This window comes from Pseudomonas sp. 1, assembly GCF_056626735.1.
The window spans coordinates 114,190-568,143 of record NZ_JBWXMQ010000001.1 but is presented as its reverse complement, the minus strand read 5'-3'; the positions used below and the strand labels follow the sequence as shown (position 1 = coordinate 568,143).

General features: G+C 60.2%; 396 protein-coding genes, 3 tRNA genes, 8 pseudogenes and 2 riboswitches (2 of these 409 cut by a window edge). Of the genes and pseudogenes, 206 read left to right on the top strand and 201 right to left on the bottom strand.

Features of this window, described 5'->3' with window-relative positions; translation table 11 throughout:
* Positions 1-198: the 5' end (the start) of a universal stress protein gene (locus AC1MDC_RS02525; protein ID WP_085687688.1), read on the bottom strand. 729 nt of this gene lie to the left of the window's left edge; the window shows 198 of its 927 coding nt (coding positions 1-198); it begins with the start codon at positions 196-198; the stop codon falls past the left edge of the window.
* Positions 199-417: 219 nt separating this feature from the next.
* Between AC1MDC_RS02525 and AC1MDC_RS02520 the strand changes: the two genes are divergently transcribed.
* Entirely contained in the window at positions 418-1,491 is a 1,074-nt protein-coding gene (locus tag AC1MDC_RS02520; protein WP_085698221.1) for an NAD(P)-dependent alcohol dehydrogenase, read from the top strand.
* A 31-nt stretch (positions 1,492-1,522) separates the two neighbouring features.
* Here the strand turns inward: AC1MDC_RS02520 and fnr are convergent, their stop codons facing one another.
* Positions 1,523-2,266, bottom strand: coding sequence for a fumarate/nitrate reduction transcriptional regulator Fnr (gene fnr, locus AC1MDC_RS02515; RefSeq protein ID WP_085687692.1), 744 nt, complete (start codon positions 2,264-2,266; stop codon positions 1,523-1,525).
* Between the two features lie 309 nt (positions 2,267-2,575).
* Here fnr and AC1MDC_RS02510 point away from each other — a divergent pair, with 309 nt between their 5' ends.
* From AC1MDC_RS02510 to AC1MDC_RS02490, 5 genes are all read left to right on the top strand, one after another.
* Complete coding sequence (locus AC1MDC_RS02510; RefSeq protein WP_480392487.1) at positions 2,576-3,496, top strand: universal stress protein; 921 nt, start codon at positions 2,576-2,578, stop codon at positions 3,494-3,496.
* Positions 3,497-3,594: 98 nt separating this feature from the next.
* The gene (locus AC1MDC_RS02505) at positions 3,595-4,983 is read left to right on the top strand and encodes an MBL fold metallo-hydrolase RNA specificity domain-containing protein (protein WP_480392486.1); all 1,389 of its coding nucleotides are present in this window, start codon (positions 3,595-3,597) and stop codon (positions 4,981-4,983) included.
* Between the two features lie 237 nt (positions 4,984-5,220).
* On the top strand, positions 5,221-5,433 hold the full coding sequence (locus tag AC1MDC_RS02500) for a hypothetical protein (RefSeq protein ID WP_480392441.1): 213 nt from the start codon (positions 5,221-5,223) through the stop codon (positions 5,431-5,433).
* Positions 5,430-6,680 (top strand): MgtC/SapB family protein, encoded by a 1,251-nt coding sequence (locus AC1MDC_RS02495; protein WP_480392440.1) that lies wholly within the window; start codon positions 5,430-5,432, stop codon positions 6,678-6,680. The genes AC1MDC_RS02500 and AC1MDC_RS02495 overlap by 4 nt, the downstream gene beginning before the upstream one ends.
* A gap of 88 nt (positions 6,681-6,768) precedes the next feature.
* Positions 6,769-7,686, top strand: a complete 918-nt coding sequence (locus AC1MDC_RS02490) for a universal stress protein (RefSeq protein ID WP_085698224.1) — start codon at positions 6,769-6,771, stop codon at positions 7,684-7,686.
* Between the two features lie 49 nt (positions 7,687-7,735).
* Here the strand turns inward: AC1MDC_RS02490 and AC1MDC_RS02485 are convergent, their stop codons facing one another.
* Positions 7,736-8,299, bottom strand: coding sequence for an N-acetyltransferase family protein (locus AC1MDC_RS02485; RefSeq protein ID WP_480392439.1), 564 nt, complete (start codon positions 8,297-8,299; stop codon positions 7,736-7,738).
* 203 nt (positions 8,300-8,502) lie between these two features.
* Here AC1MDC_RS02485 and AC1MDC_RS02480 point away from each other — a divergent pair, with 203 nt between their 5' ends.
* The 4 genes and pseudogenes from AC1MDC_RS02480 (at position 8,503) to AC1MDC_RS02465 (ending at position 11,220) form a co-directional block, all read left to right on the top strand.
* Complete coding sequence (locus AC1MDC_RS02480; protein ID WP_480392438.1) at positions 8,503-9,450, top strand: universal stress protein; 948 nt, start codon at positions 8,503-8,505, stop codon at positions 9,448-9,450.
* The gene (locus tag AC1MDC_RS02475; protein ID WP_480392437.1) at positions 9,447-10,331 is read left to right on the top strand and encodes a universal stress protein; all 885 of its coding nucleotides are present in this window, start codon (positions 9,447-9,449) and stop codon (positions 10,329-10,331) included. Before AC1MDC_RS02480 ends, AC1MDC_RS02475 begins: the two co-directional genes overlap by 4 nt.
* Before the next feature lie 23 nt (positions 10,332-10,354).
* Positions 10,355-10,894: pseudogene (locus tag AC1MDC_RS02470) on the top strand (zinc-binding dehydrogenase); the annotation flags it as partial.
* A complete protein-coding gene (locus AC1MDC_RS02465) occupies positions 10,891-11,220 on the top strand; it encodes an antibiotic biosynthesis monooxygenase family protein (protein ID WP_480392436.1) in 330 nt (109 codons plus the stop codon). The pseudogene AC1MDC_RS02470 and the gene AC1MDC_RS02465, both read left to right, overlap by 4 nt.
* A 70-nt stretch (positions 11,221-11,290) precedes the next feature.
* Here AC1MDC_RS02465 and AC1MDC_RS02460 read toward each other — a convergent pair whose 3' ends face one another.
* From AC1MDC_RS02460 to AC1MDC_RS02445, 4 genes are all read right to left on the bottom strand, one after another.
* Positions 11,291-11,647, bottom strand: coding sequence for a hypothetical protein (locus AC1MDC_RS02460; RefSeq protein ID WP_085698229.1), 357 nt, complete (start codon positions 11,645-11,647; stop codon positions 11,291-11,293).
* A gap of 167 nt (positions 11,648-11,814) precedes the next feature.
* The gene (locus AC1MDC_RS02455; RefSeq protein WP_085698230.1) at positions 11,815-12,195 is read right to left on the bottom strand and encodes a DUF6632 domain-containing protein; all 381 of its coding nucleotides are present in this window, start codon (positions 12,193-12,195) and stop codon (positions 11,815-11,817) included.
* A 228-nt stretch (positions 12,196-12,423) separates the two neighbouring features.
* Positions 12,424-13,530, bottom strand: coding sequence for a DNA alkylation repair protein (locus tag AC1MDC_RS02450; RefSeq protein WP_480392435.1), 1,107 nt, complete (start codon positions 13,528-13,530; stop codon positions 12,424-12,426).
* 2 nt (positions 13,531-13,532) lie between these two features.
* On the bottom strand, positions 13,533-14,138 hold the full coding sequence (locus tag AC1MDC_RS02445) for a glutathione S-transferase (protein WP_480392434.1): 606 nt from the start codon (positions 14,136-14,138) through the stop codon (positions 13,533-13,535).
* 410 nt (positions 14,139-14,548) lie between these two features.
* Between AC1MDC_RS02445 and AC1MDC_RS02440 the strand changes: the two genes are divergently transcribed.
* From AC1MDC_RS02440 to AC1MDC_RS02430, 3 genes are all read left to right on the top strand, one after another.
* Positions 14,549-14,953, top strand: coding sequence for a TraR/DksA family transcriptional regulator (locus AC1MDC_RS02440; protein WP_039767046.1), 405 nt, complete (start codon positions 14,549-14,551; stop codon positions 14,951-14,953).
* Between the two features lie 229 nt (positions 14,954-15,182).
* On the top strand, positions 15,183-16,787 hold the full coding sequence (locus AC1MDC_RS02435; RefSeq protein ID WP_480392433.1) for a methyl-accepting chemotaxis protein: 1,605 nt from the start codon (positions 15,183-15,185) through the stop codon (positions 16,785-16,787).
* Between the two features lie 113 nt (positions 16,788-16,900).
* Entirely contained in the window at positions 16,901-17,104 is a 204-nt protein-coding gene (locus AC1MDC_RS02430) for a hypothetical protein (protein ID WP_085698234.1), read from the top strand.
* 6 nt (positions 17,105-17,110) lie between these two features.
* Here the strand turns inward: AC1MDC_RS02430 and AC1MDC_RS02425 are convergent, their stop codons facing one another.
* On the bottom strand, positions 17,111-17,347 hold the full coding sequence (locus AC1MDC_RS02425) for a DUF2789 family protein (RefSeq protein WP_085687730.1): 237 nt from the start codon (positions 17,345-17,347) through the stop codon (positions 17,111-17,113).
* 39 nt (positions 17,348-17,386) lie between these two features.
* Positions 17,387-17,650, bottom strand: a complete 264-nt coding sequence (locus AC1MDC_RS02420; protein ID WP_227232856.1) for a hypothetical protein — start codon at positions 17,648-17,650, stop codon at positions 17,387-17,389.
* Positions 17,651-18,058: 408 nt separating this feature from the next.
* Between AC1MDC_RS02420 and AC1MDC_RS02415 the strand changes: the two genes are divergently transcribed.
* From AC1MDC_RS02415 to AC1MDC_RS02405, 3 genes are all read left to right on the top strand, one after another.
* Entirely contained in the window at positions 18,059-18,529 is a 471-nt protein-coding gene (locus AC1MDC_RS02415; RefSeq protein ID WP_007950541.1) for a hypothetical protein, read from the top strand.
* Positions 18,526-18,723: a hypothetical protein gene (locus AC1MDC_RS02410; protein WP_085698236.1), complete on the top strand. Its 198-nt coding sequence runs from the start codon at positions 18,526-18,528 to the stop codon at positions 18,721-18,723. The genes AC1MDC_RS02415 and AC1MDC_RS02410 overlap by 4 nt, the downstream gene beginning before the upstream one ends.
* A 128-nt stretch (positions 18,724-18,851) precedes the next feature.
* The gene (locus AC1MDC_RS02405) at positions 18,852-19,865 is read left to right on the top strand and encodes an ABC transporter substrate-binding protein (RefSeq protein ID WP_227232855.1); all 1,014 of its coding nucleotides are present in this window, start codon (positions 18,852-18,854) and stop codon (positions 19,863-19,865) included.
* 37 nt (positions 19,866-19,902) lie between these two features.
* Here the strand turns inward: AC1MDC_RS02405 and AC1MDC_RS02400 are convergent, their stop codons facing one another.
* Together AC1MDC_RS02400 and AC1MDC_RS02395 are read right to left on the bottom strand one after the other, a co-directional pair.
* Entirely contained in the window at positions 19,903-22,035 is a 2,133-nt protein-coding gene (locus AC1MDC_RS02400; RefSeq protein ID WP_480392432.1) for a TonB-dependent receptor, read from the bottom strand.
* A 93-nt stretch (positions 22,036-22,128) separates the two neighbouring features.
* A complete protein-coding gene (locus tag AC1MDC_RS02395; protein WP_227232853.1) occupies positions 22,129-22,515 on the bottom strand; it encodes a DUF2946 domain-containing protein in 387 nt (128 codons plus the stop codon).
* A gap of 94 nt (positions 22,516-22,609) precedes the next feature.
* On the opposite strand from AC1MDC_RS02395, the gene AC1MDC_RS02390 reads away from it, so the two are divergent.
* Positions 22,610-23,050 carry a DUF3995 domain-containing protein gene (locus AC1MDC_RS02390; protein WP_085698239.1) on the top strand — a complete coding sequence of 147 codons (441 nt, stop codon included), beginning with the start codon at positions 22,610-22,612 and terminating at the stop codon, positions 23,048-23,050.
* On the opposite strand, the gene AC1MDC_RS02385 is transcribed toward AC1MDC_RS02390, so the two are convergent.
* From AC1MDC_RS02385 to AC1MDC_RS02355, 7 genes are all read right to left on the bottom strand, one after another.
* Complete coding sequence (locus AC1MDC_RS02385; protein WP_007950534.1) at positions 23,047-23,409, bottom strand: Na+/H+ antiporter subunit G; 363 nt, start codon at positions 23,407-23,409, stop codon at positions 23,047-23,049. The two genes, AC1MDC_RS02390 and AC1MDC_RS02385, sit on opposite strands and share 4 nt — an antisense overlap.
* Positions 23,406-23,684 carry a K+/H+ antiporter subunit F gene (locus AC1MDC_RS02380; RefSeq protein ID WP_007910754.1) on the bottom strand — a complete coding sequence of 93 codons (279 nt, stop codon included), beginning with the start codon at positions 23,682-23,684 and terminating at the stop codon, positions 23,406-23,408. Before AC1MDC_RS02380 ends, AC1MDC_RS02385 begins: the two co-directional genes overlap by 4 nt.
* Entirely contained in the window at positions 23,681-24,169 is a 489-nt protein-coding gene (locus AC1MDC_RS02375) for a Na+/H+ antiporter subunit E (RefSeq protein ID WP_085698240.1), read from the bottom strand. Before AC1MDC_RS02375 ends, AC1MDC_RS02380 begins: the two co-directional genes overlap by 4 nt.
* Positions 24,166-25,845, bottom strand: a complete 1,680-nt coding sequence (locus tag AC1MDC_RS02370; RefSeq protein WP_480392431.1) for a monovalent cation/H+ antiporter subunit D — start codon at positions 25,843-25,845, stop codon at positions 24,166-24,168. The genes AC1MDC_RS02375 and AC1MDC_RS02370 overlap by 4 nt, the downstream gene beginning before the upstream one ends.
* Entirely contained in the window at positions 25,842-26,186 is a 345-nt protein-coding gene (locus tag AC1MDC_RS02365; protein WP_003192163.1) for a Na+/H+ antiporter subunit C, read from the bottom strand. The genes AC1MDC_RS02370 and AC1MDC_RS02365 overlap by 4 nt, the downstream gene beginning before the upstream one ends.
* Positions 26,186-29,086 (bottom strand): monovalent cation/H+ antiporter subunit A, encoded by a 2,901-nt coding sequence (locus AC1MDC_RS02360; RefSeq protein ID WP_480392430.1) that lies wholly within the window; start codon positions 29,084-29,086, stop codon positions 26,186-26,188. The genes AC1MDC_RS02365 and AC1MDC_RS02360 overlap by 1 nt, the downstream gene beginning before the upstream one ends.
* A gap of 106 nt (positions 29,087-29,192) precedes the next feature.
* The gene (locus tag AC1MDC_RS02355) at positions 29,193-30,131 is read right to left on the bottom strand and encodes a DMT family transporter (protein ID WP_480392429.1); all 939 of its coding nucleotides are present in this window, start codon (positions 30,129-30,131) and stop codon (positions 29,193-29,195) included.
* A gap of 85 nt (positions 30,132-30,216) precedes the next feature.
* Between AC1MDC_RS02355 and AC1MDC_RS02350 the strand changes: the two genes are divergently transcribed.
* Both AC1MDC_RS02350 and AC1MDC_RS02345 read left to right on the top strand, forming a co-directional pair.
* The gene (locus AC1MDC_RS02350) at positions 30,217-30,780 is read left to right on the top strand and encodes a helix-turn-helix domain-containing protein (RefSeq protein WP_480392428.1); all 564 of its coding nucleotides are present in this window, start codon (positions 30,217-30,219) and stop codon (positions 30,778-30,780) included.
* A gap of 118 nt (positions 30,781-30,898) precedes the next feature.
* Positions 30,899-32,314: an FAD/NAD(P)-binding protein gene (locus AC1MDC_RS02345; protein ID WP_480392427.1), complete on the top strand. Its 1,416-nt coding sequence runs from the start codon at positions 30,899-30,901 to the stop codon at positions 32,312-32,314.
* A 64-nt stretch (positions 32,315-32,378) separates the two neighbouring features.
* Here AC1MDC_RS02345 and AC1MDC_RS02340 read toward each other — a convergent pair whose 3' ends face one another.
* The 5 genes from AC1MDC_RS02340 to ppnN all read right to left on the bottom strand — a co-directional run bounded on the left by AC1MDC_RS02340 (position 32,379) and on the right by ppnN (position 36,388).
* The gene (locus tag AC1MDC_RS02340) at positions 32,379-32,630 is read right to left on the bottom strand and encodes a hypothetical protein (RefSeq protein ID WP_085698246.1); all 252 of its coding nucleotides are present in this window, start codon (positions 32,628-32,630) and stop codon (positions 32,379-32,381) included.
* 108 nt (positions 32,631-32,738) lie between these two features.
* Positions 32,739-33,473 (bottom strand): substrate-binding periplasmic protein, encoded by a 735-nt coding sequence (locus AC1MDC_RS02335; RefSeq protein WP_480392426.1) that lies wholly within the window; start codon positions 33,471-33,473, stop codon positions 32,739-32,741.
* A 162-nt stretch (positions 33,474-33,635) separates the two neighbouring features.
* Positions 33,636-33,968: a hypothetical protein gene (locus tag AC1MDC_RS02330; RefSeq protein WP_227232845.1), complete on the bottom strand. Its 333-nt coding sequence runs from the start codon at positions 33,966-33,968 to the stop codon at positions 33,636-33,638.
* A 151-nt stretch (positions 33,969-34,119) separates the two neighbouring features.
* Positions 34,120-34,857, bottom strand: a complete 738-nt coding sequence (locus tag AC1MDC_RS02325; RefSeq protein WP_085698249.1) for a response regulator — start codon at positions 34,855-34,857, stop codon at positions 34,120-34,122.
* Between the two features lie 157 nt (positions 34,858-35,014).
* Entirely contained in the window at positions 35,015-36,388 is a 1,374-nt protein-coding gene (gene ppnN, locus AC1MDC_RS02320; RefSeq protein WP_007950520.1) for a nucleotide 5'-monophosphate nucleosidase PpnN, read from the bottom strand.
* Between the two features lie 210 nt (positions 36,389-36,598).
* On the opposite strand from ppnN, the gene AC1MDC_RS02315 reads away from it, so the two are divergent.
* Positions 36,599-37,120, top strand: coding sequence for a DUF3087 domain-containing protein (locus tag AC1MDC_RS02315; RefSeq protein WP_227232844.1), 522 nt, complete (start codon positions 36,599-36,601; stop codon positions 37,118-37,120).
* Here the strand turns inward: AC1MDC_RS02315 and AC1MDC_RS02310 are convergent.
* Positions 37,117-37,503 carry a DUF2784 domain-containing protein gene (locus tag AC1MDC_RS02310; RefSeq protein ID WP_085698251.1) on the bottom strand — a complete coding sequence of 129 codons (387 nt, stop codon included), beginning with the start codon at positions 37,501-37,503 and terminating at the stop codon, positions 37,117-37,119. The two genes, AC1MDC_RS02315 and AC1MDC_RS02310, sit on opposite strands and share 4 nt — an antisense overlap.
* Positions 37,504-37,658: 155 nt before the next feature.
* Between AC1MDC_RS02310 and AC1MDC_RS02305 the strand changes: the two genes are divergently transcribed.
* Genes AC1MDC_RS02305 through AC1MDC_RS02295 form a run of 3 tightly spaced genes read left to right on the top strand, consistent with a single transcriptional unit; the run spans position 37,659 to position 38,864 of the window.
* Positions 37,659-38,357, top strand: coding sequence for an AzlC family ABC transporter permease (locus tag AC1MDC_RS02305; protein WP_045121617.1), 699 nt, complete (start codon positions 37,659-37,661; stop codon positions 38,355-38,357).
* Entirely contained in the window at positions 38,357-38,668 is a 312-nt protein-coding gene (locus AC1MDC_RS02300; RefSeq protein ID WP_176247751.1) for an AzlD domain-containing protein, read from the top strand. The genes AC1MDC_RS02305 and AC1MDC_RS02300 overlap by 1 nt, the downstream gene beginning before the upstream one ends.
* Before the next feature lie 49 nt (positions 38,669-38,717).
* Positions 38,718-38,864 (top strand): hypothetical protein, encoded by a 147-nt coding sequence (locus AC1MDC_RS02295; protein WP_480392425.1) that lies wholly within the window; start codon positions 38,718-38,720, stop codon positions 38,862-38,864.
* Between the two features lie 46 nt (positions 38,865-38,910).
* On the opposite strand, the gene AC1MDC_RS02290 is transcribed toward AC1MDC_RS02295, so the two are convergent.
* Positions 38,911-39,183, bottom strand: a complete 273-nt coding sequence (locus tag AC1MDC_RS02290) for a hypothetical protein (protein WP_480392424.1) — start codon at positions 39,181-39,183, stop codon at positions 38,911-38,913.
* 268 nt (positions 39,184-39,451) lie between these two features.
* Positions 39,452-40,132 carry an SOS response-associated peptidase gene (locus AC1MDC_RS02285; RefSeq protein WP_480392423.1) on the bottom strand — a complete coding sequence of 227 codons (681 nt, stop codon included), beginning with the start codon at positions 40,130-40,132 and terminating at the stop codon, positions 39,452-39,454.
* A gap of 215 nt (positions 40,133-40,347) precedes the next feature.
* Between AC1MDC_RS02285 and AC1MDC_RS02280 the strand changes: the two genes are divergently transcribed.
* Positions 40,348-41,247 (top strand): polysaccharide deacetylase family protein, encoded by a 900-nt coding sequence (locus AC1MDC_RS02280; protein WP_480392422.1) that lies wholly within the window; start codon positions 40,348-40,350, stop codon positions 41,245-41,247.
* 122 nt (positions 41,248-41,369) lie between these two features.
* A complete protein-coding gene (locus tag AC1MDC_RS02275) occupies positions 41,370-41,612 on the top strand; it encodes a DUF1652 domain-containing protein (protein ID WP_085698256.1) in 243 nt (80 codons plus the stop codon).
* Between the two features lie 3 nt (positions 41,613-41,615).
* Here AC1MDC_RS02275 and AC1MDC_RS02270 read toward each other — a convergent pair whose 3' ends face one another.
* Complete coding sequence (locus AC1MDC_RS02270) at positions 41,616-41,978, bottom strand: NUDIX hydrolase (RefSeq protein ID WP_480392421.1); 363 nt, start codon at positions 41,976-41,978, stop codon at positions 41,616-41,618.
* Between the two features lie 196 nt (positions 41,979-42,174).
* Between AC1MDC_RS02270 and AC1MDC_RS02265 the strand changes: the two genes are divergently transcribed.
* Positions 42,175-42,363, top strand: a complete 189-nt coding sequence (locus AC1MDC_RS02265; protein ID WP_007950503.1) for a hypothetical protein — start codon at positions 42,175-42,177, stop codon at positions 42,361-42,363.
* A 59-nt stretch (positions 42,364-42,422) separates the two neighbouring features.
* Here AC1MDC_RS02265 and AC1MDC_RS02260 read toward each other — a convergent pair whose 3' ends face one another.
* The gene (locus AC1MDC_RS02260; protein WP_007950501.1) at positions 42,423-42,662 is read right to left on the bottom strand and encodes a hypothetical protein; all 240 of its coding nucleotides are present in this window, start codon (positions 42,660-42,662) and stop codon (positions 42,423-42,425) included.
* Between the two features lie 176 nt (positions 42,663-42,838).
* On the opposite strand from AC1MDC_RS02260, the gene AC1MDC_RS02255 reads away from it, so the two are divergent.
* Positions 42,839-43,174, top strand: a complete 336-nt coding sequence (locus tag AC1MDC_RS02255) for a hypothetical protein (protein WP_085698258.1) — start codon at positions 42,839-42,841, stop codon at positions 43,172-43,174.
* A 63-nt stretch (positions 43,175-43,237) separates the two neighbouring features.
* Here AC1MDC_RS02255 and AC1MDC_RS02250 read toward each other — a convergent pair whose 3' ends face one another.
* Positions 43,238-43,786 carry an RrF2 family transcriptional regulator gene (locus AC1MDC_RS02250; protein WP_085698259.1) on the bottom strand — a complete coding sequence of 183 codons (549 nt, stop codon included), beginning with the start codon at positions 43,784-43,786 and terminating at the stop codon, positions 43,238-43,240.
* Positions 43,787-44,122: 336 nt separating this feature from the next.
* On the opposite strand from AC1MDC_RS02250, the gene AC1MDC_RS02245 reads away from it, so the two are divergent.
* From AC1MDC_RS02245 to AC1MDC_RS02225, 5 genes are all read left to right on the top strand, one after another.
* Entirely contained in the window at positions 44,123-45,328 is a 1,206-nt protein-coding gene (locus tag AC1MDC_RS02245; RefSeq protein WP_480392420.1) for an NAD(P)/FAD-dependent oxidoreductase, read from the top strand.
* Positions 45,329-45,621: 293 nt separating this feature from the next.
* Complete coding sequence (gene fae, locus AC1MDC_RS02240; RefSeq protein WP_085698261.1) at positions 45,622-46,134, top strand: formaldehyde-activating enzyme; 513 nt, start codon at positions 45,622-45,624, stop codon at positions 46,132-46,134.
* A 10-nt stretch (positions 46,135-46,144) separates the two neighbouring features.
* Positions 46,145-47,179, top strand: coding sequence for an aldo/keto reductase (locus tag AC1MDC_RS02235; protein WP_480392419.1), 1,035 nt, complete (start codon positions 46,145-46,147; stop codon positions 47,177-47,179).
* Positions 47,176-48,609 (top strand): NAD-dependent succinate-semialdehyde dehydrogenase, encoded by a 1,434-nt coding sequence (locus AC1MDC_RS02230; protein WP_480392418.1) that lies wholly within the window; start codon positions 47,176-47,178, stop codon positions 48,607-48,609. The genes AC1MDC_RS02235 and AC1MDC_RS02230 overlap by 4 nt, the downstream gene beginning before the upstream one ends.
* Positions 48,610-48,767: 158 nt before the next feature.
* Entirely contained in the window at positions 48,768-50,132 is a 1,365-nt protein-coding gene (locus AC1MDC_RS02225) for an MFS transporter (RefSeq protein WP_480392417.1), read from the top strand.
* Positions 50,133-50,142: 10 nt separating this feature from the next.
* Here AC1MDC_RS02225 and AC1MDC_RS02220 read toward each other — a convergent pair whose 3' ends face one another.
* Positions 50,143-51,018, bottom strand: a complete 876-nt coding sequence (locus AC1MDC_RS02220) for a LysR substrate-binding domain-containing protein (protein ID WP_085698265.1) — start codon at positions 51,016-51,018, stop codon at positions 50,143-50,145.
* Positions 51,019-51,237: 219 nt separating this feature from the next.
* Positions 51,238-52,416 (bottom strand): hypothetical protein, encoded by a 1,179-nt coding sequence (locus AC1MDC_RS02215; RefSeq protein ID WP_480392416.1) that lies wholly within the window; start codon positions 52,414-52,416, stop codon positions 51,238-51,240.
* Positions 52,417-52,601: 185 nt separating this feature from the next.
* Between AC1MDC_RS02215 and AC1MDC_RS02210 the strand changes: the two genes are divergently transcribed.
* From AC1MDC_RS02210 to AC1MDC_RS02185, 6 genes are all read left to right on the top strand, one after another.
* Positions 52,602-53,534: a LysR substrate-binding domain-containing protein gene (locus tag AC1MDC_RS02210; RefSeq protein ID WP_085698267.1), complete on the top strand. Its 933-nt coding sequence runs from the start codon at positions 52,602-52,604 to the stop codon at positions 53,532-53,534.
* A gap of 107 nt (positions 53,535-53,641) precedes the next feature.
* Positions 53,642-55,066: an aldehyde dehydrogenase gene (gene aldA, locus AC1MDC_RS02205; RefSeq protein WP_480392485.1), complete on the top strand. Its 1,425-nt coding sequence runs from the start codon at positions 53,642-53,644 to the stop codon at positions 55,064-55,066.
* 82 nt (positions 55,067-55,148) lie between these two features.
* On the top strand, positions 55,149-56,468 hold the full coding sequence (locus tag AC1MDC_RS02200; RefSeq protein ID WP_480392415.1) for an MFS transporter: 1,320 nt from the start codon (positions 55,149-55,151) through the stop codon (positions 56,466-56,468).
* A 1-nt stretch (position 56,469) separates the two neighbouring features.
* Positions 56,470-57,687, top strand: a complete 1,218-nt coding sequence (locus AC1MDC_RS02195; RefSeq protein ID WP_085703613.1) for a mandelate racemase/muconate lactonizing enzyme family protein — start codon at positions 56,470-56,472, stop codon at positions 57,685-57,687.
* A gap of 60 nt (positions 57,688-57,747) precedes the next feature.
* Positions 57,748-59,361 carry a GMC family oxidoreductase gene (locus tag AC1MDC_RS02190; RefSeq protein ID WP_480392414.1) on the top strand — a complete coding sequence of 538 codons (1,614 nt, stop codon included), beginning with the start codon at positions 57,748-57,750 and terminating at the stop codon, positions 59,359-59,361.
* Positions 59,362-59,484: 123 nt separating this feature from the next.
* Positions 59,485-60,090, top strand: coding sequence for a DUF6338 family protein (locus AC1MDC_RS02185; protein WP_480392413.1), 606 nt, complete (start codon positions 59,485-59,487; stop codon positions 60,088-60,090).
* Between the two features lie 142 nt (positions 60,091-60,232).
* Here AC1MDC_RS02185 and AC1MDC_RS02180 read toward each other — a convergent pair whose 3' ends face one another.
* Positions 60,233-61,132 (bottom strand): LysR family transcriptional regulator, encoded by a 900-nt coding sequence (locus tag AC1MDC_RS02180; protein WP_085698272.1) that lies wholly within the window; start codon positions 61,130-61,132, stop codon positions 60,233-60,235.
* Positions 61,133-61,258: 126 nt separating this feature from the next.
* Between AC1MDC_RS02180 and AC1MDC_RS02175 the strand changes: the two genes are divergently transcribed.
* Both AC1MDC_RS02175 and AC1MDC_RS02170 read left to right on the top strand, forming a co-directional pair.
* Positions 61,259-62,626, top strand: a complete 1,368-nt coding sequence (locus tag AC1MDC_RS02175; protein ID WP_227232834.1) for an MFS transporter — start codon at positions 61,259-61,261, stop codon at positions 62,624-62,626.
* Between the two features lie 23 nt (positions 62,627-62,649).
* Entirely contained in the window at positions 62,650-63,924 is a 1,275-nt protein-coding gene (locus AC1MDC_RS02170) for a glucarate dehydratase family protein (protein WP_480392412.1), read from the top strand.
* Positions 63,925-63,966: 42 nt separating this feature from the next.
* Here the strand turns inward: AC1MDC_RS02170 and AC1MDC_RS02165 are convergent, their stop codons facing one another.
* Complete coding sequence (locus AC1MDC_RS02165) at positions 63,967-64,851, bottom strand: LysR substrate-binding domain-containing protein (protein WP_085698275.1); 885 nt, start codon at positions 64,849-64,851, stop codon at positions 63,967-63,969.
* A 160-nt stretch (positions 64,852-65,011) separates the two neighbouring features.
* Here AC1MDC_RS02165 and ydiJ point away from each other — a divergent pair, with 160 nt between their 5' ends.
* Complete coding sequence (gene ydiJ / locus AC1MDC_RS02160; RefSeq protein ID WP_480392484.1) at positions 65,012-68,041, top strand: D-2-hydroxyglutarate dehydrogenase YdiJ; 3,030 nt, start codon at positions 65,012-65,014, stop codon at positions 68,039-68,041.
* Positions 68,042-68,156: 115 nt separating this feature from the next.
* Positions 68,157-69,326 carry an acetyltransferase domain-containing protein gene (locus tag AC1MDC_RS02155; protein ID WP_480392411.1) on the top strand — a complete coding sequence of 390 codons (1,170 nt, stop codon included), beginning with the start codon at positions 68,157-68,159 and terminating at the stop codon, positions 69,324-69,326.
* 6 nt (positions 69,327-69,332) lie between these two features.
* Here the strand turns inward: AC1MDC_RS02155 and AC1MDC_RS02150 are convergent, their stop codons facing one another.
* On the bottom strand, positions 69,333-70,238 hold the full coding sequence (locus tag AC1MDC_RS02150) for a LysR family transcriptional regulator (RefSeq protein WP_480392410.1): 906 nt from the start codon (positions 70,236-70,238) through the stop codon (positions 69,333-69,335).
* A gap of 129 nt (positions 70,239-70,367) precedes the next feature.
* Between AC1MDC_RS02150 and AC1MDC_RS02145 the strand changes: the two genes are divergently transcribed.
* Positions 70,368-71,198: an oxidoreductase gene (locus AC1MDC_RS02145; protein ID WP_234205543.1), complete on the top strand. Its 831-nt coding sequence runs from the start codon at positions 70,368-70,370 to the stop codon at positions 71,196-71,198.
* Positions 71,199-71,316: 118 nt separating this feature from the next.
* On the opposite strand, the gene AC1MDC_RS02140 is transcribed toward AC1MDC_RS02145, so the two are convergent.
* Positions 71,317-72,708 (bottom strand): aldehyde dehydrogenase family protein, encoded by a 1,392-nt coding sequence (locus AC1MDC_RS02140; protein ID WP_085698278.1) that lies wholly within the window; start codon positions 72,706-72,708, stop codon positions 71,317-71,319.
* A 103-nt stretch (positions 72,709-72,811) separates the two neighbouring features.
* On the opposite strand from AC1MDC_RS02140, the gene ptrR reads away from it, so the two are divergent.
* A complete protein-coding gene (gene ptrR / locus AC1MDC_RS02135; protein ID WP_007950470.1) occupies positions 72,812-73,693 on the top strand; it encodes a putrescine utilization regulator PtrR in 882 nt (293 codons plus the stop codon).
* Positions 73,694-73,700: 7 nt separating this feature from the next.
* A pseudogene (locus tag AC1MDC_RS02130) lies at positions 73,701-73,979 on the top strand (M24 family metallopeptidase); the annotation flags it as partial.
* A gap of 46 nt (positions 73,980-74,025) precedes the next feature.
* Here the strand turns inward: AC1MDC_RS02130 and AC1MDC_RS02125 are convergent.
* Complete coding sequence (locus AC1MDC_RS02125; RefSeq protein ID WP_480392409.1) at positions 74,026-75,591, bottom strand: aldehyde dehydrogenase (NADP(+)); 1,566 nt, start codon at positions 75,589-75,591, stop codon at positions 74,026-74,028.
* Entirely contained in the window at positions 75,588-76,226 is a 639-nt protein-coding gene (locus tag AC1MDC_RS02120) for a cysteine hydrolase family protein (RefSeq protein ID WP_085703603.1), read from the bottom strand. The genes AC1MDC_RS02125 and AC1MDC_RS02120 overlap by 4 nt, the downstream gene beginning before the upstream one ends.
* Positions 76,227-76,325: 99 nt before the next feature.
* Here AC1MDC_RS02120 and AC1MDC_RS02115 point away from each other — a divergent pair, with 99 nt between their 5' ends.
* Positions 76,326-76,823 (top strand): winged helix-turn-helix transcriptional regulator, encoded by a 498-nt coding sequence (locus AC1MDC_RS02115; protein ID WP_085698281.1) that lies wholly within the window; start codon positions 76,326-76,328, stop codon positions 76,821-76,823.
* A 69-nt stretch (positions 76,824-76,892) separates the two neighbouring features.
* Here AC1MDC_RS02115 and AC1MDC_RS02110 read toward each other — a convergent pair whose 3' ends face one another.
* From AC1MDC_RS02110 to AC1MDC_RS02085, 6 genes are all read right to left on the bottom strand, one after another.
* The gene (locus tag AC1MDC_RS02110; RefSeq protein WP_085698282.1) at positions 76,893-78,308 is read right to left on the bottom strand and encodes a purine-cytosine permease family protein; all 1,416 of its coding nucleotides are present in this window, start codon (positions 78,306-78,308) and stop codon (positions 76,893-76,895) included.
* Between the two features lie 289 nt (positions 78,309-78,597).
* A complete protein-coding gene (argE, locus tag AC1MDC_RS02105; protein WP_085698283.1) occupies positions 78,598-79,746 on the bottom strand; it encodes an acetylornithine deacetylase in 1,149 nt (382 codons plus the stop codon).
* Positions 79,743-80,420: a DUF1028 domain-containing protein gene (locus tag AC1MDC_RS02100; protein WP_039766940.1), complete on the bottom strand. Its 678-nt coding sequence runs from the start codon at positions 80,418-80,420 to the stop codon at positions 79,743-79,745. The genes argE and AC1MDC_RS02100 overlap by 4 nt, the downstream gene beginning before the upstream one ends.
* A 27-nt stretch (positions 80,421-80,447) precedes the next feature.
* Entirely contained in the window at positions 80,448-80,864 is a 417-nt protein-coding gene (locus tag AC1MDC_RS02095; RefSeq protein ID WP_007950460.1) for a RidA family protein, read from the bottom strand.
* Positions 80,865-80,922: 58 nt separating this feature from the next.
* Positions 80,923-82,230, bottom strand: a complete 1,308-nt coding sequence (locus AC1MDC_RS02090; RefSeq protein ID WP_227232827.1) for a flavin-containing monooxygenase — start codon at positions 82,228-82,230, stop codon at positions 80,923-80,925.
* Positions 82,231-82,489: 259 nt separating this feature from the next.
* The gene (locus AC1MDC_RS02085; RefSeq protein WP_227232826.1) at positions 82,490-83,308 is read right to left on the bottom strand and encodes an alpha/beta fold hydrolase; all 819 of its coding nucleotides are present in this window, start codon (positions 83,306-83,308) and stop codon (positions 82,490-82,492) included.
* A 179-nt stretch (positions 83,309-83,487) separates the two neighbouring features.
* Between AC1MDC_RS02085 and AC1MDC_RS02080 the strand changes: the two genes are divergently transcribed.
* The 3 genes from AC1MDC_RS02080 to AC1MDC_RS02070 all read left to right on the top strand — a co-directional run bounded on the left by AC1MDC_RS02080 (position 83,488) and on the right by AC1MDC_RS02070 (position 86,422).
* Positions 83,488-83,937, top strand: a complete 450-nt coding sequence (locus AC1MDC_RS02080) for a winged helix-turn-helix transcriptional regulator (RefSeq protein WP_480392408.1) — start codon at positions 83,488-83,490, stop codon at positions 83,935-83,937.
* A gap of 150 nt (positions 83,938-84,087) precedes the next feature.
* A complete protein-coding gene (locus AC1MDC_RS02075) occupies positions 84,088-85,794 on the top strand; it encodes a ShlB/FhaC/HecB family hemolysin secretion/activation protein (protein WP_480392407.1) in 1,707 nt (568 codons plus the stop codon).
* Positions 85,795-85,945: 151 nt separating this feature from the next.
* The gene (locus tag AC1MDC_RS02070; RefSeq protein WP_480392406.1) at positions 85,946-86,422 is read left to right on the top strand and encodes a hypothetical protein; all 477 of its coding nucleotides are present in this window, start codon (positions 85,946-85,948) and stop codon (positions 86,420-86,422) included.
* A gap of 59 nt (positions 86,423-86,481) precedes the next feature.
* Here AC1MDC_RS02070 and AC1MDC_RS02065 read toward each other — a convergent pair whose 3' ends face one another.
* The gene (locus AC1MDC_RS02065) at positions 86,482-87,525 is read right to left on the bottom strand and encodes an LLM class flavin-dependent oxidoreductase (RefSeq protein WP_480392405.1); all 1,044 of its coding nucleotides are present in this window, start codon (positions 87,523-87,525) and stop codon (positions 86,482-86,484) included.
* A 67-nt stretch (positions 87,526-87,592) separates the two neighbouring features.
* On the bottom strand, positions 87,593-88,078 hold the full coding sequence (locus AC1MDC_RS02060; RefSeq protein WP_085703594.1) for a flavin reductase family protein: 486 nt from the start codon (positions 88,076-88,078) through the stop codon (positions 87,593-87,595).
* Positions 88,079-88,403: 325 nt separating this feature from the next.
* Between AC1MDC_RS02060 and AC1MDC_RS02055 the strand changes: the two genes are divergently transcribed.
* Positions 88,404-89,810: a purine-cytosine permease family protein gene (locus tag AC1MDC_RS02055; RefSeq protein WP_480392404.1), complete on the top strand. Its 1,407-nt coding sequence runs from the start codon at positions 88,404-88,406 to the stop codon at positions 89,808-89,810.
* A 252-nt stretch (positions 89,811-90,062) separates the two neighbouring features.
* Positions 90,063-91,163: a polyamine ABC transporter substrate-binding protein gene (locus tag AC1MDC_RS02050; protein ID WP_085703592.1), complete on the top strand. Its 1,101-nt coding sequence runs from the start codon at positions 90,063-90,065 to the stop codon at positions 91,161-91,163.
* 37 nt (positions 91,164-91,200) lie between these two features.
* Here the strand turns inward: AC1MDC_RS02050 and AC1MDC_RS02045 are convergent, their stop codons facing one another.
* On the bottom strand, positions 91,201-92,178 hold the full coding sequence (locus AC1MDC_RS02045) for a TerC family protein (protein ID WP_085698293.1): 978 nt from the start codon (positions 92,176-92,178) through the stop codon (positions 91,201-91,203).
* Between the two features lie 109 nt (positions 92,179-92,287).
* Between AC1MDC_RS02045 and AC1MDC_RS02040 the strand changes: the two genes are divergently transcribed.
* The gene (locus tag AC1MDC_RS02040) at positions 92,288-93,319 is read left to right on the top strand and encodes a Dyp-type peroxidase (RefSeq protein WP_480392403.1); all 1,032 of its coding nucleotides are present in this window, start codon (positions 92,288-92,290) and stop codon (positions 93,317-93,319) included.
* Positions 93,320-93,355: 36 nt separating this feature from the next.
* Here the strand turns inward: AC1MDC_RS02040 and AC1MDC_RS02035 are convergent, their stop codons facing one another.
* Both AC1MDC_RS02035 and AC1MDC_RS02030 read right to left on the bottom strand, forming a co-directional pair.
* Positions 93,356-95,068, bottom strand: coding sequence for an amidase (locus AC1MDC_RS02035; RefSeq protein ID WP_480392402.1), 1,713 nt, complete (start codon positions 95,066-95,068; stop codon positions 93,356-93,358).
* A gap of 138 nt (positions 95,069-95,206) precedes the next feature.
* Positions 95,207-95,995, bottom strand: coding sequence for an AraC family transcriptional regulator (locus AC1MDC_RS02030; protein ID WP_085698295.1), 789 nt, complete (start codon positions 95,993-95,995; stop codon positions 95,207-95,209).
* 84 nt (positions 95,996-96,079) lie between these two features.
* On the opposite strand from AC1MDC_RS02030, the gene AC1MDC_RS02025 reads away from it, so the two are divergent.
* The 6 genes from AC1MDC_RS02025 (at position 96,080) to AC1MDC_RS02000 (ending at position 100,811) form a co-directional block, all read left to right on the top strand.
* Positions 96,080-97,078, top strand: a complete 999-nt coding sequence (locus AC1MDC_RS02025; RefSeq protein WP_480392401.1) for a bile acid:sodium symporter family protein — start codon at positions 96,080-96,082, stop codon at positions 97,076-97,078.
* 380 nt (positions 97,079-97,458) lie between these two features.
* The gene (locus AC1MDC_RS02020; RefSeq protein WP_480392400.1) at positions 97,459-98,784 is read left to right on the top strand and encodes a saccharopine dehydrogenase C-terminal domain-containing protein; all 1,326 of its coding nucleotides are present in this window, start codon (positions 97,459-97,461) and stop codon (positions 98,782-98,784) included.
* A 28-nt stretch (positions 98,785-98,812) separates the two neighbouring features.
* A complete protein-coding gene (locus AC1MDC_RS02015) occupies positions 98,813-99,535 on the top strand; it encodes a hypothetical protein (protein WP_480392399.1) in 723 nt (240 codons plus the stop codon).
* A gap of 27 nt (positions 99,536-99,562) precedes the next feature.
* On the top strand, positions 99,563-100,276 hold the full coding sequence (locus tag AC1MDC_RS02010) for a hypothetical protein (protein WP_480392398.1): 714 nt from the start codon (positions 99,563-99,565) through the stop codon (positions 100,274-100,276).
* A gap of 14 nt (positions 100,277-100,290) precedes the next feature.
* On the top strand, positions 100,291-100,629 hold the full coding sequence (locus AC1MDC_RS02005; protein WP_085703661.1) for a hypothetical protein: 339 nt from the start codon (positions 100,291-100,293) through the stop codon (positions 100,627-100,629).
* A gap of 17 nt (positions 100,630-100,646) precedes the next feature.
* The gene (locus AC1MDC_RS02000) at positions 100,647-100,811 is read left to right on the top strand and encodes a rubredoxin (RefSeq protein WP_065259824.1); all 165 of its coding nucleotides are present in this window, start codon (positions 100,647-100,649) and stop codon (positions 100,809-100,811) included.
* 6 nt (positions 100,812-100,817) lie between these two features.
* Here AC1MDC_RS02000 and AC1MDC_RS01995 read toward each other — a convergent pair whose 3' ends face one another.
* On the bottom strand, positions 100,818-101,423 hold the full coding sequence (locus AC1MDC_RS01995) for a LuxR C-terminal-related transcriptional regulator (protein ID WP_480392397.1): 606 nt from the start codon (positions 101,421-101,423) through the stop codon (positions 100,818-100,820).
* 114 nt (positions 101,424-101,537) lie between these two features.
* Here AC1MDC_RS01995 and AC1MDC_RS01990 point away from each other — a divergent pair, with 114 nt between their 5' ends.
* Positions 101,538-103,175 carry an ATP-binding response regulator gene (locus tag AC1MDC_RS01990; RefSeq protein ID WP_480392396.1) on the top strand — a complete coding sequence of 546 codons (1,638 nt, stop codon included), beginning with the start codon at positions 101,538-101,540 and terminating at the stop codon, positions 103,173-103,175.
* Here AC1MDC_RS01990 and yecR read toward each other — a convergent pair.
* Together yecR and AC1MDC_RS01980 are read right to left on the bottom strand one after the other, a co-directional pair.
* Positions 103,147-103,455 carry a YecR family lipoprotein gene (gene yecR / locus AC1MDC_RS01985; protein ID WP_234205536.1) on the bottom strand — a complete coding sequence of 103 codons (309 nt, stop codon included), beginning with the start codon at positions 103,453-103,455 and terminating at the stop codon, positions 103,147-103,149. The genes AC1MDC_RS01990 and yecR overlap by 29 nt on opposite strands.
* A 60-nt stretch (positions 103,456-103,515) precedes the next feature.
* Positions 103,516-103,830 carry a hypothetical protein gene (locus AC1MDC_RS01980; protein WP_234205534.1) on the bottom strand — a complete coding sequence of 105 codons (315 nt, stop codon included), beginning with the start codon at positions 103,828-103,830 and terminating at the stop codon, positions 103,516-103,518.
* A gap of 327 nt (positions 103,831-104,157) precedes the next feature.
* On the opposite strand from AC1MDC_RS01980, the gene AC1MDC_RS01975 reads away from it, so the two are divergent.
* Positions 104,158-104,766: a hypothetical protein gene (locus AC1MDC_RS01975; RefSeq protein WP_480392395.1), complete on the top strand. Its 609-nt coding sequence runs from the start codon at positions 104,158-104,160 to the stop codon at positions 104,764-104,766.
* Positions 104,767-105,251: 485 nt separating this feature from the next.
* On the opposite strand, the gene AC1MDC_RS01970 is transcribed toward AC1MDC_RS01975, so the two are convergent.
* Entirely contained in the window at positions 105,252-106,430 is a 1,179-nt protein-coding gene (locus tag AC1MDC_RS01970) for a cystathionine gamma-synthase (protein WP_011334626.1), read from the bottom strand.
* Positions 106,427-107,803: a pyridoxal-phosphate dependent enzyme gene (locus AC1MDC_RS01965; protein ID WP_480392394.1), complete on the bottom strand. Its 1,377-nt coding sequence runs from the start codon at positions 107,801-107,803 to the stop codon at positions 106,427-106,429. The genes AC1MDC_RS01970 and AC1MDC_RS01965 overlap by 4 nt, the downstream gene beginning before the upstream one ends.
* A 338-nt stretch (positions 107,804-108,141) precedes the next feature.
* On the opposite strand from AC1MDC_RS01965, the gene AC1MDC_RS01960 reads away from it, so the two are divergent.
* Positions 108,142-108,402, top strand: a complete 261-nt coding sequence (locus AC1MDC_RS01960; RefSeq protein ID WP_085698303.1) for a ParD-like family protein — start codon at positions 108,142-108,144, stop codon at positions 108,400-108,402.
* Positions 108,399-109,190 carry a type I methionyl aminopeptidase gene (gene map, locus AC1MDC_RS01955; protein ID WP_227232817.1) on the top strand — a complete coding sequence of 264 codons (792 nt, stop codon included), beginning with the start codon at positions 108,399-108,401 and terminating at the stop codon, positions 109,188-109,190. The genes AC1MDC_RS01960 and map overlap by 4 nt, the downstream gene beginning before the upstream one ends.
* 142 nt (positions 109,191-109,332) lie before the next feature.
* Here the strand turns inward: map and AC1MDC_RS01950 are convergent, their stop codons facing one another.
* From AC1MDC_RS01950 to ribBA, 5 genes are all read right to left on the bottom strand, one after another.
* A complete protein-coding gene (locus tag AC1MDC_RS01950; protein WP_480392393.1) occupies positions 109,333-110,487 on the bottom strand; it encodes an ABC transporter ATP-binding protein in 1,155 nt (384 codons plus the stop codon).
* 16 nt (positions 110,488-110,503) lie between these two features.
* Positions 110,504-111,313 (bottom strand): ABC transporter permease, encoded by an 810-nt coding sequence (locus AC1MDC_RS01945; protein ID WP_007957396.1) that lies wholly within the window; start codon positions 111,311-111,313, stop codon positions 110,504-110,506.
* A gap of 6 nt (positions 111,314-111,319) precedes the next feature.
* Positions 111,320-112,267 (bottom strand): ABC transporter permease, encoded by a 948-nt coding sequence (locus tag AC1MDC_RS01940; protein WP_227235608.1) that lies wholly within the window; start codon positions 112,265-112,267, stop codon positions 111,320-111,322.
* Entirely contained in the window at positions 112,264-113,289 is a 1,026-nt protein-coding gene (locus AC1MDC_RS01935) for an ABC transporter substrate-binding protein (protein WP_085703580.1), read from the bottom strand. The genes AC1MDC_RS01940 and AC1MDC_RS01935 overlap by 4 nt, the downstream gene beginning before the upstream one ends.
* A gap of 166 nt (positions 113,290-113,455) precedes the next feature.
* Complete coding sequence (gene ribBA / locus AC1MDC_RS01930; protein WP_064380429.1) at positions 113,456-114,565, bottom strand: bifunctional 3,4-dihydroxy-2-butanone-4-phosphate synthase/GTP cyclohydrolase II; 1,110 nt, start codon at positions 114,563-114,565, stop codon at positions 113,456-113,458.
* A gap of 65 nt (positions 114,566-114,630) precedes the next feature.
* Between ribBA and AC1MDC_RS01925 the strand changes: the two genes are divergently transcribed.
* Positions 114,631-114,927 (top strand): DUF1330 domain-containing protein, encoded by a 297-nt coding sequence (locus tag AC1MDC_RS01925; RefSeq protein WP_085698308.1) that lies wholly within the window; start codon positions 114,631-114,633, stop codon positions 114,925-114,927.
* A 160-nt stretch (positions 114,928-115,087) separates the two neighbouring features.
* Here AC1MDC_RS01925 and AC1MDC_RS01920 read toward each other — a convergent pair whose 3' ends face one another.
* The 7 genes from AC1MDC_RS01920 to AC1MDC_RS01890 all read right to left on the bottom strand — a co-directional run bounded on the left by AC1MDC_RS01920 (position 115,088) and on the right by AC1MDC_RS01890 (position 120,419).
* Positions 115,088-115,651, bottom strand: coding sequence for an NUDIX hydrolase (locus AC1MDC_RS01920; RefSeq protein WP_085698309.1), 564 nt, complete (start codon positions 115,649-115,651; stop codon positions 115,088-115,090).
* Position 115,652: 1 nt separating this feature from the next.
* Positions 115,653-116,405: a GntR family transcriptional regulator gene (locus AC1MDC_RS01915; RefSeq protein WP_085690311.1), complete on the bottom strand. Its 753-nt coding sequence runs from the start codon at positions 116,403-116,405 to the stop codon at positions 115,653-115,655.
* Positions 116,406-116,463: 58 nt separating this feature from the next.
* Complete coding sequence (locus AC1MDC_RS01910; protein WP_085703660.1) at positions 116,464-116,853, bottom strand: carboxymuconolactone decarboxylase family protein; 390 nt, start codon at positions 116,851-116,853, stop codon at positions 116,464-116,466.
* 133 nt (positions 116,854-116,986) lie between these two features.
* On the bottom strand, positions 116,987-117,472 hold the full coding sequence (locus AC1MDC_RS01905; RefSeq protein WP_227232813.1) for a flavin reductase family protein: 486 nt from the start codon (positions 117,470-117,472) through the stop codon (positions 116,987-116,989).
* A gap of 12 nt (positions 117,473-117,484) precedes the next feature.
* On the bottom strand, positions 117,485-118,966 hold the full coding sequence (locus AC1MDC_RS01900) for an aldehyde dehydrogenase (RefSeq protein WP_085703579.1): 1,482 nt from the start codon (positions 118,964-118,966) through the stop codon (positions 117,485-117,487).
* On the bottom strand, positions 118,963-119,796 hold the full coding sequence (locus AC1MDC_RS01895; RefSeq protein WP_085698311.1) for an alpha/beta fold hydrolase: 834 nt from the start codon (positions 119,794-119,796) through the stop codon (positions 118,963-118,965). The genes AC1MDC_RS01900 and AC1MDC_RS01895 overlap by 4 nt, the downstream gene beginning before the upstream one ends.
* 32 nt (positions 119,797-119,828) lie before the next feature.
* Positions 119,829-120,419 (bottom strand): amino acid synthesis family protein, encoded by a 591-nt coding sequence (locus tag AC1MDC_RS01890; RefSeq protein ID WP_007957412.1) that lies wholly within the window; start codon positions 120,417-120,419, stop codon positions 119,829-119,831.
* 325 nt (positions 120,420-120,744) lie between these two features.
* Between AC1MDC_RS01890 and AC1MDC_RS01885 the strand changes: the two genes are divergently transcribed.
* Positions 120,745-121,773, top strand: a complete 1,029-nt coding sequence (locus tag AC1MDC_RS01885; protein ID WP_266200087.1) for a WD40/YVTN/BNR-like repeat-containing protein — start codon at positions 120,745-120,747, stop codon at positions 121,771-121,773.
* A 28-nt stretch (positions 121,774-121,801) separates the two neighbouring features.
* Entirely contained in the window at positions 121,802-124,186 is a 2,385-nt protein-coding gene (locus AC1MDC_RS01880) for an efflux RND transporter permease subunit (protein WP_234205526.1), read from the top strand.
* 117 nt (positions 124,187-124,303) lie between these two features.
* Here the strand turns inward: AC1MDC_RS01880 and AC1MDC_RS01875 are convergent, their stop codons facing one another.
* Together AC1MDC_RS01875 and AC1MDC_RS01870 are read right to left on the bottom strand one after the other, a co-directional pair.
* Complete coding sequence (locus tag AC1MDC_RS01875; RefSeq protein WP_085698314.1) at positions 124,304-125,023, bottom strand: FadR/GntR family transcriptional regulator; 720 nt, start codon at positions 125,021-125,023, stop codon at positions 124,304-124,306.
* Between the two features lie 199 nt (positions 125,024-125,222).
* On the bottom strand, positions 125,223-126,959 hold the full coding sequence (locus AC1MDC_RS01870) for an IlvD/Edd family dehydratase (RefSeq protein ID WP_039766867.1): 1,737 nt from the start codon (positions 126,957-126,959) through the stop codon (positions 125,223-125,225).
* A gap of 193 nt (positions 126,960-127,152) precedes the next feature.
* On the opposite strand from AC1MDC_RS01870, the gene AC1MDC_RS01865 reads away from it, so the two are divergent.
* The 8 genes from AC1MDC_RS01865 (at position 127,153) to AC1MDC_RS01830 (ending at position 133,922) form a co-directional block, all read left to right on the top strand.
* On the top strand, positions 127,153-128,475 hold the full coding sequence (locus tag AC1MDC_RS01865) for an MFS transporter (protein WP_085703575.1): 1,323 nt from the start codon (positions 127,153-127,155) through the stop codon (positions 128,473-128,475).
* A 159-nt stretch (positions 128,476-128,634) separates the two neighbouring features.
* Positions 128,635-129,627 carry an AraD1 family protein gene (gene araD1 / locus AC1MDC_RS01860; protein ID WP_480392392.1) on the top strand — a complete coding sequence of 331 codons (993 nt, stop codon included), beginning with the start codon at positions 128,635-128,637 and terminating at the stop codon, positions 129,625-129,627.
* 9 nt (positions 129,628-129,636) lie between these two features.
* The gene (locus AC1MDC_RS01855; RefSeq protein ID WP_480392391.1) at positions 129,637-131,217 is read left to right on the top strand and encodes an aldehyde dehydrogenase (NADP(+)); all 1,581 of its coding nucleotides are present in this window, start codon (positions 129,637-129,639) and stop codon (positions 131,215-131,217) included.
* A gap of 166 nt (positions 131,218-131,383) precedes the next feature.
* Positions 131,384-131,692, top strand: a complete 309-nt coding sequence (locus tag AC1MDC_RS01850) for a DUF5629 family protein (RefSeq protein WP_085703659.1) — start codon at positions 131,384-131,386, stop codon at positions 131,690-131,692.
* Positions 131,689-132,864: a lactonase family protein gene (locus AC1MDC_RS01845; protein ID WP_227232806.1), complete on the top strand. Its 1,176-nt coding sequence runs from the start codon at positions 131,689-131,691 to the stop codon at positions 132,862-132,864. The genes AC1MDC_RS01850 and AC1MDC_RS01845 overlap by 4 nt, the downstream gene beginning before the upstream one ends.
* Positions 132,865-133,020: 156 nt before the next feature.
* Positions 133,021-133,200: a hypothetical protein gene (locus tag AC1MDC_RS01840; RefSeq protein ID WP_085703571.1), complete on the top strand. Its 180-nt coding sequence runs from the start codon at positions 133,021-133,023 to the stop codon at positions 133,198-133,200.
* Positions 133,201-133,455: 255 nt separating this feature from the next.
* A complete protein-coding gene (locus tag AC1MDC_RS01835) occupies positions 133,456-133,668 on the top strand; it encodes a hypothetical protein (protein WP_227232805.1) in 213 nt (70 codons plus the stop codon).
* Positions 133,665-133,922: a hypothetical protein gene (locus tag AC1MDC_RS01830; RefSeq protein WP_085698320.1), complete on the top strand. Its 258-nt coding sequence runs from the start codon at positions 133,665-133,667 to the stop codon at positions 133,920-133,922. The genes AC1MDC_RS01835 and AC1MDC_RS01830 overlap by 4 nt, the downstream gene beginning before the upstream one ends.
* Before the next feature lie 5 nt (positions 133,923-133,927).
* Here the strand turns inward: AC1MDC_RS01830 and AC1MDC_RS01825 are convergent, their stop codons facing one another.
* From AC1MDC_RS01825 to AC1MDC_RS01815, 3 genes are read right to left on the bottom strand one after another with little or no spacing between them, the layout of a single operon-like run.
* Entirely contained in the window at positions 133,928-134,512 is a 585-nt protein-coding gene (locus tag AC1MDC_RS01825) for a glutathione S-transferase (RefSeq protein WP_480392390.1), read from the bottom strand.
* Complete coding sequence (locus tag AC1MDC_RS01820) at positions 134,509-138,150, bottom strand: AAA family ATPase (RefSeq protein WP_480392389.1); 3,642 nt, start codon at positions 138,148-138,150, stop codon at positions 134,509-134,511. The genes AC1MDC_RS01825 and AC1MDC_RS01820 overlap by 4 nt, the downstream gene beginning before the upstream one ends.
* Positions 138,147-139,391, bottom strand: a complete 1,245-nt coding sequence (locus AC1MDC_RS01815) for an exonuclease SbcCD subunit D C-terminal domain-containing protein (protein ID WP_480392388.1) — start codon at positions 139,389-139,391, stop codon at positions 138,147-138,149. Before AC1MDC_RS01815 ends, AC1MDC_RS01820 begins: the two co-directional genes overlap by 4 nt.
* 420 nt (positions 139,392-139,811) lie before the next feature.
* Here AC1MDC_RS01815 and AC1MDC_RS01810 point away from each other — a divergent pair, with 420 nt between their 5' ends.
* From AC1MDC_RS01810 to AC1MDC_RS01765, 10 genes are all read left to right on the top strand, one after another.
* Positions 139,812-152,210 carry a two-partner secretion domain-containing protein gene (locus AC1MDC_RS01810; RefSeq protein ID WP_480392387.1) on the top strand — a complete coding sequence of 4,133 codons (12,399 nt, stop codon included), beginning with the start codon at positions 139,812-139,814 and terminating at the stop codon, positions 152,208-152,210.
* Complete coding sequence (locus tag AC1MDC_RS01805; RefSeq protein ID WP_480392386.1) at positions 152,210-152,677, top strand: hypothetical protein; 468 nt, start codon at positions 152,210-152,212, stop codon at positions 152,675-152,677. The genes AC1MDC_RS01810 and AC1MDC_RS01805 overlap by 1 nt, the downstream gene beginning before the upstream one ends.
* Before the next feature lie 163 nt (positions 152,678-152,840).
* The gene (locus AC1MDC_RS01800; RefSeq protein WP_480392385.1) at positions 152,841-153,233 is read left to right on the top strand and encodes a hypothetical protein; all 393 of its coding nucleotides are present in this window, start codon (positions 152,841-152,843) and stop codon (positions 153,231-153,233) included.
* Between the two features lie 30 nt (positions 153,234-153,263).
* Positions 153,264-153,722: a hypothetical protein gene (locus tag AC1MDC_RS01795; protein WP_480392384.1), complete on the top strand. Its 459-nt coding sequence runs from the start codon at positions 153,264-153,266 to the stop codon at positions 153,720-153,722.
* Between the two features lie 49 nt (positions 153,723-153,771).
* Positions 153,772-154,167 carry a hypothetical protein gene (locus AC1MDC_RS01790; RefSeq protein ID WP_480392383.1) on the top strand — a complete coding sequence of 132 codons (396 nt, stop codon included), beginning with the start codon at positions 153,772-153,774 and terminating at the stop codon, positions 154,165-154,167.
* Positions 154,168-154,206: 39 nt separating this feature from the next.
* Positions 154,207-154,662, top strand: coding sequence for a hypothetical protein (locus AC1MDC_RS01785; protein WP_480392382.1), 456 nt, complete (start codon positions 154,207-154,209; stop codon positions 154,660-154,662).
* On the top strand, positions 154,652-154,894 hold the full coding sequence (locus AC1MDC_RS01780; protein WP_480392381.1) for a hypothetical protein: 243 nt from the start codon (positions 154,652-154,654) through the stop codon (positions 154,892-154,894). Before AC1MDC_RS01785 ends, AC1MDC_RS01780 begins: the two co-directional genes overlap by 11 nt.
* Before the next feature lie 156 nt (positions 154,895-155,050).
* On the top strand, positions 155,051-155,320 hold the full coding sequence (locus tag AC1MDC_RS01775; RefSeq protein WP_480392380.1) for a hypothetical protein: 270 nt from the start codon (positions 155,051-155,053) through the stop codon (positions 155,318-155,320).
* 164 nt (positions 155,321-155,484) lie between these two features.
* A complete protein-coding gene (locus AC1MDC_RS01770) occupies positions 155,485-155,721 on the top strand; it encodes a NucA/NucB deoxyribonuclease domain-containing protein (protein ID WP_480392379.1) in 237 nt (78 codons plus the stop codon).
* Positions 155,722-155,724: 3 nt separating this feature from the next.
* Positions 155,725-156,357, top strand: a complete 633-nt coding sequence (locus AC1MDC_RS01765) for an SMI1/KNR4 family protein (protein WP_234420573.1) — start codon at positions 155,725-155,727, stop codon at positions 156,355-156,357.
* 115 nt (positions 156,358-156,472) lie between these two features.
* Here the strand turns inward: AC1MDC_RS01765 and AC1MDC_RS01760 are convergent, their stop codons facing one another.
* The 7 genes from AC1MDC_RS01760 to AC1MDC_RS01730 form a co-directional block, all read right to left on the bottom strand.
* Positions 156,473-158,113: a BatD family protein gene (locus tag AC1MDC_RS01760; protein ID WP_234205517.1), complete on the bottom strand. Its 1,641-nt coding sequence runs from the start codon at positions 158,111-158,113 to the stop codon at positions 156,473-156,475.
* A complete protein-coding gene (locus AC1MDC_RS01755) occupies positions 158,110-159,843 on the bottom strand; it encodes a tetratricopeptide repeat protein (protein ID WP_085703564.1) in 1,734 nt (577 codons plus the stop codon). Before AC1MDC_RS01755 ends, AC1MDC_RS01760 begins: the two co-directional genes overlap by 4 nt.
* Entirely contained in the window at positions 159,840-160,919 is a 1,080-nt protein-coding gene (locus AC1MDC_RS01750; RefSeq protein ID WP_480392378.1) for a vWA domain-containing protein, read from the bottom strand. Before AC1MDC_RS01750 ends, AC1MDC_RS01755 begins: the two co-directional genes overlap by 4 nt.
* Entirely contained in the window at positions 160,912-161,409 is a 498-nt protein-coding gene (locus tag AC1MDC_RS01745) for a DUF4381 domain-containing protein (RefSeq protein WP_085698329.1), read from the bottom strand. The genes AC1MDC_RS01750 and AC1MDC_RS01745 overlap by 8 nt, the downstream gene beginning before the upstream one ends.
* Positions 161,406-162,350: a DUF58 domain-containing protein gene (locus AC1MDC_RS01740; RefSeq protein ID WP_085698330.1), complete on the bottom strand. Its 945-nt coding sequence runs from the start codon at positions 162,348-162,350 to the stop codon at positions 161,406-161,408. Before AC1MDC_RS01740 ends, AC1MDC_RS01745 begins: the two co-directional genes overlap by 4 nt.
* A gap of 5 nt (positions 162,351-162,355) precedes the next feature.
* Positions 162,356-163,315, bottom strand: coding sequence for an AAA family ATPase (locus AC1MDC_RS01735; protein WP_007913915.1), 960 nt, complete (start codon positions 163,313-163,315; stop codon positions 162,356-162,358).
* Positions 163,316-163,595: 280 nt separating this feature from the next.
* Complete coding sequence (locus AC1MDC_RS01730; RefSeq protein WP_085698331.1) at positions 163,596-163,949, bottom strand: hypothetical protein; 354 nt, start codon at positions 163,947-163,949, stop codon at positions 163,596-163,598.
* A 517-nt stretch (positions 163,950-164,466) separates the two neighbouring features.
* Here AC1MDC_RS01730 and AC1MDC_RS01725 point away from each other — a divergent pair.
* Entirely contained in the window at positions 164,467-169,353 is a 4,887-nt protein-coding gene (locus tag AC1MDC_RS01725) for an NAD-glutamate dehydrogenase (protein WP_480392377.1), read from the top strand.
* A gap of 71 nt (positions 169,354-169,424) precedes the next feature.
* Here AC1MDC_RS01725 and AC1MDC_RS01720 read toward each other — a convergent pair whose 3' ends face one another.
* The 4 genes from AC1MDC_RS01720 to pdxR form a co-directional block, all read right to left on the bottom strand.
* Positions 169,425-170,138 (bottom strand): ATPase, encoded by a 714-nt coding sequence (locus AC1MDC_RS01720; protein ID WP_480392376.1) that lies wholly within the window; start codon positions 170,136-170,138, stop codon positions 169,425-169,427.
* 241 nt (positions 170,139-170,379) lie between these two features.
* Positions 170,380-170,799 (bottom strand): cupin domain-containing protein, encoded by a 420-nt coding sequence (locus AC1MDC_RS01715; RefSeq protein WP_480392375.1) that lies wholly within the window; start codon positions 170,797-170,799, stop codon positions 170,380-170,382.
* A gap of 238 nt (positions 170,800-171,037) precedes the next feature.
* Positions 171,038-171,331, bottom strand: a complete 294-nt coding sequence (locus tag AC1MDC_RS01710) for a putative quinol monooxygenase (protein ID WP_480392374.1) — start codon at positions 171,329-171,331, stop codon at positions 171,038-171,040.
* A 120-nt stretch (positions 171,332-171,451) separates the two neighbouring features.
* Positions 171,452-172,888, bottom strand: coding sequence for a MocR-like pyridoxine biosynthesis transcription factor PdxR (gene pdxR / locus AC1MDC_RS01705; protein WP_480392373.1), 1,437 nt, complete (start codon positions 172,886-172,888; stop codon positions 171,452-171,454).
* A 310-nt stretch (positions 172,889-173,198) separates the two neighbouring features.
* Here pdxR and AC1MDC_RS01700 point away from each other — a divergent pair, with 310 nt between their 5' ends.
* Positions 173,199-173,639 (top strand): carboxymuconolactone decarboxylase family protein, encoded by a 441-nt coding sequence (locus tag AC1MDC_RS01700; protein WP_480392372.1) that lies wholly within the window; start codon positions 173,199-173,201, stop codon positions 173,637-173,639.
* Between the two features lie 812 nt (positions 173,640-174,451).
* Here the strand turns inward: AC1MDC_RS01700 and AC1MDC_RS01695 are convergent.
* Complete coding sequence (locus AC1MDC_RS01695) at positions 174,452-174,766, bottom strand: hypothetical protein (RefSeq protein WP_234205506.1); 315 nt, start codon at positions 174,764-174,766, stop codon at positions 174,452-174,454.
* Between the two features lie 150 nt (positions 174,767-174,916).
* Between AC1MDC_RS01695 and AC1MDC_RS01690 the strand changes: the two genes are divergently transcribed.
* Genes AC1MDC_RS01690 through AC1MDC_RS01680 form a run of 3 tightly spaced genes read left to right on the top strand, consistent with a single transcriptional unit; the run spans position 174,917 to position 177,156 of the window.
* Positions 174,917-175,636: an STN domain-containing protein gene (locus AC1MDC_RS01690; protein WP_480392371.1), complete on the top strand. Its 720-nt coding sequence runs from the start codon at positions 174,917-174,919 to the stop codon at positions 175,634-175,636.
* On the top strand, positions 175,633-176,184 hold the full coding sequence (locus AC1MDC_RS01685; protein WP_480392370.1) for an RNA polymerase sigma factor: 552 nt from the start codon (positions 175,633-175,635) through the stop codon (positions 176,182-176,184). Before AC1MDC_RS01690 ends, AC1MDC_RS01685 begins: the two co-directional genes overlap by 4 nt.
* Before the next feature lie 33 nt (positions 176,185-176,217).
* Positions 176,218-177,156 carry a FecR family protein gene (locus AC1MDC_RS01680; protein WP_480392483.1) on the top strand — a complete coding sequence of 313 codons (939 nt, stop codon included), beginning with the start codon at positions 176,218-176,220 and terminating at the stop codon, positions 177,154-177,156.
* A 154-nt stretch (positions 177,157-177,310) separates the two neighbouring features.
* On the opposite strand, the gene AC1MDC_RS01675 is transcribed toward AC1MDC_RS01680, so the two are convergent.
* Positions 177,311-177,919 carry a type II secretion system protein GspJ gene (locus tag AC1MDC_RS01675; protein ID WP_480392369.1) on the bottom strand — a complete coding sequence of 203 codons (609 nt, stop codon included), beginning with the start codon at positions 177,917-177,919 and terminating at the stop codon, positions 177,311-177,313.
* Positions 177,916-178,368, bottom strand: coding sequence for a type II secretion system minor pseudopilin GspH (gene gspH / locus AC1MDC_RS01670; RefSeq protein ID WP_011334577.1), 453 nt, complete (start codon positions 178,366-178,368; stop codon positions 177,916-177,918). The genes AC1MDC_RS01675 and gspH overlap by 4 nt, the downstream gene beginning before the upstream one ends.
* Before the next feature lie 132 nt (positions 178,369-178,500).
* Here gspH and AC1MDC_RS01665 point away from each other — a divergent pair, with 132 nt between their 5' ends.
* Positions 178,501-178,932, top strand: a complete 432-nt coding sequence (locus AC1MDC_RS01665) for a type II secretion system protein N (RefSeq protein ID WP_480392368.1) — start codon at positions 178,501-178,503, stop codon at positions 178,930-178,932.
* 52 nt (positions 178,933-178,984) lie between these two features.
* Here AC1MDC_RS01665 and AC1MDC_RS01660 read toward each other — a convergent pair whose 3' ends face one another.
* Complete coding sequence (locus AC1MDC_RS01660) at positions 178,985-179,824, bottom strand: DNA-3-methyladenine glycosylase I (RefSeq protein ID WP_480392367.1); 840 nt, start codon at positions 179,822-179,824, stop codon at positions 178,985-178,987.
* Positions 179,825-180,289: 465 nt separating this feature from the next.
* Here AC1MDC_RS01660 and AC1MDC_RS01655 point away from each other — a divergent pair, with 465 nt between their 5' ends.
* The 3 genes from AC1MDC_RS01655 to AC1MDC_RS01645 all read left to right on the top strand — a co-directional run bounded on the left by AC1MDC_RS01655 (position 180,290) and on the right by AC1MDC_RS01645 (position 182,832).
* A complete protein-coding gene (locus AC1MDC_RS01655; protein ID WP_480392366.1) occupies positions 180,290-181,090 on the top strand; it encodes a DUF7946 domain-containing protein in 801 nt (266 codons plus the stop codon).
* The gene (locus tag AC1MDC_RS01650; protein ID WP_480392365.1) at positions 181,087-181,788 is read left to right on the top strand and encodes a hypothetical protein; all 702 of its coding nucleotides are present in this window, start codon (positions 181,087-181,089) and stop codon (positions 181,786-181,788) included. The genes AC1MDC_RS01655 and AC1MDC_RS01650 overlap by 4 nt, the downstream gene beginning before the upstream one ends.
* Positions 181,789-182,142: 354 nt before the next feature.
* Positions 182,143-182,832, top strand: a complete 690-nt coding sequence (locus tag AC1MDC_RS01645) for a DUF4145 domain-containing protein (RefSeq protein WP_480392364.1) — start codon at positions 182,143-182,145, stop codon at positions 182,830-182,832.
* Positions 182,833-182,864: 32 nt separating this feature from the next.
* On the opposite strand, the gene AC1MDC_RS01640 is transcribed toward AC1MDC_RS01645, so the two are convergent.
* Entirely contained in the window at positions 182,865-182,996 is a 132-nt protein-coding gene (locus AC1MDC_RS01640) for a hypothetical protein (protein ID WP_480392363.1), read from the bottom strand.
* Positions 182,997-183,526: 530 nt separating this feature from the next.
* On the opposite strand from AC1MDC_RS01640, the gene AC1MDC_RS01635 reads away from it, so the two are divergent.
* Positions 183,527-183,913 carry a DUF6124 family protein gene (locus AC1MDC_RS01635; RefSeq protein ID WP_480392362.1) on the top strand — a complete coding sequence of 129 codons (387 nt, stop codon included), beginning with the start codon at positions 183,527-183,529 and terminating at the stop codon, positions 183,911-183,913.
* 678 nt (positions 183,914-184,591) lie between these two features.
* Here the strand turns inward: AC1MDC_RS01635 and AC1MDC_RS01630 are convergent.
* Positions 184,592-184,954, bottom strand: coding sequence for a DUF6124 family protein (locus AC1MDC_RS01630; protein ID WP_085695863.1), 363 nt, complete (start codon positions 184,952-184,954; stop codon positions 184,592-184,594).
* Between the two features lie 559 nt (positions 184,955-185,513).
* Between AC1MDC_RS01630 and AC1MDC_RS01625 the strand changes: the two genes are divergently transcribed.
* From AC1MDC_RS01625 to AC1MDC_RS01610, 4 genes are all read left to right on the top strand, one after another.
* A complete protein-coding gene (locus tag AC1MDC_RS01625; protein WP_480392361.1) occupies positions 185,514-186,839 on the top strand; it encodes a hypothetical protein in 1,326 nt (441 codons plus the stop codon).
* Entirely contained in the window at positions 186,839-187,219 is a 381-nt protein-coding gene (locus tag AC1MDC_RS01620) for a hypothetical protein (RefSeq protein WP_480392360.1), read from the top strand. The genes AC1MDC_RS01625 and AC1MDC_RS01620 overlap by 1 nt, the downstream gene beginning before the upstream one ends.
* Positions 187,220-187,273: 54 nt before the next feature.
* Positions 187,274-187,663 carry a hypothetical protein gene (locus tag AC1MDC_RS01615; protein WP_480392359.1) on the top strand — a complete coding sequence of 130 codons (390 nt, stop codon included), beginning with the start codon at positions 187,274-187,276 and terminating at the stop codon, positions 187,661-187,663.
* 122 nt (positions 187,664-187,785) lie between these two features.
* Positions 187,786-188,169, top strand: coding sequence for a hypothetical protein (locus AC1MDC_RS01610; protein ID WP_480392358.1), 384 nt, complete (start codon positions 187,786-187,788; stop codon positions 188,167-188,169).
* 37 nt (positions 188,170-188,206) lie between these two features.
* Here AC1MDC_RS01610 and gspI read toward each other — a convergent pair whose 3' ends face one another.
* Positions 188,207-188,587: a type II secretion system minor pseudopilin GspI gene (gene gspI, locus AC1MDC_RS01605; protein WP_480392357.1), complete on the bottom strand. Its 381-nt coding sequence runs from the start codon at positions 188,585-188,587 to the stop codon at positions 188,207-188,209.
* 147 nt (positions 188,588-188,734) lie between these two features.
* Between gspI and gspG the strand changes: the two genes are divergently transcribed.
* From gspG to AC1MDC_RS01560, 9 genes are all read left to right on the top strand, one after another.
* On the top strand, positions 188,735-189,193 hold the full coding sequence (gspG, locus tag AC1MDC_RS01600) for a type II secretion system major pseudopilin GspG (protein ID WP_011334561.1): 459 nt from the start codon (positions 188,735-188,737) through the stop codon (positions 189,191-189,193).
* Between the two features lie 8 nt (positions 189,194-189,201).
* Positions 189,202-190,155 carry a type II secretion system minor pseudopilin GspK gene (gene gspK / locus AC1MDC_RS01595; RefSeq protein ID WP_480392356.1) on the top strand — a complete coding sequence of 318 codons (954 nt, stop codon included), beginning with the start codon at positions 189,202-189,204 and terminating at the stop codon, positions 190,153-190,155.
* Positions 190,152-191,303 carry a type II secretion system protein GspL gene (gene gspL / locus AC1MDC_RS01590; RefSeq protein ID WP_227232783.1) on the top strand — a complete coding sequence of 384 codons (1,152 nt, stop codon included), beginning with the start codon at positions 190,152-190,154 and terminating at the stop codon, positions 191,301-191,303. The genes gspK and gspL overlap by 4 nt, the downstream gene beginning before the upstream one ends.
* Positions 191,296-191,841: a type II secretion system protein GspM gene (gspM, locus tag AC1MDC_RS01585; RefSeq protein WP_480392355.1), complete on the top strand. Its 546-nt coding sequence runs from the start codon at positions 191,296-191,298 to the stop codon at positions 191,839-191,841. The genes gspL and gspM overlap by 8 nt, the downstream gene beginning before the upstream one ends.
* Complete coding sequence (gene gspD / locus AC1MDC_RS01580) at positions 191,838-194,183, top strand: type II secretion system secretin GspD (protein ID WP_480392354.1); 2,346 nt, start codon at positions 191,838-191,840, stop codon at positions 194,181-194,183. Before gspM ends, gspD begins: the two co-directional genes overlap by 4 nt.
* Positions 194,180-195,586, top strand: a complete 1,407-nt coding sequence (gene gspE / locus AC1MDC_RS01575) for a type II secretion system ATPase GspE (RefSeq protein WP_480392353.1) — start codon at positions 194,180-194,182, stop codon at positions 195,584-195,586. The genes gspD and gspE overlap by 4 nt, the downstream gene beginning before the upstream one ends.
* Entirely contained in the window at positions 195,586-196,797 is a 1,212-nt protein-coding gene (gene gspF / locus AC1MDC_RS01570; RefSeq protein WP_227232779.1) for a type II secretion system inner membrane protein GspF, read from the top strand. Before gspE ends, gspF begins: the two co-directional genes overlap by 1 nt.
* Before the next feature lie 394 nt (positions 196,798-197,191).
* Positions 197,192-198,301 carry a substrate-binding domain-containing protein gene (locus AC1MDC_RS01565; RefSeq protein WP_085695875.1) on the top strand — a complete coding sequence of 370 codons (1,110 nt, stop codon included), beginning with the start codon at positions 197,192-197,194 and terminating at the stop codon, positions 198,299-198,301.
* Positions 198,302-198,491: 190 nt separating this feature from the next.
* Entirely contained in the window at positions 198,492-210,995 is a 12,504-nt protein-coding gene (locus AC1MDC_RS01560; RefSeq protein WP_480392352.1) for a filamentous haemagglutinin family protein, read from the top strand.
* Between the two features lie 50 nt (positions 210,996-211,045).
* Here the strand turns inward: AC1MDC_RS01560 and AC1MDC_RS01555 are convergent, their stop codons facing one another.
* From AC1MDC_RS01555 to AC1MDC_RS01545, 3 genes are all read right to left on the bottom strand, one after another.
* Entirely contained in the window at positions 211,046-211,282 is a 237-nt protein-coding gene (locus tag AC1MDC_RS01555) for a type II toxin-antitoxin system RelE/ParE family toxin (RefSeq protein WP_480392482.1), read from the bottom strand.
* A gap of 37 nt (positions 211,283-211,319) precedes the next feature.
* Positions 211,320-211,514: a type II toxin-antitoxin system RelB family antitoxin gene (relB, locus tag AC1MDC_RS01550; RefSeq protein ID WP_085701856.1), complete on the bottom strand. Its 195-nt coding sequence runs from the start codon at positions 211,512-211,514 to the stop codon at positions 211,320-211,322.
* A gap of 254 nt (positions 211,515-211,768) precedes the next feature.
* Positions 211,769-212,716, bottom strand: a complete 948-nt coding sequence (locus AC1MDC_RS01545) for a SphA family protein (protein ID WP_480392351.1) — start codon at positions 212,714-212,716, stop codon at positions 211,769-211,771.
* A 211-nt stretch (positions 212,717-212,927) separates the two neighbouring features.
* Between AC1MDC_RS01545 and AC1MDC_RS01540 the strand changes: the two genes are divergently transcribed.
* The 11 genes and pseudogenes from AC1MDC_RS01540 to AC1MDC_RS01490 form a co-directional block, all read left to right on the top strand.
* The gene (locus AC1MDC_RS01540) at positions 212,928-213,962 is read left to right on the top strand and encodes an AraC family transcriptional regulator (protein ID WP_480392350.1); all 1,035 of its coding nucleotides are present in this window, start codon (positions 212,928-212,930) and stop codon (positions 213,960-213,962) included.
* 56 nt (positions 213,963-214,018) lie between these two features.
* The gene (locus tag AC1MDC_RS01535) at positions 214,019-214,906 is read left to right on the top strand and encodes a Dyp-type peroxidase (protein ID WP_480392349.1); all 888 of its coding nucleotides are present in this window, start codon (positions 214,019-214,021) and stop codon (positions 214,904-214,906) included.
* A 9-nt stretch (positions 214,907-214,915) separates the two neighbouring features.
* The gene (locus AC1MDC_RS01530) at positions 214,916-215,884 is read left to right on the top strand and encodes a Gfo/Idh/MocA family protein (RefSeq protein WP_480392348.1); all 969 of its coding nucleotides are present in this window, start codon (positions 214,916-214,918) and stop codon (positions 215,882-215,884) included.
* A gap of 217 nt (positions 215,885-216,101) precedes the next feature.
* Positions 216,102-216,869 (top strand): GntR family transcriptional regulator, encoded by a 768-nt coding sequence (locus AC1MDC_RS01525; protein WP_480392347.1) that lies wholly within the window; start codon positions 216,102-216,104, stop codon positions 216,867-216,869.
* Positions 216,866-218,596, top strand: a complete 1,731-nt coding sequence (locus AC1MDC_RS01520; RefSeq protein ID WP_266200132.1) for a fumarate reductase/succinate dehydrogenase flavoprotein subunit — start codon at positions 216,866-216,868, stop codon at positions 218,594-218,596. Before AC1MDC_RS01525 ends, AC1MDC_RS01520 begins: the two co-directional genes overlap by 4 nt.
* A gap of 25 nt (positions 218,597-218,621) precedes the next feature.
* On the top strand, positions 218,622-218,867 hold the full coding sequence (locus AC1MDC_RS01515; protein ID WP_003225615.1) for a 4Fe-4S dicluster domain-containing protein: 246 nt from the start codon (positions 218,622-218,624) through the stop codon (positions 218,865-218,867).
* A 237-nt stretch (positions 218,868-219,104) separates the two neighbouring features.
* A complete protein-coding gene (locus AC1MDC_RS01510) occupies positions 219,105-220,508 on the top strand; it encodes an ABC transporter substrate-binding protein (RefSeq protein ID WP_480392346.1) in 1,404 nt (467 codons plus the stop codon).
* A 125-nt stretch (positions 220,509-220,633) separates the two neighbouring features.
* Positions 220,634-221,407: an ABC transporter permease gene (locus tag AC1MDC_RS01505; RefSeq protein WP_480392345.1), complete on the top strand. Its 774-nt coding sequence runs from the start codon at positions 220,634-220,636 to the stop codon at positions 221,405-221,407.
* 5 nt (positions 221,408-221,412) lie between these two features.
* Positions 221,413-221,622 (top strand): annotated as a pseudogene (locus AC1MDC_RS01500) (ABC transporter ATP-binding protein); the annotation flags it as partial.
* The gene (locus AC1MDC_RS01495; RefSeq protein WP_480392344.1) at positions 221,619-222,581 is read left to right on the top strand and encodes a HEAT repeat domain-containing protein; all 963 of its coding nucleotides are present in this window, start codon (positions 221,619-221,621) and stop codon (positions 222,579-222,581) included. The pseudogene AC1MDC_RS01500 and the gene AC1MDC_RS01495, both read left to right, overlap by 4 nt.
* A pseudogene (locus AC1MDC_RS01490) lies at positions 222,578-222,847 on the top strand (DUF971 domain-containing protein); the annotation flags it as partial. The gene AC1MDC_RS01495 and the pseudogene AC1MDC_RS01490, both read left to right, overlap by 4 nt.
* A 7-nt stretch (positions 222,848-222,854) precedes the next feature.
* On the opposite strand, the gene AC1MDC_RS01485 reads toward AC1MDC_RS01490, so the two are convergent.
* The 3 genes from AC1MDC_RS01485 to AC1MDC_RS01475 all read right to left on the bottom strand — a co-directional run bounded on the left by AC1MDC_RS01485 (position 222,855) and on the right by AC1MDC_RS01475 (position 227,318).
* The gene (locus AC1MDC_RS01485; protein WP_227232769.1) at positions 222,855-224,513 is read right to left on the bottom strand and encodes a phosphoethanolamine transferase; all 1,659 of its coding nucleotides are present in this window, start codon (positions 224,511-224,513) and stop codon (positions 222,855-222,857) included.
* A 161-nt stretch (positions 224,514-224,674) separates the two neighbouring features.
* Positions 224,675-225,412: a TorF family putative porin gene (locus tag AC1MDC_RS01480; RefSeq protein WP_234205458.1), complete on the bottom strand. Its 738-nt coding sequence runs from the start codon at positions 225,410-225,412 to the stop codon at positions 224,675-224,677.
* Positions 225,413-225,563: 151 nt separating this feature from the next.
* The gene (locus AC1MDC_RS01475; protein WP_480392343.1) at positions 225,564-227,318 is read right to left on the bottom strand and encodes an amidohydrolase; all 1,755 of its coding nucleotides are present in this window, start codon (positions 227,316-227,318) and stop codon (positions 225,564-225,566) included.
* A 103-nt stretch (positions 227,319-227,421) separates the two neighbouring features.
* Between AC1MDC_RS01475 and AC1MDC_RS01470 the strand changes: the two genes are divergently transcribed.
* The 8 genes from AC1MDC_RS01470 to AC1MDC_RS01435 all read left to right on the top strand — a co-directional run bounded on the left by AC1MDC_RS01470 (position 227,422) and on the right by AC1MDC_RS01435 (position 236,268).
* Positions 227,422-228,339: a LysR family transcriptional regulator gene (locus AC1MDC_RS01470; protein WP_234205453.1), complete on the top strand. Its 918-nt coding sequence runs from the start codon at positions 227,422-227,424 to the stop codon at positions 228,337-228,339.
* Positions 228,340-228,504: 165 nt separating this feature from the next.
* A complete protein-coding gene (gene lexA / locus AC1MDC_RS01465) occupies positions 228,505-229,122 on the top strand; it encodes a transcriptional repressor LexA (RefSeq protein ID WP_085695893.1) in 618 nt (205 codons plus the stop codon).
* Entirely contained in the window at positions 229,122-229,739 is a 618-nt protein-coding gene (imuA, locus tag AC1MDC_RS01460) for a translesion DNA synthesis-associated protein ImuA (protein WP_480392342.1), read from the top strand. Before lexA ends, imuA begins: the two co-directional genes overlap by 1 nt.
* 7 nt (positions 229,740-229,746) lie before the next feature.
* Positions 229,747-231,162: a Y-family DNA polymerase gene (locus tag AC1MDC_RS01455; RefSeq protein WP_234205449.1), complete on the top strand. Its 1,416-nt coding sequence runs from the start codon at positions 229,747-229,749 to the stop codon at positions 231,160-231,162.
* Positions 231,138-234,236, top strand: coding sequence for an error-prone DNA polymerase (locus tag AC1MDC_RS01450; RefSeq protein WP_480392341.1), 3,099 nt, complete (start codon positions 231,138-231,140; stop codon positions 234,234-234,236). Before AC1MDC_RS01455 ends, AC1MDC_RS01450 begins: the two co-directional genes overlap by 25 nt.
* 297 nt (positions 234,237-234,533) lie before the next feature.
* Positions 234,534-235,220, top strand: coding sequence for a CsgG/HfaB family protein (locus AC1MDC_RS01445; RefSeq protein WP_176247708.1), 687 nt, complete (start codon positions 234,534-234,536; stop codon positions 235,218-235,220).
* A gap of 29 nt (positions 235,221-235,249) precedes the next feature.
* Complete coding sequence (locus AC1MDC_RS01440) at positions 235,250-235,612, top strand: DUF4810 domain-containing protein (RefSeq protein ID WP_085695897.1); 363 nt, start codon at positions 235,250-235,252, stop codon at positions 235,610-235,612.
* Entirely contained in the window at positions 235,609-236,268 is a 660-nt protein-coding gene (locus AC1MDC_RS01435) for a DUF799 domain-containing protein (protein ID WP_480392340.1), read from the top strand. The genes AC1MDC_RS01440 and AC1MDC_RS01435 overlap by 4 nt, the downstream gene beginning before the upstream one ends.
* A gap of 184 nt (positions 236,269-236,452) precedes the next feature.
* Here AC1MDC_RS01435 and AC1MDC_RS01430 read toward each other — a convergent pair whose 3' ends face one another.
* The 7 genes from AC1MDC_RS01430 to AC1MDC_RS01400 form a co-directional block, all read right to left on the bottom strand.
* Entirely contained in the window at positions 236,453-237,112 is a 660-nt protein-coding gene (locus AC1MDC_RS01430; protein ID WP_085701874.1) for a flavin reductase family protein, read from the bottom strand.
* Positions 237,113-237,123: 11 nt separating this feature from the next.
* Positions 237,124-238,611 (bottom strand): amidohydrolase family protein, encoded by a 1,488-nt coding sequence (locus tag AC1MDC_RS01425; protein ID WP_480392339.1) that lies wholly within the window; start codon positions 238,609-238,611, stop codon positions 237,124-237,126.
* Positions 238,608-239,804, bottom strand: a complete 1,197-nt coding sequence (locus AC1MDC_RS01420) for an amidohydrolase family protein (protein WP_480392338.1) — start codon at positions 239,802-239,804, stop codon at positions 238,608-238,610. Before AC1MDC_RS01420 ends, AC1MDC_RS01425 begins: the two co-directional genes overlap by 4 nt.
* 139 nt (positions 239,805-239,943) lie before the next feature.
* Entirely contained in the window at positions 239,944-240,996 is a 1,053-nt protein-coding gene (locus AC1MDC_RS01415) for an extracellular solute-binding protein (protein ID WP_480392337.1), read from the bottom strand.
* 15 nt (positions 240,997-241,011) lie between these two features.
* Positions 241,012-241,800, bottom strand: coding sequence for an ABC transporter permease (locus AC1MDC_RS01410; RefSeq protein ID WP_227232759.1), 789 nt, complete (start codon positions 241,798-241,800; stop codon positions 241,012-241,014).
* Positions 241,797-242,714, bottom strand: coding sequence for an ABC transporter permease (locus tag AC1MDC_RS01405; RefSeq protein ID WP_480392336.1), 918 nt, complete (start codon positions 242,712-242,714; stop codon positions 241,797-241,799). Before AC1MDC_RS01405 ends, AC1MDC_RS01410 begins: the two co-directional genes overlap by 4 nt.
* Before the next feature lies 1 nt (position 242,715).
* A complete protein-coding gene (locus AC1MDC_RS01400) occupies positions 242,716-243,801 on the bottom strand; it encodes an ABC transporter ATP-binding protein (protein ID WP_480392335.1) in 1,086 nt (361 codons plus the stop codon).
* Between the two features lie 139 nt (positions 243,802-243,940).
* On the opposite strand from AC1MDC_RS01400, the gene AC1MDC_RS01395 reads away from it, so the two are divergent.
* The 3 genes from AC1MDC_RS01395 to AC1MDC_RS01385 all read left to right on the top strand — a co-directional run bounded on the left by AC1MDC_RS01395 (position 243,941) and on the right by AC1MDC_RS01385 (position 249,537).
* Positions 243,941-244,630 (top strand): GntR family transcriptional regulator, encoded by a 690-nt coding sequence (locus tag AC1MDC_RS01395; RefSeq protein ID WP_085695906.1) that lies wholly within the window; start codon positions 243,941-243,943, stop codon positions 244,628-244,630.
* Between the two features lie 132 nt (positions 244,631-244,762).
* The gene (locus AC1MDC_RS01390) at positions 244,763-246,874 is read left to right on the top strand and encodes a PAS domain-containing hybrid sensor histidine kinase/response regulator (RefSeq protein ID WP_085701880.1); all 2,112 of its coding nucleotides are present in this window, start codon (positions 244,763-244,765) and stop codon (positions 246,872-246,874) included.
* Positions 246,875-246,903: 29 nt separating this feature from the next.
* Positions 246,904-249,537, top strand: a complete 2,634-nt coding sequence (locus AC1MDC_RS01385) for an excinuclease ABC subunit UvrA (protein WP_480392334.1) — start codon at positions 246,904-246,906, stop codon at positions 249,535-249,537.
* A gap of 119 nt (positions 249,538-249,656) precedes the next feature.
* On the opposite strand, the gene AC1MDC_RS01380 is transcribed toward AC1MDC_RS01385, so the two are convergent.
* The 7 genes from AC1MDC_RS01380 to AC1MDC_RS01350 form a co-directional block, all read right to left on the bottom strand.
* A complete protein-coding gene (locus AC1MDC_RS01380) occupies positions 249,657-251,600 on the bottom strand; it encodes a response regulator (RefSeq protein ID WP_085695909.1) in 1,944 nt (647 codons plus the stop codon).
* Positions 251,590-252,465: a sensor histidine kinase gene (locus AC1MDC_RS01375; RefSeq protein WP_085695910.1), complete on the bottom strand. Its 876-nt coding sequence runs from the start codon at positions 252,463-252,465 to the stop codon at positions 251,590-251,592. The genes AC1MDC_RS01380 and AC1MDC_RS01375 overlap by 11 nt, the downstream gene beginning before the upstream one ends.
* A complete protein-coding gene (locus AC1MDC_RS01370) occupies positions 252,458-253,468 on the bottom strand; it encodes an ATP-binding protein (RefSeq protein WP_085696435.1) in 1,011 nt (336 codons plus the stop codon). The genes AC1MDC_RS01375 and AC1MDC_RS01370 overlap by 8 nt, the downstream gene beginning before the upstream one ends.
* The gene (locus tag AC1MDC_RS01365) at positions 253,465-253,869 is read right to left on the bottom strand and encodes an anti-sigma regulatory factor (protein WP_085695911.1); all 405 of its coding nucleotides are present in this window, start codon (positions 253,867-253,869) and stop codon (positions 253,465-253,467) included. Before AC1MDC_RS01365 ends, AC1MDC_RS01370 begins: the two co-directional genes overlap by 4 nt.
* Positions 253,866-254,228, bottom strand: coding sequence for an STAS domain-containing protein (locus AC1MDC_RS01360; RefSeq protein ID WP_007959463.1), 363 nt, complete (start codon positions 254,226-254,228; stop codon positions 253,866-253,868). The genes AC1MDC_RS01365 and AC1MDC_RS01360 overlap by 4 nt, the downstream gene beginning before the upstream one ends.
* A gap of 3 nt (positions 254,229-254,231) precedes the next feature.
* Entirely contained in the window at positions 254,232-255,083 is an 852-nt protein-coding gene (locus AC1MDC_RS01355; RefSeq protein WP_227232755.1) for an STAS domain-containing protein, read from the bottom strand.
* A gap of 240 nt (positions 255,084-255,323) precedes the next feature.
* The gene (locus AC1MDC_RS01350) at positions 255,324-255,845 is read right to left on the bottom strand and encodes a DUF4142 domain-containing protein (protein ID WP_085695913.1); all 522 of its coding nucleotides are present in this window, start codon (positions 255,843-255,845) and stop codon (positions 255,324-255,326) included.
* A gap of 205 nt (positions 255,846-256,050) precedes the next feature.
* On the opposite strand from AC1MDC_RS01350, the gene AC1MDC_RS01345 reads away from it, so the two are divergent.
* Together AC1MDC_RS01345 and AC1MDC_RS01340 are read left to right on the top strand one after the other, a co-directional pair.
* On the top strand, positions 256,051-256,293 hold the full coding sequence (locus AC1MDC_RS01345; protein ID WP_085695914.1) for a DUF465 domain-containing protein: 243 nt from the start codon (positions 256,051-256,053) through the stop codon (positions 256,291-256,293).
* A 109-nt stretch (positions 256,294-256,402) separates the two neighbouring features.
* Complete coding sequence (locus AC1MDC_RS01340) at positions 256,403-256,573, top strand: hypothetical protein (protein ID WP_007959467.1); 171 nt, start codon at positions 256,403-256,405, stop codon at positions 256,571-256,573.
* Positions 256,574-256,588: 15 nt separating this feature from the next.
* Here the strand turns inward: AC1MDC_RS01340 and AC1MDC_RS01335 are convergent, their stop codons facing one another.
* The 6 genes from AC1MDC_RS01335 to AC1MDC_RS01310 all read right to left on the bottom strand — a co-directional run bounded on the left by AC1MDC_RS01335 (position 256,589) and on the right by AC1MDC_RS01310 (position 262,961).
* Entirely contained in the window at positions 256,589-257,665 is a 1,077-nt protein-coding gene (locus AC1MDC_RS01335) for an SMP-30/gluconolactonase/LRE family protein (protein ID WP_480392333.1), read from the bottom strand.
* Complete coding sequence (locus AC1MDC_RS01330) at positions 257,662-258,807, bottom strand: SRPBCC family protein (protein WP_480392332.1); 1,146 nt, start codon at positions 258,805-258,807, stop codon at positions 257,662-257,664. Before AC1MDC_RS01330 ends, AC1MDC_RS01335 begins: the two co-directional genes overlap by 4 nt.
* A 109-nt stretch (positions 258,808-258,916) precedes the next feature.
* A complete protein-coding gene (locus AC1MDC_RS01325) occupies positions 258,917-259,780 on the bottom strand; it encodes a LysR family transcriptional regulator (RefSeq protein ID WP_085610473.1) in 864 nt (287 codons plus the stop codon).
* Between the two features lie 123 nt (positions 259,781-259,903).
* Complete coding sequence (locus AC1MDC_RS01320; protein ID WP_480392331.1) at positions 259,904-261,622, bottom strand: hydrogenase maturation protein; 1,719 nt, start codon at positions 261,620-261,622, stop codon at positions 259,904-259,906.
* A 262-nt stretch (positions 261,623-261,884) separates the two neighbouring features.
* Positions 261,885-262,202, bottom strand: a complete 318-nt coding sequence (locus tag AC1MDC_RS01315; protein WP_085695918.1) for an SCP2 sterol-binding domain-containing protein — start codon at positions 262,200-262,202, stop codon at positions 261,885-261,887.
* A gap of 48 nt (positions 262,203-262,250) precedes the next feature.
* Positions 262,251-262,961 carry a histidine phosphatase family protein gene (locus AC1MDC_RS01310; protein WP_085695919.1) on the bottom strand — a complete coding sequence of 237 codons (711 nt, stop codon included), beginning with the start codon at positions 262,959-262,961 and terminating at the stop codon, positions 262,251-262,253.
* Between the two features lie 207 nt (positions 262,962-263,168).
* Here AC1MDC_RS01310 and sohB point away from each other — a divergent pair, with 207 nt between their 5' ends.
* Positions 263,169-264,191 carry a protease SohB gene (gene sohB, locus AC1MDC_RS01305; protein ID WP_085695920.1) on the top strand — a complete coding sequence of 341 codons (1,023 nt, stop codon included), beginning with the start codon at positions 263,169-263,171 and terminating at the stop codon, positions 264,189-264,191.
* A gap of 193 nt (positions 264,192-264,384) precedes the next feature.
* Positions 264,385-269,271, top strand: a complete 4,887-nt coding sequence (locus AC1MDC_RS01300; protein WP_480392330.1) for a dermonecrotic toxin domain-containing protein — start codon at positions 264,385-264,387, stop codon at positions 269,269-269,271.
* A gap of 42 nt (positions 269,272-269,313) precedes the next feature.
* Here the strand turns inward: AC1MDC_RS01300 and AC1MDC_RS01295 are convergent, their stop codons facing one another.
* Both AC1MDC_RS01295 and AC1MDC_RS01290 read right to left on the bottom strand, forming a co-directional pair.
* Entirely contained in the window at positions 269,314-269,808 is a 495-nt protein-coding gene (locus tag AC1MDC_RS01295; protein ID WP_007959510.1) for a DUF934 domain-containing protein, read from the bottom strand.
* Positions 269,792-271,450 (bottom strand): nitrite/sulfite reductase, encoded by a 1,659-nt coding sequence (locus AC1MDC_RS01290; protein WP_085701888.1) that lies wholly within the window; start codon positions 271,448-271,450, stop codon positions 269,792-269,794. The genes AC1MDC_RS01295 and AC1MDC_RS01290 overlap by 17 nt, the downstream gene beginning before the upstream one ends.
* A gap of 525 nt (positions 271,451-271,975) precedes the next feature.
* Here AC1MDC_RS01290 and AC1MDC_RS01285 point away from each other — a divergent pair.
* Positions 271,976-273,049, top strand: coding sequence for an ABC transporter substrate-binding protein (locus AC1MDC_RS01285; protein WP_480392329.1), 1,074 nt, complete (start codon positions 271,976-271,978; stop codon positions 273,047-273,049).
* 6 nt (positions 273,050-273,055) lie between these two features.
* Here AC1MDC_RS01285 and AC1MDC_RS01280 read toward each other — a convergent pair whose 3' ends face one another.
* Positions 273,056-273,274, bottom strand: a complete 219-nt coding sequence (locus AC1MDC_RS01280; RefSeq protein ID WP_007959515.1) for a DUF2970 domain-containing protein — start codon at positions 273,272-273,274, stop codon at positions 273,056-273,058.
* A gap of 158 nt (positions 273,275-273,432) precedes the next feature.
* Here AC1MDC_RS01280 and AC1MDC_RS01275 point away from each other — a divergent pair, with 158 nt between their 5' ends.
* Positions 273,433-278,217, top strand: a complete 4,785-nt coding sequence (locus AC1MDC_RS01275) for a dermonecrotic toxin domain-containing protein (RefSeq protein WP_480392328.1) — start codon at positions 273,433-273,435, stop codon at positions 278,215-278,217.
* 4 nt (positions 278,218-278,221) lie between these two features.
* Here the strand turns inward: AC1MDC_RS01275 and metH are convergent, their stop codons facing one another.
* The gene (gene metH, locus AC1MDC_RS01270; protein WP_266200149.1) at positions 278,222-281,932 is read right to left on the bottom strand and encodes a methionine synthase; all 3,711 of its coding nucleotides are present in this window, start codon (positions 281,930-281,932) and stop codon (positions 278,222-278,224) included.
* 159 nt (positions 281,933-282,091) lie between these two features.
* Here metH and AC1MDC_RS01265 point away from each other — a divergent pair, with 159 nt between their 5' ends.
* From AC1MDC_RS01265 to nfuA, 3 genes are all read left to right on the top strand, one after another.
* On the top strand, positions 282,092-284,386 hold the full coding sequence (locus AC1MDC_RS01265; RefSeq protein ID WP_480392327.1) for a fatty acid cis/trans isomerase: 2,295 nt from the start codon (positions 282,092-282,094) through the stop codon (positions 284,384-284,386).
* Positions 284,387-284,445: 59 nt separating this feature from the next.
* On the top strand, positions 284,446-285,447 hold the full coding sequence (locus AC1MDC_RS01260; protein ID WP_480392326.1) for an acyltransferase family protein: 1,002 nt from the start codon (positions 284,446-284,448) through the stop codon (positions 285,445-285,447).
* Positions 285,448-285,538: 91 nt separating this feature from the next.
* Positions 285,539-286,123, top strand: coding sequence for a Fe-S biogenesis protein NfuA (gene nfuA / locus AC1MDC_RS01255; protein ID WP_007959519.1), 585 nt, complete (start codon positions 285,539-285,541; stop codon positions 286,121-286,123).
* 114 nt (positions 286,124-286,237) lie between these two features.
* Here nfuA and cobM read toward each other — a convergent pair whose 3' ends face one another.
* From cobM to AC1MDC_RS01205, 10 genes are all read right to left on the bottom strand, one after another.
* The gene (gene cobM, locus AC1MDC_RS01250) at positions 286,238-286,984 is read right to left on the bottom strand and encodes a precorrin-4 C(11)-methyltransferase (RefSeq protein WP_085695928.1); all 747 of its coding nucleotides are present in this window, start codon (positions 286,982-286,984) and stop codon (positions 286,238-286,240) included.
* Between the two features lie 90 nt (positions 286,985-287,074).
* Positions 287,075-287,488, bottom strand: a complete 414-nt coding sequence (locus AC1MDC_RS01245; protein ID WP_085695929.1) for a cobalamin biosynthesis protein — start codon at positions 287,486-287,488, stop codon at positions 287,075-287,077.
* Positions 287,485-288,186: a CbtA family protein gene (locus tag AC1MDC_RS01240; RefSeq protein ID WP_085695930.1), complete on the bottom strand. Its 702-nt coding sequence runs from the start codon at positions 288,184-288,186 to the stop codon at positions 287,485-287,487. The genes AC1MDC_RS01245 and AC1MDC_RS01240 overlap by 4 nt, the downstream gene beginning before the upstream one ends.
* Positions 288,187-288,197: 11 nt before the next feature.
* Positions 288,198-288,395 (bottom strand): CbtB domain-containing protein, encoded by a 198-nt coding sequence (locus tag AC1MDC_RS01235; protein ID WP_007959524.1) that lies wholly within the window; start codon positions 288,393-288,395, stop codon positions 288,198-288,200.
* Positions 288,396-288,517: 122 nt separating this feature from the next.
* A riboswitch (cobalamin riboswitch) is annotated at positions 288,518-288,738 on the bottom strand.
* A 36-nt stretch (positions 288,739-288,774) separates the two neighbouring features.
* A complete protein-coding gene (locus AC1MDC_RS01230; protein ID WP_085695931.1) occupies positions 288,775-289,101 on the bottom strand; it encodes a hypothetical protein in 327 nt (108 codons plus the stop codon).
* Complete coding sequence (locus AC1MDC_RS01225; RefSeq protein ID WP_170929675.1) at positions 289,088-289,786, bottom strand: AzlC family ABC transporter permease; 699 nt, start codon at positions 289,784-289,786, stop codon at positions 289,088-289,090. The genes AC1MDC_RS01230 and AC1MDC_RS01225 overlap by 14 nt, the downstream gene beginning before the upstream one ends.
* A complete protein-coding gene (locus AC1MDC_RS01220; protein ID WP_480392325.1) occupies positions 289,776-290,693 on the bottom strand; it encodes a sugar phosphate isomerase/epimerase family protein in 918 nt (305 codons plus the stop codon). Before AC1MDC_RS01220 ends, AC1MDC_RS01225 begins: the two co-directional genes overlap by 11 nt.
* Entirely contained in the window at positions 290,690-293,110 is a 2,421-nt protein-coding gene (locus AC1MDC_RS01215; RefSeq protein WP_480392324.1) for an ATP-grasp domain-containing protein, read from the bottom strand. The genes AC1MDC_RS01220 and AC1MDC_RS01215 overlap by 4 nt, the downstream gene beginning before the upstream one ends.
* Positions 293,107-294,387, bottom strand: coding sequence for a hypothetical protein (locus tag AC1MDC_RS01210; RefSeq protein WP_480392323.1), 1,281 nt, complete (start codon positions 294,385-294,387; stop codon positions 293,107-293,109). The genes AC1MDC_RS01215 and AC1MDC_RS01210 overlap by 4 nt, the downstream gene beginning before the upstream one ends.
* A complete protein-coding gene (locus AC1MDC_RS01205; protein ID WP_480392322.1) occupies positions 294,387-295,139 on the bottom strand; it encodes a 2OG-Fe dioxygenase family protein in 753 nt (250 codons plus the stop codon). The genes AC1MDC_RS01210 and AC1MDC_RS01205 overlap by 1 nt, the downstream gene beginning before the upstream one ends.
* 347 nt (positions 295,140-295,486) lie before the next feature.
* Positions 295,487-295,696: riboswitch (cobalamin riboswitch) on the top strand.
* A 99-nt stretch (positions 295,697-295,795) separates the two neighbouring features.
* Here AC1MDC_RS01205 and cobW point away from each other — a divergent pair.
* From cobW to AC1MDC_RS01180, 5 genes are all read left to right on the top strand, one after another.
* Positions 295,796-296,869: a cobalamin biosynthesis protein CobW gene (cobW, locus tag AC1MDC_RS01200; RefSeq protein WP_085701900.1), complete on the top strand. Its 1,074-nt coding sequence runs from the start codon at positions 295,796-295,798 to the stop codon at positions 296,867-296,869.
* Positions 296,870-296,872: 3 nt separating this feature from the next.
* The gene (gene cobN, locus AC1MDC_RS01195; RefSeq protein ID WP_480392321.1) at positions 296,873-300,709 is read left to right on the top strand and encodes a cobaltochelatase subunit CobN; all 3,837 of its coding nucleotides are present in this window, start codon (positions 296,873-296,875) and stop codon (positions 300,707-300,709) included.
* A gap of 8 nt (positions 300,710-300,717) precedes the next feature.
* The gene (locus AC1MDC_RS01190; RefSeq protein ID WP_480392320.1) at positions 300,718-301,731 is read left to right on the top strand and encodes a magnesium chelatase ATPase subunit I; all 1,014 of its coding nucleotides are present in this window, start codon (positions 300,718-300,720) and stop codon (positions 301,729-301,731) included.
* Between the two features lie 101 nt (positions 301,732-301,832).
* Entirely contained in the window at positions 301,833-302,396 is a 564-nt protein-coding gene (locus tag AC1MDC_RS01185; RefSeq protein ID WP_480392319.1) for a vWA domain-containing protein, read from the top strand.
* Between the two features lie 40 nt (positions 302,397-302,436).
* Positions 302,437-304,083 (top strand): phospholipase D-like domain-containing protein, encoded by a 1,647-nt coding sequence (locus AC1MDC_RS01180; protein WP_480392318.1) that lies wholly within the window; start codon positions 302,437-302,439, stop codon positions 304,081-304,083.
* On the opposite strand, the gene AC1MDC_RS01175 is transcribed toward AC1MDC_RS01180, so the two are convergent.
* On the bottom strand, positions 304,080-305,303 hold the full coding sequence (locus AC1MDC_RS01175; protein ID WP_480392317.1) for an NADH:flavin oxidoreductase/NADH oxidase family protein: 1,224 nt from the start codon (positions 305,301-305,303) through the stop codon (positions 304,080-304,082). The genes AC1MDC_RS01180 and AC1MDC_RS01175 overlap by 4 nt on opposite strands.
* A gap of 79 nt (positions 305,304-305,382) precedes the next feature.
* On the opposite strand from AC1MDC_RS01175, the gene AC1MDC_RS01170 reads away from it, so the two are divergent.
* Both AC1MDC_RS01170 and AC1MDC_RS01165 read left to right on the top strand, forming a co-directional pair.
* Complete coding sequence (locus AC1MDC_RS01170) at positions 305,383-305,787, top strand: MerR family transcriptional regulator (protein WP_085695943.1); 405 nt, start codon at positions 305,383-305,385, stop codon at positions 305,785-305,787.
* Between the two features lie 301 nt (positions 305,788-306,088).
* Positions 306,089-307,645, top strand: coding sequence for a TerC family protein (locus AC1MDC_RS01165; RefSeq protein ID WP_480392316.1), 1,557 nt, complete (start codon positions 306,089-306,091; stop codon positions 307,643-307,645).
* A 5-nt stretch (positions 307,646-307,650) separates the two neighbouring features.
* On the opposite strand, the gene AC1MDC_RS01160 is transcribed toward AC1MDC_RS01165, so the two are convergent.
* The 6 genes from AC1MDC_RS01160 to AC1MDC_RS01135 all read right to left on the bottom strand — a co-directional run bounded on the left by AC1MDC_RS01160 (position 307,651) and on the right by AC1MDC_RS01135 (position 316,676).
* Positions 307,651-308,727: a GGDEF domain-containing protein gene (locus AC1MDC_RS01160; RefSeq protein WP_085701906.1), complete on the bottom strand. Its 1,077-nt coding sequence runs from the start codon at positions 308,725-308,727 to the stop codon at positions 307,651-307,653.
* Positions 308,711-309,589: a DUF4434 family protein gene (locus tag AC1MDC_RS01155; protein WP_480392315.1), complete on the bottom strand. Its 879-nt coding sequence runs from the start codon at positions 309,587-309,589 to the stop codon at positions 308,711-308,713. Before AC1MDC_RS01155 ends, AC1MDC_RS01160 begins: the two co-directional genes overlap by 17 nt.
* On the bottom strand, positions 309,589-312,747 hold the full coding sequence (locus AC1MDC_RS01150) for an NfrA family protein (RefSeq protein WP_480392314.1): 3,159 nt from the start codon (positions 312,745-312,747) through the stop codon (positions 309,589-309,591). The genes AC1MDC_RS01155 and AC1MDC_RS01150 overlap by 1 nt, the downstream gene beginning before the upstream one ends.
* On the bottom strand, positions 312,744-314,918 hold the full coding sequence (gene nfrB / locus AC1MDC_RS01145) for a cyclic di-3',5'-guanylate-activated glycosyltransferase NfrB (protein WP_480392313.1): 2,175 nt from the start codon (positions 314,916-314,918) through the stop codon (positions 312,744-312,746). The genes AC1MDC_RS01150 and nfrB overlap by 4 nt, the downstream gene beginning before the upstream one ends.
* A complete protein-coding gene (gene wecB, locus AC1MDC_RS01140; protein ID WP_480392312.1) occupies positions 314,915-316,069 on the bottom strand; it encodes a non-hydrolyzing UDP-N-acetylglucosamine 2-epimerase in 1,155 nt (384 codons plus the stop codon). Before wecB ends, nfrB begins: the two co-directional genes overlap by 4 nt.
* A 175-nt stretch (positions 316,070-316,244) precedes the next feature.
* Positions 316,245-316,676 (bottom strand): thioredoxin family protein, encoded by a 432-nt coding sequence (locus AC1MDC_RS01135; RefSeq protein ID WP_480392311.1) that lies wholly within the window; start codon positions 316,674-316,676, stop codon positions 316,245-316,247.
* Positions 316,677-317,014: 338 nt separating this feature from the next.
* Here AC1MDC_RS01135 and AC1MDC_RS01130 point away from each other — a divergent pair, with 338 nt between their 5' ends.
* The 8 genes from AC1MDC_RS01130 (at position 317,015) to AC1MDC_RS01095 (ending at position 323,499) form a co-directional block, all read left to right on the top strand.
* Positions 317,015-317,863, top strand: coding sequence for a transporter substrate-binding domain-containing protein (locus tag AC1MDC_RS01130; RefSeq protein WP_085695951.1), 849 nt, complete (start codon positions 317,015-317,017; stop codon positions 317,861-317,863).
* Between the two features lie 51 nt (positions 317,864-317,914).
* A complete protein-coding gene (locus AC1MDC_RS01125; protein WP_059405928.1) occupies positions 317,915-318,577 on the top strand; it encodes an amino acid ABC transporter permease in 663 nt (220 codons plus the stop codon).
* Between the two features lie 9 nt (positions 318,578-318,586).
* Positions 318,587-319,249, top strand: a complete 663-nt coding sequence (locus tag AC1MDC_RS01120; RefSeq protein WP_480392310.1) for an amino acid ABC transporter permease — start codon at positions 318,587-318,589, stop codon at positions 319,247-319,249.
* Positions 319,246-320,043: an amino acid ABC transporter ATP-binding protein gene (locus tag AC1MDC_RS01115; RefSeq protein WP_480392309.1), complete on the top strand. Its 798-nt coding sequence runs from the start codon at positions 319,246-319,248 to the stop codon at positions 320,041-320,043. Before AC1MDC_RS01120 ends, AC1MDC_RS01115 begins: the two co-directional genes overlap by 4 nt.
* 31 nt (positions 320,044-320,074) lie before the next feature.
* Positions 320,075-320,464, top strand: coding sequence for a RidA family protein (locus AC1MDC_RS01110; protein WP_039768794.1), 390 nt, complete (start codon positions 320,075-320,077; stop codon positions 320,462-320,464).
* A 78-nt stretch (positions 320,465-320,542) separates the two neighbouring features.
* Complete coding sequence (locus tag AC1MDC_RS01105) at positions 320,543-321,307, top strand: IclR family transcriptional regulator (RefSeq protein ID WP_085695953.1); 765 nt, start codon at positions 320,543-320,545, stop codon at positions 321,305-321,307.
* A gap of 39 nt (positions 321,308-321,346) precedes the next feature.
* Positions 321,347-322,567: an amino acid deaminase gene (locus AC1MDC_RS01100; protein ID WP_480392308.1), complete on the top strand. Its 1,221-nt coding sequence runs from the start codon at positions 321,347-321,349 to the stop codon at positions 322,565-322,567.
* Positions 322,567-323,499, top strand: coding sequence for a sugar kinase (locus AC1MDC_RS01095; protein WP_227232725.1), 933 nt, complete (start codon positions 322,567-322,569; stop codon positions 323,497-323,499). The genes AC1MDC_RS01100 and AC1MDC_RS01095 overlap by 1 nt, the downstream gene beginning before the upstream one ends.
* A 113-nt stretch (positions 323,500-323,612) precedes the next feature.
* Here the strand turns inward: AC1MDC_RS01095 and AC1MDC_RS01090 are convergent, their stop codons facing one another.
* Both AC1MDC_RS01090 and AC1MDC_RS01085 read right to left on the bottom strand, forming a co-directional pair.
* Complete coding sequence (locus AC1MDC_RS01090) at positions 323,613-323,888, bottom strand: peptidylprolyl isomerase (RefSeq protein WP_085695956.1); 276 nt, start codon at positions 323,886-323,888, stop codon at positions 323,613-323,615.
* 50 nt (positions 323,889-323,938) lie between these two features.
* Positions 323,939-326,476 carry a PAS domain-containing hybrid sensor histidine kinase/response regulator gene (locus AC1MDC_RS01085; RefSeq protein ID WP_266200161.1) on the bottom strand — a complete coding sequence of 846 codons (2,538 nt, stop codon included), beginning with the start codon at positions 326,474-326,476 and terminating at the stop codon, positions 323,939-323,941.
* A 127-nt stretch (positions 326,477-326,603) separates the two neighbouring features.
* Between AC1MDC_RS01085 and AC1MDC_RS01080 the strand changes: the two genes are divergently transcribed.
* Positions 326,604-327,713, top strand: coding sequence for a PilT/PilU family type 4a pilus ATPase (locus tag AC1MDC_RS01080; protein WP_480392307.1), 1,110 nt, complete (start codon positions 326,604-326,606; stop codon positions 327,711-327,713).
* Positions 327,714-327,719: 6 nt separating this feature from the next.
* Here the strand turns inward: AC1MDC_RS01080 and AC1MDC_RS01075 are convergent, their stop codons facing one another.
* From AC1MDC_RS01075 to AC1MDC_RS01025, 11 genes are all read right to left on the bottom strand, one after another.
* Positions 327,720-329,675, bottom strand: coding sequence for an acetoacetate--CoA ligase (locus tag AC1MDC_RS01075; RefSeq protein WP_480392306.1), 1,956 nt, complete (start codon positions 329,673-329,675; stop codon positions 327,720-327,722).
* Positions 329,676-329,738: 63 nt separating this feature from the next.
* Positions 329,739-330,512 (bottom strand): 3-hydroxybutyrate dehydrogenase, encoded by a 774-nt coding sequence (gene hbdH / locus AC1MDC_RS01070; RefSeq protein WP_480392305.1) that lies wholly within the window; start codon positions 330,510-330,512, stop codon positions 329,739-329,741.
* A gap of 7 nt (positions 330,513-330,519) precedes the next feature.
* On the bottom strand, positions 330,520-331,911 hold the full coding sequence (locus AC1MDC_RS01065; protein ID WP_085701918.1) for a GntP family permease: 1,392 nt from the start codon (positions 331,909-331,911) through the stop codon (positions 330,520-330,522).
* A gap of 283 nt (positions 331,912-332,194) precedes the next feature.
* The gene (locus tag AC1MDC_RS01060; protein WP_480392304.1) at positions 332,195-333,601 is read right to left on the bottom strand and encodes a sigma-54 interaction domain-containing protein; all 1,407 of its coding nucleotides are present in this window, start codon (positions 333,599-333,601) and stop codon (positions 332,195-332,197) included.
* Between the two features lie 40 nt (positions 333,602-333,641).
* A complete protein-coding gene (locus AC1MDC_RS01055) occupies positions 333,642-335,216 on the bottom strand; it encodes an ABC transporter ATP-binding protein (protein WP_085695962.1) in 1,575 nt (524 codons plus the stop codon).
* Positions 335,217-335,229: 13 nt separating this feature from the next.
* Positions 335,230-336,252 (bottom strand): ABC transporter permease, encoded by a 1,023-nt coding sequence (locus AC1MDC_RS01050; RefSeq protein ID WP_085683860.1) that lies wholly within the window; start codon positions 336,250-336,252, stop codon positions 335,230-335,232.
* A complete protein-coding gene (locus AC1MDC_RS01045; protein WP_085683859.1) occupies positions 336,252-337,313 on the bottom strand; it encodes a microcin C ABC transporter permease YejB in 1,062 nt (353 codons plus the stop codon). Before AC1MDC_RS01045 ends, AC1MDC_RS01050 begins: the two co-directional genes overlap by 1 nt.
* Complete coding sequence (locus AC1MDC_RS01040; RefSeq protein WP_480392303.1) at positions 337,313-339,181, bottom strand: extracellular solute-binding protein; 1,869 nt, start codon at positions 339,179-339,181, stop codon at positions 337,313-337,315. The genes AC1MDC_RS01045 and AC1MDC_RS01040 overlap by 1 nt, the downstream gene beginning before the upstream one ends.
* 134 nt (positions 339,182-339,315) lie before the next feature.
* Positions 339,316-339,597, bottom strand: coding sequence for a peptidylprolyl isomerase (locus AC1MDC_RS01035; RefSeq protein WP_007952068.1), 282 nt, complete (start codon positions 339,595-339,597; stop codon positions 339,316-339,318).
* Between the two features lie 97 nt (positions 339,598-339,694).
* Entirely contained in the window at positions 339,695-340,564 is an 870-nt protein-coding gene (locus tag AC1MDC_RS01030) for an esterase/lipase family protein (protein WP_085701922.1), read from the bottom strand.
* 424 nt (positions 340,565-340,988) lie between these two features.
* Positions 340,989-342,059, bottom strand: a complete 1,071-nt coding sequence (locus AC1MDC_RS01025) for a 3-deoxy-7-phosphoheptulonate synthase (RefSeq protein WP_480392302.1) — start codon at positions 342,057-342,059, stop codon at positions 340,989-340,991.
* Between the two features lie 645 nt (positions 342,060-342,704).
* Here AC1MDC_RS01025 and AC1MDC_RS01020 point away from each other — a divergent pair.
* The 7 genes from AC1MDC_RS01020 to AC1MDC_RS00990 all read left to right on the top strand — a co-directional run bounded on the left by AC1MDC_RS01020 (position 342,705) and on the right by AC1MDC_RS00990 (position 346,875).
* Positions 342,705-343,148 (top strand): GNAT family N-acetyltransferase, encoded by a 444-nt coding sequence (locus tag AC1MDC_RS01020; protein WP_085696436.1) that lies wholly within the window; start codon positions 342,705-342,707, stop codon positions 343,146-343,148.
* Between the two features lie 127 nt (positions 343,149-343,275).
* The gene (gene gacA, locus AC1MDC_RS01015) at positions 343,276-343,917 is read left to right on the top strand and encodes a response regulator transcription factor GacA (RefSeq protein WP_032829778.1); all 642 of its coding nucleotides are present in this window, start codon (positions 343,276-343,278) and stop codon (positions 343,915-343,917) included.
* A 2-nt stretch (positions 343,918-343,919) separates the two neighbouring features.
* Positions 343,920-345,743 carry an excinuclease ABC subunit UvrC gene (uvrC, locus tag AC1MDC_RS01010; RefSeq protein WP_085701924.1) on the top strand — a complete coding sequence of 608 codons (1,824 nt, stop codon included), beginning with the start codon at positions 343,920-343,922 and terminating at the stop codon, positions 345,741-345,743.
* Positions 345,744-345,775: 32 nt separating this feature from the next.
* Positions 345,776-346,336 (top strand): CDP-diacylglycerol--glycerol-3-phosphate 3-phosphatidyltransferase, encoded by a 561-nt coding sequence (gene pgsA / locus AC1MDC_RS01005; protein ID WP_085695967.1) that lies wholly within the window; start codon positions 345,776-345,778, stop codon positions 346,334-346,336.
* A 60-nt stretch (positions 346,337-346,396) separates the two neighbouring features.
* Positions 346,397-346,472, top strand: a tRNA-Gly gene (locus tag AC1MDC_RS01000).
* A gap of 47 nt (positions 346,473-346,519) precedes the next feature.
* Positions 346,520-346,593, top strand: a tRNA-Cys gene (locus AC1MDC_RS00995).
* Between the two features lie 195 nt (positions 346,594-346,788).
* Positions 346,789-346,875 (top strand) — tRNA-Leu (locus AC1MDC_RS00990).
* A gap of 40 nt (positions 346,876-346,915) precedes the next feature.
* Here the strand turns inward: AC1MDC_RS00990 and AC1MDC_RS00985 are convergent.
* Together AC1MDC_RS00985 and AC1MDC_RS00980 are read right to left on the bottom strand one after the other, a co-directional pair.
* Positions 346,916-347,156 (bottom strand): annotated as a pseudogene (locus tag AC1MDC_RS00985) (hypothetical protein); the annotation flags it as partial.
* A 161-nt stretch (positions 347,157-347,317) separates the two neighbouring features.
* Positions 347,318-347,914 (bottom strand): TetR/AcrR family transcriptional regulator, encoded by a 597-nt coding sequence (locus tag AC1MDC_RS00980; RefSeq protein WP_480392301.1) that lies wholly within the window; start codon positions 347,912-347,914, stop codon positions 347,318-347,320.
* 118 nt (positions 347,915-348,032) lie between these two features.
* On the opposite strand from AC1MDC_RS00980, the gene AC1MDC_RS00975 reads away from it, so the two are divergent.
* The 3 genes from AC1MDC_RS00975 to AC1MDC_RS00965 are packed head-to-tail and all read left to right on the top strand — an operon-like array spanning position 348,033 to position 353,759.
* On the top strand, positions 348,033-349,193 hold the full coding sequence (locus AC1MDC_RS00975) for a MexC family multidrug efflux RND transporter periplasmic adaptor subunit (RefSeq protein WP_480392300.1): 1,161 nt from the start codon (positions 348,033-348,035) through the stop codon (positions 349,191-349,193).
* 27 nt (positions 349,194-349,220) lie between these two features.
* Positions 349,221-352,352, top strand: a complete 3,132-nt coding sequence (locus AC1MDC_RS00970) for a multidrug efflux RND transporter permease subunit (RefSeq protein WP_480392299.1) — start codon at positions 349,221-349,223, stop codon at positions 352,350-352,352.
* 3 nt (positions 352,353-352,355) lie between these two features.
* Positions 352,356-353,759 carry an efflux transporter outer membrane subunit gene (locus AC1MDC_RS00965; protein WP_085695971.1) on the top strand — a complete coding sequence of 468 codons (1,404 nt, stop codon included), beginning with the start codon at positions 352,356-352,358 and terminating at the stop codon, positions 353,757-353,759.
* Positions 353,760-353,842: 83 nt separating this feature from the next.
* Here the strand turns inward: AC1MDC_RS00965 and AC1MDC_RS00960 are convergent, their stop codons facing one another.
* From AC1MDC_RS00960 to qhpR, 4 genes are all read right to left on the bottom strand, one after another.
* Complete coding sequence (locus AC1MDC_RS00960) at positions 353,843-354,403, bottom strand: TetR/AcrR family transcriptional regulator (RefSeq protein ID WP_170929676.1); 561 nt, start codon at positions 354,401-354,403, stop codon at positions 353,843-353,845.
* A gap of 111 nt (positions 354,404-354,514) precedes the next feature.
* Positions 354,515-355,882 carry an NAD(P)/FAD-dependent oxidoreductase gene (locus AC1MDC_RS00955; RefSeq protein ID WP_480392298.1) on the bottom strand — a complete coding sequence of 456 codons (1,368 nt, stop codon included), beginning with the start codon at positions 355,880-355,882 and terminating at the stop codon, positions 354,515-354,517.
* A gap of 62 nt (positions 355,883-355,944) precedes the next feature.
* Positions 355,945-357,375, bottom strand: a complete 1,431-nt coding sequence (locus AC1MDC_RS00950) for a coniferyl aldehyde dehydrogenase (RefSeq protein WP_480392297.1) — start codon at positions 357,373-357,375, stop codon at positions 355,945-355,947.
* Positions 357,376-357,566: 191 nt separating this feature from the next.
* The gene (gene qhpR / locus AC1MDC_RS00945; RefSeq protein WP_085695974.1) at positions 357,567-358,562 is read right to left on the bottom strand and encodes an AraC-like transcriptional regulator QhpR; all 996 of its coding nucleotides are present in this window, start codon (positions 358,560-358,562) and stop codon (positions 357,567-357,569) included.
* A 300-nt stretch (positions 358,563-358,862) separates the two neighbouring features.
* Between qhpR and AC1MDC_RS00940 the strand changes: the two genes are divergently transcribed.
* From AC1MDC_RS00940 to AC1MDC_RS00880, 13 genes are all read left to right on the top strand, one after another.
* A complete protein-coding gene (locus AC1MDC_RS00940; protein WP_480392296.1) occupies positions 358,863-360,224 on the top strand; it encodes a DUF1329 domain-containing protein in 1,362 nt (453 codons plus the stop codon).
* A 21-nt stretch (positions 360,225-360,245) separates the two neighbouring features.
* Positions 360,246-362,099: a DUF1302 domain-containing protein gene (locus AC1MDC_RS00935; RefSeq protein WP_480392295.1), complete on the top strand. Its 1,854-nt coding sequence runs from the start codon at positions 360,246-360,248 to the stop codon at positions 362,097-362,099.
* Between the two features lie 62 nt (positions 362,100-362,161).
* On the top strand, positions 362,162-364,522 hold the full coding sequence (locus AC1MDC_RS00930; RefSeq protein WP_480392294.1) for an efflux RND transporter permease subunit: 2,361 nt from the start codon (positions 362,162-362,164) through the stop codon (positions 364,520-364,522).
* Between the two features lie 14 nt (positions 364,523-364,536).
* Positions 364,537-365,502, top strand: coding sequence for a WD40/YVTN/BNR-like repeat-containing protein (locus AC1MDC_RS00925; protein WP_480392293.1), 966 nt, complete (start codon positions 364,537-364,539; stop codon positions 365,500-365,502).
* A gap of 110 nt (positions 365,503-365,612) precedes the next feature.
* Entirely contained in the window at positions 365,613-366,833 is a 1,221-nt protein-coding gene (locus tag AC1MDC_RS00920; protein WP_480392292.1) for an amine dehydrogenase large subunit, read from the top strand.
* Positions 366,827-367,357 carry a MauE/DoxX family redox-associated membrane protein gene (locus tag AC1MDC_RS00915; RefSeq protein ID WP_480392291.1) on the top strand — a complete coding sequence of 177 codons (531 nt, stop codon included), beginning with the start codon at positions 366,827-366,829 and terminating at the stop codon, positions 367,355-367,357. The genes AC1MDC_RS00920 and AC1MDC_RS00915 overlap by 7 nt, the downstream gene beginning before the upstream one ends.
* Positions 367,357-367,992 (top strand): methylamine dehydrogenase accessory protein MauD, encoded by a 636-nt coding sequence (mauD, locus tag AC1MDC_RS00910; protein ID WP_480392290.1) that lies wholly within the window; start codon positions 367,357-367,359, stop codon positions 367,990-367,992. Before AC1MDC_RS00915 ends, mauD begins: the two co-directional genes overlap by 1 nt.
* Before the next feature lie 8 nt (positions 367,993-368,000).
* Positions 368,001-368,519, top strand: a complete 519-nt coding sequence (locus AC1MDC_RS00905) for a methylamine dehydrogenase light chain (RefSeq protein ID WP_371917909.1) — start codon at positions 368,001-368,003, stop codon at positions 368,517-368,519.
* Between the two features lie 2 nt (positions 368,520-368,521).
* A complete protein-coding gene (locus AC1MDC_RS00900; protein ID WP_480392289.1) occupies positions 368,522-368,947 on the top strand; it encodes a c-type cytochrome in 426 nt (141 codons plus the stop codon).
* 22 nt (positions 368,948-368,969) lie between these two features.
* Positions 368,970-369,590: a c-type cytochrome gene (locus AC1MDC_RS00895; protein ID WP_480392288.1), complete on the top strand. Its 621-nt coding sequence runs from the start codon at positions 368,970-368,972 to the stop codon at positions 369,588-369,590.
* 27 nt (positions 369,591-369,617) lie between these two features.
* On the top strand, positions 369,618-370,322 hold the full coding sequence (locus AC1MDC_RS00890) for an NAD(P)H-dependent oxidoreductase (RefSeq protein ID WP_480392287.1): 705 nt from the start codon (positions 369,618-369,620) through the stop codon (positions 370,320-370,322).
* A gap of 10 nt (positions 370,323-370,332) precedes the next feature.
* A complete protein-coding gene (locus AC1MDC_RS00885) occupies positions 370,333-370,827 on the top strand; it encodes a hypothetical protein (protein ID WP_085695986.1) in 495 nt (164 codons plus the stop codon).
* Positions 370,828-372,054, top strand: coding sequence for an acyl-CoA dehydrogenase family protein (locus AC1MDC_RS00880; protein WP_480392286.1), 1,227 nt, complete (start codon positions 370,828-370,830; stop codon positions 372,052-372,054).
* Positions 372,055-372,406: 352 nt separating this feature from the next.
* On the opposite strand, the pseudogene AC1MDC_RS00875 reads toward AC1MDC_RS00880, so the two are convergent.
* From AC1MDC_RS00875 to gcvA, 6 genes and pseudogenes are all read right to left on the bottom strand, one after another.
* Positions 372,407-372,793: pseudogene (locus AC1MDC_RS00875) on the bottom strand (tyrosine-type recombinase/integrase); the annotation flags it as partial.
* A 275-nt stretch (positions 372,794-373,068) separates the two neighbouring features.
* Positions 373,069-373,917, bottom strand: coding sequence for an ABC transporter permease (locus tag AC1MDC_RS00870; protein WP_085701970.1), 849 nt, complete (start codon positions 373,915-373,917; stop codon positions 373,069-373,071).
* A 6-nt stretch (positions 373,918-373,923) separates the two neighbouring features.
* On the bottom strand, positions 373,924-375,198 hold the full coding sequence (locus AC1MDC_RS00865) for an ABC transporter permease (protein WP_085695989.1): 1,275 nt from the start codon (positions 375,196-375,198) through the stop codon (positions 373,924-373,926).
* A 39-nt stretch (positions 375,199-375,237) separates the two neighbouring features.
* Positions 375,238-376,320: an ABC transporter ATP-binding protein gene (locus AC1MDC_RS00860; RefSeq protein WP_227232677.1), complete on the bottom strand. Its 1,083-nt coding sequence runs from the start codon at positions 376,318-376,320 to the stop codon at positions 375,238-375,240.
* 125 nt (positions 376,321-376,445) lie between these two features.
* Positions 376,446-377,639 (bottom strand): ABC transporter substrate-binding protein, encoded by a 1,194-nt coding sequence (locus tag AC1MDC_RS00855; protein WP_480392285.1) that lies wholly within the window; start codon positions 377,637-377,639, stop codon positions 376,446-376,448.
* 118 nt (positions 377,640-377,757) lie between these two features.
* The gene (gene gcvA, locus AC1MDC_RS00850; protein WP_480392284.1) at positions 377,758-378,654 is read right to left on the bottom strand and encodes a transcriptional regulator GcvA; all 897 of its coding nucleotides are present in this window, start codon (positions 378,652-378,654) and stop codon (positions 377,758-377,760) included.
* Between the two features lie 307 nt (positions 378,655-378,961).
* Between gcvA and AC1MDC_RS00845 the strand changes: the two genes are divergently transcribed.
* The 5 genes from AC1MDC_RS00845 to AC1MDC_RS00825 all read left to right on the top strand — a co-directional run bounded on the left by AC1MDC_RS00845 (position 378,962) and on the right by AC1MDC_RS00825 (position 387,315).
* Positions 378,962-381,460 carry a CoA transferase gene (locus AC1MDC_RS00845; RefSeq protein ID WP_480392283.1) on the top strand — a complete coding sequence of 833 codons (2,499 nt, stop codon included), beginning with the start codon at positions 378,962-378,964 and terminating at the stop codon, positions 381,458-381,460.
* Positions 381,461-381,555: 95 nt separating this feature from the next.
* Entirely contained in the window at positions 381,556-382,713 is a 1,158-nt protein-coding gene (locus tag AC1MDC_RS00840) for an iron-containing alcohol dehydrogenase (RefSeq protein ID WP_227232672.1), read from the top strand.
* Positions 382,714-382,768: 55 nt separating this feature from the next.
* Positions 382,769-384,265, top strand: a complete 1,497-nt coding sequence (locus tag AC1MDC_RS00835; protein WP_480392282.1) for a CoA-acylating methylmalonate-semialdehyde dehydrogenase — start codon at positions 382,769-382,771, stop codon at positions 384,263-384,265.
* Positions 384,266-384,355: 90 nt separating this feature from the next.
* Positions 384,356-386,014, top strand: coding sequence for a BCCT family transporter (locus tag AC1MDC_RS00830; protein WP_266200199.1), 1,659 nt, complete (start codon positions 384,356-384,358; stop codon positions 386,012-386,014).
* Positions 386,015-386,118: 104 nt separating this feature from the next.
* Positions 386,119-387,315, top strand: coding sequence for an MFS transporter (locus AC1MDC_RS00825; protein WP_480392481.1), 1,197 nt, complete (start codon positions 386,119-386,121; stop codon positions 387,313-387,315).
* 269 nt (positions 387,316-387,584) lie between these two features.
* Here the strand turns inward: AC1MDC_RS00825 and acuI (AC1MDC_RS00820) are convergent, their stop codons facing one another.
* Positions 387,585-388,568, bottom strand: coding sequence for an acrylyl-CoA reductase (NADPH) (gene acuI / locus AC1MDC_RS00820; RefSeq protein WP_227232670.1), 984 nt, complete (start codon positions 388,566-388,568; stop codon positions 387,585-387,587).
* 48 nt (positions 388,569-388,616) lie between these two features.
* Entirely contained in the window at positions 388,617-389,249 is a 633-nt protein-coding gene (gene acuR, locus AC1MDC_RS00815) for an acrylate utilization transcriptional regulator AcuR (protein ID WP_480392281.1), read from the bottom strand.
* A 613-nt stretch (positions 389,250-389,862) separates the two neighbouring features.
* Here acuR and AC1MDC_RS00810 point away from each other — a divergent pair.
* A complete protein-coding gene (locus AC1MDC_RS00810) occupies positions 389,863-390,231 on the top strand; it encodes a hypothetical protein (protein ID WP_085701979.1) in 369 nt (122 codons plus the stop codon).
* 147 nt (positions 390,232-390,378) lie between these two features.
* Here the strand turns inward: AC1MDC_RS00810 and AC1MDC_RS00805 are convergent, their stop codons facing one another.
* Positions 390,379-391,281 carry a LysR family transcriptional regulator gene (locus tag AC1MDC_RS00805; protein WP_480392280.1) on the bottom strand — a complete coding sequence of 301 codons (903 nt, stop codon included), beginning with the start codon at positions 391,279-391,281 and terminating at the stop codon, positions 390,379-390,381.
* A gap of 123 nt (positions 391,282-391,404) precedes the next feature.
* Here AC1MDC_RS00805 and AC1MDC_RS00800 point away from each other — a divergent pair, with 123 nt between their 5' ends.
* Positions 391,405-392,835: an aldehyde dehydrogenase family protein gene (locus tag AC1MDC_RS00800; protein ID WP_480392279.1), complete on the top strand. Its 1,431-nt coding sequence runs from the start codon at positions 391,405-391,407 to the stop codon at positions 392,833-392,835.
* Between the two features lie 19 nt (positions 392,836-392,854).
* Here AC1MDC_RS00800 and AC1MDC_RS00795 read toward each other — a convergent pair.
* The 9 genes and pseudogenes from AC1MDC_RS00795 to AC1MDC_RS00755 form a co-directional block, all read right to left on the bottom strand.
* Positions 392,855-393,037, bottom strand: a pseudogene (locus tag AC1MDC_RS00795) (hypothetical protein); the annotation flags it as partial.
* An 83-nt stretch (positions 393,038-393,120) separates the two neighbouring features.
* Positions 393,121-393,351, bottom strand: a complete 231-nt coding sequence (locus AC1MDC_RS00790) for a hypothetical protein (RefSeq protein ID WP_085696003.1) — start codon at positions 393,349-393,351, stop codon at positions 393,121-393,123.
* Positions 393,352-393,468: 117 nt separating this feature from the next.
* Complete coding sequence (locus AC1MDC_RS00785; protein ID WP_085696004.1) at positions 393,469-393,702, bottom strand: hypothetical protein; 234 nt, start codon at positions 393,700-393,702, stop codon at positions 393,469-393,471.
* A gap of 71 nt (positions 393,703-393,773) precedes the next feature.
* Positions 393,774-395,399: an ATP-binding cassette domain-containing protein gene (locus tag AC1MDC_RS00780; protein ID WP_480392278.1), complete on the bottom strand. Its 1,626-nt coding sequence runs from the start codon at positions 395,397-395,399 to the stop codon at positions 393,774-393,776.
* 143 nt (positions 395,400-395,542) lie between these two features.
* Positions 395,543-396,580, bottom strand: coding sequence for a DNA topoisomerase IB (locus tag AC1MDC_RS00775; protein ID WP_085696006.1), 1,038 nt, complete (start codon positions 396,578-396,580; stop codon positions 395,543-395,545).
* A 73-nt stretch (positions 396,581-396,653) separates the two neighbouring features.
* On the bottom strand, positions 396,654-397,733 hold the full coding sequence (modC, locus tag AC1MDC_RS00770; protein WP_480392277.1) for a molybdenum ABC transporter ATP-binding protein: 1,080 nt from the start codon (positions 397,731-397,733) through the stop codon (positions 396,654-396,656).
* A gap of 3 nt (positions 397,734-397,736) precedes the next feature.
* Complete coding sequence (gene modB / locus AC1MDC_RS00765) at positions 397,737-398,417, bottom strand: molybdate ABC transporter permease subunit (RefSeq protein ID WP_007958914.1); 681 nt, start codon at positions 398,415-398,417, stop codon at positions 397,737-397,739.
* Complete coding sequence (gene modA, locus AC1MDC_RS00760; RefSeq protein WP_480392276.1) at positions 398,418-399,173, bottom strand: molybdate ABC transporter substrate-binding protein; 756 nt, start codon at positions 399,171-399,173, stop codon at positions 398,418-398,420.
* 173 nt (positions 399,174-399,346) lie between these two features.
* Positions 399,347-400,408, bottom strand: a complete 1,062-nt coding sequence (locus AC1MDC_RS00755) for an NAD(P)H-dependent flavin oxidoreductase (RefSeq protein ID WP_480392275.1) — start codon at positions 400,406-400,408, stop codon at positions 399,347-399,349.
* Between the two features lie 214 nt (positions 400,409-400,622).
* On the opposite strand from AC1MDC_RS00755, the gene acuI (AC1MDC_RS00750) reads away from it, so the two are divergent.
* Entirely contained in the window at positions 400,623-401,606 is a 984-nt protein-coding gene (acuI, locus tag AC1MDC_RS00750; protein ID WP_480392274.1) for an acrylyl-CoA reductase (NADPH), read from the top strand.
* Positions 401,607-401,772: 166 nt separating this feature from the next.
* Here acuI (AC1MDC_RS00750) and ada read toward each other — a convergent pair whose 3' ends face one another.
* From ada to AC1MDC_RS00725, 5 genes are all read right to left on the bottom strand, one after another.
* Positions 401,773-402,840, bottom strand: coding sequence for a bifunctional DNA-binding transcriptional regulator/O6-methylguanine-DNA methyltransferase Ada (gene ada, locus AC1MDC_RS00745; protein ID WP_085696011.1), 1,068 nt, complete (start codon positions 402,838-402,840; stop codon positions 401,773-401,775).
* Between the two features lie 88 nt (positions 402,841-402,928).
* Positions 402,929-403,591, bottom strand: coding sequence for a DNA oxidative demethylase AlkB (gene alkB, locus AC1MDC_RS00740; protein ID WP_419150020.1), 663 nt, complete (start codon positions 403,589-403,591; stop codon positions 402,929-402,931).
* Between the two features lie 5 nt (positions 403,592-403,596).
* Positions 403,597-404,310 carry a 2OG-Fe(II) oxygenase gene (locus AC1MDC_RS00735; RefSeq protein WP_480392273.1) on the bottom strand — a complete coding sequence of 238 codons (714 nt, stop codon included), beginning with the start codon at positions 404,308-404,310 and terminating at the stop codon, positions 403,597-403,599.
* A 91-nt stretch (positions 404,311-404,401) separates the two neighbouring features.
* Positions 404,402-404,572, bottom strand: a complete 171-nt coding sequence (locus AC1MDC_RS00730) for a hypothetical protein (RefSeq protein WP_170929678.1) — start codon at positions 404,570-404,572, stop codon at positions 404,402-404,404.
* Between the two features lie 34 nt (positions 404,573-404,606).
* Positions 404,607-404,909 carry a DUF1883 domain-containing protein gene (locus AC1MDC_RS00725; protein WP_007958929.1) on the bottom strand — a complete coding sequence of 101 codons (303 nt, stop codon included), beginning with the start codon at positions 404,907-404,909 and terminating at the stop codon, positions 404,607-404,609.
* Between the two features lie 211 nt (positions 404,910-405,120).
* Between AC1MDC_RS00725 and AC1MDC_RS00720 the strand changes: the two genes are divergently transcribed.
* Together AC1MDC_RS00720 and AC1MDC_RS00715 are read left to right on the top strand one after the other, a co-directional pair.
* The gene (locus AC1MDC_RS00720) at positions 405,121-405,477 is read left to right on the top strand and encodes a hypothetical protein (protein ID WP_085701991.1); all 357 of its coding nucleotides are present in this window, start codon (positions 405,121-405,123) and stop codon (positions 405,475-405,477) included.
* Between the two features lie 72 nt (positions 405,478-405,549).
* The gene (locus tag AC1MDC_RS00715; RefSeq protein ID WP_011334337.1) at positions 405,550-405,780 is read left to right on the top strand and encodes a hypothetical protein; all 231 of its coding nucleotides are present in this window, start codon (positions 405,550-405,552) and stop codon (positions 405,778-405,780) included.
* Positions 405,781-405,782: 2 nt separating this feature from the next.
* Here the strand turns inward: AC1MDC_RS00715 and AC1MDC_RS00710 are convergent, their stop codons facing one another.
* Entirely contained in the window at positions 405,783-406,079 is a 297-nt protein-coding gene (locus AC1MDC_RS00710; RefSeq protein ID WP_480392272.1) for a hypothetical protein, read from the bottom strand.
* A 140-nt stretch (positions 406,080-406,219) separates the two neighbouring features.
* Complete coding sequence (locus AC1MDC_RS00705) at positions 406,220-406,408, bottom strand: hypothetical protein (protein ID WP_085696016.1); 189 nt, start codon at positions 406,406-406,408, stop codon at positions 406,220-406,222.
* Between the two features lie 246 nt (positions 406,409-406,654).
* Between AC1MDC_RS00705 and galU the strand changes: the two genes are divergently transcribed.
* From galU to gorA, 3 genes are all read left to right on the top strand, one after another.
* The gene (gene galU, locus AC1MDC_RS00700; protein ID WP_007958937.1) at positions 406,655-407,494 is read left to right on the top strand and encodes a UTP--glucose-1-phosphate uridylyltransferase GalU; all 840 of its coding nucleotides are present in this window, start codon (positions 406,655-406,657) and stop codon (positions 407,492-407,494) included.
* A 273-nt stretch (positions 407,495-407,767) separates the two neighbouring features.
* Positions 407,768-409,297, top strand: a complete 1,530-nt coding sequence (locus AC1MDC_RS00695) for an MFS transporter (RefSeq protein WP_480392271.1) — start codon at positions 407,768-407,770, stop codon at positions 409,295-409,297.
* 105 nt (positions 409,298-409,402) lie between these two features.
* Positions 409,403-410,761, top strand: a complete 1,359-nt coding sequence (gene gorA, locus AC1MDC_RS00690; protein ID WP_480392270.1) for a glutathione-disulfide reductase — start codon at positions 409,403-409,405, stop codon at positions 410,759-410,761.
* Here the strand turns inward: gorA and AC1MDC_RS00685 are convergent.
* Complete coding sequence (locus tag AC1MDC_RS00685) at positions 410,758-411,762, bottom strand: DNA-binding protein (RefSeq protein WP_480392269.1); 1,005 nt, start codon at positions 411,760-411,762, stop codon at positions 410,758-410,760. The two genes, gorA and AC1MDC_RS00685, sit on opposite strands and share 4 nt — an antisense overlap.
* 177 nt (positions 411,763-411,939) lie before the next feature.
* Between AC1MDC_RS00685 and AC1MDC_RS00680 the strand changes: the two genes are divergently transcribed.
* The 3 genes from AC1MDC_RS00680 to ahpF all read left to right on the top strand — a co-directional run bounded on the left by AC1MDC_RS00680 (position 411,940) and on the right by ahpF (position 415,271).
* Complete coding sequence (locus AC1MDC_RS00680; RefSeq protein WP_085701994.1) at positions 411,940-412,878, top strand: site-specific integrase; 939 nt, start codon at positions 411,940-411,942, stop codon at positions 412,876-412,878.
* A gap of 136 nt (positions 412,879-413,014) precedes the next feature.
* Positions 413,015-413,578, top strand: a complete 564-nt coding sequence (gene ahpC, locus AC1MDC_RS00675; protein ID WP_003224621.1) for an alkyl hydroperoxide reductase subunit C — start codon at positions 413,015-413,017, stop codon at positions 413,576-413,578.
* 130 nt (positions 413,579-413,708) lie between these two features.
* Positions 413,709-415,271 carry an alkyl hydroperoxide reductase subunit F gene (gene ahpF / locus AC1MDC_RS00670; protein WP_480392268.1) on the top strand — a complete coding sequence of 521 codons (1,563 nt, stop codon included), beginning with the start codon at positions 413,709-413,711 and terminating at the stop codon, positions 415,269-415,271.
* An 81-nt stretch (positions 415,272-415,352) separates the two neighbouring features.
* Here ahpF and gloA read toward each other — a convergent pair whose 3' ends face one another.
* A complete protein-coding gene (gene gloA, locus AC1MDC_RS00665; protein ID WP_065260490.1) occupies positions 415,353-415,874 on the bottom strand; it encodes a lactoylglutathione lyase in 522 nt (173 codons plus the stop codon).
* Positions 415,875-416,016: 142 nt separating this feature from the next.
* Here gloA and AC1MDC_RS00660 point away from each other — a divergent pair, with 142 nt between their 5' ends.
* On the top strand, positions 416,017-416,535 hold the full coding sequence (locus tag AC1MDC_RS00660; RefSeq protein WP_085696022.1) for a DUF4946 domain-containing protein: 519 nt from the start codon (positions 416,017-416,019) through the stop codon (positions 416,533-416,535).
* Positions 416,536-416,741: 206 nt separating this feature from the next.
* Here the strand turns inward: AC1MDC_RS00660 and AC1MDC_RS00655 are convergent, their stop codons facing one another.
* The 3 genes from AC1MDC_RS00655 to AC1MDC_RS00645 all read right to left on the bottom strand — a co-directional run bounded on the left by AC1MDC_RS00655 (position 416,742) and on the right by AC1MDC_RS00645 (position 419,856).
* Positions 416,742-417,107 (bottom strand): histone-like nucleoid-structuring protein, MvaT/MvaU family, encoded by a 366-nt coding sequence (locus tag AC1MDC_RS00655; RefSeq protein WP_085696023.1) that lies wholly within the window; start codon positions 417,105-417,107, stop codon positions 416,742-416,744.
* A 234-nt stretch (positions 417,108-417,341) separates the two neighbouring features.
* Positions 417,342-418,877, bottom strand: a complete 1,536-nt coding sequence (locus AC1MDC_RS00650) for an EAL domain-containing protein (protein ID WP_480392267.1) — start codon at positions 418,875-418,877, stop codon at positions 417,342-417,344.
* Between the two features lie 106 nt (positions 418,878-418,983).
* Positions 418,984-419,856 carry a LysR family transcriptional regulator gene (locus tag AC1MDC_RS00645; protein ID WP_480392266.1) on the bottom strand — a complete coding sequence of 291 codons (873 nt, stop codon included), beginning with the start codon at positions 419,854-419,856 and terminating at the stop codon, positions 418,984-418,986.
* Positions 419,857-419,933: 77 nt separating this feature from the next.
* On the opposite strand from AC1MDC_RS00645, the gene AC1MDC_RS00640 reads away from it, so the two are divergent.
* Together AC1MDC_RS00640 and hppD are read left to right on the top strand one after the other, a co-directional pair.
* Positions 419,934-420,881, top strand: a complete 948-nt coding sequence (locus tag AC1MDC_RS00640; protein WP_480392265.1) for a DMT family transporter — start codon at positions 419,934-419,936, stop codon at positions 420,879-420,881.
* Positions 420,882-421,127: 246 nt separating this feature from the next.
* Positions 421,128-422,204, top strand: a complete 1,077-nt coding sequence (gene hppD / locus AC1MDC_RS00635) for a 4-hydroxyphenylpyruvate dioxygenase (protein WP_085686995.1) — start codon at positions 421,128-421,130, stop codon at positions 422,202-422,204.
* 61 nt (positions 422,205-422,265) lie between these two features.
* On the opposite strand, the gene rarD is transcribed toward hppD, so the two are convergent.
* The 3 genes from rarD to AC1MDC_RS00620 form a co-directional block, all read right to left on the bottom strand.
* Positions 422,266-423,147, bottom strand: coding sequence for an EamA family transporter RarD (gene rarD, locus AC1MDC_RS00630; RefSeq protein ID WP_085696028.1), 882 nt, complete (start codon positions 423,145-423,147; stop codon positions 422,266-422,268).
* Between the two features lie 167 nt (positions 423,148-423,314).
* Positions 423,315-425,432: an acyltransferase family protein gene (locus AC1MDC_RS00625; protein ID WP_480392264.1), complete on the bottom strand. Its 2,118-nt coding sequence runs from the start codon at positions 425,430-425,432 to the stop codon at positions 423,315-423,317.
* A 108-nt stretch (positions 425,433-425,540) separates the two neighbouring features.
* Entirely contained in the window at positions 425,541-426,554 is a 1,014-nt protein-coding gene (locus tag AC1MDC_RS00620) for an aldo/keto reductase (RefSeq protein ID WP_085696030.1), read from the bottom strand.
* Between the two features lie 227 nt (positions 426,555-426,781).
* On the opposite strand from AC1MDC_RS00620, the gene AC1MDC_RS00615 reads away from it, so the two are divergent.
* On the top strand, positions 426,782-428,725 hold the full coding sequence (locus AC1MDC_RS00615) for an Ig-like domain-containing protein (protein WP_480392263.1): 1,944 nt from the start codon (positions 426,782-426,784) through the stop codon (positions 428,723-428,725).
* 40 nt (positions 428,726-428,765) lie between these two features.
* Here AC1MDC_RS00615 and AC1MDC_RS00610 read toward each other — a convergent pair whose 3' ends face one another.
* Positions 428,766-429,665, bottom strand: coding sequence for a LysR family transcriptional regulator (locus AC1MDC_RS00610; RefSeq protein WP_480392262.1), 900 nt, complete (start codon positions 429,663-429,665; stop codon positions 428,766-428,768).
* 99 nt (positions 429,666-429,764) lie between these two features.
* Here AC1MDC_RS00610 and AC1MDC_RS00605 point away from each other — a divergent pair, with 99 nt between their 5' ends.
* The 3 genes from AC1MDC_RS00605 to AC1MDC_RS00595 all read left to right on the top strand — a co-directional run bounded on the left by AC1MDC_RS00605 (position 429,765) and on the right by AC1MDC_RS00595 (position 431,560).
* On the top strand, positions 429,765-430,469 hold the full coding sequence (locus AC1MDC_RS00605) for an SDR family oxidoreductase (protein ID WP_480392261.1): 705 nt from the start codon (positions 429,765-429,767) through the stop codon (positions 430,467-430,469).
* The gene (locus AC1MDC_RS00600) at positions 430,466-430,831 is read left to right on the top strand and encodes a VOC family protein (RefSeq protein ID WP_480392260.1); all 366 of its coding nucleotides are present in this window, start codon (positions 430,466-430,468) and stop codon (positions 430,829-430,831) included. Before AC1MDC_RS00605 ends, AC1MDC_RS00600 begins: the two co-directional genes overlap by 4 nt.
* A 357-nt stretch (positions 430,832-431,188) precedes the next feature.
* Positions 431,189-431,560, top strand: a complete 372-nt coding sequence (locus AC1MDC_RS00595; protein WP_085696035.1) for a DUF6124 family protein — start codon at positions 431,189-431,191, stop codon at positions 431,558-431,560.
* Positions 431,561-431,751: 191 nt separating this feature from the next.
* Here the strand turns inward: AC1MDC_RS00595 and AC1MDC_RS00590 are convergent, their stop codons facing one another.
* A complete protein-coding gene (locus AC1MDC_RS00590; RefSeq protein ID WP_480392259.1) occupies positions 431,752-433,062 on the bottom strand; it encodes an MFS transporter in 1,311 nt (436 codons plus the stop codon).
* Between the two features lie 170 nt (positions 433,063-433,232).
* Between AC1MDC_RS00590 and AC1MDC_RS00585 the strand changes: the two genes are divergently transcribed.
* The 5 genes and pseudogenes from AC1MDC_RS00585 to AC1MDC_RS00565 all read left to right on the top strand — a co-directional run bounded on the left by AC1MDC_RS00585 (position 433,233) and on the right by AC1MDC_RS00565 (position 438,664).
* Positions 433,233-434,357 carry a sugar diacid recognition domain-containing protein gene (locus AC1MDC_RS00585; protein WP_480392258.1) on the top strand — a complete coding sequence of 375 codons (1,125 nt, stop codon included), beginning with the start codon at positions 433,233-433,235 and terminating at the stop codon, positions 434,355-434,357.
* A 90-nt stretch (positions 434,358-434,447) separates the two neighbouring features.
* Positions 434,448-435,587 carry a glycerate kinase gene (locus AC1MDC_RS00580; RefSeq protein ID WP_480392257.1) on the top strand — a complete coding sequence of 380 codons (1,140 nt, stop codon included), beginning with the start codon at positions 434,448-434,450 and terminating at the stop codon, positions 435,585-435,587.
* Positions 435,588-435,809: 222 nt separating this feature from the next.
* Positions 435,810-436,577: pseudogene (locus AC1MDC_RS00575) on the top strand (MCP four helix bundle domain-containing protein); the annotation flags it as partial.
* Entirely contained in the window at positions 436,572-437,435 is an 864-nt protein-coding gene (locus tag AC1MDC_RS00570) for a methyl-accepting chemotaxis protein (RefSeq protein WP_480392480.1), read from the top strand. The pseudogene AC1MDC_RS00575 and the gene AC1MDC_RS00570, both read left to right, overlap by 6 nt.
* Positions 437,436-437,476: 41 nt before the next feature.
* Entirely contained in the window at positions 437,477-438,664 is a 1,188-nt protein-coding gene (locus tag AC1MDC_RS00565) for a pyridoxal phosphate-dependent aminotransferase (protein ID WP_480392256.1), read from the top strand.
* A 143-nt stretch (positions 438,665-438,807) separates the two neighbouring features.
* Here AC1MDC_RS00565 and AC1MDC_RS00560 read toward each other — a convergent pair whose 3' ends face one another.
* The 8 genes from AC1MDC_RS00560 to AC1MDC_RS00525 all read right to left on the bottom strand — a co-directional run bounded on the left by AC1MDC_RS00560 (position 438,808) and on the right by AC1MDC_RS00525 (position 449,327).
* Positions 438,808-439,776 carry a 2-hydroxyacid dehydrogenase gene (locus AC1MDC_RS00560; protein WP_480392255.1) on the bottom strand — a complete coding sequence of 323 codons (969 nt, stop codon included), beginning with the start codon at positions 439,774-439,776 and terminating at the stop codon, positions 438,808-438,810.
* 21 nt (positions 439,777-439,797) lie between these two features.
* Positions 439,798-441,096 carry an MFS transporter gene (locus tag AC1MDC_RS00555; protein WP_085702008.1) on the bottom strand — a complete coding sequence of 433 codons (1,299 nt, stop codon included), beginning with the start codon at positions 441,094-441,096 and terminating at the stop codon, positions 439,798-439,800.
* 122 nt (positions 441,097-441,218) lie between these two features.
* Positions 441,219-442,184 carry a sugar kinase gene (locus AC1MDC_RS00550; RefSeq protein WP_085696042.1) on the bottom strand — a complete coding sequence of 322 codons (966 nt, stop codon included), beginning with the start codon at positions 442,182-442,184 and terminating at the stop codon, positions 441,219-441,221.
* Positions 442,177-442,959 (bottom strand): sugar phosphate isomerase/epimerase family protein, encoded by a 783-nt coding sequence (locus AC1MDC_RS00545; RefSeq protein WP_480392254.1) that lies wholly within the window; start codon positions 442,957-442,959, stop codon positions 442,177-442,179. The genes AC1MDC_RS00550 and AC1MDC_RS00545 overlap by 8 nt, the downstream gene beginning before the upstream one ends.
* Before the next feature lie 188 nt (positions 442,960-443,147).
* Entirely contained in the window at positions 443,148-444,176 is a 1,029-nt protein-coding gene (locus AC1MDC_RS00540; RefSeq protein WP_480392253.1) for a LacI family DNA-binding transcriptional regulator, read from the bottom strand.
* A gap of 158 nt (positions 444,177-444,334) precedes the next feature.
* Complete coding sequence (locus tag AC1MDC_RS00535; RefSeq protein ID WP_085696045.1) at positions 444,335-444,976, bottom strand: DUF1345 domain-containing protein; 642 nt, start codon at positions 444,974-444,976, stop codon at positions 444,335-444,337.
* A 79-nt stretch (positions 444,977-445,055) separates the two neighbouring features.
* Positions 445,056-448,154 (bottom strand): multidrug efflux RND transporter permease subunit, encoded by a 3,099-nt coding sequence (locus AC1MDC_RS00530; protein ID WP_480392252.1) that lies wholly within the window; start codon positions 448,152-448,154, stop codon positions 445,056-445,058.
* A 15-nt stretch (positions 448,155-448,169) separates the two neighbouring features.
* On the bottom strand, positions 448,170-449,327 hold the full coding sequence (locus AC1MDC_RS00525; protein ID WP_480392251.1) for an efflux RND transporter periplasmic adaptor subunit: 1,158 nt from the start codon (positions 449,325-449,327) through the stop codon (positions 448,170-448,172).
* A 273-nt stretch (positions 449,328-449,600) separates the two neighbouring features.
* Here AC1MDC_RS00525 and AC1MDC_RS00520 point away from each other — a divergent pair, with 273 nt between their 5' ends.
* Both AC1MDC_RS00520 and AC1MDC_RS00515 read left to right on the top strand, forming a co-directional pair.
* Positions 449,601-450,302 carry a response regulator gene (locus AC1MDC_RS00520; protein ID WP_007960391.1) on the top strand — a complete coding sequence of 234 codons (702 nt, stop codon included), beginning with the start codon at positions 449,601-449,603 and terminating at the stop codon, positions 450,300-450,302.
* Positions 450,303-450,306: 4 nt separating this feature from the next.
* On the top strand, positions 450,307-451,608 hold the full coding sequence (locus AC1MDC_RS00515; RefSeq protein WP_480392250.1) for an ATP-binding protein: 1,302 nt from the start codon (positions 450,307-450,309) through the stop codon (positions 451,606-451,608).
* A gap of 142 nt (positions 451,609-451,750) precedes the next feature.
* Here the strand turns inward: AC1MDC_RS00515 and pncA are convergent, their stop codons facing one another.
* The 4 genes from pncA to AC1MDC_RS00495 form a co-directional block, all read right to left on the bottom strand.
* Positions 451,751-452,377: a bifunctional nicotinamidase/pyrazinamidase gene (pncA, locus tag AC1MDC_RS00510; RefSeq protein ID WP_085702014.1), complete on the bottom strand. Its 627-nt coding sequence runs from the start codon at positions 452,375-452,377 to the stop codon at positions 451,751-451,753.
* Between the two features lie 50 nt (positions 452,378-452,427).
* On the bottom strand, positions 452,428-453,186 hold the full coding sequence (locus AC1MDC_RS00505; protein WP_480392249.1) for an anti-sigma factor family protein: 759 nt from the start codon (positions 453,184-453,186) through the stop codon (positions 452,428-452,430).
* On the bottom strand, positions 453,183-453,668 hold the full coding sequence (locus AC1MDC_RS00500; protein WP_480392248.1) for an RNA polymerase sigma factor: 486 nt from the start codon (positions 453,666-453,668) through the stop codon (positions 453,183-453,185). Before AC1MDC_RS00500 ends, AC1MDC_RS00505 begins: the two co-directional genes overlap by 4 nt.
* Positions 453,669-453,730: 62 nt before the next feature.
* On the bottom strand, positions 453,731-453,954 hold the end of the coding sequence (locus tag AC1MDC_RS00495) for a tetratricopeptide repeat protein (RefSeq protein ID WP_480392247.1). The gene runs 310 nt beyond the window's last position; the window shows 224 of its 534 coding nt (coding positions 311-534); its start codon lies off the right edge, out of view; its stop codon occupies positions 453,731-453,733.

Genomic DNA, 453,954 nt, shown 5'->3' with positions numbered 1-453,954 from the left:
CTCGATATAGCCGATCCGCATCTGCTCCAGTGCTTGCTCGTTGACCATGCTGGCGGTCGCCAGACCTTCGAGGTAATCGAAAGCCACGATGTGCAGGGCCGCGCCCGCCGCTTTGGCCAGTGCCGCCGCACGCTCGAAAGCCGGGTTGTTTTCCATCAGGGGTGGGGCGACCAGCATGTAACGCGATTGCTCTGACATGACGACTCTCCTTTGGCAGGACGCTTTGAACCGATGCTCACAGGCTGCGCCGTGCCTGAGTTGGGCGTTTGATCTTTGTCAAACAATGGGTGGCCGGCAGAACACGACAGACGGATGGTCAATCGTCGTGGATGTCGTCGATTGTTGATCATTATCAAGTGCCGCTCAGGGAGAGCGGCGCAGGCTGGGCCAAGAGTCGGATCGCTCAGGAGAATGCTCATGGCCACCATGAAAGCCGCCATTTTTGTCGAAAACAATCGCATCGTGCTGGATGAAAAACCGATCCCCGAAGTCGGCCCGCTGGACGCTCTGGTCCGAATAACCACCACGACCATTTGCGGTACGGATGTACATATCCTGCGGGGCGAGTACCCGGTGGCGAAAGGGCTGACGGTCGGTCACGAGCCAGTGGGCATCATTGAGCGTCTGGGTTCGCAGGTGCGCGGATTCGCAGAAGGGCAGCGCGTGATTGCCGGCGCCATCACCCCCAGCGGTCAAAGTTATGCGTGCCTGTGTGGTTGTGGTTCTCAGGACGGGCCGGACACTCGCCATGGTTTCCGGGCCATCGGCGGGTGGAAATTCGGCAATACCATCGATGGCTGCCAGGCCGAGTACGTACTGGTGCCCGATGCCTTGGCCAATCTTTGCCCGATTCCCGATGGCCTCAGTGATGAGCAGGTACTCATGTGTCCGGACATCATGTCCACCGGTTTCTCCGGTGCCGAACGGGGTGAGGTGAGTATCGGCGACACCGTCGCGGTGTTTGCCCTGGGGCCCATCGGCCTGTGTGCGGTGGCCGGTGCCCGGCTCAAGGGCGCCAGCACGATCATCGGTGTCGATGCCGTGGCCGAGCGCATGACGGTGGCGCATCGTCTGGGAGCAACCCATGTCGTCAATTTCCGGGAGGGCGATGTGGTCGAGCAGATCATGGCCCTGACCGACGGGCGCGGCGTCGATGTCGCGATCGAGGCACTGGGCACGCAAGGCACCTTTGAATCGGCGTTGCGCGTGCTGCGTCCGGGCGGTCGATTGTCGAGCCTGGGCGTTTACTCGAGCAATCTGCACATACCGCTCGACGCCTTTGCCGCAGGGTTGGGCGATTACAGCATCGTTACCACCCTGTGCCCCGGCGGAAAAGAACGTATGCGGCGTTTGATGGCAGTTGTGCAGAGCGGCAGAGTTGACCTGTCACCGCTGGTGACTCACCGATTCAAACTGGATGACATCGAAGCGGCCTATGACTTGTTTGCGCACCAGCGTGACGGGGTGATGAAAGTGGCGATTACACCGTGAAGGTGACGGTGCGGCCAGCCCGTCGGCCAACTCACGGCAGGTGACGATGGCAGCCGGCGACCAACTGCTTGAGCCCGTCCATGTTCTGAATGGTGACGTCGCGGCCGGTGATTTCCACCAGCTCCAGGTCGCGCAGGTGGGCGATGCCGCGACAGACGGTTTCCAGGCGCAGGCCCAGGTAGGAGCCGATCTCCTCCCGACGCATCTTCAACACAAAGCAGCGGGACGAATAACCCCGGGAGTTCAAGCGTTGCGACAGGTTCAACAGGAACGCCGCGAGGCGTTCATCCGAATTCATGTTGCCCAGCATCATCAGCATGTCGTGATCGCGAACGATTTCCCGGCTGAGGATTTTGTTCAGGTTGTGCTGCAGTGACGGCAGCTCCCGGCTCAGTTTTTCCAGATGACCGAAATGGATGGGGCAGACTTCGCTGTCTTCCAGCGCGACCGCATCGCAGGTGTGCAGGTCCGAACTGATGGCGTCCAGACCGAGCATTTCACCGGCAATCTGGAATCCGGTGACTTGCTCGCGACCGTCGATCGACAGCACGCTGGTCTTGAACGACCCCAGCCGCACGGCATAGAGCGAGCGTAAAGGGTCACCGGCACGGTAAAGCGCAGCGCCTTTCTTGACCTTCAGTCGCTGGGTGATCAGCGTGTCCAGGCGCTCGATTTCCCCACCGCTCAAACCGAGCGGCAGACACAACTCCAGCACGCTGCAACTGGAGCACGCCGTTTTGAGTTGTTGATTGCGACAAGAGCGAGTTTCTGCCACCGAAAAGCCCTCACTTTCAGCCTGTTCAGCATAGTTCTCGGGTCGCCATTGGCACGGAAAAAACGTCGTCAAACGACGAATGGATCCGGGCTGTCAGACATTCACGTGCATCAGAAACCAGCCATGAATCAGTGTGGCGACGTCTCTCATTCAGTTGATAAAAATCAGTGATTCAGACGTGTGCCGCCAGATAGTTGAACGGCAGCGTTTCCTGATTGTGGTCACACGCAGAGAAACTCACGCCCCTGTCGCTCTTCAGGAAATCAGGTTTGCAATCTTCAAGGTAAACGTTTCAGGGAGAGGCACGTGGTGCTCAAACTCAAACGCATTCTATTGATAGCCCCTGGTGAAATGACCCTGACCCCGGCGTTTGAGCGCGCCTGTGCGCTGGCTTGTGCAGGCGGAGCGCTGTTGCACATCGTCGCGTTCGATTATGTCCCGGTGCTGGCAGCGGCCGGACTGTTTGCGCCCGAGGCAATGGCCCGGGCGCGGGAAGGGTATCTGCAAGTGCATCGGCACTGGCTGGAGCAGCAGGCCCGCTTCAAACGATGCATCGGCCTGAACGTGACCACTGAAGTGGTCTGGGCCAGATCGAACCTGGCGCACGTGCTTGAGTACGTGAACGACTTTCATCCGGACCTGGTCGTCAAGGATACCCATTGCGTCCCGGCTCTCGACCGGGCTTTCCATCGCTCGCTGGACTGGCGCTTGCTGCGCGAATGTCCGGCACATCTGCACCTGGTGACTCGCGCCGGGCATGCCAGACCAATGAAGATCCTTGCGGCGGTCGATCTGTCGCATCTGGAAGCACTGACGCGGGGGTTGAACGACCGGCTACTTGACCTTGCTTGCAGGCTGGCGGCCGATTGCGGCGCGGCGCTGCACCTGCTCAATGTCGGTTGCTGGGCAGTCATGGATGAGGGGACCGCAAGTGTGCCGACAGGCAGCCTGGACGACAGTCTGAAAGACTCAATCGAGGACGCCCAGCAAGAAGCTTTCGAAGCACTCGCCGAACGCTATGGCATCCCGAGTTCATGCAGACACTCGCTGACCGGCATCCCGCGAAAGGTCATCGGGCTGTTTGCCCGGCAGCACGCTTTTGACATGGTGGTTCTGGGGATGCTCTATCCCGACGGCAAACACCGGCTCATCGGCAGTACTGTCGAGAGCCTGTTGAACCAGGCTCCTTGCAGTCTGATGATCGTCAAGTCGCCGCAACCCTCCGATTGAAAGTGAGCGTTGTCAGGTCAGCAGTTGATAAAAATCAACGGCTCCCGAGCCAAAAGGAGCGCTCAATAGTGCTCCTCCGAGCGTTCAAGGAAACGGCCATGCGAATCACATTTCTGGGTGCTGCCGGCACGGTGACGGGCAGCAAGTATTTGCTCGAACATCATGAGCAACATGTGCTGGTCGATTGCGGCCTGTTCCAGGGCTACAAGCAACTGCGACTGCACAACCGCGACCCGTTGCCGCTCCCTCCCGGCGGTCTTGACGCGATTGTGCTGACCCATGCCCATCTCGATCACAGCGGCTATCTGCCGGTATTGGTACGCAATGGTTATCGCGGCCCGGTCTACGCCACGCCAGCGACCTGTGAACTGGTAAAAATCCTGCTGCTGGACAGCGGTCGATTGCAGGAAGAGGAGGCTGAGTTCGCCAATCGGCATGGTTTCTCCAAGCACAATCCGGCGCTGCCGCTTTACACCGAACAAGACGCGGCACGAGCGTTGAAACTGTTGCGGCCGGTGGAGTTGCACCACAAGCTTCAAATTGTCCCCGGCATGACCATCGAACTGCGCTGCGCCGGGCATATTCTGGGCGCAGCGACGGTCACGGTAGTTGCCGACGGACAATCGCTGGTGTTTTCAGGGGATCTTGGCCGACCGGATGATCCCTTGATGCTCGCCCCGGAAACGGTCGAGCAAGCAGACTTTCTGCTGGTGGAGTCAACGTACGGCGACCGAAAGCATCCAGCCGAATCACCCCATCAACAGTTGGCCGAGGTCATTAACCGCACTGCGTTGCGCCGAGGCATCACGCTGGTGCCATCGTTCGCAGTCGGACGTGCCCAATTGCTGATGTATCACCTGTATCAATTGAAACGCACAAAAGCGATTCCGGATCTTCCTGTCTACCTGAACAGCCCCATGGCCACTGACGTCACGGGCCTGTATCAGCGATTTCGCAGCGAGCACAAATTGTCTGCGCAGGACTGCGACGGGATGTGCCATGTCGCGCAGTTTGTCCAGACGGTCCAGGACTCGAGAGAGCTTGATCAAATGCGCACGCCGGCGGTGATCATTGCTGCCAGCGGCATGGCGACGGGAGGGCGGGTTGTCCATCATCTCAAGGCGCTGGCTCCCAACGCGCTCAACACATTGTTGATGCCGGGCTTTCAGGCCGGTGGTACCCGTGGGGCGCAGATTGTCGCGGGCGCTCCCAGCGTACGCATCCATGGCAGGGACGTACCCATCAACGCCGAGGTGGTGCCCATGCAAACCCTGTCGGCGCATGCCGACGCCGATGAAATCATGCAGTGGTTGCGTGGATTCAAGCGGCCGCCGAAACACACCTTCGTGGTGCACGGTGAACCAAACGCTTCCGACACGCTGCGCCGCCGTATCAGCCTGGAACTGGGATGGTCGGTGTCGGTGCCGGAGTATCGCGACAGCGTGGATCTGGCTCGATTTGACTTCGATATGGATCGGCAGCGCTGACGCAGGGATACCCCCAACCGTTTGCGGCGTGGATTGTTGATCATTATCAAGGGTCGGTCGCGTAGCCCGGCGCAGTCTGGTTCAGCGCCCACCCCCGGCAGATGACCGCGATGCTGGCCTGATGCCGAGGCGCTCAAGGTCATCGGCGACGGCCACTCATGGCGAGCTCACGACACTGCTTCGAGGGATGTAACGGTGACTGCATGTCGGATTGTCTTCGGCGATTGGAGGTGATCGATGAACATTGAAATCAGTGGACCAAGCGGCGACCAATGGATCGTGCGAATGGATGCGTTCGTGGTCAGGTTTGACAGCAAGGTCGCTGCGCAATCTTTTGTCGATCAGCTCAAGGCAAGGATCGATGCGCCTCATGTGTGGCCAACAATTGTCGATACAGCGCCGTTTGCACGACCAAAGGTCGCGCGCGCCCGTGATCCCGTCGCGCTATGACCGACGCACTGGGTCTGGCCGGAGCCGCCGCGGCGCTGGGGATCGGCATGCTGGTCGGTCTGGAGCGCGAGCGGCACAAAGGGCGCGGTGACAGCCGTGCCTGCGCCGGGTTGCGCACATTTGCGATCACGGCGTTGCTGGGTTACGTCGCGATGCAAGTGGGCGGCGCGCTGCTGGTGGGCATTGTGGGCGGCTGTCTGGCGGTGCTGATCAGCGTGGCTTATTGGCGCAGCCTGAGCAGTGATCCAGGGGTAACCAGCGAAGTGGCCTTGCTTACGGTGCTGGTACTGGGCGCGCTGTGTGGTACAGCGCCGGAATTGGCAATCGCCGTCGGCGTGGTCATGGCGGGGCTGTTGGCTTACCGGCAGAAACTCCATCACTTCGCCCGCAGCCAGTTGAGCGAAGCGGAGATGCGCGATGGGCTGGTGCTGCTGATCGCAGCGCTGGTAGTGTTGCCGCTGACGCCTGACCGGTTCATCGGCCCCTACTCGGCGCTAAACCTGCGCACCCTTTGCACATTGACCGTGTTGCTGATGGCCGTCGGCGCCATCGGGCATATCGCCGTGCGCACGTTGGGGGTGCGCTACGGCTATGCGGTCAGCGCCATCGCCTCCGGTTTCGCCTCCAGCACCATGACGATCGCGGCGATGGGGCACATCGCTCGCAAAGACCCGGAGCACCTGAAGGTATTGAGTTCGGCGGCCCTGCTGTCGAACCTGGCTACGGCGGCGCAGGTCGCGCTGATCCTCGGCGCGGTCGACACCGCGCTGTTGCCGCACCTGTGGGGACCGTTGCTGGCCGGAATCATCGTTACGCTGCTGTTCAGTATGTGTTTGCTGTTCCCCAAACCTGCGGTCGCAGCGAACCAGCCGATCAAGGTCGGCGGGGCGTTCAATCTCAAACTCGCGCTGGCGGTCACGTTGACCATGGCCGGGGTGACGTTCTTGTCTTCGTTGATGCTCGACTACTTTGGCGAGGCGGGCGTGATGCTGACCGCCGTACTCAGCGGATTCGCCGATGCGCATTCTTCCACGGCTTCGATTGCCACCCTCGCCAAGGGTGGTCTGTTGGCTTACAGCGCCATTGCGCCACCCGTGCTGCTGGCGGTCAGCAGCAACGCATTGAGCAAATGCCTGGTGGCCTGGATCAGTGGCGGACGACGTTTTGCCGCGTATGTCATACCCGGCCAGATTCTGCTGACCGCTGCCATGTGGGCCGGTCTGCTGGTGAATCAAGCGACGATTTGACCGGACACTGACAAAAATCAAAGTGGTTGTCGGTAAAAGGGCCAGCGTGAGTTTAATTCCCTGCCATCGCTCAATGTCGAGGTGCACCATGTCACAGGAACCCCGCCTGCTGCTGATCGCTCCATCCGCCATGGACCACACTCCGGCATTCGATCGTGCCTTGGCATTGGCCCAGGCGCTGCAAAGACCGCTGCATATCGTGGCGTTCGATTATTTACAGGCGCTGGCCGTGGCCGGACTGTTTGCCCCCGACCAGGTCGCAGTGGTCCGTGACGCCTACCTGGAGAAGCATCGCCATTGGCTCGAAGAACAGGCGACCCGGATGCGTGGACACGGGATCGTCGTCACGAGCGAAGTGGTGTGGGTTCAGGACCCGTACGCGGAGATTGTGCAATTCATCAATGAAATGCCGCTGGTGATGATCATCAAGGATGCCCATGAAGAGTCGGCCCTGAAACGGGTGTTCTTCACCCCGCTGGACTGGCAACTGCTGCGCGACTGCCCGATTCCGGCACACTTGGTGACCAATGCCTTGAACCCACGCCCCCGTCATGTTCTGGCGATCATCGACGTGCTGCGCAGCGAAGATCAGGATCTGCTGTTCAACGACCAGATCATCGACGCGGCATCGAAGCTGGCCGAGGTGTGCAATGCCCGGCTGCAGTTATTGCACGTTTACGATTGGACCGCTGCGTATGCGCAAGACTACGGTTTCGGCGCGTTACCGCTGGCCACCGGCATCTACGAGGCATTGGGGACGGCACAGCATGAGGCGTTTGCCGCGATGGCCGAGCGTCACGGCGTGTCGACGGACTGTCGCCATTTCATCGAAGGTGTGCCGGTGCCGGCCATTTGCCGATTCGTCGAAGAGCAGAATGTCGATGTCATCGTCGCGGGTACGGTGCAGCACAAAGGCATGAGCAAACGGCTGGGCACCACCGCCGAACAGCTCCTGCACCGGGCACCGTGCAGTGTGTTGGCGATCAAGCCGGGCAGGGGGCTTTAGCGCCGAAGCGCCGGCGATCGCCCGTTTGGACGATCGCCGGCCGCAGAGGCTAAAAATTCAGGCTGTGAATGACCTGGCGAGGATCTTCAGGATCGCTGTTCCGTTCAAACCCCAACGTCCGGGCCAGGTCCCGCATTTGGGCGTTGCTGGCGGCATCGACCGAGTACATTCGGTGCATTCCATTCTTGCGCGCCGCCGTGATCAAGTGCTCCATCAATAATGTCCCCAACCCCAGATGCGTCCATTCATCGGCAACGGTAACGGCGCATTCGCACTCGTGTTCACCCGTGGCGGCATAGCGGCTTACGCCGATTTCGATCAATTGACCGTTGTCGTGCACCAGCGCTACATAAGCCAGGCGCAGGCGATTATCGGTGTCCATCAATTGGTCCAGCATCGTGCCCGACGGTTCGTTGATCTGCGCCAGAAAGCGCATATGTCGCGACTCGGGAGACAAGCGTTTGATGAACGCATATTCGCGTTCCCGATCCTTTTCCGAAAGAGGCCGGATCAGTACATGACGACCGTCCTTGAGTGCTTCGATCCAGTGTTGGCCGGCGATCGAGGCATAGGCAACGGCGGCTCGTTCGTTGTGGTCTTTGACGGTGAGCATGAGGAGAACCTCCCTGCGGTTTTGGAGACGGGCACGGGACACAGCGCCCCGCAGTCGCTTTCTTTCTACGCCGCTCGAAGAGCAGGAATCTGATCTGGGTCAGAGACCGGCGATGTTGAATCGTCCGGAGTTGATGTAAATCAACTGCGCGCCGGCAGTCAGGCTCAGTCTCAAAGCCTGTGGTTGTCTTGCGGAGGTGTGTGATGGGGCAATATCAACGTTTGCTGCTGGTCGCCGACCGGACCCTGCATCAGACGCCCGCCATGCTGCGCGCGGTGGCGCTGGCCAAGGCGAGCGGGGCGGCGCTGGATGTTCGGGTATTCACTGAGCCGGCCCCGGTTGTCCGGCTGTGGGAGGACAAAATCGACGAGGCCGGCTATCAGCGATACCTGCGTCACCATCGTCGCTGGGTTGCCGATCAGCTTGAACAACTTTCAGGACAGGGATTGGAGGTGACAGTGGAGGTGGTGTTCACCACGCACCCGCAACTGGACATTTTGCGGGCTGTCGCAGACCTCAATCCTGATGTGTTGATCAAGGACGTGGCGATGGAACCCCTGCTTAAACGGGTTTTCATCACGCCGCTGGATTGCCATTTGCTGCGCGAGTGCCCCGTGCCCGTGCATCTGGTCAACGAGGTCCGTTACAGCCTGCCGCATCGCATCGTCGCGGCCGTGGATCCGTTCGATCCAGAGACCCAGATCAGCGGTCTGAATGACACCATCATTCAGACTGCCAACGCGCTGGCCGCGCAATGTGACGCGCCCATGCACCTGCTCTACGCTTATGACCTGTCACCGGCATTCAATGGCGATGCGCCGTTGGTCGGTGCCGGCTGGGGAATGGATTTTGTCGAGGAGCTGCGGCAGTCCCTGCATCAGGCGTTCATCAATCTGGCCGAACGCTACGAGATTCCACCCGAGCGACGCCATTTTGTGATGGGGCTGCCGGTGCCGGTCATCAGCGAGTTTGTCGAGCAATACGTGGCGGATGTGGTCGTGATGGGCACCGTACACCGGACCGGTATCGATCGATTGATCGGCAGCACTACCGAACGGGCATTGTATTCGGTACCCGGTAGCATTCTGGCAGTGGGGCCGGGCGTCAGAGCCGGCGTAGACAGTCACTCAGCTGACGAGAGGTTGCCATGAGCCAGTATCAGCGGTTGCTGCTGATCATCAATCCGCTCCTGCGCGAGTCCGGCGCGATCAATCATGCAGCAGCGCTGGCCAGGGCCAGCGGCGCGCGTTTGCACCTATTGGCGCTGATTCCTTCGCCCGAAGGTTTGTCGCTGCTGGAAACAGGCAACCGGCAACAGGCGCGCGAGGCATTTCTTCAGGATCATCGGCAAACGCTGGAGGCCCGGGCGGTCAATCTGCGCGGCAGGCGGATCGAGGTGACCATCGAAGTGGAATGGGCCGCTGATGTGGAGCAGCGCATCCTTGATCACGTCAAAGCGTATGAGCCCGATCTGCTGATCAAGGAAATCGAACAGGCGTCGGCCCTCAGACGCGCGTTTTACACGCCGCTGGACTGGCAATTACTGCGCGATTGTCCGGTACCTGTCTATCTGGTGGGCGGAAGCGGCTATGTATTGCCTCGCAAAGTGCTGGCGGCGGTCGAGGTGTCGGATATCGAGTCCGCCGACAACTCGTTGAACGAGCAGATCATCCGGCAGGCCAATGCCCTGGCCATTCAGTGCGACGCCGAGTTGCACTTGCTCTATGCCTGCGATATTTCCGCCGGGTACCTGGCGGACATGGGCGGATTGCCGCTGGCCGAGCTGACCCGGTCACTGCGCGAGGACCTGCAAAAATCGTTTCTTCGACTGGCCGGGCATTTCGGTGTGGCCTCCAGTCAGCGCCACTTCATTGAAGGCCGGCCAGTCACTGTGCTGAGCGAGTTCGCCGACGAGCAGCATGTCGATGTCATCGTGATGGGCAGGGTTCGCAAGCGGGGTCTGAGCAAGTGGTTGGGCAGTACCACCGAGCACATTCTTTATCAGGTGCCTTGCTGCGTTCTGGTGGTTTGACGAGGTTTGCCAAGCTGTCGGCAGGGGGAGGCGTCGGACACGTCGCCATCCAGCTCGCCAAAGCGATGGGCGCCAAAGTGTTCACCACCGCGCGCGAAGCAAACGCCGAGTTCGTCCGCCGCATGGGCGCCGATGTGATCATCGACTACGAAAAAGAAGACTACGTCGACGCCATCCTGCGGGAAACCGATGGCCTCGGAGTGGACGTGGTGTTCGACACCATCGGCGGCGACTCCCTGTCGCGCAGCCCTGACGCCCTCGCACAACTAGGCCGCGTGGTCTCGATCGTCGACATTGCCAAACCACAAAGCCTGGTCCAGGCCTGGGGCAAGAACGCGAGTTATCACTTCGTTTTCACCCGCCAGAACCGCGGCAAGCTCGATGAATTGAGTGCCCTGGTGGAGCGCGGTCAACTTCGGCCCCATGTTGGCGCGGTGTATTCGCTTGCGGAGATTGCGCTGGCCCATGCACGGTTGGAAAGTCCCAATAACGGTCTTCAAGGGAAGATTGCGATTGCGGTCGAGCCGGCGCTTCGGTCGAGTTCTGTGGGGAATGCGTCATGATTTATGAGATTGCCTTGCTGCCTGTTCATGCAGAACGTCGTGAAGCGTTCAGACGTGCATTTACCGAGATTGCACCTTTACTCCGCCGCGCGAACGGGTACGGCGGGCACATGTTGGCGCAGGGGATTGAAGCGCCTGAGCGGTTCAATTTGATCGTGCGGTGGGAATCGCTTGAGGCTCATACAGAGTTTGAGGCAGGGGAGAATCACAGGATTTTTATGCTGGGGCTGGAGGGGTATTTTTCGGAGGAGCCACAGGTTTATCACATTGAGGGGGCGGCTTTTAATGCCCGTGAAGGTGATGGGGATCTTTGGCCCGGAAACTGAATCACGAGTCCTTCAGTAAAAGGGAGCAGATTCATTACCTGAATCTGCTCCCTTTTTTTGTTCGATGAATTCAGCCGTTGGCCTCTGCTCTCTTTTCCGCCGTCACGATGCAAGCCTTGTAGAAATTGTTCTGGAAATCGCTGATCGATTTCTGCTGCTGGCTCTCGGTTGAGTACTGAGGAATCGCGTACGCCTCGCGGATCAACGTCCTGAACAGCTCACCCACATACTCGCTTTGCTTGCCTGCCGCTTCGGCCAGTTCCGACAGCGAAGCCATGGGCACGCCTTGCTGCCTGCTCTTCATGACCTGTTTGGCTGAATTTTCTATCCGTTGGCACTCTTCGAGCTCTTCCTGCGGCACAGGGGAGGCAAGAGCGGAAAAACTGATGGCGAAGGTTATTGCTGCTGCAAGGCATTGTTTGTGCACGAAGTGTCGTCCCTGGTTTTGAGGCTGAACATTATCATTCGGCACTCAGTGGCACCAAGGCCGGTGAGAGTAGAGCGGAAATGGAAAGGTCTCCTGTTGTTTCTTAATGGTGTCTGTTGTTTCGAAGCATCTCCAGACCGGCTCCAGGCTCCATGACCTATCTCGAACTAAGAGACAGGTTGCGAGCGGGGCGTCAAGATTGCCAAGGCAATTGCCACGATGAAGAGCGCCGGCACATCACCTGCCAAGTGTCCCATTTGCCCCGGCTGGGTGGCCGCCTGGACGGCCATGATTGCTCCGTGCACGACGCTGGACCACACGGTGAACCAGATCAGGCTCAGATTGGCTAACGGATCACGTGCGGCCAGGATCAAGAACACGCCCAGTGTGGCGTAGATGCCAACGATCATCAGCGGGTAGTCTGAGTGGCCGATGTGCCAGGCCCAACCAGACGGCCAGAACACCATGAGTGGATAGAGGGCAAGGCACGCGAAGCCAGCCAGAACCAGAACAACGCGCAAAAACCTGAGGCGATCAATTACGGTCATGGAGAAATTCTCTTTGGGCCCGCTCTAAATCAACCACGTGTGGCGTGATGACGCCTTCACGAGCCTGGTGGATAAGGTTTTCCTTTTCTGTCGTCTACCGCTGACGTGTCCTATCGCCTTGCCTTGCGGATTGAAAACGCGCACACCGTCGAGTTTTCCAGGTCGGCCTCTGGGTCACCGTTGCCGCCCCAGCCACACCACAGATTGGGTAACCGGCCGGTATTGACGTTATGAAGTGATTATTTCAACGGCAGAAGTTGCCAGCCGCTCCCCGTTAACCATCACATGCACTGCATGCTCCCCCGCATAGTGTTTCCTCGTAGTGAAATCCTTGATCACCTGCCGCCGCGCCACAACCTCACTTCCAAACCCCGCCAAATCCAACGTTTTCAACTTGAAAACCTTGGCCGACGTCCCGCCATTGGCCTTCACATAGTCAATCGCATAATCAATCACCAACCGCTGTTCAACGGGCACCAACGATCGAACGGTAAACGATAAAGTAATCGTCTCCCCAAGCCGCACAACCGCCGGTTCCACCTTCACATCCAATAACTCGACCTCAGCCTTTGCCCCAGCACCGATAACCGCGAGCGCCCGCAATTCCCCCTGTTTGATCAAACTCCGCAACGCATGTTTGGCAATCCAGGCTGTGTGCTTGTTATCCAGCGACCATCCTTCAACTGTGTCCAGCACCCAATCAGGATGCTCTTTGGTCACGTCATTCAAATGATTCGCCACGGACTTGCGCACGTACAAACTTTCATCGGCCTTCAACCGGTCAAGAATCCCGGCTGCCAACAGGGGATCAGCCTGCACCGGTTCCAGCCGAAACGACCAAGGCAGGCGCGGACGACTGCCTTCGCTGGCCAGTCTTCGGACATGGTGGTTTTCATCTCGCGCCCAGTCGTGCATCAGTTCCAGCGAACGTTCCAGGTCGCTGCGCAGGAAATGGCGGATGGCGAATTCGGAGGAGCCGAAGGTGGTGAAGTACTTCAGGGCTTCCATCGAGGTATCGAACGCGTGCGCGCCGTAGCTCGCGACATAGTGCGGCAGGCACATGCTGACGAAGCCGCTGTTCAGTCGCGGGGCAAGTTCGCGCAGGACGGCGATGGAGTCTGCGTAATCCAGCGGCAGCACGTGGTGCAGGCTTTCGCTGACGCGGGCCATGCGCTGCATGACAGAGAGGTCGGCGAGGCCGTCGTTGGCATGCTTGAGAAATGCCTTGGCCTTGAACGCCGGGTACACGGCGCTCATTTCTGTGGCGATGTGTTGCAGACGTTCGGCGTTGAAGATTTCTTTCAGGGCCGGGGCGGCGGTTTCGGTGGTGCTCATGGTCAGGTCATCGGGGTGCTGATGAACGCCTGGGTGCTTTCGGCGTACGCGGTGTATTGGGCGATGCGCGGGAAGCGCTCCGCGTCGATCTGGTCGGGGACGACGAGGCCGGTGAAGCTCCAGGCGACGGCGAGGGTAATGCCGTTCTGTTGGAGGGGGCCGTCGGTGGGCAACGGGTGTTTTTCGAGTTCCTGTTCAATGGCGGCAAAGGCGGCGGCGAGTTGGCTTTCGACGCGTTCGACCCACGGCTGGTATTGAATCTCGGCCGGGCGCAGGTTGCGTTCGTAGTAGAGCTGCACGGCTTTTTCGCAGGCGGCGAGACCGAGGCCGATCAGGCGCAGGGCTTTGACCCGTTGCGTCAGGTCTGCAGGTAGCAGGGTTTTGCCGGACAGGGCTTCGAGATAGTCGAGGATCAAGGTTGAGTCGATCAGTACTTCGCCGTCATCAAGTACCAGGGTCGGCGCCTTGACCACCGGGTTGATCTGCTGGAAGCGCTCGAAGTGACGGAACACCGAGACCGGGTCGTGTTCCAGTTCGATCCCCAGGCATTTGGCGGAGATCGCCACGCGGCGCACGTAAGGGGAGTCCAGCATGCCGATCAGTTTCATGACGCGTTCCTTCAAGTCGAACCGGAGAGGACATAACGTAGCTGAGGTTGGGGGGATTTGTCAGTCTTTGAGAAGGGGCTGGTTTCGCGGTCAATGATCGTAACGAATTGCGACAAAGCGCCGCTCGTCCGACGTTTGTCTTCTATATACAGCCGCTCGACTGAATTTCTTGCTATAAACGCACTCCGATGAGCGCTGTGAAGCTTGTGTCAGAGCAGTTTCCGAGCCTTGTCGGACAAATTCCCGGTATTTACAGTTGCTGAGGCCTCAAACGGGCCTTAGACTGCCGCCCCTTCGTAAATTGAGTGCCGGGTGGCGTTTGCAATAAACGATGCCTTTCCGATGACCGCAGGCGGTTCGCCGGAACGCTCCCTAATTCGCCTTAATGCACGTTTTTTATAGAGATATCAATGACAAAGGACAAGTTGCTGGCCATGCCGGCAGATGACTACATGAATGCCGAGCAACACGCTTTCTTTCAAGAGCTGTTGCAGAACATGAAAGTCGAAACCCATGAGCGCATTGAGCAGAACCGTATTGCCATCGAAAGCCTGGACACCCCGGCTGACCCGGCGGACGCCGCATCGGTGGAAGAAGAGCGCACCTGGCTGGTGAACGCGATTGATCGCGACCAGCGCATGCTGCCGCAACTCGAGCAGGCCCTTGAGCGTATCAAGGAAGACAGCTTTGGCTGGTGCGACGACAGCGGCGAGCCGATCGGCCTGAAACGCCTGCTGATCAGCCCGACCACCAAGTACTGCATCGAAGCTCAAGAGCGTCACGAGCAGATCGACAAGCATCAGCGTCAGGCCTGATTCCTGAGGCGGCCCCTTCGCTGTGGGTCGTCGCGAAAAGATCGCAGCCTTTTGCAGTTTCTCAGTGAACTGCAAAAGTCTGCGATCTTTGCTTTTTCTCGTCTGCCGAAAAGTCCTGCCCACCATTCCATTGACCTGCCACAGACCCACGACTAACGGACCATGGATAATGGCGTTGTAGTGGCGTTTAATGCAGCCACAACAATGAGAACAAGCGTGGGGTAACAAAATGACGAGAGATGGATCTCTGGTTGCGGCTCGGCCTGCACCAGTTGTTTTGCCGAAGAATCGCTGGATGACGCCGACCCTGCAAAGCATCGCACTGATGCTGTTGCTGACCGCGATGACGCTAGGCGAATGGCCCTTGTACGTTGGCATGCCGTTGGCCGTACTGATCGTCTGGCTGCCGCGCCTGCGTTCCCGGGCGGTCTCTGATGCGCAACCGGTCGATAGCAGCAACGCGATGTCCGAGCTGACTCGCGACCTTTCGTACACCACCAGTCATAACGCGCTGTCGGCTGCTGGCGTGGCTTTTTCCGTCAGGGAGCTGGCGGGCAAGCTGCAATCGCAACTCGACGCCGCTGCGCAGATCGTCAATAACGCTGAAGTCATGATCGCCACTGAACAGGCCACTTCGCAGCTCAGCCGCGAGGCATTGGGCGCTGCCAGCGAAGCCCATCACAGCAGCGCAGCAGGGCGCACCGAACTGGTGGATTCGATCTCGCGCATGCATCAGCTCAGCCAGCGCGCCAATGCCAGCCGCGAACTGATAGAAGCCTTGAGCCAGCGCAGCGACGATATTCAGCGCGTGACGCTGGTGATCCAATCCATCGCCAGTCAGACCAACCTCCTTGCACTGAACGCCGCCATCGAAGCGGCCCGGGCCGGCGAGCACGGTCGCGGTTTTGCAGTGGTGGCGGATGAAGTGCGCGGTCTGGCGGCGCGTACTGCGACGGCCACTGGCGAGGTGGGCGAGATGGTCGCCGACATTCAGCAACGTACGGCGCAGGTGGTGGAGCAGATCCGTCAGCTCTCCGACGATTTGCACACGGGTGTCGAGCAGGTCGAACACACCGGTCAGCACCTGGAAAACATCGCACGACTGGCGGCCGGTGTAGAAAACCAGGTCAGCGAAATTGCCCGGGGTGCAGAAACCAATCGTGAACAGCTCGACAGCCTGTTCACTGCCATCGAACAGATGCGCAGCGATCTGGCGATCAGCGACCAACAGACTCGTCGCCTGGCCGAGGCCGCGGTGCAGATGGAGGGCCAGGCAGAAACCATCAGCGAACGCCTGGCTGAAGTCGGGCTGGATGACTATCACCAGCGCATCTACGACCTCGCCCGCGAAGGGGCCAGCCAGATTGCTGCGCGCTTCGAGGCTGACGTCGAGCAAGGGTGCATCAGCCTTGAAGAACTGTTTGACCGCCAGTATCAGCCGATTCCAGGCACCCAGCCGGCCAAGTTCCAGACCCGTTTCGACCGCTACACCGATCAGGTGCTGCCGGCGATTCAGGAACCGTTGCTGCCGCGTCATGAAGGCCTGGTATTCGCTATCGCCTGTACGCAGCAGGGTTACGTGCCGACCCACAATCAGGTGTTCAGCCAGCCACTGACCGGGGACGTGCAGGTCGATACCGTCAACAATCGCACCAAACGCAAATTCGCCGACCGCACGGGCATCCGCTGCGGCAGTCATCAGCAACCGGTACTGTTGCAGACCTACACCCGCGATACCGGCGAGCTGATGCACGACCTGTCGGTGCCCATCATCGTCAAGGGACGCCACTGGGGTGGATTGCGTCTGGGCTACAAACCGGAGAAACCGCGCTGAGGCATTGTTGCCGGAACTGCAATTAAGCTGTGCAGCGGCGTTGCTGTTTCCTCTTGATCCACTTCATTAACATGCCCGCATAGTTAGGTTGCTAATGAAGTTGGGAGGTCAGCATGCAATGCAGAGTCGATGTCGCGGTGATGATCGGCAGCGGTGTACCCGCCGGACTGCGCGCGATGGGGCAAAGTGTCTGCTGGGTGGTGCTGCTCAATGGCGAGCAGCGCGGCACCGCTTTTGCCAGTCGCGATGAAGCCGAGGAGTGCAGGGCGGCTTGGCTCGCGCAGTTGGGCGCCAGAACAGAGAACAGCCTGCACTGATCGAAATCATTTGCCCCGGTGCAGGCGCACATTCAGCTCGTCGACCATCACCGCTTCTTCGCCATCGGCACGCAGCCATTCCTTGAGCAACTGCGCTTGTTGCGGGCTCCAGAAGTCGGCGTCGATCAACTTGGTATCGGCTTCCAGCGGATGGGCTTCGATGAAGTCGTCAATCGCCGCTTCCTCCGAAGGCAGCCCCAATTGATCGAACAGGGTTGTCAGGTTGTAGGCAGGCAGTTCCATGGTGTACTCCTTGAAGAATGGCGGGATTGATGACTCTCTTTATCTGAGGTGCTCGCTGGCCAGGAGTTCGATTCGCGATTCCAGAGAACGGGCGAGGGCGCAGGCGGCGTTATGATTCTCGCGGAAACCTCTTACAAGCCCCGTCGACTTTTCCCTGATATGGAAAAAGCTGTTGCCCGCCGGGACCACCTGAAACAACGGCTCCCGACCACAAGGCTCAATTGTAGGATCAGTCTCGAACACTGGAGTGTTCAAGGCAAAGACGGGTTCGTGAGTCACGGCAAAATGCGTCATAGTGCACATATGAAGTCCTTTTCATGGATTGACCCGCATTTACAGGGTGTTGCGGGTAGTCGCGAACAGCATCGCTGCTCTAAAATCGCCAACACCTGTTGACGGTATGGCGCTATCTAAAGCAATTTTTTGCGTGCGATATGTCGGAAAAGTGCTTTTTTTGGTGAGTTTTTTCCCTAAAGTTCGTAGTCAGTTTTCTTTGGCCGGCCTTGACGCGTTTTCCTTCAACATTTGGAGAACGTCTTTGCAGGTTTCGTGAGTGGCATTCCAGTAGTCTTGTGCAACTCGCGTTGAATGAGCACTTCGCTCGCTCAGGCGTATATTCGAGTCATCGCGCAACACCTTCGGCCAAGCCGAATTTTTCTGCCGTGCGCGCTATTCGCGTGCGGCACTCTTTTCAAGTGTGGGGATGTTTCTTTGGCAGTCAGTAACCTCGATATGCATGCTTTGTTCGTGCTCGGTGATTTGCGGGCAAAGCTGGTCAAGCAGTTTCAATCGCGTTTTGTTTACATCACCGAGCAGAACGCCGAAGGCATTTATGTTGCCGAGATCGATACCGAAAGCGCACTGGTGGTCGATGACAAACCTGGCCTCAAGCTCAAGGTCGGTGATCATTTCAGCGCGTCGGTACTGCCGAGCCGTGAAGGCGGCAAGATGGATATCCGCTTTCGCGAAATCAAAATGACCGTTTACGGTCTGGGCGATTACGCGTTCGTCACCACAGCCGACGGCCATGCCATCGTGTTCAAGGAGGGCCATAGCGCGGTCACCGTGTTTGCCGCCAATGAACAACTCCAGGAAGGCCTGACGAAGACCCTGAAAGCCGTCACCGCCAAAGCCGCCAAGTGGCGCAAGGGCGAACTGGTGACGTTCAAGGCCAGCGAGTGAGCCGCGCCGATTTCCATTTGCAGAACCTCGACAGCGCCCGTGATGAAGCTCGTCGATTGTTCGCTGCAAAGGGCGAATTGAAGGGTGCCTGGCTGGGTTGGGTTGCCTCGCAGATCTACGCCTTGCAGCCTGCTGAATACGCCAGCATGGTCAGACGCGAGCTGAAGAGCCTGCAGGAAATGTCTGAAAAGTAGCCTTATCCGTTTCATGCCCCTGAAAAAGCAGGAACCTCGTCTACAGTCAGTTGACTGAGTATTCAGAGGCTTGCGGTCTTCTGTCAGGCCATCCTGCTATTGCTGTGAACAGCACGAGGTGCAAAAGCATGAACGGATTTCGACGGTTGCTGGCCGCTGGCCTGACCACCTTCGGCTTGATGACGGCGGTGCCTGCGGTGAGCGCGGCACAGGCGCCGATCCACTTTGCCGACCTGAACTGGGAAAGCGGCAGCCTGATCACCGATGTCCTGCGCATCATCGTCGAGAAGGGCTACGGCCTGCCGACCGACACCTTGCCGGGCACCACCATCACGCTTGAGACGGCGTTGGCCAACAATGACATTCAGGTCATTGGTGAAGAGTGGGCCGGACGCAGTCCGGTTTGGGTCAAGGCCGAATCCGAAGGCAAGGTCGCCAGCCTGGGCGACACAGTCAAAGGGGCGACCGAAGGCTGGTGGGTGCCGGAATACGTGATCAAGGGCGACCCGGCCAAGGGCATCAAGCCACTGGCGCCGGACCTGCGCAGCGTCAGCGATCTCAAGAAGTACAAGGACGTGTTCAAGGACCCGGAAACCCCGAGCAAGGGTCGATTCCTCAACAGCCCGATCGGCTGGACGTCGGAGGTGGTGAACAAGCAGAAGCTCACGGCCTATGGCTTGCAGAATGACTTCACCAATTTCCGCAGCGGCTCTGGTGCGGCACTGGATGCTGAAATCAGCTCATCGATCCGCCGGGGCAAACCGGTGCTGTTCTATTACTGGTCGCCCACGCCATTGCTCGGCAAGTTCAAGCTGGTTCAACTGGAAGAACCGCCGTTCGACGCCGAAGCGTGGAAGACCCTGACCGACGCCGACAATCCCAATCCAAAACCGACTCGTTCACTGGCTTCCAAGCTGTCGATCGGTGTGTCCACGCCATTCCAGAAGCAGTATCCGCAAATTGCCGAATTCTTCAGCAAGGTCGACTTTCCGATCGATGACTTGAACAAGGCGCTGGCCGAAATGAGCGAGAAACACACGGCGCCTCGGGATGCGGCGGTGGCGTTCATGAAAGCGCATCCGGATGTGTGGCAGGCGTGGTTGCCGAAGGACGTAGCGCAGAAGGTTCAGGCAGGTCTGTAGCGATGTGGCGAGGGCACCAGGCCCTCGCCGAAGTGGATCAGAACCTTGTCTGCACTTCCAGCTCGAATGTACGCGGTGTGCCGAGGTAATACGCCGGCGACACATGGGCGAACTCGGCATACACCTCATTCGTCAGGTTACGTACCCGCCCGGTCACCGTGGTGTGCGAATCCACCTTGTAGCTGAGGAAGCTGCCAAACAGTGTGTAGGACGGCACGGTCATGGTGTTGGCGTTATCGGCGAACACCGATGCTACGTACCGCGCATCGACCCCGCCTTGCCATTGCGACGAGAAATCGTAGGTCAACCACAGATTGCCGACTCGGTCCGGCACGTTGGTCGGTGTGTTGCCCTTGCGGGAGACCACTACGCCGGCGGCGTTCTTCTCGTTGAATTCATCGTATTGCGCGTCGACCCAAGCGAAGTTGCCTTCGGCCAGCAACTTGTCGGTGATCCGTAGCGAGCTGGCAATCTCGATGCCTTTCGAAGTCTGCTGGCCGACCGGAATGCTGCTGGTCGGGTCCAGTGGATCCGTCACCGCGAAATCTTTTCGCTCGATGGTGTAGGCGGCCACCGTCGCCGAACCGCGACCGTTCAGGTAGTCGAACTTGCTGCCGATTTCCCATTGTTTGCCGGTCGAGACATCAAAGTCCTGAGTGCCATTGGGTTGCTCGGCGGCGGTGCTGTATTGCACGTAGACATTGGCTGACGGAATGAACTGATACGTCAGGCCGACGCGTCCGGTGACTGGCTCCCAGCTGCGCTTCAGATGACGCGGGTTGCTCGCGGTCACCGTGCGATGGTTGGTTACGTCGAGGTCGATGTCGTCGTAGCGCAGGCCTGTGAGCAACGAGAGCTTGTCGGTCAGCGCCAGGCGATTTTCGGCAAACAGCGCTTTGGTCGTCACCTCATTGGTCTTGTCGCTGACAAAACCCGGCATCGTTCCGGGAATGTCATAAAAGTGCCCCGGTCGGTAGTTGTTCGGGTTCACCGTGCTGGCGCCTTTGACGTTCAGCGGCGAGTTGGTGGTCTGGTTGACTTTGTACTCGAAACCACCGGACCAGGTGGTGTCGAGGCCGAACAGGGTGTTGTCGTGGCGCAATTCGAACTGGTTGCCGTTCTGCTCGCCCTGGTGTCGAACCTGATACGCGGTGGAGCGATTCACCGCGCTGTTGTCGGCGTTGTATTGATAGGTTTCCAGGTTGCGGTAATCACGTTGGCTGTCGAGGTGATAGAGGGTGTTGCGCAGGCTGGTGCTGTCGTTGATCCGGTAATCGATGATCGAGCGCACCCAGATGGTCCGCTGCTCGTAGCGGCCGTCCTCGACGTTGTAGTTGTTGAAGCGGTTGTGCTTGTCGATCTTCAATTCGCCGGCCTTGGGGTTGAGCACCGGCGTGCCCCAGTACGGGCTGTCCTCGTGTTCGTCCTGATATTCCAGGGCCAGGGTGTGCGACAGGTTTGGCGTCAGGTCGCTGAGCAACGAAAATGCCACGCTCCAGGCATCGCGTTGCTGGCGGTCGATGTAGCCATTGCTGGTGTTGTGGCTGACATCGAGTCGCGCGTAATGCTGCACGTCGGCACCGGGTTCGGTCAGCGCGTGATTGAGGCCGAATGCGGTTTCGGTGGTGTCGTAGGTGCCATAACTGACTCGGCCTTCGACGGCTTGCTCGTCGCGAGTAGCCAGTTTGGTCACGTAGTTCAGCGAACCGCCGACCGAACCGGCGCCGTTGATCAGTGAAGACGGGCCGCCCAACAGTTCGACCCGGTCATAAATCCACGAATCCACGGGGCGCGCCAGTCCGCCGGAAACGTTGACGCCGTTGAACATCTGGGTGATCTGGCTGCTGGTGAAACCGCGGTAGGAGACGAACCCGCCAAAGCCAGGCGGCGCACTGGCGTTCACCCCCGGCAAGGTGTTGGCTGCGTCCTGAAAGTTTTGCGAACCGTGACGTTCGATGTCATTGCGGTTGGCGATGGCCACCGAAGCCGGGGTGTCACGCACGCTAAGGCCAAGACGCGAGGCCATGCCGCTGGATTGGTCGAGGCTCAGGCCGGGTTTTGCGCCGGACTCGCCATCAATGGTGATCGGCGCCAGATCGACCGTGGATTGCGCCCAGACGTTGACCGACAGGCAGCCGCACAGGCTCGCCAGCAAGGTAAGTTGTTTCATCGATTGAATCCTGAATGCTTGTTTCGGAGTCAGCGCACAGGCGAACGCCGCGCGTTGGCGCAGTGGGCTGACAAATCAAAAAGGCAAGGACACTCAGGCGAGCGGCGGGGCGCGGGGATTGGCCGAAGGCCAGATGAAGCGGGCAGGGAGGTCAGCGCTGACAACGGCCGGAAGCGGCGGGCTGTGTTGTTCCGGCAGGATAGCCAGGGTCAAGCTGGAGTTGAACGCCGGACCCATGCCGCCAGTGGAGCACAGCGGGCAGCCGAAGGCCTTGGCTAGCGTCGGCAGTTTTTCTTCGGCGGGATTCGAGGCGAGCGGCGCCTGGGTGCTCGGGTCGACGGCGCAGAACTGGCCGCCGATACCGTTGAGCTGCATGCCGACCATTTGTCCGTGACCGATGCTGCAGGCGAACACGTTGAACAGAACGCAGCAATAGAGCATCCAGGCCAATAGTGAGCGATCGGTACGGGTGAATTTCATGGGGCGGCACTTTACCGCACCGCCGACCGGTCGTGCACATGGAAAAATGCCGACTAGGATGTTTTGTTCAAATCCCTTTAAAGGATTCTCGACCATGACCTTTGTGTTGGCTCAATGGCTGGTGACGATATTCGCGGTAATCAGCCTGATGCATGTGTATTGGGCGATGGGTGGGCAGTGGGCGGCCGTGGCCGTGGTGCCGCAGGTTCCGGTGGACAGCGGCGGGCTGACGCTCAGGCCGGCGTTCAAGCCGTCAGGCTGGATCACGCTGGTGGTGGCGGCAGCCCTGCTACTGATTGCCGCACTGGTATGCATGCGGGTGGGATGGTGGCTGCCCGTCGTGCATCACTGGGCACTGCAATGGGTGATCAGCGCGATTGCGCTGCTGATGTTTGCGAGGGCGATTGGCGATTCGGAGCTGGTGGGTTTTTTCAAGGAAGTGAAGGGGTCGCGGTTTGCCCGGCTCGACACTTGGGTTTACTCGCCGTTGTGTCTGATATTGGGAGCCGGGCTCTTGGCTGTTGCCTGGATCTAGCTGCCGGTTTCAGTGCGCCGGCTGCTGACTTCGGCCGGCACGTCATCCCCGGCCATGCGCTTGCGGAACAACGCCGCCCGCGCCAGGAGCAAGGTGGTCACCGGTACGGTGATCGACAGCAGAATCGGGATCAGCCATGCGTGCAGCACCGGCCCGGACTTGAGCGCGGAAAAACAGATGATCGATGCCAGTGCCACGCACCACGCGCCGAGTGTCGAGGCCAGCGCCGGTGGGTGCATGCGTTGAAAGTAGTCCTTCATCCGCAGCAGTCCGGTTGCGCCGATCAGGGCGAACACGCCGCTGAGGACCAGCAGGATCGCCACCGGGATTTCCACCCACAGAGACAGTTCAGCGTTCATTCGATCACCTCGCCACGCAGGAGGAATTTCGCCAGGGCAAACGAGCCGACGAAGCCGAACAGCGCGATCAGCAGCGCCGCTTCGAAGTAGGTGTCACTGGAATAGCGGATCCCCAGGGTCAGCATCATCAGCATGGCGACGATGTACAGGTAATCCAGCGCCAGTACCCGGTCCTGCGCCGACGGGCCTTTGAACAGGCGTACGAGTGTGAGGACCATCGCCAGGGAAAACAGGAACAGCGTCAGCAGAATCGCGTTCGACAGCAGTGGACTCATTCGAAAATCTCCATCAACGGCTGCTCGTAAGTGACCTTGAAGTGCTGGATGAATTGCGCCTCGTCATCCAGATCCCAGACGTGCAACAACAGAATGCTGCGATCGAGCGCCAGTTCCGACCACACCGTGCCGGGCACCACCGTACAGATCATCGACAGCGCCGCCAGACCGTTGGCATCGCGCAGGTCCAGCGGCACCTTGATGAAGCGTGAACGAAGCGGCCGGCGGCCGGCGTTGAGTACGCCCCAGGCCACTTGCAGGTTCGAGACGATCACGTCACGCCCGACCAGCAGAAACAAGCGCAGAATCGTGCCCGGGCGGCGGATGTGAATCCGCTGCGGGCGCAGTTTGCGCATCATCAGCGGGGCACAGAAACCAAGTACGGCACCCAGCAGCAGGTTGCCCGGGCTGACCGACAGGTTCAGCACCAGCCAGAGCAACCACAGCGCCAGCGACAACCACGGAGCAGGAAACAGTCGCTTCATGGTTGCACCTCCAGCAGTGCGGCCTTGGCTTCCGGGCTCGGCACGGCGCGGGTGCCGAGCACCGCCATCACGTATTGCTGCGGATTGTTCAGGGCATCGGCCGCCGCCTGCGTGTAACGCAGCAGCGGTTCAGCCTTGAATGTCAGCGCGATGCACAGGCCGAGCAGCAGGAAAATCGGCGTGCATTCCAGTTTGCGCAGCAGCGGCGATGGTCGTTCTTCTGGTGACCAGAAGCGCTGGATCCCCAGCCGCGAGAACGCCATCAGCGAGCCGAGTCCGGTCAGGATAAGCAGGGCCAGCAACGCCCAGGCGGCATTCGAAATCGGTTCGCCAGCGCCGAGGCCAAGCGGATTGAGCAGGGCGCCGATCAGGCTCAGCTTGCCGATGAACCCGGACAGCGGTGGCATGCCGATAATCAGCAGCGCGCAGGCAATGAAGCTCAGACCGAGGAAGGCCATGGTCCACGGGATCACCTGACCGACTACCGCTTTCTGATCGTCGTCGAGGTTGATGCCCTTGACCGGTCGTTGCCATTGCTGCGGACGTGGGAGCAGCTCGTTTTCGTCTTCCAGTGGAACTTCGATGGCGGTGCGCGAGCGTTCGATCAACTCGGCCAGCAGGAATAGCGCGCTCAATGCCAGGGTCGAGCTGACCAGATAGAACAGCGCTGCGCCGATCAGGTTCGGCTGGGCGAAACCCACGGCCGACAGCAAAATCCCCGCCGACACCAGAATGCTCAGACTGGCCATGCGTTCCAGGCGTTGCGCGGCAATGATCGCCACGCCTGCGCCGGCCATGGTGGCCATGCCGCCGTAGATCAGCCAGTCACCGCCGAAGTAAGCCGAAGCGCCCGCTTGGCCGGAGAACAGCAGCGTCCACAGGCGCAGCAAGGTGTAGACGCCGACCTTGGTCATGATCGCGAACATGGCTGCCACCGGCGCGCTGGCCGAGGAATAGGCCGGCACCAGCCAGAAGTTCAGCGGCCACATGCCGGCCTTGGCCAGGAAGGCCACGGCCAGAATCCCCGCGCCGGCGTGCAGCAGGCCACGGTCGGCCTCAGGCACCAGAGGGATCTTCAACGCCAGGTCCGCCATGTTCAGCGTGCCGGTCACGCCGTAGATCAACGCCGCGCCAATCAGGAACAGCGACGAGGCCAGCAGATTGACCGAGATGTAATGCAACCCCGACGACACCCGCGCCCGGCCCGAGCCGTGAAGCAGCAGGCCGTAGGACGCGGCCAGCAATACTTCGAAGAACACGAACAGGTTGAACAGGTCTGCCGTCAGGAACGCGCCGTACAGGCCCATCAGCTGTATCTGGAACAACGCGTGGAAGCTCGACCCGGCGCCGTCCCAGCGGGCCATGGCGAACAGCAGGGCACTGACGCCGATGATCCCGGTCAGCACCAGCATCAATGCCGACAGACGATCGACCACCAGCACAATGCCGAACGGCACCTGCCAGTTGCCCGGCAGGTACACGCCGATGGAGCCGGGCACGCCGGTGGTCTGGGTCCATTGCAACAGCATCACCGAAATACCGAGGCCGAGGAGGCTGGAGAACAGGTTGATTTTCGCCTTCAGCGGACGGTGCTTTTCGCCGAGCATCAGCATGATGGCGGCGGTCAGCAGCGGCAGCAGGATCGGTGCGGCGATCAGGTGAGTCATCGCCGTCATTCCTTGGGCTCCCTTCCGTCAACGTGGTCGGTGCCGGTCAGGCCCCGTGAGGCTAGCAACACCACCAGAAACAATGCGGTCATGGCGAAGCTGATGACGATGGCCGTCAGCACCAGCGCCTGGGGCAGCGGGTCGGTGTAATTGAGCAGGTCCTGCGGTACGCCGTCCTTGATGATCGGCTCCTTGCCGATGAACAGGCTGCCCATGCTGAAGATGAACAGATTGACACCGTAAGACAGCAGGCACAGGCCCATCACCACCTGGAACGTCCGTGGTCGCAGGATCAGCCACACTCCGGACGCGGCGAGTACGCCGATGGCGATTGCGATGACTTCTTCCATCAGACGGCTCCTTTGGCGGCAGCGGTTTTGTGGCCCCGGACCGATTGGTGGGCGAGGGCGGTGAGGATCAGCAAGGTCGAGCCGACCACCACGGCGTAGACGCCGATATCGAAGAACAGCGCGCTGGCGATATGGATGTCACCCAGCAGCGGCAGGCTGAAATGCCAGGTGTGGGTGGTCAGGAACGGGTAGCCGACCGCCATCGCCCCAAGACCGGTAACGGTAGCGAAGAGCAGACCGGTGCCCATCCAGCGCAGCGGCCGCAGGCTCATTTGCGCCTCGACCCACTGGGTGCCGGCGACCATGTATTGCAGGATGAACGCCACCGACATCACCAGACCGGCGACGAAGCCGCCACCCGGCTGGTTGTGCCCGCGCATGAACAGGTAGAACGACACCACCAGCGCAATCGGCAGCAACAGGCGCACCAGCACCGCCGGCACCATCATGAAACCGAGCGCGGTGTCGCTGGCCGAGCGCGGGTTGACCAGATCGGTGACCACGTCGGGGGCGAGCAGGCGTTGCTGGGCCGGCAGTTGCAGGCTTTCTTTCGGTGGGCGGAAACGACGCAGCAGGGCGAATACGGTCAGTGCCACGGCGGCGAGCACGGTGATTTCGCCCAGGGTGTCGAAACCACGGAAATCCACCAGCATCACATTGACCACGTTGCTGCCGCCGCCCTCGGGCAGGGCACGGCTCAGGTAAAACGAGGAAATATCGTTCGGCGTCTGCCGGGTCAGCATCGCATAGGACAGCAGCGCCATGCCGCCGCCAACGGCAATCGACAGCAGCAAGTCGCGCAGACGCCGCACTCGCGCCTTGCGCAGGCTGCTCGGCAGCGGCGAAACCTCTTCGATCCGCCGTGGCAGCCAACGCAGGCCGAGCAGGATCAGTACGGTGGTCACCACTTCGACCACCAGCTGTGTCAGGGCCAGATCCGGCGCCGAGAACCAGACGAAGGTCACGCAGGTCATCAGTCCGCAGACGCTGACCATGGTCAGGGCGGCGAGCCGGTGATACTTGGCCTGCCAGGCGGCGCCGAGAGCACAGGCGATTGCCAGCAGCCACAGGGTCACGAACACGATCGAGCCCGGGATCTTCGGCCGGTCGCCCCAGCTCAGGCTGCTGTGCAGCATCGGGATCAGGCCGGCCAGCACTGCCGCCAATACCATCAGGAATAGCTGGGTTTGCAGACGCTTGGTGCCGATCCGCCGCTCCAGCCGCCGGGCCAGGCGCATCATCGCCACCAGACTGCGCTCGAACATTCGCTTGCCGTTGAAGCGTCCGGCCAATGGCGGGTACTTGAAGCGCCCGCGCTTGAGCTGATTGCGCAGCAGCAGATACAGCACGATGCCGCCGGACATGGCGATCAGGCTCATGATCATCGGTGCATTGAGACCGTGCCAGATCGCCAGACTGTATTGCGGCAGCTCGCCACCCACCACTGGCAATGCCGCAGCGGCGAGCAGCGGCCCGACGATTTGAGCCGGGAAAATGCCCACCAACAGACAGGTAAATACCAGCAGTTCAACCGGCGCCCGCATCCAGCGTGGCGGCTCGTGCGGCGTATGCGGCAAGTCGGTGGCAGTCGGGCCGAAGAACACATCAACGGTGAAGCGCAGCGAGTAGGCCACGCTGAACATGCCGGCGATGGTCGCGACGATCGGCAGGCTGGTTTCAACCCACGCCGTGGCGTTGATGAACACGGTTTCGGCGAAGAACATTTCTTTCGACAGGAAACCGTTGAGCAGTGGTACGCCGGCCATGGATGCACTGGCGACCATGGCCAGAGTGGCGGTAAACGGAATCAGCTTGAACAGACCATTGAGCTTGCGGATGTCGCGGGTGCCGCTTTCGTGGTCGATGATCCCGGCGGCCATGAACAGCGAAGCCTTGAAGGTCGCGTGGTTGAGAATGTGGAACACCGCGGCCACGGCGGCCAGGGGACTGTTCAGGCCCAGCAGCAGCGTGATCAGGCCGAGGTGGCTGATGGTCGAATAGGCCAGCAAACCCTTGAGGTCGTTCTGGAACATCGCGCAATACGCGCCGAGCAGCAGCGTGGCGGCGCCGGCGCCGCTGACGATATAAAACCATTCTTCGCTGCCGGACAGTGACGGCCACAACCGTGCCAGCAGGAAAACACCGGCCTTGACCATGGTCGCCGAGTGCAGGTACGCCGAAACCGGTGTTGGCGCCGCCATCGCGTGCGGCAACCAGAAGTGAAAGGGGAACTGGGCGCTTTTGCTGAGGGCGCCGATAAGAATGAGGGGAAGCAGGATAGGGTAGAGGGCATGTGCGCGAATCAGATCGCCGGCGGCCAGGACCTTGTCCAGGTCATAGCTGCCGACGACATGGCCGAGGATCATGACCCCCGCCAGCAGGCACAATCCCCCGGCGCCGGTGACCATCAACGCCATGTACGCACCACGGCGCGCGTCGTGACGGTGGTGCCAGTAGCCGATCAGCAGGAACGAGAAGAGGCTGGTCAGTTCCCAGAAGAACACAATCTGGATCAGGTTGCCGGAGATCACCAGCCCGAGCATGGCGCCCATGAACGCCAGAAAGAATGCGAAGAAACGCGGCACCGGATCGTCCGGCGACATGTAATAACGGGCATATAGGGAAACGAGGGTGCCGATGCCCAGCACCAGCATTGAGAACAGCCAGGCGAAGCCGTCCATGCGCAGAACGAAGTTCAGGCCCAGGCTGGGCAGCCATGTGAATTCTTCGCGAATTACGCCGCCATTAGCGATCTGCGGGTACAGCATCGCGACCGAGACAGTGCCGATCAACGCGACCAGACCTGCCAGCAGGGATTCGGCGTTACGTGCGTTGTGCGGCAGCACGGCTGCCAGACAACTGCCCAGAAAAGGCAGAAGCAGTAGAACTATCAGGGACATAGGCTTCTAATCTGCGGAAGTTTGTGAAGCATCATACGTGCCAGCTCCCGGATCGCCAAACGCGAGGATGTCTCTGAATCCTACAAAGTAGCCGTAAAACCCGCGTTTAGCCTTCGGTCTCGTGCTCCAATTCTTCCGTGACCGTTTGTGTCTCTTTGCCTTTGGTCTTCAATTCGCTGACGATCACTGCCGCCACGATCAGCCCCGCACCCACCAATGCAATCGCTGGCAGACGCTCCCCCGCGATACGCCCAACGATCCCGGCCCACACCGGCTCACCGGCGTAGATCAAGGTCGCCCGGGTCGGCGAAACGCTTTTCTGCGCCCAGTTCATCGCCACCTGAATCGCCGCACTCATCGCGCCCAGCCCCAGGGCGGTGCTCAGCAACAGCCACGAAAAATCCGGAATCGCCTCACCGGTCGGCACCACCATCAAAAATGACAGCACCGAAGTCGTCGCCAGTTGCACCACGGTTACGCGGCGCACATCGACCTGCCCGGCATAGTTGCTGATCAGGATGATTTCCGCCGCTATCGCGATGGCGCTGATCAGCGTGGCGATTTCACCGGGGCTGAAATTCAGTGAAGCCCCGGATGGCCCGGAAAGCAGCATCAGCCCGGCAAACGCCAGCATGATGCCGATGCTCGGCATTAAACTCGGGCGCCGACCGAGCACCAGCCATTGCAGCAGTGGCACGAACGGCACATACAGCGCGGTGATGAACGCCGACTGGCTGCTGGGAATGCTCTGCAGACCAACGGTCTGCAAGCCATAACCGAGCATGATCGCCACGCCGATAAAGGCACCGGCCTTGAGTTCGAACAGGGTCAGTTCACGCAGGTGTTTCCACGAGAACAGCGCCACGATGCTCGCGGCGGCGGTAAAGCGCAGACCGACGAAAAACATCGGGCCGCTGACCGTCATGGCGTGCTGCACCAGCAGGAATGTGCCGCCCCAGAGCATGGTGATCAGCACCAGCACGCACTCGGCTTTGCTGAACCGGTGAAACCTCAGGGGAGTTTGGGAGGAGTTGGCTGACGTCATGACCTTGCGCACTATTTAGGAAGAGACGCACAATGCGCCAAATGTTGCGCAGTATACTGCCCAGTCCCAGCCAGTGAGCAATATAGTGCACAGAGATTCCATACAGCGGGCTTCGGTCCTGCAACACGTCAGCCAGAATGTCCGGCGCCTGCGCCACGCCGCCGACATGAGCCAGACGGCCCTCGCGGAAAAATCCGGGGTCAGCCGGCGGATGCTGGTGGCCATCGAGGCCGGCGAAAAGAATGTCAGCCTGACCACCCTCGACCGCGTCGCCGAAGCCCTCGAAGTAGTCTTCAGCGATCTGATCCAGGCCCCGGACAATCGCGACCCCGGCCGTATCAATGAACTGGCCTGGGCTGGCAGCATCCCCGGCAGCAAAGCCGTTTTGCTGTCCAAGGCCAGCGCCACCCGTGCAGTGGAACAGTGGGAATGGTGCCTGCAACCCGGCGAGATCTATCCTTCGCAGCCGGACGCCGAAGGCTGGAGCGAACAGATTTTCGTGTTCGAGGGCTGCCTGACGCTGATGCTCGGCGACCAACCCCAACAGATTGCAGCCGGGGAGTTTTTCATGTTCGCCAGCAATCAGCCGCACACCTATCGCAACGATGGGGAAGTGGCGGCGCGTTTCGTGCGCAATGTGGTGATCTGACTGACGCAGAACCCGACAGCGGATCGCGTCGGCAGGAGAAAAAAGTCGCGTCCGTCTAGACGTCCTCGCGGCGTCTGAATGACACTGGCCCGAGCCTATCCTCAGTTGCGAGACCGGCATGACTCAATCCGATACGACCGCCCTGCGTCACGCCGACATTCTGATTGTCGGCGGCGGCCTGAGCGGCACGATGCTGGCGGTGCAATTACTGCGTTTGCCGGGTCGCAGAAAAATCCTGGTGATCGAGCCCCGGGCCGAGTTGGGCCGGGGCGAAGCGTACAGTGCGGTGGAGCTGGGCCATACGCTCAACGGCAACGCAGCCCGGATGAGCGTCGATCCGGACAATGCCGATGACCTGACTCAGTGGCTGACCGATCACATCGCCGGCGGCGGTTGGCCGGAGTCGGATCAGCAACATGTGCCGGTCAGCGAACTGTTTCCACCGCGGGGGCTGTTCGGTGTGTACGTGCAACAGCGTCTTGCCGAAGCGCAGCAGGTGGGCGCGCAACAGGGGGCGACGGTCGAGCATGTGCGCGCCGAAGTGGTCGATGTTCAGGCCTCCAGCGATTCCGTGCAGCTCACCTTGAATGACGGTCAGCAACTGCGCGGCGCTTTTGCAGTGTTGGCGACCGGGATGTTCCCGGCGGCCCGCACACCGCAAAAGGAGTCCAGCGGCCTTAATGCAGCGGCGCTGGATCCGTGGGATGTCGCGGCCATGCGCCAGCTTGATCCGCAGTCGACGGTACTGATCATCGGCTCCGGCCTGACCATGGTCGATGCCGTGGTGTCGCTGGAGCAGGCCGGGCATCGCGGGCCGATCGAGGTGTTTTCCCGGCATGGGTTGCTGCCCCATGTCCGTCGACAACCGCCCGCATGGGTGGACTTCCTCGCTGAAGATCACAGCATCTGCACGCCACGCCAGTTGTTGCGCGAATTGCGCCGGCATTGTCGCGACGCCATCGCACAAGGCATCGACTGGCAGGCACCGCTGGACACCGTACGTGCGCACATCGGTCGGTTGTGGAGCCAGGCCAGCGATGTGCAGCGGCGTCAGTTTGTGCGCCATGTGCGGCCGTGGTGGGAAAGTCATCACCATCGTTCACCGCCGCTGAGCGCGGAACTGGTCGAGCGTCTGCACCGGGAAGGGCGATTGCGCATTCATGCGGCGTCTTACAAGGGACTTGAGTCGGCGTCGGGCGGCGGGGTGAGTATCCGCATTCGCCCTCGCGGCGAGGCTGATACCCGCGTGGTGCAGGGCGCGGCATTGATCAATTCCAGCGGCATCGAATACGACTGGCGCCGGGTCGCACGACCTTTGCCGCAGCAATTATTGGCGCGCGGTCTGGTTCGTCCGGGGCCGTTGGCGCTGGGCATTGCGGCGGCGGTGGACGGCGCTGTGCTGGATGAAGAGGGTCGGGTCTCGAACCGCTTGTTCGCCATGGGCCCGCCGTTGCGCGGCATGTGGTGGGAAAGTACTGCCGTGACCGATGTGGCAGCGCAGGCCAAGGCACTGGCCGCGCGACTGGTGCGCTGATGCCCGAATGCAAGAAACCCCGCTTCGGCGGGGTTTCCTGTTTCTGGCAGCTCAAACCGGTCACTCAGTAGCGCTGATATTTGGAACCGAATTCCGGACGGTTTTCCGCGACGTACAGTTTGGTCTGTTCGGCATTTTGTTGCAGGTTGAGGTTGCCTTTGTGTTCGGCATCGATGCCGACGGTGTCGACGTTCAGGGTGCCGGACTGGCCAACGGTCGCAGCCGCGACAACCGGAGTGCTGGCGTGTGGGGCAGCAATGGCGGAGGTGGCGCCGATCAGGGAAACGATGAAGCCAAGTGCGATGATGTCTTTCATGATGTTGCTCCAGGGAGTGGGGAGAAGATGGGGCCCACTCTAGGGCTGGAGAGATTTAATGTGAAAACACCCTTGCGCATAGTCGTTATCGAAGGCGTTGATGCCTGATCAGCGCGGTAGGGTATTGCTCAGCCAACGCTGGCGAATCTGCTCCAGACGACCATCGGCTCGCAGCGTATCCAGCGCCTGCTGCCAGCGTGCGACCTGTTTCGGATCGGTCTGCGGCGAAAAGGCAATGTAGGTGTTCTGTTTCATCAACGGGATCTGGTACTGCAAGCGCGCCGGCTCGATGCCTTGTTCGCGGGCCAGGGCAGCCTTGGACCAGGTATCGGAGACCACGAAATCGGTACGCCCCAGGCTGAACAGCCGCATCATCTGCTCCGGGGTTTCCACGCCGTAGAGGTTGTTCAGGTCTTGCCCTTGCAGGTAGCTGTAGACCAGCCATTTGCGCGGCACGGTGATCCGGCCCATATGATCGGCTTCACGCAGACTGTGCACGGGAGGCTGGAGATTGTCGCGGGCGTACAGCGCGGTTTCGACTTCGATCAGCGGCCCGACCCATTGATAGCGATCGTCACGGTCGTCGGTCCGCAGCACGGTGAATACGCCGGTGTCGGGGGTATCGCTGGCCACGCGCAGGGCGCGCAGCAACGGGACTTGTTGCAGGTGGATGCGATCGCCGGTCTGGGTCGCCAAGGCCTGTACCACGTCCACCCCGAATCCTGCGAGTTGATTGCCTTGCATGAAATGCAGGGGCGGGTGGTTGTCGGTAAGCAGTTGCAGATCCGCCGCGCTGGCCGTCAGGGCCAGCACGGACAGCAGACAGGCGGCAAATCGTTTCATGGATCGTCCCTGAACAAATCAATCGCGCAGCTTAGTACGCGCTACGACGGCTGTCGTGGGGAAACAGCGGGGCTTTTGTGTCAGAGAACAAGGCGGTTCGGTAGTGAACGCTGCGGGGGCTGAGCGCCCCCGGCAGGAATCGACAACGGCGGGTCTAAACGATCAGTAACGCTGGTACTTGGAACCGAACTCGGGACGGTTCTCGGCGACCAGCACGCTGCGAGTCGAACGTTCGCGCAGTTCCTGCAAACGATCCGCACCCCCTTCGGCGACACGTTCGCGCAACTCCTGCAAACGGTCCGCACCCCCTTCAGCCACGCGCTCACGCAGTTCCTGCAAGCGATCCGCGCCACCTTCGGCAACGCGATCTTTCTGCAGGTTTTCCGAGCCGTATTCGGCGACCAGCGGCTGGGAGCTGGCGGACGCCAGGTCGGCGAGGGCCAGGCCGCCGAGCAGGCTGATGGCGAGTACCAGGGATTTCGAGGATTTCAACATGGTGTTTCTCCTTGCGTCTGAGATGAGTGAGCCAGTGCTTTCTGGTGGGTTCATTCAAACGCGAGGGTGTATCGCTGGTATGTGGTGTTGCGGCCCGAAAATACGGGTTACGTATCTGCGTGGCGAATTTATACAGAGCGATACAAATCCATCAGGATTCGGCGAGCATCTCTACGGCGAAGGAGAAAACATAACCTTCGTTGCGCACGGTCTTGATGTAAGTCGGCTCGCGGGAGTCGTCCAGCAGACGCTGGCGCAGGCGACTGACCAGCAAATCGATGGAGCGGTCGAACAGGTCGGCGTCGCGGCCCTGGGTCAGGTTGAGCAACTGGTCGCGGCTGAGCACCCGTTGTGGATGGTCGAGAAACACCCGGAGCAGGCGATACTCGGCGCCGCTGAGGGCGACCATGGTGTCGTCTTCATCGAGTAAATGACGGGCGGTGGTGTCCAGGCGCCAACGGCCGAACGCCAGCAGGCGCCCGGTTTCGGTGATCAGCAGATTGGGTGGCAGCATTCGCGTGCGGCGCAGCACAGCGTTGATCCGCGCCAGCAGTTCGCGGGCGGCGAAGGGTTTGGTCAGGTAATCGTCGGCGCCCATTTCCAGGCCGAGGATGCGGTCGGTCTGGTCGTCGCGGGCGGTAAGCATCAGGACCGGGATCGCCTTGTGCTTGCCGGCGCGCAACTCGCGGCACAGCACCAGCCCGTCATCGCCGGGGAGCATGATGTCGAGCACGATCAGGTCGACCGTGTTGGCTTCCAGAAAACTGCGCATCTGCCGGCCATCGGCGACCACGGTGCTGCGCAGGCCGTTCTTGGTCAGGTAATTGCCGACCAGCTCGCGGATCTCGCGGTCATCGTCGACGATCAGGATGTGGTTGATGTGATCCATGGTTCACACTCTTTTTGTGGGAGCGGGCTTGCTCGCGAAAGCGATCTGTCAGTCAACAATGATGTTGAATTCAATGGCCCTTTCGCGGGCAAGCCCGCTCCCACAGTGTTAGGGGATGGCCTGAAGAATGGGGCTCCAGGCTTATGCATTGATGGTGTCAGGACACCACGCGATAGCACGGCACATACGCCGCGCCGCCCGGCAGTTTCATTCGGTGCTGGGCGACGAAGGCTTTGAGCAGCAGATCGAGCGGCTGCATGATCGCGGCGTCGCCACGGATCTGGTACGGGCCGTGTTCCTCAATCAGGCGAATGCCCTTGTCCTTGACGTTGCCGGCGACGATCCCGGAGAACGCGCGGCGCAGGTTGGCTGCCAGTTCATGGGGCGGCTGGTCGCGGTGCAGCTTGAGGTTGGCCATGTTTTCGTGGGTCGGGTCGAACGGGCGCTGGAAGCCCTCGTCGATCTTGAGCAACCAGTTGAAGTGGAACGCGTCGGCACGTTCGCGGCGGAACTGCTTCACGGCCTTGAGGCCCGCGGTCATCTGCCGCGCCACTTCGGCCGGGTCGTCGATGATGATTTCGTAGTGCTTCTTCGCTGCTTCGCCGAGGGTCGCCGTGACGAAAGCGTCGAGCTGTTCCAGGTATGGCGCGGCATGTTTCGGCCCGGTCAGGATCACCGGGAACGGCAGGCCGGCGTTGTCCGGGTGCATCAGGATGCCCAGCAGGTACAGGAATTCTTCGGCGGTGCCGGCGCCGCCCGGGAAGATGATGATGCCGTGGCCGACGCGGACGAAGGCTTCCAGACGTTTTTCGATGTCCGGCAGGATCACCAGCTCGTTGACGATCGGGTTCGGCGCTTCGGCGGCGATGATGCCCGGCTCCGTCAGGCCCAGGTAGCGGCCGCCGTGAATACGCTGTTTGGCGTGGGCAATGGTCGCGCCTTTCATCGGACCTTTCATCACGCCCGGGCCGCAGCCGGTGCAGATGTCGAGGCTGCGCAGGCCCAGTTCGTGGCCGACTTTCTTGGTGTATTTGTATTCTTCGGTGTTGATCGAGTGGCCGCCCCAGCACACGACGATTTTCGGCTCGACGCCCGGACGCAAGGTGCGCGCGTTGCGCAGCAAGTGGAAGACGTAGTCGCTGATGCCCTGGGAGGTGCTGAGGTCAATGCTCAGGGCATCGAGTTCGTTTTCGGTGTAGACGATGTCGCGCAGGGCGCTGAACAGCATTTCCCGGGTGCTGGCGATCATTTCGCCGTCGACGAAGGCGTCGGCCGGGGCGTTCAGCAGTTCCAGGCGTACACCGCGATCCTGCTGATGGATGCGGATTTCGAAGTCTTTGTAGGCTTCAAGGATGGTTTTTGCGTTGTCGACATGCGCGCCGGTGTTGAGGATGGCCAGGGCGCACTGGCGAAAGAGGGTGTAGGTGCTGCCGGTTCCGGCCTGGCTCAGTTGCTGAACTTCACGTTGGGAAAGGGTTTCGAGGCTGCCTTTCGGGCTGACCGAGGCATTGATTACGTGTCGTTGGGTCATGCAGTGATCCTTAAAACGATGTCATTGCCGACATGGCCAATGGCATCCGAATAGTGTGTATCCATGAATGAAGATGGCACGATCTGCGTGGTATCGCCATGTCCCCGTTGGACGTTGAAAAGATGAAAAGGCGCTCCAGCATAGCTAAATCCGCCTCAGAGGCGATAATGCGCAGCCTCTTTTTAACTCAAGCCATGGAAGCCTGTCGCGATGTTCGAGATTCAACCGATCGATGCCGTCACTTATCGCCAGCAGACCCGGCGCAGCACGCTGATCATCGCGGTGCTGTTTCTGGTGCTGGCGATGGTGTTTTCGACTGCGGCAGTGGCACTGTTCGGCGAGCCGGGCGGGGATAACCTGCGATTCAATGTTGGCGGGGTGTTTGGCGCATTCCTGCTGACGGCGGCGTTGCTGCGCGGGCGTTTCTGGAATCAGACCTGGATGGCCCCGGCGGTGTACGGCTGGCGGCTCAAGCGCAGCCTGATGAGTGTCACCAACGTGATGCATCAGGTGACGGCGGCGGTGGAGAAGGGCGATCCGGTGGCGATGAAGGTGCTGCGTTTCTATCACCTGGGCCTGACCCAGATGCATGAGCTGGACGGCAACTCCAGCGATCACGCGCAATTGCACCGGGAAGTCGAAGAACACAAGGCGCGGATGGGGGCGCTCGGCCTGGACACCGATCAGCCGCGCCTCGATCCGGCCTGGCTGGAAACCTTGAAAGCGCGTTAAAACGGAATGCGCGCGGCGCGTCCAAGTTTCCAGCGGCGAATCAGACGCCCGTAGACCAGCAGGTTGACCATCAGCACCACGCTGCCCAGTACCAGCTGAATCTGCGGTGTCAGCCCGGCCGGGTAGATGATCGGCCACACGTAATGTTCGATGAAACCGCCGGCGTACTCGGTCTGCCCGGCAGCGTGGCGCATCAGGTTTTCCCAATAGGTCAGTGGACAGGTCAGGTGCAATACCTCGACCGCCACGCCCCAGGCCGCCGCCGGCAAGTGCAGCCAGAACAATCGTGGCCACTTGAGCACCAGCAGCCCGCCGAACAGCACGAACAGAATGAACAGCAAATGAAACAGCACCAGCCCGTCGCCGGCTATTCGATACAGCATGTCGTCTCCCTGACGCGTGTGTGAATGGTTGCCATGTTACGCCGGTAAACGGCTGCCAGAAGGAAGGTTTTGCGCCAACTGCGCAAGATTGTTCAAGCCATCCACGGGCGTTTGTTGGCAGAGTCCGGGGTCTTGTCTCACGGTTGAAGAGTGTTATGTCTGACTCATTAATGCCGCGCAGTGCCTTTCTTCGCGGAGCCGCGGCGATCATGCCGTTATCCCTGGCCACCGCGCCCTGGGGGCTACTGGCCGGTTCCATGGCGATCGAAGCCAACCTCACGCCGCTGCAAGGGCAGGGCCTGTCGAGCATCGTGTTCGCCGGCGCGGCACAATTGGTGGCGATCGGCATGCTCAAGGGTGGCGCGGGGATTTTTTCGATTCTGCTGACGACCTTGCTGCTGACGTCGCAGCATTTGCTCTACGGCATGAGCATGCGCCACGTGATTTCGCCGTTGCCGGGGCGCTGGCGCATCGGCCTGGGCTTTTTGCTCACCGATGAACTGTTCGCCCTGACCAGTCAGCACGACCGCCAGCAGTTCAATCGCTGGTACGCGTTGGGCGTCGGTCTGACGTTCTACATCGCCTGGAACCTCTTCACTCTGGCCGGCATCGTGCTTGGCAGCAGCATTCCGGGGCTTGAACACCTGGGGCTGGACTTCTCGATTGCCGCAACTTTCATCGCCCTGATCACCCCGGTTGTGCGCAATGTACCGACAGTGGTTTGCGTGGCGGTGTCGCTGTTCTGCTCGGTGCTGTTCAGTTATTGGCAGTGGGGCTCGGCGCTGGTGCTGTCGGGACTGGCGGGTATGACTGCCGGGTTTATCTGCAACAAGTTGTATCGGGAGCGCACATGATGGTCTGGGCAGTGATTATCGGCATGGGGATTCTGGTGTTCCTCAACCGTTACGTGTTTCTTGAGCCGCGCTTGCCGGTGCGTCTGAGCAGCAACGCGCGGCAGTTTCTCGGTTTTGCCGTGCCGGGCATGTTGACTGCGATTTGCGGGCCGATTGTATTCATGCCGGACAAACAACTGAATCTGCAGTGGGATAACCCTTATCTGCTGAGTTCACTCGTGGCAATCGGCCTGGTGATCTACACACGCAATACGTTATTCAGCATGCTGTTGAGCATGGCGTTCTTCTTTCTATTGCGCTGGTGGCTATAAGTTGCGGGTGTTCTACGCTTAATGGATGAATTTCATTAGCGAGGTGAACATGGCAACCGAGCAGAAACGTCCCGAAGAAGATGATGAACCGAGTCAAGAAGAGATCGAGCGGGAGAAACACAAGGAGCAGACCTGGAAGCATGACGACAGCCGAGAGTTGTCCGACCGTGATCAGGAACGCCCGCTGAAACCCTGAACGCCACAACGAAAAAGCCCCGCGATCGCGGGGCTTTTTCGTTTCATCAAAGATCTTCCAGCTGCGTGAAATCGGGGTGGGAGGCCCGATAACCCAAAGTCTTGTCGATCCAGGCATTCAGCTCGTTGACCATCACCGGCGGGTGGCAGGGGTAGTTTTCGAGGGTGGCGCGCAGGATGCGGTCGATATCGGGTACGTCACACAGGTTTCGAGTCTTGATGTAGTGGGCGATAAAACAGTCGAGTTGAAAGCGTTCTGTCGTGGACAGATGAATACACTCCAGGCCGATGACCTGTTTGATTGCAAAATCGTCGCGCAACTTAGTTCTCTGCAAGGTTTGTTAAGTTTGTGGGGTATTCCTGGTTTTACTGACTCTTTGGTCAGCTGGTATGCCAATAGGAAATGCGGCGCGCATGCTATCCGTAGTGTTTCTAAAAGTATGTATGGCGATTGAAATGTCAGACAGGCGGTTAGTTCACTCAAACGACTGTGTCAGCGCCGTGTTTCGCGAATGAAACACCGTGTGTAACGCGCAGGATTCAATTCGTGGATGGCTGCTCTTGATAACGTACCGCGCCGGCATTTATTTACGTCACCGCTTCAATCAATTCAGCACCCTGATTGCGGGAGTTACCGACCGCTTTGCCGACTTTGTGCCATTCAAACGCTTCGCTGGGCTCGGCCTCGAACAACAGCATCTGCTCGGCGCGCTCCGTGGGTGTGGCGGGATCGAGCCATTCCAGCACCCGATCGGCGCTCAGCACGATCGGGCGCCGGTCGTGCACATCGAGGAGGCCACCTTCGCTGTTGGCAGTGATGATGACGAAGCCGTCGTCGTCCCGTGGAGGTTCGCCGGGTGTCGGAAACTGGCCGATGGCGGCGCAGAAAACCGGCTGATGATCGGCCCGACGAATCAGCCACGGCTGTCGGCTCTTGTCGGGCCCGTCGACCCACTCGAACCAGTTGTCGACCGGCACGATCAGTCGATGGCGCCAGATCGCTCGAAAGAACGGCCCATGAGCGACTTTTTCCACCCGCGCATTGATCGGCGCCGCGCGATCCTTCGCCCAGTGCGGGCGCCAGCCCCAGCGCAGATTGTCGGCGTACAGCCGTTGCTGGTACTGGTGAAGGATCGCCAGTGACGTGGTGGGCGCGGCGTTGTAATGCGCCAGCGGTGCGTCGCCAACGTGATTGATCAGCGCATCGGGAATGCTCAGCACCGCGACGAAATCGTGGATGCCCCGGTATTGCGACAGTCTTCCGCACATCGGCCGACCCTCCGGCGAACAGCTGCCTGAAGGTTTGAGCTTAGTTGCACGGATCAATCCTTGCTGCCCTGGCCGGTGAATGCGAGCGCCTGAACCAAATCCTGTGTATCTTTATCCAACCTCGGCCCATCTCATTGGGTCGCAGGGAGGCAACAGCGGCGAGGGAGTTTTGCCATTCGACAACATGACCGCAACGGTCGGGCTCAAGGCAAAACATGACACAGTGGTTCAAGCTTTTCTGCGCGATGGCGGTGGCCGTCGGGTTGGCCGGATGCATCGCCGCTCCCATCGAAATGACCCCGCAGACCGAGGCCCGGCTCAAAGAACAGGCGCCTGTGCGGTTTCTGTTGACCTTCGATGACGGGCCCAGCGCGTCGAGTTTTTTCAATCCCACCGACACCGTGCTCGACAGCCTCAAGGACAACCCGCTGCAACCGGGCATCAAAGCGGTGTTTTTTGTCCAGACCGGCGCGCCCCGGGCGGGCAATAGCGAGATCGGCCGGCGAGTCATGCGCCGCGAGCACGCTGAAGGGCATGTTCTGGGCTTTCACACCGCCACCCATTGGCACACCAATCATCGATTGCTCGACCCGGATGAACTCGAAATTTCGCTGACCAACGGTTCAGCGGACATCGCGGCGATCACCGGCGCGCCGCCAACGTTGCTGCGTCCGCCGTTCTGGAATTACGACAAACGCACTTTCGCCGCCTATCAGCAGCACCATATGCGGGTGTTGCTGACCGACCTTAGTGCCAACGATGGCAAGATCTGGGGCTTCAACGCCAGCCCCCGGCGGCGGGCGAACATGCTGCGTCAGCTGTCGGAAGTCCGCGAACAGATGGCCCTCGGCGAATTGCCAACAGTGGACGGGGTAATTCCGGTGGTGGTGACCTTCCATGACCTCAATCGCTACACCGCTCGACACACTCGTGAGTACTTGCAGATTCTGCTCGACAGCGCCGCCGCCACCGGCGTGCGACTGGCGGACAAACCGTTCTATGACGATCGCGCGGCGCTTGAAAAAGCCGCGCTGGCGCGCACCGTGCAAGAGTCGTCGAAACCGGTGAACCTGCCGGGAATCTGGAACTGGATCTGGGATCACGACGCCCACTGAGTGCGGCGAATTGAAGATGTGAAGCCGTTGGCAAATTTTGCGGTGGACGGCGCAAACAGAGAGGCCAAAGCTCATCTATCCTCATTGGGTCGCCCGAGCCAACGCCTGTGAGGCGCGCCCCCATGATTGCCATTGCCGACATTTGCCGCATCGTCGAATCCGGCTTTTCGCCGTTGTGTTGCGATTGCACCGAAACGGCGCAGGGCCTCTTGCAGATCAAGGTTTACGAACCCGACAGCGGGCGCGTCAATCTGTTGCTCAACGGGGTTTCCCCGGAGCACCTGGTCACCATTCGTGACATCTCCAACTTCATCGGTGAATTGCGCACGGAAATGAGCGCCGGACGCCGGGCTTTCGCCGGCTAAGGATCAAAGACGTCGTCGAAAGGCGCGGATGATGCTCAACGTGGCTTCACCGACGTTCAGATTCTGCACCGCATCGAGCGGGTGCCAGAGACAGTCGACGATTTCATTCAGCGGGCGAACCTGATCGATGTTCAGCACCGACGCCTCGTAGACGTGGTGGCGGGTGCTGCCATTCTGTAACTCCATCAGATAAAGCATGTCGTCGCTGTCCAATCCGGTCTCTTCTCTGAGTTCACGAGCGGCTGCCTGCGCGCGGGTTTCTCCCGGCTCGACGGTGCCCCCTGGCAGGGTCCAGCGGCACCTGAGTTTGCGCACCAGGAGAATGTGTCGATCCTGCTCGCAGATGACGGTTGCTCGTACTTTCATGTGTCACCAGAATGCCGTTTGTCATAAAACTGTCATGAAGTAGCAATATTTGGGCCGTTGCCGGTTTAGAGCTTCTGAGTGCCGGACAGTGGCAAAAGTGCCGGGGGCTTGACGCGGCGCGGTGCGACGTCCGGTCGGCACGCCAGCGCGTTGCGGGTGTAAGGTGGAAAAGTTCGTTACCAGACAGGAGGTGCCTATGAGCATGGCGATGCTGAACAAAATGCACATGAATGGCTACGACGTACTCAGCGTGAACAACGGCCCGTGGCGGGTCTGCACGCAGGGTGACCGGCTCGCTTCGTTTGCCAGTCGCGAGGAAGCGCTGGCGTATGCCGCCGCGTTGCCGGGGTACAAAAGCCGCGCACGCGGTCGCAAGGCAGACTGAGGGTCTGTAAAGAAAAAGCCCCGGTTGTCCGGGGCTTTTTGCTGTGGACAGGGTGAGGTTCAGTGGACTTTGGTTCGGCTGATGGCGCGGGCTTTCACTTCCCGGGCATACAGTTGCAGGCGCTCCTCATCGCTTTGCAGCACCTCGCAGGATCGCAGCACCGCCTGGGCGTCCGCTTCGTTGCCCGACTGGCGCAGTTGCTCGGCGATGCGCTTGAGGTCCACCGCCGACCATCTCAGGTCCGATGCCACGCTTTGCAGGTCACGCTGAAGTTCGTGTTCGTATTCATTGAGCCGCATGATCACCTCCGGAACATTCTCGGTAAAACAGAGTAGCCGCATTTTTCCGATGCGGGGCAAGGTCATCTGTCGATAAGCTCAATGGACCGGTTTTCGGGGAGTACCGGCAGAGCGCTACGATGGATGTCCGAACAGTTACAAGGTACATTCGCGTTTTTTCAGATGAAGGAATCACCATGCGGATATTGATCGGGGGGATGCTGCTGGCGGCATTGGCCGGTTGTTCGTTGCCTGCGTCACTGGTGCCGGGCGAGCCAAATGTCAGCAAGACCAGCGACAAAACCCCCAAGGAATATGCCGCGTGTGTATTGCCACTGTGGCAGCAGGACGTTGCCAAGACCTCCCAGACAGCGATTTCCAACGGCTATCGGATTACCGCGCCGAGCATCGTCACCGCCGACGAGATTCTCGATGTGGTCAAGTACAAGGACGGCAGCCGTGTCTCCCTCTATCAGGGGCCGCCGTGGGCGAAGTCCGGGTCGTTGCGCAAAGCGGTGCGTGATTGCCTGTAATGGCGAAATAAAAAAGCAGAAACCGGTGATCGGTTTCTGCTTTTTTTTGCCTGCTGATCGAGCTTAGTCCGAGAGGTCGATGAGCGGAATGCCGGCGCCACCGGTCTTCTTTTCCCGGCGATCCTGCATCCAGTCTTCCACTTGGCTGTTGAACCCCGGCGGCGCCTTGCGACCGACCTTTCTGGCGATGTCGAGGATGGTCTGCTGGGCGAGGGCTTCTTCCATGCGCTTTTGCGCGGTCATCATCGCGGCGTGAATCGAGCAGGTGCCTTCCAGCGCCCAGTCCGGTGGCGAGCCGTCGAACAGCGCACAGCGTCCGCGAATGTCCCGGCATTCGAAAATGTTCTTGCGACCATCGATGGCATTGACGATGTCGAGCAGGGTGATTTCATCCGCCGGGCGCGCCAAAGTGAAGCCGCCGCGTACGCCGCCGGTGGATTCCACCAGTTTGCCTTTGGCCAGTTTGGTGAAGATCTTCGCCAGGTAATCCAGCGGCACCCCTTGCAGTTCTGCCAGATCGCGCACGCTGGCTTCACGACTGTCACCGCCGCTGCCCACCAGAAAGGCCAGGCAGTGAATGCCGTACTCGACCCCCGCACTGTAAAGCGACATAACTATCTCCGACTGTATTTGTCGCCGATGTTATCAGGCTTATCAGTGGCAAACAAATCCGAACGCTTTGCGTGTTCAGCGATGTATATCCCGATTTTCTTGGTTTATTGCTTAATCAAAGCGTTGCGTAGGGCAGCCATGAGCGGTCTGAGCTATCGAGTTATTCGATCATAATCATCACAAAATCTGACTTGTCGGCGTTAAAGGCGACCAATACAGTCGCCGTTATCCGGTGAGCAGCCTTCCGCACTCTTGAAAAATACAGATGTGTCCGCTCCCGATGATGTGAATCCTTCAACCTCATTCAGTGACTAGGCTTCGTGCCTGGAGAGAACAATGAAACAGCACATTCTGGTAATCGGCGCAGGTTTCGGTGGCATGTGGACGGCGTTGAGCGCCACGCGTCTGGTCGACATTCACAATCGGGACAACATCGACGTCACCGTACTGGCGCCGCAGGCCGAGCTGCGCGTTCGTCCGCGTTTCTACGAGCCGAACGCCCACACGCTGGCGGCGCCGCTAGGCGATCTGTTCGATGCGGTTGGCGTCAACTTCATCAAGGGCGCGGCGAACACCATCGACGTGCAGGCGAAAACCGTGGGCTACCTCGATGCAGCCGGTGCGCAACAGGTGTTCAATTACGACAAACTGGTGCTCGCCTCCGGCAGCGGCCTGGCCCTGACGGACACCCCGGGCGTGGCGCAATACGCGTTTGACGTCGACCAGATCGAAGCCGCCATCCGCCTGGAAAACCATCTGAAATCCTTGATCGACCAACCTGAGAGCCAGGCTCGAAACACCGTGGTCGTCGCCGGCGGTGGCTTCACCGGCATCGAAACCGCCACTGAAATGCCGGCGCGTCTGCGGGCCGTGCTGGGCGACGATGCCAACGTTCATGTGATCATCGTCGACCGTGGGCAGAAAATCGGCGCGGCCATGGGTGAAGCGATCAGCGTGTCGATTGCCCAAGCAAGCGAAGAATTGGGTGTGGAATGGCGACTGGGTGTGTCGGTGCTGTCGGTCGATGAAAACGGCGTGACCTTGTCGGACGGTCAACGTATCGAGGCAAAAACCGTGGTCTGGACCACCGGCGTGCGCGCCAGCTCCCTGACCGAGCAGATTCCTGCCGAGCGTGATCGTCAGGGTCGCCTGCACGTTGATGCCCATCTGAAAGTCATCGGCCAGGACGACATCTTCGCCACCGGCGACGTGGCTTATGCGGCCAGCGACGATATCGGCAACTTCGCCCTGATGACCTGCCAGCACGCGATTTCCCTGGGGCGCCACGCCGGCAACAACGTTGCGGCGCAGATTCTGGGTGTCGACCCTACGCCATACAGCCAGCCGAAATACGTGACCTGCCTCGATCTCGGCGCCTGGGGCGCGGTGTACACCGAAGGCTGGGATCGTCAGGTGAAACTGGTCAAGCAGGAGGGCAAGTCCCTCAAGATGCAGATCAACACCCAGTGGATCTACCCGCCAGCGGCTGACCGTGCCAGCGCGCTGGCGGCTGCGGATCCGATGATTCCTGTCGTCGCATAATCAGAGCCGTTCAAAAACATCCCGCTTTCGAGCGGGATTTTTTTTTGCCGCCACAAAAGGCTATGACTAAAAGTCATTGCCCCATGATTTTTAATGGTTACGGCCGGCCAGATCCCCGGTGTTAAAAAATCGCAAACACAGCTCATCAATAACAACCAGAGAGCGTTTGCAGCCATGTCCCGATTCTTCCCTCGCGTCTCCCCACGTCCGTTATTGATCCCGTCGGCCTCTCGGCCCGCGTGAGCTGTCGATCACCCCAAAAAATCCCTCTGCATCGCAAAGAGTAATGACTGATGAAAGAACTCGACCTGTACATTGGTGAAGGTTTCGAAGGCCCGGGCGTGAACGCCGCGCATATCAACATCCTGATCGGCCCGCGCAATGGCCCGGCAGGGCAGGCGTTTGCCAACAGCCTGGCGTCGCCGAGCCAGGGCCATTGCCCGTTCATGGTGATCGCCCAGCCGAACATCCCGGTCAAGCCGATGACCCTTTACGTCAACAAGGCTGCGATTAGCAGCGACCTGCACGGCAATGCAACGTGGGGCGCCTCCCAGGCCGGTATCGCCAAGGCGGTGCTCGAAGCGCTGCTCGACGGCACGCTGCCGCCGCAAGCCGAAGACGAGTGGGCGATCGTCACCGCCAACTGGGTCAACCCGGCGTGCGATGACCTCGATGCGGTCTACCTGAACAACTACAACGCCTGCCGCACCGCGATCCGCGCCGCCTTGACCGGCAAGCCGGAAACCGCGCAGCTCAAAGATGTGGTCAACCACATCAGCAACCCTTTCTACACGCCAAAAGCCTGAGGTCCGCGCCATGCAATACATCCGTTTGGGCAGCTCCGGCCTGCAAGTTTCCCGTCTGTGCCTGGGCACCATGAACATGGGCACCCCGGACTGGAAACCGTGGATCTTCAATGAAAAACAAAGCGAACCTATCGTCGCTCACGCCCTCAACAACGGCGTGAACTTCATTGACCTGGCGGACTTCTATTCCGCCGGTGTCGGCGAGGAAGTGGTGGGGCGCATCGTCAAGCGCCTGGCCCGCCGCGAGGACCTGGTGATCACCACCAAGGTCGGCTACGGCACCCGCAACGGCATCAACGCCAGCGGCCATTCGCGCAAGCACATCATGGACAGCATCGATGCCTCGCTGAAGCGTCTGAATATGGATTACGTCGACGTGTTCATGCTGCATTACTTCGACGTGAACACCCCGGTTGAGGAAACCATGGGCGCACTGAACGACATCGTGCGTTCCGGCAAGGCACGTTACATCGGCGTCTCGACCATGCTCACCGGTCAACTGGCAAAAATCCTCATGGCCTGCGAGCGCAACGGTTGGGTCAAGCCGATCAACATGCAGCTGCAACTGAACTGCGCCTACCGCGAAGAAGAGCGCGAGATGATTCCGTTCTGTCGCGACCAGGGCATTGGCGTCTCGGTGTTCAGTCCGCTGGCCCGTGGCCTGTTGACCGGTGACGTGCAATCGACTCGCAACCAGACCGACTTCTTCACCCAGCAGATGTACAGCGACGAAGTCTCGTTCGAAATCGCTCACTCGGTACAACGCGTGGCCCGTGCCCGTGGCGTGTCGAACGCGCAGATCGCCCAGGCCTGGGTCGCCAATCATCCGGGCGTGGATTGCATGCTGGTCGGCGCCGACACCACGGCGCAGTTCGACAGCGCACTGGCGGCGTTGGAAACAAAACTCGATGCCGAAGAGCTGCACGAGCTGGAGCGCAACTATACCCCGTGCGATGTGATCAACGATTACACCGCCGGCAAACGCATCCTGCGCACGGCCCGTCCGGGGCTCGAACGCTTCACGTTGCAGGAGGCTGTGGCATGAGCGAATTGATCCGTCACGGCAACTTCATCGACGGTCAGTGGGGCCAGGGCGGCGCCACGTATCCGGTGCGTAACCCGGCCAATGGCGAGTTGATCACCGAGGTGCAAAAGGCCGGTGCCGAGGAAACCAACCTCGCCATCGAGGCGGCCAATCGTGCCTTTCCGGCGTGGCGCAAACTCACGGCCAAGGAACGCAGCCAGCGCCTGAAACGCTGGAGCGATCTGATGCTCGCCAACCAGCAGGGGCTGGCGACCTTGCTCAGCCGCGAACAGGGCAAACCGCTGGCCGAAGCGAAGGGCGAAGTGGTCTACGCCGCGAGTTTTCTGGAGTGGTTCGGTGAAGAAGCCAAGCGTGCCTACGGTGATGTGATCCCGAGCCACAAGGCTGATGCGCGGATCATCGTGACCAAGGAAGCCATCGGTGTGGTCGCGGCGATTACCCCGTGGAACTTCCCGCTGGCAATGGTTACCCGCAAGGTCGGCCCGGCGCTGGCGGCAGGTTGCACGATGATCCTCAAACCGTCGGAAGAAACCCCGTTGTCGGCATTTGCTCTGGCAGTGCTGGCCGAGCAGGCCGGGATTCCGGCCGGTGTGTTCAACATCGTTTCCGGTGATGCAGTGGCCATCGGCGGTGCGCTGCAAGCCTCCAGCGTGGTGCGCAAATTGTCGTTTACCGGCTCGACCCGCACCGGCAAATTGCTGATGCGTCAGGCCGCCGACACCCTGAAAAAGGTCTCGCTGGAATTGGGCGGCAACGCGCCGTTCATTGTCTTCGACGATGCCGACATCGATGCAGCCGTGAAGGGCGCGATGGCCTCGAAATTCCGCAACACCGGGCAGACATGCGTGTGCGTCAACCGCTTCTTCATTCAGGACGGCGTTTACGAAGCCTTCACCGGCAAACTTGCCGAAGCCGTGGCGGCGATGCGCGTGGGCAGTGCGCTGGACGGCGACACCGAGCAAGGTCCGCTGATCAACGCCGCTGCGCTGGCCAAGGTCGAAGCCCATGTGAGCGATGCGCTGGAGAAGGGCGCCACACTGTTGTGCGGCGGTCGTCGGCATTCACTGGGCGGCACGTTCTACGAGCCAACCATCCTCACCGAAGCCAGTGGCGACATGCTGATTGCCCAGGACGAAACCTTCGGCCCGGTGGCCGCGTGCTTCCGCTTCAAGGACGAGGCCGAAGTGCTGGCGCGGGCCAACGACACGCCGTTCGGTCTTTCCGCGTACTGCTACAGCCGCGACATCGGCCGGGTCTGGCGTATGGCCGAAGGGCTGGAAGCCGGGATGGTCGGCATCAACGAAGGGATCATCTCCACGGAGGTGGCGCCATTCGGTGGCATCAAGGAATCGGGCCTTGGGCGTGAGGGTTCGAAGTACGGTCTGGATGACTATCTGGAGATCAAATACCTGTTGATGGGGGGGTTGTAAGCCTGCCCGAACCCTGTGGGAGCGAGCTTGCTCGCGATGGCGTCAGGTCAGTTGGCAGTTCTGTCAGCTGACACTCCGCTTCGCGAGCAAGTTCGCTCCCACAATTGAACAGCAAGAGCAATCGGTTTCTCCGTCAATAACAACAATTGGAGACGAACATGTCCGCTCAACCCGTAAAGATCGATGACCTGCCCATCGGGCGCTTCCACCTCAAGATCGCCGGCCTGACCTTCGGCGCGCACTTTACCGACGGCTACATCCTTGGCCTGATCGGCATCGCATTCACCTTGCTCAGCCCGCAGATGCACCTGGATGCGTTCTGGCAGGGCCTGATCGGCGCATCGGCGCTGATTGGCCTGTTTCTCGGCAGTCTGTTTTTCGGTTGGATCTCGGACAAGGTCGGCCGGCAGAAAATCTTCCTGGTCAGTTTCGTGCTGATAACTATCGCTTCGGTGATGCAGTTCTACGTCGAAACGGCCATGAGCCTGTTTCTCTGCCGGGTGCTGATCGGCATTGGCCTGGGTGGCGATTTCAGTGTCGGTCACGCAATGCTCGCCGAGTTCGCGCCGAAGAAACATCGCGGCGTGTTATTGGGTTCGTTCAGTGTGATCTGGACCTTCGGTTACGTGGCAGCGACCTTTGTCGGCACCGCCATGCTCAGTCTCGGTGACGATGCCTGGCGCTGGATGCTGGCGTCGTCGGCGATTCCCGCCGGGTTGATTCTGATCGCCCGAATCGGCACTCCCGAATCGCCGCGCTGGCTGGTCAATCAGGGCCGGGTGGCCGAAGCCCGTGCCATCGTCAAAAAGCATCTGGGCGACAACGTCGAGCTGGACGAAACCCGCTCCACGGAAACCCGCTCGGGCTACGCGGTGCTGTTCAGCCGCGAATACCGCAAGCGCACGGCGTTCAACTGCCTGTTCTTCGTCTGCATCGTCATGCCGTACTTCGCCATCTACACCTTTCTGCCGTCGATCCTGCAGAAGATGGGCCTGGCCGAAGGCTTCGGCACCGAGCTGATGCTCAACATGCTGCTGATCCTCGGCGCGTTGATCGGCATCTGGTGCACCATCAAATTCACCCGACGCGGGTTCCTGATCAACTCGTTCATCATTCTGGCGGTGGCGTTGTTTCTGCTGGCGGTGCTGCCGGGCAGTGCGGCGTGGCTTATGGTGCTGGTGTTCGGTGTGTTCACGCTGGTGTTGTCGGCGGTGAGCAATCTGGTGGGCGTGTTCCCGGCGGAAAGTTTCCCGACGGAAGTGCGGGCCAGCGGGATTGGTCTGGCGACGGCGGTGAGTCGTCTGGGCTCGGCGGTCAGCACGTTCCTGTTGCCGGTGAGTGTGGCAGGGATCGGGTTGAGCCCGACGATGGGGATTCTTGCGGCGATTCTGGCGATTGGTGCTTTGCTGTCCTGGGCATGGGCGCCGGAGACCAAGTCGTTGACGTTGAGTCAGGCGTGCAAGGCGCAGAGTCCGGTGGAGGTCGGTGTTACGCCGGTCGGGAAAGTCGCCACGCCCGTCTGATGAGTGCAGGTCAGGGGTTGCTGACAACCCCTAGCCACTCGGTAAACAGCTTCACTTTCGACAGGCCTTGCTTGTCATTCGCCACATCCAGCCAATAGCCATAAGGGCCGATCACCTCAATCGGGGTGATCGGCAGCAGGCTGCCGTTGGCCAGTTCCTTTTCGATCATCTGCCGGTCGATCACCGCCAGACCGCCGCCGGCCAGCGCAGTGTGGATCACCTGATCGAGGGTGCTGAATTCCAGCCCTTGCCCGGCATCGATGTCATCCCGGCCCATCGCCGCCAGCCAGTTCTCCCAGACCTTCAAACGCTTGCCGTCGTGCAGGATGTGCAGCAGCGGAAACTGCCGCAGGTCCGGTGGCTGATCGCCGTTGAACAGTTCCGGGCTGGCCACCGCGATGTGCCGTTCCATCACCAGCAGCTGACTGATGCAGTGGGGCGCTGCCGCGAGGCCGAAGCGGATGTGGCAATCGACTTCCGTAAGGCTGTCGTGGCCGATCTGGTTGGTCACGCTGAGGTTGATGTCCGGGTAGCGCTGGCAGAACGCGCGCAGGTGTGGCGACAGCCAGCGCGTGGCCCAGGTCGGCGGTGCGAGCACTTTCAAGCGTTGACGCAAGTTGGGCACGCGCACGGCTTGCAAGGCGCGCTCGATATGGTCGAAGGCTTCGGCCAGATGCGGGGAAAGATTGCTGCCGGCTTCGGTCAGTGACAGCCCTTGAGGCGTGCGCACGAACAGTGCCACGCCGAGGTAGTCTTCAAGCTGTTTGATCTGGCGACTGACCGCGCCCTGGGTGACGTTCAACCCGATGGCGGCCTGGCTGAAACTGCGATGACGGGCGACTTCTTCGAACACGCGCAAGGTGTTGAGCGAGGGCAGTTGACGCATGGAGGCGGAACTCCGGATCGGGCGGTTTATTGTTGTTTTGGAATGGGCCTATCTGACTATTGGTGGTGGGCGGATGCAAGTGTTGTTTGGGCAGATGCCATCGCTGGCAAGCGAGCTCCCACAAGTATCAAGGTGACCACAAAGAGTGCGGCCAACATCAATCCTGTGAGAGCTGGCTTGCCAGCGATAGCTGACTGTCAGGCGCTGAAATATCGAGCGTCAGAAGTAATACCCGACGTTCACATATAACTGGTTCTCCCACTGATCCAGCCCGCCTGCGCCAAGGCTCTGGGTGTAGCTGCCGCCGCCGATGTACGGATCGTTTTTGCCGAACAGCCATTCGGTCGCAACCCACAATTTACTCACGGAAAACGAGGTGCCGAGGATCATCCGCTCGGACGTCTTGAAGCCGCTGGCTGACTTGTCGAACGCGCTGTAGTTGGCGTACAGCTTGATCCCGCTGATCTGATCGAACAGATATTTGCCGCTGACGTCGTAACTCAGGTCGGCCACGTACAGATTGCCGCGACTGGCCACGTTGTAGGTGCCGTCGTAACCACCGAGGGTCACCAGTTCATCAGTGCCAGCGTTGCGTGGCGACATCTGCTGCCGCGCCGCCTGCAACTGCACGCCCCACGGGCCGTTCTTGCCTAGGTAATGCACGGCCACGGCGTTGCGTCGGCCGTCGTTGTCGGTGTCCTTGTTTTCGAGGGTCGAGGTCAGGCCGGAGATCCCGACTTCGGATTTCCAAGGCCCCAGATCCAGCGACCTGGCCACCCGCAGCACAACGGTGTTGCGTTCCTGGTTATCACTGCCGTCGGCCACATAACTGTCGGCCCCGGATACGACGCTGGAGTAGGTCACACCCTTGCTGGTGCCTTTGCCTTGCCAGGCCGGACGCAGGTAATAACCGGCCTGAACGTTCCAGGCGCCACTTTGCTGGATGTATTTGGCGCCGACCTGTTGCACGTCTTCCAGGCCGATGACGTTGCCCAGGGTCTCGTAAAACGTGCTGCCGAAGTACGGCTGCAAACCGAACGGCACGGTGTTCAGGCCGACCTGCACTTGCTGGTCGGGATTGAACTTGTAGCCGACCCACGCGAACTTGGCGAAACGGATGTCGCCGTAGTTCCTGGTGTACTGATACGGGTAGGAGCGACCGTAGAAGCGGTATTGCGCTTCGCCGATCCAGGTGTCGGAGTTGTACTTGGCGCTGAGGAACACCGTGTCGAGACCGAACTTCTGAATATCGCGATCCGGGTCCACGTCCCAACGGGCACGAATGGCTCCGCCAAGGTCGAGATTGTCGGTGACCTGGACCGCCATGGCCGGGGCGGCAATGCTGCAGAACAGAGCGATGGAGGTGGTGCGCAGGCGCAAAGATGCAGGGAAGGGCATGGAGCGGCTCTCGATTGTTTTTATTAGAGATGCCGCGCAGTTTTGCCATCCGCCCGTTGCAGAACAAACGATAAAAACGTCAAGGAAACCTGCGTCGAATGCATGTTACTCGGAAAATCCTGTAGGACAATTCGCCATCATCGTGGGATGCTTTGCACCTTGTCAGTGGTTTTCGAGTGCCTTGTATGAAACGCAAAATGCCCGGCCTGAATGCGCTCAAAGCATTCGAAGTGGCCGGCAGCACCGGCAGCTTTACCCGCGCTGCCGAGTTGCTCAATGTCACCCAGAGCGCGGTCAGCCGTCAGGTGCGGCAGCTGGAAGAACAGCTCGGCGAGAGTCTGCTTGAACGCCGCCATCACCATCTCGAACTGACCGGTGCCGGCAAGATTCTGCTGCGGGCGCTGCATCAGTCGTTCGACAAGATCGAGCTGACCGTGCGCAGCATCCAGCAGAAAACCCATGCCAACCGCCTGCACATCAACGCGCCACCAACGTTCACCAGCCGCTGGCTGATGCCGCGCCTCGGGCGCCTGCGCGAGCAGCATCCGGAACTGGAACTGAGCATCACCACCCGTTTACAGGACAGTCTGGCGGAAACCAGCACCCTCGATTGCGCGATCCGTTTTGGCGATGGCGAGTGGGATGGGCTCGACAGTTCACTGCTGATTCAGGAACGGCACATCGCCGTGTGCGCGCCGACCCTGTATGCGCGGGAGGGCGGCGAGCAGGGCATCGACCTCAATCGCCTGACCCTGCTGCATGTGCTGGCCCGGGAGGATCAGCGCTACCTGACCTGGAAGCATTGGCTCGACGCGGCGCGCATCAGCGGCGTCGATACCCAGGGCGGTTATGAATTCGACCTGCTGGATCTGGCGATTCAAGCGGCAGTCGATGGCTTGGGGATCACCATAGCCGACTGGCACATGGTCGCCTCGGAGCTGGCCAGCGGGCAGTTGACCCAAGTGCATAACGTCCATGTCGAGGGTCACCAGTCCTACTGGCTGGTGACCCGTCCGGAACAGACGCAGATGCCGCAATTGCAGGCGTTCAGTCAGTGGTTGCAGGAAGAGATCTGGCTGGCGCAGCGCCAGCTTGAGCCTTCGAAGGCGATTTCCTGAGTAACGTGCCTTTTTCGAATGTTTGATCGCCGGATAAATCGTTTGTTGAACCCGCTGTCGATGACAAGACTGGTGGCATCGATAAAAACAAACGATGGGCGATGCACATGCGAGTCGAGCGAAATTTTGTTAACGGCCACTTCATCGAGCCGGCCAGCGCGGCGCTGATTGCGGTCTACAACCCGGCCACCGAAGCGTTGATCGGCCAGGTGTCAGCCGCCACTGCCGAAGAAGCCTTGGCGGCAGTCGACGCTGCCGCCAAGGCGCAAAAGACCTGGGGCAAACTCACCAGCATCGAGCGCGCCGAGCACCTGCGAGCGTTCGCGGCTGCCCTTGAGGACCGCGCCGAAGCCATCGGCACCGCACTGGCTGCCGAGTCCGGAAAAAGCCATAGTGACGCCAGCAACGAAGCCCGTTATGCCGCGCAGATCACCCGCTACCACGCCGAGTGGGCGCGCCGCATCGAAGGCGAGATCATTCCCAGCGACAGCCCTGAAGAAAACCTGTTCCTGCACCGCGAGCCGATTGGCGTCGTCGCGTGCCTGATTCCGTTCAACTACCCGGTCTACACCCTGTTGCGCAAAGTCGCTCCGGCGCTGATTGCCGGCAATACCGTGGTGGTGCGTCCGAGCAACAACACCCCGACGTCGGCGTTCGAAATCGCCAAAGCCGTGGAGCAATCGGGCATGCCAGACGGCGTAATCAATATCCTGACCATGGATCACGCCACCGCTGCAGCCGTTTGCGCGCATAAAGCCGTGGGCCTGATTACCCTGACCGGCAGCGTCAACGCCGGGCGCATTGTTCTCGACTATTGCAAGGCCAACATCGCCAAGCCGTCGCTGGAACTGGGCGGCAAGACTCCGGCAATCATCGAAGCCGACGCCGATCTTGAAGCGGCCGCGAGCGCAATCATCGCCTCCAAGACCACTCACTGCGGCCAGTTGTGCACGGCAGTGGAGCGTGTCTACGTGCAGGAAAGCGTCTACGAGCGTTTCCTCGCATTGCTCAAAGCGAAGATCGCCGCGGTGAAGTTCGGTGACCGCGCCACAGATGCGAGCCTGATGGGCCCGCTGGTCAACGCCAGTTCGCAGAAGAACATTCACGCCATGGTCGAGCGCGCGATTGCCGACGGCGCCATCCTCGAAAGCGGCGGTGTGTTGCCCGAAGGTCCGGGGCATTTCTACCCGCCAACGTTGCTTAGTGGTTGCCGTCAGGACATGGAAATCGTCCAGGAAGAAATCTTCGGCCCGGTGCTGCCGGTACTCAAGTACCGCGACATCGACGAAGCGCTGGCCATGGCCAACGATCACCAGTTCGGCCTGTCGTCGGTGCTCTACACCGAGAACTACCGCACCGCGCAGAAAGTCGCCAACGCCATCGAAGCCGGCGAGTTGTACGTCAACCGTACCCCGGCCGATCCGTATCAGGGCTACCACGCCGGCTGGAAACGCTCGGGCCTGGGCGGTGATGACGGCAAGCACGGCATGCTCGAATTCACCCAGACCCGCCTTGTGGTCATGAAGTACTGATCCACCGCAGCACGCCTCACGCGACACCTATAAAAACAATTATCAGGGGCGCCCGGAGCACGGGTCGCCCGAGGTCACTTCAATGTCCAAGCATGCATCCACTGCTGCCGCTGTTCAGGGTTCCAACTCGGCTTCGAAAAGCCGCAGCGACAAGGGAAGTCGCTATTTCCAACTGATGTTGCTGGTGCTCGCCGCCGGTGCGATCTACCCGATTCTGTACCTGCGTCAGGTCTATCAGACGACCATGCTCGACGTGTTCCAGATCAGCCACAGCGAGCTGGGCTATCTGTACTCGATGCTTGGGACGATTTTCCTGCTCAGCTACTTGCCGAGCGGCTGGCTGGCCGACCGTATCGCGCCGCGTTTCCTGATTTTCTTTTCGCTGGTGGCCACTGGCGCGCTGGGTCTGTGGTATTCGACGGCGCCGTCGATGACCGGGCTGATGATCATCTTCGGCTGCTGGGGACTGACCACCGGCCTGACGTTCTGGGCCTCGGTGCTCAAGCGCGTGAAGATGATTGCCCATCACACCGAACAGGGTCGTTTTTTCGGCATCCTCGATGGGGGGCGCGGACTGGTCGAAGCGCTGCTGGCAACGGTTGCGCTCGGGCTGTTCGCCTACGCCACCGAAACCCGTGGCGAGTCCACTGCCGAAGGTTTCAAACACGTGGTTTATCTCTACGCCTTCACCTGCATCGCCATCGGCTGTGTGCTGGTGCTGATCAAGGATCCGAAATCGATGGAGGACACGCCGCCGGTGGAGAAGGGCAAGTTCAACCTGTTCACGGATCTGGCGACGTTGGTGAAGATTCCTGAACTGTGGCTGGTTACCGCGATCGTGTTTTGCGGTTATCACATCTTCTGGGCCACCTACAGCTTCTCGGACTACCTGCAAGGCAGCGGCCTGACCGCCGTCATGGCCGGCACCATCACCACCATCAAACTGTGGATGCGTCCGATCGGCGGCATCGGCGGCGGCTGGCTGGGGGACAAGTTTTCGAACATCTCGGTGCTGATCGCCGCGCTGTTGCTGGCGAGTCTGGCAATCGTCGGGCTGATCGTGTTCCCGGCGCTCAACAGCATCGGACTGCTGATCGCGACAGTGATTTTCATCGGCCTGATGACCTACGCGATTCGCGGTCTGTACTGGGCGATCCTCGACAGCTGCAACATTCCGCTGCGCATCACCGGACTGGCCATCGGCATCGTCTCGGTGGTCGGTTACATGCCGGATGCGTTCATCCCGTTGATCAACGGCTACCTCACTGAGCATTTCCCCGGCGCCCTCGGCTACAAGCTCTATTTCGGCTACATCGCCGCTATCGGTCTGATCGGCACCCTGGCTGCCGTGACCCTGCGTGCCCGAATCAATCGCAAATCTCTGAAAAAGACAGGTGCCTGAGATGAAAATCGTCGCCCTTGAAACCCATATCGTCGCCGTACCGCCACCGCACATTGGCGGCATGTACTGGCTGTTCGTCAAGCTCAAGACAGACTGCGGCATTGAAGGTGTCGGCGAAATCTACGCCGCGACCTTCGGCCCCAAAGCCATGCTGCCGATCATCGAAGATGTGTTCGAGCGCTACTTGCTGAATCAGGATCCGCACCACATCGAACGCTTCTTTCGTCAGGCCTATTCGAGCGGTTTCACCCAGCGTCCCGACCTGACCATGATGGGCGTGGTCAGCGGTCTGGAAATGGCCTGCTGGGACATCATCGGCAAGGCTGCGAGCAAACCGGTCTACGAGCTGCTCGGCGGCAAGGTTCACGAGCGCCTGCGTTCCTACACCTACTTGTACCCGGTCAATAGCCGTGGCGAGTACGACTACGACGACCCGGACCTGGCCGCCGAATGCGCCATCGACAACATGAACAAAGGCTTCACCGCTGTGAAGTTCGATCCGGCCGGGCCGTACACCGCGTACTCCGGGCATCAGATTTCGCTGGAAGTGCTGGAGCGCTGTGAAACCTTCTGCCGCAAGATCCGCGAAGCGGTGGGCAACAAGTGCGATCTGCTGTTCGGTACCCACGGGCAAATGGTGCCGTCCTCGGCAATTCGCCTGGCCAGGCGCCTGGAGAAATACGATCCGCTGTGGTTCGAAGAACCGGTGCCGCCAGGACAGGAAGAAGCCATGGCGCAGGTCGCGGCCAAGACCAGCATTCCGATCGCCACTGGCGAGCGCCTGACCACCAAGTACGAATTTTTCAAGCTGTTGCAGGCCGGCGGTGCGTCGATTCTGCAGATGAACGTGGCGCGCTGCGGCGGCCTGCTCGAAGGCAAGAAGATTGCCAGCATGGCCGAGGCCTATTACGCGCAAATCGCCCCGCATCTTTACAACGGGCCGATTGGTGCGGCAGCGAGTTTCCAGCTCGCGGCCTGCACGCCGAACTTCCTGATCCAGGAAAGCATCGAGACCTGGGGCGGCTTCCACGCCGAGGTCCTGAAAAAGCCGTTGCAGTGGGAGGACGGTTACATCATCCCGTCCACCGAGCCGGGCCTGGGCGTGGAGCTGAACATGGACGTGGTGCGCAAGCATTCGCCGTACACCGGTGAGCGCCTGCACCTGCAAATGGCCTCGATCCCGGCCGACGTCAAAGACACATCGCCGGCCAGGGGCTGACGGGATTTCCTCGCCCGGTAACGGGCGGGTTCGATAAAAAGACTTACGCGGTAACCGTGCATGACATACGACTACATCATCGCTGGCGCAGGCGCCGCTGGCTGTGTGCTGGCCAATCGGCTTTCGGCCTCGGGCCAATACACGGTGCTGCTGCTGGAGGCGGGCGGCAAGGACAGTTCCCTGTGGTTCAGGATCCCGGTCGGCTTCGCCAAAATGTATTACAACCCGACCTTCAACTGGATGTATTACAGCCAGCCGCAAAAACAGTTGGGCAATCGCGAAATCTACGCCCCGCGTGGCAAGGTCCAGGGCGGTTCGGGCTCGATCAACGCAATGATCTACGTGCGCGGCCAGGCCCATGACTTCAACGACTGGGCGGCCAACGGCAACGATGGCTGGGGCTTCAAGGACGTGCTGCCGTACTTTCGCAAACTGGAAAACCATCCGCTGGGCGACAGCGAATACCACGGTGGCAGCGGCCCGATCAGCATCACCCCGATGACCGGCCAGACCCACCCGATCTGCGATGTGTTCCTCAAGGGCTGCGATGAACTAGGCTACCCACGCAGCGACGATTTCAATGGGCCGAAATTCGAAGGCGCGGGCATCTACGACGTCAACACCCGCAATGGTCAGCGCAGCTCCAGCAGCTTCGCCCATTTGCACCCGGCACTGAGCCGGCAGAACCTGACGGTCGAGCATTACGCGCTGGTTGATCGAGTGCTGTTTGATGAGAGCCAACAGCGCGCCACCGGTATTTCCATCACTCAGCATGGTGTGACGCGAACGTTCACGGCGCGCAAGGAAGTGATCCTGTGTGCCGGTGCGGTCGACACACCGAAGATCCTGCAACTGTCCGGCGTGGCCGATCGCACCCTACTGGCCAAACATCAGATTCCGCTGGTCAAACACCTGCCGGCAGTGGGGCATAACCTGCAGGATCACCTGTGCGTCAGCTACTACTACAAGGCCAACGTCCCGACTCTGAACGATGAACTCAGCTCGCTGTTCGGCCAGTTCAAACTCGGCGTGAAATACCTGCTGACGCGCAAGGGCGCGCTGGCGATGAGCGTCAATCAGGCCGGTGGATTCTTCCGTGGCAATTCGGAACAGAGCCATCCGAACCTGCAGCTGTATTTCAACCCGCTGTCGTACCAGATTCCGAAGAACAACAAGGCCAGCCTCAAGCCCGAGCCGTATTCAGGTTTCCTGCTGTGCTTCAACCCGTGCCGCCCGACCAGTCGCGGTCACATCACGATTGCCTCGAAAAATCCGCGCGATGCGGCGTTGATCGACCCGAACTATCTGAGCACGCAAAAGGACATCGACGAGGTGATCCAGGGCAGTCGCCTGATGCGCAAGATCATGGGCGCGCCTTCATTGAAGGGCATCACGGTCGATGAAGTTCTGCCGGGACCGGCAGTGGAAAGCGACGAGCAGATGCTCCAGTACTTCCGCGACAATTGCGGCTCGATCTATCACCTGTGCGGCTCCTGCGCGATGGGGGCGGACGAGCAGACTTCGGTAGTCGACAAGCGCCTCAAGGTGCATGGCCTCGACGGATTGCGGATTGTCGATGCGTCGATCTTCCCGAACGTGACGTCGGGCAACACCCATGCGGCGGTGCTGATGGTGGCGGAGAAGGGCGCGGATCTGATTCTGCAGGACGCGTAATGCGCAGTGACACTTGATCGCAAGCGTCTTTCCTGCGTGCACTAGGCTTTGAATGCCGGCCCGTTATGGGCCGGCATTGCTGTTTCTGGAGGATTGTTTTTCTGATTCAAGGAGCGACCGATCATGGATGATCTGGTGAAAGAAGTGATTCCGCTGTTGCAGTACCTGATCCCGGGGTTTGTCTCGGCCTGGATTTTCTACACCCTGACGGCGTTCAAGCGGCCGGATACGTTCGGGCAGATTGTGCAGGCGTTGATTTTCACGTTTGTGATTCACGCAATGGTGCTGGGAGTTGGAGCGGTTTGTGTGTGGGTGGGGGAGAAGGGATTTTCTGTAGGAAAATGGGATGCAAAAGCTGAAGCGTCGTGGGCATTTTTTGCTTCGCTGGTACTCGGGTTGTTGGCCTGTTGCCTGTCAGCCAATGGCAAGTTGCATCGTTGGTTGAGCAGCAGAAACGTCACGAAACAATCTTCCTACCCCAGTCAATGGTTCAGCGCATTTGCGAAATATGATCGCGTTATCACCCTGCATTTGGATGATGAAAGGCGCGTTCTAGGCTGGCCGGTGGAGTGGCCGCCCGAGTCAACCAGCGGCCAGTTTGTGATGCAGTATCCCTGCTGGATCAACGAGGATGGAACGGAGGTGCCTATTAGCGCGGAATTTTTGCTGATAGATTCCACAAGGGTTAAATGGGTTGAATTCAGCCCTGTCTCAGAGGGTTCATCATGACCGCCAGAGCATCACAACCAATACCGCCACATATAAAGCGTCTTTTTGTAGGGCCGGACGGGAAACGGCTGGAGAAACCATTGATCGAGGCATCAAAGGCACCTCCTCCGCCGAAGTACCCTCCATATCCGCATACCCATTCCTAACCCCATCCATCCTTCACCGCCCGGCGAATGCCCTCCAGCAACATCGCAAACGCCGGGTTGTCGTTGTTCTCCCGCCAGATCAGATGCAGTTCGCTCTGTACCCCTTCGCCCAGGTCGATCTCGCGAAACACCACATTCCTGAACACCACACTGGTCGCGCAACGCGGCACCAGCGCCAGGCCCATGCCCGCATTGACCAGCGCCAGAATCGTCAAGGAAGAACCCAGCCACTGCACGTAATCCGGAGCAACCCGGGCCGAGCGCAGCATGCCGGTCAGCAATTCGTTGAACGGCGGATAGGCTGCGTGGGAATACATCAGGAACGGCTGCCCATCCAGGTCCTTCACTGACACATCGTCGGCGTTCGCCAGTCGATGACCACTCGGCACCGCCAGCACAAACGGCTCTCGCACCAGGCACTCAGTGGCGTAACCGGGCTCCAGCAACGGCGCGCGGACGATGCCCAGATCGATGCGTCGGGCGCGCAGGGCTTCGTGTTGCTGGTAGGTGTTCATTTCGGTCAGGTCGATCTTCACCTGCGGCTGCTTGAGGCGCGCCTCGGCGATGACCTTGGGCAAGAACTCATACACCGCGCTGCCGACAAAACTGATGTTCACCGAACCGATATCACCCTCGGCAAAACGCCGGGCAGTGACCGCAGCCTGTTGCGCGCGCTCCAGCAGATTCTGCGCCTCGATGAAAAATGCGCGGCCGGCAGCGGTGAGCGCCACGCTGCGTGTACTGCGGGTAAACAGTTCGACTCCCAGGTGATGCTCCAGCAACTGGATCTGCCGGCTCAATGGCGGTTGGGTCATGTTCAGCCGTTCGGCGGCACGGCGGAAATTCAGTTCGGTGGCGACGGTAGTGAAGCAGCGCAGTTGGGTCAGTTCGAACATTGATCTAATCCGGGTATCAATCGAATGCCAAGTTAGATTAGACGGGATCAATGGCTCCGTCCATGATCGCTCTACGCCTCAAAGGCCGCCGCTATCCCAACAAAAACAAAGATCGGGAGTCGCCCCTTGAATACCCTCCAGAGTTCACCGGACATCACGGTACTCGCCCGCGCCGCCGCCAAGGTCAAGCGTCATGTGCTGCCGCTGTTCGTGGTGATGTTCATCGTCAACTACATCGACCGGGTCAACATCGGTTTCGTGCGCAGTCATCTGGAAACCGATCTGGGGATCGGCGCTGCTGCATACGGCCTCGGCGCCGGTCTGTTTTTTATCGGTTACGCCTTGTTTGAAGTGCCGTCCAATATGCTTCTGCAACGCTACGGCGCCCGCGCCTGGCTGACGCGGATCATGTTCACCTGGGGCGCGGCGGCGATGGCCATGGCGTTCGTCAAGGGTGAAACCAGTTTCTATGTGTTGCGCTTCATATTGGGCGCTGCCGAGGCCGGGTTCTTCCCTGGGATCATTTATTACTTCACCCAATGGCTACCGGCCTCGGAGCGCGGTAAGACCATGGCGGTGTTTCTCAGCGGATCGGCGATTGCCTCGGTGATTTCCGGCCCGGTGTCCGGTGCTCTTTTGCACATCAGCGGTCTGGGCCTGCACGGCTGGCAGTGGATGTTCCTGATCGAAGGCGCTGCGTCGGTGGTGCTCTGCGGGTTTGTCTGGTTCTGGCTGCAATCTCATCCGCGCCAGGCCAAGTGGCTGAGCGAGGAGGAGCGCGAGGCACTGGTGGCCGCGATCACCGAAGAACAACGTGCACGCGAAGCAACCCACGTCGCCAAACCTTCGATGTTCAAACTGTTGGCGGACCGGCAGATCGCGCTGTTCTGCTTCATCTACTTCTCCATCGCCCTGACCATCTATGGCGCCACGTTCTGGCTGCCGAGCATGATCAAGAAAATGGGCAACCTCGGCGACTTCCAGGTCGGGCTGCTCAACTCGGTGCCGTGGATCATTTCCATCGTCGCGATGTACGGCTTTGCGGCAATGGCGGGCAAGTGGAAATTCCAGCAGGCGTGGGTCGCGCTGACCCTGGTGATCGCCGCGTTCGGCATGTTCATGTCCACCACGGGCGGGCCGATTTTCGCCTTCGTCGCCATCTGTTTCGCGGCCATCGGCTTCAAGGCAGCCTCGGCGCTGTTCTGGCCGATTCCGCAAAGCTATCTCGATGCGCGCATCGCGGCGGCGGTCATTGCGTTGATCAACTCCATCGGCAATCTCGGCGGCTTCGTTGCGCCGACCGCGTTCGGTTTTCTGGAGCAGACCACCGGCTCCATTGAGGGCGGCCTGTATGGCCTGGCGGCGACCTCGCTGGTAGCGGCAGTGGTGATCTTCTTCGCCCGGATGGCACCCGGCGCCAAGGGCAAAACCCCGGCAAAGCCTGAACCCGAAAACGCCGTCGCGCCGACGGCCAACCCGGTGGCGAGCCACTGATTCCGTCTCAAAGGAGCGTCATTTTGAAAATCACTCGTGTCACCGTCACTCCGATTGCCTTCCGTGATCCGCCGCTGCTCAACGCCAGTGGCATCCACGAACCGTTCGCCCTGCGCTCGATCATCGAAATCGAGAGCGACAACGGTTACATCGGCCTCGGCGAAAGCTATGGCGATGCTCCGGCGCTGGCGATCCAGCAACAGCTGCAGTCGCAGTTGATCGGCCTTGATCCCTTTAATCTCAATCAGCTGCGTCGGATCGTTCAGGCGACGGTTGCTGCCAACAAGCCTGCCAGTCTGGCCGGTGCCGAACTCGCGCCGGGTTCCCACGCCAGTAAAGCGGTGAGCAACGCATATTCGGCGTTTGAAGTAGCGTTCCTCGACTTGCAGGCCCGCTACTTGAACGTGCCGCTGGTGGACCTGTTGGGCGGAGCGGTGCGCGATGAAGTGCCGTTCAGTGCGTACCTGTTTTTCAAGTATGCGCAGCACGTCGATTCGCCGTACAAACCGGACAACTGGGGTGAGGCGCTGAATGAGCAGCAGATCGTCGCCCAGGCTGCGCGGATGATCGAGGCCTACGGTTTCAAGAGCATCAAGCTCAAGGCTGGCACGCTGCCGCCGGAGCGCGAAGTGGCGTGCATCAAGGCGTTGAAAAAGGCCTTCCCCGGTTATCCGTTGCGCATCGATCCCAACGGCAACTGGTCGCTGGAAACCTCGATCCGCATGGCGCAGTTGCTGGGCGACGATTTGCAGTATTACGAAGACTCGACCCCGGGCCTCGACGGCATGGCCGAGCTGCACAAGCGCACCGGGCTGCCGCTGGCGACCAACATGGTGGTCACCGATTTCGACGAATTCCGCCGCAGCGTTGCGTTGAACAGCGTGCAGATTGTCCTCGCCGATCACCATTACTGGGGCGGCCTGCGCGACACCCAGACCCTGGCGAAAATGTGCGACACCTTTGGCCTCGGCGTGTCGATGCATTCCAACTCACACCTGGGCATCAGCCTGATGGCGATGGCGCATGTGGCGGCCGCGGTGCCGAATCTGGACTACGCCTGCGACACCCATTACCCGTGGCAGGAGCCGGATGAAGAAGTGATCAAGGGCGGCAAGCTGCCGATCGTCGATGGCTGCGTGAAGATCACTCGTGCACCGGGCCTCGGGCTGGAACTGGATCACGATCAGCTCGGCAAGCTGCATGATCAGTACCTGACCTGCGGCATCCGCCAGCGCGATGATGTACGGCAAATGCAGCGCTACAAACCTGACTGGAAAGCGCTGAAGCCGCGATTCTGATTGAGCAAAACCAGAGGGTGTCGAACGGCGCCCTCTGTTGTTTCAGAGCGTGCGCATCAACCAGTCGCGAAACGCCTTAAGCGATGCCAGCGACTCATTGCGCGCCGGGTATACCAGGTAATAGCTGCGGCGACTGCTGATCGGTTCGCCCAGCTGCAGTAACTCGCCGTTGTGCAGCTCATCCTCCACTAGAATTCTCGGCACCAGCCCGATCCCGATATTGGCGCGCACAGCCTGGATCAAGTGCGAGGTCATCTCGAAACTCGGACCGATGCGCATACTGCGATGGGGCAGGGCGTGATGGCTGAACCACTCGGACCAGGCCTGAGCATTGCTGCTGACGTTGAGCAGCAGTTGCCCGGCAATATCTTCGTCTGCCGCACGACGCTCGGCATCGGACAGCTGCGCACTGGCAATCACCACCAGTTCTTCGGTGTGCAGACGGTGGGCGGTCAGCCCTGGCCAGTCGCCGCCGCCGACGCAGATCGCCGCGTCGATTTCGCTGGTGTCGAAGTCGATGGTTTCGATGCGTGAATGCAGGTGCACCGTCATGCCGGGGTGCGCGGTGTAGAAATCCTTCAAGCGTGGCAGCAGCCATTTTGAGCCGAAGGTCGGCAGCGTCGCCAGGCGCAAACTGTGAATGCCCGAGCCAAACGCCATCGCCTGCAACGTCGCGCTGCGAATCTGGCCGAGGGCTTCGGACAGTTCGCGTTGGTACATGCGCCCGACGTCGGTGAGAATCACCCGCCGGCCTTCGCGGCTGAACAGGCGCATGCCGAGCATCTTTTCCAGAATCTGCACCTGACGGCTGACCGCGCTTTGGGTCAACGACAGTTCGTGAGCGGCGCGGGTGTAGCTTTCATGGCGCGCGGCGGCTTCAAACGCCAGCAGCAACGACATCGAGGGAGTGAGAGTTCGCGGATTCATTCGTTTTAGTCATGGATTGCGGGTCGATTTTACGGTTGTCCCGGCATCGCTCTGCAATGAACATAAGGCCTATGAGATGGCGGGAGCGTGACGCAATCATTCATTGCGCACAACTGTTCACCGCCACACGGCCCGTTTTTTGACCGAGATTGCATGCCCGATGATTGCCCAGCTGTCGCCTTCCACTGCGTTGAACACCGACTACCAGCAGTTTCTCAAAGCCCTTGAAACCGGCGGTTTTCGTGGCGAGATCAGCGCCGATTACGCCAGCCGCGTGGTGCTGGCCACGGACAACTCGATCTACCAGCGCTTGCCGCAAGCGGCGGTATTCCCGAGTGACGCCGACGACGTGGCGCTGCTCGCGCGCCTGATCGCCGAGCCGGCTTACCAGAAAGTCGTGATCACGCCTCGTGGTGGCGGCACCGGCACCAACGGCCAGTCGTTGACCGACGGCATCGTCGTCGACCTGTCGCGGCACATGAACCGCATTCTTGAAATCAACGTTGAACAGCGTTGGGTACGGGTGCAGGCCGGCGTGGTGAAAGACCAGCTCAACGCGGCACTGAAATCCGCCGGGCTGTTTTTCGCTCCGGAACTGTCCACGTCGAACCGCGCCACCGTCGGCGGCATGATCAACACCGATGCCAGCGGCCAGGGCAGCTGCACCTACGGCAAGACCCGCGACCACGTGCTGGAACTGCACATGGTCCTGCGTGGTGGCGAGCGTTTGCACGGCCGCCCGTTGGAAGAAAGCGAACTGGCAGCGGAGTGCGCGCGTGAGGGCCGGGCCGGTGAGGTGTATCGCTGCGCGCGGCAGATCATCGATGAGCAGGGCGAGCTGATCCGGGAAACCTTCCCCGATCTCAACCGCTGCCTGACCGGCTACGACCTGGCGCACCTGCGCGAGGCTGACAACCGTTTCAACCTCAACAGCGTGCTGTGCGGCGCTGAAGGTTCGCTGGGGTTTGTGGTCGAGGCCAAGCTCAACGTGTTGCCGATTCCCAGGCACACGATGCTGGTGAACATTCGCTACGCCGGCTTCATGGATGCCTTGCGTGATGCCCGGGCGTTGATGGCGCTCAAGCCGTTGTCGATCGAAACCGTCGACTCCAAAGTGCTGTTGCTGGCGATGCAGGACATCGTCTGGCATGGCGTCGCCGAGTACTTCCCGGAAAGCGCCGAGCGGCCGACGCTCGGGATCAATCTGGTGGAGTTCTGCGGCGACGATCCCGAGGAATTGCAAGGCCGGGTCGAAGCCTTCGTCCAGCATTTGGGCACCGACGCCACGGTCGAGCGCCTGGGCCATACGCTGGCCGTCGGGCATGCGGCGGTGAACCGCGTTTATGGCATGCGCAAACGCGCGGTGGGATTGCTCGGCAACGTCGCCGGTGAAGCGCGGCCGCAGCCGTTTGTCGAAGACACCGCCGTGCCGCCGCAGCATCTGGCCGAGTACATCGCCGAACTGCGCGAGCTGCTCGACAGCCATAAGCTGCAATACGGCATGTTCGGCCACGTCGATGCCGGCGTGCTGCACGTGCGGCCGATTCTCGACATGAAGGATCCGCAACAAGCCGCGCTGGTGCGCCCGGTGTCGGACGGCGTCGCCGCGCTGACCCAGCGTTACGGCGGTCTGTTGTGGGGCGAGCACGGCAAGGGCCTGCGCTCGGAATACGCGCCGGCCTTCTTCGGCGCGTTGTACCCGGCGCTGCAAGCCTTGAAGGCGGCGTTCGATCCGTTCAACCAGTTCAACCCCGGCAAGATCGCCACGCCGGATATCCCCGGCGCTGCATTGCTGAAAATCGACGAAGTGACCCTGCGCGGCGAACTGGACCGACAGATCGACGAGAAAGTCTGGCAGGACTACGGTGCGGCGATGCACTGTAACGGCAACGGCGCCTGCTACAACTTCGATCCCGACGATGCCATGTGCCCGTCGTGGAAAGCCACTCGCCAGCGCGCGCAGTCGCCCAAGGGTCGCGCCTCGCTGATTCGTGAATGGCTGCGTTTGCAGGGGGAGGCGGGTGTTGATGTATTGGCCGATGCCAGCCGTCGTCCGCCGTTCTTCAGCACGTTGCTGCAGCGTTGGCGCAACAGCCGTGCGCAGGAAAAGGACTTCTCACATGAGGTGTATGACGCCATGGCCGGGTGCCTGGCGTGCAAGTCCTGCGCGGGACAGTGCCCGGTGAAAGTCAACGTGCCGGACTTCCGCTCGCGGTTTCTGGAGTTGTACCACACGCGTTATCTGCGGCCGGCGCGGGATTATCTGATCGCTTCGCTGGAGTACACGATTCCGTACATGGCGCGGATTCCGTTGCTCTACAACGGCTTGATGGGCGCCTCGTTCAGCCGTCGCTTGATCGAGCGTCTTGGCGGCATGGTCGATGTGCCGTTGCTCAGCCGTTTCGATTTCCACGCGGCGATGCGTCGCTGGCAGGTTCAGCCGGCGTCGGTCGAGGTGCTTGCGGTGCTGACCCAGGCGCAACGTGAGCGCAGCGTGGTGCTGGTACAAGATGCGTTCACCCGGTATTTCGAGGCGCCATTGCTGGCGGATCTGATCGAGCTGATTTCGCGACTGGGTTATCAGGTTTACCTGGCGCCGTTCAGCGCCAACGGCAAGCCGCTGCATGTGCAGGGTTTCCTCTCGGCGTTCAATCGTGCGGCGTTGCGCAATGCCGGACAGCTGCGCGCACTGGCCGAGGTTGGTGTGCCGCTGGTGGGACTCGACCCGGCCATGACCCTGGTCTATCGCCAGGAGTATCTGAAGGTGCCGGAGATGGAGAAATGCCCGGAGGTGGCGCTGGTGCAGGAGTGGTTGCTCAAGGTCATGCCGGAGCAGACCGACCAGCGCCGCGCCGGCACCTTCCGCCTGCTGGCGCACTGCACCGAGAAAACCAACGCCCCGGCGGCCACCCGGCAGTGGGAGCAGGTGTTCGAACGTGTCGGCCTGAAGCTGGCGACCCAGGCCACCGGCTGCTGCGGCATGTCCGGCACTTACGGACATGAAGCGCGCAATCGCGAGACGTCGGCGGTGATCTACGAACAATCCTGGGCCAAGCAGATCGAGGCCCCGGCGGAGAAGGGCGAGGCACTGGCCACCGGCTATTCCTGCCGCAGTCAGGTCAAGCGCCAGGCCGATCGACAACTGCGCCATCCGTTGCAGGTCGTGCTGGAAGTCTTGCGTAAAGCGTGATCGCTGTTTGAGAACCGCTAGCGATTGGATCGGTTTTTCATGTTATAAGGTAACGCAAATTGCGCGGCCGCTTTCGGGCGGTCGCATCGATCAACCATTCGATTGCGATACCTCCATGACGATTGCGGTTCCCCGTTCTGCCCCCTCGGCGACTGGCCGGTTGCTGTCCATTGATGCACTGCGTGGCCTGGTGATTCTGTTCATGTTGCTGGACCACGTGCGCGAAACCTTTCTGTTGCATCGTCAGGTCACCGACCCGATGGACATCGCCAGCACCGAGCCGGCGCTGTTCTTCAGCCGTACCCTGGCGCATCTGTGTGCGCCGGTGTTCGTGCTGCTGACCGGGTTGTCAGCATGGCTGTTCGGAGAAAAGTACGACGGCAAGGCTGACGTCAGTGCCTTCCTGTTCAAGCGCGGACTGTTTCTGGTCGCGCTCGAATTTACCCTGGTGAATTTCGCCTGGACGTTCCAGTTGCCACCGACCGTGATCTACCTGCAAGTGATCTGGGCGATCGGCCTGAGCATGATCGCGCTGTCGCTGCTTGTCTGGCTGCCACGCTGGCTGCTGTTGACGCTGAGCCTGGCGATCATCGCCGGACACAACCTGCTCGACGGACTGCATTTCGCAACCGAGTCGGCACTGCACGTGCCATGGGCGATCCTTCATGACCGGGGCTGGATCGAGGCGGGCGAAACCTTGCGTCTGCGCACGTCGTATCCGTTGCTACCGTGGATCGGCGTGATCGGTCTGGGTTATGCGCTGGGGCCGTGGTTCGCCCGCGCAGCCGATGCAGGGTTGCGCCAGCGCCGTTTGCTGATCGGTGGCATGGCCGGGTTGCTGGGGTTCTTGGCTCTGCGGTTGGTCAACGGTTATGGCGAGAAACCGTGGTCGATCAATGACAGCAGCCTGCAAACCCTGATGAGTTTTTTCAACATCACCAAATACCCGCCGTCGCTGTTGTTCATCACCTTGACGGTGAGCGTCGGGCTGCTGCTGTTGCTGGTGTTCGAGCGTGCGCAGGATCGACGCTGGATTCGCTGGCTGACGGTGTTCGGTTCGGCGCCGATGTTTTTCTACCTGCTGCACCTGTATGCCCTGAAGGTGTTGTACCTGATCGGCGTGGCGCTGTTCGGGCTTAATCAGGGCACGTATTTTGGTTTCTCGTCGGTGACGGCAGTGTGGCTGGCGGCGGTGGTGCTGGCGGTCGCGTTGTTCCCGGCGGTGCGCTGGTTTTCGGCACTGAAGGCCCGACGCCGTGACATCGCCTGGTTGAAGTATTTGTAGAACGGCTCAGCTCGTTTTGCCCTCGCGAGCATTGCGGGCGAAATCGATAAACGCCTTGAGCGGCGCCGGTACGTGGCGTCGGCTCGGGTAGTACAGGTGGAGGCCGGGATAGTACGGGCACCAGTCCGCCAGTACCTGCACCAGCCGTCCGCTCGCCAAATGTTCGCGGGCCATGTCCTCGAATACATAGGCCAGTCCCAAGCCCTGTAATGCGGGGCCGATCATCAGGCTGACATCACCCAGTGTCAGCGGACCGTTGACCTCGATTTCCTGAGCGATGCCGCCACGCTCGAATTCCCAGCGATACAGCGCGCCGCTGGGAAACCGGTGACGGATGCAGGGCAGGGTGCGCAGATCCTCCGGTTTTTGTGGCGCGGCGTGCCGTTTCAAAAACTCCGGCGACGCGACCACTACCGAGCGCAGGGTCGGGCCGATCGGCAGCGACACCATGTCCGCTTGCAGTCGATTGCCGAACCGCACACCAGCATCAAAACCGCTGGCGACGATATCCACTAGCGCATCGCTTTCGACCACTTCCAGGCGAATGTCCGGATAGGCCGGCAGGAACGCCCCGGCAATCGGCAGCAGCACCAGTTCGCAGGCCTGGCGCCCGGCAGTGATGCGCAGGTTGCCGGAAGGTTTGTCGCGAAAGTGATTGAGGTCTTCAAGGGCGTCGTCGATATCGCGAAACGCCGGTTTAAGCCGCGCATACAGACGCTCGCCGGCCTCGGTCAGCGCAACGCTGCGGGTGGTGCGATTGAACAGCCTCACACCGAGGCGATTTTCCAGCGCTCGCAATGAATGGCTTAGGGCCGAAGGTGTCAGGCCCAGATCCATCGCCGCACGGCTGAAATTCAGGTGCTGGGCGATGCAGAGAAAGATCGACAGGTCCGCCGTGGACGGGTTTTTCATTTGTGAACACCTTTCACAAAGTCATGCAAATTTGTTGGGATTATCACATCAGTAGCACGGCTTTAAAGTCGACTCAACTCATCAAGAAGGCCCGGCAATCTCGCAGGGTCACCGACAGGAGGAGTTGATATGCGTACCTGGCTGATTACCGGAGCTTCCCGTGGTTTTGGCGCCCTTATCACTGAACAGGCCTTGCGCGCCGGTGACGCGGTGATTGCCACTGCCCGCAACCCGCAGGACATCACCGACCGCCTCGGCGATCACCCGCATTTGCTGGCAGTGCGCCTCGATGTCACCCGCGAAGAAGAAGCCCACCAAGCGGTGGCAGAAGGCATCAAGCGCTTCGGACGCATCGACGTGCTGATCAACAATGCCGGCTTCGGTGTGTTGGGCGCTGTCGAAGAAACCAGCGCCAGCGAAACCGAGCGCCTGTTCGCCACCAACGTGTTCGGCCTGCTCAACGTCACCCGCGCCGTGCTGCCACACATGCGCGCCCAGCGCAGCGGACGGATCATCAACATCTCGTCCATCGGCGGTTATCAGGCTTACATGGGCTGGGGTGTCTACGGCTCGACCAAATTCGCGGTGGAAGGCATCAGCGAAGCGTTGCACCAGGAACTGGCGCCGCTGGGCATTCATGCCACGGTGGTTGAACCGGGTTTCTTCCGCACCGACTTCCTCGACGAGCAATCGCTGGTCAAGACTGCGCTTGTACTGCCGGACTACGACGAAACCGTCGGCAAGATGCGCACGTTTGCCGAAGCGGCCAACCATGCGCAACCGGGCGATCCGCTGAAGCTCGCCGAAGCGATGCTGACACTGGTCAACACGCCGAACCCGCCGCAGCGGCTGGCGCTGGGCAGCGACACGATTGCGCGGATCGAGGCGAAGAACCGTTTGGTGGCGCAGGAGTTGGCCGAGTGGAGTGAGCTGGCGCTGTCCACGGATTTCAAGGACTGACACAAAACCTGTGAGAGCGAGCTTGCTCGCGATGGCTGCCTGACATTCAACATCAATGTTGATCGTGAAGGTGTCATCGCGAGCAAGCTCGCTCCCACATGGTTTTTGGGCTATTGGATTATTTGCGATCCAGCCACACCGTCTGCGCATTGCAGAACTCGCGCACGCCGAAGTGCGACAGCTCGCGGCCGAAACCGCTCTTCTTCACGCCGCCGAAGGTCACGCGCGGGTCGCTGGCGGAGTAGCCGTTGATGAACACACCACCGGTTTCCAGTTCGCTGGTCAGTTGCTGGGCCAGGGCGACGTTGGCGGTGTAGATCGTTGCAGTCAGACCGAACTCGCTGTCGTTTGCCAGGGCCACGGCGTGGGCGCAGTCACGAGCGGTGATGATCGAGGCCACCGGGCCGAACAGTTCCTGCTTGAACGAAGTCATGCGGTCGGTGACGTCGGCCAGCACGGTCGGCTCGTAATAGTTGCCCGGGCCTTGGGCCTTGCCGCCGCCGAGCAGCAGGGTGGCGCCTTCTTCCAGGGTGGCGCGTACTTGTTGATCGAGTTCGTCACGCAGATCGAAACGGGCCATCGGGCCGATGTAGTTGTCGGCGGACAACGGGTCGCCCATCTTCAACTGGCGGGTGGCTTCGACGAACTTGCGGGTGAACTCTTCAACCACGCCTTCTTCGATGATCAGACGTTTGGCGGCGGCGCAGACTTGCCCGGAGTTCTGGTAACGACCGATGACTGCCGCTTGCACGGCTTCATCAATATCGGCGTCGTTGAGCACGATAAACGGATCGGAACCGCCCAGTTCCAGCACGCACTTCTTCAGCGCGGCACCGGCCTGTGCGCCGATGGCCATGCCGGCGCGAACGCTGCCGGTCAGGGTTACGGCGGCAATGCGCGGGTCAGCAATGGCGGTGGACACGCCTTGCGGAGTGACGTTGAGCACTTCAAACACGCCATCGGCAAAACCGGCGCGGGTGAACGCGTCGCGCAACAGATAGGCGCTGCCCATCACATTCGGCGCATGCTTGAGCACGTAAGTATTGCCGGCGATCAGCGCCGGAACGGCGCCGCGCAGCACTTGCCAGATCGGGAAATTCCACGGCATCACGGCGAGGATCGGGCCGAGCGGACGGTATTCGATGCGCGCTTTGCCGCCTTCGACCAGAGTCGCTTCGGCGTTGAGCATGGCCGGGCCGTGTTCGGCGTACCACTCGCAGAGCTTGGCGCACTTCTCGATTTCGCCACGGGCCTGGGCGATCGGCTTGCCCATTTCCCGGGTGATCATGGTCGCCATGGCTTCGCTGCTGTCACGCAGAGCGCCGGCCAGCGCGGTCAGGGCGCGGGAGCGGTCTTGCAATGGCTTGCGTTTCCACTTGTTGAAGCCGAATGCGGCGCGGGTCAGCGCAGCGTCGAGAGCCTCGGCGGATTCGAAGGCGTAGTGACCGATCTGCTCGCCGGTGGCGGGGTTGATCGAAATGGCGTGGGTCTGGCTGGAAATCGGGCTCATGGCATCGTCCTGCGAGGTCAGTGGATGCGCTCAGAGTAGGGTGGCGTTCATTTTCTGGAAACTGAATAATAAAGAGCGTTTCTTTCACGATTGGAGAATGACTGTGGATCTGGTGCAACTGGAAATTTTCAAGGCCGTTGCCGAGCACGGCAGCATCAGCGCGGCGGCGGCGCAGATTCATCGGGTGCCGTCGAACCTCACGACCCGCATCAAGCAGTTGGAGGAAGACCTGGGCGTCGACCTGTTCATCCGCGAGAAAAGCCGCTTGCGGCTGTCGCCGGCCGGTTGGAGTTTTCTCGAATACGCGCGGCGCATTCTTGATCTGGTCCAGGAAGCGCGGGCCACGGTGGCCGGTGAGGAACCGCAAGGCGCATTCCCGCTGGGCTCGCTGGAGAGCACGGCGGCGGTACGTATTCCCGGTTTGCTGGCGACCTACAACCAGCAACATCCGAAGGTCGATCTGGACCTGTCGACCGGCCCGTCCGGGACAATGATCGACGGTGTGCTTTCCGGGCGCCTGGCGGCAGCGTTCGTCGACGGCCCGGTCTTGCACCCGGCGCTGGAAGGCATTCCGGCGTTCGAAGAGGAAATGGTCATCATCTCGCCGCTGCATCACGGGCCGATCCAGCGCGCTGCTGACGTCAATGGCGAGAACATCTATGCATTCCGTTCGAACTGCTCCTATCGCCATCACTTCGAAAAATGGTTCAGCACCGACGCTGCGGTACCGGGCAAGATTTTTGAAATGGAGTCTTATCACGGCATGCTCGCCTGCGTCAGTGCGGGCGCCGGTCTGGCTCTGATGCCACGCAGCATGCTGCAGAGCATGCCCGGTTGCGCGACGGTGAGCGTCTGGCCGCTGGCGTCGGATTTCCGCTATCTGACGACGTGGCTGGTATGGCGGCGGGGTACCGTTTCGCGCAGTCTGAGCATGTTTGTGCGCTTGCTGGAAGAGCGTGGTGTGGTGCGCGCAGAAGAGAATTGACACGTTGTCCAAAGAGCTCTTCGACAAGGTCGAGGCCTTCTGGCGTCAGGGCGTAACCGGTGTCGAGCTGTACCGCTACGCCACGGATCAGGCCGAGGCCATGGGCTGGAAGTTGAACCTGGACATCGAGGGCCACCGGGTCAGTGATTTTCCGCATGCAATTTATCGGGGCGGCAATCTGGGGGACTTCGATCAGGCTCCGAATGCCGGTGTGTGGATTCTGGAAATCCAGATTAAGCACCCTGAGCTTCCGTACGGTGCCTTCTTTGAAGATTTGCTCATTTGATTGAATGAGAGTGCCCGGTTCGGTGATTTGCCGAACCGGGCATTTATTATTGGCCGTCGATAATGCGCGGCAGATCGAGTGGATTGGCATCGCGCAACACTGCCGGTAACAACGCATCGGGAAAGCCCTGATACGCCACCGGCCGCAAAAAGCGCTCTATCGAGGTCATGCCGACCGAGGTGAAGCGGCTGTCCGAAGTGGCCGGGAACGGCCCACCGTGTACGGTGGCGAAGGTCACTTCCTGCGGATGGGCGAAAGCGTTGACCACGATGCGTCCGGTGCGGCGTTCGAGAATCGGCAGCAGGCGTCGTGCCAGATCGAGGTCGCGGTCTTCAAGGTGAACGGCTGCGCTCAACTGACCCTTGAACGAACGGGCGACGGCCAGCAACTCTTCCTCATCTCTGACCGTTACCAACAATGCCGCCGGGCCGAACACTTCATGGGCCAGCGCCGGTTCACTGAGCAGGCGATGGCCGTCAACTTCCAGCAGCGCCGAGCGGCCTTCAAACTGGCCATCCGCCGGCGCGCCGACCGCCACCCGATTTGCCCCCAGGCTTTCCATCGCCATCAATCCTTTGGCGTATGAAGCGTGAATCCCCGGCGTCAGCATCGTGCGCGCCGGCGCTTCGCTGACCCGCTTGATCATGGCGCTACGTAGCGCTTGCAGACCTTCGCCTTCGACCGCGATCAGGATCGACGGACACAGGCAGGCCTGCCCGACATTCACCAGCATCCGCTCGATAAAACCATCGCCGATCTCACCGCCTCGTGTCGCCAGCGCTACGGGCAAGATGAACGTCGGATTGACGCTGGTCATTTCGGTGAACACCGGGATCGGATCGGGGCGTAATTGAGCGCGGCGATAAAGCGCCATGCCGCCAAGCTCCGAACCGGTGAAGGTCACCGCTTTAATCAAAGGATGATCGGCCAGCGCCTCACCGATGGCATTGCCACCACCGCGCACCATGGAGAAAACCCCTTCGTGCAGGCCATGCATCTGCACCGCCTTGCGGATGGCGCGGGCCTGGATTTCCGAAGCGCCGGGATGGGCGTTGTGGGCCTTGAGTATCACCGTCGCACCGGCCGCCAGCGCCGATGCGGTATCGCCGCCGGCGACCGAATAGGAGATCGGAAAATTGCTCGCACCGAAGATCGCCACGGGGCCGATGGCGACTTTCTGCAGGCGATGATCCATCCGTGGTCGCGGCTGGCGATCAGGTTGCGCCGGGTCGATGGCCAGTTGAAGGAAGCGTCCCTTGCGCACCACGTCGGCGAACTGACGGAACTGGGTGGCGGCCTTGACGGTTTCGCCTTCGAGCTGCGCCTGAGGCAGACCGGTTTCCAGCGCAGCACGGGCGGCCAGTTCCTCACGGACGGCGTCGAGGTTGTCGGCGATGCTTTCGAGAAACGCCGCACGCTCGGCCAGCGGTGTATGGCTGTAGCTGTCGAATGCCGCGTCGGCGAGGGTTGCCGCCTGATCGACTTGCTCTGCACCGCCGAAGGCGAATTCCGGTTCGATCAGCGAATTGGTTGCCGGATTCAGCGCCTTCATCGTGCCTTCGGTAGCGGGCACGTCGACGGCGCCGATCAGCAGATGGCCGGTCAGACTCATTTCGCGCCACCTTGCGACTGAAGGTTGGCGATCAGTTCGTCTGTGGTGGTGATGACATGGGCGAACGTCGGCCCGTTGAGTTCGTGGGCGGCGTGCATCATTTCCTCTTTGAACGCGGCGGTCGCGTCGCGCACCAGCGTGACGTGGTAGCCGAGCTCGGACGCGTAGCGTGCGGTGGCTTCGATGCAGGTATTGGCCAGCAGGCCGACAATGATGACGTGGGTGATGCCTATTTGTTTGAGGCGAAAATCCAGGTCGGTATTGGCAAATCCACTGGACCCCCAGTGTTCCTGAACCACGATGTCGCCGTCCCTCGGTGCAAAATCCGGGTGCCATTCACCGCCCCATTCGCCGCGCGCAAAGTGGTGCATGTGCATGATCTTGCATTGGGTCGGGCTTGGGTGATCCCAGTTCTCGTAGTCGCCTTTGACCCAGCGGTGATGCGGTACGATGACGACCGGAATCGGCAGGGCGCGCACGGCGCGATCGAGTTTGCGCAGGTTGTCGAGCAGGCCGTTCTGCTCGGCCATCGGTTTGATCAGCGGAAAGATCTTGCCGCCGTCGGAGAGAAAATCGTTGTACGGATCGACCAGCAGGTAGGCGGTTCTGTCGAGCGGATAGAGAGGTTTCGACATGACGGTGTACTCCGGCAATGAGAGTGATCGATGCTCAGGGCTTGTTCCCGCATCGTGTTGATATGATAATCATAGTAACTGTGAAAGAGGCAAGCCCTGATGGCTGTAAACGATAGTCTTCCCGATACGCTGTGCCCGATTTCCCGGGCCGAGGCGATCGTCGGCGACCGCTGGACGGTGCTGGTTTTGCGCGAATTGTTCATGGGCAGCCATCGCTACGACGAGATCCTGGCCCAGACCGGCGCTACGCCGCAGATGGTCGCCGCTCGATTGAAATGCCTTGAGGCAGACGGGCTCGTTGAACGTCGTCTGTATAACGAACGGCCGAAACGCTACGAGTACCACCTCACCGCGAAAGGCGAGGCGTTTTATCCGGTGGTAATTGCGTTACGCGCCTGGGGCGAGACCTGGTGCAAGTCCCCCGAGGAAGGGCTGGCGGTGAACATGATTCACAAAAACTGCAACCACAGCGCAGGCCTCGGGCCGCTGTGCGATCACTGCGGTGAAGTATTGCGCCGTGAGGATTTGATCAGTCAGCCGCAAGAGTCGTACGCCGCCGAACGACAGGCCCGGCGCGAGGCGTTCAAGACGAAATAGACGCTTCCCCACAAAGCAAAAAGGCCCTCACATCTGAGGGCCTTCATGTGTCAGCGCGGAACGGATGGCTTACAGGCTGTTCACCAGTTTCCCGGAGGTCAGCCGCCGGCGATAAGCACTGTCACGATTTGCCAGCCAGAAATACAGCGGCGACGTCACCAGCAACCCCACCAGCCAGGAAAGGTCTGCGCCGTTGATGTGGGCCGACACCGGCCCGACGTACAGTGGCGTGTTCATGAACGGAATCTGCACCACGATGCCGATCGCATACGCCAGCAAGGCTTGCGGGTTGTAACGGCCGTAGATGCCGCCGTCGACCTGGAAGATCGAGCCGATGTCGTACTGGCCTTTGTGGATGGCGTAGAAGTCGATCAGGTTGATCGCGGTCCATGGCACCAACACCACCAGCAACACCAGCACCATGTCGACGAAGTGGCCGATGAAGTCCGCCGAGGCGCCAACCGCAGCGAAGCAGCAGGCCAGCAGGACGATGATCGAAATCACTGCGCGGCTCTTGGCGGTCGGGATCCAGCGGTAAGCGAAGGTCTGCACCAGCGTGATCAGCGACAGCACTGCGCCGTACAGGTTGAGGGCGTTGTGGCTGATGACGCTGAGCAGGAACAGCACCAGCATCAACGGGCCGATGGCGCCGGTGGCAAGTTTTACCGCGTCCATGGTGTCCATGCCCACCGGGGTTGCCAGCACGGCGACAGCGCCGAACACGAACGACAGGCTCGAACCCAGCGCCGATCCCAGATAGGTCGTCCAGAAGGTTGCCGCCACCGGCACGTTGGCCGGCAGGTAGCGCGAGTAGTCCGACACATAAGGCGCAAACGCGATCTGCCATAGCGCCGCCAGCGACACGGTGGCGAGCCAGCCGGAAATGTTGAAGCTGCCACGAGTGAGGAAATCATCGGTCTGGATGTGGGTGAGGATGTAGCCGAAGCCGACCACGATGCCGATCCCCAGCACCCAGGTGCCGATGCGGTTGAGCACGTGGATGAAGCGGTAACCGATGATGCCGATGATCCCCGAGCCCAGCGCACCGATGACGATGCCGACCGGCACCGGAACGCTGTCGACCACGCCATGCAGGGACTTGCCGGCGAGCACGATGTTGGAGGCGAAGAAACCGATGTACATGACGCCAGCAATCAACACCACCAGCAGCGCGCCGAGAGAGCCGAACTGCGCACGGCTCTGGATCATCTGCGGAATACCCATCTGCGGGCCTTGCGCCGAGTGCAGCGCCATCAGCACACCGCCGACCAGATGGCCGACCAGAATGGCGACGATGCCCCACACCAGATTCAGGTGAAACAGTTGTACGCCAAGGGCGCCGGTGACGATGGGCAACGGCGCGATATTGCCGCCGAACCAGAGGGTGAACAGATCCCGAACCTTTCCGTGGCGATCTTCGGGTGGCACATAGCCGATCGTGTGTTTTTCAATGAGCGGTGCGGACGTTGTTGCAGAGGTGGCCATGACGAACTCCAAGGCAAGGACGAGTACGTGGACGTACTTCAGTGAGCGCCGGCACGGACGGCGCATTTCTTGTTGGGGTGATCATGGGCAAGGAAAGGGGAGAGATAAATTAGTAGTTTTGTTGCTTCAGGCGCTAAAAAAACGAGGCTCTCCGGACGGCTGGAAACGCTCTGTCTCGGGCATTTCAGCGCCATGAACGACAGCGCAGCTGACCTCCATCGGAGCAGCTGTCTGTCGGTGATGCTACGGCGCGGCTGCAGACTCGAATCCCGCAGCCAGACCGCTTTTTTCACATTCGAATCGACGCCAGCATCCGTTGCAGCATCTCATCGCAGGCCTTGAGCTGATCGCGGCTGACGAATTCGTCCGGCTTGTGGCCTTGATCCATGCTGCCGGGGCCGCACACCACCGTGGCAATCCCCACCGCGTCGAACAATCCGCCTTCAGTGCCAAACGCTACGGTGCCGAAATCGTCCGAGCCACAGAACGTGGCGATCAATTGCGCAGCCTGGCTCCGGGCATCTGTGGCCAGCCCCGGATACGCCGACAACTCGCTGAAACGGATATCGCTCTGCTCGCTGACCGCCCGCATGCGCGGCAGCATTTGCTGTTCGGCGTAGGCCTTGAGTTGCTGCGCGACGACCGCCGGATCCTGCGAGGGCAGGGCGCGGATTTCGAAGTCGAAACGGCAATCGGCGGGGACGATGTTCAATGCTTTGCCCCCGCTGATCACACCGGTTTGCACCGTTGAGTACGGCGGGTCGAAACGCGGGTCGAGGTGTTCCTCCTTGAGCTGTCGACCGATGCGCCCCAGCTCGCCGATCAACTCGGCGGCGCACTCGATGGCATTGACCCCGAGTGGCGCATAGGCCGAGTGGCAGGCATGACCCTGGACATCACAGCGCATCGCCAGTTTGCCCTTGTGTCCGAGCACCGGTTTGAGTTCGGTCGGCTCGCCGATGATGCACAGCAGCGGTTTGACCGGACGCTGCTCCAGCACCTTGAGCAGCGAGCGCACACCAAGGCAGCCGACCTCTTCGTCGTACGACAGAGCAATATGCACCGGCATACGCAAAGGTGCTTCGATCAACGACGGCACCAGCGCGAGCACGCAGGCGATATAGCCCTTCATGTCCGCCGTGCCGCGACCGTAAAGCTTGCCGTCGCGTTCGCTCAGTTCGAACGGTGGCACGGTCCACGGCTGACCATCGGCAGGCACCACATCGGTGTGCCCCGACAGCACGATGCCCGGTTGATCGGCCGGGCCGATCGTGGCGAACAGATTGGCCTTGCTGCGCTCATCGTTGTAGATCAGTTCGCACGGCACATCGAAACTTTCGAGGTAGCTGCGCACGAAGTCGATCAGTTGCAGGTTGGACTCGCGGCTGGTGGTGTCGAACCCCACCAGCGTCTTGAGCAACGCGACGCTGTTGCTCATCGGTCGTCTCCCGCGACTCCATAACCTGGTGCCTTCGCCGGGTCGAGGGCGCGGTCGATGTAGTCCTGAAGCTGCGGGCGATAGGCGTCCCAGAGTTTTTGCAATTGCCCGATCGGGTCTTCATCGGCCCAGTCCACCCGTAGGTTGACAATGGGCCAGGTCAACTCGCCGACCACAACCACGGCTGCCGAATGCACCGGGCCCGCTTCGCCGCCCAAGGCCTGGGCGGCGTGCAGGGCCTTGATCAGGCGATCGGCCAATTGGCCTTCGCCTTCTTCGAACGCGCTGACCATGGCTTCGATCACCGAGCGCCCGGCGAGCATGTTGCCCGCCGCCACGCATTGCTCGCCCGACACGGCGTTGTGCACGCCAAGGGTTTGCGCGCCGCTGAAATGCGCGGTCTGGCCGAGGTGGTTGATCGCCGTGATCTGTCGATACTGGCTGTAACCATTGCGGGTCAACACCTTGTCCAGCGCGGCCTCGGGCGCCAGGCCCTGCTCCATCAGGGCGAGGACTTCCGGGCCGAGCGACGGCAAGGTGATGTTCTGGCTCGACACCGCGCCGACCCCCGGCAACAGCCACGGACAACGGGCGCCGACGGCGATGCTGGAGGAGCTGATGGCGATGCCGAACTGACCGGTTTCGGGGCAACGGGCGGCGATGGAAAATGTCATGTGTGGCCTCCTTTCGCTAAGGTCGAATTACTCGGGAATCACCGCAACCACATCAATTTCCATCAGCCACTGCGGCTGACCCAAAGCCGACACCACCAGCCCGGTGGAGATCGGGAACACGCCTTTGAGCCATTTGCCGACTTCCTGATACACCGGCTCGCGGTAGCGCGGGTCGATCAGGTAAGTGGTGGTCTTGACGATATGGCTCAGGTCGCTGCCGGCCTCTTCGAGCAGTTGCTTGACGTTGCGCATCGCTTGTTCGGTCTGGGCGCGCGGGTCGCCGAGGCCGACCAGTTCGCCGTCGAAATTGGTGCCGACCTGACCGCGGACATACACGGTGTTGCCGGCACGCACGGCCTGACACAGGTCGTTGTCCAGCGTCTGGTTTGGGTAGGTGTCCTTGGTGTTGAACATACGAATGCGGGTGTGGGTTGGCTGACTCATGTGAGGCTCCTGACGAAATCGGACCCGGCGCGACAGGTGCCGGGATTGAAGAGGGGAATCAAGCGTCGACGGTGTCGACAGCGTTGTTGTGCAGCGCGGCTTCGCGTTGTTCGGCATCGCGATAAGCCAGGTATTTGCGTTGGGTGGCGATGTGATCGGCCACGTGCTTGGCGTCGTGCCACACGCCCCAGATGAACGACGACCCGCGTCGCGACTGCCACGGCAAGCCGAGGAAATACACGCCCGGCTCACTGGACACGCCGCGCTGGTGCTGCGGCTTGCCGTTGTCGTCGAACGCCGCGACTTTCAGCCAGGAATAGTCCACGGCAAACCCGGTGGCCCAGATGATCGAGGTGATGCCGGCGGCGGCCAGATCGAGATCGGCCAGCGGGTTTTTCACGCATTCAGGATCCGGATAAGTCTCGCGGGCTTCCGGTTCCAGCGGCAGGTCGAGACCGTTGCGCTCGATGTAGGCATCGGCGGCATCCAGCAGCGCGAGGTAGTTTTCATCGCCACGCTTGAGGTTGTCGCGCAGGTCCTGTTTGAAGGTCACCACGCCGTCGCTGAACGATTCGGTGACGCCGACCAGGGTCATGCCGCGATGGGCCAGACCACGGAAGTCGATGGTACGGCCACCGTGGGCGCCGCTGACGGCGATGGTCACGTGTTCACGGCCGGGTTTCATCGCGGCCTGATCCCACTCGCCGAGCACGCCGAGCCACCAGCAGAAATCGCGGTTGCGGTAGGCGCGAGGAGGGCGGTCGTGGGCGCCGACCGAGAGGTAAACCTGCTTGCCCGAGCGCTGCAACTCATCGGCGATCTGCACGCCCGACGAACCGGCACCGACCACCAGCACCGCGCCGGCCGGCAGTTGTTGCGGGTTGCGATAGTCGGCCGAGTGAATCTGCAGCAGACGTTCATCCTTCGGCGCAATCGCCGGGATCACCGGACGCTGGAACGGGCCGGTGGCGGCGACGACGCGGGCCGCTTCGATCAAGCCCTCGGAGGTCTCTACGGTGAAACCCGGACGCCCGACATTGCGCACGACGCTTTTCACATCGACGCCGGTGCGGATCGGCGCGTTGAATTTCCTGGCGTAGGCTTCGAAGTAGTCGGCGACGCGCTCCTTGTGGGCGAAACCGTCCGGATCAACATCATCGAATTCCATCCCCGGAAACCGGTCGTGCCACGCCGGACCGTTGGCCACCAACGAATCCCAGCGCCCGGTGCGCCAGCGTTCGGCAATGCGGCTGCGCTCCAGCACCAAGTGCGGCACACCGAGTTTGCTCAGGTGTTCACTCATGGCCACACCCGCTTGACCGGCGCCGACAACAAGCGTGTCTGTTTTTATTATTTCAGTGGTCATCTCTGATCCCTTCTCACGAGGCCGTTGGATTCAGGTCGCTGTCGACCTGTTCTCTGTGCTTGGGACCAGACTAGGGAGGGGGTGGTTATCGGTAAAATATTATTAAGCTGGCATGTGAAGATAAAAACGTGATGCAGAGGCCTGAAAGCCCCGTAAATACGGGGCTTTGCCTTGCCACCGAAATCCGGGACAAGGAAAAAAAGGGCCGCCGACAGGGTTGTCGGCGGCCCTTTTCAAGGCGCGTTTAGATCACACGGACTCAGCGATCGAGGAATGCCAGCAGGTCTTCATTCAATTGCTGCGCATGGGTGACCGCAAAACCGTGCGGCGCGCCTGCGTAGACTTTCAGCTCGGCGCCCTTGATCTGCTCAGCCGCGCGTTTGCCGGTGGTTTCAAACGGGACGATCTGATCGCCATCGCCATGAATCACCAACGTCGGTACATCGATTTTCGCCATGTCCGGGCGGAAGTCGGTTTCCGAGAATGCAGTGACGCAGTCCAGAGTGCCTTTGAGCGAGGCCAGCAGCGCCATGTTCAGGGTTTGCGTCAGCACGCCATCGGAGACTTTCTGGCCTTGGTTGGTGCCGTAGAACGGGGCGTTGAAGTCAGCGATGAACTGCGCGCGATCCTTCAGCAGCCCGGCCTTGATCCCGTCGAACACCGACTTGTCGACGCCTTCGGCGAAGTCCGGTTTCTTGCCGAACAGCGGGGTCACTGCGCCCAGCAACACCAGCCCGGCGACACGCTCGCTGCCGTGGCGCGCAATGTAGCGGCTGACATCGCCGCCGCCCATGGAGAAACCGACGAGGGTCACGTCACGTAGATCCAGATGCTCGATCAGTTGCGCGATGTCATCGGCGAAGGTGTCGTAGTCGTAGCCGGTCCATGGCTGCTCGGAGCGCCCGAAACCACGACGGTCGAAGGCGATGGTGCGGTAGCCGCGGCTGCTCAGGTACTCCATCTGGTATTCCCACATGTCGGCGTCCAGCGGCCAGCCATGGCTGAACAGCACGGGCTTGCCGCTGCCCCAGTCCTTGAAATAGATCTCGGTGCCGTCTCGGGTCGTGAAGGTGCTCATGAAAACTCCTTGGGTTGGGCTGCGTGGATGCCGTGATGGCAGCGTTCACTATCGCGACAAAGGGCATTGGCCACTTGTACGCAGGTGCTAAGTTTCGTGGCGCACGCGTTAACGGTTTGGCGGCATGAGTTGTAAGATGCAACCGCATCGAACCTGCCGTTTTACCGGAGACACCCGAAATGAAGCGCAAAAGCCTTGCGGGCAATGCCTGCCCGATCGCCCGGACACTCGACCTGATCGGTGACTGGTGGTCGTTGCTGATCATCCGCGATGCACTGGAAGGCATCAGTCGCTTCAGCGATTTCGAGAAGAGCCTGGATATCGCCAAGAACATGTTGAGCACCCGGCTCAAAGGGCTGGTGGAGCGCGACATCCTGCGCCTGGTGCCGGCGTCCGATGGCAGCGCTTACAAGGAATACGTGCTGACTGAAAAGGGCCGCGCATTGCAAACCGTGATCGTTGCGCTGTCGCAATGGGGCGGGGAATTCCTGTTCGAGCCTGGCGAGTCGGGGTCGGTGATGGTCGATGCGCAGAAGCGTCAGCCGATTAGGAAGCTTGAGTTGTTGTCGGCGGATGGTCGGGTGCTGGCGCCGGAAGATGTGGCGACAAAACTGGCAGTTGAGCATTGAGGTGATGTGATTCTCCGATTCGGGACGACCTTTACTGCTGCCGCTGGTCGGCAATACGTAATCAGTAATATCAAAAATTGACGTCAGAATAGTGGCTCATTACTATCGCGCCATTATTTTGATATCAGTTTCCGTCTCGAGGGATCGAACATGTCCTCACCCGCCCTCGTGGCGAGGTTGTGCCTGGCTTTGCTATGCCTTTCTCCGCTCCAAACCGCATTTGCAGCACCCACCCCCGGTGAAACCGATCTGATCCGCGAACGCCAGAACCGTCTGCTCGAAGAGCAGCAGCGGCGGCTCGAAGAGCTCAAGGATCTACCCGGCAAAGAAGCCAGGCCGACGCAGCCGGAAGCTCCTGTCGACTCGCGTTGCTTTCAGATCAACGACATCGAGCTCAAAGGCGCCGACAGCCTGTCGGAGAGCGACAAGAGCCGTTTGCTCAAGCCCTACATCGGCCAGTGCCTTGGTGTACCTCAGCTGAATGAAGTGCTGAAGGTCATCACCGATCACTACATCGAGAAGGGTTGGGTGACCAGCCGGGCTTATCTGCCACAGCAGGATCTGTCCGGTGGGCACCTGAAAGTGCTGGTGGTCGAAGGCAAACTGGAAGGCTTGAAAGGCGCCGACAACAGCAAACTCTCGGAGCGTGAGTTGTCGATGGCGTTTCCCGGCAAGACCGGTGAACTGGTCAACCTGCGCGAGATCGAGCAGATGGTCGATCAACTCAATCGCCTGCCGTCCAATCAGGCCAAGATGGAGCTCTCGCCGGGCCAGAACGTTGGCGGCAGTGAGGTGCTGGTCACCAACACCCCGCAAAAACCATGGCGTGCCGGGTTGTCGCGCAGCAACGACGGCCAGCGCAGCACCGGTGAGCAGCAGTGGGGCACGACGTTCGACTGGGATAGTCCGCTGGGCCTGGCCGATCAGTTGAGCCTGCGCGGCGGTCACGATGCGATGACCGACCATCAGCACACCTCCAACAACGCCATGCTCAACTACAACCTGCCGTGGGGCTGGTGGAACTTCAGCTACACCTACAGCCAGAGCGAATACCGTTCACAGATCGCCGCCAACGGCTACAACTTCAAGCAGACCGGCGACAGCGAAAACCATCAGTTGCGGGCCGAACGCGTGATTCATCGCGATGCGGTGAGCAAGACCTCCCTCAGCGCCGGCCTGTCGTATCTGCGCACCAACAACTTCATCGAAGACAGCAAGCTCAAACTGAGCAGCAACCGCATCAGCGAAGCGCAGTTCGGCTTCAACCATGGGCGGCGGATTGGCAGCGCCTTCGTCAACTTCGATGCCGGCATGCAGCAGGGCATCGGCGCGTTCGATGCCCAGGGCAGCCACGATCCTGGCCCCGGCGAACCGGACGCACGTTACCGCAAATACACCGCGACCCTGAGTTATCTGCAGCCGTTCAAGCTGTGGGGCGAATCTTTCACTTTCAGCAGCCTGATGACCGGCCAGCGCAGCGAAGACGTGCTGTTCAGCCCGCAACGCACCAGCCTTGGCGGGCTGTCATCGGTCCGTGGCTACAAGGATCAGTCGCTCTCAGGCGACAGCGGCGGTTACTGGCGCAACGACCTGCGCTGGGCGCGCCCGATCAACGCCGAATGGCTGCGTCCGGTATTCGCCGAATATGGCACCAGCCTTGGTTACGATCAGGGCGTCATTCGCAATGACCGCTACAACGGCGACCAGCACGGACGCATGTCGAGCAACTCGCTGGAGTTGTTTGCGCGTGGCCAGCATGTTGCAGCCAGTGTGACCTTTGCCCATTCCCTGGAGCGACCGGCCGCGCTGACCGAGCGCGAAGCGCCGATCTATTTCCGCATGGATTTCTTCCTCTAGTTTTTGCCTTTTCCGAGATTCTGATATGAGCCTCCGCCAACTTGCCAAAAAAGGGGACACCCATTAGCCGGTCTCAAGTCGAGGTTTATGGGTGTCCCAGAGATAATTCGATACATGGTGTGTCCCGGTTTGCGCGCAAAGGATCCAGGATTTGAGCGAAGTAAAAAAATACCCACGTCTGAAAGTGTTCCTTGCCTTTCTTCTCTGTCCATTGGTTCCAGGGTTTATCGCAAGCATCATCAAGACCCTTGCAACGATCTTCCATCTGGCCATGAATCCTCGGCTGATGGGCGAGGTTGTGGGAGGTGAGCTGATGTTGATGCCGTTCCTCGGTCCCTTGCTCGCCGAGGTGATATTTCTTGTACCGTTTTTGGTGTTCGCAATGGTGATTGCACTGATGAAGGTCAAACGGACGAACCGAGCCTGCTCAATAATTGCACTGACGGGCGCCGCGTTGGCGACTTTATGGGTGACACCGTTTGTCCTAGCCGTTGTATCGGATGTAAAGGGAGCGACCTTTTCCGATGAAATGTTCGGAATGGTCGTGCTGTTCCTCACGTCGATGGCGACATGCTGGCTGACAGCGCGCTTCTTTCTGCCTGATCCAACAGAGCCATCGTTGCCTTGAAAACCCAAATGAAAACGCCCCGAACATCTCGGGGCGTTTTCATATGTCGGGTGGCAGGTCTATCTAAACGCCGGCACCACATGCTTGATAAACAGCTCCAGCGACTTCTTCTTCTCCGCATGCGGCAGGCTGTTGTCGCACCAGAAACTGAACTCATCCACCCCCAGTTCCTGGTAGTACTTGATACGCGGAATGATCTCTTCCGGCGTGCCGATCATCGCGGTCTTGTGCAGGCTCTCCAGTTCAAACTCCGGCCGGCCGGCAAATTTCTCTTCCGGGCTCGGGGCGAGGAAGCCATTAACCGGAGTTTCCTTGTTGCCGAACCACGCATCGAACGTGCGATAGAAACGTGAAATGGCTTTCGCGCCAACCTTCCAGCCTTCCGGGTCATCCGCCGAGTGCACGTGGGTATGACGCAGCACCATCAATTGTGGACGCGGCACATCCGGGTTGTTGTCCAGCGCCGTCTGGAACTTGTTCTTCAGGTCGAGGACTTCTTCATCGCCTTTCATCAGCGGCGTGACCATCACATTGCAGCCGTTGGCCACGGCGAAGTTGTGCGAGTCCGGGTCGCGGGCGGCGATCCACATTGGCGGGTTGGGCTTCTGGACCGGTTTCGGCACGCTGGTGGAAGTAGGGAATTTCCAGATCTCGCCGTTGTGGGCATAGTCGCCTTGCCACAGGGCGCGCACCACCGGGACCATTTCCCGCAACGCCTGGCCGCCGCTGGAAGCAGGCATGCCGCCAGCCATGCGGTCGAATTCCACCTGATAGGCGCCACGCGCCAGGCCGACTTCCATCCGCCCGTTGCTGATCACATCGAGCAACGCGCATTCACCGGCGACCCGCAGCGGATGCCAGAACGGCGCGATGATGGTGCCGGCGCCCAGGTGAATGGTGGTGGTTTTGGCCGCGAGGTAGGCCAGCAGCGGCATCGGGCTCGGCGAGATGGTGTATTCCATCGCGTGGTGTTCGCCGATCCACACGGTGCTGAAACCGCCGGCCTCGGCCATCAACGTCAGTTCGGTCAGGTCTTCGAACAGTTGACGGTGGCTGACGCTTTCGTCCCAGCGCTCCATGTGTACGAACAGGGAAAATTTCATGACGCTACCTCGAATCTCTTGTGGTCGGCCGGTCGCTTGCCGGCCTGTTTAAGTGCAATCGTGCGGATCAGGCGAAGGCAGGCAGGGCGCCCATCTTGCCGTGGCAATACACCAGCGGGCCGGCGTCCTGCTGAGGGACGATAAGGTTTTTCACCGCGCCGACCATGATCGCGTGGTCGCCGCCTTCGTATTCGCGCCACAGCTCACATTCGATGATAGCTGTCGCGTTGGCCAGGATCGGATTGCCCAGTTCGCTCAGCGTCCACTCGATGCCCTGCGCCTTGTCCTTGCCTTTGCGGGCGAACGCATAGGCTTCGCCTTGCTGACCGCCGGACAACACGTGAATGGCGAAGCGTTTGTTCTTGATCAGGACGGGATAGGAATCGGAACTGTAATTGGGGCAGAACAGCACCAGGGCGGGGTCCATCGACAGCGAACTGAAGGCGCTGGCGGTCAGGCCGACGATCTGGCCGTCGTCATCCAGCGTGGTGATGACGGTAACGCCGGACGGGAACGAGCCCATGACTTGTTTGTAGACGGCAGCATCGATCATTGGTCAATCCTCGAGTGCGGTGAAGCGTGTTTTTATTCGTTTGTGGGTCTGATGGTATACCGTAATACATCGATTGCAAGCGCTTTTTTGGTGAAACGATAAACGTGGTTCATCCGTCGGAAAGTCAGCATTTACAGGGCTTTGCTCTAGCCGTGAACGCTGGCTATCAGGGAGGATGCCGGATCAGATGCCGTCGCAAAAAGCGGATCAGTCTTGTGAAAAGTTTGGAATACCATAATATGGTCTGCATCTGAGGGGCGGCCAAGAAGCACCCCCGGTTTGGCTTCATACAACGATAAGAACAGACCCAATCGAGTTCATTTTTATGTCCCAGATGTCCCGGCAAGATCCGTTGATCGAGAATCACACGGTCGACTACGTCCCACTCGCAGAACGCTACGGGAAGGCCCGCGACCTTTTCACCCTTTGGTTCAGCACCAACATTGCGCCACTGCCCATTGTCACCGGCGCCATGGTGGTTCAGGTGTTTCATCTCGACCTGTTCTGGGGGCTGCTGGCGATTGCGCTGGGGCACATGATCGGCGGCGTGGTGATCGCCCTGGCGTCGGCGCAAGGCCCGCGCATGGGCATTCCGCAGATGGTCCAGAGTCGGGGCCAGTTCGGGCGTTACGGTGCGCTGTTGATCGTGTTCTTCGCGGCGATCATCTATATCGGCTTCTTTATTTCCAACATTGTGCTGGCCGGCAAGTCCATCGTCGGCATTGCGCCGTCGGTACCGGCGCCGATGAGCATCCTGATCGGCGCCCTCAGTGCCACCGCCATCGGCGTGATCGGCTACAACTTCATCCACACGCTCAACCGCATCGGCACCTGGGTGATGGGCAGTGCGCTGCTGGCCGGTTTCATCTACATCTTTGCCCATGAGTTACCGGCGGACTTCTTCACCCGAGGCAGCTTCAATCTGTCCGGTTGGCTGGCGACGGTGTCGCTGGGGATCATCTGGCAGATCAGTTTCTCGCCCTATGTCTCCGACTATTCCCGTTACCTGCCGGCGGACATCGGGATCGGCAAACCCTTTATCGCGACTTATCTGGGCGCCACCCTGGGCACGATTCTGTCGTTCACCTTCGGCGCAGTGGCGGTTTTGGCGACGCCGGAAGGCACCGAAGCGATGGCGGCGGTCAAGCAGTCCACCGGTTGGCTGGGGCCGATTCTGATGGTGCTGTTCCTGCTCAACATCATCAGCCACAACGCGCTGAATCTGTATGGCGCGGTGCTGTCGATCATCACCTCGATTCAGACCTTCGCCAGCCAGTGGACGCCAAGCATCAAGGTGCGGGTGATCTTGTCGAGCGTGGTGCTGGCGGGCTGCTGTGTGGTGGCGCTGGGGGCATCGGCGGATTTCATTTCCGAGTTCATCGGGCTGATTCTGGCGCTGCTGCTGGTGTTGGTGCCGTGGGCGTCGATCAACCTGATCGACTTCTATCTGATCAAGCGCGGAAGTTACGACATCGCCTCGATCTTCCGCGCCGACGGCGGCATTTATGGGCGCTTCAACCTGCACGCGATCATTGCCTACTTCATCGGCATCATCGTGCAGCTGCCGTTCGCCAATACATCGTTGTATGTCGGGCCGTACGCCAATCTGGTGGAAGGCGCGGACCTGTCGTGGCTGGTCGGCCTGATCGTCACCTGCCCGCTGTATTACTGCCTGGCGACCCGTGGCCAGACCCAGCAGAGCAGGGCGGCGCGGTTGGGTTTTACTGATTGATCTTCTGCAGTCTTCTCAAACAATGCCCGGCACTTTGTCGGGCATTGTTGTTTCCGCATCCCGGCGGTCACGCAAATTGGCCATTTCGATCCCCTTTTGGCCAATGGGCTACTGTGCTGCGTCTACGCTGTCAGGAAGAATCGAAGCCACAACAAAATGCTGCACCTTCCTTGCCCTTGGCTGATCTGACAGCCGCTGCCGTGTACAGAACATAAAAACCATCGACTCACGCTGCATTCGGGGAAACACAATATGGTCACGATGAAACGCATTCTGGGCGCCACTGTTTGCGGGCTGACGCTGCTGGCCGGCGCCGTGCAGGCCGAACAGCGCGAACTGCGGGTGTACAACTGGGCGGATTACATTCTGCCGTCGGTGCCCAAGGACTTCGCCGCCAAAAGCAACATCAAAGTGACCTGGGACACCTTCGACACCAACGAATCCCTCGAAGCCAAGCTGCTGACCGGCAACTCCGGCTACGACCTGGTGGTGCCGTCGAACCAGTTCCTCGAGACCCAGATCAAGGCCGGCGTGTTCCAGAAACTCGACAAGTCCAAGCTGCCGAACTGGAGTCACCAGGATCCGGCGTTGCTCAAGTTGCTCGACGCCAACGACCCCGGTAACCAGTACGGCGTGCCCTACATGGTCGGTACGGTGCTGATCGGTTTTAACCCGGCCAAGGTCAAGGCTGCGCTCGGCGAGAATGCACCGGTGGACAGTTGGGATCTGGTGTTCAAGCCGGAGAACATGGAGAAGCTGAAATCCTGTGGCGTGGCGATGCTCGATTCCCCATCGGAAATTCTGCCGTTGGCCTTGCATTATCTGGGCCTCGATCCGAACAGCCAGAACCCGGCCGACTATGAGAAAGCCAAGGACCTGATGCTCAAGGTTCGCCCTTACGTCACTTACTTCAACTCGGCCAAGTACATGACCGACATCGCCAACGGCGACATCTGCGTGGCCATCGGTTATTCCGGCAGCTTCTACCAGTTCGGCAACCGCGCCAAAGAAGCGAAAAACGGCGTGGTGGTCGACTGGCGCTTGCCGAAGGAAGGTGCACCGATCTGGTTCGACACCTTCGCCATTCCGAAGAGCGCGAAGAACGTTGAAGAAGCCCACGAGTTCCTCAACACCTTGCTCGATCCGAAGGTCATCGCCTCGATCAGTGATTTTCTTGGCTACCCGAACGCCAACAAGGATTCGCTGCCGCTGATCAACAAGGAAATCACTGGCAACCCCAACCTGACGCCGACCAGCGAAGCGCTGAAGAAACTGTACGTGGTGCAGCCGTTGCCTCAGAAGCTGGAGCGGGTGCGGACCCGGGTGTGGACCAGCATCAAATCCGATAAATAGGTTAAAAGCCGAGGGAGCGAATTCGCTCCCTCGGCCATTATTTCGCCTGACTTTCCTCGGGCGACTTGTCCTTCGTCAGGATCAGACTCAGCAACACCGATGTCAGAATCACCCCGCCGACAATCGCCAGCGACCACTCCACCGGCATGTGAAACCACGGCATAACCGTCATCTTCCCACCGATAAACACGAGCACCAGCGCCAGTCCGTATTTGAGTAGATGAAAGCGGTCGGCCATGTCTGCCAAAAGAAAGTACAGCGCCCGCAAGCCCATGATCGCGAAGATATTCGAGGTAAAAATGATGAACGGGTCGGTGGTCACCGCGAAGATCGCCGGGATGCTGTCGACCGCGAACATCAGGTCACTGGCCTCGATCAGCACCAGCACCAGAAACATCGGCGTGGCCCAGCGCACGCCGTTTTGCAACACGAAAAAGCGCTCGCCGTGGAAGCTATTGGTGATGCGTAAATGTCCACGGGCCCAACGCACGATCGGGTTTTTTTCAAGATCTGGCTGCTGATCGGCGAACATCAACATCTTGATCCCGGTAATGATCAGGAACACACCGAACACGTACAGCAGCCACGTAAACTGCGACACCAGCCACACCCCGGCAAAAATCATCGCCGCGCGCATCACGATCGCTCCCAGTACGCCGTACAGCAACACCCTGCGCTGCAACTCCGGCGGCACGGCGAAGTAGCTGAAGATCATCACGAACACGAACATGTTGTCGATCGACAGCGACTGTTCGATCAAATAGCCGGTGAGGAATTCCAGGGTCTTGACCTTGGCGATGTCGGGACCGAATTCGCCGTTCAGATACCACCAGAGCAACCCGGCGAAGGCCATCGCCAGCATGCACCAGGCGATCACCCAGGATGAGGCTTCCCGCACAGAGACCCGATGCGCCTTGCGCCCACCGAAGACGAACAGGTCGACGGCCAGCATAGCGAGGACAAAAACGATGAAGGCGACCCACATCCAGGGTTCGCCGATGTTGATGGGGTGCATGCAGTTCTCCCTGTCGTTATGTTTTTCGGGGTAGACGCGGCCATCCTAGTAGGAGCCTTCCGACAAAGAAAAATCGTTTATTTCGTGGGTATTGTTCGTTAAAAACGAAATGTCGGACGACAGGGCAGGCGCGGGTAATACTTCGTTCAACGCTTCTTTGCTAACCTCGCTGTCGAGCCAGTTCACCACTTCGGGAGTCACGATCATCGACACGCCAGATCCTCAAGCCGTCTGCAGCCCGATCACCAGCGCTGCCATATTCATCGTGGCCACTCTCAACGCCGAGGCCGAGGCCGCTGAAAAAGTCCGTGGCTGGTGCGCCGATATCGCGGGCCTGACGCGCTCGGTCGGCAAGCGCGTTCCATCGGGAAATCTGTCCTGCGTGTGCGGATTTTCTTCCAGCGCATGGGATCGACTGTTCAGCAGTCCACGCCCCGCGTTCCTGCATGATTTTCGCGAGTTCGGTGTAGAAGGACGGCGGGCTGTTTCCACGCCTGGCGACTTGCTGCTGCACATTCGAGCCGATCAGATGGACCTGTGTTTCGAACTGGCGACGCAGTTGATGTCGGCGCTGGACGGCGCCGTGACGGTGACCGACGAGGTGCAGGGTTTCCGCTATTTCGACATGCGCAGCATCATCGGTTTCGTCGACGGCACGGAAAATCCGGTCGGCCGCAAAGCCGAGCATTTCACCTTGGTCGGCGATGAAGATCAGCCGTTCAGTGGCGGCAGTTACGTGCTGGTGCAGAAGTATCTGCACAACATGAAGGCCTGGAACGAATTGTCGGTTGAGGCGCAGGAGAGGGTGATCGGGCGTACCAAACTGTCCGATATCGAACTGGACGACTCAGTCAAACCGAGCAATTCCCACAGTGCGTTGACGACCATCACCAAGGATGGCGAAGAGGTGAAGATCCTGCGCGACAACATGCCGTTCGGCCGGCCAGGGGCAGGCGAATTCGGCACTTACTTCATCGGGTACGCGCGCTCCCCGGAGCCGCTGGAGCAGATGCTGGAAAACATGTTCGTTGGCAAGCCGCCCGGCAATTACGACCGTTTGCTGGACTTCAGCACGGCCGTCACGGGCAGTCTGTTCTTCGTGCCTTCGGCGGATTTGCTGGAAGAGCTGGCAGAGCGATAAAAAACGGCGGGATCAATTGATCCCGCCGTTTTGCATTTACTTGCCTGTCGCCAGTGCTGGCGTACGTGGCGGTATCCGTCGTTTCGAACCGGTCGCCTCGAACGCCGCAGCAAGGCGCAGCAACGTCGAATCATCATAGGCGCGACCAGCGAAGGTCAGGCCGACCGGCATGCCGATGTCTGCCATCACGCCCATCGGTACCGTGACGGTCGGTACGCCGAGGTGGCGGATCGCGAGGTTGCCGTTGGCGACCCAGATGCCGTTGCTCCAGGCGATGTCCGCCGAAGCCGGGTTGACGTCGGCGTCAGCCGGGGCAACGTCGGCGTTGGTCGGGAACAGCACGGCGTCGAGGCCCAAGCGATCCATCCAGTCTTCGAGGTCGAGCTTGCGGGTCTTTTCCAGGCCGCGCAGGCCGTCCGGCAGGGTCGGGATCTGATCCCACGGCGTGATGCCACGCTCGGCCATGCGCACGTATTCGTCCATGCCGGCGGCGAGGTCGCCTTCGCGGTTGGGCAGTGTGCCGGGGTCGTGCGGGAAGATTTTCGGGCCGTCGACGTCCGCCAGTCGATTGAGTTTCGGATCACCGTTGGCGCGCAGGAAATCATCGAACGCCCAGGCCGACAGGTCCCACAGTTCGTGGTGCATGAACTCTTTCGAAACGATGCCGCGATTGAACACGGTCGGTGCGCCCGGACGATCGCCTTCGCAGTTGGAGACCAGTGGAAAATCCACTTCGATCACTTCGGCACCGGCGGCCTCAAGGGCCTGACGGGCCTGTTTCCACAGATCGATTACCGAGGCGCGGGTGTTGATGCGCTGCCCGGTCGGGCCGCCGATGCCCGGTGCTTCGCTGGTGCCGGCCTCGGGGTCGGCGTTGATGTACATGCGCGGTACGCCCAGACGTTTGCCGGCCAGTGCATCACTTTTCACCGCGAGTTCGAGATAGGAAGCAGGGCGAACCGAGGCGACGCTCGGGATCGGCACCCAGGGTTGCAGGCGCCACAGATCGCCTCGGGTGTCGGTGTCTTCGGCGACCACCACATCGAGCACTTCCAGCAGGTCAGCCATGGTGCGGGCGTATGGCACCACCACGTCCATGGTCGGCGTCAGCGGCCAGTTGCCGCGTACCGAAATCACCCCGCGCGATGGCGTGTAGGCGCACAGGCCATTGTTGGATGCCGGGCCGCGACCGCTCGACCAGGTTTCTTCCGCCAGACCGAATGCCGAGAAGCTTGCAGCGGTGGCGGTACCGGCACCGTTCGACGAGCCGGAAGCGAAGGGAGCCGTCAGGTAGTCGGCGTTGTAAGGGCTTTCGGCACGGCCATAGACCCCGCGCTGCATCCCGCCATTGGCCATCGGCGGCATGTTGGTCTTGCCCAGGCAGATCGCGCCGCCCGCACGCAGGCGTTCGATGGTGAACGCGTCGCGCTGGGCCACCAGATCGGCGAAGGCCGGGCTGCCGGACGCGGCGGTCAGGCCTTTGACCAGATAACTGTCCTTGGCGGTATAAGGGATGCCGTCCAGCGGACCGAGGGTTTCCCCCTTGGCACGACGGTCGTCCGAGGCCTGCGCTTCTTTCAGTGCGTCAGGGTTACGCACGATTACTGCGTTCAGGGCAGTGGCGGTATCCGGGCCGTCAAAGGCGTCGATGCGCGCCAGGTAGGCCTGCACCAGTTCAACCGCTGTGGTCTGGCCGGATTCGAGCGCGGCGCGCAATTGGGCAATGGAAACTTCAGTGACTTCGATCATGCTGTTACCGCCGACAGGTTCGCTAAAGGGTGGTTGATCATTGTTATCGTCGAAAGATGTCAAAGATTCTTGATGGGCGAAACTCTACCCTGAAATTTGCCCAATGGCATGCACAAAGTCGATAAATATCTGTTAATTTCATCGGAAAAACTCACCCGGCGTTTCACCGAACTGTTGGCGAAACGCCGCAATAAACGCTGACGTCGAGTCGTAACCGCAGGCCAAAGCCACGTCGGTGACGCGTTCGCCACGTTCCAGCGGCGTCAGCGCCCTCAACAGACGCAGGCGCTGACGCCAGGTGCGGAAGGTCAAACCGGTGTCGCGCAGGAACAGCCGAGTCAGAGTTTTCTCGGTTACGCCGAATTTTTCGCTCCAGTGCGCCAGGGTGGTCTGCTGTTCCGGATGTTGCTCCAGACTTTGATAAATCTGGCGCAAGCGACTGTCCTGCGGCAATGGCAGCATCAGATCGATAGGCGGGGCATCGGCCAGTTGATCGAGGATCACCTGGGCCAAACGCCCGTGCGGGCCGCTCTGGTCATACTCGACAGGTATCTGACTGAAGGCCCGAATCAGCTCCCGCAAAAGATCACTGACGCCGAGTACATGACAACGCTCGGGCGCCCAGTTGGCGACACTGCAATCAATGTAAAGGCTGCGCATTTCCGTGTGCGGCGAACTGAATACTCGATGCGGCACGCCCGCCGGAATCCACACCGCCCGTTCCGGTGGTGCGACGAAACGACCGACGGCGGTTTGCACTTCGAGCACGCCCTGGATCGCGTAGGACAACTGCACCCACGGATGACTGTGACGGCGGGTCAGCGCGCGATTGGGCAGTGATTCAGTGCGCCCGTACAGCGGACGCGGCAGGCTGGGTAACCCGGGAATGCTGCGTCTGACGCTCTTGTCGTGTCCTTTTGGCGGCATCTGTGGGTTCTTCGGCGTTAGTCGGTAATTTCCAGTCACGTTAGAGTCGCTTCCACGTACTGGCAACCCCCGGATGAACAAACCATGACGCGCCCACGCTTTTTGCCCGACAACTTCACCCTGACCCTGATCGGCGTGGTGCTGCTGGCCAGCTTCCTGCCCGCCAGCGGCCAGGTCGCGACCGGTTTCGGCTGGCTGACCAACATTGCGATTGCGCTGCTGTTTTTCCTGCACGGCGCCAAGCTGTCGCGGGAATCGATCATCGCCGGCGCCGGCCACTGGCGCCTGCATTTGCTGGTGTTCGGTCTGACTTTTGTCCTGTTCCCGCTACTGGGTCTGGCGCTCAAGCCGCTGTTGTCACCGCTGATCGGTGATCAGCTGTACATGGGCATGCTTTACCTGTGTGCGCTGCCGGCCACGGTGCAGTCGGCGATTGCCTTCACTTCGCTGGCGCGGGGTAATATTCCGGCGGCGATCTGCAGTGCGGCGGCGTCCAGTCTGTTCGGGATTTTCCTCACGCCGCTGCTGGTGACGCTGCTGCTCAACGTCCACGGCGACGGCGGCTCGACCCTCGACGCGATCGTGAAAATCAGCGTGCAATTGCTGCTGCCGTTCATCGCCGGTCAGATCGCTCGGCGCTGGATCGGCGCCTGGGTCGGTCGCAACAAGAACTGGCTGAAATTCGTCGATCAGGGCTCGATTCTGCTGGTGGTCTACGGCGCGTTCAGCGAGGCGGTGAACGAGGGTATCTGGCACCAGATTCCGGTGATCGACCTGCTGGGGCTGGTAGTGGTCTGTTGCATTCTGCTGGCGCTGGTGCTGTTGGCGTCCACGCTGCTGGGCAGGGCATTTGGTTTCAGTCAGGAAGACCGCATCACCATCCTGTTCTGCGGCTCGAAGAAAAGCCTGGCCACCGGTGTGCCGATGGCGCAGGTGTTGTTTGCCGGGAGTGCGATCGGTGTGCTGATTCTGCCGCTGATGCTGTTCCATCAGATTCAATTGATGGTTTGTGCGGTGCTGGCGCAGCGCTATGCGAAGCGACAGGAGACTGTTCAGGCGTTGATGGCGCAAGTGGATCCGTAAGGCAGACATGTGTGGTGCTCGTGACGAGCGCCGCCGGCTTTCGAGTTATTTCAGGATAATCAACAAGTTGTGTTTGTCAGAGAAATGAAAACTCGAAATATGCTTTGAAATATATTGAAAAAACTCCCGCAGGGCGGTTGTAACGCTATCGCTGCGTGTTTAGGATCCAATCTCAAATCAATACAAGCCTGGACAAGAAGTTCAGCTGCGCAGGGATTTATGGACAGCGAAATTCCCTCTTCTTCATTTTCATGAACGGTCGCTGAATAGCCGATAGTTCATCTTCCAGAAAACCAAGATCATCTTGACGCCACACGGCGACTCAAGCGGTTGACTGTGTTTCCAGGATTGGAAACGGAATTGTGGCAGGGACTCTACACATGAAGAAAATAAACCGGATCGTCATTGTCGGTTTTGGCAGTATTGCCCAGGCTTTGATGCCGTTGTTGGTTACGCGATACGACGCTGAAATCATTATTTTCGATAAAACAGTCGATGAAGTCAGGCAGTCGATTGCCGATGAGTATTCGGCATGTCTGATCAGAAAATTGATAACGCCGCGAAACTTCAAGGAGGTGATCGGGCATCACCTGAATGAAGACACGTTTCTGCTGAATCTGGCAGTGTCGGTTTCGAGTGAGGCGCTGATTGCGCTGGCTCAGAGCTTCCAGTCCCTGTATCTCGACACGTGCATAGAACCTTGGGAGTACAGCGCCGAGCAGGATTCGAATCTGACGAGCAATTTCTCGTTGCGCGAAAGTCTGAAGTACTTCTCCAGCGATCGACCGCGTGAAAGCGCTACCGCGATCGTGGCGCATGGGGCCAATCCCGGTTTCATTTCTGTGCTTTTAAAAAAGGCACTGACGCATATGGCCGCCCTGAACGGCATCACTTTTGACGGCACCCGGCAACAGGACTGGGCAGGATTGTCCCGGCAACTGGGCATCCGGGTCATACAGATATCGGAACGTGATACTCAATTCGCCAATGTCGAACGATCATCGGGTCACTTCCTGTGCACCTGGTCTGTGGACGGCTTGATAACCGAATGTCTGCAACCTGCTGAAATGGGTTGGGGCAGTCATGAAACTCAAGTGCCTGAGGGCGCGACGTTGAACGGTTATGCGCTGGCCCTGAAAGAGCAGGGGCGTGAAATCAGGGTCAAGAGCTGGTCGCCGAACTGTCTGGACTTTACCGGCTATTTGCTGACTCACAACGAATCGTTGTCCATCGCCGAGTACCTGACTCTGGGTGATGCCTACCGGCCTACCGTCTATTACGCCTATCACCCTTGTGATCAGGCCGTGGAGTCGATGAGTCTGTTGACTGGCGGAAATGAAGAGCGTGTTCTTTCCAAGGAGGTGCTGAAAGAAAACATCCTCTCCGGCATCGACGAATTGGGCGTTTTTCTGATCAGCGATAAATACCCGTCAATGTGGATGGGGTCGAACCTCTCTATCGGCAAAGCGAGGAACATGGCCCGGCACAACAGCGCCACCAGCCTGCAAGTCGTGTCGAGCATCGTTGCAGGAATGGCATGGGCGCAGGCTCACCCGCAAGCGGGTGTACTGGAAAGTGAGGCGCTGGACTGGAAATTTGTTTACGACATCGCCGAGACGTATTGGCAGCCGATCGTTTGTCAGCAGATCGACTGGCGTCCGACAAATGCGTCAGATTCCCTCTCGTTCAATCACTTCCTGGTGTAATTCCACTGTCAAAATCAAGGATGAATGTATGTCGATGTCCATCGGATCGGTAACGCGTACCACTCCAGAAGCTTCAGCCGTTCTGTCTGGCTTCAGGTTCCCGCCGGTAGAACTGGAAGATTCGCAATGGCAGGAATGGAAAGAGATCTTCTTTGACTCGGTGATCACTGAATACGATGCCCGACGTCTGTACTGGTATCTGGAAGCGAACTATCCGCAGGTCTTCGCGAGTCTGCAGGATGTGCTCAATCCCTGGCTAAAGGATGAAATCGATCATGCTTATGGGTTTGCGCTTATCTACGCAGCCTATACCCGCATTCCTTTTGACGAAGTCTCGTTGAGTGTCGAACTTCGCAAGCCCGACTTCAGTATCATCGAGTCGATAGCTGCCGACCCGCTGAAACTCCTGGTGACACTGGCGTACGACGAGATCATCACGACGCATGTCTATCACCGAAGTATCGAAAGTTATGATCGTTTCGACTCTCAACAGTTATCCGCCTGGATACGCAAGACGAAGAAAGATGAAGTCACCCACTTCTTTTCGTTTGTAAAGAAAGCCAGAGAGCTGTTTCCCCATCGAATGGATGAGATTCCGGCGATTCTGGACGAGATATTCCAGATCGATTTCGAGAAGCCCAGTTACACGGGAACTTTTGTTCTGGATCACAATGCGCCGGACTTACCGATTGCCAAACACGAGATCAAGGACATGATCATTCCGGCAATCATCAAGAAGTTCAGTGAGTGACAGCGTCAGGCACAAGGAAGGTGGGACATGGAAGCGGCGTTTCTGAAAAAGCGTAATTGGAGTTCCAGGGCGATCTTTGAAGACATCAGTTCCAGCGGGTGGGTCAATCCGGGCATCGATGCGTCGTTCCGGGAGTTTTTCATGGCCGACCTCGTTTCCGAATACGACTCCATAAATCTTTACAACTTTCTCTATCCGAAACGCAGGGAGTTTTCGCCATATTTCGTGCAGTACCTGGATTTCTGGTACGCGGATGAACGCAACCATGCGGACGGCTTCTTTGAACTGAACCGGCTGGTTTTCGGTACGGGGGAAGCTGAACTGGTCAATGCACTGAAACACCGGGTCGGCGACTTTTCAGGTCTGGAAGACATCTTGTCGAGTGAGTTCAATCTGTTGCTGCTGTTTGCCTATGACGAATATGTCTCGGTCAAGACCTACAAGAAGGACACCTTTTATCAGGATTTCGGTCATTCAGGCTTCAACAGCTGGATCAAGAACCTGATCGCCGATGAAGCGATTCATTTCGGCAATGCGGTGAAGATCCTCAAGACCTTCCATGCCGACAGGCTTAATCAGGCCGAGGACGTGTTGAACGCGATCGCGGGTTTCGAGGGGGAGGCTTACAAAAGCACGTTTCTGTTCGATCACGACGGGCCGCACTTTTTGCTTGAAAGCGATGAGGTTGGTGGTGCCGTGATTGATGAAATTCTCTCCATACTGCAAAAGAGGTCACTGTGAAGAAGGAATATTACATCGTCGTGGCTCTCGTGCTGATGGTCTTTGGCGAGATCCTGACGATCTACAGTGAGGTTTACGCCTCGAAACTTCCGGGTCGGGTCATGGAAACACCGTCCATGTTCTTAAAGCCCATGTTCTTGATCTGCATCGCCGGCATCAGCCTGATTTTGGCGTATTGGCTGGGCTACCAGGGGACAGGCAATATCTGGGTCGTGACGGTCGCTTCCCTGACGTTGCTGCTGGTGCTGGAACCGATCGTCATCTACGCCATGCTTCGCGAATTGCCAGAGCGGGGAGCGTTGATCGGTTTCCTGCTTGGCGCAGCAGGACTGATTTCAACCGTGGCACTTTAAGCAAAAGGAGATTGTTTATGTCGACGCAAGACGCTATCAAGACCTGCACGGTATGTGGATATGAGTACGATCCGGCGGTGGGCGATCCGCAGAACGGGATCGCGGCGGGTACCCCCTGGGAGGACGTGCATGACGATTGGCTGTGCCCCGATTGTCAGATGCCCAAGGAGGATTTCGAATAACGGCTGTCAGCCCGCCCCACTGTACTTCACCGCCGCTGCGGCTCGTGACGGTACGTTCAAGGTACGCAGCAAAGACGACACATGAATCCGCACCGTGAACGGCGAAATGTCCAGTTCACGGGCGATTTCCTTGTTGGTCTTGCCCTGGGCGATCAGCCTTAATACCTCTTGCTGACGCGGGGTGAGGGCGGTGCCGGTGTCCAGCGGCAGCAGGCCGGACGGGGCGAATTTCACCAGAACCTCACCTTCACGAATCGCCCGGATTGCCTGACCGATCTCGTCCGGGGCGATGTTCTTGCCGATAAAACCATCGATACCGGCGGCCATGACTTCGCCGATCAGCACTTCGTCATCGACCATCGACACCACGATCAGCGTGGTTCTCGGCAGGCGCCGACGCAGTTCCGCGAGCTGGCTGACACAGGTCAGTCCGGGAAAACGCAGGTCGAGGATCAAGGTGTCGGGCTCATCGCCGGCCGGCAGCAGGGCGAGCACGGTGTCGAGGTCGCCGGCTTCTTCGATCAGGGCGTCGGGCAGCAGACGCTGGACGGTGCGCAGCAGCGCTTCGCGAAACAACGGATGATCGTCGGCTATGATGATTCGGCACGCCATGGCAAAACCCTCCCTGGGTCAGCATTTCTCACGGCATGCACCTTAGCACCGGGCGAAGGCATTGCCTGTTGATTCGTGCTGTTTATGACGCCTGCCGCACAAGGACGTTCCGCCATGAAGTTCGAAAAGAACACCGAGCTCGACCAGGCCAATCTGCGCATCATCATCGCCAGCATCGCGCTGGTTTACATGGCCGTGCTCGGTTTCTTGCCGGGCCAGCGCTTCGATACTTACCTGCCGGTGGTCACCTACATTGCCCTGTTTTTGCTGGCCTCCGTTGTGCTGCGCCAGGCCATCGTGCGCTGGCCGGGGCATTATCCGGCGCGGCGGATTTTCGGCATGCTCCACGATTACACCGGCACCAGTTTCGGGCTGGTGGTCGGCGGCGAGGCGGCGCTGCCCATCTACGCCGTCATGGTCTGGGTCAATCTCGGCAACGGCATGCGTTACGGCTCGCGCTACCTGGCGATCGCCACGGTGCTGGCATTGCTCGCGCTGTTGGCGGTCTATCGATTGACGCCGTACTGGCAAGCGCAACCGTTCATGGTGTTGATGCTGATGATCACCAGCACGGTGATTCCGGTGTATGCGCACCTGCTGCTGGAGCGCACGCGCAAGGCATCGGAAGAGGCGGTGGCTGCCAATCTGGAAAAATCGCGTTTCCTGGCCCAGGCCAGTCATGACCTGCGTCAGCCGATCCACTCCATCGGGTTGTTTACCGCGTGTCTGCGTGAGTCGCGGCTGGGCGAAGAGGAGCGGCGGCTGGTGGACAGCATCGACCGTTCGCTGCTCAACGTGTCGCAGCTGTTTCGCTCGATTCTCGATCTCTACACCCTCGATAACGGGCGGATTCTGCCCCGCCTGCAGACGCTTGAACTGGGCGAATGGCTGGCGGATCTGATCCGCCAGAACGCCGAAGCCGCACGTTGGGCGGGTGTGGAGTTACGCTTGCGGCGCTGTGAACATTGGGTGCGTACCGATCCGGCGTTGCTCGCGACCATGGTCCAGAATGTGCTCTCCAACTGCTTCAAATACGGTGCACACCGGCCGGTGCTGATCGGTGTGCGCAAGCGCGGCGCGGGACTGGCCATCTCGATCTATGACCGCGGCAACGGGATCGCCGAAGAGCATTTGCCCAAGGTGTTCGAAGAGTTTTATCGGGTTCGCCAGCTGCGTGACAAAGACGTTGAAGGCGTGGGCCTGGGGCTGTCGATTGTCCGGCGTCTGGGGCAGTTGATCGGTGTCGATGTCGCGATCCGCTCACGGCTGGGGCATGGCACGGCGGTGACCTTGCATGGGCTGCCGCTGGCGCCGCCGCAGATGCCGGTCAATCGAGAGGAGCCTCGGCAAATCGGGTTGCTGACGGGGTTGAAGGTGTGTCTGGTGGAGGATGATCGCAACGTTCTGCTGGCGACTTCAGCGTTGCTCGAGCGTTGGGGCTGCGTCGTGCAGGCCGAGCTGAGCGGGCAGGGTCTGGTCACGGACTGCGACATCATCGTTGCCGACTATGACCTCGGCTCCCACAGCACCGGCATCGAGTGCATTGATGAGGTTCGTCGTCAGCGGGGTTATGCAGTACCGGCCATGATCATCACCGGGCATGACATCGAAAAAATCCAGGCGGCCCTGCATGATCGGCAGATCGCCATTCTGTCCAAGCCGGTACGCCCGGCCGAGCTGCGCGCGACTTTGCGTGCGCTGCGCGACCGGCAGACCGAAGCTGTCAGCGCTTACACAGATAGTCCTGCGTGATGGTGGTTTGCAGGCAGTTGTACTGGCCCATGGTGCGGCAGATGTTTTTCTCCGAGCCTGATACTTCGGCGCTCTTGTAGCCCCAGACCTTGCAACGGCCTTCAGCTGCGGCCAACCCTTGAGCGGCGGAGGTTTGCCCGCTTTCGAACTGGCCCAGTTCATAGGAAACCTGGACAACGCCATCGGTCTTGCTGCCGCCGGTGGCTTCCCATTGTTTGGGGGTGGCGCAGCCAGTGAGCGCTACGGCCGCGAGGGTGAGGGTGGCGATGAGTGTTTTCATGATCAAGCGGAATCCTTTACCGGGTGAGAGGAGGCACTAAGACGGTTTTTCTGCGCCGGATTACTGGTACGGAATCGGCGACGCACCTTTGGGCAGGCAGGACAGCGGAGGCGTCATGATGCCCATGCTGGCCACCGCGATGATCGCGCCACTGGGCAACTCGCAGTTGTATTCGCCGGCGGCGGTGTAGGCGGTGTAGTAGGTCAGCGTGCTGTCATTGCGGATGTTGCCGATCCTGGTGACCGGTTGGCCGATGACGGTCTGGGCGCGTTCGCGCATGCTGTCTTCGGTGGGTTTGGCGGTCTGGCAACCGCTGGCGCCGAGAAGCAGGGTAGCGAGGACTGTGATCCTGGCGAGGCTGGCGTGTAGTTTCATGGTGTTTCTTCCTTGGTGTTGTTGTTTTTCCAGGCACAACGATCCCGCGCACTGCGCAGCGGCAATGTTGGGGAGTGTCGGGGGTTGCGAGGGAATATAACGCCAGGGAACGGGGTGGTCGATTAGCACAAATGTGCTAGTGCGGCGCAACCAGCGGGAGGCTGGTTGCGCCGATAGCGGTTATTGAGGGCTGTTGAACTGGTCGGAATAGCTGCCGCTCATGAGGGCGGAAGCCACCTGGTCCGAACCGACGCCTGCGCGGGAGTAGGCGAGTCGGCTGGCACCGACCTTGTCTGCGCCATCGGCGGCGAGCGCGCCTGCACCGACGTGATCCGCGCCGTCAGAAGCAACGGCACCTGCGCCGACGTGATCCGCGCCGTCAGAAGCAACGGCACCTGCGCCGACGTGGTCCGCGCCGTCAGAGGCAACGGCACCTGCGCCGACGTGGTCCGCGCCGTCAGAGGCAACGGCACCTGCACCGACATGATCCGCGCCATCAGAAGCAACGGCACCCGCGCCGACATGATCCGCGCCGTCAGAAGCAACGGCACCCGCGCCGACATGATCCGCGCCGTCAGAAGCAACGGCACCTGCGCCAACGTGATCCGCGCCGTCAGAAGCAACGGCACCCGCGCCGACATGATCCGCGCCGTCAGAAGCAACGGCGCCCGCGCCGACGTGATCCGCGCCGTCAGAAGCAACGGCGCCAGCGCCAACATGATCCGATCCATCGGAAGCCACCGCTCGCGCACCCACATGATCCGCCCCATCCGACGCCAATGCCTGCGCCTTCGCAGCCCAGACATTGGGCACTGCCACCGTTGCCGCAACTGCCAGGACGAGGCCCGGCCAAAGCGTGTGCTTCATGATTTTCTCCACGCCCCATCAGCCACACAGCAACCGAGCTTTATCCGTCATTCGATCTTTGATCATTGACGGAAGGCTCGTCGGCCCGGGGTCAACCAGATTGGTGAGTGGCACAGGGCACCGCAGGGTGCACGGGTGTCGATGGTTTACAGGAAATCTGGACAGCCAGCTGAAAAGTATAGTTCGCCCTTGGCGGGAGGCAGGCTTACGGGCCGTGAAAGCGATAGTCGGTTAACTTCCTTGCAGGGCAGCGCTAGAAAACAATCAGTCTAAAAACCGCGTAGCGCAATGCAGCGTGTTTGCTAGGCTCAAGCATGTAGGCGAAGACGCAGACTGATGCGCAAGCGGATAGCGAGGAAGCGTTGGGCGCGTTCCGAAGGGTACACGGTTAGAAAGAACCCCGCGCTGGGTTCCAGCCCTTATGCCGTGTGAAGCAGCAGAGCATATTGCCTGTACTGTGGGAGTCCTGAGAAACCTCGTAAGCCAGAGACCAGCACTGGCCGCCTACTCGAACACCAAAGCCCGCTTCGTGCGGGCTTTGACGTTTCTGCGGGTTAGATGCTGGCCAGCGCCTGCGCCAGATCCGCACGCAGGTCCTCGATATCCTCGACGCCCACCGACAGACGCACCAGGCTGTCACCGATGCCAAGCTTGGCACGGGTTTCGGCCGGAATGGTCGCGTGAGTCATGATCGCCGGGTGCTCAATCAGGCTTTCCACGCCGCCAAGGCTTTCGGCCAACGCAAAGATCTGCACGTTCTCCAGGAAGCGCCGGGCGCCCGCCAGATCACTGTTCAGATCCAGGGAAATCATTCCGCCGAAACCACGCATCTGACGCTTGGCCAGTTCATGCTGCGGGTGAGATTCCAGGCCCGGGTAGTAGACGCGTTTGACCTGCGGCTGTTGCTCCAGCCAGCGCGCCAGTTCGAGAGCGTTGCTGCAATGACGCTCCATACGCAGTGCCAGGGTCTTCACGCCGCGCAGAGTCAGGAACGCGTCGAACGGGCCGGAGATGGCGCCAACGGCGTTCTGCAGGAAGCCCAGGCGTTCGGCCAGCGCAGGATTGTCACCGACCACCGCGATTCCGCCGATCACATCGGAGTGACCGTTCAGGTATTTGGTGGTCGAGTGCAGCACGATGTCGAAACCCAGTTCCAGCGGACGCTGGATCCATGGACTGGCGAAGGTGTTGTCGGCCACGCAGATGATCCCGCGCGCCTTGCAGATGCGCGCGATGGCGGCGAGGTCGGACAGGCTCAGCAGCGGGTTGGTCGGGGTCTCGACCATGACCATGCGCGTGTCGTCCTGCAGCGAGGCTTCGAACGCCGACAGATCGGCCAGATCGACGTAGCTGAAACGATGCCCCGCACTGCGCTGGCGCACCTTGTCGAACAGGCGGAACGTGCCGCCATACAGGTCATTGCCGGAGACGATGTGCGAGCCGGCGTCGATCAGTTCGAGCACGGTGGAAATCGTCGCCAGCCCGGAAGCGAAGGCAAACGCCTGGGTGCCACCCTCCAGATCCGCCACGCAACGCTCCAGAGCAAAACGCGTCGGGTTATGCGAGCGGCCGTAGTCGAAACCCTTGTGCACGCCGGGGCTGTCTTGCAGATAGGTGGAGTTGGCGTAGATCGGCGGCATCAGCGCGCCGGTGGTCGGGTCCGGCGTTTGCCCGGCGTGGATCACGCGGGTGGCGAAGCCTTGTTGACGGGCGTTCTTGTCGTGCTGGCTCATGCCAGGGATCTCCGTAATTGATTGAGCATGTCGACGCGAGTGATCAGGCCGTGGAAGCCTGAAGCGTCGGCGATGATGGCCACCAGGCCGCTGCTGAGCACGGTTTCCAGTTCAGCCAGCGTGGCGCCGGGGGCGAGGGTTTGCAACTTGTCCGTCATCGCGCTGGAAACGGGTTTGCTGAAGAGCGAGGCGTTTTCGTGCACGCGCACCAGAATGTCCGATTCATCGATCACGCCGACCAGTAGCTTGCCATCTACCAACACCGGCAGTTGCGAAACGTCTGCCAGGCGCATGCGCTGGAACGCGGTCATCAGCGTATCGTCCGGTCCGACGCTGACGACCTTGCCGTCTTCGAAGCGACGGGCAATCAGGTCGCGCAGGTCGCCGTAGCGTTTGCGCTGCAACAGGCCCTGATCGGTCATCCACTGGTCGTTGTAGACCTTCGACAGGTAGCGGGTGCCGGTGTCGCAAACGAAGCTGACCACGCGTTTCGGCTCGGTCTGCTCGCGGCAGTAACGCAGCGCGGCGGCGAGCAGGGTGCCGGTGGACGAGCCGCCGAGAATGCCTTCGGCTTTCAACAGCTGGCGCGCGTGATCGAAGCTTTCTTCGTCGCTGATCGAGTAGGCGCTGCGCACGCTCGACAGATCGGTGATCGACGGAATGAAGTCCTCGCCGATGCCTTCCACCGCCCAGGATCCGGCGGTGCCCAAGTGCTTGGTGCGGCTGTATTCGGCCATTACCGAACCGACCGGGTCGGCCAGGACCATTTCCAGATCAGGTTGAACGCGTTTGAAGAAGCGGGTCAGGCCGGTCAGCGTGCCGGCCGAACCGACACCGACCACGACGGCGTCCAGGTCATGCTCGGTCTGGGCCCAGATTTCCGGCCCGGTGCTGCACTCGTGGGCCAGCGGGTTGGCGGGGTTGTTGAACTGGTCGGCGAAGAAGGCGCCGGGAATGTCTTTGGCCAGACGCGCGGCGACATCCTGGTAATACTCGGGATGGCCTTTGCCGACATCGGAGCGGGTGATGTGCACTTCGGCGCCCATGGCCTTGAGGTGCAGGACTTTTTCGGTGGACATTTTGTCCGGCACCACCAGCACGACGCGGTAGCCTTTGGCGCGTCCGACCAGGGCCAGGCCCAGACCGGTGTTACCGGCGGTGGCCTCGACAATCGTGCCGCCGGGTTGCAGGCGACCGTCGCGTTCAGCGGCGTCGATCATGGCCAGGCCGATGCGGTCCTTGATCGAGCCGCCGGGGTTCTGTGATTCGAGTTTGAGAAACAGGGTGCAGGGACCGGTATCGAAGCGGGTGACTTTTACCAGCGGCGTATTGCCGATCAGCCCAAGTACGGCAGGGCGTGAATCCTTTGACATCTCTTCACCTCTTTGTGGTGTTGATCGCGTTCCATTCGCGGGGAAAAAGCTCGCGTGCAACATAGGCCCAGACCTGAGCTGTCGCAACCTTTAAACGGCCGTAAATGCTGCCATTTCGATCTAACGATAGAACGAAATCAGCGAGGGGAAGGAAGTGACTTGCAGGGTTTATACGCAGGCGTCATCGAGTATTGAAAGGGCGTCTTCAGCGTTCAACAAACGCAGAGACAAGCGCAACAGGCCGGTGACCACCGCGCGCGACCGGACACCAACATTTGCAATCCCGGTCGATACACGATTAATATACGATTCATATACAATTCGTATCGGATATTGCCATGGGCATCGTAAAGATTTCAGAGGACATGCACGAGAATCTGCGCATCTCCAGCAACGCACTCAGCCGTTCGATCAACGCGCAGGCTGAACACTGGATGCGCATCGGCATGCTCGCCGAGCTGTATCCCGACCTGGATCACCATGCCATTTGCCGGTTGCTGATTCGCGCCGAACAGTCGGGCGGTCTGGATCTGCAGCAAGTCTGCGCATTGGCCGATGCCGCGCAGAACGCCTCGGTCAAAGAGGCGGCCAAGGTATGAGAAACCCGATCAAGATCAACACCCAGGCCGAAATCGCCCAATCCCGAGTGGCTGCGCAGTTGGCTGCTGACGTACTGGCGATGCTGGTGCCGCACGTCAAGGCTGGCGTCACCACCGATCAGCTCGACCAGTTGTGCAACGACTACATCGTCAATGTGCAGAAGGCGATTCCGGCCAACGTCGGTTATCACGGCTTTCCGAAAACCGTCTGCGCGTCAGTCAACGAAGTGGTCTGCCACGGCATTCCGTCGAAGCGCGTGTTGAAGGACGGCGACATCGTCAACCTCGACATCGCGGTGATCAAGGACGGTTGGTTTGGCGACACCAGCCGCATGTACGTGGTCGGTGAGCCGACGCCCGAGGCGCGGCATCTGATCAAGACCACTTACGACGCCATGTGCGCGGGCATCCGCGTCGTGCGGCCGGGCGCCACGTTGGGTGACATCGGTCATGCGATCCAGACGCTGGCGGAGAAAGAAGGGTTCAGCGTGGTGCGCGAATATTGCGGGCACGGGATCGGCAAGGTTTATCACGATGAACCGCAGGTGCTGCATTACGGTTACCCGGAGCAGGGGCTGAAATTGAAGGCGGGGATGATTTTCACCATCGAGCCGATGCTCAATGCCGGCAAGCGGCATGTGAAGAGCCTGGCGGATGGCTGGACAGTGGTGACGAAGGATCAGTCGTTGTCGGCGCAGTGGGAGCACATGGTGGCGGTGACGGAAGACGGGTTTGAGGTGTTGACAGCCTGGCCCGATCAGATCGAAGGGTATCCGCCAATTAACTGACTGGTGCAAGACTTGTGGGAGCGAGCTTGCTCGCGAAGGCGTCAGCATATTCAGTATTGATGTTAAATGTGCCGGCCTATTCGCGGGCAAGTCGAATCGTCGCACCGCCGCTCCCACAGGATTGCGTTGTTTTCTGAAGACCTTAGTGCGATCCGGCGGCCTTGTTCAGATCGCTTTCGGCCCACTCGGTGTAGACACATGCATCCGCCGTCGCCCAGCGAACCCGCACCGGATCGCCAGCCTTCAACGGCATCCCGGCTGCCGATAGCGCCTTGACCGTCATGGAAGTGCCACCCGATGTGACCACGCTGCAAGTCTGACTTTCACCCAGAAACAACACCTCGACCACCTTCGCCGAAACCTCATTCCAACCCGCCGCCAGCGGCTCGTCATTCGCCTGCTGCACACTCAACGCCAACGCCTTTTCCGGGCGCACCATCAGCAAAACATCCTGCCCGGTCTGCAATCCGGCCGTCAGGCGAATCGAAAGCGACTGCCCCTCGAAACTCGCCGCCGCATTACCCTGCGCCTTGAGCTTGAGAAAGTTCGAGTTGCCCAGAAACGACGCCACAAACGCATTCGGCGGGTTCTGATAAAGGTCATAACCGCTGCCGAGCCCGACAATCTTGCCGTGACTGAAAATTGCGATGCGCTGGGACAGGCGCATGGCTTCTTCCTGGTCATGGGTCACGTAAACGATGGTGATGCCGAGGCGACGGTGCAACTGACGCAGTTCATCCTGCAAGTCTTCACGCAGCTTCTTGTCCAGCGCACCGAGCGGTTCGTCCATCAACAGAATACGTGGCTCGTAAACCAGCGCCCGTGCAATGGCGACCCGCTGCTGCTGGCCGCCGGACAGTTGCGAAGGGCGGCGATGGGCGAATTGTTCCAGTTGTACCAGTTTCAACATCGCATCGACGCGCTTGTCACGCTCGGCAGCCGCGAGTTTGCGGATCGTGAGAGGAAACGCGATGTTGTCGCGTACCGACAGATGCGGGAACAGCGAATAGCGCTGGAACACCATGCCGATGTCGCGCTTGTGCGGCGGCACGTTCACCAGCGACTGGCCGTTGACCAGGATCTCGCCGCTGCTCGGGGTTTCGAAGCCGGCGAGCATCGACAGCGTGGTGCTTTTGCCCGAGCCGCTGGAGCCGAGGAAGGTCAGGAACTCGCCGTCCTTGATGTCCAGCGAGATGTTGTCCACGGCCGCAAAATCGCCGTAGTGCTTGTTCAGGTTGCGCAGGCTGACCAGGGGTTTGTCGTTCTGCTGGGATGCGTCTTTGATCACGGCACTCATGTCGTACTCCTGGCGCTCAGGCGCTGATTTCGTTGCGCCGGCGCAAAGCGGCGGCGATCACCATGACCAATACCGACAGGCCGATCAGCAGCGTCGAGGCGACGGCGATCACGGGCGTCAGGTCCTGGCGCAGGGTGGTCCACATTTTCACGGGAAGGGTTTGCAGGGTCGGGCTGGCCATCATCACGCTGAGCACCACCTCGTCCCACGAAACCAGGAAGGCAAAGAGGGCGCCGGCGACCATGCCCGGTCGAATCGCCGGGAATGTCACCTTGAACACCGCTTGCAGGCGTGACGCGCCGCAGATTACCGCCGCGTCTTCAATCGACTGATCGAACAGCTTCAGCGAGTTGATGATCGAGATGATGGTGAACGGCAGCGCGACGATCACATGGCTGACGACGAAGGCGAACATCGTCCCGGTGTAACCGAGTTTGAGGAACAGCGCGTACACCGCCACCGCGATGATCACCAGCGGCACGATCATCGGCAGGGTGAACAGACCGTAGAGCATTTCCCGGCCGGGGAAGCGTCCACGGACCAGCGCAAAGGCAGTCGGCAAACCGAGGGCGACGGCGCAGATCGTGGTCAGCACGGCGACCTTGAGGCTGGCCAGCGCTGCGCTCATCCAGTCGGCATTGGAGAAGAACTGCACGTACCATTTCAGCGTCCAGCCCGGCGGCGGGAACACCAGCCACTGCGACGAACCGAACGACAGCAGGACGATGAACACGATCGGCAACAGCAGGAACAGGCCGATCAGCCCGGTGGTGAAATACAGGCCGAAGCGCATCCGGCGACTCATGGCATTGGGCGTCAGGAGCATGTCGGTTTACCTCGCGTGACTGGCGCCAACCGGGGATTCCGGCTGCAGCTTCAGGTAGACGTAAAACAGCACCAGCGTGATGACGATCAGCAATGCGGCGCCGGCGCTGGCCAGGCCCCAGTTGAGGAACGACTGCACCTGCTGAATGATGAACTCCGGCAGCATCATGTTCTGCGCCCCGCCCAGCAGTGCCGGGGTGACGTAGTAACCGAGCGACATCACGAACACCATCAACCCGCCGGACGCCAGACCCGGCCGGCACAGCGGCAGGAACACCCGGAAGAAGTTGGTCCAGGGGCTCGCGCCGCAGATCGAGCCGGCCTGCAGGATCATCGGGTCGATGGCCTGCATGGTCGCCTGCAACGGCAGCACGATGAACGGGATCATGATGTAGCTCATGCCGATCACCACGCCGGTCAGGTTGTGCACCATTTCCAGCGGCTGATCGATGATGCCCAGCGCCATCAGCGCCTTGTTGATGACGCCCGAGGCCTGCAACAACACCAGCCAGGAATAGGTGCGGGCGAGGAGGCTGGTCCACATCGACAGCAGCACGATGTTGAGAATCCAGCGGCCCCAGCCGCGCGGCACCAGAGTGATTGCCCAGGCCAGCGGGAATCCAAGTAGCAGGCTGAACACCGTCACCAGTCCTGCCACCGAGAAGGTGTTGAACAGCACCCGTGCGTACGCCGAGTTGGCGAACAGTTGTTCGTAGTTGCCAAGGCCCGGCACCGGTTCCAGCACGCCGCGCAGCAACAAGCCAATCAGCGGGGCGAGAAAGAACAGACCGAGGAACAACAGCGCCGGCGCGAGGTTGCCGGCGCCGCGCCAGCGTTGCTTGAGGGACGGGGCTTGCGCCATGGCACTCGCCTTTTTGCCTTCAGCCTGGCCGGCAGCGCTCGTGGCGCTCCCGGTGGCAGTGGAGGGACGGGACGCGGTGGCCGCCATTTTCATTTGACCAGCCATTCGTTCCACCGTGTCGCGATGGCCGGACCGTTCTTGGCCCAGTACGCGAAATCAAGAGTGATCTGATCCTTAGCGTAGGCAGTCGGCAGGTTCGGGGCCAGCGTCGAGTCCAGACGCTGCACGCTGTCGACGTTGACCGGGGCGTAGGCGGTCAGGTTGGAGAAGTCCGCCTGGCCTTTGGCACTGCTGGCGCTGGCCAGGAACTTCATCGCCGCGTCCTTGTTTTTCGAACCCTTTGGCACGACCAGAATGTCGGCCATGACCAGGTTCTGTTTCCAGCTCACGCCGACCGGTGCGCCGTCTTCTTGCAGAGCGTGAATCCGGCCGTTCCAGAACTGGCCCATGCTCGCTTCACCGGAAGCCAGCAGTTGCTGCGACTGCGCGCCGCCGCCCCACCAGACGATGTCTTTCTTGATGGTGTCGAGTTTCTTGAAGGCGCGATCCAGGTCCAGCGGGTAGAGCTTGTCGGCCGGCACGCCGTCGGCGAGCAGAGCCAGTTCAAGCACGCCGGGGCTCGGCCATTTGTACAGGGCGCGTTTGCCGGGGAAAGTCTTGGTGTCGAACAGCGCGCTCCAGTCCTGCGGCTTGTTGGCGCCGAGTTTGCCCTCGTTATAGCCGAGGACGAAGGAGAAGAAGAACGAGCCGACGCCGTAGTCGCTGACGAAACGCGGGTCGATCTTGTCGCGCTGGATCTGTTTGAAATCGAGGGGTTCGAGCAGGCCTTCGGACGCAGCACGCAGGGCAAAATCGGCTTCGACGTCGACCACATCCCATTGCACGTTGCCGCTTTCGACCATGGCCTTGAGTTTGCCGTAGTCGGTCGGGCCGTCCTGCACGACGGTGATGCCGCTGGCCTTGCTGAACGGATCGGCCCAGGCCTGTTTCTGCGCATCCTGGGTGCTACCGCCCCAGCTGACAAAGTTCACACTCTCGGCGGCCATCGCGGCCTGGCCGGTCACGCTCAGCAGTCCCGCAAGAAAGATCGCGGTTGCAGCTTTGTTCAACACCATTTTTACGCCCTCATTGTTGTGTTTTTGAGCGGGCTTGCGTTGTTGCCCGCCTGTCGGGAGCAGTAGCTGGACGGTTTTTCAGGTCGTCCGGTCTATGGAATATCATATTATGGTATTCCAAACTTTGTGCAAGCACTTTGCCTTACCGGCTATCTGGCAAACGGGATTATTCGGTGAACGGAATGCTCTCGACCACTTCCAGATCGTAGCCGGTCAAACCGGCATATTTGAGCGGCGGGCCCAGGTGGCGCAGCTTGCCGACGCCCAGGTTCTGCAGAATCTGCGCCCCGGTGCCCACCTCGGAATAGATTCGCGATTGCGAACGACTGAATTGCCGTGGCGGTTGAGTCAATTGCGGAATGCGCTCCAGCAACGCCTGCGACGACTCATGATTGGCCAGCACCACCACCACGCCATGCCCTTCGGCCGCGACCCGTTGCAGCGCCGCCCACAATGTCCAGTTCGTCGGCCCGCTGTACTCGGCGCCGACCAGATCCCGCAGCGGATCAATGACATGCACGCGCACCAGCGTCGGCTCTTCGCGGCGCAGCTCACCCATGACCATCGCCATGTGCACGCCGCCCTCGATACGATCTTCGAAAGTGATCAAACGGAACGTGCCATGCACCGTCGGCAGTTCCCGCTCGCCGATGCGCTCGATGGTGTGTTCGGTGCTCAGGCGATAGTGGATCAGGTCGGCGATGGTGCCGATCTTGATCCCGTGCTTGCGCGCGAAGACTTCCAGATCCGGACGGCGGGCCATGGTGCCATCGTCGTTCATCACTTCGACAATCACCGAGGCTGGCGTGAACCCGGCGAGCCGCGCCAGATCACAACCGGCCTCGGTGTGGCCGGCGCGGGTCAGCACGCCACCTTCCTTGGCCCGCAGCGGGAAGATATGACCGGGCTGCACCAGGTCTTCAGCGCGAGCGTTCGGCGCCACCGCAGCAGCCACCGTGCAGGCGCGGTCGGCTGCGGAAATCCCGGTAGTCACGCCCACCGCCGCTTCGATGGAAACCGTGAACGCGGTACTGAACACGCTGCCATTGCTCGGCACCATTTGCTCAAGTCCCAGGCGCTGACAATGATCGTCGGTCAGGGTCAGGCAAATCAGCCCTCGAGCTTCGCGGGCCATGAAACTGATCGCCTCGGGCGTGCAACGATCAGCAGCCAGCAGCAGGTCGCCTTCGTTTTCCCGGTCTTCGTCATCGACCAGCAGCACCATTTTGCCGAGGCGATAATCTTCGATGATTTCTTCGATGCTGTTGAAGGCCATGCTGAACTCTCGATGTGGATGAAATTCGTGGTATACCATAATACAAAATCAACCAAGAGGTCACTATGAAGGCGTACTGGATTGCTCACGTGGACATCACCGATCCCGATCACTACAGCCAATACACCCAGCGCGCGCCGAAGGCGTTTGCGGAGTTCGGCGCGAAGTTCTTAGCCAGAGGCGGGCGCAGCGAAGCGATGGAAGGGCGGACGACACCGCAGCGTAGCGTGGTGATCGAATTCGACAGCTACGAACAGGCCGTGGCGTGTTATCGCTCGGCGGCGTATCAGGAAGCGAAAAGTTACAGGGAGGAATGGGCTAGGGCGGAGATTGTCATCGTTGAAGGCATCGGCCACCTCTGAACTCCACGGTATTGATCGTTCCCACGCTCTGCGTGGGAATGCAGCCCTGGACGCTCCGCGTCCCTGAACCGCCGAACGCGGAGCGTCCGAACAGGCATTCCCACGCGGACGGTTCGACGCCTCGACGTGGGAACGAGCAGAAAAAGGAGGAAGGTGACTGTCAACGCATGAAATGAATCTTGCCGCTGTCGTCATTGCCCATGTACATGCCATACACCCCGGCCTGGCGTTCCTCGATGTAGCGTTCGAGGATCTGCCGGATCGCCGGGTAGTAGATCTGGTCCCACGGAATGTCTTCGGGGGCGAAGAATTTGCAGGCGAGGGTTTCCGGGCCGTACTGGCCGGTGATTTCCAGCGCGAGGGCGCGGAAGATGATGTAGACCTCGCTGATCTTCGGCACGCTGAAGATCGAGTAAGGCGAGACGATTTCCGCGCGTACGCCGCTTTCTTCCCAGACCTCGCGCAGGGCGGCCTGTTCGGTGGTTTCGCCGCTTTCCATGAAACCGGCGGGCAGGGTCCAGGTGCCGGGGCGCGGGGGAATCGCCCGTTGGCACAGGAGGTATTTGCCGTCCTGCTCGATGATGCAGCCGGCGATGATTTTCGGGTTCACATAGTGGATGTAGCCGCAGCCGCGGCACATCAGGCGCTCGTGCGTATCGCCCGGCGGTACTTGCTGACCGAGGTCAGTGCCACCGCATTTCGGGCAAAAGCTCGGGCTGAACATGTCAGTGACCTATGCGCGGTTCTTTCAGCGCGATGGGCAGGGTGATCGCCGGTGTGGCGCCGGTTTCTTCCTGTTTGCGCTTCAGGTAATCGAGGGCCACTGCCGCCGCCGCACGAACGTGATCGACGCAGGCTTGATGCGCTGCGAGTGCGTCACCGCTCTTGATCGCCTCGACCATTTTTTCCATTTCGTGATTACTGGCGCCGCGACGGTTTTCCTGGGATACCGACGTCGCCCGCAGGTAACTGATGCGCGCCTGCAACTGGCGCAACTGGGTGGCCGCCACATGGTTGCCCGAGCCTTCCAGCAGCACGTCGTAGAAACCCTGCACCGAGTCGATCACCTGTTGCAGTTCGCCGTCCTTGAGCGCCTTGCGGTTCTCGTCGAGGGCTTTTTCCAGGGCCTTGATGTCCTTGGCCTTGGCACGCAGGGTGAACAGCTGGACGATCAGGCCTTCAAGCACGCAACGCAGTTCATAAATGTCGACGGCATCGGCGAGGGTGATGATCGCCACGCGCGGGCCCTTGGCGTCGGCGAATTCCACCAGGCCTTCGGATTCCAGGTGACGCAAGGCTTCACGCACCGACGTACGGCTCACGCCCAGGCGATCGCACAGATCGCGCTCCACCAGGCGATCGCCCGGCAGCAGCTGGAAGTTCATGATGGCGCTTCGCAGTTTATCCAGCACGATTTCGCGCAGGGTGACGGGGTTGCGATTGACCTTGAAGCTGTCGTCGAGTGGCAGGCGTTTCATGGGGTCCGCTCTTTAAGTTGGCTGTCCATGCCAGACGGGCATTCAAACAGCCGAGGGGTTAACTGGAGGCCTCGGCGTCGGCTTCGGCGAAGGCTTCACGGGCGAGCCGGAAACTGTCCACGGCTGCCGGGACGCCGCAATAAATACCGACCTGAAGCAGAATTTCGCGTATTTGCTCACGACTCAGGCCGTTACGCAAGGCGCCGCGCACATGCAGTTTCAGTTCGTGCGGGCGGTTGAGCGCCGAGATCATCGCCAGGTTGATCATGCTGCGCTCCTTGAGCGACAGACCGTCGCGTCCCCAGACGTGGCCCCAGCAGTATTCGGTGACCATTTCCTGCAACGGACGGGTGAAGTCGTCGGCGCTCTCGATCGAGCGCTGCACATAGGCTTCGCCCAGCACCTGTGTGCGGATCTTCAGGCCCTTTTCATACTTCTCGTTGTTCATCATTACCTCTCACACCACCATTCCCTGTGGGAGCGAGCTTGCTCGCGATAGCGTCAGCACCTGCAACATTGATTTCGACTGACACTACGCCTTCGCGAGCAAGCTCGCTCCCACAGGGTTTCGCGTTATTTTCTCAAGCCAAGGTCGGCAACGCGCCGAGCTTGCCCTTGTGATAAATCATCGGCGTCACCGGTTGCTCCGGCAGGATCAGGTTCTTCACCGCGCCGACGATGATCGCGTGGTCGCCACCATCGTATTCGCGCCATAGTTCGCACTCGATGATCGCCGTGGCCCTGGCGAGGATCGGGTTACCCAGCTCGCTCAAATGCCACTCGATGCCGTTGGCCTTGTCCTTGCCTTTGCCGGCGAAAGCATAGGCCTCGGCCGTCTGGTCAGCGGACAGCAAATGGATCGCAAAACGCTTGCTGTCGCGCAGCACCGGGTAGGTGTCGGAGGCGTAGTTGGGGCAGAACAGCACCAGCGCCGGATCAATCGACAGCGCACTGAAGGCGCTGGCGGTGATGCCGACGATGCCGCCGTCCGGGTCGAGGGTGGTGACCACCGTGACCCCGGACGGAAACGAGCTCATGACGTCTTTGTAAATGCCGGGTTCGATCATGTCGCAGGACTCCTAACGCATCACAAACGGATCAGGCATCGGCGCCTGGGAGAGGTTGATCCACACCGTTTTCAGTTCGGTGTAGGCCAGCACCGAATCGATGCCGCTTTCGCGTCCATAGCCACTGTTCTTGAAGCCGCCGATCGGTGCCATTGCCGACACCGCGCGGTAGGTATTGACCCAGATGATCCCCGAGCGCACGTCCCGGGCCAGACGGTGGGCGCGGCCCAGATCGCGAGTCCAGATGCCGGCGGCGAGGCCGAACTGCGAGTCGTTGGCAATCGCCAGCGCTTCGGCTTCGTCCTTGAAGCGGATCACCGAGGCCACCGGGCCGAAGACTTCTTCCTGCATGATCTTCATCGAGTTGCGGTCGCACTCGAACAGCGTCGGCTCGTAGAACCAGCCATCGCCCACGCCACTCGGACGCTTGCCGCCCAGACGCAGACGCGCGCCTTCAGCGATGGCGTCGGCCACCAGACCTTCCACCACGGCCAGTTGCTGCGCGGTGGCCATCGGGCCCATTTCGCTGCTGTCGTCCTGCGGGTTGCCGATGCGGATGCGCTGGGCGCGCTCCGCCAGCCGGCTGACGAATTCGTCGTAGATTTCATCCTGCACCAGCAGTCGCGAACCGGAGACGCAGCTCTGCCCGGACGCGGCGTAGATCCCGGCGATGGCGCCGTTGATCGCGCTGTCGAGATCGGCGTCGGCGAAGATGATGTTCGGCGACTTGCCGCCCAGCTCCAGCGACAGCTTGGCGAAGTTCTCGGCGCTGCTGCGCACCACATGCCGGGCCGTGGCCGCGCCGCCAGTGAAGGCGATTTTGCGGATCAGCGGATGACGGGTGAGGGCGGCGCCGGTGCTCGGGCCGTAGCCGGTGACGACGTTGACCACACCCGGCGGAATACCGGCTTCGAGGGCCAGGCGCGCCAGCTCCAGAATGGTCGCCGAGGCATGTTCGGACGGTTTGATCACAATCGTGTTACCCGCTGCCAGCGCTGGCGCCAGTTTGATCGCGGTCAGATAAAGCGGGCTGTTCCACGGAATGATCGCGGCAACCACGCCCATGGCTTCGTGCACGGTGTACGCGAACAGATCGGGCTTATCCAGCGGCAGGGTGCCGCCCTCGAGCTTGTCCGCAAGGCCGGCGGTGTAGTGGAAGAACTCCGGCAGATAACCGACCTGCCCCCGGGTTTCGCGGATCAGCTTGCCGTTGTCGCGGCTTTCCAGCTGCGCCAGTTGTTCCTTGTTCTCGGCGATCAGATCACCGAGACGGCGCAACAGTTTGCCGCGCGCGGTGGCGGTCAAATCACGCCATGCCGGGCTGTCGAAGGCGGTCTGTGCTGCTTGCACGGCGCGTTCGACATCGGCCTCATCGGCGTCGGGCAGTTCGGCCCAGGGCTCGGCGAGCGCCGGGTTGAGGCTTTCGAAAGTCTTGCCGGAGAGGGCGTCGACCCATTCTCCGCCGATGCACATCTGGAAGCGTGCGAGCGTCATGCAACGATCCCCTTTATATGGTTTTGTCGGGCGTGTGCGGTGTCGAGAAATTCCAGCAGCGTCTGGTTCACCAGCCGTGGCGACTCTACCGGCATCATATGCCGTTGCTCCGGCAGCACGGCAACCTTCGCGCCGGGAATGCGCGCGGCCAGTTGCTCGGCCATTTCCGGGGTCGATCCGGGATCCAGTTCGCCGGTGGCGATCAGCGTCGGCGCCTGAATGCTGCCCAGGTCGTCGGCGCGGTACATGTCCTGGGTGGCGAACAGTTCGTAGGTCGTCAGATAGCCTTGCGGATCATTGCCGGCAAGGGTCTGGCGAATCGCGGCGATCTGCGCCGGGTTGGCCGCCTGATATTCGCGGCTGAACCAGCGCGACAGCGCCGCTTCGGCATTCGCGTCCGGCCCGTGCTTGGCGGCTTGCGCGGTACGGGCGATGACGCCGGCGCGTTGCTCTTCGCTGCGGTTGAATACGCTATTGAGCACCACCAGGCTTTTCAGGCGTTCGGGGTAATGCAGGGCAAACGCCCGCGCCACCAGACCGCCCATGGAAAAGCCGATCACCGATGCCTCGGGCAATTGCAGGTGGTCGAGCAGCTCCAGCAACTGATCGGCATAACCGAGCAGGGCAGTGCCGCTGGCCGGTCGCGGGCTGGCACCATGGCCGAGCATGTCGTAGGCGATCACCCGGTATTGCGTGGCCAGGCCAACGATCTGGCCGCCCCACATTTCTTTATTCAGACCCACGCCGTGGATCAACACCACGGGTTGGCCTTGGCCGGTCGCCAGATAACTGGTGCCGGCCGGGGTGAGTTCAGCGGTGAGCCGAATCATGGAGCGCTCCTGCAATGCCTTTTTTATTGTGATTACTGGGCTTTTTCGGCGGCCAGTTCTTCCAGATCGATGTAACGGTTGCCGATGCGCGGGTGCAGGCGACCACCGTCGGCGCAACCGAGCACCACGACAATTTCGTCGGCGCGCGGGGCGTCTTCGATCTGCATTTCCAGAGTGATGTAGTGCGAGCGCAGGCCTTCGTCGTCCTTGTGCATCATCGGGATCTGGATCGAAGTGCCCGGACCGCCACGCTTGTTGGTGAAGCTCAGATAACTCTTGGCCTTGACCGCTTCGCGGTAGTGATTGCCGAAGCGCAGGGTGTGGATCACCGCCGACGCGTGCTCGATTTCACCATCGGCGCCGACCACAGCCGCTTTGCCATAAGCCTCGATCTTCTCGGCACCGCCGATGATGCCCACCAGACGCTCGACCATCATCGCGCCGAGGTCGGAGCAATTGGCGCGGATCTGCGGCTTGAGGTCTTCGACAAAGCCATTGCCGACCCACGGGTTCTTCATCACGACGGCCAGGCCGACCATGGTCACCGGGGTGTCGGACGCCTTGCCGCCTTCGATGAAGGTCTCTTCGACATAGCTGACGATCTTGCGAATTTCGAAACTCATGAGCTGCTCCGTAGGGGATAAAGAGTGTCTGTGCGTCTGATGGTATACCATAATACCGATCGTGCAAGTCCCTCTCGCAAGAATCCCTGCCATCAGTCGGACGAATGCCCGCGCATTCAGCCGCCGCTGTAGTCCCTTTCGGTTAACAAAAGATAACGTTGCGCCGATTGTCAGACGTTTCGAATGCCCGATAGGATGAGCCAGCTTCCGAAGGGGCTCTGGATGGCGGGTTTCAGGACTATGCTTGTGACCAGGCAGTCACCGTGAGCACCCTTGCGGCGCCCTTTAAGGTCCATGACCAACAATAATAAACAGGGGAAGGTCTATGAGTCGTTGCCGCCCGCCGGCGTTACGCAACACCGCGTTGCTGGCCACAGCACTCTCTCTGCTGGGCTTTGCCACCTTGTCGGCGCCTGTCCTGGCGGCCGAAGCGCCAGCCGACGTGGTCTATTCCACCGAATCGGCCAAGGCCTCGAAAAGCCTGATGCTCGATGTCGTTCACGCCGGAACCCGGCTGGTGGCGGTCGGGGATCGCGGGCACATTCTCTATTCCGACGATCAGGGCAAGACCTGGACCCAGGCCAAAGTGCCGAGCCGCCAGTTGCTGACCGCCGTGTATTTCGTCGATGACAAGCATGGCTGGGCCGTCGGCCACGACGCACAGATTCTCGCCAGCGAAGACGGCGGCCTGACCTGGACCAAACAGTTCGAAGACCTCAAACGCGAATCACCGCTGCTCGACGTCTGGTTCAAGGACGTCAACAGTGGCCTGGCCGTGGGTGCCTACGGCGCGCTGCTGGAAACCACCGACGGCGGCAAGCACTGGGAAGACGTCAGCGATCGCCTCGACAACGAAGACCAGTTCCACCTCAACGCCATCGGCGCCGTAAAAGACGCCGGCCTGTTCATCGTCGGCGAGTCGGGCAGCATGTTCCGCTCCGCCGACTGGGGCCAGACCTGGGAAAAACTCGAAGGCCCGTACGAAGGTTCGCTGTTCGGCGTGATCGGCACGGCGCAACCGCAAACCCTGCTGGCCTACGGTCTGCGCGGCAATCTTTACCGGTCCACCGATTTCGGCAGCACTTGGGAGCAGGTTGAACTGAAAGCCGCGCGCGGTTCGCTGGAGTTCGGCCTGTCCGGCGCCACACTGCTCGACGACGGCTCCATCGTCATCGTCGGCAACGGCGGCTCGGTGGTCAGCAGCAGTGACAACGGCGAAACCTTCAGCGTGTTCAACCGTCCGGATCGCATCTCGCTGTCGTCGGTCACCGCCGCCGGCAACGGCAATCTGATCCTGAGCGGGCAGGGTGGCGTTCGGGTGACAACCGCGAACGGCGCCGAGCTGGGCAAATGAGCCGAATCAATAATAAGAAGGCGGGGCTATGACTTCCTTGAGCACTCATCATCAGGACAAGGCGACGTTTCTCGAGCGCCTGATCTTCAACAACCGCCCGGCAGTGATCGTGATCTGCCTGCTGGTCAGCATTTTCCTGTTCTGGCAGGCCACGCTGATCCGCCCGTCCACCAGTTTCGAAAAGATGATCCCGCTCAAGCATCCGTTCATTGAAAAGATGATGGAGCATCGCAACGATCTGGCGAACCTGGGCAACACCGTGCGCATTTCGGTGGAAGCGAAGGATGGCGACATCTTCTCCAAGGAGTACATGGAGACCCTGCGTCAGATCAACGACGAGGTGTTCTACATCTCCGGCGTCGACCGTTCAGGTCTGAAGTCGCTGTGGAGCCCGAGCGTGCGCTGGACCGAAGTGACCGAGGAAGGTTTTGCCGGCGGCGAAGTGATCCCGCAAAGCTACAACGGCTCCCAAGACAGCCTCGATCTGCTGCGCAACAACGTACTCAAGTCCGGCCAGGTCGGGCGTCTGGTGGCCAACGACTTCAAGTCGAGCATCGTCGACATCCCGCTGCTGGAGTCCTACCCGGACCCGCAGGACCAGGGCAAGCTGCTGGCGCTGGACTATCGCCAGTTCTCCCATGAGCTCGAAGACAAGATCCGCAACAAGTTCGAAGCGCAGAACCCCAACGTCAAGATTCACATCGTCGGCTTCGCCAAGAAGGTCGGTGACCTGATCGATGGTCTGGTGATGGTGGTGATGTTCTTCGGCATCGCCTTCGTCATCACCCTGATCCTGCTGCTGTGGTTCACCAACTGCCTGCGCAGCACCGTGGCAGTATTGAGCACCACGCTGGTGGCGGTGATCTGGCAACTGGGGCTGATGCACTTCTTCGGGTTCGGCCTCGACCCTTATTCGATGCTGGTACCGTTCCTGATCTTCGCCATCGGCATTTCCCACGGCGTGCAGAAAATCAACGGTATCGCCCTGCAATCCGGTGAGGCCGATAACGCGTTGACGGCGGCACGGCGGACCTTCCGTCAGCTGTTCCTGCCGGGGATGATCGCGATTCTGGCGGACGCGGTCGGCTTCATTACGCTACTGATCATCGACATCGGCGTGATTCGCGAACTGGCCATCGGTGCATCCATCGGTGTGGCGGTGATCGTGTTCACCAACCTGATCCTGCTGCCGGTGGCGATTTCCTATGTCGGCATCAGCAAGCGCGCCATCGCCAAGAGCAAGAAGGATGCGCACCGCGAACATCCGTTCTGGCGCCTGCTGTCGAACTTCGCCAACCCTAAAGTCGCCCCGATTTCCATCGCCCTGGCGCTGGTCGCCTTCGGTGGCGGTCTCTGGTACAGCCAGAACCTGAAGATCGGCGACCTCGACCAGGGCGCGCCGGAGCTTCGTCCGGATTCGCGCTACAACAAGGACAACAACTTCATCATCAGCAACTACTCCACCAGTTCCGACGTGCTGGTAGTGATGGTCAAGACCAAGTCCGAAGGCTGCTCGCGCTATGAAGCCATGGCGCCGATCGACGAGCTGATGTGGAAGATGCAGAACACCGAGGGCGTGCAGTCGGCGATCTCACTGGTGACGGTGTCCAAGCAGATGATCAAGGGCATGAACGAGGGCAACCTGAAATGGGAAACCCTGTCGCGCAACCCGGACGTGCTGAACAACTCCATCGCCCGGGCCGACGGCCTGTACAACAACAGTTGCTCGCTGGCGCCGGTGCTGGTGTTCCTCAACGATCACAAGGCTGAAACCCTGGATCGCGCGGTGCATGCGGTGCAGGAGTTCGCCAAGGAAAACAACAAGGAAGGCCTGGAGTTCATCCTCGCTGCCGGTAACGCCGGGATCGAAGCGGCCACCAACGAGGTGATCAAGAAGTCCGAGCTGACCATCCTGATCCTGGTGTACATCTGCGTGGCGGTCATGTGCATGATCACCTTCCGCTCCTGGGCGGCGACCTTGTGCATTGTGCTGCCGCTGGTGCTGACCTCGGTGCTGGGCAACGCGCTGATGGCGTTCATGGGCATCGGCGTCAAGGTAGCGACACTGCCGGTGGTGGCGCTGGGTGTGGGAATCGGCGTGGACTATGGCATTTACATCTACAGCCGTCTGGAAAGCTTCCTGCGCGCCGGCCTGCCTTTGCAGGAAGCCTATTACCAGACCTTGAAATCCACCGGTAAAGCGGTGCTGTTCACCGGTCTGTGCCTGGCCATCGGCGTCTGCACCTGGATCTTCTCGGCGATCAAGTTCCAGGCTGACATGGGCCTGATGCTGACCTTCATGCTGCTGTGGAACATGTTCGGTGCGCTGTGGCTGCTGCCGGCACTGGCGAAGTTCCTGATCAAGCCGGAGAAGCTGGCGGGGCAGAAGGGTAATTCCCTGTTTGCTCACTGATCGGCGAGCCTGAAACGAAAAAGCCGCAACCCTGGGGTTGCGGCTTTTTTATTTCGCGAAGTTCACGATTAACCCTGTGGGAGCTGGTTTGCCAGCTCCCACAGGGTTTAGTTGTGTTCAGGAGAGTTCGGTGCCGAGCACAACACTCAAGGCACTCCGTGCATCATCCAGCTGCACCAGCGTCGCATGCCGCGCCCCTAACGCATCCCGGTTCTCGATCGCCGTCAGAATCGCCTTGTGCCGAGGCAACGCCAGTTCATGCAGATTCGGTCGCTGGTTCGAATGCTTCAACGCCTCGGCAATCGCCACCGACAGCATGTTGCACAGGTTCGCCAACAAATCGTTGTGAGTCGCGTCGGCAATCCGGCTGTGAAAATCCAGATCCGGTTGCAGCAAGGCTTCCGGGCTCGGCGCGGCTTCCATGCGCTGGTAAGCCTCGGCAATCGATGCGATATCGGCATCGGTGGCGTGCTGGGCGGCGAGGGCGGCGGCGGCCGGTTCGATGATGCTGCGCACGCTGGTCAGGACATTGAAAAACTCGTTCTGCGGGCTGCTTTGCATCAGCCAGTGCAGCACGTCCGGGTCGAGCATGTGCCATTCGCGGCGTGGCTTGACCACCGTGCCGACCCGTGGTTTCGAATACACCAGGCCCTTGGCGACCAGCACTCGCGTGGCTTCGCGCAACACCGGCCGGCTGACCGCGTATTCCTCGCAGAGCAAGGCTTCGGCGGGCAGCTTGTCGCAGGGCAGAAAGCGTCCGGAAACAATCTGCATGCCCAGTTCCTGGACGATGCGCGAGTGCATGCTTTTACGGTCGGAAGGTTTGCGGTAATCCATGGGGAGCGGCGCGATCCTGAGCGATGGAGATGCCGCGCATCATAGCAGGCACGGCGTAATCTGGACCTACGCAATGATCGTTCCCACGCTCTGCGTGGGAATGCCTCAAGGGACGCTCCGCGTTCCAGCTCTCGAATGGGACGCAGAGCGTCCCGGGCTGCATTCCCACGCGGAGCATGGGAACGATCAGTGGGGAAGGTCAGTGAGAGTGACGCGGAACCTCGGCACCTCGGCAACCTACCAGGAAGTCGAAATCGCAACCTTGATCCGCCTGCAGCACATGGTCGATATACAACTGACGATACCCACCCACCAACAGCTGTTGCGGCGGTTGCAGATCCGCCATGCGCGCCGCCAGTTCGGCGTCCGGAATATCCAAGTGCAAACGCCCGCTGGCGCAGTCCAGCTCGATCCAGTCGCCTTCCTTCACCGCCGCCAGAGGCCCGCCTGCCGCCGCTTCCGGGGCGACGTGCAACACAACCGTGCCGTAAGCGGTGCCGCTCATCCGCGCGTCGGAGATGCGCACCATGTCGGTCACGCCCTGCGCCAGCAGTTTGGCCGGCAAGCCCATGTTGCCGACTTCGGCCATGCCCGGATAACCCTTCGGCCCGCAGTTTTTCATCACCAGAATCGAGTTCGCATCGACGTCCAGTTCCGGGTCGTTGATTCGCGCCTTGTACATGTCGAAGTTCTCGAACACGACGGCGCGACCACGGTGCTGCATCAGTTCCGGCGTGGCGGCTGACGGCTTGAGCACCGCGCCCAGTGGCGCCAGGTTGCCGCGCAATACACAGATCCCGCCGTCGGCTCGGATCGGGTTGTCCAGCGGGCGGATCACTTCGTCTTCGCCGTAGATCGGCGCGTCCTTGGTGTTCTCGCCGATGGATTTGCCGTTGACGGTCAGCGCGTTCGGATTGGGAATCAGATTGGCCTCGCCGAGGCGGCGCAGTACGGCTGGCAAGCCGCCCGCATAGTAGAACTCTTCCATCAGGAAACGCCCGGACGGTTGCAGGTCGACGATGGTCGGCATGCCGCGACCAATACGGGTCCAGTCGTCCAGATCCAGCTCGACGCCGATGCGTCCGGCGATGGCTTTGAGGTGGATTACCGCGTTGGTCGAACCGCCAATCGCCGCGTTGACCCGGATCGCGTTTTCGAAGGCTTCCTTGGTCAGGATCTTCGACAGTTTCAGGTCTTCACGAACCATCTCCACCGCACGCATGCCGGACATGTGCGCCAACACATAACGCCGCGCATCCACCGCCGGAATCGCCGCGTTGTGCGGCAGCGACGTGCCCAGTGCTTCGGCCATGCAGGCCATGGTCGACGCGGTGCCCATGGTGTTGCAGGTGCCAGCCGAACGGGACATGCCGCCTTCGGCCGCGAGGAAATCGTCAATTGTGATGGTGCCCGCCTTGACCTGCTCGCTGAGCTGCCAGACCACGGTGCCGGAGCCGATGTCCTTGCCCTTGTGCTTGCCGTTGAGCATCGGCCCGCCGGTGACGACGATCGCCGGCACGTCGCAACTGGCCGCGCCCATCAGCAGCGCCGGGGTGGTCTTGTCGCAACCGGTCAGCAGCACTACGCCGTCAATCGGGTTGCCGCGAATCGCTTCCTCGACATCCATGCTCGCCAGGTTGCGGGTGAGCATGGCGGTCGGGCGCAGGTTCGATTCACCGTTGGAAAACACCGGGAATTCCACCGGGAAGCCGCCGGCCTCGATCACACCGCGTTTGACGTGCTCCGCGATCTGGCGAAAGTGCGCGTTGCACGGGGTCAGCTCCGACCAGGTGTTACAGATGCCGATGATCGGCTTGCCGTGGAACTGATGGTCGGCGATGCCCTGATTCTTCATCCAGCTGCGGTACATGAAGCCGTTTTTGTCGGCCGTGCCAAACCATTGGGCGGAGCGCAGGGTGGGTTTCTTATCAGACATGATCGATTCTCTTATTGTAAGACTATTGTTTGCGAGCTTTGGCTAAACATAAGCTCAAAATCGACGGTTTGGAAGTGTTGTTGCGTAATTAGTATTACTATATAGTCGTTTTCGACGGAGGGATGGCCCTGGCGGCTTTGCGTGAGAGGCGTCCCCCGAGGTTCCATAAAAACAACAATCGGAGACCGATCTCATGAGCCAGGAACTGCGGCTTGTCCGGCGCATCACACTGAAACTGATTCCCTTCCTGATCCTGCTGTACCTGATCGCCTATGTGGATCGCTCCGCTGTCGGCTTCGCCAAGCTGCACATGGGCGCCGACGTGGGTATCGGCGATGCCGCTTACGGCCTCGGTGCCGGGCTGTTCTTCATCGGCTACTTCCTGTTAGAGATTCCCAGCAACCTGATGCTCGAACGCTTTGGTGCGCGGCGCTGGTTCGCGCGGATCATGATCACCTGGGGCGCAATCACCATCGGCATGGCGTTCGTCCAGGGCCCGCACAGTTTCTACGTCATGCGCTTTCTGCTCGGCGCGGCGGAGGCGGGGTTCTTTCCCGGCGTTCTGTACTACATCACCCAATGGTTCCCGGTGCGTCATCGCGGCAAGATCCTCGGGCTGTTCATCCTTTCCCAACCCATCGCGATGATGATCACCGGCCCCGTGTCCGGCGGTCTGCTGGGCATGGACGGCATCCTCGGCCTGCACGGCTGGCAGTGGCTGTTCATCGTCATCGGCACCCCGGCGATCCTGCTGACCTGGCCGGTATTGCGCTGGCTGCCGGACGGCCCGCAGCAAGTGAAATGGATGGATCAGGCCGAGAAAGACTGGCTGACCGGCGAGCTGAAAAGAGACCTGCAGGAATACGGCCAGACCCGTCACGGCAATCCGTTGCACGCGCTCAAGGACAAACGCGTATTGCTGCTGGCGCTGTTTTACCTGCCGGTGACCCTGAGCATTTACGGCCTGGGCCTGTGGCTGCCGACCCTGATCAAACAGTTTGGCGGCAGCGATCTGGTGACCGGTTTCGTGTCATCGGTGCCGTACATCTTCGGGATCATCGGCCTGCTGATCATTCCGCGCAGTTCCGACCGTTTGAATGACCGTTACGGTCATCTGGCGGTGCTCTATGTACTGGGCGCGATCGGCCTGTTCCTCAGCGCCTGGCTGTCGTTGCCGGTGGCGCAACTGGCGGCGTTGTGTCTGGTGGCGTTCTCGCTGTTTTCCTGCACGGCGGTGTTCTGGACTTTGCCGGGTCGCTTCTTCGCCGGTGCCAGTGCGGCGGCCGGGATTGCGTTGATCAACTCGGTGGGCAACCTCGGCGGCTATATCGGTCCGTTCGTGATCGGCGCGCTGAAGGAATACACCGGCAACCTCGCTTCGGGCCTGTACTTCCTGTCCGGGGTGATGGTGTGCGGGCTGGTTCTGACGGGCGTCGTCTATCGCTTGCTGGAGCGCAAACATGTGCTGCCGGTCGAGCAGTTTGCAGCGAGTGCCCGAGGCGCCACCCGAACCTGAATGACTATCACCGACCCCGTGGGAGCGAGCTTGCTCCGGGCGGCGATCCGACGAAGTGTTCGGCTCATTCAACATTTGTGGTGACTGATGCACCGCCTTCGCGAGCAAGCTCGCTCCCACGGGGATCGGCGGTGTTTTTGAGGGAATAGGAGAGGATTTATGCATCTGGTTCAATTCGAATTGAGTAGCGGCGAGCGCCGTGTCGGGGTGGTCGAAAACGGTCTGCTGCGTGAAGTGCAGGATGCGCGCACCGTTCGTGATCTGGCCTTGGCCGCGATCGAGGCCGGCAGCACCCTCGCGCAGCAAGTGCAAACCCTGGGGCTGGGCACCCGCCACGATTACGCGCAGTTACTGAAAGAGCTGCGCATCCTGCCGCCGCTGGACCACCCGGACCCGGCGCACATGTTGGTCAGCGGCACCGGCCTCACGCATCTTGGCAGCGCGTCTGCCCGGGACAAGATGCACCAACAGGTCGGCGACGAAGCGGCGATGACCGACACCATGCGCATCTTCAAGTGGGGCGTGGAGGGCGGCAAACCGGCGGCGGGGCAGGCAGGCGTGCAGCCTGAGTGGTTCTACAAGGGCGACGGCAGCATTGTCGTGCGTCCCGGTCAGCCATTCCCGCTGCCGCCGTTTGCCGAAGACGCCGGTGAGGAACCGGAAATGGCCGGTCTCTACATCATCGGCCACGACGGCAAGCCGTATCGCCTCGGTTTTGCGGTGGGCAACGAATTCTCCGATCACGTCATGGAACGCAAGAATTACCTGTACCTGGCCCATTCGAAGCTGCGCAGTTGCAGCTATGGTCCGGAGCTGCGCGTGGGTAAGTTGCCGCAACACCTGGCCGGCACCAGCCGCATCCTGCGTGCCGGCCAAGTGCTGTGGCAGAACGAATTCCTCAGCGGCGAGGCCAACATGTGCCACAGCCTGGCGAACCTCGAATATCACCACTTCAAGTACAGCCAGTTCCTGCGTCCCGGTGATGTGCACATTCACTTCTTCGGCACGGCGACCCTGTCGTTTGCCGACGGCATCCGCACCCAGCCGGGCGATGTGTTCGAGATCAGCCAGGCTGAATTCGGCGCACCGCTGGTCAACGGCATCGCTCCGGTCGCAGCGGTATTCGAACCGGACAGCATCGGCACCCTTTAAGGAGATCCCATGACTCAGATTCTCGGTCACAACTACATCGGCGGCCGTCGCAGTGCGGCAGGCAACGTCAAGCTGCAAAGCGTCGACGCCACCACGGGCGAGGCACTGCCTCACGACTTCATTCAGGCCACGGAAGCGGAAGTGGACGCTGCCGCCAAGGCCGCTGCGGCGGCCTATCCGGCGTATCGCAGCCTCAGCGCTGAACGCCGCGCGCAGTTTCTCGATGCGATTGCCGATGAACTGGATGCGCTGGGCGATGATTTCGTCGCCGTGGTCTGCCGCGAAACCGCATTGCCTGCCGGGCGCATCCAAGGTGAAAGAGGGCGCACCAGCGGCCAGATGCGACTGTTCGCCAAAGTCCTGCGACGCGGTGATTTCTATGGTGCGCGCATCGACTTGCCGTTGCCGGATCGTCAGCCGCTGCCGCGTCCGGATCTGCGCCAGTACCGCATCGGCCTGGGGCCGGTGGCGGTGTTCGGCGCGAGCAACTTTCCACTGGCATTCTCCACTGCCGGCGGCGACACCGCGTCGGCGCTGGCGGCCGGTTGCCCGGTGGTGTTCAAGGCCCACAGCGGCCACATGGCCACCGCTGAACTTGTGGCCGACGCGCTGATCCGTGCAGCAGAAAAAACCGCGATGCCGGCTGGCGTGTTCAACATGATCTACGGTGGGGGCGTCGGTGAATGGTTGGTCAAGCATCCGGCCATTCAGGCTGTGGGTTTCACCGGTTCGCTGCGAGGCGGAAGGGCGCTGTGTGACATGGCCGCCGCACGGCCTCAGCCGATCCCGGTGTTCGCCGAGATGTCGAGCATCAACCCGGTGATCGTGCTGCCCCAGGCGCTGGCCGTGCGTTCGGAAACCGTCGCCCGCGATCTGACCGCGTCGGTGGTGCAGGGCTGCGGCCAATTCTGTACCAACCCTGGTCTGGTGATCGGTATTCGCTCGCCGCAGTTCAGCGCGTTTGTTGAGCAGGTGGCGGCGCTGATCGGTGATCAACCGGCGCAAACCATGCTCAATGCCGGCACCCTTGGCAGCTACGGCAAGGGCCTGGAAAAACTCTTGGCGCACACCGGCATCGAGCATCTGGCGGGCAATCCGCAGCAAGGCAATCAGGCGCAGCCACAGTTGTTCAAGGCGGACGTCAGCCTGCTGATCGATGGCGATGAAGTGTTGCAGGAAGAAGTGTTCGGGCCGACCACGGTAATTGTCGAAGTGGCCGACAAGGCGCAGTTGAGCGCGGCATTGCAAGGCCTGCACGGACAGCTCACGGCGACAATCATCGGCGAACAGGCGGATTTCGAGCGCTTCCCGGAGCTGACGCCGTTGTTGGAACAGAAGGTCGGGCGGATCCTGCTCAACGGTTATCCGACCGGTGTCGAAGTCTGTGATTCGATGGTCCACGGCGGGCCGTATCCGGCGACCTCCGATGCCCGTGGCACCTCGGTGGGCACTTTGGCGATCGATCGTTTCCTGCGTCCGGTGTGCTTCCAGAACTACCCCGACAGCCTGCTGCCGGAACCGCTGAAAAACGCCAACCCGCTGCGCATTCAGCGGCTGGTCGATGGCAAGCCATCGCGCGAAGCCCTCTAAGCCACCCCGAGATCCCTGTGGGAGCGAGCTTGCTCGCGAAGGCGGTCGTCCAGTCACTTGTTGATTGCCTGACACTCCGTATTCGCGAGCAAGCTTGCTCCCACAGGAGCCCAGCGACAGCTTTGAGCTATCATTGGCCCTTTCCCCCCTGAAAGACATGATTGCCATGACTGCCGTAACCGACACCCTTCTCAACGCCCTCGAACACTGCGGTATGGTCGAAATCGACGGCCTGCACGCTTTCGAATTCGCCCTCGACGAAGACGACAACCTGCACATCGAATGCATCGATGGCCGGGTCGCCAAGCATTGGGAATTCACCCCGGCTCAAGTTGCAGCGGCGACGTTTGATGAAGATCTGCAGAGCTGGCTGATCGTCGGTTTTGCCAGCGACACCAAAACCGTTGGCGAACACCGTCTGGTCTGCCTCGGCGATGTACTGAGCAGCGCCGATGACGAGGATGAAACCGAATGAACATGCGTAAATTCTGGCCATTGCTGATGGCCGGCAGCGTCGGCGCGATGGGCCTTTCCAGTGCCTCGGCCGAAAGCTTCCAGTTTTTGGTGGGCTCCTACACTGCCGGCCCCAGCGAAGGCATCTACCGGATGAGCTTCGACAGCGCCACCGGCCAGATCGCCGCCAAGCCGCTGCAAGTGATCAAGAGCGAAAACCCGTCGTGGCTGACCGTGTCCAAGGATCAGAACCGGTTGTTCGTGGTCAACGAAAACGGTCCAGGCCAGAAAGATCCGGTCGGTCGCGTCAGCAGTTATTCGATCGATCCCAAGACCCACGCCCTGACCCTGATCAATCAGGTCCAGAGCCTGGGCAACGAGCCGACCCATTCGAGCCTCAGCGGCGACGCCAGCCATCTGTTTGTCAGCAACTACTCGGTGGTTGAAGATCCGGGCGGCACCCTCGCGGTATTGCCGGTGGGCAGCGACGGCCAGCTCAAACCGGTGGTGCAGATGAGCGCGCACCCGGCGAGCCGGGTCAATCCGGAGCGTCAGGCCTCGAACCACGTGCACTCGACGGTCTCTTCGCCGGACGGTCGTTATGTGTTCTCCAATGATCTCGGTGCGGACAAGGTCTTCATCTACCAATTCGACCCGAAAGCCAATCCAGACCTGCCGCTGACCCCGGCGAAAACCGCTTCGGTGCAACTGCCACCGGGCAGTGGGCCGCGTCATCTGTTGTTCAGTGCGGACGGCAAGCATGCCTGGCTGACCATGGAAATGAGCGCTCAGGTCGCGGTATTCGACTACAAGGACGGCGTGCTGACCCAGACGCAAATGGTTGATCTGGCGGCCGGCCAGCCGACGTCGGACAAAGCCGCTGCGGCGCTGCATGCGTCCGCCGACGGCAAATTCCTTTACGTCAGTAACCGTGGCACTGCCAATCAGCTGCTGGTATTCGCGATTGACCCGGCCAGCGGCCAGCTAAAGGAATTGCAACGACGTTCAGTGGAAGGCGACCACCCGCGTGAGTTCAGCCTCGATCCAAGCGGTAAATTCCTGCTGATCGCCAACCAGAAGAGCAACCAGATTGTCGTGGTCGAGCGCGACGGCAAGACCGGTCTGCTGGGCAAAACCGTGCAAAAACTGCCGATGGACGCCCCGAGCGACCTCAAGTTTCTCGTGCGTCAATAAGCCGCAGGCCCCGGTCTGCGGGGCCTGACGCTTTGTATTAATCCTGCTGATAACAGGTAATGTTGCAAAGCATTTCAAGCGATCAACCCTCGAGCGTTAAGTTTGCTTCACGGCCCAACCGGGCAAGCAAGCCAACTGAACACGAGGGTTACCGCCATGAACTTCAATCTCTTCTCCGTGATTGCCGCTTCCGCCATCTCCGCCACCGTGGCCCTGCCAGCCAGTGCCAACGTTGAAATCAGCAGCAAAAAATCCCACACCCAGAGCTACACCCAGAAATACCTGCAACAAAGCGCCAACTTCTACGCCGCGCTGGATCACAAAGCCCAACACTGAAATTTCCGTCACGCCCTGGAACTGCCCGAGGCTGCGATCCTTTGATCTTGTTTCTAAAAAAGCAAAATCAAAAGATCGCAGCCTTGGGCAGTTTTTTGTCTGCGGTTCGACCGGCGATAGCTATTTTCAAACGGCGAGATAGATCGGCTAAATAATCAACGAAGCTGATGGTTACTATGGCAAACGCTGAGTGGTTAGCCCGGCTTTTTTGATCGATTCTGTGGACCTCGAAACATTGTCCACGGAGCACACATCATGGCCAGTTCAATCATCATTTCCGCCAAGCGCGGCGCCTACGTGGCCATCGGTCTGTACCTGGTCATGGTGCTGTTTGTCAGTCTGGCATCGCAGTCGCAACACAGCTTCGAAGCACCGATCGACGTTGCACATCCCGGCATCCAGTTCGAACTCCGCTCGCAAAACGCGGCGGTGGATTCAACTGAACTCGCGGGAGTCGGCGGAGCATGAAAGGCTACAGACTCTGGGTCATTGCCGGACTGGCGTTCATGACCAACGGCGCCTCGCTCCTGGGGTTCGGCCAGGGCTCGGTCGGAGGGCTGGCCCGGGCCATAGAGGCCAACCACAACATCGCGCACAACATCGAACGGGCCAATGCGCTGGGGCTGCTGGCCGGCAATCCGCCGGTGAAAACTTCCAGCGGTTTTCTCGGCCCGTTCGAAGTGGATTGCTCGGCGATCGGCATGTGTGAAGTGCTGGCGTAACGCGCTTACTTTTTCATGATGTCGGTGAACAGCTCCGATTCCAGAAACCGCTGCAACCAGGCCTGCAACCGCACGTAAGGCGTCTGCGCAAACCAGTCACGATCAACGTGAGCGAACTGGCGAACGAACGGCAACAACGCGATATCGGCCAGGCTCGGATGCCCGGCCAGCAAATAATCGCGACCTTCGAGCAGCTCATCGAGCCGCTGCAAAAACAACGCACCTTCCGCGCGATAAACCTCCATCGGTTGTTCCGGATAACGCTCGGCATACTTGTAGCGATTCAAGTGAACCTTGAACGCTTGGTCGTTGGCTTCGATCAACTCGGCAATCCTTGAATCGCCATTCAGCAACCAGTCATCCGGATCATGCTGCGCCAGCGCCCAGCGCATGATCTCCAGGCTTTCATCGATCACCTGACCGTTCGCATCCAGCACCGGCACCGTGCCCTTGGGCGAGATCGCCAGCATCGCGGCCGGTTTGGCCTTGAGGCTGACTTCGACGATGTCCACCGGCACGCCCGAATAACGCAGGGCCATCCGCGCCCGCATCGCGTACGGGCAGCGGCGGAAGGAATACAGCGTGTTCATTTCACCTCCAGTGTGCTCAGACCGTTGCCCTGGCGCTGTACCTGAATCTGCACCGGAATCCGTTCGTGCATTTCCTGCACGTGGGAAATCACCGCCACCTTGCGCCCCTGAGCCTGCAAGCCGTCGAGAGCGTCCATGGCCAGTTGCAGGGATTCCGGATCGAGGCTGCCGAAGCCTTCGTCGATGAACAGCGATTCGATCTTCAACGTGCTCGACGCCATCGAGGCCAGGCCCAGTGCAAGCGCCAGCGAAACCAGGAAGGTTTCGCCGCCGGACAACGAATGCACCGAGCGCAGTTCGTCGCCCATTTCGGTGTCCATCACCAGCAGGCCGAGCATGCTGCCGCCGCGCTTGAGGCGATAGCGCTTGACCAGTTGCCGCAGCTGCACGTTGGCGTGATGCACCAGCAGATCGAGGTTGTAGGCCTGGGCGATCTTGCGGAACGTGTCGCCGGTGGCCGAGCCGATCAGCGCATTGAGCCGCGCCCAGCGCTGATACTCGGCGTAGGCGTCGGCGATCTGCTGCGCCAGCGCCTGATTGGCGTTCTGGCGACGCTGGTCTTCGGCCTGCTCGGCGCGCAGTTCGGCACATTGCTGTTCGCTGGCCGCGCACTGGTTTTGCAGGTCGGCGAGGGCACTGGCGAGTTGTTCCGCATCGAGGTTGCCATTGTGTTGGGCCTGATGATCGAGCAGGCGCTGATCACGTTCCTGCAACAACACGGTGGCCTGTTCAACGGCTTTTTCGTTGCGCTGCAAGCGCTGGCGCAGTTCGTCGACCTGGGCGTCATCAATCCGCAGCAGGTCTTCAAGGCCGCCGTCATCCAGCTCCGGATGACGGGCGCGCCAGTCGGCAATTTTGCCGGCCAGATCACGGTCTTCGGTTTCCAGCGCTTGCAGACGCTCTTGCTGCGCTTTGAGTTCGGCGGCGATTTGCACCCTTTGCGTACGCGTTTCCTGGAGCGCCTGAGTCGTGGTGGATTCGGCGTTGCGCGCCAGTTCCACCGCTTGTTCCAGTTGCTGCTGCCAATGCTCGGCGCAGGTGTGATCGCCGAGTAATTGCGCCAGCTTCTGCTGGCTGGCGAGTTGCTGTTCGGTCAGCGCGTTGAGCTGCTGCTCAGCGTTTTGCAATTGCTCGACACGGCCCTGTTGGCGATCCTGTTCCTTCTCGAGCGTTTGCTGGCGTTGTTGCTGTTCGGCCAGTTCTTCCCTTTGCTGTTCGACTTGCGCCAGACGTTCGGCGATCTGCCGGTCAAGTTGCATGAAGGTCGCGGCCGGTTCAGCGCGCAAGGCATCAAGGGTTTCGCTCGGCAACAGCGTGGCGAAGGCTGCCAGCTCTTCGTCCAGCCGCTGGCGGTCAGCGCTCAGTTCGCGTTGCTGATTGCTCAGTTGTTGCGCCGCTTGCTGGTGTGCCGTCTCGGCCTGCCGCAATTGCTGGGTCAGCCGCGCCGCGTCCTGTTGCAGCGTGAGCAGGGCGGTCTGGCGCTGTTCGTCCTGGGTGATGCTTTGATTCAGTTGATCGTTCTGGCGGGTGAGCCACGCCGTGCGCTTGTCACTGTCCTGATTCAGCAACGATGCCGCGAGCGGATGCGCTTCGATGCTCGGCGTCAGCGATTGTTGCTGAGCGGCCAGTTGCTCCTGCTGTTGCAGCAGTTCCTTTTGCCGGGCAATCACCCCACCGACATCGGCGCGCAGCTCGGTGAGTTTTTCCTTCAGTTGATCGACGGCTTGCTGCGCGCTGGCCTGCTCGCTTTCATCGTGACGGCCGAGGCTTTGCAACAGGGCTTCCGGCTGGTGATACGGATGTTCGTTGCTGCCACAGACCGGGCACGGCTGGTCGTCCTGCAATTGCGCGCGCAGCTCTTCGACACTGGCACTGCGGGCCAGACGCTGACGCTCAAGCAGTTCACGGGTGACGTTAAGGGTCTGTTCGGCGACAGTCAGCTCGGACTTGGTTTTCACCCCGTCCTGGGTCAGGCGCTCGCGCTCCTGTTGCGCATCGAGCTGACGCTGTTGCAGCTCGGCACTGCGCTTGTCCAGATCCTGCTGGCTGGCCCACAGCCGCGTCAGGTCTTCGATGGCGCGCAGTTGTTTGCGGTTGTCCTGCAGCAGAGTACCGAGAATGCCGATCTGCTCGGCGACTGCGTCCGGCTCGGCGCCAGCCTCCTTGAACAGCACCTCCAGCTGCTGCTTCTGCGTGGTGAGCGCTTCGGCGGCGCGGGTGGCGTTTTCCTCGAGAGACGCCAGTTCGCTTTGGCCTTTGTTCAACCGGTTGCCGATCAGCATCAGTTGCTGCAAGCGGTCGCGATAGGCATTCCACGCTTCGCTCAACGGTGCCAAGTGAGCGCTTTGCTCAAGATCGGCGGCAATGCGCTGCAAGCGATCGGCGACCTGTTTTTGCTGATCGAGCAGGGTCTGGATCGCGCTTTGGACCTGAGTGCAGGCCTGTTCTGCGGCTTGCTTCGCTTCGCTGCCCGACGCTACATCCCTGGCGAGGCGGGCGAGGGTGCTTTGCTCATCGAACGCCTGACGCAACAGCGGTGCGCTTTCGCTATGCTGCGTTTGCGCCTGGGTCAGGGCGATCTGCGCGGCGGCGAGATCCTGTTCCAGTCGCGCCTGGCGCTCGGTCAGCTCGCCATGTTGCCGGGTGTGCGCGTGGATCTGGGCAGCGAGTGGCGTCAGCTGTGCATCGAGTTCGGTTTTGCGGGCGAACTGGTGACGTTGCGGGGCAAGTTGTTCCAGACGGGTGAGCTTCAGACGCTCACCGGCCAGCGACTCTCGCTCGTGCTCGGCGCTGCGCAGTTGTTCGGCGGCGGCTTGTTGCGAGTCTTGCAGTCGCAGCAGCTCCTTGAGCCAGTCGTGCTGTTGCTCGATCTGCTTGAGCTGCGCCTGCTGCAACTTGAGTTGTTGTTGGGCGGCGTTGAAGCGTTCGTCGAGTTCCGCGCGTGCCTCCGGGGCCAGCGGGGTCACGCCGGTGGCCTGATCCTGCAATTGCTTGTGGGCTTCGCGGGCCTCTTTGGTCTTGTCGAACGCGCGCCGGCCGAGACGGGTGTACAGCGCCGTGTCGGTGAGTTTTTCCAGCAGTTCGCTGCGGTCGTTGTCGTCGGCCTTGAGGAAAGCACTGAACTCGCTCTGGGCCAGCAACACGGCGCGGGTGAACTGTTCGAAGTTCAGGCCCAGCGCGGCTTCGAGCTGAGTCTTGTACTCACCTTTCTGGCTGGCGAGCAGTTGATCCTGATCGATGTCGCGCAGGCTCTGACGGCTGGCCTGCAACTTGCCGCCGGCCTTTTCCCGGGCGCGATTGGCTTCCCAGCGCGCGCGATAGCGACGGCCATCGACGCCGACAAAATCCACTTCGGCAAAGCCTTCACCGGTGCCGCGACGCAGCAGGGTGCGCGGGTCGCCAGTGAGGATTTCGCCGTCGGCGTCCGGCACCTTGGCGTCACGCCCGGTGTTGTTCAGACGCGGCACGGCGCCGAACAGTGCCAGGCACAGTGCATCGAGCAGGGTGCTTTTGCCGGCGCCGGTCGGGCCGGTGATTGCGAACAGACCGGCGCTGGCTAGCGGTTCGGCGGTGAAGTCGATCTCGAACGGGCCGGCCAGCGAGGCGAGGTTCTTCAAGCGAATGGCGAGAATCTTCATGGCTGCTCGCCCTCCATCTGTACGTCTTGCAGCAGCTCGGCGAAGTCCTTGAGGGTTTGCTCATCGACCTCGCTGCCGTAGTTGTCGAGCCAGGCGCGACTGAACAATTCCTGTGGTGTGAGCTGGTCCAGTTCGATCAGCGCGCTGCCGTCCTCGGCGTCGTCAGCGCCACGGTTACCGGCGTATTCGGCGGCGATCCGCACCAGTCGCACAGCCTTGCCTTGCAGGGCGCTTTCGACTTGATGGCGCAAGTCTGGTTGTGGCTCGTCGAGGCGCACCCGCACTTCCAGCCAAGGCTGACGCTGGGTTTCGGCCAGCAGGTCGATGTTCGGCAGGTCCGCCAGTTGCAGCAGGATTTCCGCCAACGGCGCAGGGCCGAGGCGTTGCAGATTGACGGAGCGGGGGATCAGCATTGGCTCGACGCTGACCAGGGTTTCGCCGTCCAGAACGACGTCGAGCACCTGATGCTGATAACTGATTTCGGAAAACGACAACGGGATCGGCGAGCCGCTGTAGCGAATCCGTTCTTCACCATTGACCTTCTGCGGCTTGTGCAAATGGCCGAGGGCGACGTAGCTGATGCTCGGGCCGAACAGACTGGCAGGCAGGGCTTCGGCGTTGCCGATAATCAGGCTGCGCTCGGAGTCTTCCGACACGGAGCCGCCGGCCATGTGCGCGTGGCTGATGGCGACCAGCGCCTGGCCCGGCTGGCGCTTGGCGTTCGCCGCTTCGATCAGCCATTCATGCACTTGGCCGATGCCGCGCAAATAGTTATCGCCCAGATGCGCGCCGGTCACTTCGGCAGGCCGCAGGAACGGCAGCGCCAGGCACCACGCGGCGATCTCACCGGACGCATTCGGCAGCGGCAACAGCAGACGTTCCGCATCCAGTTGCCCGTCATCCAGCCACAACACGCGGCCCAGTGCATGGGTGCGCAAACGCCGCATCAACGGCGCGGGCAGTTCGATCCGCGAACCGGAATCGTGGTTGCCGGCGATCATCACGATGGTCAGCGACGGCTGCTGTTCGTGGGCGCTGACGATGAAATCGTAGAGGCGTTCCTGGGCTTTGACCGGCGGGTTGACCGTGTCGAAGATGTCGCCGGCAATCAGCAGCACGTCCGGCTGCGCCAGCTTCAATTGGCGCAGCAGCCACTCGAGAAAACAGGCGTGCTCGAAATCGCGCTCCTGGCCATGCAGGTTCTGCCCAAGGTGCCAGTCGGAGGTGTGAAACAGACGCAAGGCTGACTCCGCAATATAAAAAGGTGATGGCCGCCGGGATGAGAGGGCGGCGAAAGAGGGGAGAGTTTACAGATTATTGCGAGAGGAGGGCCGGAAGGGGAATTTAGAAACCATCGTCAGAAAGGTATGACTGTATTGCTACCGTTCGTCGGCAACTATGGACCCGTTCATACATTTATTGACGCCAAAATAGTGGCCATCTAATATCGCGCCACTATTGTGACATCAGTGTACTGCTATGAGGGAGCTGGCAGATGTGTTGCGGCCTGCTCCGTGACCGATCCCGCTATATCCAGGTTGCCCCGGCAATTTTTCCTCTTACCCACTTCTCGGTCGACCGGCGTTGTGTGAATGCCCGCCGAGAAATGCTGCGCCTGCGGTCTGCCTGCTCATTTATGTTTGTTGCATAGAGACTTCAACATGGACGTTCGCCAGTACGCCTTCCTCGCTCGCCTGCCATCTGCGGGCGTAAAAAACCGCGATACCTTTCTGGGCATGCCCAAGCGCGGGATCGCTTTTCTGCTGGCCAACGTCATGTTCTGGCAACCGATGTGGGCCCAGGCCGACGGCATTGTGGTGGCCAACCCCGGCACCACCCTTGATCGCGCCGGCAACGGCGTGCAGATCATCAACATCGCCACGCCCAACGGCAGCGGGCTGTCGCACAACCAGTTCCATGAGTACAACGTCAGCGCGCAGGGCGTCATCCTCAACAACGGCGCCAACCAGGCTTCGTCCACTCAACTGGGCGGCTACATCATTGACAACCCGCACCTGAAAAACAGTGGTTCGGCACAGGCGATCCTCAACGAAGTCATCGGCGGCAGCCCGAGCCAGTTGCGCGGTTACACCGAAGTGGCGGGGCAGTCGGCACGGGTGATCGTCGCCAACCCGTACGGCATCAGTTGCAACGGTTGCGGTTTCATCAACACGCCCCGCGTCACCCTCACCACCGGCAAACCGGTGCTGGATGGCAGCGGTCGGCTGGACCGTTTCCAGGTCGATCAGGGCAGCGTCGCCATTGAGGGCGCCGGGCTCAACGCAACCAACGTCGACCGCTTCGAAATCATCACCCGCAGCGCGAAGATCAACGCCGAGATCCAGGCGAAAAACCTGACCATCGTTGCCGGGCGCAACGACGTCAACGCCGACAACCTCAACGCCACGGCCCGCGCCGACGACGGCAGCGCCAAACCGCAACTGGCCATCGACTCTTCGGCGCTGGGCGGGATGTACGCCGGTGCGATCAAACTGGTCGGCACCGAGGCCGGGGTCGGGGTGAAACTCGACGGCAAACTGATTGCTAGCGGCGGTGACATTCAGCTCGACGCCAACGGCCAGCTCAGCCTGGCCGAGACCTCCGCCACCGGCGCGGTCAACGTCAAGGCCGCCAGCCTGGAGACGCGCTCGGCGGTCTACGCCGGCACTTCGTTGAATGCACAAACCCAAGGCGACCTGACCAACCGGCAGACCCTCGCGGCGCGGGACAGCATCAGCCTCAGTGCGGGCGGTCAATTGACCAATGCCGGCGCCATTGAAGCCGGGGTCAACGCTGACGGCGGTCGTAATGCCAATGGCGATCTGAGCCTGAGTGCGCAAAACATCGACAACCGTGGCAAGAGCCTGGTGGCGAGCCGCAATCTGGCGGTGAATGCCGCGCAGGTGCTGAGTAACCAGGGCGGCACGCTGAGTGCTGCGCAGATCGCAAGCATCGTTGCAGGGACACTGGACAACCAGAATGACGGGCGTGTGCTGAGCAAAGGCGCGCTGAACGTGACCGCCAATCAAGTGCACAACAGCCAAGGCTTGATCGACGCAAAGGGCAGCCTGACGGCCACGATCGGTCAGTTGAACAACAGCAACGGTCAGATTTCGAGTTCCGGTATCACTCGACTCAGCGGGACGTCCGTCAACAACCTCGGAGGCCAGATTCTGGGCGATCTGGGGCTCAACATTGATCTCAGCGCGGCGCTGGACAATCGCGACGGAATGCTCGGTTCCGGCGTTGCTCTCGACCTCAAGGCCGGCAGTCTCGATAACCGTGACGCCGGGGTCGTGGTCAGCGATGGCGGTCTTGTGGTGCGGGTCAGCGGTTTGCTCGACAACCGTAACAAAGGCGAAATCACGGCCAAGGGCGCCATTGACGCGCAGGCCGGTCATCTCGACAACCGTGACGGCAAGGTCATCGGCAAAGGCACGCTGGCCTTGCGCAGTGATTCGGCAGACAACCGTGGCGGCGCGCTGCAAGGCGACGGGCAACTGACGCTGAACGTCGATCGACTGGATAACCGCGACAACGGTCTGATCATCGGCAAGGCTGGCGTTACATACGCGGGCACGCGACTGGACAACAGCAATGGTCTGGTCAGCGCTGTCGGCCCTGTCGGTCTCAAGGCCGGCGAGGTGCAGAACGCCAAAGGGCGGATCTCCAGCCAGGGCGACTTGACCGCGACCATCGGCCTGCTGCAACAGCAGGGCGGCGCACTGGTCGCACAGGGCAATCTGAGCCTGACCGGCACCACACTCGACAACCGTAACGGCGGGCTGATCGGCACCAAAAAAGCGCTGACTCTCTCGGTCGATGACATCGACAACCGAGCAGGCGAACTGTCTGGCAACCTGTTGCTCAACATCAAGGGCCAGCGTCTGGACAACAGCGACGGTGGCAAGATTCTCGCAGCCAGCGATCTGGAACTGGCGGTTACCCGGTTGATCAACCAGAGCAAAGGCATGATCGTCGCCAGTGGCGCGACGAAACTGACCGGCAGCACGCTGGATAACACCAGTGGCTCGTTCGATAGCTTGAAAGGCCTGGTCATCACGCTGGACGATGCAATGCTCAACGGCCAGGGGCTCATCAGCAGCGAAGGCACGTTGACCATCAATGCCGGCCGTGTCGATAACAATGCCGGCAACCTGACCAGCGCCGGCGCCCTGGCGTTGACCAGTCTTGGCGCGCTGCTCAATCAGGGTGGCTCCATCAGCACCGACAGCACTCTGAAACTCAAGAGCGCCAGTCTCGACAATAGTCAGAAAGGTCTGATCTCCGGCAAGGACAAAAGTCGGATCGACAGCGGTGATGTCGACAACAGTCAGGGCGGGCGACTGATCAGTGGTGGAACTCTGGACTTCACGGCGGGGCAGGTCAACAACGCTGCAGGCCGCATCGCCAGTCAGCAAGCCATGACCATGTCGGTCACCGGCCTCGATCAGCAGGGCGGTGAACTGTTCAGCAAGACCAGCCTGAGTCTTGATTTGAACAACGGCCAGTTGAACAACCAGAACGGTTTGATCAATGCGCCCGGCGAATTGCTGCTCAAGCAACTCAATGGGGTGAACAACCAGGGCGGCGAAATCTCCAGCCAGCAAGCCTTCGCACTGACCGCACATGACCTGGACAACAGCAACGGTAAATTGCTGAGCCAGCAGGGTCTGACCGTGCGTATTGCGCAGGCGCTGAACAACGCCAAAGGCGTTATTTCCGGTACATCGCTGGACAGTCACAGCGCCAGCCTCGACAACCAGGAAGGCTTGATCAGCAGCCGTGGCCCGCTGACGCTGACGACCGACAACACCCTGGATAACCAGCTTGGTACGGTGATTGCCGACGGCAAACTCGAACTGACGGCGCAGACGCTGGACAACCGTGGCGGCAGCATCGCCGGCAAGTCGGATGCCACCGTGCAGGCGAAAAAGCTCGATAACCAGGACGGCCAGTTGATCGCCACCGGCGTCCTCAAACTCGATGCCGACCTGCTCGACAACCGTCAGGGCGGACTGCTCGGCTCGACCAGAACCATGACTCTTAACGTTTGGGATCTGGATAACCGCGGCGGTGAAATCAGCACCAATAGCGATCTGCAGGTGACCGGCAAAAAACTCGACAACAGTGACGCCGGCAAGATCTTCACCGCCCAGTCGCTAACGCTCACCGTCGAGCAATTGATTAACCGCAACAAGGGCCTGATCAGTGCCGGCACTTCGCTCGACCTGCACGGCGACTCACTGGACAACAGTGGTGGCGAGCTGCTCAGTCAGCAGGCCATGGCTCTGACGCTGAGCGGCGCATTCGACAACAGCCAGGGCAAGGTCAGCAGCGAAAGCGTGCTGACGGTCAAAACCTCGCAACTGACCAACATCAAGGGCAGCCTTTCCAGCGCGGCGGACCTGACAATCGAGAGTCGCGGCAGCGTTGATAACCAGGGCGGTGCGGTGGTCACCGATGGGGCGCTGGTGCTCGACAGCACCGGCCTCGACAACCGTCAGGCAGGCACACTCAGCGCCAAGGGCGCGGCCAGCGTCACCACTGGCGACTACGACAACAGCACCGGCAAGCTCAGCAGCGCCGATACCCTGAACCTCGTCGCGGGGAAGGTCACCAACCGCGATGGCGGGCAGATTGGCAGCCAGGGCGCTTTGACGGCGTCGGTCACGGGGCTAGAGCAACAGGGCGGCAAGCTGTTCAGCAACACTCGCCTGAGCCTGGACATGAACAATGGCCAGCTTAATAACCAGAATGGTTTGATCAATGCCCCCGGTACGCTGCTGCTCAAGCAGCTCAATGGCGTGAATAACCAGGGCGGAGAAATTTCCAGCGGTGAAGCCTTTACCGTGGCGGCGCAAAATCTGGACAACGGCAATGGCAAATTGCTGAGCACTCAGAGCCTGACGCTGCGAATCGCCCAGGCTCTGGACAACGTCAAAGGCATGATCGGTGCAGCATCGATCTATGCCCGGGCCGGCAGTCTTAACAACAGCGGTGGCAGCCTGATCAGCCGTGCCGATCTTGACCTGACTGCAGACGGTTTGCTGCGCAATGACAACGACGGTCTGATCAGCGCAGCGCAAGCGTTGCGCATTGGCAGCGCCGACCTGAACAACCAGGGCGGTGTTTTGCAGGGCATCGGCAGCGTCACGCTCAATGCCATGGCCCTGAACAACCGCGACAAAGGCTTGATCAACAGCCAGGGCAGTCTGTCGCTGACGGCGACAGCGCTGGATTCCAGCAATGGCGGTGAAGTCTCCGCCGGCGGTGACATCGACCTGACCTTGACCTCCCTGACCCAGAACGGCGGGCGTCTGCTGGGCGACAAAGCTGTCACCGTGGATCTTGCCAATGGCGACCTCGACAACACCAATGGTTTGTTGACGGCCAAGGGGCCGTTGACCCTCAAGCGCTTGCGCGACCTGAACAACCAGAGCGGTGAAATCTCCAGCAGCCTGGGTTTCGACGTCATTGCCCGGGCATTGAACAACAATGCCGGCAAGATCATCAGCGGCGAGAAACTGAAGCTTAGCGGCACATCCCTGACCAACCAGAATGGCTTGCTCTCGGGCTGGCAGCAGTTGAACGTCAGTGGTGACAGTCTGGACAACCGCGCCAACGGCACGCTTTCAAGCCGCAACGGCGATGTGTCGGTCGATCTCAAGGGCGCTTTGCTCAACAGCGGTAACGGCGCTCTGGTTTCGCAAGGCAGTCTGACCGTCAATGCCGGCAGCCTCGACAACAGCGACAAAGGCATCCTCAGCAGTGCGGCAGGGCAGACCCTCACGCTCGAAGGCGCACTCAACAACAATCAGGGCGGCCTGATCGACAGTGGCGCCGCACTGGACATCACCAGCACTGCACTGACCAACGTCGGTGGTTCTATCAACGCGCTCCAGGCGCTCACTGCCAACGCTTCGAGCCTGGATAACAGCGGGGGCAAACTCGCGGCCAACGGCGCGATCAACCTGAACCTGTCGGGACTGTTGAACAACAACGCCGGCAAACTGGCGGGCACCGGTCCGGTCGTGATCAAAGGCATCAGCGATCTGAGCAACCGCAACGGCCAACTCGCCAGTCAAGGCTCGCTGCAACTGCTGACCGGCTCGCTGGACAACGGCAGCAAAGGCACCATTGCGGCCAAGGATGACTTGCAGATTACTGCCAGCACCGCCGTGCGCAACGATGCCGACGGCTTGATCTACAGCCAGACCGGCAGCCTGCAACTCAAGGCGGCAAGCCTGGCCAACGGCAAAGGTTCGATCCAGAGCCAGACCGGCCTGACGCTCGACGTTACTGGCGATCTCGATAACCAGAGCGGAAAAATCATCGCTCAGGAAGGCGACGTGACGGTCGGTGCGGCCAGCATCGATAACCGCGGCGGGATTCTGTCCAGCATCAAGGGCGCGCTTGAGGCGCGTACCGTCGGTGTCCTGCGCAATGGCTTCGACCTGAACAACAATCGCCAGGGCGGCGTCATTCAGGCTCAGGGCCTGACACTGTCGGCACTGGCCGGTCTGGACAACAATGGTGGCCGGATTTCCGCGCAAGCGACGGATGCGAACATTACCACCGCCGGGTTCGATAACCGAAACGGCGTGATCTACGCAAAAGGACTGGTGAGCGTCAATGGCGCCAGTCTGGACAACGGCGCCGGGCAGATCGCCGGCGAACGCATCGATCTCAGCCTCGGCGGCGCTTTGAGCAATGGCGCGGGGATCATTGAAAGCAATACCCAATTGACGGTCAAAGCGGCGAGCGTCAACAACCAGAATGGGCGCCTGCGTTCGCTGGGCAACTCGGGCAAGACCGAGTTCCAGATCAGCGGCCTGCTGGACAACCGCAATGGCGTGCTGGAAACCGCCAATACGGACATGACCCTGGCGGTCGGCAGCTTCCTCAACACAGGTGGCCAGCTTAACCACGTCGGGCGCGGCAAGTTCGACATATCCACGACCAACGTGATTGGTGCCGGTGGCAGCATCACCACTGGCGGACTGCTGGAACTCAATGCCGACACCTGGAACAACTCCAGTGTCATTCAGGCCGGACGACTGAACGTCAATGTGCGCCAGTTCAGCCAGACCGCCAGCGGCAAGTTGCTGGCGTCGGAGCTGTTACAGGTGCGTGGCGGCAACTGGACCAACGAAGGCCTGATCGCCAGTGATGGTTTCATCGACATGCAACTGACCGGGGCCTACGGCGGCAACGGTCGAATGTCGAGCCAGCGGGGGATCAATTTCAGCGCAGCCCAGCTGAGTGTCGGTGCGGCCGGCAGCATCGCCGCCGGCACAACCTCGACGATCAACGTGGGCGCGGCACTCGTCAACTCCGGGCGCATCACCTCCAGTGAAGACCTGACCGTGAACGCCGGCAGCGTTGTCAACTACGGCACTTTGGGCGCAGCGCAAAACCTGACCATCAACACGCCGTCATTGCTCAATGATCGTGGCCTGATTTTCAGCGGCAACGACATGACGCTCAGTGTTGGTAATCTGACCAACCAGAATGGCGACTTCTATGGCCTGGGCAACGTGGCCATCAAGGGTTATGGCACTGCGCAGGCCAGTCAGGTCTCAAACCTTTCGGGATCGATGGAGAGTGGCAAGACCTTTAAGATCGACGCGGCGAACTTCGCCAACCGCACTTCCGGCGATGACGGCACCCAGAGCTTTGCCCTAAATCGCAAGTTGGTTACCGGTTTCATTGGCGTTCAGTGTGGTGATTGCTCGGGTGGTACCTATGACGTCAATCTGATTGCCCATGAAGTCTTCGAGGGCGGGCAGGACAACGACACCACGGCGTCTTCCTTGGTGACAGCCGGTGGTGATTTCGTCTTCAACGGTGGTGAGTTCCTCAATAGCAAAAGTACGCTCAGCGCGTCGGGCAACATCACCATCAATGCCAACAACATGAGGAACGTCGGCGCGGTCAGCGGCAGCATCGAGCGGACCCGCATCTACCGTACTGGCGCCATCGACTCGGGGTCGTTCAATACCTTCATGCCTGAGGTGGTGGCATACAACCAGCGCAACAACCCTGATTTCCCTAACGTTTACTACATCGATGGCACCGGGAATTTTGCCCAGGGTGTCGTGACGTCCACCACCGGTCGGGAACCCGGTCATGACGGCGGTACGACCTACGTCATCACGATCAAGGACTCGGTGACGAACAAGTCGGTCGGCGACCTCACCCTGTCCGGCTATCGGTGGGGCAATACCAGCCTGCAGTCTCAGTACGACCCTAATAACCTTGTACAGATGCCGACCCGGCTAGACGGTTTCACGCTGACATCCGACAAGGAAGTGGCCCGAGACGGCACCAGCCCCACAGCAGGTCGCAATGCGGTCATCCAGGCTGGCGGCAACGTATCGATCACCGCCACAAAAGACCTGCAAAACAGTGTGATCCATCAGGATTACGGTTCAACCGGTGGCACCAACAAGGTGGGTAACACCAAAGTTGGCAACTCGGGTACCACCGTCATCCGGATCAACAGCCAACTACCACCAGACCTCGCCCAACAGCAAGTCAATCCACTGTCGCTGCCAGGCTTCTCCCTGCCAACCGGGGAAAACGGTCTGTTCCGCCTGAGCGGTCAGGGCGCGGCTGACACCGCACCGGTTGGCACATCCGGCCCGGCACCGACCTGGACGATGGGGGGGCAGGTTGTCGCTACCGAGGGGCATGTCGCGGCTGGCAGCAGTGGCGGCCCGCGTAATCTTTTCATTGATGCACCGCCCGCAGTTTCCGATAGCACGCGTGCGGTTGACACATTCCATCGGTCCCCGAGCGTGGTCACGGCGGTGGCAAGTACGGTCGATGTCAACGTGCCGGTGAAGTCGGCCGGTCCCGGCATGAAAGACCGCGGCAATGATGCCAGAGAGTCGATCGACACCCGTCCGGTGACACGCGTCGCCGGACTGCCGGACACGAAGGCGCCGTCCAACGCGCACAAATACTTGATCGAAACCAACCCGGTCCTGACCAATCTCAAGTCGTTCATGAGTTCGGACTACTTGCTCGGCAAACTCGGTTACGACCCGGACCAGAGCGCCAAGCGTCTAGGTGACGGACTCTTTGAACAGCGTCTGATACAGCAAGCCGTGACCGCGCGTACCGGCCAGGCCTTTATCGATGGCCGAAGCAACAACGAGGACATGTTCCGCTACCTGATGGACAACGCCATCGGCAGCAAGGACGCCCTCAACCTGTCGATCGGCGTGGGTCTCACGGCCGAACAAGTGGCGGCGCTGACCCACGACATCGTCTGGCTCGAAGAGCACGAAGTGAACGGCGAAAAAGTGCTGGTGCCGGTGCTGTACCTGGCCCAGGCCAACGGCCGCCTCGGCCCGACCGGTGCGCTGATTGCCGGTAACGATGTGACGCTGATTGCCGGCGGCAATCTGGATAACGTCGGGATGTTGAAGGCGACGAATAATCTGTCGGCGACGGCGGGCAAGGACATCGTCAACAGCGGCCTGATCGAGGCGGGTAACCGTCTGGATCTGCTGGCGACCAACGACATCGTCAACAAATCCGGCGGCATCATCACCGGGCGCGATGTGAACCTGACCACGCTCAAAGGCGATGTGGTCAACGAGCGGACAATCACTTCCTCCGACAACAGCACCCGGTTTGGCACCCAGCATCATGACTACGCCGACAACGCGGCAAGGATCGAAGCGGCCAATGACCTGACCGTCAAAGCGGCCAAAGACATCAACATCGCCGGTGGCGTGATGAAAAGCGGCCAGGACATGGTCGTGAATGCCGGGCGTGACATCAACGTCTCATCCGCTCAGGTCACCAACAGCGTTTACCAAGACGCCAGGCACAACAGCAGTGACATCACCCAGCTGGGTGCGGAAATCGACGCTGGTCGTGACTTCAAGGCTGACGCCAAGCGCGATATCAACGTCATCGCCAGTCAGATCGATGCCAAGCGTGATGTTGCGATCAAGGCAACCGGAGACGTGGTCATCACGTCTGCGGCGGATGAAACCCACTCCCTGTCCAAGAGCAAGAAACTCACCGTTCAGGAGGACCATGTCAGCCAGGTCATGTCCGGCATTTCGGCAGGCGGCGACGTCAGACTGGATGCGGGTAAAGACCTCAGTGTGATTTCCAGCCGTATCACTGCCGGCGACGAGGCCTATCTGGTTGCGGGTGAGAACCTCGATATTCTTGCTGCGCAGGATTCCGATTACTCGCTCTACGACAAGAAGAAAAAGGGCAGTTTCGGCAAGCTCAAGTTGAAGCGCGATGAGGTGACCGACATCAAGCATGTCGGCTCTGAAATCAAGGCGGGCGGTGATTTGACGCTGTCCAGCAAGGGCGATCAGCTTTATCAGGTTGCCAAACTGGAAAGCGGAAACAACATCACGCTGGACAGTGGTGGCGCGATCACGTTTGAAGGGGTCAAGGACTTTCATGACGAAAGCCATACCAAGACCAATAACAGCGCAGCATGGGTATCTTCCAAAGGTCGAGGCAATACCGACGAGACCCTGCGTCAGACCCAGATGATTGCCAAGGGCAACGTGGTGATCAAAGCCGTTGATGGGCTGAAGATCGATATCAAGGACGTTAACCAGGAGTCCGTCAGCCAGACCATCGACGCTATGGTCAAGGCAGATCCGCAGTTGGCCTGGCTGAAAGATGCCGAGTCTCGTGGAGACGTCGATTGGCGACGCGTCAAGGAAATCCACGAGTCGTTCAAGTATGAAAACTCTGGTGTGGGCCCGGCAGCACAAATAGCCATCGCGATCATGATGTCGTTTGTCATGGGGCCCGGAGGATTGGCATTGACCAGTGGTGGCTTCGGCGGCGCAATTGCCACCTCTTTGGCCACCACTGCTGTGACCAGCACCATCAGCAACAAGGGCAACCTGGGCGCTGCTTTAAAGGACACCTTCAGCGCCGACAGCCTCAAGAGCGCGGCCATCGCCGGGTTTACCGCAGGCGTGCTGAACTATGCGGACTCAAACTGGTTTGCGGGTGGAACCAGCAAAACTGCAAACGTCCTGACAAGCAGCAACTTTACCGACGTCGCTATCCGGACGACTGGCCGGGCCATCATCACCAGTGGCATTTCTACCGCCATTGGGGGTGGCAATTTCGGTGACAGTTTTAGCGCGGCATTGATGGGGCAGGCGGGTAGCGTCGCCATGGCGACGGGTTTCAATTGGGTTGGCGACACCATCAAGTTTCCAGAGGGCAGTCTTGAGAAAACTGTCGCGCATGCGCTGATGGGGGGCTTGCTCTCGAAGGCAACCGGCGGTGATTTTGCCACTGGCGCGGCAGCCGCAGGCCTGAATGAAGCGTTGACAAATCAACTGGTTAACTTTGCTAATGGCAATGATCAGTTGCACTTGATGATGTCGCAACTAACCGGGTTGCTTGCCGCCGCGGCAGTAGGTGGGAATCTTCAGCAGGGAGCCGAAATCGCGAGGAACGCTACGCAGTACAACTGGCTGCTACACAGAGAAGTTGTACAAGCGGATAACGCTCGAGCGGCTTGCGGTTCGGGAGATGGGGCTCAAGCGTGTCGGGACAATATCACCCGGGCGGTAGCCGCATTGGATGGCGAAAGACAGCGGGATATGGAGGAGTTTGGGCGCAAGATTCAGCTGCAGGCACTACAGGAAGGATGGACGCAAGAGGAATACAACGCCGCCAAGGCCAGTTACTTTGCAGGCGTTGACCCAAAAGAACTTACAAGTGTTTACCCTCCATCGATGGACCCCGGATTTCTGGCCAGAGAAGGATGGACAGTGGTCCAGAATAAGGTTGTTGAGTGGCCAGGAGGTGTGGTTAACGATGCAAAATCGTTCTGGAATGCCGTTTCGTCACCTTTCGACACCTTGGGTGCTATCGCAGGTGGTATTGGCGGGTTAGCACTCGGGTTCAAGGACTGGATTACCAGCCCGATCCCTTCGCATACCCTGGAAAGGGAGTTTGATAAAGTTGGAACCGCCTCCGCCCAAGAGTTGGGCGGTATGGCTTTCGATGCGGCCACAGGGCTTGTCACCGCCTATATTGGTAGTAGAGCCGTTGAATGGGTTGGTGGGAAGTGGGTTGATGCAAAAGGCACAGCGGGAACCCCAGTAACGAAGGGGCCTTGCTGCTTTGCTGCGGGTACGAAAGTTTCTACACCGCAAGGCGACCGCGTTATTGAGTCGCTCAAGGTAGGAGATGTTGTCTGGAGCAAGCCTGAGAAAGGGGGCAAGCCGTTCGCCGCTGCCATTCTGGCAACGCATCAGCGTTCGGATCAGCCGATCTACCGCCTCAAGCTCAAAAATGTACGTGGTACTGGGGCAGCGGAAGGCGAAACCCTGCTGGTTACGCCGAGCCACCCCTTCTATGTACCCGCCAAACGTGACTTCATTCCTGTCAAAGATCTGGAACCGGGTGATCTGCTGCAGTCACTGGCTGATGGCGACAGCGAAAACACCTCGTCCGAAGTCGAATCGCTTGAGCTGTATCTGCCCGAGGGCAAAACATACAATCTCACGGTCGATGTGGGGCATACGTTCTACGTTGGCGAGCTCAAGACCTGGGTACACAACACTGGGCCTTGTGATTTGCCTCCGGATTATTTTGCGGGTGGTGCTAAAGCTACTGGTGGCGCGGCCGGAAAGGTAGACGAGTTTATTCCTCCAGGAATGGATCGCCCATTCCGTCCTGTTAACCCAGAGTTTCCGCCGAGCAAGTCTGTTGTTGATGCAATGGAGAGCCCGCAAATTAAAAACATGGTGGGTTGTTCCAGGACAGATTGTTCAGATATTGCAAGCAAGCTATTTGATGCTTCTGGTGGCAAGGGGACGGTTATTGAAGTTCGCCCTGCGAAAGCTGGCGATTTAAATGTTTATGAGAATGGAGTTAAAGATTCGGGTCAGTTTTATCACCAGGTCTATACTGATGGTCGATATGTTTATGATCCACGGCTATCATCCAACCCTATTCCTAAAGGGGATTGGGAACAGCATATTAAAAATATTAACCCAGGCGGAGTGTCGATCTCTGATAAGTTGAAGGGGCTGAAATAATGGGCGTGACTAGGATTTTAGATCCGGAAGGTGAGCTGCTTAATGTTCTTCATGACTTGAATGCGCTTGAGTGGAGAAAGTATGGGCAGCGTAATCCAGAGGTCTGGATGGGCGATCATTTTGAAAGACAGGATCGTTCGATATTTCCTCCGTATATAGCTTTTCGATTTGAAAAAGAAAATGAATATCTTATCTCTATTTTGAATGAAGTGATTGGTTCATATGGTGGCTTGATTTCTTGGGTGCTGATAGGCTGTGAGCGTTATGCGTCCTCTGGCATGAATTGGGTAGTTGAGCCTGCATATATTAAGGAGGTAGAGGCTAAGGCCCAATCTTTAGGGCACTCTTCTGAGAGTTATCTTGCCAAGTATGAGCCTGAGTTTGGCTCTATTGCCTTTGAAGATTTGCTTGGGTTAACTGAGCATATTCGTAAAAAATTCTCGGAATTGAATATCTCTAGTCAATGAGACTTTAGAAGTCTTAAGAAGAAAAGACAAAACAAAAAGGGGACAGATTTATTTGATTAAATAAATCTGTCCCCATTGTAGTTAGTCCCCATTGTAGTCTGTCCCCTTTGTAGTCTATTAAATAAATCTGTCATCTTTTTTCTATTGTCATGGGAAGGTGGTCATGAAAGTTGGCGATGTTGTTGAGCTGGAGGGGTGGTTGGTTATTATCGACTTTAGGCTTTTTCTCGTGCCCGAAAATTATTCGGAGAATTATGAGCAAGGTGAAAAAGTCGAAATTTCCAAGCCGGAAATAATGTTTTCCATAACTGATAGCGTTCTTCCTCTGGGCGGTGGGAGAAGTTTTATCTTTCATCGATCTAAAATTTCAGGCGTATTGGAGAGCGTTCTGCCGACAGTGGTTGCGGTAACATCGTTGTTTGTTGAGGAAAGGGGGGGCGGGTTCTTGTGTGTAGATCTTGAAGATAAGAATATTGAGAAGTGTAAAACTCGGTATGATGAGCTTCTCGAAAAAAACCAAGCTGTCAATTCGGATGATTGGCTTGATTGTGAGTAAAAGGGAAGTAAAAGAGGGAGTTGTTAAGTTATGAAATTCTGGTCTGTCTGTAGTCAATCTCTTGGGCAGCATGAGCATGGGGCGGCTGTTGTGGATCTCTTGCAGAAGGTTCAAGAGTTGCCAACAATTTCAGAAGCGCCGGACAGCTATAGTGATCAGGATGGGCAAACAGTCTTCTATAAGTTTGTAAAGTCTGGCTTGGAATTTGGATTCCGCTCGGGGAAGTTAAACCATATCCATTTTTTTGTGCAGCCTCACGAGGGATATTCAGCGTACAGCGCAGATGTACTTGATCGCGTGGCTCAAACTTGGGTCGTGCAAGATGTCGTGAGCGAGTTAGGTCCTGCCGACAAAGGTGGGCCAGCCAAGGTTGATATGTTGATTGGCCAGATTCAGCAGTGGTGTAAATATGAGCAACCTACGCATGACTTGCGGATGGAGTTTTCGGAGGATGGTCGTTTGTGGAAAGTGACGTTGATCTCGCTTTGATCTCGTGATTCGCCCGGGTTAAAAAGTAATGGCTTTTCGGGGAGAGAGAATGTCGACTACACGTTTGCCTGATGAACTTTTTGAAGAATTTTTGCAGTTGCTGAACTCTTCGGGTCTGCTCTCGGCCGAATCCTTGGAGATGGAATTGTCTGATCTGGGCGGAGCGCAGGGCGTTGTGGAAAACGCATACTATATTTCAGCGTATGAGCTTTTAGGTAGTGCGTTAGTGTCCGCCAATTCATTCCATAGTCTTTTGATTTTCTTCAAGGATTTTCAACGTTGCCTGGGTGAAGGGGTGGAACAGCGTTATTACTTTGTAGAGTCCGTAGTCGACTGTTCTTCAGCTCGAGGAGACAATGTTGCCGCTCTCATCGAGGCAGCACCTTCAAGTTATAGGGTTTACTTGCATAAAAAGTTTCCAAAAAAAGGGGGCAGATTTATTTGATTAAATAAATCTGTCCCGAATGGCACTCTGCAAGCTGGATTGGGTGCGACTTCGGTATTTTGGGGAGGAACTTTGTGCGCAACAGCTGCGGGGTGTGTCTTTGGTGGGCCGATGGCGACTATGGGGTTCGGAAATGTCTGGGACGGTGGTGCAGGAATTTATAACCATTTTACTGGTAACGATTCTTACAACTACAATCCCGTGAAAAATGCTTTTTCGGCGGTGTTCGGAGGTTATGCTTCTACGGCTTATAGTGGGGCTGACCTAGTTTTTTCAACAGGTGCGGGCTTCGTCAAAGTTCCTATGAAAATGCTGGCCTCAGATGGCTTTGGAAAGGCTTCACTATTTGGAGTGACGGTGCGAAATTTCGACAATAACAAGTTTCTTCCTTTTACCAATGTTAGCCTTCCTTATGGAACCGCTTTGGCTTTTTATTTGGGTGGTGTGGCTAATAAATCGTTTGAGTTTTATAAGGAAGCAAGCAGTGAAAAATAATATTGTCTCTCGTGTGATGATTTTTTGCGGCCTGCTTGGGATGGTGTTGTCAGTATGTTTTCTAATTTCCTTAGTGATGGTTTCGTTGCTGATGTTTTTGCTGTTTTTGTTTTATGAGCCTGATTTTAATGTGCTCTTTCTGTGGATTGGTATGCCATTGACGTTGCTCTTGTTTATTAGGTGGGTGAGCAAAAATCTCGATTATATAAAAAGAGCTATGGATGGGCGTTAATTAAGAAAAAGGGGGGCGGAATTATTTGATTAAATAAATCTGAGAATCATCTGGCCGGCCTCCCCACCTCACAAAAAAAGGGGACAGATTTATTTGATTAAATAAATCTGTCCCCTTTGTAGTCTGAAAAAATTGAAGTCGTTGGCGGGATAACATATGTCACTTTCGGAAAATAGAAAATTGTTGATGGAAATTCTGGGTGGGAAGCTGCCGAGTACAGTATTGAATGGTATTCTGGAAGCTGATCCTGGTTTGGATAAGTATAAATTAGCTCATATTTTTCTGGATGAGTTCGATCGATTGGATAGTAAAGTTCTTCCTGCGATATGGCACTGGAAAAGTGTTAGATCAATCAGGGGTATGTCTGACGAGCAATTTGATGAGGTTGTACTTATTCTGATGAGGTCCGCAGGTTATAACGTGTGAAAGTAAGGGTGGAGTGGGAGGGAAGGGGGGGTTATTAAATCCGTCCCGAATGACACTCTGGCGGCGCGGGCGGTACTGAAAAAGTTGTAACGATCAGTAAAGACCGCTATCCCGAGTCAGCACAACACATCGAAGATGCCATTGGCGCGGGTAAACCTGACACGTTGACCATAGATCGAGATAATGCAGCGACGCGCAGGCGTGAATCTTTGCGTGGAATTGAAACCAAACCAGGCCTTGACCGTGATGAGTATCCGCCTGCTATGTTCCAAGAGGGTGGTCAAGGGGCCTCAGTAAGGCATATCACCCCTGGTGATAACCGTGGGGCAGGTGCTTGTATTGGCGCTCAATGTAGAGAGTTGCCAAACGGGACGAAGGTTAAAATAGAGGTGGTGGATTAGATTATGACTAATTTGGATAAGTTGTTGTCGATTGCAAGTTCATCCTTGAGTGAACGCGAGCCAGAGATAACTGAGCCAGTGCGAAACATGGCTGGTATTTTGGCGGAGGAAATTCTGGTCGTGCTGCGTCGGCGCAATGGCTTCTATGCTTTTGAAGGCGCATTGCATGTCTTTCCAAGCGAGTCGAGTCAAAATGAAACGGGGCTTTCTGATTGGAATCATACCGATCTGTGGCGCAGTGGTTATAAGGGCTTGGCCGATAGCGGTGTCTTTTTTGCTGAGGATATCTTTGGTGGGCAGTTTTGTATCAAAGACGACAAGATCTATATATTTGATCCAGAAACTGGGTCTTTAGAATACTTGGCTGCGGATATTGAAAGCTGGGCGCAAATGGTTCTTAACGACTATGAGGTGTTGACGGGATATCCGTTAGCGCATCAATGGCAAAAGCGCAACGGTCCAATTGCTGCGGGGATGCGCTTGTTGCCCAAGGTTCCGTTTGTAATGGGGGGTGAGTTTTCCTTGGATAATTTGTACGTTGTTAATGCTTTAGAGGGAATGCGGCTCAGAGCTGATATAGCCGATAAGATTAAAAGTTTGCCGAACGGCACTCAGGTTAAATTTAGTCTTGACTGATAGTTTCTAGTCCTGAAATAGGTTTACACCTGTTTCACCCCAACGCCCGATGCATCGCATCGGGCGTTTGGTATTTCAAAGACAGGTGCCGACTGATCGACGCCCGGGGACGATCCTACTTCGGATAAAGCGGCGGCAACCCACTATCACCCACCGGATCCTGCACCCGCTCCGCCGTCGGAATCGTCCTAATCGCCCGCCACAAATCCTCTCCCTGCCAATGCTGCCCGGTCTCGCTGTAAAGCGCGCCGTTCAGCCCATCAAGCGCATCCGACAGCGGCACAAATCGCGCCGCCATGTCCGCCAGTGTTTCCGGCTGCTGACGGGCCCAGGCGTCGAGGGCCTGGCGGGTGGCGTGGGGGTCGTTGGCCTGGCTGGCGCGTTTGATGTCGTCGAGCAGGGTGCGGGGGCTCGGGCCGGTTTGTGCGGCGCGCAGGATTGCCGGTTGCCAGCGGGCACGCCACCAGAGGCCGAAGCCGAGCAGGGTGGTGCAGGCGAAAACGAACGTGCTGAGTTTCCACCACCACAAGGCTTCGCTGTCGGCGGCGCTGAGCGGTAGTGTGTTGCCCGCCGGGGTGTCGACTTGCAGGCTCGGGTTGTTCGCCACCTGCAGGGTGCGCGCCGGCAGGCTGGTGTGTTCCAGGTGATCTTCGAAGGTGTTCCACCAGACCACGTCCACCGTTGGCAGTTCGATCGAGCCGCTGCGACTCGGCACCAGTGCTTCGCGTTCTTCACGGCTGCCGATCAGGCCGCGGTCGCTGCTCTGGTTGTTCAGCACCGGTTGATCCGGGTAGCGGCGCAGGCCGTTGGCTTCGGTGGCGGGCAGGGCGGGCAGTTGCGAGCTGGCCAGGCCTTCGACCTTGAGGGTCAGGCTGCGGGTCAGGGAGTCGCCGACCTGGGTGTGCTCCGGCTCCGGGTTCCAGCTTTCGCTCAAGCTCAGGCTGCGGGCCGGCAGCCACGGCGCATCGCTGGGGTAGGTCATCGGTTTGGGTTTGACCGTCAGCGAAGTCGCGGCGGAGCTGATGTGCATCAGTTTGCCCGGCTTCGGCCCCTGCGCCGTGGCGTCCTGCGTGGGCTGGGTATCGACCAGTGTGGCACTGAAGGTCTGCGGAGCGATGCTCAGCAAACCGCTGTGCTGCGGATAGATCGCATAGCGCATCTCGATCACGCCATGGCGCACGCCGTTGATGTCTTTTTCGTAGGTGCGCATGTCGCCCAGTTGCTCGATGCGGGCATCGGCGATCTGCAATGGCGTCAGGCTGCTGTCGTCGTACAGCGACACCGAATGGTAGATGCGCAACGTGAGGATGGCCTGGGCCTGCACGTAGACACTGGTCTGGTCGAGGCTGGCCTCGATGAACACCGGTTCGCGGGCATTGTTTTCTTCGCGGGTGTCGCTCTCGATCACTTGCACGGTGATCGGCTGGCTCTCGACGTCGCCCAGTTTCAGCGGCGGGATTTCAACGCTGCCGTTCTGCTTGGGCAGCAATGTGATGATCCAGCGCGTGGTAGCGCGGTTGTCATCGTTTAGCGTGTTCAATTGGTTGACCTGACGCGTGCCGCGCACTTCGAACAGCGGCTCCAGCGGGCTCAGGTCCGGTTTGCCGAACTGCGTGACATCGTTGGATTCGAGGGTGAGTTCCACCGTCTCGCCGGAGTTCAGGCGACTGCGATCCACACTGGCCGTCAGCTCGGCCGCCTGGGCGGTGGCCGTGCAGATCAGCAGGGGCAGCAAGAGAGCGGTGAAACGGGTCATCGAATGTTTTCCTGATCCTGATGTTGTTGCTGTTCGTACCAGAATTTGCGTCGCAGCAGTTCGCCCGGATCATCCGGGATCTTGCCCAGCCATTGTTCCAGCGCCTGCTGTTGTTCGCCTTCGAGGTTGTCCTCACTGGGGCGCAGCAGCGGCGGTGTGTTCTGTTCCTCGCCCGGTTCGCTGTCCGGCAACTCGTTGGCGCCCGGTAGCGGCGGGGTAGTCGGCGGAGGCTCGTTGGCGGACTCGCCGGTTTGCGGCTCGCTGTGGGTTTCGCTCTTGACCGCTGGCGCCGGAGCAGTCGGTGGTGGTTCGTCGCCCGGTAGGTTTGGCTGCGCCGGTTTGTCTTGCGGTTCGGCCGGCGGCGGGGCGTTTTTCTGTTTCAGCAGGTTTTCCACCAGCGCCTTGTTGGTCAGCGCCGGACGCAGATCCGGCTGACGTTCCAGAGCCTGTTCATAGGCGTCCAGCGCCGCTTCCAGCTCGCCGCTTTTGGCCAGTGCGTTGCCACGATTGTAGTGGGCGTGGGCGTCATTGCCCTCGGCGAAACGCTGAGCGGCGCCACTGTAGTCGCCGGCTTCGTACAACGCCACCCCTTGCCATTGCGGATCTTCGAAATGCTTCGCTGCCTCGGCCGGACGCTTCTGTTTGAGCAGATGCAGGCCTTGCTGATCGGGACGCAGCCACAGGTCTTCGAAGTCGAAGGCGTAGCTCGGTTGCGGCAATGCCAGCAGCAACGGCAGGCAGAACAGCCAGCCACGCCGCCCGGCGCACGCGGCGAGGAACAGCAGTGGCAACAGCAGCCAGTAACCCTGATCGGCCCAGGTGTCGAGACGCACGGTCTGGCCATCGCTGCGCAGGCTGCGCGGGCCGTCGAGCAGGCCGAGGTCGCCCAGATCGGATTCATCCAGGCGTGCGCTGCGGTACTCGCCGCCGACCGCGTTGAGGAACGCGCCAAGGCCAGGGCTGTCGAGTTGCGGTACGCGGATCGCGCCCTGAGCGTCCTTGAGGAAACTGCCGTCCTCCTGAGCAATCGGCGCGCCCTCGGCGGTGCCGACACCGAGCATCAACAACTGCGCCGATTGGCCGCTCAGCGCATGACGAATGCCCTGGCGTTCTTCTTCGGAAAGCGAAGAACCAATCAGCAGAATCCGCCCCTGACCCAACGCACCCTGCTTGAGCAGCGCCAATGCCTTGCCCACCGCCAGATCCGCGCGGTGGCCGCTTTCCGGCATCAGCGAAGGCTTGAGCGCGTCGAGCAGATTGCGACTGGTCGCCAGGTCATCCGACAGCGGCACCAGCGTATGGGCGCTGCCGGCATAAACGACGATGGCAGTCTGCGCATCGCTGCGCACCTGCAACAGGTCGAACAGCTTGCGCCGGGCCTGTTCCAGTCGCGTTGGCGGCGAGTCGGTGGCGAGCATTTCCGGGGTCAGTTCCAGCACCACCACCAACGGGTCGGCGGGTTTCTGGCTGGTCTGTTCGACCCGTTCCCAGCTTGGCCCGAGCAACGCCAGAATCGTCAGCAGCCAGGCCACGCTCAGGGCGACCCACGGCAACTTGCTGTCGCGACCGCTGCCGCCACTGAGCAGCGTGGCGTGGAAGGCCGGCGGCAGAATCATTTGCCAACGACCGGCGCGTTTCTGCCGGTGCCAGAGCTGCCAGATCAGCCAGCCGAGCACCGGCAGCAGCAACAGCCACCAGGGGCGGAACCAGTGCGGCCACAGGGCGATCATCGGCGCCTCCGCAAACGCAGGCGTTTGAGGCGGTCGCGCCAGTCAGGCAAGGGGCTTTGCAGATACAACTCCTTGGTGAAAAAACGCTGCAGCAGGTTGTCGGGCCACAGTACGCGGGCAACCAGCAGAATGCTCAACAGCAGCGCGAACGCCAGTGGCCAGTGATACAACGCCTGTGTGGGACGGGCCTGGGTCGGCTGTTGGGTCACGGGCTCGAGCTGGTCGAGGGTGTCTTTGATCGCTTGCAGTTCCTTGCCATCGCGGGCGCGGAAATAGCGGCCGCCAGTAACGTCGGCGATGGCCTTGAGCGCCGGTTCGTCGAGATCAAGGGTCGGATTGGTGCCGAGCAGTGCCGTGGCGCCGCTTTCTTCAGGATCGGCGCCGATGCCGATCGGGTAGATTTTCACGCCTTCGCTGGCGGCCAGTTTAGCGGCGGTCAGCGGGTCGATTTCGCCGCCATTGTTCGCGCCGTCGGTGACCAGAATCAGCACCCGGCTCTGGGCCGGACGCATGCGCAGGCGCTTGAGGGCCAGACCGATGGCGTCGCCAATCGCGGTGTTCTTGCCGGCAATACCGATCCGCGCTTCATCAAGCCAGACCCGAACGGTGCGCCGGTCAAATGTCAGCGGCGCTTGCAGGTAGGCCTGGCTGCCGAACAGGATCAGACCGACCCGGTCGCCGTCGCGGCTTTCCAGAAAATCACCGAGCAAATGCTGAACCAGCGACAGGCGACTGACGTCTTCGTCGTTCCATTGCATGTCCGGGAAATCCATCGAGCCGGACACGTCCACTGCCACCAGCAGATCACGACCGCTGGCGGCAATCGGCAGCGGTTCGCCGAGCCATTGCGGGCGGGCGGCGGCGATCAGCAGAAACAACCACAGCAACATGAACGGTGCCTGCTGGCGCCACGCTGGCAGATTGGCCCGGGCGCGGCGGCGGGCGAGGCCTTCCAGGTCACCCAGGAAACTCACTTTGAGCGCCGGCTCGCCGCTGTCGGCCACCGGCAGCACGAGGCGCATCAGCCACGGCAGCGGCAACAGCAAAAATATCCACGGCCAGGCGAACTCAAACATGTTTGCGAATCCAGGTCTCGACCGCCTGGGTCAGGCCGGCGATGGCTTTGTCGTCGAGTTTGCACTCGGGTTTGTAGGCGCCTTCGACGAGCACCATCCACCGAGTCAGACCGGCGGCAGGGCAACGGTTGTCGAGAAACGCCAGCCATTTACGGCCGTTGAGGGTGTGGCTCTGGCTATAGGGATAGTGGTTGCGGCACAGGCGCTTGAGCAGGCCGTTGAGTTGCTGCAGCCAGGCCCCGGCCGGGGCGCCGTCGTAGGGTTTGGGCATCTGCGCCAGTTCGGCGAGTGCGGCGATGCGCACCGGGTCGAGCGGCAGCTCGGCGCGCACGATCGGTTTTTTCTTGATCGGAATGAAACGCCGCAGACGCCAGACCGCAAACCCGATCACCGGCACCAGCAAAAGCAGCAGCCACCAGCCCGGCGCCGGAGGCCAGAAGGCAATCGGTGGCGGGGAGATCAGCGGTTGCAGCTGTTCGAGGCCGTTCATCGACCTTTCCCCGGACGTTGCGGGTTAAGGAATTCGCGCATCTGTTCGACCATTTCGCTCTGGGTGCTCAATGGCATCAACAACACGCGCAGCTTCTGCGCGAGCAATTCCCAACGGGCGATCCGCGCTTCGGCCTGGGCGCGGTAGGTCTGGCGCAGGTCGAAATTCAGGGTGTCGAGTTCCAGCTGCGCGCCGCGCTCGGCGAATCTCAGCAGCCCGGCAGCGGGCAGGGCGTGATCCAGCGGATCGGACAGCGGCAGCATCAGCAGGTCGCAATGGCGCGACAAGAGGCTCAATTGCTGCTCGGCGCTATCGGACAGTGCGCGCTCGTCGCAGATCACGATCACCAGACTGCCCGGTCGCAGCACTTCGCGGGCCCGGCGCAACGCCACGCCGAACGCATCGCGATCCGGCTCCCGCTCGCTGTGCAGCGATTGATTGACCTTCACCAGCCGGTTGAGCAGCTGCAACAGGCTCTGCTTGCTGCGGCGCGGTTTGATTTCGTAATGCTCGTTGTCGCCGAACACCAGCCCGCCAACCCGATCGTTGTGACCCAGCGCCGCCCAGCCGATCAGCGCCGCCGCCTGCGCCGCGAGCACCGACTTGAACATCAGACCGGAGCCAAAGAACAGCCGCGTGCTTTGCTCGACCATGATGAAAATCGGCCGTTCGCGTTCTTCATGAAACAGCTTGGTGTGTGGCTCCTGAGTCCGTGCGGTCACGCGCCAGTCGATGGTGCGCACGTCGTCGCCGGCCTGGTAGACCCGCACCTGATCGAAGTCCACGCCGCGACCACGGAATTTCGAGTGATGCAGGCCGATCAGCGGGCTGCGCTGGCTCGGCGTGGAAAACAGCTGCACTTCGCGCACGCGGTGACGCATCTCGATCAGCTCGGCGAGGCTGATGCGGATGCCCGGTTCGGAAGGCAGGGTGGCGTTCATCGGGGTCAAGCGACGGCTACGACGTCGAGAATCCGTTGCACCACCCGATCCTGGTCGATGCCTGCGGCTTCGGCCTCGAACGACAGAATGATGCGGTGACGCAACACGTCGAACAGCACGGCCTGGATGTCTTCCGGGCTGACGAAGTCGCGTCCGGCCAGCCAGGCATGGGCGCGAGCGCAGCGGTCGAGGGCGATGGAGCCGCGCGGGCTGGCGCCGTAGGCGATCCACTCGGCCATTTCCGGATCGAATTTGGCCGGGTTGCGCGTGGCCATGACCAGTTGCACGAGGTATTCCTCCACGGCGTCCGCCATGTACAGACCGAGGATTTCCTTGCGCGCGGCGAAGATCGCCTGCTGGCTGACCCGGCGCTCGGGCTTGGTTTCACCGTTCAGGGCTTCGCCCCGGGCCTGTTGCAGAATCCGGCGTTCGACGGCAGCGTCCGGGAAACCGATTTTCACGTGCATCAGGAACCGGTCGAGTTGGGCTTCGGGCAGCGGATAGGTGCCTTCCTGCTCGATCGGGTTCTGCGTGGCCATCACCAGAAACAGTGGCGACAGCTCGTAAGTGCTGCGCCCGACGCTGACCTGACGTTCGGCCATGGCTTCGAGCAGTGCCGATTGCACCTTGGCCGGGGCTCGGTTGATTTCGTCCGCCAGCACCAGGTTGTGGAAGATCGGGCCTTGCTGGAACACAAAGCTGCCGGTTTCCGGGCGGTAGATTTCGGTGCCGGTGATGTCGGCGGGCAGCAGGTCGGGGGTGAACTGAATCCGATGGAACTGGGCTTCGATGCCCTCGGCAAGCTCTTTGATCGCTTTGGTCTTGGCCAGACCCGGAGCGCCCTCGACCAGCATGTGGCCGTCGGCGAGCAGGGCGATGAGCAAGCGCTCGATGAGTTTTTCCTGGCCGAGAATCTGCGTTGAAAGAAAGGTTCGCAGCGCCAGCAGCGCTTCACGATGTTCCATCGATGACTGTTCCTGGAAAGGGTGGCCACAGGCGTTCGGATAACGCCGGGGCTGGGGGCGTTACTTTAATCCATCGCAGGGGGTGGCGACTAACGGCATTTTGCGCAAAGTGCGGGAAATGACCGGGTCAATTGTTGGAAATTTGTAGGGCGGGGGATGTGCGGTGTTGTCGAGGGCCCTTTCGCGGGCAAGCCCGCTCCCACAATGGACCATATTCTCCTGGCAGAGCGCGGTCACTGTGGGAGCGAGCTTGCTCGCGAAGGGGCCAGTGCAGACACCCTCAAATCTGGCTGATAAAGGTGCCAGTACCCTCAAGAATGTTCTTCAGGGTTTCCTCGACTTCAGCCAAGTCCACCATGTCCGGGTTGAAGGTGATTTCAAGCACATCATCGCCATTCAACGCATCGGCATCCGCGGCCGCGATTTCGATCTTCAACTGGGTCTTGCTCAGGGTGGCCTTGACCCCGTCGAGGGTCGACGGCTCGCCATCCAGCGTGATCTCCAGTTCGTCCTCGTCCGGGTAGCGGCTCATCAGGAACATTTCGCCCTTATCGCTGTGGCAGCAGAGCATGGCCATGTTGTCTTCTTCGTCGTCGCACGGGTTGACGATCAAAAGGGCGGTGGTCATTTGCATGGGGGAATTCCTGCCTCGGCGGGCTTGTTGGTCGCAATTGGGCGCGATTCTGCCAGCCCTCGGGAATTTCTGCATGTGAGAGTGTCAGAGGATGTGTCGTGAACGCGACACAGGTCAATGGTCATTCCGGGCACGCCTGTACCGTAAAAACGGGCATTCAGACCGGCGCTCTGCCCCATGAATGCTAGTGTTTACCGATGCGCAGGCCTTGGTTTACGTGCCAATGACCGAATATGTCGCAGCACCGCAAGCAGACACATTGTCGCACCCATTAAGCTGCGCAACGGATGAGCACCCGTAAAGGCATTGCCATGGCCCCGCGAGCGGCGCCAGGCAGTCGTTTTTGCAGATGCCCATTCATGGAAGGTGAATGTGACCTGAGTGTCTCGTCCAGCTTCACCCACCTGTCACCCTGTTTCCTCTGCCCGAGATTCAGGAACAGGGCGACGGAACGCCCCGAAAGGGGTTTTGTACGCGACGCTTTCCATCAATAACAAGCCCAAGCGGAGTACCACAGATGGCGTTCTTCACCGCAGCCAGCAAAGCCGACTTCCAGCACCAACTGCAAGCGGCACTGGCGCAGCACATCAGTGAACAGGCACTGCCACAAGTGGCGCTGTTCGCTGAACAATTCTTCGGCATCATTTCCCTGGACGAGCTGACCCAACGTCGCCTCTCCGACCTCGCTGGCTGTACTCTTTCTGCGTGGCGCCTGCTTGAGCGCTTCGATCACGCGCAACCGCAAGTGCGCGTCTACAACCCCGATTACGAACGTCACGGCTGGCAGTCGACCCACACCGCGGTCGAAGTGCTGCACCATGACTTGCCGTTCCTGGTGGACTCGGTGCGTACCGAGCTGAACCGTCGCGGCTACAGCATCCACACCCTGCAGACCACCGTGCTGAGCGTGCGTCGCAACGACAAGGGCGAATTGCTGGAAATCCTGCCAAAAGGCACCACCGGCGAAGGCGTGCTGCACGAGTCGCTGATGTACCTGGAAATCGACCGCTGCGCCAATGCGGCCGAATTGAATGTGCTGTCCAAGGAGTTGGAACAGGTCCTGGGTGAAGTCCGCGTCGCGGTCGCCGATTTCGAGCCGATGAAGGCCAAGGTGCAGGAAATCCTCACCAAGCTCGATAACAGCGCATTCGCCGTCGATGCCGACGAAAAGAACGAAATCAAAAGCTTCCTGGAATGGCTGGTGGGCAACCACTTCACCTTCCTCGGCTACGAAGAGTTCACTGTTGTCGATCAGGCCGATGGCGGCCACATCGAATACGACCAGAACTCCTTCCTCGGCCTGACCAAGATGCTGCGCACCGGTCTGACCAACGAAGACCGCCACATCGAAGATTACGCCGTTGCCTACCTGCGTGAACCGACGCTGCTGTCGTTCGCCAAAGCCGCGCATCCGAGCCGCGTACACCGTCCGGCCTACCCGGACTACGTGTCGATCCGTGAAATTGACGCCAACGGCAAAGTCATCAAGGAACACCGCTTCATGGGCCTGTACACCTCGTCGGTGTATGGCGAAAGCGTGCGTGTCATCCCGTTCATCCGCCGCAAGGTCGAAGAGATCGAGCGTCGCTCCGGCTTCCAGGCCAAGGCTCACCTGGGCAAGGAACTGGCACAGGTTCTGGAAGTGCTGCCGCGTGACGACCTGTTCCAGACCCCGGTCGACGAACTGTTCAGCACCGTGATGTCGATCGTGCAGATTCAGGAGCGCAACAAGATCCGCGTGTTCCTGCGCAAAGACCCGTACGGCCGTTTCTGCTACTGCCTGGCCTACGTGCCGCGCGACATCTACTCCACCGAAGTCCGCCAGAAGATCCAGCAAGTGCTGATGGAGCGTCTGAAAGCCTCCGACTGCGAATTCTGGACGTTCTTCTCCGAGTCCGTGCTGGCCCGCGTGCAACTGATCCTGCGCGTCGACCCGAGAAACCGCATCGACATCGACCCGCTGCAACTGGAAAACGAAGTGATCCAGGCCTGCCGCAGCTGGCAGGACGACTACGCCGCCCTGACCGTCGAAACCTTCGGCGAAGCCAACGGCACCAACGTGCTGGCCGATTTCCCGAAAGGCTTCCCGGCCGGCTACCGCGAGCGTTTCGCTGCGCATTCGGCCGTGGTCGACATGCAGCACCTGCTGAACCTGAGCGAGAAGAAACCACTGGCGATGAGCTTCTACCAGCCGCTGGCCTCCGGCCCGCGTGAGCTGCACTGCAAGCTGTATCACGCCGATACTCCGCTGGCACTGTCCGACGTGCTGCCGATTCTGGAAAACCTCGGCCTGCGCGTGCTCGGTGAATTCCCGTATCGCCTGCGCCACAACAACGGCCGCGAGTTCTGGATCCACGACTTCGCGTTCACCGCTGCCGAAGGTCTGGACCTGGACATCCAGCAACTCAACGACACCCTGCAGGATGCTTTCGTCCACATCGTCCGTGGCGATGCCGAGAACGATGCGTTCAACCGTCTGGTGCTGACCGCCGGCCTGCCATGGCGCGACGTTGCGCTGCTGCGTGCCTACGCCCGCTACCTGAAGCAGATCCGCCTGGGCTTCGACCTCGGCTACATCGCCAGCACCCTGAACAACCACACCGACATCGCTCGCGAACTGACCCGGTTGTTCAAGACCCGTTTCTATCTGGCCCGCAAGCTGGGCAGCGATGATCTGGACGACAAGCAACAGCGTCTGGAACAGGCCATCCTGACCGCGCTGGACGACGTTCAAGTCCTCAACGAAGACCGCATCCTGCGTCGTTACCTTGACCTGATCAAAGCGACCCTGCGCACCAACTTCTACCAGACCGACGCCAACGGCCAGAACAAGTCGTACTTCAGCTTCAAGTTCAACCCGCACTTGATCCCTGAACTGCCGAAACCGGTTCCGAAGTTCGAAATCTTCGTTTACTCGCCACGCGTCGAAGGCGTGCACCTGCGCTTCGGCAACGTTGCTCGCGGCGGCCTGCGCTGGTCCGACCGTGAAGAAGACTTCCGCACCGAAGTCCTCGGCCTGGTAAAAGCCCAGCAAGTGAAGAACTCGGTCATCGTGCCGGTGGGCGCGAAGGGCGGCTTCCTGCCGCGTCGCCTGCCACTGGGCGGCAGCCGTGACGAGATCGCGGCCGAGGGCATCGCCTGCTACCGCATTTTCATCTCGGGCCTGTTGGACATCACCGACAACCTGAAGGACGGCAAACTGGTACCGCCAGTCAACGTCGTGCGTCATGACGACGATGACCCGTACCTGGTGGTCGCGGCGGACAAGGGCACTGCAACTTTCTCCGACATCGCCAACGGCATCGCCATCGACTACGGCTTCTGGCTGGGTGACGCGTTCGCGTCCGGTGGTTCGGCCGGTTACGACCACAAGAAAATGGGCATCACCGCCAAGGGCGCGTGGGTTGGCGTACAGCGCCACTTCCGCGAGCGCGGCATCAATGTCCAGGAAGACAGCATCACTGTGGTCGGCGTGGGTGACATGGCCGGTGACGTATTCGGTAACGGCCTGTTGATGTCCGACAAGTTGCAACTGGTTGCTGCGTTCAACCACATGCACATCTTCATCGACCCGAACCCGAACCCGGCCACCAGTTTCGTCGAGCGCAAGCGCATGTTCGACCTGCCGCGTTCGGCCTGGTCCGACTACGACACCAGCATCATGTCCGAAGGCGGCGGCATCTTCTCGCGCAGCGCGAAGAGCATCGCCATCTCGCCACAGATGAAAGATCGCTTCGACATCCAGGCCGACAAGCTGACCCCGACCGAGCTGCTGAACGCCTTGCTCAAGGCGCCGGTGGATCTGCTGTGGAACGGCGGTATCGGTACCTACGTGAAAGCCAGCACCGAAAGCCACGCCGATGTCGGCGACAAGGCCAACGATGCGCTGCGCGTGAACGGCAACGAACTGCGCTGCAAAGTGGTGGGCGAGGGCGGTAACCTCGGCATGACCCAACTGGGTCGTGTGGAGTTCGGTCTCAATGGCGGCGGTTCCAACACCGACTTCATCGACAACGCCGGTGGCGTGGACTGCTCCGACCATGAAGTCAACATCAAGATCCTGCTGAACGAAGTGGTTCAGGCCGGCGACATGACCGACAAGCAACGCAACCAGTTGCTGGCGAGCATGACCGACGAAGTCGGTGGTCTGGTGCTGGGCAACAACTACAAGCAGACTCAGGCCCTGTCCCTGGCGGCCCGTCGTGCCTACGCACGCATCGCCGAGTACAAACGTCTGATGGGCGACCTGGAAGCCCGTGGCAAGCTGGATCGCGCCATCGAGTTCCTGCCGACCGAAGAGCAACTGGCCGAACGCGTTGCCGAAGGCCACGGTCTGACCCGCCCTGAACTGTCGGTACTGATCTCGTACAGCAAAATCGACCTCAAGGAGCAGCTGCTGGGCTCCCTGGTGCCGGACGACGACTACTTGACCCGCGACATGGAAACGGCGTTCCCGCCGACCCTGGTCAGCAAGTTCTCCGAAGCCATGCGTCGTCACCGCCTGAAGCGCGAGATCGTCAGCACCCAGATCGCCAACGATCTGGTCAACCACATGGGCATCACCTTCGTTCAGCGACTCAAAGAGTCCACCGGCATGACCCCGGCGAACGTGGCGGGCGCTTACGTGATCGTGCGCGACATCTTCCACCTCCCGCACTGGTTCCGTCAGATCGAAGCGCTGGACTATCAGGTCTCCGCTGACGTGCAACTGGAGCTGATGGACGAGCTGATGCGCCTGGGCCGCCGCGCTACGCGCTGGTTCCTGCGTGCCCGCCGCAACGAGCAGAACGCTGCCCGTGACGTCGCGCATTTCGGTCCGCACCTGAAAGAGCTGGGCCTGAAGCTGGACGAGCTGCTGAGCGGCGAAATCCGTGAGAACTGGCAAGAGCGTTATCAGGCTTACGTGGCTGCCGGTGTTCCGGAGCTGCTGGCGCGTATGGTGGCGGGGACTACCCACCTCTACACGCTGCTGCCGATCATCGAAGCGGCCGACGTGACCGGTCAGGATCCAGCCGAAGTGGCCAAGGCGTACTTCGCCGTGGGCAGCGCGCTGGACATCACCTGGTACATTTCGCAGATCAGCGCCTTGCCCGTTGAAAACAACTGGCAAGCCCTGGCCCGCGAAGCGTTCCGCGACGACGTCGACTGGCAGCAACGCGCGATCACCATCGCCGTTCTGCAAGCCGGCGGCGGTGATTCGGACGTGGAAACCCGTCTGGCACTGTGGATGAAGCAGAACGACGCCATGATCGAACGCTGGCGCGCCATGCTGGTGGAAATCCGTGCCGCCAGCGGCACCGATTACGCCATGTACGCGGTGGCCAACCGTGAGCTGAACGACGTGGCGCTGAGCGGTCAGGCGGTCGTGCCTGCCGCGGCGACTGCGGAGCTTGAGCTTGCTTGAGTAACCGTTGAATGAAAAAGCCCCTGCATTGTGAGATGCGGGGGCTTTTTTTCGCCTGATGGTTTTTATAGTTACTGCAAGTTAGGTCCTTGTTTGTTATCAAGCATCGACACTTTATCTGCCGGTCTGGTCAGCAAATTGCTGAGCGACTGGTCAAACTTCTGCAACGCCCGAACCTGAACTTCCTGCTGCTGATTAATATCCGCAACAATCTCCTCCGAACGCTTGAAGTCCGCCCAGATCGGTGTTAACTCTTTCGCCTCGGAGCCTTTCGCCGTCCCGATATAGTTGAACTTGCCGTCATAGAAATCCGCACTCACATCGGCCTTGATGTCCGAACTGCGTGAAGTAATCAACTGGCTGTGAGTATCGACGATCGCCACCACATCCGGATTCGCCGCACGCAGGCTCTGCATGTCCGGGTACACCGTGACCGAGCCGAACTGGCGTTGCAGCGAGGCTTTCACCCAATCCACCGCCATGTCCGGTTTTGACGTGGCGACGTAGGCGTCATGAATCGGCTGCACCAGCAGACTCTGACCAAAACCGGTGCCGGCGTTGGCCTGGTAGTTGCGCAGGTATTCGCGGTTGGTCTGGGTGCTCGGGCTGTAGACGACGCCCAGCGAGACACCGGGGCCGCTTTTGACCTGGGTGGCGCTGCTGCGACCCACCGGTTGGGTGAACAGGGTGTCGAGGGAGGAAACCGCTTTCGGGGCGGTAGGAACAGAACAGGCTGACAACGCTAAAACCGATATCGCCAAGGTACTGGCAAAGGCAAGTTTCATGGTGAGTCTCCCGTGAAGCAACTTCAGTCGGAAAGTCAGAGATGTCGGGGTTGATTAAATGCAACCGGCGACAGTTGCCTCAGACTACTCCCGCCAAACTGAAAACAACCTGACAATTTGCTGAATGACTGTCATGCAATAGTTTTATTGGCTGTAAGCGTTGTTGATTAATTGCCGCGAGTAATAAAAAAGGCGCAAATCAATCATTTGCGCCTTTTATTTATGGCTGCTTGAACAACCATCAGTTTTTCAATGGGATCAGCACTTGCTCGTCTGGCGACAACACCATGAACACCAGCAACTTGGCAGGTTTGGTTTTGCTGGGGGTTTTCGACACCAGATGTTCGGAACCGGCCGGCTCGTACCAGTACTGGCCCTTCTTGTAGGTGATCGGTTGTTCGCCCTTGACCTGAGAAGTCACTTCGCCTTCGAGCACATAGGCCATCGCCGTGCCGTCGTGTTTGTGGGCGATGGAGGACTGGCCGGGTTTGTAATCGACTTCGATCATCATGGCTTTTTTGCCGGGGACGTTTTTCAGCATCTGGTCCTGGAGGACCGAGATTTTCTCGGAAGGGGAATCGGTGCCGTGGGCCAGTGCCGAAGCGCTGATGGTGAGGGCCAGAGCGGCGAGCGGGGCGGCAAGCAAGTGCAGGACTTTCATGTGATCACCTGATAAGTGGGGGAGTCGGTCATCACAGTAGTCCGCGTGCCGGGGTATTCAAACGGCCAATATTCGGGAAGTTCGGGTGACCAATCTGGGGGATGTCAGCGCTTTCGAATACGCCTTCGCGAGCAAGCTCGCTCCCACAGTGTTCTGTGTCGTTCATATTATTAGTGAACTGCACGAAACCCTGTGGGAGCGAGCTTGCTCCGGGCGGCGTTCCGACGAAGGCGGCGGATCAGACGATAGGAAAGCTTTTGAAATCCACGCTATTGGCCAGACGACTGTCGATCAGGTCGATGAAGCCTTGGGCTTCCGGGCGATTGAAATGCGCCTGCATTGCCGCTTCCGACTGCCAGCGGGCGCTGACCGTCCAGCGGTGGCTGTCCTCGGGGCAGCGGTCGACCAGGTAGGAGTCGCAGCCCGGCGTTTCGCGCAGGGTTTCGACGATCTTCTGCAACTGCTTGCCCAGCTCCTCCGATCGGCCGGCGGCAGCCTGCACCTGTACGGTGTTGATCACTTCGTTGGACATTGCTCACACTCCTGAATCAGGCCGGACGAATCCTGCTCATTGAGGGATAACGCTTGTGCAGAATAGGCCTGCGCCGCCGGATCACCAATAACCAATCGGCGGTTAATCATTTAGTCCAATCTAACCAACAACCTGTTGCAGAATGTCGCGCAGGCGGTCGAGCGCGATGTCGATGTCCAGCGTTTCGATAGCACCGAAGCCGAAGTACATCCCGTTTTTTGCCGGTTGCTGGTGATAGAAGCCATTGATGGCGTACAGCCCGACTTCGACCTTTTTCGCCAGTTCGATCACCAGCGGCAAGTCGATCGGCACCTTGCAGAACACCGCCATGTGGAATCCTGCACTGGGCGGCACGGCCTCCAGCCACGGCGACAGGTCAGTGGCCATGCGCGCGAGAATCCGTTCACGGCGCTGGGCATAAATCGTGTGGCAGCGGCGGATGTGCTTGAGCAGACAGCCTTCGGCGATGAACTTGGCCAGCGCCCATTGGGGCAGGGTGGAGGCATGCAAATCGGTGAGTTGCTTGGCGCGGATCACCGCTTCGAGAATCGCCGGCGGCAGGATGGCGTAGCCGAGGCGCAGCTCCGGCAACAGGGTTTTCGAGAAGGTGCCGACGTAGGCAACGATACCGCGCTGATCGAGGTTGTGTAACGAGTCGGTGGGCCGGCCCTCGTAGCGGAATTCGCTGTCATAGTCGTCCTCGATGATGATCGCGCCGAGTTCATAGGCCCGTTCGAGCAGGGCTTCGCGCCGCGCCTGGCTCATCGGCATGCCCAGCGGGAACTGGTGCGATGGCGTCACGTAGATCAACCGCGTGCCCTCGGGAATCCGTTCAACCTGAATGCCTTCGGCATCCACCGGCACGCCGACCACCGTCGCCCCGTGAGTGCCGAACAGCAGCCGCGCCGGCGGATAGCCGGGATCTTCCATCGCCACCAGACTGCCGGGGCGAATCAACACGCGGGTGATCAGATCCAGCGCCTGTTGTGCGCCGTTGCACACCACGATGTCTTCGTCCTGACAGTTCACGCCACGGGAAAACGCGATGTGCCGGGCAATCGCATTGCGCAGCGCCGGCAGGCCTTCCGGCACGCTGTAGAAACCCTTGGAACTGGCCATCTGCCGCAGGGCATGAGAGACGCAGCGGCGCCAGTCATCCTGGGGAAACTGGCCCTTGCTGGTGGCGCCGCCGATGAAGTCATAACGCAGCGAACCCTCAAGCGTCGGATGGCGCAGGAACACCGGCAGATTGCGCCAGCTCTCGATCACCTCGGAACTGGCCAGCTCGGAATGGCTTTGCTTGCGCTGCACCGGCGTCGAGCGGGCGTTGACGTAAGTGCCTTTGCCGATGACGCCAGTGAGGAAATTCTCGTAAGTCAGCTGCGCGTAAGTGTCGGAAATGGTCTTGCGCGAGATCCCCAATTGCTCGGCGAGCAGACGGCTCGGCGGCAGTTGCGTGCCGGCAGCCAGACGCCCGGACTCAATGGCGCCGCGCAGTTGCTGGTACAACTGACCGGCCAGATCCTTGCGGCCGTTGATCACGACATGAAGTTCCATACCGACGGGGCTCCCGGGGGCGACTGAAGTGTCGGCCAGATTACCCCCGAATGCGGTATCGGCAGAAGTTGCGTAGTGCAAATCCCCCAAATTGGCGCAAAACCCTGTGGGAGCGAGCTTGCTCGCGATGGCGTCAGTTCAGCCACTGTCAAAGGTGAATGACACACCGCTTTCGCGAGCAAGCTCGCTCCCACAGGTTTCGTGTTTTGCCTGGATCAGTGGTCTGCCGGTTTTCCGTGCAATTGGGGCTGTAACCTTGCCGAACCAACGCTTACCGTGAAATCACTCTTCTGCTGCCCGAGGCCCGACCATGTCCCCGCGTCTGGATTACTACAGCGCTTCACCCAAAGCCATGAAAGCGATGATTGCCCTGGAAGCGCTGACCAGCAGCCTGAGCATCGAACCGTCGTTGCTGCACCTGATCAAGATCCGCGCCTCGCAACTCAACGGCTGCGCCTTCTGCACCGACATGCACTCCGTCGAAGCACGGCGGGCAGGGGAGACGGATCGACGGCTTTACGCCATTGCGGTCTGGCGCGACAGCGGCTTCTTCAACCTGCGCGAGCGTGCGGCGCTGGGCTGGACCGAGGCTGTCACGCTGCTGGCCGATAGCCGGGTGCCTGACGACGTTTACCAGCGGGCGCGGGAACAGTTCAACGAGACCGAACTGGTGGACCTGACCATGGCCGTCAGCACCATCAACAGCTGGAATCGGTTGGCGGTGAGCTTCCGTCAGATTCCCAGCGATTGATCACGAGCCATCAATCGCTGCGCCCCCTACACGCTGATCGTTCCCATGCTCCGCGTGGGAATGCCTCTGGGGACGCTCCGCGTCCAGTGACGCGGAGCGTCACAGGCTGCATTCCCACGCGGGAGCGTGGGAATGATCAGGTGAAAGCTGGTTCGGTGGCTGTGGTTTTGATCGTTCCCATGCTCTGCGTGGGAATGCCTCTAGGGACGCTCCGCGTCCAGTGACGCAGAGCGTCACGGGCTGCATTCCCACGCAGGAGCGTGGGAACGATCAGGTGAAAGCTGGTTCGGTGGCTGTGGTTTTGATCGTTCCCATGCTCCGCGTGGGAATGCCTCTGGGGACGCTCCGCGTCCAGTGACGCAGAGCGTCACGGGCTGCATTCCCACGCAGGAGCGTGGGAATGATCAGGTGAAAGCTGGTTCGGTGGCTTTGGTTTTGATCGTTCCCATGCTCCGCGTGGGAATGCCTCTGGGGACGCTCCGCGTCCAGTGACGCGGAGCGTCACGGGCTGCATTCCCACGCAGGAGCGTGGGAACGATCAGGTGAAAGCTAATTCGGTGGCTGTGGTTTTGATCGTTCCCATGCTCCGCGTGGGAATGCCTCTGGGGACGCTCCGCGTCCAGTGACGCAGAGCGTCACGGGCTGCATTCCCACGCGGGAGCGTGGGAATGATCAGGTGAAAGCTGGTTCGGTGGCTGTGGTTTTGATCGTTCCCATGCTCCGCGTGGGAATGCCTCTAGGGACGCTCCGCGTCCAGTGACGCGGAGCGTCACGGGCTGCATTCCCACGCGGGAGCGTGGGAACGATCAAAACTAGTTCGGCGGGCGCTGCGGTTTCACCGACGTGCCAAACGTATTGCCCATCCGCGTACTGGTGGCCGCTGGCGTCGCCAGTCCCACCTGATTCGGCGGGCGCTTGTTGACCGGCACATTCATCGCTTCCTGATTCTTCTGCGCAGCCGCCGCGCCGTCAGGGTTGTTGCCCATCTGCTGGCTCAGGCAGTCGTAATTCGGCGCCTTGTAGCCACCCACCGTCACCTCGACGCAGCCCAGCGGCTCCTCCGCTTGTGCAGCGCTAAACACCGTCAGCAACAACCCGCCGAGGGCGACTTTCCAGACTGATTTCATGCCTGCCTCCTGGCCGGCCCGAAGGGGCCGCTCTGACTCAAGAGTCTAGTGCAACGGCGGCGCCGATCCCGTGATGGTTTTTTTGCAGTGGCCGTCACACCAGATTCATAAACAGCCCTCAGGATGACGGTTTTCAGGGGTGCATCAGCCGTGCAGCGAGGCCGTGCCAGGGACGAATTTGCGCGCTCAGCGCTCGTGCGCCAGCTCTGTCTGGGGCTGCTGCTTGGCTTGTTTCTGAGCCGGGCCAGTGCCGACCCGGTGCCGGCATCGATGCGCATGACGCTGCACATCCCGGCCCAGGAACTGGCCCGCGCCCTCGATCAGTTCAGCCGCGCCACCGGCATGGCGGTGCTGGTCGACAGCCAGTTGAGTCGCGGTCGACGCTCCCTGGCGGTAGATGGTGAATTCACCGCCGCCGAAGCGTTGCGCCGGATGCTCGGCGGCAGTGGCTTGATGGCCAAGTACAGCCGCGACGACGCGTTCACCTTGCAGGTCGCGCAAGTCGAGGACGTGCCGTTGCCGGCGGAGAAACCGACCCCCGCCAGCGCAGCCGTCAACCGTAGCTACGCCACGGCGGTGCAGGCCGCGATTGAGCGCAACCTGTGCCGCTCGCCGCTGACCCGGCCCGGCAGTTTTCGTGCGGTGTTGCAGTTGTGGATCGGTCGCGACGGCGTGGTGCAGCACAACCGGTTGGTCACTTCCACCGGTGATGTTCGGCGCGATGCCGCGCTGGTAGACAGTTTTCACACGCTCAAAATCGACCGGCCCACACCCGGCGCATTGCGCCAGCCAGTCACGTTGCTGTTGTTACCCGAATCGTCAGGAAAGCGCATGGAATGCACACAATGGGAAGGAGTTTCCGGGGGATGAAAGACGCCGGACAAAGTTCGATGGTCCAGCTGTTCCTGACGTCCTACGAGGAATTTCGGGTGCGCCTGCGACGCCGTCTCGGCTCGGAGGACCTGGCCAACGACGTGCTGCACGAAACCTACCTGCGGGTCGACCGCATGGAAGCGCCGCCGAACCTGCTGCGGCCCAACGCCTACCTCTATCGCATGGCCCTGAACATCGCCGCCGACCGCCGCCAGGCCGATGCACGATTGCTCACCGGCAGCGAAGTCGAAGAACTGCTGCAAGTCAGCGACGAAGCGCTGGACCCGATGCGCGTGGTCGGCGGCCAGAAGGAAATCCAGTCCCTGCTCAGCGCCCTCTACGAGCTGCCCGCGCGGCGGCGCCGAATCTTCATCGCCGCACGCCTGGAAGAAGCGCCGCACCTGGAAATCTCCCAGCGTTTCGGCATCTCCACACGCATGGTCGAGAAGGAAATCAAGGCTGCCCTCGGACACTGCGCGGCCAAATTGGAAAGAAAAGTGTTTCAGCGGTTCGGTCGCGGGGCCGGAAAACCGTCTAGTGAATGAAGCTCCCGATCAACCCGTCGAGTACCTGTGCGTTTGAACATCTTCCGTCTGACACCTGCCGAGCCCACGCCTGCCGAGCGTCTGCAAAGCGAAGCCCGCGACTGGCTGATCCTGCTGACCTCCGGCCGCGCCACGGTCGCCGACGCCCGAGCGCTGCGCCAGTGGTGCGCCCAAAGCCCCGAACACGCCCACGCCTTCGAAGAGTGCAAGGTCTTGTGGCACCTGCTGCAACCGGTGGCGGAAGCGACGCAGGCGCCACGACGGTTTGGACGCCGGGCCTTTCTCGGCGGCGCGATGGCTGCTTCGGCGGCTTTCTTGCTGGTGCGCGGCACGATACCCGGCGGGTTCTCCGGGCTCGGTGCCGATTACATCACCGAAGTCGGCCAGCAACGTCGGGTCGAACCGGCCGATGGCCTGAGCCTGGAACTGAACACCCAGACCCGCATCAACCAGCGTTCGGTGGATGAGGGCGTGCAAGGCTTTGAACTGGTCAGCGGCGAAGTCGAAGTGCAGACCGCACGCCTGCCGATGGCGATGCAGGCCGGTGGCGGCTGGCTGCGGGCGAGCAGGGCGAGGTTCAACCTGCGCAACCTCGATCAACAGGTGTGCGTGACGTGCCTCGATGGCGCGGTGGACGTGGAAGTTGAAGGCCGTAGCCTGCGGTTGGAGCCGGGCCAGCAGCTGACCTACGACGCACAACGGGTCGGCAACGTACAAAGCGTCGACACCGCCGCGGTGAGCAACTGGCGTCAGCAGGTGCTGGTGTTCAACGGCACGACCCTCAGCCAGATGATCGACGAGATCAACCGCTACCGCCCAGGCATGTTGCTGCTGCTCAACCGCGAACTCGGCCAGCGCCGCGTACAGGCGCGTTTCTCCCTCGATCAACTGGCCGGCGTAGGCGCATTGATCCGCGATGCCTACGGCGTCAAATGCACCGAGCTGCCGGGCGGCGTCGTAGTCCTCAGCTAGCTAACACAACCCCCATAAACGCCATAGAACCCTGTGGGAGCGAGCTTGCTCGCGAAAGCGGTAGTTCAGGCAATGAGATGTCGGATGTGAAGGCCCCTTCGTCGGATCGCCGCCCGGAGCAAGCTCGCTCCCACAGGGACCACATAGAGCCCAGTTATTGGAGCGGCCCCATCACCTGCCGATACTTCTCCACCCCCTGCGCCGTCTCCCGAGTCAACCGCACCTCCAACCCCAACGGATCCTCCCGCCGATTCCCGCTCAACTGCCGCCACCCCTTGTCCGCCTCCCAAACCCGCACCTGCAAATCACTCACCCCACCCAAAACCGCCACCCCAGCCGTAGGCGCCGGCAACGGATACCGACTGCTCGCCGGTGCCACTGCGCGATACAGCGTGTCCCCCTTGAGCCACCAGCGCACCCGCTGCAACGCCCCCGGCTGATCCGCCGCACTGCGAATGATGTCCAGCCGAAACCCCTTGCTGTCACTGCTGCGCACTGTAACGGCAGGCGGCGCCGTCGCCGGTTCATCCTCGGTGCCGACCTTCTTCGGCTCGGCAAGCTCGATCCCGGCGCGCATCTCCACATCCCGCTGCATCTGATTCAACGCCCGCAACAGGCTGTCGCTCTGCTCACCACTGGCCTGCAAATGCTTGTCGGCGCGCGTGACACTGTCCAGCCCCTTCCAGGCAATCAGACTGACCACCGCCATCAACAGAATCGCGACCATCACCTCGATCAGCGTAAAACCTTGTTGTCTGTTCATTGCACGCTAATCCGGCCCGAAGCATCGCGCAGCACACTCAACCGATTGAGCCCGTCAGACAGCGTCAACTGCAGCGGCGGATTGATCCACTCCGCGTTCAGCACCACCTTCTGCTTCGGCTCCACCCGCACCTCCAGCTTCGGACTCTGCCAGGGACGTGGCCGCAACTGCGGGTCCCGATCGAAATGATCAAAGCCCTTGCCACTGTCACTGCGCCGACTGAACCGAAACCCCTTGCCATCGCTCAACCACGCAATCGGCCGCCCATCCGCGCGGGCCTCAGCCTGAGCAATCTGCAGCAACTGCGCTACGCGCTCGGCATCCTTGCGCAGCAACTGCAACGGATCGGGCTTGATACTCAGACTGATCGCCGCACTGGCGATGCCGATGATCACCAGCACCACCATCAACTCGATCAGCGTAAAACCCTGCTGCCTGCACCGGTTCATCGAATGCGCACTCCCTTGCGTCCAGCCCATTCCAAAAAACCATCCTGCACGGCCAACATGTAAGGCGTGTGAAATAAAACCGTGAGAATTGCCGCGTAGTCTGGTCACCGGGACTAAAAGGAGATTCAGCCCATGAGATACACCGCACGCTTTTCACCCCCCCAAATCACCCAGGCCGCCGCACTGCTGGCCGCCCTGGTCGGCATCGCCACCTGGTCATCCCTGCTCCTGACCACCGCCGAATCCCACACCCCGGCGGCCACGCCGCAACTGCTCGCGGCGCGCAGCGATAACCCGGCGTTGCAATGGTTTTCCAATCGCACGGCGCCGGTGGAGATCAAGGTCAGCGGCGTGATGGCGGGGAGTCGCGGGGCGGTGGCGATTTTGAGTTTGAACGATGGGCCGCCGAGGAGTTTTTTGCAGGGGGAGCGGGTGAGCCCTGGGGTGAAGTTGGTGGCGGTGGAGGGGGATGGGGTGGTGATTGAGCAGGGTGGGGAGAGGGTGAGGTTGGGGGTGGAGAGGTTGGGGGAGGGGGTGGAGATGCCTAGGTTGGTGCGGCCGTGAGCGCTAGGCTTATAGCCAGCTCCTTTTGTGTATCCACTGACAAGAGTGCCACCTAGGCTATAGCTGCCGGTGCTGAAAGTTTATCAAGTTGTCCCATTTGATCTGCTGGCTTAGCCGTGAATATGCAATGTTTTTGGATGTTGCATTCGTTGCATCGGGGAGTTGTCAAACAAACTCCCTTGAGAATGCCAATTTCGTCCGTTTTAACCTGACCATAGGTGACAAAAACTATATCAATATAGCGAATTGGGAAGCCTGTTGCAGCAGCAAATTTTCTTCCTTGAATAACGGTTTTTAATAATTGTTTTTGATTTTCAAGAAGGCCTAATCTTTCGAAAATTCGGCATATTACTCGATCCGGTTTTAGTACGGGCAACCCAATGTCAGTCATGAAGTGGTAGGCGGTGATGTCGCCCAAGTAAGCGAATGATGCCACGAGTACTTCTTTAAATAAAAGAAGGTTCTCGAACGATTTGGTTGGTAGGTGATAATCGATATAGTTCTTTATCGATCCGTGTTTTTCAATGAGCGAAGAGAACGTTTTTGCATTTGCCACGCAAGCACGAATTTTTTTTTCGTGTGAAATCATACTCGGATCGTTGATGATGTTTTGTATGTCTTCTTCAGTGTAAGACGAAGCAATTGCCCAGCTTGCGAAATGATTGTGGATTGTGGATTTTCTGGATGCAACAGTCGCGGCCTTAAAGCCCGAATAGAATGTGACGAATACTAGGATGGAAAAATACTGGTTGTCTGTCAATTTGCGATTTTTGAATTTTTTGAACTTTCCAAGATGGGCTAGGATTTTAGCTTTGTCCATCTGTGTTGATCCGGTCTCAATTAGTTTTTTCTCGACTGCAAAAAATACATCTTTGTATGGGAATTGGTTCATGTGAAAAATTATAACCTGGAGGTAGGGCTCTGTTCGATGCTGCGATTCGTTAGTGGGAAGGTAGTATGCTTTAACCAAAGGGGAAAGTCGAAAAAATGTGATGACTATTTTCATAATTGATCAGTCACTATCTTGCTTTTTTATTCGTCGCTGACGCGCGCGGATGGGGTCAAGTTCTCTGAACGAAGCGGAGATGGTGGGGTTTGTCTCGGACTTGATACGGCAAGCATGGGATGGGGGCAGAAATACGGTTGAATTTAGGTTTGAGGTGAAAAGTGTGAGATAACTCATTGTTTGATAATGATATTTTTTTTAGTAGGCTGCGTTCGGTAAATAGCAGTTGGTGATAGTGTGATGCTACTCCCTCTAATACTTTAGACGAAGGTGGTAAAAAACTTGTGGCAAGGAGTGGCATTTGGCCATTTTGCCAAGTAGTATGATTTTCCTACTAACTGAGGTTTGGAAATGGAATTTGACTTCTCTGTTGTATATGATACCGATGAAAAAGAATTTAACGGTCTCGACCTTTATTACGGCTCAAAATCACTTCAAGGTATTAGTGAGGCGATATCCATTGCGACTCATGGTATTGTTAATAAGTCTTATATTAGCAGGTCGACGGCTCGAAAAGGTATAAAGATAGACTTTAAAACGAGCTTTGAAGGTTCGTTTAAACAGCGATTCAAAGTGGCATTTACTAATGAAAAAACAGTCGCGAGCCTGCATGCGCTAACTTCTAAGAGTTATATAGAGCTTTTGCAATATACACTTGGGCAAGTGATAGGCGACAATCGTGAAATAAATCGAAGAACGGCTGTGAAGAATTTTGAAAAAATGTATTTTAGTGAAGATATTACGCATCGACTAACTACATCTATTTTTGATGCTCATCTCCCAGTCAAATATCAGGGGTATAAAGCTACACTTTATGCTGCGCAGACTCCGATAGCGGTACTCAATCAGAATACTTTAAGTTATCTTGAGGAAGAGATCACCAATCCGGAGACCGAGGAACTAATCGTTGGTATTAGCCGGTTCAATGCGCGTACGGGTACAGGGAGGCTGGTGCAAGATATAGATGGTGACTCTTACAGTTTTGTACCCAACGGAATGTTCTCCAAAAGGCAGAAAAGTATCCTGGTGCGAAGTCTTCATGGTATTACCCAAGGTAATTTTGTTGCATTACGTGCCGAAGTGAATCGTGTAACGTTGAATAATGGTGCGACAAAGTTTTTCAGGCTGCATAAAGCCGAGCTAATTCAATGAAGCGTTGGTTGTTTGTAGGCGCAGCCGTTCTAGTAATCGGTTTGTACTTCATCTATTTTTATGTAGTAGGGAAGGATTTTTCAAAAGGGGACCTCGGTCCCCTAGGGGACTTTATAGGCGGAAATATAAATCCTTTATTGACGTTCCTCTCTGTAGTGCTCTTGATCGACACTGTTGTTATTCAGCGAACTGCGGCTGAAGATACCAAGGCTTCTGAGGTTGAAGCGCGGAAGACCATAAAACAGCAGTCTGACCTAGCTGCAAAGCAAAGCTTTGAGTCTTCATTGTTCAACCTGATTTCCCTTTGTTTAGATGAATCAAAAAATGCAAAAATAAATTTAAAAAGTGGCAGCTATATAGGTAATCAAGCGTTTGCCAAATATATTGAAGTGTTTGAGTCTCTTATGGCGACGTGTGACAAAACAGATCTTCTATCAAAGTTGGAAGATGTTTCGTCTGATGCGCTTTTCGATAATCTGAAAAACTTCTCAATAGTGTTTAAGTTTATCAATGATTATGCCTCGCCAACTGAGAAGGATAGCTATATATCTCTCGCGCTGACTATGATGCCTACTTCATTGATGCAATTGCTTTGTGTCGCGAATAATCATGGCAAGTGGCCAATTCTATCGAGCTTCAAAAAGGCGGGAATATTTGACCGTGATAGTCTAAAGCTCTATATAAATCATTTTGCCTAGTTGAAAAAGCTCTCGATGAGCGTCACAGCCCGATCGTATAGACTTTTGTCAATTTTTCGGGGGGGATATGGAAACTTATTTGTGTTCTTGCCAAAGACTTGGAAGGGTTGTCGAGATACGAGTGTGCTTTAGGATGGTGCGGTTTTTGAGTCGTTGATTTATATGTCTGCTAAAGGAGTTTCTATGATTAAGGGAATTGTGGAAGAAATCCATGGTGCTGCTTATTGTTCGGAGTGTAATCAGCACACACAAAAAACAAAAAAGGGGACAGATTTATTTTTCGAAAATAGATCAATCCCCTTTGTTTCTATGAAGCAAGCTTTAATATAGGGAATCACAGAATGGAAGCCAGTGATGAATAAATTCGTTCCTCCAGAATTCACCAAAGCTAGCTATAACTGCCCTCATTGCCATGCCTTCGCCGGTATGTCTTGGGAAATGCTGACTACTGGTGGGTTCACTACCCCCACCGGTTTTATTTCCGCGCGATGTCACAGCTGCAGAAAAAGAAACATCTGGCGCTCAAGCGTGATTGATAAAGATTCCTCCCTTACGCTATCAAACATTCTTCGGGCAGACATGGTTTATCCACTTTCAGTGAGCGCAGCACCTGCTCACCCGCAAATGCCAGAGTTGATAAGGGATGACTTTGAGGAAGCCCGCCAGATTGCGTCGATCTCGCCCCGCTCAGCTGCTGCTCTGCTAAGACTATGTCTAGAAAAGCTCTGTCAACACCTTACAGGCACAACCAACAAGATAGATACGCAGATTGCTGATCTTGTAGAAAAAGGATTACCCCGTAAGATCCAGCAAGCGTTGGATACAGTCCGGGTTATTGGGAATGAGGCGGTTCATCCTGGAACTCTCGACCTTCGAGATAGCGAGAAATTCGTCTACCCATTATTCCAATTGATCAACCTCATTATTGAAGACCAGATTGCTAGCCCTAGTGCTATCAATGACCTTTTTGATTTGCTCCCCGAGGAAAAACGCAAAGGAATTGAACAGAGGGACGCAAGAAGGAAAGCTACGGAAGAGAAATGATTTAGTGCGAATGGTTGCTGGAGTTACCTCCTTCATCCATCATCCATCGCCGTTCCTGTCACATCGATTTTTCCATTTACCTGCAGGTTCCCATTCAAGGTGACCTGCGGGATTTCCAAAGTCGCTGAGGGCGCCTTCACCACCACCGGTTCGCCGGTCTCCACCGTGATGTTCCGCCCACACTTCAACAACAGCGCCCCCCACGCAATCCAACGTCATGACCCCGGCTGCACGGTCGTAGGTCTAAACAGTTCTAGGAAAAAGGTGGCTGATTTATTTCCAGAGAATCATCTGGCCGACCTCTCAACCTCATGGAGGCGCCGCTGTGAGGTCTCGACAAACGCCGGCGTTTAATAAGACATCTCCAAACACTCTCTCAGGCTACACACCCTTGCGCCGTTGCCTACAGCTACGCCAGAATCCGCCGGCTTGTGCGCTTTGTACCTGGTCTTTATCGTCTACGTGTCGCTGGCAACCCAGCGACCGGGTTTAGCGACCCGACCAGGTATAAGTTCAACGACGCTCCCGTTTGTCGCAGACTTTTGCGATGACGATATGGTGGCTGTGCGTGGGAGACCTTCGGGTCTGCCGGGTCTTATACCTCTCGGTTCGCTAACCCGCGCACAGCTGCCACCCTTACTTGTTTAGCGACAGGTGTTGGTGGTTCCACCAGGTATAAAAATGGAGCTTCACCATGATCAAACCAACACCCAACCCACCCGAAAACGACTCGGTTTCCCCCTACGAATCCATCGATTCCAGAAAACTCCACGAAGCCGCCGACCGCGCGCTCGACCATTACCTCTGTCCGCCCGGCTCCACGCCGCCTCCACGCAGAACCCGCGGGATGTATGCCGTGACGGCGGACAACAAAAACGAAGAACTGCTGATTGATGCCAGTGAAACACTCGCTTCGGCCCAAACCATTGCGCAGAACATCGCCAGTCTGGTGCCGGCTTCGCAGCGTCGTGCGTTGGTGGGGATTGCGCAGTTGATCATGCTCGGAGAGTTGGCGGTGAATCGGGCGCTGGATAATTTGCAATTGCCGGTGAAGCAGGCCTCGGGATCACCTGCTGATTAAGCAGGTATCAATCCTGGTGCCTTCGCGAGCAAGTCGAATCGTGAAAAAGGGGACTGATTCATTTCAATCGGTCCCCTTTTATTGCTTAACCCGCGTCGCCGCTACCTGGCTATGAAGGCGCATCCGGCAGCTCGATAACCGCTTTGCGTCAGTGCCAGTCTCGAAAACAATGCATGCATTGGCGCGCACGCCAAGTCCTCAATTGCCCTGCGCAGTATGGGCAGTGGGCAAGCTTTTGCTCGCACTCAGGTGCCATTCGATGGTGGAAGTACTCCCAAACGATATCCGGATCAATATTTTCTCGCCGGACGATCTCATCTACTACGGCTTGGTCACCCTTCTCATGGAAGACCCCAATGATCGCTAGCGTTTCAACCGATGGGCAGTAAGCCGTAATGAGCTCGCCGCATCGATTACAAACACGTTGACCATGGCCATTAATCATAAATTCGCTTCAGTGTCGGGAATTGGATAAGCCGTTTTACTAGACGCTCGGTGCAGAGACAACGGCCGCTAATGGCCAAAAAGCAGTTGATCGTGAATGGCAGAAATGGGTGATGTCTCAATATGTCGAAGTGTGCCGAAAAAATTGCTTCGCTCTTTTGGCCGAGGTCGTCAGTCACACCTGACAACCTCGGCCATTTTCTTTCCGACTATTGAGCTACAGCGCCAAGCCGCTTACGTCTTCACCTCAACATGATCCAGCGCCTGATTCACCGCCAGCTCGCTCAACATCACCAACTGCGCAATCCCGATCGCCGTTTTGCGATGACCAGGTTCCAGCGTGGCAGCAAAGTTGTTGAGCATTTCGCTCGCCGATCCCAGTGATTCGCTGGCGTTGGCCAGCAGGGATTCGGTGTTGTAAGCCGGGTTGGCCAGGTACATGGGATCGTGCTTGGTGTGGCTGCCCATGATGCGTTGTTGCGGGGTGAGGTAGTGGTCGAGGGCGCGTTCGGCGGCTTCGTTGAGGGTTCGGGAATCGGGAAATTTGTAGGGTGAAACCGGATCGGTTTCGGGGGGATTGGGTGTTGGCTTGAACATAGATGTATCTCCATATGGGACTTAAGGAGCCATCACTCTCGCTACCAAACGAGGGGTGGTGGCCATACGAAGGTTGGTAGACCGGCCCATATGGAAAATCCGGCGCGCCCGAGGGCGCCCTGCGCATGGCCACCATAAAACGGATGCCGAATAGGCATCTAAGCTAGGTGACGTAATGCGTCATATGGGAGGTCGGGCTACCAAACCCGATCACTGTTTTTCAGTGACCCGGAAACGATAAGACCCGCACCCTAGACGCACAAGCCGGCGGATTCTGGCGTAGTCGTAGGCAATGGCGCAAGGCGTTGTAGCCTTGAGGAAGTAACGGTGGATGTCTTTAAACAGTATTCAGAAAGTCGCTTAAACAGACGGAGTTTCACAGGCCAGTAACTAACCCGCGTCGTCTTTATTGGGCTCTGCTGGCGCATAGCACTGATGATTCGGGTCCGGAACCCGTAGCTAGAAATCCGGATTTTCCCTACAACGAACACCGATCCATCCTGCATTCAAACCTGAGCTCGTTCGCCAAAGTCCCCCGTTTTCAGAACGGGACACGGACGTGACCAGACTCATCCCGCAAAGCGAACTCCATGGCCAGCGCGACCAGATCCTCGATTCCTACCAAGCCATGGAGGACTTCCGGCAGGCATTGAATCGCCCGGACGAGCTGCCCGGATTCGACGACCTTTTAAACGCCATGGGCCTGCATCGTTCGAACTACATGCAAGGCGTGAATGAGCGAAAACTCATCGATGCTGTGCGTAACGGTGAGTGGGCTCTGGTAAAGCCACGCATGGCTACAGACAACGGCGGCGCCTCCTGGAACGCCTTCAAACCCAAACCCGAGCCACCTCCCGCACAACACCTGGTGGAGGAACACGCCTACACCTTGCCGCAACCCGCTGAATCGGGTTTTCACATTGTTCAGAAACCCATGACGCTCGAAGCGCTTGAACGGGAGTTGTACGAAGTCAGGCCCGGTGAATCACTGCGTCGTGAATTCCGGTCACTCAATCGACATCTCGGTGAGCAGGTCAAGCCAGGGCAAATGGTCTTGTTCAGCGATTCACGCAACTACATGTGCCGGCGCGAAGAAGCACAGATGATGGCCGCTGCGGAAAAGGTGAACGAGGCGTTGAAAGATCTCTCGGATGAAGAGGCTTCGTTCATGGTTGAGCATCATGAAGTCATTGAGCCGTTTCTGGAGGTGTCGGCGGGCACATTGGGCGTGGCGTCATTCATGATCGGCCATCATCTGGAAGGATTGAAAAACACCCTCAAAGAGTTGGAGCAACTGCATCAGCAGCAATACACCCAACATCGCCATCTGCATTCCTCGGAGTTCTTTGCCAAACGCAAGCGTCTGATGGCGAAACTGGACGCCAGCCTTGGGCCGCTGGTACGCAAAGGCACCGGTCTGCCAGATCATCCAAAACTCAAACGTGCACTGGGATTGTCCAGCCGCCGAATTGTTCACCGGTGGGGCAAGGCAGGCGCACCGGCACAACTGCCCGGATATGCAACCAACATTGCGGGCGTTGCCAGAGCAGCGAAGTTCATGAAGGGAGGTGGCTATCTCGGCATAGGTCTGCAACTGGGCGCGTCCAGCTCAAAAATCTACGAGGTATGCGCGTCCGACCGCGAGGCAGAATGCAGGCAAGTGAGGTTTGTTGAGGGAGGGAAAATGGTCGGCGGTACCGCCGGAGCTCTCGCTGGTGGATATTTCGGCGAGAAAGTAGGTTCGGCTGTATGTGCGAAGTTGAAAGGAATGGGAAAACTGGTGTGTGTGCTTGTGGTCGGTGCGGCAGGGTCCGTGGAGACAGGAACTCAGATGACGGAGCTAGGTGAGTTAGTGGGGCAAGAAATTCATGAGTATTCCGAATAATGGAAATCACCGGCACAGTATTCGCCTGGGGCTGTGGAGCGCTGATCCTGCTGGGCATCATCAACTGCGCAATGATTTTCTACGCCGTTTATACAAAACTCGAAGCGCTGGAAAACCACTTTGACGATTGGCTATACCTGATCACGGACTGGCGCTCTTCAGGTGGGAGTTTTCACTGGAGAACTCTTCGAATGACAGAGGTCAGCCGGTTGATTACCTCCAAGAGTATCCAACAGCAGGAACCGTTGCTGATCGACGCTGTTGAGCGCCTTCCCAGAGGACTCAGGTTCTGGGCGACGCGTCCATTTCATGTCGGCTATTTCGTCTGCGGTGGGACGTCACTGCTTTGGCTGTATGGAAAATACAGAGGTTTTTTGTAATGGGGCAAAGCGAAAAACAAGCCTTCGGTGAAGTGGTTTACGAAGTCTCTCCCCATGACTGAAATCAAACTTCTGTTCGCCGCCACTGGCATTGGGTTACTGGTGCTGATCATTTCCAACGTTCTGGTGATGATTTATGTCGGGTATTTCAAGCTTTCCGAAATCGAGTCGCACCTTGAAAATTGTTATCTGCTCCAGAATTGCCCGCAGAAAGGAAGTGCCGGTTTTTGGGCGCGCAGGCACAGGCTCAATCTGATCACTGCTTTGCTTCGCAAGCGTCCTTCGCGCCTGTTGCTGGATAATCCGAACGCCCTCGAAGATGTCCGGCGCCTTCCGCTGAATTTGCGGCGGTGGGTCGAAATTCCATATCGATTGAATGCATTTTCTCTGCTGGGAATTCTGGCCTTGTATGGTTGGGCGGAATATCTAGGGCTGTTCAAGTAAGGGCCGTTGAGAGGCGGTCCTCTATAAGAGGGCTATCGCGAGTCGGTTGCGTGCCGTTGAGACAGAAAAAAGATGACTGACTGTGGTGAGTTTTCAGGACAAAAAATCTACGAGTATTCCGAATGATAGAAGTCAACAGCACGGTATATGCCTTGGCTTGGGGAGTGCTGATCCTGCTCGCAGTGACCAACTGCGCAATGATTTTCTACGCCGTTTATACAAAACTCGAAGCGCTGGAAAAACACTTTGACGAGTGGCTATACCTGATCACGGACTGGCGTTCTTCAGGTGGGAGTTTTCACTGGAGAACTCTTCGAATGGCAGAGGTCAGCCGGTTGATTACCTCCAAGAGTATCCAACGGCAGGAACCGTTGCTGATCGACGCCGTTGAACGCCTTCCCAGAGGACTCAGGTTCTGGGCGACGCGTCCATATCATGTCGGCTATTTCGTGTGCGGCGGGACGACGGTGCTTTGGCATTACGGGAAATACAGAGGTTTTTTGTAGGAGCAGGTGTCTTTAATGGTCCGGCGCTTCGGGAGGGTTAGGGATTTTCGGGGCGACTGAGCAACGTCTCCAGCCGCGCAAGCGCCGGCGCCTCCTGGCTGCGATCAAAAACCTGCACCCCAACCTTGAGCAACCGTCCATTCTCCGCCGTCCCAATCACCTGCTCACACCGCAACAACAACCGCCCCTGATCACACTTCATCGCCTTGACCCCCATCGGCAATCGCCCCTCCAGCCGCAATTCCGCCATCCGGCTCTGCGCCGCAATCATCGCAATCGAACGATCCCGCAAAACCCCGCTGCTCTGCGTCATCAACCCCGCCACGCGCACGGCGGCGGACATGGCCACGGCAATGATCGCCAGCGCCACCAGCACTTCAATCAGGGTGAAACCCGCTTCTCGGGAACGTGCTCGCATAAGTGGCCCAGAGGCAAAACACAGCCCTCGACGCTAACGCCCGTGCTTGACGGCTTGACGACGAAAACACCCGAGGATTTTCAACATCCCTGACATATCTTCTTGCAACACTGCGCGTCGAATCGAATCAAGCCAGGGAATGACGAGATGGATATCGCGCAATTCAAACAGCCCAGTCGACCGAGCCGGATGCCCCGTGGGCAGCAGGGTTTCACGCTGATCGAGATCATGGTGGTGGTGGTGATTCTCGGGATTCTGGCGGCGATGGTGGTGCCCAAGGTGCTCGACCGGCCGGATCAGGCGCGGGCCACGGCGGCGAAGCAGGACATTGGCGGGTTGATGCAGGCGCTGAAGCTGTATCGCCTCGATCACGGCACTTACCCGAGTCAGAGCCAGGGCCTGAAAGTGCTGGTGGAGCGGCCGGCCGATGCGAAGAACAGCAACTGGCGCTCGTACCTGGAGCGCCTGCCGAATGACCCGTGGGGTCGTCCTTATCAGTACCTCAATCCCGGTGCCAACGGCGAGATCGACATCTTTTCCCTCGGCGCCGACGGCCAGCCTGACGGCGACGGTGTGAATGCCGACATCGGTTCCTGGCAGTTGTAAGGCCGGTCATGAACAGCCCATCGAACCAGCAGGGGATGGCGATCATCAGTGCGCTGCTGATTGCGGCGGTGGTCGCGGTGATCGCCGCCGGCATGCTGACGCGCCAGAGCGTTGCGACCCGGGCGCTGGAAGCCGAACAACTGCGCGTGCAGGGCCGTTGGCTGTTGCACGGCGGGCTGGAGATCAGCCGGCAATTGTTGTGGGACGCGCGGCAGCGCGATCCGCTGACCCGACTCGATCAGCCGTGGGCGCAGCGGTTGAACACCCAGGGTTTCGAAGGGCGGCTGGAGGACGAGCAGGGCAAGTTCAACCTGCGCAATCTGGTGGCCAACGAGCGGATTGATGACACGCAGGTGCAGGCGTTCGAGCGGTTGTGCGAGTTGATTGGTGTCAGCAGCGGCTTGAGCCGGCGCATCAGTCAGCGGGTGATTGGCTCGTATCCGCACCTGTTGAATGCCCAAGTGGTGGACAAGCCTGTGGCGAAAAACACCTTCGACAGCGGGCGCGCCACGTCGCCGTCCGCATCGCGCAAACCGCAATCGCCGACCTTGCCGATGCTGCGCACGCTTGATGATTTGCGCAGTGTCGACGGGGTCAACGATGCGCTGTTGGCGAAACTGGCGCCGTACCTGACGGTGATTCCGGCGACCACCTGGCTCAACGGCAACACGGCCACTGCGCCGGTGCTGGCGGCTTATGTGCCGGGGCTGTCGCTGGAGCGGGCGCAGGCGTTGATCAATGAGCGTGACGCCGGGCGCTGGTTCATCAATCGCGGGGATTTCGTCAATCGCCTGCGCTTGCCGCAACTGGAGATCACCAGCGTCAAGGTCGGTATCACCAGCGACTGGTTCCGGCTGCGCGGGCAGGCGCGGCGCGATCAGCGGCGAGTGAGCCTCGATGCGTTGTTGCATCGCAGTCAGGATCGGTTGCCGCAAGTGATCTGGTCGCGGGTGGGCGTATGAGCCAGTTGCGCGTGAGTTTGCCGCCGTTGGCGGAGCTGAGTCTCGACAGTGAAGTGGGTTGTGCGTGGCTGGATCGTCAGGGGCAGGTCACTCGCCAGGAACGCGTGCGACTTGGCGCGCTGCCGAAGCAGCCGCTGGTGTGCTTTCTGCATCCGTCGGACAGCCTTTTGGCGAGTATTGATCTGCCGCCGTTGCCCGCGAGCAAAACCGCTGCGGCGGTGCAATGTGCGGCGCAGGCCTTGATGCTCGGCGACAGCGCCGAGATGCATATCTCCCATTGCAATCGCAATGAAAGCGGCCAGGTGCAGATTGCCTGGGTGGCACGCAAGGATTTGCAGCACCTCGGGCAATTCGGCTTGAACCTCAAAGGCCTGTATCCGGCGGCTTACAGTTTGCCGGTAATGGCCGGCGGCGTCGGCTGCCTGCACGACGAGCATCTGTTGCTGCGCCACGGCCCGAATGCAGCGCAGGTGCAGCCGATGATCGATGAAGCGTGGCTGCTGGAAACCGGCCTGCCGGCGCACTGGATTGGTGACGGCGCGCCGGAAGCGGTGCAATCGACATTGCCCGACTTGCAGCGCTGCTCCGGCCCGTTGCCGAACTGGGGCCTGCACGGCGGCCTCCAGCAACCGGGCACCGAACATCGCGGCTGGGGCAGGGCGCTCGGTTGCTGTGCATTGGCATTGGCGGTTTGGGTGATCGGCTTGAACCTGTACGCCGCCCGCGAGGCCGCGCAGTGTCAGCAGCTCAAGGCGCAGATGGCGCAACGGGTGAAGCAGGCGTTCCCCGAGTTGCCGGTGATCCTCAATCCGCTGCAACAGGCCCGTCAGCAAATCGCAGCGCGCCAGCAAGGCGCGGTGGATGCGCCGGGTCAGGATTTCACGCGGCTGGTGTTGCAGGCCGGCAGCGGTATGCCGTCGATGGCGGGCACGGTGCAGCGGTTGGAGTTTGTTGACGGCGCGTTGCAATTGAGTTTGCTGCCCGAGGCCCGGCGTTCGGGCAACGACAAGGACTGGCAAGGCACGCTGGCCCAGGCCGGCATCAGCATCAGCCCGAATGACGACGGCTGGGTCTTGCGCCCGGCCGGCGAGGCGACCGCGGCCACTGACACCGACAACGACGACAGCAGCGGAGCCGAAGATGAATAGCCCTTCGCTTGCGAAATACCGCGCCGGTTGGCAGCGCTTCAATGCTCAGTTGCAGGCCCGTTGGCAGCCGTTGGCCGTGCGGGAAAAACGCATGGTCGGTGGCATGGTTGCGTTGCTCTTGGGGCTGTTTGTGTGGGTGGCGTTGGTTCAGCCGCCGCTGAAAAAGATCGCCGCCTCGCAAGTCGAAACCCCGAAATTGCGCGCTCAGGCCGAAGCGCTGGAAGTGCTGTTGCGCGAGGTCAGCGTGCGCCCGGAAGGGCAAAACCTGGAGCAATCGCTGCAACAGACCTTGCAGGCCAGCGGACTGGGCGGCCATTACCAATTGGCGGCCGCGTCCGCCGGCTGGCAGTTGACCTTCGACGCGGCACCGGCCGACGCCGTGCTCGACTGGCTGTTGAGCCAACCGCGGAATTTTTCACTGCAAGTGGTCGAGGCCCGTCTGCAACGCGCAGACGATGCCGCGACCGATGACACCGCCGGCACTCTGTCGGGCACCGTACGCATGGATCAGGCGCTGGGCGCTAAGGAAGCTTCATGAAGGGGTCAGGCTCCAAACGCATGGCGTTGCCGATGCTGTTGATGGCATTGAGCGCGTGCAGCAACACCACACCACCGAATCAACCGCCGCTGCTGGTGGACAGCGAACTCGGCCGGCTGCTGGCCAACACCCAGCGCAGTGGCGATGCGGTGCTCGACCGCGAACGGGCGCAGGCTCAGGCAAGACCTGCACCGAAGCAATTGCACAACATCACTGAACGCGCCCGCAGTGGCGGCGCGGCCCGGGGCACGACGTTGCCGGCCAATCCGTTGGGCGATCAACCGGTGACGCTGAATTTTGTCGATGCGGATATTCAAGCGGTGGTGCGCGCGTTGTCGCGCTCCACCGGCCAGCAGTTTCTGGTCGATCCTCGGGTCAAGGGCAACCTGACGCTGGTCTCCGAAGGCCAGGTGCCGGCGCATCAGGCTTACGACATGTTGTTGGCGGCGCTGCGCATGCAGGGTTTCAGCGTGGTGGACGTCGGCGGCGTGGCGCAGGTGGTGCCGGAGGCCGATGCCAAGTTGCTCGGCGGGCCGATCTACAGCGCTGACAAGCCTGCGGGCAACGGCATGCTCACTCGCACGTTTCGCCTGCAATACGAGAACGCGGTGAACCTGATCCCGGTGCTGCGCCCGATCGTCTCGCCGAACAACCCGATCAACGCCTATCCGGGTAACAACACCATCGTCGTCACCGATTACGCCGAGAACCTGACGCGGGTCGCGCAACTGATTCAAGGCATCGACACCCCGAGCGCCATCGACACCGACGTGGTGCAGATCCAGAACGGCATCGCCGCCGACATCGCGCCGATGGTCGCCGACCTGCTCGATGCACCGGGCAACGACCCAACCCAGAAAATCGCAGTGATCGGCGACCCGCGCTCCAACACCATCATCATCCGCGCCGGCAGCCCGGAGCGCACGGAGCTGGCGCGCAACCTGATCTACAAACTCGACAACGCGCAAAGCAATCCGAGCAATCTGCACGTCGTTTATCTGCGCAACGCCCAGGCCGGCAAACTGGCTCAGGCGCTGCGCGGATTGTTGACCGGCGAGAGCGACAGCGGCACCAGCGACAATGCGCGCTCGGTGCTCAGCAACATGGGCAGCTCCACTCGATCGGGCGGTGGGCAGAACGGCCAGAGCGGTACGCAAACCAACGGCTCCACTTCGAGCAACAACAGCGGCAGCACCGGCGGCAGTTATGCGCAGGGCAGCAGCACCGGTAGCGGCAACGCGCAGAGCAGCGAACAGAACGTTGCGTTCAGCGCCGGCGGTGTGACCATTCAGGCGGACGCGACCACCAACACCTTGCTGATTTCCGCGCCGGAACCGCTGTACCGCAACCTGCGCGAAGTCATCGATCTGCTCGACCAGCGCCGCGCGCAAGTGGTGATCGAAAGCCTGATTGTCGAAGTCGGCGAGGATGACGCCAGCGAATTCGGCGTGCAATGGCAGACTGGCAACCTCGGCGGCAAAGGCGTGATCGGCGGCGCCAACCTCGGCGGCTCGGGGATCAACCTCAACGGCAAGACCAGCCTCGATGTGCTGCCGCAAGGCCTGAACCTTGGTTACGTCAACGGCACCGTCGACATCCCCGGCATCGGCAAGATCCTCGACCTGAAAGTGCTGGCCCGGGCCCTGAAGAGCAAGGGCGGTACCAACGTGCTGTCGACACCGAACCTGCTGACCCTGGACAACGAAGCGGCGAGCATTTTTGTCGGCCAGACCATCCCGTTTGTCAGCGGCAGTTACGTCACCGGCGGCGGGGGCACCAGCAACAACCCGTTCCAGACCGTGACCCGTGAAGAGGTCGGTTTGAAGCTCAACGTGCGGCCGCAGATCTCCGAGGGCGGCACGGTGAAGCTCGACATCTATCAGGAAGTCAGCAGCATCGACGAGCGTGCTTCGGCGGCGTCGACCTCGGCGGGGATCGTCACCAGCAAACGCGCGCTCGACACCAGCATCCTGCTCGACGACGGGCAGATCATGGTGCTCGGTGGCCTGCTGCAGGACGGCTATAGCCAGAGCAACGACGCGGTGCCATGGCTGTCGAGCATTCCGGGGATCGGCGCGCTGTTTCGCAATGAACGCCGCTCGATCACCAAGACCAACCTGATGGTGTTCCTGCGCCCGTACATCATCCGCGACAGCGCGGCGGGGCGCAGCATCACGCTGAACCGCTACGACTTCATGCGCCGTGCGCAGGGTGGTCTGCAACCGGAACGCAGCTGGGCGATGCCGGACATGCAGGCGCCGCAATTGCCAGCCACCGCCCAAGGCGTGCCGGCACCGGTGTCCGGCCCGCGCGCAACCATCAAAGCGGTGCCGCTGCAATGAGCGCATTGCCTTACGCCTGGGCCAAGGCGCAGCGGATTCTGCTGCGCGACGGCGTGCTGACGGTGTGCCCGTCGACGCCGGGCTGGTCGATCAGCGAGGTACGGCGGCAGTTCGGCGCGTCGAAACTGGAGCGGGTGCGCGACGACGAACTCGACGGCTTGCTCGCCACGGCCTACGCCGACACCGGCAGTGCGGCGGCGGTGGTCGGTGCGGCGGAAAACGAAGTCGACCTCGACCGCCTGATGCAGGACATGCCGGAAATCACCGACCTGCTCGACACCCAGGACGGCGCGCCGGTGATCCGCATGATCAACGCCTTGCTCACCCAGGCGGCGCGGGACGAGGCCAGCGACATTCACATCGAGCCGTTCGAAACCCATTCGGTGGTGCGCTACCGGGTCGACGGCACGCTGCGCGACGTGGTCTCGCCGCGCAAGGCGCTGCACGGCGCGCTGGTGTCGCGGATCAAGATCATGGCGCAGCTCGATATCGCCGAAAAACGCTTGCCGCAGGACGGCCGGATTGCGTTGCGCGTGGCCGGGCGGCCGATTGATATTCGTGTGTCGACCGTGCCCACCGGCCATGGCGAGCGGGTGGTGATGCGTCTGCTCGACAAGCAGGCCGGACGTTTGCATCTCGAAACGTTGGGCATGGACGCGCAGGTGCTGGCCAAACTCGATCACCTGATCCGCCAGCCCCACGGCATCGTGCTGGTCACCGGTCCGACCGGTAGCGGCAAAACGACGAGTTTGTATGCGGCATTGGCGCGGCTGGATGCGAGCACCAGCAATATCCTCACCGTGGAAGACCCGGTGGAATACGACCTGCCGGGCATCAGCCAGATTCAGGTCAACGCCAAGATCGACATGACCTTTGCCCTGGCGTTGCGGGCGATTCTGCGTCAGGACCCGGACATCATCATGATCGGCGAGATCCGCGACCTCGAAACCGCTCAGATCGCGGTGCAAGCTTCGCTGACCGGTCACCTGGTGCTGGCGACGTTGCACACCAACGACGCGGTGTCGGCGGTCAACCGTTTGATCGACATGGGTGTCGAGCCGTTTCTGCTGGCCTCGTCGATGCTTGGGGTTCTGGCCCAGCGGCTGGTTCGACGGCTGTGCAATCAGTGCAAGCAGGAAGATCCAGCCACGCCCGGCACCTGGCGCCCGGTGGGTTGTGCGGCGTGCAATCACACCGGTTACAGCGGCCGAACCGGCATTCATGAATTGTTCTGCATCGATGACGACATCCGCACCCTGATTCACCAAGGGGCAGGGGAGCAGGCGTTGCGTGCGGCGGCGAGCAAGGCCGGAATGTTCAGCCTGCGCGAGGACGGCGAGCGCTGGATTCGCTGCGGTGCCACGGCGCCGGAAGAAATCCTTCGCGTGACACGGGACGCCTGATGAATCGCTATCGTTTTGAAGCCGCCGATGCCAGCGGCAAGATCGAATCCGGGCATCTGGAGGCGGACAGTCAGGGCGCGGCGTTTGGCGTGTTGCGCGGTCGTGGTTTGACGGCGTTGTCGGTGGAGAAGGAGAGCAACGTCTCCCAGCACGGCGGCGGTGGGTTGTTCAGCGCCAAGCTGTCGGATAACGATCTGGCGTGGGCCACTCGGCAACTGGCGAGTCTGCTGGGCGCCAGTCTGCCGCTGGAAGCGGCGCTGAGTGCCACGGTCGAACAGGCCGAGAAAAAACACATCGCCCACACCCTCAGCGCCGTACGCGCCGATGTGCGCAGCGGCATGCGCCTGGCCGAAGCGTTGACGGCACGGCCACGGGATTTTCCGGAGATTTACCGGGCGTTGATCGCGGCGGGCGAGGAGTCCGGCGATCTGGCGCAGGTGATGGAGCGGCTGGCGGATTACATCGAGGAACGTAACAACCTGCGCGGCAAGATTCTCACCGCGTTCATCTATCCCGGTGTAGTCGGGCTGGTGTCGATCGGCATCGTGATTTTCCTGCTGAGTTACGTGGTGCCGCAGGTGGTCAGCGCGTTTTCCCAGGCGCGGCAGGATCTGCCGGGGCTGACGCTGGCGATGCTCAATGCCAGTGATTTCATCCGTGCGTGGGGCTGGTTCTGTGCCGGCGTCATGGCCGGTGCGTTCTGGAGTTGGCGCCTGTACCTGCGTAATCCGGCGGCGCGCTTGAGTTGGCATCATCGGGTGCTGAAGTTGCCGCTGATCGGGCGGTTTGTGTTGGGGCTGAACACCGCACGTTTCGCCTCGACCCTGGCGATTCTCGGTGGCGCCGGAGTGCCGTTATTGCGGGCGCTGGAGGCGGCGCGGCAGACCTTGTCGAATGATCGCTTGAGCTTGAGCGTCAATGAGGCCACCGCCAAGGTGCGAGAGGGCGTCAACCTGGCGGCTGCGCTGAAAGTGGAGAACGTGTTCCCGCCAGTGCTGATTCACCTGATCGCCAGCGGCGAGAAAACCGGTGCGCTGCCGCCGATGCTCGAACGTGCTGCGCAAACCCTGTCTCGTGATATCGAACGCCGGGCGATGGGCATGACTGCGTTGCTTGAGCCACTGATGATTGTGGTAATGGGCGGGGTGGTGCTGGTGATCGTGATGGCGGTGCTGTTGCCGATCATCGAGATCAACCAGTTGGTGCAGTAGGGTGTGTCTGTTGGTTTGATGTTGTCTGTGCCGGTCAGAGCAATAAATAATTCAGGTTTTTTTCAGCAACCTCAGCATCACCCGACCCTCATTCCTCCCATCCTCGGGTTCTCCTTTCTGTCATCTGCAACGGCCCTTCAAGGGCTGTGGCCGATTCGCTCGAAAAGCCCGCCACAGACACTCCGGATAGCCCCCGGAACACCCGAGAAAATCCCTCGAAAATCACCCCGCACCTCCCGAGGTTTTTTCCTTTATCTGTCACCGGAAACTGCGAATTTCTCAGTGCGACTTAACCACGGACCCCGCTTGCGAAGGTCAGCGGTGAGTCTTCCCAGTGTCATGCAAGTCCCCTGAAAACCTGTGTTCACAACCAACGTTGAAAAGGAGATTCTTCATGTTCAAGCGCACTCTGATCGCAGCTTCCCTGACCGTCGCCGCCCTGGCTTCCGCCCAGGCCATGGCCGCCAACGTCACCGGTGGTGGCGCGACTCTGCCTGCCGCTCTGTACAAAGGTTCCAGCAACAGCATCCTGCCAGCCAACTTCAGCTACGTGGGTACCGGTAGCGGCACTGGCAAGACCGCTTTCCTGACCAACAACTCGGCACTGTTCAGCACCACCGGTTCGGTTCACTTCGCCGGTAGCGACTCGATCCTCAGCGCTTCGGAAATCAGCACCTACAACGCCAACTTCGGCGCTTCGTACGGCCCGCTGATTCAACTGCCTTCGGTGGCCACTTCGGTTGCCATTCCTTACAAAAAATCCGGCCAGACCGCTCTGAACCTGACCAGCGCTCAGCTGTGCGACGCCTTCTCCGGTGCCAAAACCACTTGGGGCGCTCTGCTGGGCACTTCCGACACCACGCCGATCCGCGTTGTTTATCGCAACGTGTCCAGCGGCACTTCGGAAATCCTGACCCGCCACCTGAACTCGGTCTGCCCGACTCAGTTCACCACCAGCTCCACGTTCACCAGCGCTCGTCTGCCAGCCGGTTCGACCCTGCCTTCGAACTGGGTAGGCGTTGCCGGTACCGCTGATGTGGCCACTCAAGTCAACGCGGTTGACGGTTCCATCGGTTACGTCGGTCCGGACGGTGTGAACGCCGCCAGCAACGCAGTGGTTGCTCGCGTCAACGGCGTACAGCCAACCACCGCCAACGTTTCGCTAGCCCTGGGTTCGGCTGCTCTGCCAACCACTCCTTCGAACCCTTCGCAGTGGGTACCGGTCGTTCCTAACCCGGCCAGCGGTTACCCGATTGTGGCTTACACCAACTTCATCTTCGGTCAGTGCTACAAGGACGCCTCGGTGGCCGCTGATGTCAAAGCCTTCCTGACCACTCACTACAGCAACCCGGGCAACAACGCTGCCACCGTGGCGCACAGCTTCACTCCGGTTCCAACCAACTGGAAAGCCGCTGTGACTGCCAACTTCGTCACCAACACCTCGGGCAACAACCTGGACATCAACAACGCCAGCGTCTGCAACGCTGTCGGCCGTCCTTTGTAAGCCTCGCTTCAGCGCAATGAAATGGCGGCAGCCTTCGGGCTGCTGCCATTTTTTTTGGCCGATCTACTCCTCATTCATGAAGTTTGTGTGACATCCGTTCGGTCGCGGCCCTCGCCAACCGCCTATGTCGTAACAGCAGGGGCAAGCCGACCTGCGGCCTCATGTGGCAAACAAAAAGGATCTCGCAGTGATGCTCGCTCGCCCATCCCGTTGCAGTACCCGTGTCCAGCCCTCGCAGCGTATGGCCGCCGATCCGGCGCTGTGGTTGCTCAAGCCCCTGGCGCAGGCGGTTGCCTTGTGCCTGGTGGCGGGCAGTGCCGAGGCGGCGACTGCGTTCAGTTCGGGATGGTTTGCCGCCAAGGGCGCCGCGCAACAGGCTGCCGCGTCACGCCCGAGCGTGGGCGGATTGCCGGGCATGACCCCACCGCTGGCCCAGCAGCAAAAGGCCAATGCGCAGTTGCAGCGCTCGATTCAAACCCTGAACAACACGGTGGCCGCCATTGCTGCCCAACAGGCGGCCGGGCGTGCGGCGGCGCTGGGCACGGTGCAGTGGGTGCCTGACGGTCTGGGCGAGGGCGGGCTGAAGGTCGATAACAGCCTGACGCAAGGTTGGCAGAACGCCAAAGGTCCGCAGCAGACTCAGGTCGATGGCAAGACCACGGTGACGATCGAACAGACCGCCGACAAGGCGATTCTCAACTGGGAGACGTTCAACGTCGGGCGCAACACCACGGTCGATTTCGCCCAGCAGTCGAACTGGGCCGTGCTCAACCGGGTCAACGATCCGAATGCCCGGGCCAGCCAGATTCAGGGCCAGATCAAAGGCAATGGCACGGTGATGCTGATCAACCGCAACGGCATCGTGTTCAGCGGCACCAGCCAGGTCAACGTACGCAACCTGGTGGCCGCAGCGGCCAACATCACGGACATTCAGTTCCGCGACCGGGGCCTGTATTTCGACAGCACCGGCAGTCAGCCGACGTTTACCGAGGCGGCCGGCAAAGTGCTGGTGGAGCGCGGTGCGTCCATCGAGACGGCGCGGCCAGCCAAATCGACCGATGCCGGCGGCTATGCCTTGCTGCTCGGCAGCGAAGTGCAGAACGACGGCAGCATCAACACCGCCAAGGGCCAGACCGTGCTCGGCGCGGGCGATCGTTTTTACATTCGCAAAGGCTCGGGTACTGAAGGCAATGCTTTCTCCACGACGTTCGGCAGCGAAGTCACACCGGGCTTCAAGACCGGCAGCGCGGCTGGCAAGGTCAGCAACAATGGCCTGATTCAGGCCGCAACCGGCGACATCACCCTGACCGGCCACGAGGTCGTGCAAAACGGCGTGTTGCTGGCCAGCACCTCGGTCGCCACTCGCGGCACGATCCATTTGCTCAACCCGGCCACCGACACTCAGGGCAGCGTGACGCTGGGGCAGGGCAGCGCGACGGCGATCCTGCTCGACAGCAGCGACCTGACCGCCCTCGACAGTCAGCACCAGGCCGCCCTGACCGGCGTTACGCCCAACAACAAAATTCGCAGCGATCAGTCGCGTATCGAGCTCCAGAGCGGTGGCAGCGTCGAGTTCCAGAATGGCTCGATCACCCTGGCCACCGGCGGGCAGGTCGCGGTGGCGGCGCAGCGTCGCAGCCTGGTGCGTGACGGCGCGCTGATCGATGTTTCCGGTGCCATCGGCGTCAAGGTCGCGATGGAATCCAACAGCATCAAGATCAACGTCCAGGGTAATGAGCAGCGCGATGCGTCGGTCAATCGCGAGAAGGGTGCGCTCAACAGCAATGACATCTGGGTCGATGTGCGTGAACTGGTGTACGTCCCGGCCGGCACCAATGGTTACGCGACGGATCGCTGGTACACCGCTGGCGGTTTGCTGGAGGTCGGCGGTTACCTCGGCACCCAGGGCCACAGCGTCGGCGAATGGATGGCTCAGGGCGGGATGGTGAGTTTTGCCGGCAATGACGTGGTCACCGAGAAGGGATCGTTGATCAACCTCTCCGGCGGCACGCTGGATGTTCAAAGTGGCGAGATTCGCCAGAGCTGGCTGCGCGGTGCCGACGGGCGCCTGTATGAGGTCTCCAAAGCGCCGGGGGATCTGCTCTACACCGGGCTGTACAAGGGCTATGAAGACAGCAGCCAGCGCTGGGGTCAGACGAATTACTACTACAACCCGTTGATTGCGCCGGCCAGCCGTCAGGAGTCCGGCTACACCGTGGGGCGCGATGCCGGGCAACTGGTGATCGGCACCCGCAATGCCGTGCTCGACGGCCAGATGCTCGGCGAGGTTTATCAGGGCGACCGCCAGACCCAGGCACCGCGTGCCGTAATCGATGGTTATGCGCAGAGCCAGACGGCGCTGGCGCGGCGCGGGCAATTGTTTGTCGGCAGTTATGACCCGGCGTATGTGGCGGCCTCCGGTGGCTTGCTCTATGGCCTCAATCCGTTGCTCGATCAGGTGCAGATCGGCGGCGAGCGCCCGGTCGCCGGCAATGATCGGGATCTGACCGGTGCCGTATCGGATGCGCGCAACGGCAAGCTGTTTGTCGATGCCGGGCAACTCAGCGACTGGCAACTGGGCGCGCTGAAAGTGGCGGCCAAGGAGCGGATCGACGTGCAAGGCGCGGTCACGCTCGCCAATGGCGGCGACATCACCCTTTACGGGCCGGACGTACAGGTCAACGCCGACCTGACCGCTCGGGGCGGCAGCCTGCATCTGGGCAACGTGCTCAATCAGCTCAGCACCGATCGCCTCACCGACACCCGACTCGTCGCACCGACCGGCAAGTCCACCCGCGTGAGTGTGGCTGAAGGGGTGCAACTGGACACTCGCGGTCTGTGGAGCAACCTGCGCACCAACCCGGATGATGTCGCGAGCCTGGCGTATCTGGACGGCGGCGTAGTGTCGATTCGCAGTAGCGGCGATATCGAGATCGGTGCCGGCAGCCTGCTGGATGTGTCGTCCGGCGGCGCGATTCTGGCCAACGGCAAGACCCGCGGTGGCAAGGGCGGCGACCTGACACTTGAGTCCAGCGCCTTGTCCGCGCCGGGTGACACCCACCTGACCCTGGACGGGCAACTGCGGGGTTACGGTGTGTCCGGCGGCGGCCGCTTGCTGATTCAGGCGGGCGACATCCTCATCGGGCAGGCTGATAAACCCCTCGCCGACAACACACTGCAACTGCAACCGGATCTGTTCGACAAAGGCTTCTCTGCCTACAGCCTGATCGGCCTCAAACGCCTCGATGTGGCGGACAACACCCTTATTGACGTGTTGATGCCGGTCTACCGTTTTGGTGACGCGGCAGCGAATCAGGTCAGCGGCACGGCGCCACGGCAGGCACTCGAACTCTGGACGCCCACGCTCTACCAGGAGAACCCGCTCAAGGCGCAACTGACCCAGCGCGCCGGCGCCAGCCTGACCCTGCAGGCCGGTTCCAGCGAGATTGCGCTGGTGGACCCGACTCGCAACACGTTGAGCCTGGGCCAGGGCTCGCGGATCAGTGTCGATCCGGGGCAGCGCATCAATCTGCGCAGCGCCGGTCAGCTCACGGTCGATGGCGAACTGAATGCCTGGGGCGGCACGATCGATGTCCGTCAGCAGCAATTCGGTTCGATCAATGTCGCCGATTCTTCGCAGACGGCGGACAAGCAAACCCACAACCGTTCGATCTGGATCGGCGAGCACGCGGTGCTGGATGTGGCCGGTCGCGTGGCCACCGGCATCGATGCGCTGGGGCGGGTGTATGGCCAGGTCGGCAAGGGCGGCTCGATCGTCATTGGCGGTGAAACCGATGCGAAGAAAGCCACGGCCACGTCGGCCGACGCCTATGTGATCGTGCGAAACGGTGCGCGACTGGACGCCTCCGGCGCACAGGCAATGCTGGATATCGCCGGGCAGGGGCCAACGCTGGTTGCCACTGCTGGCGGGCGCATTTCGCTGAGTTCCTACAACGGCCTGTTCATCGAAGGCGACCTGCGTGCCGCGGCCGGTGGTGCCGGGGCGGCGGGCGGTCGACTGGACATCGCACTGGAGACGCCGAGTTATCTGCGCAGCGATGCGAGCAACGCTGTTCGTGTGCCGCGCGAAATCGTCATCGGCCAGGACGCCGGCCCGTCGCTGTTGCCGGCCAGTCTGCAAGCGGGTGACGCCGCCCCTGCGTTGCAATATGGTCGCGCCCGTCTGGGCGCCGATCAGTTGATGGCCGGCGGCTTCGACAACCTGAGTGTGCTGAGCAACGGTCTGCTGTCGTTTGACGGCAACGTCGATCTGCACATGAATCAAAGCCTGAGCCTGTATGCCGGGGCCTTGTCGCTGGCGGATGGCTCGCCAGAAAGCGCGCGGATCAATCTGTCCGCGTCTTACGTTCGCCTGTCGGGTCCGGGCAAATATTTCGAGGCCCCCGGCAATATCCGGCCGCGAGTGTTGAACAATCCGACCCACGCCGTGGCACCGTCACAGTTCAGCGCCACGGCGGACCTGCTGGATCTGGGCAACAGTCTGTCGTTCGGCACGGCCGGGTCAATCGTGCAGCTCAGCGGTCCGGCGCTCGAGATCGGGCGGCGTGGTTTTGAACAGGTCACGTTCGACAGCCGAGGTGATCTGCGCTTTCTGGCGCCCACCGGCAACGTCGAGAAAACCGAACTCTGGACACCGGGCGACCTGAATCTGCGTGCCGCGCAGATCTATCCCGCCAGCGATGTCACCGCCGAGGTGCGCGTGGGGTATCAGAGTGTCCAGCGTGGCGCCAACCCGGCGCGGACCCTGCGAATCAGCCGTTCCGTGGCCGCGCCTGCGGCGTTGCCTTACTCGGTCTTCGGCAGCCTGACGCTGGCCGCCGGCCATATCGAGCAGGGCGGGGTGATCCGTGCGCCGCTGGGCATGATCAATCTGGGTGACAACCTGGTTCTCGATACTCAGGCATTGCATCTGTTGCCAGGCAGCATCACCTCGGCCAGCGCAGCCGGACTGGTCATGCCGTATGGCGGCACCACCGACGGCATCGACTATCGCTACAACGACAAGTCCGTAGTGCTTCGAGGGATCACCGCCGAAACCGCTGGCGTGACGCTTACCTCGCAATATGTCGATGTGCAAAGCGGCGCGTTGATCGATCTTTCGGGCGGCGGCGATTTGCGCGGTGCCGGTTTCGTTTCCGGCCGTGGCGGTTCCACCGATGCCCGCTACAACCCGCTGGTGCGCAACGCCAGTGACGGCACTTTCAGTCTGCCGGGGCTGACCAGCAACCCGGTGTACGCCATCGTGCCGGGGAATCAGAGTGCCTATGCGCCGATGCTCGCCGAAGCGGGGGCGGTCGACCCGCGTATCGGCCAGCAGATCACCCTCGGGGCCGGCGTGCCGGGGCTGGCGGCGGGCACCTACACGCTGCTGCCTTCGACTTTTGCGCTGTTGCCGGGGGCTTTCCGGGTCGAGGTCAATGGCCAGGCGGCAGCGGGTGCGACCAACGCTGCGCTGCCACTGCGCAATGGTTCGTGGACCAGTTCGGGGCGGATGTCGATTGCCAATACCGGCCTGCGTGACAGCCTGGCGAGCCAGGTCATCCTGACATCCGCCGATGTGCTGCGCCGTTACTCGCAGTACAACGAAACCTCGTTCAGTCAGTTCATCCAGAGCGATGCGACGCGCCGGGGCGTGCCTCGGGCATTGGCGCCCATGGACGGCAAATCCTTGAGACTGAATCTGTCCCGTGGCGCCGCAGCGGGTAACGCGCTGGATTTCAACGGTCAGGCGCTATTTAAGCCCGCCACGGGCGGCGTCGTCGGGACGGCGGTGGTGAACGGCGCGGCGAACTTCGAAATTCTCGGCGCGGGGCATTCGAGCACTGAAGGTTTTGCGGGGGTGTCGCTGTATGCCGACAGCCTCAACGCGCTAAACGCCGGCCGATTGACCATCGGCGCGCAACCGACGATCGACTACAACACGTCGGGCAACATCATCGCGTTCAGCGGTGATACTTCAACGATCACCCTGCGTGAAGGCGCTGTGTTATCGGCGCCCGAAGTGCTGTTGCGCACCACCCGGACCGATGGCGGTATCAGTCTCGAGGCCGGCTCGGGCATCAACACGCTGGGGCGTGGCAACGCGCCTTACGATTCCAGCACCGGCTTCATCTACAAACCGGGTGCGGCGGGGTTGCTGGTGGTGTCGAACGGCTGGACCAATGTGCTCGCGCCCGAAGTCTCGGTCAGGACATCCGGCTCGGGCGACATCCGCATCGGCAACTGCCCGACGACAGCCTGTAACAACCCGACAGTGCTCTATTCCAATGGCAGCATTACCGCCGCCACCGACAGGCAGTTCGAACTCGACGAGTCGGTGCGCTTCGGCACCCGTCATCTGACGCTGGCCGTGGGCTCCGTCAACGCCGGCAGTGCCGAGGCCCTGAGCGCCGCCGGCAACCGGGTGCCGACTGGTCTGACCCTGAACCAGAATGTCTTGAACCGCCTGTTGCGGGGCGATACCCAGTACGGCGCGCCGACGCTGGAAACCTTGAGCCTGACAAGCCGCGACGCGTTCAATTTCTACGGCAACGTCAGCCTCGATACGCGGGATCCGCAGACCGGCGTCAGCAAACTGCAAAACCTGATACTGAGCACCCCGGCCATTTACGGCCTGGGTGAAAGCGGCGACGTGGCGTCCATTCGCACCGCCAACCTGATCTGGAACGGTGCAACTCAGGATCCGGGTGCGGTGATCGCGGATGGTGCCGGCACGGGCCGGGGCGCGTTCAACATTGAGGCGCAACGCATCGAGTTCGGCTACGGCCCCAATCCGCAGGCCAGTGGTCTGGACCAGAACAAACGTCTGGTGTTGGGCTTTGCCAACGTCAATCTCGCAGCCAGTGATCGCATCACCGCCAACCACAAGGGCAGCCTGGCGGTGTACCAGACGCAGGGTGCTTTCGATCCGGTCAACGGTTATGCCTACAGCGGCGGCAATCTCACGCTGCGTACGCCGTTGCTGACGGGAGAGGCGGGCTCGGTCAACCGGCTCAAGGCCGGTGACAACCTGACCCTGACGGGGGGCGGTGCAGCGGCAGCCGCCAACGCCCTGGGGGCGGAACTGACCCTCGATGCTCGCAGCGTCTTGCTGGACAGTCGCATCGCCCTGGCCAGCGGCAAACTGGTGGTCAAGTCCGAGGGCGATCTGACCCTCACCCGTGGCGCGTATCTGGACATGGCCGGTCGTACCTTGCCGTTCAACGATGTGAACAAGTACAGCTGGGGCGGCGACGTAGCGCTGTACAGCAGCCAGGGCAACATTCGTCAGGCGGCGGGCTCGCGTATCGATCTGTCGGCGCAGAACAATCAGGCCGGTAACCTGAGTGCGGTCGCCCTGGCCGCCGATGCCGGCATGGTCGATCTGCAAGGCGATATTCTCGGTGCCAGCAGCGGTTATTACGATGCCGGCGGCACGCTTGTGCCGTACAAGGCCGGTGGTGTGGATATCCGCGCGCAGCACCTGAACGGTGATGCGAGCCAGCAGTTTGCGGCGTTCAATCAGCGCTTGAATGCGGGGCAGGTCTTCGGCAGCCGCAGCTTGCAGCTCAAGCAAGGCGATCTGTTGATCGGCGACGGGCTCAAGGCAGGGGAGGTCAATGTGTCGGTGGACAACGGCCGCCTGACGGTGGCCGGTCTGATCGATGCCAGCGGCGAGCGGGTCGGCAGTATTCGCCTGTCGGCGCAAAACGGCCTGACCCTGGCGGGCAATGCCGTGCTTGACGCCCATGGTCGCGTGCTGCGGGTCGACAGCTACGGCAAGATCATCGATGCACCGAACCGGGCAATGGTCGAACTCAATTCCGGACAAGGTGTGCTGACCCTCGGCGCTGGCGCGCGCATCGACGTGCGCCATGGCACCGAAGCGGTTCGCGGTTCACTGCCGGGGCAGTCCGATGGACTGCTGCGCGGCACGCTCGAGCTGAATGCGCCGCGTCTGGGGGCGGATGACATTGCCATCGATGCCGGCGGCGCGCTGAGCATTCAGGGTGCGCGCTCGATTGGTCTCAACGCCACGCGCCGCTATACCGATGCCAGTGACGGCACGGACCCGGCGGCCAGCGGACGTCCGTATCAGGTGATCGATCAGGCTTATCTTGATCGCCTTCACGGCGACAGCACGGCGTTCATCGACGCGGCGCTGGCCAACAGTCATTTGCTGAACAACAAACTGGCCGGTCTGAACAACGCCACGTACGCCGACGCCTTCCATCTGCGGCCTGGAGTCGAGATCGCCAGCAAAACCGCCGACGGTGATCTGGTGGTGCAGGGTGATGTGGACTTGTCCGGTTATCGCTATGCCAGCCTGAATCCGCATACGCAGAAGACTTCGGTATACGGCTCGGGCGAGGCCGGTAACCTGGTGATTCGCGCCGGCGGTAACCTTGATATCCACGGCAGCCTCAACGACGGTTTCGCACCGCCACCGGAGACCGTGGACGACTCCGGCTGGAAATTGCTGCCGGGGATTCAGCCGTTCGGTGGCGATCTGATTGTGCCGGGGGCGGGCGTTACCTTGGCGGACGGCACGGTATTCCCGGTGGGCGCCACGTTGAACTACGACGTCCCGTTGCAAGCGACGACGCTGGCCAGCGGCACGCTGTTGCCCACCGAGGCGACACTGGCGGCGCCGTACACATTCGGCGCCGGCACGGTGCTCGCCGGTTCGGTGCGCGATGCCTCGGGCAATCTGCTGTATGCCGCCGGTACGCTGCTCGCCGACAGCGTGACCTTGCCGGCGGGCAGCCGGTTGGGAGCGGGTATCCGTTTAAACGAGGCAACCGCGCTGCAAGCCCTGCGCTGGCCCAAGGGCGTGCCGCTGCCGGGCAGCGTCGAGGCCGGTGACAACGGGATCAAGGGCGTGCGCCTGAGCGGTTCTCTGGCTCTGTTGCGCGGCTCGCTGATACCGTCGATGACGAATGTCGTGCTGGCTGACGGTACGTCGTTCATCGAGTTGCGACCCTTGACCGGCACGACCCAGGGGCGCAACTGGGCGGTCGCCAGCATGTTGCCGGCGGGCAGCGCGTCCTGGTCGATGCGCGTGGTGGCGGGGGCCGATCTGGGCGCTGCGGACAGTCGGGCGATCAAACCGGTGTCCAGCGATGGCAACCTGCGCTTGGCCGACACTCACTACGGCCTGACCGTCACCGAAAAACCACCGACCCTGGTCTGGGGCGAAGGCAACCTGGGCGGTTTCACGCCGGGCGAGCCTGTCCCCGAGGATCAAATGATGTGGTGCGACTGGGCGCCGAATTCCTGTGTGCCGGCGCCGCGTTGGGTCTGGGCACCGGACAACTGGATGGGTATGCCGCCCGGCTCGCCGATGACCGACGATGATGTACTGGCCTGGTGTGGCGCCTTCCCGGAACTGTGCGTGGAAAACAAACCGGGGACCACCGTCAAGACCCACACCCAGATGTTCAGCGTGCTGCGGACCGGCACCGGTGATCTGGACGTGCTCGCCGCCGGCAACCTGAGCATGGATTCGCCGTACGGCGTCTACACCGCTGGTACTCAATCGCCAGACATCGATCCGCGCTTCAATCAGCCTCGCGGAAAACTCTCGGACAACGGCTCGGTGCTGGGCAGTGCCGGCGGCGATTACGAAAAATGGGTCAGTGGCAGCGACAGCCTGTATCAGGCCTGGTACCCGCAAATGGGCGGCAACCTGACCATCAATGCCGGTGGCTCGATTTCGGGTGATGTACTGGGCCGTCGCGGCTTGTCGCAAACCATGGACACCCGTGAGCAAGTCCCGAGTGTGGCCGTGGGCAACTGGCTCTGGCGCCAGGGCACCGGCAACAGCGATGTGCCGACTGCGTGGTGGATCAACTTCGGCAGCTATGCGACGCAACCGTTGCCGGATCAAAGCGTTGATACGGGCCCGTATCTGGTCGGTTTCACCGGTTTCGGCACCTTGGGTGGCGGCAATATCAGCCTGCGTGCGGGAGGCGATGCCGGCATGCTCAAGGCGATGGGCGACGGTAACAAGGTCAATCTTTATCCGCGCGGGCAGGGGCTGGTCGTGGCGGTTGGCAGCACCGGTCGCGTGGGCAGCGACGGCAGCCTGCAATTGACCGGTGGCGGTGACATGGACATCCGCATCGGCGGATCGGTGAACCCGTCATTGCAGGCCCGGGCCGGAGAGAATGGCATCGGTGTGGCACAACACGACCTGCAAGGCGCGTTGATCAACCTGCGCGGTGCTGCGCGACTGGCCGGCGGCGCGTTGGGCGGGATCAATCTGCAATACGGCGCCGCAGCCTCGACCCAGGATCCTCGCGAAGTACGTCCGTTTGACCCGTTCACGTCCACGATGGGCAGCGCCTCCGGCGGGCTGGTGCTGATTCCGGGGGATTCCGGGATGAGCCTAAGCACCCGTGGCGATCTGGTGTTGGGCGGGGCGGCGGATCCGGGCCGGGTGCGGCTGCAGAACTCCACACCGTTCACCACTGACGACGGTGTCGCCCACGAGGGTGGCGGTTTGACGGGCTTCTCGTTGTGGACTGACCACACCGCGATCGACCTGTTTTCGGCAGGGGGCAATCTGACGCCGAGTACGCAACTGGGCGAAGTCACCGGCCAGGGGCCTGTCACCGGGCGCAATACGTCGCCGACCGACGGGCGCTTCCTGTACCCGTCGATCCTGCGGGCGGTGGCGGCGCAAGGTTCGATTTATGCCGGACCTTCAGCGGTCTACAGCCAGGGCAGTGGAACAGTGCCGGCAATCGGGTATTCGCTGTTGCTGGCACCTTCCAGCACCGGGCAACTGGAGTTGCTGGCACACGACTCGATCTACGCCGGCGGCTATGCGATCAATCAGTCGGGCGCCAGTCCGCTGGCCATCGCCACGCCGTTCGCGCCAGCCTTCAACGGTTACGGCAACAACACGTCGGCCACGCCGATCATGAGCAACCGCAACAGCGACGGTATCGCGCCGGACAAGAACCTGCGTTATCCGTTGTTCGCTTTCGGCGCCAACAGTTATTCGGGCTTGAATGACGTCCAGACACCGGCGCGGTTTTATGCCTTGATCGGCGATCTGGTGGGCGTTCGCAGCGGTGAAACGCTGACGTTCAGCCTGTCGAAACGTACCTGGCACGAAGCGGCAGGCCCGGTCTGGATGCTGGCGGGGCGCGACATCGTGGCGTCGGGTACTTTCCTGGGCAATCCGACGACCGTGCCTGACGCTGAGATGGGCGTGCCGACGACAGAAAGCATCACGTCGACCGGCAACCTGTTCGTGCATGACGATCCTCGGGATGTTTCGCGGGTCTCGGCAGGGCGTGACATCCTCTACAGCAGCTTCGATATCGCCGGCCCCGGCGTCCTCGATATCACTGCCGGGCGCAATATCCTGATGGAAGATCGTGCCGGCATCACCAGCCTCGGATCGCTGGTGGCGGGTGATCAGCGACCGGGTGCCAGTGTGGTGTTGCAGGCCGGTGCGGGCGCGCAGGGGCCGGATTACTCGCGGTTCATCGCCCGTTACCTGAACCCGCAGAACCTCGCCGACCCGAATGCTTCCCTCAACGGGCAACCGGGCAAAGTGGTCAAGACTTACCTCGACGAACTGCAGAGCTGGCTGAACCTCGGCTATGGCTTCAGCGGCAACGCCGAACAGGCGCAAGCGTTCTTCGCTGCGCTGCCGAGTGCCGAACAAGCGATCTTCGCCCGCCAGGTGTACTTCGCCGAATTGCGTGCTGGCGGTCTTGAGTACAACGATGTCGACGGCCCACGCAAAGGCAGTTATCTGCGGGGTCGCAACGCCATTGCTTCGCTGTTCCCGACCACCGATGTGGCCGGCAATCCGATCCGTTATGACGGCGACATCACGCTTTATGGGGGCTCCGGGGTCAAGACGCTGTTCGGCGGTGACATCCAGATGCTCACGCCGGGTGGCGGTCAGGTGTTCGGCATCGAAGGCGCGGCGCCGCCCTCGACGGCGGGGATCATCACCCAGGGCTCGGGCAACATTCAGCTCTACTCCGAGGGCAGCATTTTGCTGGGGCAGAGCCGGATCATGACCACGTTTGGTGGCTCGATTCTGGGCTGGTCGGCCGAGGGCGACATCAACGCCGGTCGCGGCTCGAAAACCACCGTGGTCTACACGCCGCCGAAACGCGTGTACGACACCTGGGGCAACGTGACCCTGTCGCCATCGGTGCCGAGCACCGGCGCCGGCATCGCCACGCTCAACCCGATTGCCGAAGTGGCCCCGGGCGACATCGACCTGATTGCGCCGCTGGGCACCATCGATGCGGGCGAGGCGGGGATTCGCGTCTCTGGCAACGTCAACATCGCCGCACTGACGGTGGTCAACGCCGCCAACATCTCGGTGCAGGGCAAGGCGACCGGGGTGCCGGTGGTCTCGGCGGTCAATACCGGGGCGATCACCTCGGCCAGTTCCGCTGCGTCGTCGGCCACCCAGGCGGCGGAAGACGTCGCCCGTCAGCAACAGGCCGCGTCACGACAGAACCAGGCCTCGGTGTTCACCGTGCAGGTGCTGAGCTTCGGCAACGAACAACTGGCCCCAAGCCGCGATGGCGCCAGCCGTGCACCGACACCGGGCTACAACCCCAACAGCCCGGTGCAGGTGCTGGGCGCCGGAGCCCTGGATGAACAGGCGAAACAGCAGTTGACCGAGGAGGAGCGGGGGCAGCTGACGTTGTAAAAGGACTCTCGTGCAGTACGTTTCGGGCGGCCATTTGGCCGCCCTTTTTTTTAGGTTGATGAGGTTCGTGGGTATTGTCGTCGGGTGTGGACTAACGTCAGTATTTTGATGTGCCCGTTCACTCGATAGACCAGCAGATAGTTTGGATTGACCACCATTTTCCGAGTGCCTGGCACTCGACCGGACCGGTAACCATAGGGAATTGATGAAAGCCTTTGCGTCGCTGCACCAACCTTGTGCTGCAGAGCCGTTGAAGCGTTTGAGTTGTATTGTTCAACGTAGTCGATAATGCCAGCCAGATCGTCCAGAGCTTGATTGCTCCATTCAAGCGGCAGCGGGTCGATTCTTGCGTTTCTCTTCTAATAGTTGGTCGAGCCGCACCATGGCTTCTTTATGGGGAATGCCCGGGCGAGGGTCATCCAGTACAGCCTGCACCTTGGCGCGAAACCAGCGATCGTAGCTCTCGGCCTCTTCTTCGGATTCAAAGTCAGAGTAAAACGGGGAAAGCAATATGCTCATAGTGATCTCCGTGTTCAATCTCGGCAGTTTAAGGGGGAATGGCCCATTGTCGTCACTGGCAGACGATGCACCCCATGAGCCCTTGAGGAACCATGGGGTAACGGCGCCCAGTATCTGCAAGTCCCCCCTTTGAAATCTGCCGGACGTTTCCCTCCGTTGTCCGGCAATCTCGACCACCGCTGTAGGCCTATTCCCACCCTCTGTTTTTCAGGTTTCCAGCCTACAAATCCGTGTGCGCCTTCCTACAAATGCACTCAGAACGCATAGGGAATACTCACCTTCGCCCACAGCATTTCCCCCTCCGGCCGGTTCTCTACGTCGAATTCCTTGGCCCAGCGAATCTCCGCGCTGGCGTACTTGAGGAAGGTGAAGTGCAGCGCGGGACCTATGGCGAAGACTTTGCCGCGCACACCGTCATCAACGTCCTGACCGGCGAACTGCACGGTGTGGCCGAACTGTTTGTCGTCGGTGGTCTGCTTGAGGTAGTAGCCGTTGATGCCGAGCATCAGGTCATCGGTGATCTTGTAGCTGGCCGAGTAATCGAAGTGGAAGATCTGCCCGGACTTGTAGTCGGTGTCCTTGTTTTTTTCGTTGAAGCTGTAGGTGGTTTTCATCGACACCTCGGTGCGTTCTGTCGGCAACCAGGTGAAGGAGAACAGCGGTTTGTAGGTGTAGAAGTTGTTGCTGGTGTTGGCCAGCCGATCGACGCTGTATTCGCCGGTGGGTAAGGTGATTTCAACGGCTGCGCCGAGGGTCAGGTTCTTGCCCATGTCCCACAGGATGATCGGCGCGATGGTGGTATCGCCCATGCCTTCGCGGGTGTCGCTGAGGCCGAATGCCGAAACCTCCTGCTTGAGCCACGGCTGGGCGATGTAGCCGGCCAGGCGTCCGCCGAAGATCCGCACCGGGCTGAGGTAATCGAGGCGCGGGATGACCGCGGTGGATTCGATCTCGACATTCGGCACTTTGCCGCCGAGTGAGCTGATATTGAGCTTCGTCGATTTGTAGTGGTTGTAGTAGAGGTTGAAGGCGACCATGTTCTCCGGAAGGCTGTCGACTTCCAGCGGCAACATGAAGAAGCCGTCGGTTCCGGGGCCGATGTTGTCGACGCCGGCTTCGGTAGCCAGCACCGGCAGGGTCGCGGCGCAGCCAAGCAGGCTCAGCGCCAGTTGCACAGGGAAAGTCGCGCGGTTCGGGGTCATGGCCGTCCTCATTATTATTGTGTTTGGGCGCAACGCCGGCGCGCAGGGCGCCCGGCCACTATAGAAATAAGCCCTTGGCGCGCGCCGGGGCAGGGTATTGGCGGACACGGAAGGGGGCTTCTGCGGACAGTCGGTCAACCCTGTGCTAACTTCCTTCGACATAACCGGTTACAAAAATAACAATTCAACGTGATCCGGAATGTCAGCCCCCATGAACGTAAAACTCCAAGACCCCACCTTCGATCTAGCGCTGGTGTCGCCATTTCTGTTGCAGACCCTGGCCGAAGTCGTCGCCGGCAAGGGCATCGAGCCGCAGAGCCTGTGCCGTGGCCTGGGTTTTGATTTCGAAGACCTGCAGGATCCGGCACAGCGGATTTCCTACCGGCAGGCCGTGGCCATGATCCAGCGGGCGCTGAAGGCGTTGCCCAATCAGGGGCTGGGCCTGTGGGTCGGCGCGCAGAATGTGCTGGGTACGCTGGGGCTGCTCGGGCATGTGCTGTCGCTGTGCAAGACTTTGCGCGACGCGTTCGAAATCGGGGTTCGGCATCAGCACACGTCCGGCGGGATTGTGGTTTCCAGCGTCGATGTGGTGGGTGATCAGGTGTATGTCGACGTTGAATGCCGGTTGCCGTTTGCCGAGGTGCAGGTGTTCGCGGTCGAAGAGTTTTTCGCCAGCCTGCTGGTCTACGGCCGGGCGCTGGTGGGCGAGACATTCAAGCCGATTGCCGTGGAATTCATGCACGCCGCGCCGGATTACGTCGATGAATACCGGCGGCTGCTGGGGCCGGACGTGCGCTTCGGCTGCCTGCACAATCGCATGCTGATCGACGTGCAGTGGCTGGATGTGAATTTGCCCAACCACCATTCGCTGGCGCTGCGTCAGGCGGTCAAGTTGCTGGAGCTGGAAGCGGCGCAGGTTCATCAGAAACTTGATCTGATCCAGGCAGTAGAGCGGGCGATTGCCCGGGACCTGAGCCGGGGCAGCCACATTGAAAAGATCGCTGGCGACTTGAATATGAGCAGCCGTACTTTGCGTCGGCGGCTGACCGAGCACTCTCTGACTTTCGAGGCACTCCTGGAGCAAGTGCGCCAGGCGCGAACCATGAGCCTGCTGGCCAATCCCGACATGCCGATCGAACGCATTACCGAGGAGGTCGGCTATAGCGACGTGCGCAGTTTTCGGCGGGCGTTCAAACGCTGGACGGGGAAAAGTCCGAGTGCGTGGCGCAGCGAGTGCGTCATCTGATCCCACACAAATCTTCCGCCTACAGTTAAACTCCGCGCTCTTTCCAAGGAGTCGACATGAGTTACTACCAGCCGGGCATCCTCGCCACCCCAGTTCCGCCGCAAGCACGTCACCTGTTTTTCGCCCTCGAGTCGGTTGAAGCGCTGCCGCAGGCGATCGACAACCTGCTGAATCTGGTGGACGGCAAGTCGGCGGTAATCGGTTTCGGTGAATCCCTGGCCAAGGCTCTGAATGTGAAGATCGACGGCCTGCGCAGCTTCCCGGCGCTGACCGGCGTCGGCGTGGAAAACCCGTCGACCCAGCACGCCCTGTGGGTCTGGCTGCACGGCGTCGACCGTGGCGAACTGCTCAACCGCAGCACCGCACTTGAGGCCGCACTGGCCCCTGCACTGCGTCTGGTGCAGATGCAGGAAACCTTCCGCCACAAGGACGGCCATGACCTCACCGGTTATGAAGACGGAACTGAAAACCCGCACGACGAAGCCGCCATCGTCGCCGCACTGCTAAGTGAAGGTGCGGACGGTCTGGTGGGTGGCAGTTTCGCCGCGATCCAGCAATGGCAGCACGACCTCAAGGGTTTCCATGCGCTGTCCGCCGAAGACAAGGACAACATCATGGGCCGTCGCCTGAGCGACAACGAAGAGATCGACGACGCCCCGGTGTCCGCCCACGTCAAGCGCACCGCCCAGGAAAGCTTCGCCCCGGAGGCCTTCGTCTTGCGCCGTTCGATGCCGTGGATCGAAGGCGACCGTGCCGGCCTGATGTTCCTCGCGTTCGGTTTCTCCCTTGACGCGTTCGAAGCGCAACTGCGCCGCATGAGCGGTCTGGAGGACGGCATCACTGACGGCCTGTATCGCATCAGCCGGCCGATCACCGGCGGCTACTACTGGTGTCCGCCGCTGCAAAACGGTCACCTCGACTTGCGCGCACTGCGCATTGGCTGAGGCACAAGAATGAAGGTGGTGCGTTGGGGCATGATCGGTTGCGGCAGCGTCGCCGAACGCAAGAGCGGGCCGGCCTTTTACAAGGCGCCCGGCTCGGCGTTGGTGGCGGTGATGGGGCGACGCCTCGAAGCCGTGACCGATTACGCCGCGCGCCACGGCATCGCCCGGACCTGCACCGACGTCGATGCCCTGATCAACGACCCTGAAGTGGACGCGGTGTACATCGCCACACCCCCCGACAGCCATCACGCCTACAGCCTGAAAGTCGCCGCCGCCGGCAAGCATTGTTGCGTGGAAAAACCCATGGCCCTCAATGCCGGGCAAAGCCGTGAGATGCAGCAGGTGTTCGCCGAGGCCGGTCTGCACCTGTTCGTCTCCTATTACCGCCGTTCGTTGCAGCGATTCCAGCAGGTTCGGCAATGGCTGGAGCAGGGGCGGATCGGCGAGGTGCGGCACCTGAGCTGGACGTTGACCAAAGCGCCTTCACCGAAGGATCTGGACGGCAGCGCGAACTGGCGCACCGATCCAACGGTGGCGGGTGGCGGGTATTTTGCGGATCTGGCCAGCCATGGGTTCGACCTGTTCCAGTATCTGCTCGGTGACATCGTGGAAGTCGCAGGTTTCACGGCGCGTCAGGCCGGGCTGTACGCGGCGGAAGATGCGGTCAGCGCCAGTTGGCGATTCGCCTCGGGCGCATTGGGCATGGGCTGCTGGAGCTTTGTTGCGGATCGGCGCGAGGATCGGGTCGAGATTATCGGCAGCCAAGGGCGGATCGGTTTTTCGGTGTTCGACGAGCATCCGGTCGAGCTGCATGCCGACGAAGACATCAGCCTGGAAATCCCCCATCACGAGCACATCCAGTGGCACCACGTACTCGGAATGAACGCGCAGATTCGCGGTGAGTCCAGGCACCCGGCAGTCGCCGCCGAAGCGCTGAAAACCGATTGGGTCATGGATCAGATTCTCAAGCGCCAATAATTCCCCAGACCACACCGTCCCCCCTGTGTGCGAGCTTGCTCGCGATAGCGTCCTGTCAGTCAATAACTTGGGTGACTGATACACCTCTATCGCGAGCAAGCTCGCTCCCACAGGGGATGGTGTTGGACATCTAACCTTATGCTCATTCGGTATTTCTCAAGCTTGTCATAACGTCTCTAAGATCACGTCATAACTCGTTATAACAAGTGATCCCGTGATGACCGATAACGCTCTCTCCTCAAGCCCGCTCTCCTTATCAAGTGTCCCGCTGCACACCCAACTGCGCGACGTGCTGCGCGCCCGCATTCTCGACGGCGAATACCCGCAAGACAGCCAGATGCCGTCCGAAAGCGAGCTCGGCACGCTGTTCAAGGTCAGCCGCATCACCGTGCGTCAGGCCCTGGGCGATCTGCAGAAGGAAGGGCTGATCTTCAAGATCCACGGCAAAGGCACCTTCGTCGCCAAACCCAAGACTTTTCAAAACGTCAGCACCTTGCAAGGCCTCGCCGAGTCCATGACCGGCCGTGGCTACGAGGTGATCAACCGCCTGCACAGCTTCAAATTCATCGCCGCCGACAAACGGGTCGCCGAGCGCTTGCAGGTCGCCGAAGGCGAAATCGTCGCCCAGATCAAACGCGTACGGCTGATCAACCGCGAGCCGATCTCGCTGGAAATCACCTATCTGCCCAAAGCCATAGGCGAGCGGTTGGAGAAGGCCGATCTGGTGACCCGCGACATCTTCCTGATCCTGGAAAACGACTGCGGCATTGCCCTCGGCCATGCCGATCTGGCCATCGACGCGGTGCTGGCCGACAGCGACCTGACCCAGGCGCTGAACGTCGAGGCCGGCTCGCCGATCATGCGCATCGAGCGTCTGACCCACGATGCCAACGGTCAACCGCTGGACTTCGAACACCTTTACTACCGTGGCGATGCGTTCCAGTACCGCCTGCGGATCGACCGGCAAAAAGGGGAGCAGGCATGAGTCGAACGACACTCGAACAGGAATACGACATCGTCGTGATCGGCGGCGGCACCGCTGGCCCGATGGCCGCGATCAAGGCCAAGGAAAAGAACAAGGACCTGCGCGTGCTGTTAGTGGACAAGGCCAACGTCAAGCGCAGCGGCGCGATCAGCATGGGCATGGACGGCCTGAACAACGCGATCATCCCCGGCCACTCGACGCCCGAGCAGTACACCAAGGAAATCACCATCGCCAACGACGGGATCGTCAACCAGGCGGCGGTGTACGCCTATGCCACCCACAGTTTCGAAACCATCGAGCAGCTCGACCGCTGGGGCGTGAAGTTCGAGAAGGACGAAACCGGTGATTACGCGGTGAAGAAAGTCCACCACATGGGCGCCTACGTGCTGCCGATGCCGGAAGGGCACGACATCAAGAAGGTTCTTTATCGCCAGTTGAAACGGGCGCGAGTGAACATCACCAATCGCCTTGTCTGCACCCGTTTGCTGACCGACGAGGAGGGCGCCGTCAACGGCGTGATGGGCTTCGACTGCCGCACCGCCGACTTCCATGTGATCAAGGCCAAGGCTGTGATCCTTGCCTGCGGCGCGGCCGGGCGTCTGGGCCTGCCGTCCTCGGGTTACCTGATGGGCACCTACGAAAACCCGACCAACGCCGGCGACGGTTATGCGATGGCCTATCACGCCGGCGCCGAACTGGCGAACCTGGAGTGCTTCCAGATCAACCCATTGATCAAGGATTACAACGGCCCGGCCTGCGCCTACGTTACCGGCCCGCTCGGCGGTTATACCGCCAACAACAAGGGCGAACGCTTCATCGAGTGCGACTACTGGAGCGGGCAGATGATGTGGGAGTTCCACCAGGAACTGGAAAGTGGCAACGGCCCGGTGTTCCTCAAGCTCGATCACCTGGCCGAAGAAACCATCCAAAACATCGAGGAAATCCTGCACAGCAACGAGCGCCCGAGTCGCGGCCAGTTCCACGCCAACCGCGGCACCGATTACCGCACGCAGATGGTCGAGATGCACATCTCGGAAATCGGTTTTTGCAGCGGTCATTCGGCGTCCGGCGTGTGGGTCAACGAGCGCGCCGAAACCTCGGTGAAAGGTTTGTACTCGGCCGGTGACATGGCCGCCGTGCCGCACAACTACATGCTGGGCGCGTTCACCTACGGCTGGTTCGCGGGCAACAACGCGGCGGAATTTGTCGCCGGGCGCGAATTCTCCGCGCTAGATGCCGAGCAGATCGCGAAGGAAAAGGCCCGGGTCTACGCACCGCTGGACCGCGAGCACGGCCTGCCGCCGGCCCAGGTCGAGTACAAGCTGCGGCGCTTCGTCAACGACTACCTGCAACCGCCGAAAGTGACCAGGAAGATGGAAATCGGCCTGCAACGCTTCGGCGACATCGAACGCGATCTCAACGAGATGAAGGCCAACAACGCCCACGAACTGATGCGTGCGATGGAAACCAGCGTGATCCGCGACTGCGCCGAAATGGCCGCCCGCGCCTCGCTGTTCCGCGCCGAAAGCCGCTGGGGCCTGTACCACTACCGCGTCGATCACCCACAACGGGATGACCGCGAATGGTTCTGCCACTGCCACCTGAAGAAGGGCGAGGACGGGCGCATGACCAGTTTCAAGAAAGCCGTCGAGCCTTACATCATCCCGCTCGATGCCGAGGAAATGCAGGCCTACGACCGCCTTCGGGTTGGCGCTTTCGCCGCTTGAGGCATCACCAGAGAGAGTCCGAACCATGGCCTATCAAGCCCAGGAAATCTTCTTCCGCTCCAATGCCCCCGTCACCGTGGACGAGGACAAATGCATCGCCGAAAAGGGCTGCACCGTGTGCGTCGACGTTTGCCCGATGGACCTGCTGGCGATCAACCCGGCCACGCAAAAGGCCTACATGGCGTTCGACGAATGCTGGTACTGCATGCCTTGCGAAAAGGACTGCCCGACCGGTGCCGTCAAAGTGGACATCCCTTACTTACTGCGTTGACCGGTCGTCCGCTATCGCGAGCAAGCTCGCTCCCACAGTGGATAGAAGTCAGCCGCAAATAATGAGTGAACCGACGATCATGTGGGAGCGAGCTTGCTCGCGAAGATGCCCGCACAGACAGTCCCAAAGCCATCCGTAAACCCCGGACGCTGGATTCACCAAACACCCCTCGTTTCCCACCGCGCCCTGATCGCGGCGGAGACGAACATCCTGAAAATGATTCGAGGGGATTCAACCATGTTGCGTGCAGCAATCGCCGGTCTGGTACTGGCTTCGTTCACCTTGTCGGCCTCGGCCGAAACCATCCGCATTGCCATCGGCACCCAGGACACCACCATCAACTGCGCCGCTGGCGGGCTGTTGATTCGTGAACTGGGCCTGCTCGACAAATACCTGCCTCACGACGGTGCCTACAAAGACGCCAAGTACGACGTGCAGTGGAAGAACTTCACCAGCGGCGCACCGCTGACCAATGAAATGGTCGCCGGCAAACTCGACTTCGGCGCCATGGCCGATTTCCCCGGTGCCTTCAACGGCGTGGCGTTTGAAACCGCCGGCAAACACAGCCTGTTCATCAGCGTGCTGTCGGGCAGCATCAAGGGCAGCGGCAACGGGATCGTGGTGCCGAGCGCGTCCGGCGTGCAGTCGCTGAGCGAGCTCAAGGGCAAGACCATTTCCGTGACGTTCGCCTCCACCGCCCACGGCATGTTGCTGCGCGCCGTGGCAGAGCAGGGCTGGGATCCGCTGAAAGATGTGAACATCATCGCCCAGCCGCCGGAGGTCGCAGGTTCCGCGTTGCAGGCCGGCAAGATTGACGCACACGCCGACTTCGTACCGTTCGCCGAACTGTTCCCGAGCCGTGGCTTCGCCCGCAAGATCTACGACGGCGCCCAGGCCAATGCGCCAACCTTCCACGGTGCACTGGTGGATCAGGCCTACGCGAAAAAGTACCCGGAAATCGTCGTCGCTTACCTGCGCGCCAGCATCGAGGCCAATCAACTGCTGGCCGCCGAGCCCGAGAAGTACAGCGAACTGATCGCCAGGGTCACTGGCGTCGATGCCGAGGTCAATTATCTGTTCCACGGCCCGCTCGGCGTGCAGACCCGCGACCTGAGCTGGAAGCCGGAATACCGCCAGGCTGTGGGCACCGCGATCGACACGCTGAAGTTGCTGAAGAAGGCCGATCGCGGGCTCGATCTGAACACCTTTATCGACGATCAGTACATCCGTGCGGCGTTCAAGGCCTCGAATCTGGATTACACGGCGCAACTGGCCAATTACGCGCAGACGCCATTGAAGTCTGTCGATGCGGCGACTGGAAAAACCATCAGCGATTTCAGCCATGTCGCGGAAATCTGGGTGCGGGGTGAGGACAAGGTCCGGCGCTATGCCTCGGCAGAAGAGGCGTTTACCGCACTGGCGGGACTGAAGTCGGAAGGCAAGAACATCCGGGCGGTGTATGCGCAGGCGAGTGACAGCGGGATCAAATTGCTGGCGGAGCAGGCGTGGTTTGCCAGTGATGGGAAGGGGCGCCTCAGCGCGTTTTTGCTCAAAGGCCAGGCCCAGCAATTTGCCTCCGCTCAGGGCGGGAAAGTCTTTGATTTCACCGACGCCACGACCCAGGCCGTTGCCACCCGTTAACTCAAGCGAAGATCGTTCCCACGCTCTGCGTGGGAATGCATCCCGTGACGCTCTGCGTCACAGTGGACGCGGAGCGTCCATGGCGGCATTACCACGCAGAGCGTGGGAACGATCAGAGGTGATATATGTTTTCACGCTGGATCCCCCGAGCCGCCTCACTGCTGCTCTGCCTGCTCTTCTGGCAACTCGCCGCCAGCCATCACTGGAACCTCGGCCTCGTCACCTTCGCCAACGTCCCGACCCCGTTGGCCGTGATCGAAGCCGCCCTCGGCCTCGGCGACTCCGGAAAGCTCATCCAGCACCTGAGCGCCAGCCTCGGCCGGGTCTTCGCGGGCTACCTCGCCGCCATGGTGGCCGGCATCGCCCTGGGCCTGGCCATCGGCCGTTCCAGGTGGGCCGAAGACCTGCTGCTACCACCCCTGGAAGTGCTGCGCCCGATCCCCGCCGCCGCCTGGATTCCACTGGCGATTCTGATGTTCCCGTCGTCTGAACTGTCGATGGTGTTCATCACCTTCACCGGCGCGCTGTTCCCGATCCTGCTCAACACCGTGCACGGCGTCGAAGGCGTCGACCCGCGCCTGATCGCCTCGGCCAAAAGCCTTGGCGCCGCGCGCCGGGCGATCCTGCTGGAAGTGATTCTGCCGGGCGCCGCGCCGAGCATCATCACCGGCCTCGCCATCGGCATGGGCACCTCGTGGTTCTGTCTGGTGACTGCCGAAATGATCTCCGGCCAGTTCGGCATCGGTTACTACACCTGCGAGTCCTACACCATTCAGAACTACGCCGACATCGTGGTCCGCATGTTGCTGATCGGCGTGTTGGGCATGGGCAGCAGCCTGCTGATCAAACGCCTGGGCGGGCTGTTCACGCCCTGGCATCGACCACGAGGAAAAGCCTGATGAGCGTGATGCAAACCCCGGATGGGCGGATCATCGAAGACCTGCGCCTGGATTTCCCCCGGCCACGCACCACTGAACTGGTGACCAGACATGCGTTCTCGCGCCTCAAGCGCCACTGCCTCGACCTGCTGCGCCACGACAACGACCGACCGCTGCCGCGCCTCAATCCGCTCGGTTTGCCTCCTGAAAACCCCTTGCCGAGATTTGCCCTATGACCTCATTTTTTGCGGTGACCGATAACGACGACATTCTCGCCCTGCAACCGCGTCTGACAGCCGATGACGCCGGGGTACGGCGGATTGCCCTGATCGACCTGGCCGACCTCGAAGAACCGGACGGTCTGCTCTGGCTGGTCGAGCGCCTGGCCGAAGACCCCGCCGAAGAAGTGCGTGCCGAAGCGGCGCGCCTGTTGGAGGCCTGGGAAGATGAGCCGGTGGTTGAAGCGCTGTGCCAGGCGCTGACGGATCCGTCGCCGGCGGTGCAGGCCGCTGCGGCGCAGAGCCTGAGCCTGCTCAAGACCGAAGCGGCGGGCCGGGTGATTCTGCCGTGGACCGCCCATGCCGAAACCGGCGTGCGGATTGCCGCGTTCCGGGCCTTGCGTGAGTTGCGTTTCCCCGGCGCTGCGTCGGCCGCGATTCAGGCGCTGAACGATGCCGATGCCAGTGTCCGCCGCGAAGCTGTCGGGGTGCTCGGCTGGCTCAAGCAGCTCGACGCACTGCCGGGCCTGGCCCGCTTGGCGAGTGATGACCCGGACACCGAAGTACGTCGCGCCGCCACCGGCGCCCTGGGCCTGGCGAGTGATGCCGAGGTGCTGCCCGCGTTGTGTCAGGCCTTGCAGGATCAGGCCTGGCAAGTACGCGAAGAAGCCGCAACCACCCTTGGCAAGGTCGGCCATACAGATGCGGGCCCGGCGCTGATCGAAGCCCTGGATGACGATTACTGGCAGGTTCGTCTGCGTGCGACCCGCAGCCTCGGCCGTTTGCGCTATGTGCCGGCACTCGACGCCCTGATCGACACCCTCGGCCATCGCATCAGCAACCTGCGCAAGGAAGCCGCGCTGGCCCTCGGCGAATTGAATGATCGCGGGGCGGTGGCGGCATTGCAGGCCGCGCAGGACGACGGCGACCCGGAAGTACGCAAAGCCGTGCGGATTGCCTTGAGTCAGCTGCAATGAATCCGCTATCGGTCGGCAATTCCCGAAGTGAGCACCGGTTACGGCTGAGCTGGCCGGATGGCCGCGAGCAGCTGCTGGACCATGCCGAACTGCGCCGCCAGTGCCCGTGCTCGCAATGCCGGGCGTTTCGCCTGCGGGGCTCGCCGCCAATGATTGACCCGCGTGTGCGGGTCATCGAATTGAACGCTCAGGGGTACGGTCTGCAACTGGTGTTCAGCGACGGCCATCAGCGCGGGATTTACCCCTGGGCCTATCTGGCGCAGCTGGAGGGGATCACTGTCCCGCCGTCATTGGCGGCCGACAGCCATGGAAAATATCCAGCCCAGGCTGATACAGCGACGTCCTGACCTCGAACAACCCCAGCACCGAGTGAAACAGATTGTCATGGCTCAGACCCGGCTGGCTGCTTTTTCCTTGCAGGCAGCCACGGTCGATGCCGAGTTGCGCCAGGGTGTTGTTGCCGAACCACATCACCATCGGCACATGGGTCTGCGCTTCCGGCGCCAGCGCATAAGGCGCGGCGTGCAGGTACAGACCGTTCTCGCCCAGCGATTCGCCATGGTCGGAGACGTACAGCATCGACGTATCGAGGTGATCCTGATTGCGTTTGAGCAGTTCGATTACCTTGGCCAGGAAATGGTCGGTGTAGAGGATCGTGTTGTCGTAGACGTTGACCAGCTCGTCACGGCTGCAACTGCCCAGCTGGTTGGTGTGGCAGATCGGTTTGAAGCGCTCCATGTCCTTGGGGTAGCGCTCGTAGTATTCCGGGCCGTGGCTGCCGTCGGCGTGCAGGACGATGATCGCGTTGCCCTTGAGGCTGTCGATGTAGCCTTGCAGGTCGGCCAGCAGTGCTTCGTCGAGGCAGTTGTTGCCGTCACAGAACGGTCCCGGCTGGTTCTTCGCGATGTCGCGGTTCGGCACGCGCAGGCAGGTGCCCTTGCAGTCGCTGTTGTTGTCCAGCCACAGCACCTGCACGCCGGCCCGTTGCAGGATGTCGAGCAGGCCTTCGTAGGTTTTGCCTTTCTTGTCGCTGTAGTCCTCGCGCGGGAACATCGAGAACATGCACGGCACCGACACCGCCGTCGAAGTGCCGCAGGAATGCACTTGGGTGAAATTGAGGATGTCGAGTTTGCTCAGCTGCGGATTGGTCTCGCGCTCGTAGCCGTTAAGCGAGAAATGGTCGGCCCGGGCGGTTTCGCCCACTACGAACACCATCAGCGATTTCTTCTCGCGACTGGCTGCCTTGGCGCTCATTACCGCGTCTTCGCCGATGGCCTGCACCACGAAATGCTTTTTGATCCCCAGCCGTTGTTTGGTGTATTTGCTGATCGCGTAGATGTAGTTGGTCGGGTTGATGAAGTGGGTGAGCTTGTCTTCCTCGCGAAAGATCGGCGCGTAGGTCGAATAGAACGCGCCCACCGAAGCGCCGATCACCAGCACGCAAGCCGCGATCACCAGCACCTTGTTCAGCAAGCCCCGAAAGAACGGTCGATAAACCACCGGCCAGCGCCAGATCAGCACGGCCGGCAACACGCCGAGCAACAGCACATAAGCCAGCAGTTTGCCGCTGAACAGCGCGGTGGCTTCCTCGGGATTGGTTTCGAACACGTTCTGGATCATCACCGTGTCGATGGTGATCCCGTATTCGTTCATGAAATACGCCGCGCAGGCCGAGAGCAGGGCCACCAGCGTCAGCGCCGGTTTCAGCGTCCAGCGAAACGACACCAGGGTCAGCAGCAGCGTGATCGCCGCCCAGAGAAACAGCCCGAAGGACGCGAAAAACGCCAGTTTCTGTGCACCTTGCAGGGTAATCAGTGTTCCCAGCGCCTTCCAGGTCGCCAGGTTGTACAGCGCCACCAAGGCCAGCGAAAACAGCAGCACCAGCCGGGTCGGAGTGATGGACGGTAAACGCAGTCCTTTGCCCAAAGCCATTTCGATACTTTCCTCTACGTCAGTCGAAACCGATGCGGTTACGCGCGTAACTGTAGAAGGGCATTGGTAAAAATTCCGTAAACATCCAGTAACAAAATCACGCTGAGTGCAAAAAAATGTGGGGCCAGCGATCTGGTCCCCCACCAGAGTTTTGCGTTCGGTCAGAAAGATTTGCTGACGCTGGCGACGACCGTCGCCGTGCACACGTCCTTGAAGCCCCAACTGCTCAGGCACTGGCTCTGCGAGAGATCGGTGTCGATGTAGCTCAGACCCAGCACCACGCCGGCCAGGTTGTGGGTCAGTTTGACTTCCCATTCCCGGTAGGACTCATCGCTGTGTCCGGACGCCGAATACATATGCGGGTCCTTGAAGTCCATGTTGCCGTAGCGCAGTTTCAGCCCGGAATCGAACGGCAATCCGGTTTCATAGCCGATGTAGCTGTAGAGCGAGCTCTGTTTGCTGTCGATGCCCGGCGCGTCACTGGAGTAATACGCCGCGAGTTTCACGCCGTAAGCGCTGAGAATCGAGTACACCTCGCTCTGGTTGAACTGGCTCTCCTTGGGGTACGCGTATTTGATGTAGCCCAGATCCAGACTCACGGCTTCGGTCGCCTGCCACAGCCAGCCGGCGTAGTAGTCGACTTCCTGACGGGTTTTCAGGCCACCGCCGAAATCGACGTTCGAACTCCACGCGCCCAGGTACAGGCCGCTGCTGTGGGCCAGGGTCAGACCGGCCTGCACGGCGGGATCGTTCTGGGTCTGGGAGATGCCACGGGTGCGGTAATCACTGGCCAGGGTCAGGTCGACCAGCACCGCAAAATCATCGTTCAGGGCAATTGCGTGGCTGCTCAGGGGCAGCAGGCTCAAGGAAGTGAGGGCGAACAGGGGCAAGGCTTTCATGTGAAGTCCCGTTGTTGTGGTTGTTATGGGGCAGAAAGAGAAAACTTGTGGGAGCGAGCTTGCTCGCGATAGCGGTGTATCAGTCGCCATCATTTTTAATGGTCATACCGCTATCGCGAGCAAGCTCGCTCCCACAGGAGAACAGTTGTTGTCATTGGGCGGCGGTATAGACCTGACGGCCGGCGAACCAGGTTTGCAGGACCTGGGTGTCATGCAGGGCTTTGTCATCGACGCTGAACACATCGCGATCAAGCACGATGAAATCGGCCTGTTTGCCGGGGCTCAGCGAGCCGATCTGTTGTTCCAGGCCGATGGTCCGCGCGGCGTTGGCGGTGTAGGCGTAGAACATGGTTTCGCGATCCAGGCGTTCGTCGGCGTTGAGCACGCCCAGCGGCCCGGTGCGGGTGATGGCCTGGGCCATGGCGTTCCACGGGTTTGGCGAGGACACCGGCCAGTCGCTGGCGCCGGCAATCGTCGCGCCCTGCTTGAGCAGCGAATGTGCCGGGTATTGATAGCGGAAGGCGAGGGCGCTGACGTAAGGCTTGATCATGTCGGTGGTGTAGTCGTCGGCGCTGGCCCAGAGCAGTTGCATCGAGGCGATCACGTTCAGCGGCTTGAAGCGGGCGAACTCCTTCGGGTTGACCATTTGCAGGTGGGTGATCGAGTGCGTCACGCCGCTCTGCCGGTCCTTGCGCGCCTGGGCGATGCCGTTCAGTGATTCGCGCACGGCACGGTCGCCGATGGCGTGGATGTGCACCAGCCAGCCGCGCTGGTCGATGGCGCTGACCAGTTCGCCGAAGTGCTGCGGATCGATCAGCAGTTCGCCCTGTTTGTGCGAGTTGCTGTAGGGATCGATCATCGCCGCGCTCTGGGCCGGGTATTCGATCACACCGTCAGCGAAGATCTTGATCCCCGGCAGCGTCAGGTGGGGGATGCCCTGGAACTGCCGACGAACCTTGTCGAGGGTGTCGAGATCGGCCGGGACGCTTTTCGAGTTGGCCACCAGCAGCGCGGCGACGTGGGCGGTCATGCCGCCGCTTTCCGACAGGGCTTTGTAGGCCGGCAATACGCCGACGGTTTTCTCGGTGGGCTTGAGGGCGAACACCGGCTCGCCCGGCGCGGCGTTGGCGGCGGGGTCCATCCACGCGGTGATGCCGAGGCTGTTGTTGAAGCGCACCGCCGATTGCGCAGCCTTGAGCAGGTCGGCCGGGCTCGGCGCCGGTATTTTCGAGGCGACGCGATCCCAGCCGGCATCGACCACAAAACCGTTCGGCTCACCGCTGGGCAGTTTGCCGATGGTGTCTTTTTCCGCGTCCGGCAGGGTTTTCAACAGCGCGGCGTCGATTCCCGCACGCTTGAGCATCACGTTGTTGGCCCATGCGGTGTGGTGATCGCTGCCGGTGAACACCACCGGCACGTCGGCCCATTCGCCATGGTTGAAGAGGTTGCCCAGCGCTTCAGCCCTGGCCCAGTACGCCGAACTCATGCCGGCCACACTCAATACGTCGCCATGCCGGGCCTTGCCGTCGTCACGCCAGTCGCGCAGGCGTTTTTCCAGTTCATCCAGACCGACCACTTCGTCTGCCATGTTGGCCGAGACCATTTCCAGTCCGCCGAAAATCGCGTGGGAGTGGCTGTCGATCAGGCCGGGCATCAGCGTCTGGCCTTTCAGGTCGATCACTTGGGTGCCGGGTTCGATCAAGGCCTTGATCTGCGCATCGCTGCCGACTTTCAACACTTTGCCGTTCTCCACGGCCAGCGCCTGAGCCTTCGGTTGAGCGCGGTCGGCGGTGAAAATCTTGCCATTGAGCAGCACCAGATCGGTCGCGGCCATGGCTTCCATCGAGGCAAAACTCACCGCGGCGATCAGCACGTTTTTTGCGAAATGCGGGATGAATCTTTTCATTGAACATTTCCGTGTTATTGCGTCTGATGGCCAGATTAGTGGCTGCCAACGCCCGACAGAACGCCTCCCTCACGAAAAACGTTTTTGCCTGAATGGAAAAAGCATGGACAAGTTGGGTGCACTGAAAATGTTTGTGGTCACCGCGCAGCTCGGCAGTTTCAGCCGCGCTGCCGAGCAACTGGGCAAGACCCCGTCGGCCCTGACCAAAGCGGTCAATCATCTGGAATCCGAGCTCGGCGCGCGGCTGTTCGAGCGCAGCACGCGGCGGATACTGCTGACTGAAATCGGCCGGCTCTATCTGGAAACCGCACGCCAGGTGCTGCAACGGCTGGACGAGGCCAGCGAGGAAATCGAGCAGTTGCAGCACGGCCTGCGCGGCAGCCTGAAAATCACTGCGCCGCTGGCTTACGGGCGGGCGTTTCTCGATCAGGTGTGCGACGGCTTTTTGCAGCAATACCCGCAGATCAGCCTGCAAGTGGATTTGTGCGATGAATTCGTCAATCTGCTGGAAAGCGGCTACGACCTGGCGCTGCGCGAAGGGCACGATGATTTGCCGGGGCTGATTGCCCGGGTGGTCGGCAGCAATCGGCTGGCGCTGTGTGGCAGCCCCGAATACCTGGCGCGCAAGGGCTTGCCAGTCACACCGCAGACCCTCGATCAGCATGAGTGGCTGCTGTATCGGCATCCGTTGCTCAGCCGCGAATTCTGGTGGGCCGAGCGCGACGGTCAGCGCCTGAGCCTGGCGCAGCCGGCGGCACCGTTGTTGCGCAGTGACAATTACGATTTGCTGCTGGCCAGCGCTCTCGCCGGACGCGGTTTGTTGCATACGCCGCTATGGAGCGCCGCGCCGTATATCGCCGACGGGCGACTGGTGCGGGTCATGGCCGATTACGAGATCGACCCGGACAGTTTTGGCCCGCACATTCTGGCGGTGTACCCGAGCCATCGGCGGGCGACGGCCAAGGTTATGGCGTTTATCGACTACATCGCAGGGTTTCTGGCGGAGCGGGGTTTGAGCTGACGGAGAGATCGTTCCCACGCTCTGCGTGGGAATGCCTCTAGGGACGCTCTGCGTCCAGTGACGCGGAGCGTCACGGGCTGCATTCCCACGCAGAGCGTGGGAACGATCATCAGTAGGTTTGAGCTGACTGGTGGTGCTTGTCAGGAAATTCCCACAAGAGTACAAATGTACTCCATGACAAATCTGACTCCCCGCCGTACCGCCATCCTGACCTTTATCCGCGAACGCATCGCCGAACACGGTCAGCCCCCAAGCCTCGCTGAAATCAGCGAGGCTTTTGGTTTTGCCTCCCGTAGCGTGGCGCGCAAGCATGTGCTGGCGCTCACCGAAGCCGGGTTTATCGAGGTCAATCCGCATCAGGCCCGGGGCATTCGCCTGCTCGGGCAGCCGGCGCGGCCGGAACTGCTCGAAGTCCCGGTACTCGGCCGGGTCGCTGCCGGTGCCCCCATCGGCGCCGATGCCGACCTGCACAATCGGCTGATGCTCGACCCCGCACTGTTCTCCCGCACGCCCGACTACATGCTGCGGGTGCAGGGCGATTCGATGATCGAGGACGGCATTCTCGACGGCGATCTGGTCGGCGTACGCCGCAACCCCGAGGCGCTCAACGGCCAGATCGTGGTGGCGCGACTCGACGGTGAAGTCACCATCAAACGCTTCGAGCGGATCGGCGATGAGGTTCGCCTGTTGCCGCGCAACCCGGCGTACCAGCCGATTGTGGTGCGGGCCGATCAGGATCTGGCCATCGAAGGGGTGTTCTGCGGTCTGGTGAGGCAAGGCTGATGGGTGCCGTCGTTGCGCTGGATACGCTGTTCAATGGCGGCCAGGTCTGGAAGGGCCGGCCTGCGCCACCCACCGCCAGCCCGCAACCCACCGGGCACGCGGCACTGGATGCGGCCTTGCCCAGTGGCGGCTGGCCGGAAGCGGCGCTGAGCGAAATCCTCCTGGTCGGGCCCGGCGTTGGCGAACTGCAACTGGTGTGGCCGACGCTGGCGCGGCTGTCGGCAGCGGGCGAACGCATCGTGCTGGTGGCGCCGCCGTTCGTGCCATACCCGCAGGCGTGGGCCAATGCCGGGGTCGATCTGCGCCAGTTGTCGGTGATCCAGGCCAGTGAACGCGATGCCTTGTGGGCGGCGGAACAATGCCTGCGCTCGGGCAGTTGCGGCGCGGTGCTGTGCTGGCCGCACAAGGCCGATGACCGTGCCTTGCGCCGTTTGCAGGTGGCGGCGGAAACCGGCCAGACCCTGGCGTTCGCGTGGCGCCCCTTGAGTGAAGCGGTCAACCCGTCGCCGGCCGCGCTGCGCATTGCCATCGATGCCCGCCCGGCGCAATTGCGCGTGCTCAAGTGCCGGGGCGGTCTGGCGCGCAGCGCACCGATCGCCTTCGCCGTGGGGCATTGAGGTCGCCATGCGCTGGGTTTGCATTCTGTTCCCGCAATTGGCCCTCGACGCCGTGCTGCGTCAGCGCCCCGATCCCGAACAACCCCTGGCGTTGCTCAGCGGCCCGGCCCAGCGCCGGGTGCTGCAAGCGGTCAACCCGGCGGCGCGGGCACTGGGCTTGCGTCCGGGGCAGTCGATGACCGCCGCGCAGGCCATGAGCAAAGGATTCGCCACTGTCGATTACGATTCGGCCGAGGTCGAGCACTGGCAGCAGTTTCTCGCCGCCTGGGCCTATCGTTTCAGCGCCCAGGTCAGCGTGCATTACCCGCGCACCGTGGTATTCGAGATCGAATCGAGCCTGGGGCTGTTCGGTTCCTGGGCACAGTTCGAAGCACGGTTGCGCACGGAGCTGTCCGAGCTGGGCTTTCGTCACCGGATCGTCGCCGCGCCCAACCCGGTAGCGGCGCGAATACTGGCCAACGCCTACGACGGATTGGTGGTGCCCGACGGTGAAGCCTTGCGCCACCACCTCGGGCAATTGCCGGTCGACCGTATCGGGCTTGAACCGAGCGTGGCCACGGCGCTGTCGCGCATGGGCCTGCGCAACCTTCATCAGGTGCAGAACCTGCCGCGTCAGGCCCTGGCCCGGCGTTTCGAGGCGCCGATGCTCAAGCATCTGGACACGCTGTTCGGCGCACGGCCGCTGGCACTGGCTTTCTATCTGCCGCCGGACCGTTTCGACGTGCGGATCGAACTCAATTTCGACGTGCAATCCCATCAGGCGCTGCTGTTTCCATTGCGCCGCCTGACGTCCGATCTGGCGGCGTTTTTGTGCGGGCGCGACAGCGGCGTGCAGCGCTTCGATCTGCATCTGGAACATGCGGGGCTGCCGGATACGCTGATCAAGGTCGGCCTGCTCAGCGCCGAGCGCGATCCGGCGATGCTCTTTGAACTGGCCCGTGGCCGACTGGAGCAGGTGCAGGTCGAAGCCCCGGTGCGCGGCTTTCGTCTGCGCGCCGAGGATCTGCCGAGTTTCGTGCCGCAGTTTCAGGAACTGTTCGACGACCGCCCGCAGCAGACCTTGCCCTGGGAGCAACTGCGCGAACGCCTGCGCGCGCGGCTGGGGGATGAGGCGGTCCAGGGCCTGCGCTTTCAGGCCGATCACCGCCCGGAGTGCGCGTGGCAGAACGCCGACGACAAACAGCGTTGCCCTGCATTGCCGGGCGTGCAGCGTCCGGGCTGGTTGTTGGGTGAGCCGCAGTCCGTGCCCGAAGGTTCGGCGCGCATTCTCATGGGCCCGGAACGGATCGAGTCCGGCTGGTGGGACGGTGATGACGTGCGCCGTGATTATTACCTGATCCAGAACCGCGCCGGCCAGCAAGGCTGGGCGTACCGGACAGTGGGTGAGGGCGGCCCGTTGTGGCTGCAAGGCTGGTTCGCGTGAATCAGGGTTATGCCGAGCTGCACTGCCTGTCGAACTTCAGTTTCCAGCGCGGTGCGTCCAGTGCGCTGGAGCTGTTTCAGCGTGCAAAAAAACACGGCTATCAGGCGCTGGCGATCACTGATGAGTGCACGCTGGCCGGAATTGTCCGTGCCTGGCAGGCAGCGAAGTCGGTTGAGTTGCCGCTGATCATCGGCAGCGAAATCCGCATCGAGAACGGCCCGAAACTGGTGTTGCTGGTCGAGAACATCGAGGGTTATCAGGCGCTGTGCGGCTTGATCACTCAGGCCCGAAGGCGCATGCAGAAAGGCCAGTATCAAGTGCTGCGCGAGGACTTCAGCGAGCCATTGCCGGGATTGCGGGTGCTGTGGGTGCCGGATACGGTCGATGACGTGGAAGAGGGCCGCTGGCTGAAACAGACCTTCGGTGAACGGCTGTGGCTGGCCGTGCAGTTGCATCGAGGGCAGAACGATCAGCAACGGCTGGCCGCACTGCTGAGTCTGGCGGATGAGTTGCAGATTCCAGCGGTGGCCAGTGGCGATGTGCACATGCACGCCCGTGGCCGGCGGGCCTTGCAGGACACCATGACCGCGATCCGCCACCACGTCCCGGTGGCCGAGGCCGGGTTGCGTCTGCACCCCAACGGCGAGCGGCATTTGCGCAGCCTCGATGTGTTGCGCGAGTTGTATCCGCAGACCTTGCTGGACGAATCGGTGAAACTGGCCCGGCACTGCACGTTCGATTTGAGCCAATTGCGTTATCAGTATCCGAAAGAGCTGGTGCCCGATGGACACTCGGGTCGTTCCTGGCTGCGACAGTTGACTAAACAGGGCATCGCCTGGCGCTGGGAAAACGGCGCGCCCTTCAAGGTCCTGAGGCAGATCAACAAGGAACTGAAGCTGATCGCCGAACTCGGCTACGAAAGCTACTTCCTCACCGTGCATGATGTGGTGCGCTTCGCCCGGAAGCAGAAAATCCTTTGCCAGGGCCGGGGGTCGGCGGCCAACTCGGCGGTGTGTTTTGCCTTGGGCATCACCGAGATCGATCCGGATCGCACCACGCTGCTGTTCGAGCGTTTCATGTCGAGAGAGCGCAACGAGCCGCCGGACATCGACGTGGATTTCGAGCACGAACGCCGGGAAGAAGTCCTGCAATACGTGTTTCGTCGTTATGGTCGCCGTCGTGCGGCGCTGACGGCGGTGGTCAGCACTTACCACGCCAGCGGCGCGATCCGCGATGTGGCCAAGGCGCTGGGCTTGCCGCCGGACCAGATCAATGCGCTGGCCGACTGCTGCGGCCACTGGAGCGATGAAACACCGCCCGTGGAACGCTTGCGCGAAGGCGGTTTCGACCCCGAAAGTCCGCTGCTGCACCGGGTGCTGAGCCTGACCGGGCAACTGATCGGCTTCCCCCGACACCTGTCGCAGCACCCCGGTGGTTTCGTGATTTCCGAGCAACCGCTGGACACGCTGGTGCCGGTGGAAAACGCCGCCATGGCCGACCGCACGATCATTCAGTGGGACAAGGACGACCTCGATGCGGTCGGGCTGCTCAAGGTGGATATCCTTGCCCTCGGCATGCTCAGTGCGATTCGTCGCTGTTTCGATCTGCTGCGCCGTCATCGTCATAAGGATCTGAGCCTGGCGACCATCCCGGCTGACGACCGCCCGACCTACGACATGATCAGCCGCGCCGACACCATCGGCGTGTTCCAGATCGAGTCCCGGGCGCAGATGTCGATGCTGCCGCGTCTGCGCCCGCAGAACTTCTACGATCTGGTGATCGAAGTGGCCATTGTCCGGCCGGGGCCGATCCAGGGCGGGATGGTCCATCCGTATCTGCGTCGCCGGAACAAGGAAGAAGAGGAGACCTATCCGTCACCGGAGCTGGAAGTGGTGCTCAAACGCACCCTCGGCGTGCCGCTGTTTCAGGAACAGGTGATGCAGATCGCGATTGTCGCCGCCGATTACAGCCCCGGCGAGGCCGACCAGTTGCGCCGCTCCATGGCGGCGTGGAAACGCCACGGCGGGCTGGAACCGCACAAGGAACGGCTGGCCGCCGGCATGAAGAAAAACGGCTACAGCCCGGAATTCGCCGCGCAGATCTTCGAACAGATCAAGGGCTTCGGCAGTTACGGCTTTCCCGAGTCCCACGCCGCCAGTTTTGCCTTGCTGACCTATGCCAGCTGCTGGCTCAAGTGCCACGAACCGGCGGCGTTCGCCTGTGCGCTGATCAACAGCTGGCCGATGGGTTTCTACAGCCCGGATCAGATTCTTCAGGACGCGCGCCGGCATCATTTGCAGATTCGCCCGGTGGACGTGCGCGCCAGTGACTGGGATTGCAGTCTGGAGCCGATTGCCGGCGAGCAACCGGCGATTCGCATGGGGTTGCGCATGATCAAGGGCTTTCGCGAAGAGGATGCGCGGAACATTGAAAGCGCTCGGGCGAGGGGCGCGTTTGCCGATGTCGCCGATCTGGGCGAGCGCGCCGGGCTCGACAGTCGCGCTCAGGCGCTACTGGCGGATGCCGGCGCGCTGCGCGGCCTGGCCGGTCATCGCCATCGGGCACGATGGGAGGTGGCCGGGGTGCAGAAACAGCTTGGACTGTTTGCCGGGTTGCCGAGTCAGGAGGAGCCGGATGTGCTGCTGCCGACGCCGAGTGTCAGCGAAGACCTGTTCACCGATTACGCCACCCTCGGCACCACGCTGGGGCCGCACCCGTTGACGTTGTTGCGCGACGAGTTGCGGGCGCGGCGCTGCCGCAGCTCCCGGGAGTTGCTGGAGGTCGAGCATGGCCGGCCGGTCAGCGTGGCGGGGCTGGTGACCGGTCGCCAGAGGCCGGGCACCGCCAGTGGCGTGACGTTCGTGACCCTGGAGGACGAGTTCGGCAACGTCAACGTGGTGGTCTGGCGCGATCTGGCCGAGCGCCAGCGTCAGGTGCTGGTGGGCTCGCAATTGCTCAAGGTCGATGGCCGCTGGGAACGGGAAGGCGAGGTGCGGCATCTGATCGCCGGACGCTTGAGCGACCTCAGTCCGTTGCTCAACGGGATTCGGGTGCAAAGCCGCGATTTCCACTGACGGCAACTGGTTGATTAGTGATCGTTCCCACGCTCCGCGTGGGAATGCCGCCATGGACGCTCCGCGTCCACTGTGACGCAGAGCGTCACGGTATGCATTCCCACGCGGACGGTTCGACGCCTCGACGTGGGAACGCTCGGTCGCTGACGGCAGCTGATCGCTTCAAAAGCCAATTTGCTGACGTCAAAAAAACCTGTCCTCACTGATGGCACTTTGGCATAATGCCGCCCTTTCCCGATCCCCCACGACTTCGCCGTGCCGGGACACATCGATTTTCAGAAGGAATGCAAAGTGAGAATGATCTCCCGGATGTTGGTCTCAGGCATTGCGATTGCCGTCCTCGGCACCCTGGCCGGCTCGCTCGCCGGTTGCGCCACCGAAAGCTCCCGCGCACTGCCGGTGGCCAAGGTGGAAAGCGCCGCCCAGGCCTGGTCCGGCGTGCGTATCCCGATGGCCGTGGGCAAGTTCGACAACCGTTCGAGCTACATGCGCGGAATCTTCTCCGACGGCGTAGACCGTCTCGGCGGCCAGGCCAAGACCATCCTGATCACCCACTTGCAGCAGACCAACCGTTTCTCCGTGCTCGACCGCGACAACATGGGTGAAATCCAGCAGGAGGCGGCGATCAAGGGCCAGGCCCAGCGTCTGAAAGGCGCCGATTACGTCGTGACCGGTGACGTCACCGAGTTCGGCCGCAAAGAGACCGGCGATCATCAGCTGTTCGGCATTCTCGGCCGTGGCAAGACCCAGGTTGCCTACGCCAAGGTCAACCTGAACATCGTCAACATCAGCACCTCCGAAGTGGTGTATTCGACCCAGGGCGCCGGCGAATACGCCTTGTCCAACCGCGAAATCATCGGCTTCGGCGGCACCGCTGCCTACGACTCCACCCTCAACGGCAAAGTCCTCGATCTGGCCATGCGCGAGGCGATCAATCGCCTGGTCGATGGCATGAACGCCGGCGCCTGGAAACCGGGCAACTGATAGACGCCCATCGCAAGGAGCAACACACCATGAATCTGTCCCTGTCCCGGTCGCTGATGGCCCTGGCTGCCGGCGCGCTGCTGGCTGGTTGCAGCAGCCCGCAAACCCTGTACCAGTGGGAAGGCTACCAGCCACAAGTCTACGAATACTTCAAAAGCGAAACGCCGAAAGAGGCCCAGGCCGAAGCGCTGGAAGCCGATCTGCAAAAGATCCGCGCCAGTGGCAAGCCGGTACCCCCGGGTTACCACGCACACCTTGGTCTGCTGTACCTGAGCATGGGCAAGGACGATCAGATGGTGCAGCAATTGCGCACCGAGAAGACCCTGTTCCCCGAGTCCGGCACGTACATGGACTTTCTGCTTAAAAACGCCAAGACCGGAGATGCGCAATGATCTCGCGTGCCTTGAAAGGGCTGGCCGCAGGCCTGGCGCTGACCGTTCTGGGTGGCTGCGTTGCACCTAAAACCGTGGACTACTCGGCGTACAAGCAAGCGCGGCCGAAATCCATTCTGGCGCTGCCGCCGCTGAATACCTCGCCGGACGTCAAGGCGTCCTACAGCCTGTTGTCGCAAGTGACTTTTCCGCTGGCCGAGGCCGGTTACTACGTGCTGCCGATCACGTTGGTCGACGAGACGTTCCGCCAGAACGGCCTGACTACGCCGGATGACATCCATGCGGCACCGGCCAACAAGCTGCAGGAAATCTTCGGTGCCGACGCGGCGCTGTACATCACCGTCAGCGAGTACGGCACGCGTTACATGGTGATCAGCAGCGAAACTGCCGTCACCGCGAGCGCCAAGCTGGTGGACCTGAAAACCGGCGTCACCCTGTGGACCGGTACGGCCCGGGCGTCGAGCGAAGAGGGCGGCAACAACAGCGGTGGCGGCCTGATCGGCGCGCTGATCACCGCGGCGGTGAAGCAGATCATCAACAGCTCCACCGATGCCGGCTACCCGATTGCCGGTGTGGCCAGCAATCGACTGCTGTCGGCCGGACATCCGGCGGGCCTGCTGTACGGGCCACGGTCGCCGAAGTACGGCACTGATTGATCGACCTGTTTCGCACTGATCGTTCCCGCGCTCTGCTGCTCGGGATCGTTCCCACGCTCTGCGTGGGAATGCCGCCATGGACGCTCCGCGTCCACTGTGACGCAGAGCGTCACGGTATGCATTCCCACGCGGACGGTTCGACGCCTCGACGTGGGAACGATCAGCACCTCGGTGGGCCGCTGTTTTATTTGGCAGGCCAAAACCGCTCGCCACCTCCCGGTGCCTCCGTCCACGCTTGCAACGAGCGGGTCGGCAAATCGAAGTAATCCCGGGTCCGCGCATAACCATGGCCGCCCATGCGTCCGATCGCATCCAGCCCCAATTGATCGATGTACAGGGTTTTCGGGTCGATCAACTCGTCGCGCACATGCGCCATCAACACCTCGCCAAAAATGATCTCCCGCGACTGGCCGATGTTCAGCGCCATCATCCGCCGACATTCCAGCGCCACCGGTGCTTCGCCGATTCGCGGGCATTTGACCGAGGTGCCGGGAATTGCCGTCAGGCCCGCTGCGGTCAACTCATCGAAGCCCGGCGCGAACGGCACGGCACAGACGTTCATGGCTTCCACCAATGCGTCGCTGACGATGTTGACGGTGAATTCCTGATTCATCTGGATATTGCGCGTGGTGTCCTTTGGGCTCTGGTCGCCATAGTTCTCCACGCCGAGCGCGAGTATGGGCGGATCCGCCGACAGCGCATTGAAGAAGCTGAACGGCGCCGCATTGACCCGGCCTTCGCCGTCGATGGTGGTGACCAGTGCAATCGGGCGCGGCACCACGCTGCCGATCAGAATCTTGTACTTTTCCCGTGGGCTCAGTTGGCTGAAATCGAAGCTGTGCATGGCAGTGTTCTCTAAAGAAGTGGATCGATGGCGCTCAACGGCGCTTCGGCGCTGTAGTCGTCGGCGAACGGAATGGCCGGCTGGAACAGGGTTTTCCAGTCCGGTCGGCCAAAGGCCCGGTCGCTGTGGCTGCGCATCAGTTTTTCGTATTGGCGTTGGGCCTGACGTTGCAGCGTGGGGTAGTCGACGCCGTTGACCTGACCGTCGTGCATCACGCAGCGACCGTCGATGAAACTGGCGATGCAGTCGTCGCCGCGTCCGGCCAGCAGCAGGTTTTTCAGTGGATCGAATAACGGGCCCAGGTGCAGTCCGCGCAGGTTGAACACGGTGATATCCGCCTTGGCGCCGGGTGCCAGGCGACCGAGGTCATCACGGCCCAAGGCCTTGGCACCGCCGAGGGTGGCGGCGTTGTACAGATCGAGGCTGCTGGTCAGCGTGGGCCCGCCTTCCATCAACCGGGCGATGTTCAGTCCGTGGCGCATGTTTGCCAGCAAATCCGCTGGCCAGGTGTCGGTGCCAAGGGCGAAGTTGATGCCCTTGGCGCGATAACGGCCGAACGAGTTCAGTGCCTCGCCGTCACGGGCGAACACCAGCGGGCAGTGCACCAGACTCGCGCCGCCGTCGATGACCCGTTGCAGATCGTCATCGCCCGAGGTGTAGATGCCGTGGGGTAACAGACTGCGCGGAGTGAGCAGGTCGAGTTGCTGCAACCAGCCTAGCGGCGTGGTGCCGCGCAACTGTTCGACCATCGCCACTTCGCCAGGCGCCTGACAACAATGCAGACGCATCGGTGCATTCAGCTCGCGGCTCAATGCAGATGTACGTTGCAGCAGTGCCGGGGTGCAGGTCTGGATGCGATCCGGCAGCAACGTGCCGCGAATCAACCCCGCATGCGCACCATCGAAATCCTTGAAGAACCGTTCGGCCGCGTCCAGCCCGGCCAGCCCCCGAGCCTCATCCCAGTGGTGGGCGAGGCTGCCGTCGGCACGCCAGTAACTCATGCCGCTCATGTAGCAGGGGCCGAGGTACGTGCGCAGCCCCAGTTCGCCCGCCACGTCGGCGACAGCGGCAAACTCGTCGTAGGTCTCCGCCCATTCGCGGTAGTACATCGAGGTGATTGGCATCGCCGTGGTGATGCCGTTGCGGATCAACTGGGTAAAGGCGTAGCGGTATTTGAAGACTTCTTCTTCCGGGCTGAACGACTCACGCGGGCCGCTCGCCAGGTACTCCGCCGACCACATGCGGCCCATCGCGCGTTCGTCGCCGTTGTCCAGGGTCAGTACCGTGGAATCGAGATCGCCGAGGGCATCGAGGTCAATGAACCCGGGCCCGATCAGCGCATTGCCGTAATCGATCCACTGATCTACCGGCTCTTGATAACCGCGCCCGACAAATTCGATGCGCGAGCCGGCAAATACCACTTCGCCGTCGCGCCACAGCACATGCTGCGTGCCGTCGAAACCGACCACGCAAGCGGCCTTGAGGCCGATCCGTTTCACAGACGGCTGCCCAGCAAGCGACCGCCGCTGGCGATCAGTTCGCCGCCGCGATACACCTGACGCACTGGCCGCGCGACGACAGCCTCGCCGAGGGTTTCGACCGGCATCAGCAGAAAGTCCGCAGGCTTGCCGATGGCGAAGCCGTAACCCTCGATCCCCAATGCGCGCGCCCCGTTCACCGTTGCCGCGTCGAATGCCGCCGCCAGTTCATCGTCCTTGCCCAGGTCGAAACGGAACGCCAGCAACATCGCTCGTTCGAGCATGTCGCCATTGCCCATCGGCGACCACGCATCGCGGATGCCGTCGGAGCCGAGGCACATGTTGACACCGGTTTCACGCAGCGCCAGAAACGGCGGCACCGCGCAATCGGCCGGCGCCGAACTCATCAGCGAAATCCCCAGCGCCGCGAGGCGTTCGGCAACGGGTTTGACCTGGCTCCAAGGCAACATGCCCAGGCAATAGGCATGGCTGATCATCACCCGGTTCTGCAGGTTGAAGCGCTCGGTGTAATCGGCGATCCGGGCGATCTGCCACAGACCCAGTTCGCCTTTGTCGTGCAGGTGAATGTCGACGCCACGCTGAAAGTCGCGGGCCAGGTTGAACACGAAGTCCAGTTGTGCAATCGGGTCGTTGTCGATGCCGCAGGGGTCGAGTCCGCCGACGTTTTCCACGCCCAGGGCCATGGCTTCGCGCATCAGTTCGGCGGTGCCGGGGCGGCTGATCAGGCCGGTTTGCGGGAAGACCACCAGTTGCAGGTCGATCAGGTCGTTGTAAGTTTCGCGCAGTTGTTGCATGGCCTCGACGTGACGCAGGCCGAATTCCGGGTCGATGTCGACGTGGCAACGCATCGTCAGCGAACCCCGGGCGATGCAGTTTTCCAACAGCGCACCGGCCCGTTCGGCAATCGGCGCTTTCACTTCGCGCAACACGCGGCGTTCGTTGCTGATGTAATCCTTGAGCGTCGGGCCCGCGCTGTTCGGGCGCCAGGGCTGGCCGTACAGGGTCTTGTCGAGGTGGACGTGGCTTTCCACCAGCGGGGCGGTCAGGAGCTGGTTCTGGCCGTCGATGTCGGTGGCGGCCAGTGGAGCATTGGAGGCCGGGCGGCGCTGGGTGAACTTGCCGTTTTCGATCAGCAGGTCTTCGGCGGGGGCGCCGTAGGGGCGGATGTTTCTGAGCCAGCGGGGATGGGACATTGCATACCTCTGTTTCTATGTTGTCTGGGCGGGCCTCATCGCTGGCAAGCCAGCTCCCACATTGGAACTGTGAGCGCCACCGATCCTTGTGGGAGCGAGCTTGCTCGCGATGGCCGCAACTGGGTCTTGAGTCAGGCGATCAACCCTTGAGCTTCGACCAGATCCGATCCTGCAGCTCCCGCGCCTTGTTGCTGCATTCCTTCTCCGGCCGCAGCCGCGAGGCGTATTCCTCGGGCATGTTGATCGCGTCCATGATCTTCCATTTCGCATCCAGCAACTGATCGCTCTGAATCCCGTTGGCATAGGCAATCGCGTTGGACACGGCCGCCGCGTTCTCGGGCTTCATCATCCAGTCGATAAAGATCTTCGCGTTGCCCGGATGCGGCGCGCTTTTCGGTACGGCGAAGTTGTCCTGGAACATCGCCAGGCCTTCTTTCGGGTACACGTATTTGATCGTGCTCTTCTGCAAGGTGGCGCGGGCGGTCGAGCCGTTCCAGTTCTGCATCATGATCACTTCGCCCGAGGCCATGCGGTCGACGGTGTTGTCGGAGCTGTACATCTTCAAAAACGGTTTCTGCTTTTGCAGCAGTTCGAGGATGCGCTTGGCGTCCTGCGGGTTTTCCGTGCATTCGTCGACGTTCAGGTAATGGCTGGCGGCATTGATCACGCTGCTGGAGGTGTCGAGGGCGGCGAGTTGGCCTTGCAGTTCCTTGCGCGGTTCGAAGAACTCTTTCCACGAGTCGTCGAGCTTGCCGCCCGGCACCCGGGCGCTGTCATAGGAGAAACCGGTGGTGCCCCACAGATACGGCGCCGAATATTTGCGGCCCGGATCGAAGCTCGGATCGCGGAACGGCCCTTTGACGTACTGGAAGTTGTTCAGGGTCGGAGCGTCGATTTCCAGCAGCAGATCCTGTTTGATCAGCGTCTGCATGATCGACTGCGACGGCACGATCACGTCATACGCCGCGCCGCCGGCCTGCAACTTGGCGAGCAGGGTTTCGTTGCTGTCGTAGCCGTCCATGGTGACTTTGATCCCGGTCTCCTTTTCGAACTTGGCCAGCAGGTCCACCGGGTAGTAATCGGTCCAGTTGTAGAAGAACAACTCCTTGGGCTCGGCGGCGTGGGCGCTGAACGCGGTGAAACAACTCAGGGCCAGACCGGATACTGCCAGACGCATGTTTTTCAATTTCATGAGAGCGCTCCAGGTTTATTGTTGTTTGCCACGTTGGCCAAGCCAGAAGGCCAGCACTACGAGCACGATGGAAATCACCAGCATCAGGGTCGAGATCGCGTTGATCTCCGGCGTTACGCCGGCCTTGATCGCCGAGAAGATGTACACCGGCAACGTGGTCGAACCGGGCCCGGCGACGAAGAAGGTCATGATGAAATCGTCGAGGCTGACCACGAATGCCAGCACCGAACCGGACAACACCGCCGGCCACAGCAGTGGCAGGGTCACGCGGCGGAACACCTGCCACGGATTGGCGTACAGGTCGTTGGCGGCTTCCAGCAGGCTCTTGTCCAGATCGTTGAGCCGTGCGCGGATCGGCAGGTAGGCGAACGGAATGCAGAAGCCGATGTGCGCGACGATCACGGTCATCAGCCCGAGCTTGATCCCCAGTGCCATGAACAGCAGCAGGGTGGCCACGGCAGTGACGATCTCCGGCAGGATCAGCGGCAGGTTGATCCCGCCCTCGACCATTTTCTGCCCGTAGAACGGCCGATAAGTCGCCAGCGCCGCCAGCAGTGCAATCGTCGTGGCGCACACCGTGGCGATGGTCGCGACGATGATCGAATTCAGCGCCGCGGTCTGGATCGACGGGTTGGCCAGGATCCGCCCGTACCAGGCGAACGAGAACTCGGTCCACACCGTTGCCGAGCGGTTGGCGTTGAAGCTGTAGACGATCAACACCAGGATCGGCACGTACAGATAGGCGAGGATCAGCAGGCTGATTTCCCGGGTCGCCGGGAGTTTTTTCAGGTGCAGAGAAATCATGCTTTCGCTCCCCGGTTCAGGGTTTTCGCCGCGCTGCGGCTGTAGAGGGCGTAGAGCACCAGGGACAACAGCAGAATCCCCAGCAACAGGAACGACAGCGAACTGCCCAGCGGCCAGTTGCGCGCGGTGCCGAATTGCTGCTGGATCAGGTTGCCGATCATCAGGGTCTTGCCCCCGCCGAGAATCGCCGGGGTGATGAAGGCGCCGAGGCTCGGCACGAACACCAGCAACGCGCCGGCAATCACGCCGGGCATCGACAGCGGCAGGATGATCCGGCGCAGTGCGTGCCAGCGGTTGGCGCCCAGGTCATAAGCGGCTTCCACCAGACGCCAGTCGAGTTTTTCCAGGGTCGAGTAGATCGGCAGGATCATGAACGGCAGGAAGCTGTAGACCAGACCGACGCTGACCGCGAAGTCGTTGTAGAGCAGGGTGATGCCGCCGGCATTCGGGAACAGCGCGTTAAGGCTCTGGGCGACCCAGCCCTGTTCGCGCAGGATGATCAGCCACGCGTAGTTGCGGATCAGCAGGTTGGTCCAGAACGGAATGGTGATGAGCAACACCATCAGGTTGCGTCGGCGCGGGGGCAGGCTCGACATCCACAACGCCACCGGAAACCCGAACAGAAAGCACAACACGGTGGTGCCGCCGGCCTGGAACACCGAGCGCAACAGTGCCTGGGCGTAGACCCAGTTCAGTTCCAGCTCGCCGTCGAAACCTTCCTGGAAAAACAGCTGCACGTAACTCTGTAACTGCCATTGCGCCTGCCAGTCGACGCCGCCGTAGGTGTTGCGCGGCAGCAGGCTGATGTAACCCATGATCCCCAGCGGAATGGCGATCAGGGCGAGCAGGGTCAACACCACCGGGCTGAGCAACAGCGCGCGGTTGAGGGAGGGGGAAGTGCTGCTGACGCTCATCTCAGGCCTCCATCAACAGGCAGGCCTGGGGTGGCAGATGCACCGCCACGGGCTCACCGACTGTGCGACAGGCGCTCAAACCTTCGTTGTTTTCCCGCAGCATGACTTTGATGTCGTTGTTCAAACGGCACTGGTACAGCGTCGCGGTGCCGACATACAGCACGGCTTCGATCACCCCGCGCAAATGATGCGGCTGGTCCGCCGCGACCAGTTGCGAGCGCTCGGGACGAAACGCCAGTTGTACGCTGCTGCCATTGACGCCTTGCGGCGGGCAGGGAATTTCCACCGGCATGCCGCTGGGCACGAAGAGGTTTTCGTTGTGTTCGCCACGCTTGAGCTGGCCGGGGAGGAAATTGATGTCGCCGATGAACTGGGCGACGAAGCGGTGCTGCGGGCGCTCGTAGATGTCGGTCGGGGTGCCGATCTGCAGGATCTTGCCGGCGGACATCACCGCGATCCGGTCGGACAGGGTCAGGGCTTCTTCCTGATCGTGGGTGACGAAGATGAAGGTGATGCCGGCTTCCTGCTGCACGCGCTTGAGTTCGACCTGCATCTCCTTTCGCAGCTTCAGATCCAGCGCCGACAGCGGCTCGTCGAGCAACAGCACTTTGGGCTTCGGCGCCAGGGCCCGGGCCAGAGCCACGCGCTGCTGCTGGCCGCCGGACAGTTCCGCCGGTTTGCGCCCGGCCAGGTGCTCCATCTGCACCAGCGCGAGCATTTCGTCGACCCGTCCTGGAATGGTCTTGCGATCAAGACCCTGCATCTCGAGGCCGAAGGCGATATTCTGCGCGACACTCATGTGCGGAAACAGCGCGTAACTCTGGAATACCGTGTTGACCCGACGCTTGAACGGCGGCAGGTGATTGACCGTTTCGCCCGCCAGACGGATCTCGCCGTCGCTGACGTGTTCGAAACCGGCGATGGTGCGCAGCAGGGTGGTCTTGCCGCAGCCCGAGGGGCCGAGGAGGGTGAAGAACTCGTTGTCGGCGATGTTCACCGACACGTTGTCGAGGGCTGGCGCCAGGCCAGGATCATCAGAATACCGCTTGGATACGTTACGCACTTCAATGGCTATTGGCTGACCCATAATGGTGCAATCCTCTAATTATTGTATGCAATATCTGAATGCAATTTAGAAATACCCGGATTAATCTGCTGGCGCAACCCCCATTTCCCCGACTGAGTCGTTCGTCGGGCAGCGTTGCCAGCATTGAAGGAGTTTTCAAATGACCGAGAAAAAAACGGAAACCACGGTCGACCGCGTCTACCAAGGGGTTTACGAGGCGATCAGCAAGCGTTCGCTGCGTCCGGGGATGAAGCTGGGCGAGGCGTCGCTGGCGGAGTTGTTCAATGTCAGCCGTACGTCGGTTCGAGCCGCGCTCAAGCAACTGGAGGCCGACGGACTGGTCACCACCGAGCCCAATAAAGGTGCGTCGGTGTCGCTGCCCAGCGATGAAGAGATCCGTTCGCTGTTTGAAACCCGGCGCTTGATCGAGATCGGCATCGTCACTGAACTGTGCCGGCGCAAGGACTCTGCCGCGATGCAGGACCTGCGCGATCACTTGCTGCTGGAAGACGAGGCTCACGCAGCCGGCGATCACGAGCGGCTGATTCACCTGCTCGGCGAGTTCCACATCAAACTGGCCCGCAGCCTGAACAACCCGGTGTTGCTCGACTGGTTCCAGAAGCTGATTTCCCGCGCTTCGCTGTATGCCGCCGCGCTGGACGACGACAGCCACGAAGCCTGTCGCGACGACGAACATCTGCGGCTGATCGAATACATCGAGGCCGGCAATCAGAACGCCGCCATTGAGCTGACCTGTATGCACCTGGACGGCATCCAGAAGGCCATCCTCGATGTCGCTGCAAAGATGAAGACCGGCTACCATCCGCTCAAACACCTGATCGAAGTCTGAACGTCGAGCAGGGGTGAAATCGGCTATACCTCTAATGAAACCATCGCTGCCCAGCGCGCTCGAAATAGACGGGCGCGACGCTTGACCGCGCAGCGATTGAACCGGACCCACCACAAGGCGTTAAAGCAGCCGATGCAGTTTTTATCCGATAGCCATGGGTGTGACGGCTGGCAAGGCGAGATGGCCGGGCGAATCCGTGAGTTCGACTGGAGCGGCACGGATCTCGGCCCGCTCGAAACCTGGCCGGCCAGCCTGTGCAGCACGGTCCAGTTAATGCTGGCCTCGCCGCTGCCGATGGTCATGCTCTGGGGCCATGCCGGTTACATGATCTACAACGATGCCTATTCCCGATTCGCCGGCGGACGGCATCCGTACCTGCTTGGATCACCGGTGGAACTGGGTTGGCCGGAAGTCGCCGACTTCAACCGGCATGTGGTCGACACCTGTCTGGCGGGCGGCACCCTGGAGTACCGCAACAAGGTATTGGTGTTGTTGCGCGATGGCGTGCCCGAGGACGTCTGGCTCGACCTTTATTACAGCCCGGTGGCCAACGATGCCGGCGTGCCTTCGGGTGTCATGGCGATGGTGGTGGAAACCACTGAACTGGTGTTGTCCGAGCGTCTGCGCCAGGCCGCTGAAGATGCCTATCGTGCCGATAACGAGCGGGTGCGACTGGCCCTCAATGCCGGCGCATTGATCGGCTCCTTTGTCTGGGACGTGAAAAACAATGTGCTGTCGGCCGACGAGCGTTTTGCCCGGACATTTTCCTTCCCGCCGGATCAAGACCTCACCAACCTGCCGCAGCACATTGCTGAAGCACACATTCATCCCGATGACCGTCCCTGGGTGCAGGAGTGCATCGAAAATTCGGTGCGCACCGGCGAACCCTACAACGCCGAGTACCGCGTAATACGCGCCGATGGCAGCTTTCTATGGGTGTTGGCCAGTGGCTGCTGCGAGTTCGACGAACAGGGCCGGCCGTTCCGTTTTCCCGGCGTGCTGATCGATATTCACGAACGCAAGATCGCCGAAGAATCCCTGCTCAAGTTCACCCGCAATCTCGAGCAGCGTGTGGCAAATGAAGTCGAAGCGCGCCTCGCCGCCGAAGAGCGACTGCGACAGTCACAGAAACTCGAAGCCATCGGCGGCCTCACCGGCGGCGTGGCCCATGACTTCAACAATCTGCTGCAAGTGATTGCCGGCAACTTGCACCTGCTGGCTCGTCACGAGCCGAACAACGCCAACGTGCAGCGTCGGGTCAGCGCCTCGCTGGCGGCGGTCGAGCGCGGTGCCAAGCTGTCCTCGCAACTGCTCGCGTTCGCCCGCCGCCAGCCACTGTCGCCGGCGGTGTGCAATCCCCGGCAGATCTTTGAAGGCGTCGGTGAGTTGCTGCAACGGGCGTTGGGCGAAATCATTCAGATCGACGTGCAGTTGCCGGACGAACCGTGGCACATCAACGTCGATCGCAATCAACTGGAAAACGCCATTCTCAATCTGGCGATCAATGCCCGCGACGCCATGAAGGGCGAGGGCACAATTGTGCTCGGCGCCGCCAACCTCTCGCTGGATCAGGCGTTCTGTTCGGGCAAGGGCATCGTGCCGGGGGATTTCGTCCGGGTCTCGGTCAGTGACAGCGGCGTCGGCATTGCGCCGCACATGCTCGAGCAGGTGTTCGAACCGTTTTTCACCACCAAGGCCGACGGCCAGGGCACCGGTCTCGGCTTGAGCATGGTGTTCGGTTTCGTCAAACAGAGCGGCGGCCATGTCGAGATCGACAGCCAGGTGGGCCAGGGTACGCGAGTGCAGTTGTACTTTCCGCGCAGCGTGCGACCGGTAGATCATGCGGCGCCCAGCGTGGAGAAACGCCTCACGGGTGGCAACGAGACGATCCTGGTGGTCGAGGACAACGAAGCGGTACGCAACTCCGCCGTCGAGCTGTTGCGTGAAGAAGGCTACCGCGTGCTGATCGCCGGCAATGGCGATGCGGCCATGCAGATGCTGATGGAAGGCGCTCGGGTCGACCTGATCTTCACCGACGTGGTCATGCCCGGCCTGATCAAGAGCTCCGATCTGGCGGCGTGGGCCAAGGTGCAGATGCCACCGGTGGCGGTGCTGTTCACCTCGGGCCACACCCGCGACATTATTTCGCGCAATCACCAGCTCAGCCCCGATACCCATCTGCTCGGCAAGCCTTACGGCCCCGAAGCGCTGTTGCAGATGATCCGAACCGTGCTCAGTGCCTGAGCTTCGAATCCCTTGATCAAGGCTGGCCAATGACCTCCAAGCGCAGCTCCAATTCCGCCGCCGGCATGGTTCGCGTGCGCGGCGCCCGTGAACACAACCTGAAGAACGTTGATGTCGATATTCCCCGTGATGCGTTGGTGGTGTTTACCGGCGTGTCGGGTTCGGGCAAGTCGTCGCTGGCGTTTTCGACGCTGTATGCCGAAGCACAGCGGCGCTATTTCGAATCGGTGGCGCCCTATGCGCGCAGGCTGATCGATCAGGTCGGCGTGCCGGACGTCGATTCCATCGAAGGCCTGCCGCCGGCCGTGGCCCTGCAGCAACAACGCGGCACGCCGAGTACGCGCTCGTCAGTGGGCAGCGTGACCACGCTGTCGAGCCTGATCCGCATGCTTTACTCGCGCGCCGGCAGCTACCCGCCGGATCAGCCGATGTTGTATGCCGAGGATTTTTCACCGAACACGCCACAAGGCGCGTGCCCCGAGTGCCATGGACTGGGGCGGGTTTACGAGGTGACCGAGGCGCTGATGGTGCCCGATCCGGAACTGACCATTCGCCAGCGCGCCGTGGCCGCCTGGCCGCTGGCCTGGCAGGGACAGAACCTGCGCGACATCCTGGTGACCATGGGCATCGACGTCGATATTCCATGGCGCAAACTGCCGAAAAAACAGCGCGACTGGATCCTTTTCACCGAGGAAACACCGACGGTTCCGGTGTACGCCGGGCTGACACCCGAAGAAACCCGCGTCGCCCTGCTGCGCAAGATGGAGCCCAGTTATCAAGGCACCTTCACCGGCGCACGGCGCTACATCCTGCACACCTTCACTCATTCACAAAGCGCGTTGATGAAGAAGCGCGTGTCGCAATTCATGCTCGGCAGCCTGTGCCCGTTGTGCGATGGCAAGCGCCTCAAGCGAGAGGCGCTGTCGGTGACGTTTGCCGGGTATGACATCGGCGAGTTGTCGCGGATGCCACTGTTGCAAGTCGCCGAAGTCTTGAAGCCGGTGGCGGATGCGAGCTGGCTGGAGCACGCCGATGAAACCGGTGAAACCCTGACTCACCGCCAGACCCGCGAAGCCCGCCAGCAGCGCGTGGCCCATGGTGCCAGCGGCCACGCCAACGCGCCGGACGTGCGCCATACGCCGAACCTGTCGCTGGAGAAGCGCCTGGCCGCGCAGCGCATTGCCGAGGACTTGCTGGACCGGGTCAGCACCCTGACCGATCTCGGCCTCGGTTATCTGGCCCTGGAGCGCAGCACGCCGACCCTGTCGTCCGGCGAGTTGCAACGTCTGCGGCTGGCCACCCAACTGGGTTCGCAATTGTTCGGTGTGATCTACGTGCTCGACGAACCGTCCGCCGGCCTGCACCCGGCTGACGGCGAGGCGCTGTTCGAGGCCTTGCAGCGTCTGAAGGCCGACGGCAACAGTGTGTTTGTGGTCGAACACGATCTGGACACCATGCGCCGGGCCGACTGGCTGATCGATGTCGGCCCGGCAGCGGGCGAAAAGGGCGGGCAGATTCTCTACAGCGGCCCGCCACCGGGGCTGGCGGCGGTCGAACACTCGCAGACCCGCGCCTACCTGTTTGCCGAACAGCAACGGCCGACCCGCACCGCGCGCAAACCGTCGGGCTGGCTGAAGCTCGACGGCGTCACCCGCAACAACCTGAATAACCTCAGCGCCGAATTTCCGCTGGGCTGTTTCACCTCGGTCACCGGTGTCTCCGGTTCCGGCAAGTCGAGCCTGGTCAGTCAAGCGCTGCTGGAACTGGTCGGCGCGCAACTCGGGCGCAGTGTCAGTGACGCCGAGCCGGAAGAACTCAATCTGGAAGATGAGACCCCGACTGCCAGCACCGGCCAGGTCAGCGCCGGGCTGGAGTCGATCAGGCGTCTGGTGCAGGTCGATCAGAAACCGATCGGTCGTACTCCGCGTTCGAATCTGGCGACCTACACCGGGTTGTTCGACAACGTACGCAAGTTGTTCGCCGCGACCGACGAGGCGAAAGCGGCGGGATATGACGCCGGGCAGTTTTCCTTCAACGTCGCCAAGGGGCGCTGCCCGACCTGTGAAGGCGAGGGGTTTGTCAGTGTCGAATTGCTGTTCATGCCCAGCGTTTATGCGCCGTGCCCGACCTGTCATGGCGCGCGTTACAACCCCGAGACCCTGGCCATCCTCTGGCAGGGATTGAGCATCGCGCAGGTATTGCAGCTGACGGTGGACGAGGCGGTGACGGTGTTTGCCGAGCAACCGGCAATTCGCCGTTCGCTGGAGGTGCTGCGCGATATCGGCCTCGGTTACTTGCGCCTCGGGCAACCGGCGACCGAGCTGTCCGGCGGCGAAGCCCAGCGGATCAAACTGGCCACGGAGCTGCAGCGCAATCAGCGCGGCGCGACGTTGTACGTGCTGGATGAACCCACCACCGGTTTGCACCCTCGGGATGTCGACCGCTTGCTCGAGCAGCTGGATACGCTGGTGACGGCGGGGCATACGGTGATCGTGGTCGAGCATGAAATGCGCGTGGTGGCGCAGAGCGACTGGGTGATCGACATCGGACCGGGAGCGGGGGATCAGGGCGGCAAGATCGTCGTGGCCGGGACGCCGCAGAAAGTGGCGGCGAGCAAGAAGAGCCGGACTGCGCCGTTTCTTGCCCGGGCCTTGAGACGATAACGGCGTCGCCTGGGCCGGCCTCATCGCGGGCAAGCCCGCCCCCACTGAGTCTGATGTGTTCACGAATGTGTGTACGGCAATAAGACTGTGGAAGCGGGCTTGCCCGCGATGGCGGCGTATCAGGCGCCGTCGAGCGTGCGGCGCACCTTGTCCAGCAATTCACTGATGTGGAACGGTTTGACCAACATCTCCATGCCAGCCCCGAGGAACACCTGGCGGTTGATCGCCGTTTCCGCGTAACCCGTCATGAACAGGATCGGCAACCCTTCGCGCCAGCCCCGGGCAACGTCCGCCAGTTCGCGGCCGCTCATGCGCGGCAGGCCGACGTCGGTCAGCAGCAGATTGATCGATGGATCGTTCTGCAAGCACTCCAGCGCGGTTTCGATATCGCCGGCCTGGGTGCAGCGGTAACCGGCGTCCTCCAGTACCTCGGTGACGAACAGTCGCACGCCCGGCATGTCTTCGACGATCAGCACGTGTTCGCCGCTGCCTCTGGCATCAATCGTCGGGATGGGCACATCGACGGCGGTCGGGTCGTTGCTGGCTGGCAACATGATCGTCACTTCTGTGCCGCGCCGCGCCACACTGCGGATGTGCGCATCGCCGCCTGACTGGCGGGCGAAACCGTAGATCGTCGACAGTCCCAGCCCGGTGCCCTGGCCCAGCGGTTTGGTGGTGAAAAACGGCTCGAATACCTTGTCGATCAAACTGTGCTCGATACCGGTGCCGTCATCGCGCACCGACAGCGCTACGTAGGAACCGTCGGTGAGGTTCGGATCACCGTGGGAGTACGCCGCGTAGGTGCTGACCCAGATATTGCCGCCCTGAGGCAACGCGTCCCGGGCATTGATCACCAGGTTGAGCACCGCGCTTTCCAGCTGGATCGGGTCAACCAGTGCAATCGCCGGTTTGGTGGTCAGCTCCAGCTTGAGGGCGATGCGTTCACCGATGGTGCGCACCAGTAATTCTTCGAGCGAACGAACGTGCTCGTTGATGTCCACCGGCCGAGTGTCGAGCGGCTGTTGCCGGGCGAAGGCCAGCAAACGATGGGTGAGCGAGGCCGCACTCATCGCCGAGTTCAGAGCCGCTTCGGCGTAGAACCGGACCTTGTCCGGACGGGCATCGGCGACGCGTTTCTGGATCAGCTCAAGACTGGTGATGATCCCGGTCAGCAGGTTGTTGAAGTCATGGGCGATGCCGCCGGTGAGTTTGCCCAGCGCATCCATCTTCTGCACTTGCAGCAGTTGCGATTCGGCGCGTACCCGGTCGGCGACTTCCTTGGCCAGTTGCGTGGTGGTGTCGTCCAACTGAGCCAGGTGCGAGCGTTCGCGATGACGGTGCTCGGTGACGTCTTCGACGAACACCAGGCTCAGCTTCGGGGTGCGATAGGGTGAAATCTGCCACTCGGTCTCGCGGATCTCACCTTGCACGCGCATGTTCAGCGTGCCTTTCCAGCGCTCGCCGTCCACCAGACGCAGGCGCAACTCGCGAAGGATCGCACCTTGATCGTCAGCGAAACACTCGTTGAGTCCCTCGGAGTCGAGGTTGTCCTGGATCAGTTGGGAGAAGGCGTGATTGCACTCGTGGACCTTGAGTTCGGCATCGAGTACCGCAATCGGAGCCGAGACATTGACGAAAATCTCGCGAAAACGCGCCTCGCTTTCACGCAACGCACTCTCCGTGTCGCGTACTCGCAGCAGGGTGCGCAACGTTGCCAGCAGCACATCGGGATCGACCGGGTGAATCAGATAGGCATCGGCTCCGGCGTCGAGGCCGGTGATGATGTCGCCGGTCTGGATCGACGCGGCCGACACATGGATCACCGGGAGCAGGGCAGTGCGAGAGTCGGAGCGCAGTTCACGGACGATGTCGAAACCGCTCATGTCCGGCAGGTTGACGTCGAGAATCAGCGCATCGAGCGGTTCACTGGCGATCAACGCCAGACCTTCGCCGCCGGTGCCGGCTTCGAGCACTTCGTAACCGTGGCGCTCCAGGCGCCGGCGCAAGGCATAGCGAGTGGCGACGTTGTCATCGACGATCAACAGACGGATGTCATGTTTCATCGACGTTCTCCTGGGCGATCGCCAACGGAATGATCACGAAAAAGCTTGAGCCCACGCCCGGTGTACTCTCGACACCGACCTCACCACCGAGCAATTCGGCGAAGCGCTTGCACAGGGACAAGCCGAGCCCGGTGCCGCGCAGGCGCTTTTGCAGCGGTGAGTCGACCTGTGAAAAATCTTCGAACAAGGTGCCGTGCAATTCAGGGGCGATACCGATGCCGGTGTCGCTGACCGCGAATCGCACTTTGTCCTGGCCTTCGAGGCGCGCCGAGATCCGGACTTCGCCACGGGTGGTGAATTTCAGCGAGTTGGAAATGAAGTTGCGCAGGATTTGCGCCAGCTTCTTGTCATCCGTGAAGAGTCGCGGCAGGCCCACGGGTTCTTCGAAAATCAGGTCCACCGCCGTGGCGTCGACAATCGGCCGGAACATTCCCCGCAGGGCGGCGAACAGATCGAACATGTCGAACCACGCCGGAGAAATGTTGATGCGTCCGGCCTCGATCTTGGCCAAATCGAGCAGGTCATCGACCATGTCGCTGAGTTCCCGGGCGGCGCTGCTGACAAACGCCACCTGCTTGTGTTGCTCCGGGCTGAGTGGGCCGTCGAGTTCGTCGGCCAACAGGCTGTTGATGCTCAGAATCGAACCCAGCGGGGTGCGGAACTCGTGGCTCATGTACGACAGGAAGCGGCTTTTCAGGTCGGAGGCCTGACGCAGTTGTTCGGCCTGGGTATCGAGTTCGGCGTACAGGGCGAGCACGCCCTGATTGGTTTCGTCGAGTTCGTCACGCAGTGCCGCCGTTTCGCTCTGCAACCGGGCGATCAACGCAGCCTGTTCGGCGCTGTTCAAGGTCGGCGACTCAGCCATGGGCGGCCTCCAGGGCAATGACCAGCACCGTTACATCGTCGCGCCCGCGACAGAAGTCGCGGTGCAGGACGGTGGCTATCACGGCAGGATGACGATGCACCAGGCCGGGATAGTCTTGTAGATTCCAACGGGACTGCAAGCCATCGCTGTACATGATCAATAGATGTCCGTTCACGTGAGCATAGTCAAAGGGCTGGGCTTTTCGGTACTGGCCGCCGACGATTCCGGGGTGCGAGGCCAGTCCGCGGGACTTGTCGGCCGTCACCAGGCTGGCACCGATGTTGCCGACACCGGCATAGGTCAGGCTGGCGCGCTGGCCATGGAACTGCGCAAACGCCACCGCGCCGCCACGGGTGCCGATCATTTCCCGGTGCAGGTCCTCCATCAGCGGCACCGGGGAGCCGAAGGGGTTCAGGGCGAAGGCTTTTTCTCCGGCGCGGCCGGCGCGCTCGGCGTCTTCGCCATGGCCCAGGCCGTCGATGATCAGGGCGCTGATATCCGGCCCGTTGAACGCCAGATGCCACACATCTCCACATGCCGGGTCGTTGTGCAGTGAATGCTGACTGACGCCGAAGCGCAGATCCGGCTGCCGATCACTGCGCGGATACAGCCGTGCCAGCAATACGGCGCCCCGAGCGTCGGCATACACATCAAACACTTCGGTCTGGCGCGACACCGCGCCGAGGCCGATCCCCTGAGTGCCGCCCGTGGAAAAACCATCGGCCATGCACGCATCGAGATCGAAGCCACCGGCGCGGTCGACCGCGAGCATTTCGAGGCCGAAACCCTCGACGCGCTTCAATACGCGCAGGTGCAATTCACCGTGTGTCGCATGCTTGAGCACGTTGCTCGCCAGTTCCGTGGCCACCAGCGCAACACGTCCGGCATCGCGCTCATCGAAGCCATGCTGCTCGGCGAGTTGCTGCGCCGTGCGCCGGGCATGGCCGATCTGGCTGCTGTCTTCAAGGAGCAGCACTCGGGTCAGACTCCCGCTGAAATTCATGTCCATCGGGTGATTGTTATCCGGGTGCCTTTACCGGGCGCGGTGTCCAGTTCGAATTCGTCGACCAGTCGCTTGGCTCCGGTCAACCCCAGGCCGAGGCCGCTGCCGGACGTCCAGCCGTCGGTCATCGCCAGTTTGATGTCGGCAATGCCCGGGCCTTCATCGCGAAAAGTCAGACGCAGGCCGACCTTGTGGTTGTCGTCGAGGATCTGCCAGTCCATGTCGCCGCCACCGCCGTAGACCATGGTGTTGCGCGCCAGCTCGCTGACCGCGGTCACCAGTTTGGTCAGGTCGATCAGGCGCATGCCGCATTCGGTGGCCAGTTTGCGTGCCTGTTGCCGGGCCAGCACCACGTCCTGCTCGATGTGAATCGGTTGGGTACCGCTGCTGCGCACGGTCATTGCTGGCGTACTCGTTCCTGCAACAGTTTCATTCCGCGCTCGACGTTCAGCGCGGTGCTGACGCCTGGCAGGTTCAGGCCGAGCTCGACCAGAGTAATCGCCACCGCCGGTTGCATGCCGACCAGCATGGTTTCGGCGTCCATGATTTTCGACAGGCCGGAAATGGTGCCGATCATCCGGCCGATGAACGAATCGACCATGTCCAGCGCCGAGATATCGATCAGCACCCCACGGGCCGAGGTTTTGCTGATGCGCTCGGACAAGTCGTCCTGCAGGGTGAGGGCGAGTTGGTCATGCATGTCGACCTGGATGGTCACCAGCAGGAAGTCGCCCATCTGAAGAATCGGGATACGTTCCATTGATCAAACCGTCTTGGTGAGGGTGGTACCCAGACGGGTCAGCGCCAGTTTCAAGGCATCGGCCAGATTGGCTTTGGTCACCACGCCTTGCAGGTCGAGGCCCAGGTGGACGATGGTCTGGGCGATCTGCGGACGCACGCCGCTGATGATGCAATCGGCGCCCATCAGGCGGATCGCAGTGACGGTTTTCAGCAGGTGCTGGGCCACAAGGGTGTCGACGGTCGGCACGCCAGTGATGTCGATGATGGCGATTTCCGAACCGGTGTCGACGATGCGTTGCAGCAGCGACTCCATCACGACTTGGGTGCGTTGCGAGTCGAGGGTGCCGATCATCGGCAGCGCGAGCACGCCTTCCCACAGCTTGACCACCGGGGTGGACAGCTCCAGCAGTTCTTCCTGTTGACGCTTGATTACCGCTTCACGGGATTTCTGGAAGGTGCGGATGGTGTGCAGGCCGAAGGCGTCGAGCAGTTCGGAGATTTCCCAGAGCTGTTCGGCGAGCAGCGCCGGCTGTTCACGGTAATGGCTTTGCAGCAAAGCGAATAGCGGACCTTTGAGGGCGAAGATGAAACTGGCGGTCTGTTGTGAATCCTGACCGAGCAGGGCACGACTGTGAGACAGCTTTTCGAGGAACTGGCGGATAGCCTCCCAGCCCGGTGCGGCGATGTTGGTGCCGTTGTCGTTTTCCAGTCCGCTGACCACCAGTTGCAGGAACTCGCTGGTCTGCTGCTGCACGTCGTGTTCCTTGAGATTGCGGGTGGCGCCGCTGTCTTGCAGCCCTTTGATCCATTCGCCCAGCAGTTGTGCCTGTTTGTTTTTCATCGCATCAAGTGTGCTGTTCTGCAGTGCTGCCATGTAGATGTTGCTCCATTGCGAATTGGGGGCCGGTTCTTCGATAAATGACCGGCGCGAAGTGAATGACCTTGGCCATTCGAAATAGTTGTTCGTACCCGCGAGGATATTTTAGATCTGCCGCATGGAACGCACCGGTAACTTTAGTCGGCGTGACGGCGAATGCTGGCATTTTGCGCGCAACAAGACCTCAACGCAAAGAGGCCGCGTCCAATGGAGGCGGCCTCTTTGCGTATCTGGCGGTTACTTGCTGGGGTGTTTGGCCTGCAGCTCTTTGGCGGCCGCCAGGTGTTTCTCCAGACCCGGCAACATTTTCTGCGCAAAGGCCTTGAGTTCAGTGGCGCCTTTGACCTTGTCGTCAGTCACGGTGTTGGCTTGTTTCTTGAAAAGCTCGATGGTTTCTTCGTGGGCCTTGACCTGATTGTTGGCGTACGCCGCATCGAAGGATTCATCGCGCATGTCCAGGATCTTTTCCTTGGCCTGCTTGACCAGCGTCGTAGTGTCTGGCACTTCAATGTCGTTGGCCTTGGCAATCGTCGCCAGCTCATCGTTGGCCTTGCCATGGTCGGTGATCATCATGTTGGCGAAGGCCTTGATGTCGGCCGACTGGCTTTTTTCCAGCGCCAGGCGGCTGGTTTCGATTTCAGCGATGCCACCGGCCGCGGCGTTATCGACGAAGTCGTTATCGGTGGCGGCGAAGGCCGAGCCCATGCCGGTGCTCAAAGCCACGGCCAGAAAGAGATGACGCAGTTTGAATCCGTCCATTGGTATTACTCCACGCAGGTTTTTGTGAGCGTTATTCAATGGAGGGAAATCGCCGACAAAAGGTTTTATCGCATTTGCGAAAGGGCGACGAACGGGCACCGCTGGTCTGACAGGAGGTCGACAGAACCGGTCAACCGAGGCCATTCTGATACCTGGCCAGCGCAATCGAACGCGTTGGCTGCCGATCAATTGACGGAGGTGTTCCATGCCGGTGACCCATGATTTGTTACAGGACTTGAAACTGACAAAGGAAGAGATCCAGCAACGACGCACCGCGGATCCACATCTGGATGCACTGATCAACAAGTATTTCCTGGCGGACGCCGAAGTCGTCAAGGCCGAGACGGCGACCTCGGATGCACCCAGCGACGACACCCTGAAGAAACTCAAAGAGAAGCGCTTGCAGGTCAAAGACAGGATCGTCGAGCAATTACAGGTTCGATCCTGACCGTCAGTCGCGCCACCGGCCCTCGGTGGTGAAACGACTGGAACAACAGCCCCGACGGGCACCTCGAATGTTAAGAGTCTTCACATAGCGACTCTCAGCGAGGTGCCTTATGAAAGATCCAAAATTTCCTAGTGAAGAGCAGGGCGCATTCGACCCGGTTCCCACGCATCCCGAGCCCAATAGTCCGGCGCACACCGTCCGTAATCCTGAAGAGGAACGCAAGAGCGAGGAAGTGCCGGAGGATGAAGATCCGGACAAGTTCGATCGATCCAGTAACTGACCGGCTGCCATCGCCTCACTTCAAGGCTGCCTCGAGAGGCAATCGCGCCATGTGCGTGGCCTTCAGCGAGCCGAAATACAACCACTCGCCATACTCGCGCGCCGTGGTGATCGGCGAGTAATTGCCGGCACTGGCGTCCTGCAGATTGGCGATCACCTTGCCGTCCAGATCCAGCCCCAGCACGAACCCGCGTTTCTCCACCGGTTTGGGCAGCACGGTCATGGCCCGGACGATCATCTTGCGCACGAATGGGTGTTCAGCCGTGCGATCCAGCAGCGGATTGCGCGGCGTGTACAGCGCCACCCAGAAACGATCGCGGCCATTGAATGCGAGGTTGTCCGGCAGCCCCGGCAGGTTGTCGATGAACAGGTCGTGGGTGCCGGCCTTGGGCCCGGTCAGCCAATAGCGGCTGATGCGGTAGGCGCCGGTTTCGTTGACCAGCACATAGGCGTCATCCGGGCCGAGGGTCACGCCATTGGCGAACTCCAGTCTGTCGAGCAGCACGACAGTCTTGCCGGTCTGGAAGTCGTAACGCAGCAGGCGTCCGTCGCCGCCATGCTCGATGATCGCTTCGCCATCGTGGCCGTAGCCCCAACGACTCGAAGCATCACTGAAATAGGCGTAATGCCCGGACTTGTCGATGGCCACGTCATCGGTAAACCCGAACGGCAGGCCATTGGCTTCGGTGGTCAGCGCCACGAGCTGACCCTGCGCGTCGAGCGACAGCAAACCCTTGACCCCGTCAGCGATCACCAGCAAACCGTTGGGATGCCGCGCCAGCCCCAGCGGCCGTCCGCCGGTATCCGCCAGCACCTTGCGCTGCTGGCCGTCGAGGCTGGTGCGCAGCAGGCGACCGTCGTGCAGGCCGGTAATCAGAAAGTTGTTTTCCAGCAACAGCGCTTCCGGGCCTTCGATGTCGCTCGGGCCGACTTGCGCTGCGCCCTTGAGCCGCTGGTTGTCAGCGTATTGGCCTTCGGTCAGCGAGGGGGCCGGTTGCGGCGTCCAAGCCACGGGCTCGACCTTGGTCGGCAGCAACAGCAGAAAGGCCAGAACCGCGACAATCAGCAGCAACACCAGATAACGCCATCTCACACGTGGGCTCCCGCAAGAGACAGGTGCCGGGTCGCCATGTCACGCAGGGCGAGCATCGAAGCCGCCGATTCGCGATCGATGCGACGCTTGAGCAGCAGGTGGTTGGCAATGCGCAGGCCGATGCCTTCGAACTGATAATCCAGGGTGCGCACGAACCGCGTGGCATCTTTGTGCGCCGAGCATTCATAGGTCAGCAGCAACGACAGCCCCTGATCACCCTGGGCCCGGGCACACCAGCGCCGACCGGGCAGGTACTCGGTGACTTCCCAGCGTAAATGCCCCTCGCGCCCGCCGGCATGGATGTCCTCGTCGAATCGCGCACCGGCATGCAGCGCACCGCTGGGGCCGTCGATCTTCAGCGAAGACGGGTGCCACTCCGGCCAGCGACTGACGGTGGCGGCGTAGGCGAGGACGGCGATCGGGTCGCCGGCGATGTCGACTGTGTGCTGCATGCGGGTCATGGGCATTCTCGAATCGGTCAGAGGGGCGATTTCCGGCTCCCAGTAGAGGGTGCCGAACAAGTAATCCATCAGCGGAAAAACGATATTGAAATTGCGTTCCTGCATGCGTTCGCGATGGTGATGCAGTTCGTGCAGGCGGCGCATCTGGCGGATCCACGGCAGGCGGGTCAACGGGTTCTGCGGCGGCAGATGCTCGCAGGCGTGAAACACTTCATAGGTCAGGTACCCGAGCACCATGCAGCCGCCGAACAGACCGGCGACGTTGCTGTTGACCTGCGCGAACAGCCACCACAGGGGCAGGGTGATCGCCAGCGTGTGCAGCACGATCAGCCAGGCGGGGAACAGAATCACCCGCCAGTCGCGGGCGCCGTCGTAGGTCATGTGGCCGGGGGTGAAGAAGCTGTGATGATCGCCGGCATGCCGGGCGTAGAACATCCGCGCAAAGCTCTTTTTGTGATGGCCGAGGTGGCGGTGCACCATGTACACGCCGAAATTGAAGAACAGCAGGGTCAGCGGCACGGTCAGCCATTCCAGCGGCCGCACGTGTTGCACGCTGCTCCAGAACGCGCCGATGGCCAGCACGCCGAACAGCAGCACGAACGCGCCGTGCAGCCAAGGGTTGTAGCGGGGATGGATCGCCGCACGGTAGCGGCTGCGAAATGCCTCGGTGGTCTGCCTCACTGCGGTCACCTGCGGATATTTTTGTTATCCCGGCAGATTAGCCGATCCCGCCGTTTGTGCAGGGGCAACCTTCAGGTCACAAGTGCCATGCTCCGGTACATAGCGGCGGTCAGCTCAACGGGTTCCAGCGCTGCGACCAGTCGTCATCGGCCCTGATCACTTCGCGCAGCAGATCGAATGCCTGTTGCAGGATCGCCGAGTCGCGGTCGCGGGAGTAGACGAGGTAGGTCGGATAGCCGAATTCCGGGGCTTTGGTCACTGGCTCCAGTGCACCGCTTTCCAGATAAGTGCGCACCACCCGGGTGCGGAAATAGCCGCTGCCGCCGTTCTCCAGAATGTACTGCAGGGCCAGCGGGCCGAGGTTGAAGCTCAGGGCGGCCTTGGCCTTCTCCGGCAGCGCCGCGTCGTGCTGGCGGCGGAAGTCCGGGCCCCAATCGATGTAAACGTAGGGAGCAGGGCGGCCGGGCGTGGTCACCAGAATCAGTTTCTCTTCCAGCACCTGCTCGACCTGCAGCCCCGGCCAGTATTCCGGTTGATAGACCAGTGCCGCATCGAGCACCCCGAGTTCGAGCTGACGCAGCAGGTTTTCGCCGTCGCGAATATCCATACGCAAGGCGTGGCCGGGGATTTTCTCCCGCAGTTCTGCGGCCCAACTGAGCATCAGCGGGTTGCACAGACTGACCTCGCCACCGATGTGCAATACGTTGTGATAACCCTCGGGCAAGGGCAGGTCGCGGCGCGCCGCTTCCCAGGTCTGCACCAGTTGATTGGCATAGACCACGAAGGCCTCGCCGTTGGCGGTCAGCCGCGCACCGGCGCGGTTGCGCACGAACAGCGTGCTGCCCAGCTGGCTTTCGAGTTTCTGGACCCGGGCGGTGATTGCCGTTTGGGTGACGAACAGCTTTTCAGCCGCCGCGGCGAGGCTGCCGTGGCGGACGATTTCCAGAAAGGTGCGGGCGAGGTCGATGTCCATGGGCGGGCCGGTGGTTGAGGTGCGCGCATTGTAAGGCAAAAGCGCCCTCAACCTGACCCTCCCGAAACGCCGGACCGGCCCGAGGGAGAGGGCCAGGGTGAGGGAAAAAGCAGACGCCGCGGACTAACCGGCCAACTCAGCCTCCCGCACTCGAGCCCAATCCTCCACCAACCGCGCCGGCGTGCAGCAGGTCTTGCGCTTATACACAAAATTCCGGCACTTCTCGGCGAACTGATTGCGGTTGTACAGCATGTCTTCCTGCATCTCTTGCAGCTCCGCTTCGCGACACTGACGAATCAACACGTGATCGACCCGCAACTTGCGTTCCCGCACCGCTGCATAAGTCGGATCACTCAGCACACTGTTGGCCCGTTGCAGCAACCACAAACCAAACTCGTCCGGGCAGCGCGGGCCGATTTCCTGAACCATGCCCAGTTGCAGCGCCTGCGCAGCGCTGACCGGCAGACAGGCCTGGGTCAGTTGTTCGGCCATCGCCGGGCCGACGGCGCGGGGCAGGCTGTAAGTCCAGTATTCCGAGCCATACAGTCCCATGCTCTTGTAATGCGGATTGAGCACGATGTCGGCGCGGGCAAACACGATGTCAGCCGCCAGTGCCAGCATCACACCACCGGCGCCAGCATTGCCGGTGATCCCGCTGACCACCAGTTGCCGCGCGTTGAGCAATTCTTCGCAGACATCATCGATGGCCTGGATATTGGCCCAGGCTTCGGCGCCCGGATCCTCGGCGGCCTGAATCACATTCAAATGCACGCCGTTGGAAAAACTGCCGCGTCCGCCCTTGATCAACAACACCTGAGTGTCGCGGGATTTGGCCCAGCGCAGCGCCTCGACCATGCGCCGGCATTGCTCGGTGCTCATGGCGCCGTTGTAGAACTCCAGCGTCAGTTCGCCGACCTGCCCGGACTCGCGATAACGGATGGGTTGATAGGCTTCGTCGCTGAACGGCGCGTTGGCGACCGACCAGTCCAGCACCGGCACGTTCGCCAGTTTTCCGGCCAACACGTGCCGCGCCGGACGCTTGAAGGTTTCTTCACCCGGTTGCGGTTTGCGTCGCAGCGAGCCGATCCACAGGCTGTGATCACCGGTGGCCACCAATACCGCGTCGTCGTGCACGGCGAGAATCTCGCCGGGAATGCCAGTGCGCTGATCGAGATGCGCGTCGTAGACGTAATACTGACCGCCGGCGAGACTGGCGAGCACGCCAGGCTGGCCGTCCGCCGCGTCAATGCAGCGTTTGATGTAACGCGAACAGTCGTGCCAGCTGAAGGTGCGGTCGTCCTGTTTCATGTTCGGTTGCAGGCAGCCGCGAACCTTGGGATTGGTGTAATCCAGTGGCACCGGCACAAAGCCGTCGATGAATTTTTCCACCACCTCGCGGATGCAACGGATCGCCGCGTCACTGACCCGGCCGTTGTACAGCTCGGATTTGCGCAGGCCCGCCGGCAGGTTGAATTCGCAGGTGGCCCAGACCGGGCCGGCGTCCATTTCCTCTACTGCTTGCAAAGCGGTCACGCCCCAGGATGGCAACTCGCGCATGATCGCCCAGTCCAGTGCGCTGGCACCGCGATCGCCGACGATGCCGGGGTGAATGATGACCACCGGACGCTGGGTGTTGCTCCACAGCGTGTGAGGGACACGGTCTTTGAGGAACGGGCAGATCACCAGATCAGCGCCGCTGTTTTCGATCTGCTCGCACACGGCGGTTTCGTCGGTGAACAGCACGACGCTGGGTGAATGCCCGGCCTGACGCAGTTCCAGCCAGGCACGCTGAGTCAGGCCGTTGAACGCCGATGACAGAAGAATGATGTTGAGTGATCGCATGATTGCTCTTCCTTGAAAAGGTCAGCCGTAGGCTCCCGGTGAGCCGTCCGTGGCTAATCGATGGAGGCGCAAGGTTAGAGACTGGCGTGGCGGGCGCCACTGATCGAGATCAACGTTGTGTCAGCCAATGTTGCAGTGGCGACGATCTGCCTTGTCCTAAATGGTTTGGGCACTGAGTTGGCGGCGTCGTTTGCCGGTTTGAGCGCCTGAAACGACAAATCCCGCCACAGGGGCGGGATTTGTTTGCAGACGGGCTGCGGCCTTAAGCCGGGAACAGCTCGGACAGTTTCATCGACAGCATCATGTCGCCTTCAACGCGCAGCTTGCCGCCCATGAAAGCCTGCATGCCGTCGGTTTCGCCGCTGACGATACCTTTGAGGGTTTCGCTGTCCAGCACCAGCGTGCAGTTGGCGTTCGGGTTTTCGCCTTCCTGGATGTCGCAGGTGCCATCTTTGACGATCAGGGCGTATTGCTTGTCTTCGTCAGTGATGTTGAAACCGAAGACCAGATCCAGACCGGCAGCGGCGGCTGGGTTGAACTTGGCTTGCATTGCTTTTACGGCATCAGCTACGGAGGTCATGGTTCGATCCTTTTTGGTTGATTGCAGCAGGGTCACAGTAATCCGGACTCAGCGAAACGTGATGAGTTCCGGTGCCTTCAGCAGTTGCAGGTGTGCATGACTGTTGAAGGAAGCCAAAGCCACCTCGCGACCGCGGAACTTCAGCTGGTTGAGCGAGGTGTTGACGATTTGCCAATTCAGTTCAAAGGCCTGTCGTGCAGGCATTTGAGTGATGAGATGGAGCAGGGCGGTGATCGTGCCACCGGAGGTGAACACGGCAATTTTCTGGGTGTTGTCGGCCTGTTCGAGAATCCGCTGCAGCCCGGCCTGTACCCGCTCTACGAACGCCAGCCAGCTTTCCAGGCCCGGTGTGTCGTAGGTGCCGGCGAGCCAGCGTTCGATGATCAGGGCGAAGATGCGCTGGAACTCGCCACGGTTTTGCGCGGCGTTGCGCAGGATCTCCAGGGCTTCAGGCTCTTCGGGCAGCATGGCCGGGAGCAGGGCGCGGATCACGGCGTCGGCGTCGAATTCGTTGAAAGCCGAATCGATTTCCAGAACCGGAACCGGCAAACCGACGGCGGCGAACTGTTCCAGCGCGCTATTGGCCGTGTGTTGCTGGCGGCGCAGATCGCCTGACAGGCAGCGGTCGAAGCTGATTCCGAGTTCGGCGAGGTGACGGCCGAGGATTTCTGCCTGGCGTACACCGGTCGGCGACAGGACGTCATAGTCGTCTGCACCGAAGGAGGCCTGGCCATGTCGAATCAAGTAGATGCTGCCCACGTCCGCGTCATCCCGGTACGTTGAAGGTTGTGGCGAGGTTATGGGGATGGCGGTGAGCTGTCAATGAAAAAACATACGCTTGTTTGAAATGCCCGTTCCAGCCTTGTTGCCAGAGGTTTCACGGCTGGCCGACGGGCCGGTGCATGGGTATGCTGGAGCCCATTCCCGCGCAGGTTTCACGACCGCGCATCGTTTGAAGGAGTCACTGTGGAGTTTTTGACTGAATACGCCAGTTTCCTGGCCAAGACCGTGACGTTGGTCATCGCCATTCTGGTGGTGCTGGCGAGTTTTGCTGCATTGCGCAGCAAGGGTCGGCGTAAATCCGCGGGCCAGTTGCAGGTCAGCAAGCTCAACGATTTCTATAAAGGCCTGCGTGAGCGGCTGGAGCAGACCCTGCTCGACAAGGATCAGCTCAAGGCCTTGCGCAAGGGCCAGGCCAAAACCGAGAAGAAACAGAAGAAGAAACCCGACGCCAAGCCTCGGGTGTTCGTGCTGGATTTCGACGGCGACATCAAGGCCTCGGCCACCGAAAGTCTGCGTCACGAAATCACCGCGCTGCTGACGCTGGCTACACCGAAGGACGAAGTGGTCCTGCGTCTGGAAAGCGGCGGCGGCATGGTCCACAGCTACGGTCTGGCGTCGTCGCAACTGGCGCGCATCCGTGAAGCCGGCGTGCCGTTGACCGTGTGCATCGACAAGGTCGCGGCCAGCGGTGGTTACATGATGGCCTGCATCGGCGAGAAGATCATCAGCGCGCCGTTCGCGATTCTCGGCTCCATCGGTGTGGTGGCGCAGTTGCCCAACGTCAATCGCCTGCTGAAAAAGCATGACATCGATTTCGAAGTGCTGACCGCCGGGGAATACAAACGCACCCTGACCGTGTTCGGCGAAAACACCGAGAAGGGCCGGGAGAAATTCCAGGAAGACCTGGACATCACCCACCAGCTGTTCAAGAACTTCGTCGCCCGTTATCGCCCGCAACTGGCCATTGACGAGGTCGCCACCGGTGAAGTCTGGCTCGGTATCGCGGCGCTGGACAAGCAACTGGTGGACGAACTCAAGACCAGCGACGAATACCTGGCCGAGCGTGCCAAACAGTCCGAGGTCTATCACCTGCACTATGCCGAGCGTAAAAGCCTGCAGGAACGTATCGGCATGGCGGCCAGCGGTTCGGTGGATCGCGTGTTGCTGAGCTGGTGGAGCCGTCTGACTCAGCAACGCTTCTGGTAAAGACTTCACACGCTCGTGAGCTGTCAGGCTCGCGGGCGTGCTGCATTTTCAGCGGAAGAAAGTGCGGTACATAGTTATTTTATAGTTGCCTATTGTTGTTGTTTTGCCGGTTGATTCATCAATTAATTGCGCTGTATTGAAAGAAGCTGAAACTTTACTCTGAGCGCTCTTCTCAGAAATGAAGTTGCTAAACATGGATGTTAAAAAAAGTAATTCGAATACGCCTGTCATGACGCCTGCTCAACAGGGCGTTTTTTTTGACCTGTATAAAAAGCAGATCCCGAACTGGTTGCTTGAGTCTTCGGAAACTGCTCGAAACGATCTCTATGAAAGTTTCAAGAAAAGTTTCAAATCCCGTCACGCCGCGCGGGAAAAATTGCGCGCACTGAAATCCCCTCAGAGTTTTTGCACGCCACTGCTGGCCAAGGCCATGGCCGAGAAACTGGGCGAACCCTTTGAGGTCGAAGGGGCGATATTTCAGCATGTCCGCTCTGCGTCGAGCCTCTTGGGGCTGCATAGAAAACTGGTGCTGCCCATCAATCGCGATTTGTTGACCGCGGCTTGCGAGAATTTCGAATTGTCGGAAACCCTGGCCAGCACGTATCACGAGAGTTCCTTGCTGTACATCCCGGAGCGGATAACCGGACGGAACAATAAGGTATTGTCGATACAGCCTCACGAATTTGCCAGGCTTTGCCGGTATCTGGATCTGGGCAAGCAATATCAGAAACATATTGAGGGGTTCTTCGGCAGCGACAGTCAAATCGCAAGTTTGCAGGAGTCCGCTATTGCATATTCCAGGGATCAGTTTGATGTCGAACGGCACATCGCTTATATGCGCGGGCATATCAGTTCCGATGTTCACCAGATGCTTGGATCGGTGAGGAACTCGAATCCTGCAATCAAGCTGGGCAAGAACACCCTGGGTTATCAAAGCCTTGAAATTCTCGGAGTACAGCTCAAAGGCCCGATGTTCATCGGTCCGGTCAGCGAACATGCGGATGACGATTACCGTTGTGTCATCTATATGCCTGGCGATCCCGATCATCCTCTCAAGGAGTACCCCAGTTTCCAGAAGTTCGAGCTCGAGTTGAGCGGGCGTTTACGCAACTCGCAGTTTCGCAGTTTTTTCATGCGCTTCATCCCGATGAAGGATCGCTCGGTTTTCCTCACGGGACTCGACGTACGTCTGTTGAAAGCCCGACCGAACCAGTTCCCCGTTTCCACGACCTTTCTTCCGCTGAATGGGATCGATCTCCAGGGGGACGCAAGAGATAACCTGTTTCTCGCGATGTTCCAGCACCGCGCGGAGCAGGTTCGGGCCGATACTCGCCTGCTGGTAGTGCCGACGGATGATGAAGATGAGAAAACCCGCCTTGCCAGGCAGGACTCCTATAAAGCCATCGGGCTGAATACGCTGTTGTTCTTTGCGTCCTTCGTGCCGGTTCTCGGTGAGGTCATTTGTGCCGTCGCCGGGATCCAGTTGCTCGGTCAGATCTACGAAGGCATCGACAGTTGGGCCCACGGTGACCAGGAACATGCCACCGATTGTCTGTTCGATACGCTTGAAAACCTGATCCTCATGGCGGGTTTTGCCGCAGGCGGTCTTGCTGTCGGCAAAGCCTACAAAGTCGTGCGTTCGTCGAGTTTCATCCAGGGACTTCGGCGCGTTCAGGTTGGCCCAATGTCTTATCGCCTGTGGAATCCGGACATGAAGGCTTACCGTCAGCGCGAGTCATTGCCGCGCAGTTTTGCTGCGGATGCGCAAGGGCTGGTATGGCGTGCAGACAACCGCTATTTGCCGCTGGGTCCCGACGCGTATGCGGTGCGTCCGGTGACCGGCACCGGTTTGTGGGAGGTCCATGACCCGCACTTGCCCGGGCGTTATTCACCGTTGCTTGAGACCAATGGAGCTGGCGCCTGGCGTCATGACTCCGAGCTGCCCCATGATTGGAGTTCGTTGACCCTGTTCCGTCGTCTGGGTTTTCGCGAGGACAGGATTTCGGACATCCGTGCCCTGCAAGTCATTGCGGCCAGCGGAGTCAGCCAGGCGGCCATGCGCAAGTTATTTGTCCAACGCAGCAAGCCAATGGCGATGCTCACAGACTCGGTCAGACGGTTTCGTGCAGATTCCGACGTCAGTGAGTTCATGGCGCAAATTGACACGCCCGCGTCTGCTTCATTGGCGGATGCCGATCTGCAACTTTATTCGCTGACAGCGGCAGGTCGCTGGCCACGGGATATGGGCATCCTTGTGAAGGACATTACTGGAAACGAAGTGGCCCGCTATGGCGCAGACAAGACTGAACGCCAGGTGAGCATCAGTGAGGATGCACTGCGCAACGGTCAGTTTTATACGCCTCTTCTGGCGGCACTCAACGACAGTGAGCGCACACACTTGCTGGGTTCGGCCACTGTGGAGTCGAAAAACCAGATAGCGTTATTGGGTAAACATATTGCCGGGCTGGCGCCGCGGATGCGCATGGCGATGTTGGAGCGGTTGTTCCGGCGAACCGATGTCTGTGAGCTTTCCGCAGGCGAGACGATCATCAAGGCGTTTCCAGGGCTTTCAGCCAGTGTTGCCGACGAACTGGTGCAACATGCCGATGCGCGTGAGTGGGCGCAGCTTGAATCCGACACCGTACCGTTGCGTCTGGCCGAGGAAGCCAGGCGCTATCAGCAGGTACAGCGACTGAACCGCGCGTACGAGGGGTTATACCTGGACGCCGCCAGCGGGCGCGATGCAGACATGCTGGTACTCGATACCCTGAGCCACTTGCCGGGCTGGCCTGATGATGTATTTGTCGAAATTCTGGATTGGGGAGTGTACGCCGATCAGCGGGCCGTCATTGGCCCGAACGATGCCCCACACAAAGTGCTTGTCGAAGCCTATGCCGAGCGCTATCAGGTCCAGGATCCGCGTAACAATAGCGTGTCCAGTCATCCGGCACGCACCCGGGCGAATTTTTTCCAGGCGCTGTGGGAAAGCCTTCCAACCCACAGTCGCAAGGCCATCGGCGTTGACGCGCAAGTTGACGGCACGGGCTTGCGACAGAAAATCACTGCATTGGCGCTGCAGCGGCGCGAAGCCTTCGCCAGGGTGCTGGAAATTGCACCGGTGCGATCGAGTTATCGTTCACCCATGGGGCTGGCAGATCCCCGGATCGAACAGGTCACTGTCGAGCAATCGGCACCTTCAAGCCATTCTTCTCCTGGCATTTCCCCCGCGCCCGCGCTCGTGCGTCGGGCGCAGGAGTTGTACCCGAGCCAATCAACCGCACAGATCAAACGTTTCGTGACCTCACTGGGCACCGATGAAGTACTGGCCATCAGATCGCTTGAGCGGTTGCACGAGCAATACCGAACGATGGTGGAAACCCTGGAGCGCTGGACTCATCGCAATACGTACTATCAGGATGAAGAAGGGCCCAGGCTCAAGGTGCCAGTCCACAGCAAAGCCCGGGCAATGCAAGCCATTTTGCGCGCGTGGCGCAAGGAAACCCGCGACGCGTCGCATCCGGGGCATCCGACCTACAGTCTGACCCTCGATCCGGTGCCGTTAGGGGAGATGCCGACCCTTGTCGGTGACTTTGCCCACATCACCGTGCTGGAAATGAGCGGCGTGGGCGCCAGTGCAGGTTTGAACAGGTTTCTGCACAACTTTCCCGGATTGCGGGTGCTGAATCTTTCGGGGAACGGACTGACACGCATCCCTCTCGCGATCGGGGACATGCCGGGGCTGACGGGGCTGGACTTGAGCAACAACCGCATCCGGCTTACCGGGCAGACGATTGTGGAGCTGGCCAGCAAGCAGCACCTGCGTACGCTGGATATGGGTTTCAACCCGCTCCTGGGGCGCACTCCGGATATCAGGGCGCTGCGCAATCTGCGTCACCTGAACCTGCGCAACACCGGCATTAGCGAATGGCCCGCAACCGATGCGCTTGCGCATCTGGAAACACTCGATCTGCGCAATAACCAGATCGTCGATATCCCGCCATCAGTGTTCAACTCTCGCGCTGTACTGAACCGGGGTACCGCCATCGACGGCAATCCGCTGTCGACAGAGAGTTTGCAAGCCATCGCGGCGTACCAGCAGTCACAAGGTATCAGTCTGGGCGTTAGCACCACCGAGTACGCCCGCGCCGCGCGGTTGGCCGGAGGTCGGGAAGGGACCGCGTGGGTAAATGGCTTGCCGACGGTGGAGGTTGAGCGGGCGAAGCAAGTACTGTTGTCACTGTCGGCTGATCCGGACTCTCGGGATTTTTTTGAAGTGCTCATGCAACTGCGTGAAACCTCCGATTTTGCCCGAACCCGCGAACAGCTGGGCCAGCGTGTGTGGAATGTGCTGGAGGCTGCCTGCGAGGACGACTCGTTGCGTCGTGCGCTGTTTCGCATGGCCCGCGCAGGCTGGCTCAGTGCGCCCAACGTTGCTGGACTGTTCAGCGATCTGGAAGTCAGGGTTCTGTGTTATCGGGCAGCGGCAGCGGCCCGCACCGGCACGCAGACTCTGGAAGGCGATCTGGTTCGCCTGTTGCGCGGGCTGTTTCGTCTGCAGCAGGTGGAAAAACAGGCGTTGATCGATAGTGCGCGGCGTTCCCGCGCAGGCACCTTCACCCAGCGTCAGGCGCTGGACATCAGTCTTGTTTACCGGGTACGACTGGCGCAGCGCCTGGCATTGCCTGCACAACCCACGGAGCTGAATATGCCACTGGATGTCGAGGTGACCGATGCGCAGATCGATCACGCGTATCTGGAGGTCGTCAGGGCCGAGCAGACGACGCAACTCTCTGAGTGGGTCAACAGGCAGGAATTCTGGACCGAGTATTTGCTAGCGACGCGTCAGGATGCATTTACCGGTGTGTTCGATCGCAGCGCTCAAGCGTTTGCGCGACTGGAAGCGCAAGTCGGACTGTCTCGTGAAGCCGCCACTCAACAAATGACGACGATCTTAGACAACTTCAGAAATGACAGCCTGGAGCTGCGTAAACAGTTGACCATTGCGGCGCTGGCGAGGCATCCGGGTCTGAGCTTGCCGGTCACGCCGGAATCGAACGAATTGGTAAAAACGCAGGGATAAGCAGCAATACCCGAGCCCGCGAATGCAGGCTCGGGTACACGGTCAACGGCGACGGAACAGCGGCAGCGGTTCGTCAGTGGCGGCCTGATAGGTCACCGAGAAGTCCTTGAGGCTTTCAAGGGCGTCGTACGGGTCTTTGTCCGCACGCAGGGCGAAGGCATCGAAACCGCAACGGCGCATATAGAACAGCTGATCGCGCAGCACGTCGCCGATGGCCCGCAGCTCGCCTTTGAAACCGTAACGGTCGCGCAGCAGGCGGGCGTTGGAGTAGTTGCGACCGTCGGTGAAGGCCGGGAAGTTCAGGGCAATCACCTGGAACTCGTTCACGTCGTCACCGATTTCCTCGGCTTCTTCGTCGGCATCCAGCCACACACCCAGACCGCCGTCGCGGGCCTTGAGCATGCGGGCGTGCTCACGCCACAGCTGCAGCGGGACGATCAGGTCGTCGCAGTTGCTGATTTCGTCGATGTTGAAATCCTTGGGCAGCAGGTGCCAGGTCTCGTCGACGACCTCGTTGTTCTTAATGATTCGCTGCATAGACGCGTTCCTTGAAGAGGTCGATGCCAATACGCTGGTAGGTGTCGATGAAACGCTCGTCTTCGGTGCGTTGTTCCACGTACACGTCGATCAGTTTGGAGATCACGTCCGGCATGTCTTCCTGAGCGAAAGACGGGCCGAGGATCTTGCCCAGGCTGGCGTCACGGCTGGCGCTGCCGCCGAGCGAGACCTGGTAGAACTCTTCACCTTTCTTGTCCACGCCCAGAATGCCGATGTGGCCGACATGGTGGTGACCGCAGGCGTTCATGCAACCGGAGATGTTCAGGTCCAGTTCACCGATGTCGAACAGGTAGTCCAGGTCGTCGAAACGGCGCTGGATCGATTCGGCAATCGGGATCGACTTGGCGTTGGCCAGAGAGCAGAAATCGCCGCCAGGGCAGCAGATGATGTCGGTCAGCAAGCCGATGTTCGGCGTGGCGAAGCCGCTTTCACGCAGCTCGCCCCACAGGGTGAACAGCTGGCTCTGCTCGACATCGGCCAGAATGATGTTCTGCTCGTGGGAGGTGCGCAATTGGCCAAAGCTGTAACGGTCGGCCAGGTCGGCGACGGCGTCGAGCTGCTTGTCGGTGATGTCGCCCGGTGCAACGCCGGTCGGCTTCAGGGACAGGGTCACGGCCACGTACCCCGGCTTCTTGTGCGCCAGGGTGTTGCGGGCGCGCCAGCGGGCGAAGCCCGGATGCTCCTTGTCGAGGGCGGCCAGTTCGGCGTCCTGACTGCTCAGCGCCTTGTAGTCCGGGTCGACGAAGTGTTTGGCGACGCGATGAACTTCGGCTTCGGTCAGAGTGGTCTGGCCGCCGCGCAGGTGTTCCATTTCGGCATCGACTTTCTGGGCGAAGACTTCCGGAGTCAGCGCCTTGACGAGGATCTTGATCCGCGCCTTGTATTTGTTGTCACGACGGCCGTAGCGGTTGTAGACCCGCAGGATCGCGTCGAGATAGCTCAGCAGGTCCTGCCATGGCAGGAACTCGTTGATGAACGCGCCTACGACCGGAGTACGACCCAGACCGCCGCCCACCAGCACGCGGAAACCGAGTTCGCCAGCCGCGTTGTGCACTGGCTCAAGGCCGATGTCGTGGACTTCGATGGCCGCACGGTCGGAGGTCGAACCGTTGACGGCGATCTTGAATTTGCGCGGCAGGTAGGCGAATTCCGGGTGGAAGGTCGTCCATTGACGAACGATTTCGCACCACGGACGCGGGTCGATCAATTCGTCGGCCGCAACACCGGCGAACTGGTCGGTGGTGACGTTGCGCAGGCAGTTGCCGCTGGTCTGGATCGCGTGCATCTGCACGGTGGCCAGCTCGGCGAGGATGTCCGGGATGTCTTCGACCGCCGGCCAGTTGAACTGCACGTTCTGGCGCGTACTGATGTGGGCGTAGCCCTTGTCATAGTCGCGGGCGATTTTGGCCATCATGCGCATCTGACGCGAAGTCAGCTGGCCGTAAGGCACCGCCACGCGCAACATCGGCGCGAAACGCTGGATATACAGGCCATTTTGCAGGCGCAGGGGGCGGAATTCTTCTTCGCTCAGCTCACCTGCCAGATAGCGTCGGGTCTGATCACGGAACTGCTTGACGCGGTCCTCGATGATCCGCTGATCGTACTCGTCGTATACGTACATATAAGTCCTGTTCTCAGGCTTGGGCCACTCGGAAAACGCTGCGTTTTCGCTTGCTGGAGTCCGATGGTTCCTCTGCAATTCTGCGCGCACGGCCGCGCACTCCTTGACGGAGCCGGGGCAATATACCCGTTTGCAGTTATGCGCAAAAGTGATGTTTGAGTATATGGAAAGAACCAAATCGCCTAACGAGAATTACTGTCAACTAACCCACATTTGTCGTGCGGTCAATCATCGTCTTAACTGTGGTCGAGTCTTTCTGCAATCACCGACAAAACCGACAAGAGGCGATGCAATGAGCAACCCAACCAAGGCAAGGAAAAGCGATAGCAGCGTCGATGCATGGGCCATTCTGTTCCTGATCATTCTGGTCGTTGGAACAGCGGTGTTCTGGGTCAGCCATCAGTAAAACGACTCGTCCGGGCCCCGCTTGCGACGATTGTCGGACAAAAGGCGGGATCAAGCGCCAAAGGCCAGGCGATCAATGGCTATAATGCGCGGCCATTTTTCCCTGGGCCCGGATGTTTCATGTTCAAGTTTCTCCACATCAGCCTGCTCCTGTTCGGCGCGGTTTTCGCTACCTGCGCGCGTACGGAGTCGGTGCTGTTCCTGAATCCGGGCTCGACTCAGGAAACGTTCTGGCTCAGCTACTCGCAGTTCATGCAGGCCGCTGCCCGGGACCTGGGTGTGGACTTGCGCATTCTCTACGCCCAGCGCAATCCCGAACTGACCCTGGCCCAGGCGCGCCTGGCCCTGCAAGGGCCAGATCGCCCGGACTATCTGGTGTTCGTCAACGAACAGTACGTGGCGCCGCAGATCCTGCGCATGGCCAATGGCAGCGGCGTGAAGCTCTTTATTGTCAACTCGGCACTCACACCCAGCCAGAAGGCGCTGATGGCAGATCGTGCTGATCACATCGGCAGCCTGGTGCCCAACGATGAAGAGGGCGGCTATCTGATGATGAAGGAGCTGATTCGCTTGCATCCACCCGTGGCGCCCGGTGAAAACATTGATCTGCTGGCCTTTTCCGGTCTGAAAATCACGCCTTCGGCGCAACTGCGCGAAAAGGGCATGCAGCGGGCGCTGGCCGAGCACCCTCAGGTGCGTTTGCGACAACTGGTCTACGGTGGCTGGACGCAGCAACGGGCCTACGAGCAGGCCAGACAGTTGCTGGTCCGCTATCCCGATGTTTCGTTGGTGTGGGCGGCCAACGATGAAATGGCCTTCGGTGCGATGCGCGCCGTTTCCGAGGCCGGCAAAGTACCGGGCAAGGACGTATTGTTCAGCGCGGTCAATACCTCGGCCAAAGCTTTGCAGGCGGTAGTGGATGGGCGCTTGAGCGCCTTGCTCGGCGGCCATTTCACTCTGGGCGGCTGGGCGCTTGTCGAGTTGCACGATCACGCGCAAGGCGTCGATCTGAACCAATATGGCGGTCGTGACCGGCAGATTCCTTTGTTGCAACTGATCGACAGGGATCATGCCCGCCGAATTCTTGCCATGGGCGCCTCGCCAGACTATGGCGTGCACTTTCGCAAACTGTCGGCGAAGGGTCGTCCGGTTTCGTATCGCTATCCGTTCAACCTGCAGACCCTGATGCACTGACGCAGATCAGACGCCCGCCAGATGCACCACCAGTTGCACGATGCCGAACAGCGTCAGGGCGAACACCGCCGTGAACGCGATGCCCAGGAAGATGAAGTGGCTGGGCTTTCCATGGGTGAAGTCCCTTGCCCGGTTCTTGCCGCTCTGCACCCCGAACGCCGCTGCCATGACGCTGTGCAGCATCTGCCAGAAGGTCGGTGGCTTGTTGTCGACTGGATCGTCCATACATCCCTCGTCTTAAAGTGTGCCTATTGAGCATAGTCAATCGGCTGGCTGCGCGAGAAACCATTGGAAACGCCTGGCTGGTGCCGACATAACTATCTACCACGGCTGGCCGCCTTCGAAATGGTGTGCTGATGCTTCACTTTCACAGGAGAAGCGTTATGTCATCGATCCCGGCTACCGGAATGAAGCCAGCCGCCTCACAGAGCATCCACGGTGCCTTTCTCGAACAGGCCATTCCCGATTGGTTGACGGACGCCACTGCGCAGCGCCGCGCAGAACTCAAAAGCGCCCGTGCGACGCTGCCGCTTGGCTATCGGCAAGCCACCCGGGCGCAGCGTCGAGCCCTGAATGACGGGTTTACCGCCAGCTTTGTCGCCCAGTCCCGGCTGGACAGACAACTGTCATCCCTGCAGGACATCGACACGTTTGCCGAGCCTCTGCTGATTGAAGCGTTACGAGACGAGTTCGGCATCGAAATGGATGTCAAAACGATCTATCTGCGCCTGAACAAAGCTGTCGAGGCCGGTATTTTCTCGATTGAAGTGGGGGTTTATGAAGTCTCCACACTTTCGTTACTGCAGGCGGCCCTGCATAACTTCGAAGACTCGGAATGCGAACCGGGGGCCTTTCACCGTTCTTCCGGTTTTCTGGTCGAACGGAGGAAACCCGGAGAGTTGCTGCCCCTGACAACGCCGATGACCGTGACTCGATTCATGGCTTTATGCCGTTCGCTGGATATCGGTGCGAAGTATCAGGCCTATCTCAAGGACTTTTTTGATTCCAAAAATGCGCAGGCCGCAACGGCACTGCGTGAGACATTCATCGGCGCTGCCAAAGCCGATCTGCACGCTGCTGCGCAGTACGCGTTGTCCTGTGGGGACATCGAACCCGAGGATTACACGATGATCCTGTCGGTCATCGATGGAGACCTTCATCCGCGTCTGGGCCGCAAGAACATCTGGTTTCACGATCTGAGCCTGATGAAGCATCGAATGACAGGCTGCGTCTGTTTTTCGATCAGTGAAGACGAGCGTTATACCGATGATCTACTGCTCTACATTCCCCATGACCCTTACCACCCGTTAAAGCGTTATACCCGCAGACAAATGGAGGCGATGTTCAAACGAAGATTCACCGAACGCGACGGCTTGTCGTCTGAAGATACGGTGCCGACGGCCTATCAGCGGTTTTTCAGTCGTTTCGTGGCGTATGCCGATCGTGGGGACTATTTCAGCCGTTTCTTGCACGACTCATCGTCCACGGCTCATTTTTCCGCTGATGCCATCGCACTCCTCAATCCTTTCGGGGGCCTCTGGCGCATTCATAACAGGCCTCCCACCGTGGAGACAAAGTCCCCCGAGGATGACCCTTTTCTGGCCCCCACCGTGATTCCACGGGAGGGCGATAATCCCACCTCTGAAAATGTCGATCTGTGGAACTATCTCTTTGAACGGCACCGTGAGCGGACCATTGCCGATGCCCGCAGTCACGCTGTGCCCACGGCAGATGTCGACGAAAAGGTACGCAGCAGGAAACTCGCGACATTACTGAACATCGGCATGCTGGTGTTGACCACCGCAGCGGGTTTTGTACCGGTGCTGGGTGAGATCATGACGGCGGTGATGGTTGGCCAGTTGCTGGAGGAATCCATTGAAGGCGTCATCGAGTGGAGCGAAGGCGATCGCAGGGCCGCCAAGGCGCACCTGATCGATGTTGCGGAGAACCTGGCTCTGTTCGGTTTGCTCGCTGGCGCCGGTAAAGTCCTGTCCCGCCTCAAGCCGGCCACGGCTGCGCCGGTCATAGAAAAACTGCGGCCAGTCACATTGGCTGACGGTCAAACACGGTTGTGGAACCCGGATCTGACGGTCTATGAAAGCCCTGTTGAACAGCTTCCCCAGGGCGGGCCTAATGCTCAGGGCCAATTCATTGCACAGGAACGAGCCTGGATCCGGTTGCAGGGCCGGGTCTACGAAAAGAACTGGGACAGGGCATCCCTGCGCTGGCGTATCAGGCATCCCCGTGATCCTGATGCCTATCAGCCGATACTGAGCCACAACGGTGCCGGCGCCTGGCGATCCACGCTGGAGCGCCCGTTGTCCTGGGATCGCTTGACACTTATGCGCCGGATCGGTCACAGCACCGAAATGCTGACCGACGAACAATTGCTGGCCATCGCCGACATAGGCGCAGTCAGTGACGACAGCTTGCGCAGAATGCACGTGGACAACCTGCCGCCACCGCCTGAACTGGCCGATGCGTTGCAACTGTTCGACGCGCAACGTCAAACCGCCACACCGGATGCACGGCTCCTCAAACTGCAACGGGTATGTCCGGGTCTCGGTGAAAACGCTGGCCGGGAAGTTCTTGCCCATGCAGATGCAGAATCACTGGCGGCTTTGCAAACGTCGACTTCAGTGCCGCGCCGCCTGCTGGAGGAGGCACGCTGGTACGCCGGACAGGGAAGGGCGGCCCGAACCTATGCCGGCCTGCATCAAGAGCATCCCTCCATCGACAGCTGCCGGCTGGCCTTGCGATTACTCGAAAAGTTGCCGGGCTGGCCGGACGATGTGCGGCTTGAACTTCGTGATTCACACATTCACGGGCCGTTGCTGGAGGCGATTGGCGGCCAGTCGGTCACGAACCGGGTGTGCGTGGTCAAGCAAGGGCCGCTGTTTCAGGCATTCAGTGACCATGGATGGACGCAGAACGGCCAGCTCGATACCTTTTTTCCCTCGCTCATGCGCGCCTTGCCACAGGAAGCCAGTCAAGCTCTGGGGCTGTCTGGAAGTGAAAGCAGCGCTCGCTTGCAGCGGGCAATCATCGACTATGCAACGGCGCATCCTGAGCAGGTTCGTACGGCCGTGGCCCTCTCAAGTCCGAGCAACCGTACGTACCAACCTCCGATACGCCTCAAGAATCGTCGATTTGGGTATCTCGCCAGTGGCGAGGGCGCGCTGGGGCGCCCGGGGATCAACACTTCACTCGCGGTGCAAGTGCTGGAACTCTATCCGAATCTGGATTTCAGACAGGCCAACGGAGTTGTGCTGCGAGCGATGCGAGAGGGGCAAAGTGATGTTCAGATCATGCAGTGGCTCAACGAGCGTGCTCAGGAATGGGAGCGCCTTGAATCGACCCTCGATCACTGGGCCGCCCCCGGCCCCGGCCTTGAAGAACGTTTGAGAGCCGCGCATGACTTGAAACGCTGCTGGCGTGAAGCCCCCTTGGCTGCGAGCAATCGCGGCTACGACCAATTTGTCTGGGTCTGCGATGATCCGCTGCCGTCGCTGTCGGCGAGCTTTCCCCACGTCAAGTCCCTGCTTGTGCAATCGCGTCGGTCGGAAACAGGTCAGATCCGCAATTTCCTCCGCGCTTTTCCCGAGGTTCGATATCTCGACCTCAGTGACTGTGCGCTGACAACCAACCCGATCCCGACGGATATCCGCGCCAGACTGGTCGAACTCGACCTGTCCGGCAATCCGATTTACAGGTTGGATATGTCGAGCATGCCGAACTTGAAGGCGCTGAGCCTTGAAGGCACGCAGTTGCAGCAGTGGCCACGGGGCGCCGAGGACCTTCTGGCGTTGCGCTGGCTGGATTTGCGAAACACCCGCGTTACCTCGCTGCCACCGCAGGCTCTGGCCCGTGATGACCTGCTGATCAACATGCTTCTGACGGGTGCTCCCCTTGGGCCAGACACACAACTTCAGCTGCAGGCGGCCCGGTCCCGAGTCGAGTCGACGCTGGGGCTGCCGGAGGGAGCGCTGGCGAGATTTGCCGCTGAACCCCTGCCCGACAGGAGCGCGCAACCCATGGAGACCGGATCCCGTGTGGCATCGCGGTTGTTGCAGTTGCCACCGGCGCCGCCTGCCGAAGAAAGTCTTTCTTCCTTCATCAGCCGCTTGCAGCGGGTGATTCCCGGTCTGTCGGAGGAGGACGCGATTGACGTGGTCGAGTACCTGCGCTTCGGAGCTACCGACGCGCAAGTCAATGCTCGTATCAATGACTGGAACCAACGGTTCGAAGCGCTGACGCGCGAGCTCAATGGCTGGATCTTCGTGCGACGCAGTGTCGACATGCGTTTCAGGCAGCCGCGGATTTCCTCGAAAGGCCGGGCGCAGGCGGCGCACAGAATCATGGAGTGCTGGCAAATGGGCCTGTTTGGCGAGGCCGGCGTAACCGACTATGTGCTGGATCTGGAGGGTATTCCCGGTGTGGGGGCGTTGCCCGACCTGCCGGAAGCCTTTCCTCATGTAAAGGGTCTGAACCTCAGGGGGCTGGAGCTGAGCGAGCAGGGGCTGCAAGGGTTTCTCACGTCATTCAATCAAGTGGAAACCCTGGATCTGGCCGCCAACGCGCTGCGAGACCTGCCGCAAGCCATTGGCGATATGGAGCGACTGGAGCAACTGGATTTGTCCGCCAATCGGTTGCATGACGCTCATGCAGCCGAGCAATTATTGGGTTCGCTGAACCATCTCAAGCGCTTGCGCCTGAACCTCAACCATTTCAGAGCCTTCAGTGCAGCGTCTCTTGAGGGGTTGGAACTGCTGGAGTTGAACCACAACCGGATCCGCTACTTCAACGAAGCGATCCCGCCCTGGCTCGAAGCGCTGCATTTGAGCGGTAACGACCTGAGGGAATGGCCGGCACAGGTTTTACAGGCCGAACACTTGCGCACACTGAGATTGTTGGGCAATTCGATCAGGGATATTCCGGAGCAGCTCTTTGACGGCAATCATGACGAGCTGCTGCTCGACACCCGTTTATCCGGAAACTATCGCTCACTGTCGACTGCCAGTCTGCAACGGATCCGTGACTATTTTGATCGTACGGGCTACCAGTCGGCACTGGGCATTACCCGGGAGACGCTTGAACAGTGGATGGCAGACACGGACTGGGAGGAACCCGGTGGTTCCTCCTCTTCCGGAGGGGCTGATCAGCACTGATTGTTCAGTTGTCGTAACCCAGGTTCGGCGCCAGCCAGCGCTCGGTCAGGCTCAGTTCCTGGCCCTTGCGCGAGGTGTAGCTCTGGACCTGATCCTTGTCGATCTTGCCCACGGCGAAGTACTGCGCCTGCGGATGCGCAAAGTACCAGCCGCTGACCGCTGCCGCCGGGAACATCGCGTAGTGCTCGGTGAGGAACACGCCGCTGCGGCCGGCGCGCATTTCCTGCGCCTCGGGGTCGAGCAGGGCGAACAGCGTGGCTTTTTCGGTGTGATCCGGGCACGCCGGGTAGCCCGGTGCAGGACGAATGCCTGAGTACTGTTCTTTGATCAGCGCCTCGTTGTCGAGGGCTTCATCCTTGGCGTAACCCCAATGCTCCTTACGCACCTGCTGGTGCAGCCATTCGGCGCAGGCCTCGGCCAGACGGTCGGCAAGCGCCTTGACCATGATCGAGTTGTAATCGTCGCCAGCGTCCTGATATGCCTTGGCCACTTCTTCGGCGCCGATCCCGGCGGTGGTGATGAAACCACCGACATAGTCGGTCACCTCGCTGTCCTTCGGCGCGACGAAGTCGGCCAGCGAGAAGTTCGGTTTGCCGTCGGTCTTGATGATCTGCTGACGCAGGTGATGCAGGCGGGCCATGGGCTTGCCGTCATCGCCGTACAGCTCGATATCGTCGTCATGCACCTGATTGGCCGGCCAGAAGCCGAATACCGCACGGGCGCTGATCAGCTTTTCGTCGATCAGCTTGGTGAGCATCTCGCGGGCGTCCTTGTACAGCGAGGTCGCCGCTTCGCCGACCACTTCGTCTTCAAGGATGCGCGGAAATTTGCCGGCCAGGTCCCAGGAGATGAAGAACGGCGTCCAGTCGATGTATTCGGCCAGTACGTTGAGGTCGATATTGTCCAGCACGCGGGTGCCGGTGAAGGTCGGTTTGACCGGAGTGTACGTGGCCCAGTCGAACTGCGGCTTCTTGGCGATCGCGGCCGCGTAGCTCAGGCGCTCGGTGCGGGCACTGCGGTTGGCGGTGCGCTCGCGGACGTCGATGTACTCTTCGCGGGTCTTCTCGACGAAACCGGCTTTCAGTTCCTTGGACAGCAACTGCGTCGCCACGCCCACGGCGCGGGAGGCGTCGGTCACGTAGACCACCGCGTCATTGCTGTACTTGGGCTCGATCTTCACCGCCGTGTGCGCCTTGGAAGTGGTCGCGCCGCCGATCATCAACGGCAGGTGGAAGTCCTGACGCTGCATCTCGCGGGCCACGTGGACCATTTCGTCCAGCGACGGGGTGATCAGGCCGGACAGGCCGATGATGTCGCATTTTTCTTCGCGGGCTACCTGCAGGATCTTCTCGGCCGGCACCATCACGCCGAGGTCGACGATGTCATAGCCGTTGCAACCCAGCACCACGCCGACGATGTTCTTGCCGATGTCGTGCACGTCGCCTTTTACCGTGGCCATCAGGATCTTGCCCTTGGCTTCCGGCTTGTCGCCTTTTTCCAGCTCGATGAATGGGATCAAGTGGGCCACGGCCTGTTTCATCACGCGGGCGGACTTCACCACCTGCGGCAGGAACATTTTGCCGGCGCCGAACAGGTCGCCGACGATGTTCATGCCCGCCATCAACGGGCCCTCGATCACTTCGATCGGGCGGGCGAAGGACTGGCGGGACTCTTCGGTGTCTTCAACGATGTGGGTGGTGATGCCTTTGACCAGCGCATGCTCCAGACGCTTGTTGACGTCCCAGCCGCGCCATTCTTCGGTTTCGGCTTCCTTGACGCTGCCGTCGCCCTTGTACTTGTCGGCGATGGCGAGGAGGGCATCGGTGCCTTCAGGCGTGCGGTTGAGGATCACGTCTTCGACGGCGTCGCGCAGTTCCTGCGGGATCTGGTCGTAGATCTCCAGCTGACCGGCGTTGACGATGCCCATGGTCAGGCCGGCGCGGATCGCGTACAGCAGGAACACCGAGTGAATCGCCTCGCGCACCGGGTTGTTGCCGCGGAACGAGAACGACACGTTGGACACGCCGCCGGAGCTCAGGGCATACGGCAGTTCGTCACGGATGTAGGCACAGGCGTTGATGAAATCCACAGCGTAGTTGTTGTGTTCTTCGATGCCGGTGGCCACGGCGAAGATGTTCGGGTCGAAGATGATGTCTTCCGGCGGGAAGCCGACTTCGTTGACCAGAATGTCGTAGGAACGTTTGCAGATTTCTTTCTTGCGCGCTTCGGTGTCGGCCTGGCCGGCTTCGTCGAACGCCATCACTACAACTGCCGCGCCGTAGCGTTTGCACAGCTTGGCGTGGTGGATGAACTGCTCGACGCCTTCTTTCATGCTGATCGAGTTGACGATGCCCTTGCCCTGAATGCATTTGAGGCCGGCTTCGATCACGTCCCATTTCGAGGAGTCGATCATGATCGGTACGCGGGAGATGTCCGGTTCGCCGGCAATCAGATTGAGGAAGGTCACCATGGCCTTCTTCGAATCGAGCATCCCTTCGTCCATGTTGATGTCGATCACCTGGGCGCCGGCCTCGACCTGCTGCAGGGCGACTTCCAGGGCTTCGGTGTAGTTGTCCTCACGGATCAGGCGGGCGAATTTCGCGGAACCGGTGATGTTGGTCCGCTCGCCGACGTTGACGAACAGCGAGCTGCGATCGATCGTGAACGGTTCCAGACCCGACAGGCGGCAAGCCTTGGGAATGTCGGGAATCTGCCGTGGCGCGTAGCCGGCGACGGCTTTGGCGATGGCTTCGATGTGGCCCGGTGTGGTGCCGCAGCAACCGCCGACGATGTTGAGGAAACCGCTTTGGGCGAATTCTTCGATGACCTTGGCAGTGTCCGCCGGCAGCTCGTCGTACTCGCCGAATTCGTTCGGCAGGCCGGCGTTCGGGTGGGCGGATACGTGGGTGCTGGCCTTGTCCGACAGCTCTTCCAGGTACGGACGCAGCTCGCGGGCGCCGAGGGCGCAGTTCAGGCCCACCGAAATCGGTTTGGCGTGGGCCACGGAGTTCCAGAACGCTTCGGTGGTCTGGCCCGACAGGGTACGGCCGGAGGCATCGGTGATGGTGCCGGAAATCATGATCGGCAACTCGAAGCCCAGTTCTTCGAACACGCCTTGCACGGCGAAGATCGCAGCCTTGGCGTTCAGGGTGTCGAAGATGGTTTCGATCAGGATCAGGTCGGCGCCGCCCTCGATCAGACCCTTGGTGGCTTCGGTGTAGTTCTCCACCAACTCATCGAAGGTGACGTTGCGATAGCCCGGGTTGTTGACGTCCGGTGACAGTGAGCAGGTGCGACTGGTAGGACCGAGCACGCCGGCGACGAAACGCGGCTTGTCTGGCGTCTCGAGGGTTTTCGCATCGGCGACCTTGCGCGCCAGCCGGGCGCCTTCTACGTTGAGTTCGTAGACCAGTTCTTCCATGCCGTAGTCGGCCATGGAAATCCGGGTGGCGTTGAAGGTGTTGGTTTCGAGGATGTCGGCGCCGGCATCCAGGTAGGCTTTTTCGATGCCACCGATCACGTCCGGGCGGGTCAGTACCAACAGGTCGTTGTTGCCCTTGACGTCGCTCGGCCAGTCGGCGAAGCGTTTGCCGCGATAATCCTGTTCTTCGAGCTTGTAGCTCTGGATCATCGTGCCCATGCCGCCGTCGAGAATCAGGATGCGCTCTTTGAGAGCTTGCTTGAGAGCTTGAAGGCGAACGCTGCGATCGGACATTGGGACTACTCGGAAAAAGACCATGACGAAGGGCCGGGATCATAACAAACCTGTGCGGTTTTAGAGCATGTGGCGCTTTTGCATGAATATCGCTCATGTTGGTACGGTCGTCATAACGGTAGAATCGCGTCGTTTTTCTTCTGGATCAGGATCAGGGACATGTCGTACCGCGTCATCAGCATTGCATTGCTGTTTTTAAGCTTTGGCGCGGCGGCGCAAAGTCCTGCGGTTTCTCCCGCTATTTCTTACACTCGCGATATCCAGCCGATCTTCACCGAGAAGTGCGTGGCCTGCCATGCGTGCTACGACTCCGCCTGCCAGCTCAATCTGGGCAGCGGCGAGGGCGCTGCCCGTGGTGCGAGCAAGATGCCGGTCTATGATGGCGAACGTACCCAGGCGGCACCGACCACGCGGCTGTTCTATGACGCCTTTGGCAAACGTGCCTGGCAGCAGAAAGATTTCTATTCCGTACTCGATGCTCAAGGCAGTCAGGCCGCGCTGATGGCGCGCATGCTGGAGCTGGGGCACAAAACGCCGCTGACGCCCAACGCCAGACTGCCGGAAGACATCGTGCTGGGGCTCAATCGCGAGAACCTGTGCGCGATGCCCGCCGAGTTCGACGGTTATGCCAGCGCCCATCCGAAAGAGGGCATGCCGCTGGCGGTGACCGGCCTGACCGATCAGCAATATCAGACGTTGCAACGTTGGTTGGCGTCCGGTGCGCCGATCGATGAGCAAGGCCTGGCGCCGAGCGCCAAAGAGGCGTTGCAGATCGTTCAGTGGGAAAACCTGCTCAACCAGCCCGGCGCGCGGGAAAGCCTGGTCGGGCGCTGGCTGTTCGAGCACTGGTTCCTGGCGCATATCTATTTCAAGGACGGCGAGCCGGGGCATTACTTCCAGTGGGTGCGTTCGCGCACGCCGACGGGGAAGCCGATCGATCTGATCGCCACGCGTCGCCCGAACGACGATCCGGGGACCCAGGTTTACTACCGTCTGTGGCCGGTGCAGGGCGTGATCGTGCACAAGACCCACATCACTTATCCGCTGAGCGCGGCGAAGATGGCGCGGGTCAAAAGCCTGTTCTACAACGGCCACTGGCAGGTCAATGCCTTGCCGGGCTACGGACCGCAGAGCCGGGCCAACCCGTTCGCGACCTTTGAGGCGATTCCGGCGCAGGCGCGCTATCAGTTCATGCTCGATAACGCCGAATACTTCGTGCGTACATTCATTCGCGGCCCGGTATGCCGCGGGCAGATCGCAACCGACGTGATCCGCGACAACTTCTGGGCGCTGTTCCAGGCGCCGGAACACGACCTGTACATCACCGACCCGAACTATCGCGGCCAGGCCACGCCGTTGCTGGCCATGCCGGGGCAGAACGACGATGTCGGCAGCGTGCTGAGCCTGTGGCACAACTACCGCAACAAGCGAAACAAATACGAAGCCCTGCGCCGTGACAGCTACGCCGACCTGCCGGCGCCGAGCTGGTCGACCCTGTGGGCCGGCAACGACAACGCCTTGCTCAGCATCTTCCGTCACTTCGACAGCGCCTCGGTGACCAAGGGCCTGATCGGCGAAGTGCCGCAGACGATGTGGCTGTTCGACTATCCGCTGCTGGAGCGCACCTATTACCAGTTGGCGGTGAACTTCGATGTGTTCGGCAATGTCTCCCATCAGGCGCAAACCCGCTTGTATTTCGACCTGATCCGCAACGGCGCCGAGCAGAACTTCCTGCGTCTGATGCCCGCCGATTCTCGCGAGGGCTACCTCGACGATTGGTACCAGAGCAGCGGCCAGTTCAAGATGTGGCTCGATTACGAAGCCATCGATGACGACAAGCCGACCGCGCTGAAGCTCGACGAGAAAGATCCGAAACACGATTTCGCCATGCAATTGCTGGCGCGCTATGGCGACCTCAACGCGCATCCGGATCCGATCAACCGCTGCGAAGACGCCTATTGCTCGCGTCCGAACATCGACCCGGCCCTGCAAAACGCCGAACAGGCGCTGAGCCGCCTGACTTCACGCCCGGCGGCTGGCTTGAAAGTGATCGATCAATTGCCGGAAGCGACCATGCTCCGGGTTGAAACCCGCAGCGGCAAACGCGAGGTCTACAGCCTGATGCGCAACCGCGCCCACAGCAACGTGGCGTTCCTGCTCGGTGAATCGCTGCGCTATCAACCGGGGCTGGATACGCTGACGATCTATCCGGGTGTGCTCAGCAGCTACCCGAACTTCATGTTCAACATCCCGGCTGATCAGGTGCCGGCATTTGTCGACGCCATGGAAAGTGCAAAGGACGCGACGCAGTTCGAGAAAATCGTCGAACGCTGGGGCATCCGCCGCAGCCATCCGCAGTTCTGGTTCTATTTCCATGATTTGAGCCAGTACATCCACGAAACCGATCCGGTGGAAGAGGGCGTGCTGGATATGAACCGGTACGAGAATCTTTGATCGTTTGAACGATGGCGGTTGTCCCAATCCTGTGATGTACGGAATCGGGAGCGCCATCGATGTTGATTTCAGTGCAGGCCCTGCGAGCGCTCGCCGCGTGGGCAGTGGTCTGCCATCACTTCATGCAGATTTTCTTCGACTTCAAGGCGCGCGGGCCGATAGGGCAGCTGTTCATCGACAAGGGCGCGGTGGGCGTCGATATCTTTTTCGTGATCAGCGGGCTGGTGATTTTCCTGTCCACCGAAGGCAAGGCGTTGCCGCCGACGCGGTTTCTGCTGTATCGACTGTTTCGGATTGTGCCGGCGTATTGGCTCTACACCGTCCTGATGGCGTTGCTGGTGGTGTTCGCCCGGCCATTGCTGCCGGATCAGACAGTGGACTGGAGCCATTTGCTGTTGTCGCTGCTGTTTATCCCGACCGAAAACCCCGGTGGCTACGGGATCTACCCGACCCTGAACGTCGGCTGGACCCTGAATTACGAAATGCTGTTCTACGTGTTGTTCGCCTGGGCGCTGTTGTTCCGGCTGCAAGTGCGCTTGCTGGTGGTCGCGGCGCTGCTGTTTGCGGTGTGCCAGGCCTGGACCGGGTTTGGCTGGGTCAGCGAGTTTTATCGCTCGGACATCGTTTATGAGTTCCTGCTGGGGATCGGCCTCGGCATGCTTTACCGCCGCGGCTGGATCGGGCCGGCGCTCTGGCTGCCGTTACTGGGGATCGGCGCGGCGTTGCTGGCGATCTATCACCTGCCACCGGAACCCCGATTGCTCAATTGGGGCGTGCCCAGTGCCGTGCTGATCATGGCCAGCATTGCGCTGGAGCGACATGTCGAGCGCAACAGGTTGCTCAAATTGCTGGGCGACTGTTCGTACTCGGTGTACCTGATGCACGTGCTGGTGCTGTCGGCCGGCGGGTATCTGGCCCGGCGCTATGGGATCAACCCGTATTTGATGTTTGGCGCCTGCGCACTGGCCATCGGAATCGGTTCGTGGCTGAGCTACGAATGGGTGGAAAAGCGCAGTTATCAGTGGCTTAAAGCTCGGATCGACGGCGAACGCGGCGCTTAGCCGATTTGCGAACTATTCCTACGTAAATACTAGGACTTTGTGCCGCGCGCCGATTGGCGTAAACTCCGCCTCAAGCCTGCGAGGAGTCTCCATGACCGCTATTACCATTACCGACGCCGCCCATGATTACCTGGCCGATCTGCTCTCCAAGCAGAACACTCCGGGCATCGGCATCCGCGTTTTCATCACCCAGCCTGGCACCCAATACGCCGAAACGTGTATTGCCTACTGCAAGCCGGGCGAAGAAAAACCTGAAGACACGGCGCTGGGGCTGAAAAGCTTCACCGCTTACATTGACTCGTTCAGCGAAGCGTTTCTCGATGATGCTGTAGTCGACTACGCCACCGACCGCATGGGCGGCCAGCTGACCATCAAGGCTCCAAACGCCAAAGTCCCGATGGTCAACGCCGACAGCCCGATCAACGAGCGCATCAACTACTACCTGCAAACCGAAATCAACCCGGGGCTGGCGAGCCACGGCGGTCAGGTCAGCCTGATCGATGTGGTTGAAGACGGCATTGCCGTATTGCAGTTCGGCGGCGGTTGCCAAGGCTGCGGCCAGGCGGACGTGACCCTGAAGGAAGGCATCGAGCGCACCTTGCTCGAGCGCATTCCGGAGCTCAAGGGCGTTCGCGACGTGACCGACCACACGCAGAAAGAAAACGCCTACTACTAAGGCGTTCGCTGCGGCATGAAAAACGGCGCCCCGTGAGCGCCGTTTTTTTTGCGTGAAATTTGATCGTTCCCACGCTCTGCGTTGGAATGCAGCCTGGGACGCTCCGCGTCGCATTCATGGTCGATAAAGGTGCGCATGTCCCGCGCGATACAGCGATGACTCACCAAAGTGATCGCTACCCAACACCCGCCCAACCAGAATCAACGCCGTACGCCGAAACCCCTTCGCCGCCACCTTCGCGGCAATGTCCTCCAGCGTCCCGACCACCCAATCCTGATCCGGCCACGTCGCCCGGTGAATCACCGCGATCGGGCAGTCCGCGCCGTAATGCGGGAGCAACTCAGCCAGAATCTTCTCCAGGTGATTGACCCCCAGATGAATCGCCATGGTCGCCCCGTGCTGCGCCAGATTGCCGAGTTCTTCACCGGCGGGCATCGCTGTCTTGTCCGCGTAACGGGTCAGAATCACGCTTTGTGAGATGTCCGGCAGGGTCAGTTCAGCGCCCAGCAGCGCGGCGCACGCAGCCGTGGCGGTCACGCCGGGAATGATCTCGAACGGAATATCCAGCTCGCGCAAATAACGGATCTGCTCGCCAATGGCGCCATACAGACTCGGATCGCCCGAATGTACTCGTGCGACGTCCTGGCCCCTGGCGTGGGCGGTCTTGATCAGGTCGATGATCTGTTCCAGGTGCAGCTCGGCGCTGTTGACCACGGTTTCAGCGCAATGACCCTCCAGCACCGCCGTCGGCACCAGCGAACCTGCGTAGATGATCACCGGGCAACTGCGGATCAGCCGCTGGCCTTTGACGGTGATCAATTCCGGGTCGCCGGGGCCGGCGCCGATGAAGTAAACGGTCATCGCTGGATCCTGTAGAAAAGGGCAGTGCAGTGCTTCACAAGCCCTTCAGATGAAGAATGCTCATGATCGAAAGCAGGAATTATCGGGAATTTACGCAGCGCCGGCCAATGCCAGAGTTGCCTGCGCGTACTTTTGCCGGGAAATCAGCAGTTTTGCCGGGCCACTGATCAACTGTTCGGCGAGTGCCAGGGCGGCACTTTCCGCCACGCCGTAGCAACCGGTGCGTTCGAAGGCGATTTGTGAATGATGACTCAAGCGTTGCTGATAACAGGCCAGCTCTTCGCTGCTGAAATACAGCAACGGCAGCGCCAGTTGTGCGGCGAGTTCCTGCAGGCCGGGTTCATCGCGCTTGAGGTCGATGCTGGCCAGCGCCTTGACCTTCTCAAGATCAATTCGATGCGCCTGTAGCGCCTGATCAAGCAATGCGCGCAGCGTGCTGGCCGGGCAGCCGCGCTGGCAGCCCAGGCCGACCACGAAGGTCGGCGCTGCGCTGTCATCGGTCATGCGTGGTACTGGCCTTCGCTTTTGCGGCGGAACAACCAGGCGCTGATCAGGCCCAGGGCCAGCCAGAACGCGACGTTGGTCAACTGCGAAGCGATTTTGAACTGCGCTTCCAGAGCTTCCGGTGCGAGCATCGAATGCACTTGCGGTTGCGGCGCGCCGATCACATGCGGCACGGCAAGGATCGCTACGCCGAGGATCTTCATCAGCCAGCTGCGGCTGAACGCGATCAAGGCCAGACCGACAGCGGTGGAGGCGGCAGTGCCGATCCACCACATCTGACGCGAGGCCAGGTCGGCAGCGGCGGTGCCCGGCAGCTCGGGCGGCAGACCCATGGTCGGGGCGAGCACGAAGGTCGCGTAACCGGCCAGGCCCCAGAGCAAACCTTGGGAAGTCTTGGTCGGCGCCCGCAGGGTGTACAAGCCCGCCAGCATCAGGGCAAAGCCCACGGCAACCACCAGATTGCCGCCGGTTGTGGACAGCACGCGCTGCCAGCCGTCTTCCGGCTCCCAGGCTTCGGCATCGTGAGTGTGGGCGGCGGTGCCGGCGGCGTGTTCGTGAACCTCGACCACCGGTTCGGCTTTCTCGAAGGTTTCGGCCTGCAGAATCAGTGGCGAAACCCAGAAGCTTTGCAGCAACGTCAGGAGCAGGGCGGCCAGAAGGCCGGTGAAACCTGCGGTCTGCGCAATACGCTTGATCATGTCGTCAGGTCTCAGTGGCACGGGAACGCGGCGCTGTGACGGGTATCGTGGGCGGCGTTGTGTACCGCTTCGATGTGTGAGAAACCGGCGAAATACACGAGGCACGCACCCAGGATCGACGCGCAGACGGCGGCGGTCAGGCGTTGGCTCAGGGTAGTGGTGCTGGAGATCTTGTCCGAATTGCTGCCGGTGCTGCTGATGATCGACATGGCGCTTCCCTCTGGAGTGTCAGCGGGTGAACAGAGCGCATGAAAATCCCTGCGAGTCAGGCACGCAGAGGTTCGAACAGCGCCCGCCCACCGCGGGTTTGTTATGTTCAGTAACGCAGGATGCGCACTGTGTGTTGCGGGCCGGTCTCCGGGCTCACGAGGGGCTGGCGTCAGGCCGACCTGCAAGCGTCACCTTCCCATGCCATCGGCACAGTGGATCTGACGCTTCGCTCGCTTACCGTTGCGGGGGCAGCACCGGACTGACATGGCTTTAGAGTAAAGCACATGATTCACCGGTTTCCCGTTTCACCCTGTGAAGGGCACCCGTAACAAGTTGTGTAGGAGACCATGGGCGGGGGATTCGCGTCAATCGACGGCGCTAAAGCGTCGCGAGTGCCACGTACACCGCCAAGGCGATCAAAAACGCGTAGTAGGACTTGATTGGCGTCAGGCTCAGCAGCCAGGCCAGCGTTACCGGCACAATCCACTGCATTGCAGCGGCGTGCTGCTTGGTCAGTGGAAGGAGTGACCCCGCCAGCAGGCTGACCAGCATCGCCACCGACGTGTACTTGCCGAGGCGACCGATGAAGCTGCGGGCACCGCCGGACAGCCGCTCGACATCGACCGCCAGCGGCAGCAGCCGGCAAATCGCGGACACCAGTGCGCAGATCAGCACATACAACCAGAAAGTACTAGGTTCGGTCATAGACATAACTCGTCAGGACTGTGACTGCCAGGACCAGCAGCAGGCTCACTTCGCCCAGCCACAGCAAGCTGGCGGCGGTGGCCAGGCCGGCGATCCATTGCGCGTGGAAGCTGTGACGCTCGCGGGCCATCTTGCCAAGCGAGGCGCTGATGAAGACGGCGATCACCACGCTGACGTGATCCATCACGGCGTTGTCGGCCAGGCTCGCAAAGCAATAGCCGGCGATGGTGCCGAGCAGGGCGGCGGCATACAGCAAAAAGCACACGGTGTTGGCGTACGCTCGACTGATCGGCTGCTGTTCCTTGCGGATCGACATAAGCGTGAATGCAGCATTGGCCATTACCGCCAGTGCCGGAACGAACGCCTTGATCGGCCCTTCAAGGCTGGATTTCAGGCTCAGCGTGAAAACCAGAAAGCGCAGGTTGATGCTCAGCGCAGAGACCAGCACACCAAAGGCGTTCAGCAGATGCGCGGGCGTTTCCAGCAGCGTCAGTTGCAATGGCGAGGCCATCACCGTGCCGCTGAACACCACCATGGCCGGCAAGTCCAGGCCATGGCGGCGCCCGAGCATGCCGATCAGGGTGAAAGTCAGCAACAGCGAGAACACGAACGGCAGCGCATCGCGAATGCCGGTCGCAATCTCGTTGTGCGACGCCGGTTTTGCCAGCGCGGAATCAACCGGCATGGGTGCTTTGCCGCGTGCCGGCGAGCAGTTCCTCGACCCCTTTCTTGTAGGCCAGGGCCTTCTCCAGGTAGTACTCGGTGGAGAAGCGCGGAATGAACTCTTCCACCACCGCGACCCCGCGATAGCCGTTGACCGCGAAACGATTGAGCACATCGCTCAGGCGCAGGTTGCCTTCGCCGATCGGCAGATGCTGGTGGTGCGTATCGTTGAGATCGGCAATGTGCAGGTGCCGAGTGATCGGCGCCAGACCGGCGATGGCTTCGAACAGGCTTTCGCCATACGGCAGCAGCGAACACAGGTGCGTCACGTCGATGGTCACGAAGCATCCGGTTTCCTGGTGGAAGCGCAGGTGTTCCTCGACCGTGAATACCGGAAATTTCGGTCGCTGTCCGCCCATGTTTTCCAGGCACAGGGCAATGCCATCGGTGTTGCAGCGTGTGCTGACCTGATTGATCGCGTCGATCAGGTTGTCCAGCAACACGCTATTTTCCAGCTGATCCTTATAGCCGGGGTGGAAGGTGACGCTGGTGGCACCCGCCTCACGGGAAAAATCCACAGCGGCGCTCAGGCAGTCGACTGCCTGGGCGCGTTCGGCCAGATCCGGGGAGCACAGGTTGTACTGGCGTCCCCACCAGCCGGCATGCACGGTCAGGGTGATGCCATTGTGCTCAGTGAAACGGCGGATCTGCCGGGCCAGATTGACACGTTCCTCGGCGCTGAGTGACCAGAAGACCTGTTCGGCGTCTTCGCCGATTTCGAACTCCACGGCCTTGAAATGTCGGGCCAGATCGGTGATTGAACCGAAGATGTCCGCCGGGTTGTCGTAGACATTGGTGGAGAAGGAGATCAGCGGAAAATCCTGACTGATCGGGCCATCGATACGGTACAGCGTTTCATTCGTGGTCATTGCGCCTGTCCTTGGGTAGTGAACCGTGGGTGGGAAATCGCAGCGTTGAAGGCTGCCTGGTCGTCCGCGTCGCTACAGCCCAGCAGCACGTAGCCGTGACGGTCTGCAGAGCGGCGGATGGGCCGGCCGAACTTGTCATGGTTGAGGATCGCGCGCAGCGCAAACGGCTGTTGCAGCAGACGCCCCTGCAGCGGTTTCGGGTCGGTGGTGTGGTCCGCTTCAATGTAGCGAATCGCCATTTTCACGTAGGGTTTCTCGATTTCCGGCAGAGCAGAGCCCGTCATTGCGGCGATGGTGCTGGCCGCCAGATGCACGCCGGTGGTTTTCCAGACCATTTCCCATATCTGGTCGCCGCCGAAGCGAGTCTGGGTCTCGATGAAGTGCAGGCGTGAACCGTCGAGCTTGATCTCGGTGTGAGCCGGGCCCCAGCGGTTGCCCATGCGTTCGAGCAGCCACAGCACGGCTTCTTCGATTTGCACGCGGCTGTCATCATCGAGCCCGGCGGGAAAGTCGTGGCCGGTTTCGACATACCCCGGCGCACCGCTGGTGTGTTTGCGGGTGATGCCGAGAATCTGGTGCCGGCCATCCAGACTCAAGGATTCGACACTGTATTCCTCGCCGGTGGCGAAGGCCTCGATCAGATTGCAGCCCTCAAGCGGCAGTTGCGCGACATCCTCTGGCCGGTCGATGGCGTAGACGCCTTGGCTGCCGGAGCCGTTGACGGGTTTGACAATGGCCGGGCCGTGACGGAGCACGAAGGCACGAACCTCCTCGCGACTGTTGACGGCGGCGGCCGGCAATTCGTAGCGGCTGCCTTGCAACAATTGACGAAACAGCAGCTTGTCGCGGCTGACTTCGACACTGCCCAGGCTGTTGTGGGCGATGCCCAGTTGTTCGCCCAGCCGGGATGCCGGCAACAGGCCCAGTTCCGAAAATGACACCACGGCATCGAACGGGTGCTGACGGTGCAGTCGCTCGATGGTTTCGCTGTAAGCGTCCAGTTCTGCGATGTCCGGCGTCAGTACCGGTGTTGCGTGCTTGCGCTGATAGTCAGACAGGTCACCAGGCTGTTGGACGAGGGTAAAGCGAAACTGCCTTTGTGTATCCCAGTCCATTCCCGAATCGCGGCCGCCGATGAGCAGAATGTGACGGATGCTCGTCGCGCCGGGGACTTCGCCGTAGACATCGATGTCGGCGACGGCCAGCAAGGATTCGCGCAGGCTGGCGGTATCGGGTTGCTTGAACTCGATGTACAGGTAGTTCTGGAAACCGTTGCTGACCGGTCCGATGGCATCGCCCGGGTTGACGTAGGCATACCGGCGCTGGAATCCCGCAAGGCGTTCGATGCGCTCGGCGTGGTGCAGCCCGTCATAGAACCGGTCGGTGCGGGCGAACGGTGTGGCAATGCCGAACGCAACGGGGGGGCGGCCGGAAAGAGGCTGCATTTCAGCGGACAGTGTCCGGTGGTAGCAGACGTCCAGGTGCAAGCCCCAGGCTTGGCGAATCACGTGAATCCGGCTGCCGCCGGGGCGCGCGCCGACTTCGAGAATCTTCGGTCCGCTGGCGGTGAGAATGAACTCGACATGGGCAAACGTGCCTCTGAGTCCCAGTGCGTTGACGGCGTCATGGGCCAGTCGGTGGCAGCGTTCTTTCAGGCCGGCATCGGGTTCCAGCAGCGATGGCGTGTAGCGGGCGAAATGGTGGAAGTCACCACGCCCGATATCGACACCGGCAATCACGTCGACAATCGGAAAACTGTGGATCGAGCCATCCGCAGCAATTGCGCAGTCGATGGAGTGGTTGGAGCCCTGGAGGAACTCCTCCAACAGCAACTGCTCGGTTTCGCGGCTTTTACCGGCCACATAACGCTGCAGCGCCGGCCATTCGTGGCGAGCATAGTCGAGCAGATCGTGGTGAGTGTGGATGCAACGAACGAACAGGCTGCTGTAGAGGTTCGCGGGTTTCAGAATAAACGGGTAGGGCAGTTCATCGGAGTGTGCCAGCAGGTCGTCGATTCGTACTTCGCGGGACGGCACGTGCAGGTCAGGGTTGTCCGACTGCTGGAAGTGTTGGCGCTGCAACGCTTTGTCCAGCGTGTTTTCCACGTTGCGATGCAAGTGAGCCAGTGCTGGCAGCGCCGCGCACAGGCGGGCTGTGACAGCAACATAGCCTTCGCGGAAATTCAGCACGCTGGTGAACCCGTGTTCATCGAGCAGACGTTGCGTCAATCCGATCAGATCCGCCGTCAGTCCTCTGGAAAAATCGTACTGTGCCACTGGCGAAATTCTTGTCGCGTCAGCAATCTTGCTGGTTTTACGGCTGTCGGCGATCAACAGCGGAGTAATGCCCTCGGCAATCAGGCCTTCGTACTCACCTTCGCGGATGTTGCCTATGATCAGGCAGGCGCTTGCTTTCATCGGCAAACCTCCGGGTCGAAGCTGTAATGGATTCGGTTCAGGCGCTGGCAAATGTGCGACAGACGGATCCGATCCACGCCGTTCGCACCGCCGCTCAAGACATTGCGGATTATGTGGGCCAAGGCATCCAGGTCCTCGCTGCTGATCCCCAGGCGAGTGATTTCCTGAAGGCCGAAGCGCAGGCAATCGCGTCCATGGACTTGTTTGTTGTTGACCCGGATGCCCAGTTCATTGAGTTCCTGCGCCGCTTGCCGCGCCAGGGGGCCTTCAAGCAAGAGCAAGTGCGTGTCGGTGGGGTGTAGCGTCCAGCCCGGCAAGCCTTTCAGGGCATCATGTAGTTGGCGGGTGTTGGCGCACATGCGCTGGGCATAGGCCTGTCCGTAGTGCCGGGTTTCCACCAGGGTGACGAACAATTGCAGCAGGCCGGGCAGGTTGGGCGAAGAGACCAGACCGCTGCTGAGCGTCTGTTCGATTCGCCAGGCCAGGTCGGCGCTTCGGCAGACGATCAGTGCCCGGTGCGGACCTGCCAGGGATTTGTGGGTATTGCCTTGAAGAATATCCGCGCCTTCGTCAAGCGGGTTGGGAAAGGCCTGTCCGGCGATCAGGCCCAGGGTGTGCGAGGCATCGTAAATAATCAGTGTCCGCTCCAACCCACGGCGGTCCAGCAACGTACGCAATGGCTCGATTGCGATTGCCCGAGTGGTCAGGCCGTGATCGAACAGCACGGCTGCCGGCCCTGTACCGAGTGCCTGAAGTGTCTGATCGACTGCTTCGAGATCGATCTGTCCGTCCGCCGTCAGCGTGAAAAATGCGCTGCGCCTGCCGATTTTCTGCACCAGTGGCCCGGTCGCAAAATGCCCGCCGCTTTCCGGCGCAAGCGACAGAATGGCATCGCCCGGCTCGGTCAGCGCGCTCAGCACGCTCAACGTACAGTGCACGCCGGACAGCACCCGGTACTCGACGAATGGAGCGTTGAACATTGCCTGCACAGCCTGGGTTGCCAGCGTCTTCAAGGCTTCGACTTCCGGGAAGTGCTCAACGTGCATGCCGTTGAATTGGGCGGCATAGCGTTGTCCGTCGATGGCTTGCGCGTTGAATAAATAACGCTCGTAAAAACGGTTCTGTCCGAGCGTGCGCGCCGTCTCGGACAATATGTTTTCGTTGGCGGTCAACGACAACGTTGAAACTCGTCGAGCACAGGCTTGTTGGAATTGCTCAATAATAAAGTCATGTGCGCCGGGTGGGCTGGCTGAAAGTGCATGCGTCAAAGAGTTCATTAGTAGTCCGCCAGGTCGAAATCGATTATCAACATGTCGCGGCTGCCGCGATTCGAATTAATGCTTGATGTTTGCAGTGGGGAAACTTCGTGCAGAAGTATTCGGTCATTCAATACGGCTGTTTCCATGTAATCCGTCAAAGTTGCTTTGAATACACAGTCGCCACTTTCATTGAATATCCGACTTTCACCGCCAATGACGCCCTGGCGTTGAATCAGATGTTGAAAGACAAAATCGTGTCCATCGCGATGGCGGCCCTCGGGTGTGGCGAGGCCGGCATTACGCCGGTCGCAAAGGATGCGGAACTGGTGACAGGTCACCAGCCAGTCGCGCGGGCCGACTGCCAGATCCATCAGCGCCAGGTCGGCAGCGAGCACGGTTTGCAGGACCGGAGACTCGATAAACGTTGACTCGCTGCGGCTGTAGGTGCGCTGGACGCCGCCCAGCAGCGGGTTGTGGGCCTGGGCTTGAAAGAAATGGCAGTCTTGCAGCGTTGTCCATTGGCGCTCACGTTGGCGATATTCGAACTTGCAGATGCGCCGTTGGCGTATGCCGTTCTCCACGCTCAGGTAGGTATCGGGGTGCAAATGCTCCCAGGTCGCGTTGAACGCCTGAGACACATCGTGCCCCAACAACCCGACCTGGATCGCCGGATATTGATAACTGTGCGCGTAGTGGCAATTACGCAGTAGTTGGGACAGTTCCTGCAATACGGTGCCATCAGATTGCCGCAATGCATTGTCGGCGCTCATATTGCAGGCGCGTAAGCAGGATGGGCAGGAATAAAAAGCGTTGAATACTGATAGTAATCAGGCATGCAAGAATTCCTTTCTTGTAGAGTGCAGCGTCCTTTTGAATCTTCATGTTTCATATCTTGTTTTAATTTATCAATTCGGTTTTTGTAAAGATATGTAATTTGAGAGTTCGAGCGCTCTATTTCAAGGTCGAACGTCGTGATGGGATAGTTGGTGGCTAGATGATATGTAAGAGATAACTTACAACTAATTTTTTAACTGAGAACTGTTTTCGATCAAAATATTAAAGAACGATGTCCATATAACGAAATTGCCGCAGACGTTGACCCGCCTTGCGCGCATGCGTAGCCTTGCGCTTTCGAGGTTCTTCGGCCCACGCCGAAGCTAAGAAGGGAACGCGGTCCAAGCCGCGGCTGCCCCCGCAACTGTGAACGGTGCTGTTCGCTGCCACGCCACTGCCAACTCAATCCAGAGCCAGCGGGAAGGCGCAGCGAATACCGGGCCAAGGCCCGAACACCGTCAGCCAGGAGACCTGCCTCGTCACAGATTCTCACTTTCAACCGGGCGGGGTGATCCGGTGGCGAACTCTCCAGGCACGCACCCGCGCTGCCGGTCTCGTCCCGTATGCCCGCCACCTTGCCAAAGGGCATCCGATGAAAACACTGGCCAAACTCCCCGTCACCATCGTCACTGGCTTCCTCGGCTCGGGCAAAACCACCTTGCTGCGACACATGCTCGACAACGCCCAGGGCCGTCGCATCGCGGTGATCGTCAACGAGTTTGGCGAGTTGGGCATCGACGGTGAAATCCTCAAGCAATGCACCATCGGCTGCACCGAAGAAGAAGCCACCGGCCGCGTCTACGAACTGGCCAACGGCTGCCTGTGCTGCACGGTTCAGGAAGAGTTCTTCCCGGTGATGCGTGAACTGGTGGCCCGTCGCGGCGACCTCGACCACATCCTGATCGAAACCTCGGGTCTGGCCCTGCCAAAGCCGCTGGTACAAGCCTTCCAGTGGCCGGAAATCCGCAGCGCCTGCACCGTGGACGCGGTGATCACCGTGGTCGACAGCCCGGCCGTGGCCGCCGGCACCTTCGCCGCGTTTCCGGATCAGGTCGACGCCCAGCGCAAACTCGATCCGAACCTGGATCACGAATCCCCGCTGCACGAACTGTTCGCCGATCAACTGGCCAGCGCCGACCTCGTCATCCTCAACAAGGCCGACCAGACCAGCCCTGAAGATCTCGCGCGCGTACGTCTGGAAGTCGCCGAAGAACTGCCGCCGGCAGTAAAAATCATCGAAGCCAGCAACGGCCGTCTGCCGCTGGACGTGCTGATCGGCCTGGGCGCCGGTTCCGAAGAACACATCGACAGCCGCCACAGCCACCACGATCACCACCACGGTGAAGGCGATGACGATCACGATGACCACGATCACGACGCCTTCGACTCGATCTCCATCGAACTGCCGCAAGCCGACGAAAGTCTGCTGCTCGATGCGCTGACGCAACTGGTGGTCCAGCATGGCATCCTGCGGGTCAAAGGTTTCGCGGCCATCCCGAACAAGCCGATGCGTCTGCTGATCCAGGGCGTGGGCACGCGTTTTGACAAGCACTTCGACCGCCAGTGGAGCGCCGATGAAGCGCGTATCACCCGTCTGGTATTGATCGGTCAGGAACTGGACGCTGCCCAGCTCGAAGCGCAACTGCGCGCCGCGCTCAGCGTTTAAGCCATGCACCTGCTCAGGACTCAGCCCGGCGGTTTCGTGTCGGATGACAACATTGCCGACCTTGGACAAACCCCCGCCGAGCTGGTGATCCTGTGCAGCGGCGATTCCAGCCTCGCGCTGCTCGCCGAAGCGGCGCAGCAACTGCCCGCGGATTACCCGAGCGTACGCCTGGCCAACCCGATGCAGGTGCAGAACCATGCATCGGTTGACCTGTACGTCGATGAGGTGCTGCGCCACGCGAAGGTGATTCTGATCTCGCTGCACGGCGGCATCGCTTATTGGCGTTATGGCGTCGAGCGGCTGGTGGAATTGTCCGAGCGTGGCGTGCAGGTGATTCTGGTGCCGGGCGATGACCGGCCCGACCCGGAACTCAGCGACCTGAGCACCGTCGGTGCCGAAGATCGTGACCGACTCTGGCAATTCTTGCGTCAGGGCGGCATGGGCAATGCGCTGGACTTCTTCCGCTGTCTGGCCAACCGCTGGCTGGCGCGGGATTACATGTGGGGCGAGCCGCAGACGCTGCCGCGCACGGGGATTTACCACCCGAACAAAAACACCGCCGCACTGAGTGACTGGCAAGCCGATTGGCGGCCCGGTCATCCGGTAGCGGCGGTGCTGTTTTATCGCTCGCATTTGCAAGCGGCGAACACGGCATTTATCGACGTTTTCTGCCAACGGCTCCAGGCGGCCGGACTCAATCCGCTGCCGATCGCCGTGGCCAGTCTGAAAGAACCCGGCTGCCTCTCGGTGGTCGAGGACTGGCTGGATGAGGTTGACGCTTCGGTGATCCTGAACACCACCGGTTTCGCTCAGTCCAGTCCCGAAGCGCCGCATCTGCGGCCATTCCGTCGAAACATTCCGGTGCTCCAGGCGATCTGCGCCCAGGACAATGAGCCCGGTTGGCGCGAGAGCGAGCAGGGCCTTGGACCGCGGGACCTGGCGATGCACATTGCCTTGCCGGAGCTCGACGGCCGGATCATCAGTCGGCCGATCAGCTTCAAGGACCTGGCGTGGCGCAGCGAGCGCAGTCAGTCCGATGTGGTGTGTTATCGGGCGCAGCCCGAGCGCATGGATTTTGTGGCCGAACTGGCGCGCCGCTGGGTTGAACTGGCGCGGGTGCCGAACGCTGAAAAACGCATCGCCCTGATCCTCGCCAACTACCCGACCCGGGACGGGCGCATCGGCAACGGCGTCGGCCTCGACACGCCGGCCGCCGCGCTGAATATCCTGCGCGCGTTGCAGGTCGAGGGTTATCCGCTGCCGGCTGAACTGCCGGAAAGCGGCACTGAACTGATCCGGCTATTGCTCGGCGGCGTCAGTAATGACCTTGACACCCTCGATCAGCGTCCATGCCAGCAAAGCCTGGCGATGAACGATTATCTGGCGATGTTCAACGCGCTGCCTGAAGCCAATCGCGCGGCGGTACTGGAGCGTTGGGGTTCGCCGCAGAACGATCCGATGTGCCGCGACGGGCGGATGATGATCGCCGGCCTGCGTTTTGGTCTGACTTTCGTCGGCATTCAGCCGGCACGGGGTTATCAGGTCGATCAGAGCGCGGTGTATCACGACCCGGATCTGGTGCCGCCGCACGCGTACCTCGCGTTCTATTTCTGGCTGCGCCAGACCTACGGCGCCCACGGCGTGATTCACGTCGGCAAGCACGGCAATCTCGAATGGTTGCCCGGCAAAGGCGTCGGCCTGTCGGATAACTGCTGGCCGGACGCGCTGCTCGGGCCGCTGCCGAACATCTATCCGTTTATCGTCAACGATCCGGGCGAAGGCGCCCAGGCCAAACGTCGCACCCAGGCGGTGATCATCGACCATTTGATGCCGCCGCTGACCCGCGCTGAAACCTACGGTCCGTTGCGCAATCTGGAGCTGTTGGCCGACGAGTATTACGAAGCTCAACTGCTCGACCCGCGCCGCGCCCGTGAGTTGCAGCGCGACATTCTGCAACTGGTGCGTGACACGCAGATTGACCGCGAACTGCAACTCGACGAAGCCCTCGACAGCGATGCCGATGCGGCGATCTGGCTGCCGCGTCTGGATACGTATCTGTGTGACTTGAAGGAATCGCAGATCCGCAATGGGCTGCACATTTTTGGCGAGTCGCCGACCGGACGTTTGCGTATCGATACTTTGCTCGCGTTGCTGCGGATTCCGCGTGGCGATGGCAAAGGGGCGCAATCGAGTCTGTTGCGGGCGTTGGCCAAGGCGTTTCAGTTGGGGTTTGATCCGCTGGATTGCGCACTTGCCGAACCCTGGAATGGCCTGCGTCCCGACGAGTTGCAGGCGGTCAGCGGAGAAGTGTGGCGCACCGCAGGGGATACCCGCGAACGCCTTGAGCTGTTCGCAACGGAGTTGATCACGCACGCTGTGAGCGATTCCTGTGGGAGCGAGCTTGCTCGCGAAGGCAACACTTCCGGGACTGACACACCGCAATCGCGAGCAAGCTCGCTCCCACAGGGTCCTCACTGGTCTGAAGTCGGCGTAATCATCGACCATCTTCGTGAAGTCGTTGCCCCGCGCCTCGATGCCTGCGGCCCGGCCGAAATGCATGGCTTGCTTGATGCCCTGAGCGGCCGTTTCGTCCCGGCCGGCCCGAGTGGTGCGCCGAGTCGCGGTCGTCTTGATGTGCTGCCGACCGGGCGCAATTTCTATTCGGTGGACGTGCGCAACCTGCCGACCACCACTGCGTGGCGAATCGGTTTCCAGTCGGCAACCCTGATTCTCGAACGACACCTGCAGGACCACGGCGACCACCTGCGCCAACTCGGCCTGTCGGTCTGGGGTACCGCCACCATGCGCACCGGCGGCGATGACATCGCCCAGGCCATGGCGCTGATGGGCGTGCGACCGGTTTGGGCCACGGGCAGTCAGCGGGTCGATGATTTCGAGATTCTGCCGCTGAGCCTGCTCGACCGGCCTCGGGTCGATGTCACGCTGCGGGTCTCCGGATTTTTCCGCGACGCGTTCGCCAACCTGATCCGCCTGTTCGACGCCGCCGTTCAAGCCGTGGCGGAACTGGACGAACCGGACGATCTCAACCCGTTGGCCGCCAAAGTGCGTGCCGAGCGCGAGGCGTTGCGGCAGTCGGGTCTGGATGAGGACGCTGCGCGTCGTCAGGCTGGCTGGCGGATTTTCGGTGCCAAACCCGGTGCTTATGGCGCGGGTGTGCAGGGCGCCATCGATGGTCGCCTCTGGCAAACCCGCGAGGATCTGGCCGAGGTCTACCTGAGCTGGGGCGCCTACGCTTACGGCGGTTCTGACGAAGGCACCGCCGCCCGCGAACGGTTCGTCCAGCGTCTGAGCCAGGTACAGGCCGTGCTGCAAAACCAGGACAACCGCGAGCATGACCTGCTCGATTCCAACGACTATTACCAGTTTCAGGGCGGCATGCTCGCTGCCGTGGAAAGCCTGCGCGGTGAAGCGGCGGCCAGTTATCACGGCGATCACAGTCAGCCGGATCTGCCGAAGATTCGCACCCTGAAAGAAGAGCTGAACCGGGTGATCCGTTCCCGGGCGGCGAATCCGAAATGGATCGACGGGGTCAAGCGCCACGGCTATAAAGGCGCGTTCGAACTGGCGGCGACGGTCGATAATCTTTTTGCCTTCGACGCCACCACGCAGTTGATCGATGATCACCAGTACGCCTTGCTGGCCGATGCGTATTTGCTGGACCCTGCGACCCGCGAGTTCGTGCGCGAGCATAATCCCCACGCCTTGCGCGACATGACCGAACGCATGCTCGAAGCACAACAGCGCGGGATGTGGCAGGAGCCGGGCGCCTACAAAGAGGCCCTGGAAAACCTGCTGCTGGATATAGAAGAAGAGAGCTGAGACTGAACATGACCGACACCCCGCATTTTCCGCTCTGCGCCGTGGTCGGCGCCGATGACCTGAAACTGGCGCTGTACCTGACGGCCATCGATCCAAAGATCGGCGGCGTGCTGATTGAAGGCCCGCGTGGCATGGCAAAGTCCACGCTCGCCCGGGGTCTGGCGGATCTGTTGGTCAGTGGTCAGTTCGTGACCCTGCCGTTGGGGGCCACGGAAGAGCGGCTGGTCGGCACGCTCGATCTGGATGCGGCATTGAGCGATGGTCGTGCGCAGTTTTCTCCCGGCGTATTGGCCAAGGCCGATGGTGGCGTGTTGTATGTCGATGAAGTGAATCTGCTGCCGGACCATTTGGTGGATCTGCTGCTTGATGTCGCCGCCAGCGGCACCAACCTGATCGAGCGTGATGGCATTTCCCATCGGCATTCGGCGAAGTTTGTGTTGATCGGCACGATGAACCCGGAAGAGGGTGAGTTGCGTCCGCAATTGCTGGACCGCTTCGGTCTGAACGTTGCGCTGAGTGGCCACACTGCGCCGAACGAGCGGGCTCAGATCATTCGTCGTCGACTGGATTTCGATAGCGATCCGCAAGCGTTTTGTTCGCAGTGGGAGGCTGAGCAGCAGGTTCTGCGTCAGCGCTGCGAGAACGCCCGCAACGTTTTACCGACTATTGCGCTGGATGACGCGGCGCTGGCGCAGATCACCGAGCGCTGCTTCGCCGCAGGCGTCGACGGTTTGCGCGCCGATCTGGTCTGGTTGCGTGCCGCGAGGGCACATGCGGCGTGGCGCGGTGCCGAAGCCATTGCCGAGCAGGATATCGATGCCGTGGCTGAGTTTGCCTTGCGTCACCGGCGTCGCGAGCAGTCTGTGGCGAGTCCGCCGCCACCGGCGCAATCGCCGTCCGGCACTGACGCCGAGCCGGGCGAAGGGCAGGGCCAGTGGGGCGAAATGCCGGCTCCGGCCCTCGCAACCGGTGCCCGCCGCGAAGTCCCGACCTGGCCGCCACACCTACAAAAAAAGCCTTAGGCATTCGCCCCCGATCTGACGCGGGGGCGAATGCCAGACCCCGGGCCGGACGGCTCGATAACGGCCGACAAGGCAAGCGGCACGCGGCTCGCAGCGGCTCGGTGAACTGGCCCGGAACCTTGCTCAATGGCCTCCCGAAAGTCCGCGCGGACCTGCTGTTTCAACTGCGTACCCGCACGCCCCATGAACTGTGGCTGGTGGTCGTCGATGCCTCCGCTTCGACCCGTCGCCATCAGGCATTGAGCGATGCCAAGGGCGTGCTCGCGCAACTGTTCGACGACGCTTATCGGCAGCGCGCGCGTCTTGCGTTGCTGACCGCAAGCGGCGCGGCGCCGAAATGGCAGGTGCAAGGACTGAAGGCCTCCAGCGGGTTGCGCGCATGGCTCGATGGGTTGGGCGCGGGAGGCGGCACGCCGCTGTTGGCGGCGCTGACGGAAGCCGGGCATTGGCTTGCGGTGCGGCGCAAGCGTTTTCCCGCCGAACAACAACGGTTGCTGGTGATCACCGATGGCCGGTTGAAAGACTGTCCGCAAATGCCAGCGCTGGTGTGTCCCGGCCTGTTGATCGATATCGAGCGCGGGCCGATCCGGCTGGGCCGTGCAAGGCAATTGGCGACAGCGCTGGACGCCGATTACCGGCATATCGACGAGTTGTTGTCGGTCTGAGAGCTATGCTGCAGTGGGGCCCAATCACAAGGAGTGAATCATGCGCGTACTGGTCGCCAATCCGCAGGACGATTTTCGCGTCAAGGCCTACGCCGGAACCAATGGCGTGCTGCTCGCCATGGACCTCGCCGAATCCCGCCGCAAAGGCCTGCTGGGATTTGCCATCGAAAAGCAGCAGGGCGCCAAACCGTGGCTGTTTCTGTTCAATAGCCTGACCTTTCCCGACAAGGCCCATACCTTCCCGCAGTTTCACGCCACGCCCAGCGACAAGGCACCGCTACAGAAATTTCGCTGGGCCGATTACGCAGTCAATCCGGGCATGACGATCCACTATCGCGTACACCTGGCGTATGGCTCGCCGGATGCACCGCAACTGGGCGAAGCGCTGGAACTGACGATTCGTTCCGACGATGGTCACCCCGCGAATCAGAGCGTGATCTTCAACCGCGCCGTGGCTGCGAGCCAGGCGTTTCAGCGCAAATTCCCCGAACTCGACGCCTTGATCAGCGCCAACAAAAAACTGCCCATCGAAGCCTGGCCCGATGCGGCGCGTCAGTGGCTGGAGAACGGTCTGCTCGGACGCCTGCAAGGGTTTATCGAACGTGCAACGGACGGTCAATGGGCGCTGGACATCGCGATCTACGAGTATCAGTTGCAAGCCATCATCGACACGGTAAACGCGGCGTTCGATCGGGGTGTTCAGGTGCGGGTGCTGTATCACGCCCGGCCCGATGATGAAGACACGACGATCAACGAAGCGAGCCTTGCGAAACTGCCGGCGACCAGCAAACGCGGGCGGGTCACTCACAACATTTTCCATAACAAGTTCATCGTCCTCAGCCGCCTCGACGGAGGCGGCGAGCGCCACCCGCAAGCGGTGCTGTGCGGCAGCACCAACTTCACCGCCAACGGCGTATACCGCCAGGCCAACGTGGTGCATGTGCTCGACGATTCGACGGTCAGCGCGAGTTACCTGAAAACCTTCGAGCAGATCTGGGCCGAGCCGGCGGACGTCGGCGTCACCCGCGACTGGATCACTCAACACAACCCGATGAATCCGGCACAGCCCTTGTTTGCCGGGTTCTCCCCGCGCACCGGCGGTGCGGATTTGCGGGAGTTCGTCGACATCATCGAGGGGGCGAAGAAAGACCTGCTGTTCGTTACCGCCTTCGCCTTGCCCGACGCGATTCTCAACGCATTGCTTGGCCACCCCCACGACGACATCCTGCGGTACGGCCTGCAAAACACGGTCAGCCGCATCACCGGGTTTCACGCCGACCGAACCGCCGAATTCGCCGCCACCGCATTGCTCAACACCGGGCTGGAAGGCTGGCTACGGGAAAACATGAAAGGCCAGAAAGGCAACCTGCTGGTGCACACCAAAGCGGTGGTCATCGACTTCACCAGCGACAGCCCGACCATCATCAGCGGCAGCCACAATCTCAGTACCTCGGCCAGCAACGGCAATGACGAGAACTACCTGATCATTCGCGGCGACACCGATCTGGCGGATCGCTATGGCCTGGAACTGCTGCGGTTCTACGAGCATTACCGTTTTCGCTACTTCGCGAAAAAACTGGCGTTGAAACAGGTGCAGCCGTTGGCGGCGGATGACCGCTGGACCAACGACTACTACGTCGAGGATGACCTGCGTCAGTTGTCGCGCCTGCGGTTTGCCGGGCGTTAGACGTCCATCGCCTGCCGGTACTGGCGGGTCCGGCGGCTGAGGTACAACCGGTCGCGGATCAGCGCCCAGAGTGCCGACACCTCGGGCTTGGGCTGGCGGCCACGGCTCAGACGGGACATCTGGAAGCGAACCACGGCCATGTTCGCCAGTGCGGCCAGCGGTTTGCGTTTCCAGCGGATCGGTGGCAGTTGCGGCTCGCTGTTACGGCCTTCGCGCCAGTGTTTGACCAGGTTTGGCTCAATGGCCAGCGCAGTGGCGATGCCGGCCATGTCGATGCCGCTGTCGAGCACTTGTTCGACCACGGGCAGGCGGCGGATACCGCCGGTGACCATCACCGGCATGTGCGCGACGCTGGCCAGTTCGGTGGCCATTTCCAGAAAGAATGCCTCGCGGGCGAGGGTGCGTCCGTCACGCGCTTCACCTTGCATTGCCGGGGCTTCGTAGCTGCCGCCGGACAGTTCCAGCAGGTCGATCGGCTGCTCGTTGAGCCATTCGATCACCTGACGTGCGTCGTCGGTGTCGAAGCCACCGCGCTGGAAGTCCGCCGAATTGAGTTTCACGGCCACGCAGAATTGCGGCGAAACTGCCTGGCGGATGGCCTCGATCACCGACAGCAGCAGGCGCGCGCGGTTTTCCAGCGAACCACCCCAGCGATCGGTGCGGCGGTTGGTCAGCGGCGAGAGAAACTGACTGAGCAGATAGCCGTGCGCAGCGTGGATCTGCACCCCGGTGAAACCGGCTTTTTCGGCAAGGGCGGCACTTTTTGCGAACCGTTGAATGACTTCTTCGATATCGTCCTCGGTCATTGGCCTGGGCTCGGCGAACAGTTTCGAAAATGAGCCCATGTCCAGTGCCACCGCCGACGGCGCCAGCGCTTGCTGGCCCATATTGGCAAAGGTCTGACGACCGGGATGATTGAGTTGGACCCAGACCTGCGCGCCGCCGCTGCGTGCGATTTCCGCCCATTGGCGGAAGCGCTCCAGATGCCGCTCGTCTTCAAGCACGACGCCACCGGGCCCGGTCATGGCGCGGCGGTCGATCATCACATTGCCGGTCAACAGCAAACCGGCGCCGCCGTCGGCCCAGGCTTGATACAAACGGAACAATTCGCGGGACGGTGCCTGGTTTCGGTCCGCGAGGTTTTCTTCCATCGCGGCTTTGGCAATACGGTTGCCGACGGTCTGTCCGTTGGGCAGATTCAAAATCTGGAAGGGTGACATTGCTTGACTCCTCAACAGTGATGGAGCGAGGCTAAGATTAAAGTTAACTTTAATGTCAAGCAGGCAAATCGAGGCTGAAATGAAAATCGGTGAATTGGCGCAGCAGAGTGGCTTGAGCGCTTCGAGTATTCGTTTTTATGAGGCTCAGGGTCTGATTCCCAAAGTGGAGCGCCAGGGCAATGGTTATCGGCGCTACCCGCCACAAGTACTGCAAACCCTGAATATCATCCGCAGCGCCCAGCAGGCCGGGTTTTCCCTGGAAGAGCTCAAGCAGCTGTTGCCTGCCGCCGGTACCGGTGAGTTCAAACACGATGAGCTGGTGGCGGGTCTGACGCGCAAGGTCGAGCAGATCGAAGTCATGCAGCAGCATCTGGCTCAGAGCAAGGCGCGGCTGCTGGAGGTGATCGAGAATATTCAATCCAAGCCCGAAGGCATGAGCTGCGGTGCCAATGCGGACCGGGTGTTGTCGACGCTTTACCCGTAAAAGCCCGGAGACAGGTGCGGCGTACAGATTTTGAAATGATTTCCAGCTGTAGGAAAAGTTATCTGAGCCTGTACGCTTCAAGGCCTTTTTTCATTCAGGATTTGCATGAACACCCTCTCGGAGCCTCCCAGTTCTATTCCAGAAACCCCGTTCCCCTCGCGCTGTCGCGCGGTCTTGACGCACTCGCAACATCCGGTCTTCCGACTACCGACTATCGTTGTTGGCGCAGCCTTCGAGCTTTCGCGCCGCACTTTGCCGTGCCCGGCAGCCTGAAATCACTGAAGAGAGATAGAGACAGAATATGGAATGGTTAGCGGATCCCACGGCATGGCTGGGCTTGTTGACACTGATCGTGCTGGAACTGGTACTGGGTATCGACAACCTGGTGTTCATCGCAATCCTGGCGGACAAACTGCCGCCCCATCAGCGCGATCGTGCGCGGATCATTGGCTTGAGTCTGGCGTTGATCATGCGTCTGGGTCTGCTGGCGAGTATTTCCTGGCTGGTCACCCTCACACAGCCGTTGTTCGAAGTGTTCGACAAGAGCTTTTCCGGCCGTGACCTGATCATGCTGTTCGGTGGTGTGTTCCTGTTGTTCAAAGCAACCATGGAGTTGCACGAACGACTGGAAGGCCACGTCGGCGAGCGTTCGACCAATACCGCTTATGCGCTGTTCTGGCCGATCGTGGCGCAGATTGTCGTGCTGGACGCGGTGTTCTCTTTGGACGCGGTGATCACGGCGGTGGGCATGGTCGATGAACTGGCGGTGATGATGATCGCGGTGGTCGTGTCCATTGGTGTGATGATCGTTGCCAGCAAGCCGCTGACCCGCTTCGTCAACGCCCATCCGACGGTGATCATGCTGTGTCTGGGCTTCCTGATGATGATCGGTTTCGCGCTGACCGCCGAAGGCCTGGGCTTCCACATTCCGAAAGGTTATCTGTACGCCGCGATTGGTTTCTCGATCCTGATCGAAATCTTCAACCAGATCGCCCGCGCCCGTCGCAAGCGCTCGATGCAGGGATTGCGCCCGATGCGTGAGCGCACGGCCCATGCGGTGATGCGTCTGTTGGGCGGTCGCAAACTGGCAGTGGAAGAGGTCGGCGAGGAAATTTCCGACTTGCTGGACAACGGTGAAGCGCCGAGCGCGGAGCTGTTCGACCGTCGCGAACGGGTGATGATCAGCGGTGTGCTGCAACTGGCTGAACGGCCGATTCGCGCTCTGATGACGGTGCGCGCCGATGTCGATTACATTGATCTGGCCGACGATGCCGAGGCTATTCGCACGCGACTGATGCATTCGTCCTACTCGCGCTTGCCGCTGATTCGTAACGGCGCGGTGGATGAGCCGCTGGGCTTCGTGCACAAGAAGGAACTGCTCAAGGAATACCTGGCCGGCAATGAGCCCAACCTTGAACACCTGGCGCGCAAGACCGTCAATCTGCTGGACAGTTATTCAATCCTCAACGCACTGGAGCAAATGCGTGCGGCCTCGACCCACATTGCCTTTGTGGTGAATGAGTTCGGTGACTTTGTGGGTGTGTTGACCATGACCGACATTCTTGAGTCGATCGCCGGCGAGCTGCCGGACGCCAGCGAAATCGCCGGCCCGGACGTGGTCGAAGAGCAGGGCGGGTTCATCGTCAATGGTGCGCTGAACCTGACCCGCATCCGTGAACACACCGGTTTTCGCGCCGAGCCGACCGAGGATTACCAGACCCTGGCCGGGCTGGTGATGAGCCTGCTGGATCGCTTGCCGATGAAGGGCGATCGACTGGAGCATGATGGCTGGGGCATGACCGTAATGGCGGTCGAAGAGCGTCGCGTGAAACGGGTGTTGCTGGTGCGTGAGGCCTGACGGCCTCACTGATGAAAGGTGTAGCGGTCCTTGCCGGTATGCTTTGACTCGTACAACGCTTCGTCGGCCTTGATCAGCGCCTGGTTGAGGGTGTCCCCGTCCGCAACCCGGGCCACCCCGATGCTGATGGTCACCGGGTGCCGGGTGGTTTGCTCACGCACCACCCGGCATAACTCACCGGCCAATGCCTCGACGTCCTCGCGGCGAACGCCCGCCAGATAAATCGCAAATTCCTCGCCACCCAGTCGCGCGTACTCGAACGGTGCCATTACCGCTTTGATGTCTGCCGCGATCCGCTTGAGCACTTCATCGCCGATGTCGTGGCCGTACACATCATTCACTTTCTTGAAGTTGTCGATGTCGATCATCGCCAGGTAATGGTCATGCTCGCGCGGTACGGCTTGCAGGGTTTTTCCGACGCTGGTCATGAATGAGCGGCGGTTGGGGATTTCGGTGAGCGTGTCGTTGTAGGCCTGATCCAGCAACAGCTTGGACATGATGTAGTTGTAGAGCTTGGCCTCGCGCAGCTTCAGAAATGTATAGATCGTCAACGCACAGAGAAAAACGCTGTAGGCGATGGTCATCACACCTTTGAGCTCGAGCAGGTCGATGCCGGTGTTCATGAAAGGATTGAGCATCAGCCAGGTGACAACCTGTGCAGCGAAGAACGACCATCGGCTGAGTGGGAGCACGGAGGCACTGTAAAGCGTGGTGGCGGCAGCGAGTACCAGCCAGATGCCATGAAACGTCGGAGGCAAGCCGTCGATCACCATTCGGATGCCGAGTGTGATGATCACCACGAATGTCAGGTTCAGCCAGTCGAAGTGTCGGGCCTTGCGAGTGAACATCAACACCACAGCAAGAATCGCAAAGGCTGCGATGAACACCATCGAACGCCAGGTGAATCCCTGATTGCCGATGAAGCTGACGATCAGGTCGAAGGCCAGCCAGATGCCGATGCTCGCCAGGTAGATCAACAGGCAGAACGAATGCAGCCGCTCGAATTCATGCTGGATGAACTCCTCCCACACTTCGGCGGGCGCGGTCTTCTTCAGGACTTCGTCTTCAATGGTTTTGTACATTGCTGCCCGGATGCTTGCGTTGGTTATCGAGGATGACCGAACCCCACGGTCGATAGCGCAGGGAAAACACCGCGTTCTGATGGCAACCGGTCGAGGTCGCATCCGGGGTGGCCGGTTCGGCACGGAAGGGCTCGCCCTCGCGGCTGACCTGCCGGAAGGCTTCGCGCACGATACCCACGGAGCAGGGCAGTGCGCTGACGTAACCTTTACGCACCAGCGGTGACAAACGGCCGGTACCCGCGCCGTCCTGCCACCAGACGTGCGCCCCGGCTGCCGTCAATTCGCCCAGCCATTGACCGTTGACCGCCGGGGCCAGCTTGCCGGCACTGAAAGCGCTGACATGCAGCGGCGCGTCCAGTTTCGCGGCGAAGTCCTTCAATTGGCGCTGAAGCGTGGCCCGCCGATCTGCCGCCAGGAAGTGCAGGTCGTCCAGCTCCAGCGGCAGATACCAGCCGCTGACCGGCAGCTTCCAGTCCTGGCGCAGCTTCTGCTGCTGGGCCAGTGACTGACCCAGTTGTGCCTGCCAGTAGGCGCCGAGACCGGCGCTGTCCAGTTCATCAATGCGCGTGTAGAAGGCCGGGTCCATCGCCAGGCCGAGCACCAGTTGCAGACCTTGCCGCTGAGCGAGTTTCAGGCTGTTGGCAAGCCAGCCATTGGCGCCGCCGAAGTCCGAGTCGCCATAGGCCGTCCACTGCACGATCACGGTTCGCGTGCCTTGTTTCGCGGTGTCTTGCCAGACTTTCTGCCACTGCGCCTGGGACAGGCCGGCATCGACATTCAGCGGCTGATAGAACACTCGCTCATCGGCCGTGGCGACGGTGGCACTCATCAGCAGCCACAAACACAACATCCATCGAGCCATCAGAAATTCCACTCCACGCCCAGCAGCACACCGTTGCCACCTTCATACAGATTGCCGCCCAGCGACTGTTGATATTCGGTGCGAACCGTCAGTTTCGAACGGTAGGCGTTGTAGCGATCCTCGTCGTACCACCATTGCCAGCGCAGGCCGACACCGGTTCGCAGGTCCTGGCGCCAGTCGTTGCTCGGGTCCTGGCTGGCAAACTCGAGAAAGCCATAAGGCATGATCGTCTGGGCTCCGCTGAACGGCAGTTTCCAGGCGTGACCTTGCTGGAAGCGCGACAGCCATTGGTGATCGCCAGCCTTGGTCCACCAGGCTGCATCCAGGTAGAGAAAGCGCTCGTCCCAGTCGTTTTCGTCGACCCGCCAGTCGTTGCGGTACTTGCCCTGATCGAGGAAGGAGGCGGTGGCGCGCAGCAGGTAGTCGGTGGTGGTGTGACCGTCCTTGCGATGATGGTTGACCTGATCGAACAGTTTTTCCGGCACCAGCATCTGGCCGAGGCTCAGGTTGTGACTGTCGTCATCGTTGAACTGGCTCTGCTTGTAGATCTCGCCGTAGAAGTTGATGTTCTGTGTGCCCCACGGTTTGTAGCGCAGGCCGACACCGGCGGCGAGTGACTCGGCGTAACTGGAGCGACCTTGTCCGCCCAGCAGCACGCGACCGTACACCGACAGCGTGCTGCCGGCGCGGCTTGGTTCTTCGCCCAGGGCGTGGTCCCACATCGCCAGTTGCACATTCTGCGAATCCGAGCGACGTCGTGAGCCTTTGCTGTCGTCCGGGCGCACGAAGTCGTTGGTCGAGATTCCGGCCGGCGACCAGGTGCTGGCAATCGTCCGGGTGTCACGCCGCGACAGGGTTTCATGGGCGCGGCGCTGGCGGTAACGCCGGGCCTCCATGCTGCCTTCTTCATCATCGGCCGCCACCGGGTTCTGCTCCAGATCGATCACCCGGCGCAGCTCCTTGCGCGCGGAGGCGCTGTCTTCCACTTCGTCGTAGCGCCAGGCCAGGGTTTCCCCGAGGCGGTAATCCTCGGGGAAGTCACGGGTGGCCTGTTGCAGATACGGAATCGCCGTGGCGCGTTCTTCGCGGGTTTCGGCACCGGCCAGACGCATGCCGTAGTCGGCGCGATAACGCGGGTTGTTCGGCTCGCGGCGTACCGCTTCGGCCAGCCATGCAGTGCTTTGCGGCAAGTCTCCGGCTTTTTGCGCGGTGACCGACGCGGCGTAGAAATGCCCGGCATCCGGGGACTGCTGCAGGGCCTGACGCTGACGTTGCAGTGCCTGGGCGTGATCGCCCCGCGCGTCGGCGATGGCTGCGCCGAGTGCCCATTCATTGGCGCCGCGAGTGGTGCTCTGTTGCCAGTAGGCTTCTGCGGTCTGGCTGTCGCCGACGTTCAGCGCGCTGCGACTGGCCGTCAGACGCGCGTTGTCGCTGAGTTCGACGGTTGGAAAGCTGCGCCAGATGGCCAGTGCGCCAGCAGAATCACCGGCCGCTTCCAGGGCATAGGCCAGCGGCAGGCGACTGCCGCGATCACCGAGCTTTTCAGCCTGCTGGTAATAGACGACGGCTTCACCCGGGCGATCAGGCATGGCGCAGCGACCGAGCGCGCGGTAATCGCCAGCTGCCTGTGGGTGGCTGCCGACGGCTTGCTGCACAGCGTCGCATTGGCCGGTCTCCGCGAGTTGCGCGAGCATTTGGCCGCGCGTCGCGCCGTCCACTCGGTTGAGCAGGAGCGCCATACGCCGCTGTTGCTCCGCTGTCGTGGAGGGCGCTGCGGCATACAAGCCGGCCAGACGCTCCAACGCCGTTGCCGGCAGACGCCCGCCATGACGATCGAACGCGGATTCCAGCAATTGCTGGGCATGCGCGCGATCACCCGCTTTCACCGCCAGATAGGTGGCTTGATTCAGCGAGGAAAGATTGCCGGTTTGCCGGTAATGCAGTTCCCACAGGGTTTCTGCTTCGATCATTCGCCCCATGCGTTGCGTCAATTCTGCACGGCGCTTGACGATTTCGGGTGTCTGCTTCTGTCCGGCCAGCCAGGCGTTGACCTCAGTGCTGCGACCTTGCTCCTGCCAGATGTCGAGCACCTGCGTTTGCCGACGGCTGTCCCAAGGCTCCGGCAGACGGGTGCTTTGCAACAGGTCGGTGGCTTGCAGGCGCTGGGCGAGTATCAGCCAGGTCTGTGGATCGTCTGTCGGTGTACAACTGCGCAGTTGCTTGAGTGCCGCTTCCGGATCCTGACGCGACAGCCATTCGGCGGTTTCCAGACAGGGCCGCTGCAGATCGTTGCTCAGGCGCTGCACGGTAGGCACGTCTTCGGTCTTGCGCGCCAGCTCCCACAGGCGCTGGCGCTGCGCCGGATCGGCGAGGTCGCTGGCGGGCAGGGACTGCATCCAGCGTTGGGCCTGTTGCTCGTGGCCCATGGCGATGGCGCGGTCGACCATCGCCAGTCGAACGTTACGCGCGGCCTCGGGACTCGGCGCCTGTTGCAGCAGTTGTTGCAGCGGCTTTTCATCGAGGCGTTGCACGTAAGCGTTAGCCAGCCGTTGCCAGCCTTCGCCGTCCAGTTGTTTGCGTGCGGCCAGCGGCGCCAGTTGGTCGATGGTGCCGCTCCAGTCGCGCAATTGCTCCGACCAGTTGGCGCGGGCCAGGCGCAAGATGTTGTCGTCACCCTTGGGCGCCAGTTGTGCCAGCCAGTCGTGGGCCTTGGCTGCGCCGCCGAACTTGGCCAGGCTCAGGCTGTAGGCCTGCCAGAGACGTACACGGTCATTCAGGTTGCTGGTGGCCATCCAGCTTTCTACTTGCGTGCTGGTGGGCGGATCCTGTTCGATCCAGGTCAGGCGCAGGTCGAGCAGGGCGTTGCTGTCGTCCGGCAATGCTTGCAGCGCCTCCTTGTACCGGCGTTGCCTGGCCAGGGACTCCACCAGCAGTGCCCGGGCCTCGTCGTTCTTGGGGACCTTTTCCAGCAAGTGGCGCATCAGTCGTTCGACTTCTTTCCAGTTGCCCTTTTTCGCCTCGCGATAGCTGCGGTCCATGTAGGGATAACTGCGGAACTGTTCGAAGTCGCTCAGCGGCGCTGCCTGCAGCGGACAAGCGGTGCTCAGGCCCAGCAACAGGCTGCCCATCAGCAAGGTTTGACGATGCACAGACATCATGCGACCTCCCGGACAATGCGGTAGGCGGCTTGCTGTTCACTGGCCTGATCGGCCAGGGCCTGTTCCAGTACTTCCTGGGTGATCATGCCCCGGGAAATCAAATGCTCGCCAAGGGACGTCTTCTCGGCGTCGAAGTCGATCAGCGCCTGATTGAACAAAGTTGGCGGCACCATGCCGCGCACCTGCAACAGATTGCCCAACAGCACCTGATGGCGGCTGACTCTTTCCAGCAGGGTTTCATCGTCCTGATGGCGCTCAAGCACTTCGAGCATATGACGCACTTCCTCATTCTGGCGGGGGCTGGCGTACCAGTAACGAATCCCCAATGTGACGCGGCCCTGAGGTGCGAGACGGCTGCGCACCGGGCGTTTCAATTGCCGGCTGATAGCGCCGAGCGAGACCTGACTGACCGGGCCTTCGGAGGCCAGAATCAGCGTGTCGCCATCTTCTGCCACCGGCAGAACTCCGTAGTGGGAGGCGACCCGGCGCGGCACCGTATCGATCAAGCGTTTGTCGAGCTTGAACGGATTGAGTGGTGCCCATTCCAGATCCAGCTGCTCGGCCAGTGTCTCGACCAGTTGAGTGCTGTCGATGTACTCACGCAGCAACAGTTCGCGGCCCAGTCGACGGCGCACGGGGCTGGTGATCGCTGCATCCAGTTGTTCCTCGGTAAGCAGGCCTTTTTCCACCAGCCGATGGCCCAGCGGAGTGCGCTGCGCCTGGGTGAGCGCCGGGAATTCGTGGGTGGTCTTGTCCCAGGCCACGCGACGTGAATCGCCCATTTCCATGACCTGACGCAGGGCGCGCAGGTTGGCGAAAAAGTTGACGAAGTTGCTCCACATCATGCGCGGCGCCGACAGCAGACCTTCAACCAGTCCGTAGTAACGAGTGACAAACCAGCCACGCTGGAACAGGCGATTGAGCAGCATCAGGCCGTTGAGCCACAGCAGCACCGAGAGCAGCGAGCTGTCGGCAAGGATCGAGGGATAGCGCCACGAGTCCGGGGAAATGATCGTCACCGCCCACATCGCCAGCAGCACCAGGAACAGCAGGTTCACCAGAAAGCTCAGCAGGTACGCGATCAGCCCGCGACGATCGCGCCACAGAAAGTAATTGAGCAGACCCTTGCGGCTCCAGCCGAGGTTCTTGGTGCCCTGGAATACGATGCCGACAATCCACCGGGACTTCTGCCGGATTGCGTGTTGCAAGTCGCGGGGAAAGTGTTCCCGGACGCAGATCACCTGAGAGAACTCGCGGTTCATGCCGAACACCCAGGGTTGCTCCAGCGCCAGTTTCGGATCGTTGACCGAATAGCGGGCGAAGATGCATTTCATGCCTTTCTGCTTGAGGCGGAAGCCGATGTCGTAGTCCTCGGTGAGACTCTGCACATCGAAGGCAATGCCGTCGCCGTCTTCCAGCAGGGCGCTGATGGCTTTACGGCTGAAGCAGGTGCCGACACCGGCGCTGGGCACCTGACCGGTGAGGGCTTCGCGGACGATGACGTCCTTGCCGTGGTTTTCCGCGAACTCATCGACGTAATGCCCGGCGGTGAAGCCTTTCCATTCCGGCGCGTAGGGATAGACCGGAATCTGGATCAGGTCCTTGTTGGGCAACAGGTAGTTGAAGAGGCGCAATTCCATCGGCGAAATCACGTCTTCGGCGTCGTGCAGGATGAATCCGGCGAACTGGATTTTCGCCTCGCTCTCGAAACGCAGGATCGCGTCGATGATGTTGTTCAGGCAGTCGGCCTTGCTGGTCGGGCCGGGACGGGCGCAGACCACTTTATGCACGTTGGGGTAGTGCTGGCACACCGCATCGACGTCTGCCTGGGTTTCGGCGTCGTTGGGGTAGGTGCCGACGAAAATCTGATAGTTCTCGTAGTCGATGGTCGAGGCGGCCAGACGCGCCATTTCGCCGACCACGCCGACTTCGTTCCACGCTGGCACCATGATTGCCAGCGGTTTCTCGGGAATCGAATACAGGCGTTCCTCGTCGGCGCGCTTGAATTTCTCGTAGATCCGCCAGCGCCGGATGAACTTGCGGCCCCAGTACACAAGGTCGATGAACAGGTCATCGAGGCCGAGGATGAACATCAGCAGGGCGAGGGCAATCGCCACATATTTGAGACCGAACAGCACATACGCGAAGAAATCGACCCAACCCAGACTCATACCCCGTTACCCGCCGCCGAGCGTGCGCTCAGCCAAGCGTGGAGGCGGGTGGCGATCAGTTCGCTGGCGTGACCGTCGCCATAGGGGAAGTGCACGCGGCTCATGCGCGCATAGGTGTCCGGATCGTCCAGCAATTGTCGGGCTTGCTTGACGATGCGTGCCGCGTCGGTACCCACCAGCAGCATGGTGCCGCTCTCGAGCACGGAAGGTCGTTCGGTGACGTCGCGCAGCACCAGCAGCGGTTTACCGATGGCCGGAGCTTCTTCCTGCACGCCGCCGGAGTCGGTCAGGATGAAATGTGCGCGGCCCATGAGCCAGACGAAGTTCGGATAGTCCTGCGGTGGTACCAGGTAGATGTTCGGTTTGTCGTCCAGCATGCCGTACACCACTTCCTGCACCAGCGGGTTGAGGTGTACCGGATAGACAAATTGCACGTCCGGGTATTGCTCGGCCAGCTCAGCCAACGCCTGGCAGATATTGCGGAAACCGTCGCCGAGATTTTCCCGTCGATGGCTGGTGACCAGAATCATCCGGTGCTGATCGTCCAGCGCCGCCAGTGGCGAACCGGCAGGCGGATGCCAATCGATTTCCTGCTGGTGCTTGCGCATCCATAGCAAGGCATCGATCACGGTGTTGCCGGTGATTTCAATGTTGTCTTCGGGTACGCCTTCGCGCAGCAGATTGGCGGCGGACTTGGAGGTCGGCGGGAAGTGCAGGTCGGTAATCACGCCGGTCAGGCGTCGATTCGCTTCCTCGGGCCAGGGCGCGCGCAGGTTGCCGGTACGCAGGCCTGCCTCGACGTGACCGATTGGCAATTGACGATTGAAGGCGGCGAGGGCGGCGATGAAGCTGGTGGTGGTGTCGCCGTGCACCAGCACGATGTCCGGTTTGACCCGCTCGTAAGCCTGATCGAGTTGGACGAGCAGATGTTGCGACAGACCGTTCAGGGTCTGGCCCTGGGTCATGACTTGCAGGTCTTCGTCGACCGTCAGTTCGAACGCATCCAGTACCTGTGTGAGCATCTCGCGATGCTGGCCGGTGGAGCAGATGTTGAGTGTGATGTCGGGCCACTGACGCAGAACCCGGGCCAGCGGGGCCATTTTGATGGCCTCCGGGCGAGTACCGAAAACCATCATGACTTTAAAGGACATTGACCCCTCCTTGGACGAAGCAAGGCTGCGACCAAAGGGCCAGCAGCACTCTTCACTTTCTGAGAAATAAAGAAAAGCAGCCGGATTGGAGCTTGTCCAATCCGGCCTCGGGACTCGTTGTTACAGATCAATTGGAACGAGAGTGCCATTGCCTGATGGCTTTTGGGTGGCACTTTCAGGAAAAGTTCCATCGTCTTGCGCGGGGGATGGTGCAGAGGGTGCTGAGGGTGTGGCGCAGCCACTTAAGGTCATGGGCCGGTTTGCGCGCAGTGGCGCAGGTTCTGGATTTGCCCAGGTGTTGGGTGAAGTCTTGCAGCAGGGATTCTTCCGTACCGATGCCTTTCAGTTTTTTGACCAGAACGCCTTCCTTATAGAACAACACTGTCGGGGTCCCCGTGACATCCGGATGCCGGCACGACTGTGCAGTATCGAGCATGAAGATATCCATCCAGGGTCGGAAAGGTTTGGCGATCTCGAGGAACACTGGACCTGCGAAAACGCAGGCGCCGCAGTGCTCGTTGAAGAAATACAGGACGACAAGGCGCCTGGCTTTCAAGACCTTCCGGTACGTCGACGGCAACGCTGAATATCGAGTCGGCGTCGTCATTGGAGCCTCCTTTATTCAATGTGTTGGACAGCACGACGTTAGGGGCGCTGCGGCGGTTGCTGCAACTGTCAGAGTTGACAGGTGCAGCCCGCTCCCAATCGTGCATCGCGCACCAGGATGTGGCCCGGATACCCGCCATGTGTGACGCAAAGTAGCGAAATGTGGAGTCGCGTTTGGTTACACCGTTTCCCGGGCTATCGCCATCTCGTTGATTCAAAACAAATTTCAATCCATTGCAGATTCCCCGCGAATCCTGTGGCACACTTTCTGCTGTCTATTCCGTAGTAACAAACCGAATTCCGGTATAGCGGAATAAACAACTTCCTGGAGTGCTTGCCATGCATCGCCGACCTTCCTTGTTCAAAGCGTGTGTTTTTGTTCTTGCGGCTTCGTCCGCTGTCATGGGTATGGCCCAGGCGGCCGACAGCAAGCTCGACAGCGTCCTGGCCCGTGGAAAACTGATTGTGGGTACCGGCAGCACCAATGCGCCGTGGCACTTCCAGGGCGCGGACGGCAAATTGCAGGGCTTTGATATCGACATCGCCCGGATGGTGGCCAAAGGTCTGTTCAATGACCCGAGCAAGGTCGAGTTCGTGGTGCAGTCGTCCGACGCGCGGATTCCCAACCTGCTGACCGACAAGGTCGACATGAGCTGCCAGTTCATCACCGTTACCGCCAGCCGTGCGCAGCAAGTGGCGTTCACCTTGCCGTACTACCGCGAAGGCGTCGGCCTGCTGCTGCCGAACAACAGCAAGTACAAGGAAATCGAAGACCTGCAGGCCGCGGGCGACAGCGTGACCGTGGCGGTGCTGCAAAACGTGTACGCCGAAGAGCTGGTGCACCAGGCACTGCCCAAGGCCAAGGTCGATCAGTACGACAGCGTTGATCTGATGTATCAGGCGGTGAATTCCGGTCGCGCCGATGCGGCGGCCACCGACCAGTCTTCGGTCAAATACCTGATGGTGCAGAACCCTGGCCGCTACCGCAGCCCGACTTACGCCTGGAGCCCGCAGACTTATGCCTGCGCCGTCAAACGTGGCGATCAGGATTGGCTGAACTTCGTCAACACCACCCTGCATGAAGCCATGACCGGCGTTGAGTTCCCGACCTACGCCGCGTCGTTCAAGCAATGGTTCGGCGTGGATCTGCCATCGCCCGCCATCGGTTTCCCTGTCGAATTCAAATGATCCCGTGAGAGTGGGGCGCCCTGACGCGCCCCGCTCAAGGTACTGCCGACCATGAACTATCAGTTGAACTTTGCCGCCGTGTGGCGCGATTTCGACACCTTGCTGGCGGGGCTCGGTCTGGGCCTCGAACTGGCGCTGGTGTCGATCGCCATCGGCTGCGTGATCGGCCTGCTGATGGCGTTTGCCTTGCTGTCCAAGCATCGCGCCTTGCGGGTGCTCGCATCGGTGTATGTGACGGTGATCCGTAACACGCCGATTCTGGTGTTGATTCTGTTGATCTACTTTGCGTTGCCGAGTCTGGGGATCCGGCTGGACAAGATCCCTTCGTTCATCATCACCCTGTCGCTGTATGCCGGGGCGTACTTGACCGAAGTGTTCCGCGGCGGCTTGTTGAGCATTCCCAAGGGCCAGCGTGAAGCGGGGCTGGCGATTGGTCTGGGCGAGTGGCAGGTGAAGGCCTACGTCACCGTGCCGGTGATGTTGCGCAATGTGCTGCCGGCGCTGTCGAACAACTTCATTTCGCTGTTCAAGGACACCTCGCTGGCCGCCGCGATCGCGGTGCCGGAGCTGACCTATTACGCGCGCAAGATCAACGTCGAAAGCTACCGGGTGATTGAAACCTGGCTGGTGACCACGGCGTTGTATGTCGCGGCCTGTTACCTCATTGCCATGCTGCTGCGTTACCTCGAGCAGCGTCTGGCAATCCGCCGATAGGAGGCTGCGATGTACGAATCCCCCAGTTGGTTGCATGAGTTGTGGATTGCCCGCGAAGCCTTGTGGCAAGGCTTTCTGACCAGCGTGCAGGTATCGGCGCTGGCGATTCTGTTCGGCACGGTCATCGGTGTGTTTGCCGGGCTGGTGCTGACTTACGGCAAGTTCTGGATGCGCGCGCCGTTTCGCTTGTATGTCGACCTGATTCGCGGCACGCCGGTGTTCGTACTGGTGCTGGCGTGCTTCTACATGGCACCGGCGCTCGGCTGGCAGATCAGCGCGTTTCAAGCCGGCGCACTCGGATTGACGCTGTTTTGCGGCTCGCACGTCGCGGAGATCGTGCGCGGTGCGTTGCAAGCGTTGCCGCGCGGGCAGATGGAAGCCGGCAAGGCCATCGGCCTGACGTTCTATCAGTCCCTCGGTTATGTGCTGTTGCCGCAGGCGCTGCGGCAGATCCTGCCGACCTGGGTCAACTCGTCCACGGAAATCGTCAAGGCCTCGACCTTGCTGTCGGTGATCGGCGTGGCCGAACTGCTGCTCAGCACCCAGCAGATCATCGCCCGGACGTTCATGACTCTGGAGTTTTACCTGTTCGCCGGTTTTCTGTTCTTCGTCATCAACTACGGCATCGAATTACTCGGCCGGCACATTGAAAAGCGGGTGGCCCTGCCATGACTCAAGCTCAATTTTCCAACGTCCAGAACGGCCAGCCGCTGCTGGACATCCGTGGTCTGCACAAACAATACGGCGCAGTCCAAGTGCTCAAGGGTGTCGACCTGAGCATGCAGCGCGGCAACGTCGTGACCCTGATCGGCTCCAGTGGCTCGGGCAAGACCACGCTGCTGCGCTGCGTGAACATGCTCGAGGAATTCCAGGGCGGGCAGATCCTGCTCGACGGCGAATCCATCGGTTATGACGAACTCAACGGCAAACGCGTGCGTCACCCGGAAAAAGTCATCGCTCGCCATCGCGCGATGACCGGCATGGCGTTCCAGCAATTCAACCTGTTCCCGCACCTCACCGCGTTGCAGAACGTCACGCTCGGCCTGCTGAAAGTCAAAAAGATGCACAAGGACGAAGCCGTGGCCCTGGCCGAAAAATGGCTGGAGCGGGTCGGCCTGCTGGAGCGGCGCAATCACTTTCCCGGCCAGTTGTCCGGCGGTCAGCAGCAGCGCGTGGCGATTGCCCGGGCGATTGCGATGAACCCGAGCCTGATGCTGTTCGACGAAGTCACCTCGGCCCTCGACCCGGAACTGGTCGGCGAAGTGCTGAACGTGATCAAAGGTCTGGCCGAGGACGGCATGACCATGTTGCTGGTGACCCACGAAATGCGTTTCGCATTCGAGGTCTCGGACAAGATCGTTTTCATGAATCAGGGGCGCATCGAAGAGCAAGGGCCTCCCAAGGAACTGTTCGAGCGCCCTCAATCGCCGCGGCTGGCGGAATTTCTCAAAAGCACGCGGTTCTGACTTTTCACGTTTTCAATCAGGAGAAACATCCATGAGCATTACTCGTTACGGCACCGGCAGCACCGCCGCTGGCGGCCAGCCTCGTCCATTCGCCCGCGCCGTTGAAGCCGATGGCTGGCTGCACGTTTCCGGGCAGGTGCCGGCGGTGGATGGCGAGATCATTGTCGGTGGCATCGTCGAGCAGACGCACCAGACCATGAAGAACCTGATCGCGATTCTCGAAGAGGCCGGTTATGGCCTGGAAGATGTGGTACGCGCCGGCGTGTGGCTGGACGATCCGCGGGATTTCACCAGTTTCAACAAGGTCTTCGGCGAGTACTTCAAGCCTGAACACGCGCCGGCCCGGGCCTGTGTGCAGGCGAGCATGATGGTCGACTGCAAGGTCGAGATCGACTGCATCGCGTACAAGAAAAAGGCCTGAGTGTCGACCGCTCCCGCGCAAAGCGTGGGAGCGATCTTTCGCGATAAACTCCCGGCACTTTGAATGGGAACCACTGAAATGACCGAAGACACCATCAAGCGCCGGGCACGCGGTCTGGACCGGGCGTTCGATATCCTCGATTTCCTCAAGGAGATCGGCCAGCCACTGCGCCCGAACGACATCGCCAACGGCATCGGCAGCCCGAAATCCACGGTCTACGAACTGGTGGCCTCGTTGCTCGAGCGGCGGATTCTGGAGCCGGTGGGCAAGGACGGTCACGTCTATCTCGGTCGTCAGCTGTATTTCCTCGGCCAGGCGCACTTGCGGCATTTCGACCTCAGTCGCGAGGCCGATCACGCCTTGCAGGAGATCGTCAGCCAGACCCGGGAAACCGCGCAGATGTGCCTGCTCAACGGGCGCAAATACACGGTGGCGCTGATGAAGGAGGGCGAGCGGCATTTCCGCATTTCTTCCGATATCGGCGAGAACGCGCCGATCCCGTGGACCGCGTCCGGGCGTCTGCTGCTGGCGCACTTGAGCGACCAGCAGATCAGCGACCTGATCGACCCCGACGATTTCATTTTGCCCGATGGCGAACGCCTGCCGATGGAGACGTTTCTGGCGGAAATCCGTCAGGCCGGCATCGACGGTTTCTTCTCCTTCGACAGTGTCGCCGACACCTTTACCCATTGCTTCGCCGCCCCGGTCAAAGACCCTCAAGGCGTTGCCATCTGCACCCTGTGCATCGTCGCCCCGCGTGCCGATGCCAAGACCCATTACAACGACTATCGCCGGGTCTTGATCGAGAGCGCCAACAGCCTCGCCCGGCGAATCAACGAATAACCGCGCCTGCCTGCGGGCGCGACTGTGAGGAGTTCGACCATGACGACTGCCAACAACACTGCTGCCGTGGAAAAGGGCGATGCCGCCCTCGGCGCGCAACTGGTGCGTGACATCAGCTTGCCGGCGCTGGTGCTGCACCGCGAAGCGCTGGAGCACAACATCCGCTGGATGCAGACATTCGTCAGCGACAGCGGCGCCGAACTCGCGCCCCACGGCAAGACCAGCATGACCCCGGCGCTGTTTCGTCGTCAGCTCGACGCCGGCGCCTGGGGTATCACCCTGGCCAGCGCCACCCAGACCCGCGCCGCTTACGCCCACGGCGTGCGCCGGGTGCTGATGGCCAACCAACTGGTCGGCACGCCGAACATGGCGTTGATTGCCGACCTGCTGGCGGCCGATTCGGGCTTCGATTTCTATTGCATGGTCGATCACCCGGACAATGTTGCCGATCTGGGCACCTATTTCGCGTCACGCGGCGTACGCCTGAACGTGATGATCGAGTACGGCGTGGTCGGTGGCCGCTGCGGTTGCCGAAGCGAGCAGGAAGTCATCGAACTGGCCAAGGCCATCGGCGCGCAGCCGGCGCTGGCCCTGACCGGCATTGAAGGTTACGAGGGCGTGATCCATGGCGATCACGCCGTCAGCGGTATCCGTGAATTCGCCGCCTCGCTGGTGCGTCTGGCGGTGCAGTTGCAGGACAGCGGGGCGTTTGCCATCGCCAAGCCGATCATCACTGCGTCGGGGTCGGCCTGGTACGACCTGATCGCCGAATCGTTCGAAACGCAGAACGCAAGCGGGCGTTTCCTCAGCGTGTTGCGTCCCGGCAGTTACGTGGCTCACGACCACGGTATCTATAAGGAAGCCCAGTGCTGCGTGCTCGACCGTCGCAGCGACCTGCACGAAGGCCTGCGCCCGGCGCTGGAAGTCTGGGCCCACGTGCAGTCGCTGCCGGAGCCGGGTTTTGCGGTGATTGCTCTGGGCAAGCGTGACGTGGCATTCGATGCCGGCATGCCGGTGCCGCTGTTGCGTTACAAGGCCGGTGTGCTGCCGGCGGAGGGCGACGATGTCGGCGCCTGCAAGGTGACCGCGGTAATGGATCAGCACGCGTTCATGACCGTGGCGCCGGGCGTTGAGTTGCGCGTCGGCGACATCATTTCCTTCGGCACTTCGCACCCGTGCCTGACCTTCGACAAATGGCGCGTGGGGCTGCTGGTGGACGAGCAGCTGGCGGTGATCGAAACCATGGAAACCTGCTTCTGATGAATACGCTCAGTCCATTGGGGCCGAACACCCCGCGCATCGCCCTGATCGGCGAATGCATGATCGAACTACAGCAACGTGCCGACGGAAGCCTGCAACAGAGCTTTGGCGGTGACACGCTGAATACCGCGGTCTATCTGTCCCGCGCCATGGGCGACAAGGCGCAGGTCGACTACGTCACGGCGCTGGGTGATGACAGCTTCAGTGACGCGATGTGCCGCAGTTGGGCCGATGAAGGCATTGGTCTGGATCTCGTCCAGCGTCTACCCGGTCGCCTGCCCGGTTTGTATTGCATCCAGACCGATGCTGCCGGGGAGCGGCGCTTTCTGTATTGGCGAAACGAGGCCGCCGTTCGCGACTGCTTTACCACGCCGGCGGCCACGCCGATTCTGGCGGCGCTGCCGGATTACGACGTGCTGTATTTCAGCGGCATCACGCTGGCGGTACTCGGTGCGCGGGGGCGGGAGAAACTGATCGAGACCTTGATCGAAGCCCGCCAGCGTGACGCGCGAATCGTCTTCGACAACAACTACCGTCCACGCCTGTGGGCCTCGGTGGAGGAGGCGCGGGCGGCCTATCGCAGCGTGTTGCCTCATGTCGATCTGGCGTTGCTGACGGTGGACGACGAGCAGGCGCTGTTCCATTTCGAGGACTGTGAGGCGGTGTTTGAAGCGTACGCGCAGATCGGCACGCCGGAAGTGGTGCTCAAGCGCGGCGCCGAAGCCTGTCTGATCCGTTGTGACGGGGAAGCGTTTGAAGTCCCGGCGCAGAAGGTCGAGAAGGTGGTGGACACCACGGCGGCAGGGGATTCGTTCAGTGCGGCGTATCTGGCCAGTCGCTTGCTTGGAGGGAGCCCGACGGAAGCGGCGCAGGCCGGCCATCTGCTAGCGAGCCGGGTTATTCAAGTACCCGGAGCTCTGATTCCGAAGTAATCGGTGAATGGCCGATTGCTGCGCAATCGGATCGCGAGCAAGCTCGCTCCCACAGTGTTTGGTGTCGTTCACAGATACTTTGTGGGAGCGAGCTTGCTCCCGAAGGCAAACACTCAGTCGCGGAAAAACACCTGCACCAGGTGATACCCGAACTTGCTCTTGATCGGCCCGTGCACGGTGCGCAGCGGTTTCTTGAAGATCACCGCATCGATCGCACCGACCATCTGACCCGGCCGCACTTCACCCAGATCGCCGCCACGCTTGCCGGACGGGCAGGTCGAAAACTTCTTCGCCAGCACATCGAATGCTTCACCGTTGGCGATGCGTTGTTTGAGTTTTTCAGCCTCTTCGGCGGTCTTCACCAGAATGTGGCGGGCTTGGGCTTTCATCGTGCAATACCTGTAGCGGGGTGACGGCGGGGCGCGGATTATGCCTCAAGTCACGGGGTTTGGCTGAACATCGCGCGGATCTTGCCGGCCAGCTGTTCGATGGAAAACGGCTTGGCGACCATGTCCATGCCGTCCTCGAGAAAGCCCTGACGCTCGGCGGCTTTCTGCGCGTAACCGGTCATGAACAACACTTTGAGCCCCGGTCGATGCTGGCGAGCGATCTCCGCCATTTGCCGGCCGTTCATGCCCGGCAGGCCGACGTCGGTCACCAGCAGGTCCACCCGCAGGTCCGATTCGAGTAGCGGCAAGGCACCCTTGGCGTCTTCGGCTTCATGGGCGTGATAACCCAGCTCCTTGAGCAGGTCCATGACCAGCATGCGCACCGCCGGATCGTCCTCGACCACCACCACGGTTTCGCCGGTGGCGACAGTAGGGGTCTCGGTGACTGTTTCGATCTCCGGCCGCTCCGGTTCCAGTGCATGCAAACGCGGCAGGTACAGGCGCACGCAGGTGCCCTGGCCCGGCAGGCTGTCGAGGCTGACATGCCCGCCGGATTGCTGGGCGAAGCCATAAATCATCGACAACCCGAGCCCGGTGCCCTGGCCGATCGGCTTGGTGGTGAAGAACGGATCGAAGGCTTTCGAGCGCACCGACGGCGTCATGCCGGTGCCGTTGTCGCTCACCGCGAGCATCAGGTAGTCGCCGGCCTTGACCGGTTCGAGTGTGGTGATGTCGTTGCCGTCGAGGTAAACGTTGGCCGTTTCGATCAGCAGCTCGCCGCCGTCGGGCATGGCATCACGGGCGTTGATCACCAGGTTGAGCAGGGCGTTTTCCAGTTGACTGACGTCAGTGCTGACGGACCAGACATGGTCGGCCAGGCGCAACTTGAGCTCGATCGGATCGCCCTTGGTGCGGCGGATCAGGTCTTCAAGTGAATGGACCAGCTCGTTGACGTCGATAGTCTTGCGATCCAGCGACTGACGCCGGGAGAACGCCAGCAGACGGTGGGTCAGCGCCGCCGCGCGGTTGGCCGAGGACACTGCCGCATCGGTGAAGCGGCTGATTTCATCGGTGCGGCCGCTGGCGATATAGCGTTGCATCAGGTCGAGGCTGCCGATGATTCCGGTCAGCATGTTGTTGAAGTCATGGGCGATGCCGCCGGTGAGCTGGCCCACCGCTTCCATTTTCTGCGCGTGGCGCAGGGCGTCTTCGGCACGCTCGCGTTCGAACATTTCATTCTGCAAACGCTGGTTGGCCTGGGCCAGTTGTTCGGTGCGCGCACTCACGCGTTCCTCAAGGGTTTCGTTGAGGTTGCGCAGGGCTTCTTCGGTTTTTTTACGTTCGGTCTCGTCGATCACGAAGATGTAGAAACCGTTCACCGCGCCGTCCGCGCCGTGGCGTGGCAGGTAATTCATCAAGGCATGCCGCTGACTGCCGTCGCGGTGTGGCGTGTACAGACTGAACGAGCAGGGTTGGCCGGCGAGCGCTTCGGCAATGTACGGCGCTCGCAGGAAATAGGCTTCTTCGCCGATCACTTCGCGGATCGTGCGGCCGTACAGCTCTTGCGGCGTGAGCCCGTACCAGTCCAGGTACGCGGCGTTGTTCAGGCGAAAGCGTTGTTCGTGGTCGACGTAGCTGATCAGAATCGGCATGGCGTTAATGATCAGTTGCAGCTCGGTCTGGCTTTGACGCAGTGCCTGTTCGGTGTGTTTGCGTTCGGTCAAATCCAGCGCGGCGCCCAGAAAACGCATCGGCCGGCCATGATGATCCTTGTAGCAGCGCCCGCGGGCGAACACCCAGCGCAGCTCGCCATTGGCTTGCAGCAGTCGATACTCCTCGGCGTATTCGGTGCCGTGGGTGATGCAATGCTTGATGCTGCGGGCGATCAGCGCGCGGTCTTCGGGGTGCACGCCGTGCAGGTATTCACTGATCGGCAATTGTCCGGCCAGCGCTGGGTCGACCCCGTGCAACTGGGCGAAATGCGCGTCGGCGATGAAGCGGTCTTCGCCGATGTCCCAATCCCAGGTGCCGACCGCATCGGTGGCCGCCAGCGCCAGTTGCAGGCGCTCTTCGCTTTCGCGCTGGGCCTTGAGGCTGTCTTCGGAGCGCTGCTGCAGTTCCAGGGCGATGCGCCGGCGTTCGTTGGTTTCAATGGCGGTGACCAGGATCCCGGCCACTTGCGCGCTTTCGTCGCGGATCGGGCTGTAGGTCAGATCCAGCCAGAAGTCGGAATCCTTGCCGTCCCGTTGCAGGGTAAAGCGTCGTTCGCTGTAGGTTCGCACCTGGCCTTGTAGGACGGCGCTGTAAATCGGGTCGGTAAAGTCCCGAAGTTCCGGCCATATCTGGTGCGCCGGCTGTCCGAAAGCGTGCGGATGTTTGCTCCCGGCGAGCAGCGCAAAGCCGTTGTTGTAGATCTGGGTCAGTTGCGGGCCCCACAACAGCAGCATCGGCATCGGCGAGTGAATCACGATGTCCACCGCGGTGCGCAGGCTTTGTGGCCAGGTGTCGGCGCTGCCCAGCGGGCTGCGACTCCAGTCGGTGCGGGCAATCAATGCCTGGGCGTCGTTGGTGTTTGGTACAGCGTTCATCACATCAATCCTGAACATCGGTCGGTGAGGCGGCGTCTACTATCCTAGTGCGGTAGACGCTGTAAGACCCGTCGCGTCACGACGCACGGTCTTGTGTTCATTGAAAGCTTCGCAGGTGCTTTAGGCCATGGAAATCGATGCATTGCTCAAACAACTGGCGAGCCGTCACGGTTCGGATCTGTTCCTGTCCACGGGCGCACCGCCCAGTGCGCGGTTCGACGGGGTGTTGACGCCGTTGAGCGAGCAGCCCTTCAAACCCGGTGAGGTGGCCACTGTCGCCGCTTCCCTGATGGACGCTGAACAACGTCGGGAGTTCGACCGGGATCTGGAAATGAACCTGGCGATTTCCCGCACCGGCATCGGTCGCTTTCGGGTGAATATCTTCAAGCAACGCAACGACGTGTCAATCGTGATCCGCAACGTCAAACTCGATATCCCGCGATTCGAAGACTTGAAACTGCCGTCGGTATTGCTCGAAACGGTGATGCTCAAGCAAGGGCTGATCCTGTTCGTCGGCGCCACCGACTCGGGTAAATCCACGTCGCTGGCGGCGCTGATCGACCATCGCAATCGCTACAGCAGCGGTCACATCATCACCATTGAAGACCCGGTGGAATACATCCATCGCCATAAGAAGTCGATCATCAACCAGCGCGAAGTCGGAGTCGACACGCGCAGCTTTCACGCTGCGCTGAAAAACACCCTGCGCCAGGCCCCCGACGTGGTGCTGATCGGCGAAATCCGTGACCGCGAGACCATGGAGCATGCGCTGGCTTTCGCCGAAACCGGGCACCTTGTGTTGTCGACATTGCATGCCAACAACGCCAATCAGGCGCTGGACCGGATCATCAATTTCTTCCCCGAAGAACGCCGGCCACAATTGCTGCATGCCTTGGGCAATCACCTCAAGGCGTTCGTCTCCCAGCGTCTGGTCCGAACCCGGGACGGTCAGCGCCGGGCCGCTGCCGAGGTGATGCTCGGCACGCCGACGATTGCTGACCTGATCCGGCGCAATGACTTTGGCGAGCTGAAAACCATCATGGAGAAATCGGCCGAACTGGGCATGCAGACCTTTGACGGTGCACTGTTTGCGCTGGTGGCAGAAGGGGTGATCGATGAAGACGAGGCCCTGAAAAACGCAGATTCGGTCAACAACCTGCGCCTGCGTCTGAAGCTCCACGCCGACACCATGTCGTCCCCACCGCCATCGACTGGCGAGTGGGGGCTGATGGACTGACAGGCGTCAGTCGCGAAGTTCGACCCGATTGCGAAACTGCTCAAGTGCTTGCGGGTTGGCCAGCGCGTCGGTGTTTTTCACCGGTTCACCGTGCACCACATTACGCACGGCCAGCTCCACCACCTTGCCGCTGATGGTGCGCGGAATGTCGCTGACCGCGACGATCTTCGCCGGTACATGGCGCGGTGTGGTGTTGGCGCGGATCACCTGGCGGATCTGCTGTTGCAGCGCCTCATCCAGCGTTACGCCTTCCTTGAGGCGCACGAACAGCACTACTCGCACGTCATCCTGCCATTGTTGGCCAATGGCGACACTGTCCAATACCTCCGGAACCTTCTCCACCTGACGGTAGATTTCCGCCGTACCGATGCGCACGCCGCCGGGGTTGAGCACGGCGTCGGAGCGGCCGTGAATCAGCATCCCGCCGTGGGGCAATTGTTCGGCGTAGTCACCCTGGGCCCAGACGCCGGGGAACTGGCTGAAATAGGATTTGCGCAACTTTTCGCCGTCGGGATCGTTCCAGAGTCCGACGGGCATCGCCGGGAATGGTCGAGTGCACACCAACTCACCTTTTTCGCCAATCACCGGCTGCCCGGCGTCGTTCCACACTTCGACGGCCATGGCCAGACTCTTGCCCATGATCTCGCCCCGGCGCACTGCCGACATCGGGTTGCCGTTGACGAAGCAGGACACGATGTCCGTGCCGCCGGACATCGAGGACAGGCAGACGTCGGGTTTGAAATCGCGATAGACGAAGTCGTAACTCTGCGGCGACAGCGCGGAACCGGTGCAGAGCAGGGTTTTCAGGTGGCTCAAGTCGTAGCTTTCACGGGGCTTGATGCCGCTGTTTTCCAGGGTCGCGAGAAATTTCGGGCCGGTGCCGAACACGCTGACCTGCTCGTCGTCCAGCAGCTCCAGCATTCGCTCGTTGTCCGGATAAAACGGTGAGCCGTCATACAGCACCACCGCGCTGCCGACCGCCAGCGCCGACACCAGCCAGTTCCACATCATCCAGCCGCAAGTGGTGTAGTAGAACAAGCGGTCGCCGGGGCCCAGATCGACATGCAGCCCGTGTTCCTTGGCGTGTTGCAGCAACACGCCGCCGGTGCTGTGAACGATGCATTTAGGTACGCCGGTGGTGCCGCTCGAATAGAGCACGTACAGCGGATGGTCGAACGGCACCGGGACGAAGTGCGATTCATCGCCCGGTTCGTAGAAGTCGTCCCACAGCGTGACGTTGGCGGGTGTCCGGTAATCCGTGGCCTGCGCCTGAGGTCGTGCGTAAGGCACGATGATCAGCTGTTGCAAGGACGGCAACTGCTCGAGGATTTCGTTGACCTTGACGGTCTGGTCGATCGCTTTGCCGGCGTAGCGGTAACCGGCACAGGTGATCAACACTTTCGGTTCGATCTGGCCGAAGCGATCAATCACCCCGTGGGTGCCGAAGTCCGGTGAGGAACAGGACCAGATTGCGCCGAGACTGGTGGTCGCGAGCATTGCCACCAGGGTTTGCCAGGTGTTGGGCATGCAGGCTGCGACCCGGTCACCGACCACGACGCCGGCCGCTTGCAGGCTGGCCTGGAACCCGGCGACGTGTTGGGCCAGTTCGGCCCAGGTCAGCAATTCTCGCTGACCGTTTTCCCCGATGGCGATCACGGCGATTGCATCGTCGCGTCGGCTCAGCAGGTGTTTGGCGAAGTTCAGGGTGGCGCCGGGAAACCACTGGGCACCCGGCATTTTCAGGCCGTCACGCAGAACGGCGTCGGGCTGGGTATGAAAACGGATATCGAAGAAATCGACGATCGCCTGCCAGAACGCTTCGCGCTGGTCGATGGACCATTGGTGCAGGGCCGGGTAGTCGTCGAGGTGCACATGGTGACGCTGCATGATGAAGCGCCGAAAGCCGTCCATGCGGGACCGGGCAATACGTTGGGCATCGGGCTGCCAGAGAATGTCGGACATGGTTTGCCTCTTATTGTTTGTCAGAAAGCTCCCACCGCAACGTGGGAGCGATCAGTTGCAAGCTTACTGCGCGAGCCACCCGCCATCGATATTCCACGCCGCGCCACGCACCTGGCTACCGGCTTCGCTGCACAGAAACAGCACCAGTTCACCCAGATGTGCAGGGGTGACGAACTCCAGCGACGGCTGCTTCTCGGCCAGCAAGTCGTGTTGCGCCTGCTGTGAGTCGACACCCTTGGCTGCGCGATCATCGATCTGCTTCTGCACCAGTGGCGTCAGCACCCAGCCCGGGCAGATGGCGTTACAGGTGACGTTGCTGGCGGCGGTTTCCAGGCCGACCACCTTGGTCAGGCCGATCACGCCATGTTTGGCTGCCACGTACGCGGCTTTGCCGGTGGAACCGACCAGACCGTGCACCGAGGCGATGTTGACGATCCGGCCCCAACCCTTGGCGCGCATGCCCGGCAAACTCAGGCGGGTGCTGTGAAACACTGACGACAGGTTGATCGCGATGATCGAATCCCAGCGCTCCACAGGAAACTCTTCAACCGCCGCAACGTGCTGGATGCCGGCGTTATTGACCAGAATATCCACGCCGCCGAATTCGCGTTCGGCGTAGGCGATCATGTCGGCGATCTGCGCCGGGTCGCTGACGTCCGCCGGGTGATGGCCGACTTTGCCGCCGAACTGTTCGACTTCGGCAATCACCTTTGAAGCATCGCCAAAGCCGTTGAGGATCAGGTTGGCGCCAGCCTTGGCCAGCGTCAGGGCGATGCCCAGCCCGATGCCGCTGGTGGAGCCGGTAACCAGTGCGGTCTTGCCAGAAAGAGTCGTCATCAATACCTCACACAATGCCAGTGGCGTAGAAAGTGCCGATCACCACGAAAACCGCCAGGGTCTTGATCAGCGTAATACAGAAAATGTCCTTGTAGGCCTCACGGTGAGTCAGGCCGGTGACGGCGAGCAGGGTGATCACCGCGCCGTTGTGCGGCAGGGTGTCCATGCCGCCGCTGGCCATTGCGGCCACCCGGTGCAGCACCTCCAGCGGAATATTGGCGGCGTGGGCGGCGCTGATGAATTGTTCGGACATCGCGGCCAGCGCGATGCTCATGCCGCCCGAAGCGGAGCCGGTGATACCCGCCAGCAAGGTCACGGTGATCGCTTCGTTGACCAGTGGATTGGGAATGCTCTTGAGCCAGTCGGCCAGCACCAGAAACCCCGGCAACGAAGCGATCACAGCGCCGAAACCGTATTCCGACGCGGTATTCATCGCCGCCAGCAGCGCTCCGCTGACAGCGCTTTTGCTGCCCTCGGCGAGCTTGCTTTTGATGGCTTTAAAACCGAACGCCAGCACCATCAGGATGCCCACCAGCAAAGCCGCTTGCACCGCCCAGATCGCCGTCAGTTTGGCGATTTCGGTGGTGACCGGCGCGGCCATGCCCGGCAGCGCGAGGCTGTGGGTTTTGCCGTACCACTGTGGAATCCACTGGGTGAACAGCAGATTCATGATGCCCACTGCCAGCAGCGGCGAAAGAGCAATCCAGGGGTTCGGCAGTTTGAGGTCTTCGGCGGTTTCCGGTTCGTTGCGCAGTTCGGTGCCGTAGCCTTCACCCGCACGGTGAGCTTTGTTGCGTTGGCGCTGCAAGAACAGCATGCCGGCGCAGAACACGAAAATCGTGCCGATCACACCCAGCCACGGCGCCGCCCATGCGGTGGTGTTGAAGAAGGTGCTGGGGATGATGTTCTGGATCTGCGGCGTGCCGGGCAGGGCGTCCATGGTGAACGAGAACGCGCCGAGGGCGATGGTCGCCGGGATCAGGCGTTTGGGGATATTGCTCTGGCGAAACATTTCCGCCGCGAACGGGTAAACCGCGAACACCACCACGAACAGCGAAACGCCGCCGTAGGTGAGCAGGGCACAGACCAGCACGATCACCAGCATCGCCTGGCGGGTGCCGAGCAAGCGTATCGCTGCTGCGACAATCGAGCGGGAGAAACCCGACAGCTCGATCAGCTTGCCGAATACGGCGCCGAGCAGGAACACAGGAAAGTAGAGTTTGATGAAGCCGACCATTTTCTCCATGAACACCCCGGTGAAAGCTGGGGCGACGGCGGAAGGGTCGGTGAGCAGGACGGCGCCGAGGGCGGCGATCGGGGCAAAGAGGATAACGCTGTAGCCACGGTAGGCCGCAAGCATCAGCAGCGCCAGGGCTGCCAAGGCGATGATCACACTCATGGTGTGCTCCTTCGATTGTTATTTTTGTGGGTGAAACGGGTGTGGGAAGGGCTATAGCGAGATCTGTGCCAGATGATTAAGTTGTTGAAATAAAAGGAATTAAGTTGATGTTTGGTGGTGGTTTTCGAGGTTTTGTCTCTGTTTTGAGACTTCTATGGCTGTGAGGACGCTTTCGCGGGCAAGCCCGCTCCCACATGGATACCCATATCTCCTGTGGGAGCGAGCTTGCTCGCGAAGCTTTTGATCTTGTCCCGTTACGGAGATTTATGTCTCTCTATTGAGACTATGCAATGCCCAGCGCAATCATCTTCTTGTAAAGCGTCGAGCGTCCGAGCCCGAGCCGCTCAGCCGCCTCGATCACCTTGCCCCCGCATTGCGCGAGGGTGGATTGAATCAACTGTCGGTCGAAACGCTCACGGGCCTGACTGAAGGTCTCGCTGGCTAGCGGCTCTGACAGAGGCGCCAGCGTCCGTTCAACCGGTGTAAACGTGCCAATCGCCGCACGAATGTCATCCGCCGTCAGCATCAAGTCATCACTGAGCAACGCCGCTCGCTCCAGCACATTGCGCAGCTCGCGGATATTCCCCGGCCAGGCATGCTGACCCAGCAGCTCCAGCGCTTCGCGATTCAGCTCGTGTTGACTGCGCAGTTCTTCAAGAATCGCTTCACTGAGCGCCGGCAGATCGTCCAGCCGTTCGCGCAATGGGGGCACCTGAATCGGCAGCACGTTGAGCCGGTAGTACAAGTCCGCTCGGAACTCGCCGCGCTTGATCGCCGCTTCCAGGTCTGTCGACGTTGCCGCAATCACCCGCACATCGCTTTGGATCACGTCGTTGGAGCCGACAGGTTCGAACTCCTTTTCCTGCAGCACCCGCAGCAATTTGCTTTGCAGCGGCAGAGGCATGTCGCCGATCTCGTCGAGAAACAGCGTCCCGCCCTGAGCAATCTGCAACTTGCCGGTGCGGCCCTTGCGGTCGGCACCGGTGAAGGCGCCGGGAGCCGTTCCGAAGAACTCGGCCTCGAGCAGCGCTTCGGGAATCGCTGCGCTGTTGATGCTGACGAAGGCTTTGTGCGCACGAGGCGAGGCGCCGTGGATCGCTTGTGCCAGCAACTCCTTGCCGCTGCCGGTCTCGCCCAGCAACAGAACCGGCGACTCGGCGCTGGCGCTGCGACGGGCACGGCGCTTGACCTCGAGGCTGGCAGCGCTGGTGCCGATGAAATGGGCAAAGTTGTATTTGGTCTGCCGGGCACGCAGCAGCGAGCGGGTCGAGGCCAGTTCTTCCTGCATGCTCAGGTAGCGCTTGAGCATCGGCGACAGGGTGCGCAATTCGTCGAACAGGGCAAAACCGATGGCGCCGATCACCGCGCCGGCGTCGTCGTGGATCGGCAGGCGCATCACCACCAGCGGTTCTTTCGGGGTGTCCTGCATGTCCAGCAGGATTGGCCGCCCGGTGCGCACCACTTCGCGCAGCAGGCTGCCGGGGATTACGCTTTCGCAGGGTTTGCCGATGGCGCCGGCCGCAGAGTCGAGACCAAAACGTCGGGCGTAGCGCTCGTTCATCCAGACGATGTTCGCGTCGCGGTCGACAATCACCGTGCCTTCACTGGACTGCTCGATGATCTCGAACAACGAACGGATGGCCAGCGTGCGAACCCGTTGGTAATCCTTGAGGCTTTCGGTGGTGTTCATGGCGGCGTCCATTGGCGGAAGTCAGGTGGCGCGATTATGCCTATCCCGGATGCGCTGCGGCCAACAGCTCTTTGGTGTACGGGTGCTGCGGTGAGTCGAACACGTCATGGCTGGCGCCACTTTCGACTACCTTGCCGTCCTTGATCACGATCATGTCGTGGGCGAGGGCGCGTACCACTGCAAGATCGTGGCTGATGAACAGGTACGTCAGGCCGTGTTTTTCCTGAAGCTGGCGGAGCAGGGCGACCACCTGTTTCTGCACGGTGCGATCCAGCGCCGAAGTCGGCTCGTCGAGCAGGATCAATGCAGGCTTCAATACCAGCGCCCGGGCAATGGCAATGCGCTGACGCTGGCCGCCGGAAAACTCATGGGGGTAGCGATGACGGCTTTCGGGATCGAGCCCGACCTCCTTGAGCACGCGGATCACCTGGTCGTCGCACTCGTCGGCGGTGGACTGGCAATGCACTTCCAGCCCTTCGCTGATGATCTGCGCTACCGACATGCGCGGGCTGAGGCTGCCGAACGGATCCTGAAACACCACCTGCATCTGCCGGCGCCATGGCCGCATCTGCTTCTGGTCGAGACCGTCAAGTGCTGTGCCCTGGAAGCGAATACTGCCCTTGGAGTCGAGCAGGCGCAGGATCGCCTGGCCGAGAGTCGATTTGCCCGAGCCGGATTCGCCGACGATGCCCAAAGTCTTGCCGCGCTGGATGTTCAGGCTGATGCCGTCCACCGCGCGCAGGTATTGCTTGCGCCGGAACAGTCCGCCGCCCACCGTAAAGTCGACTCGCAGATCATCGACTTCCAGCACGTTTTCACGTTCGTCCCGGGGCAGCGCCTCGCCCTCCGGTTCAGCGTTGAGCAACACGCAGCTGTAAGGGTGTTGCGGTGCGGTGAACAGGGTTTCGCACGGCGCCTGCTCGACGATTTCGCCGGCCTTCATCACGCATACTCGCTGAGCAATGCTGCGCACCAGATTGAGGTCATGGCTGATCAGCAGCAGCGACATGCCCAGGCGCCGTTGCAGGGATTTGAGCAGCAACAGGATCTTGCGCTGTACGGTCACATCGAGGGCGGTGGTCGGCTCGTCGGCGATCAGCAATTCGGGTTCGCAGGCCAGGGCCATCGCAATCATGACTCGCTGGCGCTGGCCGCCGGACAACTGATGCGGATAAGCCTTCAGTCGCTCTTTCGGCTTCTGGATGCCCACCAGTTCGAGCAGTTCGAGGATCCGCGCCTGAGCTTCCTTGCCGCCGAGGCCACGGTGCAGCAACAGGGTTTCGCCGATCTGTTTTTCAATCGTGTGCAACGGATTGAGCGAGGTCATCGGCTCCTGGAAAATCATGGCGATGCGGTTGCCGCGCAGATCGCGCAGGGTCTTGGGATCGGCGCCGACCAGTTCCTGGCCACGATAGCGGATGCTGCCGGTAGTCCGGGCATCGCATTCCGGGAGCAGTTGCAGAATCGAATGGGCGGTCACCGACTTGCCCGAGCCCGACTCGCCGACCAGTGCCAGGCACTCGCCGGGGCGAATGTCCAGGCACAGGTTGCGCACCACGGTCTGGCCATGGAAGGCGACGCTGAGGTCACGGATTTCGATCAGGTTGTCAGTCATATCAAAGGTCCGTTCATGAGCGCGGGTCAAAGGCATCGCGCAGCGCTTCGCCGATGAATACCAACAGAGAAAGAATCAGCGCCAGGGTGAAAAACGCGGTCAATCCGAGCCACGGCGCTTGCAGGTTCTGCTTGCCCTGACCGATCAACTCGCCCAGTGACGCGCTGCCGGCGGGCATGCCGAAGCCGAGGAAATCCAGCGCGGTCAGGGTGGAAATCGCCCCGGTCAGAATGAAAGGCAGGTAGCTCAGGGTCGCGTTCATCGCGTTGGGCAGGATGTGCCGGACAATCACTTTGCGATCACTCAAACCCAGAGCCCGCGCAGCCTTGACGTACTCGAGGTTGCGCCCGCGCAGAAACTCGGCGCGTACCACGTCCACCAGCGCCAGCCAGGAAAACAGCGCCATGATCCCCAGCAGCCACCAGAAGTTGGGCTCGACGAATCCCGAGAGAATGATCAGCAGGTAAAGCACCGGCAATCCCGACCAGACTTCCAGCAAACGCTGGCCGAGCAGATCGACCCAGCCCCCGTAATAACCCTGCAGGGCACCGGCCGCGATGCCGATCAGGGCGCTGACGAAAGTCAGCATCAGGGCGAACAGGATCGACACCCGCGCGCCGAAGATCACCCGAGCCAGTACGTCGCGCGCCTGATCGTCGGTGCCCAGCCAGTTGACCGAAGTCGGCGGGCTCGGTGCCGGTTTGTTGAGGTCGTAGTTCGGGGTGTCGTCACTGAACGGAATCGGCGGAAACAGCAGCCAGCCACCGTCCTTGCGGATCAGCTTCTGCACGTAATCGCTGCGGTAGTCGGCCTGGAACGGCAGTTGTCCGCCGAACTCCTGTTCGGTATGGCGCTTGAACACCGGGAAGTACCATTGGCCCTGATAACTGACGATCAGCGGCTTGTCGTTGGCGATCAATTCACCACCGAGACTGATCACGAACAGACCAATGAACAACCACAGCGACCACCAGCCCCGGCGGTTTTTCTTGAAGCGTTCGAAGCGGCGACGGCCCAGAGGCGAGAGCTTGAACATCAGGCATTCCTCGCGGCGAAGTCGATGCGCGGGTCGACCAGCGTGTAGCACAGGTCGCCGATCAGTTTTATCAGGAGGCCGAACAGGGTGAAGATGAACAGCGAACCGAACACCACCGGGTAGTCACGGGACACGGCGGCTTCGTAACTCATGCGCCCGAGGCCGTCGAGGGAGAAGATCACTTCGATCAGCAACGAACCGGCAAAGAACACGCTGATGAACGCCTGGGGAATGCCCGACACCACCAGCAGCATCGCGTTGCGGAACACGTGTCCATAGAGCACCCGGTTTTCGCTCAGGCCTTTGGCGCGCGCGGTGACCACGTATTGGCGGGTGATCTCATTGAGGAACGAGTTCTTGGTGAGGATGGTCAGGGTGGCAAAGCCGCCGATCACCAGCGCCGTGACAGGCAATACAAGGTGCCAGAAGTAGTCGGCGATCTTGCCCAGCGTCGACAGTGATTCGAAGTTGTCGGACACCAGGCCGCGCACCGGGAACCAGTTCAGCGAAGTGCCGCCGGCAAACACCACGATCAGGAACATCGCGAACAGGAATGCCGGCATGGCGTAGCCGATGATGATTGCCGTGCTGCTCCAGATATCGAAATGACTGCCGTGGTGCACGGCTTTGCGGATGCCCAACGGGATCGACACCAGATAGGTGATCAGGGTGGCCCATAGTCCGAGGGAGATGGTCACCGGCATTTTCTGCAGGATCAGGTCGGTGACCGTTGCGCCACGGAAGAAACTCTTGCCGAAATCCAGCTGCGCATAGTTCTTGAGCATCAGCCACAGGCGCTCGTGGGCCGGTTTGTCGAAGCCGTACTGCTTTTCGATGTCCTTGATCAGTTGCGGATCAAGGCCGCGACTGGCGCGGGACGTGCCGCTCATGGTTTCGCTCGCACCGCCGCCGACGCTGGCGCCGCCGATGCCTTGCAAGTGGGCGATGGCCTGTTCCACCGGGCCACCCGGCGCAGCCTGGATGATTACGAAGTTGACCAGCAGAATGATCACCAGCGTCGGAATGATCAGCAGCAGGCGCCGCAGTATGTAAGCCCACATCAGTGCGGCCCTCCGGGTCTGCCACGGCTGATTTTCTCGGCCGTCATCTGCTGGTTGGTCAGCGGTGTACTGCTGATTTCCCACCAGCTCTCGATCGCTTCGTCATTGCTCGCCTGCACGGTGGGAATGCCGAAACGGTTCCACCACACGGTCGACGTGCCCGGCGGGTAATAGTTGGGAATCCAGTAGTAGTTCCATTGCAGCACCCGGTCCAGCGCATGGGCATAACGCAACATGTCGGCCTGGGTCGAGGCGCGAATCAGGCCGTTGATCAAGGTGTCGACCGCCGGGTTCTTCAGCACCATGTAATTGTTGGCGCCCGGGTCGTTGGCCGACGCCGAACCGAAGTAGTTCAACAGTTCGCCGCCGGGGGAGGTGGTGACCGGGTAACCGGTGACGATCATGTCGTAGTCGCGGCTCATCAGGCGGTTGACGTATTGCGAGGAATCGATGCGACGGATGTCGAGGTTGATGCCGATCTGCTTCAGCGTGCGTTTGTATGGCAGCAGCAGGCGATCCATGCCGTTCTGGCTGACCAGGAAGGTGAAGCTCAAGGGTTCGCCACGGTCGTTGACCAACTGGTCGCCATCAGGTTTCCAGCCGGCCTGCTCCAGCAGCTCCAGCGCTTGCAGCTGTTTGTCGCGGATAAGGCCGCTGCCATCGGTCTTCGGGGCTTCGAAGACCTGGGTGAACACTTCGTCGGGAATCTGTCCGCGCAAGGGTTCGAGAATCTTCAGCTCGGCGGCATCCGGCAGCTTGCGGGCGGCCAGTTCGGTGTTGGAGAAGTAACTCTGCTGGCGGATGTACATGTTGCGCATCATCTGCCGGTTGCTCCACTCGAAATCCCAGAGCATGGCCAGTGCCTGGCGAACGCGGCGATCCTGAAACATCGGCTTTTGCAGATTGAACACAAAGCCCTGGGCCGACTGCGGCGCCTCGGTGGCCAGATGCGCCTTTTGCAGGCGACCGTCGCTCAGGGCCGGGCTGTCATAGCCGATGGAATAGCCAGTGGCGGAGAATTCACGGTTGTAGTCGTAGGCGCCACCACGCAAGACCTGGCGGGCGACGTCGGTGTCGCCGAAGTACTCGATGCTGAAGTGATCGAAGTTGTAGAGGCCACGGCTGACCGGCAGGTCCTTGCCCCACCAGTCGGGAATGCGTTCAAAGGTGATGCTGCGCCCGGAGTCGACCTTGCCGACTCGATACGGGCCGCTGCCCAGCGGCGGTTCATAGCCGCCACCGCCGGCAAAATCACGGGTTTTCCACCAATGTTCAGGAAATACCGGCAGGGTCGCGATGTCCAGCGGCAGGGTGCGGTTCTCGTTGCTCTTGAAATCGAAGCGCACAGTGAGTGGCGCTTCAACTTCGACGCCTTTGACGTCGGCGAACTGGGTGCGATAACGCAGGCTGCCCTGGGTCATCAGCAAGTCATAGGTGTAGCGAACGTCTTCGGCGGTGATCGGCTTGCCATCGGCAAAGCGGGCCTTGGGATTGATGAAGAAGCGCAGGGACAGGCCGTCATCCGAGCGTTCCATTTTTTGCGCCACCAGACCGTATACGGTGTAAGGCTCGTCGAGCGAGCGCTGGGCCAGCGGGGAGTACAGCAGGCCGTCGATCTGGCTGACGCCGATGCCTTTGTCGATATACGGCAGGACATGGTCGAAGTGGCCGATCTCGATGGCCGAGCGGCGCATCGTTCCGCCCTTGGGTGCCCGGGCGTTGGTGTAATCGAAGTGACTGAAGCCGGGCGGGTACTTTGCCGGTTCGCCATAAACGGTCATCGCATGCTGCGGTGCGGCGTCCACACCGGTGATCCCCAGCAGCAGGGTCACGGCAGTGAACATCAATGTCGGGAAAGCCAGTCGCATTGTCAGCCTTAAAGCCGGGTAATCGATAAGCGCAATTTGTACGCGAGCGGCGCGTCGTTCGCCAGCGGTGTGGTGTAATCGAAACAAAACGGCCCGCCATCAGGCGGGCCGTTGCGCAGCAGGTCGGGCTGAAATCAGTCCTGACGGCTGGTCACTTCCAGCAGGTGGTAGCCGAACTGGGTCTTCACCGGGCCTTGCACGACGTTGATCGGCGCGCTGAATACCACGGTGTCGAATTCCTTGACCATCTGGCCAGGACCGAACGAACCCAGGTCGCCGCCCTGACGGCTGGATGGGCAGGTGGAGTTGGCCTTGGCCACTTCGGCGAAGTCGGCGCCACCTTCGATCTGGGCCTTGAGTTCGTTGCACTTGGCTTCGCTGGAAACCAGGATGTGGCGGGCAGTGGCTTTAGCCATGGGGAAACACTCCAATCAAATCAGTAAAGGGGGGAGCCTACCGGATTCAGTGGCCGATTTCTCGGCAAAGTTCCATTCGCTCGTCTGATACCGGCCGCTATAGATTAGCCGCTTGCAGGCGCAAGGCGTGTTCGACATAGAGTTGGATCGGGTCACTCTCCGTGTTGCCCTGGCCGATGCCCCGACGCAGGCTGCGCAGATGGTCGAGCGGATAATCGGAACCGATCACGGTGCCGAGGTGGGAGCTGAAACGCCCGACGAATCCGTCGTTCTGCGCGGGCTCTGTAATGAAATATTCCGACAGGGCCAGGCAGATGCCCTGCACCGGGTCGAGGGGCTGCACAGTCAGCTTCGGCGCAACGCCACTCCACGAATAATAGTGAACGCCATCGACTCGCTCGGCGCCCTGGCCACCCCAGGTTTCGGGAAGGCCCTGCGGGTATTTGTCATTGAATTGGCCGACTCCTTCTGTCGTCAGTGCATTGAGTGCTGCCAGTGCATGGTGAGGCAGTTTTTTATGTCCGCTGAGCAAAGAAAGAAAGTCGGAAAACAACGTCGCAACATTCTGCGCCACGGTCTCCGGCAGACGGCCGGGGATCAGTGCCTGGCGCAGCAAGTCGGCCAGCTCCGAACCGTGGTTGGGCCCGCTGACCGAGGTCACGGAAGCGACCTTGTGTGGCGCAAGCGCTGCAGCGTATCGAGCGGACAACGCGCCCTGGCTGTGACCGATCAGGTTGACTTTTGTCGCGCCGGTACCTCGGAGCACAGCATCGATCTGCGAGAGCAATTGCTCGCCTCGCACTTCGTTGTCATGAACGGCCGATAAGTGCGGCACAAATACCTGAACGCCAGCGGCCTTGAGTGCCTGTTTGACGTCATGGAACAGTTCGAAAGAGCCAATGCGCTCGAATCCGAACAGACCATGCACCAACAGTACGGGATAGAGAGTTGTGGCGTTTCGTTGCATTTTTCGTCCTTGATCGCAGAGATTCATCGATGTTGTCTGCGTGCCACTCTAAAACAGTCGTTGCGCAGGCGATGCCTGAATACTCTTTCTAGTGCGGTGGAAACTGGATCAGAGTTCGTATGAATTTTCACTTTTGAATGAGATCCGGTTCTGAATATTTGGAGGGTTCCCGGCTTGTCGAGCGCGCTTTTCCAATTTTTGCCTACTTGCTTCAGTGCAGTTCACCCTGTCTCGCCGGGTGTCGGGCTGACATCGGGTGATCAATCAAGCGCATTAAAACCAGGCTCTCGTGAGCAGGTCTTGATTTCCAGAGAAGGGAGCAGCGAATGAACAGGACGAATCCCGCGCATTCAGGGAGGACACGTCGATGTTGAACATGGGCTCGCCCTCCGGGTTCATCACACACCGGAGGGCGGCTTGATTGTCAGGCTTGTTGTCGAATGCGTTGTGCGGCCCCGAGCAACAGACGTTCTGTTGCATCGAATCCAAGACAGCCGTCGGTCACCGAAACGCCATAGCGAAGCGATTCACTGAGTGCCTGACATCCCTCGAACAGATGCGACTCGAGCATCATGCCGATCAATGAGCGGTTACCTTGCAGCCGCTGTTCCAGCACATCGTTGAACACGCCCGGCTGGCGGAGCGGGTCCTTGCCGCTGTTGGCATGGCTGCAATCGACCATGATCCGGCTCGGAATTTTCAGGCGGTTCAACTCGGCGTTGATGATGGCAACGCTTTCGCGGTCGTAATTCGGCCCTTTGTGACCACCACGCAGCACCAGGTGGGTGTCCGGATTGCCCGAGGTCTGGATGATCGCCGGGTGACCCTGGCTGTCTACACCAAAATGGCGATGGGCATGGGCTGCCGAACGCATCGCATCAACGGCGACGGCCACGCCACCGTCAGTCCCGTTTTTGAAACCGACAGGCATGCTCAGCCCGCTGGCCATTTCCCGGTGGATCTGCGATTCAGTCGTGCGAGCGCCAATGGCAACCCAGCTCAGCAGGTCATCGAAGTACCCGGCCGCCATGGGCTGCAGCAACTCGGTGGCAATCGGCAGTCCCAGGCGGAGCATTTCCAGCATCAGTTCGCGCGACAGCGTGAGGCCTGTGGCCATGTCGTCGCTGCCATTGAGATGAGGGTCGTAGGCCAGGCCTTTCCAGCCAACGGTGGTGCGAGGTTTTTCGACGTAGGCACGCATCACGAGCAGCATGTCATCACGGACTTCTTCGGCCAGGCGCGAAAGTTTGCTGGCGTATTCAAGCGCGGACTCGGGGTCGTGGATCGAGCAGGGGCCGACGATTACCAGCAGGCGTGGATCACGGCCATCGAGAATCGCGCGGACCGCCTGGCGGTGGGCGACGACTTGCTGGTTCAGCGCATTGCTCAGGGGCAATTGCTGTTTGAGTTGCAGCGAACTCGGCAGACGCAGGGTCAATGCTTCGTTGGCAGGGTTCAGGGTGGACAGTGGCAGAGCAGAAACGGACGAGTTCATATTCAGTCTTCCTGGGCGGACGGCGGGTATTTCCCGCTCACTCGGCCCTACTGGGGTGTTCGACAATTGGCCGGATTGGCTACGTGTGTTGGCTTGCCACCTGTGGGTGACCGATCGGAGGCGGCAGGCTGTCCCGAGCGGAGGCTGGTAAATCGCCAGGCGGTAAAACTGTCGTAACGGTAATAAGTGGCGTAGTTCATTGGTTGAATCCTCAAAGTGTCTGATGTGTTGCTGAGAAAGTTCGGGCCTGAAAAAACAAAACCCCCGGTCGGGAGGCCGACCGGGGGTTGAGAAATCTCTGGTAGGCGACCCGTTCAAATGGGCGCCGTGTGGGTATCAGGCGCGCCAGTGGCTAAACCAATACCCAAAATAAAAGCTTGCAGGAGCGCAGGCGCCATTCACCCGGGCAGCCGCAACCGAGCGCGAGGCGCTGGCGGTACGAAGCTGTGAGAGGGTGTTGAGCATGAACTGTCTCCAAAGAATGCGCCGAGCTTACTAGAGGCTGCTGCGCGTCAGCAATCAGAAATTGCTATCGCAGGCACCCGAGAGACTCTATGGGTTGAGCGCCCGCCAGTGTATGACACACTCTGCTTCTGAACGTGTGCTCAAGAAAGGGTCATGAACTTGAAGAAGATCGAGGTCGGAATGAGTGTCGAGTTACGCCAGGCTACACCCGCCGACCTGTCGTTTGCGCGAGAACTGACTTGCCGAAACATGCTCCGCTACTACATTCACTATGACTTGCTGTGGCAGGACGAGGCGTTCGATGTCGCTTGGGCCGGGCGCGAAAACTGGTTGATCCTGCGTGACGGTGAACGGGTGGGATATTTCAGCCTGAGTCGTGATGCTCGGGCTGTGTATATCCGCGAATTGCAGATCGTCGAAAGCGCTCAAGGCCAGGGCGCGGGTTCCTGGGCGATCGATCAGGTTGTTGCGATGGCTCGACTGGAGCGACGCCCGGCGTTGCGCCTGACGGTGTTCAAAAACAACCCGGCGCAAAATCTGTATCTAAGAAAAGGAATGTTTGTGCAGGGCGAGGACGAGTGTTTCCTGCGGATGCAGCTCGATTTCAGTACACCTGTGCTCTGAAACCCACGGCTGGCAAGCCCTCGATGAAGACTTGAAACTTTTTATATGTCGCTTGCCGCTAGGTCTGCCCGGCACTTTTTGCTAAGGTGTCCGGCATCCCAATAAGACCATATCGCGAGGTGTCTGCTTGATTAGGGTGCTAGTGGTCGACGACCATGATCTCGTTCGTACAGGCATTACACGAATGCTGGCCGATATCGATGGCTTGCAGGTGGTAGGCCAGGCCGAGTCCGGGGAAGAATCCCTCATCAAGGCCCGTGAGTTGAAGCCTGACGTGGTGCTGATGGACGTCAAGATGCCGGGCATCGGCGGTCTCGAAGCCACACGCAAACTGTTGCGAAGTCATCCCGACATCAAAGTGGTCGCGGTCACCGTGTGTGAGGAAGATCCGTTTCCTACGCGGTTGTTGCAGGCCGGTGCGGCGGGGTATCTGACCAAGGGCGCCGGATTGCCGGAAATGGTTCAGGCCATTCGCCTGGTGTTTGCCGGGCAGCGCTATATCAGCCCTCAGATTGCCCAGCAACTGGCGATCAAATCCTTTCAGCCGACCAATGATTCACCGTTCGACGCGTTGTCGGAACGGGAAATCCAGATTGCGCTGATGATTGTCGGTTGTCAGAAGGTTCAGATCATTTCCGACAAATTGTGTTTGTCGCCGAAAACCGTGAACACTTACCGCTACCGCATTTTCGAGAAGCTCTCGATCAGCAGCGATGTCGAACTGACGCTGTTGGCGGTTCGACACGGCATGGTTGATGCCAGCCTTTGACCATGACTGAAGCATTCGATTCGGGCGCCTTTCTAGCAACCGTCAGCGGGCGCCCCGGCGTGTATCGCATGTTCGACAGCGATGCGCGTCTGTTGTACGTCGGTAAGGCGAAGAACCTCAAAAAGCGTCTGGCCAGCTACTTTCGCAAGACAGGCCTGGCGCCGAAAACCGCGGCCCTGGTCGGGCGTATCGCCCAGGTCGAAACCACCATCACGTCCAACGAGACAGAGGCGTTGCTGCTTGAGCAAACCCTGATCAAGGAGTGGCGGCCGCCGTACAACATTCTGTTGCGCGACGATAAATCCTACCCCTATGTCTTTCTGTCTGACGGGCAATTCCCGCGCCTGAGCATTCATCGCGGGGCCAAGAAGGCCAAGGGCAAATATTTCGGCCCTTATCCGAGCGCCGGGGCGATTCGCGAGAGCCTCAGCCTGTTGCAGAAGACGTTCTTCGTGCGTCAGTGCGAGGACAGTTATTACAAGAACCGGACCCGGCCATGCCTGCAATACCAGATCAAGCGTTGCAAGGCGCCCTGTGTCGGCTTGGTCGAGCCTGAGGTTTACGCCGAGGATGTGCGTCACTCGGTGATGTTTCTCGAAGGACGCAGCCATGCGTTGACCAATGAGCTGTCGACGGCGATGGAAGAGGCTGCAATCAACCTCGAGTTCGAACGCGCCGCCGAACTGCGCGACCAGATCGCCTTGCTGCGTCGGGTGCAAGATCAGCAGAGCATGGAAGGCGGCACGGGCGATATCGATGTGATCGCCGCGTTCGTCAACCCGGGCGGTGCCTGCGTCCACCTGATCAGCGTGCGGGGAGGGCGGGTACTTGGCAGCAAGAATTTCTTCCCCCAGGTCGGGATCGAAGAGGATGTGGCAGAGGTCATGGCCGCGTTCCTCGGGCAATACTTCATCAGCAGCCCTGAACGCGACTTGCCGAGCGAGTTGATCGTCAACGTCGTGCACGAAGATTTTCCTGCGCTGATCGAGGCCATTCAGGCGTTGCGCGGGCGTGAGTTGAGCATCAGTCATCGGGTTCGCGGCACGCGGGCGCGCTGGCAGCAACTGGCCGTGACCAATGCCGAACAGGCACTCGGCGCCAGGCTGGCAAACCGTCAACACGTTGCCGCACGTTTCGAAGCACTGGCAGAAGTGTTGAATCTCGATGAGCCGCCGCAACGGCTTGAGTGCTACGACATCAGCCACTCCAGCGGTGAAGCGACGGTGGCCTCCTGCGTGGTATTTGGCCCGGAAGGGGCGATCAAGTCCGATTACCGCCGCTACAACATCGAAGGCGTGACCGCAGGCGACGATTACGCCGCCATGCATCAGGCTCTGACCCGACGCTTCAGCAAGCTGAAGGAAGGCGAGGGCAAGTTGCCGGACATCCTGCTGGTGGACGGCGGCAAGGGACAGCTGTCGATGGCGCGTGATGTGCTCAACGAACTGGCTGTTCCGGATTTGATCTTGCTGGGGGTCGCAAAGGGTGCAACACGCAAGGCGGGATTCGAGACTTTGTATCTGAATGATGCTGCAAACGAGTTCACCTTGCGGGGTGATTCGCCGGCACTGCATCTGATTCAGCAGATCCGTGACGAAGCCCACCGCTTTGCAATCACTGGCCACCGTGCACGGCGCGGCAAGACCCGCCGCACCTCCACGCTGGAAGGCGTTGCGGGCGTCGGGCCGACCCGGCGTCGGGACTTGTTGAAACATTTTGGTGGATTGCAGGAGCTGTCTCGTGCAAGCATCGAAGAGATCGCCAAAGCACCGGGGATCAGCAAAAAGCTAGCAGAGTCGATTTATGCAAACCTGCATAGTGAGTAGAATGCCCATTCACCTCGTAGCCAGTTGTGCCGATGAATATCCCTAATCTGATTACCGTTCTCCGCGTCCTGCTCATCCCGATCTTCATTCTGTTGTTCTACCTGCCTTACCAATGGAGCTATCTGGCCTCAAGTTCGGTATTCGCTTTCGCGGCGGCAACGGATTGGCTCGACGGCTATCTCGCGCGACGCCTGGAGCAAAGCACGCCGTTTGGAGCGTTTCTGGATCCTGTCGCTGACAAACTGATGGTTGCTGTTGCCTTGGTGTTGCTGGTGCAAGAACATGGCAACCTATGGCTCACTTTACCGGCCGCTGTCATCATCGGTCGCGAGATCGTTGTCTCGGCGCTGCGTGAGTGGATGGCCGAACTCGGTGCCCGGGCCCATGTAGCCGTATCGAATCTGGGCAAGTGGAAAACTGCTGCGCAGATGCTCGCACTGGTGATCCTCCTGGCAAACCCCAAGGATTTCAGTTTCTGGGTTTTCATCGGTTATGCGTTGCTGATGGTCTCGGCAGGTCTGACCTTGTGGTCGATGGTTCAATACCTTCGGGCTGCCTGGCCACATCTGAAGACCGATGTTGAAAAGAAATAAAACTTTTTTGAATCAAAGGGTTGACGGGGCATCTGGAATCTATAGAATGCGCCACACCAAGCGGGAATAGCTCAGTTGGTAGAGCACGACCTTGCCAAGGTCGGGGTCGCGAGTTCGAGTCTCGTTTCCCGCTCCAAGTTTGTACAGCGTTTGTTGTTGCGCTACTGACAGCAAATGTTTTGAGGCCGAGTAGCAAAATGGTTATGCAGCGGATTGCAAATCCGCCTACGCCGGTTCGATTCCGACCTCGGCCTCCACTATAAACAAGCTCCGTAGATCCATGATTTACGGAGCTTTTTTATTTGCGTTGCACTGAAAGATTTAGTCTTTGAAACGACAACTGCAAACTTGCTTCACCGGGAAGTGATGTATATATTTCCCCCTCTGTCACCGATGCACAGTTCCTGTCAGGACTGTGAATCGTCATCAGAATAAAGCAACACCGCGCTACCGCCCGAATGGCGAAACTGGTAGACGCATGGGACTTAAAATCCCCCGCTCGTAAGGGCGTGCCGGTTCGATTCCGGCTTCGGGCACCATGAATATCAAGGACTTGCATGAGATATCTCATGCAAGTCCTTAGTTCTTTTTTCCGCAATCAAAAAATCTTTTCCGCAATTCGTGACCGTCAGTCACTTCGTGGGGGGTAGCCTTCATTCCCTTGCGCATTCGAATGTACTGTTCTGTCATCCCAACGGTTGTATCCTAGCTGGTCTCTAGCTTCTCGAATGCTCCCTGTTGACTCCTCCTTATCCGTCGCCGCTTTTGCTCTTAGGTCGCGCATCTGAAATTCTGCTTATGGAATCCCGGCTGCTTCCCTCCAGTGATGACTTTGGATTCGCACTCGACGAGTGCTAACGAAGCGTTGATTGGAGTTAATCGATTGACGAGTTTAGTGCTGTTGGATAGAGGTAGAAATTATTCATTCCATTAGTCCACTGGTTCCCCGCTTCAGCCGTGTCTTCACGCGTTTCTGACGGACTAGCGTGTTTCTTCCAGCATAGGGGCGCGTCCGCGATACTCCTCACCCAATAACGCTCCGTTCAGGAACATCTGCTCAAGTATTCGTGCCGAGTCAGTGTTGGCGGCGCGCCTGCGGTGTTCGGCATCCACCAGCCCGTAGATCAGCGAAATGAACAGCTCGGTCAGGATCGCCGCTGTGATATCGATACGAAACAACCCGGCGTGCTGGCCTTTAAGAAAGAAGCTGTCCAGAGCCTCCAAATAAAACAGCCAGCGCTTGCCGCCCTGTTCCAGATCGAGGAAGTCAGGGCGATATTGCGCCATCAAGAAGGCTAATAGCTCCCGATGATCCAAATGGCCTCGGATCAATCGACGCAGCGCGTCCAGCGGCTCCCGTTCCAGCAAGCCGGCGCTGCGAATAATCAAATTTAGCGTGCCTTCGGCGTGATCCTCCAGTCGCAGTACCAAGTTCTCTCGCGTGCCGCAGTAGCGGTGCAGAGTGGCCTTGCTCACACCTGCCAGTTGCGCCAGTTGCTTCATCGTCGCCCGCGGCCGGTTGGCCACGGCCAGGGTCAACGACTTGAGCAGTTTTTCATCATGGAAAATTAAGTTCATTAGAGGCCTTGAGCGGCGCTTATATACGACTCATATAAAGTTCACATGAGTCAAAGTTGACTCATAATGGTTTGAAACGTAGCATTCGCGCCAAATTCGATCAAGCCTTGGGTGAGTTATGGGCAATTTGCGTGCGGTAGGGATGGCGAGTTCGTTGGCACTCGCCATTGCGTTGGGTGGATGTGGACCGACTGAGGAACAGGCAGCGAGCAGTGCTGAAGTGGCCCGTCCGGTAGAAGTGCTGGCGGTGAAGACTGAAGCGTTGGCGCTCTCTTCGGAACTGCCGGGCCGGGTGGAACCGATGCGCGTCGCAGAAGTGCGTGCCCGGGTGCCGGGCATCGTGATGCAGAAGCGTTTTGAAGAGGGCGCTGACGTCAAGGTCGGGGATCTGCTGTTCCAGATCGACCCGGCACCGCTCAAGGCGGCGTTGTCCCGGGCTGAAAGTGAACTGGCTCGCACCAAGTCCGTTGCACTTGAGGCGCAGGCTCGGGTCAAGCGCTATGAGCCGCTGGTGAAGATCGAGGCGGTCAGCCAGCAGGATTTCGACAGCGCCATGGCTGATTTGCGCAGCGCTCAGGCGGCGACCCGTTCAGCCCAGGCCGATTTGCAGACGGCACGGCTTAACCTCGGTTATGCCTCGGTGACGGCGCCGATTTCCGGTCGTGTCGGTCGGGCGCTGGTGACCGAAGGTGCGCTGGTCGGGCAGGGGGATGCAACCTTGATGGCGCGCATTCAGCAGCTGGATCCGGTGTACGTCGACTTCACGCAATCGGCTGCCGAAGCACTGCGTCTGCGTGAATCGCTCAAGGACGGAAAACTCTCCGCCGACGACAACACGGCGTTGTCGGTTCGGGTCGAGGGCACCGCGTACGAGCGTCAGGGGGCGCTGATGTTTACCGACGTGGCGGTGGATCGCGGCACCGGGCAGGTGTCGTTGCGCGGCAAATTCGCTAATACCGACGGCGTGCTGTTGCCGGGCATGTTTGTGCGTGTGCGCACGCCGCAGGGCACCGACAGTCAGGCGATTCTCGTGCCGCAGCGCTCGGTGCAGCGCGGCAGCGATGGCAGCGCCCAGGTGCTGGTGGTCGGCACCGATGATCGGGTCGAGGCACGCACTGTCGTGACCGGTGCCATGCAGGATTCGCGCTGGCAGATCAGTGAGGGCCTGAAGGCCGGCGATCAGGTGATCGTCGGCGGTCTGGCCGGCCTGCAACCGGGGACCAAGGTCGTTGCGGGTCAATCCCCGGCCCTGGCTCAGTCGCCTGAGTCGAAACAGTAAGGGCGCCGTTGTCACGAGGATTTTCCGATGTCCAAGTTTTTCATCAAACGCCCGAACTTTGCCTGGGTGGTGGCGTTGTTCATCTCCCTGGCCGGTCTGCTGGTCATTCCGATGCTGCCGGTGGCGCAGTATCCCGACGTTGCGCCGCCCCAGATCAAGGTGACGGCGACCTATCCCGGTGCCTCGGCCAAGGTGCTGGTGGATTCGGTCACCAGCGTGATCGAAGAGTCGCTCAACGGTGCGAAGAACCTGTTGTATTTCGAGTCGACCAACAACTCCAACGGCATCGCCGAGATCGTGGTGACGTTCCAGCCCGGCACCGATCCGCAACTTGCCCAGGTCGATGTGCAAAACCGCCTGAAAAAGGCCGAGGCGCGCATGCCGCAAGCGGTGCTCACTCAGGGCCTTGAGGTGGAACAGACCAGCGCCGGTTTCCTGCTGATCTATGCGCTCAGCTACAAGGAAGGTAGTCAGCACAGTGATACGACTGCATTGGGCGACTACGCCGCGCGCAACATCAACAACGAACTGCGCCGGGTGCCGGGTGTCGGCAAACTGCAGTTCTTCTCGTCCGAAGCCGCCATGCGGGTCTGGATCGATCCGCAGAAACTGGTGGGCTACGGCTTGTCCATCGAGGACGTCAACAATGCTATCCGGGGGCAGAACGTGCAGGTGCCGGCGGGCAGCTTCGGCAGCACGCCGAGCAGCAGTCAGCAGGAACTGACCGCGACGCTGGCGGTAAAGGGCACGCTGGATAATCCGCAAGAATTCGGTCGCATCGTCCTGCGCGCGAACGAATATGGCTCGACGCTCAAACTGGGCGACGTCGCCCGTGTGGAAGTTGGCCAGGAAAGCTACAACTTCAACTCGCGTCTGAATGGCAAACCGGCGGTGGCAGCCGCGATTCAGCTATCCCCGGGTGCCAACGCGATCCAGACGGCCAGTGCGGTCAAGGAGCGCCTGGCGGAACTGTCGGCGTACTTCCCTTCGGACGTTGAATATTCCGTGCCTTACGACACGTCGCGTTTTGTCGATGTGGCCATCGAGAAGGTGATTCACACCCTGATCGAGGCAATGGTGCTGGTGTTCCTGGTGATGCTCCTGTTCCTGCAGAACATCCGTTACACGCTGATTCCGTCGATTGTGGTGCCGGTGTGTCTGCTCGGCACGCTGGTGATGATGTACCTGCTGGGCTTCTCGGTGAACATGATGACCATGTTCGGCATGGTGCTCGCAATCGGCATTTTGGTGGACGATGCCATCGTGGTGGTGGAGAACGTCGAGCGGATAATGGCCGAAGAAGGCTTGTCGCCGGTCGACGCCACGGTGAAGGCCATGGGTCAGGTCTCGGGCGCGATCATCGGCATCACCCTGGTGCTGTCGGCAGTGTTCATGCCGCTGGCGTTCATGTCCGGTTCGGTGGGGGTGATTTACCAGCAGTTTTCGGTGTCGCTGGCGGTGTCGATCCTGTTCTCGGGCTTCCTCGCGCTGACCTTCACGCCGGCCCTGTGCGCCACGCTGCTCAAGCCGATCCCTCAGGGGCATCATGAAAAACGTGGTTTCTTTGGTGCCTTCAACCGTGGGTTCGCCCGGCTCACCGAGCGTTATTCGATCCTGAACAACGGGCTGGTCGCCCGTGCCGGACGGATGATGCTGGTGTACGCGGGCATTATTGCGGGGCTCGGTTACTTCTACCTGCGCTTGCCGGAGTCCTTCGTGCCGGTGGAGGACCAGGGTTACATGATTGTCGACGTGCAGTTGCCGCCGGGCGCGACCCGCACCCGTACCGAGGCAACTGGCGAACAGTTGGAGCGCTTCCTCGCTTCCCGTGACGCGGTGCAATCGACTTTCCTGGTTTCGGGCTTCAGCTTCTCGGGCATGGGTGACAACGCGGCGCTGGCCTTCCCGGTGTTCAAGGACTGGTCGCTGCGGGGTGAAGATCAATCGGCCATGGCGGAAGTCATGGCACTCAACGAGCAGTTTGCCGTGACCAACGACGGCGCCGTGATGGCCGTGCCGCCGCCCCCGATCGATGGCCTGGGCAACTCCGGCGGTTTTGCGCTGCGTCTGCAGGATCGTGCTGGTCTGGGCCGCGAAGCCTTGATCGCCGCCCGTGACCAGTTGCTCGGACAGGCTAACGGTAACCCGAAAATCCTTTACGCGATGATGGAAGGTCTGGCCGAGTCGCCGCAATTGCGGGTGGTGATCGACCGTGACAAGGCCCGCACCTTGGGCGTGAGTTTCGAATCGATCAGCGGGGCATTGTCCGCCGCGTTCGGTTCGGAGGTGATCAACGACTTCACCAACGCCGGCCGCCAGCAGCGCGTCGTGGTGCAGGCCGAGCAGGGCGACCGGATGACCCCGGAAAGCGTGCTCAAACTGTACGTTCACAACAGCGCCGGCAATCTGGTTCCGTTGAGCGCCTTCGTCACCACCCATTGGGAAGAAGGGCCGGTGCAACTGGTGCGCTACAACGGTTATCCGTCGATTCGCATCGTCGGTGACGCCGGGCCGGGTTACAGCACCGGTGAAGCCATGGCGGAAATGGAGCGTCTGGCCGCGCAACTGCCGGCCGGTTTCAGCTACGAATGGACGGGGCTTTCGTATCAGGAGAAGGTCTCCAGCGGTCAGGCAACGCAACTCTTCGCGTTGGCGATCCTGGTGGTGTTCCTGTTGCTGGTGGCGTTGTACGAAAGCTGGGCCATTCCGCTGACCGTGATGCTGATCGTGCCGATCGGCGCCATCGGTGCGGTGCTGGCGGTGATGGTCGTCGGCATGCCCAACGACGTGTACTTCAAGGTGGGGCTGATCACCATCATCGGTCTGGCGGCGAAGAACGCGATCCTCATCGTCGAGTTCGCCAAGGAACTGTGGGAGAAGGGCTACAGCCTGCGTGATGCCGCCATCGAGGCCGCACGCCTGCGTTTCCGGCCCATCGTGATGACCTCCATGGCGTTCATTCTCGGTGTCGTGCCGCTGGCCATCGCCACGGGTGCCGGCGCGGCGAGTCAGCGCGCCATCGGTACCGGCGTGATTGGCGGCATGCTCAGTGCGACGCTGCTGGGTGTGCTGTTCGTACCGATCTGTTTTGTCTGGGTGCTGTCGCGGTTGCGCAGCAAACCGGCACCCATTGAACAACCCGCTTTGGCTCAGGAGTGACACATGCGTATTTCAGCTTTCTCTACGCTGGTGATCGCCCTGATGCTGGGCGGCTGCTCGCTGGCACCGACTTATGAGCGTCCCGTTGCACCGGTGGCGGATCACTGGGCGGGAGAGTCGACGAAGCAAGGCAGTCCGATCAATCAACTGGCGTGGCAGACGTTTATTGTCGATCCCGATCTGCACCGACTGGTGACCATCGCGCTGGACAACAACCGCTCGTTGCGCCAGACGCTGCTGGACATTGAACAGGCCCGGGCGCAATACCGCATTCAGCGGGCCGACCAGGTTCCGGGCTTGAATGCCAATGCCTCCGGCAATCGTCAGCGTTTGCCGGCGGATCTGGCCAGCGATGGCCGGGCAGGGGTTGCCAGCAACTATCAGGTGGGCGTTGCGCTGCCGGAATATGAGCTGGATCTGTTCGGCCGGGTGAAGAGCCTCACTGATTCTGCGTTGCAGGAATACCTGGCGACTGAAGAAGCCGCCCGTGCGGCGCAGATCGCCCTGATCGCCGAAGTCAGTCAGGCTTATCTGGTTCACGATGGCGCCCAGCGTCGTCTGGAGCTGACCCAGCAAACGCTGATTAGCCGCGAATATTCGTTCGCCCTGATCAGCCAGCGCCGTTCGAACGGTACCGCCACTGCGCTGGACTATCAGGAAGCGTTGGGGCTGGTGGAACAATCGCGGGCCGAGCAGGAGAGCAATCTTCGACAGAAACAGCAGGCCTTCAACGCGCTGGTGCTGTTGCTCGGCACCAGGGATGCGGCGAAGTCGATTCCTGAGAAATTGTCGAGTGAGCCAATGCTGGTGCAGGACATCGCCCCGGACACCCCATCCGCCCTGATCGAGCGCCGGCCCGACATTCTCGCCGCCGAGCATCGCTTGCAGGCGCGCAATGCCGACATCGGCGCTGCACGAGCGGCGTTCTTCCCGCGCATCAGCCTGACTGGCAGTTTCGGTACGTCCAGTGCGCAAATGTCCGGTCTGTTCGACGGCGGCTCGCGGTCCTGGAGTTTTGTGCCGAACCTGTCGCTGCCGTTGTTCGATGGCGGGCGCAACCGTGCCGGCTTGAGTCTGGCCGAAGCCAGCAAGGACTCGGCGGTGGCGGCTTATGAAAGGACGGTACAAACGGCGTTTCGCGAAGTGGCCGATGCACTGGCCGCCACCGACACCTTGCGTCGGGAAGAGGCAGCCCGGCGCGCCCTTGCCAACACCAGCAGCGAGACCCTGAAACTGGCCAAGGCGCGCTATGAAGGTGGCATCGACAGCCATCTGCGCTACCTCGATGCCCAGCGCACTAGCTTCGTCAACGAGACGGCGTTTATCGAAGTCAGCACTCAGCGGCAGATTGCGCTGATCGATTTGTTCCGCTCGCTGGGTGGCGGCTGGTCTTCCGACAAGTCCTGAAACAGCTCCTTTGGGTTGGCGCGTCCAGCCATTGAGCCCCGTGTACCGATAGGTCACGGGGCCTTTTTTTGTCAAATGCAGCGTTATCGAGGACAGACGGGATTGGCAGCGCCATGCAGAAACATCTGTTCCACGACGTTGGCCGAGTTGGCACTGGCGGCACGTCCACGGCGTTCGGCGTCGACCATGGCGAAGATCATGGTCAGGAACAGCTCGGTAAAGACCGCGGCGGTGATATCGATACGAAACGCGCCCAGTTGCTGGCCGCGCAGGAAGAAGGCATCGAGGGCATCGAGGTAGAACTGCCAGCGTTTACCTTCGTCGGTGTCGGTGAGCGTGTCCGGGCGATACTGAAAGAGCAGGAACACCAGCATTTCACGGTGCGCCAGATGCTCGTTGACTAGACTGCGCAAAGCTTGCACGGGATCGCCCTGCAACAGGTCGGTGGACGTGGTGATCTGGTTCAGCACGGTCTCACCGTGGCCTTCCATGATCTGCACCAGATTGTCACGTGTACCGCAAAAGCGGTGAAGCGTCGCTTTGCTCACTCCCGCGGCTTCAGCCAGTTCCTTGAGCGTGGCCCGCGGGCGATCAACGATGGCCAGTGCCAGCGCCTTGATGAGTCGTTCATCCTGAGAAGTCATGGGCGTCAGTCTCTTATTTAATTTCAATGTCGGGAATTGTGCAGAAAAAGCTCTTTACTGCAACGAAAACCTCAAAACTAATGAAATTACTTCATCTGAGACATATTTAGTTCAGACTTTTGGTTCCAAAGCTCTTTCTTCCCACCAGTCCCAGGCTCGAAGTGCGCGTCGGGCGAGCCTGCCGCCAAGAAAGGTCAGTGTGTTGCTGCTCAACGAAATCGATCGGCGATTGACGATCCAGAAGTCGGTCAGTTCGGTTTTATTGCCGTTGAGCAGGTCAGCAATGGTGCGGCCATTGAGGTGGGTCAAGGCCACACCATGACCAAAGCATCCGCCGGAATAGATAACGCGTTCGTCATTGATGAAGCTAATCTCTGGAACCATATCAACATTTACCGAAACAGGCCCGCCCCATCGATGGTCGATTCGAGTATCCCTGAGTTGCGGGTAGATCCACTTCAAATGCGCTTCACAGTGATCCCAGCTCGCCGGTGCAGGCACCTCACGCATGGCTTCTGTCCGATAAACGATCGCATCACCGCCGCCCATGATGATGCGGCCATCGGCGGTCGGTCTGAAGTAATGGAGCATTTGGCGGTTGTCGCCAAACGACTGCCTGTCCTTCCAGCCAATGCTGTCCCATTGCTTCTCGGTCAATGGTTCGGTGACGATCTGATAGGTCCAAAGCGGGTACTGACGGGTCTGCAGCCGTCGGGTGTCGGGTATTTGCCGTGAATAGGCATTGGTGGCCACGACGATTTTGTCAGCCGCGATTTTGTGGCTCGGCGTTTCGATGAGAATGACCGAAGCCGTTCGTTCGATATGGGTCACCGGCGTGGTCTCGTAGATTTCCACCCCGGCGGATTCCGCCAGTCTCTTCAGCGCTCGCACCTGTTTGCAGGGGTCGAGTTGCCCGGTATCGGATTCGTATACTCCACCGGCGAACTGATCCGAATGGAAGTCCTGCTGTACCCGGGATCTGTCTCTCCAGATCATGTCGTCATCAATGCCCAGCTCCTGGAAAAGCTGATAGGTTTTCTTCATTCGATCCAGTTGCTTGCCACAATAACTTATGCGGACCAGGCCGTTGTGTTGGTAGTCGGACTGGAACTGGTGCTCTTCGATGAGGTTTCTGGTGTAGGCCACGGCCTTTTTTAAGTATTGATGGGCCTCGAGCATTTTCTGCCGTCCCCAGCGCAACAGCACCATCTCCGGCTCCAGGCCAAACATTTTCGTACTGAATCCGGCATTGCGACCGCTGGCACCAAAGCCGACGATAGCTGCTTCCAGCACCACCACCCGGGCGTTGGGGTTGTCCTGCTTGAACTGCCAAGCGGTATTCAGGCCGGTGAACCCGGCGCCGATGATCACCACATCCGCCTTGAAACTTTGAGCCAGCGGCGGGTTGGGTGAGTAAGCGCCGTAGTTGCGTTGCCAAAACGATTTGTTTTCCAGGTGCGCACGCGGATCGACTGTCATGTTCTTGATCTCGTCATCAGGAAGGGGGCGAAGGCCATACAGTTATCAGATGATCGCTTGAGTCAGCGCCCCAGCATCAGGCGCATCAACCGGTCGAAAATTTTTCCATAGGGCGGGTAGAGCAACGGAAAAGCCGGGCATATGAATTGCTTGAAGATTGGGCGCAGCTTGGAGAATTCGACGAAACCTTCATACCCGTGGTAGTGCCCCATTCCACTGGCGCCCACGCCACCGAAAGGCAGGTCGTGCTGGGCGACATGCAGACCGCAATCGTTGATGGCCACGCCTCCCGACTGGGTCAAGGCAATGATCTTTTCCTGAACCGCTCGCTGATGAGTGAACAAGTAAAGTGCCAGCGGATGGTCACGATCCTGGATGTAGTTCAGCACTTCATCGAGGGTTCGATAGGTTTTTACCGGCAGGATCGGACCGAAGATCTCCTCTTGCATCAGTTGCATGTCCTCGTGTGTGTTCACCACCAGCACCGGGCAGATTTTTCGCGTCTGCGCGTCATGGGTGCGCCCGGGCAGCAACGGGATGATTCTTGCCCCTTTGTTCCGCGCGTCTTCCAGATAGTTTTGCAAACGTTCGTAGGAGGCGCAGTCAATGATCGATGTGTAGTCGCTCGCTTCGATGGCGCTGTAGCGTTTGGCTCCGACTGCACGACATTGGCTGACAAAAACTTCGAGCTGCGACTCGTGAACGAAGGCATAGTCGGGTGCTACGCAGGTCTGGCCGGCGTTGACCGTTTTCATTTGCAGGATTCGCGCAGCCGCCGTCTTAAGGTCGAAGTCTTCGGCCACGATGACGGGGGATTTGCCACCCAGCTCGAGCGTGACCGGTGTCAGATTGGCCGAGGCCGCCTTCATGACCTGACGCCCGGTATCCGCCGAGCCGGTGAAGATCAAGTGGTCAAACGGAAGGCTCGAAAAAACCGACCCGCTGACATTCGGCACGATGGCCAGCGTCTCTTCGACAAAATTCTCCGCGACCAACCGATGCAGCAATTTGCACAAATGCCGCGAGTTCGCGGCCATTTTCACCATGCAACGGTTGCCGGCTGCCAGTGCACTGGTCACCGGCCCCATCACCAGAAACAAAGGGTAATTCCACGGCGCGACTACACCGACGACGCCTTTGGGCTGCGGAACCACGGTGTTGCGTGCACCCAGAAACCAGATCGAACCGTGCCTGGACTGGGGCTTCATCCAGCTCCCTAGGCGTTTGCGGCAATCACGAATGCCGTCAACCGATAGGAATAACTCAAGGAGTTTCGTTTCCTGGTGGGCCCGGTTTCCGAAATCCTGGCTGATCGCTTCGCAAATGGCGTGCTGGTTATCCAGCAACAGTCGTTCCAGTCGTTTAAGGTTGGCTTTTCGTGTCTGCAGGCTCGGAACAGGGTTGGTCCGGTGCGCGGCCGTTTGTAGGGTAAATATACGTGTGGCCTCTGCTTCGCTGCGGTCGATGGAGAGCGCCGGGGCTGCCAGGTTCATGCTGAAATCTCCGGTGGACAGTCGGATTGGCGTCTGACGGATGCCGCCGGGTGCGCAGCGGCCCGATCGTCAGGCCCAAAGGAAGGATTTCAGGTTAGCGAGCGGGTCGGTCGACGAATTGTCCGTGGGTGCCAGTCTTGTCGGCACAACGTGCCAACCATCAGCTCGGGCGGCTGTGCCGTGTCGGTCGATCAACGAAGAGGCAGGTGGGCAGCACGGTATTGTTGGGGGGATTGGCCGGTCCAGCGGCGAAAGGCGCGAGTGAACGAGCTGGATTCGGAATAGCCGACCAGCAACGAAATCTCCGTCACCGAATAATCCGAGCCCTGCATGTAGGCCAGGGCCAGTTCCCGTCGTACATCTTCGATCAGCGATGAAAATTCGATGCCTTGATCCTTGAGCCGGCGCTGTAAGGTGCGCCGGCTAAGGCCCATTTGCTCGCTGATCTCCACCAGCGACAGGTTGCCGCTGCTCATGCCCGAGGCAATCATGCGGGTGATCTGCGGCAGGATGTCGTCGGAAATTACCCGTTCCTTTCGTTGCCGCTCAAGATACGGCTCGAGGGCCTCATGCAAGCGTTCGTTGGCATGGGAAACCGGCAGGCGCAGGGTGTCGAGCGACAAGTGAAGCCGGTTGCTGGGCTGATTGAAATGGATCGGGCACTGGAAGATTCGCTTGTGTGCAGAAATATCTGCTGGTTTTGCGTGTTCGAAGTCGACACGAAGCGGCTTGATCATGCAGTCCGTCAGCAGATTGATCTGGTGGAAAATCGACGCAATCGTGAATTCCGAATCCTGACGTCGATAGAGGATGGTCGGGGCGATGATCTTATATTCGACATAGGCCGATCTGGATTCGCACTCGAAGTTAATGACTGACTCCTGAGCGAAAACAATGATGAACTGTTCCAGCATGCGCAGCGCTTTTTCGACGCTCGGCGCGCAGTGCAGGGCATGGCCGAGTGCACCGAAATCATTGGCTTCGGTCTGAATGCCCAGATCAAGGCCGATATCAGGGTTCACCGTGCCGGCTGCCTCCCAGAGTGCGACGTACTGCTCGCCGGGTATTTCGATGTCGGCCCGTTCAAGGACCCGGGTGTCCATGCCTACGGCACTCAGGTGTGGTGCAAAGACATCGCGGAATCGACGAAAGAAGTTTTCAGACATGACGGTACGGACGGATTTCATTGTGCGCTACGGCCTTTGATTGCTTGACTAGCCTGTTCTTGTTGCCCGACGGGCCTTTTCATCATCAGCCTTTCGCGGGCACGAGGGCAAGCTGCACCCGCCTGAGCGTTTCACTCGATTGGCGTCAGATGTCAAAAGCCCTGTCATCTGCTGGCAAGCCGTCTCCCGGTGCCTTGGTTAGTTTTTGCATCGAGGTGTACCAGAACCTTGTTTGGGCTGGATGTTTGTCAGCCCCTTTTTCAACCGGTCCGGTCATCCCTTCAACAAAAACACATAACAAGATCCCTCCAGGAGACGTACATGAGAAACCTCCCGCGTTCGTTGTTGGGTGGCGCGCTGTTGGCGCTCTGCGGTTTCAGTCAGGTGCACGCCGTTGCGGCGGCTGACTTCAGCAAACCGGGTGGGGAACTGACACCCATCGGCGCAGAAAAGGCCGGCAACGCCGATGGAAGCATTCCCGCGTGGAACGGCGGCCTTGCGAAGGCGCCAGCCGGCTGGACACCGGGCCATGGTGATCCCTACGCCGGCGACAAGCCCCTTTACTCTATCGATGCAAACAACCTGGCCCAATACCTGAAACTTCTTCCCGAAGGTCAGGCCGCACTGATCAAGGCCTATCCCGGCTACCACCTGAACGTTTACCCGAGTCATCGCAGTTGTGCGATCCCGGATGAAGTGGCTGCGCGCACGAAGTCACTGGCCGGTCAGGCGCGGATCGGCAGCGATGGCTGGCGCCTGGAGCAGGCCGCCGGCGCCGCCGTGCCTTTCCCGATTCCGGAAAACGGCATTCAGGCGATGTGGAACTACAAGTTGCGCTACATGGCCAAGGGGCGTCGTGCGCAGATTTCGTTCCTGATGCGGGAAAAGGGTGGGTCCCTGACCGAAGTCAAACAATGGGCGAGCGAGTTCTACCCCTATAACGACGCGGCGGTAAAGGCGCCGGCTGACACCGATGGCATCGAAGCCAAGCTGCTTTACGACGTGTTGTCGCCATCCTCCCGTGCTGGCGAGATGTACCTGGTGCACTCGTTTCTCGATAAGGTCCAGAGTTCGTGGATCTATTTTCCCGGTCAGCGTCGGGTACGTCTGGCGCCATCGTTCGCCTACGACAATCCCATCGCCGGTTCCGACAATCTGTACTTTGTCGATCAGATCAACATGTTCACCGGCGCGCTGGATCGCTACGACTTCAAGTTGATCGGCAAGCAAGAAATGGTCGTGCCTTACAACTCTTACAAGCTTGTCGACAGGTCCAACACCTACGAAAAATTGATCGGCCAGGACTACCTGAATCGAGACGTGCAACGTTATGAGAAGCATCGGGTATGGGTAGTCGAGGCCACGGTCAAGGCTGACAAGCGCCATTCGTTCGCCAAGCGGATGTTCTATTTCGACGAGGACAGCTGGAGCCTGTTGCATGTCGACATGTATGACGCCAAGGGCAATCTCTGGCGGATACAGGAGGGCAGTCTGTGGGCAGATCCCGAGATTCAGACGTGTACAGGATTCGAATACGTCAGCTACGACCTGATCGCGCGGCGCTATATCGCTGACGGATTCACTCAGGAAGGGGAGTCCATCGATCTGACGGCAGGTCTGCAAGGACGCGTGAGCGACAAGATGTTCAACGCCAATGAGCTGCGTCGTCGCGGCGAACGCTGATCCCTTCCAGAGAGCTGTCCCATGAACCAGAGCAATAATTCATGCGGTGCAATCGCACCGCAGGGAGCCCCGTTCCCGCGAAACGCCTGCGTGCTGGCGGTTGCCTTAGCGATCAACCTGGCGTGGATACCATCGAGTCATGCCCTGATGTTCGGCAACGAGGCGGGGATTTCCGGCAGCTTCGACTCCACGCTGTCCGTTGGCTTCGCCAGCCGCCTGCAGTCACCCGATTGCCACATCCTCGGCAACGACAGTGGCGGCTGCAACACCGGCACCGGCAATGAACTGGCGCGCTACTACAACCCGGTTCGGGGCAACGGCTACGCCAATGCCGACATTAACTACAGCAACGGCGACGACGGCAATCTCAACTACGACAAGCACGATGTGTATTCCGAAGTCATCAAGGGCAATCATGAATTGAGCCTGCGCTTTGGCGATGGCTGGAGTGCGCTGGGCCGGGTCGCCTGGGCCAGGGACTTCAAGATGGACAACGTGCGCACCACCGGACTGGACGATCAGGCCAGGCGAGATGCTACCGAGCGTTTCGACCTGCTTGATCTGTGGGTGGCTAAACGTTTCGATCTGGGCGACATGCCGGCCAAGGTCAAGGTCGGTAATCAAGTGATCAGCTGGGGATCGGAAATCTTCGTGCCCGGTGGCATCAACCAGATCAACGCCCTGAGCCTGCCCAAGTACCACACCCCCGGTACCCAGTTGAAAGAGGTGTTCGTTCCGGCACCGATGGCTTCATTCAATATTGGCCTGACCGACACCGTCAGTGTTGAGGCTTACTACCAGTTCAAATGGAATGCCTATGCCCTCGATCCGGTGGGTACTTACTTCTCGTCGGCGGATGTCGTGGGTGAGGGCCGTCGTCCAATCTATTACCCGACAAACTACGTGGAAGGACTGACGGGCAGCGGCGCCTGTGCCGGTCTGCCGAAAGGTCATTGTGGTGCGCCGAACATCAGCGGCCTGAGCGATGCCGAGCTGATCGTTGCAGGACTCGCCGTTCCCTACGGCGGAGAGCGCGAAGCAAGGAATGGCGGCCAGTACGGTATTGCACTGCGCTGGACGGCGGAAATCATTGCGACCGACTTCGGTGTGTTCTATCAGCGTTATCACGACAAGCTGCCCTTTGTCGGGTACTCCGCCGTCAATAACCCGGACAATCTGGTGGTGGACAATTACTTCATCAACTACGGCGAAGATAAAAACCTGTTCGGATTGTCGGCAAGCACCATGGCTGGCCCGGTTGCGGTCGCCGGCGAGATTTCCTACCGTCCCGAGGACAGCGTGGCGATTGACCCGACCGTGCCGTTCGGACGCGGCTTCACGGGGACCTACAATCCCTACAGCGTGTTCGATACCGGCGTGAACAAAGGCTTTGTCGAAGAGAAGAAATGGCAGGTCGACGTGAATGCCGTTTACACCTTCTCCGCGAATGATCCGCTCGGATTCATTCCGAGTGCATTGGGCGCCTCGGATGGTTTCATCCTCGCCGAAGCCGTGGCCACGCGTTATCCGGGGCTGGACACCTCCGGCAAGGTGCCTTATCTGCTGCCGGACTACTCGATCCCGGACAAGACCTCCTGGGGCTACGTCACCGAGTTCGGCATCAACTATCCCAACCTGTTCGACACGGGTATCACCGTCACCCCGCAGCTGGATTTCAGCCATGACGTGAAGGGCACGTCGCCCAACGCCATGCCGTTCGTGGAGGGGCGCAAATCGCTCAGCGCCGCGCTGCTGTTCAACTACCGCGACCGCTGGAAGGGTGGACTGCAATGGGTGCAGTTCTGGGGCGGTGGCGACAACAACCTGATGGCTGACCGCGATTTCCTCAGCGGCAACGTTTCCTACTCCTTCTGATCCCGCAGCGCGATCCGGGCGACGAAAGGTTGTCCGCGATAGCGGCTGTATCGAGGCATTCCATGTTGGCTTTCCTGGTGTCGGCGCTCGAGCGCTTTTTCTTCCGTCATCGCCTGGCAACGCTTGGCCTGCTGGCGGTCATCACAATGATCATGGGCAACTTCGCCTCGCGACTGGAGATGTCGGCCGGTTTCGACAAGCAACTGCCGCAGCAACACGAATTCATCAAGACCTTTAACCAGTACCGCGACGTGCTGTTCGGCGCCAACCGGGTGATCGTGGTGCTGCATGCCAGGCACGGTGATATCTGGAACAGACAGGCGATGACTCGCCTGTACGACCTGACCCAGACGCTGTTTTTCATGCCCGGCATCGACCGGCGCAGCGTCACCTCGCTGTGGACACCCAACACCCGTGCCGTTCAGATCACGGAAGAGGGCATGAAGGCCGAAGACGTGATCGGTGGCGATGTCACCGTGAGCACGCTGGACGACCAGGCGATTGCCGGCATTCGCGAGCGCACCATCGTCGGCGGTTTCGTCGGCAGTCTGGTGGCCAACGACTACAGCGGCGCTATGGTGGTGGCCGAACTGGCCGACCCGGATCCGCAGACCGGCCAGCGTCTTAATTACCTGCAATTCAGTCAGCGTCTGGAAGACGAAGTCCGTGCGAAATACGCCGATGCCGATCTCGACGTGCAGATTATCGGCTTCGCCAGACAAATGGGCGATATCGGTGCCGGTGCCAAGAGCGTGGTGGCCTTTTTCGCCCTGGCCTTCGTGCTCACGGCACTGGCTGTCTATGGATATACCCGCTCTTGGGCGCTGACACTGTTGCCGTTGCTGTGCTCTCTGGTGTCGGTGGTCTGGCAGTTCGGCACCCTCACGCTGCTGGGCTTCGGGCTCGATCCACTGGCGATACTCGTGCCGTTCCTGGTGTTTGCGGTAGGGGTGTCCCACGGCGTGCAACAGGTCAATTTCATCGCCAGGGAGGTCTGTGCCGGGGCCGACGGGATGACCGCCGCCCGGCGCAGCTTCGTTGCGCTGTTCATACCCGGCACGTTGGCCCTGATCACGGCATTCGTCGGTTTTGCCACGCTGGTACTAGTTCCGATCCCGATGATTCGTGAGTTGGCGATCACGGCGTCGGTCGGTGTGGCGTACAAGATCATCACCAACCTGATCATGTTGCCGTTGATGGCAAGCTATTTCCGTTTCGATCAGGGCTGGGTCGCACGGGTCGAACGGCTGCGGGCCAGGCGCGACAATGCGATGGTCAGCCTCGGACGCATTGCCGAGCCGCGCAATGCAGTGATTACAACCTTGTTGTGTCTGTCGCTGATGGCCGTGGCGGTATGGCAAAGCCAGGGTCGACACATTGGTCATGTACTGCCCGGAGCACCGGAGTTGCGCGAGGATTCGCGCTACAACCGGGATGTGGAAAGTGTGGTCAGCCATTTTTCCCTGGGGCTCGACCAGTTCACCGTGGTGGTGGAAACGCCAGCGGGCGGCTGCTATCGGCAAGACGTCATGACCTACGTGGATCGTCTGACCTGGGCACTGGGCAACGTACCGGGCGTGCTGTCGGCGCAATCGCTGCCGGCCCTGACGAAGCTGGCGGCCTCCGGGGTCAATGAGGGCAACCCGAAATGGGCCGCTCTGCCTCGGGATGAGCTGTCGCTGGGTGAGGCTGTCCGTCAGGTTCCGGAAGCGCTGCATCTCTACAACGCCGACTGCACGCTGCTGCCCGTCAACCTGTACCTGGCCGATCACAAGGCCAGCACCCTCAAACGGGTGGTCAACGCCGTCGAGCGTTATCGGGCCGAACACGGCATGCCCGGCGTGACCCTACGCCTGGCCAGCGGCAATGCCGGTGTTCAGGCAGCGACCAACTACGTGGTCGAAGCCTGCGAACTGCCGATGATGTTGTATGTGTACCTGACCATCGCGCTGCTCGTGCTGCTGGTCTATCGCGACTGGCGCGCAATGATCGCCTGCTGTGCACCGCTGACGCTGGCGACCTTTCTCGGCTACGGGTTCATGAAAGCGCTCGACATCGGCCTGACCGTCGCCACCTTGCCGGTGATGGTACTCGCCGTTGGCATCGGCGTGGATTACGCGTTCTATATCTACAACCGCTTGCAGATGCATCTGGCCCGTGGTCAGGACATCGTCAATGCCTTCCAGTTGGCCCTGCGAGAAGTAGGCGTGGCAACGGTGTTCACCGCATTGACCCTGTCAGTCGGTGTCGCCACCTGGTCGTTCTCGGCGCTGAAGTTTCAGGCTGACATGGGACTGCTGCTGACCTTCATGTTCATGGCCAACATGCTGATGGCCATCACCCTGTTGCCCGCATTGGCCGTGGTACTGGAAATCCTGATTCCGCGTCGGGGGCCGGTTCGTGCGCCTCTGATCGCGCACTGACGAGGAGCCTCTCGATGATTGCACTGCAATGGTTTCGTTGGTTGGCCGTGGCCTGGGTTCTGGTTTTCGCCGGCAGGCTTTGGGCGGCTGAAATCGATTCACCGGCGATTTTGCTGAACAACGCGCAATCGGCCCCGTTGGTGGCGGTCGCCCGGACCGGACAGCGCTGGGTGGCGGTCGGCGACCACGGCGTGATCGTTCATTCCGATGATGGCCGGGTCTGGAGCCAATCCAAAAGCGTCCCGGTCGACGGTTTGCTGACTGCGTTGAGCTTCGCCGATGACCGGCAGGGCTGGGCGGTCGGCCACAATGGTGTGGTGTTGCACAGCGATGACGGCGGCCAGACCTGGGTCCTGCAAAAGCGTCTGGACGACCAACCGACTCTGCTTTCGGTGTGGTTTGAAAATGCCCGCCACGGCATGGTCGTCGGTGCTTATGGCTACGCTGCGCAGACCCTGGACGGTGGCGCGACATGGCAAGCGATGCAGGTGGGTGAGGAGGGCGAGGATCATCATCTCAACGCCTTGTTTGCAGGGCGTGATGGCACGTTGTTCATTGCCGCGGAATCCGGCAAGGCCTTTCGCTCCAGCGACCACGGTGCGACCTGGCAGTCGCTGGATACCGGTGTCAGTGGTTCGCTGTGGGGTGGAACCGGCTTGCGCGACGGGCGCCTCCTTCTGGTCGGCATGAGCGGGCGGGTGCTGATGGGGGACAGTTCCGGCAGATACTGGCAAAGGCTGGACAGCGGCAGCCACGAGGCGATCACCGCCGTCACCCAACTCAATGACGGTCGCGTTGCCTGGGTCGGCAACGGCGGACTGGTCGGGCGTTCCGACACGGCTGTCGAACATTTCTCTGTCGAGCAGCGCGAGGATCGTTTGAACCTCGCGGCTCTGGCGGCGAACACCAGCGGCGATCTGCTGCTGTTCGGTCCGACAGGCGTGATCGTTCCCGACGCCGTCCCGGGAGCTGAAAAATGACACCGGATGCCAACCGCACTGTCACCCCGGGTCAAGTCGCCGCAGATACCCCCCGCATAGACTGGAATCCAGGCCGACTGGGTCGTTCGAAGCCACGGAAGTGTGTTTTTATGCTCAAGTGTTCACTGCAACTTTTACTGTGTGGTTTGACCTTTTTCTGTGCCGTATCGCCGGTATTCGCCGGGTTCGTGCCCGAGCAGGCCGGGGTCGAAGTGCTGGGCGATCACCGCGACCGGAACTGGTTCTGGATCTGGGGCAGCAACGCACCGAACATGGTCGACGGGCGCGCGTATCTGTTCGATGACAACGGTCGCAATCTCGGCCTGTTGAGCACCGGCATGTGGTCCAACGGACTGGTGTTGTCGCACCGGCGCGAGGAGATTTACGCCAGCGAGATCTACTTCAGCCGTGGCGTGCGTGGCAAGCGCACGGACGTGGTCACGGTCTACGACGCCAGGACTCTGAGCCCGAAGCACGAGATCGAAATTCCCGCCAAGCGCATGTCGGCGCTGATTTCCAGCGGCCTCAGCGTACTGTCGGACGATGAGCGTTTTCTGTTGGTGGTCAACTTCACACCGGCGCAATCAGTCTCCATCGTCGACCTGGAAAACAAGCGTTTTGTCAGCGAAGTGGCGACACCGGGGTGTGCCTCGGTCTACCCGGCCGGGCCACGGGATTTCTATTCGATTTGCGGCAATGGCGGGTTCTTCCATCTGCGTCTCGATGATCAGGGGCAAGTGGTGCTGCAAGAGCGCACCGACCCCGCGTTCGACCCGCTGCAGGATCTGCTACTGACCACTGGTTCGCGTCTCGGCGACACCTGGTATTTCGTTTCGCAGAAAAACAATGCCTACGCGCTGAAGATGACCGCCGAGGGCGTGGTGCCGCTGCATCACTGGTCATTGGTCAGCGAAACCGAGCGTGCTGATGGCTGGGGCATCGCCGGCAACCATGGCACGGCTTTGCATGAGCGCAGTGGCCGGTTGTTCGTGCTGATGCACAAGGACAAACCGGAGAACTACCAGAAGCCCGGCACCGAAGTCTGGGTCTATGACCTCAAGACCCGACAGCGTCTGAAGCGCATTGAACTGAACGAGCAAAGCACCGCCATCGGTGTCAGCCAGGGCGAACAGCCACGGCTGTACAGCCTCGACTGGGTGGTGCCGATGCCGAAACTGTTCACCCTGTGGATCTACCTCACACAGGGCGATGCGGGACTGATGCCGCTGTTGCGTCAGGGCATCAACCTCTACGACGCCGACAGTGGCGAGCACCTGCGCAGTGTCGGCGATATCCCGCTGGGTTTCATGAATGTGGTGATGCCATGGTGATCGATGATCCGCTCGTGCATCTGGCCAGCGCTGGTTTGCTCGCACTTTTGTTGGGTTCGGGCGGCATGCAAAAGCTGCGCAATCGATCAGCGTTCGTTCAAGTGTTGCAGCGCTACGGGCTCGGACAAGGATGGCGCAGGGCGCTGGCTTTTTTATTGCCTGTCGGGGAAATCCTCAGCGCCGCCGGGCTGATTCTGTGCCTGAAGATGCCTTGGCTGGCGGCACCCGCCGTGGTGTTGCTGGGGCTTTATGCCGGCGTCCTGGCCGTCAGCGTTCGACGCGGCGTGGCGATCGAAGATTGCGGTTGCCACTTCGGGGGCAAACCTCAGCCACCTAGTGTTGCTTTGGTCTGGCGCAACCTGCTGCTTACGGGGCTGGCGCTGAATCTTGTACTGCCCGCCACTGGCCGCCCGTTGGCGTGGCTCGACGTACTGACCCTGTTCTTTCTGCTCATCAGCGCGACCGCCCTGTACGGGTTGGCCCATTTGCTGATGGCCAACCACGCTGCCTTGAGGAAACTGTGATGACCACGATGCATGCGCTGATGATTTCCAACGTCCTGTCCTGGTTGATGACACTTGCGCTGTTACTGGCCATCTGGGCGCTGGCCCGGCAGATCGGTGTGCTGCACGAACGCATCAAACCGGTGGGGGCGTTGTCCCTGGGTAAATCGATCAAGGCTGGCGAAGTCGCTCCGCCGTTCACCCTGACCAGCCTCACCGGCGGCACGGTGAGCATCGGTGGGGGCAGCGCCTATGGGCAATCGACATTGCTGTTCTTTCTCTCGGAAACCTGCCCGGTATGCAAGACGCTGCTGCCGGTGCTTAAGTCCTTGCGTCAGCACGAAAGGGCGCGCTTGCGCGTAGTGCTCGCCAGCGACGGCGACCTGACCGCCCATCAAGCCTTCATCGATGCGCAACGCCTGCATGAGTTTCCCTACCTGCTGTCGCAGGAAGTCGGTCTGGCCTATCAGATCAGCAAGTTGCCGTACGGCGTGTTGATTGATGCCAACGGCACCGTGGTCACTCATGGCCTGATCAACTCCCGTGAGCATCTGGAAAGCCTGCTGGAAGCCCAGGACACGGGATATGCCTCGATTCAGGCGTACCGGGCAACGTTGCAGGTGTCCGATGAGCCTCTTTACAAACAGGTGCACTGAGCATGGCGATCAAATGGTTCGATGAAGCGGCGGAGATGTTCTCCCGTCGGATCGCCCGCAATACGTCGCGGCGAGGATTTCTGGGCGGTCTGGGGACGATGATGATCGGGGTTGGCGCCACGACATTGCTGCCGGTTTTTCGCAGCGGCGCCTTTGCTCAGACCAGCCCGGGACTGGTGGAAAGCGGCGATCCGAACAGCTGCGACTACTGGCGTTATTGCGCTATCGACGGTTTTCTCTGTGGTTGCTGTGGCGGCACGGTCAACAGTTGTCCCCCGGGCACCGTGCGCTCGGACATCACCTGGATCGGCACTTGCCGCAACCCGTCTGACGGCAAGGACTACGTCATCTCTTACAACGATTGCTGCGGCAAAAGTAACTGTGGCCGCTGCGTGTGCCAGCGCGATCAGGGCGATACGCCGCTTTACCGTCCGCAAAGCTCGAACGATCTGAACTGGTGTTCCGGCAGCCTTGCCGACATGCCGTATCACTGCTCGCTGTCGGTGGTCATCGGGGTGAAAGAGTAGGGATGGCCAGTCGCGTACTTGTCGCGTTCACACTGGTGTGCGGGATGTCGTTTGCAGCTTCCGGGAGCTGGGCAACCGAGCCCCGGCAGTTCGATTACATGGTCAATTGCCAGGGTTGTCATCTGCCAGACGGCAGCGGTAATCCGCAACGTCAGGTTCCGGCATTTCCCGGCCAGCTCGGCAAATTCCTGAGTGTGCCCGGTGGCCGGGCGTATCTGGTGCAGGTGCCGGGCTCGGCGCTGTCCGGGCTGTCGGATGAGGCGCTCGCTGGTGTCCTCAACTGGATGCTGACGACGTTCAGCCGGGCTGAGTTACCCCGTGATTTCGAGCCCTACACCGCCCGTGAAGTGCAGCACTGGCGACCTTCCGTACCCGCCGACATCGAGCAGGTTCGCGAGGACTTGCTGCGGCGCATCGCCCGGCAATAACAACAAGGGAGAACGGCTAACGATGAAGATCAGGATTTCTGTCGGCGTGCTGCTGTGCGCCGTGCTGCTCGGTGCTCACGCTGAAGTGCCTGCACAGGTTGGCACCTGCGTGGCGTGTCACGGGGCCGACGGGCAGGGCAACGCGGTATTGGGCGCGCCCCGTCTGGCCGGCCAACAGGCTGTGTATCTCCAGACGCAACTGCAGAACTTCAAGAGCAGACGGCGCGGCTATGACGCCCGTGATTCGCTCGGCGCGCAGATGCGTGCAATCGCCAGCGCTCTGAGCGACAGCGATATGCAGTCACTGGCCGGGTATTTCTCGAGTCTGGCATTGACCGGCAAGAGCAGGGTTGCGCCATCCGGCGAGTCCCATGGAGAAGCGCTTTATCAGACGACGTGCGCTGCGTGTCACGGGCCGAAAGCAGAAGGTTTCGCCCACTTGAAAACGCCGAACCTCGGCATCCTCGATAGCGCTTACATCGAGCGCCAGCTCGAGCATTTCGCTCAAGGCCTGCGTGGAGGGGAACAGCATGCCGACGAGCTGGGTATCTGGATGCGCAGCATCGCACTGCAGATTGCGAATGAAGCTGATCGCAAGGCGATTGCGACCTACATCGGCAGCCAGGCAAGCGCTGCCCCCTGATCATTATCTGAAGCTGGAACGGTTTTCATGAATGTATTGATTGTGCATGCGCACCCGGAGCCGGGCTCCTTCACCACGGCCATGAAAGAACTCGCGGTGGAGGTCATGGCCGGGCAGGGCAACGAGGTCATCGTTTCCGACCTGTACGTCCAGAACTTCAATCCCGTTGCCAGTGCAGAAGACTTTAACCAGCGGGCCAATCCCAAATACCTCGTCTATGCACTGGAGCAGCGGCACAACAATAAACAAGGCAGCCTCACGGCGGAGATTCAGGTCGAGCTGGACAAGGTCCGGTGGGCCGATCTGATCATTTTCAGCTTCCCGATCTACTGGTTCGGCATGCCGGCCATTCTCAAGGGCTGGATCGACCGGGTGTTTATCTCCGGCTACTGCTATGGCGGGCGGCGCATCTATGACCAGGGCGGGCTGAGCGGCAAGTCAGCGATGCTCGCGATCTCCCTGGGCGGGCAACGGCACATGTTCGGCGCCGGTGCCATTCATGGCGAAATCGAGACGCTGCTGCGCCCGATTCATCAAGGCATGCTCGGCTACGTCGGACTCAAGGTCCTGCCGCCGTTCATCGCCTGGCATGTGCCCTACATCAGCGATGAAGGCCGGCGCGAATACCTCACGCAATACCGTCAGCACCTGCTCGACCTGGAGCAGCACACACCGTTGTCGATGCCTGCAATGAGTGACTACGACGAGACTCTTCGACCTAAGCGAACGTGAGCCAATACCGATGCTTTCCAAACAGTTCATCAGCGGGTTCCGTCACGAACTCTCCAACCGAGCCTTTGCCTTGATGGCGGTAAGGCGCATGACAGAACGACTACAAGGCGATGAGCGCCGCGTGTTCTGGAAAACCTATTGGGATCTGGAACGGTTTAACAGTCCGCGCTATTCGGCAGCGGCCCGACAGTGGGGACTGGAATTCAAGCCGGGGATCTTTCCGAAAACCAAGGCCTGGCTTATTTCTTCTGTGCCAAGACCATGGATGGGTATGTTGCTGAAAATCGTCCATCGGGAAACCGTCAAATACCTGCAGTGGCTCAAGGCGCTGCGGGATATCGGTCCGACGGAATCACGGGTGTTCCTCAATTACATGATCGAACAGGAAGAGCTGCAGATCGAGTTGATGCAGTTGGCCTTGGCGAACCGTTACACGGAAATCGTGCGGCGCGCGGACCGGTTCTTCCTCAAGTACAGCGGTGTCATTTTAAGCAGAGGTGAGTAAATGACGATGTTCCCCAAACGTATGGCCGATGAGCTTTATCATGACTTGATGTCCTCAGAAACAGTGAAGGGGGTTCGCAGGGAGGTTCGTGCATTCGCCGATGAATTCGTGGCGCCCAGAGCCTATGAAATCGCCCACCGAGACGAAAGCATCGAGAACTTTCCACGCGACGTATTCGATGCCATGGCGCGCCACGGCATTTTCGCCATTCCCTTTGCGCAGGAGGACGGTGGTCGTGGCCTTGAACATCGAGTGCTAGCCACCGCAACGGTCTGCGAGGAATTGGCCTACCACAGCAACTCGATTGCCGCCGTGTTCGACGTACACTGCATTCTGGCCGGGCGGACGCTGGAAAAGGGCAGTGATGCCATTCGCGAGCGCTACCTGGGGCCGGTGATCCGAGGAGAAAAAATCGGTGCATTCGCCACGACCGAACCACTGGCAAGTACCGATCTTTCGCCCAGAGCTGTTGCGACGATTGCGCGTCGAGAGGGTGACCGTTACATCCTCAACGGGCAAAAGCGCTTTATTACCAACTCCCCCGTGGCCGACTTTATCGTTGTGCTTTGCCGCAGTGACGAGGATGGCATGGTCGAGTTGGTGGTCGAGACCGATCAGCCGGGCGTGCGTATCGGCAAACCGGATCTGAAAATGGGCAATCGCGGTCAGCTCACCGCCGATGTACATTTCGATCAGGTCGAGGTTCCGATCGAGCGACGCATCGGTGAAGTGAATCAAGGGCTGCGTGTTGCGCTGGCGACCCTGACGTTCGGCCGGATCGGCATTGCGGCCACCGGTGTCGGCATGGCTCAGGCCGCGTTCGATCATTCCACGGATCATTTGCACAACCGTGAAGCCTTCGGCAAGAAACTCGGCGCCTTCCAGCACTGGCAGTTCCGGATGGCCGAGCGTGCCACACAGATCGAAAATGCACGCAATCTCTACATCAAAGCCGCATTGCGCATGGATCTGGGCGCCGAGTTCCCCGAGCCAGAAGCGGCGATGGCGAAGTTCTATGCCACCGAGGCTGCCGGCGACATGGCGCGTGATGGCGTGCAGATCTTTGGGGGATACGGCTTCTTGCGCGAACTTTCCGAAGACGGAAGTCATTACAAGGTCGAAGAGATCTACCGGGACAACAAGATCAGCGAAATTTATGAGGGGACAAATGAAATCCAACGAATGGTCATTGCCCGGCAAATATTTGGTAAGGGCTTAGTAGGCTGACTGATTGCTTTCAGCTGTAAGTGGAGGTTTTATAAGCGACCGCTAACGGCCATTAACGGACGCTCGCAAGGGGAGGCTAGGCCTCTTTACAGCCCGATTTTTTCCGCAATTTATTTTGAGGTGCTGATTTTGCTGTCTTGGAGCGGATAAGAAAAGTGTGTGATGCGGAAAAATAATATCTCTAAGTACATGATTTAAAAGAAAAAAATAATGGACTTAAAATTCCCCGCTCGTAAGGGCGTGCCGGTTCGATTCCGGCTTCGGGCACCATCTTAAATCAAGGGTTTGCGGGCGAATGCTGATGCAAACCCTTGTTTGTTTCCGGTCCGCAATTTCGACAGTGGTCCGCAATTCACTTCGTGGGCATGACTCTTTTGCCCTTGCGATTTCGAATGTACTGCTCGGTCATCACGACAGTGGTATGCCCAGGTTGATCCTTGGCCTGCATGATATCGCCACTCGATTCCGCCTTGTCGGTGCCAGCCTTGGCGCGCAGATCGCGCATTTGGAACTCGGCCTTTTCAACTCCAGCGGCCTCCCGGGCCACATCAAACCGCCTCCGCAACATTGCCTCCGTCATCGGAGTGCCATCCTCTGTCACGATCAGCCGCGTCGAGTGGACCTTGTGCCCAGCTTTACGGACCATGATTCGATCAATCAAAACTTTCAGCTCGCCAATGACCTCGATTCGCCGTTTGGCCTTCGTTTTTCCAATCAGCTCGTCGCGAATGGACGATTCGCCGCTACTAACAAATGGTATTGAGCTGTCGATGATACCTGCGAAAATCTGGACTGGACTAAAGCTCCGACACAGTCCGCTCATCCTGGCGATAATGGCACCAGCATCGCGTCCTTCGCGTTAATGATTGCAGACGAATTCGTTCAAACTTCGCAGGGAAATCCATTACTTCAAAAGCTATACCATCGAAGGGAGTCAAGCACTGTAGGAGAGCTGCTGGGAGCTTTGTGTCGCCCAGCCGACGGCGACTCAGGCGCTGTCGGCTAGGAGCCGGTTTACTCCTTGATACCACGTAAACGCAAGGCGCGGCGGCGCATGATTTCAATCGCCACCAACAACATCACTGACCCCAGAATCAGTAACGTAGCGGCCGCCAAGATGGTCGGGCTGATCTGCTCTCGCATCCCTGACCACATTTGCCGAGGGATTGTGCGTTGCTCGATGCCTCCGAGAAATTGCACCACCACTGCTTCGTCGAACGAGGTAACCATGGCGAAGAGGCCTCCGGAAATGATTCCGGGGCGAATTAGCGGGAAAGTGATTCGCAGGAAGGTATAGGAGGACGATGCACCCAGGCTCGAAGCGGCCCGTGTCAACGAGTGATCGAAGCTCACCAGGGTCGCAGTCACCGTGATGATCACAAACGGTGTGCCAAGTACCGCGTGGGCGAGAATGATCCCAAGATGGTTATGCGCCAGGCCCAAGGTGCTGTAGAAGAAGTACATACCTGCCGAGGAAATGATCACCGGGACAATCATCGGTGAAATCAGAGTGCCCATCAGCAGTGCTTTGCACGGCAGGTTTGAGCGACTGAGCCCCAGTGCCGCCAAGGTGCCAAGCAGCGTAGCGATCACCGTCGAACTCGCGGCGATGATCAGGCTGTTTTTGAATGACAGTAGCCACATTGGATCTTCCAGCAACTCGTGGTACCAGCGACTGGAAAACGCTGCCGGATCGAGCTTGAGCATACCGCTGGTGAAGCTGAAATAAGGCTCGACGTTGAAAGACAGTGGAATAACTACCAGCACCGGCAAGATCAAAAACAGCAGCACCAACAGACCGAAGCCGCGAACGCCGTAGAACCAGGTGCGCCCCAGCGGGCCGGTATAACTTGGAAGGCTCATTTTCGGTTACCCCAGTTTCATGTTGCTGATGCCGACCACACGGTCGTACAGCCAATAGAGAAATAGCACGATCAACAGCAAGATGCTGCCGATGGCCGCGGCCAGGCCCCAGTTGAGTGAGGTTTGCATGTGGTACGCGATGAAGTTGCTGATGACCTGGCCGGTACGCCCGCCCACCAACGCTGGCGTGATGTAGTAACCAATGGCGAGGATGAACACCAGGATCCCGCCAGCGCTCAGGCCCGGCAGAGAAAGTGGAAAATAGATGCGTACAAAGGTTCGCAACGAGCTGGCACCCATAGAGTGCGCAGCACGGATGTAGGTCTGATCGATGCTCTTCATCACGCTGTACATCGGCAGCACCATGAACGGCAGCAGGATGTGCGTCATGGCGATGACCGTGCCCCACATGTTGAACATCAGATCCAGTGGCTGGGCAATCAGGCCGAGCTTGAGCAGGGTGCTGTTGAGCACGCCGCTCGATTGCAGGATCACCATCCAGGCTGTAGTGCGTACCAGCAACGACGTCCAGAAGGGCAGCAGTACCAGAATCATCAGGACATTACTGACTTTGGCCGGCAGCGTGGCCAGCATGTATGCCAGCGGGTAGCCCAGCAACATGCATAGCAACGTGATGCCGACGGTCATGGTCAGGGTCTTCAACAGAATGCTGACGTAGATCCGCCGGCTCTCGGGTTGACGTACCACGTTGCCCTGATCGTCGTATTGCAAGTCCAGGGCGGCCAGATAGTGGATGCCCGAATACGCAGGCGCCATGGATTTGAGTTGTGCCCAAGTGCCGAGTTGCCCCCATCGACTGTCTATGCTCACCATTCCCGCTGCATAGTTTCCGCTGGCAGGTCTGGACTTGCCCAGCTCTCGCGCGGTTTTGCTGAACAGGCTTTGGAAGCCACTTTTGACCCGGTTGAGATCAGAGCCCACTCGGTCTAGCTGCTGACTATGATCCAGGCTGACTATTTCTTCAGCCAGTGTCGCGTAAACCTGTTCATTCGGCACGGCCTTACCGTCCCAGTCACCCAGCGCCTGGCTGGTTAGCGGCATGTAAGTCGATAGCGTTCCATTTTCTACACTGCGCATCAGCATGGTTCCGATGGGCAGCAGAAAGAACACCGTGATGAAGGCCAGCAAAGGGAGAACCAGCAGCAGGGAACGAACCTTATTGACCCGTTCTGCTCTTTGTAAACGGACGCGCAGGCTCGGTTGCGCATGGTCATCAAGGACTTGCCCGCTCAGCGGCCGGGCGGCATATGAACTGCTCATGGTGGACTCCAGTGAAGAGTGATTGGCAGGCGTCATGGCTCAAGCATCCAGCGCGCGACAGTCGTCGACAGCCCAGCCCAACATGATTTGCTCACCGACACTGGGACAACTTCGTCCAGCGGCATTGACAACCTTGACGATGAATTCCGAGTGCCCGGCCAATTCCAGGCGGGCGCGTAAGTGGTCGCCGTGGTAGATGACCTCGAGAACGCGAGCGGGCACACGGTTCTCACACTCCCACTGAGCCGGGTTCATCAACACGCGCTCGGGGCGAATCGAGAGGGTAGTAGGTGAGCCCACTCCCGAGACTTTTACCGCACGGGCCTTGAGCAAGTGCTCGCCAACACGCACGGTGCAGTATCCATTCTCGATCGCCGTGACCTGGCCGTGCAGGCGGTTGTTCTCACCAATAAAGCTCGAGACAAATGCGGTTTCCGGTTTTTCGTAGAGATCTGACGGATTGGCCAATTGCTGCACGATGCCGTCGTTGAAGACCGCGATGCGATCAGACATGGTCAGGGCTTCACTCTGATCGTGGGTGACGTAAACCACGGTGATACCCAGTTGCTTGGACAGGCGCTTGATCTCGTACTGCATCTGTTCGCGAAGCTGTTTATCCAGCGCGCCCAGTGGCTCATCCATCAGCACCAGTCTGGGCTCGAAAATCAGCGCACGGGCCAGTGCCACGCGTTGCTTTTGCCCCCCGGAAAGCTGCGCCGGCATGCGGTTGCTCAACTTGCCCAGGGCAACCATGTCCAGGGCTTGGGTCACACGCTGTTGAATCTCGCTGCGACTGAAGTTACGCACCTTGAGCGGAAAGGCCAGGTTCTCGGCAATGGTCAGGTGCGGAAACAAGGCATAGTTCTGGAACACCATACCGATGCCGCGTTTCTGCGGCGCAATGTCGTTGACAGGCTTGGCGTCGATGCAGATTTCCCCGTGGGTAACGGTTTCAAACCCGGCAAGCATCATCAGGCATGTGGTCTTGCCCGAGCCGGAAGGTCCCAGCATTGTGACGAACTCGCCTTGCTGAATATCCAGGTTGAAGTTCTTCACTACGAGCGACTCGCCGTCGTAACTTTTTTGAACATTGCGGAAACTGACAAACGATTGTGAATCCATGGGGCACCTATTGTTCTTGTTCGAATTGCGCTGGAATAACGCCGCGCTTCGCTCCGCGCTGAAGTAACGGCGTCACGTGTCCCTGAGTTTTGATGGCAGCGGCCTCCCGTAGCCGCTGAAAAGACTTATCTGGCCAGCCAGGCGTTGAAGCGTTCGTTCAACTCATCGGCGTGGTCACCCCACCATTCGGAGTTCACTTGCAAGGCGTTCGCGAAGTTGGCGGGGCTGGTAGGCAAGTCAGCCTGGACTTCCGGGCTGAGCATCTTTTGCGAGGAATAGCGCGTAGGGCCGTAGGGGATGTAATTGGCTTGATCGGCGAGTACCGAGCTTTGTGTCGCAAACTTGAGGAAGTCGAAAGCGAGGGTTTTATTGGTATTTCCTGCCGGTAAAACCCAGGCCTCCATGTCATAGACCTGACCGTCCCAGACGATCTTGAATGGCTGGTGTTCTTTCTTGCTGGCAATCACGATGCGCCCGCTGTAGGCGGAGGTCATGCTGACCTGGCCATCGGCTAACAGCTGTGGCGGTTGCGCTCCAGCCTCCCACCAGACGACCTGATCCTTGATGGTGTCGAGTTTGGCGAAGGCGCGATCAAGGCCTTGCTCTGTTTCAAGTGTTGCATAGACTTGGTCACGGGGAACGCCGTCGGCCATCAAGGCCCATTCCAGATTGACTTGCGGGGCCTTGCGCAATGATCGCTTGCCAGGAAAACGCTTGATGTCGAAGAAGTCTTTCAGTGTCTTGGGTTGCTCGCCCGTAAAGGCGTTGCTGTTGTAGGCCATCACGGTGGACCAGACGTAGCTGGCAACGCCGCAATCGCTTAACGCGCCGGGAATGAAATCTTTTTCGGCTGGCGTGCCGTCGGGGGCGGGAGCGAGGGACTTTGGGTCGATTTTTTCCAGCAAACCGGTATTGCAGGCGCGTAATACGTTGAGCAACTCGGCATCTACCACGTCCCAGGAGACTTTCTTGCTGTCGACCTGGGTCTTGATCTGCGCGATGCCACCGGAGTAATCCTCGGAAATGACCTGGGTACCGGTCGCGGCCGTAAATGGTTTATGGGCGGCTTGAATCTGCGCATCGGTCAGGTTGCCGCCATATGACACCACTGTAAGGCTTGTGTTGGCCAAAGCACTGGCGCAGACCAGGGGACAAAGCAAAAGCAAAGGGAAGCTGTTCATACGTGATACCCGTTTTTTATTGTTGTGGGTAACCGTTGCGGGGCGATACGCACGCTGTCGGCGCAAAGCCTCAGTAACGATCAGGGCTTCACTGTCTGAAAAAACACGGAAGGGGAAAAGCAATAAAAAAAAGGCCAATGGGGCGAATTTATTTATGCGTGAGCGGTGGAAGGTTATCCCTGGGACCGCTCGAGGGCTCCAGTTGATTGCACCGTGTTCCGGTCGGCCACAGTCAACTGGAAACGCCGCAGGGTTATCAGATCCGGCGTTCGGTCTGAGCCTCTTCGGTCAGCCATTCGGCAAACGCAGCCGCTTGAGGATTGACAATCTTGTGTGGTGAGTAGACCAGGTAAAACGCCTCTGAAGTTTCAAACCGCGCAGCCAATGGTGCGATCAATTGACCCGACGCCAGGTGCTGTTCGACCAACGTTGAGCGGGCCAGTGCCACCCCTTGGCCCAGCTCGGCCATTTTCAGGGCCGAGATCAGCGTGTCGAACTGCATGCCTTGTGAATAATCCACATGATCGGCCTTGGCCTTTTTCAGCCAGTAACCCCAACCTTCTTCATAGCCCAGAACGTGCAGCAGTTGGTGATGGCCCAGGTCGGCAGGGGAGTTCAGCGGTTTTTCAGGGCAGGGCAACTCGGGCGCGCACACGGGGAACAGTTTGTCCCACGTCAGGCGTTCGCTCTTGAGCCCCGGCCATTTGCCGCTGCCGTAACGAATCTCCAGATCTGCTTCGAGATCGGTTTCGCCCATCCAGATATTGCTCGTGATTCGCAGGTTGATCTGGGGGTGTAACTGGCGAAAGCGAGCGAGCCTGGGTGCCAGCCAGTGGGTGAAATAAACCAGGCTGAAGCGGATGGTCAGCACTTTACGATGGCCTTGGCCGAATATCTCATCGGTCGCCGCTGCCAGTCTTTCCACCGAGTCGTGTACCGCCGGCAAAAACGCCAGTCCCGGTTCGGTCAGCTCCAATCCCCGGGGCAAACGCTTGAACAGCGCAGCACCGAGTTGCGATTCGAGAGCCTTGATCTGTTGGCTGATAGCAGCCTGGGTCAGGTTCAGCTCCAATGCGGCATCGGTAAAGCTGAGGTGACGCGCCGCAGCCTCGAAGGCGCGCAACCAGTTAAGTGGAGGCAATCGTTTTTTCATGGTGCCGAACTCGATGGCGTGCACGCCTGTTGTTGTAATCCCCGGCTTTTGGCAAGGCCGGATGCTATGGATTCGGGATCATCGGAGCATAAACCCATAAATCCTGCTTGCAATACATAAAAAAAATGACCCCTCAGGGCTTTTTTTTATTGCTTTCGCCGACACCGACTTTTCACGAAAGTATTCGTCAAGTCGTTCTTCGGCAGTCGGCCACCGCAAGGGCTGCGCCACGTTGCTGACGACCTCAAACATCAAGAAATGGCCTGCCCGCAACTGCTGGCAGGTCAATAAAAATAAAGGGTGAATCATGGCACAGCGCAGTCAACTGCCTCTTTGTGGCGTTAACGTCATCGACTTCGGTCAATACATTGCCGGCCCGGCCGTTGCGATGATCCTCGCGGATCTCGGAGCGACGGTCATTCACATCGACCCACCCGGTGGGCCGCTTTGGGATAGCCCGGCCAATGCCGTGCTCAATCGCAACAAGCTCTGCGTCAGTCTTGACCTGAAGTCGCCTGAAGGCCTTCAGCAGGCACGGCAGATGATCGCCAAGGCTGACATCCTGATCGAGAACTTCCGTCCAGGCGTCATGACTCGCCTGGGCCTCGATTTTTCCGAGCTACGTACCGAGCGCCCAAGCCTGATCACGCTTTCCATTCCAGGCTTTGCCAGCAACGATGAGCTACGTCGGCAGTGGCGCGCCACTGAAGCAATCATCGCTTCGGCCTCCGGTGTTTTCACTGACATGGGGCAGAACCGTGTATTGATGGGATTCAATCCGAGCTTCTCGCCGCTGCCACTGGCCTCGGCGTACGGCACTATGCTGGCCGCGTCCTCGGTGATGTTGGCATTGCAGGCTCGCCAACGCACCGGTCTGGGGGACGAAATAGAAGTACCGCTGGCGGCAGCGGTGATGGAAGGACTGTCTTATAACTCGATCAAGATCGACGATTATCCGCTGCGCTACAAAACCCTGCGCGAAAAGGAAATCGAGCGCCGACGTGCGCAAGGTTTACCGATGAACCTTAGCTACGACGAGTTGCAGGAGTACCTCGACCCGTTCTACCGCACGTACGAATGCGCCGATGGCCGAAAGTTCTATGCGGTCTGCCCGTCGCACCGGTCTCACGCCAAACGCTGCCTGCAAGCCATGGGGTTGCTGGATGAGATGATCGCTGCCGGCTTGCCCAAGGTGGATGACCCGTACCTGCCGTTCTCGCAGTGGGAAGGCGATGCCTCGCTTGGGGTTTATCCGCTCCCGGCCAATTGGGCCAAGCGCATTTCCGAGCGCATGAAAGATGTGTTTCTGACAAAGACCTCGGCGCAGTGGGAAGTGATTTTCGGGGAAGGGCAGTTCCCCGGCACGCCACACCGTTCGACCCGGGAGTGGCTGCACGATGAGCACGCCAATACCGCAGGCCTCGTGGTCGATGTGATCGACCACAAATACGGAGTAATGAAGCAGCCGGGACCAATGGCCTGGCTTGAAGACAGTGCGGCTCTGATGCTCGCCCCCGTATCGCGCCGTGATGTCAGCATTGACGAGGCTTTGGCAACGCTGGACGAAACGCCGCGTGATGTCCTGCCGGCAGTGTCGGATTCCGCGCCGAAGGGCTGGCTGGACGGTGTACGGATTCTTGATCTGACCAACGTCATCGCCGGTCCGCATTCCACTTCCTATCTTGGACGCTTCGGCGCTGAGGTGATCAAACTTGATCCGACCACGCCAAACTATGATCCGTGGAATACGGTGGTCTTCGGCCTGTCGTCGGCGCGCGGCAAACAAAGCATTCTGGTCGACCTCAACCAGCAGGAAGGACGCGAGGTATTCGACAAGCTGGTACAGACCGTCGACGTGATCGTAATGAATGCGCCTGATCGTCAACTTGCGCCGCTGGGGCTGGATGAGGCCAGCCTCAAGGCAATCAACCCAGGAGTGATCTTCTGTCAGCTCGATTGCTTCGGTGGCCCACGCCGCGGGCCGCGTACCGACTACCTGGGCTACGACGATCTGATTCAGGCCACAACCGGCATCATGTTGCGCTTCGGCGGCGGGATGGAAACGCCAGAAGAGCATGCGCACGTCGGCACGATCGATGTCATGTGCGGATTCGCTGCGGCGTTGGGTGTGGCGGCGGCGCTTTACCAGAAAACTCGTACCGGTCAGGTCAGTCGCGCACGTACATCGCTGGCGGCGCTTGGCAACCTGGTACAGGTTCCGTTCTGTTATGACTACGTGGGACGTGCGCCATTCGATGAGCCATCGGGACGTGACGTGATGGGATACCACGAATTGTCGCGCTTCTATCACACCGCTGACGGCTGGTTGTACCTCGATACTGACATGACCGAACTTGAGCGACTGGACTCGGTTGACGGGCTGAGGGGTATTGCTCAAGCGCAGGATCGTGCGGCATTCCTGTCCCTGGCGCTGGCCCAGGCACCCGGTGAAACCTGGCAGCAACGCCTGCAAGCGGTGAATCTGGCTGCCGCCGTTCCGGACAATATTGATCAGCTACGCCAGCGATACAGTCGTGCTGCGGATGGTCTGCCGGGCACCGGGAACGGCAGTTACTCATTCAGTGTGTATGCGGATCATCCAAGCGGTCATCGCATTACGCAGCTGGATCCGTTTGCAATTCGCCCACGGCACGCACCGATTCGTGCATTGCCACCGGCTGAAAAGTTTGGTGCCTCGACCCGCGCCGTCATGCGCGAGATGGGCTTTAGCGAGCCACAGATCGAGGCACTGATGGATAAAAAGGTGATCAACGACAGCTGGAGCCAGGAATACCTGCCGAGCTGACCTGTACCCACCCACCGAACCTTCTTACAAGAACCGATAACAGGGACGGCCGTTGCCGGGCCGCCCCCTGCCTGTATCAAACTTCTGGAGGCATCATGTCCAACCAAATCGTCCTGCCACGTATCCTGCAAGTCGGCGCCAAGGCCAGTCAGGCCATTCCGGATGTATTGGCCAGTCTGGGTTGCAGTCGCCCGCTGATCATCACCGACAAGATGATGGTGCAGTTGGGTTACGCACAAAATATTCAGGATGTACTCGCGGCCAAAGACATCACCGCCGATGTGTTTGCCGACACAGTTCCGGAACCGACCGTCGCCTCGATTCAAGCAGGTCTTGAGCATACCCGGAGCGGCAGCTATGACAGCATCATTGCCCTGGGTGGCGGCAGTCCGATCGATAGCGCCAAGGCCATCAGCATTCTTGCCAAATTTGGCGGCCAGATGCGCGATTACAAATTCCCGCGTCAGGTGAATGAGCAGGGACTGCCCATCATTGCAGTGCCTACCACGGCAGGCACCGGCTCTGAAGTCACACGATTCACAATAATCACCGATGAAACGACCGACGAGAAAATGCTTTGCGTAGGCATTGGCTTCATGCCGGTCGCAGCACTCGTCGACTACACCCTCACTATGAGTCTTCCCGCCCGCGTAACCGCTGACACCGGACTGGATGCACTGACCCACGCCATCGAGGCTTACGTCAGTCTCAAGGCCAATCTCTATAGCGACAGCCAGGCACTGGCAGCCATGAGCCTGATTGGTCCAAACCTGCGTCGGGTCTATCGCGATGGCCAGGATGCCGAGGCTCGGGAAGCGCTGATGCTCGGCTCGACACTGGCTGGTGTCGCATTCTCAGCCGCGTCGGTGGCACTGGTGCATGGCATGAGCCGGCCGATTGGCGCGTTCTTCCATGTTCCCCACGGTCTGTCCAACGCCATGTTGCTGCCGAGTATTACCGAGTACTCGATCCCCGGTGCCCCACATCGTTATGCCGATTGCGCTCGGGCCATGGGCGTCGCCACTGCGCGAGACTCCGATGAAGAGGCCAACGCCAAGTTGCTGGCGAATTTGCGCTCGCTCAATGACGAGCTGCAAGTGCCGACGCTGGAAGGCTTCGGTGTCAGCCGCGGCAAGTTTTTCGAAATGATGCCGCTGATGGTCAAGCAGGCACTGGCGTCCGGCTCTCCTGGTAATAACCCACGGGTTCCTACTGCTGACGAAATGGTCGAGCTGTATCGCAACCTTTGGTAAGCCGGCGCACATATTCGCGGCTAGACCGCACACTTCAACAATAAGGAACGCATATATGAACACCGTAGGCCATTTGATCAACGGCGAAGTTATCCTCGACAACGGCCGTACCCAAGCCGTCTTCAACCCGGCAACAGGCGAAGCGACCAAGCAGGTTCTGCTCGCTTCGAAATCGACTGTTGAAGAAGCGATCACCGCTGCTGAGGCGGCATTCCCCGAGTGGCGTAACACGCCCCCGATCAAGCGGGCCCGGGTGATGTTTCGTTTCAAGGAATTGCTGGAGCAAAACGCTGATCGCATCTGCCAGATGATTGGTGAAGAGCACGGTAAAATTCTTCACGACGCCATGGGCGAGCTGCAGCGCGGCATCGAAAACGTTGAATACGCCTGCGGTGTGCCCGAGTTGCTTAAAGGCGAACACAGCAAGAATGTCGGTCCCAATATCGATTCCTGGAGTGAGTTCCAGCCGTTGGGTGTGGTCGCTGGTATCACGCCATTCAACTTCCCGGCGATGGTTCCATTGTGGATGTTTCCGATGGCTGTTGCCTGCGGCAACTGCTTCATCCTCAAACCGTCCGAGCGTGATCCAAGCTCGACACTGTACATCGCCCAATTACTGCAGGAAGCCGGTCTGCCAAAGGGCGTGATGAGTGTGGTCAACGGTGACAAGGAAGCCGTTGACACCCTGCTGCATGACCCGCGCGTGCAAGCGGTGAGCTTCGTCGGTTCGACGCCGATCGCCGAGTACATCTATCGCACCGCCGCCGCCAACGGCAAACGCTGCCAGGCATTGGGCGGGGCGAAAAACCACGCCATCGTCATGCCGGATGCCGACATCGACAACGCCGTCAACCAACTGGTGGGCGCGGCCTTCGGTTCGTCCGGCGAGCGTTGCATGGCGCTGTCGGTAGCGGTCACTGTCGGTGATGCAACGGCTGATGCGCTGATTGAGAAAATGCGCGCAGCTATGGCCAAACTCAAGGTCGGCCAGTATCAGGACAAGACCAACGATTTTGGCCCGTTGATCACCCGTGAGCATCAGCAGAAGGTTGTTGGCTATATCAACAGTGCCCAGGAGGAAGGGGCAGAGGTGGTGGTTGATGGTCGCGACATCCAGGTTCCGGCCTGTGAAGGCGGGTTCTTTGTTGGCGGCACGTTGATTGATCACGTCAAACCGGGCATGCGCTGCTATGAGGATGAAATCTTTGGCCCGGTGTTGCTGGTCGTCCGTGCCCAGAGCATGCAGGAAGCCATGAAGCTGATCGACGATCACGAGTACGGCAACGGCACCTGCATTTTCACCCGGGATGGCGAGGCTGCGCGTTATTTCTCCGACAACATCAAAGTCGGCATGGTCGGGGTTAATGTGCCGCTACCGGTGCCAGTCGCCTACCACAGCTTTGGCGGCTGGAAGCGATCGCTGTTCGGCGACCTGCATGCCTACGGGTCTGATGCCGTGCGTTTTTACAGCAAGCGCAAAACGGTGACTCAGCGCTGGCCGTCGTCGGGCATTCGTGAAGGCGCCGAATTCTCGATGCCTACCATGAAGTAACACCGGTGATGCGTACCGGGCGCGGTCTCGCGCCGGCAGCCCGGTACCTGGGTGTCAAACCTCCAAATATCATAATAAAAGGCTACCTGGATGTTGATGTCGTCACCTCCTCGGCGCGTGCTCTCGGCACACGCCACAGAAAAAGACCTGCCCCTTATCGTTATCAGCCTCGTGGTTATTACGGCGGCTGTCGGCGCGCTGACCGCATCGCCCGAGCATTCCAAAATGCTGGCCGAGCAATGGTTCGATACGACCACGCGCTGGTTCGGCTCTTGGGTGCAAATGCTCGGCTTCGCTTCGGTCGTCATTGCCTTTGCGTTGGCGTTCAGCAAATACGGGCATATTCGCCTCGGCACAGGCGCGCCGCAGTACACCAACACAGGCTGGGTATTCATGTTCATTTGCGCGGGCCTGGGTTCTGCCACGATGTACTGGGCATTTATGGAGTGGGGCTACTACTACCTAACCCCGGGGCTGAATATCGCCCCCGCTAGCAAGCAAGCACTTGAATTCAGCATTGCCTACTCATTTTTTCATTGGGGCATCACACCTTGGGCCATGTATGCCATTGCCTCGCTGGCAATGGCATACCATTTTCATGTCCGACGAAATGAAGGTCTCAGCCTGTCGAGCGTGATGCAGGCGATCACAGGCCTCAAGGCGAAGGGGCCGGCGGGGCGGGTGATCGATCTGATCTTCCTGCTGGCAACTTTCGGTGGCTTGGTGCTGACCATTACACTGACAACCTCCACGGTATCCCGTGGGCTGGCTGACCTTCTGGGCTTGACCGATGGCTTTATGCTCAAGGCCGGTCTGGTCATATTAGTGACGCTTGTTTTCTCCCTGACTTCTTTCGTGGGAATCGCCAGCGGCATGCAGCGTCTGGCAAAAGTTGCCTGTGCGCTGACGCTGCTGTTCGGATTAATCGTTTTGATACTGGGGCCCACTCAGTTTGCCGTGAGTAACATCACCAATGGAATCGGCTTGATGCTGCAACACTTTGTGCAGATGAGCCTTGCTACCGACCCCACTGGCAATGGTGATTTTCCGCGCGGCTGGACCGCGTTCTATTGGCTCTATTGGACGACCTACACACCGGGCGTAGCGATCTTCGTTACCCGCGTATCACGCGGGCGAACTGTACGGGAAGTGATACTGGCGATGATTCTGGGCGGATGCGCTGGTTGCTGGTTTTTCTTCGGCAGTCTGGAAAGTTTCGCCATTCATCAGTTCATCACCGGACTGATCGACTCGCCGGCCATTCTCAGCAGCGGTGGGGGGGAGGCGGGGGTTTCGATGCTGCTCATCAGCTTGCCTTGGGGCAAGTTGATGGCGGCGCTGTACTTCCTGCTGATGCTGGTATTTTTGGCCTCACACCTGGATGCCGTCTCCTTCACCGTGGCTGCCACCAGTACGCGTAACTTGCGCGAGGGCGATGATCCTGCACCTGGGCTTCGAGTGTTCTGGTGCGTCATGTTGGCGGCACTGCCCACCGCCATGCTGTACATCAATGCACCGCTGACCACGCTCAAGACCGCCGTGACCCTTGCTGCCATTCCTTTCATTCTGGTGTTGGTGGTGATGATGCTCGGGCTGTTCCGGTGGTTGCGTCAGGATTACGGCAACCTGACGTCGGCACAAATCGAGTCGCAGTCCCGAGAGTGGCTTTCGAGTCAGCCTGCAGCGGACAGTGTACGTATATCTAACGCCATGAGCGGGTATCGGGTGACTGAAACAGGCACGGCCTGATCGGTCATGCCAACTGGCGGTCGGCCGCTCCACACAGATTATTCATAAGGGCAGTGGGGATGACCCGGCTGATGACAGAAGGAAGCACCATCGTGGTCAATACAATGCGCTCCAGCGCCAGGGTGATTATTGGCAGTGCGCTGATTCTGGCGCTGTCGTTGGGTATTCGACATGGATTTGGCCTGTTTCTGGCGCCGATGAGCCTGCAGTTCGGTTGGGGGCGTGAGATATTTGCCTTCGCGATTGCCTTCCAGAATCTGTTGTGGGGGCTGGCCCAACCATTCGCAGGAGGGCTGGCCGATCGTTACGGTGCGGGCAAAGTCGTGTTCACCGGCGGCGTGCTCTACGCTGTGGGTTTGTTGTGCATGAGCTTTGCAGATTCACCGTCGAGCCTGATGCTCAGTGCGGGCGTACTGGTGGGCATTGGTTTGTCTGGCACGACGTTTTCGGTGATTCTGGGCGTAGTCGGCCGGGCGTTACCGCCGGAAAAACGCAGTATGGGCATGGGCCTGGCCAGCGCTGCCGGCTCGTTCGGTCAGTTCATCATGTTGCCTGGCTCATTGGGAATGATCGAGGGGCTGGGCTGGTCCAAGGCATTGCTGATGCTGGGTGTACTGGTCGCCTTGATCTTGCCTTTGGTCAGTATGCTCAACGACAAACCGCTCCCTGTCGTCGGCGTCCAGCAAACTCTGCGTGAAGCCTTGCATGAAGCTTGTACCCACTCGGGATTCTGGCTGCTGGCATTCGGTTTTTTCGTCTGTGGTTTTCAAGTGGTGTTCATCGGCGTGCACCTTCCGGCGTTTCTACTGGATCAACATTTACCAGCCACGACCAGCACAACGGTGCTGGCGCTTATCGGCCTGTTCAATATTGCCGGCACCTATGTCGCCGGCTGGATAGGAGGGCGATACTCCAAGCCGCGCCTGCTGACTGTGCTGTACTTGTTGCGTGCGCTGGTGATTGGCGTTTTTCTTGTAGTGCCGGTCACGGCTTTCACGGCTTATCTGTTTGGCATTGCCATGGGGGTGCTGTGGCTCTCGACGGTTCCATTGACCAACGGCACGGTTGCGACGATTTTTGGCGTGCGAAATTTGTCGATGCTCGGCGGTATTGTTTATCTCTGCCACCAACTCGGTGCCTTTCTGGGTGGTTGGTTGGGGGGCGTAGTCTATGACCGCACTGGCAATTACGATCTGGTGTGGGAAATTGCCATTGGGTTGAGCCTGATCGCCGCAATCGTCAATTGGCCAATCCGCGAGCGACCACTATCTCGCCTCGATATCACAATGGCTAAGGCATGAGAAAAGGAGTGCTGGCAACCCTGCTATGCGCAGGGGGCTTGTCGCTGGCAGGCGGTTGGATCGGCTGGATGCGCGTCGGTTTGCAAGCATTACAGATCGGGCCGGGCGCTTGCGGGTAGCGGTGCCCTTTTGCGGATCGACAATAAAATTTGTCAAGAGATGGGCTCAAGACCGCATGACCGGACGCTGCGCAGCTGTTGCCATGTGTGGCGTGTTCCCCACCGCGCAGTGCCCTATGCATCATTGCAAGAATGGCGACTGGTTGTTACTCAGCCGTTGACATTTACTATGAGGCGGCCGCGTATTTTTCCGTCAAGTAAATCCTCCGAAGCCACCAACGCCTGTTCCAGACCAATTTCCCGGGTGATCAGGGCAAGGTTGTTCAAATCCAATTCTTTCGCAAGTCGCTCCCACGCCTCGATACGTCTAGATTTGGGTTGGGTCACGCTGTTGATGCCCAACAGATTGACGCCTCTCAAGATGAATGGTGCAACTGAAGAGGGAAAGTCCATCCCCTGCGCCAATCCGCATGCCGCAACGCTCCCCTCGGCTTTGGTTGCGGCGCAGACATTGGCCAGTGTATGACTGCCTACCGAGTCGATTGCGGCTGCCCAGCGCTCTTTGACCAGAGGGCGTCCCGGAACCGAAAGTTCGCCTCGGTCGATGATCGTATCAGCCCCCAATGCTCGCAAATAATCGGCTTCTTGGGGGCGTCCGGTCGACGCCATGACGGTATATCCCCGCCGTGCAAGAAGGGTGATTGCAAAGCTTCCGACCCCACCATTTGCCCCAGTGACCAGAATCGGCCCTTGATTCGCAGTGAGACCATTTCGCTCAAGCGCCATGATGCAAAGCATGGCGGTATATCCTGCGGTTCCGACTGCCATTGTTTGGCGTTCATTGAGCCCTTCAGGCAGCGGTATGAGCCAGTCACCGTTGACTTTGGCCATCTGGGAAAGTCCGCCAAAATGACTTTCGCCTACGCCCCAGCCATTGAGCAGGACACGATCGCCTGGTTTATAGGCCGAATGAGAGCTGGCTTTTACAGTGCCCGCAAAATCGATACCGGGCACCATCGGGAATTGTCGAACGACCGGGCTTTTACCGGTTATCGCGAGCGCGTCCTTGAAATTCAACGTGCTATAAGCGACCTGTACCAAGACATCCCCATCCGGTAACTGGGCTTCGTCGAGATCGGCCAATCGGGATTGATAATGTTCACCGCGTTTTTCGGCAACAATCGCTCTAAACATTTTGAATCTCCTTACTTTAGACTGATCGTCTTTAAAAGGGCGGAAGCTTCACCGAGTGATGCCGGCGAGAAATCCTGAGAAGAAAATATCCAGCGGGGAAACATTCCCGACGAGTTTGGCGCGCAGCACTGCGCCCTCCCAGCCAATCCAAAAAAAGGCAGCAATGGATCTGCAGTCGGCTTGCTGCGATAGCTCGCCAGCGGCGACTGCCTTTTCCAGACAGGCTGCTACAAGAGCCTGCCAATCGTTCAACACAGCGTCGACCCGCACTCGAAAACCATCGGGCAGAGCAAATACTTCCTGGCCGAGGTTGCCTACCAGACAGCCTCGGCGAAACTCATGTCTGGACATCCCAGACTTGGCATCCTCAACAAAGTTTGCCAAGCGTTGCAGGGGAGGGAAGTCGGGGTTTAGCAGATGATGCTCTAGTTTGCGTGCAAAGAAATTTGCATAAACCTCAAGTACCTCCATGCCAAAGGCTTCCTTGCTGTCAAAGTAGTGATAGAACGAGCCTTTAGGCACCTGAGCAGATTTTAGAATGCTGTCAATACCGGTGCTGGCAAGGCCTCGTTCAGTAAGCATTTCCACCCCGCGGCGAAGCAAGATTTCGCGGGTATCATCATGCTCACGGGCAACTTTTGGGGGACGTCCTCTGCGGACTGGAGATTTGGCGTTGGTCATGCAGGTACTTTAGACCGATCGTCTTTAATGTCAACTCTCAATCTCAGAATAGAGTGCATAATCACAAGCTGAGGTCAGCATGCCGTTAACTACGCTCCTGCGCTGCGACGATCTTGTCGCCACTGGCAATTACTACCGCGAAACTCTCGGTTTCACCGTGAGTGACTCCGCTGCGTCAACAATCACTGTGCGATTGGATGACTGCAGTCTCATCTTTACTGAACAGGATATTTGGGGAGTACCAGTCGGGTACTCGGGTACGCTCTACTTGGCGATATCGAATGTAGATAGTTATTACGAGTCAGTGATCAACAACGCCAATATCGCTTGGGCACTTCAAGATACTGACTATGGTTCAAGGGAGTTTGGACTGCGCGACTGCAATGGCTACTACCTCGCGTTCACACAAAAATCGGTAGTCTGAATCGCGGTCAGCCTAGCAGGTTATTAAAGTTCCAGACCTGGCCGACACCAGACATTCACGGACGTCTGCTGTTGGCCGAAAGCGGTAGCCTGGTACGGCAGGTTTCGGCTAGAAGCGCACTCGACAGTTAGCCGCTGATGTCTCTACGCTGATCGATCTGGTGAAAGCACACCACTAAAAGGAGCAGTCATGTTGGTAGTTGCCATTGATCGAGATAGCGTTCATGCGGGAGATGATCTGGAAAGTCATGCAATATCGATCACACTCGATCAATCAGCAACACTGCGCACCTTGATCGAAGTGATACAAGATTTGGACTACCTACCTCTTATCAGTGGAGGCAAGGCCACTTGGGTTGTTTATTCATCTGGCAAACCATTAGGTGTTTTAGCCCAGCAATGGCCAGAACCTAAATGGGTCGTGCGCCCCGAGAGCATCGTGGATCAATATTTCGGAAATATCGAGCCTCGCCTACTTTTCAGATATTGGTGTCAGGCAGATCCAGATGAGGTCTTTTCGGATGCCCAGGCCGGAAACGAACTGCCATCACGATTTTAGGATAGGCAGGAGGCATTGCTTCAGATCAATGCGGTTCAGATTACTGCTGTGGGTCGATAGCTGCCTCCTTGAACGACTGCTTCTGGCCGAAAACGGTCCTTTCTGATTTGGCCGAAGGGGGGACGATAAAAAGGCGGCGGAACATTATCAAACCACCGTGGGCCGCAACTCCTGCGCCAGTTCAATCAGTGCGCGCAATCGCGCCGGCACGAAGCGATGGCTCGAGTAGTAGAGCCTCAACCCGCCAAACGACGGGCACCATGGCATCAACACCGGCACGAGGGCGCCGCTCGCCAGTTCTTCTTGGATGAACCACTCGGAAATGAAGCCAATGCCAAGGCCCAACACCACGGCCTGTTTGATGGCCAGCAACTCGTTGGAGGCGAAGCGCACCGGCAGATCCATCTGCAGCTTTTGGCCATCGCGCTCCAATTCCCACTGGTAGAGGCCACCATGGGCCATGCGCATGCAGATGCTCTGGTGGGTGAGCAGATCTCGCGGATGCTCGGGCACGCCGTGGCGTTCGAGGTACTCGGGCGTTGCTACCACGAGCATCCGGATGTCACCTGACAGCGGCACGGCAATCATGTCTTGCGGCACAGACTCCGCCAGGCGAATCCCGGCGTCGAAGCCACCGGCGATGATGTCGACCATGCTTGATTCGCTGACGATGTCGATGCGCACTTCGGGATAGCGCTGAGCGTACTGCTTCAATAGCGGATCCAACAGCAGGTAGGCCGCCCCATGCGGCGCATTGATGCGCAATGTGCCGCTGGGTTCATCGGGGCCGACGCTGGCTTCTTCGTCGGCACTTTTGATCTGCGCCAACGCAGGTGCGATGCGTGCCACATAGCGTTGCCCGATGTCGGTGAGGGCCACGCTGCGCGTGGAGCGATTGAACAGGCGAACTTTCAGTCGTGCTTCCAGCCCGGCCACCGCACTGCTCACGGCGGTAGTGGACATGCCCAATTCCTGTGCTGCGCCGCGAAAACTGCTGCGGCGCGCCACGGCCAGAACCACTTCCAGCTCGGTCATTCCTGTTCTGTGCATGGATTGTCCTGAATATGCGGATGCTTCATAAGCCAAAGGGTGGCTTATCGGAATAATGAACCCTTCTTAGACTTCATCACAGAGGCTCGATTCAGGCGAGTCGTTTTTGAGCGAGGAGTCGCCATGCAACTCATTGAACATATCTACATCGACGGCGAGTTCGTCATTCCGCACGGTCAGGAATGGTTCGACCTTCATAACCCGAGCACCGAGGAAGTCATCGGTCAGGTTCGGCTGGGCGATGCATTGGACGCACAGCGTGCGATCGCAGCCGCCAAGGTTGCGTTTCCGGCGTGGTCTCGTACCAGTCGGGAGGAGCGCATTGCGGCACTGCAACGCATGCACCGGGCCATGGCGGCAAGGGAGGAGGAACTGTTGGAAGCCATCCTCGTGGAATACGGCGCGCCTGCGGTTCGCGGGCGCTGGATGGCGACTTATCCGGCCGATGTGATTGCGCAAGCAATCGATGCACTTGAGGCGTTCGATTTCGAGGAACAGGTCGGCGTGGCCAGGGTCATTCTGACGCCCGTGGGCGTGACCGGCCTGATTACGCCCTGGAACAGCAATGCGGGCTTCATCTGCAACAAGCTGGCCACCGCGCTGGCGACAGGCTGCACCGCTGTCATCAAGCCCAGCGAAATGAGCGCGTTGCAGACGCAGGTCGTGGTCAGGGCGTTGCACGAAGCGGGGCTGCCACCGGGTGTATTCAATGTCGTCAACGGACGGGGCGATGTGGTTGGCGAGGAGATCGCCCGTCATCCCGACGTTGCCAAGATCTCGTTCACGGGTTCGTCCGCTGTCGGTCAGCATCTGGTAAGAACCGGTGCCGACACCATGAAGCGCGTGACGCTCGAATTGGGCGGCAAGTCCCCCACCGTGGTGCTTGACGATGCTGATTTCCAAGCGGTCATGCCGTTGGTGCTGCAAGCCGGATTTCTCAACAGCGGCCAGGCTTGCATCGCGGGCACTCGCATCCTCGTGCCGCGCAGCCGGCTGGCAGAGTTCGAGCGGATTGCGAAGGAGGGTGTCTCACAGATTCAATCGGGCGATCCACGCAACGCCCACACCGACATCGGTCCGATGGTGAGCCAGAAACAATGGGAGCGGGTGCAGCACTACATCCGTACCGGCCACGAAGAAGGCGCGAGGTTGCTGGCGGGTGGCGAAGGGCGCCCGGAAGGCTTGCATGCCGGATGGTTCGTGAAGCCCACGATCTTCACTGATGCCACCAACCGGATGCGCATCGCGCGTGAGGAAATTTTCGGCCCCGTGCTGACGATCATCCCCTTCGAGGATGATGCCGATGCGATCAGCATTGCCAACGATACGGACTATGGGCTGAGCGCCCTGGTGCTGGGAAAAAGCTCCGAACGTTGTATGAACGTCGCCCGTCAGATCGATTCGGGACGCGTGCTCATCAACACCTTGGCCCACGAACCGCGTGCCCCTTTCGGTGGATTCAAGCATTCAGGCCTTGGGCGCGAAATGGGCAGGTGGGGGATGAGCGCGTATTTGGAGCCAAAGACGTTGATCGGCTATGACCCATTGAAATGACTGGGTCAGGTCCCTGTCTTGCAGTCCTGGAATGACGAGCCGCGCGCCGGGCTGCATTGCGCTGTTCTTTGCGGGCATCCTTGTATGCGTCGATATTGCGGCAGCTGCGGCACTTCACTCGATTGAGTTCGCTGCTCGAGGAGAGGTTGTTGCCCTTGTGCCCACAGGCCAGATGCCCGTTTACTTTGAAATGAATGACCATGAGACGTCTCCTTGGTGACGTGTAAAGGGTTTGACCTTACACACCTCCAAGACGTTCTTTCATGCAGCAGGTGAACCGATGTCCTACCTGAAGCGTGGCAACGGCCGGTCGATCGGTTTGAGCGATGACAGGGTGCTGCGAATCAGCGGGGTATCCTTTTCGATATCGTTCAACCGGTCGCGGATGCGCAGGGCGGTAGGGTGTCCGCCTTGATGGTCGACCCAGTCGGCGATCTCTTTGCAGGCTGCCGCGAGACGCGCCTCCCGGGCCTCGAGCAAGGTAAGGAGAGTGGTGATGGACTCTTTTTCGGACATGGAACACCTCCGTTCATTAATCCGCTCGGTGGCAGCAAAAAGCTCGCGAGGGCGAGCTTTCTGCCGTTGGGGCGCTGCTCCTTCAGCTGATTTTGAGTATAGACCCGTAAATGACCGCTATCGGCCCGAAGACTCGGGTGCGGTCACTCGCGAGCTGGCGGCGTTGAGCCGATGACATTCCTTGCGGGCGTCCTCTTCCCGATCGTAGCCATCGCCGATGAAACCGCCGGTTCGCGTGTCGCTGATGCGATACCAGCCCTGGGCTTCGGCGGGCTCATGGAGGGTTTCTCCTGCGCGCCGACCGTGGATGACGATCTTGTTGCAGCGCTTCACGACGAATATGTCTTCCATGGCGTCACCGCAGCTGATTCGTACCAGATCAACTATAGAAGCCCTGACCGATCGTGCAAAAAATAGGCAAGTCAGTTCGTCGGTTGCAGTTGCCAGCCTGATCGGTGCCAGCGCAGACAGTGGGTCGGATTCAACGCCTCAAGGAAGTGCTGATCGTGGGAAACGGCGACAATGGCGCCCGGAAATGTCTGCAACGCTCGTTCGAATGCCTCCACCGATGGCAGATCCAGATGGTTGGTCGGCTCGTCCAGCAGCAACAGCTGCGCAGGATCCGCTCGCCACAAGGCCAGCGCCAATGCCGCTTTCAGACGCTCGCCACCGCTCAATGCTGCACTGAGACCCGTGGCGCGGCTCGCATCCAGTTGCAAGTGCGCGAGATAGCTGCGCAGAGTGCCCTCAGTGAGCGCGGCTCCCTGCATCATCAGTTGCTCGGTGATAGAGCGCTGATCGTCCAGTTGCGCCAATTGCTGATCCAGGAACGCGAAGGGCACGTGGGTTGTGGCAGTACCATCGACAGGTGTCAGTTCCCCGGCGAGCACTTTCAACAGCGTTGATTTGCCACAGCCGTTTGGCCCGCTGACAGCGATGCGCATCGGGCCATGGATCGCAAGATTCAGCGCATCGTTCGGCAACCATGGCAGCCGAGCGTCAATCAGCGTGCAGATCTGTCGGTTGTTCGGCACGGCGCTGCCGGGCAGATTGATCAGCACACTGTCCTCAGGCTGCACCTTTGCGTAAGCCTCGCGCACCTGGGCGTCGAGTTCTGACTTGCGGGCCTTATGACCCTGACGGACATGCCCCATGATTTCCCGTGCCGCGCCCTTGATCGCCACGTATTCGAAACTGGCAATGTTGGCGGTTTCGGCGTTGCGACGGGAGTTGGCGGTGTGGCGCTGTACCGTGTCGTGTTCGCGCCGTAATCGAACCCGCTCGCGCTGGCGTTCGCTTCTGGCGTGGTCGAGACGTGCCTGCGCGGCCGCCTGATGAATTCGCTGATGCTCGCGGAACGCCGAATAATTACCACCGAATTCAACGGCGCCCGACGCGCTCAGCTCGACGATCCGCTGCATCCGGTCGAGCAGTTGCCGATCATGGCTGACGACGATCAAACCGGTGTGCCAGCGCTCAAGCGAGTTCATCAGCCATTGGCGTCCGGATGTATCCAGGTGGTTGGTCGGCTCATCCAGAACCAGCAGCGGAGCCTGACTCAAAAAAGCGCCAATCAGGGCAATCCGCGCTTGCTGGCCGCCGCTGAGGTTGCCGGTCTTGTCGGTGAAGGCGACTTCGCTCAGTCCTGAGTCATCGAGCAAGCGGCGCAACCGCTCTGCCAGATCCCATTGTTCGCCAATAAGTTCGAAATCCTCGACTGATCCGCAGCCCTGGTTCATTCGCTCCAGAGCCCGAAGAATCGCGGCGCAGCCGGTGGACTCGGCGACTGTCTGGCCGTGTGTCGCGACAACGTTTTGCGCCACATAGGTTGTCGCCACGGCGCGCGTCACGCTGCCGCTGGTGGGTTGCCAATGTCCTGCGATCAGGCGCGCGAGTACGCTTTTGCCAACGCCGTTGCGCCCAACGATGGCGGTCGGGGCGTGATCGAATTTCAGATTGAGTGCAGTGAAAATCGTCTCGCCATTGGCGAACTGAAAACCCAGTTGATTCAGGGAGACGAGAGCAGGCGTACGCGAGACGTGAGTCATCGGCACCTCCAAAAAATGTTGTGAACACTGACAAGCGCCATGACCGGCGTGTCGCGATTACATTTTTGAAGGCTTAGTTGTTCACTTCTGCGATCGTCCTGGGGAGGTAAGAGGGCGTAGCCTAGTCGAGATGGGCGCAGGCTTCAAGGCGCGCCTGCTTGCTCGGCCATGCGCTCGAGGAACAGCGCCAACGCAACTTCCTCCTTGCGCAGGCCTTTGCGGATGCGCGGTTTCGGCAACTCGGCCAGGGCGCCGAGCATGAAGTGTTCGACCACTGCCGGGTGGATATAGCACTTGCGACAGACTGCCGGCGTGTTGCCCAATTGGCGGGCGACTCCCTTCACCATCTCGACCACATGCCGCTTGGCCTCGGTCTCGGACTCCCATTGCAGTTCCCGCAGGACCGCCAGAGCGAGGGCGCTGCCGGCCCAGGTCCGATAATCCTTGGCGGTAAAATCTGCACCGGTCAGGGTTTGCAGGTAGGTGTTGACGTCAGAGGAACTGACAGTGTGCCGCTCGCCGTTTTCATCCAGATACTGGAACAGGTTCTGTCCCGGAATTTCCAGGCAGCGCTTGATGATGCGAGCCAGTCGCCGGTCCTTCACCGTGATCTGGTGTTCTATACCGCTCTTGCCGCGAAACTGAAACAGGATCGCACTGCCGTTGACCTCGACATGTCGGCTGCGCAGGGTCGTCAGGCCGTAGGAGCGATTGTCCCGGGCGTATTGCGTGTTGCCGACGCGGATCAGCGTGGCGTCGAGCAGCGTGATGACCGTGGCCATGACTTTGTCGCGGCTGAAACCCGGCGCTGCCAGCAGCTTCTCCAGCTGTTTACGCAGTTTGGGCAGCGCCAGACCGAACTCGCGCAGGCGTGAATACTTATCCGCGTCGCGTACTTCGCGCCAGCGCGGGTGATAGCGATATTGCTTGCGTCCACGGGCGTCGCGGCCGGTGGCTTGCAAATGGCCGCGCGGGTCGGCGCAAATCCACACGTCGGTGTAGGCCGGTGGAACGGCCAGCGCGTTGATGCGTTTGATTTCGTCAGGATCGGTGATGCGCTGGCCTTCGGGATCGAAGTAGGCGAATTTTCCGCGCAACTTTTTGCGGGTGATACCGGGCTGCGTGTCATCAACGTAATGCAGATCAGAAGGCAACACTTCGGTGAGCACAGTATCGGGCATGGCGGACTTCCTTCGCGGCAAATCAGGCTGTTAAAGCCATTGACCGCGCGCCATGACGGTCGTGCCCGCGGATTTAAGCCAGTACCGCGACAGCCTTGATCTGTGCCCACAATGACTGGCCCGGATGCACGCCAAGCTGGTCCCGAGAATACCGAGTGATGCGCGCCAGCAACGGTGTTCCCCCGGCATCGAGGCGGATGAGCACGTGCGCAGCGTTATCGGCTGGTTGCTCGCTGACGACTGTGACCGGCAGGCGATTGAGGATGCTGCTGAATTCGCTGTTTTGCAGGGTCAGGCTGATGTCCCGCGCGTGAACCTTGCATCGCAGTCTCTGGCCCTTCGCCAACGGCGCGTGGGTCACGCGAATGTTCAGGGGCGAGTCCGGTAGTTGCAGGCTGAGCAATTGATAGTCGGCATCGTACCCGCTGACCTGGCCTTCGATGATCACGCCAGCGTCGTTGTCCATGGCCAGGGGCAGGTCGAGCCGTGCCAGGGTTTCGCCAATCGGGCCGCTGGCCAGCGCTTTGCCGTCGCTGAGCAGCACCAGATGGTCGGCGAGCCTGGCCACTTCGTCCTGCGCGTGGCTGACATACAGCACGGGGATTTCCAGTTCGTCGTGCAGGCGTTGCAGGTAAGGCAGGATCTCACTTTTGCGCTGACTGTCGAGGGCTGCCAAAGGCTCATCCATCAGTAGCAGTCGGGGGCTGGTCAACAATGCGCGGGCGATGCCGACACGCTGGCGCTCACCGCCGGACAAGTGTTGCGGGTGGCGATCGAGCAAGTGGCCGATCCCCAGCAGTTCGGTGGCTTGGGTCAAGTCGACCCGGCGCTGTGCCCTGGCAATGCGCTTGAGGCCGAACTGCAGATTGGCCAGTACCGACAGATGCGGAAACAGGCTCGCTTCCTGAAACACATAGCCGAGCGCGCGTTTGTGCGGCGGCACGAAAATGCCTTTTTCGCTGTCCTGCCAGACTTCGTCATTGATGCGGATAAAGGCGTGCGGCGCACGCTCAAGCCCGGCGATGCAGCGCAGACAAGTGGTCTTGCCCGAACCGGACTGACCGAACAGCGCTGTCACACCGCGACCGGGCATCTGCAGGTCAACATCGAGGCTGAAGCCTGACCAGGCCAGTTTCAGACGTGCATCAATCATCGATCAGCTCCAGCCCGCGCGGGTCTTGCGGCTGGAATACAGCGCCAGCAACACCAGAAACGAAAACACCAGCATCGCCCCGGCCAGCCAGTGCGCCTGGGCGTACTCCATGGCTTCGACGTGGTCGTAGATTTGTACGGAAACCACCCGGGTCTTGTCGGGAATATTCCCGCCGATCATCAGCACCACGCCGAATTCACCAACGGTGTGGGCGAAGCCAAGGATCGCTGCAGTGATGAAGCCGGGACGCGCCAGCGGCAGGATCACGCTGAAGAAGGTGTCCCAGGGATTGGCGCGTAATGTCGCGGCCACTTCCAGTGGGCGAGTGCCGATCGCGGAGAAGGCGTTTTGCAATGGCTGCACCACGAACGGCATGGAATAGAGCACCGAACCGATCACCAGTCCGGTGAAACTGAAGGTCAAGGTGCCGAGCCCCAGCCATTGGGTGAAGTGGCCAATGAAGCCATTGGGGCCGAGGGCCAGCAGCAGATAGAAACCGATGACCGTCGGTGGCAGTACCAATGGAAGGGCGACAATCGCGCCGATGGGGCCGCGCAGCCAGGAACGGCTGCGCGATAACCACAAGGCAATCGGAGTGCCGACGACCAGCAAGATTGCGGTGGTCAGAGACGCCAGCTTCAGGGTCAGCCATATCGCCGCGAAATCGGCACTCGTCAGCGACATTTACAGCTGATAACCGTAGGACTTGATGACCGCAGCGGCTTTCGGGCCCTTGAGGTAATCAACCAGCGCCTTGGCAGCGGCGTTGTCTTTGCCTTTGTTCAGGATCACCGCGTCTTGCTTGATCGGGTCGTGCATGTTCGCTGGAACGATCCACGCCGAGCCGCTGCTGACCTTGCCGTCCTTGTAGATCTGCGACAGGGCAACGAAGCCCAGTTCGGCGTTGCCGGTGGACACGAACTGGTAAGCCTGGGTGATGTTCTGGCCTTCAACGATCTTGGCTTTGGTGGCCTCAGTCAGATTCAGTTTTTCCAGCACCTGAGTGGCGGCCAGACCATAAGGGGCGGCTTTCGGGTTGGCGATGGACAGGTGCTGATATTCGTTTTTCTTCAGGACGTCGCCTTTGGCATCGACGTAACCTTCCTTGGCCGACCACAGTGCCAGGGTGCCGATGGCGTAGGTGAAGCGCGAACCCTTGACGGTGTCGCCTTCTTTCTCGAGTTTTTCAGGGGTGGTGTCATCGGCCGAGAGGAACACGTCGAACGGCGCGCCGTTTTTGATCTGGGTGTAGAACTGGCCCGTGGCGCCATAGGCAGCGACCAGCTTGTGTCCGGTGTCTTTTTCGAAATCGGCGGCAATCGCCTGGATCGGTGCGGTGAAGTTGGCCGCGACGGCGACTTGCACTTCGTCGGCCTGGGCGGCGCCGATGGCGAATACCGCGAACAGGGCAGGGGCAAAACGGGTGGCACGATTGATCATGTAACGGCTCCGTGATTGGCAAGTGCAGTGGGCAGTTGTTATTGGAGGGATAGACTGCGCCGTACGATGGGGTGCAACGCTATATAGCGAAATATATAGCGAAATGCCGCCAAACGGGAAGCACTGCTTTTAAACCGAGTGAGGGCGTCACGCTCCTCACTCGCTCGGGTAGATCACCGCGTCAATTTTGCCAGCGCGCCTTCAGCCAGTTGCCGGGTCAGTTCAGCGGTGCCAAGGTCTTTGCCGAGCGTGAACGCCTGACCGGCCCACAGGTTACTGAATTCGGCTTCGCCTTTTGCGCGCAGCGGCATCAAGGCACCGCCAGCCAGCGGAAAGGCAGGGGCCTTTTCCGACATCGGGCCCAGTTCGCGCATCACTCGATTGAGAATCCCCCTTGCCGGACGCCCGGTAAACAGATTGGTTACCGCCGTCTCGCTTTCCTTGGCGGTGCGCAAGGCCTTGTGGTGCGAAGCACTGACTTTCGCTTCCGGGGTAAACAGATACGCCGTGCCGACCTGAACCGCCGAAGCGCCGAGCATGAACGCTGCTGCCACGCCGCGTGCATCGGCAATTGCACCGGCAGCAATCACCGGCACACTCACCGCATCGACCACTTGCGGCACCAGCGCAAACGTACCGACCTGACTGCTCAGGTCAGCGCTGAGGAACATCCCGCGATGACCTCCGGCCTCGTAACCCATGGCGATGATCGCGTCGCAACCGTTCTGCTCCAGCCAGATTGCTTCGTCGACCGTGGTTGCCGACGAGAGGATTTTCGCGCCGGTGGCCTTGACCCGATCCAGCAAGGCTTTTTTCGGCAGGCCGAAATGGAAGCTCACCACTTCAGGGCGAAATTCTTCCAGCACCTCGCAGGCGGCCGCATCGAAGGGCGCACGGTTGGACACCGGCGTCGGCGCATCGAAATCGACACCCAGTTCGCGATAGTAGGGCTCCAGCAGATTTTTCCACTCTCGCGCCTTTTGCTCATCGGCGGCCGGCGGTTGATGGCAGAAGAAGTTGACGTTGAACGGCTTGTTCGTGCCTTGGCGAATGGTCTTCAGCTCTTCGCGCAGTTGCTCGATGGTCAGCATCGCAGCCGGCATCGAACCGAGGCCACCGGCGTTGCACGCTGCGATGACCATCGAAGAATTGGTGGCACCGGCCATGGGGCCCTGGATGATCGGCAGTTCGATGCCGAAAAGGTCAAGAATGCGGGTATCAGGCCATTGGCTCATGGGATAGCTTCTCCGACGACAAAACAGGGCAGGGACGGTAGCAGCCGGTTTTTTAACGCAAAGCCACTCCCAAGACCAGCACAGATTTGTAGCTTGAACAGCCGGCGCTGGCTGTGCGTTCGGGTCCGATTGGCTAAAGGTCGAGTGGGGCAAAATGTTGCAGTGTGCTATTCCAATCCCTCGACATCCTGATTTCCACCCGTGAGAGGCAGTCATGTTCACAGGCATTTTGATCGACAAAGACGACAGCGGTTATCGCGCCAACCTGCAAGAGATTGATGACGAGCAGTTGCCTGCGGGCGATGTGACGGTTCGTGTCGCGTACAGCACGCTGAATTTCAAGGACGGCCTGGCGATCACCGGTAGCAGCCCGGTGGTGCGCAAGTTCCCGATGGTTCCGGGGATTGATCTGGCGGGCACCGTCGAAGTCAGTTCGCACCCGGACTACAAGGTCGGCGATCCGGTGCTGCTGAACGGCTGGGGCGTCGGTGAAAGCCACTGGGGCGGTCTGGCGCAAAAGGCACGATTGAACGGTGACTGGCTGATCCCGCTGCCCAAGGCATTCACCGCCGCGCAAGCCATGGCTATCGGCACGGCCGGCTATACGGCCATGCTGTGCATCATGGCGCTGGAGAGGAATGGCGTGACCCCGCAACAGGGCGAGGTGCTGGTGACCGGTGCCAATGGTGGCGTCGGCAGTTTTGCTATCGCGTTGTTGAGCAAGCTGGGCTACCGCGTGGTCGCTTCGACCGGTCGGGTTTCGGAGCACGAATACCTGAAACAACTGGGCGCCGGCGAAATCATTGATCGCGCCACCCTGTCCGAACCTGGCAAGCCACTGGCCAAGGAGCGCTGGGCGGGCGTCATCGATTCAGTCGGCAGCCACACGCTTGCCAATGCCTGCGCCAGTACCCGGGCCGAAGGCACCGTGGCCGCATGCGGTCTGGCTCAGGGCATGGATTTCCCGGCGTCTGTGGCGCCGTTCATTTTGCGTGGCGTGACGCTGGCCGGGATCAACAGCGTGACCCAGCCCAAGGCTCGCCGCATCGAGGCCTGGAATCGTCTGGCGAAGGATCTGGATTTTGCGCTGTTGCCACTGATCAGCCATGAAATCGGTCTCGGCGAAGCTCTTGAGGCGGCTCCGAAGTTGCTCGCGGGTCAGTTGCGCGGACGGGTTGTGGTCGACGTCAATCGCTGAGACCTCAGCGCCATCGCGGCCCGCCCGGAGCATTCGATGTCACCGCCGGGATTGCGGTGACCGAGCCGTCAGCAGACGTCGAGACGAACCGGATCGAAAGCGGAAAATTTGCCACCGACTTCGAGGCCTGTCGGGCCCCGAATCGGTGGCGATTTACATCGCTGCGTTAAACCTGCGTTTCGCGCAGCAACAGCTCTCGCTTGCGTTCCACGCCCCAGCGGTAGCCGCTGAGGTTACCGTCGCTGCGCACCACGCGGTGGCACGGAATGGCCACCGCGAGGCTGTTGGCACCGCAAGCCTGGGCCACTGCGCGCACGGCTTTTGGCGAGCCGATACGCAAGGCGATGTCCGCGTAGCTGGCGGTGCTGCCGACCGGAATTTCGCGCAGCGCCTGCCACACACGTTCCTGAAACGCCGTGCCGCGCACATCCAGCGGCAAATCCAGGCCGATGGCAGGCGCCTCTATAAAGCCGACGACGCGAGCGATCAGTTGTTCGAACTCGGCATCGGCACCGATCAGGTTGGCCCGGCGAAACTGGTCCTGCAGGTCGCACACCAGTTGGTGCGGATCGTCCCCCAGCAGAATCGCGCAGATTCCGCGCGCGCTCTGCGCCACCAAAATGGCGCCGAGCGAGCACTGGCCGACGGCGAAGCGGATGTCGTTGTTCTGCCCGGCTGCGCGGAAGTCGCCGGGTTTCATGCCCAGTACCTGATCGGCGGCCTCGTAGAAACGGCTGTTGGAATTGAAACCGGCGTCATACAACGCCTCGGTCACCGAGCCGCCGTCCGCCAGACGCTGACGGACCCGGCGCGAGCGATGTGCGGCGGCGTAGCCTTTTGGGGTCAGACCCGTTGCGGCCTTGAAGACGCGATGAAAGTGGAAGGCGCTCAGGCCAGCGGTTTCGGCGAGATCGTTGAGTGCCGGCAGGCTGTCCGACGCTTCGATCTGGCGACAGGCTGCCGCGACGGTGGCGGCATGCTGAGCAGCGACTTCGGTCTGATCCTTGCTCGCCCGTTTGCTGGGGCGATAGCCCGCTGCCTCGGCTTCTTCGGCGGTGTCGAAGAACTCGACGTTCTGCGGTTTCGGCAAGCGCGCCAGGCTGCTGGGGCGGCAATAGATGCCGGTGGTTTTCACGGCATAGACAAACTGGCCGTCTGCCCGAGGGTCGCGTGCCACGACAGCGGCCCACCGTGGATCGTCTTCAGTGTTCAGCGAGGTGGAAAGCGTTTTCATGATGGAGAGTCCGTTGACCTGTTGAATGTCAGGTTAACCAGTGCCACCGGCCGGAGCACTCCGACCCTTGCGGTCAAACTTTGCAGGATTATCCAGCGGTACGAAACGTCAGGTTGAAACGCTGCTCGCCCAGGCGCGGATGCCGACCGGGCTTGATCGGCAGGATCCCGTGGTAGCGCAGCCGGTCTACACCACCCCAGATCACCATGTCGCCGTGCAGCAGCGAGATTTTCTGGCTCCTGTCGCCGCGTGCGAAACCGCCGAACAGGAACGTTGCGGGTAGGCCCAAAGACAGCGAAACGATCGGCGCTTCGTAGGTTTTTTCGTCTTTGTCCTGATGCAGCGACATCTTTGCGCCTGGGACATAACGATTGATCAGGCAGGAGTCCGGAACGAAGTCGGCAAATCCGGCGCTTTTCGCTGCCGTCTGGGCCAGCTCGCGAAACACTTCGGGCATGGCCGGCCAGGGCTGATGGCTCACGGGATCTTCGGATGAATAGCGGTAGCCGCTGCGATCGGTGATCCAGCCCACTGCCCCGCAACTGCTGGTAGCCACCGACATGCTGAAGCCCCCGGGCGTCATCATATGGCGCAGTGGGGCGCAGGCGATGATCGATTCCAGGGCCGGCAACAACTGCTCGATTTGTGGAAGGGCAAAGCCGCGCAGCACCCAGGATTGTTCACCGATCTGTTCGGTGCGCCGGGGCTGTTCGGATTCTGTGTCGGCGAACAGGTCGAAGGTGGTTTGCATGATCGTCAGGTCGCGTCGTGGAAAATGATGCCCAGAGTATGCCGTGTTCCGCTGTGCAATCGGCTGACGCCGTGGCGCATGTTTACTCGATAGTCGCCGCGCGTGCCTTTGACCGGGCGCTGGTTGACGGCAAAGATCAGCGCGTCGCCTTTTCTCAGGTCCATCACCAGCGGGCGCGACTGCATTCTCGGGCGCTGTTCAGTCAAAACGAACTCGCCGCCGGTGAAATCTTTGCCAGGTTCTGACAGAAGAATCGCCACTTGCAGCGGAAAGACATGTTCACCGTACAGATCCTGATGCAGACAGTTGTAGTCCTGCGGGCCGTATTGCAGCAAGAGCGGGGTAGGCCGCAATTGACCGGCGGCGTGGCAGCGATGGAGAAATTCGCTGTGCTGTTCTGGAAAGCGTTCAGGTAGCCCCATTCGCTCATGCCAGCGGTTGGCCAAAGGGAGAAGTCGCGGGTAGAGCGCGCTGCGCAGGCGTTCGACCACGGGCGGAAGCGGATAGCGCAGGTATTTGTATTCCCCGCGCCCGAAACCGTGGCGGGCCATGGTGACTTGGGATCGAAACGGTTCACTTTGTGGGTAAAGCGCACTCAATCGATCACAGGTGTCCGGGCGCAGCAGCGTACGGACGACCGCGCAACCGTCCTGGTCCAGTTGCTGCTCCAGGGCGATCCAGTCGAGCGCATCGAGCGGAGAGACGGATGAGCGTGACATGCTGATTCCTTGGCTTGCATTCAGGTCTCAGTGTGGGCCGTCCACCCGCTCGGAACACTCCGCCGCTTGCGGTCGAATTGTCATCCGGGTTTTACAGGGCCTTGCTGACGCTGATGTCGCTGATCACATCGTCACTCTGGCCGTGCAAGGCATCCAGTGCTGCCTTGGCTTCTTCCGGCGTGCCCTTTTCCAGTTGGGCGAACTCGAAACGGCGTTCACCGTTGAGTTTGTACTTGATCACGTATTTGGTCGTTTGGGCCACGTTGATGCTTACCTGTCTGCGTTGGCGGAGTCGCTCAGCTGAGTTTGGAGCTCGAGCGGCGAATGATCTTGATCGAGTGCGTCAGGGTCGGCTTGCGGGTCACGCTGATCGCCCGACGGTTGACGGTGTCGATGGTGATGTTCCAGAAGCCGGTGCTCGGCGCGGTAATACGGGCCGGGAACGTGTCGAAAGCACCACCGTGATAGGTGTGACGGCCGCCATTCTTGAAGCTGCGAAAGTTGGCGTCGTTCATCAAGCGGATATTGCAGGTTTGCGAGCATTGAATGACGACGATGTCGTCTTCGTTGAGGTGCTCGCGCTGGTGAATGAATTTCATGGGCGCCTCCAGAAGGGCTTTTTCTACAAAATCAAAACGATAGCATTGTCGATTGGCGCAGTTTATCAGCCCGGACAGGTTATTATCCGGCCGTCGGGCGCCGCTTTGACAATTAAAAACAGATATTCACGATTCGATGTGGATTAAATGCAATGGGCCTTGGAGAAAAACGGCATTCGTGCTGTCGGAGGGTCTTTATCGGAGGTTTTGTATGAAGTGGGGTGTGGTGATTCTGCCGTTGGCATTGGCAATGGGTGGTTGCGCAAGTGTTTCGGAAATCAATGAAACACTGCCGACCATGAACGTCATTTCCGGTAAGAAGCCCCATGAGTATGCTGAATGCCTGGCCGAGAAGCTGTCCGGCAGCCGGGGCGCCCTGCAGGTCGAGCGGCACAAGGACGAAGTCCGGGTCATCGTTCCGGGCAAGCTGGGATCAGGTCCCGCCGCAGTGTTTGATATCGAGGATCGCTCCGGTGGCAGCAGCATCAAGCTGCATGAACGGATGTCCAATGTGCCGCTGCGTCCATGGGATGTGCGCAAAGCCGCCACTGCCTGTATTTCCGGCTGATAGACTGTCAGCCGTCAGCATTGATGCCGTCACAGCGTTGCTGTGGCGGCATTGTCATTTCTGGAGAGGTGAATGAAGAGAGAGCAGGTGCGGGAGCGACACAAGGAAGGGCTCATTGCGGCCACCCATGTGATCCAGAACCCGGCAAATCCGGGAGAGTGGATCGTGTTCTTCAAGAAAAGCGCCGGTCGCAGTTATTTTCTGGTGGACGATAACGACGAAGTCGAATCCTTCAACCGACTCGATGACCTGATCGAGGTCGTGCGCGGGCTGGGGATCAAATTCGCCGAAATTCACATGTAAGGCTACTTACATACCACCACTACGCTACGGGTTTTGTAGTTGCCGACATCGACGCCCAGCGTCTTGTCGTCTTCCTTGGGCGCCGGTGTGCCTTCAGTCCCGACAATGCGATAGCCGGTTCCGGCGCATGATGCATCAGCCTTTTCGTAACAGCTGGCCCAGGAATTGGCTTCGCCGGAGCAGTCGATGCTCAAACCCTGTTCGCCGTTGTTCAGGTAGGTGGTCTGCGATGTGGCGCAGCCGGCCAGGGCCGCGAGCGCAATCAGGGGTAGAAAACTGATGAAGAGGCGGTTGATCATGGCAATGTCGTCTTCGAGGAGGAGGGGGCTAGACGCTATGACAGCGCCGGCATGAAAAGGTTATAGCGATTGGCCAGTTCTTTGCGCACAGCCCAAAAAAAGCCCTGCGCGAAGGCAGGGCCGAGATTCGTGGTTGCCGATCAGTCTTGGTCCTTGCCGCGACGCTTCGGTGCAGGAGGCGTGTAATCAAGCACCGCGGCCACCTCTATCGCCATCGCTTCAGTGGGCAACGGACCGGACACATCTTCGCCGTTGGCGGCGGTGATATGCCACTGGCCATCTTTCGCCTTGGCGACGCTGTACCCATTGATGATTTTTGCTGCGGACATCTCACTGCCTCGTTGGCTGTTTCAAAGGCGTCATGATAACGGTAAATCGGCGACTGGCGCAGGTCGATGAGGTATTCCTGGATCTTTGGACTACGCTGATTTCGCAGCCTTTGTGTGCGGATTGAACTATCCGCGAGAATATTTCTCTATGTTGACATCGGTTAGCCAGTGCGGGGCATTGTAAGGTGCACGCCGCCTGATTAGACTGCGCCGAAACTCGTACACACAGCCCTTTCAAGGACTTATATGATCAAGAAATGCTTGTTCCCAGCAGCCGGTTACGGTACTCGCTTCCTCCCAGCGACGAAGGCCATGCCCAAAGAAATGCTGCCGGTGGTAAACAAGCCACTGATCCAGTACGGCGTCGAAGAAGCTCTGGATGCTGGCCTGAACGAAATCTCCATCGTGACCGGTCGTGGCAAGCGCGCCCTGGAAGACCACTTCGACATCAGCTATGAACTGGAAAACCAGATCAAAGGCACCGACAAGGAAAAATACCTGGTCGGTATCCGCAAGCTGCTGGACGAGTGCTCGTTCTCCTACACTCGTCAGACCGAAATGAAAGGCCTGGGCCACGCGATCCTGACCGGTCGTCCGCTGATCGGTGACGAACCGTTCGCTGTGGTGCTGGCAGACGACCTGTGTGTCAACCTCGAAGGCGACGGCGTACTGACCCAGATGGTCAAGCTGTACAAACAGTTCCGCTGCTCGATCATTGCCATCCAGGAAGTCGATCCGCAGGAAACCAGCAAGTACGGTGTGATCGCTGGCGAAATGATCCGCGACGACATCTACCGCGTACACAGCATGGTCGAGAAGCCAAAGCCGGAAGACGCACCGTCGAACCTGGCGATCATCGGCCGCTATATCCTGACCCCGGACATTTTCGACCTGATCGAACAGACCGAGCCAGGCAAGGGCGGGGAAATCCAGATCACCGACGCCCTGATGAAACAAGCCCAGAACGGCTGCGTGATGGCCTACAAGTTCAAGGGCAAGCGTTTCGACTGCGGTGGTGCTGAAGGCTATATCGAGGCAACCAACTTCTGCTTCGAGAATTTCTACAAGACTGGCAAGGCGTACTGATAGCGCCTGACTGTCTGAAGGTACGTCACACGGTCTGAATCGTGTGATGCTAAAAACAAACGCCCCGACATGTTCGGGGCGTTTGCGTTTGTGGGGAGAAATAGCGCATCTCGATTCGATTCAGGATGCAATGTGAAACAAATGTTCGATTGTCAGCCTGCATGTTCGCTGCTGAACTGACTCGTCTTCGCCAGGGAGGTGCGGAGGACCGCGTTTCATGATCGTCGAAGGACAGTTGTGAAATTTATTCTCCAGCAATAAGGAGTGTTGCTTGTGGCGTTAAAGAATATGGCTGCAACACGAAGATCAAGTGCCAGACGCTGGTCAGGGCTGGCGGTGCTCATGTTGCCAGTGCTGCTGGTGACCGTTGATAACACCGTATTGGGTTTCGCGTTACCCAAAATCGCCGAAGCCTTGCGTCCGACGGCCAGCCAGCAGCTGTGGATGATTGATGCCTATTCGTTGGTTCTCGCAGGACTGCTGGTTTCGATGGGTAGCCTGGGTGATCGGGTGGGGCACCGTAAGTTGCTGCTTATCGGCTCGTTCGGGTTTGTGGTGGTCTCGGTGCTGACCGCATATTCCGCAACATCGATGCAGCTGATTATCGGGCGGGCTTGTATGGGGATTTTCGGTGCGATGTTGATGCCCTCCACGCTGGCATTGATACGTTCGGTGTTTGAGGATCGAGAAGAGCGCAGAGTGGCAGTAGCGATCTGGGCAACGACGCTGACTGTCGGCTCGGCACTAGGGCCTTTGGTGGGAGGGGTGTTGCTGCAGTTCTTTGATTGGGGCGCGATTTTTCTGTTGGCGGTACCCGTCCTGATTCCATTGTTAGTACTGGGGCCGCTGTTGCTCCCTGAATCAGAGCGTGATGTGTCGGGTCCGCTGGACCCGATCAGCATCCTTCAGTCGATGGTCGCACTGGGTTGTATCGTTTACAGCATCAAGCATGGCGCCAGTGAGGGCATTGACGGTGTTGTGTTTGGCACCTTTCTGGTAGGTGCACTGGCAGGCTGGATATTCGTACGTCGCCAGTTGCGTCTTCCTGTACCCCTGATGGACATGACCCTGTTCAGCAATGGCGCCTTCAGCGGATCAGTCCTTATCAATTTGATGAGTCTTGCGTTTCTTGTCGGCTTCGTTTTCTTCACGACTCAGTTTTTGCAGATTGTTCTGCAAATGGCGCCCTTGAGTGCGAGCCTTGCATTGGTGCCGGGGCAAATCATGGCGATTATGGTTGGAGTGGCAGTCGTCCCAGTCGCGCAGCGCATGCCGGTGCATGTACTGATACCGATTCTGGTGGCTTTCACCGGTGCGGCCTTTTTGCTGGTGGCCAGCATGGGCAGCAGTCTTGCGGTATTGGTAGTGGCGTTCGCGTTGCTCAACATCGGAGTGGGGGCGATCGCTACGGTTTCCAATGATGTGATTTTGTCGGCAGCGCCCCCGGCGAAGGCAGGGGCGGCATCCGCCATCAGTGAAACAGCCTATGAAGTTGGCGTGGTGCTGGGTACTACTCTGATTGGCGGCCTGGTGACGGCTCACTACCGAGCAGACCTGCAGCTTCCAGCGTTTTTGAGCGATGTTCAGACGATGCTGGCAAGTGAAACGCTGGCTGGCGCTCATCATGTGGCGGCGGGGTTGGCGGGGGATCAAGCGCAACAGTTGATGCAGCAGGCGGGAAGTGCATTTGCGGGCGGAATTGCATTGGCATCGTGGCTCGCTTTCGGCCTGGCGCTCGTAGCGATTCTGATCGCCTGGCATACGTTGCGGCTGCCAAAAAATCAACCGGCAGAAAGCCATTAATCAAATGCTAACGGTAGAACCTCCCGGTATTGCCCGTCCCCTTGCAGTAGAGACTTGCTCAATAAGCATCTGCGGGTATGCTGATCTCCTGCCGAGGAGATAGAAATGGCCTACGATTTTGACCTTTATGTGATTGGCGCCGGTTCCGGCGGTGTGCGCGCTGCGCGTTTTGCGGCAGGTTTCGGCGCAAAAGTAGCGGTGGCCGAGAGCCGTTATCTGGGCGGCACCTGCGTCAATGTTGGTTGCGTACCGAAAAAACTGTTGGTGTACGGCGCCCACTTTGCCGAAGACTTCGAACAGTCCTCTGGTTTCGGCTGGCAACTGGGCGAGGCGGATTTTGACTGGGCCACACTGATTACCAACAAGGATCGCGAAATCAATCGCCTGAACGGCATTTATCGCAATCTGCTGGTCAACAGCGGCGTGACCCTGCATGAGGCTCACGCGAAAATCGTTGGCCCGCACGAAGTCGAGGTCAACGGCGAGCGCTACACCGCGAAGAATATTCTGATCGCCACCGGTGGCTGGCCGCAGATCCCCGAGATTCCGGGACATGAGCATGCGATCAGCTCGAACCAGGCGTTCTTTCTCAAAGAGCTGCCCAAGCGTGTACTGGTCGTCGGTGGCGGTTACATCGCCGTCGAATTCGCCGGAATCTTCCATGGTCTGGGCGCCAATACGACGTTGCTGTATCGCGGAGATCTGTTCCTGCGCGGTTTCGACGGTTCGGTTCGTAAGCACTTGAAGGAAGAACTCACCAAGCGTGGCCTGGATCTGCAATTCAATGCCGACATTGCCCGTATCGACAAGCAATCAGATGGCAGCCTGAAAGCAACCCTCAAGGATGGTCGCGTGCTGGAAGCCGATTGTGTGTTCTATGCCACCGGCCGACGTCCGATGCTGGACAACCTGGGGCTGGAAAATACCGATGTGCAGCTCGACGACAAAGGCTTCATCAAGGTCGATGAGCAGTTTCAAACCACCGAGCCTTCAATCCTGGCGCTGGGCGATGTCATCGGTCGTGTTCAGTTGACGCCGGTGGCGCTGGCTGAGGGCATGGCAGTGGCGCGGCGTCTGTTCAAGCCTGAGCAATACCGTCCGGTGGATTACAAGATGATCCCGACGGCAGTGTTCAGTCTGCCGAACATCGGCACCGTCGGTCTGACTGAAGAGGAGGCGCGGGAGGCGGGTCACGACGTGGTGATCTACGAAAGCCGCTTCCGGCCGATGAAGCTGACCCTGACGGACTGCCAGGAGCGCACGCTGATGAAGCTGGTGGTCGATGGCAAGTCTGACAAGGTGTTGGGCTGTCACATGGTCGGCCCGGATGCTGGCGAGATCGTGCAGGGGCTGGCTATCGCTTTGAAGGCTGGCGCAACCAAGCGTGACTTCGACGACACCATCGGAGTGCATCCGACGGCGGCCGAAGAGTTTGTCACAATGCGTACGCCGGTCGGCGCTTAAATCTTTTTCGGTTGGGCTGCGTCTGGCGCTGCCTCAGCGGTAGTAGCCAGGCGCAGGCTGTCTTGCGCCTTGGTTAATTCTTTTTCCAATGACTGATTGAGCTGCGACTGCTCGTCGACGTTCTGCTTGAGCGTCTGACTTTCCAGCAGGGCCACGCGCAGACGTTCCTGGAGGAGGGTGCGTTCACTGTCGACGCGGGACGCTTGCTGCAGCAATTGATCCTGACGCTGATTACTGTGCTTGAGCTGATCCTGCAGCAGGCTCAGTTCGCGCACGGTGCCGCGATTTTCGGTCAGCAGGCGTTCGTTGTCGCGGTGCAGCTGGGTGATTTCGTCCTGACGTACGAGGGCGCTTTGCTGCGCCTGGCGCAACTCCATCTGCAACTGCTGCACCTGCGTCTCGTGACGGCTTTGCTCCTGCTCACGCTGCTCCTTGATGGCGTTGCGGTAGTGTTCAAGCGCGTCGCGGGCGTGCAGGTGCTTCTCTTCCAGCGAGCGGATCTGCTCGTCCTTGTCCTGCAAACGCAATTCAAAATCTGCCAGAGCCTGATTCAGTCCCGCATTGCGAGTCTGCTCGGTCTGCAGCATCGAGCGGGTATCGCTCAGGGCTTCGGATTCCTTTGCCAGCGCGGCAGTCTGAATGTCGTGCTTCTTCTCCAGCTGCGCATGATCCTGACGAAGCTGATTCAGCTCGTTTTCCAGTGCCTGACGCTGATGCTCGTACTGCTCGCGTGCCTGATCAATCGGCTCCTGCGCCTGTTCTTTCAGGCGCTGGGCGAGGCGTGTGACGAGGGCGAGGAGTTCGTCATCGACAGGTTCTGCCGACGGATCGGCCGGTTCGCTGCCGTCATCCAGTTCCTTCAGGTAGCGATGAATTGTGGTTTTTGAACCCGTATTGCCCAGTTCGATGCGTACTGCGTCGATGCTGGGGTGTTCGCCACGGGCGAGAATCGCTGCGCGCGCGATCTGGACTACTGCTTTATTGACGCCGCCACGGGCCATATCTGCTCCTACCATTTCGTACTGTGGTACATGCCACTAAAGTACGCAGTGTACCACGTTGAAATTAAAGTGAAATAAGCACCGATAAACGGACGGGATATACTGGTATTACCCCATGTGAAACCCATAAAATCGATTTCCGATCAAACCTTCAGTACGCAACGAGAAAATCAGCCCATGAGCGATATCGATCGCTACCTGCAAGCCGCCACCCGTGACAACACCCGCCGCAGTTATCGCGCGGCCATCGAGCATTTCGAGTCCGTGTGGGGCGGGTTTCTGCCAGCGACAGCGGACAGCATCGCCCGGTATCTGGTGGCACATGCTGGCGTGCTGTCGGTCAATACGCTCAAGTTGCGTCTGTCGGCGCTGGCGCAGTGGCACAACAGTCAGGGCTTCGCTGATCCGACCAAGTCCCCGGTGGTGCGCAAAGTATTCAAGGGCATTCGTGCCCTGCATCCCGCCCAGGAGAAGCAGGCCGAGCCGTTGCAATTGCGAGATCTGGAACAGACTGTCGCCTGGCTTGAGCAGGAAATGAGGGAGGCGCGGGAAAAACAGGATCGACCAGTGCTGTTACGGGCCTGCCGCGATCGGGCATTGATCCTGCTGGGCTTCTGGCGCGGCTTTCGCAGCGATGAGCTGTGTCGGATGCAGATCGAGCATGTGCAGGCGCACGCTGGCAGCGGCATCACTTTGTACCTGCCGCGCAGCAAGGGTGATCGGGAAAACATCGGGCAAACCTATCAGGCCCCGGCGCTGTTGAAGTTGTGCCCTGTGCAGGCATATATCGAATGGATAAGCGAGGCTGCGCTCGTACGCGGCCCGGTGTTTCGCGCCGTGGACCGGTGGGGCAATCTGAGTGAGGAGGGCTTGCACGCCAACAGTGTGATTCCGTTGCTGCGTCAGGCTCTGGAGCGCGCCGGAATTTCCGCCGAGCGCTACACGAGTCACTCTCTGCGACGAGGTTTTGCAACGTGGGCCCATCAAAGCGGCTGGGATCTCAAGTCACTGATGAGTTACGTCGGCTGGAAGGATATGAAGTCCGCCATGCGCTATGTTGAAGCGAGCCCTTTTCACGGGATGGCCCGGATTACGGATAAGCCGCTGTCGCCGTAGATATCGTTTTCTTCTATTAATATCCTCAGCTAATAGCGAAAACAAATCAGCAGCATCAGGTTTGCCAATGAGCCATCCGTCGAGTGACTGGGTAGGATTCACCCATCGAATTCACAACCCTGACGGAGAGTCATCAATGCCTATCATCAACAGCCAAGTAAAACCGTTCAAAGCTACCGCGTTCAAAAACGGCGACTTCGTACAAGTCTCGGACGCTGACCTGAAAGGCAAATGGTCCGTAGTGTTCTTCTACCCGGCCGACTTCACTTTCGTTTGCCCAACCGAACTCGAAGACCTGGCTGACAACTACGCCGCCTTCCAGAAACTGGGCGTAGAGATCTACAGCGTTTCGACCGACACCCACTTTGCCCACGCTGCCTGGCACAACACTTCGCCAGCTATCGGCAAAATCGAATACACCATGATCGGCGACCCGACCCATGTCATTTCCCGCAACTTCGACGTGCTGATCGAAGAAGCTGGTCTGGCGGATCGTGGCACCTTCGTGATCAACCCTGAAGGCCAAATCAAAATCGTTGAACTGAACGATGGCGGCGTTGGCCGCGACGCTTCCGAGCTGCTGCGCAAAATCAAGGCTGCTCAGTACGTTGCTGCTCACCCAGGCGAAGTTTGCCCGGCCAAGTGGAAAGAAGGCGAGGCCACTCTGGCTCCGTCCCTGGACCTGGTCGGCAAGATCTAAGTCTGTGACACACGCAATGCAGGGCGGAACTCCGCACCTACTCAAGTAAGCTGCACCGCCCAATAGAAAAGCCCGGGCGAGATTCGCTCGGGCTTTTTTTCGCCTCAAATAAAGTCAGGAGATCGCCCGTATGTTGGACGCCAATCTTAAAGCCCAGTTGAAATCGTACCTGGAACGGGTCACCCAGCCGATCGAGATCGTTGCCTCACTCGACGACGGTGCGAAATCCCGTGAAATGCTTGACCTGCTGAAAGACGTTGCCAGTCTTTCGCATCAGATTACCTTGATCGACAGCGGTGGCGATGCACGAAAACCCTCCTTCTCGATCAATCGCCCCGGTGCCGACATCAGCCTGCGTTTCGCCGGCATCCCGATGGGCCATGAATTCACTTCGCTGGTGCTGGCCCTGCTGCAAGTCGGCGGACACCCTTCGAAGGCCAGTGTCGAAGTGATCGAACAGATCCGCTCGCTCAAGGGTGAGTTCAACTTCGAGACTTACTTCTCGCTGTCCTGCCAGAACTGCCCGGACGTCGTTCAGGCGCTGAACCTGATGGCCGTGCTGAACCCGAACATCCGCCACGTCGCCATCGACGGCGCGCTGTTCCAGGACGAAGTCAACGATCGCAAGATCATGGCTGTACCAAGCATCTACCTGAATGGCGAAAACTTCGGTCAGGGCCGCATGGGCCTGGAAGAAATCCTCGCCAAACTCGACACCGGCGCCATCGAGCGTCAGGCCGAGAAAATCAGCGCCAAGCAAGCCTTTGATGTGCTGGTGGTCGGCGGTGGGCCGGCCGGCGCTTCGGCGGCGATCTATGCCGCACGTAAAGGTATTCGCACCGGTGTTGCAGCCGAGCGCTTCGGCGGTCAGGTACTGGACACCATGGCCATCGAAAACTTCATTTCCGTTCAGGAAACCGAAGGCCCGAAACTGGCGACCGCGCTGGAAGAACACGTCAAGCAGTACGACGTCGACATCATGAACCTGCAACGCGCCGACAAGCTGATCCCGGGCAAGAATGGCGAGCTGCATGAAGTCCGCTTCGCCAGTGGCGCGACCCTTAAGGCCAAGAGCGTGATTCTGGCGACCGGCGCGCGGTGGCGCGAAATGAACGTGCCGGGCGAGCAGGAATACCGCAACAAGGGTGTAGCGTATTGCCCGCATTGCGACGGCCCGCTGTTCAAAGGCAAGCGTGTGGCGGTGATTGGCGGCGGTAACTCCGGTGTAGAGGCAGCGATCGATCTGGCCGGTATCGTGTCACACGTAACTTTGCTGGAGTTCGACGTTCAGTTGCGCGCCGACGCCGTATTGCAACGCAAGCTGCACAGCCTGCCTAACGTCACTGTGATCACCAGTGCGCTGACCACCGAGGTCACCGGCGATGGCCAGAAGGTCAACGGCCTGCGCTACAAGGATCGCAATACCGAAGAGCTGCACACCGTCGAACTGGAAGGGATTTTCGTGCAGATTGGTCTGCTGCCCAACACTGATTGGCTCAAGGGCACCATCGAGTTGTCGCCGCGCGGCGAGATCATCGTCGACAACCGCGGTGAAACCTCGATCCCCGGCATCTTTGCCGCCGGTGACGTAACCACCGTGCCGTACAAGCAGATCGTGATTGCGGTGGGCGAGGGCGCCAAGGCTTCGCTTAGCGCTTTCGATCACCTGATCCGCACTTCGGCTCCGGCATAAATCCCGGGCCTGAAAAAGAAAAACCCCATCAGTGATGATGGGGTTTTTTCTTTGCGGGGTGCTTTCTACCCAGACTCAGCTTTACAGCGGCGCTGGCTGGATGATTTCGACCCAATAACCATCCGGATCCTTGATGAACGCCAGGCTCTTCATGCGGCCATCGGTCAGGCGCTTCTGGAAATCGCAGCCCAGCTCTTCAAAGCGTGCGCAAGCGGCAACGATATCCGGTACCGAAATGCAGATGTGGCCGAAACCGCGCGGGTCGGTGTTGCCATTGTGGTAGGCGAAGTCGGCGTCGTTCTCGGTGCCGTGGTTGTGGGTCAGCTCAAGAATGCCGGGAATCGACTTCATCCACTCAGTGCGCGCAGCGGCGTCGGCCGGGATCTGCGATTTGTCGACCAGCGCGAGGAAGTACAGGCTGAATTCCGCTTCCGGGAAGTCACGCTTTTCTACCAGTGAGAAACCCAGTACGCGGGTGTAGAAATCCAGCGATTTGGTGATGTCTTTGACGCGCAGCATGGTGTGGTTGAACACGAAGTTGCGGGTTGCGCTGTCTGGGGTGGCGGTGACGCCAGGGAAGGTGTTCAGTTCTTGCAGGCTCATGGGCCCTCCGTAACAAATTGGGGCGAGTGAATGGGCGCAATGATACGCATGCCTGGCAGCATCGCCAAACCGAAAGCGTGGGCTTGCCCTGCGAGCGGGCGGGGCTCAGACTTTACGGCTCAATCCGCGAGTGCCTCTGGTAATGATCCGACCGTTCAAATCGCTGTTCGTTTTCCTGGGTTTTTCCCTGCTGGCGCTACCGGCCTTTGCCGAGGCGCCGAGCATCACCTGGCCCGCCGGCTGGGAAGTCGAGGCGTTGCCTGAAACATCCCCGGACGTCTCCCGTCAGCGCGGGGTGAAGACTGACGCCGATGGCAATCAGGTGATGGTGATGGAGTTGACGATGACCCGTGTGGAAAGTGGTCATCAGGTCAACTTGCAGGGCGTGTTGCTGGAGATGCGCAAGTCGGTGCAGAAAGACTTTTTCCAGAGCGGTTATCAGAGTGTCTGCAACAAGGTTCACGCGACTACGCTGGGCTCGCTTGCGGCACTTGAGACCACTTGTACCGTGACTGAAAACGGCCGTCACGTGCTGTCGCAAACATTGGTTGCAGCGGTGGAGGCGAATAAGGCTTACGTACTTTCGTATGCCGGGCAGGCAGAGGTTTATAAGGCCAGCGGCGATGACATAGTGGCGGCACGAAACAGCTTGAAATTCTAATCGCCTGTTCGTGGTCAGCGTGATGTTAGATACCCGAACTGATTAAGCATAAAGTTATTGCCGGGAAATGAGGCAACATTCGGAAGCATAGTTTCAGTGCGGAACGGGTTTGAGACTTAACTTTTCTGCCAGAAAAGTCGTTGTATTTGTTAAATATTGTCCAAAAAAAAGCCCTGCATATGCAGGGCTTTCATGTTTGCGAGGGATTAACTGCGCAACCAGGAATCAACGGTGGCTGCACCGTATTGTTCCTTCCAGGCCTTCAGGCCGCGGTGGTTGCCGCCCTTGGTCTCAATCAGCTCGCCGGTGTGCGGGTTCTGATAGACCTTGACCACGCGAGCGCGGCGGGTTTTAGGTGCGGCGGTCGATTGCAGACCGGATTTCGCCGGGTTCGGATCGAGAATGGCGATGATGTCTTTCAGGCCTTTGCCGTAGGTTTTCATCAGCCCCTGGAGCTTTTCTTCGAATTCGATTTCTTTCTTGAGCCCGGCATCGTTCTTCAGCGATTCCAGCTGCTTGAGCTGTTCCTGAAGGGCTTTTTCAGCTGCACGAAATTCAGCGAGTCTGGACAATATCTTTACTCCAATAGTGTGTTTGGCTGAAACCAACCGCAAACAAAGCTATAAGCCAAGAGCCTTGAAGCGACTCGGTGATAATGGCTCACCTGCCAATCTTGCAACAGGTAAGAAAAATTGTAGTAGTTAATGCGGCAAGAGTAAATCCTGACTTTTTCTTCATGTAACAACAACGCTGTTTTGTATCAATTTGGTGCGAGCTGTCGGCGAGTCAGGATTTATGCTGCCAAGTTAATGATGAGTTAATGCATCGATGAAGTCTGCAGCTGGCATCGGTTTGCCGAACAGGTAGCCCTGCAGAAAGTTGACATGGTGGGCGGCCAGATAATCACACTGGGCTTGTGTCTCTACACCTTCGGCCACGATGCCCAGATCCAGTTTGGTGGAAAGCTCGATGATGCTGTCCAGAATGTGCCGGGAGAGGGCATCTTTATCGATCATCGCGACAAATGTCTGGTCGATCTTGAGGAAGTCGACATTGAACGTTCTCAAGTAGCCAAGGCTTGAATGACCGGTGCCAAAGTCATCAATCGCGATCTTTACACCCATCGCACGCAGTTGCTCGAACAGCTGGTGGGTGATCTCGGACGGCTCGATCAGCTCGCGTTCCGTCAGCTCCAGGACCAGGCTGATGCTGCCCGGCTGGAAAGCTGACAAAAATTCACGGCAATCCTCAACCAGCTCCAGATCCTGGCAGTGGCTGGCGGTGATGTTTATGCCAATGTGGAACGGCGCGGTCAAGGTCGATGAAAGCGGCCCCAACAGGACAGCGGTCTGCTGCATCAAGGCGCGGGTCATTGGCACGATAAGCCCGGAGTGTTCGGCAAACGGGATGAACAGGTCCGGACGTACCAGCCCCTCCTTGGGATGGTTCCAGCGCATCAGCACTTCCGTGCCCGACCACTGTTTACTGTCGCCATGCACCACCGGCTGAAAGTAGGGAATAAACTCTCCCGCCTCCAGAGCTCGCAGCATTTCATGGCTGGGCGATGTGGAGCGCTTCTGCAAGATGTAGCCGATCGCTGCCGATACCGCACCGAAGAACATCAGCAGGCTGAACAGCGGCGGGTATTCATCTTTCATGTAGCGCCAGGTTTCGCCTTCCGGAAACGCGGCGGTGACCGAGAATGCATAGTGCGGCGAGTGCAAGGTACTTTGCGCCACCGGCAACGCGGGCAGTGCGCCTTGATGCACTTTGCCGTCGGCCGAGAGCCAGTTGTTGCCGACTTGCAGTAACAACAATGTGTGCCGGCCGATCAGACGCAGGATGTTGCTCAGGTGATAGCCGTCCAGCGTGGTCAGTGCGCCTGCGCGCCCTTCGCTCAGACGATATACCAGCAACGCAGTATCGGGCGTGACCGGGTTGCCGTTCATGAGCCACAACTTGCCCTGGGTGTAGTCGCCCGGATTGACGACCTCCTTGAAGTCGCCAAACAGCGAACTGCAATAGAGATTGTCGTCCCATACCAGATTGGTCGAGCGCACAAACGGGCGTCGGGTGACTTGTTCGCGCAAGGCCAGTTTTACAGTCTCGCAGGTCTGGCCGGCCAGCGGCAGCAACTCCCGGGCGGCGAGGGCGGTATTGTCGAGCATCAGTTCGAACTGCCGCAGGGCTTCATCGGCGGTGTGTTGCGAACTCTGCTGAAGGGCGCGCCCGGCCTGCATATAAAGAATCACGCTGCCGAGTACGATCGGCAGCAGGCCACACAGCAACGTCACGATAATCCGGGTGCTGCGCTTGCGGCGGGGCCTGACGGTCAGTGGCATGGGCGCATCCTGTCGCAATGGAGTGGGGCACTTGATGGCAGGCGAAGCGTGCGCGCAACTCCCGTGATCTGAGCCCATAATAGATGGTCAATGACACCTGCGCTGCTCAACGGTAATCCAGCCGTGTTGCCAATTGAATGAATGCCAGCGTGGCGGGTGACGCCTGGCGCTGATCCAGCACCGCCAGGCCCACCTGCCGGTTGACTGCGGGGGATAGCGGTCGCTTGACATAGCGTGGCGCGGAATCGAAAGGCAACGAACCTTCGGCCACCACGGTCATGGCATCGCCTCGTCCGACCGTGTCGAGAGTGCTGAGCAGTTGCGAGCAGCGATAGCGGATGTTCGGGCTCAACCGCGCGGTGTTGAACAGGCGCGAAACCAGCTCCGATGAACCGGCCTCGGTCAGCACGAACGGGTCGTTGCAAAGGTCTTTGAGGCTTACTGATTCACGCGCCGCCAACGGGTGACCGGGCGGGAGCAGGGCGACCATCTGATCTTCAATCAGGGCAAACGTGTCGAAGCGCTCTTCTGGCAGCACTACAAAACCGATGTCGATCCGCCGCTCCTCCAGCCACTGGATGACTTGCCGATCCGGGCCTTCATCAATGTGCACTTCGATCCCCGGATGCGCCTCGCGATAGCGCTGAAGAATCTTCGGTAGCAACTTGATCGAGGACGTCGGCCCGAACGAACCAATGCGCAAGGTGCCGCGTTTCATGCCGCGCGCATCCGCGGCCTCCTGGCGCAACGTATTGGCCAGCCCGAGCATCGCCCGCGCGCGCAGCAGCAATTGCTCGCCGATGTCGCTCAGTTCAACTTGCGACTGATGCCGGCGCAGCAATTCGACGCCCAGTTCCTGTTCCAGCGATTTCAAGGCGTGGGACACCGCCGACTGGGAAATTCCCAGACGATGGGCAGCGAGAGTGAAGCCGCGCAGTTCGGCCACCATCGAGAAGATTTCGAGTTGGGTCAGGGTCATGAGTAAAGACTCATTTTACGATGATGAGGAATCGATCGAATGATACGTCATCCGCCAGTCTCATCATTGGGAACGTTATGAGTTGTCATGAACCTGTTCGTCCGGCCGCTTCGGACATGCCCGTCTATTTGAACCTGGCCCTGGTCACCATGATCTGGGGCGGAACGTGGGTGGCCGGGCGTTTTCTGGCCGGTAGCCTGAGTCCGGTGTTTGCTGCCAGCTTGCGGTTTTTGCTGGCCAGCGTGGCATTGCTCGGGTTTCTGCGACTGGCGCGGATTGCGCTGGCGCGGCCCACGCCCAGGCAATGGCTGCAACTGGCGCTGCTGGGTTTTTTCGGGATTTTCTTCTACAACCTGTGCTTCTTTTACGGGCTGCAATACATCAACGCTTCTCGTGCCTCGTTGATCGTGGCGCTGAACCCGGCGGTCATTGGTCTCGCGTCCTGGTTGCTGTTCAGGGAGCGGCTGAGCCGGTTGAAAGTGACCGGAATTGCGATCTGCATCAGCGGGGCGGCTGTGGTGATCGTCAGTCGCAACCCGCAGCTGTTGAGCGAAACGCCGGACGCGTGGATTGGCGATCTGCTGATCCTCGGCTGCGTTTTGAGCTGGGGCGTCTATTCGCTGTTCTCACGCAGCCTCAATCACAGCATCGGCCCGGTGCAGACCGTGACCTTTTCGATTTTACTGGGCACCCTGATGTTGTGGGCGCTGGCCCTGAGCCGGGGCGAAGTGGACGTTGCGGCCCTGGCCGCGCTTGGCCCGCGTCAATGGCTGAGCCTGGTCTATCTGGGCGTACTCGGTTCTGCGCTGGCCTACATCGGTTACTACGATGGCATCCGTAAAATCGGCGCCACACGCTCCGGCGTGTTCATTGCTCTCAATCCGCTGACCGCCGTGCTGGCCGGTGCAATCGTGCTGGGTGAACAGCTGACGCTGGCCATGTGCCTGGGCGGTGTGCTGATTCTGGCGGGTATCTGGCTGTGCAACAAACCCCTTGCACCGACCCGAAAAAAGCGGATTTTATAGAGAGGGCAGACAACCCTATTTACGCTGTGTAGAATCGGGTTACGCATACAATAATAATCGTCTTCTGGCAGCAGAAGCCTCGCCCGCAAGAGCCTTGGGTCGACAATGAAGATATTCGGGTTTCAACTGATCTACGGTGACTTCCTCGCCCGCAGTGTGCGTGGCATCTCCTGTGCGCCACCCACCGGCTTCAGCATTACTGACAAATAACTCTGGTTAATTGATAAGAATGATGAGGCGCCAACCATGGCAGATTTATACGAAAACCCAATGGGCCTGATGGGCTTCGAGTTCATCGAGTTCGCAGCGCCGACGCCTGGCACTCTGGAGCCGATCTTCGAGATCATGGGCTTCACCAAGGTCGCGACCCACCGTTCCAAGAACGTGCACCTGTATCGCCAGGGCGCGATCAATCTGATCCTCAACAACGAACCGCACAGCGTCGCCTCGTACTTCGCGGCCGAGCACGGCCCGTCGGTGTGCGGCATGGCGTTCCGGGTCAAGGATTCGCAGAAAGCCTACAAACGCGCACTGGAACTCGGCGCTCAGCCGATCCACATCGAAACCGGCCCGATGGAACTGAACCTGCCGGCGATCAAAGGCATTGGCGGCGCGCCGCTGTACCTGATCGACCGTTTCGGCGAAGGCAGCTCCATCTATGACATCGACTTCGTGTTCCTCGAAGGCGTTGATCGCAATCCGGTCGGTGCCGGTCTGAAGATCATCGATCACCTGACCCACAACGTGTATCGCGGCCGCATGGCCTACTGGGCGAACTTTTACGAGAAGCTGTTCAACTTCCGCGAAATCCGTTACTTCGACATCAAGGGCGAATACACAGGCCTGACTTCGAAAGCGATGACCGCGCCGGACGGCATGATCCGCATCCCGCTCAACGAAGAATCGTCGAAGGGCGCCGGGCAGATCGAAGAGTTCCTGATGCAGTTCAACGGCGAAGGCATCCAGCACGTGGCGTTCCTCACCGACGACCTGGTCAAGACCTGGGATCAGTTGAAGAAAATCGGCATGCGCTTCATGACCGCGCCGCCGGACACCTACTACGAAATGCTCGAAGGCCGCCTGCCGAACCACGGCGAACCGGTGGATCAGTTGCAATCGCGCGGCATCCTGCTCGATGGCGCATCAGACAAGGACGACAAGCGTCTGCTGCTGCAGATCTTCTCGGAAACCCTGATGGGCCCGGTGTTCTTCGAATTCATCCAGCGCAAGGGCGATGATGGTTTCGGCGAAGGCAACTTCAAGGCACTGTTCGAATCGATCGAGCGTGACCAGGTGCGTCGCGGTGTACTCGCTACCGAGTAACCCGTATCAGATGTAAAAAAGCCCGGCCTGCAATTGCAGGCCGGGCTTTTTATTGCTCGTCTTACGGGCGCCGCTGGCGCATCAGATGCTTGAACCCTTCAAATACCAGCACCACCACAGCCAGCCAGATCGGAATGTAAGTCAACCATTCGCCGGGTTTGATGCTCTCGCCCAGCAGCAGCGCCACACCCAGCAGCAACACCGGTTCAACGTAACTCAACAAGCCGAACAGGCTGAACGGCAAAAGGCGACTGGCAATGATGTACACCACCAGCGCCGATGCACTGATCAGACCGAGTAGCGGAATCAGCCACGTCAGCGCCGGGTACTGATCGAACACGCCGAAACCCTGTTCGCCGCCGCGCACAAACCAGTACGCCACCGGCAGCATCAAAGTCATGTCGACCCACAGGCCGCCGAGGTTGTCGGTCTTGAGGTATTTGCGCAGCACGAAGTACAACGGGTAACCGACGACCACCACCAGCGTCGCCCAGGAAAATCCGCCCACCTGATACAGCTCGTTCAACACGCCGAGGCTGGCAAAGAACACCGCGACTTTTTGCAGGTACGACAGGCTCTCGCCATAAGCGATGCGCCCGGTCAGCACCATGGCCAGCGGCAGGAGGAAGTAGCCCAGTGACACATCGAGGCTGTAACCATTGAGCGGCGCCCACATGAACAGCCACAACTGCACGCCCAGCAACGCAGACGACAGGATCAACCCGCCGGTCAGCTTCGGCAGCGCAGGGATCCGGCGCAGCAGGTCCAGCACCCGCCGCCATTCGCCGGACAACAACATGAACAGGGTCATGCAGGGCACGGTCAGCAGCATCCGCCAACCGAAGATTTCCACGCCGCTCAACGGGGTGAGCAGCGAGGTGTAGTAATACATGACGGCAAACAGCGTCGAGGCTGTTACCGAGAGAGCGATACCTTTAGACAAACTGTCCTCGCGGGGTAATGGTCAAACGGGGTGCGCAGGATACGTGGTTTTTGTGCTGAATATTGGGCAGATGCTCAATATTTGCCACACATGAAACAGCCCATAGACATTCGCCTGCTCGCGAAGCTTTCAACCTTGCCGCGGAGCCCGTCCGGAGGCAGAAATCATCACTGCCCAACTTGCAAGGGATTACCAAAGTTCATGAGATACATCTCGCCAAACTTGTAAGAGGCGTAATCGGTGATGTGCCCAATGTCACGATAGACCGGAAAACCGTCGACCGTGTTCATGCACGCATCACCTGTGCATTGCACGGTTTTCGGGTCAATGACGATTAACCCGGGGTATTCAGTCTTCAGTTCATTAAAAAGTGTTTCCAGCGCTGGTTCTTTGCTACCGGACCATGGCATAGCAGCGCAGAGGCTGCCTTGCTCGACGCTGCCCATCAGCCCACGCAACTTGACCTGGCGCAGCAGGCACGCGTTGATACCAGGTGGCATGGGCAGCGTGTTCTCCAGAAACACCGGGATAGCGCCTGATGCGACGATAATATCCAGGGCTTCCCGGATTGCTACGCCAAAGCGTTGTCTGGACAGTTCCAGGCTGTGAGGATCATCGCGTTTGGTGACGATGTCACCGTTCAAATAAGCCTCCCAGAACTGGCCCACAATCACATACTTGAAATGCTTGTTCGCAATCATCTCGTAATAGCGTTGAGCGGCGTCGTGGCATTTTTCAAACAAGGCGTTCTTGTATTTTTTCTCGTTGTACTGGTAGATCCCGGGCAATGCCAGGCACGCTGGGTAAGCCTGTGCGAGTACAGCAAGATTGGCATCCCTGGCCAGCGTTTCAACAAAACCCCAGTAATGATTCGAAAACGAATCGCCCATCAGAAATACTTGTGGCGCCGTGTGATCGGCGCCGAATATGCAGCCAGGATCGGCACCATCGCTGACACCAAGACATCCTTCCCGAGCAACTGGCACGGAGGCTTTCAAATCGGTGAGCATGTTGCTGTAGCCCTGATTGAAGCGGCCCGGCCAGCCCTCGTGCCTGACACTGGCAGAGTGCAGCAGCGACAGGCCGATAGCGGGCAAAATCATCAGTACCACGAGCGTTTTGCCAAAGCCAAATCGTGCCTTGCGGAACTTGTTTTCAATCAGCACATAAGAGAGCCAGGCCGTGATGAAAGTGCAAACGAAGTAAATGATCGTCATCGACGGGGTTAGCGCGATTCCCATGTAATTCATCACCGCCAGGATCGGCCAGTGCCATAGATACAAGGAGTACGAGAGTGTGCCGATAAACACTATGGGTCTGGCCGCGAGCAGCTTGGCGAAAATGCTTGCATCACCAATCCCCTGGTACAGCAAAGCTGCAGTAGCGAGACATACGGCAATGGCATGGTATTGCGGGAATCCCGGCAAGATATCGTCCCGGGTAGCGCAATAGATGATCGTGACCAGCGAAAGTGCACAGACCACAGAGGCGCTCAGGCGATTGAGCCGGAACTTGTCCGTACTGAAGATGACCGCACAAGAGCCGATCATCAATTCGAAAATCCGCGCAGCGAAGAAATAGTAGTTTTTCTCAGGCGTGGCGTAAGACAGGTACAGCGCGAGCACCATTGCCGCCACGGTCAGGCCGAGCACCGCCGCTTTGAAAATAACTTTCGGCAGATAGCGGTTGAGCAGCCAGATGCCCGGGGGGAGTATCAGATACCACTGCCATTCGATGGCCAGAGACCAGGTGTGCAACAGCGGCAGGCTTGCTGCATCCGGTGTGGCGTAACCCGTGGTCACTTTGGAAAAGTACTGGTTGGAGATGATTAACGAGGTGTACTTTTCGCTTTTTAAAAAATCGACGTAATCATCGGGCAAATACAGTAGCGTCGTGAGCGTCAATGTGACGATCAATAATGCAATAACGGCCGGTTGTAGTCGCCAGATCCGGCGCGTGTAGAACCCCGAGAAAGTGAACGTGCCGTTGTGCAGCGACTTCATGATGATAGCGGTGGTCAAATAACCCGAAATCACGAAGAAGATATCGACGCCGATAAAACCGGACGGGAAAAGCGCCAGTTCGCCGTGGAAGATCAACACCAGTAGAACAGCGATGGCGCGAAGTCCGTCAATATCGGCCCGGTACGCAAGTGAGGGGCGGCGATCGCCGAAAGTTGCGGGCTCCATAGCGCAAGTGAGGGCGCGCAGATCTTTATCGCCCGTTAATTTGAACAGCAGCCCGCGCAGTGGCTTTCTGAGGAGCTCGGCGGAGCGATTGGACATGTGCTGATCCCTTGCAAATTCCGAACGATCAATCAGATTCCGTTTGATCGCGCTTGATTCAATAAAAAACAGCCGATTGTATCGGCTGTTCAAGGTTTAGGGAAAATCCTAAGCCTTATGGGGTTTACGCCCAGACACAAAATGGCTCACATCGTTGAACCCCGGCGTAGAAGCATGCCCCGGCGTCACCAGCGAATCGATAAATGCCTCATCCTCCGCCGTAATCTTCACCGCCTGCGCCTTGGTGTACGCATCCCACTGTTCTTCAGTGCGCGGCCCGACAATCGCCGACGTTACCGCGCCGTTGTTCAGCACCCAGGCAATCGCAAACTCGACAATCCCGACCCCACGCTCTTTTGTGTATTGCTGAATCTGCTGGGCAATGCGCAACGATTCCACGCGCCATTCGGTTTCCAGAATGCGTTTGTCCTGGCGGCCGGCGCGGCTGTTGGCGTCCGGGGTCACGTCTGGTGCGTACTTGCCGCTGAGCACGCCACGGGCCAGCGGGCTGTAAGGCACCACGCCGAGACCATAGGTTTGGGCTGCGGTGATCTGCTCGGTTTCGGCCTGGCGGTTGACGATGTTGTACAGCGGTTGGCTGATCACCGGGCGATCAACACCGAGTTTGTCCGCCACGCGAATCACCTCGGCAATCCGCCAGCCGCGATAATTCGACAGGCCCCAATAACGTATCTTGCCCTGGCGAATCAGGTCGCCAATTGCCGAAATCGTCACTTCCAGCGGCGTGTTGTGGTCTTCGCGGTGCAGGTAATAGATGTCGAGATAATCGGTGCCGAGCCGGGTCAGGCTGGCCTCCAGGCCATTGAAGATATGTTTGCGGCTCAGACCGCTGCGGTTCGGCACGCCGTCCACCGGGCCGAAACCGACCTTGGTCGCCAGCACCCATTCATGACGATGACGGGCGATGGCTTCGCCGACGATTTCTTCCGAGCGACCGTTGGTGTAGACGTCGGCGGTGTCGATGAAGTTGATGCCTTGATCCCACGCCTTGTCGATGATGCGCAGCGAGTCTTCCGCGCTGGTCTGTTCGCCAAACATCATCGTGCCGAGGGTGAGGGTGGACACCTGCAACCCCGAGTGACCCAGTGTGCGATAGCTCATGCCGAAATCCTTTTGTCGGTGGGAAAGCTCCCATCAAATACCAGAAGCATCCGACGCGGCAAAGTGAATTTGTCCAGCAGCGGCCCCGAAGTTTCTGGCGCACTGCCGACCGTTCATCGCCACTGTCAGATCTGACAGTAGGCAATTTTCCTGTGAATAGCGCCTGATCTGCTCTGACGGTGCGAGCAAAAAATGCCGACACATTTTGTGAAATCAGGAGCGTTCTCATGGCCACTGAACCGATTGATCAAGGGTTGACTGCGGGTGACGAAATCAATCTCTACGCGCCTCGGTTGCCCGACGGCAAGGAAAATGTGGCGGGTGCGGATTATGGTCTTGCCATTCGTTTTTATGAGGAGAAACCTCTGGGGGCAACGGTGATTGTTCCAGCCTTGCTGGGCCAGGAGCCCAACATGACGGTGTTCCTGAATCTGAACGGTGTGGACAAAATCACCAGTGAACAGACCGAGTCCGCTACGTCTGCGACCACGCTGTACATTGCCCACAATCTGCTGCTTCCCGATCTGCCGAATACCCTGAACTACACGGCCCGGCGCCTTGACAGTAGCGAGGAGACTTATGAACCGCCCATTACCATCAAATACAACGAGATTCGTCCAGGCATCGAAGACAAGATCAAAGGGGATGAAGGGCATTCCGAGCTTCGACTCATCCTGCCGCAAGACGTGATTGACGACGGCATCGATGCCGACCGCGCGGCGCAGGGGGTGCAGGCGTATTGCATGTACCCTTATTGCCGCGCATTCGACAAAATCTCGCTGCGCTGCAACGGCCATGTTCTTACTCATGTGGTCCATCCGGATGAGGCCCCCTCCACACCGACCACTGAGCCGACCATCATCGGGGTGTGGCTCGATAAAGCTTTTTTCGAAGCCGCTGGCGACAATCCGCAAGCCGCGTTTGACTTTACGGTCGAGGACGAACTCACCAACGGAGCGGACCCGACCTCGCCCTGGTCGAAGCCGATCCGCCTGGTGATTGACCTGAAGGGCGCCAGAATGGCCGCCCCCGACATTGCCGAGGACCCGGACGACCCCGACGATGAGCCGGACACTATTGATTGGAACAAGCTCGGCACTCGGGATCTGACCATTCAGGTTCATGTTTTTGCACCACGCTGGGAAAGCGGAGATACCTTGAGGGTGAAGTACTTCGCGACACCCAGTAGCGGAAGCGTGGTTGAACACGTGGTAGACGCTGAGGTGACAAGGCTTCCGTTTACCCATCGGTTGATGATCGACAATGCCAAGGTGATTGCCGACAGTACGGTCAAGGTTCTTTACGAACGTATTCGTGGAAATGAAGTTAATGCAATTTCAAAAATTGCACGGGCACGGGTCATTCAGAAGCCCGTGATTATTTCGATGAAGAACTCGTTCAACGTGGAACTGGAACATCGCGGGACTGTTTCTGACAATAAGGTCATGTTGTCAGGGGCTGCGCTGACGGGTGTTGTGTTGCAAGTTCTTGATGGCGGTACGGTGAGGGAAGAAGTCAAAGTCGGAACGAATTACAAGTGGGAAAGCAAGTTCATATCAATAGCGGAAGGGTCACACCGTTTTACTGTGAAGGAAAAAAACGGGAATCAGTTTGAGTCCGAACCCTGGGAGATTGAGCGGTTGGGTTTCAACATTGATCGGACACAGATGAAACTGAGCGGGTTTGCGGTGAAGGTCGATGGGTGGCCGAAAACAGGGGAGGATTCGATTGGCAATACCGGCGTTCGGGTTCCAACCGGTGGTGTTCCGCCGTATGACTATGCATCGTCTGATCCACTGACGGCTCCCGTGACGGCACAGGGCAAAGTGGTGGGGTTGAAAAGTGGCGTGGCAACTATCTATGTCACCGATCAGGAAGGCAGTACTTTGTCTTATCTTGTTGCGGTAACTAATAAATTCAAGCTGCAAATAAGCACTGAGAAGTTACGCGCAGATGACGCGATTGTCTGGATGAACTTGTTAGGAGGATTTACGACTTATAACTATACTTTTGTTGCCGATGTTCGTCGTGTTTATATTCCGCTCATTCCAGAGATTGTCAATGCATGCAGCCAAAATGGGCGTTTCTATAATTACTTGAGAACGGATTTATCTATTTTCGGAAGCACGGGGCTTAGTACTCTTACATCGTGGTGCTTGATACCTATCTAATTTGATCCACTGCTCCTGATCGGGCGCTTGGTTTCGGATGTCATCGGCTGAGCGCTCGGCAACGCACCCGCAAAAACGCCTGCAACACCTTCACCCGTTCCGACACCTGCACCCGATGCGGGCACAGCAGATTGAACGGCACGTTCTCGCCGTGCCAGTCATCGAACAGCGTCACCAGCCGCCCAGCGCGCACGTCTTCGGCCACGTCGAGCCAGGCTTTGTAGGCGATGCCGTGCCCGGCGAGCGCCCAGCGGCGGGCCACTTCGCCGTCGTCGCTGAGGTAGTCGCCGCGTACTTCGACCTCGACCGTTTCGTCCTCGCGATGGAAGCGCCAGGTGTTGTAGGGACGGCCGTTGCGCAGGTAGAGCAGGGCGCTGTGCTCGCTCAATTCGGCAGGATTTTGCGGCGTGCCGTGACGCTCGAGATACGCAGGACTGGCGCAGGCCACGCGCCGGTGCTCAGGCAGAATCGGTAACGCCACCAGCGTCGAATCACTCGGCACGCCAAAGCGCAGCGCCACATCCACCGTCTCGCGAAACAGATCCGCATGCCGGTCGTTGAGCAGCAATTGCAGTTGAATGTGCGGGTGCTCGCGCTTGAAATCGTCCAGCCACGGCAGCAACACATTGCGCCCGAAGTCCGACGGCGCCGCCAGTTGCAACACGCCGCTAAGGCCTTCCGTCTGTTGCTTCAGCGCCTGTTCGCCCTCGGCCAATGTGGCCAGTGCCAGGCGCACACTTTCCAGATAGCGCCGGCCTTCTTCGGTCAGGCGCATGCTGCGGGTCGAGCGGGCGAACAGGCGGATGCCGAGGCGGGTTTCCAGGCGTTTCAAGGCGATGCTGGCGGCGGCCGGGGTCAGCTCCAGCGCCCGGGCGGCGGCGGAAATGCTGCCGGAGTCGGCGGTGCGGACGAAGATCTCAAGATCGAGAATCGAGCTCATTGGTAAAAATCCTTTAAAGATCCTTCCGATTTACCGGGATTTTTCTGCGATTGGCAACCGGGGAAGATGCAATCTCCTCAAGCCCACCGGAGAACTCTCATGAAACCATTCGACAACCAGACTGTTGTGGTCATCGGCGGTAGCAGCGGCATTGGCGCCGCCGTCGCGTCGAACGCCGCTGAACGAGGCGCCCGTGTTTATTCGGTCGGGCGCCGTGTTGAAACGTCCGAAATCCATGATGGTGTCCGTCACGAAACTGCCGATGTCACCGATGACGCCTCGCTGCGCCAACTGTTCGAACGCATTGGCGCCCTCGATCATCTGGTGATCACCGCCGGGCCGAACGTCAGCGCCAAGCCTCTGGCCGACAGCGATCTGATTCAAGCGCAGCAGGCCTTCGACGTGAAATTCTGGGGCACCTTGCGCGCGATTCAAGCGGCGCTGCCGTACCTGAGCGAGCGGGGCAGCATCACCCTGACGTCGGGTTTGTTGTCGCGCAAATTTGTCGCTGGGCAGTTCATCAAGACCACTTTGAACGCCGCGCTTGAATCGCTCGCCAAACAACTGGCAAAGGAGTTGGCACCGCGTCGGGTCAACGTGATCAGCCCCGGCGTGACTGACACCGAAGCCTACGCCGGCATGGACGAAAGCCAGCGCAATGCTATGTTCGCCCGCAACTCGGCGGCGCTGCCGGTAGGCCGGATCGGCACGCCGCAGGATCTGGCAGCCGCGTTTATGCTGGTCATGGAAAACGGCTTTATCAGCGGCAGCATCATCGATGTCGACGGAGGTGGATTGTTATGACCTGGCACTTCGATCACCTGGCGTTCAATGCGCCGGACGGGCAACCGATTCAGGGCGCCTTCAATGTATTGCTGGGATTGACGCCGGGGCGGCGACCGCCGTTTCCGTTTCCCGGGCGGTGGTTGTATCAGGATGGGGAGGCGTTGGTGCATGTGATCGAGCAGCCGGCGCAGGATGAGGCGACGTTGAGTCATATTGCGTTTCGTACGGATGAAGACGCGGCGGTGGTTTTGAAACGGGTGCAGGGGAGTGGGTTGCCGTATCAGGTGGCGCAGGTGCCGGAGGACGGGATCTGGCAGATTTTTGTGCAGATGCCGGGGGGATTGGTGCTGGAACTGGATGCAAAAACGGGGATCTTGTGAGCGTTTAATCGTGGCGTTTAAAGGACACGTTCAGACACGCACCTCAGGCTACACAACCTTGCGCCGTTGCCTACAACTGCGCCAGAATCCGCCGGCTTGTGCGCTTATAGGCCGGGTTTTATCGTTATCTCGTCGCTGAAAAACAGCGATGGGGTTTGGTAGCCCGGTTCTGACTTGTTGCGCAACTCACCGTATTCGGACGCTTATCCGTCCGTGCTTTTATGGTGGCCATGCGCGGGGCGCTTTCGAGCGCGCCGGTTCTCCAAGTCACCGGTCTACCAACCCGTGCATGGCCACCACCTCTTCGTTTGGTAGCGAAGTTTGATGGCTCCATTTTTCTGATTTGGAGATTCAAACGTGATCAAACCAACACCCAACCCACCCGAAGCCGACACCACCTCGCCCTACGAAACCCTCGATTCCAAGAAATTCCACGAAGCTGCCGAACGCGCCCTCGATCACTACCTCAATCCGCTGCTCCCCAGAAAGCCGCTGCTCAAACCCAACACTCGCTACCTCATCGCCCCCGGTATCCCGAGCGAAGAACTGTTGGCCGATGCCTGCGAAACCCTGACCTCGGCCAAAATCATGGCAACCGACTTCGCCGGCCTGGTGGACGGCTCGCATCGGCATGTGCTGCTGGGGATCGCGCAACTGATCATGCTGGGGGAACTGGCGGTGAATCGGGCGCTGGATAATCTGGAACTGAAGGCTGAAGCGCCGCTGTAGCCAGATCCTTAGCCTGATCGTTCCCACGTCGAGGCGTCGAACCGTCCGCGTGGGAATGCAGCCCGGGACGCTCCGCGTCCCTTCCAGAGCTGGAACGCGGAGCGTCCCTTGAGGCATTCCCACGCGGAGCGTGGGAACGATCTAAATGAAAAACGGCCCGTAATGGGCCGTTTCTGTATTTCGACTAAGGCTTAAGCCCGCAACGTCCGCGTCATCCGCAACGCCAGCAGACTCCCGCCAACAATCACACCCGCCAGCAGATACAACGCCGCATCGGTCGAGCCGGTGCTGTCCTTGACCCAACCCACCAGATAAGGACTGAGGAATCCAGCCATCTGCCCCATGGAGTTGATCAACGCCAGACCACCCGCTGCAGCCCCCGCGCTCAACATCGCTGTCGGCACCGGCCAGAACATCGGCAGACCGGTCAGCGCGCCCATGGTCGCAATGGTCAGACCAAGGATCGCAATCGGCGGGTTGGCCGCGAAGTTCACCGCGATCAGCAGGCCGATCGCACCCATCAGCATCGGCACCACCAAGTGCCAGCGACGTTCTTTGCGCAAGTCCGCCGAACGCCCGACCACCAGCATGAACACGGCGGCCAGCAGATAAGGAATCGCACTCAACCAGCCAATCACCAGGTTGTCGCTGAAGCCGAGGTTCTTGATGATCGACGGCAGCCAGAAGTTGATCGCGTAAACGCCGCTCTGGATGCAGAAGTAGATCAGGCCGAAGGCCCAGATCGCCGGGTTCTTGAACACGGCGATCAGCGAATCGGAAGTGGTTTTCGGTTTGTTTGCCAGGTCTTCCGCCTGATCGGCTTCCAGCACCGAACGCTCGTGCGGGGTCAGCCATTTGGCAGCGGCGAAGTTGTCGCTGAGCAGGAAGTAGGCGAGTGCGCCCAGCACCACGGTCGGAATGCCTTGCAGCAGGAACATCCACTGCCAGCCGGCCAGACCGCCCTGGCCCGCAGCGAAGTGATTGAGGATCCAGCCGGAAAACGGGCTGCCGAGCAGGCCGGACACCGGGATCGCCGACATGAACAACGCCATGATCCGGCCACGGCGGAAGGTCGGGAACCACTGCGAGAGATACAGCACAACGCCCGGGAAGAACCCGGCCTCGGCTGCGCCGGTGAACAGGCGCAGGGTGTAGAACTGGGTCGGCGTGGTGACGAACAGCAGGCAGGTCGACAGCGTGCCCCAGGTGATCATCATCAGCGCGATCCAGCGCCGTGGGCCAAACTTGGTCAGCGCCAGGTTGCTCGGTACGCCGCAGAGCACGTAGCCGATGAAGAAGATACCGGCACCGAGGCCGTACACGGTTTCGCTGAATTTCAGCGCGTCGAGCATCTGCAGTTTGGCGAATCCAACGTTGACCCGGTCGAGGTAGTTGAACAGGTAGCAGATGAAGATGAAGGGGATCAAACGCAGGGTGATGCGTTTGTAGACGGCATTTTTATCGTCAGCGATGGTCTGGGCGGCAGCGGCGCTCTGCGACATGGCGGCTCTCTCTTTATTATGATTTTTTGCGATGCAAAGGGTAACGTTGATCGCCCTGAGAGTCTCGGCCACCTTTGGCCGGATTGTCTTTGTGCCTGAGCACAGGGTTTGCCGGCAGACCCTGTGCGGGTGAACAACCGTCCGCGCCTGTTTTCAAGGATTTTCCCCTTATGTTCGAACTCGACCACGACCTCGCCCAGGACATCGTCGACCGGGCCATGGCCATTTTGCCGTACAACGTCAACGTCATGGACAGTCAGGGCCTGATCCTCGGCAGCGGCGAGCCGGAGCGGATCAACACCCGCCACGAAGGCGCGCAACTGGTGCTGGCCAACGGGCGGGTGGTGGAGATCGACGCGCAGACCGCCGTGCATCTGAAAGGCGTGCAGCCGGGGATCAATCTGCCGTTGCTGCTCGATCAGCGTTTGATCGGCGTACTCGGCATTACCGGCGAGCCAGAGCAACTGCGCACTTACGCCGAGCTCGTGCGCATGACCGCCGAAATGCTGGTCGGCCAGCGCAACCAGCAATCCGAACAGCAATGGCGACGGCAACGTTGCGATGACTTGCTTGCGTTGTTGCTGAGCGAGGCGGGGGATTCGCCAAGGCTGGTCGACGAGGCCCAGCAACTCGGGCTCAAACCGCAACTGAAGCGGGTGCCGTATCTGTTTGAGCTGGGACTTGAACACGGGTCTGGACAAACCGTCGAGGCACTGAGTGCCTGGCTGATGTCGCGCTATCCCGACAGTTGGTGCGTAAGTTCGGCCAAGTCGTCGCTGCTGTGGTGCCGGCCGGCGAGTCAGAACGTCGAGCATGATCGCCTGCTGGAAAAACTCGATGGCCTGGGCTGGAACATCCTGCGCATCGCCGTCGGCGGGCAGGCCGATGGGTTGGCCGGGTTGCGCCGTTGCTATCGGCGGGTCGGCGATTTGCTCGCCTATGGCCGAGAAGTATTGCCGCACTCAAGACTGCTGACCCTCAATCGCTACCGCTTGCCGGTGATGCTCTGGCGCCATCGCAACGATGATGCGCTGGATGAACTGCTCAAACCGTTGCGCAAGGTCATCGCCAAGGACAGCAACGGCCAGTTGCTCGCGACCCTGCGCAGCTGGTGCGACCACGACGGCCAGAGTCAGGCCTGCGCCGATGCGCTGGGGATTCACCGCAACAGCCTGCGTTACCGGATGGAGCGGATTGCCGAGTTGAGCGGGGTCGATCCATTGAAGCTCGATGGCATGTTGGCGCTGTATCTCGGGGTGCAATTGCTGCCGCAGACCGACGATTTGTCGAAATGAACAATAAACGCCCGCGCCACTTGTGCAGCGGACAGGCGTCAACGTTCCAAGCGACTGGCAGCATGAGGGCATTGGAACTGGAGAATTCGCATGAAAATCGTCATCGCCCCCGATTCGTTCAAGGACAGCCTGAGTGCCCAAGGCGTTGCAGAAGCCATCGCGCTGGGCGTGGCGCAGGTCTGGCCGCAGGCGACGCTGGTCAAATGCCCGATGGCCGACGGTGGCGAAGGGACGGTGGAGTCGATTCTCGACGCCTGCGAGGGCGAGTTGCGCCGCACCCGTGTACGCGGCCCATTGGGCGCGGCGGTCGAAGCCGCATGGGGCTGGCTGCCGCATAACCACACCGCAATCATCGAAATGGCCGAAGCCAGCGGCCTGCAACTGGTGCCGCCGGGTCAACGCGATGCGTGCATCAGCAGCACGTTCGGCACCGGCGAGCTGATTCGAGCCGCGCTGGATGCGGGCGCACAACGGGTGATTCTGGCCATCGGCGGCAGCGCCACCAACGACGGCGGCGCCGGCGCGATGCAGGCGCTGGGCGTGAAACTGCTGGATGCTCAAGGGCAATCGCTGGTGCCGGGTGGTCTGGCGCTGGCGCAACTCGCACGACTGGATCTCAGCGAACTTGACCCGCGTCTGGCACAGGTGCGCTTCGACATCGCCGCCGACGTCAACAATCCGCTGTGTGGCCCCCATGGCGCCTCGGCGATTTTCGGTCCGCAGAAAGGCGCGTCACCGGCGCAAGTGCAGCAACTCGATCAGGCCCTCGGTCATTTCGCCGGACTCTGCGCGCAAGCGCTGGGCAAGGATGTTCGGGACGAGCCGGGTAGCGGTGCGGCGGGTGGGCTGGGTTTTGCCGCCAAGGCATTCCTCAGCGCACGGTTTCAGGCCGGGGTTGAAGTGGTCGCGGAACTGGTCGGTCTGGCGCAAGCCGTGAAAGGCGCCGATCTGGTGATCACCGGAGAAGGGCGCTTCGATGCCCAGACCCTGCGCGGCAAAACCCCGTTTGGCGTTGCACGGGTCGCCAAGCAACACGGCGTGCCGGTCATTGTCATCGCAGGCACGTTGGGTGAGGGCTATCAGGCACTCTACGAGCACGGCATCGACGCAGCTTTCGCCGTCACCAGCGGCCCGATGACACTCGAACAAGCCTGCGCCGAAGCGCCGCGCCTGTTGCGCGAACGCGCGACAGACATTGCGCGCGTCTGGAGCATGGCAACCCCGGACTGACGTGTCACTCATCATCTAAAACGACGGGTGTTTCACCGCTGAAACACCTGCAACACTTTGAAAAATATTTCCTCTTTACCCGCAAACTTCCTCAAGCCTGGCCGATAAAGAAATCAGGCGCACAACACTTCCAAAAACAGTGACGCCGGACTGAAGCCCGCCCCCATGGGCCAGTGATCACGGCATGGACGCTCGTAGTTTCAATCATCCGAGAGTCCTCCTATGTCCTTGCGTAATCTGAATATCGCGCCCCGTGCTTTCCTCGGTTTTGCCTTTATTGCTCTGCTTGTGATCGTGCTCGGCGTGTTCGCCGTCAATCGCATGTCGATCATCCGTCAGGCGTCCCTGGAGATGGAGTCGACACAGTTGCCCAGCGTCACTCAACTCGCCGTAGTGACGGAAAACGTCCTGCGACTGCGCATTCTCTCGTTCCGCATTCTGGTCAACCGCGACTCTGCCGGCTTGCAGGAAGCCCAGACCCGCATCGGCGTGCTGGTGGACAAGGTACGTACCGCCCAGGCGAGTTACGCGGCACTGCCGGCCGGTTCGGAAGAACGCGCGCTGTATCAGACATTCGCGACGACCCTCGACAATTACCTGCAAGCCCAAAACCAGATGATCGACTTGTCGCGCCAGGACAAGGTCGATGAGATGCGTACCCTGATCAACACGAAGATCAAGGATGGCACCGACAAAATGGGCGAACAGCTCAACCAACTGATTGCGATCAACTCGGCCGACGCGAAAACAGCGTCGTCCCAGGCCGGTGACCAGTACAGCGGCGCGATCACCGGGATCATTGTGGTGGCCGTGATTGCCGCGTTGCTGACCGTAGTGCTGGCCTGGCTGCTGACCCGCAGCATCGTCACCCCGCTGAACCGCGCCGTCGCTGCCGCCCAAACCATCGCCGACGGCAACCTGACCAAACCCATCGAAGTCGACGGCAAGGACGAGCCGGCGCGCCTGCTTGAAGCCCTGGCCGCGATGCAGGCCAACCTGCGCAAGACCATCGAACAGATCGCCGGCTCCGCCACGCAACTGGGTGCCGCTGCCGAAGAACTCAGCGCCGTGACCGAAGAAGCGTCCCGTGGCCTGCAACAGCAGAACGACGAAATCGAACAGGCTGCCACCGCCGTCAACGAAATGACCGCTGCGGTGGAGGAGGTGGCGCGCAACGCGGTGTCGACCTCCGAAGCGTCGAACCAGTCGACTCACGCCGCCCGCGAAGGTCGTGATCAGGTGGTGAAGACCGTCGACGCGATCCAGACCATGACCCATGACGTGCAGAACACCGCACAGATGATCGAAGGCCTGGCGGCTCAGGGCCGTGACATCGGCAAGGTGCTGGACGTGATTCGCGCCATCGCCGAACAGACCAACCTGCTGGCACTCAACGCCGCCATTGAAGCGGCCCGTGCCGGTGAAGCCGGGCGCGGTTTCGCCGTGGTCGCGGACGAGGTTCGTGCCCTGGCTCATCGCACCGCGCAATCGACTCAGGAAATCGAAAAAATGGTCGCCGGCATCCAGAACGGCACGGGCGAAGCGGTCGAGTCGATGCAGCAAAGCAACCAGCGCACCCAGACGACGCTGGAAATGGCCCGTGCCGCCGGCGTTGCGCTGGAACAGATCACGCAATCGATTCACCAGATCAACGAGCGCAATCTGGTGATCGCCAGCGCTTCGGAAGAGCAGGCACAGGTGTCCCGCGAGGTTGACCGCAACCTGGTGAATATCCGCGATCTGGCTACGCAATCAGCCGCCGGCGCTAACCAGACCAGCGCCGCGACCCACGAACTGTCACGTCTGGCGGTGGATTTGAATGCGATGGTGGCGCGGTTTGTGATTTGACCTAGGGTGTAGGCTGGAGACCGCGCAATCAGGAGACGTACATGCGCTATTCAGCCTTGACCCAACGAATCGCCGGGGAGGGAGCAGCGGCCTGGCGGATTCACGACCGAGCGCTGGAGCTGCGCGCCGAAGGGGTCGATGTGTTGCTGCTGTCGGTGGGTGATCCGGATTTCGACACACCCTTGCCGATCATCCACGGCGCCATTGACAGCCTGCTGGCGGGCGATACCCATTATTCCGAAGTGCGCGGCCGGCTGGCGCTGCGCAAACGGATTGCCGAACGCCATCGGCGAAAAAGTGGCCAGGATGTGGACGCTGATCATGTGATTGTGCTGCCCGGCGCGCAATGCGCCGTGTATTCGGTGGCGCAATGTCTGCTGGATCCGGGCGATGAAATCATCGTCGCCGAGCCGATGTACGTGACTTATGAAGGGGTATTCGGTGCTTGCGGCGCAATCGTGGTGCCGGTGCCGGTTCGTCCGGAAAACGGTTTTCGTGTCGACCCGGCAGATGTCGCAGCGCGGATCACCCCGAAGACTCGGGCCATGTTGCTCAACAGCCCCAACAATCCTTCCGGCGCCAGTCTGTCGTTGCTGATCTGGCAGGAGCTGGCAGCGCTGTGCATCCGTCATGACCTGTGGCTGATCAGCGATGAGGTCTACAGCGAATTGTTATACGACGGCCAGCACGTCAGCCCGGCGAGCCTGCCGGGCATGGCCGAGCGCACCGCCACCATTAACAGCCTGTCGAAATCCCATGCCATGACCGGTTGGCGGATCGGCTGGATGATCGGCCCGAAACCGTTGGCCGAGCATCTGGTGAATCTGTCATTGAGCATGTTGTTCGGTCTGCCGGATTTTGTGCAGAAAGCAGCGCAGATCGCGCTGGAGAAGGATCTGCCGGAAGTGACGCAGATGCGCGAGGAATACCGGTTGCGCCGGGATCTGGTGTGCGAACGCTTGCACGACTGTCCGGGGTTGTACCCGATCAAACCGGATGGCGGGATGTTCGTGATGGTCGACGTGCGCCAGACCGGGCTCGGCGCGCAGGGTTTTGCCGAGCGGCTGCTGGAAGGGTATGGCGTTTCGGTGCTGGCGGGGGAGGCGTTCGGGCCGAGTGCGGCGGGGCATATTCGCATCGGGTTGGTGGTGGATCGGGTGAAGCTGGCGGATGCGTGTTCGCGGATCGCCTTGTGCGCTGCGCAGCTTTTGCAACTGCGAAGTGCCTGACCTCGATCGTTCCCACGCGCAAGCAACTACACCGATCGTTCCCATGCTCCGCGTGGGAATGCCTCAAGGGACGCTCCGCGTTCCAGCTCTGGAAGGGACGCGGAGCGTCCCGGGCTGCATTCCCACGCAGAGCGTGGGAACGATCAACGTGGGGGATTGACCAGGTTGGCGGGCCTTTCACCCGCCAACGCCGCCAACAGGTTCTCCACCGCACACCGCGCCATTGCCTCGCGCGTCTCATGGGTTGCCGAGCCCATGTGCGGCGTCGCTACCACGTTGTTCAACTGCAACAACGGCGAGTCATGATTCAACGGCTCGCGTTCGAACACATCGAGCCCCGCCGCGCGAATCCGGTTATGCCGCAAGGTGTCGATCATCGCGGCTTCGTCCACCACCTTGCCCCGCGAGATATTGATGAAAATGCTTTCGGGGCGCATCAGCGCAAACTGTTCGGCGCCGATCAAACCTTCAGTCTGCGCGGTCAATGGCAACGTCAGACAAATGAAATCCGCTTGTCGCAGCAACTCCTCCAGACTGCGGTACTGCGCATCGAAACGTTTTTCGACCGCCGGTTTGCGCGACTGACTGTGATAGATCACCGGCATCCCGAACCCGAAATGCCCACGCTGCGCCAGCGCTTCGCCGATCCGCCCCATGCCGATAATGCCCAACGTCTTGCCATGCACGTCGGTGCCGAAATGCGCCGGGCCGATGCTGCGATGCCAGTGCCCGCCGCGCACCATGTTCGCCAGTTCAACCACGCGCCGGGCCGTGGCCAATATCAGGGCGAATCCGGTGTCGGCGGTGGTTTCGGTGAGCACGTCCGGGGTGTTGGTCAGCAGGATTTTGCGCCGGGTCAGGTAGTCGATGTCGTAGTTGTCGACGCCCACCGACACGCTGGAAATCGCTTCGAGCTTCGGCGCCAGATCGAGCAGCGCCGCGTCCAGTTTCAGGCTGGCGCCGAGCAAGCCGTGGGCGCCCGGCAGGGCGTCGCGCAGTTTCATCAGGCCAGTGGCGTCGAGGCTGTCAATCAGCGTTACATCAACCTGCTCTTGCAGACGCGCCATCAGCGCCGGCGGCAGTTTCTTGTACAACACAACCTGCTTTTTCATCGCAGTCATCTCTCTATCAATTCAGGAATGGGCCGGCAGCGGACGCGGTGCGCCGCGCTTGGCCGTCACCCGGTCGCTGGCGCCGGGCTTGAGAAAAATCGTCAGCACTACCGAGAGCATCAGCGCGCCGCTCATCAGCAGATACGAAGCGCCGGGCGAACCGGTGGAGCTGTTCAGGTAACCGACCAGATACGAACCGCCGAACGAACCGAGGGCGCCCATGCTGTTGATCAGCGCCATGGCGCCACCGGCCACATTGGCCGGAAGGATCTCCGGGACGATGGCGAAGAACGGCCCGTAAGGCGCGTACATGCAGGCGCCGGCAATCACCAGCAGCGTGTACGACCACCAGAAATGCTCGGCGCCCAAAGCGTAGGAGCCGTAGAACGCCACCGAGGCAATCAGCAATGGCGGCCAGACGAAGCGTTTACGCTTTTGAAGTTTGTCCGAGCCCCACGACACCAGCAGCATGCCGATCACTGCCGCCAGATAAGGCAACGCCGACAGCCAGCCGGCCTCGATCATGTCCATCTGCGCGCCGGCCTTGAGGATCGATGGCAGCCACAGCACGAAGCCGTAGACGCCGATGCTCCAGCAGAAAAACTGCAGCGCCAGAATGATCACCTTCGGCGAGCGGAAGGCTTCGGCGTAGTTCTTCACCGCTTTGATTCCGACTTGTTCGGCGGCGAGAGCGCTTTCCAGATCGTGCTTTTCCTGGTCGTTGAGCCACTTGGCCTGGGCCGGGCGATCGTCGGCGAGTTTCCACCAGATGAACGCCCAGAGCACCGCCGGCAAGCCTTCGATGATGAACATCCAGCGCCAGCTGAAGTGCTGCACCAGATAGCCCGAAACCACCGACATCCAGAGCATCGTTACCGGGTTGCCGAGGATCAGGAAGGTGTTGGCCCGCGAACGTTCGGCACGGGTGAACCAGTGGCAGAGATAGACCAGCATCGCCGGCATCACTGCCGCTTCGACCACGCCGAGCATGAAGCGGATGACGATCAGCCAATACGCGTTGGAGACCACACCGGTCAGCGTGGCGAGCCCGCCCCAGAGAATCAGGCTGACGAAAATCAGCTTCTTCACGCTGTGCTTTTGCGCGTAGATCGCGCCGGGCACCTGGAAGAAAAAGTACCCGAGGAAGAACAGCGCGCCGAGCAGCGAGGACAGGCCCGGCGTGATCATGAGGTCTTCAGCCATTCCGGAGGCGGCGGCGAAGCCGTAGTTGGCCCGATCCAGGTACGCCAGGCTGTAGGTGATGAACACGATCGGCATGATGTACCACCAGCGGCGGGTGGCGAGGGTTGCGGTTTTCATGGTCTTGCTCCTGAGCTTGTTGTTTTTGTCGCAGCAGGTTCAATGGTTTATTGCATGCTCGTTCCCACGCTCTGCGTGGGAATGCCTACGGGGACGCTCCGCGTCCCATGTGACGCAGAGCGTCACGGACTGCATTCCCACGCAGGAGCGTGGGAACGATCAGCAGGGAGTTCGGATCGGGTCGGCAAACCCTCCATGTCGCCACGGCTCTGCACCGCACGGCTGCCAATCCAGTTGGCACGTCTGACCGCTTCGGGAAAGCTCTGATGCTCCAGCAGGGCGCTGATCATCCCCACCGCAAATCCATCGCCGGCACCGACCGTGTCCACGACCTGCGCCACCGGCACACCGGCGACAAACCCCTGATCCAGATGCGTGCGGTAGTAGGCGCCCTGCGGCCCGAGTTTGATGGCCACGGCTTCGGCACCCTGATCGAGGTAAAACGCAGCAATATCCGCCGGGTCTTCAAACCCGGTCAGCAAGCGACCTTCACTCAACCCCGGCAACACCCAGTGGGCGAGGGCGGCGAGGCGGTTGATCTCGGTGATCATCTCCCGCTCGCTGGCCCACAGGCTCGGGCGCAGGTTCGGATCGAACGACACACTGCGCCCGGCGTTGCGCATGTGGGTCATCAATTCACGGGACATTTCCCGGGCCGATGCCGAAAGCGCCGGCGGAATGCCGGTAGCGTGCAGATGCCGGGCGGCGAGCAGCGTCGGAGTGATCGACAGCGGCGACAGATGACTGGCCGCCGAGCCCCGACGGAAGTACTCGACCGTCGGATCGCTGCCGTCATCGTTGCGCGACTTGAGCTGGAAACCGGTCGGGTGCGCGTTGTCGACTTCCACATGGCTGCAATCCAGTCCTTCGCGAACCAGGGTCTCGACGACAAATCGTCCCAGCGAATCGGCACCGACCCGGCTCAGCCAGGCAACGTTGAAACCCAGCCGGGACAACCCGATGGCCACGTTGCTGTCGGCCCCGGCAATCCGCCTGTGGAACTGATCGACGAATGCCAGATCACCGCTCTGTTCGGCGACAAACATGGCCATGGTTTCACCGAACGACAGAATATCGATCTCAGACATGAGCAGGCTCCAGGCGGGATTGGCCGAGGCGGGCAAGGGCAGCGACGTGTTCGGTGGTGAGTTGCACCAGGTCCTCGCCCTGCAACGGGTATTCGGCGGCGCGCATGACCCCTTGGGCCATGTGCCGCAGCAGTTGTTCCCACAGATGCAGGTCGGTGGCGGCCGGCGGAACCGCAACCAGTTTGCCGTCGGCACGGCGGGCCACGGCTTTGCAATGCACATAACCGACGTGGCGGCCCAGCAGTCGTGCAGCGCTGTTGGCGGACTGGTCTTGCCACTGCCAGTTGCCGATATCGAAAGTCATTTTGATGGGCAGGCTGTGTTGTTCGACGGCGGCGAAGAAACGCTGGAACGGCTCGATGCGACCACCTTGCAGGGTCTGATCGTTCTCCACCAGCAGTTTCACCGGGCTTTGCGAGAGGATTTGCGCGAGGGTCTGCAGATCGTTGTTGTCGGTGAAAAAGCCAAGGGAAACCTTCAGCCACTTCGAACCGAACGCTTCGGCGTTGTGCAACGCGGTGATGAGTTCGGGATTGGGCCGCGACTGACCGGCGAGCCACAGTTCGGTGGGCGAGGAGTAGATGCTTTGCAGACCTTGAGCTTGCGTGGCGGCGGCGAGTTGTCCAGGGACTTCATTGGTCAGCAGTTCTTCGCGCCATTCGATGCGATTGGCGCCGGCGCTGGCCAGCACTTCGATGAATGAAGCCTGGCCACGCTGGCGAACAAGGTCGGCGCCGTAGCTGGACAAACTGATGGAAACGGCAGGTTTATTCATTGTTATCTACCTCTGAAACCGGTTTCATTTTTGTTCAAAAAAAACATCAAGTTGTGCAGTGCTCTTTCGGGCCCCTTCGCGGGCAAGTCGAGTCGTCGCACCGCCGCTCCCACAGATATCGCGTCGTTCACAGTTCTCAAGCACACCCGAACACCTGTGGGAGCTGGCTTGCCAGCGACAGGGCCTGATCAGTCAACCGATTTCCGTTGGGTGGAACCGCGCTCAATGAGCACCGGCGCAAAATCCAGTGTCCGTGCCGCCTCGATATCCCCACGCAACCGCTTGAGCAAACACTCAAACGCCCGTGCACCAATGTCCTCTGTAGGCTGGGCGAGTGCGGTAATCCCGCTGCCCACCAACGGATACCAATCCAGGTCATCCAGCGCGATCAACCCGACATCCTCGAACAGCCGGCAGCCAATCTCACGCAAGGCCAGGGTGCAAGCCAGCGCCGCCACGCCATTGGCGCAGAAAAGGGCTTTCGGACCCGAATCAGGTGTGTTCAAAAAGGTTTGAAGATCGCTCGCAAGGCTTGGGCCGGTTTCCACCACCGCGCCACGCATGTCTTCGCGCTGGCCAATCTGCTGCTGAAAACTGCTGACCCGCTCGATCCGTGAACTGGTGCCGTCATAGGGTTCGGTCACCAGCAGCACATCGCGGTAGCCTCGTTGTTGAAGATGCTCCAGCGCCATTTCGATGGCTTGCGGGTTGTTCAACCCGACCATGTCACTGTCCAGCCCGTCGACCTTGCGATCCACCAGCACCAGCGGCATTTCCCGCTTCAACTCGTCCAGTTCATCCCGGTGATGGCCCAGGGTGTTCACGATCAGCCCTTCGATGTTGTACGAGCGCAGCAGTGCCAGGTGCTGGCGTTCCTGCTCGTCATCGCGATCGGTGTTGCACACCACCAGGCTGTAACCGTGTCGGCGGCAGGCGGTTTCCACCCCGTGCATCACGGCAATCGAATAAGGGTTGCGAATATCGGCCACCAGCATGCCGATCAGGCGCGTGCGGCCGCGTTTCAGGCCTCGGGCCATTTGATTGGGGCGGTAGCCGAGTTCGGCAATCGACTGCTCGATGCGCTGGGCAATGGCATCGGAGAGCAGGGCGCGGTCATCGCCGATAAAGCGCGAAACGCTGGCCTTGGACACGCCAGCATGTTCGGCGACGTCAAGCATGGTCACGCGGCTGCGCTGGGCGGCGGAGAAGTCGTTCACGGTTTGTAACCTTGTTATTGGATTTGTCAGGTCGGATCACTGTATCTGGATCTGAAACCGGTTTCAGGAAACACCAGAAGAGAATCGATCGTCAAGTGAATGATCGGGAGAAATTCGTAAGTCGCCGACAAATGGCGTTTCGCAGGGAGCCGCTGACGTCAGCCAAACAAGCCGGCGGCGATGTTGATCGAGAACCCCAGAATCGCCGTATTGAACACAAACCCGATCAATGACTGCGCCAGCACGATCTTGCGGATCTCCCGCGTAGCCACACCGACATCCGCCGTCTGCACCGCCACGCCGATGGTGAACGAGAAGTACAGAAAGTCCCAATAGTTGGGCGTCGTCAGCCCCTCGGCAAAGCGCAGCGCCGGCTCCTTGCCGTCCCAGGTGTAAAACAGCCGGGCATAGTGAACGCAGAAAATCACCCCGATCAGCAGCCATGAGCCGATGACCGTCAATGCGGTAAAACCGTAATGCAGAAGTTTGCGGGTGGTTTCCAGATCCTTGCTGCCTGCAAGCTCGACGGTAATGGCCGCCAGGCTGGTCAAAGCGGCAATGCAGACGACGAACAGCACCAACCCGGCATTTTCATCCTCGACTTCGGCGATGCGTCTGACGTCCGGCGCTTTGGCGCGGATGGTCAGCCAAAGCATCAGGATCAGGTACGTCCAGACTCCGGCGTTCCAGCCGATGAGGATTTTGCTGATAACGGAGTCGGCCGGGGCCAGCAGGCCTGCGGCAAGGCCGAGCAAGGCGGCAGCGGAGAGGCGAGGGTGGGTGCGGGCGAGGAAGCGCATGGGGACTCGATGGGCCAGGGTGGTTCAGACACCTTAGCCCAGCGCGGCGACCTGTGGCCACCGCGCCGGGAGCGCTCGATTACTCAGGCTTGGTGAACCGGCGCACAAGCTTGATCACGACAACGAAGAACACCGGTACAAAGATCACCGCCAATGTTGCGGTAATCATCCCGCCAATCACCCCGGTACCAATCGCCTGCTGACTCGCCGAACTCGCGCCCGTGGCAATCGCCAACGGCACCACGCCGAGAATGAACGCCAGCGAGGTCATGACAATCGGCCGCAGCCGCAGACGTGCCGCTTGCAGCGTGGCGTCAATCAGGTCATGACCTTCGTCATACAGGCTTTTGGCGAACTCGATGATCAGGATCGCGTTCTTCGCCGACAGACCGATGATGGTGATCAGCCCGACCTTGAAGAACACATCGTTGGGCATCCCGCGCAAGGTCACCGCCAGCACTGCGCCGAGCACACCGAGCGGCACCACCAGCAGCACGGAAGTCGGAATCGACCAGCTCTCGTACAACGCCGCCAGGCACAGGAACACGATCAGCAGCGACAACCCGAGCAGAATCGGCGCCTGACTGCCGGACAAACGCTCCTGCAGCGACAGACCGGTCCATTCCTGACCCATACCTTTCGGCCCTTGCGCTACCAGTCGTTCGATCTCCGCCATGGCCTCGCCGGTACTGTGGCCGGGTTTCGGCTCACCGGAAATCGAGATTGCCGGGTAGCCGTTGTAGCGGGTCAGCTGCGCCGGGCCTTGGGTCCATGTTGCTCGGACAAATGCCGACAGCGGCACCATTTTCCCTGCGTCGTTGCGCACGTGCATTTTCAGCAGATCATCGACCTGACTGCGGCGATCGCCTTCAGCCTGTACGACAACGCGTTGCATCCGCCCCTGATTGGGGAAGTCATTGACGTACGAAGAACCGATGGCAGTGGACAGCACGTTGCCGACGTCGGCGAAGGAAATGCCCAAGGCGTTGGCCTGCTTGCGATCCACTTCAAGCTGCACTTGCGGCGCTTCGGCCAGGGCGCTTTCACGCACGTTCATCAGGATCGGGCTTTTTTCGGCGGCTTCCAGCAGTTGGGTGCGCGCCTCCATCAGGGCTGCATGGCCGAGGCCGCCGCGATCCTGCAAGCGGAATTCGAAACCGCTGGAGGTGCCGAGGCCGTCGACCGGCGGCGGCAGTACCGAGAATGCCATCGCGTCCTTGATCTGGCTCAGGGCGATGTTGGCGCGGTCGGCAATCGAACTGGCCGAATCATCGCTGCCACGCTGTGACCAGTCCTTGAGCGTGGTGAACGCCAGTGCGGCGTTCTGCCCGCTACCGGAGAAGCTGAAACCCAGGATCACCACGCTGTCACTGATGCCCGGTTCGCCATTGTTGTGCGCTTCGAGCTGTTCGGCGACCTGCACGGTCCGGTTCTTGGTCGCGCCCGGCGGCAACTGGATGTCGGTGATGGTGTAACCCTGATCCTCGACCGGCAGGAACGAAGAGGGCAGGCGCGCGAAGCACAGGCCCAGACCCACCAGCAACACAACATAGATCAGCAGATAACGACCGGTGCGTTTCAGCGCGTAACCGACCCAGCCCTGATAGCGATCGGTCAGTTGCTCGAAGCGGCAATTGAACCAGCCGAAGAACCCGGTCTTCTCGTGATGTTCGCCCTTGGCGATCGGCTTGAGCAGCGTTGCGCACAGTGCCGGGGTCAAGGTCAGGGCAAGGAACGCCGAGAACAGAATCGAAGTGGCCATCGACAGCGAGAACTGCCGGTAAATCACGCCCACCGAACCCTGCATGAACGCCATCGGAATGAACACCGCCACCAGCACCAGCGTGATACCGATGATCGCGCCGGTAATCTGCCGCATCGCCTTGCGCGTCGCCTCTTTGGCCGACAGGCCTTCGGTGGCCATGATCCGTTCGACGTTCTCCACCACGACGATGGCGTCGTCCACCAGAATGCCGATGGCCAGCACCATGCCGAACATGGTCAGCACGTTGATCGAGAAGCCCAGCGCGAGCATGGTCGCGAAGGTGCCCATCAGCGCCACCGGCACCACCAGCGTCGGGATCAGGGTGTAGCGGATGTTCTGCAGGAACAGGAACATCACCGCAAACACCAGCAACATCGCCTCGCCGAGGGTGTAAACCACTTTGGTGATCGAGACCTTCACGAATGGCGAAGTGTCGTAGGGGATCTTGTATTCCACGCCAGTCGGGAAGTAGCGCGACAGTTCATCCATCTTCGCCCGGATCAAAGTGGCGGTGCTGAGGGCGTTGGCGCCCGGCGACAGTTGCACGCCGACGGCGGTGGACGGCTTGCCGTTCAGGCGGGTGCCGAACTGGTATTCCTGGCTGCCGATCTCGACCCGCGCCACATCCTTGATGCGTACGGTGGAACCATCCGGATTGGCCTTGAGCACGATGTCGGCGAACTCTTCCGGCGTCGACAGTTGGCCCTTGACCAGAATCGTCGCGGTGATCTCCTGAGTGCTCGGGTTCGGCAGATCGCCGATGCTGCCCGCCGAGACCTGGGCGTTCTGCGCGACGATGGCGGCGTTGACGTCAGCCGGCGTCAGGTTGAAACCGATCAGCTTCTGCGGATCGACCCAGATCCGCATCGCCCGCTCGGCGCCATACAGCTGGGCCTTGCCGACGCCGTCGATGCGCTTGATCTCGTTCATCACGTTGCGCGCCAGATAATCGCTGAGCGCTACGTCATCGAGCTTGCCGTCGCTGGAAGTCAGGGTGATCAGCAGCAGAAAACCGGCGGAGACTTTCTCCACCTGCAAACCTTGCTGATTGACCGCTTGCGGCAGGCGCGACTCGACCACCTTGAGGCGGTTCTGCACATCGACCTGCGCCAGTTCCGGGTTGGTGCCCGGCTGGAACGTGGCCTTGATGGTGGCGCTGCCGAGACTGCTCTGCGATTCGAAATACAGCAGGTGATCGGCGCCGTTGAGCTCTTCCTCGATCAGGCTGACCACGCTTTCGTCGACGGTCTGCGCCGAGGCGCCCGGGTACACGGCATAGATTTCGATCTGCGGCGGCGCGACGTCGGGGTATTGCGCCACCGGCAATTGCGGGATGGCCAGCGCACCGGCCAACAGGATGAACAACGCGACGACCCAGGCGAACACCGGGCGGTCGATAAAGAACTGCGGCATAGAAGAGCGTCCTGCTTACTGACCAGAGGTCTGGGCAAGTGGAAGAGGGGTGTCGTCGATCTGCACGGTTTCGCCGGGGCGGGCGTGCTGCAGGCCTTCGATGACCACGCGGTCGCCGGCCTTCAGGCCACCGGTGACGATCCAGCGGTCGTTCTGTACGGCGCCCAGTTGCACCGGTTGCAGAGCGACGCGCATCTGATCGTCAACGGTCAGCACCTGCGCCACACCGGCGCTGTCGCGTTGCACCGCACGTTGCGGCACGGTCAGTCCGTGTTCAATCACGCCTTGTTCCAGACGCACGCGAACATAGCTGCCGGGCAACAGGTCCAGGTCGGGGTTGGGAAACTCGCTGCGCAGAATAATCTGCCCGGTGCCCGGATCGACGGTGATGTCGCTGAACAGCAACTTGCCCGGCAGCGGATAGAGGCTGCCATCGTCCTGAATCAACGTGGCCTTGACCTGATCCTGGCCGACCTGGTGCAACTGGCCGGAACGGAAGGCCCGGCGCAGCTCATTCAGTTCGCGGGTCGACTGGGTGAGGTCGGCGTGGATCGGGTTCAGTTGCTGGATCAGCGCCATGGGCGTGGTTTCGTTCTGGCCGACCAGCGCGCCTTCGGTCACCAAGGCACGACCGACGCGCCCGGAAATCGGCGCGGTAACGGTGGCGTAGCCCAGATTCAGCTTCGCGCGCTCGACGGCCGCCTTGTTGGCCGCAACGTCGGCAGCGGTTTGCCGGGCATTGGCACGGGCGTTGTCGTAGTCCTGAGCGCTGATTGCCTTGTCGTCGATCAACCGGGCGTAGCGCTGTTCCTGCAGTTTTGCCTGGAACGCGTTGGCCTCGGCCTTGCGCAGGGCCGCTTCGGCGCTATCGAGGTCAGCCTTGAACGGTGCCGGATCAATGCGGAACAACACGTCACCCTTTTTAACGTCGCTGCCTTCGCGGAAGGTGCGTTGCAGCACGACGCCAGCCACCCGGGCACGGACTTCGGCGATGCGTGGTGCGGCAATCCGCCCGCTGAGTTCGCTGCTGATCGACAGGGGGCGCGCCTCAAGGGTTTCGATCCGCACGGTGGCCGGCGGTGCCTGTTCCTCGGCGTTCGAGGATTTATCACAGGCACTCAGCGTCAGCGCCAATGCGATCAGGCCGAGCCCGGCCAGCAGATTCTTCGACATGTACAACCCCCAATATTGATCTGCGCATCCTACGGACAGTCGCCGAGGGTAGCGGTGAAGCTTTGTAGGTGCTGTGTGAAATTGTGTAAGGGTTTTGCTCGGGGACGAGTGAGGGCGTATATCCTTTACGCCTTGAATTATTTCGTGACTGTTAAGCCGCTTTCGCGAGCAAGCTCGCTCCCACAGGTTTTGTGAACGACACAAATTCAATGTGGGAGCGAGCTTTTTCGCGAAGAGGTCCTGACAAACACCACTGCAATATCTGGATCATCAATGCCCAACATCCTCCTGGTCGAAGACGACACCGCCCTCGCCGAACTGATCTCCAGCTATCTCGAGCGCAACGGCTATTCCGTCAGCGTGATCGGCCGTGGCGACCATGTGCGCGAACGGGCGCGGCTCAACCCTCCGGACCTGGTGATCCTCGACCTGATGCTGCCGGGCCTGGATGGCTTACAGGTCTGTCGCCTGTTGCGCGCCGATTCGGCAACGCTGCCGATCCTGATGCTCACCGCTCGTGACGACAGCCACGATCAGGTGCTGGGCCTGGAAATGGGCGCCGACGATTACGTGACCAAACCCTGCGAGCCGCGCGTCCTGCTGGCGCGGGTCCGTACTTTGTTGCGTCGAAGCAGCCTCGGCGAACCGATGACCGCCAACGACCGGATTCTGATGGGCAATCTGTGCATTGACCTGTCGGAGCGCACCGTGACCTGGCGCGAGCAACCGGTCGAACTGTCCAGCGGCGAGTACAACCTGTTGGTGGTGCTGGCCCGTCATGCCGGCGAAGTGCTGAGTCGTGACCAGATCCTGCAACGCCTGCGCGGCATCGAGTTCAACGGCACCGATCGTTCGGTGGACGTGGCGATTTCCAAGCTGCGACGCAAGTTCGACGACCATGCCGGCGAGGCGCGCAAGATCAAGACCGTGTGGGGCAAGGGTTATCTGTTCAGCCGTTCCGAGTGGGAATGCTGATTCGATGTTCAGAATCCTGTTTCGCCTCTACCTGGTGACGATCGTTTCCTACAGCGCGGCGATCTATCTGGTGCCGGATCTGGTAGTGATGGCGTTCAGGGACCGCTTCGTGACTTACAACCTCGACTATTCCCGGGGCTTGCAGTCGCTGATCACCAAGCAGTTTCGCGCTGCGCCGCAGGATCAGTGGCCCGCGGTTGCGGCGTCGATGGACAAGGATTTCCAGCCGCTGCACATCGTCCTCGCCCGTATCGATAACGCCGACTTCACCCCGATTGAACAAGAGCGCCTGCGTCGCGGGGAAAACGTGGTGCGCATCGGTGACTGGGGCTGGCGGACGCTGGCGGTCACGCCGCTGAACGAAGAAATGGCGGTGCAGATGGTGGTGCCGCCGGATCCGATGGACGTGAACCTGTTGTACTGGAGCATCAACGTACTGATCGGCGCGAGTCTGCTGGCGTGCCTGTTGCTCTGGTTTCGCCCGCACTGGCGCGATCTGGAACGCCTCAAGGGCACGGCCGAACGCTTCGGCAAGGGCCATTTGAGCGAACGTACGCAGATTGGCCCGAATTCGAACATCGGCAGTCTGGCCCACGTGTTCGACACCATGGCCGGCGACATCGAAAACCTGCTCAACCAGCAGCGGGATCTGCTCAACGCGGTGTCCCACGAACTGCGCACGCCGCTGACCCGCCTGGACTTCGGCCTGGCGCTGGCGCTGTCCGATGACTTGCCGCAAGCCAGCCGCGAACGCCTGCAAGGGTTGGTCGCGCACATTCGTGAACTGGATGAATTGGTGCTGGAGCTGCTGTCCTACAGCCGCCTGCAGAATCCGGCTAAGTTGCCGGAGCAGGTCGAAGTGTCGCTGGACGAATTCATTGACAGCATTCTGGGCAGCGTCGACGAAGAACTGGAATCCCCGGAAATCGTCATCGATGTGCTGCTGCACAATCAGCTGGAACGCTTCTCTCTCGACCCGCGCCTGACGGCCCGGGCGATTCAGAACCTGCTGCGCAACGCCATGCGCTACTGCGAAAAACGCATTCAGATTGGCGTGCAAGTGTGCCCGAAGGGGTGCGAGATCTGGGTGGATGACGACGGGATCGGCATTCCGGAAGACGAGCGGGAGCGGATTTTCGAGCCGTTCTATCGCCTGGATCGCAGCCGCGATCGGGCGACCGGCGGCTTTGGCCTGGGGCTGGCGATCAGCCGTCGGGCGCTCGAGGCGCAGGGCGGGACGCTGACGGTGGAAGGCTCGCCGTTGGGCGGGGCGCGGTTCAGGCTCTGGCTGCCAACCCCGACCTGATGATCGCTGAGTTCCCACCCAGAGCGCTGATCGTTCCCCCGCTCTGCGTGGGAATGCCGCCTAGGACGCTCCGCGTCCTTTGTGACGCAGAGCGTCACCGTATGCATTCCCACGCGGAGCGTGGGAACGATCAGCAAGTCGGTCAAAGCAGTTCAGTCGACTGGATCAATCCGACCCCGGCTACCTGCATCCGCTCGATCGCCGTCGCCCGCGAGCCATTCAAATCAATGGCCCGGCACGCATCCAGCACTACAAAGGTGTTAAACCCCGCCGCCCGTGCGTCCAGCGCAGAGAACATCACGCAGAAATCCAGCGCTAGGCCGACCATGTACACCGTGTCGATGCCGCGCTCCTTCAGATAACCGGCCAGACCCGTGGTCGTTACGCGATCCGCTTCCAGAAACGCCGAATAGCTGTCGATGTCCGGGTTGCAACCCTTGCGGATGATCAACTGCGCGTGGGGCAGGTCGAGTCCCGAATGAAACTCGGCACCGCGTGAGCCCTGAATGCAGTGATCCGGCCACAGCGTCTGCTCGCCATACGGCAGTTGAATCAGGTCATAGGGTTGGCGGCCGGGATGACTGGAGGCAAACGAAGCATGTCCGGCCGGGTGCCAGTCCTGGGAAATGACCACTTGCTTGAACTGCCCGGCGAGCCGGTTGATCAGCGGCACGATCAAATCACCTTCGGGCACGGCCAACTGGCCACCGGGAATGAAGTCGTTCTGCACGTCGATGACCAGCAGGGCTGTGCGTGGCGAAATCGGCATAAATCCATCCTTCTTGGAAACTCACCCGGGCAGCATAGTGAAAAAAATCTTTAACCGTTGAGCCGGGTCTTAAACATTTTCGCCATGTCTTCCAGTTCGGAAGCCGGGTGATGGCCGATCAGCATCCAGGCGTGTTCGCGTTCGGTCCAGTACACCACGTTCATTGCGTGCCGACGTTCATGGGCCAGCGGCTGGCTGCCGCTGTTGGTGCGCGTGACGCACAGCGCCAGCGGGCCGTGGGTGGCGTCGAGCCAGGTCATCTGGGCGATGGGTACGCCGTCGTATTCAAGGAGCTGCGCGCGTTTGAACTGCGCGCCGGGCAGTTTCAGTTTCGCCGGCGACAGGCTTACGCCCAGCCGCGCATCGACGGTTCGCAACTGCGCCAGTTGCGAGGCTTCATCAGTGGGCAGATGTTCGAGGGTCTGCGGCACATACAGCGCCATGTAATCACCCACCAGCTCGCGCCAGTTGTGCGATTGCTGTGTCTGCCAGGCCAGAAACAAGCGGTCCGCCGCGACACCTGCGAGCGCCACGCCCGCTGCTGCGGCGCCGATGAACCAGCGCCGGCTGAAACCGGGTTTTTGCGGTAACGGCGCGGCGTCGAGTCGGGCCTGCAGGCGATCAAGCGGCGCCTGTTGCGCCAGTTCGTCGTAGGCAGCCTTGAATGGCAGGCTGCTGCGGCTCAGCCATTGCACCCGCAAACTCAGCAACGGATCGTCGGCAATGAGGCTGTCGAGGTGGCTGCGCTGTTCCCGGTCCAGTTCATCGTCCAGATACGCCACCAGTTGCTCGTCGGAAGGCGTATTCATTGCCGGTCTCCTGCGGGGCTGTTCGGTACCGCTTGCAACGGCGGGTATTCGGCCAGTTTCAGGCGCGCGGTGGCCAGGCGACTCATGACCGTGCCGATCGGTACTTGCAGGATCTCGGCGACTTCGCGGTAGGACAGGCCTTCAACGTAGGCCAGATATACCGTTTCGCGCTGGGTTTCCGGCAGCGCATCGACCCGGCGGATTATCTGCGCTGCCATGACGTGGGTCTGCACGGCGTATTCGCCGTCGAATGCCAGTTGGCTGTCGGTGTCCACTACGCCCTGACCCTGGCGCACCCGGCGGGCGCGCACTTCGTTAAGCCAGATCGAATGCAGAATGCTCAGCAGCCAGCGGTCCATGCGCGTGCCGGCTACGTACTGGCCCGAACGCTCGAGCGCCCGCACGCAGGTGGCTTGCACCAGATCCTCGGCCACGTGCCGGTTGCGCGACAGCAGCAAGCCGTAACGCCACAGGCGTGCCAAGTGTTGCCCGAGTTCGGCTCTGAAGGCCTGATCGCTGAAAATGTTCGCCTCCGCGTGTCGTGTCAGGTTTTCGATGAGTCGTTGATGGCTTCGGCCAGGTCCCGGTATTCCTCGCAGGTCGTGCCGCAAATCTTCTGGATGTGCTGCAACTGCTCCTGCGCCAGATCGACGCGGCCCTTGATCACATAGGCTTCGCCCAGGTATTCGCGGACTTGCGCGTACTGCGGATCAAGCTTGACCGATTGCAGGTAATAACCGATGCCTTCGTCGGTGCGCCCCAGTTTTC

What these genes read in the sequence shown, in the direction of transcription:
- AC1MDC_RS02520 (WP_085698221.1), top strand. Translation starts at nt 418, where the DNA reads ATGGCCACCATGAAAGCCGCCATTTTTGTCGAAAACAATCGCATCGTG.
- AC1MDC_RS02505 (WP_480392486.1), top strand. Translation starts at nt 3,595, where the DNA reads ATGCGAATCACATTTCTGGGTGCTGCCGGCACGGTGACGGGCAGCAAG.
- AC1MDC_RS02500 (WP_480392441.1), top strand. Translation starts at nt 5,221, where the DNA reads ATGAACATTGAAATCAGTGGACCAAGCGGCGACCAATGGATCGTGCGA.
- AC1MDC_RS02495 (WP_480392440.1), top strand. Translation starts at nt 5,430, where the DNA reads ATGACCGACGCACTGGGTCTGGCCGGAGCCGCCGCGGCGCTGGGGATC.
- AC1MDC_RS02490 (WP_085698224.1), top strand. Translation starts at nt 6,769, where the DNA reads ATGTCACAGGAACCCCGCCTGCTGCTGATCGCTCCATCCGCCATGGAC.
- AC1MDC_RS02485 (WP_480392439.1), bottom strand. Translation starts at nt 8,299, where the DNA reads ATGCTCACCGTCAAAGACCACAACGAACGAGCCGCCGTTGCCTATGCC.
- AC1MDC_RS02480 (WP_480392438.1), top strand. Translation starts at nt 8,503, where the DNA reads ATGGGGCAATATCAACGTTTGCTGCTGGTCGCCGACCGGACCCTGCAT.
- AC1MDC_RS02475 (WP_480392437.1), top strand. Translation starts at nt 9,447, where the DNA reads ATGAGCCAGTATCAGCGGTTGCTGCTGATCATCAATCCGCTCCTGCGC.
- AC1MDC_RS02465 (WP_480392436.1), top strand. Translation starts at nt 10,891, where the DNA reads ATGATTTATGAGATTGCCTTGCTGCCTGTTCATGCAGAACGTCGTGAA.
- AC1MDC_RS02455 (WP_085698230.1), bottom strand. Translation starts at nt 12,195, where the DNA reads ATGACCGTAATTGATCGCCTCAGGTTTTTGCGCGTTGTTCTGGTTCTG.
- AC1MDC_RS02450 (WP_480392435.1), bottom strand. Translation starts at nt 13,530, where the DNA reads ATGAGCACCACCGAAACCGCCGCCCCGGCCCTGAAAGAAATCTTCAAC.
- AC1MDC_RS02445 (WP_480392434.1), bottom strand. Translation starts at nt 14,138, where the DNA reads ATGAAACTGATCGGCATGCTGGACTCCCCTTACGTGCGCCGCGTGGCG.
- AC1MDC_RS02440 (WP_039767046.1), top strand. Translation starts at nt 14,549, where the DNA reads ATGACAAAGGACAAGTTGCTGGCCATGCCGGCAGATGACTACATGAAT.
- AC1MDC_RS02435 (WP_480392433.1), top strand. Translation starts at nt 15,183, where the DNA reads ATGACGAGAGATGGATCTCTGGTTGCGGCTCGGCCTGCACCAGTTGTT.
- AC1MDC_RS02430 (WP_085698234.1), top strand. Translation starts at nt 16,901, where the DNA reads ATGCAATGCAGAGTCGATGTCGCGGTGATGATCGGCAGCGGTGTACCC.
- AC1MDC_RS02425 (WP_085687730.1), bottom strand. Translation starts at nt 17,347, where the DNA reads ATGGAACTGCCTGCCTACAACCTGACAACCCTGTTCGATCAATTGGGG.
- AC1MDC_RS02420 (WP_227232856.1), bottom strand. Translation starts at nt 17,650, where the DNA reads ATGTGCACTATGACGCATTTTGCCGTGACTCACGAACCCGTCTTTGCC.
- AC1MDC_RS02405 (WP_227232855.1), top strand. Translation starts at nt 18,852, where the DNA reads ATGAACGGATTTCGACGGTTGCTGGCCGCTGGCCTGACCACCTTCGGC.
- AC1MDC_RS02400 (WP_480392432.1), bottom strand. Translation starts at nt 22,035, where the DNA reads ATGAAACAACTTACCTTGCTGGCGAGCCTGTGCGGCTGCCTGTCGGTC.
- AC1MDC_RS02395 (WP_227232853.1), bottom strand. Translation starts at nt 22,515, where the DNA reads ATGAAATTCACCCGTACCGATCGCTCACTATTGGCCTGGATGCTCTAT.
- AC1MDC_RS02390 (WP_085698239.1), top strand. Translation starts at nt 22,610, where the DNA reads ATGACCTTTGTGTTGGCTCAATGGCTGGTGACGATATTCGCGGTAATC.
- AC1MDC_RS02385 (WP_007950534.1), bottom strand. Translation starts at nt 23,409, where the DNA reads ATGAACGCTGAACTGTCTCTGTGGGTGGAAATCCCGGTGGCGATCCTG.
- AC1MDC_RS02380 (WP_007910754.1), bottom strand. Translation starts at nt 23,684, where the DNA reads ATGAGTCCACTGCTGTCGAACGCGATTCTGCTGACGCTGTTCCTGTTT.
- AC1MDC_RS02375 (WP_085698240.1), bottom strand. Translation starts at nt 24,169, where the DNA reads ATGAAGCGACTGTTTCCTGCTCCGTGGTTGTCGCTGGCGCTGTGGTTG.
- AC1MDC_RS02370 (WP_480392431.1), bottom strand. Translation starts at nt 25,845, where the DNA reads ATGACGGCGATGACTCACCTGATCGCCGCACCGATCCTGCTGCCGCTG.
- AC1MDC_RS02365 (WP_003192163.1), bottom strand. Translation starts at nt 26,186, where the DNA reads ATGGAAGAAGTCATCGCAATCGCCATCGGCGTACTCGCCGCGTCCGGA.
- AC1MDC_RS02360 (WP_480392430.1), bottom strand. Translation starts at nt 29,086, where the DNA reads ATGTCCCTGATAGTTCTACTGCTTCTGCCTTTTCTGGGCAGTTGTCTG.
- AC1MDC_RS02355 (WP_480392429.1), bottom strand. Translation starts at nt 30,131, where the DNA reads ATGACGTCAGCCAACTCCTCCCAAACTCCCCTGAGGTTTCACCGGTTC.
- AC1MDC_RS02345 (WP_480392427.1), top strand. Translation starts at nt 30,899, where the DNA reads ATGACTCAATCCGATACGACCGCCCTGCGTCACGCCGACATTCTGATT.
- AC1MDC_RS02340 (WP_085698246.1), bottom strand. Translation starts at nt 32,630, where the DNA reads ATGAAAGACATCATCGCACTTGGCTTCATCGTTTCCCTGATCGGCGCC.
- AC1MDC_RS02335 (WP_480392426.1), bottom strand. Translation starts at nt 33,473, where the DNA reads ATGAAACGATTTGCCGCCTGTCTGCTGTCCGTGCTGGCCCTGACGGCC.
- AC1MDC_RS02330 (WP_227232845.1), bottom strand. Translation starts at nt 33,968, where the DNA reads ATGTTGAAATCCTCGAAATCCCTGGTACTCGCCATCAGCCTGCTCGGC.
- AC1MDC_RS02325 (WP_085698249.1), bottom strand. Translation starts at nt 34,857, where the DNA reads ATGGATCACATCAACCACATCCTGATCGTCGACGATGACCGCGAGATC.
- ppnN (WP_007950520.1), bottom strand. Translation starts at nt 36,388, where the DNA reads ATGACCCAACGACACGTAATCAATGCCTCGGTCAGCCCGAAAGGCAGC.
- AC1MDC_RS02315 (WP_227232844.1), top strand. Translation starts at nt 36,599, where the DNA reads ATGTTCGAGATTCAACCGATCGATGCCGTCACTTATCGCCAGCAGACC.
- AC1MDC_RS02310 (WP_085698251.1), bottom strand. Translation starts at nt 37,503, where the DNA reads ATGCTGTATCGAATAGCCGGCGACGGGCTGGTGCTGTTTCATTTGCTG.
- AC1MDC_RS02305 (WP_045121617.1), top strand. Translation starts at nt 37,659, where the DNA reads ATGTCTGACTCATTAATGCCGCGCAGTGCCTTTCTTCGCGGAGCCGCG.
- AC1MDC_RS02300 (WP_176247751.1), top strand. Translation starts at nt 38,357, where the DNA reads ATGGTCTGGGCAGTGATTATCGGCATGGGGATTCTGGTGTTCCTCAAC.
- AC1MDC_RS02295 (WP_480392425.1), top strand. Translation starts at nt 38,718, where the DNA reads ATGGCAACCGAGCAGAAACGTCCCGAAGAAGATGATGAACCGAGTCAA.
- AC1MDC_RS02285 (WP_480392423.1), bottom strand. Translation starts at nt 40,132, where the DNA reads ATGTGCGGAAGACTGTCGCAATACCGGGGCATCCACGATTTCGTCGCG.
- AC1MDC_RS02280 (WP_480392422.1), top strand. Translation starts at nt 40,348, where the DNA reads ATGACACAGTGGTTCAAGCTTTTCTGCGCGATGGCGGTGGCCGTCGGG.
- AC1MDC_RS02275 (WP_085698256.1), top strand. Translation starts at nt 41,370, where the DNA reads ATGATTGCCATTGCCGACATTTGCCGCATCGTCGAATCCGGCTTTTCG.
- AC1MDC_RS02270 (WP_480392421.1), bottom strand. Translation starts at nt 41,978, where the DNA reads ATGAAAGTACGAGCAACCGTCATCTGCGAGCAGGATCGACACATTCTC.
- AC1MDC_RS02265 (WP_007950503.1), top strand. Translation starts at nt 42,175, where the DNA reads ATGAGCATGGCGATGCTGAACAAAATGCACATGAATGGCTACGACGTA.
- AC1MDC_RS02260 (WP_007950501.1), bottom strand. Translation starts at nt 42,662, where the DNA reads ATGCGGCTCAATGAATACGAACACGAACTTCAGCGTGACCTGCAAAGC.
- AC1MDC_RS02255 (WP_085698258.1), top strand. Translation starts at nt 42,839, where the DNA reads ATGCGGATATTGATCGGGGGGATGCTGCTGGCGGCATTGGCCGGTTGT.
- AC1MDC_RS02250 (WP_085698259.1), bottom strand. Translation starts at nt 43,786, where the DNA reads ATGTCGCTTTACAGTGCGGGGGTCGAGTACGGCATTCACTGCCTGGCC.
- AC1MDC_RS02245 (WP_480392420.1), top strand. Translation starts at nt 44,123, where the DNA reads ATGAAACAGCACATTCTGGTAATCGGCGCAGGTTTCGGTGGCATGTGG.
- fae (WP_085698261.1), top strand. Translation starts at nt 45,622, where the DNA reads ATGAAAGAACTCGACCTGTACATTGGTGAAGGTTTCGAAGGCCCGGGC.
- AC1MDC_RS02235 (WP_480392419.1), top strand. Translation starts at nt 46,145, where the DNA reads ATGCAATACATCCGTTTGGGCAGCTCCGGCCTGCAAGTTTCCCGTCTG.
- AC1MDC_RS02230 (WP_480392418.1), top strand. Translation starts at nt 47,176, where the DNA reads ATGAGCGAATTGATCCGTCACGGCAACTTCATCGACGGTCAGTGGGGC.
- AC1MDC_RS02225 (WP_480392417.1), top strand. Translation starts at nt 48,768, where the DNA reads ATGTCCGCTCAACCCGTAAAGATCGATGACCTGCCCATCGGGCGCTTC.
- AC1MDC_RS02220 (WP_085698265.1), bottom strand. Translation starts at nt 51,018, where the DNA reads ATGCGTCAACTGCCCTCGCTCAACACCTTGCGCGTGTTCGAAGAAGTC.
- AC1MDC_RS02215 (WP_480392416.1), bottom strand. Translation starts at nt 52,416, where the DNA reads ATGCCCTTCCCTGCATCTTTGCGCCTGCGCACCACCTCCATCGCTCTG.
- AC1MDC_RS02210 (WP_085698267.1), top strand. Translation starts at nt 52,602, where the DNA reads ATGAAACGCAAAATGCCCGGCCTGAATGCGCTCAAAGCATTCGAAGTG.
- aldA (WP_480392485.1), top strand. Translation starts at nt 53,642, where the DNA reads ATGCGAGTCGAGCGAAATTTTGTTAACGGCCACTTCATCGAGCCGGCC.
- AC1MDC_RS02200 (WP_480392415.1), top strand. Translation starts at nt 55,149, where the DNA reads ATGTCCAAGCATGCATCCACTGCTGCCGCTGTTCAGGGTTCCAACTCG.
- AC1MDC_RS02195 (WP_085703613.1), top strand. Translation starts at nt 56,470, where the DNA reads ATGAAAATCGTCGCCCTTGAAACCCATATCGTCGCCGTACCGCCACCG.
- AC1MDC_RS02190 (WP_480392414.1), top strand. Translation starts at nt 57,748, where the DNA reads ATGACATACGACTACATCATCGCTGGCGCAGGCGCCGCTGGCTGTGTG.
- AC1MDC_RS02185 (WP_480392413.1), top strand. Translation starts at nt 59,485, where the DNA reads ATGGATGATCTGGTGAAAGAAGTGATTCCGCTGTTGCAGTACCTGATC.
- AC1MDC_RS02180 (WP_085698272.1), bottom strand. Translation starts at nt 61,132, where the DNA reads ATGTTCGAACTGACCCAACTGCGCTGCTTCACTACCGTCGCCACCGAA.
- AC1MDC_RS02165 (WP_085698275.1), bottom strand. Translation starts at nt 64,851, where the DNA reads ATGAATCCGCGAACTCTCACTCCCTCGATGTCGTTGCTGCTGGCGTTT.
- ydiJ (WP_480392484.1), top strand. Translation starts at nt 65,012, where the DNA reads ATGATTGCCCAGCTGTCGCCTTCCACTGCGTTGAACACCGACTACCAG.
- AC1MDC_RS02155 (WP_480392411.1), top strand. Translation starts at nt 68,157, where the DNA reads ATGACGATTGCGGTTCCCCGTTCTGCCCCCTCGGCGACTGGCCGGTTG.
- AC1MDC_RS02150 (WP_480392410.1), bottom strand. Translation starts at nt 70,238, where the DNA reads ATGAAAAACCCGTCCACGGCGGACCTGTCGATCTTTCTCTGCATCGCC.
- AC1MDC_RS02145 (WP_234205543.1), top strand. Translation starts at nt 70,368, where the DNA reads ATGCGTACCTGGCTGATTACCGGAGCTTCCCGTGGTTTTGGCGCCCTT.
- AC1MDC_RS02140 (WP_085698278.1), bottom strand. Translation starts at nt 72,708, where the DNA reads ATGAGCCCGATTTCCAGCCAGACCCACGCCATTTCGATCAACCCCGCC.
- AC1MDC_RS02125 (WP_480392409.1), bottom strand. Translation starts at nt 75,591, where the DNA reads ATGAGTCTGACCGGCCATCTGCTGATCGGCGCCGTCGACGTGCCCGCT.
- AC1MDC_RS02120 (WP_085703603.1), bottom strand. Translation starts at nt 76,226, where the DNA reads ATGTCGAAACCTCTCTATCCGCTCGACAGAACCGCCTACCTGCTGGTC.
- AC1MDC_RS02115 (WP_085698281.1), top strand. Translation starts at nt 76,326, where the DNA reads ATGGCTGTAAACGATAGTCTTCCCGATACGCTGTGCCCGATTTCCCGG.
- AC1MDC_RS02110 (WP_085698282.1), bottom strand. Translation starts at nt 78,308, where the DNA reads ATGGCCACCTCTGCAACAACGTCCGCACCGCTCATTGAAAAACACACG.
- argE (WP_085698283.1), bottom strand. Translation starts at nt 79,746, where the DNA reads ATGAGCAACAGCGTCGCGTTGCTCAAGACGCTGGTGGGGTTCGACACC.
- AC1MDC_RS02100 (WP_039766940.1), bottom strand. Translation starts at nt 80,420, where the DNA reads ATGACATTTTCCATCGCCGCCCGTTGCCCCGAAACCGGTCAGTTCGGC.
- AC1MDC_RS02095 (WP_007950460.1), bottom strand. Translation starts at nt 80,864, where the DNA reads ATGAGTCAGCCAACCCACACCCGCATTCGTATGTTCAACACCAAGGAC.
- AC1MDC_RS02090 (WP_227232827.1), bottom strand. Translation starts at nt 82,230, where the DNA reads ATGACCACTGAAATAATAAAAACAGACACGCTTGTTGTCGGCGCCGGT.
- AC1MDC_RS02085 (WP_227232826.1), bottom strand. Translation starts at nt 83,308, where the DNA reads ATGAGCACCTTCACGACCCGAGACGGCACCGAGATCTATTTCAAGGAC.
- AC1MDC_RS02080 (WP_480392408.1), top strand. Translation starts at nt 83,488, where the DNA reads ATGAAGCGCAAAAGCCTTGCGGGCAATGCCTGCCCGATCGCCCGGACA.
- AC1MDC_RS02075 (WP_480392407.1), top strand. Translation starts at nt 84,088, where the DNA reads ATGTCCTCACCCGCCCTCGTGGCGAGGTTGTGCCTGGCTTTGCTATGC.
- AC1MDC_RS02065 (WP_480392405.1), bottom strand. Translation starts at nt 87,525, where the DNA reads ATGAAATTTTCCCTGTTCGTACACATGGAGCGCTGGGACGAAAGCGTC.
- AC1MDC_RS02060 (WP_085703594.1), bottom strand. Translation starts at nt 88,078, where the DNA reads ATGATCGATGCTGCCGTCTACAAACAAGTCATGGGCTCGTTCCCGTCC.
- AC1MDC_RS02055 (WP_480392404.1), top strand. Translation starts at nt 88,404, where the DNA reads ATGTCCCAGATGTCCCGGCAAGATCCGTTGATCGAGAATCACACGGTC.
- AC1MDC_RS02050 (WP_085703592.1), top strand. Translation starts at nt 90,063, where the DNA reads ATGGTCACGATGAAACGCATTCTGGGCGCCACTGTTTGCGGGCTGACG.
- AC1MDC_RS02045 (WP_085698293.1), bottom strand. Translation starts at nt 92,178, where the DNA reads ATGCACCCCATCAACATCGGCGAACCCTGGATGTGGGTCGCCTTCATC.
- AC1MDC_RS02040 (WP_480392403.1), top strand. Translation starts at nt 92,288, where the DNA reads ATGTCGGACGACAGGGCAGGCGCGGGTAATACTTCGTTCAACGCTTCT.
- AC1MDC_RS02035 (WP_480392402.1), bottom strand. Translation starts at nt 95,068, where the DNA reads ATGATCGAAGTCACTGAAGTTTCCATTGCCCAATTGCGCGCCGCGCTC.
- AC1MDC_RS02030 (WP_085698295.1), bottom strand. Translation starts at nt 95,995, where the DNA reads ATGCCGCCAAAAGGACACGACAAGAGCGTCAGACGCAGCATTCCCGGG.
- AC1MDC_RS02025 (WP_480392401.1), top strand. Translation starts at nt 96,080, where the DNA reads ATGACGCGCCCACGCTTTTTGCCCGACAACTTCACCCTGACCCTGATC.
- AC1MDC_RS02020 (WP_480392400.1), top strand. Translation starts at nt 97,459, where the DNA reads ATGAAGAAAATAAACCGGATCGTCATTGTCGGTTTTGGCAGTATTGCC.
- AC1MDC_RS02015 (WP_480392399.1), top strand. Translation starts at nt 98,813, where the DNA reads ATGTCGATGTCCATCGGATCGGTAACGCGTACCACTCCAGAAGCTTCA.
- AC1MDC_RS02010 (WP_480392398.1), top strand. Translation starts at nt 99,563, where the DNA reads ATGGAAGCGGCGTTTCTGAAAAAGCGTAATTGGAGTTCCAGGGCGATC.
- AC1MDC_RS02000 (WP_065259824.1), top strand. Translation starts at nt 100,647, where the DNA reads ATGTCGACGCAAGACGCTATCAAGACCTGCACGGTATGTGGATATGAG.
- AC1MDC_RS01995 (WP_480392397.1), bottom strand. Translation starts at nt 101,423, where the DNA reads ATGGCGTGCCGAATCATCATAGCCGACGATCATCCGTTGTTTCGCGAA.
- AC1MDC_RS01990 (WP_480392396.1), top strand. Translation starts at nt 101,538, where the DNA reads ATGAAGTTCGAAAAGAACACCGAGCTCGACCAGGCCAATCTGCGCATC.
- yecR (WP_234205536.1), bottom strand. Translation starts at nt 103,455, where the DNA reads ATGAAAACACTCATCGCCACCCTCACCCTCGCGGCCGTAGCGCTCACT.
- AC1MDC_RS01980 (WP_234205534.1), bottom strand. Translation starts at nt 103,830, where the DNA reads ATGAAACTACACGCCAGCCTCGCCAGGATCACAGTCCTCGCTACCCTG.
- AC1MDC_RS01970 (WP_011334626.1), bottom strand. Translation starts at nt 106,430, where the DNA reads ATGAGCCAGCACGACAAGAACGCCCGTCAACAAGGCTTCGCCACCCGC.
- AC1MDC_RS01965 (WP_480392394.1), bottom strand. Translation starts at nt 107,803, where the DNA reads ATGTCAAAGGATTCACGCCCTGCCGTACTTGGGCTGATCGGCAATACG.
- AC1MDC_RS01960 (WP_085698303.1), top strand. Translation starts at nt 108,142, where the DNA reads ATGGGCATCGTAAAGATTTCAGAGGACATGCACGAGAATCTGCGCATC.
- map (WP_227232817.1), top strand. Translation starts at nt 108,399, where the DNA reads ATGAGAAACCCGATCAAGATCAACACCCAGGCCGAAATCGCCCAATCC.
- AC1MDC_RS01950 (WP_480392393.1), bottom strand. Translation starts at nt 110,487, where the DNA reads ATGAGTGCCGTGATCAAAGACGCATCCCAGCAGAACGACAAACCCCTG.
- AC1MDC_RS01945 (WP_007957396.1), bottom strand. Translation starts at nt 111,313, where the DNA reads ATGCTCCTGACGCCCAATGCCATGAGTCGCCGGATGCGCTTCGGCCTG.
- AC1MDC_RS01940 (WP_227235608.1), bottom strand. Translation starts at nt 112,267, where the DNA reads ATGAAAATGGCGGCCACCGCGTCCCGTCCCTCCACTGCCACCGGGAGC.
- AC1MDC_RS01935 (WP_085703580.1), bottom strand. Translation starts at nt 113,289, where the DNA reads ATGGTGTTGAACAAAGCTGCAACCGCGATCTTTCTTGCGGGACTGCTG.
- ribBA (WP_064380429.1), bottom strand. Translation starts at nt 114,565, where the DNA reads ATGGCCTTCAACAGCATCGAAGAAATCATCGAAGATTATCGCCTCGGC.
- AC1MDC_RS01925 (WP_085698308.1), top strand. Translation starts at nt 114,631, where the DNA reads ATGAAGGCGTACTGGATTGCTCACGTGGACATCACCGATCCCGATCAC.
- AC1MDC_RS01920 (WP_085698309.1), bottom strand. Translation starts at nt 115,651, where the DNA reads ATGTTCAGCCCGAGCTTTTGCCCGAAATGCGGTGGCACTGACCTCGGT.
- AC1MDC_RS01915 (WP_085690311.1), bottom strand. Translation starts at nt 116,405, where the DNA reads ATGAAACGCCTGCCACTCGACGACAGCTTCAAGGTCAATCGCAACCCC.
- AC1MDC_RS01910 (WP_085703660.1), bottom strand. Translation starts at nt 116,853, where the DNA reads ATGAACAACGAGAAGTATGAAAAGGGCCTGAAGATCCGCACACAGGTG.
- AC1MDC_RS01905 (WP_227232813.1), bottom strand. Translation starts at nt 117,472, where the DNA reads ATGATCGAACCCGGCATTTACAAAGACGTCATGAGCTCGTTTCCGTCC.
- AC1MDC_RS01900 (WP_085703579.1), bottom strand. Translation starts at nt 118,966, where the DNA reads ATGACGCTCGCACGCTTCCAGATGTGCATCGGCGGAGAATGGGTCGAC.
- AC1MDC_RS01895 (WP_085698311.1), bottom strand. Translation starts at nt 119,796, where the DNA reads ATGATTCGGCTCACCGCTGAACTCACCCCGGCCGGCACCAGTTATCTG.
- AC1MDC_RS01890 (WP_007957412.1), bottom strand. Translation starts at nt 120,419, where the DNA reads ATGAGTTTCGAAATTCGCAAGATCGTCAGCTATGTCGAAGAGACCTTC.
- AC1MDC_RS01885 (WP_266200087.1), top strand. Translation starts at nt 120,745, where the DNA reads ATGAGTCGTTGCCGCCCGCCGGCGTTACGCAACACCGCGTTGCTGGCC.
- AC1MDC_RS01880 (WP_234205526.1), top strand. Translation starts at nt 121,802, where the DNA reads ATGACTTCCTTGAGCACTCATCATCAGGACAAGGCGACGTTTCTCGAG.
- AC1MDC_RS01875 (WP_085698314.1), bottom strand. Translation starts at nt 125,023, where the DNA reads ATGGATTACCGCAAACCTTCCGACCGTAAAAGCATGCACTCGCGCATC.
- AC1MDC_RS01870 (WP_039766867.1), bottom strand. Translation starts at nt 126,959, where the DNA reads ATGTCTGATAAGAAACCCACCCTGCGCTCCGCCCAATGGTTTGGCACG.
- AC1MDC_RS01865 (WP_085703575.1), top strand. Translation starts at nt 127,153, where the DNA reads ATGAGCCAGGAACTGCGGCTTGTCCGGCGCATCACACTGAAACTGATT.
- araD1 (WP_480392392.1), top strand. Translation starts at nt 128,635, where the DNA reads ATGCATCTGGTTCAATTCGAATTGAGTAGCGGCGAGCGCCGTGTCGGG.
- AC1MDC_RS01855 (WP_480392391.1), top strand. Translation starts at nt 129,637, where the DNA reads ATGACTCAGATTCTCGGTCACAACTACATCGGCGGCCGTCGCAGTGCG.
- AC1MDC_RS01850 (WP_085703659.1), top strand. Translation starts at nt 131,384, where the DNA reads ATGACTGCCGTAACCGACACCCTTCTCAACGCCCTCGAACACTGCGGT.
- AC1MDC_RS01845 (WP_227232806.1), top strand. Translation starts at nt 131,689, where the DNA reads ATGAACATGCGTAAATTCTGGCCATTGCTGATGGCCGGCAGCGTCGGC.
- AC1MDC_RS01840 (WP_085703571.1), top strand. Translation starts at nt 133,021, where the DNA reads ATGAACTTCAATCTCTTCTCCGTGATTGCCGCTTCCGCCATCTCCGCC.
- AC1MDC_RS01835 (WP_227232805.1), top strand. Translation starts at nt 133,456, where the DNA reads ATGGCCAGTTCAATCATCATTTCCGCCAAGCGCGGCGCCTACGTGGCC.
- AC1MDC_RS01830 (WP_085698320.1), top strand. Translation starts at nt 133,665, where the DNA reads ATGAAAGGCTACAGACTCTGGGTCATTGCCGGACTGGCGTTCATGACC.
- AC1MDC_RS01825 (WP_480392390.1), bottom strand. Translation starts at nt 134,512, where the DNA reads ATGAACACGCTGTATTCCTTCCGCCGCTGCCCGTACGCGATGCGGGCG.
- AC1MDC_RS01820 (WP_480392389.1), bottom strand. Translation starts at nt 138,150, where the DNA reads ATGAAGATTCTCGCCATTCGCTTGAAGAACCTCGCCTCGCTGGCCGGC.
- AC1MDC_RS01810 (WP_480392387.1), top strand. Translation starts at nt 139,812, where the DNA reads ATGGACGTTCGCCAGTACGCCTTCCTCGCTCGCCTGCCATCTGCGGGC.
- AC1MDC_RS01805 (WP_480392386.1), top strand. Translation starts at nt 152,210, where the DNA reads ATGGGCGTGACTAGGATTTTAGATCCGGAAGGTGAGCTGCTTAATGTT.
- AC1MDC_RS01800 (WP_480392385.1), top strand. Translation starts at nt 152,841, where the DNA reads ATGAAAGTTGGCGATGTTGTTGAGCTGGAGGGGTGGTTGGTTATTATC.
- AC1MDC_RS01795 (WP_480392384.1), top strand. Translation starts at nt 153,264, where the DNA reads ATGAAATTCTGGTCTGTCTGTAGTCAATCTCTTGGGCAGCATGAGCAT.
- AC1MDC_RS01790 (WP_480392383.1), top strand. Translation starts at nt 153,772, where the DNA reads ATGTCGACTACACGTTTGCCTGATGAACTTTTTGAAGAATTTTTGCAG.
- AC1MDC_RS01775 (WP_480392380.1), top strand. Translation starts at nt 155,051, where the DNA reads ATGTCACTTTCGGAAAATAGAAAATTGTTGATGGAAATTCTGGGTGGG.
- AC1MDC_RS01765 (WP_234420573.1), top strand. Translation starts at nt 155,725, where the DNA reads ATGACTAATTTGGATAAGTTGTTGTCGATTGCAAGTTCATCCTTGAGT.
- AC1MDC_RS01760 (WP_234205517.1), bottom strand. Translation starts at nt 158,113, where the DNA reads ATGACCCGTTTCACCGCTCTCTTGCTGCCCCTGCTGATCTGCACGGCC.
- AC1MDC_RS01755 (WP_085703564.1), bottom strand. Translation starts at nt 159,843, where the DNA reads ATGATCGCCCTGTGGCCGCACTGGTTCCGCCCCTGGTGGCTGTTGCTG.
- AC1MDC_RS01750 (WP_480392378.1), bottom strand. Translation starts at nt 160,919, where the DNA reads ATGTTTGAGTTCGCCTGGCCGTGGATATTTTTGCTGTTGCCGCTGCCG.
- AC1MDC_RS01745 (WP_085698329.1), bottom strand. Translation starts at nt 161,409, where the DNA reads ATGAACGGCCTCGAACAGCTGCAACCGCTGATCTCCCCGCCACCGATT.
- AC1MDC_RS01740 (WP_085698330.1), bottom strand. Translation starts at nt 162,350, where the DNA reads ATGAACGCCACCCTGCCTTCCGAACCGGGCATCCGCATCAGCCTCGCC.
- AC1MDC_RS01735 (WP_007913915.1), bottom strand. Translation starts at nt 163,315, where the DNA reads ATGGAACATCGTGAAGCGCTGCTGGCGCTGCGAACCTTTCTTTCAACG.
- AC1MDC_RS01730 (WP_085698331.1), bottom strand. Translation starts at nt 163,949, where the DNA reads ATGCAAATGACCACCGCCCTTTTGATCGTCAACCCGTGCGACGACGAA.
- AC1MDC_RS01725 (WP_480392377.1), top strand. Translation starts at nt 164,467, where the DNA reads ATGGCGTTCTTCACCGCAGCCAGCAAAGCCGACTTCCAGCACCAACTG.
- AC1MDC_RS01720 (WP_480392376.1), bottom strand. Translation starts at nt 170,138, where the DNA reads ATGAAACTTGCCTTTGCCAGTACCTTGGCGATATCGGTTTTAGCGTTG.
- AC1MDC_RS01715 (WP_480392375.1), bottom strand. Translation starts at nt 170,799, where the DNA reads ATGAAAGTCCTGCACTTGCTTGCCGCCCCGCTCGCCGCTCTGGCCCTC.
- AC1MDC_RS01710 (WP_480392374.1), bottom strand. Translation starts at nt 171,331, where the DNA reads ATGTCCAACGAAGTGATCAACACCGTACAGGTGCAGGCTGCCGCCGGC.
- pdxR (WP_480392373.1), bottom strand. Translation starts at nt 172,888, where the DNA reads ATGGAACTTCATGTCGTGATCAACGGCCGCAAGGATCTGGCCGGTCAG.
- AC1MDC_RS01700 (WP_480392372.1), top strand. Translation starts at nt 173,199, where the DNA reads ATGTCCCCGCGTCTGGATTACTACAGCGCTTCACCCAAAGCCATGAAA.
- AC1MDC_RS01695 (WP_234205506.1), bottom strand. Translation starts at nt 174,766, where the DNA reads ATGAAATCAGTCTGGAAAGTCGCCCTCGGCGGGTTGTTGCTGACGGTG.
- AC1MDC_RS01685 (WP_480392370.1), top strand. Translation starts at nt 175,633, where the DNA reads ATGAAAGACGCCGGACAAAGTTCGATGGTCCAGCTGTTCCTGACGTCC.
- AC1MDC_RS01675 (WP_480392369.1), bottom strand. Translation starts at nt 177,919, where the DNA reads ATGAACAGACAACAAGGTTTTACGCTGATCGAGGTGATGGTCGCGATT.
- gspH (WP_011334577.1), bottom strand. Translation starts at nt 178,368, where the DNA reads ATGAACCGGTGCAGGCAGCAGGGTTTTACGCTGATCGAGTTGATGGTG.
- AC1MDC_RS01665 (WP_480392368.1), top strand. Translation starts at nt 178,501, where the DNA reads ATGAGATACACCGCACGCTTTTCACCCCCCCAAATCACCCAGGCCGCC.
- AC1MDC_RS01660 (WP_480392367.1), bottom strand. Translation starts at nt 179,824, where the DNA reads ATGAACCAATTCCCATACAAAGATGTATTTTTTGCAGTCGAGAAAAAA.
- AC1MDC_RS01655 (WP_480392366.1), top strand. Translation starts at nt 180,290, where the DNA reads ATGGAATTTGACTTCTCTGTTGTATATGATACCGATGAAAAAGAATTT.
- AC1MDC_RS01650 (WP_480392365.1), top strand. Translation starts at nt 181,087, where the DNA reads ATGAAGCGTTGGTTGTTTGTAGGCGCAGCCGTTCTAGTAATCGGTTTG.
- AC1MDC_RS01645 (WP_480392364.1), top strand. Translation starts at nt 182,143, where the DNA reads ATGAATAAATTCGTTCCTCCAGAATTCACCAAAGCTAGCTATAACTGC.
- AC1MDC_RS01635 (WP_480392362.1), top strand. Translation starts at nt 183,527, where the DNA reads ATGATCAAACCAACACCCAACCCACCCGAAAACGACTCGGTTTCCCCC.
- AC1MDC_RS01630 (WP_085695863.1), bottom strand. Translation starts at nt 184,954, where the DNA reads ATGTTCAAGCCAACACCCAATCCCCCCGAAACCGATCCGGTTTCACCC.
- AC1MDC_RS01620 (WP_480392360.1), top strand. Translation starts at nt 186,839, where the DNA reads ATGGAAATCACCGGCACAGTATTCGCCTGGGGCTGTGGAGCGCTGATC.
- AC1MDC_RS01615 (WP_480392359.1), top strand. Translation starts at nt 187,274, where the DNA reads ATGACTGAAATCAAACTTCTGTTCGCCGCCACTGGCATTGGGTTACTG.
- AC1MDC_RS01610 (WP_480392358.1), top strand. Translation starts at nt 187,786, where the DNA reads ATGATAGAAGTCAACAGCACGGTATATGCCTTGGCTTGGGGAGTGCTG.
- gspI (WP_480392357.1), bottom strand. Translation starts at nt 188,587, where the DNA reads ATGCGAGCACGTTCCCGAGAAGCGGGTTTCACCCTGATTGAAGTGCTG.
- gspG (WP_011334561.1), top strand. Translation starts at nt 188,735, where the DNA reads ATGGATATCGCGCAATTCAAACAGCCCAGTCGACCGAGCCGGATGCCC.
- gspK (WP_480392356.1), top strand. Translation starts at nt 189,202, where the DNA reads ATGAACAGCCCATCGAACCAGCAGGGGATGGCGATCATCAGTGCGCTG.
- gspL (WP_227232783.1), top strand. Translation starts at nt 190,152, where the DNA reads ATGAGCCAGTTGCGCGTGAGTTTGCCGCCGTTGGCGGAGCTGAGTCTC.
- gspM (WP_480392355.1), top strand. Translation starts at nt 191,296, where the DNA reads ATGAATAGCCCTTCGCTTGCGAAATACCGCGCCGGTTGGCAGCGCTTC.
- gspD (WP_480392354.1), top strand. Translation starts at nt 191,838, where the DNA reads ATGAAGGGGTCAGGCTCCAAACGCATGGCGTTGCCGATGCTGTTGATG.
- gspE (WP_480392353.1), top strand. Translation starts at nt 194,180, where the DNA reads ATGAGCGCATTGCCTTACGCCTGGGCCAAGGCGCAGCGGATTCTGCTG.
- gspF (WP_227232779.1), top strand. Translation starts at nt 195,586, where the DNA reads ATGAATCGCTATCGTTTTGAAGCCGCCGATGCCAGCGGCAAGATCGAA.
- AC1MDC_RS01565 (WP_085695875.1), top strand. Translation starts at nt 197,192, where the DNA reads ATGTTCAAGCGCACTCTGATCGCAGCTTCCCTGACCGTCGCCGCCCTG.
- AC1MDC_RS01560 (WP_480392352.1), top strand. Translation starts at nt 198,492, where the DNA reads ATGCTCGCTCGCCCATCCCGTTGCAGTACCCGTGTCCAGCCCTCGCAG.
- relB (WP_085701856.1), bottom strand. Translation starts at nt 211,514, where the DNA reads ATGAGCATATTGCTTTCCCCGTTTTACTCTGACTTTGAATCCGAAGAA.
- AC1MDC_RS01545 (WP_480392351.1), bottom strand. Translation starts at nt 212,716, where the DNA reads ATGACCCCGAACCGCGCGACTTTCCCTGTGCAACTGGCGCTGAGCCTG.
- AC1MDC_RS01540 (WP_480392350.1), top strand. Translation starts at nt 212,928, where the DNA reads ATGAACGTAAAACTCCAAGACCCCACCTTCGATCTAGCGCTGGTGTCG.
- AC1MDC_RS01535 (WP_480392349.1), top strand. Translation starts at nt 214,019, where the DNA reads ATGAGTTACTACCAGCCGGGCATCCTCGCCACCCCAGTTCCGCCGCAA.
- AC1MDC_RS01530 (WP_480392348.1), top strand. Translation starts at nt 214,916, where the DNA reads ATGAAGGTGGTGCGTTGGGGCATGATCGGTTGCGGCAGCGTCGCCGAA.
- AC1MDC_RS01525 (WP_480392347.1), top strand. Translation starts at nt 216,102, where the DNA reads ATGACCGATAACGCTCTCTCCTCAAGCCCGCTCTCCTTATCAAGTGTC.
- AC1MDC_RS01520 (WP_266200132.1), top strand. Translation starts at nt 216,866, where the DNA reads ATGAGTCGAACGACACTCGAACAGGAATACGACATCGTCGTGATCGGC.
- AC1MDC_RS01515 (WP_003225615.1), top strand. Translation starts at nt 218,622, where the DNA reads ATGGCCTATCAAGCCCAGGAAATCTTCTTCCGCTCCAATGCCCCCGTC.
- AC1MDC_RS01510 (WP_480392346.1), top strand. Translation starts at nt 219,105, where the DNA reads ATGTTGCGTGCAGCAATCGCCGGTCTGGTACTGGCTTCGTTCACCTTG.
- AC1MDC_RS01505 (WP_480392345.1), top strand. Translation starts at nt 220,634, where the DNA reads ATGTTTTCACGCTGGATCCCCCGAGCCGCCTCACTGCTGCTCTGCCTG.
- AC1MDC_RS01495 (WP_480392344.1), top strand. Translation starts at nt 221,619, where the DNA reads ATGACCTCATTTTTTGCGGTGACCGATAACGACGACATTCTCGCCCTG.
- AC1MDC_RS01485 (WP_227232769.1), bottom strand. Translation starts at nt 224,513, where the DNA reads ATGGCTTTGGGCAAAGGACTGCGTTTACCGTCCATCACTCCGACCCGG.
- AC1MDC_RS01480 (WP_234205458.1), bottom strand. Translation starts at nt 225,412, where the DNA reads ATGAAAGCCTTGCCCCTGTTCGCCCTCACTTCCTTGAGCCTGCTGCCC.
- AC1MDC_RS01475 (WP_480392343.1), bottom strand. Translation starts at nt 227,318, where the DNA reads ATGAAAAGATTCATCCCGCATTTCGCAAAAAACGTGCTGATCGCCGCG.
- AC1MDC_RS01470 (WP_234205453.1), top strand. Translation starts at nt 227,422, where the DNA reads ATGGACAAGTTGGGTGCACTGAAAATGTTTGTGGTCACCGCGCAGCTC.
- lexA (WP_085695893.1), top strand. Translation starts at nt 228,505, where the DNA reads ATGTACTCCATGACAAATCTGACTCCCCGCCGTACCGCCATCCTGACC.
- imuA (WP_480392342.1), top strand. Translation starts at nt 229,122, where the DNA reads ATGGGTGCCGTCGTTGCGCTGGATACGCTGTTCAATGGCGGCCAGGTC.
- AC1MDC_RS01455 (WP_234205449.1), top strand. Translation starts at nt 229,747, where the DNA reads ATGCGCTGGGTTTGCATTCTGTTCCCGCAATTGGCCCTCGACGCCGTG.
- AC1MDC_RS01445 (WP_176247708.1), top strand. Translation starts at nt 234,534, where the DNA reads ATGATCTCCCGGATGTTGGTCTCAGGCATTGCGATTGCCGTCCTCGGC.
- AC1MDC_RS01440 (WP_085695897.1), top strand. Translation starts at nt 235,250, where the DNA reads ATGAATCTGTCCCTGTCCCGGTCGCTGATGGCCCTGGCTGCCGGCGCG.
- AC1MDC_RS01435 (WP_480392340.1), top strand. Translation starts at nt 235,609, where the DNA reads ATGATCTCGCGTGCCTTGAAAGGGCTGGCCGCAGGCCTGGCGCTGACC.
- AC1MDC_RS01430 (WP_085701874.1), bottom strand. Translation starts at nt 237,112, where the DNA reads ATGCACAGCTTCGATTTCAGCCAACTGAGCCCACGGGAAAAGTACAAG.
- AC1MDC_RS01420 (WP_480392338.1), bottom strand. Translation starts at nt 239,804, where the DNA reads ATGTCCCATCCCCGCTGGCTCAGAAACATCCGCCCCTACGGCGCCCCC.
- AC1MDC_RS01415 (WP_480392337.1), bottom strand. Translation starts at nt 240,996, where the DNA reads ATGAAATTGAAAAACATGCGTCTGGCAGTATCCGGTCTGGCCCTGAGT.
- AC1MDC_RS01410 (WP_227232759.1), bottom strand. Translation starts at nt 241,800, where the DNA reads ATGATTTCTCTGCACCTGAAAAAACTCCCGGCGACCCGGGAAATCAGC.
- AC1MDC_RS01405 (WP_480392336.1), bottom strand. Translation starts at nt 242,714, where the DNA reads ATGAGCGTCAGCAGCACTTCCCCCTCCCTCAACCGCGCGCTGTTGCTC.
- AC1MDC_RS01400 (WP_480392335.1), bottom strand. Translation starts at nt 243,801, where the DNA reads ATGGGTCAGCCAATAGCCATTGAAGTGCGTAACGTATCCAAGCGGTAT.
- AC1MDC_RS01395 (WP_085695906.1), top strand. Translation starts at nt 243,941, where the DNA reads ATGACCGAGAAAAAAACGGAAACCACGGTCGACCGCGTCTACCAAGGG.
- AC1MDC_RS01390 (WP_085701880.1), top strand. Translation starts at nt 244,763, where the DNA reads ATGCAGTTTTTATCCGATAGCCATGGGTGTGACGGCTGGCAAGGCGAG.
- AC1MDC_RS01385 (WP_480392334.1), top strand. Translation starts at nt 246,904, where the DNA reads ATGACCTCCAAGCGCAGCTCCAATTCCGCCGCCGGCATGGTTCGCGTG.
- AC1MDC_RS01380 (WP_085695909.1), bottom strand. Translation starts at nt 251,600, where the DNA reads ATGAAACATGACATCCGTCTGTTGATCGTCGATGACAACGTCGCCACT.
- AC1MDC_RS01375 (WP_085695910.1), bottom strand. Translation starts at nt 252,465, where the DNA reads ATGGCTGAGTCGCCGACCTTGAACAGCGCCGAACAGGCTGCGTTGATC.
- AC1MDC_RS01370 (WP_085696435.1), bottom strand. Translation starts at nt 253,468, where the DNA reads ATGAATTTCAGCGGGAGTCTGACCCGAGTGCTGCTCCTTGAAGACAGC.
- AC1MDC_RS01365 (WP_085695911.1), bottom strand. Translation starts at nt 253,869, where the DNA reads ATGACCGTGCGCAGCAGCGGTACCCAACCGATTCACATCGAGCAGGAC.
- AC1MDC_RS01360 (WP_007959463.1), bottom strand. Translation starts at nt 254,228, where the DNA reads ATGGAACGTATCCCGATTCTTCAGATGGGCGACTTCCTGCTGGTGACC.
- AC1MDC_RS01355 (WP_227232755.1), bottom strand. Translation starts at nt 255,083, where the DNA reads ATGGCAGCACTGCAGAACAGCACACTTGATGCGATGAAAAACAAACAG.
- AC1MDC_RS01350 (WP_085695913.1), bottom strand. Translation starts at nt 255,845, where the DNA reads ATGGACGGATTCAAACTGCGTCATCTCTTTCTGGCCGTGGCTTTGAGC.
- AC1MDC_RS01345 (WP_085695914.1), top strand. Translation starts at nt 256,051, where the DNA reads ATGCCGGTGACCCATGATTTGTTACAGGACTTGAAACTGACAAAGGAA.
- AC1MDC_RS01340 (WP_007959467.1), top strand. Translation starts at nt 256,403, where the DNA reads ATGAAAGATCCAAAATTTCCTAGTGAAGAGCAGGGCGCATTCGACCCG.
- AC1MDC_RS01325 (WP_085610473.1), bottom strand. Translation starts at nt 259,780, where the DNA reads ATGGACATCGACCTCGCCCGCACCTTTCTGGAAATCGTCCGCCACGGC.
- AC1MDC_RS01320 (WP_480392331.1), bottom strand. Translation starts at nt 261,622, where the DNA reads ATGCGATCACTCAACATCATTCTTCTGTCATCGGCGTTCAACGGCCTG.
- AC1MDC_RS01315 (WP_085695918.1), bottom strand. Translation starts at nt 262,202, where the DNA reads ATGACCTCCGTAGCTGATGCCGTAAAAGCAATGCAAGCCAAGTTCAAC.
- AC1MDC_RS01300 (WP_480392330.1), top strand. Translation starts at nt 264,385, where the DNA reads ATGGATGTTAAAAAAAGTAATTCGAATACGCCTGTCATGACGCCTGCT.
- AC1MDC_RS01295 (WP_007959510.1), bottom strand. Translation starts at nt 269,808, where the DNA reads ATGCAGCGAATCATTAAGAACAACGAGGTCGTCGACGAGACCTGGCAC.
- AC1MDC_RS01290 (WP_085701888.1), bottom strand. Translation starts at nt 271,450, where the DNA reads ATGTACGTATACGACGAGTACGATCAGCGGATCATCGAGGACCGCGTC.
- AC1MDC_RS01285 (WP_480392329.1), top strand. Translation starts at nt 271,976, where the DNA reads ATGTTCAAGTTTCTCCACATCAGCCTGCTCCTGTTCGGCGCGGTTTTC.
- AC1MDC_RS01280 (WP_007959515.1), bottom strand. Translation starts at nt 273,274, where the DNA reads ATGGACGATCCAGTCGACAACAAGCCACCGACCTTCTGGCAGATGCTG.
- AC1MDC_RS01275 (WP_480392328.1), top strand. Translation starts at nt 273,433, where the DNA reads ATGTCATCGATCCCGGCTACCGGAATGAAGCCAGCCGCCTCACAGAGC.
- metH (WP_266200149.1), bottom strand. Translation starts at nt 281,932, where the DNA reads ATGTCCGATCGCAGCGTTCGCCTTCAAGCTCTCAAGCAAGCTCTCAAA.
- AC1MDC_RS01265 (WP_480392327.1), top strand. Translation starts at nt 282,092, where the DNA reads ATGTCGTACCGCGTCATCAGCATTGCATTGCTGTTTTTAAGCTTTGGC.
- AC1MDC_RS01260 (WP_480392326.1), top strand. Translation starts at nt 284,446, where the DNA reads ATGTTGATTTCAGTGCAGGCCCTGCGAGCGCTCGCCGCGTGGGCAGTG.
- nfuA (WP_007959519.1), top strand. Translation starts at nt 285,539, where the DNA reads ATGACCGCTATTACCATTACCGACGCCGCCCATGATTACCTGGCCGAT.
- cobM (WP_085695928.1), bottom strand. Translation starts at nt 286,984, where the DNA reads ATGACCGTTTACTTCATCGGCGCCGGCCCCGGCGACCCGGAATTGATC.
- AC1MDC_RS01245 (WP_085695929.1), bottom strand. Translation starts at nt 287,488, where the DNA reads ATGACCGATGACAGCGCAGCGCCGACCTTCGTGGTCGGCCTGGGCTGC.
- AC1MDC_RS01240 (WP_085695930.1), bottom strand. Translation starts at nt 288,186, where the DNA reads ATGATCAAGCGTATTGCGCAGACCGCAGGTTTCACCGGCCTTCTGGCC.
- AC1MDC_RS01235 (WP_007959524.1), bottom strand. Translation starts at nt 288,395, where the DNA reads ATGTCGATCATCAGCAGCACCGGCAGCAATTCGGACAAGATCTCCAGC.
- AC1MDC_RS01230 (WP_085695931.1), bottom strand. Translation starts at nt 289,101, where the DNA reads ATGACCGAACCTAGTACTTTCTGGTTGTATGTGCTGATCTGCGCACTG.
- AC1MDC_RS01225 (WP_170929675.1), bottom strand. Translation starts at nt 289,786, where the DNA reads ATGCCGGTTGATTCCGCGCTGGCAAAACCGGCGTCGCACAACGAGATT.
- AC1MDC_RS01220 (WP_480392325.1), bottom strand. Translation starts at nt 290,693, where the DNA reads ATGACCACGAATGAAACGCTGTACCGTATCGATGGCCCGATCAGTCAG.
- AC1MDC_RS01215 (WP_480392324.1), bottom strand. Translation starts at nt 293,110, where the DNA reads ATGAAAGCAAGCGCCTGCCTGATCATAGGCAACATCCGCGAAGGTGAG.
- AC1MDC_RS01210 (WP_480392323.1), bottom strand. Translation starts at nt 294,387, where the DNA reads ATGAACTCTTTGACGCATGCACTTTCAGCCAGCCCACCCGGCGCACAT.
- AC1MDC_RS01205 (WP_480392322.1), bottom strand. Translation starts at nt 295,139, where the DNA reads ATGAGCGCCGACAATGCATTGCGGCAATCTGATGGCACCGTATTGCAG.
- cobW (WP_085701900.1), top strand. Translation starts at nt 295,796, where the DNA reads ATGAAAACACTGGCCAAACTCCCCGTCACCATCGTCACTGGCTTCCTC.
- cobN (WP_480392321.1), top strand. Translation starts at nt 296,873, where the DNA reads ATGCACCTGCTCAGGACTCAGCCCGGCGGTTTCGTGTCGGATGACAAC.
- AC1MDC_RS01190 (WP_480392320.1), top strand. Translation starts at nt 300,718, where the DNA reads ATGACCGACACCCCGCATTTTCCGCTCTGCGCCGTGGTCGGCGCCGAT.
- AC1MDC_RS01180 (WP_480392318.1), top strand. Translation starts at nt 302,437, where the DNA reads ATGCGCGTACTGGTCGCCAATCCGCAGGACGATTTTCGCGTCAAGGCC.
- AC1MDC_RS01175 (WP_480392317.1), bottom strand. Translation starts at nt 305,303, where the DNA reads ATGTCACCCTTCCAGATTTTGAATCTGCCCAACGGACAGACCGTCGGC.
- AC1MDC_RS01170 (WP_085695943.1), top strand. Translation starts at nt 305,383, where the DNA reads ATGAAAATCGGTGAATTGGCGCAGCAGAGTGGCTTGAGCGCTTCGAGT.
- AC1MDC_RS01165 (WP_480392316.1), top strand. Translation starts at nt 306,089, where the DNA reads ATGGAATGGTTAGCGGATCCCACGGCATGGCTGGGCTTGTTGACACTG.
- AC1MDC_RS01160 (WP_085701906.1), bottom strand. Translation starts at nt 308,727, where the DNA reads ATGTACAAAACCATTGAAGACGAAGTCCTGAAGAAGACCGCGCCCGCC.
- AC1MDC_RS01155 (WP_480392315.1), bottom strand. Translation starts at nt 309,589, where the DNA reads ATGGCTCGATGGATGTTGTGTTTGTGGCTGCTGATGAGTGCCACCGTC.
- AC1MDC_RS01150 (WP_480392314.1), bottom strand. Translation starts at nt 312,747, where the DNA reads ATGATGTCTGTGCATCGTCAAACCTTGCTGATGGGCAGCCTGTTGCTG.
- nfrB (WP_480392313.1), bottom strand. Translation starts at nt 314,918, where the DNA reads ATGAGTCTGGGTTGGGTCGATTTCTTCGCGTATGTGCTGTTCGGTCTC.
- wecB (WP_480392312.1), bottom strand. Translation starts at nt 316,069, where the DNA reads ATGTCCTTTAAAGTCATGATGGTTTTCGGTACTCGCCCGGAGGCCATC.
- AC1MDC_RS01135 (WP_480392311.1), bottom strand. Translation starts at nt 316,676, where the DNA reads ATGACGACGCCGACTCGATATTCAGCGTTGCCGTCGACGTACCGGAAG.
- AC1MDC_RS01130 (WP_085695951.1), top strand. Translation starts at nt 317,015, where the DNA reads ATGCATCGCCGACCTTCCTTGTTCAAAGCGTGTGTTTTTGTTCTTGCG.
- AC1MDC_RS01125 (WP_059405928.1), top strand. Translation starts at nt 317,915, where the DNA reads ATGAACTATCAGTTGAACTTTGCCGCCGTGTGGCGCGATTTCGACACC.
- AC1MDC_RS01120 (WP_480392310.1), top strand. Translation starts at nt 318,587, where the DNA reads ATGTACGAATCCCCCAGTTGGTTGCATGAGTTGTGGATTGCCCGCGAA.
- AC1MDC_RS01115 (WP_480392309.1), top strand. Translation starts at nt 319,246, where the DNA reads ATGACTCAAGCTCAATTTTCCAACGTCCAGAACGGCCAGCCGCTGCTG.
- AC1MDC_RS01110 (WP_039768794.1), top strand. Translation starts at nt 320,075, where the DNA reads ATGAGCATTACTCGTTACGGCACCGGCAGCACCGCCGCTGGCGGCCAG.
- AC1MDC_RS01105 (WP_085695953.1), top strand. Translation starts at nt 320,543, where the DNA reads ATGACCGAAGACACCATCAAGCGCCGGGCACGCGGTCTGGACCGGGCG.
- AC1MDC_RS01100 (WP_480392308.1), top strand. Translation starts at nt 321,347, where the DNA reads ATGACGACTGCCAACAACACTGCTGCCGTGGAAAAGGGCGATGCCGCC.
- AC1MDC_RS01095 (WP_227232725.1), top strand. Translation starts at nt 322,567, where the DNA reads ATGAATACGCTCAGTCCATTGGGGCCGAACACCCCGCGCATCGCCCTG.
- AC1MDC_RS01090 (WP_085695956.1), bottom strand. Translation starts at nt 323,888, where the DNA reads ATGAAAGCCCAAGCCCGCCACATTCTGGTGAAGACCGCCGAAGAGGCT.
- AC1MDC_RS01085 (WP_266200161.1), bottom strand. Translation starts at nt 326,476, where the DNA reads ATGAACGCTGTACCAAACACCAACGACGCCCAGGCATTGATTGCCCGC.
- AC1MDC_RS01080 (WP_480392307.1), top strand. Translation starts at nt 326,604, where the DNA reads ATGGAAATCGATGCATTGCTCAAACAACTGGCGAGCCGTCACGGTTCG.
- AC1MDC_RS01075 (WP_480392306.1), bottom strand. Translation starts at nt 329,675, where the DNA reads ATGTCCGACATTCTCTGGCAGCCCGATGCCCAACGTATTGCCCGGTCC.
- hbdH (WP_480392305.1), bottom strand. Translation starts at nt 330,512, where the DNA reads ATGACGACTCTTTCTGGCAAGACCGCACTGGTTACCGGCTCCACCAGC.
- AC1MDC_RS01065 (WP_085701918.1), bottom strand. Translation starts at nt 331,911, where the DNA reads ATGAGTGTGATCATCGCCTTGGCAGCCCTGGCGCTGCTGATGCTTGCG.
- AC1MDC_RS01060 (WP_480392304.1), bottom strand. Translation starts at nt 333,601, where the DNA reads ATGAACACCACCGAAAGCCTCAAGGATTACCAACGGGTTCGCACGCTG.
- AC1MDC_RS01055 (WP_085695962.1), bottom strand. Translation starts at nt 335,216, where the DNA reads ATGACTGACAACCTGATCGAAATCCGTGACCTCAGCGTCGCCTTCCAT.
- AC1MDC_RS01050 (WP_085683860.1), bottom strand. Translation starts at nt 336,252, where the DNA reads ATGTTCAAGCTCTCGCCTCTGGGCCGTCGCCGCTTCGAACGCTTCAAG.
- AC1MDC_RS01045 (WP_085683859.1), bottom strand. Translation starts at nt 337,313, where the DNA reads ATGTGGGCTTACATACTGCGGCGCCTGCTGCTGATCATTCCGACGCTG.
- AC1MDC_RS01040 (WP_480392303.1), bottom strand. Translation starts at nt 339,181, where the DNA reads ATGCGACTGGCTTTCCCGACATTGATGTTCACTGCCGTGACCCTGCTG.
- AC1MDC_RS01035 (WP_007952068.1), bottom strand. Translation starts at nt 339,597, where the DNA reads ATGGCTAAAGCCACTGCCCGCCACATCCTGGTTTCCAGCGAAGCCAAG.
- AC1MDC_RS01030 (WP_085701922.1), bottom strand. Translation starts at nt 340,564, where the DNA reads ATGCAACGAAACGCCACAACTCTCTATCCCGTACTGTTGGTGCATGGT.
- AC1MDC_RS01025 (WP_480392302.1), bottom strand. Translation starts at nt 342,059, where the DNA reads ATGAACTCGTCCGTTTCTGCTCTGCCACTGTCCACCCTGAACCCTGCC.
- AC1MDC_RS01020 (WP_085696436.1), top strand. Translation starts at nt 342,705, where the DNA reads ATGAGTGTCGAGTTACGCCAGGCTACACCCGCCGACCTGTCGTTTGCG.
- uvrC (WP_085701924.1), top strand. Translation starts at nt 343,920, where the DNA reads ATGACTGAAGCATTCGATTCGGGCGCCTTTCTAGCAACCGTCAGCGGG.
- pgsA (WP_085695967.1), top strand. Translation starts at nt 345,776, where the DNA reads ATGAATATCCCTAATCTGATTACCGTTCTCCGCGTCCTGCTCATCCCG.
- AC1MDC_RS00980 (WP_480392301.1), bottom strand. Translation starts at nt 347,914, where the DNA reads ATGAACTTAATTTTCCATGATGAAAAACTGCTCAAGTCGTTGACCCTG.
- AC1MDC_RS00975 (WP_480392300.1), top strand. Translation starts at nt 348,033, where the DNA reads ATGGGCAATTTGCGTGCGGTAGGGATGGCGAGTTCGTTGGCACTCGCC.
- AC1MDC_RS00970 (WP_480392299.1), top strand. Translation starts at nt 349,221, where the DNA reads ATGTCCAAGTTTTTCATCAAACGCCCGAACTTTGCCTGGGTGGTGGCG.
- AC1MDC_RS00965 (WP_085695971.1), top strand. Translation starts at nt 352,356, where the DNA reads ATGCGTATTTCAGCTTTCTCTACGCTGGTGATCGCCCTGATGCTGGGC.
- AC1MDC_RS00960 (WP_170929676.1), bottom strand. Translation starts at nt 354,403, where the DNA reads ATGACTTCTCAGGATGAACGACTCATCAAGGCGCTGGCACTGGCCATC.
- AC1MDC_RS00955 (WP_480392298.1), bottom strand. Translation starts at nt 355,882, where the DNA reads ATGACAGTCGATCCGCGTGCGCACCTGGAAAACAAATCGTTTTGGCAA.
- AC1MDC_RS00950 (WP_480392297.1), bottom strand. Translation starts at nt 357,375, where the DNA reads ATGAACCTGGCAGCCCCGGCGCTCTCCATCGACCGCAGCGAAGCAGAG.
- qhpR (WP_085695974.1), bottom strand. Translation starts at nt 358,562, where the DNA reads ATGAAATCCGTCCGTACCGTCATGTCTGAAAACTTCTTTCGTCGATTC.
- AC1MDC_RS00940 (WP_480392296.1), top strand. Translation starts at nt 358,863, where the DNA reads ATGAGAAACCTCCCGCGTTCGTTGTTGGGTGGCGCGCTGTTGGCGCTC.
- AC1MDC_RS00935 (WP_480392295.1), top strand. Translation starts at nt 360,246, where the DNA reads ATGAACCAGAGCAATAATTCATGCGGTGCAATCGCACCGCAGGGAGCC.
- AC1MDC_RS00930 (WP_480392294.1), top strand. Translation starts at nt 362,162, where the DNA reads ATGTTGGCTTTCCTGGTGTCGGCGCTCGAGCGCTTTTTCTTCCGTCAT.
- AC1MDC_RS00925 (WP_480392293.1), top strand. Translation starts at nt 364,537, where the DNA reads ATGATTGCACTGCAATGGTTTCGTTGGTTGGCCGTGGCCTGGGTTCTG.
- AC1MDC_RS00920 (WP_480392292.1), top strand. Translation starts at nt 365,613, where the DNA reads ATGCTCAAGTGTTCACTGCAACTTTTACTGTGTGGTTTGACCTTTTTC.
- AC1MDC_RS00915 (WP_480392291.1), top strand. Translation starts at nt 366,827, where the DNA reads ATGGTGATCGATGATCCGCTCGTGCATCTGGCCAGCGCTGGTTTGCTC.
- mauD (WP_480392290.1), top strand. Translation starts at nt 367,357, where the DNA reads ATGACCACGATGCATGCGCTGATGATTTCCAACGTCCTGTCCTGGTTG.
- AC1MDC_RS00900 (WP_480392289.1), top strand. Translation starts at nt 368,522, where the DNA reads ATGGCCAGTCGCGTACTTGTCGCGTTCACACTGGTGTGCGGGATGTCG.
- AC1MDC_RS00895 (WP_480392288.1), top strand. Translation starts at nt 368,970, where the DNA reads ATGAAGATCAGGATTTCTGTCGGCGTGCTGCTGTGCGCCGTGCTGCTC.
- AC1MDC_RS00890 (WP_480392287.1), top strand. Translation starts at nt 369,618, where the DNA reads ATGAATGTATTGATTGTGCATGCGCACCCGGAGCCGGGCTCCTTCACC.
- AC1MDC_RS00885 (WP_085695986.1), top strand. Translation starts at nt 370,333, where the DNA reads ATGCTTTCCAAACAGTTCATCAGCGGGTTCCGTCACGAACTCTCCAAC.
- AC1MDC_RS00880 (WP_480392286.1), top strand. Translation starts at nt 370,828, where the DNA reads ATGACGATGTTCCCCAAACGTATGGCCGATGAGCTTTATCATGACTTG.
- AC1MDC_RS00870 (WP_085701970.1), bottom strand. Translation starts at nt 373,917, where the DNA reads ATGAGCCTTCCAAGTTATACCGGCCCGCTGGGGCGCACCTGGTTCTAC.
- AC1MDC_RS00865 (WP_085695989.1), bottom strand. Translation starts at nt 375,198, where the DNA reads ATGAGCAGTTCATATGCCGCCCGGCCGCTGAGCGGGCAAGTCCTTGAT.
- AC1MDC_RS00860 (WP_227232677.1), bottom strand. Translation starts at nt 376,320, where the DNA reads ATGGATTCACAATCGTTTGTCAGTTTCCGCAATGTTCAAAAAAGTTAC.
- gcvA (WP_480392284.1), bottom strand. Translation starts at nt 378,654, where the DNA reads ATGAAAAAACGATTGCCTCCACTTAACTGGTTGCGCGCCTTCGAGGCT.
- AC1MDC_RS00845 (WP_480392283.1), top strand. Translation starts at nt 378,962, where the DNA reads ATGGCACAGCGCAGTCAACTGCCTCTTTGTGGCGTTAACGTCATCGAC.
- AC1MDC_RS00840 (WP_227232672.1), top strand. Translation starts at nt 381,556, where the DNA reads ATGTCCAACCAAATCGTCCTGCCACGTATCCTGCAAGTCGGCGCCAAG.
- AC1MDC_RS00835 (WP_480392282.1), top strand. Translation starts at nt 382,769, where the DNA reads ATGAACACCGTAGGCCATTTGATCAACGGCGAAGTTATCCTCGACAAC.
- AC1MDC_RS00830 (WP_266200199.1), top strand. Translation starts at nt 384,356, where the DNA reads ATGTTGATGTCGTCACCTCCTCGGCGCGTGCTCTCGGCACACGCCACA.
- AC1MDC_RS00825 (WP_480392481.1), top strand. Translation starts at nt 386,119, where the DNA reads ATGCGCTCCAGCGCCAGGGTGATTATTGGCAGTGCGCTGATTCTGGCG.
- acuI (WP_227232670.1), bottom strand. Translation starts at nt 388,568, where the DNA reads ATGTTTAGAGCGATTGTTGCCGAAAAACGCGGTGAACATTATCAATCC.
- acuR (WP_480392281.1), bottom strand. Translation starts at nt 389,249, where the DNA reads ATGACCAACGCCAAATCTCCAGTCCGCAGAGGACGTCCCCCAAAAGTT.
- AC1MDC_RS00810 (WP_085701979.1), top strand. Translation starts at nt 389,863, where the DNA reads ATGTTGGTAGTTGCCATTGATCGAGATAGCGTTCATGCGGGAGATGAT.
- AC1MDC_RS00805 (WP_480392280.1), bottom strand. Translation starts at nt 391,281, where the DNA reads ATGCACAGAACAGGAATGACCGAGCTGGAAGTGGTTCTGGCCGTGGCG.
- AC1MDC_RS00800 (WP_480392279.1), top strand. Translation starts at nt 391,405, where the DNA reads ATGCAACTCATTGAACATATCTACATCGACGGCGAGTTCGTCATTCCG.
- AC1MDC_RS00790 (WP_085696003.1), bottom strand. Translation starts at nt 393,351, where the DNA reads ATGTCCGAAAAAGAGTCCATCACCACTCTCCTTACCTTGCTCGAGGCC.
- AC1MDC_RS00785 (WP_085696004.1), bottom strand. Translation starts at nt 393,702, where the DNA reads ATGGAAGACATATTCGTCGTGAAGCGCTGCAACAAGATCGTCATCCAC.
- AC1MDC_RS00780 (WP_480392278.1), bottom strand. Translation starts at nt 395,399, where the DNA reads ATGACTCACGTCTCGCGTACGCCTGCTCTCGTCTCCCTGAATCAACTG.
- AC1MDC_RS00775 (WP_085696006.1), bottom strand. Translation starts at nt 396,580, where the DNA reads ATGCCCGATACTGTGCTCACCGAAGTGTTGCCTTCTGATCTGCATTAC.
- modC (WP_480392277.1), bottom strand. Translation starts at nt 397,733, where the DNA reads ATGATTGATGCACGTCTGAAACTGGCCTGGTCAGGCTTCAGCCTCGAT.
- modB (WP_007958914.1), bottom strand. Translation starts at nt 398,417, where the DNA reads ATGTCGCTGACGAGTGCCGATTTCGCGGCGATATGGCTGACCCTGAAG.
- modA (WP_480392276.1), bottom strand. Translation starts at nt 399,173, where the DNA reads ATGATCAATCGTGCCACCCGTTTTGCCCCTGCCCTGTTCGCGGTATTC.
- AC1MDC_RS00755 (WP_480392275.1), bottom strand. Translation starts at nt 400,408, where the DNA reads ATGAGCCAATGGCCTGATACCCGCATTCTTGACCTTTTCGGCATCGAA.
- acuI (WP_480392274.1), top strand. Translation starts at nt 400,623, where the DNA reads ATGTTCACAGGCATTTTGATCGACAAAGACGACAGCGGTTATCGCGCC.
- ada (WP_085696011.1), bottom strand. Translation starts at nt 402,840, where the DNA reads ATGAAAACGCTTTCCACCTCGCTGAACACTGAAGACGATCCACGGTGG.
- alkB (WP_419150020.1), bottom strand. Translation starts at nt 403,591, where the DNA reads ATGCAAACCACCTTCGACCTGTTCGCCGACACAGAATCCGAACAGCCC.
- AC1MDC_RS00735 (WP_480392273.1), bottom strand. Translation starts at nt 404,310, where the DNA reads ATGTCACGCTCATCCGTCTCTCCGCTCGATGCGCTCGACTGGATCGCC.
- AC1MDC_RS00725 (WP_007958929.1), bottom strand. Translation starts at nt 404,909, where the DNA reads ATGAAATTCATTCACCAGCGCGAGCACCTCAACGAAGACGACATCGTC.
- AC1MDC_RS00720 (WP_085701991.1), top strand. Translation starts at nt 405,121, where the DNA reads ATGAAGTGGGGTGTGGTGATTCTGCCGTTGGCATTGGCAATGGGTGGT.
- AC1MDC_RS00715 (WP_011334337.1), top strand. Translation starts at nt 405,550, where the DNA reads ATGAAGAGAGAGCAGGTGCGGGAGCGACACAAGGAAGGGCTCATTGCG.
- AC1MDC_RS00710 (WP_480392272.1), bottom strand. Translation starts at nt 406,079, where the DNA reads ATGATCAACCGCCTCTTCATCAGTTTTCTACCCCTGATTGCGCTCGCG.
- AC1MDC_RS00705 (WP_085696016.1), bottom strand. Translation starts at nt 406,408, where the DNA reads ATGTCCGCAGCAAAAATCATCAATGGGTACAGCGTCGCCAAGGCGAAA.
- galU (WP_007958937.1), top strand. Translation starts at nt 406,655, where the DNA reads ATGATCAAGAAATGCTTGTTCCCAGCAGCCGGTTACGGTACTCGCTTC.
- gorA (WP_480392270.1), top strand. Translation starts at nt 409,403, where the DNA reads ATGGCCTACGATTTTGACCTTTATGTGATTGGCGCCGGTTCCGGCGGT.
- AC1MDC_RS00685 (WP_480392269.1), bottom strand. Translation starts at nt 411,762, where the DNA reads ATGGCCCGTGGCGGCGTCAATAAAGCAGTAGTCCAGATCGCGCGCGCA.
- AC1MDC_RS00680 (WP_085701994.1), top strand. Translation starts at nt 411,940, where the DNA reads ATGAGCGATATCGATCGCTACCTGCAAGCCGCCACCCGTGACAACACC.
- ahpC (WP_003224621.1), top strand. Translation starts at nt 413,015, where the DNA reads ATGCCTATCATCAACAGCCAAGTAAAACCGTTCAAAGCTACCGCGTTC.
- ahpF (WP_480392268.1), top strand. Translation starts at nt 413,709, where the DNA reads ATGTTGGACGCCAATCTTAAAGCCCAGTTGAAATCGTACCTGGAACGG.
- gloA (WP_065260490.1), bottom strand. Translation starts at nt 415,874, where the DNA reads ATGAGCCTGCAAGAACTGAACACCTTCCCTGGCGTCACCGCCACCCCA.
- AC1MDC_RS00660 (WP_085696022.1), top strand. Translation starts at nt 416,017, where the DNA reads ATGATCCGACCGTTCAAATCGCTGTTCGTTTTCCTGGGTTTTTCCCTG.
- AC1MDC_RS00650 (WP_480392267.1), bottom strand. Translation starts at nt 418,877, where the DNA reads ATGCCACTGACCGTCAGGCCCCGCCGCAAGCGCAGCACCCGGATTATC.
- AC1MDC_RS00645 (WP_480392266.1), bottom strand. Translation starts at nt 419,856, where the DNA reads ATGACCCTGACCCAACTCGAAATCTTCTCGATGGTGGCCGAACTGCGC.
- AC1MDC_RS00640 (WP_480392265.1), top strand. Translation starts at nt 419,934, where the DNA reads ATGAGTTGTCATGAACCTGTTCGTCCGGCCGCTTCGGACATGCCCGTC.
- hppD (WP_085686995.1), top strand. Translation starts at nt 421,128, where the DNA reads ATGGCAGATTTATACGAAAACCCAATGGGCCTGATGGGCTTCGAGTTC.
- AC1MDC_RS00625 (WP_480392264.1), bottom strand. Translation starts at nt 425,432, where the DNA reads ATGTCCAATCGCTCCGCCGAGCTCCTCAGAAAGCCACTGCGCGGGCTG.
- AC1MDC_RS00620 (WP_085696030.1), bottom strand. Translation starts at nt 426,554, where the DNA reads ATGAGCTATCGCACACTGGGTCACTCGGGGTTGCAGGTGTCCACCCTC.
- AC1MDC_RS00615 (WP_480392263.1), top strand. Translation starts at nt 426,782, where the DNA reads ATGGCCACTGAACCGATTGATCAAGGGTTGACTGCGGGTGACGAAATC.
- AC1MDC_RS00610 (WP_480392262.1), bottom strand. Translation starts at nt 429,665, where the DNA reads ATGAGCTCGATTCTCGATCTTGAGATCTTCGTCCGCACCGCCGACTCC.
- AC1MDC_RS00605 (WP_480392261.1), top strand. Translation starts at nt 429,765, where the DNA reads ATGAAACCATTCGACAACCAGACTGTTGTGGTCATCGGCGGTAGCAGC.
- AC1MDC_RS00600 (WP_480392260.1), top strand. Translation starts at nt 430,466, where the DNA reads ATGACCTGGCACTTCGATCACCTGGCGTTCAATGCGCCGGACGGGCAA.
- AC1MDC_RS00590 (WP_480392259.1), bottom strand. Translation starts at nt 433,062, where the DNA reads ATGTCGCAGAGCGCCGCTGCCGCCCAGACCATCGCTGACGATAAAAAT.
- AC1MDC_RS00585 (WP_480392258.1), top strand. Translation starts at nt 433,233, where the DNA reads ATGTTCGAACTCGACCACGACCTCGCCCAGGACATCGTCGACCGGGCC.
- AC1MDC_RS00580 (WP_480392257.1), top strand. Translation starts at nt 434,448, where the DNA reads ATGAAAATCGTCATCGCCCCCGATTCGTTCAAGGACAGCCTGAGTGCC.
- AC1MDC_RS00570 (WP_480392480.1), top strand. Translation starts at nt 436,572, where the DNA reads ATGCAGGCCAACCTGCGCAAGACCATCGAACAGATCGCCGGCTCCGCC.
- AC1MDC_RS00565 (WP_480392256.1), top strand. Translation starts at nt 437,477, where the DNA reads ATGCGCTATTCAGCCTTGACCCAACGAATCGCCGGGGAGGGAGCAGCG.
- AC1MDC_RS00560 (WP_480392255.1), bottom strand. Translation starts at nt 439,776, where the DNA reads ATGAAAAAGCAGGTTGTGTTGTACAAGAAACTGCCGCCGGCGCTGATG.
- AC1MDC_RS00555 (WP_085702008.1), bottom strand. Translation starts at nt 441,096, where the DNA reads ATGAAAACCGCAACCCTCGCCACCCGCCGCTGGTGGTACATCATGCCG.
- AC1MDC_RS00550 (WP_085696042.1), bottom strand. Translation starts at nt 442,184, where the DNA reads ATGTCTGAGATCGATATTCTGTCGTTCGGTGAAACCATGGCCATGTTT.
- AC1MDC_RS00545 (WP_480392254.1), bottom strand. Translation starts at nt 442,959, where the DNA reads ATGAATAAACCTGCCGTTTCCATCAGTTTGTCCAGCTACGGCGCCGAC.
- AC1MDC_RS00535 (WP_085696045.1), bottom strand. Translation starts at nt 444,976, where the DNA reads ATGCGCTTCCTCGCCCGCACCCACCCTCGCCTCTCCGCTGCCGCCTTG.
- AC1MDC_RS00530 (WP_480392252.1), bottom strand. Translation starts at nt 448,154, where the DNA reads ATGCCGCAGTTCTTTATCGACCGCCCGGTGTTCGCCTGGGTCGTCGCG.
- AC1MDC_RS00525 (WP_480392251.1), bottom strand. Translation starts at nt 449,327, where the DNA reads ATGTCGAAGAATCTGCTGGCCGGGCTCGGCCTGATCGCATTGGCGCTG.
- AC1MDC_RS00520 (WP_007960391.1), top strand. Translation starts at nt 449,601, where the DNA reads ATGCCCAACATCCTCCTGGTCGAAGACGACACCGCCCTCGCCGAACTG.
- AC1MDC_RS00515 (WP_480392250.1), top strand. Translation starts at nt 450,307, where the DNA reads ATGTTCAGAATCCTGTTTCGCCTCTACCTGGTGACGATCGTTTCCTAC.
- pncA (WP_085702014.1), bottom strand. Translation starts at nt 452,377, where the DNA reads ATGCCGATTTCGCCACGCACAGCCCTGCTGGTCATCGACGTGCAGAAC.
- AC1MDC_RS00505 (WP_480392249.1), bottom strand. Translation starts at nt 453,186, where the DNA reads ATGAATACGCCTTCCGACGAGCAACTGGTGGCGTATCTGGACGATGAA.